386 protein-coding genes, 9 tRNA genes, 17 pseudogenes and 2 riboswitches (1 of these 414 only partly in view) are annotated in these 461373 nt (G+C 60.0%); of the genes and pseudogenes, 230 read left to right on the forward strand and 182 right to left on the reverse strand.

Annotation, left to right across the window (positions count from 1 at the left end; all coding sequences use genetic code 11):
* From PSH57_RS05215 to PSH57_RS05225, 3 genes are all read right to left on the reverse strand, one after another.
* Window positions 1-33 carry the start of an alginate biosynthesis protein Alg44 gene (locus tag PSH57_RS05215; protein ID WP_305388180.1) on the reverse strand. 1137 nt of this gene lie to the left of the window's left edge, so 33 of the gene's 1170 nt are visible here — the first part of the coding sequence; its start codon is at window positions 31-33; the stop codon falls past the left edge of the window.
* A 35-nt stretch (window positions 34-68) separates the two neighbouring features.
* The gene (alg8, locus tag PSH57_RS05220; RefSeq protein WP_371913912.1) at window positions 69-1550 is read right to left on the reverse strand and encodes a mannuronan synthase; all 1482 of its coding nucleotides are present in this window, start codon (window positions 1548-1550) and stop codon (window positions 69-71) included.
* Window positions 1551-1651: 101 nt separating this feature from the next.
* Window positions 1652-2968, reverse strand: coding sequence for a nucleotide sugar dehydrogenase (locus PSH57_RS05225; RefSeq protein WP_305388181.1), 1317 nt, complete (start codon window positions 2966-2968; stop codon window positions 1652-1654).
* 471 nt (window positions 2969-3439) lie between these two features.
* On the opposite strand from PSH57_RS05225, the gene PSH57_RS05230 reads away from it, so the two are divergent.
* Window positions 3440-3700 carry a hypothetical protein gene (locus PSH57_RS05230; protein WP_305388182.1) on the forward strand — a complete coding sequence of 87 codons (261 nt, stop codon included), beginning with the start codon at window positions 3440-3442 and terminating at the stop codon, window positions 3698-3700.
* A 77-nt stretch (window positions 3701-3777) separates the two neighbouring features.
* Here the strand turns inward: PSH57_RS05230 and yaaA are convergent, their stop codons facing one another.
* Window positions 3778-4557 (reverse strand): peroxide stress protein YaaA, encoded by a 780-nt coding sequence (gene yaaA / locus PSH57_RS05235; protein WP_305388185.1) that lies wholly within the window; start codon window positions 4555-4557, stop codon window positions 3778-3780.
* A gap of 278 nt (window positions 4558-4835) precedes the next feature.
* Here yaaA and PSH57_RS05240 point away from each other — a divergent pair, with 278 nt between their 5' ends.
* From PSH57_RS05240 to PSH57_RS05265, 6 genes are all read left to right on the forward strand, one after another.
* Entirely contained in the window at window positions 4836-5960 is a 1125-nt protein-coding gene (locus PSH57_RS05240; RefSeq protein ID WP_305388186.1) for a polysaccharide deacetylase family protein, read from the forward strand.
* A gap of 336 nt (window positions 5961-6296) precedes the next feature.
* Complete coding sequence (locus tag PSH57_RS05245) at window positions 6297-7691, forward strand: PhoH family protein (protein WP_305388188.1); 1395 nt, start codon at window positions 6297-6299, stop codon at window positions 7689-7691.
* A gap of 261 nt (window positions 7692-7952) precedes the next feature.
* The gene (gene moaC, locus PSH57_RS05250) at window positions 7953-8426 is read left to right on the forward strand and encodes a cyclic pyranopterin monophosphate synthase MoaC (protein WP_305388190.1); all 474 of its coding nucleotides are present in this window, start codon (window positions 7953-7955) and stop codon (window positions 8424-8426) included.
* Window positions 8423-8665 carry a MoaD/ThiS family protein gene (locus tag PSH57_RS05255; protein ID WP_305388192.1) on the forward strand — a complete coding sequence of 81 codons (243 nt, stop codon included), beginning with the start codon at window positions 8423-8425 and terminating at the stop codon, window positions 8663-8665. Before moaC ends, PSH57_RS05255 begins: the two co-directional genes overlap by 4 nt.
* Window positions 8666-8668: 3 nt before the next feature.
* Window positions 8669-9121 (forward strand): molybdopterin synthase catalytic subunit MoaE, encoded by a 453-nt coding sequence (moaE, locus tag PSH57_RS05260; RefSeq protein ID WP_305388193.1) that lies wholly within the window; start codon window positions 8669-8671, stop codon window positions 9119-9121.
* 271 nt (window positions 9122-9392) lie between these two features.
* Complete coding sequence (locus PSH57_RS05265) at window positions 9393-10169, forward strand: ABC transporter substrate-binding protein (RefSeq protein WP_256230602.1); 777 nt, start codon at window positions 9393-9395, stop codon at window positions 10167-10169.
* A gap of 126 nt (window positions 10170-10295) precedes the next feature.
* Here the strand turns inward: PSH57_RS05265 and PSH57_RS05270 are convergent, their stop codons facing one another.
* The 5 genes from PSH57_RS05270 to PSH57_RS05290 all read right to left on the reverse strand — a co-directional run bounded on the left by PSH57_RS05270 (window position 10296) and on the right by PSH57_RS05290 (window position 15579).
* Window positions 10296-10922 (reverse strand): helix-turn-helix transcriptional regulator, encoded by a 627-nt coding sequence (locus PSH57_RS05270; RefSeq protein ID WP_305388198.1) that lies wholly within the window; start codon window positions 10920-10922, stop codon window positions 10296-10298.
* An 88-nt stretch (window positions 10923-11010) separates the two neighbouring features.
* Complete coding sequence (locus PSH57_RS05275) at window positions 11011-12138, reverse strand: NAD(P)/FAD-dependent oxidoreductase (RefSeq protein ID WP_305388200.1); 1128 nt, start codon at window positions 12136-12138, stop codon at window positions 11011-11013.
* Window positions 12139-12284: 146 nt separating this feature from the next.
* Complete coding sequence (locus tag PSH57_RS05280; protein WP_305388203.1) at window positions 12285-13235, reverse strand: ornithine cyclodeaminase family protein; 951 nt, start codon at window positions 13233-13235, stop codon at window positions 12285-12287.
* Window positions 13236-13360: 125 nt separating this feature from the next.
* Window positions 13361-14824, reverse strand: coding sequence for an ATP-dependent RNA helicase RhlB (gene rhlB / locus PSH57_RS05285; RefSeq protein WP_305388206.1), 1464 nt, complete (start codon window positions 14822-14824; stop codon window positions 13361-13363).
* A 98-nt stretch (window positions 14825-14922) separates the two neighbouring features.
* A complete protein-coding gene (locus tag PSH57_RS05290; RefSeq protein WP_305388208.1) occupies window positions 14923-15579 on the reverse strand; it encodes an alpha/beta hydrolase in 657 nt (218 codons plus the stop codon).
* Between the two features lie 472 nt (window positions 15580-16051).
* Between PSH57_RS05290 and PSH57_RS05295 the strand changes: the two genes are divergently transcribed.
* From PSH57_RS05295 to PSH57_RS05310, 4 genes are all read left to right on the forward strand, one after another.
* Window positions 16052-17083: an amino acid ABC transporter substrate-binding protein gene (locus PSH57_RS05295; protein ID WP_305388210.1), complete on the forward strand. Its 1032-nt coding sequence runs from the start codon at window positions 16052-16054 to the stop codon at window positions 17081-17083.
* Between the two features lie 65 nt (window positions 17084-17148).
* Window positions 17149-18330: an amino acid ABC transporter permease gene (locus PSH57_RS05300; RefSeq protein ID WP_305388212.1), complete on the forward strand. Its 1182-nt coding sequence runs from the start codon at window positions 17149-17151 to the stop codon at window positions 18328-18330.
* Between the two features lie 10 nt (window positions 18331-18340).
* Window positions 18341-19438, forward strand: coding sequence for an amino acid ABC transporter permease (locus PSH57_RS05305; protein WP_256230592.1), 1098 nt, complete (start codon window positions 18341-18343; stop codon window positions 19436-19438).
* A gap of 11 nt (window positions 19439-19449) precedes the next feature.
* Window positions 19450-20214 (forward strand): amino acid ABC transporter ATP-binding protein, encoded by a 765-nt coding sequence (locus PSH57_RS05310; protein WP_305388213.1) that lies wholly within the window; start codon window positions 19450-19452, stop codon window positions 20212-20214.
* A gap of 58 nt (window positions 20215-20272) precedes the next feature.
* On the opposite strand, the gene PSH57_RS05315 is transcribed toward PSH57_RS05310, so the two are convergent.
* Window positions 20273-20761, reverse strand: coding sequence for a type II toxin-antitoxin system MqsA family antitoxin (locus tag PSH57_RS05315; RefSeq protein WP_305388215.1), 489 nt, complete (start codon window positions 20759-20761; stop codon window positions 20273-20275).
* Window positions 20758-21069 (reverse strand): type II toxin-antitoxin system MqsR family toxin, encoded by a 312-nt coding sequence (locus tag PSH57_RS05320; RefSeq protein ID WP_305388217.1) that lies wholly within the window; start codon window positions 21067-21069, stop codon window positions 20758-20760. The genes PSH57_RS05315 and PSH57_RS05320 overlap by 4 nt, the downstream gene beginning before the upstream one ends.
* A gap of 318 nt (window positions 21070-21387) precedes the next feature.
* Here PSH57_RS05320 and PSH57_RS05325 point away from each other — a divergent pair, with 318 nt between their 5' ends.
* The 4 genes from PSH57_RS05325 (at window position 21388) to PSH57_RS05340 (ending at window position 24653) form a co-directional block, all read left to right on the forward strand.
* Window positions 21388-22716: a CynX/NimT family MFS transporter gene (locus tag PSH57_RS05325; RefSeq protein ID WP_422766073.1), complete on the forward strand. Its 1329-nt coding sequence runs from the start codon at window positions 21388-21390 to the stop codon at window positions 22714-22716.
* An 87-nt stretch (window positions 22717-22803) separates the two neighbouring features.
* Window positions 22804-23274: a nuclear transport factor 2 family protein gene (locus PSH57_RS05330; protein WP_305388222.1), complete on the forward strand. Its 471-nt coding sequence runs from the start codon at window positions 22804-22806 to the stop codon at window positions 23272-23274.
* A gap of 41 nt (window positions 23275-23315) precedes the next feature.
* The gene (locus PSH57_RS05335) at window positions 23316-23639 is read left to right on the forward strand and encodes a GIY-YIG nuclease family protein (protein WP_305388225.1); all 324 of its coding nucleotides are present in this window, start codon (window positions 23316-23318) and stop codon (window positions 23637-23639) included.
* Window positions 23640-23717: 78 nt separating this feature from the next.
* Window positions 23718-24653, forward strand: a complete 936-nt coding sequence (locus PSH57_RS05340) for a glutathione S-transferase family protein (RefSeq protein ID WP_305388228.1) — start codon at window positions 23718-23720, stop codon at window positions 24651-24653.
* Window positions 24654-24814: 161 nt separating this feature from the next.
* On the opposite strand, the gene PSH57_RS05345 is transcribed toward PSH57_RS05340, so the two are convergent.
* Together PSH57_RS05345 and yejK are read right to left on the reverse strand one after the other, a co-directional pair.
* Entirely contained in the window at window positions 24815-25171 is a 357-nt protein-coding gene (locus PSH57_RS05345; protein WP_305388230.1) for a glutaredoxin family protein, read from the reverse strand.
* Window positions 25171-26175 (reverse strand): nucleoid-associated protein YejK, encoded by a 1005-nt coding sequence (yejK, locus tag PSH57_RS05350; RefSeq protein ID WP_139049210.1) that lies wholly within the window; start codon window positions 26173-26175, stop codon window positions 25171-25173. The genes PSH57_RS05345 and yejK overlap by 1 nt, the downstream gene beginning before the upstream one ends.
* A gap of 394 nt (window positions 26176-26569) precedes the next feature.
* On the opposite strand from yejK, the gene PSH57_RS05355 reads away from it, so the two are divergent.
* Window positions 26570-26851: an HU family DNA-binding protein gene (locus tag PSH57_RS05355; protein WP_047228872.1), complete on the forward strand. Its 282-nt coding sequence runs from the start codon at window positions 26570-26572 to the stop codon at window positions 26849-26851.
* A 189-nt stretch (window positions 26852-27040) separates the two neighbouring features.
* Here PSH57_RS05355 and rlmF read toward each other — a convergent pair whose 3' ends face one another.
* The 5 genes from rlmF to PSH57_RS05380 form a co-directional block, all read right to left on the reverse strand.
* On the reverse strand, window positions 27041-28060 hold the full coding sequence (gene rlmF / locus PSH57_RS05360; RefSeq protein ID WP_305388234.1) for a 23S rRNA (adenine(1618)-N(6))-methyltransferase RlmF: 1020 nt from the start codon (window positions 28058-28060) through the stop codon (window positions 27041-27043).
* Window positions 28061-28339: 279 nt separating this feature from the next.
* Entirely contained in the window at window positions 28340-31186 is a 2847-nt protein-coding gene (locus PSH57_RS05365; protein WP_305388236.1) for a valine--tRNA ligase, read from the reverse strand.
* A gap of 243 nt (window positions 31187-31429) precedes the next feature.
* On the reverse strand, window positions 31430-31795 hold the full coding sequence (locus PSH57_RS05370) for a DNA polymerase III subunit chi (RefSeq protein WP_092393642.1): 366 nt from the start codon (window positions 31793-31795) through the stop codon (window positions 31430-31432).
* A gap of 7 nt (window positions 31796-31802) precedes the next feature.
* Window positions 31803-32231 (reverse strand): DNA polymerase III subunit chi, encoded by a 429-nt coding sequence (locus PSH57_RS05375; RefSeq protein WP_305388237.1) that lies wholly within the window; start codon window positions 32229-32231, stop codon window positions 31803-31805.
* Window positions 32232-32291: 60 nt separating this feature from the next.
* Window positions 32292-33782 carry a leucyl aminopeptidase gene (locus PSH57_RS05380; RefSeq protein WP_305388239.1) on the reverse strand — a complete coding sequence of 497 codons (1491 nt, stop codon included), beginning with the start codon at window positions 33780-33782 and terminating at the stop codon, window positions 32292-32294.
* A gap of 315 nt (window positions 33783-34097) precedes the next feature.
* Between PSH57_RS05380 and lptF the strand changes: the two genes are divergently transcribed.
* The 8 genes from lptF to pdxJ all read left to right on the forward strand — a co-directional run bounded on the left by lptF (window position 34098) and on the right by pdxJ (window position 42493).
* Window positions 34098-35219, forward strand: a complete 1122-nt coding sequence (gene lptF / locus PSH57_RS05385) for an LPS export ABC transporter permease LptF (RefSeq protein ID WP_305444843.1) — start codon at window positions 34098-34100, stop codon at window positions 35217-35219.
* Window positions 35212-36273, forward strand: a complete 1062-nt coding sequence (gene lptG / locus PSH57_RS05390; RefSeq protein WP_305388243.1) for an LPS export ABC transporter permease LptG — start codon at window positions 35212-35214, stop codon at window positions 36271-36273. The genes lptF and lptG overlap by 8 nt, the downstream gene beginning before the upstream one ends.
* A gap of 139 nt (window positions 36274-36412) precedes the next feature.
* Complete coding sequence (gene lepA, locus PSH57_RS05395; RefSeq protein ID WP_256230573.1) at window positions 36413-38212, forward strand: translation elongation factor 4; 1800 nt, start codon at window positions 36413-36415, stop codon at window positions 38210-38212.
* 5 nt (window positions 38213-38217) lie between these two features.
* A complete protein-coding gene (gene lepB, locus PSH57_RS05400; RefSeq protein ID WP_305388246.1) occupies window positions 38218-39072 on the forward strand; it encodes a signal peptidase I in 855 nt (284 codons plus the stop codon).
* Window positions 39073-39256: 184 nt separating this feature from the next.
* Entirely contained in the window at window positions 39257-39946 is a 690-nt protein-coding gene (gene rnc / locus PSH57_RS05405) for a ribonuclease III (protein WP_047228882.1), read from the forward strand.
* A complete protein-coding gene (era, locus tag PSH57_RS05410; RefSeq protein WP_047228883.1) occupies window positions 39939-40841 on the forward strand; it encodes a GTPase Era in 903 nt (300 codons plus the stop codon). The genes rnc and era overlap by 8 nt, the downstream gene beginning before the upstream one ends.
* A gap of 167 nt (window positions 40842-41008) precedes the next feature.
* Complete coding sequence (gene recO / locus PSH57_RS05415; RefSeq protein ID WP_305388249.1) at window positions 41009-41698, forward strand: DNA repair protein RecO; 690 nt, start codon at window positions 41009-41011, stop codon at window positions 41696-41698.
* Between the two features lie 9 nt (window positions 41699-41707).
* Window positions 41708-42493: a pyridoxine 5'-phosphate synthase gene (gene pdxJ, locus PSH57_RS05420; protein ID WP_422766074.1), complete on the forward strand. Its 786-nt coding sequence runs from the start codon at window positions 41708-41710 to the stop codon at window positions 42491-42493.
* Between the two features lie 123 nt (window positions 42494-42616).
* Here the strand turns inward: pdxJ and mltF are convergent, their stop codons facing one another.
* Entirely contained in the window at window positions 42617-44080 is a 1464-nt protein-coding gene (gene mltF, locus PSH57_RS05425; RefSeq protein WP_305444845.1) for a membrane-bound lytic murein transglycosylase MltF, read from the reverse strand.
* Window positions 44081-44368: 288 nt separating this feature from the next.
* Between mltF and purL the strand changes: the two are divergent.
* Window positions 44369-48266: pseudogene (gene purL, locus PSH57_RS05430) on the forward strand (phosphoribosylformylglycinamidine synthase).
* Window positions 48267-48270: 4 nt separating this feature from the next.
* Entirely contained in the window at window positions 48271-48582 is a 312-nt protein-coding gene (locus PSH57_RS05435) for a YqfO family protein (RefSeq protein ID WP_305388258.1), read from the forward strand.
* 719 nt (window positions 48583-49301) lie between these two features.
* Here the strand turns inward: PSH57_RS05435 and PSH57_RS05440 are convergent.
* Together PSH57_RS05440 and PSH57_RS05445 are read right to left on the reverse strand one after the other, a co-directional pair.
* Window positions 49302-49808 (reverse strand): L,D-transpeptidase family protein, encoded by a 507-nt coding sequence (locus tag PSH57_RS05440; protein ID WP_305388259.1) that lies wholly within the window; start codon window positions 49806-49808, stop codon window positions 49302-49304.
* A 40-nt stretch (window positions 49809-49848) separates the two neighbouring features.
* Entirely contained in the window at window positions 49849-50400 is a 552-nt protein-coding gene (locus PSH57_RS05445) for an NUDIX hydrolase (protein ID WP_047228890.1), read from the reverse strand.
* A gap of 146 nt (window positions 50401-50546) precedes the next feature.
* Here PSH57_RS05445 and PSH57_RS05450 point away from each other — a divergent pair, with 146 nt between their 5' ends.
* The 3 genes from PSH57_RS05450 to PSH57_RS05460 are packed head-to-tail and all read left to right on the forward strand — an operon-like array spanning window position 50547 to window position 51893.
* Window positions 50547-51146 carry a CoA pyrophosphatase gene (locus PSH57_RS05450; protein WP_305388263.1) on the forward strand — a complete coding sequence of 200 codons (600 nt, stop codon included), beginning with the start codon at window positions 50547-50549 and terminating at the stop codon, window positions 51144-51146.
* Between the two features lie 16 nt (window positions 51147-51162).
* Window positions 51163-51687 carry a gamma carbonic anhydrase family protein gene (locus tag PSH57_RS05455; protein WP_256230552.1) on the forward strand — a complete coding sequence of 175 codons (525 nt, stop codon included), beginning with the start codon at window positions 51163-51165 and terminating at the stop codon, window positions 51685-51687.
* Window positions 51684-51893 carry a DUF1289 domain-containing protein gene (locus tag PSH57_RS05460; RefSeq protein WP_305388267.1) on the forward strand — a complete coding sequence of 70 codons (210 nt, stop codon included), beginning with the start codon at window positions 51684-51686 and terminating at the stop codon, window positions 51891-51893. The genes PSH57_RS05455 and PSH57_RS05460 overlap by 4 nt, the downstream gene beginning before the upstream one ends.
* A 185-nt stretch (window positions 51894-52078) precedes the next feature.
* Here the strand turns inward: PSH57_RS05460 and PSH57_RS05465 are convergent, their stop codons facing one another.
* Window positions 52079-52726: a Pr6Pr family membrane protein gene (locus PSH57_RS05465; protein WP_305388269.1), complete on the reverse strand. Its 648-nt coding sequence runs from the start codon at window positions 52724-52726 to the stop codon at window positions 52079-52081.
* A 3-nt stretch (window positions 52727-52729) separates the two neighbouring features.
* Complete coding sequence (locus PSH57_RS05470) at window positions 52730-52960, reverse strand: VF530 family protein (protein WP_047228895.1); 231 nt, start codon at window positions 52958-52960, stop codon at window positions 52730-52732.
* Window positions 52961-53226: 266 nt separating this feature from the next.
* Here PSH57_RS05470 and PSH57_RS05475 point away from each other — a divergent pair, with 266 nt between their 5' ends.
* Window positions 53227-54609: a carbohydrate porin gene (locus tag PSH57_RS05475; RefSeq protein ID WP_305388271.1), complete on the forward strand. Its 1383-nt coding sequence runs from the start codon at window positions 53227-53229 to the stop codon at window positions 54607-54609.
* A gap of 219 nt (window positions 54610-54828) precedes the next feature.
* Window positions 54829-57243 (forward strand): glucose/quinate/shikimate family membrane-bound PQQ-dependent dehydrogenase, encoded by a 2415-nt coding sequence (locus PSH57_RS05480; RefSeq protein WP_305388273.1) that lies wholly within the window; start codon window positions 54829-54831, stop codon window positions 57241-57243.
* Between the two features lie 292 nt (window positions 57244-57535).
* Here PSH57_RS05480 and purT read toward each other — a convergent pair whose 3' ends face one another.
* Both purT and PSH57_RS05490 read right to left on the reverse strand, forming a co-directional pair.
* Window positions 57536-58717 (reverse strand): formate-dependent phosphoribosylglycinamide formyltransferase, encoded by a 1182-nt coding sequence (gene purT, locus PSH57_RS05485; RefSeq protein ID WP_305388274.1) that lies wholly within the window; start codon window positions 58715-58717, stop codon window positions 57536-57538.
* A gap of 102 nt (window positions 58718-58819) precedes the next feature.
* On the reverse strand, window positions 58820-59287 hold the full coding sequence (locus tag PSH57_RS05490) for a preQ0 transporter (protein ID WP_305388276.1): 468 nt from the start codon (window positions 59285-59287) through the stop codon (window positions 58820-58822).
* Window positions 59288-59487: 200 nt separating this feature from the next.
* Between PSH57_RS05490 and PSH57_RS05495 the strand changes: the two genes are divergently transcribed.
* Window positions 59488-61785, forward strand: a complete 2298-nt coding sequence (locus PSH57_RS05495; RefSeq protein WP_305388278.1) for a hypothetical protein — start codon at window positions 59488-59490, stop codon at window positions 61783-61785.
* A gap of 67 nt (window positions 61786-61852) precedes the next feature.
* Here PSH57_RS05495 and PSH57_RS05500 read toward each other — a convergent pair whose 3' ends face one another.
* Window positions 61853-62638 carry a siderophore-interacting protein gene (locus PSH57_RS05500; protein WP_305388279.1) on the reverse strand — a complete coding sequence of 262 codons (786 nt, stop codon included), beginning with the start codon at window positions 62636-62638 and terminating at the stop codon, window positions 61853-61855.
* 421 nt (window positions 62639-63059) lie between these two features.
* Here PSH57_RS05500 and PSH57_RS05505 point away from each other — a divergent pair, with 421 nt between their 5' ends.
* The 7 genes from PSH57_RS05505 to PSH57_RS05535 all read left to right on the forward strand — a co-directional run bounded on the left by PSH57_RS05505 (window position 63060) and on the right by PSH57_RS05535 (window position 70076).
* Entirely contained in the window at window positions 63060-63545 is a 486-nt protein-coding gene (locus tag PSH57_RS05505; protein ID WP_305388281.1) for a CS1 type fimbrial major subunit, read from the forward strand.
* 126 nt (window positions 63546-63671) lie between these two features.
* On the forward strand, window positions 63672-66203 hold the full coding sequence (locus PSH57_RS05510) for a CS1-pili formation C-terminal domain-containing protein (protein ID WP_305416400.1): 2532 nt from the start codon (window positions 63672-63674) through the stop codon (window positions 66201-66203).
* A 150-nt stretch (window positions 66204-66353) separates the two neighbouring features.
* Window positions 66354-67601 (forward strand): hypothetical protein, encoded by a 1248-nt coding sequence (locus PSH57_RS05515; protein WP_305388283.1) that lies wholly within the window; start codon window positions 66354-66356, stop codon window positions 67599-67601.
* A 60-nt stretch (window positions 67602-67661) separates the two neighbouring features.
* Entirely contained in the window at window positions 67662-68405 is a 744-nt protein-coding gene (locus PSH57_RS05520; protein ID WP_305390299.1) for a molecular chaperone, read from the forward strand.
* 44 nt (window positions 68406-68449) lie between these two features.
* Window positions 68450-68932, forward strand: a complete 483-nt coding sequence (locus PSH57_RS05525; RefSeq protein WP_305388285.1) for a CS1 type fimbrial major subunit — start codon at window positions 68450-68452, stop codon at window positions 68930-68932.
* A gap of 89 nt (window positions 68933-69021) precedes the next feature.
* Entirely contained in the window at window positions 69022-69510 is a 489-nt protein-coding gene (locus PSH57_RS05530) for a CS1 type fimbrial major subunit (protein ID WP_305388288.1), read from the forward strand.
* An 80-nt stretch (window positions 69511-69590) separates the two neighbouring features.
* Window positions 69591-70076 (forward strand): CS1 type fimbrial major subunit, encoded by a 486-nt coding sequence (locus tag PSH57_RS05535; RefSeq protein WP_305416402.1) that lies wholly within the window; start codon window positions 69591-69593, stop codon window positions 70074-70076.
* 21 nt (window positions 70077-70097) lie between these two features.
* On the opposite strand, the gene PSH57_RS05540 is transcribed toward PSH57_RS05535, so the two are convergent.
* Both PSH57_RS05540 and PSH57_RS05545 read right to left on the reverse strand, forming a co-directional pair.
* Window positions 70098-73205, reverse strand: a complete 3108-nt coding sequence (locus PSH57_RS05540; RefSeq protein ID WP_305416404.1) for a transglycosylase domain-containing protein — start codon at window positions 73203-73205, stop codon at window positions 70098-70100.
* A gap of 240 nt (window positions 73206-73445) precedes the next feature.
* Window positions 73446-73904, reverse strand: coding sequence for an REP-associated tyrosine transposase (locus PSH57_RS05545; RefSeq protein ID WP_305388293.1), 459 nt, complete (start codon window positions 73902-73904; stop codon window positions 73446-73448).
* A gap of 587 nt (window positions 73905-74491) precedes the next feature.
* On the opposite strand from PSH57_RS05545, the gene PSH57_RS05550 reads away from it, so the two are divergent.
* Both PSH57_RS05550 and PSH57_RS05555 read left to right on the forward strand, forming a co-directional pair.
* Window positions 74492-75913, forward strand: coding sequence for an amino acid permease (locus PSH57_RS05550; RefSeq protein WP_305388295.1), 1422 nt, complete (start codon window positions 74492-74494; stop codon window positions 75911-75913).
* A gap of 548 nt (window positions 75914-76461) precedes the next feature.
* Complete coding sequence (locus PSH57_RS05555; RefSeq protein WP_305388296.1) at window positions 76462-76758, forward strand: hypothetical protein; 297 nt, start codon at window positions 76462-76464, stop codon at window positions 76756-76758.
* Between the two features lie 8 nt (window positions 76759-76766).
* On the opposite strand, the gene PSH57_RS05560 is transcribed toward PSH57_RS05555, so the two are convergent.
* The 6 genes from PSH57_RS05560 to PSH57_RS05585 form a co-directional block, all read right to left on the reverse strand.
* Window positions 76767-78386, reverse strand: coding sequence for an FMN-binding glutamate synthase family protein (locus PSH57_RS05560; RefSeq protein WP_305388298.1), 1620 nt, complete (start codon window positions 78384-78386; stop codon window positions 76767-76769).
* Window positions 78387-78600: 214 nt separating this feature from the next.
* Window positions 78601-80007, reverse strand: coding sequence for an ATP-binding protein (locus PSH57_RS05565; protein ID WP_305388299.1), 1407 nt, complete (start codon window positions 80005-80007; stop codon window positions 78601-78603).
* Window positions 80000-81805: a DAHL domain-containing protein gene (locus tag PSH57_RS05570; protein WP_305388301.1), complete on the reverse strand. Its 1806-nt coding sequence runs from the start codon at window positions 81803-81805 to the stop codon at window positions 80000-80002. The genes PSH57_RS05565 and PSH57_RS05570 overlap by 8 nt, the downstream gene beginning before the upstream one ends.
* Complete coding sequence (locus PSH57_RS05575) at window positions 81802-82761, reverse strand: cytochrome-c peroxidase (protein ID WP_305388302.1); 960 nt, start codon at window positions 82759-82761, stop codon at window positions 81802-81804. Before PSH57_RS05575 ends, PSH57_RS05570 begins: the two co-directional genes overlap by 4 nt.
* Before the next feature lie 45 nt (window positions 82762-82806).
* Window positions 82807-84681 (reverse strand): putative bifunctional diguanylate cyclase/phosphodiesterase, encoded by a 1875-nt coding sequence (locus PSH57_RS05580; RefSeq protein WP_305388304.1) that lies wholly within the window; start codon window positions 84679-84681, stop codon window positions 82807-82809.
* Entirely contained in the window at window positions 84678-86969 is a 2292-nt protein-coding gene (locus tag PSH57_RS05585) for a GGDEF/EAL domain-containing response regulator (protein WP_305388305.1), read from the reverse strand. The genes PSH57_RS05580 and PSH57_RS05585 overlap by 4 nt, the downstream gene beginning before the upstream one ends.
* Before the next feature lie 229 nt (window positions 86970-87198).
* On the opposite strand from PSH57_RS05585, the gene nosR reads away from it, so the two are divergent.
* The 4 genes from nosR to PSH57_RS05605 all read left to right on the forward strand — a co-directional run bounded on the left by nosR (window position 87199) and on the right by PSH57_RS05605 (window position 90310).
* A complete protein-coding gene (gene nosR, locus PSH57_RS05590; RefSeq protein ID WP_305388308.1) occupies window positions 87199-88566 on the forward strand; it encodes a response regulator c-di-GMP phosphodiesterase, NosR family in 1368 nt (455 codons plus the stop codon).
* A gap of 170 nt (window positions 88567-88736) precedes the next feature.
* Window positions 88737-89153: an NUDIX hydrolase gene (locus PSH57_RS05595; RefSeq protein WP_305388309.1), complete on the forward strand. Its 417-nt coding sequence runs from the start codon at window positions 88737-88739 to the stop codon at window positions 89151-89153.
* 24 nt (window positions 89154-89177) lie between these two features.
* Complete coding sequence (locus PSH57_RS05600; protein ID WP_305388310.1) at window positions 89178-89816, forward strand: LysE family translocator; 639 nt, start codon at window positions 89178-89180, stop codon at window positions 89814-89816.
* Window positions 89813-90310, forward strand: coding sequence for a GNAT family N-acetyltransferase (locus PSH57_RS05605; RefSeq protein WP_305388312.1), 498 nt, complete (start codon window positions 89813-89815; stop codon window positions 90308-90310). Before PSH57_RS05600 ends, PSH57_RS05605 begins: the two co-directional genes overlap by 4 nt.
* 231 nt (window positions 90311-90541) lie before the next feature.
* Here PSH57_RS05605 and metR read toward each other — a convergent pair whose 3' ends face one another.
* The gene (metR, locus tag PSH57_RS05610; protein ID WP_256230521.1) at window positions 90542-91459 is read right to left on the reverse strand and encodes a transcriptional regulator MetR; all 918 of its coding nucleotides are present in this window, start codon (window positions 91457-91459) and stop codon (window positions 90542-90544) included.
* A gap of 107 nt (window positions 91460-91566) precedes the next feature.
* On the opposite strand from metR, the gene metE reads away from it, so the two are divergent.
* Window positions 91567-93879 carry a 5-methyltetrahydropteroyltriglutamate--homocysteine S-methyltransferase gene (gene metE, locus PSH57_RS05615; RefSeq protein ID WP_305388314.1) on the forward strand — a complete coding sequence of 771 codons (2313 nt, stop codon included), beginning with the start codon at window positions 91567-91569 and terminating at the stop codon, window positions 93877-93879.
* Between the two features lie 264 nt (window positions 93880-94143).
* Window positions 94144-95163: an alpha/beta fold hydrolase gene (locus tag PSH57_RS05620; protein ID WP_305416410.1), complete on the forward strand. Its 1020-nt coding sequence runs from the start codon at window positions 94144-94146 to the stop codon at window positions 95161-95163.
* Between the two features lie 178 nt (window positions 95164-95341).
* On the opposite strand, the gene PSH57_RS05625 is transcribed toward PSH57_RS05620, so the two are convergent.
* Window positions 95342-96223 (reverse strand): LysR substrate-binding domain-containing protein, encoded by an 882-nt coding sequence (locus PSH57_RS05625; protein ID WP_305388316.1) that lies wholly within the window; start codon window positions 96221-96223, stop codon window positions 95342-95344.
* Window positions 96224-96338: 115 nt separating this feature from the next.
* On the opposite strand from PSH57_RS05625, the gene PSH57_RS05630 reads away from it, so the two are divergent.
* Window positions 96339-97976, forward strand: a complete 1638-nt coding sequence (locus PSH57_RS05630; RefSeq protein ID WP_305388318.1) for a 5-guanidino-2-oxopentanoate decarboxylase — start codon at window positions 96339-96341, stop codon at window positions 97974-97976.
* Window positions 97973-99421 carry an aldehyde dehydrogenase family protein gene (locus PSH57_RS05635; RefSeq protein WP_305388320.1) on the forward strand — a complete coding sequence of 483 codons (1449 nt, stop codon included), beginning with the start codon at window positions 97973-97975 and terminating at the stop codon, window positions 99419-99421. The genes PSH57_RS05630 and PSH57_RS05635 overlap by 4 nt, the downstream gene beginning before the upstream one ends.
* 132 nt (window positions 99422-99553) lie before the next feature.
* Here PSH57_RS05635 and PSH57_RS05640 read toward each other — a convergent pair whose 3' ends face one another.
* Window positions 99554-100483: an AraC family transcriptional regulator gene (locus PSH57_RS05640; protein WP_305388322.1), complete on the reverse strand. Its 930-nt coding sequence runs from the start codon at window positions 100481-100483 to the stop codon at window positions 99554-99556.
* Between the two features lie 327 nt (window positions 100484-100810).
* Here PSH57_RS05640 and PSH57_RS05645 point away from each other — a divergent pair, with 327 nt between their 5' ends.
* Together PSH57_RS05645 and PSH57_RS05650 are read left to right on the forward strand one after the other, a co-directional pair.
* Entirely contained in the window at window positions 100811-101164 is a 354-nt protein-coding gene (locus PSH57_RS05645) for a putative quinol monooxygenase (protein ID WP_107321945.1), read from the forward strand.
* Between the two features lie 41 nt (window positions 101165-101205).
* A complete protein-coding gene (locus PSH57_RS05650) occupies window positions 101206-101439 on the forward strand; it encodes a hypothetical protein (protein WP_305388328.1) in 234 nt (77 codons plus the stop codon).
* A gap of 157 nt (window positions 101440-101596) precedes the next feature.
* Here the strand turns inward: PSH57_RS05650 and PSH57_RS05655 are convergent, their stop codons facing one another.
* The 11 genes and pseudogenes from PSH57_RS05655 to PSH57_RS05705 all read right to left on the reverse strand — a co-directional run bounded on the left by PSH57_RS05655 (window position 101597) and on the right by PSH57_RS05705 (window position 121518).
* Window positions 101597-102217: a flavin reductase family protein gene (locus tag PSH57_RS05655; protein WP_305388330.1), complete on the reverse strand. Its 621-nt coding sequence runs from the start codon at window positions 102215-102217 to the stop codon at window positions 101597-101599.
* A 285-nt stretch (window positions 102218-102502) separates the two neighbouring features.
* Window positions 102503-102952, reverse strand: coding sequence for a heme utilization protein (locus PSH57_RS05660; protein ID WP_305388331.1), 450 nt, complete (start codon window positions 102950-102952; stop codon window positions 102503-102505).
* A 301-nt stretch (window positions 102953-103253) separates the two neighbouring features.
* Window positions 103254-104573: an MFS transporter gene (locus PSH57_RS05665; protein ID WP_305388333.1), complete on the reverse strand. Its 1320-nt coding sequence runs from the start codon at window positions 104571-104573 to the stop codon at window positions 103254-103256.
* Between the two features lie 280 nt (window positions 104574-104853).
* A pseudogene (locus PSH57_RS05670) lies at window positions 104854-105799 on the reverse strand (IS110 family RNA-guided transposase).
* A gap of 307 nt (window positions 105800-106106) precedes the next feature.
* Complete coding sequence (locus PSH57_RS05675; RefSeq protein ID WP_305388335.1) at window positions 106107-107447, reverse strand: sigma-54-dependent transcriptional regulator; 1341 nt, start codon at window positions 107445-107447, stop codon at window positions 106107-106109.
* Window positions 107440-109206 carry a sensor histidine kinase gene (locus PSH57_RS05680; protein ID WP_305388337.1) on the reverse strand — a complete coding sequence of 589 codons (1767 nt, stop codon included), beginning with the start codon at window positions 109204-109206 and terminating at the stop codon, window positions 107440-107442. The genes PSH57_RS05675 and PSH57_RS05680 overlap by 8 nt, the downstream gene beginning before the upstream one ends.
* 74 nt (window positions 109207-109280) lie before the next feature.
* The gene (locus PSH57_RS05685; RefSeq protein ID WP_305444847.1) at window positions 109281-110912 is read right to left on the reverse strand and encodes an RHS repeat-associated core domain-containing protein; all 1632 of its coding nucleotides are present in this window, start codon (window positions 110910-110912) and stop codon (window positions 109281-109283) included.
* On the reverse strand, window positions 110887-112095 hold the full coding sequence (locus PSH57_RS05690) for an RHS repeat domain-containing protein (protein WP_305444849.1): 1209 nt from the start codon (window positions 112093-112095) through the stop codon (window positions 110887-110889). Before PSH57_RS05690 ends, PSH57_RS05685 begins: the two co-directional genes overlap by 26 nt.
* Window positions 112096-112172: 77 nt before the next feature.
* The gene (locus PSH57_RS05695) at window positions 112173-114959 is read right to left on the reverse strand and encodes an RHS repeat domain-containing protein (protein WP_305388343.1); all 2787 of its coding nucleotides are present in this window, start codon (window positions 114957-114959) and stop codon (window positions 112173-112175) included.
* Between the two features lie 3 nt (window positions 114960-114962).
* Entirely contained in the window at window positions 114963-119435 is a 4473-nt protein-coding gene (locus PSH57_RS05700; RefSeq protein ID WP_305388345.1) for a SpvB/TcaC N-terminal domain-containing protein, read from the reverse strand.
* Window positions 119436-119994: 559 nt separating this feature from the next.
* Window positions 119995-121518, reverse strand: a complete 1524-nt coding sequence (locus PSH57_RS05705) for a fumarate hydratase (RefSeq protein ID WP_058546051.1) — start codon at window positions 121516-121518, stop codon at window positions 119995-119997.
* Window positions 121519-122010: 492 nt separating this feature from the next.
* Here PSH57_RS05705 and PSH57_RS05710 point away from each other — a divergent pair, with 492 nt between their 5' ends.
* Together PSH57_RS05710 and PSH57_RS05715 are read left to right on the forward strand one after the other, a co-directional pair.
* Window positions 122011-123117, forward strand: coding sequence for a GGDEF domain-containing protein (locus tag PSH57_RS05710; protein WP_256230498.1), 1107 nt, complete (start codon window positions 122011-122013; stop codon window positions 123115-123117).
* Window positions 123110-124048 carry an iron-sulfur-binding ferredoxin reductase gene (locus PSH57_RS05715; protein ID WP_305444850.1) on the forward strand — a complete coding sequence of 313 codons (939 nt, stop codon included), beginning with the start codon at window positions 123110-123112 and terminating at the stop codon, window positions 124046-124048. The genes PSH57_RS05710 and PSH57_RS05715 overlap by 8 nt, the downstream gene beginning before the upstream one ends.
* Window positions 124049-124753: 705 nt before the next feature.
* Here the strand turns inward: PSH57_RS05715 and pyk are convergent.
* A pseudogene (pyk, locus tag PSH57_RS05720) lies at window positions 124754-126207 on the reverse strand (pyruvate kinase).
* Between the two features lie 357 nt (window positions 126208-126564).
* Between pyk and PSH57_RS05725 the strand changes: the two are divergent.
* Together PSH57_RS05725 and PSH57_RS05730 are read left to right on the forward strand one after the other, a co-directional pair.
* Window positions 126565-126939 (forward strand): tetratricopeptide repeat protein, encoded by a 375-nt coding sequence (locus PSH57_RS05725; protein WP_305388351.1) that lies wholly within the window; start codon window positions 126565-126567, stop codon window positions 126937-126939.
* Between the two features lie 286 nt (window positions 126940-127225).
* The gene (locus PSH57_RS05730; protein ID WP_305388354.1) at window positions 127226-127585 is read left to right on the forward strand and encodes a PilZ domain-containing protein; all 360 of its coding nucleotides are present in this window, start codon (window positions 127226-127228) and stop codon (window positions 127583-127585) included.
* Between the two features lie 364 nt (window positions 127586-127949).
* Here PSH57_RS05730 and PSH57_RS05735 read toward each other — a convergent pair whose 3' ends face one another.
* Together PSH57_RS05735 and PSH57_RS05740 are read right to left on the reverse strand one after the other, a co-directional pair.
* A complete protein-coding gene (locus PSH57_RS05735; protein WP_305388357.1) occupies window positions 127950-128621 on the reverse strand; it encodes a Fic family protein in 672 nt (223 codons plus the stop codon).
* Window positions 128622-129005: 384 nt separating this feature from the next.
* A complete protein-coding gene (locus PSH57_RS05740; protein ID WP_305388358.1) occupies window positions 129006-129374 on the reverse strand; it encodes a DUF6124 family protein in 369 nt (122 codons plus the stop codon).
* Window positions 129375-129911: 537 nt separating this feature from the next.
* On the opposite strand from PSH57_RS05740, the gene PSH57_RS05745 reads away from it, so the two are divergent.
* The 4 genes from PSH57_RS05745 (at window position 129912) to PSH57_RS05760 (ending at window position 145217) form a co-directional block, all read left to right on the forward strand.
* Entirely contained in the window at window positions 129912-132869 is a 2958-nt protein-coding gene (locus PSH57_RS05745) for a hypothetical protein (protein WP_305416423.1), read from the forward strand.
* A 132-nt stretch (window positions 132870-133001) separates the two neighbouring features.
* Entirely contained in the window at window positions 133002-136613 is a 3612-nt protein-coding gene (locus PSH57_RS05750) for a Tc toxin subunit A (RefSeq protein ID WP_305388364.1), read from the forward strand.
* Window positions 136610-140758 (forward strand): Tc toxin subunit A-related protein, encoded by a 4149-nt coding sequence (locus tag PSH57_RS05755; protein ID WP_305388365.1) that lies wholly within the window; start codon window positions 136610-136612, stop codon window positions 140756-140758. Before PSH57_RS05750 ends, PSH57_RS05755 begins: the two co-directional genes overlap by 4 nt.
* On the forward strand, window positions 140751-145217 hold the full coding sequence (locus PSH57_RS05760) for a hypothetical protein (RefSeq protein ID WP_305388367.1): 4467 nt from the start codon (window positions 140751-140753) through the stop codon (window positions 145215-145217). The genes PSH57_RS05755 and PSH57_RS05760 overlap by 8 nt, the downstream gene beginning before the upstream one ends.
* Window positions 145218-145226: 9 nt before the next feature.
* Here the strand turns inward: PSH57_RS05760 and PSH57_RS05765 are convergent, their stop codons facing one another.
* From PSH57_RS05765 to PSH57_RS05790, 6 genes are all read right to left on the reverse strand, one after another.
* The gene (locus PSH57_RS05765; protein WP_305388369.1) at window positions 145227-146558 is read right to left on the reverse strand and encodes a DUF58 domain-containing protein; all 1332 of its coding nucleotides are present in this window, start codon (window positions 146556-146558) and stop codon (window positions 145227-145229) included.
* A gap of 169 nt (window positions 146559-146727) precedes the next feature.
* Complete coding sequence (locus PSH57_RS05770) at window positions 146728-147732, reverse strand: AAA family ATPase (protein WP_305388371.1); 1005 nt, start codon at window positions 147730-147732, stop codon at window positions 146728-146730.
* Window positions 147729-148892 (reverse strand): DUF4350 domain-containing protein, encoded by a 1164-nt coding sequence (locus PSH57_RS05775; protein WP_305388373.1) that lies wholly within the window; start codon window positions 148890-148892, stop codon window positions 147729-147731. Before PSH57_RS05775 ends, PSH57_RS05770 begins: the two co-directional genes overlap by 4 nt.
* Entirely contained in the window at window positions 148889-150427 is a 1539-nt protein-coding gene (locus PSH57_RS05780) for a DUF4129 domain-containing protein (protein ID WP_305388374.1), read from the reverse strand. Before PSH57_RS05780 ends, PSH57_RS05775 begins: the two co-directional genes overlap by 4 nt.
* On the reverse strand, window positions 150414-151388 hold the full coding sequence (locus PSH57_RS05785) for a stage II sporulation protein M (RefSeq protein ID WP_305444851.1): 975 nt from the start codon (window positions 151386-151388) through the stop codon (window positions 150414-150416). Before PSH57_RS05785 ends, PSH57_RS05780 begins: the two co-directional genes overlap by 14 nt.
* Window positions 151385-152110, reverse strand: a complete 726-nt coding sequence (locus PSH57_RS05790) for an RDD family protein (protein WP_305388378.1) — start codon at window positions 152108-152110, stop codon at window positions 151385-151387. Before PSH57_RS05790 ends, PSH57_RS05785 begins: the two co-directional genes overlap by 4 nt.
* A gap of 622 nt (window positions 152111-152732) precedes the next feature.
* On the opposite strand from PSH57_RS05790, the gene sbcB reads away from it, so the two are divergent.
* On the forward strand, window positions 152733-154160 hold the full coding sequence (gene sbcB, locus PSH57_RS05795) for an exodeoxyribonuclease I (protein ID WP_305388380.1): 1428 nt from the start codon (window positions 152733-152735) through the stop codon (window positions 154158-154160).
* 98 nt (window positions 154161-154258) lie between these two features.
* On the opposite strand, the gene mvaT is transcribed toward sbcB, so the two are convergent.
* Window positions 154259-154636 (reverse strand): histone-like nucleoid-structuring protein MvaT, encoded by a 378-nt coding sequence (gene mvaT, locus PSH57_RS05800; RefSeq protein ID WP_305388381.1) that lies wholly within the window; start codon window positions 154634-154636, stop codon window positions 154259-154261.
* A gap of 304 nt (window positions 154637-154940) precedes the next feature.
* On the opposite strand from mvaT, the gene purU reads away from it, so the two are divergent.
* Complete coding sequence (gene purU / locus PSH57_RS05805; RefSeq protein ID WP_256231366.1) at window positions 154941-155789, forward strand: formyltetrahydrofolate deformylase; 849 nt, start codon at window positions 154941-154943, stop codon at window positions 155787-155789.
* A gap of 59 nt (window positions 155790-155848) precedes the next feature.
* Window positions 155849-156040 carry a hypothetical protein gene (locus tag PSH57_RS05810; protein ID WP_305388383.1) on the forward strand — a complete coding sequence of 64 codons (192 nt, stop codon included), beginning with the start codon at window positions 155849-155851 and terminating at the stop codon, window positions 156038-156040.
* A gap of 7 nt (window positions 156041-156047) precedes the next feature.
* On the opposite strand, the gene PSH57_RS05815 is transcribed toward PSH57_RS05810, so the two are convergent.
* The 5 genes and pseudogenes from PSH57_RS05815 to PSH57_RS29240 form a co-directional block, all read right to left on the reverse strand.
* Window positions 156048-157043, reverse strand: coding sequence for a glucosaminyl phosphatidylglycerol flippase (locus PSH57_RS05815; protein WP_305388384.1), 996 nt, complete (start codon window positions 157041-157043; stop codon window positions 156048-156050).
* Entirely contained in the window at window positions 157040-157807 is a 768-nt protein-coding gene (locus PSH57_RS05820; RefSeq protein ID WP_305390301.1) for an N-acetylglucosaminyl phosphatidylglycerol deacetylase, read from the reverse strand. The genes PSH57_RS05815 and PSH57_RS05820 overlap by 4 nt, the downstream gene beginning before the upstream one ends.
* 16 nt (window positions 157808-157823) lie before the next feature.
* Window positions 157824-158946 (reverse strand): annotated as a pseudogene (locus PSH57_RS05825) (glycosyltransferase family 4 protein).
* A gap of 185 nt (window positions 158947-159131) precedes the next feature.
* Window positions 159132-159896, reverse strand: coding sequence for a methyl-accepting chemotaxis protein (locus PSH57_RS29235; RefSeq protein WP_422766090.1), 765 nt, complete (start codon window positions 159894-159896; stop codon window positions 159132-159134).
* Between the two features lie 141 nt (window positions 159897-160037).
* Window positions 160038-161021, reverse strand: a pseudogene (locus PSH57_RS29240) (HAMP domain-containing protein); the annotation flags it as partial.
* A 190-nt stretch (window positions 161022-161211) separates the two neighbouring features.
* Here PSH57_RS29240 and PSH57_RS05835 point away from each other — a divergent pair.
* Window positions 161212-162699: a helicase HerA-like domain-containing protein gene (locus PSH57_RS05835; protein WP_305388393.1), complete on the forward strand. Its 1488-nt coding sequence runs from the start codon at window positions 161212-161214 to the stop codon at window positions 162697-162699.
* 146 nt (window positions 162700-162845) lie between these two features.
* On the opposite strand, the gene PSH57_RS05840 is transcribed toward PSH57_RS05835, so the two are convergent.
* Window positions 162846-163301, reverse strand: coding sequence for a DUF721 domain-containing protein (locus tag PSH57_RS05840; protein WP_256231360.1), 456 nt, complete (start codon window positions 163299-163301; stop codon window positions 162846-162848).
* Between the two features lie 307 nt (window positions 163302-163608).
* Between PSH57_RS05840 and secA the strand changes: the two genes are divergently transcribed.
* The 4 genes from secA to PSH57_RS05860 all read left to right on the forward strand — a co-directional run bounded on the left by secA (window position 163609) and on the right by PSH57_RS05860 (window position 169400).
* On the forward strand, window positions 163609-166344 hold the full coding sequence (gene secA, locus PSH57_RS05845) for a preprotein translocase subunit SecA (RefSeq protein ID WP_305388396.1): 2736 nt from the start codon (window positions 163609-163611) through the stop codon (window positions 166342-166344).
* A 122-nt stretch (window positions 166345-166466) separates the two neighbouring features.
* Window positions 166467-167684, forward strand: coding sequence for a bifunctional glutamate N-acetyltransferase/amino-acid acetyltransferase ArgJ (gene argJ, locus PSH57_RS05850; RefSeq protein ID WP_305388397.1), 1218 nt, complete (start codon window positions 166467-166469; stop codon window positions 167682-167684).
* 142 nt (window positions 167685-167826) lie between these two features.
* Complete coding sequence (locus PSH57_RS05855; protein WP_305388400.1) at window positions 167827-168459, forward strand: glutathione S-transferase family protein; 633 nt, start codon at window positions 167827-167829, stop codon at window positions 168457-168459.
* Window positions 168456-169400, forward strand: a complete 945-nt coding sequence (locus PSH57_RS05860; protein ID WP_305388402.1) for a Nudix family hydrolase — start codon at window positions 168456-168458, stop codon at window positions 169398-169400. The genes PSH57_RS05855 and PSH57_RS05860 overlap by 4 nt, the downstream gene beginning before the upstream one ends.
* A gap of 368 nt (window positions 169401-169768) precedes the next feature.
* Here PSH57_RS05860 and PSH57_RS05865 read toward each other — a convergent pair whose 3' ends face one another.
* From PSH57_RS05865 to PSH57_RS05875, 3 genes are read right to left on the reverse strand one after another with little or no spacing between them, the layout of a single operon-like run.
* Entirely contained in the window at window positions 169769-170350 is a 582-nt protein-coding gene (locus tag PSH57_RS05865) for a cob(I)yrinic acid a,c-diamide adenosyltransferase (RefSeq protein WP_305388404.1), read from the reverse strand.
* Window positions 170351-170352: 2 nt separating this feature from the next.
* Window positions 170353-172389, reverse strand: coding sequence for a sensor histidine kinase (locus PSH57_RS05870; protein WP_305388405.1), 2037 nt, complete (start codon window positions 172387-172389; stop codon window positions 170353-170355).
* 46 nt (window positions 172390-172435) lie between these two features.
* Complete coding sequence (locus tag PSH57_RS05875) at window positions 172436-173353, reverse strand: putative 2-dehydropantoate 2-reductase (protein WP_305388407.1); 918 nt, start codon at window positions 173351-173353, stop codon at window positions 172436-172438.
* Window positions 173354-173495: 142 nt separating this feature from the next.
* Here PSH57_RS05875 and PSH57_RS05880 point away from each other — a divergent pair, with 142 nt between their 5' ends.
* Both PSH57_RS05880 and PSH57_RS05885 read left to right on the forward strand, forming a co-directional pair.
* Window positions 173496-173981, forward strand: a complete 486-nt coding sequence (locus PSH57_RS05880) for a YajQ family cyclic di-GMP-binding protein (protein WP_003205057.1) — start codon at window positions 173496-173498, stop codon at window positions 173979-173981.
* Window positions 173982-174078: 97 nt separating this feature from the next.
* Entirely contained in the window at window positions 174079-174921 is an 843-nt protein-coding gene (locus PSH57_RS05885; RefSeq protein WP_305388410.1) for a mechanosensitive ion channel family protein, read from the forward strand.
* Between the two features lie 150 nt (window positions 174922-175071).
* Here the strand turns inward: PSH57_RS05885 and PSH57_RS05890 are convergent, their stop codons facing one another.
* Window positions 175072-176331, reverse strand: coding sequence for an OprD family porin (locus PSH57_RS05890; RefSeq protein WP_305388411.1), 1260 nt, complete (start codon window positions 176329-176331; stop codon window positions 175072-175074).
* Between the two features lie 857 nt (window positions 176332-177188).
* Between PSH57_RS05890 and PSH57_RS05895 the strand changes: the two genes are divergently transcribed.
* Both PSH57_RS05895 and PSH57_RS05900 read left to right on the forward strand, forming a co-directional pair.
* Window positions 177189-177614 carry an HIT family protein gene (locus tag PSH57_RS05895; protein ID WP_256231349.1) on the forward strand — a complete coding sequence of 142 codons (426 nt, stop codon included), beginning with the start codon at window positions 177189-177191 and terminating at the stop codon, window positions 177612-177614.
* Window positions 177615-177618: 4 nt separating this feature from the next.
* The gene (locus PSH57_RS05900) at window positions 177619-177825 is read left to right on the forward strand and encodes a SlyX family protein (protein WP_214915133.1); all 207 of its coding nucleotides are present in this window, start codon (window positions 177619-177621) and stop codon (window positions 177823-177825) included.
* Window positions 177826-177895: 70 nt separating this feature from the next.
* Here the strand turns inward: PSH57_RS05900 and PSH57_RS05905 are convergent, their stop codons facing one another.
* The gene (locus PSH57_RS05905) at window positions 177896-178501 is read right to left on the reverse strand and encodes a cold-shock protein (RefSeq protein ID WP_305388417.1); all 606 of its coding nucleotides are present in this window, start codon (window positions 178499-178501) and stop codon (window positions 177896-177898) included.
* A 389-nt stretch (window positions 178502-178890) separates the two neighbouring features.
* On the opposite strand from PSH57_RS05905, the gene PSH57_RS05910 reads away from it, so the two are divergent.
* From PSH57_RS05910 to PSH57_RS05995, 18 genes and pseudogenes are all read left to right on the forward strand, one after another.
* The gene (locus PSH57_RS05910; RefSeq protein ID WP_305388419.1) at window positions 178891-179364 is read left to right on the forward strand and encodes a Dps family protein; all 474 of its coding nucleotides are present in this window, start codon (window positions 178891-178893) and stop codon (window positions 179362-179364) included.
* Between the two features lie 206 nt (window positions 179365-179570).
* Window positions 179571-179948 carry a ribbon-helix-helix domain-containing protein gene (locus PSH57_RS05915; RefSeq protein ID WP_305388421.1) on the forward strand — a complete coding sequence of 126 codons (378 nt, stop codon included), beginning with the start codon at window positions 179571-179573 and terminating at the stop codon, window positions 179946-179948.
* 123 nt (window positions 179949-180071) lie between these two features.
* A complete protein-coding gene (locus PSH57_RS05920) occupies window positions 180072-180293 on the forward strand; it encodes an FmdB family zinc ribbon protein (RefSeq protein ID WP_003178589.1) in 222 nt (73 codons plus the stop codon).
* A 75-nt stretch (window positions 180294-180368) separates the two neighbouring features.
* A complete protein-coding gene (gene aspS, locus PSH57_RS05925) occupies window positions 180369-182144 on the forward strand; it encodes an aspartate--tRNA ligase (RefSeq protein ID WP_305388424.1) in 1776 nt (591 codons plus the stop codon).
* 119 nt (window positions 182145-182263) lie between these two features.
* Window positions 182264-183011, forward strand: a pseudogene (locus PSH57_RS05930) (YebC/PmpR family DNA-binding transcriptional regulator).
* Window positions 183012-183164: 153 nt separating this feature from the next.
* Complete coding sequence (gene ruvC / locus PSH57_RS05935; RefSeq protein WP_030140802.1) at window positions 183165-183689, forward strand: crossover junction endodeoxyribonuclease RuvC; 525 nt, start codon at window positions 183165-183167, stop codon at window positions 183687-183689.
* Between the two features lie 114 nt (window positions 183690-183803).
* The gene (gene ruvA, locus PSH57_RS05940; RefSeq protein WP_058542614.1) at window positions 183804-184412 is read left to right on the forward strand and encodes a Holliday junction branch migration protein RuvA; all 609 of its coding nucleotides are present in this window, start codon (window positions 183804-183806) and stop codon (window positions 184410-184412) included.
* Window positions 184413-185474, forward strand: coding sequence for a Holliday junction branch migration DNA helicase RuvB (gene ruvB, locus PSH57_RS05945; protein ID WP_047227069.1), 1062 nt, complete (start codon window positions 184413-184415; stop codon window positions 185472-185474).
* A 127-nt stretch (window positions 185475-185601) separates the two neighbouring features.
* Window positions 185602-186069, forward strand: coding sequence for a tol-pal system-associated acyl-CoA thioesterase (gene ybgC / locus PSH57_RS05950; RefSeq protein WP_305388430.1), 468 nt, complete (start codon window positions 185602-185604; stop codon window positions 186067-186069).
* On the forward strand, window positions 186059-186754 hold the full coding sequence (gene tolQ, locus PSH57_RS05955) for a protein TolQ (RefSeq protein ID WP_047227067.1): 696 nt from the start codon (window positions 186059-186061) through the stop codon (window positions 186752-186754). Before ybgC ends, tolQ begins: the two co-directional genes overlap by 11 nt.
* Before the next feature lie 23 nt (window positions 186755-186777).
* Window positions 186778-187230 (forward strand): protein TolR, encoded by a 453-nt coding sequence (gene tolR, locus PSH57_RS05960; RefSeq protein WP_162277330.1) that lies wholly within the window; start codon window positions 186778-186780, stop codon window positions 187228-187230.
* Entirely contained in the window at window positions 187230-188273 is a 1044-nt protein-coding gene (tolA, locus tag PSH57_RS05965; protein ID WP_305388432.1) for a cell envelope integrity protein TolA, read from the forward strand. Before tolR ends, tolA begins: the two co-directional genes overlap by 1 nt.
* Window positions 188270-189571, forward strand: a complete 1302-nt coding sequence (gene tolB, locus PSH57_RS05970; protein WP_371134782.1) for a Tol-Pal system beta propeller repeat protein TolB — start codon at window positions 188270-188272, stop codon at window positions 189569-189571. The genes tolA and tolB overlap by 4 nt, the downstream gene beginning before the upstream one ends.
* A gap of 52 nt (window positions 189572-189623) precedes the next feature.
* The gene (pal, locus tag PSH57_RS05975) at window positions 189624-190121 is read left to right on the forward strand and encodes a peptidoglycan-associated lipoprotein Pal (protein WP_030140795.1); all 498 of its coding nucleotides are present in this window, start codon (window positions 189624-189626) and stop codon (window positions 190119-190121) included.
* Between the two features lie 6 nt (window positions 190122-190127).
* Window positions 190128-190946, forward strand: coding sequence for a tol-pal system protein YbgF (ybgF, locus tag PSH57_RS05980; protein ID WP_305388436.1), 819 nt, complete (start codon window positions 190128-190130; stop codon window positions 190944-190946).
* Window positions 190947-191112: 166 nt separating this feature from the next.
* Window positions 191113-191760, forward strand: coding sequence for a 7-carboxy-7-deazaguanine synthase QueE (queE, locus tag PSH57_RS05985; protein WP_305388438.1), 648 nt, complete (start codon window positions 191113-191115; stop codon window positions 191758-191760).
* A gap of 19 nt (window positions 191761-191779) precedes the next feature.
* Entirely contained in the window at window positions 191780-192454 is a 675-nt protein-coding gene (queC, locus tag PSH57_RS05990) for a 7-cyano-7-deazaguanine synthase QueC (protein ID WP_305390303.1), read from the forward strand.
* Between the two features lie 63 nt (window positions 192455-192517).
* Window positions 192518-192593, forward strand: a tRNA-Lys gene (locus PSH57_RS05995).
* A 127-nt stretch (window positions 192594-192720) separates the two neighbouring features.
* Here the strand turns inward: PSH57_RS05995 and PSH57_RS06000 are convergent.
* Complete coding sequence (locus tag PSH57_RS06000; protein ID WP_305416677.1) at window positions 192721-193656, reverse strand: LysR family transcriptional regulator; 936 nt, start codon at window positions 193654-193656, stop codon at window positions 192721-192723.
* A gap of 171 nt (window positions 193657-193827) precedes the next feature.
* On the opposite strand from PSH57_RS06000, the gene PSH57_RS06005 reads away from it, so the two are divergent.
* Genes PSH57_RS06005 through PSH57_RS06030 form a run of 6 tightly spaced genes read left to right on the forward strand, consistent with a single transcriptional unit; the run spans window position 193828 to window position 200732 of the window.
* Window positions 193828-194445, forward strand: a complete 618-nt coding sequence (locus tag PSH57_RS06005; protein ID WP_305388439.1) for a thermostable hemolysin — start codon at window positions 193828-193830, stop codon at window positions 194443-194445.
* On the forward strand, window positions 194442-196007 hold the full coding sequence (locus PSH57_RS06010; protein ID WP_305388440.1) for an AMP-binding protein: 1566 nt from the start codon (window positions 194442-194444) through the stop codon (window positions 196005-196007). Before PSH57_RS06005 ends, PSH57_RS06010 begins: the two co-directional genes overlap by 4 nt.
* A complete protein-coding gene (locus PSH57_RS06015; RefSeq protein ID WP_305388442.1) occupies window positions 195982-196863 on the forward strand; it encodes a TauD/TfdA family dioxygenase in 882 nt (293 codons plus the stop codon). Before PSH57_RS06010 ends, PSH57_RS06015 begins: the two co-directional genes overlap by 26 nt.
* Window positions 196864-196871: 8 nt before the next feature.
* Complete coding sequence (locus PSH57_RS06020) at window positions 196872-197996, forward strand: aminotransferase class III-fold pyridoxal phosphate-dependent enzyme (RefSeq protein ID WP_305388445.1); 1125 nt, start codon at window positions 196872-196874, stop codon at window positions 197994-197996.
* The gene (locus PSH57_RS06025) at window positions 197974-199314 is read left to right on the forward strand and encodes an aspartate aminotransferase family protein (RefSeq protein WP_305416428.1); all 1341 of its coding nucleotides are present in this window, start codon (window positions 197974-197976) and stop codon (window positions 199312-199314) included. The genes PSH57_RS06020 and PSH57_RS06025 overlap by 23 nt, the downstream gene beginning before the upstream one ends.
* On the forward strand, window positions 199311-200732 hold the full coding sequence (locus PSH57_RS06030; RefSeq protein WP_305388449.1) for an amidase: 1422 nt from the start codon (window positions 199311-199313) through the stop codon (window positions 200730-200732). Before PSH57_RS06025 ends, PSH57_RS06030 begins: the two co-directional genes overlap by 4 nt.
* Before the next feature lie 6 nt (window positions 200733-200738).
* On the opposite strand, the gene PSH57_RS06035 is transcribed toward PSH57_RS06030, so the two are convergent.
* The 6 genes from PSH57_RS06035 to PSH57_RS06060 all read right to left on the reverse strand — a co-directional run bounded on the left by PSH57_RS06035 (window position 200739) and on the right by PSH57_RS06060 (window position 207766).
* Window positions 200739-201650 carry a DMT family transporter gene (locus tag PSH57_RS06035; protein ID WP_305388451.1) on the reverse strand — a complete coding sequence of 304 codons (912 nt, stop codon included), beginning with the start codon at window positions 201648-201650 and terminating at the stop codon, window positions 200739-200741.
* A gap of 112 nt (window positions 201651-201762) precedes the next feature.
* Window positions 201763-202950 (reverse strand): cyanate transporter, encoded by a 1188-nt coding sequence (locus PSH57_RS06040; RefSeq protein WP_305388453.1) that lies wholly within the window; start codon window positions 202948-202950, stop codon window positions 201763-201765.
* 791 nt (window positions 202951-203741) lie between these two features.
* Complete coding sequence (gene copD / locus PSH57_RS06045) at window positions 203742-204605, reverse strand: copper homeostasis membrane protein CopD (RefSeq protein WP_305390305.1); 864 nt, start codon at window positions 204603-204605, stop codon at window positions 203742-203744.
* Between the two features lie 67 nt (window positions 204606-204672).
* Window positions 204673-205059: a copper homeostasis periplasmic binding protein CopC gene (copC, locus tag PSH57_RS06050; protein WP_305388455.1), complete on the reverse strand. Its 387-nt coding sequence runs from the start codon at window positions 205057-205059 to the stop codon at window positions 204673-204675.
* Between the two features lie 60 nt (window positions 205060-205119).
* A complete protein-coding gene (locus PSH57_RS06055) occupies window positions 205120-206022 on the reverse strand; it encodes a copper resistance protein B (protein ID WP_305388458.1) in 903 nt (300 codons plus the stop codon).
* Window positions 206023-206032: 10 nt separating this feature from the next.
* Window positions 206033-207766 (reverse strand): copper resistance system multicopper oxidase, encoded by a 1734-nt coding sequence (locus tag PSH57_RS06060; protein ID WP_305388459.1) that lies wholly within the window; start codon window positions 207764-207766, stop codon window positions 206033-206035.
* Window positions 207767-208215: 449 nt separating this feature from the next.
* Between PSH57_RS06060 and nadA the strand changes: the two genes are divergently transcribed.
* Window positions 208216-209274 (forward strand): quinolinate synthase NadA, encoded by a 1059-nt coding sequence (nadA, locus tag PSH57_RS06065; protein WP_305388460.1) that lies wholly within the window; start codon window positions 208216-208218, stop codon window positions 209272-209274.
* 199 nt (window positions 209275-209473) lie between these two features.
* Here nadA and PSH57_RS06070 read toward each other — a convergent pair whose 3' ends face one another.
* The 8 genes from PSH57_RS06070 to PSH57_RS06105 all read right to left on the reverse strand — a co-directional run bounded on the left by PSH57_RS06070 (window position 209474) and on the right by PSH57_RS06105 (window position 219704).
* Window positions 209474-209962, reverse strand: coding sequence for an RDD family protein (locus PSH57_RS06070; RefSeq protein ID WP_305388463.1), 489 nt, complete (start codon window positions 209960-209962; stop codon window positions 209474-209476).
* Between the two features lie 93 nt (window positions 209963-210055).
* Window positions 210056-210268, reverse strand: coding sequence for a cold-shock protein (locus PSH57_RS06075; RefSeq protein WP_256231326.1), 213 nt, complete (start codon window positions 210266-210268; stop codon window positions 210056-210058).
* A 393-nt stretch (window positions 210269-210661) separates the two neighbouring features.
* Window positions 210662-211786, reverse strand: coding sequence for a glycine cleavage system aminomethyltransferase GcvT (gcvT, locus tag PSH57_RS06080; protein ID WP_305388465.1), 1125 nt, complete (start codon window positions 211784-211786; stop codon window positions 210662-210664).
* Window positions 211787-211825: 39 nt separating this feature from the next.
* Window positions 211826-213202 carry an L-serine ammonia-lyase gene (locus tag PSH57_RS06085; protein WP_305388467.1) on the reverse strand — a complete coding sequence of 459 codons (1377 nt, stop codon included), beginning with the start codon at window positions 213200-213202 and terminating at the stop codon, window positions 211826-211828.
* A gap of 201 nt (window positions 213203-213403) precedes the next feature.
* A complete protein-coding gene (gene gcvP, locus PSH57_RS06090) occupies window positions 213404-216253 on the reverse strand; it encodes an aminomethyl-transferring glycine dehydrogenase (RefSeq protein ID WP_305388470.1) in 2850 nt (949 codons plus the stop codon).
* Window positions 216254-216263: 10 nt separating this feature from the next.
* Window positions 216264-216647: a glycine cleavage system protein GcvH gene (gene gcvH / locus PSH57_RS06095; protein WP_305388472.1), complete on the reverse strand. Its 384-nt coding sequence runs from the start codon at window positions 216645-216647 to the stop codon at window positions 216264-216266.
* Window positions 216648-217075: 428 nt separating this feature from the next.
* Entirely contained in the window at window positions 217076-218584 is a 1509-nt protein-coding gene (locus PSH57_RS06100; protein WP_305388475.1) for a sigma-54-dependent transcriptional regulator, read from the reverse strand.
* A 214-nt stretch (window positions 218585-218798) separates the two neighbouring features.
* Window positions 218799-219704 (reverse strand): LysR family transcriptional regulator, encoded by a 906-nt coding sequence (locus PSH57_RS06105; RefSeq protein WP_305388478.1) that lies wholly within the window; start codon window positions 219702-219704, stop codon window positions 218799-218801.
* Between the two features lie 112 nt (window positions 219705-219816).
* Here PSH57_RS06105 and PSH57_RS06110 point away from each other — a divergent pair.
* Window positions 219817-220696: pseudogene (locus PSH57_RS06110) on the forward strand (MBL fold metallo-hydrolase).
* Between the two features lie 197 nt (window positions 220697-220893).
* Window positions 220894-221508, forward strand: coding sequence for an NAD(P)-dependent oxidoreductase (locus tag PSH57_RS06115; RefSeq protein WP_305388482.1), 615 nt, complete (start codon window positions 220894-220896; stop codon window positions 221506-221508).
* A gap of 31 nt (window positions 221509-221539) precedes the next feature.
* Here the strand turns inward: PSH57_RS06115 and PSH57_RS06120 are convergent, their stop codons facing one another.
* The 11 genes from PSH57_RS06120 to PSH57_RS06170 form a co-directional block, all read right to left on the reverse strand.
* On the reverse strand, window positions 221540-221869 hold the full coding sequence (locus PSH57_RS06120) for a GlpM family protein (RefSeq protein ID WP_305390306.1): 330 nt from the start codon (window positions 221867-221869) through the stop codon (window positions 221540-221542).
* A 26-nt stretch (window positions 221870-221895) separates the two neighbouring features.
* Window positions 221896-223176 carry a two-component response regulator AauR gene (gene aauR, locus PSH57_RS06125; RefSeq protein ID WP_305390308.1) on the reverse strand — a complete coding sequence of 427 codons (1281 nt, stop codon included), beginning with the start codon at window positions 223174-223176 and terminating at the stop codon, window positions 221896-221898.
* A gap of 44 nt (window positions 223177-223220) precedes the next feature.
* Entirely contained in the window at window positions 223221-225122 is a 1902-nt protein-coding gene (gene aauS / locus PSH57_RS06130; protein WP_305444852.1) for a two-component sensor histidine kinase AauS, read from the reverse strand.
* A gap of 160 nt (window positions 225123-225282) precedes the next feature.
* Complete coding sequence (locus tag PSH57_RS06135; RefSeq protein ID WP_256231315.1) at window positions 225283-226017, reverse strand: amino acid ABC transporter ATP-binding protein; 735 nt, start codon at window positions 226015-226017, stop codon at window positions 225283-225285.
* On the reverse strand, window positions 226014-226685 hold the full coding sequence (locus PSH57_RS06140; protein ID WP_305388487.1) for an amino acid ABC transporter permease: 672 nt from the start codon (window positions 226683-226685) through the stop codon (window positions 226014-226016). Before PSH57_RS06140 ends, PSH57_RS06135 begins: the two co-directional genes overlap by 4 nt.
* On the reverse strand, window positions 226685-227431 hold the full coding sequence (locus tag PSH57_RS06145; RefSeq protein ID WP_305388489.1) for an amino acid ABC transporter permease: 747 nt from the start codon (window positions 227429-227431) through the stop codon (window positions 226685-226687). The genes PSH57_RS06140 and PSH57_RS06145 overlap by 1 nt, the downstream gene beginning before the upstream one ends.
* A 193-nt stretch (window positions 227432-227624) precedes the next feature.
* Window positions 227625-228539: a glutamate/aspartate ABC transporter substrate-binding protein gene (locus PSH57_RS06150; RefSeq protein ID WP_305388491.1), complete on the reverse strand. Its 915-nt coding sequence runs from the start codon at window positions 228537-228539 to the stop codon at window positions 227625-227627.
* A gap of 443 nt (window positions 228540-228982) precedes the next feature.
* Window positions 228983-230521 (reverse strand): glycerol-3-phosphate dehydrogenase, encoded by a 1539-nt coding sequence (gene glpD, locus PSH57_RS06155; protein WP_305416430.1) that lies wholly within the window; start codon window positions 230519-230521, stop codon window positions 228983-228985.
* A gap of 330 nt (window positions 230522-230851) precedes the next feature.
* A complete protein-coding gene (locus PSH57_RS06160; RefSeq protein ID WP_047227030.1) occupies window positions 230852-231607 on the reverse strand; it encodes a DeoR/GlpR family transcriptional regulator in 756 nt (251 codons plus the stop codon).
* Window positions 231608-231702: 95 nt separating this feature from the next.
* Window positions 231703-233208 carry a glycerol kinase GlpK gene (gene glpK, locus PSH57_RS06165; RefSeq protein WP_256231311.1) on the reverse strand — a complete coding sequence of 502 codons (1506 nt, stop codon included), beginning with the start codon at window positions 233206-233208 and terminating at the stop codon, window positions 231703-231705.
* A 77-nt stretch (window positions 233209-233285) separates the two neighbouring features.
* Window positions 233286-234137 carry an MIP/aquaporin family protein gene (locus PSH57_RS06170; RefSeq protein WP_305388495.1) on the reverse strand — a complete coding sequence of 284 codons (852 nt, stop codon included), beginning with the start codon at window positions 234135-234137 and terminating at the stop codon, window positions 233286-233288.
* Window positions 234138-234456: 319 nt separating this feature from the next.
* Here PSH57_RS06170 and ybaK point away from each other — a divergent pair, with 319 nt between their 5' ends.
* Both ybaK and PSH57_RS06180 read left to right on the forward strand, forming a co-directional pair.
* Entirely contained in the window at window positions 234457-234927 is a 471-nt protein-coding gene (ybaK, locus tag PSH57_RS06175) for a Cys-tRNA(Pro) deacylase (protein ID WP_305388497.1), read from the forward strand.
* Between the two features lie 160 nt (window positions 234928-235087).
* Window positions 235088-235870 (forward strand): PhzF family phenazine biosynthesis protein, encoded by a 783-nt coding sequence (locus PSH57_RS06180; RefSeq protein ID WP_305388499.1) that lies wholly within the window; start codon window positions 235088-235090, stop codon window positions 235868-235870.
* Window positions 235871-235983: 113 nt separating this feature from the next.
* On the opposite strand, the gene PSH57_RS06185 is transcribed toward PSH57_RS06180, so the two are convergent.
* The gene (locus PSH57_RS06185) at window positions 235984-237093 is read right to left on the reverse strand and encodes an ABC transporter ATP-binding protein (RefSeq protein WP_305388500.1); all 1110 of its coding nucleotides are present in this window, start codon (window positions 237091-237093) and stop codon (window positions 235984-235986) included.
* Window positions 237090-238010: an ornithine carbamoyltransferase gene (gene argF / locus PSH57_RS06190; protein WP_305388502.1), complete on the reverse strand. Its 921-nt coding sequence runs from the start codon at window positions 238008-238010 to the stop codon at window positions 237090-237092. The genes PSH57_RS06185 and argF overlap by 4 nt, the downstream gene beginning before the upstream one ends.
* 400 nt (window positions 238011-238410) lie before the next feature.
* On the opposite strand from argF, the gene PSH57_RS06195 reads away from it, so the two are divergent.
* From PSH57_RS06195 to grxD, 3 genes are all read left to right on the forward strand, one after another.
* Window positions 238411-238698 carry a hypothetical protein gene (locus PSH57_RS06195; protein ID WP_305388504.1) on the forward strand — a complete coding sequence of 96 codons (288 nt, stop codon included), beginning with the start codon at window positions 238411-238413 and terminating at the stop codon, window positions 238696-238698.
* 131 nt (window positions 238699-238829) lie between these two features.
* Window positions 238830-240938 carry a molybdopterin oxidoreductase family protein gene (locus tag PSH57_RS06200; protein ID WP_305388507.1) on the forward strand — a complete coding sequence of 703 codons (2109 nt, stop codon included), beginning with the start codon at window positions 238830-238832 and terminating at the stop codon, window positions 240936-240938.
* A 99-nt stretch (window positions 240939-241037) separates the two neighbouring features.
* The gene (grxD, locus tag PSH57_RS06205) at window positions 241038-241379 is read left to right on the forward strand and encodes a Grx4 family monothiol glutaredoxin (protein WP_305388509.1); all 342 of its coding nucleotides are present in this window, start codon (window positions 241038-241040) and stop codon (window positions 241377-241379) included.
* A gap of 226 nt (window positions 241380-241605) precedes the next feature.
* Here grxD and bfr read toward each other — a convergent pair whose 3' ends face one another.
* Both bfr and PSH57_RS06215 read right to left on the reverse strand, forming a co-directional pair.
* A complete protein-coding gene (gene bfr / locus PSH57_RS06210; protein ID WP_092393179.1) occupies window positions 241606-242079 on the reverse strand; it encodes a bacterioferritin in 474 nt (157 codons plus the stop codon).
* A 199-nt stretch (window positions 242080-242278) separates the two neighbouring features.
* The gene (locus tag PSH57_RS06215; RefSeq protein WP_003178704.1) at window positions 242279-242497 is read right to left on the reverse strand and encodes a bacterioferritin-associated ferredoxin; all 219 of its coding nucleotides are present in this window, start codon (window positions 242495-242497) and stop codon (window positions 242279-242281) included.
* A gap of 306 nt (window positions 242498-242803) precedes the next feature.
* Between PSH57_RS06215 and PSH57_RS06220 the strand changes: the two genes are divergently transcribed.
* On the forward strand, window positions 242804-243406 hold the full coding sequence (locus PSH57_RS06220; protein ID WP_092393176.1) for a peroxiredoxin: 603 nt from the start codon (window positions 242804-242806) through the stop codon (window positions 243404-243406).
* Window positions 243407-243606: 200 nt separating this feature from the next.
* On the opposite strand, the gene rnt is transcribed toward PSH57_RS06220, so the two are convergent.
* Together rnt and pyrC are read right to left on the reverse strand one after the other, a co-directional pair.
* Window positions 243607-244284 carry a ribonuclease T gene (gene rnt, locus PSH57_RS06225; RefSeq protein ID WP_305388518.1) on the reverse strand — a complete coding sequence of 226 codons (678 nt, stop codon included), beginning with the start codon at window positions 244282-244284 and terminating at the stop codon, window positions 243607-243609.
* The gene (pyrC, locus tag PSH57_RS06230; RefSeq protein WP_305388520.1) at window positions 244281-245327 is read right to left on the reverse strand and encodes a dihydroorotase; all 1047 of its coding nucleotides are present in this window, start codon (window positions 245325-245327) and stop codon (window positions 244281-244283) included. Before pyrC ends, rnt begins: the two co-directional genes overlap by 4 nt.
* 193 nt (window positions 245328-245520) lie before the next feature.
* Between pyrC and PSH57_RS06235 the strand changes: the two genes are divergently transcribed.
* Entirely contained in the window at window positions 245521-246486 is a 966-nt protein-coding gene (locus tag PSH57_RS06235) for a flagellar protein MotY (RefSeq protein WP_305388522.1), read from the forward strand.
* Between the two features lie 127 nt (window positions 246487-246613).
* Window positions 246614-247831, forward strand: a complete 1218-nt coding sequence (locus PSH57_RS06240; RefSeq protein ID WP_024779511.1) for an argininosuccinate synthase — start codon at window positions 246614-246616, stop codon at window positions 247829-247831.
* Between the two features lie 104 nt (window positions 247832-247935).
* Here PSH57_RS06240 and PSH57_RS06245 read toward each other — a convergent pair whose 3' ends face one another.
* Window positions 247936-248436: a hypothetical protein gene (locus PSH57_RS06245; protein ID WP_305416432.1), complete on the reverse strand. Its 501-nt coding sequence runs from the start codon at window positions 248434-248436 to the stop codon at window positions 247936-247938.
* 472 nt (window positions 248437-248908) lie between these two features.
* Here PSH57_RS06245 and PSH57_RS06250 point away from each other — a divergent pair, with 472 nt between their 5' ends.
* On the forward strand, window positions 248909-249535 hold the full coding sequence (locus tag PSH57_RS06250; protein ID WP_256231297.1) for a response regulator transcription factor: 627 nt from the start codon (window positions 248909-248911) through the stop codon (window positions 249533-249535).
* Between the two features lie 57 nt (window positions 249536-249592).
* On the opposite strand, the gene PSH57_RS06255 is transcribed toward PSH57_RS06250, so the two are convergent.
* The 8 genes from PSH57_RS06255 to metG form a co-directional block, all read right to left on the reverse strand.
* On the reverse strand, window positions 249593-249775 hold the full coding sequence (locus PSH57_RS06255) for a PA3496 family putative envelope integrity protein (RefSeq protein WP_256231296.1): 183 nt from the start codon (window positions 249773-249775) through the stop codon (window positions 249593-249595).
* 107 nt (window positions 249776-249882) lie between these two features.
* A complete protein-coding gene (nth, locus tag PSH57_RS06260; protein ID WP_256231295.1) occupies window positions 249883-250521 on the reverse strand; it encodes an endonuclease III in 639 nt (212 codons plus the stop codon).
* Window positions 250518-251051, reverse strand: a complete 534-nt coding sequence (locus tag PSH57_RS06265; RefSeq protein ID WP_305388526.1) for an Rnf-Nqr domain containing protein — start codon at window positions 251049-251051, stop codon at window positions 250518-250520. The genes nth and PSH57_RS06265 overlap by 4 nt, the downstream gene beginning before the upstream one ends.
* Window positions 251044-251655 carry an RnfABCDGE type electron transport complex subunit G gene (locus tag PSH57_RS06270; protein ID WP_305388527.1) on the reverse strand — a complete coding sequence of 204 codons (612 nt, stop codon included), beginning with the start codon at window positions 251653-251655 and terminating at the stop codon, window positions 251044-251046. Before PSH57_RS06270 ends, PSH57_RS06265 begins: the two co-directional genes overlap by 8 nt.
* Window positions 251652-252638, reverse strand: coding sequence for an RnfABCDGE type electron transport complex subunit D (locus PSH57_RS06275; RefSeq protein WP_305388530.1), 987 nt, complete (start codon window positions 252636-252638; stop codon window positions 251652-251654). Before PSH57_RS06275 ends, PSH57_RS06270 begins: the two co-directional genes overlap by 4 nt.
* Window positions 252625-253632, reverse strand: coding sequence for an electron transport complex subunit RsxB (gene rsxB / locus PSH57_RS06280; protein ID WP_305388532.1), 1008 nt, complete (start codon window positions 253630-253632; stop codon window positions 252625-252627). Before rsxB ends, PSH57_RS06275 begins: the two co-directional genes overlap by 14 nt.
* Window positions 253629-254201, reverse strand: coding sequence for an Rnf-Nqr domain containing protein (locus PSH57_RS06285; RefSeq protein ID WP_305388534.1), 573 nt, complete (start codon window positions 254199-254201; stop codon window positions 253629-253631). Before PSH57_RS06285 ends, rsxB begins: the two co-directional genes overlap by 4 nt.
* Window positions 254202-254332: 131 nt before the next feature.
* Window positions 254333-256378, reverse strand: coding sequence for a methionine--tRNA ligase (gene metG, locus PSH57_RS06290; protein ID WP_305388536.1), 2046 nt, complete (start codon window positions 256376-256378; stop codon window positions 254333-254335).
* 336 nt (window positions 256379-256714) lie between these two features.
* On the opposite strand from metG, the gene apbC reads away from it, so the two are divergent.
* Window positions 256715-257809: an iron-sulfur cluster carrier protein ApbC gene (gene apbC / locus PSH57_RS06295; RefSeq protein WP_305388538.1), complete on the forward strand. Its 1095-nt coding sequence runs from the start codon at window positions 256715-256717 to the stop codon at window positions 257807-257809.
* A gap of 185 nt (window positions 257810-257994) precedes the next feature.
* Here apbC and PSH57_RS06300 read toward each other — a convergent pair whose 3' ends face one another.
* The gene (locus PSH57_RS06300; RefSeq protein ID WP_107321990.1) at window positions 257995-258753 is read right to left on the reverse strand and encodes an SDR family oxidoreductase; all 759 of its coding nucleotides are present in this window, start codon (window positions 258751-258753) and stop codon (window positions 257995-257997) included.
* A 163-nt stretch (window positions 258754-258916) separates the two neighbouring features.
* On the opposite strand from PSH57_RS06300, the gene PSH57_RS06305 reads away from it, so the two are divergent.
* From PSH57_RS06305 to groL, 4 genes are all read left to right on the forward strand, one after another.
* Window positions 258917-259648 carry a HugZ family pyridoxamine 5'-phosphate oxidase gene (locus tag PSH57_RS06305; protein WP_305388542.1) on the forward strand — a complete coding sequence of 244 codons (732 nt, stop codon included), beginning with the start codon at window positions 258917-258919 and terminating at the stop codon, window positions 259646-259648.
* A gap of 66 nt (window positions 259649-259714) precedes the next feature.
* Complete coding sequence (locus PSH57_RS06310) at window positions 259715-260191, forward strand: FxsA family protein (RefSeq protein ID WP_305388544.1); 477 nt, start codon at window positions 259715-259717, stop codon at window positions 260189-260191.
* Window positions 260192-260435: 244 nt separating this feature from the next.
* On the forward strand, window positions 260436-260729 hold the full coding sequence (locus PSH57_RS06315; protein WP_003204913.1) for a co-chaperone GroES: 294 nt from the start codon (window positions 260436-260438) through the stop codon (window positions 260727-260729).
* Window positions 260730-260779: 50 nt separating this feature from the next.
* The gene (groL, locus tag PSH57_RS06320) at window positions 260780-262423 is read left to right on the forward strand and encodes a chaperonin GroEL (RefSeq protein ID WP_305416434.1); all 1644 of its coding nucleotides are present in this window, start codon (window positions 260780-260782) and stop codon (window positions 262421-262423) included.
* Between the two features lie 195 nt (window positions 262424-262618).
* Here the strand turns inward: groL and PSH57_RS06325 are convergent, their stop codons facing one another.
* Complete coding sequence (locus tag PSH57_RS06325; RefSeq protein WP_305388545.1) at window positions 262619-263359, reverse strand: phosphatase PAP2 family protein; 741 nt, start codon at window positions 263357-263359, stop codon at window positions 262619-262621.
* A 230-nt stretch (window positions 263360-263589) separates the two neighbouring features.
* Here PSH57_RS06325 and colR point away from each other — a divergent pair, with 230 nt between their 5' ends.
* The 5 genes from colR to PSH57_RS06350 all read left to right on the forward strand — a co-directional run bounded on the left by colR (window position 263590) and on the right by PSH57_RS06350 (window position 267295).
* Complete coding sequence (gene colR / locus PSH57_RS06330) at window positions 263590-264273, forward strand: two-component system response regulator ColR (protein ID WP_047226998.1); 684 nt, start codon at window positions 263590-263592, stop codon at window positions 264271-264273.
* A complete protein-coding gene (locus tag PSH57_RS06335) occupies window positions 264263-265540 on the forward strand; it encodes a sensor histidine kinase (protein WP_305388546.1) in 1278 nt (425 codons plus the stop codon). The genes colR and PSH57_RS06335 overlap by 11 nt, the downstream gene beginning before the upstream one ends.
* Before the next feature lie 141 nt (window positions 265541-265681).
* Entirely contained in the window at window positions 265682-266350 is a 669-nt protein-coding gene (locus PSH57_RS06340) for a class I SAM-dependent methyltransferase (RefSeq protein WP_305388547.1), read from the forward strand.
* Window positions 266351-266354: 4 nt separating this feature from the next.
* Window positions 266355-267065, forward strand: coding sequence for a lipopolysaccharide kinase InaA family protein (locus tag PSH57_RS06345; protein ID WP_305388548.1), 711 nt, complete (start codon window positions 266355-266357; stop codon window positions 267063-267065).
* Between the two features lie 2 nt (window positions 267066-267067).
* Complete coding sequence (locus tag PSH57_RS06350) at window positions 267068-267295, forward strand: hypothetical protein (RefSeq protein ID WP_305388549.1); 228 nt, start codon at window positions 267068-267070, stop codon at window positions 267293-267295.
* A 92-nt stretch (window positions 267296-267387) separates the two neighbouring features.
* Here the strand turns inward: PSH57_RS06350 and PSH57_RS06355 are convergent, their stop codons facing one another.
* The 11 genes from PSH57_RS06355 to PSH57_RS06405 all read right to left on the reverse strand — a co-directional run bounded on the left by PSH57_RS06355 (window position 267388) and on the right by PSH57_RS06405 (window position 279813).
* Complete coding sequence (locus tag PSH57_RS06355) at window positions 267388-270414, reverse strand: multidrug efflux RND transporter permease subunit (RefSeq protein WP_305388551.1); 3027 nt, start codon at window positions 270412-270414, stop codon at window positions 267388-267390.
* Window positions 270415-270427: 13 nt separating this feature from the next.
* Window positions 270428-271576: an efflux RND transporter periplasmic adaptor subunit gene (locus PSH57_RS06360; RefSeq protein WP_305388553.1), complete on the reverse strand. Its 1149-nt coding sequence runs from the start codon at window positions 271574-271576 to the stop codon at window positions 270428-270430.
* Window positions 271577-271709: 133 nt separating this feature from the next.
* A complete protein-coding gene (locus tag PSH57_RS06365; protein WP_305388556.1) occupies window positions 271710-272807 on the reverse strand; it encodes a DUF1513 domain-containing protein in 1098 nt (365 codons plus the stop codon).
* A gap of 2 nt (window positions 272808-272809) precedes the next feature.
* Window positions 272810-273874, reverse strand: coding sequence for an imelysin family protein (locus tag PSH57_RS06370; RefSeq protein ID WP_305388558.1), 1065 nt, complete (start codon window positions 273872-273874; stop codon window positions 272810-272812).
* Between the two features lie 29 nt (window positions 273875-273903).
* Window positions 273904-275331: a di-heme oxidoreductase family protein gene (locus PSH57_RS06375; protein ID WP_305388561.1), complete on the reverse strand. Its 1428-nt coding sequence runs from the start codon at window positions 275329-275331 to the stop codon at window positions 273904-273906.
* Between the two features lie 200 nt (window positions 275332-275531).
* Window positions 275532-276872, reverse strand: a complete 1341-nt coding sequence (locus PSH57_RS06380) for a sensor histidine kinase (RefSeq protein ID WP_305388563.1) — start codon at window positions 276870-276872, stop codon at window positions 275532-275534.
* Window positions 276873-276938: 66 nt separating this feature from the next.
* Window positions 276939-277385 (reverse strand): Spy/CpxP family protein refolding chaperone, encoded by a 447-nt coding sequence (locus PSH57_RS06385; protein ID WP_305388564.1) that lies wholly within the window; start codon window positions 277383-277385, stop codon window positions 276939-276941.
* A gap of 328 nt (window positions 277386-277713) precedes the next feature.
* A complete protein-coding gene (locus PSH57_RS06390) occupies window positions 277714-278391 on the reverse strand; it encodes a response regulator transcription factor (protein WP_256231272.1) in 678 nt (225 codons plus the stop codon).
* A gap of 7 nt (window positions 278392-278398) precedes the next feature.
* Window positions 278399-278809, reverse strand: a complete 411-nt coding sequence (locus PSH57_RS06395; protein WP_305388565.1) for an SH3 domain-containing protein — start codon at window positions 278807-278809, stop codon at window positions 278399-278401.
* A 106-nt stretch (window positions 278810-278915) separates the two neighbouring features.
* On the reverse strand, window positions 278916-279215 hold the full coding sequence (locus PSH57_RS06400; RefSeq protein WP_305388567.1) for a YciI family protein: 300 nt from the start codon (window positions 279213-279215) through the stop codon (window positions 278916-278918).
* Between the two features lies 1 nt (window position 279216).
* Complete coding sequence (locus PSH57_RS06405; RefSeq protein WP_305388568.1) at window positions 279217-279813, reverse strand: septation protein A; 597 nt, start codon at window positions 279811-279813, stop codon at window positions 279217-279219.
* Window positions 279814-279900: 87 nt separating this feature from the next.
* Between PSH57_RS06405 and PSH57_RS06410 the strand changes: the two genes are divergently transcribed.
* The 6 genes from PSH57_RS06410 (at window position 279901) to rluB (ending at window position 284837) form a co-directional block, all read left to right on the forward strand.
* Window positions 279901-280764: a PHP domain-containing protein gene (locus tag PSH57_RS06410; RefSeq protein WP_305388571.1), complete on the forward strand. Its 864-nt coding sequence runs from the start codon at window positions 279901-279903 to the stop codon at window positions 280762-280764.
* Between the two features lie 13 nt (window positions 280765-280777).
* Window positions 280778-281407 carry an L-threonylcarbamoyladenylate synthase gene (locus PSH57_RS06415; protein ID WP_047226981.1) on the forward strand — a complete coding sequence of 210 codons (630 nt, stop codon included), beginning with the start codon at window positions 280778-280780 and terminating at the stop codon, window positions 281405-281407.
* A gap of 132 nt (window positions 281408-281539) precedes the next feature.
* A complete protein-coding gene (locus PSH57_RS06420) occupies window positions 281540-282238 on the forward strand; it encodes a segregation and condensation protein A (protein WP_160893268.1) in 699 nt (232 codons plus the stop codon).
* 11 nt (window positions 282239-282249) lie between these two features.
* Window positions 282250-283113 (forward strand): SMC-Scp complex subunit ScpB, encoded by an 864-nt coding sequence (scpB, locus tag PSH57_RS06425; RefSeq protein WP_305388573.1) that lies wholly within the window; start codon window positions 282250-282252, stop codon window positions 283111-283113.
* Between the two features lie 160 nt (window positions 283114-283273).
* Window positions 283274-283459 (forward strand): DUF1289 domain-containing protein, encoded by a 186-nt coding sequence (locus PSH57_RS06430; protein WP_305388574.1) that lies wholly within the window; start codon window positions 283274-283276, stop codon window positions 283457-283459.
* A 142-nt stretch (window positions 283460-283601) separates the two neighbouring features.
* Window positions 283602-284837 (forward strand): 23S rRNA pseudouridine(2605) synthase RluB, encoded by a 1236-nt coding sequence (gene rluB, locus PSH57_RS06435; protein ID WP_256231265.1) that lies wholly within the window; start codon window positions 283602-283604, stop codon window positions 284835-284837.
* A 231-nt stretch (window positions 284838-285068) separates the two neighbouring features.
* On the opposite strand, the gene PSH57_RS06440 is transcribed toward rluB, so the two are convergent.
* Complete coding sequence (locus tag PSH57_RS06440; RefSeq protein WP_305388575.1) at window positions 285069-286034, reverse strand: M29 family metallopeptidase; 966 nt, start codon at window positions 286032-286034, stop codon at window positions 285069-285071.
* Window positions 286035-286124: 90 nt separating this feature from the next.
* Window positions 286125-286262: a hypothetical protein gene (locus tag PSH57_RS06445; protein WP_003178782.1), complete on the reverse strand. Its 138-nt coding sequence runs from the start codon at window positions 286260-286262 to the stop codon at window positions 286125-286127.
* 658 nt (window positions 286263-286920) lie between these two features.
* Between PSH57_RS06445 and PSH57_RS06450 the strand changes: the two genes are divergently transcribed.
* Window positions 286921-288342: an amino acid permease gene (locus PSH57_RS06450; RefSeq protein ID WP_305388577.1), complete on the forward strand. Its 1422-nt coding sequence runs from the start codon at window positions 286921-286923 to the stop codon at window positions 288340-288342.
* Window positions 288343-288610: 268 nt separating this feature from the next.
* Entirely contained in the window at window positions 288611-289024 is a 414-nt protein-coding gene (gene arfB, locus PSH57_RS06455) for an alternative ribosome rescue aminoacyl-tRNA hydrolase ArfB (protein WP_047226974.1), read from the forward strand.
* On the opposite strand, the gene PSH57_RS06460 is transcribed toward arfB, so the two are convergent.
* The 3 genes from PSH57_RS06460 to PSH57_RS06470 form a co-directional block, all read right to left on the reverse strand.
* Window positions 289021-290220 carry an MFS transporter gene (locus tag PSH57_RS06460; protein WP_305388578.1) on the reverse strand — a complete coding sequence of 400 codons (1200 nt, stop codon included), beginning with the start codon at window positions 290218-290220 and terminating at the stop codon, window positions 289021-289023. The genes arfB and PSH57_RS06460 overlap by 4 nt on opposite strands.
* An 83-nt stretch (window positions 290221-290303) precedes the next feature.
* Entirely contained in the window at window positions 290304-290513 is a 210-nt protein-coding gene (locus tag PSH57_RS06465) for a hypothetical protein (RefSeq protein ID WP_305388579.1), read from the reverse strand.
* A gap of 72 nt (window positions 290514-290585) precedes the next feature.
* Window positions 290586-290729, reverse strand: coding sequence for a hypothetical protein (locus tag PSH57_RS06470; protein ID WP_172833788.1), 144 nt, complete (start codon window positions 290727-290729; stop codon window positions 290586-290588).
* 316 nt (window positions 290730-291045) lie between these two features.
* On the opposite strand from PSH57_RS06470, the gene PSH57_RS06475 reads away from it, so the two are divergent.
* On the forward strand, window positions 291046-292671 hold the full coding sequence (locus PSH57_RS06475) for a methyl-accepting chemotaxis protein (RefSeq protein ID WP_305388580.1): 1626 nt from the start codon (window positions 291046-291048) through the stop codon (window positions 292669-292671).
* Window positions 292672-292750: 79 nt separating this feature from the next.
* On the opposite strand, the gene PSH57_RS06480 is transcribed toward PSH57_RS06475, so the two are convergent.
* Window positions 292751-293056: a PepSY domain-containing protein gene (locus PSH57_RS06480; RefSeq protein WP_305388581.1), complete on the reverse strand. Its 306-nt coding sequence runs from the start codon at window positions 293054-293056 to the stop codon at window positions 292751-292753.
* 81 nt (window positions 293057-293137) lie between these two features.
* Window positions 293138-294265, reverse strand: a complete 1128-nt coding sequence (locus tag PSH57_RS06485; RefSeq protein ID WP_305388582.1) for a glycerophosphodiester phosphodiesterase — start codon at window positions 294263-294265, stop codon at window positions 293138-293140.
* Window positions 294266-294509: 244 nt separating this feature from the next.
* Here PSH57_RS06485 and PSH57_RS06490 point away from each other — a divergent pair, with 244 nt between their 5' ends.
* Window positions 294510-294836 carry a DUF2025 family protein gene (locus PSH57_RS06490; protein ID WP_305388584.1) on the forward strand — a complete coding sequence of 109 codons (327 nt, stop codon included), beginning with the start codon at window positions 294510-294512 and terminating at the stop codon, window positions 294834-294836.
* An 832-nt stretch (window positions 294837-295668) separates the two neighbouring features.
* Here PSH57_RS06490 and PSH57_RS06495 read toward each other — a convergent pair.
* Both PSH57_RS06495 and PSH57_RS06500 read right to left on the reverse strand, forming a co-directional pair.
* Window positions 295669-295983 (reverse strand): antibiotic biosynthesis monooxygenase family protein, encoded by a 315-nt coding sequence (locus PSH57_RS06495; protein ID WP_305388586.1) that lies wholly within the window; start codon window positions 295981-295983, stop codon window positions 295669-295671.
* Complete coding sequence (locus tag PSH57_RS06500) at window positions 295980-296690, reverse strand: CTP synthase C-terminal region-related (seleno)protein (protein WP_305388587.1); 711 nt, start codon at window positions 296688-296690, stop codon at window positions 295980-295982. The genes PSH57_RS06495 and PSH57_RS06500 overlap by 4 nt, the downstream gene beginning before the upstream one ends.
* A gap of 77 nt (window positions 296691-296767) precedes the next feature.
* Here PSH57_RS06500 and PSH57_RS06505 point away from each other — a divergent pair.
* Both PSH57_RS06505 and PSH57_RS06510 read left to right on the forward strand, forming a co-directional pair.
* A pseudogene (locus tag PSH57_RS06505) lies at window positions 296768-297658 on the forward strand (LysR family transcriptional regulator).
* 92 nt (window positions 297659-297750) lie between these two features.
* Window positions 297751-298284 carry a DUF1003 domain-containing protein gene (locus PSH57_RS06510; RefSeq protein ID WP_305390311.1) on the forward strand — a complete coding sequence of 178 codons (534 nt, stop codon included), beginning with the start codon at window positions 297751-297753 and terminating at the stop codon, window positions 298282-298284.
* A 25-nt stretch (window positions 298285-298309) separates the two neighbouring features.
* On the opposite strand, the gene PSH57_RS06515 is transcribed toward PSH57_RS06510, so the two are convergent.
* Entirely contained in the window at window positions 298310-298921 is a 612-nt protein-coding gene (locus PSH57_RS06515) for a TetR/AcrR family transcriptional regulator (RefSeq protein WP_305388589.1), read from the reverse strand.
* Between the two features lie 220 nt (window positions 298922-299141).
* On the opposite strand from PSH57_RS06515, the pseudogene PSH57_RS06520 reads away from it, so the two are divergent.
* A pseudogene (locus PSH57_RS06520) lies at window positions 299142-300166 on the forward strand (MBL fold metallo-hydrolase).
* A 15-nt stretch (window positions 300167-300181) separates the two neighbouring features.
* Here the strand turns inward: PSH57_RS06520 and PSH57_RS06525 are convergent.
* Both PSH57_RS06525 and PSH57_RS06530 read right to left on the reverse strand, forming a co-directional pair.
* Window positions 300182-300499 (reverse strand): helix-turn-helix domain-containing protein, encoded by a 318-nt coding sequence (locus PSH57_RS06525; protein WP_256231246.1) that lies wholly within the window; start codon window positions 300497-300499, stop codon window positions 300182-300184.
* 83 nt (window positions 300500-300582) lie between these two features.
* Complete coding sequence (locus tag PSH57_RS06530; protein ID WP_305388592.1) at window positions 300583-301359, reverse strand: AraC family transcriptional regulator; 777 nt, start codon at window positions 301357-301359, stop codon at window positions 300583-300585.
* Window positions 301360-301472: 113 nt separating this feature from the next.
* Between PSH57_RS06530 and PSH57_RS06535 the strand changes: the two genes are divergently transcribed.
* Window positions 301473-302285, forward strand: a complete 813-nt coding sequence (locus PSH57_RS06535; RefSeq protein WP_305388593.1) for a sulfite exporter TauE/SafE family protein — start codon at window positions 301473-301475, stop codon at window positions 302283-302285.
* Between the two features lie 5 nt (window positions 302286-302290).
* On the opposite strand, the gene PSH57_RS06540 is transcribed toward PSH57_RS06535, so the two are convergent.
* Window positions 302291-303277, reverse strand: a complete 987-nt coding sequence (locus PSH57_RS06540; protein ID WP_305388594.1) for a hypothetical protein — start codon at window positions 303275-303277, stop codon at window positions 302291-302293.
* A 231-nt stretch (window positions 303278-303508) separates the two neighbouring features.
* Between PSH57_RS06540 and PSH57_RS06545 the strand changes: the two genes are divergently transcribed.
* Both PSH57_RS06545 and PSH57_RS06550 read left to right on the forward strand, forming a co-directional pair.
* Window positions 303509-303775, forward strand: coding sequence for a helix-turn-helix domain-containing protein (locus PSH57_RS06545; RefSeq protein ID WP_305388596.1), 267 nt, complete (start codon window positions 303509-303511; stop codon window positions 303773-303775).
* A gap of 44 nt (window positions 303776-303819) precedes the next feature.
* Window positions 303820-304005 carry a type II toxin-antitoxin system Phd/YefM family antitoxin gene (locus PSH57_RS06550; RefSeq protein ID WP_305388598.1) on the forward strand — a complete coding sequence of 62 codons (186 nt, stop codon included), beginning with the start codon at window positions 303820-303822 and terminating at the stop codon, window positions 304003-304005.
* On the opposite strand, the gene PSH57_RS06555 is transcribed toward PSH57_RS06550, so the two are convergent.
* The 6 genes from PSH57_RS06555 to PSH57_RS06580 all read right to left on the reverse strand — a co-directional run bounded on the left by PSH57_RS06555 (window position 304000) and on the right by PSH57_RS06580 (window position 308349).
* A complete protein-coding gene (locus tag PSH57_RS06555; protein ID WP_305388599.1) occupies window positions 304000-304173 on the reverse strand; it encodes a DNA-binding protein in 174 nt (57 codons plus the stop codon). The two genes, PSH57_RS06550 and PSH57_RS06555, sit on opposite strands and share 6 nt — an antisense overlap.
* Window positions 304174-304364: 191 nt before the next feature.
* Window positions 304365-305078 (reverse strand): HNH endonuclease, encoded by a 714-nt coding sequence (locus PSH57_RS06560; protein WP_305388600.1) that lies wholly within the window; start codon window positions 305076-305078, stop codon window positions 304365-304367.
* A gap of 101 nt (window positions 305079-305179) precedes the next feature.
* Window positions 305180-305713, reverse strand: a complete 534-nt coding sequence (locus PSH57_RS06565) for a BRO-N domain-containing protein (protein WP_305388601.1) — start codon at window positions 305711-305713, stop codon at window positions 305180-305182.
* Window positions 305714-306103: 390 nt separating this feature from the next.
* The gene (locus PSH57_RS06570) at window positions 306104-307351 is read right to left on the reverse strand and encodes a ribonucleotide-diphosphate reductase subunit beta (RefSeq protein ID WP_256231239.1); all 1248 of its coding nucleotides are present in this window, start codon (window positions 307349-307351) and stop codon (window positions 306104-306106) included.
* Between the two features lie 489 nt (window positions 307352-307840).
* Window positions 307841-308056, reverse strand: a complete 216-nt coding sequence (locus tag PSH57_RS06575; protein ID WP_305388604.1) for a hypothetical protein — start codon at window positions 308054-308056, stop codon at window positions 307841-307843.
* 29 nt (window positions 308057-308085) lie between these two features.
* Window positions 308086-308349: a DUF2790 domain-containing protein gene (locus tag PSH57_RS06580; RefSeq protein ID WP_305388605.1), complete on the reverse strand. Its 264-nt coding sequence runs from the start codon at window positions 308347-308349 to the stop codon at window positions 308086-308088.
* A 564-nt stretch (window positions 308350-308913) separates the two neighbouring features.
* On the opposite strand from PSH57_RS06580, the pseudogene acs reads away from it, so the two are divergent.
* From acs to astE, 13 genes and pseudogenes are all read left to right on the forward strand, one after another.
* Window positions 308914-310870: pseudogene (acs, locus tag PSH57_RS06585) on the forward strand (acetate--CoA ligase).
* Window positions 310871-311655: 785 nt separating this feature from the next.
* Entirely contained in the window at window positions 311656-312429 is a 774-nt protein-coding gene (locus PSH57_RS06590; protein ID WP_305388607.1) for an ABC transporter substrate-binding protein, read from the forward strand.
* A 90-nt stretch (window positions 312430-312519) separates the two neighbouring features.
* On the forward strand, window positions 312520-313209 hold the full coding sequence (locus tag PSH57_RS06595) for an ABC transporter permease (RefSeq protein ID WP_305388609.1): 690 nt from the start codon (window positions 312520-312522) through the stop codon (window positions 313207-313209).
* Window positions 313206-313904, forward strand: coding sequence for an ABC transporter permease (locus PSH57_RS06600; protein ID WP_256231233.1), 699 nt, complete (start codon window positions 313206-313208; stop codon window positions 313902-313904). The genes PSH57_RS06595 and PSH57_RS06600 overlap by 4 nt, the downstream gene beginning before the upstream one ends.
* Before the next feature lie 56 nt (window positions 313905-313960).
* On the forward strand, window positions 313961-314725 hold the full coding sequence (locus PSH57_RS06605) for an ABC transporter ATP-binding protein (RefSeq protein WP_256231232.1): 765 nt from the start codon (window positions 313961-313963) through the stop codon (window positions 314723-314725).
* Between the two features lie 113 nt (window positions 314726-314838).
* On the forward strand, window positions 314839-315819 hold the full coding sequence (gene argR / locus PSH57_RS06610; protein ID WP_305388610.1) for a transcriptional regulator ArgR: 981 nt from the start codon (window positions 314839-314841) through the stop codon (window positions 315817-315819).
* Between the two features lie 400 nt (window positions 315820-316219).
* On the forward strand, window positions 316220-317440 hold the full coding sequence (locus PSH57_RS06615) for an aspartate aminotransferase family protein (protein WP_305388611.1): 1221 nt from the start codon (window positions 316220-316222) through the stop codon (window positions 317438-317440).
* A 180-nt stretch (window positions 317441-317620) separates the two neighbouring features.
* Window positions 317621-318640, forward strand: coding sequence for an arginine/ornithine succinyltransferase subunit alpha (gene aruF, locus PSH57_RS06620; RefSeq protein WP_305388613.1), 1020 nt, complete (start codon window positions 317621-317623; stop codon window positions 318638-318640).
* Window positions 318641-318715: 75 nt separating this feature from the next.
* Window positions 318716-319741, forward strand: coding sequence for an arginine N-succinyltransferase (gene astA, locus PSH57_RS06625; protein ID WP_256231228.1), 1026 nt, complete (start codon window positions 318716-318718; stop codon window positions 319739-319741).
* Window positions 319738-321207, forward strand: coding sequence for a succinylglutamate-semialdehyde dehydrogenase (astD, locus tag PSH57_RS06630; protein WP_305390313.1), 1470 nt, complete (start codon window positions 319738-319740; stop codon window positions 321205-321207). The genes astA and astD overlap by 4 nt, the downstream gene beginning before the upstream one ends.
* 308 nt (window positions 321208-321515) lie before the next feature.
* On the forward strand, window positions 321516-322862 hold the full coding sequence (gene astB / locus PSH57_RS06635; protein WP_305388614.1) for an N-succinylarginine dihydrolase: 1347 nt from the start codon (window positions 321516-321518) through the stop codon (window positions 322860-322862).
* A 70-nt stretch (window positions 322863-322932) separates the two neighbouring features.
* Window positions 322933-323220: a topoisomerase II gene (locus tag PSH57_RS06640; RefSeq protein WP_092392973.1), complete on the forward strand. Its 288-nt coding sequence runs from the start codon at window positions 322933-322935 to the stop codon at window positions 323218-323220.
* 11 nt (window positions 323221-323231) lie between these two features.
* Window positions 323232-324239 carry a succinylglutamate desuccinylase gene (gene astE / locus PSH57_RS06645; RefSeq protein WP_305388617.1) on the forward strand — a complete coding sequence of 336 codons (1008 nt, stop codon included), beginning with the start codon at window positions 323232-323234 and terminating at the stop codon, window positions 324237-324239.
* Window positions 324240-324389: 150 nt separating this feature from the next.
* Here the strand turns inward: astE and PSH57_RS06650 are convergent, their stop codons facing one another.
* Entirely contained in the window at window positions 324390-324899 is a 510-nt protein-coding gene (locus PSH57_RS06650; protein ID WP_256231224.1) for a 6,7-dimethyl-8-ribityllumazine synthase, read from the reverse strand.
* Between the two features lie 99 nt (window positions 324900-324998).
* A riboswitch (FMN riboswitch) is annotated at window positions 324999-325166 on the reverse strand.
* Window positions 325167-325437: 271 nt separating this feature from the next.
* Between PSH57_RS06650 and ltaE the strand changes: the two genes are divergently transcribed.
* From ltaE to PSH57_RS06685, 7 genes are all read left to right on the forward strand, one after another.
* Window positions 325438-326442: a low-specificity L-threonine aldolase gene (ltaE, locus tag PSH57_RS06655; protein ID WP_305388618.1), complete on the forward strand. Its 1005-nt coding sequence runs from the start codon at window positions 325438-325440 to the stop codon at window positions 326440-326442.
* Window positions 326443-326588: 146 nt separating this feature from the next.
* Entirely contained in the window at window positions 326589-329216 is a 2628-nt protein-coding gene (alaS, locus tag PSH57_RS06660; RefSeq protein ID WP_305444853.1) for an alanine--tRNA ligase, read from the forward strand.
* A gap of 89 nt (window positions 329217-329305) precedes the next feature.
* Entirely contained in the window at window positions 329306-330547 is a 1242-nt protein-coding gene (locus PSH57_RS06665; RefSeq protein ID WP_047228775.1) for an aspartate kinase, read from the forward strand.
* A 182-nt stretch (window positions 330548-330729) separates the two neighbouring features.
* A complete protein-coding gene (csrA, locus tag PSH57_RS06670) occupies window positions 330730-330918 on the forward strand; it encodes a carbon storage regulator CsrA (RefSeq protein ID WP_003178872.1) in 189 nt (62 codons plus the stop codon).
* A 62-nt stretch (window positions 330919-330980) separates the two neighbouring features.
* A tRNA-Ser gene (locus tag PSH57_RS06675) sits at window positions 330981-331071 on the forward strand.
* A gap of 107 nt (window positions 331072-331178) precedes the next feature.
* Window positions 331179-331255: transfer RNA gene (locus PSH57_RS06680), tRNA-Arg, on the forward strand.
* Window positions 331256-331327: 72 nt separating this feature from the next.
* Window positions 331328-331404 (forward strand) — tRNA-Arg (locus PSH57_RS06685).
* Window positions 331405-331444: 40 nt separating this feature from the next.
* Here PSH57_RS06685 and PSH57_RS06690 read toward each other — a convergent pair.
* Window positions 331445-331948, reverse strand: a complete 504-nt coding sequence (locus PSH57_RS06690) for a cell envelope protein SmpA (RefSeq protein ID WP_305388620.1) — start codon at window positions 331946-331948, stop codon at window positions 331445-331447.
* A gap of 322 nt (window positions 331949-332270) precedes the next feature.
* Between PSH57_RS06690 and mgtE the strand changes: the two genes are divergently transcribed.
* Window positions 332271-333713, forward strand: a complete 1443-nt coding sequence (gene mgtE, locus PSH57_RS06695) for a magnesium transporter (RefSeq protein ID WP_256231219.1) — start codon at window positions 332271-332273, stop codon at window positions 333711-333713.
* 122 nt (window positions 333714-333835) lie between these two features.
* Here the strand turns inward: mgtE and PSH57_RS06700 are convergent, their stop codons facing one another.
* A complete protein-coding gene (locus tag PSH57_RS06700) occupies window positions 333836-334162 on the reverse strand; it encodes an Arc family DNA-binding protein (RefSeq protein WP_010226671.1) in 327 nt (108 codons plus the stop codon).
* Window positions 334163-334686: 524 nt separating this feature from the next.
* Here PSH57_RS06700 and PSH57_RS06705 point away from each other — a divergent pair.
* The 4 genes from PSH57_RS06705 (at window position 334687) to PSH57_RS06720 (ending at window position 346462) form a co-directional block, all read left to right on the forward strand.
* Window positions 334687-334763 (forward strand) — tRNA-Arg (locus PSH57_RS06705).
* A gap of 355 nt (window positions 334764-335118) precedes the next feature.
* Window positions 335119-336825, forward strand: coding sequence for a ShlB/FhaC/HecB family hemolysin secretion/activation protein (locus tag PSH57_RS06710; RefSeq protein ID WP_305388622.1), 1707 nt, complete (start codon window positions 335119-335121; stop codon window positions 336823-336825).
* Between the two features lie 24 nt (window positions 336826-336849).
* The gene (locus PSH57_RS06715) at window positions 336850-345870 is read left to right on the forward strand and encodes a two-partner secretion domain-containing protein (protein WP_305388623.1); all 9021 of its coding nucleotides are present in this window, start codon (window positions 336850-336852) and stop codon (window positions 345868-345870) included.
* On the forward strand, window positions 345854-346462 hold the full coding sequence (locus tag PSH57_RS06720) for a hypothetical protein (protein ID WP_305388624.1): 609 nt from the start codon (window positions 345854-345856) through the stop codon (window positions 346460-346462). Before PSH57_RS06715 ends, PSH57_RS06720 begins: the two co-directional genes overlap by 17 nt.
* Window positions 346463-346571: 109 nt before the next feature.
* Here the strand turns inward: PSH57_RS06720 and PSH57_RS06725 are convergent.
* Window positions 346572-347825: pseudogene (locus PSH57_RS06725) on the reverse strand (IS3 family transposase).
* 80 nt (window positions 347826-347905) lie between these two features.
* Here PSH57_RS06725 and PSH57_RS06730 point away from each other — a divergent pair.
* The 14 genes and pseudogenes from PSH57_RS06730 to PSH57_RS06795 form a co-directional block, all read left to right on the forward strand.
* Window positions 347906-349834: pseudogene (locus tag PSH57_RS06730) on the forward strand (hemagglutinin repeat-containing protein); the annotation flags it as partial.
* Entirely contained in the window at window positions 349831-350730 is a 900-nt protein-coding gene (locus PSH57_RS06735) for a PoNi-like cognate immunity protein (RefSeq protein WP_305388626.1), read from the forward strand. The pseudogene PSH57_RS06730 and the gene PSH57_RS06735, both read left to right, overlap by 4 nt.
* A gap of 110 nt (window positions 350731-350840) precedes the next feature.
* The gene (locus tag PSH57_RS06740; RefSeq protein WP_305388627.1) at window positions 350841-351437 is read left to right on the forward strand and encodes an imm11 family protein; all 597 of its coding nucleotides are present in this window, start codon (window positions 350841-350843) and stop codon (window positions 351435-351437) included.
* Window positions 351438-351492: 55 nt separating this feature from the next.
* Window positions 351493-352107 (forward strand): GAD-like domain-containing protein, encoded by a 615-nt coding sequence (locus tag PSH57_RS06745; protein WP_305388628.1) that lies wholly within the window; start codon window positions 351493-351495, stop codon window positions 352105-352107.
* A gap of 156 nt (window positions 352108-352263) precedes the next feature.
* Entirely contained in the window at window positions 352264-352593 is a 330-nt protein-coding gene (locus PSH57_RS06750; RefSeq protein WP_305388629.1) for an antitoxin YezG family protein, read from the forward strand.
* Window positions 352594-352749: 156 nt separating this feature from the next.
* Entirely contained in the window at window positions 352750-353619 is an 870-nt protein-coding gene (locus PSH57_RS06755) for a hypothetical protein (protein WP_305388630.1), read from the forward strand.
* 178 nt (window positions 353620-353797) lie between these two features.
* Window positions 353798-354244 (forward strand): hypothetical protein, encoded by a 447-nt coding sequence (locus tag PSH57_RS06760; protein WP_305388631.1) that lies wholly within the window; start codon window positions 353798-353800, stop codon window positions 354242-354244.
* Window positions 354245-354398: 154 nt separating this feature from the next.
* The gene (locus tag PSH57_RS06765; protein WP_305388632.1) at window positions 354399-354755 is read left to right on the forward strand and encodes a hypothetical protein; all 357 of its coding nucleotides are present in this window, start codon (window positions 354399-354401) and stop codon (window positions 354753-354755) included.
* A gap of 51 nt (window positions 354756-354806) precedes the next feature.
* Window positions 354807-355427: a hypothetical protein gene (locus PSH57_RS06770; RefSeq protein ID WP_305388633.1), complete on the forward strand. Its 621-nt coding sequence runs from the start codon at window positions 354807-354809 to the stop codon at window positions 355425-355427.
* 483 nt (window positions 355428-355910) lie between these two features.
* Window positions 355911-356252: a DUF6124 family protein gene (locus PSH57_RS06775; RefSeq protein WP_186655037.1), complete on the forward strand. Its 342-nt coding sequence runs from the start codon at window positions 355911-355913 to the stop codon at window positions 356250-356252.
* A 448-nt stretch (window positions 356253-356700) separates the two neighbouring features.
* Window positions 356701-358308 carry a tetratricopeptide repeat-containing response regulator gene (locus PSH57_RS06780; RefSeq protein ID WP_305388634.1) on the forward strand — a complete coding sequence of 536 codons (1608 nt, stop codon included), beginning with the start codon at window positions 356701-356703 and terminating at the stop codon, window positions 358306-358308.
* Complete coding sequence (locus tag PSH57_RS06785) at window positions 358301-358993, forward strand: sensor histidine kinase (RefSeq protein WP_305388635.1); 693 nt, start codon at window positions 358301-358303, stop codon at window positions 358991-358993. Before PSH57_RS06780 ends, PSH57_RS06785 begins: the two co-directional genes overlap by 8 nt.
* Before the next feature lie 340 nt (window positions 358994-359333).
* Window positions 359334-360575 carry a glutamine synthetase family protein gene (locus PSH57_RS06790; protein WP_305390315.1) on the forward strand — a complete coding sequence of 414 codons (1242 nt, stop codon included), beginning with the start codon at window positions 359334-359336 and terminating at the stop codon, window positions 360573-360575.
* 68 nt (window positions 360576-360643) lie between these two features.
* Window positions 360644-362017 (forward strand): MFS transporter, encoded by a 1374-nt coding sequence (locus PSH57_RS06795; protein WP_305388636.1) that lies wholly within the window; start codon window positions 360644-360646, stop codon window positions 362015-362017.
* Window positions 362018-362304: 287 nt separating this feature from the next.
* Here PSH57_RS06795 and PSH57_RS06800 read toward each other — a convergent pair whose 3' ends face one another.
* From PSH57_RS06800 to flgA, 4 genes are all read right to left on the reverse strand, one after another.
* The gene (locus PSH57_RS06800) at window positions 362305-363051 is read right to left on the reverse strand and encodes a flagellar brake protein (RefSeq protein ID WP_305388637.1); all 747 of its coding nucleotides are present in this window, start codon (window positions 363049-363051) and stop codon (window positions 362305-362307) included.
* A gap of 89 nt (window positions 363052-363140) precedes the next feature.
* Window positions 363141-363608, reverse strand: coding sequence for a flagella synthesis protein FlgN (locus tag PSH57_RS06805; protein WP_305388638.1), 468 nt, complete (start codon window positions 363606-363608; stop codon window positions 363141-363143).
* Window positions 363609-363657: 49 nt separating this feature from the next.
* The gene (flgM, locus tag PSH57_RS06810; RefSeq protein WP_047228762.1) at window positions 363658-363972 is read right to left on the reverse strand and encodes a flagellar biosynthesis anti-sigma factor FlgM; all 315 of its coding nucleotides are present in this window, start codon (window positions 363970-363972) and stop codon (window positions 363658-363660) included.
* Between the two features lie 173 nt (window positions 363973-364145).
* Window positions 364146-364910: a flagellar basal body P-ring formation chaperone FlgA gene (gene flgA, locus PSH57_RS06815; RefSeq protein WP_305388639.1), complete on the reverse strand. Its 765-nt coding sequence runs from the start codon at window positions 364908-364910 to the stop codon at window positions 364146-364148.
* A 78-nt stretch (window positions 364911-364988) separates the two neighbouring features.
* Between flgA and PSH57_RS06820 the strand changes: the two genes are divergently transcribed.
* The 6 genes from PSH57_RS06820 to flgE all read left to right on the forward strand — a co-directional run bounded on the left by PSH57_RS06820 (window position 364989) and on the right by flgE (window position 370102).
* Window positions 364989-365915, forward strand: a complete 927-nt coding sequence (locus PSH57_RS06820; protein ID WP_305388640.1) for a chemotaxis protein CheV — start codon at window positions 364989-364991, stop codon at window positions 365913-365915.
* Between the two features lie 53 nt (window positions 365916-365968).
* Window positions 365969-366796: a protein-glutamate O-methyltransferase CheR gene (cheR, locus tag PSH57_RS06825; RefSeq protein WP_092392907.1), complete on the forward strand. Its 828-nt coding sequence runs from the start codon at window positions 365969-365971 to the stop codon at window positions 366794-366796.
* 357 nt (window positions 366797-367153) lie between these two features.
* Window positions 367154-367561: a flagellar basal body rod protein FlgB gene (gene flgB / locus PSH57_RS06830; RefSeq protein ID WP_305388641.1), complete on the forward strand. Its 408-nt coding sequence runs from the start codon at window positions 367154-367156 to the stop codon at window positions 367559-367561.
* A gap of 3 nt (window positions 367562-367564) precedes the next feature.
* Window positions 367565-368008, forward strand: coding sequence for a flagellar basal body rod protein FlgC (flgC, locus tag PSH57_RS06835; RefSeq protein WP_058544893.1), 444 nt, complete (start codon window positions 367565-367567; stop codon window positions 368006-368008).
* Between the two features lie 15 nt (window positions 368009-368023).
* Complete coding sequence (gene flgD, locus PSH57_RS06840) at window positions 368024-368746, forward strand: flagellar hook assembly protein FlgD (protein ID WP_305388643.1); 723 nt, start codon at window positions 368024-368026, stop codon at window positions 368744-368746.
* Between the two features lie 30 nt (window positions 368747-368776).
* A complete protein-coding gene (gene flgE / locus PSH57_RS06845; protein ID WP_305388644.1) occupies window positions 368777-370102 on the forward strand; it encodes a flagellar hook protein FlgE in 1326 nt (441 codons plus the stop codon).
* 278 nt (window positions 370103-370380) lie between these two features.
* Here the strand turns inward: flgE and PSH57_RS06850 are convergent, their stop codons facing one another.
* Together PSH57_RS06850 and PSH57_RS06855 are read right to left on the reverse strand one after the other, a co-directional pair.
* Entirely contained in the window at window positions 370381-371313 is a 933-nt protein-coding gene (locus PSH57_RS06850) for an IS110 family transposase (RefSeq protein WP_305388645.1), read from the reverse strand.
* A gap of 472 nt (window positions 371314-371785) precedes the next feature.
* A pseudogene (locus tag PSH57_RS06855) lies at window positions 371786-374678 on the reverse strand (ribonucleoside-diphosphate reductase subunit alpha).
* Window positions 374679-375447: 769 nt separating this feature from the next.
* Here PSH57_RS06855 and PSH57_RS06860 point away from each other — a divergent pair.
* Complete coding sequence (locus tag PSH57_RS06860; RefSeq protein WP_305388646.1) at window positions 375448-376170, forward strand: response regulator; 723 nt, start codon at window positions 375448-375450, stop codon at window positions 376168-376170.
* Window positions 376167-377778 (forward strand): annotated as a pseudogene (locus PSH57_RS06865) (ATP-binding protein). The gene PSH57_RS06860 and the pseudogene PSH57_RS06865 overlap by 4 nt, the downstream one beginning before the upstream one ends.
* Before the next feature lie 133 nt (window positions 377779-377911).
* On the opposite strand, the gene PSH57_RS06870 reads toward PSH57_RS06865, so the two are convergent.
* Together PSH57_RS06870 and PSH57_RS06875 are read right to left on the reverse strand one after the other, a co-directional pair.
* Entirely contained in the window at window positions 377912-378637 is a 726-nt protein-coding gene (locus PSH57_RS06870) for a 4'-phosphopantetheinyl transferase family protein (RefSeq protein WP_305388648.1), read from the reverse strand.
* 423 nt (window positions 378638-379060) lie between these two features.
* Window positions 379061-379852, reverse strand: coding sequence for a dienelactone hydrolase family protein (locus tag PSH57_RS06875; protein ID WP_305388650.1), 792 nt, complete (start codon window positions 379850-379852; stop codon window positions 379061-379063).
* A 152-nt stretch (window positions 379853-380004) separates the two neighbouring features.
* Between PSH57_RS06875 and PSH57_RS06880 the strand changes: the two genes are divergently transcribed.
* The 3 genes from PSH57_RS06880 to PSH57_RS06890 all read left to right on the forward strand — a co-directional run bounded on the left by PSH57_RS06880 (window position 380005) and on the right by PSH57_RS06890 (window position 382732).
* On the forward strand, window positions 380005-380604 hold the full coding sequence (locus PSH57_RS06880; protein WP_107321731.1) for a hypothetical protein: 600 nt from the start codon (window positions 380005-380007) through the stop codon (window positions 380602-380604).
* A 107-nt stretch (window positions 380605-380711) separates the two neighbouring features.
* Window positions 380712-381389, forward strand: a complete 678-nt coding sequence (locus tag PSH57_RS06885; RefSeq protein WP_256231163.1) for a response regulator — start codon at window positions 380712-380714, stop codon at window positions 381387-381389.
* On the forward strand, window positions 381386-382732 hold the full coding sequence (locus tag PSH57_RS06890; RefSeq protein ID WP_305388652.1) for an ATP-binding protein: 1347 nt from the start codon (window positions 381386-381388) through the stop codon (window positions 382730-382732). The genes PSH57_RS06885 and PSH57_RS06890 overlap by 4 nt, the downstream gene beginning before the upstream one ends.
* A gap of 153 nt (window positions 382733-382885) precedes the next feature.
* Here the strand turns inward: PSH57_RS06890 and PSH57_RS06895 are convergent, their stop codons facing one another.
* Complete coding sequence (locus tag PSH57_RS06895) at window positions 382886-383884, reverse strand: AraC family transcriptional regulator (RefSeq protein WP_305388653.1); 999 nt, start codon at window positions 383882-383884, stop codon at window positions 382886-382888.
* A 333-nt stretch (window positions 383885-384217) separates the two neighbouring features.
* Between PSH57_RS06895 and PSH57_RS06900 the strand changes: the two genes are divergently transcribed.
* A complete protein-coding gene (locus tag PSH57_RS06900; RefSeq protein ID WP_305388654.1) occupies window positions 384218-385552 on the forward strand; it encodes a dicarboxylate/amino acid:cation symporter in 1335 nt (444 codons plus the stop codon).
* 317 nt (window positions 385553-385869) lie between these two features.
* Window positions 385870-387051, forward strand: coding sequence for a CaiB/BaiF CoA transferase family protein (locus PSH57_RS06905; RefSeq protein WP_305388655.1), 1182 nt, complete (start codon window positions 385870-385872; stop codon window positions 387049-387051).
* A gap of 120 nt (window positions 387052-387171) precedes the next feature.
* Here PSH57_RS06905 and PSH57_RS06910 read toward each other — a convergent pair whose 3' ends face one another.
* Together PSH57_RS06910 and PSH57_RS06915 are read right to left on the reverse strand one after the other, a co-directional pair.
* Window positions 387172-387666: a SprT family zinc-dependent metalloprotease gene (locus PSH57_RS06910; protein ID WP_047228744.1), complete on the reverse strand. Its 495-nt coding sequence runs from the start codon at window positions 387664-387666 to the stop codon at window positions 387172-387174.
* Between the two features lie 175 nt (window positions 387667-387841).
* Window positions 387842-388444, reverse strand: coding sequence for a Yip1 family protein (locus tag PSH57_RS06915; protein WP_305388657.1), 603 nt, complete (start codon window positions 388442-388444; stop codon window positions 387842-387844).
* Window positions 388445-388862: 418 nt separating this feature from the next.
* Between PSH57_RS06915 and ttcA the strand changes: the two genes are divergently transcribed.
* Window positions 388863-389687, forward strand: coding sequence for a tRNA 2-thiocytidine(32) synthetase TtcA (gene ttcA / locus PSH57_RS06920; protein ID WP_305388658.1), 825 nt, complete (start codon window positions 388863-388865; stop codon window positions 389685-389687).
* Between the two features lie 81 nt (window positions 389688-389768).
* The gene (locus PSH57_RS06925) at window positions 389769-390443 is read left to right on the forward strand and encodes a DNA-3-methyladenine glycosylase I (protein ID WP_305388659.1); all 675 of its coding nucleotides are present in this window, start codon (window positions 389769-389771) and stop codon (window positions 390441-390443) included.
* A gap of 90 nt (window positions 390444-390533) precedes the next feature.
* Here PSH57_RS06925 and PSH57_RS06930 read toward each other — a convergent pair whose 3' ends face one another.
* From PSH57_RS06930 to arsC, 3 genes are read right to left on the reverse strand one after another with little or no spacing between them, the layout of a single operon-like run.
* Window positions 390534-390959, reverse strand: a complete 426-nt coding sequence (locus PSH57_RS06930; RefSeq protein ID WP_305388661.1) for a DUF2069 domain-containing protein — start codon at window positions 390957-390959, stop codon at window positions 390534-390536.
* Complete coding sequence (gene wrbA / locus PSH57_RS06935; protein WP_305416442.1) at window positions 390952-391557, reverse strand: NAD(P)H:quinone oxidoreductase; 606 nt, start codon at window positions 391555-391557, stop codon at window positions 390952-390954. Before wrbA ends, PSH57_RS06930 begins: the two co-directional genes overlap by 8 nt.
* Window positions 391554-391907 carry an arsenate reductase (glutaredoxin) gene (gene arsC, locus PSH57_RS06940; RefSeq protein WP_305388664.1) on the reverse strand — a complete coding sequence of 118 codons (354 nt, stop codon included), beginning with the start codon at window positions 391905-391907 and terminating at the stop codon, window positions 391554-391556. The genes wrbA and arsC overlap by 4 nt, the downstream gene beginning before the upstream one ends.
* Window positions 391908-392034: 127 nt before the next feature.
* On the opposite strand from arsC, the gene PSH57_RS06945 reads away from it, so the two are divergent.
* Window positions 392035-392502 (forward strand): TlpA family protein disulfide reductase, encoded by a 468-nt coding sequence (locus PSH57_RS06945; protein WP_305388665.1) that lies wholly within the window; start codon window positions 392035-392037, stop codon window positions 392500-392502.
* Between the two features lie 178 nt (window positions 392503-392680).
* Here the strand turns inward: PSH57_RS06945 and PSH57_RS06950 are convergent, their stop codons facing one another.
* The 4 genes from PSH57_RS06950 to PSH57_RS06965 all read right to left on the reverse strand — a co-directional run bounded on the left by PSH57_RS06950 (window position 392681) and on the right by PSH57_RS06965 (window position 397583).
* Window positions 392681-393085 (reverse strand): META domain-containing protein, encoded by a 405-nt coding sequence (locus tag PSH57_RS06950; protein WP_305388666.1) that lies wholly within the window; start codon window positions 393083-393085, stop codon window positions 392681-392683.
* The gene (locus tag PSH57_RS06955) at window positions 393085-393519 is read right to left on the reverse strand and encodes a hypothetical protein (RefSeq protein ID WP_305388667.1); all 435 of its coding nucleotides are present in this window, start codon (window positions 393517-393519) and stop codon (window positions 393085-393087) included. The genes PSH57_RS06950 and PSH57_RS06955 overlap by 1 nt, the downstream gene beginning before the upstream one ends.
* 199 nt (window positions 393520-393718) lie before the next feature.
* The gene (locus PSH57_RS06960; protein ID WP_305388669.1) at window positions 393719-394708 is read right to left on the reverse strand and encodes a 2-hydroxyacid dehydrogenase; all 990 of its coding nucleotides are present in this window, start codon (window positions 394706-394708) and stop codon (window positions 393719-393721) included.
* A gap of 124 nt (window positions 394709-394832) precedes the next feature.
* Entirely contained in the window at window positions 394833-397583 is a 2751-nt protein-coding gene (locus PSH57_RS06965) for a response regulator (protein ID WP_305444912.1), read from the reverse strand.
* Between the two features lie 318 nt (window positions 397584-397901).
* On the opposite strand from PSH57_RS06965, the gene cysM reads away from it, so the two are divergent.
* From cysM to PSH57_RS06990, 5 genes are all read left to right on the forward strand, one after another.
* Window positions 397902-398804 carry a cysteine synthase CysM gene (gene cysM, locus PSH57_RS06970; protein ID WP_305388670.1) on the forward strand — a complete coding sequence of 301 codons (903 nt, stop codon included), beginning with the start codon at window positions 397902-397904 and terminating at the stop codon, window positions 398802-398804.
* A complete protein-coding gene (rlmD, locus tag PSH57_RS06975) occupies window positions 398804-400174 on the forward strand; it encodes a 23S rRNA (uracil(1939)-C(5))-methyltransferase RlmD (RefSeq protein ID WP_305388672.1) in 1371 nt (456 codons plus the stop codon). Before cysM ends, rlmD begins: the two co-directional genes overlap by 1 nt.
* Before the next feature lie 100 nt (window positions 400175-400274).
* Window positions 400275-402521, forward strand: a complete 2247-nt coding sequence (gene relA, locus PSH57_RS06980) for a GTP diphosphokinase (protein ID WP_305388674.1) — start codon at window positions 400275-400277, stop codon at window positions 402519-402521.
* Window positions 402522-402651: 130 nt separating this feature from the next.
* Window positions 402652-403485, forward strand: coding sequence for a nucleoside triphosphate pyrophosphohydrolase (gene mazG, locus PSH57_RS06985; RefSeq protein ID WP_305388676.1), 834 nt, complete (start codon window positions 402652-402654; stop codon window positions 403483-403485).
* Between the two features lie 26 nt (window positions 403486-403511).
* Window positions 403512-404051, forward strand: a complete 540-nt coding sequence (locus tag PSH57_RS06990; RefSeq protein WP_305416444.1) for a DUF2058 domain-containing protein — start codon at window positions 403512-403514, stop codon at window positions 404049-404051.
* Window positions 404052-404247: 196 nt separating this feature from the next.
* Here PSH57_RS06990 and PSH57_RS06995 read toward each other — a convergent pair whose 3' ends face one another.
* The 4 genes from PSH57_RS06995 to purM all read right to left on the reverse strand — a co-directional run bounded on the left by PSH57_RS06995 (window position 404248) and on the right by purM (window position 407269).
* Window positions 404248-404442 carry a hypothetical protein gene (locus tag PSH57_RS06995; RefSeq protein WP_305388678.1) on the reverse strand — a complete coding sequence of 65 codons (195 nt, stop codon included), beginning with the start codon at window positions 404440-404442 and terminating at the stop codon, window positions 404248-404250.
* Window positions 404443-404826: 384 nt separating this feature from the next.
* Window positions 404827-405540 carry a DUF3108 domain-containing protein gene (locus PSH57_RS07005; protein WP_305388679.1) on the reverse strand — a complete coding sequence of 238 codons (714 nt, stop codon included), beginning with the start codon at window positions 405538-405540 and terminating at the stop codon, window positions 404827-404829.
* A gap of 8 nt (window positions 405541-405548) precedes the next feature.
* Window positions 405549-406199, reverse strand: coding sequence for a phosphoribosylglycinamide formyltransferase (gene purN / locus PSH57_RS07010; protein WP_305388681.1), 651 nt, complete (start codon window positions 406197-406199; stop codon window positions 405549-405551).
* Between the two features lie 11 nt (window positions 406200-406210).
* Window positions 406211-407269, reverse strand: a complete 1059-nt coding sequence (purM, locus tag PSH57_RS07015) for a phosphoribosylformylglycinamidine cyclo-ligase (RefSeq protein ID WP_256231142.1) — start codon at window positions 407267-407269, stop codon at window positions 406211-406213.
* Between the two features lie 365 nt (window positions 407270-407634).
* Between purM and PSH57_RS07020 the strand changes: the two genes are divergently transcribed.
* The 5 genes from PSH57_RS07020 to PSH57_RS07040 all read left to right on the forward strand — a co-directional run bounded on the left by PSH57_RS07020 (window position 407635) and on the right by PSH57_RS07040 (window position 412234).
* Window positions 407635-408705: a DUF2066 domain-containing protein gene (locus PSH57_RS07020; protein WP_305388682.1), complete on the forward strand. Its 1071-nt coding sequence runs from the start codon at window positions 407635-407637 to the stop codon at window positions 408703-408705.
* A 31-nt stretch (window positions 408706-408736) separates the two neighbouring features.
* Window positions 408737-409810, forward strand: coding sequence for an AI-2E family transporter (locus PSH57_RS07025; protein ID WP_305388683.1), 1074 nt, complete (start codon window positions 408737-408739; stop codon window positions 409808-409810).
* Window positions 409811-409991: 181 nt separating this feature from the next.
* Complete coding sequence (hda, locus tag PSH57_RS07030; protein WP_003178999.1) at window positions 409992-410696, forward strand: DnaA regulatory inactivator Hda; 705 nt, start codon at window positions 409992-409994, stop codon at window positions 410694-410696.
* Window positions 410697-410908: 212 nt separating this feature from the next.
* Window positions 410909-411535: a C40 family peptidase gene (locus tag PSH57_RS07035; RefSeq protein ID WP_256231139.1), complete on the forward strand. Its 627-nt coding sequence runs from the start codon at window positions 410909-410911 to the stop codon at window positions 411533-411535.
* A gap of 165 nt (window positions 411536-411700) precedes the next feature.
* Window positions 411701-412234 (forward strand): C40 family peptidase, encoded by a 534-nt coding sequence (locus PSH57_RS07040; protein ID WP_256231138.1) that lies wholly within the window; start codon window positions 411701-411703, stop codon window positions 412232-412234.
* Between the two features lie 105 nt (window positions 412235-412339).
* Here PSH57_RS07040 and PSH57_RS07045 read toward each other — a convergent pair whose 3' ends face one another.
* Window positions 412340-413650 (reverse strand): PQQ-dependent sugar dehydrogenase, encoded by a 1311-nt coding sequence (locus PSH57_RS07045; protein WP_305388684.1) that lies wholly within the window; start codon window positions 413648-413650, stop codon window positions 412340-412342.
* Window positions 413651-413717: 67 nt separating this feature from the next.
* Window positions 413718-414302 (reverse strand): hypothetical protein, encoded by a 585-nt coding sequence (locus PSH57_RS07050; RefSeq protein WP_305388685.1) that lies wholly within the window; start codon window positions 414300-414302, stop codon window positions 413718-413720.
* Between the two features lie 159 nt (window positions 414303-414461).
* Window positions 414462-414682: riboswitch (cobalamin riboswitch) on the forward strand.
* Window positions 414683-414760: 78 nt separating this feature from the next.
* Here PSH57_RS07050 and cobO point away from each other — a divergent pair.
* The 13 genes and pseudogenes from cobO to PSH57_RS07115 all read left to right on the forward strand — a co-directional run bounded on the left by cobO (window position 414761) and on the right by PSH57_RS07115 (window position 426360).
* Window positions 414761-415372: a cob(I)yrinic acid a,c-diamide adenosyltransferase gene (gene cobO, locus PSH57_RS07055; RefSeq protein ID WP_305388686.1), complete on the forward strand. Its 612-nt coding sequence runs from the start codon at window positions 414761-414763 to the stop codon at window positions 415370-415372.
* Window positions 415373-415383: 11 nt separating this feature from the next.
* A pseudogene (locus tag PSH57_RS07060) lies at window positions 415384-416764 on the forward strand (cobyrinate a,c-diamide synthase).
* A complete protein-coding gene (bluB, locus tag PSH57_RS07065; RefSeq protein WP_305388688.1) occupies window positions 416761-417411 on the forward strand; it encodes a 5,6-dimethylbenzimidazole synthase in 651 nt (216 codons plus the stop codon). Before PSH57_RS07060 ends, bluB begins: the two are co-directional and overlap by 4 nt.
* A complete protein-coding gene (gene cbiB / locus PSH57_RS07070; protein WP_305388690.1) occupies window positions 417408-418316 on the forward strand; it encodes an adenosylcobinamide-phosphate synthase CbiB in 909 nt (302 codons plus the stop codon). The genes bluB and cbiB overlap by 4 nt, the downstream gene beginning before the upstream one ends.
* Window positions 418309-419301, forward strand: coding sequence for a threonine-phosphate decarboxylase CobD (cobD, locus tag PSH57_RS07075; RefSeq protein WP_305388691.1), 993 nt, complete (start codon window positions 418309-418311; stop codon window positions 419299-419301). The genes cbiB and cobD overlap by 8 nt, the downstream gene beginning before the upstream one ends.
* On the forward strand, window positions 419298-420749 hold the full coding sequence (locus tag PSH57_RS07080; RefSeq protein ID WP_305388692.1) for a cobyric acid synthase: 1452 nt from the start codon (window positions 419298-419300) through the stop codon (window positions 420747-420749). Before cobD ends, PSH57_RS07080 begins: the two co-directional genes overlap by 4 nt.
* 242 nt (window positions 420750-420991) lie before the next feature.
* Window positions 420992-421513 carry a bifunctional adenosylcobinamide kinase/adenosylcobinamide-phosphate guanylyltransferase gene (cobU, locus tag PSH57_RS07085; RefSeq protein WP_305388693.1) on the forward strand — a complete coding sequence of 174 codons (522 nt, stop codon included), beginning with the start codon at window positions 420992-420994 and terminating at the stop codon, window positions 421511-421513.
* The gene (cobT, locus tag PSH57_RS07090; protein ID WP_305388694.1) at window positions 421510-422565 is read left to right on the forward strand and encodes a nicotinate-nucleotide--dimethylbenzimidazole phosphoribosyltransferase; all 1056 of its coding nucleotides are present in this window, start codon (window positions 421510-421512) and stop codon (window positions 422563-422565) included. The genes cobU and cobT overlap by 4 nt, the downstream gene beginning before the upstream one ends.
* Window positions 422562-423137 carry an alpha-ribazole phosphatase family protein gene (gene cobC / locus PSH57_RS07095; RefSeq protein WP_305388695.1) on the forward strand — a complete coding sequence of 192 codons (576 nt, stop codon included), beginning with the start codon at window positions 422562-422564 and terminating at the stop codon, window positions 423135-423137. Before cobT ends, cobC begins: the two co-directional genes overlap by 4 nt.
* 2 nt (window positions 423138-423139) lie before the next feature.
* Window positions 423140-423877, forward strand: coding sequence for an adenosylcobinamide-GDP ribazoletransferase (locus PSH57_RS07100; protein ID WP_305388697.1), 738 nt, complete (start codon window positions 423140-423142; stop codon window positions 423875-423877).
* 82 nt (window positions 423878-423959) lie between these two features.
* The gene (locus PSH57_RS07105) at window positions 423960-424364 is read left to right on the forward strand and encodes a MarR family winged helix-turn-helix transcriptional regulator (RefSeq protein WP_047228709.1); all 405 of its coding nucleotides are present in this window, start codon (window positions 423960-423962) and stop codon (window positions 424362-424364) included.
* 52 nt (window positions 424365-424416) lie between these two features.
* Window positions 424417-425625 carry an MFS transporter gene (locus tag PSH57_RS07110; RefSeq protein ID WP_305388698.1) on the forward strand — a complete coding sequence of 403 codons (1209 nt, stop codon included), beginning with the start codon at window positions 424417-424419 and terminating at the stop codon, window positions 425623-425625.
* A gap of 183 nt (window positions 425626-425808) precedes the next feature.
* A complete protein-coding gene (locus PSH57_RS07115; RefSeq protein WP_305388700.1) occupies window positions 425809-426360 on the forward strand; it encodes a glutathione peroxidase in 552 nt (183 codons plus the stop codon).
* Window positions 426361-426449: 89 nt separating this feature from the next.
* Here the strand turns inward: PSH57_RS07115 and PSH57_RS07120 are convergent, their stop codons facing one another.
* From PSH57_RS07120 to PSH57_RS07130, 3 genes are all read right to left on the reverse strand, one after another.
* Window positions 426450-427733: an OmpP1/FadL family transporter gene (locus PSH57_RS07120; RefSeq protein WP_305388702.1), complete on the reverse strand. Its 1284-nt coding sequence runs from the start codon at window positions 427731-427733 to the stop codon at window positions 426450-426452.
* A gap of 144 nt (window positions 427734-427877) precedes the next feature.
* Window positions 427878-428360: a hypothetical protein gene (locus tag PSH57_RS07125; protein ID WP_305388703.1), complete on the reverse strand. Its 483-nt coding sequence runs from the start codon at window positions 428358-428360 to the stop codon at window positions 427878-427880.
* 277 nt (window positions 428361-428637) lie between these two features.
* Window positions 428638-428862, reverse strand: coding sequence for a hypothetical protein (locus PSH57_RS07130; protein WP_007898912.1), 225 nt, complete (start codon window positions 428860-428862; stop codon window positions 428638-428640).
* Window positions 428863-429829: 967 nt separating this feature from the next.
* On the opposite strand from PSH57_RS07130, the gene PSH57_RS07135 reads away from it, so the two are divergent.
* Together PSH57_RS07135 and PSH57_RS07140 are read left to right on the forward strand one after the other, a co-directional pair.
* Window positions 429830-430153: an SEL1-like repeat protein gene (locus PSH57_RS07135; protein ID WP_305388704.1), complete on the forward strand. Its 324-nt coding sequence runs from the start codon at window positions 429830-429832 to the stop codon at window positions 430151-430153.
* A gap of 205 nt (window positions 430154-430358) precedes the next feature.
* On the forward strand, window positions 430359-431714 hold the full coding sequence (locus PSH57_RS07140) for a DNA recombination protein RmuC (RefSeq protein WP_305390317.1): 1356 nt from the start codon (window positions 430359-430361) through the stop codon (window positions 431712-431714).
* An 81-nt stretch (window positions 431715-431795) separates the two neighbouring features.
* Here the strand turns inward: PSH57_RS07140 and PSH57_RS07145 are convergent, their stop codons facing one another.
* Window positions 431796-435266 (reverse strand): hybrid sensor histidine kinase/response regulator, encoded by a 3471-nt coding sequence (locus PSH57_RS07145; RefSeq protein WP_305416447.1) that lies wholly within the window; start codon window positions 435264-435266, stop codon window positions 431796-431798.
* Between the two features lie 251 nt (window positions 435267-435517).
* A complete protein-coding gene (locus PSH57_RS07150) occupies window positions 435518-436057 on the reverse strand; it encodes a TetR/AcrR family transcriptional regulator (RefSeq protein WP_305388705.1) in 540 nt (179 codons plus the stop codon).
* Window positions 436058-436161: 104 nt separating this feature from the next.
* Here PSH57_RS07150 and PSH57_RS07155 point away from each other — a divergent pair, with 104 nt between their 5' ends.
* The 4 genes from PSH57_RS07155 to PSH57_RS07170 all read left to right on the forward strand — a co-directional run bounded on the left by PSH57_RS07155 (window position 436162) and on the right by PSH57_RS07170 (window position 440903).
* Window positions 436162-437346 (forward strand): MFS transporter, encoded by a 1185-nt coding sequence (locus PSH57_RS07155; protein WP_305388706.1) that lies wholly within the window; start codon window positions 436162-436164, stop codon window positions 437344-437346.
* A 38-nt stretch (window positions 437347-437384) separates the two neighbouring features.
* Complete coding sequence (locus tag PSH57_RS07160) at window positions 437385-437696, forward strand: cupin domain-containing protein (RefSeq protein ID WP_256231118.1); 312 nt, start codon at window positions 437385-437387, stop codon at window positions 437694-437696.
* 103 nt (window positions 437697-437799) lie between these two features.
* A complete protein-coding gene (locus tag PSH57_RS07165) occupies window positions 437800-438948 on the forward strand; it encodes a TDT family transporter (protein WP_305444854.1) in 1149 nt (382 codons plus the stop codon).
* Between the two features lie 80 nt (window positions 438949-439028).
* Complete coding sequence (locus tag PSH57_RS07170) at window positions 439029-440903, forward strand: MFS transporter (protein WP_305388709.1); 1875 nt, start codon at window positions 439029-439031, stop codon at window positions 440901-440903.
* Window positions 440904-441007: 104 nt separating this feature from the next.
* Here the strand turns inward: PSH57_RS07170 and sugE are convergent, their stop codons facing one another.
* From sugE to rdgC, 3 genes are all read right to left on the reverse strand, one after another.
* Window positions 441008-441322, reverse strand: a complete 315-nt coding sequence (gene sugE, locus PSH57_RS07175) for a quaternary ammonium compound efflux SMR transporter SugE (protein WP_305388710.1) — start codon at window positions 441320-441322, stop codon at window positions 441008-441010.
* Between the two features lie 118 nt (window positions 441323-441440).
* On the reverse strand, window positions 441441-442406 hold the full coding sequence (locus PSH57_RS07180; RefSeq protein ID WP_214915444.1) for a bile acid:sodium symporter family protein: 966 nt from the start codon (window positions 442404-442406) through the stop codon (window positions 441441-441443).
* A 145-nt stretch (window positions 442407-442551) separates the two neighbouring features.
* On the reverse strand, window positions 442552-443472 hold the full coding sequence (rdgC, locus tag PSH57_RS07185) for a recombination-associated protein RdgC (RefSeq protein WP_047228694.1): 921 nt from the start codon (window positions 443470-443472) through the stop codon (window positions 442552-442554).
* A gap of 160 nt (window positions 443473-443632) precedes the next feature.
* Here rdgC and PSH57_RS07190 point away from each other — a divergent pair.
* The 4 genes from PSH57_RS07190 (at window position 443633) to PSH57_RS07205 (ending at window position 444149) form a co-directional block, all read left to right on the forward strand.
* A tRNA-Val gene (locus PSH57_RS07190) sits at window positions 443633-443708 on the forward strand.
* Window positions 443709-443727: 19 nt separating this feature from the next.
* Window positions 443728-443804 (forward strand) — tRNA-Asp (locus PSH57_RS07195).
* Between the two features lie 175 nt (window positions 443805-443979).
* Window positions 443980-444055 (forward strand) — tRNA-Val (locus PSH57_RS07200).
* Window positions 444056-444072: 17 nt separating this feature from the next.
* Window positions 444073-444149 (forward strand) — tRNA-Asp (locus tag PSH57_RS07205).
* A 91-nt stretch (window positions 444150-444240) separates the two neighbouring features.
* Here the strand turns inward: PSH57_RS07205 and PSH57_RS07210 are convergent.
* Together PSH57_RS07210 and PSH57_RS07215 are read right to left on the reverse strand one after the other, a co-directional pair.
* Window positions 444241-445378, reverse strand: a pseudogene (locus PSH57_RS07210) (catalase family protein).
* 31 nt (window positions 445379-445409) lie between these two features.
* Window positions 445410-447215, reverse strand: a complete 1806-nt coding sequence (locus PSH57_RS07215) for a di-heme-cytochrome C peroxidase (RefSeq protein ID WP_305416449.1) — start codon at window positions 447213-447215, stop codon at window positions 445410-445412.
* A 269-nt stretch (window positions 447216-447484) separates the two neighbouring features.
* On the opposite strand from PSH57_RS07215, the gene PSH57_RS07220 reads away from it, so the two are divergent.
* The 9 genes and pseudogenes from PSH57_RS07220 to PSH57_RS07260 all read left to right on the forward strand — a co-directional run bounded on the left by PSH57_RS07220 (window position 447485) and on the right by PSH57_RS07260 (window position 456771).
* Window positions 447485-448198 carry a BamJ family beta-barrel-assembly machinery protein gene (locus tag PSH57_RS07220; RefSeq protein ID WP_305388712.1) on the forward strand — a complete coding sequence of 238 codons (714 nt, stop codon included), beginning with the start codon at window positions 447485-447487 and terminating at the stop codon, window positions 448196-448198.
* Window positions 448199-448491: 293 nt separating this feature from the next.
* Window positions 448492-448947 carry a YkvA family protein gene (locus PSH57_RS07225; protein WP_076383782.1) on the forward strand — a complete coding sequence of 152 codons (456 nt, stop codon included), beginning with the start codon at window positions 448492-448494 and terminating at the stop codon, window positions 448945-448947.
* 114 nt (window positions 448948-449061) lie between these two features.
* On the forward strand, window positions 449062-449403 hold the full coding sequence (locus tag PSH57_RS07230) for a helix-turn-helix domain-containing protein (protein ID WP_305388713.1): 342 nt from the start codon (window positions 449062-449064) through the stop codon (window positions 449401-449403).
* Window positions 449400-449771, forward strand: coding sequence for a hypothetical protein (locus PSH57_RS07235; protein ID WP_003179080.1), 372 nt, complete (start codon window positions 449400-449402; stop codon window positions 449769-449771). Before PSH57_RS07230 ends, PSH57_RS07235 begins: the two co-directional genes overlap by 4 nt.
* Window positions 449772-450173 (forward strand): SEL1-like repeat protein, encoded by a 402-nt coding sequence (locus PSH57_RS07240; protein WP_305388714.1) that lies wholly within the window; start codon window positions 449772-449774, stop codon window positions 450171-450173.
* A 217-nt stretch (window positions 450174-450390) separates the two neighbouring features.
* Window positions 450391-455150: pseudogene (locus PSH57_RS07245) on the forward strand (RHS repeat-associated core domain-containing protein).
* Between the two features lie 11 nt (window positions 455151-455161).
* Window positions 455162-455584, forward strand: a complete 423-nt coding sequence (locus tag PSH57_RS07250; protein WP_422766075.1) for a hypothetical protein — start codon at window positions 455162-455164, stop codon at window positions 455582-455584.
* A 16-nt stretch (window positions 455585-455600) separates the two neighbouring features.
* On the forward strand, window positions 455601-455960 hold the full coding sequence (locus tag PSH57_RS07255) for a hypothetical protein (RefSeq protein ID WP_305388715.1): 360 nt from the start codon (window positions 455601-455603) through the stop codon (window positions 455958-455960).
* A gap of 394 nt (window positions 455961-456354) precedes the next feature.
* Window positions 456355-456771: a hypothetical protein gene (locus PSH57_RS07260; RefSeq protein WP_305388716.1), complete on the forward strand. Its 417-nt coding sequence runs from the start codon at window positions 456355-456357 to the stop codon at window positions 456769-456771.
* Window positions 456772-457260: 489 nt separating this feature from the next.
* Here PSH57_RS07260 and PSH57_RS07265 read toward each other — a convergent pair whose 3' ends face one another.
* Window positions 457261-459048 (reverse strand): bifunctional diguanylate cyclase/phosphodiesterase, encoded by a 1788-nt coding sequence (locus tag PSH57_RS07265; RefSeq protein WP_305388717.1) that lies wholly within the window; start codon window positions 459046-459048, stop codon window positions 457261-457263.
* Window positions 459049-459178: 130 nt separating this feature from the next.
* Window positions 459179-461257 (reverse strand): carboxy terminal-processing peptidase, encoded by a 2079-nt coding sequence (locus PSH57_RS07270; protein ID WP_305390321.1) that lies wholly within the window; start codon window positions 461255-461257, stop codon window positions 459179-459181.
* Window positions 461258-461373: the final 116 nt, after the last annotated feature.

Here is a 461373-nt window from a genome sequence, read left to right on the forward strand (position 1 = left end):
ATGCACTACGTTGACATTCACGGCGGTGTTCATAGGGGCGATTTCCTAGTTAATTCAGGCGAGTTCGGTCAGACCATCATCAGCAGCACGGCAACGAAAACGCTGCCGGCGGAGAAGGTCATGGTCCGAGACGACCAAGTGTTGAACCAACGTTGAAAGCTGGCGAGATCACGGGTCAGATGAGTGGGCTGGCGAGTCCAGGACTGTTGGTCGAGGCGGAAGAACACGTAGATCTTCACCAGCGCGCCAACGATCTGGTTGTAATAGAGAATCGCCGGGTAGGCCGGACCGATCCGGTGTCCGGAGCACGACAGCAACAGGGTCAAGAGCAACCGGGTGATGCCGATCCACAGCAGGTACACCAGGATGAACGCGGTGCCGTACTTGAAGCTGGCGATCAGCGCCACGGTCAGGCCCAGCAGGGAAGTCCACATCGACACACGCTGGTCGAACAGCACCACCGAGGTGAACAGGCCCAGACGCTTCATGCCCAGGCCCAGTGCCCGGGAGTTCTGCCGCAGGTTGTTGCCATACCAGCGGAACATCAGCTTGCGACTGGCCTTGATGAAGCTTTTTTCCGGCGGGTGCTCGACGGTATTGATCGCAGCATCAGGTACGTAGAACGTGTCGTAGCCCAGGCGCATCAGGCTGAACCAGCTCGACTTGTCGTCGCCGGTGAGAAACTTGAAGCGGCCCAGGCGCCAGTGTTGCAGCGAATCGCTTTCCACGTCAGCGATGAAGTCCGGGTTGGTGACCACGGTGGCGCGGAACACCGACATGCGGCCGGTCATGGTCAGCACGCGCTTGGACAGGGCCATGGAGCACATGTTGATGTGGCGCTGGGCGAAACGCAGTTTGTGCCATTCGCTCATGATGTAGCCGCCGCGCACTTCGCAGAACTCGTTGGTGGTCAGGCCGCCGACGTTACCGAACAGCTGGAACCACGGCACGGTCTTGCGCACCACGCCTTCGGCGAGCACGGTATCGCCATCAATCACGGCGACCACGGCACGGTCGTCCGGCAAGTGGCGAGAGATGGCGCGGAAACCGAAGGCCAGGCCGTCACGTTTGCCGGTACCAGGAATGCGCACGAAGTCCAGCTTGACGTGCTCTGGCGGGTTCATGCGGGCCCAAAGGCTCTTGACCAGCAGTTCGTCGGACATTTCCACGATGGAGCAGACCACAGTGGTCGGCAGCCCGCAGTCGATGGCTTCGCGGATTACCGAGCTGTAGACCTGGGCGGTGGTCAGCGCGTCGATCCGGAAGCTGGTGACCATCAGGTACACGTGGGACGGATCCGCGGCCTTGCCCAGCTTGCGTACCTTGCGGCGCAGATGCGGGTAGACGATGTACAGAAAGATCATGCCGCGCACGAAATGCGTCGCTCCCATGGAGTAACGCCAGATGCCCACGGCGCCGATCAGGAAAATGAAATCCTTGGATTCGGAGTCGAACGTGGACGTGGGCAACGCCATGGCGATGCCCATCAATAAACTCAAGTAAAACAGCCAACCGGCGGCCTGAAGCAGGCCGTGCTTTAGCCTGTGCATAATCTGCATCCGTCTCTATCTCGGGCGGGCCTTGTGGGCGGCCCGATGGGTTAAGGCAGGCGAAAGGCCGGCCGGGGCCTTGCCCCGGCCGGCAAACAGACTTACCAGCAGATGCCTTCGGTCCGGCCACTCGGGTTGGTGGCCTTGGACATGAAGCCAACCAGGTCGATGACCTGCTTGCCTTCCGGTACGTTCTCGGTCAGCGCTCGGAACTTCTCGTCGCGGTTGCCCAGGATGATGATGTCGGAGCTGTCGATCACCGAGTCGAAGTCGGAGTTGAGCAAGGACGAGACGTGAGGGATCTTCGACTCGATGTAATCCTTGTTCGCACCGTGGACGCGGGCGTATTCGACGTTGCTGTCGTAGATTTTCAGGTCGAAGCCCTTGCCGATCAGCATTTCCGCCAGCTCAACCAGCGGGCTTTCACGCAGGTCATCGGTGCCGGCCTTGAAGCTCAGGCCCAGCAGGGCGACTTTGCGCTTGTCGTGGCTGGAAACGATGTCGAAGGCGTTCTGCACTTGGGATTCGTTGCTGCGCATCAGCGAGTTGAGCAGCGGCGCTTCCACGTCCAGGGAACTGGCGCGGTAGGTCAGGGCGCGAACGTCCTTGGGCAGGCACGAACCACCGAAAGCGAAGCCTGGGCGCATGTAGTACTGGGACAGGTTCAGGGTCTTGTCCTGGCAGACCACATCCATCACTTCACGGCCATCGACGCCGACAGCCTTGGCGATGTTGCCGATCTCGTTGGCGAAGGTCACCTTGGTGGCGTGCCAGACGTTGCAGGTGTACTTGATCATCTCGGCGACAGCGATGTCCTTGCGGATGATCGGCGCATCGAGCTCTTCGTACAGCGATTGCAGAACGTCACCCGAGGCTTTATCGAACTCGCCAATGACGGTCATCGGAGGCAGGTCGTAGTCCTTGATCGCGGTGCTTTCACGCAGGAACTCAGGGTTGACCGCGACGCCGAAATCGACACCGGCTTTCTTGCCGGAGCAGTCTTCCAGAATCGGGATGACCACATTTGCCACGGTGCCTGGCAGTACGGTGCTGCGAACCACGATGGTGTGGCGGGTGGTCTTGTCACGCAGGACAAAACCGATCTCGCGGCACACCGCTTCGATGTAGTTCAGTTCCAGATCGCCGTTCTTTTTACTCGGTGTACCGACGCAAATCATCGACAGGTCAGTATCCCGAATTGCTTCGGCGAAGTTGGTGGTGCCGCGCAGGCGACCTGTTTCAATACCTTGCGCCAACAGCTCGCCAAGACCGGGTTCAACGATCGGCGATTTACCGGCGTTGATCATGTCGATTTTGTCTTTGGCGACATCTACGCCAACGACATCATGGCCCCGTGCAGACAGGCAACCGGCACATACTGCACCGACGTAACCCAAACCAAATATGCTAATGCGCATCGCATTTACCTCTGTTTTTCACGCCACTAAATGGCCGGAGTTAATAGTGTTCAGCGGTCATAGTGCACTCGGAAGTGTGGAATGCAGGCGCCACAATGCCGTGTGCAGGCATACTAAGTTCCGAGTGTCTAAATAAGTGCACTCAAGTTGTGCGCAATGTGGCCTAGTTGTTATGACCTGCCCTGTTATGCAGCCAGTCCTCGTTTTCGGGAACGCTCGTGCAAAGGTCTTTCACCTCTGATCCCTGGCAAAAAGCCCACAAAATCAGAAGCTTGTGTGCTCGGGTGAGCACGTTATAGGGGCGCAGCCTTGGCCTTGTAGGGGATACTAATGGTGCGTTATCTCCCGTCCTTATAGGGTGGATCCAATGAGACGACCGTTTCGCTAAGTTGTCGTGACAACTTGATTACTTCGATCGACGTCCCGCGTAAGTTATCTCGTACAACCACGGCGAGAATCGTTACGGGTGGTATGAGCCGTGCATTTGGACATAGTTCCGATCCGCTCATCGCCATTTTCGAAATTTTTCGAAATATTATGAAAGATGGCACTGACCTCATCATGATGGCACTTGCTCGATTGACCTTTATTAACGGGGAGTTAAGCGGGGTAGATGTTTTTGTGCCACTACCCAATAAAAAATCTGGTGCCACTACGCAAAAAACTGACGTGTGTCGAGTGAAACAAAAGTTAGCGCAGGGGAGGGTCGATTTATTGGCGTCATGGAACTGACGAAGAGGGTGGGGAAGTTAGATGACGCGTTCGGGTTTGATCAAGGCCCCCAATCAGGGGGCAATGGAAGTTGTGCTTTATTCGGGGGCATGGTCTCGCAGGAAAACCAGCTTGTCCGGGCTCGACTGTGATGCACTGAAACGGTAGCCCTGGACATCGAACTGTTTGAGCGCAGCCGGGTCGTTGATGCGTTCCTGAATCACGAAGCGACTCATCAGGCCGCGGGCTTTCTTGGCGTAGAAACTGATGATTTTGTACTGGCCGTTCTTCAGGTCCTTGAACTCGGTATCAATGACGCGCGCCTTGAGGGCGCTGCGTTTGACCGCTGAGAAGTATTCATTGGAGGCCAGGTTCAACAGTATGTCGTCGCCCTGGTCGGCCAGCGCTTCGTTCAGCCACTCACTGATCCGGGTGCCCCAGAACGCATAAAGGTCCTTGCCCCGGGCATTGGCCAGCTTCGTGCCCATCTCCAGGCGATAGGGTTGCATCAGGTCCAATGGGCGCAGCAAGCCATAAAGCCCGGAGAGCATGCGCAGGTGCTCCTGGGCATAGTCGAAATCGGCTTCGGCAAAGCTTTGCGCATCAAGACCGGTGTACACATCACCCTTGAAGGCCAGCAGAGCCTGTTTGGCATTGGCCGGGGTGAACGCCGGGGTCCAACTGCCGAACCGTGCGGCATTGAGGCCGCCGATCTTGTCGGAAACGTGCATCAATTCGCTGATCTGTGCCGGAGAGAGTTCGCGCAATTGCTCGATCAATTCCTGGGAATGATCCAGGTATTGCGGCTGGGTAAAACGCTCAGTGGCCGGCGCAGTTTCGTAATCGAGGGTCTTGGCGGGGGAAATCACCATCAGCATGCAATCGTCTCCTTCAAAGGTGCGGCGATTCTAGGGGGTTGTCCGGGTGGACTCCAGCTATTGGGGTGATAGGTGATGGATGGGCGAGTATTGACGGGCATTTGTGGCGAGGGCGCGCGCGAGCAAAGCTTACTCGCGATAGCGGCAACTCGATTTCTGAAGGAGCGCGTCGCTGCTATCGTGGGCAAGCCTTGCTCCCACAAAGTCCTCTGACCACAAGGGTATTACGCCAGGATCGGCTATGATGCGGCGCGGGTTTCGTTATGGAGACATCCCTTTTGCGTATCGCTCTTCTATTGTCGGCCTGGCTCCTGAGTTTCGCGGCCACTGCCGCGCCCAGCGACATCGCCACGCTGGACCGCAGCACCTGGCCAGAGCAGCTCTCCAGCCCGACGCTGTTCGACGTGGCCTCGCGAGCCGAGATCCTGATGTTTGCCCGGGTCTTGCTGGACACCGATGCCATGGACGAAATCGCCCTCAAACAACACCTGGGGCTGCGCACAATCAACATGGCGGCGATCGACACACTGCGCGCGCGGTTGTGGCAGCGACTGCTGAGCAGCTACAACTTCGCCCAGCAAAGTTGCGACCAGGATGCTTCGTTCTGTTTTCTGGTGGAAGACCTGGCGACCCTGCGCGAAGAGGCGGGCAGGCTCTCGCTCGATGAAAACTCCTATTACATCAAGTGGGCCGAGCCGAGCCGGATCTTCCACACCCAATACCTGGACGAACTGCTGCGCAAGGCCGCGCTGTTTCCGCAAACCAGCAGCGAAATCGCGCGTTTCGGTGATTACGAGCGCAACGGTGATGATCTGAACGACCGGCTGTTTCTGCTGACCTTCGACAGCGCTGCCAACATCACCCCGGACAATACCCCATGGCTGGCTGAGTACCTGCGCAAGTCCAATATGAACGGCACCTTCTTCGTGCTGGGCAAGGACATCCAGGCGCGGCTCGCAGAGCGCTCGGTCAACAACCTCCAGGCCTTGTATTCGAGGCAATGCGTGGGTGTCCAGGGTTGGGAGTTCCGCTCCCACAGCCATTGGCAGGACTGGCAGGACTCGGTACGGCGCAGCGTCGATCTGGTCAAGGGCAAGCTGCCGGAAAACTACGCGCCGCTGTTCCGCCCGCCCCAGGGCCAGCGGCGTGGCGATGCCGGCGCATTTTTTCGCAACCAGGGCCTGCAAGTGGCGCTCTGGGATATCGATCCCCAGGACAGCGCCGGCCGGCTCAAACCCGAGCAAAGCGCCCAGCGCACACTGACCCTGATGCTGTTGTGGCGCCACGGCGTGATCAATTTCAACGTCAAGCAGGATGCAGTGAAAACGGCGCTACCCTGGCTCATTACGCAAACGGCGCAAAGCGGGATCGGCTGGGAAGATTGTCGGGCCGCGTTTCGCTGATTTGGCCAAAGGCCCGGAAACACGGGGGGAGGAGGAAAAAACGGCGCACTTTCATGACGACCGGACTTCCGACTTTAACGGCGCAACGGCGCAACGCCAAGGGTTATTCGTCACTCTGAAAAATAAACTTCAAAAAAGCGTCAAAGTGCTTTTTCCTGTCATGTGTTTTGGAGTATCAAGAAGTCAGACCGCCGAAACCTGCAACACAGGTGGCGTCTTCCAAGACCCAGTTGTGTGCAGTTCACCTCAAGCCCTTGCGGGTGAGTTCGGTGGCTACCTCGAGGCGCAGCACTGTCACGGTATTGCGTCGAATGGCCCCCAAAAAGGTGACCGAGTATGGATGACCACGGACGTAGCCCTTTCTCCAACCAGCCAATCCTGTATGTACTCGATACCAACGTATTGATCCACGATCCAAACGCACTCCTGAACTTCGAAGAACACCATGTTGCCATCCCGATGACCGTGCTCGAGGAGCTGGACAAGCTCAAGAGCGGGCATCACAGTGTCGCCGCCGAGTGCCGGCAGGCGATCCGCCTGATCGACAAGACCCTGGGAGACGCGTCGCCTGAGGACGTTGAGCTGGGTGTGCCGATCCAGCGTGGCAAAAGTGGTCCAAAAGGCCTGCTCTCGATCCTGATGAGCAAGCGCACCGAACCCAACCTGGTGCTGCCCGAACACCTGAACGACAACATCATCATCAACCAGTTGATCGACCTGCATGCGCGCAACCAGGATCAGGCCGTGGTGCTGGTGACCAAAGACATCAACATGCGTCTCAAAGCCCGCGCCTGCGGGATCGCGGCGGAGGACTACAGCACCGACCAATTGGTCGACGATGTGTCGCTGCTGCCCAACGGCTATCACACCATGACCGGCTCTTTCTGGGACCGGGTGAGCAAGGTCGAGACCCGTCAGGACCATGGTCGCACCTGGCACCAGGTGCAGTTGATCGACAATCTGCCGGCGGTGCACATCAATGAGTTCATCATCGACGAACAGGGTTTTGTCGGCTGGATCAAGGAAATCCAGGCCGATAAGCTGCTGATTCTCGATCTGCACCAGGAACCCCTGCTGCATCAGGAGGCCTGGGGGCTCAAACCGCGGGATATCTACCAGAGCCTGGCCCTGTTCGCCTTGCTCGACCCGGATATCCACCTGGTCAACCTGTCCGGCGCCGCCGGTTCCGGCAAGACCATCCTGGCCCTGGCCGCCGCGATCGAACAAACCATGGTCAGCAAGCGCTATCGGCGCATCATCGCCACCCGTAGCGTGCAGGGCCTGGACCAGGAAATCGGCTTTTTGCCCGGCACCGAAGCGGAAAAAATGGAGCCTTGGCTGGGCGCCATTACCGACAACCTCGAAGCCTTGCACATGGATGACGAAAGCACCCATGGCAGCGTCGACTACATCCTCAGCAAAGTGCCGTTGCAGTTCAAATCCCTCAACTACATTCGCGGCCGCAGCTTCCAGCAGAGCCTGATCCTGATCGACGAATGCCAGAACCTCACCCCGCACCAGATGAAAACCATCATCACCCGTGCTGGTGCCGGTTCCAAAGTGGTGTGCCTGGGCAACCTGGCACAGATCGACACCCCTTACCTGTCCGCGACCAGTTCCGGGCTGACCTACCTGACCGAACGCTTCAAAGACTTCCCCAACGGGGTCCACATCACCTTGCAGGGCGTACCGCGCTCGATTCTGGCCGAATACGCCGAATCTCACCTGTAACTGACCATCAGAACCGGGCGACCTCAAGGTCGCCCGGTTTTTTATGACCGTACGAAAACCCCTGTGGGAGCGAGCCTGCTCGCGATGGCGGTGTATCAGATAAAAATTAGGTATCTGATCCACCGCCATCGCGAGCAGGCTCGCTCCCACAAGGGGATTTGCGGTGACTGGGCAATTGCGCTCGCCACAGGTGCGACAATCAAACGTGCCGGAATCTGACTCACAGGTTTACAATCGATACTCCCGATCAGGAGTAACCCTGTGCTGACTCATCTCGATTCCCAAGGTCGCGCCAACATGGTCGACGTGACCGACAAGGCCGTGACGTTCCGTGAGGCCACGGCCGAAGCCTTTGTGCGCATGCTGCCCGAAACGCTGCAGATGATCGTCAGCGGCGGTCACCCCAAAGGCGATGTGTTCGCCGTTGCACGCATTGCCGGCATTCAGGCGGCGAAAAAAACCAGTGATCTGATTCCGCTCTGCCATCCGCTGATGCTCACCAGCGTCAAGGTCGAGCTCAATGCCGAAGGCGAGGATCGGGTGCGCATTGTTGCCCGTTGCAAACTGTCCGGACAGACCGGGGTGGAGATGGAAGCGCTCACCGCTGCCAGCGTCGCCGCGCTGACGATCTACGACATGTGCAAGGCCGTGGACCGGGGCATGATCATTGACGGCGTGCGGGTGTTGGAGAAACTCGGCGGCAAGAGCGGTCACTTTCAGGCGGATGCGCCATGAACATTACTGTGAAGTTTTTTGCGCGTTATCGCGAAGCGTTGGGCGTTGACTCGCAGAAGGTCGAGGGCAATTTCTCCACGGTGGACGATGTGCGGATATTGTTGGCCGCGCGTGAAGGTTTCGATGTATTGAAAGAACCAAACCTGATGTGCGCCCGCAACGAAGACCTGTGCCAGCTCGATGAGCCGCTGGTCGACGGCGACGAAGTCGCATTCTTTCCCACCGTGACCGGAGGCTGAACCATGGCGATTCGTGTGCAGGCCGATCCGTTCGACGCAGGGGGCGAAGTCAACGCGATGCACGCGGCCAATGTCGGTGTGGGGGCGGTGGTGAGTTTTGTCGGCTACGTGCGTGATTTCAATGATGGCCTGGATGTGTCCGGAATGTTCCTGGAGCACTACCCGGGCATGACCGAAAAAGCCTTGGGCAAGATCGCCGCCGAGGCCGAGCAGCGCTGGCCGTTGCTCAAGCTGGAAGTTCTGCACCGCATCGGCGCCCTGGAGCCGGGCGAACCGATCGTCTTCGTGGCGGCCGCCAGTGCCCATCGCCAGGCAGCATTCGAGGCCTGCGCCTTTGTCATGGACTACCTCAAGACCCGTGCGCCGTTCTGGAAAAAGGAAAACACTGTGGATGGCCCGCGTTGGGTCGAGGGGCGCGACAGCGATCATGCGGCGGCGGGGCGCTGGAAGCAGTAGGTAGCCTGTTAGTCATTTGGAGGCTGTGAATCCGCCTTCGCGAGCAAGCCCGCTCCCACAGGGGACCTGCGTCGAGCACAAATACTGTGTACGACATAGATTCCTGTGGGAGCGGGCTTGCTCGCGAAGGGGCCATCAGCCTCCCATCACTTTCCCGATTTCCCCAATTGACGATATGTACATTAAAGTCCAGTATGGATTTATAAGTACATAAAGTCCGTCGTTTCACCTTTCTCTGCCAAAACCAACAACAACCCGCGAGAGATCGATCATGAAAAAACTCCCCCTCATCACCGGCCTGGCCTTGAGCCTGCTGGCCTCCAGTAGCCTGTTCGCCGCCGAGAAAACCTTGCGCATCGGCATCGAAGCGGCCTATCCACCGTTTGCTTCCAAGACCTCCGAAGGGAAGATCGAGGGTTTCGACTACGACATCGGCAATGCGCTGTGCGCGCAGATGAAGGTCAAGTGCCAGTGGATCGAAAGCGAGTTTGACGGGCTGATTCCGTCGCTCAAGGTGAAGAAAATCGACATGGCGCTGTCGTCCATGACCATCACCGAAGAACGCAAGAAGTCGGTGGATTTTACTCACAAGTATTACTTCACCTCGTCGCGGCTGGTCATGAAGGAAGGCGCGGTGGTCGATGACCAGTACGCCAGTCTCAAAGGCAAGACCGTGGGCGTGCAGCGGGCGACCACCACCGACCGCTTCGCTACGGAGGTGTTCGAACCCAAAGGCGTGACGGTCAAGCGCTACAGCAACAACGAAGAAATCTACATGGACCTGGCCTCCGGTCGCCTGGACGCGATATTCGCCGACACCATCCCACTGGACGACTTCCTGTCTATGCCTCGAGGCAAAGGCTACGCGTTCGTCGGACCGGAGCTCAAGGACCCGAAATACGTCGGTGAAGGCGCGGGTATCGCGGTGCGCAAGGGCAATACCGAACTGGTGGCTGACTTGAACAAGGCCATCGATGGGATTCGGGCCAATGGTGAGTATCAGAAGATTCAGGCCAAGTATTTCAAGTCGGATATATATGGCGACTGAAACATCGCCTTCGCGAGCAAGCCCGCTCCCACATTGGATCTCATTGGACACAGATATTGTATTGAACACAGATCCCTTGTGGGAGCGGGCTTGCTCGCGAAGGCGTCAGACCGGGCAATACAAACCTCAGTCCTTCAACTCCTTCAAATGCTTGTAAACCGTCGCCCGCCCCATGTTCAGCACATTGGCCACATAGTTGGAGGCGCTTTTGCCCTTGAAGGCGCCTTCGGCGTGCAGCGCCAGCACCAGTTCGCGTTTATGGTCGCGGGTCAGCAGGTTCAGGCTCAACTGACGCTCGCGCATCCAGGCGTGGAGGAACGTGTTGATCCGCTCCTGCCAGTCATCGCGAAACAGTGAGTCCGGCTGCGGGATCAACTTGCCCGGCGACAGGAACAGGTCCAGCGCGGCCTTGGCGTTCTCGAACAGCGAAATATTCAGATTGATGCACAGCACCGCCAGCGGGCGCCCCCCGGCATCGCGCAGTACGCTGCTGAGGCTGCGGATCTTTTGCCCGTCCCAATTCAGTTTCTCGTAGGGCCCGATGTTCCGTTCGCTGACGTCCTCGCTGAGCATGTCTTCCAGGGACGAGTCATCACCCATCACACGTTTGGATAGATTATTGGCGATGTAATCGACTTTCTGCGTGCGCAGGTCGTGCAGCACTACCTCGGCGTGAGGGTAGAACAGCGTGGCGATAGCGTCGGCGATGGTGCGAAAATTATCCAGTGTCGGGTCGGGTTGCGGCGCGTTCATGACAGGGCTCCAGGCAGCGTCGGCGCCCCGTGAAGCAGGGGCGCGGGGGAGTGTGCCGCAATCGTGGCGATGCGTCACCTGAGTGGGGTCAACCCAGGCGTGTCGGTGACAGCAGGGTGGTGTTCAGGCCGAAACGGGTCAGGGTCTCGGGCAATGGCTCGCCACGTACCAGGGCCGCGCTGGCCTGCCCCATGGCCGGGGAGGTCTGGATGCCGTAGCCGCCTTGGGCTGCGACCCAGAACAACCCCGGTACCTGGGGATCGAAACCGGACAAGAGGTCGCCGTCGTGGACGAAACTGCGCAGCCCGGCCCAGGTGCGGGTCGGACGGCGGATGGTCAGGGTGGTGGCTTCTTCAATCTGGTAGATGCCCATGGCAATGTCCAGTTCTTCAGGCTGTACATCGTGAGGTTCCACCGGATCGGCATTCGCCGGCGAGCCGAGGAACATGCCGGCGTCGGGCTTCATATAGAACGATTCGTCGAGGCTCACCAGCATCGGCCAGTCATGAATGTCCACACCCTCGGGCCCGGCAAAAATGAATGCCGCCCGCCGTTTGGGTTGCAGGCCCAGCTTGCGCGCGCCTGCCATTTCGCCAATGTGATCGGCCCAGGCGCCGGCAGCGTTGATCAGCACCGGAGCGCTGAAGGTCTGGCCGGCGGTTGCTACCTGCCACATCCCCTGAGCGTCGCGGCTCAGGCCCAGCACCTCTGTGTCGGTGTGCAACTGGCCGCCGTTGCGCCGGATACCGCGCAGGTAGCCTTGGTGCAGCGCGTCGGTGTCGATGTCACAAGCCGTGGGGTCGTAGATCGCACCGTGCACCTTGTCCCGTCGCAGAATAGGCAGCCGCACACAGGCCTTTTCGGCGCTGAGTAGTTGCATCTGCGGCACTGTGGCCTTGGCGCTGAGGTACTGATTGTTCAACTCGGCCGGATCGCCGGTGAAATCCACGGTCATTTCGCCCCGAGGGGTGAGCAGCGGGTGTTCGCAGAAACCGGCCGGCGGGGTGTCGAAGAAGTCACGGCTGGCCTGGGTCAGCGCCCGCACTTGGGGCGTGCCATAGGCCGCGGTGTACAGCGCCGCCGAACGCCCGGTGGAGTGGTAGCCCGGATGGGATTCGCGCTCGAGCACAATGACCCGACCGTGGGGCGCCAGCCAGTAACCGGTGGAAGCACCGGCGATGCCACCGCCGATGATGATGAAGTCTGGTGAGGTCATGAAGCTCTCCTGTGGAGCGCGGTGCCGGGCGTTCGCGGAACCTGTGGGAGCGGGCTTGCTCGCGAAGGCGGCAGCACATTCAACATTGATGTGGCAGACACACCGCTTTCGCGAGCAAGCCCGCTCCCACAGGGAATCGAGTTGTGTCAGTGGTGGTGCAACCAGTAAAGCGCATTCGCCAGCGCAACGTCTTCCAGCCCCAGGCCGATAGAGCGGAAAAACACATGGCGTTCATAGCTGGGACGCGCCACATGTTCGCTGAGCAATTCAGGCAAATCCCCAACCAGGCGTGACGCGTCCCAACCGTGCTGTTCAGCGGCAATCAGCATTTCCCCGGCCGAACCGGGGGTGGTCTGACGATAGTCACAGAACACGTCCATGTTGTTGAGGCTCTGGGGTGACACTTCATGGGCGCGCGGAGCATTGGTGCTGATGGAGGTAATCAGGGTCGGTTTGGTCAGCGTCCGCGGGTCAAGCACCGCCTTAGCGGACGAGGTGCAGAGCATCACCACATCGGCGTCGTGCAGCGCCGCTTCAAGGCTGGCAGCGATTTGCAGGCGCGGATCCAGAGCGGTAATCAAAGCAAGCTCTTGCGGCGATTTATCCTGCAAACTGGGCGAGTAGAGGCTGATGCTTTGCCAGTCCCGCAGACCCTTGACGTACTGCACGTGGGCCCTTGCTACTGAGCCGCTGCCGATGACCGCCAGGCGCTGGGCCTGGAACGGGGCAAGGGCATCCACCGCAACAGCGGTGGTGGCTGCGGTGCGGGCGGTTGTCAGCTCTGTGGCATCGCACAGCAGCAGTGGTTGGCCGGTCTGCATCGACATCAGCAACGTCCAGGCGGTTACCAATGGACCTTGCTCGCGCACGATATACGGCGAGGTCTTGACCCCGTAGACCTGATCTTCAGCCAGCACGCCCAGGTAGTTGATGAAATCCCCGGCGCCCTGGGGAAACGCCACAAGTTGCTGGGCCGGTTGGACGGCCTGTCCGGCGGCAAGGTCGTGGAATAGCTTGCGTAAAATCTGCGGTACGTCGACTTGCCCGAGCAGCTCTCGGGCCTGGGCTTGGTTCATCACATAAGGCGCGCTGGGCATCGGGACTCCGAAATGCTTGATGTAAACTATTTTGTCTATTATGGACTTTTAGTTTGATCGAGCAATATGCCGGACAAAAAAAAGCGCAGCCACTTGAGGCTGCGCTTTCTGGTTTGTAGCGTCGGTTAAGGGCGTTTGCGCTCAACCGGACGAAGCAGATGGGTTGGCGGGGTTTCGCAACTGATCTTTTTCCCCAGCAGCGCCTCGATGGACGGTAACTGATAGGAGTCGTCCTCCCCGGCAAAGCTGATGGACACGCCCTCGGCACCTGCGCGACCAGTGCGCCCGATCCGGTGCACATAGTCGTCCGGCACTTCCGGCAGGGTGAAGTTGATCACGTGGCTGATCCCGTCGATATGAATTCCGCGCCCGGCCACATCGGTGGCTACCAGCACCCGGATCTTGCCTTCGCGAAAGCCTTCCAGCGTCTTGATGCGTTTGTGTTGCGGCACGTCGCCCGACAACTGGGCGGCGTTAACGCCATCGCGCACCAGGCGCTCCTCGATACGACGGACTTCATCCTTGCGGTTGGCGAACACCATCACGCGCTCCCAACCGTTGTCGTTGACCAGGTTGTAGAGCAGCTTGTACTTGTCGGCACCGGCTACGGCGTAGATGTGCTGTTCGACATTTTCGCTGGCGACGTTCAGCGCCTCGATCTCGACGATGGACGGGTCAGTGGTCCATTGTTTGGCCAGGTTCATCACGTCTTCGGTGAAGGTGGCGGAAAACAGCAAGGTCTGTCGTTCGCTTTTCGGCGGGGTCTGGCGAATGATCTGGCGCACTTGCGGGATGAAGCCCATGTCGAGCATGCGGTCGGCTTCGTCCAGCACCATCACCTCGACCATGTCCAGATGCACATCGCCGCGCTGGTTGAAGTCCAGCAGGCGTCCCGGCGTTGCCACCAGAATGTCGCAGTGACGGGCTTCGAGGTGCTTGAGTTGCTTGTCGAAGTCCATGCCGCCGACGAACGTCATGACGTTCAGCCCGGTGTACTTGGTCAGGTCGGCGGCGTCCTTGGCGATCTGCACCACCAGCTCGCGGGTCGGTGCGATGATCAGCGCTCGCGGCTCGCCCATGTAGCGTTCTTTGGGCGGCGGGGTCTGTAGCAACTGGGTGATGATGGAAATCAGGAACGCGGCGGTCTTGCCGGTGCCGGTCTGGGCGCGGCCGATGGCATCTTTACCGGCGAGGGTGAACCCCAGCACCTGAGCCTGGATCGGCGTGCAGTACGGGAAGCCCAGGTCCTGGATGGCATGCATCAGTTCAGGGGCGAGTTTGAAGTCGTGGAAGCGGGTCTTGCCTTCCTGGGGTTCTACGACGAAATCCTCGAGCTTCCAGGCGACGACGGGCGGTTTTGGTGCGCGCTCGCGGCGTGGTTTGGGGGCTTCGTTGCGTGGCTGTTCCGGGGTGGGAGCGACAGGCGCGGTGGCCGCGTCTTTTTCTGTGTTCGCAACAGGCGTTGTCCGCTGCGGCTTTTTTTGCACCTCGGCACGGCTCGGGCTGTGGGCAGGTGCGCTGGGGCCAGGCACGAGCTGCTCGACCTCGCTTTTACCGAACATCTTCTTGAGTGCTTTGAGCACGGTCATCTCATCGATTGGTTAAGGAATGTACGCCGGCCAGTGTAATGCAAGAAACGGACGCGGCGTAGTGTGATCGTCAAGGGGTTGACATGCCCCATGCCCGCTTAGCGCAACTGCTCGCTCAGCCAGGTGCCGATGTCGCGAATCTCTTCAGGTAACACTTCGTGCCCCATTGGGTATTCCTGCCATGTCACGGTGACACCATGCTGTTTTAAATACTCTTTCGCGGTCCGCCCCATAGGGTTGAGTACCACTTCGTCGTATTGACCGTGCAGTGCCAGTACCGGAATGCGTTGCTGGCTGGCCGACAATTGCAGTTCTTCGCTGAAAGTCGGTGCATAAGTGGACAGCGCGACCACACCGCCCAAGGGGCCCTGCCATTTCACGAATGCGGTGTGATAGACCACCGCGCCGCCTTGGGAAAAACCCGCCAGGAAAATTCGCGAGGCGTCTATTCCGAGGGCTCGCTGCGCTTCGAGCAGGTCGATGACCCGCTGCGCCGACACTTCGAGCTGCTGCTCGTCGATGGCTCGCGCGGGGCTCAGGGCACGGATGTCGTACCAACTGGGCATGGCGTAGCCGCCGTTGATGGTCACCGGCTGGGTCGGTGCTTGAGGCAGAACGAAACGTGTCGTGAGCAGGCTTTGCTGCAGCATTTCGGCCACTGGCAGGAAGTCGTAGCGATCGGCGCCCAGGCCGTGGAGCCAGATGACGCACGCGTCGGCGGTGCCGCTGGGCTCGAGAATCAAGGGGTCGGTCATGGTGTGCTCCAAATCTGTGCGGGCGCGCTCAATCAGTGCGTTATTACAGTGCGGGCCCGGTGCCTCAGTTAATTAGATGTCGCAATGTTAAAAGTTTTTGTCTTGACGTGTCACATAAGGGGCAAGCGCAGCGGTGTGGTACGGCGTTTGCTTTGAGGTAGCTTGAGTGATGATTCTTACGCTGCGCGGTAACACTATCAGCTTGACGCGACGCATGGGATATCAGAAATCCGGTGATGGATGTTCGCCAATAGCCGCTACGGGCTTCGCGAACGTGAAGGGCTACAGCCCGTTCGGCCGATTGGTGAGAGATGAGTTGGCGCCCTGTTTAGGGGCATTCTCATTATTAGACTCATAGCGAAGGTCCAGACGTCGGTTGACCCTAAAAAAAGCCAACAAGGGTCGGCAATGCCTCATAAGGGTGCGACAGGACTCGAGCTCCGACACAACAAGAGCAAAACTGGAGGTTTGAATGAAGTTACTGAAATCCACCCTGGCAGTCGTGACTGCAGCAGCAGTGCTCGGTGTCAGCGGGTTCGCTCAGGCGGGTGCAACCCTGGATGCCGTACAAAAGAAAGGCTTTGTGCAATGCGGTGTGAGCGATGGCCTGCCGGGTTTCTCGGTGCCTGATGCCTCCGGCAAGATCCTCGGTATCGACGCTGATTTCTGTCGCGCAGTGGCTGCTGCCGTATTCGGCGACGCGAACAAGGTGAAATTCAGTCAATTGAACGCCAAGGAGCGTTTCACCGCGCTGCAGTCCGGCGAAATTGACATCCTGTCGCGCAACACCACCATGACCAGCTCTCGTGACGCGGGCATGGGCCTGATTTTCCCAGGCTTCATTACCTACTACGATGGCATCGGCTTCCTGGTAAACAGCAAGCTGGGCGTCAAGAGCGCCAAGGAACTGGACGGTGCAACCATCTGCATCCAGGCCGGTACCACCACCGAGCTGAACGTTTCCGACTACTTCCGTGGCAACGGTCTGAAGTACACCCCGATCACCTTCGATACCTCCGATGAAAGCGCCAAGTCGCTGGAATCCGGTCGTTGCGACGTGCTGACCTCCGACAAGTCCCAGCTGTTCGCCCAGCGCAGCAAGCTGGCCGCACCGAAGGACTACGTGGTTCTGCCGGAAACCATCTCCAAGGAGCCATTGGGTCCGGTCGTGCGTAATGGCGACGAAGAGTGGGCGAAAGTCGTGCGCTGGACTGGCTACGCCATGCTCAACGCTGAAGAAGCCGGCATCACTTCGAAGAACGTTGAAGCTGAAGCCAAATCCACCAAGAACCCGGACGTCGCCCGTATGCTCGGTGCTGACGGTGAATACGGTAAAGACCTGAAGCTGCCCAAAGACTGGGTTGTCCAGATCGTCAAACAAGTCGGTAACTACGGTGAAGTGTTCGAGCGCAACCTCGGCAAAGGCACCCCGCTGGAAATCGATCGCGGCATGAACGCGCTGTGGACCAACGGCGGCATTCAATACGCACCACCAGTGCGCTGATGGTTCTATCACCCGGTGGGCCAACCACCGGGTGATGTTCTGTTCCATTCTTTGCGGGGCACTTCATGCAAAATTCAATCGGCGCACCTAAGCAGAGGCTTAGCCTCAGCGATCCACGAGTGCGTGCCTGGGTATTTCAGATCGTCACCATTGTGGCGGTGGTTTCACTGGGCTGGTTTCTGTTCGATAACACGCAAACCAACCTTGAGCACCGGGGCATCACCTCCGGGTTCAGCTTTCTGGAGCGCAGTGCCGGGTTCGGCATCGCTCAAACCCTGATCGACTACACCGAAGCGGACAGCTATGCCCGCGTCTTCGTCATCGGGTTGCTCAACACTCTGCTGGTGACATTCATCGGCGTGATCCTGGCGACGATTCTCGGTTTCATTGTCGGCGTGGCCCGACTGTCGAAAAACTGGATCATCGCTAAAGTGGCAACGGTGTATGTGGAGGTTTTCCGTAACATCCCGCCATTGCTGCAGATCCTGTTCTGGTACTTCGCGGTGTTCCTGACCATGCCGGGGCCGCGCGCCGCCCATAACTTCGGCGACACCTTCTTTGTCAGCAGCCGGGGCCTGAACATGCCGGCCGCGCTGGTGGCGGACGGGTTCTGGCCATTCGTGATCAGCGTCGTGCTGGCGATTGTCGCCATCGTGCTGATGACCCGCTGGGCCAATAAGCGTTTCGAAGCCACGGGCGAGCCATTCCACAAATTCTGGGTGGGCCTGGCGTTGTTCCTGGTGATCCCGGCGCTGTGCGCCCTGGTCTTCGGCGCCCCTGTGCACTGGGAAATGCCGGAACTCAAGGGCTTCAACTTCGTCGGTGGCTGGGTACTGATTCCCGAATTGCTGGCATTGACGTTGGCACTGACGGTGTACACCGCGGCGTTCATCGCCGAGATCGTGCGTTCGGGCATCAAGTCGGTCAGCCACGGCCAGTCCGAAGCGGCTCATTCCCTGGGCCTGCGCAACGGTCCGACCCTGCGCAAGGTGATTATCCCGCAAGCCCTGCGTGTGATCATCCCGCCGCTGACCAGCCAATACCTGAACCTGGCGAAAAACTCCTCGCTGGCGGCCGGTATCGGTTATCCGGAAATGGTTTCGCTGTTTGCCGGTACGGTGCTGAACCAGACCGGGCAGGCGATCGAAGTTATTGCCATCACCATGAGCGTGTACCTGGCGATCAGTATCAGCATTTCCCTGCTGATGAACTGGTACAACAAGCGCATTGCGCTGATCGAGCGGTGAGGAAAAGCGCATGACATCCCATACTTTCAAACCTGATATGCCGCCACCGAGCAAAGTGTTCGGGCCGGTGGCATGGATGCGTGCGAACATGTTCTCCAGCTGGCTCAACACCTTGCTGACACTGTTCGCGTTCTACCTGATTTACCTCGTGGTTCCCCCGATCATCAGTTGGGCGATCCTGGATGCCAACTGGGTCGGCACCACCCAGGCTGACTGCACCAAGGAGGGCGCCTGCTGGGTGTTCATCCAGCAGCGCTTTGGCCAGTTCATGTACGGCTACTACCCGGCGGACCTGCGCTGGCGCGTGGACCTGACTGTGTGGCTGGCGGTCATCGGCGTGGCACCGTTGTTCATCTCGCGCTTTCCGCGCAAGGCGGTCTACGGCCTGAGCTTCCTGGTGCTGTATCCGATCATCGCCTGGTGCCTGCTGCACGGTGGCGTGTTCGGTCTGGCCACCGTGTCGACCAGCCAATGGGGCGGCCTGATGCTGACCCTGGTCATCGCCACCGTCGGTATTGCCGGGGCTTTGCCGCTGGGCATCGTGCTGGCTTTGGGCCGACGCTCGAACATGCCGGCGATCCGCGTGGTCTGCGTGACCTTCATCGAGTTCTGGCGTGGCGTGCCGTTGATCACGGTGTTGTTCATGTCCTCGGTGATGCTGCCGCTGTTCCTGCCTGAAGGCATGAACTTCGACAAACTGCTGCGGGCACTGATCGGCGTGATCCTGTTCCAGTCGGCCTACGTGGCTGAAGTGGTGCGTGGTGGCCTGCAAGCCATTCCCAAAGGTCAGTACGAAGCGGCCGCGGCGATGGGCCTGGGCTACTGGCGCAGCATGGGCCTGGTGATTTTGCCGCAAGCCCTGAAGATGGTGATCCCGGGTATCGTCAACACCTTCATCGCGTTGTTCAAGGACACCAGCCTGGTAATCATCATCGGCCTGTTCGATCTGCTCAACAGCGTGAAACAAGCTGCCGCCGACCCGAAATGGCTGGGCATGGCCACCGAAGGCTATGTGTTCGCCGCCTTGGTGTTCTGGATTTTCTGTTTTGGTATGTCCCGCTATTCCATGCATTTGGAACGCAAGCTGGACACTGGCCACAAGCGTTAGGAGCGTAGTTTATGAGTGAAGCGATCAAACAGCCTGTGAGCCCTGAAGGCATAATTCAGATGCAGGGCGTGAACAAGTGGTACGGCCAGTTCCACGTGTTGAAAGACATCAACCTGAACGTCCAGCAGGGCGAGCGTATCGTGTTGTGCGGCCCGTCGGGTTCCGGCAAGTCCACCACCATCCGCTGCCTCAACCGCCTGGAAGAGCACCAGCAGGGCCGCATCGTGGTTGATGGCGTGGAACTGACCAACGACCTCAAGCAGATCGAAGCGATCCGCCGTGAAGTCGGTATGGTATTCCAGCACTTCAACCTGTTCCCGCACCTGACCATCCTGCAGAACTGCACCCTGGCGCCGATGTGGGTACGCAAGATGCCCAAGCGCAAGGCCGAGGAAATCGCCATGCATTACCTGGAACGCGTGCGCATTCCAGAGCAGGCGCACAAATACCCGGGCCAGCTCTCCGGCGGTCAGCAGCAGCGTGTGGCCATCGCCCGTGCCCTGTGCATGAAACCGAAAATCATGTTGTTCGACGAACCGACTTCGGCGCTCGACCCGGAAATGGTGAAAGAGGTTCTGGACACCATGATCGGTCTGGCCGAAGACGGCATGACCATGCTTTGCGTGACCCACGAAATGGGCTTTGCCCGCACCGTGGCCAACCGCGTAATCTTCATGGACAAGGGTGAAATCGTCGAACAGGCCGAGCCGAACGACTTCTTCGACAACCCGCAGAACGACCGCACCAAGCTGTTCCTGAGCCAGATTCTGCATTGATCCGGCCTTAGGCATTGAAATAGACCCGGACTTGTCCGGGTTTATTTTTTCCTGGTATTCAGGGTGTCAGAACGGTTTCCTGTTCCGGATGGCGGATAGCCAACAACTGCTTCAAATCAGTGCCCTCGCTCAGTGCGTGTACCTCAGCCATCAGATGGGGGTGACGATCAAGCAGACGCATCAACATGAACAATGGTTGCGGTGGGGCGATTTCGCCACGCTCGTAACGGGAAAAGGCGTTGTGTCCGCCGCCAGACAGCAGCTTCACCGCGTCCTTTTGTGTGAGGTGCAGTTTACGGCGGATGCGTTTCATCTCTGCCCCCATCGCCTGGGAGCAATCTTCGAGCAACTGATCGCTCACGCGGGAGTAACGTTGCGCGCTGTCGGTGTCGTGATCAAATTCGATTTCCCCACAGACCCGGCACTCCCACCCGGCGATGTCGTGCACCTGCCGTGCTACCTGCTTGTAGTCGATGGTAAAGCTACGGCCCTCAAAGTGTTGCATTGCGTCTTGAGTACCGCAGTTGACACATTGCTGCGTTTTCATTGGTCTTTCTCCTTGAAGGAGACTACCGGATGCCCACCGCCGGGGCGGTAGGTCACCTTGATGTAAATCTCCCGATCCTGAAATGTTGTGTGATAAACGTCCTGCCAGACTCGATGATCGGCATAGGTCGTCATCGATTTGTGCAGCATCCGGCACTCCAGCGAGGCAATGATTCGCAGCATCCGGGCAGTGCTTAACAACATTCTTCGAGCGCCTTGCTGAGCGCTCATTGTGAATGGCTTGCTTCCCAGCCTGAGGACTTCTGCCTTGACCACTGTCAGGTCGTAGTGGGGTGTGCTCTTTTCCATAGAACTGTGTGCCTTGTCCTTGAAATTACCCTTAAAGGGTAATTTTGACTAATCGAAAATTTCGCTCCTTTTCCCTCGCATTGACCTTAGGCGGTTGCCGTCCTACAAGAAGCTGACTAATCTGTCAGAAAATTCAACCAGCACTGCCAACCCCTGCGCTTTGCGAACGCTATCGTCATTCTCCAGCGTCCCCGGCGCGCAGTTGCGCCAGAGTCTCAACCTCGTCCTCAACCGGAGTTCGATCTGCACGTCGAATCGTCGACGCTGTCGAACAACAGGTTTGGCAATGGGCCAAGGCCCTTTGCCGACTGTTGATCAATGAACCCTGAACCAGAGCTTTCCATGTCCCGCGATACGCTTGACCGCACGACCCCGACGACGCCCAAACGCGCCGCAGAGCTTGAACATTTGCTGATCGACGCCGAAACCGATGATGAGCAGACCCAGCAGGCCCATCCATTGCTGGGCAAACCCTGGCTGTTACTGCTCGGGTTGATCCTGGTAGCGCTGAACCTGCGTCCGGCGCTGTCGAGCATGGCCCCGCTACTCAGCGAAGTTTCAAAAAGCCTTGGCTTGTCGGCTGCCCAGGCCGGTTTGCTGACCACGCTGCCAGTGCTTTGCCTGGGCCTGTTCGCACCGCTGGCGCCGGTGCTGGCGCGGCGCTTCGGAGCCGAACGCGTGGTGTTGGGAATCTTGCTGGCCCTGGCCGGCGGGATCATTTTGCGCAGTTCTTTCGGCCAGGTCGGCCTGTTTGCTGGCAGCATTCTGGCCGGTGCGAGCATTGGCGTGATCGGTGTGCTGTTGCCGGGCATCGTCAAGCGTGATTTCGCCAAACACGCCGGCGCCATGACCGGCGTCTACACCATGGCGCTGTGCCTGGGGGCGGCAATGGCGGCCGGGGCCACTGTGCCGTTGAGTGAACATCTGGGGCACAGTTGGGCGATGGGCCTGGGTTTCTGGGTGGTGCCGGCGCTGCTGGCCGCCGTGTTCTGGCTGCCGCAAGTGGGCCAGAAACACGGTGCTCATCAGGTGGCGTATCGGGTTCGCGGTTTGCTGCGTGATCCGTTGGCCTGGCAGGTGACGTTGTACATGGGGTTGCAGTCGTCCCTGGCCTACATCGTGTTCGGGTGGCTGCCGTCGATCCTCATTGGTCGTGGTCTGACGCCGACCCAGGCCGGGCTGGTGTTGTCCGGATCGGTCATCGTGCAACTGATCAGTTCCCTGGCGGCACCCTGGCTGGCGACCCGGGGCAAAGATCAGCGCCTGGCCATTGTGATCGTCATGGTCATGACCCTTGGCGGGCTGTTCGGATGCCTCTATGCGCCCATTGAAGGCTTGTGGGGTTGGGCGATCCTGCTGGGGCTCGGCCAGGGAGCAACGTTCAGCCTGGCGCTGACGCTGATCGTGCTGCGCTCGCGGGACGCCCATGTGGCCGCGAACCTTTCCAGCATGGCCCAGGGTTTCGGCTATACATTGGCGTCCATGGGGCCGTTCGCGGTCGGAGTGGTCCACGACTGGACCGGCGGCTGGAGTGCCCTGGGCTGGATCTTCGGCGTGATTGGTCTGGGCGCGATCATCGCGGGCATCGGCGCAGGCCGGACGTTGTACGTCGGGGTCGAGAGCGAAAGAGTCACTGACCTTCGTTGATATCATTTTCATGGCGAATGACGATGGTCTTCTCCGCGGCGGCCGATTATCGTGCAGGCCTACTGAAACGTTTTTCGGAGCCGGTCCATGAGTGATGCCCACAACGCCTTGATCACCCGTTTTTATCAGGCCTTCCAGCGCCTGGACGCCGATGCCATGAGCGCCTGCTACACCGACGACGTGGTGTTCAGCGACCCGGCGTTCGGCGAACTGCGCGGGCGCGATGCCAGCGACATGTGGCGCATGCTCACCACCCGGGCCAAGGATTTTTCCCTGACCTTCGATAACGTGCGCAGCGATGAGCGTACCGGCGGCGCCCACTGGGTGGCGACTTACCTGTTCAGCCAGACCGGCAATACCGTGGTCAATGACATTCAGGCTCGTTTCGTGTTTCGCGACGGCAAGATCTGCGAGCACCACGACAGTTTTGACCTGTGGCGCTGGTCCCGCCAGGCGCTGGGCGCCAAGGGCCTGCTGCTGGGTTGGACGCCACTGGTGCGCAACGCCGTCAGGGCCCAGGCCCTCAAGGGGCTACGGGCGTTCCAGGCCAGTCGCTGATAAGATCGCGGCTTGTTTCCTACACGCCTGTTGAACATCCTGTGACGATCGCCAACCCATCCTCCGAACTGTCCGGGCAAGCCGCAGCCGAACCGGGCAAACCCTGGTTCGTCTACCTGGTGCGGGCCGCCAACGGGTCGCTGTACTGCGGCATCAGCGATGACCCGGTGCGGCGTTTCGCCAAGCATCAAAGCGGCAAGGGTGCGCGTTTTTTTCTCTCCAGTCCGGCGGTGGCGCTGGTGTACACCGAAGCCTGTCGCGACAAGGGTGAAGCCTTGCGCCAGGAGCGGCTGATCAAGAAACTCAAGAAAAGCGCCAAGGAATGCCTGGTGGTGAGTGCTTCGTTGTTCCATCAACCGCGCTGATACGTCTTCATCAGAAGGGTAGGCTGTCTGACCATGGCAAGCTAAGCTGTGGGACTTCCTCCTGCAGTGGCGAATCTCATGTCAGAGCTGATTCTTCATCATTACCCGGCATCTCCCTTCGCGGAGAAAGCCCGTTTGCTGCTGGGTTTCAAGGGCCTGTCCTGGCGTTCGGTGCATATCCCGTCAATGATGCCCAAGCCCGACTTGACGGCACTGACGGGTGGCTACCGCAAGACCCCGGTGCTGCAGATCGGCGCCGATGTCTATTGCGACACGGCCCTGATCGCCCGCCGACTGGAACAGGAAAAAGCTTCGCCCGCGCTGTTTCCCGAAGGTCGGGAGATGATTACCGCGTCCTTTGCTGCGTGGGCCGACTCGGTGGTGTTCCAGCATGCGGTGAGTCTGGTGTTCCAGCCTGAGTCGGTGGCGGTGCGTTTCGCCAAGCTACCACCTGAAGTGATCAAGACGTTTATCAGCGATCGTGCCGGGTTATTCAGTGGCGGTACGACCACGCGTCTGTCTGCCGAACAGGCCAAGCACCAATGGCCAACCATCATGGCGCGTCTTGAGCAACAGTTGCAGCGCGAGGAGGGTGACTTCCTGTTGGGTGATCCATCAATTGCCGACTTCGCCATGGCTCACCCGCTGTGGTTTCTCAAAGGCACTGCGGTGACTGCGCCGCTGGTGGACGCCTACCCGGCGGCCTCGGCATGGCTGGCGCGAGTGCTGGGTTTTGGCCATGGCGCGTCGAACGCGATGAGTTCCGAAGAGGCTTTGGAAGTGGCTCGCAACGCTACGCCGGCAGCGCTGCCAGATGAGTCATTCGAGGCGCCGAACGGGTTCACGAAAGGGCAGCAGGTGGCGATCGCCGCCACCGATTATGGCGTCGACCCGGTGGTCGGAGAGTTGTTGTTTGCCGGTTGTGAAGAGCTGATCCTGCGTCGCGAAGACGCGCTTGGCGGGGTGGTGCATGTGCACTTTCCGCGGTTCGGGTTTCGGATCGAGGCGGTCTGATCTTCACTAAGGAGATGACCGGTGCGCCGCTATCGCGAGCAGGCTCGCTCCCACACTGGATTTGCAGCGGTAATAGGATTCGCGTCCGCCGCGAATCCTTGTGGGCGCGAGCCTGCTCGCGATAAAGCCATCAGATCCAGCATCATCGTCGCCGGACAAACCTATTTCGCGGACAGTGCCTCGAGAATGTTCTGCGGCTCAAACCCACGAATCAACGTGCCATTCACCTCCAGAATCGGGATCCCGCGCCCGCCCAGCGCCTCATAGGCCTTGCGCGCCTGGGCATCTTTCTCGATATCGAACTCGCGATAGGGCACGCCTTTTTCATCCAGGAACCGCCGGGTCGCCTTGCAGTAACCGCACCAGTCGGTGGCATACAGCACGACCCGGGCATTGGCCCTGATCTGTTCAGGCAGCATCTGCGAGGGGTTGAACACCCGCTCGATCTTGCCCCAGTTCTGGTACGCCACAACCACCAGCAGAATCAGTAGAAACTTCTTCAGGACCTTTGCGAGCATCAGTTGCGGCGCTTGAGCTGATCGGTCAGCGCCGTGGGCAGGCCCTTGATGATCAGCGTGCCGGCTTCTTCGTCATATTCGATCTTGGAACCGAGCAAGTGAGCTTCGAAGCTGATGGACAAGCCTTCGGCGCGGCCGGTGAAGCGGCGGAACTGGTTGAGGGTGCGTTTATCCGCCGGAATCTCCGGCGACAGGCCGTAGTCCTTGTTGCGGATGTGGTCGTAGAAGGCTTTCGGGCGATCTTCGTCGATCAGTTCGGAGAGTTCTTCCAGGCCCATCGGCTCGCCGAGCTTGGCCTGGCTGCTGGCGTAATCCACCAGGGTCTTGGTTTTTTCCCGGGCGTCGTCTTCAGGCAGGTCTTCGCTTTCGACGAAGTCACTGAAGGCCTTGAGCAGAGTGCGGGTTTCGCCGGGGCCGTCGACGCCTTCCTGGCAGCCGATGAAGTCGCGGAAGTACTCCGAGACCTTCTTGCCGTTCTTGCCCTTGATGAACGAGATGTACTGCCTGGACTGTTTGTTGTTCTGCCATTCCGACACATTGATTCGCGCCGCCAGGTGCAACTGGCCCAGATCAAGGTGACGGGACGGGGTCACGTCCAGTTCGTCGGTGACCGCCACGCCTTCGCTGTGGTGCAGCAGGGCGATCGCCAGGTAATCGGTCATGCCCTGTTGATAATGCGCAAACAACACGTGGCCGCCCACCGACAGGTTGGACTCCTCCATCAGCTTTTGCAGATGCTCCACCGCCACGCGACTGAACGCGGTGAAATCCTTGCCACCGTCAAGGTACTCCTTGAGCCAGCCACTGAACGGATGCGCCCCGGACTCGGCATGGAAGAAGCCCCAGGCCTTACCTTGCTTGGCGTTGTAGCTCTCGTTGAGGTCGGCGAGCATGTTCTCGATGGCGGTGGACTCGCTCAGCTCGGAGTCACGGGCATGGAGCACAGCGGGTGTGCCGTCGGGTTTTTTGTCGATCAGGTGGACGATGCAATGACGGATCGGCATGGATTTCTCGGCTGATGAAAGAGAGGAGGGCGCGCTCCCCAAAAAAGGCCCAGTGTACCGCAATCACTGGTTTTGGAACCCTGCAAAGCCCCTTTCAGACCCTTCCGACAGGCTATATGCATTTTTTTACCGTTTTAGCGCAAGAAAGCTGACCAAATGGGTAGCTAGAGGCGGATATTTCACAGGCGTTGTGCTAGTTTTGCCCGGTCTTACGCGAAGTCACTGCGTTAAGCGTGCATTCAGCATTTGTCAGGTCGAACCAAACCCGGTTTTTGGCATCTATTACCCCGATCCGTCGTGGTGATTGCCGAGGGTGCCTGATCAATGAGATTGGGCTCGATGGCTGACACTGCACTCTGCAATCCATATGAATTTGATAGGGAAGGAACACTACATGGCTCTTACTAAAGACCAACTGATCGCTGACATCGCTGAAGCTATCGACGCGCCGAAAACCACCGCGCGTAACGCTTTGGACCAACTGGGTCAGATCGTTGCTGATCAGCTGGAAAATGGCGGTGAAATCACTTTGCCAGGTATCGGCAAGCTGAAAGTCACCGAGCGTCCTGCCCGTACCGGCCGCAACCCTTCGACTGGCGCAGCCATCGAAATCGCTGCCAAGAAAGTTGTGAAGTTCGTTCCAGCCAAAGCGCTGACCGACGGCATCAACAAGTAAGATCGCGTTTAAAAGAAAACCGTGCTGCGGAGTGATCCGGGCACGGTTTTTTGTTGCCTGGGGGAAAGTGGTCTGTGGTGAGGGCATTTGTGGGAGTAAGGCTCGCCCGCGAGACAGCCGATGCGATCTTTCAGAAGCCGAGTCGTTTTCATCGTGGGCAAGCCTTACTCCCACAGGCCTTGCTCCCACTCAGTTCTTGTGTACCCAATGCGACTGGCGCCACGCCTGTTGCTGGGCCTCGGTCTGGAAGGTCCAGGCCACGAAGCGGCTCTGCTTCTGCCCTTGGGACATTTCTACGACCTGGCTGTGTAGCGCCCCGGCCTTTTTCAAGGCTGTTTGAATCGCCGGCAGGTTCGATGCCTTCGACACCAGCGTACTGAACCACAGCACCTGCCGGGCCAGTTGTGCGCTTTCGCTGATCAACTGGGTCACGAACCGGACTTCTCCGCCTTCGCACCAAAGCTCTGCGGCCTGACCGCCGAAGTTCAGCACCGGCAGTTTGCGTTTCGGATCGGCCTTGCCCAGCGCGCGCCATTTGCGCTGGCTGCCCTTGGTGGCTTCCTCCAGGGAGGCGTGGAACGGCGGGTTACACATCGTCAGGTCGAACCGCTCGGCCTCTTCCAGCAAGCCCAAAAGAATGTGCTTGCGGTTGGCCTGCTGGCGCAACTGGATGGCTTTGTTCAGCCCGTTGGACTGGACAATGGCCTTGGCCGAAGCGATGGCGGTCGGGTCGATCTCCGAACCGAGGAAGTGCCAGCGGTAATCGCTGTGGCCGATCAGCGGATACACGCAGTTGGCGCCGGTGCCGATGTCCAGCACTTTCACCGCCGCCCCGCGTGGGATCGTGCCTTCGTTGTGGCTGGCCAGCAAATCGGCGAGCAAATGCACATAATCCGCACGCCCGGGGACTGGAGGGCACAGGTAATCCGCTGGAATGTCCCAATGGGCGATGCCATAGAAGGACTTGAGCAGCGCTCGGTTAAACACCCGCACGGCGTCGGGGCTGGCGAAGTCGATGCTTTCCTTGCCGTATGGGTTAATGATCACGAACTTCGCCAACTCGGGCGTGGACTTGATCAATGCCGGGAAGTCGTAATGGCCCTGGTGGCGATTGCGCGGGTGCAGGCTGGCCTTCTCCCGCGGCGCTTTGGCCTCGGTGGCGGGGTTGGGCTTGGAGCGTGCTGGCTTGGGCGTGCGAGGGGCGGTCATGGGCGGGTCGATTCGGCGCTGGCTCAAAAAGTGGCGGGCATTGTCCCACATCCGGCTCGGTCTTGATGACTGCGCGGTTTAAATGTGTGCGGGCTGTGTGGGAGCAAGGCTTGCCCGCGATGAAAACGCCGCGGTCTCTTGAGGACCGCAGCGCCTGAATCGCGAGCAAGCTTTGCTCCCACACAGCCCGCTCCCACAAGGGGTCTTCATTGTTTGGAAAAAGTACCAGGCATAAAAAAGGAGGTCCATCAGGACCTCCTTTTTCAGTGCAAATCCCCGTTACAGGCTGGAGATCCGCGCATGTTGCTCGGCCAGTTTACCCAAGGCCTGTTCAGCCTCGGCCAGTTTGGCCCGTTCCTTCTCGATGACTTCAGCCGGCGCCTTGTCAACGAAACCGGCGTTGGACAGCTTGCCGCCGACGCGCTGGACTTCGCCCTTCAAACGCAGGATTTCCTTGTCCAGACGTGCCAGTTCGGCAGCCTTGTCGATCAGGCCGGCCATTGGCACCAGCACTTCCATCTCGCCAACCAGGGCAGTGGCGGCCAGCGGCGCTTCTTCGCCAGCGGCCAGGACGGTCACCGATTCGAGCTTCGCCAGTTTCTTGAGCAGTGCTTCGTTCTCGTGGAGGCGGCGCAGGTCTTCGGCGCTGGCGTTGTTCAGGAACAGGGTCAGCGGTTTGCCTGGGCCGATGTTCATTTCGGCGCGGATGTTACGCAGGCCCAGCATGAAGGTCTTGAGCCATTCGATGTCGTCTTCGGCGGCCGGATCGATGCGGGTTTCGTTGGCCACCGGCCACGGTTGCAGCATGATCGTCTTGCCTTGGGCGCCCGCCAGCGGTGCGACGCGCTGCCAGATTTCTTCGGTGATGAACGGCATGAACGGATGCGCCAGGCGCAGGGCCACTTCCAGCACTCGCACCAGAGTGCGGCGGGTGCCGCGCTGGCGTTCGACTGGGGCATTTTCGTCCCACAGCACAGGTTTGGACAGTTCCAGGTACCAGTCGCAATACTGGTTCCAGATGAACTCGTACAAGGCTTGCGCGGCCAGGTCGAAACGGAACTGATCGAGCTGACGGGTGACTTCGGCTTCGGTGCGTTGCAGCTGCGAAATGATCCAGCGATCGGCCAGGGTCAGCTCAAAGGCTTCGCCGTTCTGGCCGCAGTCTTCGCCCTTGTCCAGCACGTAGCGCGCGGCGTTCCAGATCTTGTTGCAGAAGTTGCGATAGCCTTCGACGCGGCCCATGTCGAACTTGATGTCGCGACCGGTGGACGCCAGCGAGCAGAAGGTGAAGCGCAGGGCGTCGGTGCCATAGCTGCCGATGCCGTCGGCGAACTCTTCGCGGGTGGCCTTCTCGATCTTCTTCGCCAGTTTTGGCTGCATCAGGCCCGAAGTGCGTTTCTGCACCAGGGTTTCCAGATCGATGCCGTCGATGATGTCCAGCGGGTCCAGGACGTTGCCCTTGGACTTGGACATCTTCTGACCCTGGCCATCGCGGACCAGGCCATGCACGTAGACGGTCTTGAACGGTACTTGGGGCGTGCCGTCTTCGTTTTTCACCAGGTGCATGGTCAGCATGATCATCCGGGCGACCCAGAAGAAAATGATGTCGAAGCCGGTGACCAGGACGTCGGTGGAGTGGAATTTCTTCAGGAACTCGGTCTGTTGCGGCCAGCCCAGGGTGGAGAAAGTCCACAGGCCGGAGCTGAACCAGGTGTCGAGTACGTCGTTGTCCTGCTGCAAGGCAACGTCCGGACCGAGGTTATGCTTGGCGCGGACTTCGGCTTCATCGCGGCCGACGTAGACCTTGCCCGACTCGTCATACCAGGCCGGAATGCGATGGCCCCACCACAGTTGGCGGCTGATGCACCAATCCTGGATGTCGCGCATCCACGAGAAATACATGTTTTCGTATTGCTTGGGCACGAACTGGATGCGGCCATCTTCTACCGCAGCGATCGCAGGCTCGGCCAGCGGTTTGGTTGACACGTACCACTGATCGGTCAGCCACGGCTCGATGATAGTGCCGGAGCGGTCGCCTTTCGGCACTTTCAGGCCGTGATCATCGACGCTGACCAGCAGGCCGGCCGCGTCGAATGCCGCGACGATCTGCTTGCGCGCTTCGAAGCGATCCAGGCCGGCGTATTCGGTCGGGAGCTGACCATCGATGCTTTCGTTCAGCGTGCCGTCAAGGTTGAACACCTGGGCCGCCGGCAACACGTTGGCGTTCTTGTCGAAGATGTTTAGCAGCGGCAGGTTATGGCGCTTGCCGACTTCGTAGTCATTGAAATCGTGGGCTGGGGTGATTTTCACGCAGCCGGTGCCGAACTCGGGGTCGCAGTAGTCATCACCGATGATCGGGATGCGACGGCCAACCAAGGGCAGTTCGACGAACTTGCCGATCAGGGCCTGGTAGCGTTCATCGTTCGGGTTCACCGCCACGGCGGCGTCGCCGAGCATGGTTTCCGGGCGCGTGGTGGCGACGATCAGGTAGTCCTTGCCTTCAGCGGTTGTTGCGCCGTCGGCCAGTGGGTATTTCAGGTTCCACAGGAAACCTTTCTCGTCGTGGTTTTCCACTTCGAGGTCGGAAATGGCGGTGTGCAGCTTGGTGTCCCAGTTGACCAGGCGCTTGCCACGATAGATCAGGCCGTCTTCATGCAGGCGCACGAAGGCTTCTTTCACCGCTTCCGAGAGACCGTCGTCCATGGTGAAACGCTCGCGGCTCCAGTCTACGGACGAGCCGAGGCGGCGAATCTGACGGCTGATGTTGCCACCGGACTCGTCTTTCCATTCCCAGACTTTCTCGAGAAACTTCTCGCGTCCCAGGTCATGGCGGTTCTGGCCCAGGGCTTCGAGGCGACGCTCCACCAGCATCTGCGTGGCGATGCCAGCGTGGTCGGTGCCCGGCTGCCAAAGGGTGTTGCGGCCTTGCATGCGACGGAAACGGATCAGGGCATCCATGATCGCGTTGTTGAAACCGTGGCCCATGTGCAGGCTGCCGGTGACGTTCGGCGGCGGGATCATGATGGTGTAGGAATCGCCCGCGCCTTGCGGAGCGAAATAATTCTCGGACTCCCAGGTGTTGTACCAGGAAGTTTCAATGGCGTGCGGCTGGTAGGTCTTATCCATGCGCGGCGGGACCCTATTGGCATTTATTCAGGAAAAGCCGGGAAGTATAGCGGGAGGGGCAGATGCAAGCCACACGCAGCGAGCTGGAAGCGAGCAGTCATACCGATAGTGTGTGAACACAGTTGAACAATGTGGGAGCGGGCTTGCTCGCGAAGGCGGTGTGTCAGGTATATATGTGCCTGCTGACACACTGCCTTCGCGAGCAAGCCCGCTCCCACAGGGTTATTCGGTGGGCAGAGGGCGTTACTCGTACTGACTCAGCAACCGCTCCATCCGCGCATCCAGCCGGCGCTTGATCTCGGTCTCGATGTGTGGAGCGAAGTCGTCGATGACATCTTGCATGATCAATTGCGCGGCGGCGCGCAGTTCGCTCTCAAGGTGCAGCAGGGCGTCGGGGCCTTTGGCCTCGGTCTTGGGCGCCGGCTTGGGCTCGGGCTGGCCGTTGATCGGCTCGAACAGCAGTGGAATCTGCTCGTCATGCTCGGGCTCGTGCTCCACCGTATCGGTCAGCAGCGGCGGTTGCAGGTTGTCGTCGCCGAGCAGTTGACGAATCGACTCGAGGTCGTCCAGCAGGTGCGTGGGTTTTTGTGGCGGTTTTGGAGTGTCCATCGTGGGCTCAGAGTCGCTGTAAACGGTGGTCTTGCAGAGGATAGCCCTGTTCGCGGTAGAAACGGAAACTCTCCCGCGCGGCTTGCCGGATGGCCGGATCTTCCACCACCACTTCCGCCACGCGGGCGAAACGCTGGGCAAAAGACGGCACTTTCAGGTCAAGGTTGACCAGCAGGTCCTGGTGCTGACCGCAGTCATCCCCCAGTCCAAGCACGATCAATCCCTCGGGTTCGTCTTCGGCCGGGCCATGGGGCACGAAGCTTTCGCCCTTGAAGGTCCACAGGCGTGCATCGAGGTCATCGCGCTGGGCGGCATCGCTGCAATGCAGGTAGATGCGGTGGCCCATGCGCCAGGCCTTCTCGGTGAGCTTGCAGGCGAAATCCAGCCGCGCCGACGGATCGGCGCTGGGCAGGATGTAGAAATCGACTTTGGTCATTGCAGTTCCTGAGCCGCCATTGGCGCCGCCCGACGGCGACGCCAATGCCGGTCATCGGTGTCAGGCCTTGGCGCGGTCCAGCAGGTATTGGGTCAGCAGGGGGACCGGCCGGCCGGTGGCGCCCTTATCCTTGCCGCCGCTGGTCCAGGCCGTGCCGGCGATGTCCAGGTGCGCCCAGTTCAGGTTCTTGGTGAAACGCGACAGGAAGCACGCCGCCGTGATAGTCCCGGCTTTCGGGCCACCGATGTTGGCGATGTCGGCGAACGGGCTGTCCAGTTGCTCCTGGTATTCGTCGAACAGCGGCAATTGCCAGGCGCGGTCGTCGGCTTGCTGGCCGGCGCTGAGCAGTTGGCCGATCAGCTCGTCGTTATTGCCCAGCAGACCCGAGGTGTGGGCGCCCAGGGCGACGACACAGGCACCGGTCAGGGTGGCGATGTCGATCACCGCTTGCGGCTTGAAGCGCTCGGAGTAGGTGAGGGCATCACACAGCACCAGGCGGCCTTCGGCGTCGGTGTTGAGGATTTCCACGGTCTGACCGCTCATGGTGGTGACGATGTCACCCGGCCGCGAGGCGTTACCGCTGGGCATGTTCTCGGCGCAAGCCAGGATGCACACCAGGTTGATCGGCAGTTGCAGTTCAAGCACAGCGCGCAGGGTGCCGAACACGCTGGCAGCGCCGCCCATGTCGTACTTCATCTCATCCATGCCGGCGCCGGGCTTGAGGCTGATGCCGCCAGTGTCGAAGGTGATGCCCTTGCCCACCAGCGCGTACGGCTTCTCGGACTTCTTGGTGCCGTTGTATTGCATGACGATCAGGCGCGGCGGCTGGGCGCTGCCCTGGCCGACGGAGTAGAACGAACCCATACCCAGCTCTTTGATTTTCTTCTCGTCAAAGACTTCGACCTTCAGCCCCTTGAACTCCTTGCCCAGGGCCTTGGCCTGTTCGCCGAGGAATGTCGGGTGGCAGATGTTCGGCGGCAGGTTGCCCAGGTCGCGGGTCAAAGCCATGCCGTGGGCGATTGCAGTGGCGTGGGTCACGGCGCGCTGGACTTCGGCCTGTGCGGCCTTGATGGTCAGCAGGGTGATTTTTTTCAGGGCGCGGGGCTCGGCTTTCTGGCTCTTGAACCGGTCGAACTGGTATTCGCCATCCACCAGGGTTTCGGCCAGCAAACGGTTCTTGCCATAGCTGTCGCGGCCCTTGACCACCAGTTCATCCAGCGCCAGCGCGGCCTCGCTGCCGCCCAGGCCTTTGAGGGTGCCCAGGACGCCGGCGATGATCTTGCGCAGTGCACGGTCGCCCAGCTCGGTGTCCTTGCCCGCACCGACCAGCAGCACCCGCTCGGCCTTGAGATTGGGCAGGTTGTGCAGCAACAGGCTCTGACCGACTTTACCGGCCAGGTCGCCGCGCTTGAGCACGGCGCTGATGGCACCGCCACACAGGGCGTCGAGCTGGGTGGCGACGACGCCGAGCTTGCGGTCTTCACCGACGGCAACCACCAGCGTGGCGGTTTTCAACGTTTCTGGGCTGACGCTTTTTACAACCAGTTCCATGTCCGGATCCCTGAATGAATGGTCAAGATGCCAGGCGCCGACACAATGGCGCGCTGAGCGAGCTTCTTCTATATAAGAGAAGCGCCGGAGCTTGCCGGCGACAAAGGCCGCAGTTTGAACCCCGGTGCCCGGGCCTGACAACCCCACCGACAGCGCTAAGTTGTGGCTTTAAGCGCCGGGTTAAAGCGTGCGAAGTGACAGGCGCCTCCAATCACAGGATAATGCGGCTCTTTTTTCGGCGGCTCGCTGTGGCGGGCCGGCTCGATACGTTTGCTTGTTTGGCCGCCTTAGCCTGACAACTCTGGAGTGTCTGGTTTGATCGTCTTCCGCTATCTATCCCGCGAAGTCCTGCTGACCCTGAGCGCTGTCAGCGCCGTGCTGCTGGTCATCATCATGAGCGGGCGTTTCATCAAATACCTTGCCCAGGCGGCCTCCGGCGCCCTGGATCCAGGCTCGTTGTTCCTGATCATGGGTTTCCGTCTGCCGGGCTTCTTACAGCTGATCCTGCCGCTGGGGCTGTTCCTCGGCATTCTGCTGGCCTACGGCCGTTTGTACCTGGACAGCGAAATGACCGTGCTGTCGGCCACCGGCATGAGCCAGCAACGCCTGTTTCGCATGACCCTCTTCCCGGCCACGCTGGTGGCGCTGGTTGTGGCCTGGCTGAGCCTGAGCCTGGCCCCACAGGGAGCCAATCAGTTCCAGATGCTGATCAACCAGCAGGATGCCCTGACCGAGTTCGACACCCTGGTGCCGGGGCGCTTCCAGGCCCTGCGCGACGGGACTCGGGTCACCTATACCGAAGAACTCTCGGAAGACCGGGTCAACCTGGGCGGCGTCTTCATCACGCAAAAGAACGTGTCTTCCGACACCAAAAAGGACCGCGGCATTTCGGTGTTGGTGGCTGAGAAGGGGCGTCAGGAAATCAACCCCGACGGCAACCGCTACCTGATCCTGGAAAACGGCTATCGCTACGACGGCAAGCCGGGGCAGGCCGATTACCGGGCCATCAAGTACGACACCTATGCCGTGCTGCTGCCCAAACCCGAAGTCAGCGACGAAGTCACCGACCGCGATGCCATGCCCACCTCCAGTTTGCTGGGTAACAACGACATCCGGGCACGCACTGAATTGCAATGGCGCCTGTCGCTGCCGCTGCTGGTGTTCATCGTGACCCTCATGGCGGTCCCGCTGGCGCGGGTCAATCCGCGTCAGGGCCGTTTCCTCAAGCTGCTACCGGCGATTCTTCTGTATATGGCTTACCTGACCATCCTGATTTCCGCCCGCAGTGCGCTGGAGAAAGGCAAGATCCCACCCGCGCTGGGTCTTTGGTGGGTGCATTCGATTTTCCTGGCGATCGGCCTTGGGTTGCTCTACTGGGAGCCACTGCGCCTGAAGCTGGCCAGTCGCCGCAGCGCGCTGGGGGTGGCCCGTGGTTAAACTCGATCGGTACATCGGCAGCAGTGTGTTCCTGGCGATTCTCGCGGTACTGGGGATCATCCTTGGTCTGGCGACCCTGTTCGCCTTCATCGATGAAATGGGTGACGTCAGCGACACCTATACCTTGATGGACGTGTTGAGCTACGTGTTGCTGACCGCCCCGCGGCGGCTCTACGACATGCTGCCGATGGCGGCACTGATCGGTTGCCTGATCGGTCTGGGCAGCCTGGCCAGCAACAGCGAGCTGACCATCATGCGTGCCGCCGGCGTTTCCGTCGGCCGGATCGTCTGGGCAGTGATGAAACCGATGTTGGTGCTGATGCTGGTGGGCTTGCTGGTCGGCGAATATGTTGCCCCGGCCACCGAGAACACCGCTCAGGCCAACCGCTCCCTGGCCCAGGGTGGCGGCGATGCGCAAAGCGCCAAGCACGGCCTGTGGCACCGCCAGGGTGACGAATTCATCCATATCAACTCGGTCCAGCCCAACGGCATCCTGTATGGCGTGACCCGCTACCGCTTCGACGACCAGCGGCACATGCTGTCATCAAGCTTCGCCAAGCGCGCCAGGTTTGTTGAAGATCACTGGCAGCTCGATGACGTCACCACCACCTTGTTCCATGACAAGCGCACCGAGGTGGTCGCCGCGCCGCAAGAGCGTTGGGATGTGGCACTTAGCCCGCAGTTACTCAGCACCGTGGTAATGGCGCCGGATTCCCTGTCGATTACCGGTTTGTGGGGCTATATCCACTATCTGGCAGATCAGGGCTTGAACAACGGTCGTTACTGGCTGGCTTTTTGGGTCAAGGTGTTGCAGCCGCTGGTCACCGCGGCCCTGGTGCTGATGGCCATTTCCTTCATCTTCGGTCCGCTGCGTTCGGTGACCCTCGGCCAGCGAGTGTTTACCGGCGTGCTGGTGGGCTTCACCTTCCGTATCGCCCAGGATTTGCTGGGGCCGTCGAGCCTGGTATTCGGTTTCTCGCCTCTGTTTGCGGTGCTGGTGCCGGCCGGTGTCTGTGCGTTGGCAGGGTTCTGGCTGTTGCGCCGGGCCGGTTGATCAGCGCACCTGTGGCGAGGAGGCTGGGGGGGCAAGGCGGTGTGGGAGCAAAGCTTGCTCCCACTTGCCCGGTGTATCAGGTACAATTCCCGGCTATTTTTCGGCGGGCCATGCCTGCAGCCTTTTTGAGTGTTGATCCGTGAGTGATTTGAGTCATATCCGCAATTTCTCCATCATCGCCCACATTGACCATGGCAAGTCGACGCTGGCTGATCGCTTCATCCAGATGTGCGGCGGCCTGGCCGAGCGTGAAATGGAAGCCCAGGTCCTGGATTCCATGGATCTGGAGCGTGAACGCGGGATCACCATCAAGGCCCACAGCGTTACGCTCTACTACAAGGCCCGCGACGGCATCACCTATCAGCTGAACTTCATCGATACCCCGGGCCACGTCGACTTCACCTATGAAGTCAGCCGGTCGCTGGCGGCCTGTGAAGGTGCGTTGCTGGTGGTCGATGCCGGCCAGGGCGTCGAGGCGCAATCGGTTGCCAACTGCTACACCGCCATTGAGCAGGGCCTGGAAGTCATGCCGGTGCTGAACAAGATCGACCTGCCCCAGGCCGATCCGGACCGCGTGAAGGAAGAAATCGAGAAAATCATCGGCATCGATGCCACCGACGCGGTCGCTTGCAGTGCCAAGACCGGCCTGGGCGTGGACGAAGTGCTCGAGCGCCTGGTGACCACTATTCCTGCGCCGACCGGCAACATCGAAGATCCGCTGCAAGCGTTGATCATCGATTCCTGGTTCGACAACTACCTGGGCGTAGTCTCCCTGGTTCGCGTGCGCCACGGCCGCGTCAAGAAGGGTGACAAGATCCTGGTCAAGTCCACCGGCAAGATCCACCTGGTGGACAGCGTCGGCGTCTTCAACCCGAAGCACACCGCTACCGTCGACCTCAAGGCCGGTGAAGTGGGCTTCATCATCGCCGGCATCAAGGACATTCACGGTGCGCCGGTCGGTGACACCCTGACGTTGAGCTCCACCCCCGACGTCGATGTGCTGCCCGGCTTCAAACGTATCCAGCCGCAGGTCTACGCCGGCCTGTTCCCGGTCAGCTCCGACGACTTCGAGGATTTCCGCGAAGCCCTGCAAAAGCTGACCCTGAACGACTCGTCCCTGCAATACACCCCGGAAAGCTCCGACGCCCTGGGCTTCGGCTTCCGTTGCGGGTTCCTGGGCATGCTGCACATGGAAATCATCCAGGAGCGCCTGGAGCGCGAGTACGACCTGGACCTGATCACCACGGCGCCGACGGTGATCTTCGAGCTGCTGCTCAAGAACGGCGAGACCCTCTACGTCGACAACCCGTCCAAGCTGCCGGACCTGTCGGCCATCGAGGACATGCGCGAGCCAATCGTGCGCGCCAATATTCTTGTGCCTCAGGAACACCTGGGCAACGTCATCACCCTGTGCATTGAAAAGCGTGGCGTGCAGCACGACATGCTGTTCCTCGGTACCCAGGTCCAGGTGACCTACGACTTGCCGATGAACGAAGTGGTGCTGGACTTCTTCGATCGCCTGAAATCCACCAGTCGCGGCTATGCTTCGCTGGACTATCATTTCGATCGTTACCAATCGGCTAATCTGGTGAAGCTGGATGTGCTGATCAACGGTGAGAAAGTCGATGCCCTGGCTTTGATCGTGCACCGTGACAACGCGCACTACAAAGGTCGTGCATTGACCGAGAAGATGAAAGAACTGATTCCGCGGCAGATGTTCGATGTGGCAATCCAGGCCGCCATTGGCGGGCAGATTGTGGCGCGTACAACCGTCAAGGCGCTCAGAAAGAACGTATTGGCCAAATGCTATGGCGGCGACGTCAGCCGTAAGCGCAAGCTGTTGGAAAAGCAGAAGGCCGGTAAAAAACGCATGAAGCAGGTCGGTAACGTGGAAATTCCACAAGAAGCCTTCCTTGCGGTGCTCAGGTTGGATAGTTAGGTCCTATGTCGCTAAATTTCCCGCTGTTGCTGGTTATCGCCGTGTTCGTCTGCGGCCTGTTGGCGTTGCTTGATCTGTTGTTCCTGGCGCCTCGGCGCCGGGCTGCCATCGCCTCCTATCAGGGCAGCGTCAGCCAGCCTGATGGTGTGGTGGTCGAAAAACTCAACAAGGAACCGCTGCTGGTCGAATACGGCAAGTCGTTCTTTCCGGTGTTGTTCATCGTGCTGGTGCTGCGCTCGTTTCTGGTGGAGCCGTTCCAGATCCCGTCCGGCTCGATGAAACCGACCCTGGACGTGGGCGATTTTATCCTGGTGAACAAGTTCTCCTACGGGATTCGCTTGCCGGTGATCGACAAGAAGGTCATCGAAATCGGTGACCCGCAACGCGGCGATGTCATGGTGTTCCGCTTTCCGAGCGATCCGAGCGTCAACTACATCAAACGTGTGGTTGGCTTGCCGGGAGACAAGATTCGCTACAGCGCCGACAAGCGCTTGTACGTCAACGGTGAGCTGGTGGCCGAGCAATTGATCGGCTCCGAGCCGGGCACGCTGGGCAGCGCTGAGCTCTACCAGGAAAAACTCGGCGAAGCCGAACACCTGATCCGCAAGGAAATGAGCCGCTACCGCGCCGCGCCAGACCATTCGTGGACCGTGCCGGCCGGGCACTACTTCATGATGGGCGACAACCGCGACAACTCCAACGACAGCCGGTACTGGGATGATCCGAACATTCCCAAGGACATGCTGGGCATGGTCCCCGACCGTAATATCGTCGGCAAGGCCTTTGCGGTCTGGATGAGCTGGCCGGAACCCAAACTCAGTCACCTGCCGAATTTCTCGCGGGTTGGCCTGATCAAGTAATCCCACACGGCGCTGTTGAACACAGCGCCGAATGCATTTCTGGAGCCTGCACAAGGCTGCCCGAAGGCATGAAGCCAACGATAGTCAGGACGTCATTTTTGAACACAGCGTTAATTGTCCCAAGCCAACGGCGCTTCGCCGCCGTGGCGGTGGAATCCAGCCACGAACTCAGCGTGGGTAAACCGTGAGCGTTTCTCTAAGCCGTCTCGAGCGTCAGCTCGGCTACACCTTCAAGGACCAGGAGCTGATGCTCCTGGCTCTCACTCACCGCAGTTTTGCCGGGCGCAACAACGAACGCCTGGAATTCCTCGGTGATGCCATCCTCAACTTCGTGGCTGGCGAGGCGCTGTTCGAGCGCTTCCCGCTCGCCCGCGAAGGCCAGTTGTCGCGTCTGCGCGCGCGATTGGTAAAAGGTGAGACCCTGGCCGTGCTGGCCCGAGGTTTCGACTTGGGCGAATACCTGCGCCTGGGCTCTGGTGAGTTGAAAAGCGGCGGTTTCCGTCGTGAGTCGATTCTGGCCGATGCCCTGGAAGCGTTGATTGGCGCGATCTACCTGGATGCCGGCATGGAAATGGCGCGTGAGCGCGTGCTGGCCTGGCTGACTTCCGAGATCGACAGCCTGACCCTGGTGGACACCAACAAGGACCCGAAAACCCGTTTGCAGGAATTCCTGCAATCACGCAGTTGCGAGCTGCCGCGCTACGAAGTAGTGGACATCCAGGGCGAGCCGCATTGCCGAACCTTCTTCGTCGAGTGCGAAGTGGTCTTATTGAATGAAAAAAGCCGGGGGCAGGGTGTGAGTCGTCGTATTGCCGAACAGGTAGCGGCCGCCGCAGCACTGATTGCCCTGGGCGTGGAGAATGGCAATGACTGATACAACCGTCACCCGCTGCGGCTATGTCGCCATTGTCGGTCGGCCGAACGTGGGCAAGTCGACGCTGCTCAATCACATCCTGGGCCAGAAGCTGGCGATCACCTCGCGCAAACCCCAGACCACCCGCCACAACATGCTGGGTATCAAGACCGAAGGCGCCGTACAGGCGATCTACGTCGATACCCCCGGCATGCACAAGGGCGGCGAAAAAGCGCTGAACCGCTACATGAACAAGACGGCTTCGGCGGCGCTGAAAGACGTCGACGTGGTGATCTTCGTGGTCGATCGCACCAAGTGGACCGAAGAAGACCAGATGGTTCTCGAACGCGTCCAGTACGTGACAGGTCCCTTGATCGTGGCGCTGAACAAGACCGACCGCATCGAAGACAAGGCCGAGCTGATGCCTCACCTGAGCTGGTTGCAGGAGCAACTGCCCAACGCCCAGATCATGCCCATCTCCGCCCAGCACGGTCACAATCTCGATGCGCTGGAGCGGGTGATCGCCGAGCACCTGCCGGAAAACGATCACTTCTTCCCCGAAGACCAGATCACCGACCGCAGCAGCCGCTTCCTGGCCGCTGAACTGGTGCGCGAGAAGATCATGCGCCAACTGGGCGCCGAGCTGCCGTACCAGATCACCGTGGAAATCGAAGAGTTCAAGCAACAGGGCAAGACCCTGCACATCCATGCGCTGATCCTCGTCGAACGTGACGGCCAGAAGAAAATCATCATTGGCGACAAGGGCGAGCGTATCAAGCGCATCGGCACCGAAGCGCGCAAGGACATGGAGCTGTTGTTCGACTCCAAGATCATGCTCAACCTGTGGGTCAAGGTGAAGGGCGGCTGGTCCGACGATGAGCGGGCGCTGCGGTCGCTGGGTTACGGCGACCTGTAAAGCGTCCAGCGGTACACCACCGACCTTGTGGGAGCGGGCTTGCTCGCGAATGCGGTGTGTCAGTTAACGATTCTGCTGACTGACACACCGCATTCGCGAGCAAGCCCGCTCCCACATTGGTTTCGGGTTGTTTATAAATTGTGCTCCGTCAGTGAGACTGCGTTTCCATGCCCCCAACCCAACCCACCGCCCAACCCGCCTACGTCCTGCACTCGCGCGCCTACCGCGAAAGCAGCGCACTGGTGGACTTTCTTACGCCCCAAGGGCGGTTGCGGGCGGTGTTGCGTGGGGCGCGGGGCAAGGCTGGGACGCTGGCCCGGCCGTTCGTGCCGCTGGAAGTGGAATTGCGGGGGCGGGGTGAGCTGAAGAATGTCGGACGCATGGAAAGCAATGGCGTCGCCGCCTGGCTCAACGGTGAGGCGTTGTTCAGCGGCCTGTATCTCAATGAGTTGCTGATCCGCCTGCTGCCCGCCGAAGACCCCCATCCCGCCGTCTTCGATCACTACGCCGCCACGTTGTTGGCCCTGGCCGAAGGTCGCCCGTTGGAACCGCTGTTGCGTTCCTTCGAATGGCGGCTGCTGGATGACCTTGGCTACGGCTTCGCCCTGAACACCGACCTGCACGGCGAGCCCATCGCTGTGGACGGTCTGTACCGCCTGCAGGTGGATGCAGGCCTGGAGCGGGTCTACCTGCTGCAACCCGGATTGTTCAACGGCGCCGAGCTTCTGGCCATGGCCGAGGCCGATTGGAGCGCGCCGGGCGCGCTGTCGGCGGCCAAGCGTCTGATGCGTCAGGCGCTGGCGGTTCATCTGGGCGGTCGGCCGCTGGTCAGTCGCGAGCTGTTTCGCAAGCCTTGATCAACCCGTATGCTGTGGGCCGAATCTCTGTCCATCTCAGGAGCGCTTTTCGTGAGCACCAGCAATCGCATTCTTCTCGGCGTGAACATCGACCATGTCGCCACCCTGCGCCAAGCCCGCGGTACTCGCTACCCGGACCCGGTCAAGGCCGCGCTGGACGCTGAAGAGGCAGGCGCCGACGGCATCACCGTACACCTGCGTGAAGACCGCCGTCACATTCAGGAACGCGACGTGCTGCTGCTCAAGGACGTGCTGCAAACGCGCATGAACTTTGAAATGGGCGTGACTGAAGAAATGATGGTGTTTGCCGAACGCATCCGCCCCGCACACATTTGCCTGGTGCCCGAGACTCGTCAGGAACTGACCACCGAAGGTGGTCTGGACGTAGCGGGGCAGGAAGCGCGGATCAGCGCGGCGGTGGAACGTTTGTCGAAGATCGGCGCAGAAGTGTCGCTGTTCATCGACGCTGACGAGCGGCAGATCGAAGCCTCCAGACGCGTCGGCGCCCCGGCCATCGAACTGCACACCGGCCGTTATGCCGATGCGCAAACGCCCACCGATGTGGCAGATGAACTGCAGCGGGTAGCCGATGGCGTCACCTTCGGACTGGCCCAGGGTCTGATTGTGAACGCCGGCCATGGCTTGCATTACCACAACGTCGAAGCCGTCGCGGCCATCAAGGGCATCAACGAACTGAACATCGGCCATGCGCTGGTGGCCCATGCGTTGTTTGTCGGGTTCAAGTCGGCTGTGGCTGAAATGAAAGCACTGATCCTGGCCGCCGCCAAACCCTGAGCCCACCACAAAAACCTGTAGGAGCAAAGCTTGCTCGCGATAACGGTTTGACTGTCAGTCCGCTATCGCGAGCAAGCTTTGCTCCCACAGGCCCGCTCCCACATTAAGGGTTGTGTCTGGCTGTCAGAGCGGCGGGGTCTCGGGATTAGGCTTGCTCTTGTCGACACCCGGCACATGCAGGTTGCCCTCGGCCACTTGGTCGCCTTCTAGCTGCGGTTGTGTGACCCAGGTCAGGATGTCGTAGTAGCGACGGATGTTCGCCACGAAATGCACCGGTTCACCGCCCCGGGCGTAGCCGTAGCGGGTTTTGCTGTACCACTTTTTCTGAGAAAGGCGTGGCAGGATCTTCTTCACATCCAGCCACTTGTTCGGATTCAACCCTTCCTTGGCCGCCAGTTTGCGGGCGTCGTCCAGGTGACCGCCACCCACGTTATAGGCGGCGAGGGCGAACCAGGTGCGGTCTGGCTCCTCGATGCTGTCGTCCAGCAGGCCCTTTATATAAGCCAGGTACTTGGCGCCGCCCCTGATGCTCTGCTTCGGATCGAGGCGATTGGACACACCCATGGCCTGAGCGGTGTTCTGGGTCAGCATCATCAGGCCGCGTACGCCGGTCTTGGACGTGACCGTCGGCTGCCACAGCGACTCCTGGTAACCGATGGCCGCCAGCAGGCGCCAGTCGACTTTTTCGGCCTTGGCGTAGTTCTTGAAATGTTTCTCGTACTTGGGCAGGCGCTGCTGCAAATGCTGGGCGAAGGTGTAGGCGCCGACATAACCCAGAACGTCCACGTGCCCGTAGTAGCGATCCTTCAGACGTTGCAGGGTGCCATTCTTCTGCACTTTGTCCAGGTAAGCGTTGATTTCGTTGAGCAGGCTGTTGTCTTCGCCGGGGGCTACAGCCCAGCTCTGGTTGCTGGCATCGCCCAGGTCGAAAGCGACCCGCACGTTGGGGAAGTACACCTGGTTCATTGCCACTTCATTGGAATCCACCAGCGTCAGGTCGATCTGGCCTTCATCCACCATGCGCAGCAGGTCGACGACTTCTACTGCGTCGGACTCTTCGTATTCCGTGATGCCGGGATATTTCTGTTTGAGTTGTGCCAGTTGTTCGGCGTGGGTGCTGCCCTTGAGCACCATGATCTTCTTGCCCGCCAGGGCGGCCGGGTCGGTGGGACGTGACTGGCCGTTGCGGTAGATGATTTGCGGGGTGACTTCGAGGTAGGAGTGGGAGAACCGCACCTGGCTCTTGCGTTTTTCGCTGCTGACCAGGCCGGCGGCGGCCAGTACCGGGCCGTTGGGCTTGCCCAACTGGGTGAAAAGGTCATCGAGGTTGTCGGCGGTCTCGATTTTCAACTCCACCCCCAAATCGTCGGCGAAGCGCTTCACCAGCTCGTATTCGAAGCCGGTTTCACCATTGCGATCCTGGAAGTAGGTGGCGGGGCTGTTTCGGGTAACCACCCGCAGCACGCCATCCTCCTTCACGCGCTCCAGTGTGTTGGGTTTCTCAACACAACCACTGAGCACCAGGAAGAGTCCGGTTGCGATCAGCCACTTGGCGTACCGCGGACGCAAAGCCGTTGGGGAAAACATCTGCGCAGTATACGCAAACGGCCCCGGCCGCCATATCTCGACAGCAGAAGGCCAGTCTGCTAGCCGTTGCAAAACATGTCCACAACTCAGGCGGGCCGGCGTGCGCCGTGTTTTTGCCTCGATGAAAAATATCTCTGCGCGCTCACGCAAATGGGTGTCCAAGGGAGCCGTCCGTGCAAAGACCGACATTCGGCCTGCATCGTACGTGCCGTTTCGGGTGCCGTCGCCAGCGGTTTAGGCTAGAATGCACGGCCTCAAAGCACACCCCTTCCCGAGGCTGTCCCGAAGATGTTGATCCTGCGCGGCGCTCCTGCCCTTTCTGCCCTTTCGCCACAGCAAACTCCTTGAGCAACTGAGCCAGAAGGTTCCGGCTGTCAGTGGCTTGTATGCTGAATTCGCTCACTTCGCCGAAGTCACCGGCGGTTTGACCGGCGACGAACAGCAGGTGCTCGCGCGCCTTCTGAAATACGGTCCCAGTGTTCCTGTCCAGGAGCCGACCGGTCGTCTGTTCCTGGTGCTGCCACGTTTCGGCACCATTTCGCCGTGGTCGAGCAAGGCCAGCGACATCGCCCGCAACTGCGGCCTGGCGAAAATCCAGCGCCTGGAGCGCGGCATTGCCTTTTATGTTGCCGGTGAGTTCAGCGAGGCCGAGGCCCAACTGATCGCCGAGGGCCTGCATGACCGCATGACCCAGATCGTTCTGGGCAGTCTGGAGCAGGCCGCGGGCCTGTTCAGCCATGCCGAGCCAAAACCGCTGACCGCCATCGATGTGCTGGGCGGCGGCCGCGCCGCGCTGGAAAAAGCCAACGCCGAACTGGGCCTGGCCCTGGCTGAAGACGAGATCGATTACCTGGTCAACGCCTTCCAGGGCTTGAAGCGCAACCCCCACGACATCGAACTGATGATGTTCGCCCAGGCCAACTCCGAGCACTGCCGTCACAAGATCTTCAACGCCAGTTGGGACATTGACGGCCAGAGCCAGGAAAAAAGCCTGTTCGGCATGATCAAGAACACCTATCAGATGCACAACGAAGGTGTGCTGTCGGCCTACAAGGACAACGCCGCGGTGATCGTCGGCAACGTTGCCGGTCGTTTCTACCCGAACCCTGAGACCCGCCAGTACGGTGCGGTCCAGGAGCCGGTGCACATCCTGATGAAGGTCGAGACCCACAACCACCCGACCGCGATTGCCCCGTTCCCGGGCGCATCCACCGGTTCCGGTGGCGAGATTCGTGACGAAGGCGCCACCGGACGCGGTGCCAAGCCCAAGGCCGGCCTGACCGGCTTCACGGTGTCGAACCTGCAGATTCCGGGCTTTGAGCAGCCGTGGGAAAAGCCGTATGGCAAGCCTGGGCGCATCGTCAACGCCCTGGACATCATGATCGAAGGTCCTCTTGGGGGCGCGGCGTTCAACAACGAATTCGGCCGTCCGGCCCTGACCGGTTACTTCCGTACCTTCGAACAGTCCATCACCACCCCTCGCGGTGAAGAAGTGCGCGGCTACCACAAACCGATCATGCTCGCCGGCGGCATGGGCAACATCCGCGCCGAACACGTGCAGAAAGGCGAGATCCTGGTCGGCTCCAAGCTGATCGTCCTCGGTGGCCCGGCCATGTTGATCGGCCTGGGTGGCGGCGCCGCTTCCTCCATGGCCACCGGCACCAGTTCGGCGGACCTGGACTTCGCCTCGGTCCAGCGGGAAAACCCGGAAATGGAACGGCGTTGCCAGGAAGTCATCGACCGTTGCTGGCAGTTGGGTGAACACAACCCCATCAGCTTCATCCACGACGTCGGCGCGGGCGGCCTGTCCAATGCCTTCCCGGAACTGGTCAACGACGGCGGCCGTGGTGGCCGCTTCGAACTGCGCAATATTCCAAACGACGAGCCGGGCATGGCCCCGCACGAAATCTGGAGCAACGAATCCCAGGAGCGTTACGTCCTGGCGGTCGGCCCGGCCGACTTCGAGCGCTTCCAGGCCATTTGCGAACGCGAGCGCTGCCCGTTCGCCGTGGTCGGCGAAGCCACCGCCGAGCCGCAACTGACCGTCACCGACAGCCACTTCGGCAACAGCCCGGTGGACATGCCACTGGAAGTGCTGCTGGGCAAAGCCCCGCGCATGCACCGTTCGGCTGTTCGCGAAGCCGAGCTGGGCGACGACTTCGACCCGTCCACCCTGGACATCGCCGATTCCATCGAGCGCGTCCTGCATCACCCGGCCGTGGCGAGCAAAAGTTTTCTGATCACCATCGGCGACCGCACCATCACCGGCCTTGTGGCCCGTGACCAAATGGTCGGCCCGTGGCAGGTGCCGGTGGCCGACGTTGCCGTCACCGCCACCAGCTTCGACGTCTACACCGGCGAAGCCATGGCCATGGGCGAGCGTACGCCACTGGCGCTGCTGGACGCTCCGGCGTCGGGCCGCATGGCGATTGGCGAGACCCTGACCAACATCGTGGCCTCGCGCATCGGCAAGATCTCCGACATCAAGCTGTCGGCCAACTGGATGTCCGCCGCCGGTCACCCGGGTGAAGATGCCCGCCTGTACGACACCGTCAAGGCCGTCGGCATGGAGCTGTGCCCGGAACTGGGCATCACCATCCCGGTGGGCAAGGACTCCATGTCCATGGCCACGCGCTGGAACGATGAAGGCGTGGACAAGAGCGTGACCTCGCCGCTGTCGCTGATCGTGACCGGTTTTGCCCCGGTCACCGACATCCGTCAGACCCTGACCCCGCAACTGCGCATGGACAAGGGCACCACTGACCTGATCCTGATCGATCTGGGCCGTGGCCAGAACCGCATGGGTGCCTCGATCCTGGCCCAGGTGCATGGCAAGCTCGGTTCGCAAGCACCAGACGTCGATGATGCCGAAGACCTGAAGGCGTTCTTTGCCGTCATCCAGGGCCTCAACGCCGACGGTCATCTGCTGGCCTATCACGACCGTTCCGATGGCGGCCTGCTGACCACCGTGGTGGAAATGGCTTTCGCCGGCCATTGCGGCCTGAGCTTGACCCTCGACAGCGTTGCCGAGTCCACCGCCGAAATCCCGGCCATCCTGTTCAACGAAGAACTGGGTGCGGTGATCCAGGTTCGCCAGGACGCCACCCCGGACATCCTCGCCCAGTTCAGCGCAGCTGGCCTGGCCGACTGCGTCTCGGTGATCGGCCAGCCGATCAACAACGCACACATCAACATCACCTTCAACGGCGACACCGTCTTTGAGGGCCAGCGCCGTCTGTTGCAGCGCCAGTGGGCTGAAACCAGCTACCAGATCCAGCGCCTGCGCGACAACGCCGATTGTGCCGAGCAGGAATTCGACGCGCTGCTGGAAGAAGACAACCCGGGCCTGAGCGCCAAGCTCAGCTACGACGTCAACCACGATGTGGCCGCGCCTTACATCAAGAAAGGCATTCGCCCACAAGTGGCGGTGCTGCGTGAACAGGGCGTCAACGGTCAGGTGGAAATGGCGGCGGCGTTCGACCGCGCCGGTTTCAACGCGATCGACGTACACATGAGCGACATCCTCGCCGGTCGTGTCGACCTGAACGACTTCAAGGGCATGGTCGCCTGTGGCGGTTTCTCCTACGGCGACGTGCTGGGTGCCGGTGAAGGCTGGGCCAAGTCGGCACTGTTCAACAGCCGCGCCCGCGACGCGTTCCAGGGCTTCTTCGAACGCACCGACAGCTTCACCCTCGGCGTGTGCAACGGTTGCCAGATGATGTCCAACCTGCACGAGCTGATCCCGGGCAGCGAGTTCTGGCCGCACTTCGTGCGTAACCGTTCCGAGCAGTTCGAAGCCCGCGTGGCGATGGTCCAGGTGCAGGAGTCGAACTCGATCTTCCTGCAGGGCATGGCCGGTTCGCGCATGCCGATCGCGATCGCCCACGGCGAAGGCCATGCCGAATTCGAAAACGAAGAAGCACTGCTCGAAGCCGATCTGTCCGGTTGCGTGTCGCTGCGGTTCGTCGACAACCACGGCAAGGTCACCGAAACCTACCCGGCCAACCCGAACGGCTCGCCGCGCGGGATCACCGGCCTGACCAGTCGCGACGGTCGCGTCACGATCATGATGCCGCACCCCGAGCGCGTATTCCGCGCGGTGCAGAACTCGTGGCGATCGGACGACTGGAACGAAGACGCGCCATGGATGCGTATGTTCCGCAACGCCCGCGTCTGGGTGAACTAAGGGCGTGTACAAGCTCTGCTTCTTCGTCCCGGCCAGCCACGTGGAGGTTGTCAAAAGCGCCGTATTCGCCGCCGGTGGCGGACGGATCGGCGACTATGACCACTGCGCCTGGCAGGTGTTGGGCCTGGGCCAGTTTCGCCCCTTGGACGGCAGCCAGCCGTTCATTGGCGAGGCGGGGCAGGTCGAGCAGGTTGAGGAGTGGAAGGTGGAGCTTGTCGTGACCGATGAGCTGATCCGTGCGGTAGTAGCGGCGCTGAAACTCAGCCATCCCTACGAGACACCGGCGTATGAGGTGTGGCGGTTGGAGGATTTTTGATTTTCCTGCTTAATCGCTTAAATAAAAAACCCGCTGAGTGGATCAGCGGGTTTTTTATTGGGTGTGAGTTTTGTGTGTATATCCGTTGCTGCGGTCACGGCTGCTTAGGGTTCCGCCCTGACGGCGGGTCACTTTTGAAAATCCGGAAGCCGGCCCATACAAAAGTAAGCAAAACGCTCTTGCCCCACCACTCAGTGCCTCGCCTAGGTTCGGCCAGCGTGGTTAATGGGGCGCCCGAGATCAACGTCCACCGCGAGGCGGCCTTAGAGCCGACCTGGCTCTCCCGGTCGTACACCCATCAGATCTGTGGGAGCAAAGCTTGCTGGCGAAGACGGCGGCACATCCAATACTGATGCAAGCTGACCCACCGCTTTCGCGAGCAAGCCCGCTCCCACAGTGGTTCCGTGTTGGACATAAATTTTGTGTTCACTGGAGATTAAATGTGGGAGCGAGCCTGCTCGCGATGGCGGTGGTTCAGTCACATGGATGTTGGGCCAGTTGGCCTCATCGCGAGCAAGCTTTGCTCCCACAAGGGGCTGGTGTCGATCACAAATTCTGTGGTCCACACAAATCCACTGTGGCGAGGGCGCTTGCTCCCGCTGGGGCGCGAAGCGGCCCTAAAACCTGACAACGCGGTGTGCCAGGCAAAGGTCTGCTGCGCAGCCCAGCGGGAGCACGCTCCCTCGCCACAAGAAACTCCTGCCGCATGGGCGCAGACGCTACGGGCGGATTTCGATCATCGTGCCATCCGGCACCAGCTTCCAAACCTCGCGCATGTCCACATTGCGCATGGCAATGCAGCCATCGGTCCAGTCCAGGGTGTGGAACAACTGCTCAGGGTTTTCTTCCGAATCAGGCGTGCCGTGGATCATGATCATGCCCCCAGGTTCCACGCCTTCGCGGCGGGCGCGGGCGGCGTCGCTGATGTTGGGGTAGGAAATGTGCATCGACAGGTAGAAGCGGTCGCTGGTCTTGCGCCAGTCCAGCCAGTAGAAACCTTCAGGGGTGCGCTTGTCGCCCTCTATGAGCTTGGGGCCTTTTTTGGCGCCCTTGCCCAATGAAATGCGATAGGTCTTCAGTGGCTTGCCGTCGTTGATCAATTGCAATTGATGGGCGGACTTGAGCACCAGCACTTTTTCGATGGTCTTGCCGTTGTAGGTTCCCACCGCAGAAGCCTGGGACACCGCGGCGAACGACAAGCAGAACAGGACAAGCAACCAGCGCATTGAAACGATATCCCTAGAGGTGTCGCGGCTATATGGATTTTTATGTATTGGCAGGCTGGGCCAGCGGCGGGATCGATTCGGATCGCACCGGGTAGTCCTCGGTTCGCCGGTCAGCATAGAAGTATTCTAGGGTACGGCCCACCGTCCGAAAAGCCAGCTCGTCCCAGGGAATGTCCGCTTCGTCGAACAGTTTCACTTCCAGACTCTCGGGCCCGGCGGCGAAATCCTCGTCCACCAGTTCGGCGCGGAAGAATACATGCACCTGACTGATATGCGGAACATCTATCAGCGTATAAATGCTCAGGTTGCGCACGCGGGCGCAGGCTTCTTCGGCGGTCTCGCGCACGGCGGCCTGCTCGACGGTTTCGCCGTTCTCCATGAAGCCTGCCGGCAATGTCCAGTAGCCGCGCCGCGGCTCGATGGCACGCCGGCACAGCAGCACTTTGCTGCCCCAGGTCGGCACGCAACCGGCCACGATATTGGGGTTCTGGTAGTGAATGGTGTGGCAGGTATCGCAGACAAAGCGCAGGCGCGAGTCGCCTTCGGGGATACGCTGGGTTACCGGGTTACCGCACTGGCTGCAGAATTTCATGCTTGGGTTCCTGAATGCTGCGCCTATCTTGGCGTCTGCGGGCGGCTGTCGGCAAGTTGTCGTTTCGCGACACGTCGTGGTGCGGGGGTTGGGCGGCTTGCCTGATTGGTGCATGATGCAAGGTAGCGAATAAATCGAGAAGTCTCATGCTGGACGAGCTACTGCATCGAGTAAGCAACCATACCCCACGTGATCTGGAGACTGACCGACGTTTCCCTGAAGCGGCGGTTCTGGTGCCCATTACCCGCAGTGACGAGCCGGAACTGGTCCTGACCTTGCGTGCCAGCGGGCTTTCGACCCATGGTGGCGAAGTGGCCTTCCCCGGCGGGCGCCGCGACCCGGAGGACCCGGATCTGATCTTCACCGCCTTGCGCGAAGCCGAAGAAGAAATCGGCCTGCCCCCCGGTCTGGTGGAAGTGATCGGCCCCCTCAGCCCGTTGATCTCGCTGCACGGCATCAAGGTCACGCCTTATGTCGGGGTGATTCCGGATTACGTCGAATACCGGGCCAACGATGCCGAGATCGCTGCGGTGTTCAGCGTACCGCTGGAGTTCTTTCGCAAGGATCCGCGCGAGCACACTCACCGCATCGACTACCAGGGCTGCAGTTGGTACGTGCCCAGCTATCGTTTTGGCGAGTACAAGATCTGGGGCCTGACGGCGATCATGGTCGTCGAATTGGTCAACCTGCTGTACGACGCCGGCATCGACCTGCACACACCGCCCAAGACTTTCATCAATACCTGAAGCCCCGAGGATCCTCATGAAATACCGCCTGGGTGATGCCCGTGTCGAAACCCACCCACAGAGCTGGGTTGCCCCCAACGCCACACTGGTGGGCAAGGTCCGCCTCGAAGAAGGCGCCAATGTCTGGTTCAACGCCGTGCTGCGTGGCGATAACGAACTGATCCTGATCGGCAAAAACAGTAATGTGCAGGATGGCACGGTGATGCACACCGACATGGGCTTCCCGCTGACCATCGGCACCGGCGTAACCATCGGCCATAACGCCATGCTTCATGGTTGCACGGTGGGGGACTACAGCCTTATCGGCATCAATGCGGTGATCCTCAACGGTGCGAAGATCGGCAGGAATTGCATCATTGGCGCGAACTCGCTGATCGGCGAAGGCAAGGAGATTCCTGACGGTTCGCTGGTGATGGGTTCTCCCGGCAAGGTTGTGCGGGAATTGACCGAAGCCCAGAAGAAGATGCTCGAGGCCAGCGCGGCGCACTACGTCCACAACGCGCAGCGCTACGCCCGCGACCTGGCCGAGCAAGAACAATGAACCCGCCCGAACGCCCGGTTCCTTCGCCCTGCGTGAACATCTGCGCGCTGGACGAGGACGACATCTGCACCGGTTGTCAGCGCACCGTGGCGGAAATCACCCGGTGGAGCCGGATGGACAATGACGAACGACGCGGGGTTCTGGCGCTGTGTCATGAAAGGGCCAAGGCCAGTGGGTTGGTGTGGATGTTGCCAGTGAGGCGCTGATACCCGTGTGTGCATACAAAACTCTGTAGGGCACATACCTGTAGGGGCACATACCTGTGGGAGCAAAGCTTGCTCGCGATGCAGGCACCCAGGTCTCCAGGTGGACTGCGTGATCGTTCATCGCGGGCAGGCCTTGCTCCCACAGGTTTGGCTTTCACAGAAAACTGCTCCCAAAAACCTTTATTTCAGCGACGCCATCGATCCAAACCCACCACCCCCAGTGCAATCCCGACGAACCCCGCCAATATCCCCCCGGCATTGATGAACACCTGTGGATAACCCAGGTTCGCCACGTCCATGAAAGGGTAGGGGTACGCCGCCAGTAATTCCCCCCGCAGCAGGAGCCAGGCGAAGTACACCACCGGGTAAATCATCCACAGCCCGATGTGCTTCATGCGCAAGGTGCCCTTGGGCACGCAGAACCACCAGTAGGTCATGAACAGCAACGGCATGACGTCGTGCAGCAATTCGTCGGCCACAAATTGCCAGCCTTCGGGCTGCCACAAATGTCGCAGCAGCAGGTTGTAGGCCAGGCCGACCAGGGCGATGCTCACGGTTATGCCGCTGCTGACTCCCGGCTGCAGGAACCAGCGCCGGGCCGCTGATTCTCGCTGGATCAGCTCCCAGGTCAGCACCACGGCCACCAGGGTGTTGGTCAGCACGGTGAAGAAACTGAGAAAGTTCACCAGGCCGCCCAGCAAGCTTGCGCCCAGTTCCCAGCGGCCGAGCAGGATCAGGTACAACTGGATGCTCAACCCCGCCCAGCCCAACAGTGCCGCCACTGACACGAAGCGTTGTCGCAGTGCGGGGCGCCGGCGGATATCCATGCCCATGGCTCAGACCGGTCGTTTGGTGCGCATCAGCTTGATGTACAGCCGCTCGACTTTCTCCCGCGCCCACGGCGTCTTGCGCAAAAAGGTCAGGCTCGACTTGATGCTTGGGTCGCTCTTGAAGCAACGAATGTCGATGCGCTCGGCCAGACCCGACCATTCGTAGTGCTGCACCAGGGCGTTGAGGATCTGCTCCAGCGTCACGCCGTGCAGCGGGTTGTTATTGGATTCGGTCATGGGAGGCCTTCGCGCAAAGAGGTGTAAAGCCGCGCACCTTAGCCGAGGTGCCCGCGTGGTGGAAGCATAGCCTTCGCCGTTGGGAGTGAGACCGAGGAGCCATAGCGCACTGTTACCAAATCCGAAATGATCCATGTCAGTAAAAGCCCTTTCTCTATTTGTAACAGGACATTATCCTTGCGCCGCCAGCTGAAACGCTTCTTCTGCCGTGCCAAAGCCTCGGCGTTCAGTGAATCCCCTAAAAAAGATCAAGAATTCCTTCTCTTATGTTCGATGTTCAGACCTTGCAAGACAGCGCTGTCCGGCGCCGTATTGCCGCCAGAAAAACCTTTCACCTGATGGTCAGCCTTGGCGCCCTGGGCATTGCCACCGGCGCTCAGGCCACTCCCGCGTTCGACAGCGACTCGCCCTGGATGCTGGGTGACTGGAACGGCACGCGAAGCGAACTTGCGGAAAAAGGCTACGACTTCAAGTTCGATTACACCGGCGAAATGGGCAGCAACCTGCACGGCGGCTACAACCATGACCGCACCGCTCGCTACAGTGACCAGTTCGCCTTCGGCACGCACCTGGACCTGCAGAAAATCCTCGGTTGGCACGCCGCCGAGTTTCAACTGACGGTCACCGAGCGCAGCGGCAATAACATCAGCAACGACCGGATCAACGACCCGCGTGTTGGCGGTTTCACTTCCGCCCAGGAAGTCTGGGGCCGTGGCCAGACCTGGCGGCTGACGCAGATGTGGTATCAGCAGGCATTTTTCGATGACCGGCTCGATATCAAGGCCGGCCGTTTCGGTGAGGGCGAGGATTTCAACAGCTTTCCCTGCGATTTCCAGAACCTGGCGTTCTGCGGCTCGCAAGTGGGTAACTGGGTGGGCGGCATCTGGTACAACTGGCCGGTCAGCCAATGGGCGCTGCGGGTCAAGTATCACCTCACGTCTGAGCTGTACGCCCAGATCGGGGCCTATGAACAGAACCCGTCGAACCTGGAAACCGGTAACGGCTTCAAGCTCAGCGGCAGCGGCACCCAGGGTGCCGTCGTGCCGGTGGAGCTGGTGTGGTCGCCCAAGCTCAATGGTCTGCCGGGCGAATACCGCGCCGGTTATTGCTACAGCAGTGCCCACGCCACCGACGCCTACAAGGATCGCAACGGCCAGCCGGCCGCCCTGAGCGGCGAGGCGTATCGCAGCGCGTCGAGCAAGCATGGCGTGTGGCTGGGGGCGCAACAGCAACTGACCAGCGTCGCCAGTGACCATTCCCGCGGTCTGAGTGTGTTCGCCAATGCCACGATGCACGACAAGAAAACCAACGCCATCGACAACTATGTCCAGGCCGGTCTCGTCTACAAGGGGCTGTTCGACGCCCGGGCCAGGGATGACATCGGTTTTGCCCTGGCCCGGGTTCACGTCAACCCGGCTTACCGCAAGAACGCCGAGGCCACCAACCAGGCCCGCGCCATCCAGGATTACGACAATCCGGCCTTTTTGCCACCCCAGGACACCGAGTACAGCGCCGAGTTGTATTACGGCGTTCACGTGACGAACTGGCTGACCGTGCGCCCGAACCTGCAGTACATCCGCCATCCGGGCGGTGTAGACAAGGTCGATGACGCGCTGATTGGCGGGATCAAGATTCAGTCGTCGTTCTAGTCAATGCCACAAAAAAACTGTGGGAGCGGGCTTGCTCGCGAAGACGATTTCACATCCGGCATACAAGTCGGCTGATACAGCGCTTTCGCGAGCAGGCCCGCTCCCACAGCAATCGCTTCAACCCAATTGCCTTTTTCAACTGAACCATGCCCCCTCAAGATCGTCATCTACAGTGACTACTTGCGCGGGACTCCTTAAAACCTCACGGAGAATCACACTATGAGCACTGAGGGTGCTATGAGTCGAAGCCGTCTGCTACCGAGCCTGCTCGGCATTCTGCTTCTATTGATGGGCCTGGCCCTGTTGGCGGGGGGAATCAAGCTGAGCACGCTTGGCGGTTCGCTGTATTACCTGCTGGCCGGTATCGGCCTGGCGCTGACCGGCGTGCTGCTGATCATGGCGCGGCGTGCGGCCCTGGGCCTGTACGCGCTGGTGCTGTTCGCCAGCACGGTGTGGGCGCTGTGGGAAGTGGGCCTGGACTGGTGGCAACTGGTGCCGCGTCTGGCAATGCTGTTTGCCTTGGGCATCGTCATGTTGCTGCCGTGGTTCCGCCGTCCGCTGTTGACCCCCGACGCCTCGCCCATGGGCTCCCGTGCCTTGGGCGCCGCCGTAGTCATTGCCGGTATCACCGCGCTCGCCAGCCAGTTCACCAGTCCGGGTGAAATCAAGGGCCAACTGGACCGTGACAGCGTGCCAGGCATGACCAACACCGCACCGGCGATGCCGGACGGGGATTGGAACTCCTACGGCCGCAGTGCCCATGGTGACCGTTATTCGCCCCTGGCGCAGATTACCCCCGAGAACGTCAGCAAGCTGGAACCGGCCTGGACCTATCGCACTGGCGACCTGCCAGGGCCGAATGACCCGGGTGAGACCACGGCGGAAAATACACCGCTGAAAGTCAACGGCATGCTCTACGTGTGCACGCCCCACAGCCAGGTGATTGCCCTGGAGCCGGAAACCGGCAAGGAGATCTGGCGGTTCGATCCGAAGCTTTCCACGCAGAAAGCGGAAAACTTCAAGGGCTGGGCCCACATGACCTGCCGTGGCGTGACCTATCACGATGACGCGGTGTACACCTCCGCCGAGCAAAGCCCGACCGGCGCGGCCAGCACCACGCCAGCGAGTACCGTGTGCCCGCGGCGGATCTTCCTGCCGACCGCCGACACGCGCCTGATCGCGCTGAACGCCGACACCGGCAAGATGTGTGAAGACTTCGGTGACAAAGGCCAGGTCGACCTGACCGCCAACATCGGCGGCTTCACGGCCGGCGGTTACTATTCCACCTCGCCACCGGCGGTCACCCAGAACCTGGTGGTGATCGGTGGCCACGTCACCGATAACGTCTCCACCGACGAGCCAAGCGGGGTCATCCGTGCCTACGACGTGCACACCGGCGAGCTGGTGTGGAACTGGGACAGCGGTAACCCGGACGACACCACGCCGATTGCCGAAGGCCAGACCTACACCCGCAACTCGCCGAACATGTGGTCCATGTTCGCCGTCGATGAAAAACTCGGCATGCTCTACCTGCCGATGGGTAACCAGACGCCCGACCAGTTCGGTGGTTTCCGGACTCCGGAATCGGAGAAATACGCTGCCGGCCTGACCGCGCTGGACATCGCCACCGGCAAGGTGCGCTGGTACTTCCAGTTCACCCACCATGACCTGTGGGACATGGACGTCGGCGGTCAACCGACCCTGATGGACCTGAAAACCGCCGATGGCGTGAAGCCGGCTGTCCTGGCATCGACCAAGCAGGGCAGCATCTACGTGCTGGACCGCAGCAATGGTCAGCCGATCGTGCCGATCAAAGAGATCCCGGTGCCGCAAGGCGCGGTAGAGGGCGACTTCACCTCACCGACCCAGCCGATGTCTGACCTGAACTTCGTGCCGCCGGTCCTTGAAGAACGTGACATGTGGGGCGTGACCCCGTTCGACCAGATGCTGTGCCGGATCGACTTCAAGTCGCTGCGCTACGAAGGCATGTTCACGCCGCCGTCGCTGCAAGGCTCGATCGTCTACCCAGGTAACTTCGGCGTATTTGACTGGGGCGGTATTTCGGTGGACCCGGTGCGCCAGATCGCCTTCGTCAACCCGAGCTACATGGCGTTCAAATCCAAACTGGTCCCGGCGGCGGAAGTGGCCGGCGGTCCGGGTCGCAAGAGCGAAACCGAAGGCGTGCAGCCGAACAAGGGCGCGCCGTATGGCGTGATTCTCGAAGCGTTGCTTTCGCCAATGGGGCTGCCCTGCCAGGCACCGGCCTGGGGTTATGTCGCGGCAGTCGACCTGACCAACAACAAAACCCTGTGGATGCACAAGAACGGCACTGTGCGTGACAGCTCGCCGGTACCGATCCCGCTGAGCATGGGCGTACCGAGTCTGGGCGGCGCCTTCACCACCGCCAGCGGCCTGGCGTTCCTGAGCGGTACCCTCGACCAGTACCTGCGTGCCTATGACGTGAAAAACGGCAAGCAACTGTGGGAAGGCCGCCTGCCAGCGGGCGCCCAGACCACGCCGATGACCTACACCGGCAAGGACGGCAAGCAATATGTGCTGGTTGTTGCAGGGGGTCATGGTTCCCTGGGGACCAAACAGGGTGATTATGTGATTGCCTATAAACTGCCGGATTAAGCAAAACCGGCGCTCATGAAAAAGGCGACACCTTTGCGGGTGTCGCCTTTTTTAATACCTCGATTTCACACTGGCTTTTGTGAACACAACAAGCCTTTGTGGCGAGGGGATTTATCCCCGTTGGGCTGCGAAGCAGCCCCAAATCAAGCTCCAGGGTGTGTCAGGAAAAACACATTGGCTTTTAGAGGGGCTGCTTCGCAGCCCAACGGGGATAAATCCCCTTGCCAGAGATAAATCCCCTTGCCAGAGATAAAATTCCTTCACCACAAGGATTGTGCTCAGCCTTGGGCTCTTACAGCTCGATCTTGACGGCCTGGGAAGCCCGGGTCGCTTTGGCGCGGGCGGCTTCGATGGACTCGTCTCGCGCCAGGGCTACGCCCAGGCGGCGCTGACCGTTGACTTCCGGTTTGCCGAACAGGCGCAGGGCGGTGTCCGGTTCGCTCAGGGCGGCGCCGAGGTTGGCGAAAGCGGTCTGAGTCGACTGACCTTCCACCAGGATCACCGCCGAGGCCGATGGGCCAAACTGGCGGATCAGCGGGATCGGCAGGCCGAGGATGGCGCGGGCGTGCAGGGCGAACTGCGACAGATCCTGGGAAATCAGCGTCACCAGACCGGTGTCGTGGGGACGCGGCGAGACTTCGCTGAACCACACCTGATCACCCTTGATGAACAGCTCGACGCCAAACAGGCCGCGACCACCGAGGGCCTCGGTCACGGCTTTAGCCACGCGCTCGGATTCAGCCAGGGCCACCGGGCTCATGGCCTGGGGCTGCCAGGATTCCTGGTAGTCGCCCTTTTCCTGGCGGTGGCCGACCGGTGCGCAGAAGGTGGTGCCGCCGACATGGCGCACGGTGAGCAGGGTGATTTCGTAGTCGAAATCGATGAAGCCTTCGATGATCACCCGGCCCTTGCCGGCACGGCCGCCTTCCTGGGCGTAGTCCCAGGCTTGCTGCACGTCATCGGCGCTACGCAGCAGGCTCTGGCCCTTGCCCGAGGAACTCATCACCGGCTTGACCACGCAGGGGAAGCCCAGGGTTTCGACGGCCTTGCGGTAGTCTTCCACGGTGTCGGCGAAGAAGTACGGCGAGGTCGGAAGGCCCAGCTCTTCGGCGGCCAGGCGCCGGATGCCTTCGCGGTTCATGGTCAGTTGCGCGGCGCGGGCGGTGGGGATCACGGTGAAGCCTTCAGCTTCCAGTTCCACCAGCGTGGCGGTGGCGATGGCTTCGATTTCCGGCACGATGAAGTGCGGCTTCTCGGCCTCGATCACCGCGCGCAGGGCCGCGCCATCGAGCATGTTGATCACATGGCTGCGATGGGCCACTTGCATGGCTGGCGCGTTGGCGTAGCGATCCACGGCAATCACTTCAACGCCCAGGCGCTGCAATTCGATTACCACTTCCTTGCCCAGCTCACCGCTGCCACACAACAAAACGCGGGTCGCGGTGGGCGACAATGGAGTTCCGATACGGGTCATCTGAAGGTCCTCAAACAGGAGCGGAGCATCGAGGGTCGCGCGCCGGGCGAGCTTCCCATGGGGAGAAAGCGCGGCATTTTACATGAACCGCAGGTTTTGGCTTCAGCCGGTGACGGCCTGTCTGCGTAAACGCCAGGCCATGATCAGCCACACTGCCGTGACGCCGGCGAATTTCGAGAGCAGCGCGGTGATCACAACGGCCGGTGTCAGGGCATCGATCATGCCGAAGAAAATGAAGGTGTCCAGGGGGATGCTCAGGGCCGAACTGATCCACAACCGGTCATGGAGTGGGCGCTTGGTGATCGTGAACACCAGCCAGTCAATGCACTCGGACACCGCGAACGCCGTGGCACTGGCCAGGGCAATGGTCGGGTCCGAGGTGACATAGGACAACACCAGCGCCACCAGCATCGCCGCGATAGCGCCGTGACCGAAACGGGTCTGCACCATGTCGCGCAGGATAAACACCAGGCCACCCCAGGCCGACCAGATGATGTCCAGGTGCGGCGCGGCGGAAAACGCGAAGTTGATCAGCACGACGCTGCTGATGTAGGCGATCAGGAAAAGCATGGGGCGGGGTACCTGGGAGGAATGTCGGCAAAACAATTGATTATCCGGCCGGAATCGGCAAGGTGATTGACACCATCGACACCCGTCCAACCGCTCGTCTAAAACCAGTCCATATCTGTCAACTCTGACAGTAGGCCGCTGCGTGCATTCGAGCTCTGATAGAGCCTCGGTTTATCTTTTTCATCAGGCGGGGACTACTCATGAGCGACTCATCGAAAACGGCGGATTCAACCATATTGTTGTACCCACCCAGATTGCCCGGCGCCACGGAGCCCGTGCAAGGCGCCAAGTACGGTGTCCCCATCCACCTTTATAACCCGCTGCCTTTCGGCTGCGAAGTCTTGGTGGAAGCTTATCTGGGGCAGCAGCCAAACGACACTGTTTCGATCAACCTCAATGGTGAGGAGGCGCTGGCCAGTAAGCAGACTCAGGGTGTCAATGACGATGTCACGCTGTACATTCCACACGGCAAATTGTTGCCTGGCATGGTCAATCGACTGACTTTCACTGTGACACGCCCCAGTGCGAACCCGGAAACCTCCTACCCGCCGTTGGAGATCCTGTACAACAGCATCCGGCCGGGCAACCAGGACAGGTCACCGGGTGAGCCCGGGCATTCGGAACTGGTGTTGCTATTGCCGGACGAAATCAAAAACGGTGTGGGCCCGGGCTTCGTTAGTGCCACGGTCTGCGTGGAATACCCCTATTGCCGGGCCTATGACGAAATCCGGCTCAACTGTAATGGCCGTGACGTATTTCACAAGGTGGATGCAACCCAGGCCCCCGCCCCGCCAAACCACGGCTCGGCGACGCCTACCCGGATATGTTTCGACGTCACCAGCGCCGATCTGGTCGACGATCCGCAGTTCATGTTTTCCTTCACTGTCAGAGACCAACTCTTTAACAGCCCGGATCTCGACAACGTTTGGTCGGCCGTGCAAATAGTGGATGTGGACAAGGCCGGGCAAAGACTGCCGGCGCCGATTCCACGGGAAGTCCTGAGCGAGGCCGGCGACGACCCAAGCCTCATTGAACTCGAAAAACTGGGGCCCAACCCATTGTCGTTGATCATCCTGACCAGCGACCCGCGTTTTATGCCGGGGGACGTCATCGAGGCGACCTATACGGCAAAAGTCATGGGCCAGCCGGAGATCGTGGTGCCCGTGACGGGTATTGTCGAGGTGGATGAGTTGGGGCAGAAAAAGGCCTGCGTGCTGCAGATCCCTAACGACAAGGTCTTCCCGGACAGTACCGTGCACGTGTCATACAGGTTGTTGAGGGGCACCACACCCGTGGGCTCTTCAAGAACTGCAATAGCGACCGTCGTCGGTGCTGCACTGGCGTTGCCGCCGCCACGCATCATGGAGGCCCGAGACGGTGTGCTCAATCCGATCAATGCCGCCGGTACACTGACCGCGCTGGTGCCGCACTACCAGGGCATGCTGAGCACTGACAAAGTGAGCGTGATCTGGGCCGGGCATGGCACGCCGGAGGGCGGCTCGCACACTACCACGCCGGTGGAGGTGGGCACTGTGGGTGAGAAGCCGATCGATCTGCCGACCGAGCTGGTGGCCTACTGTTTGGGCAAGCCGGTGACGGTCATCTACACCGTGACGCGAGATGTGACCTGGCCACCGTCGCCGCCCCTGACATTAACCGTGCTGGAGCTTCCCGATGCGCAGTTGCCCAAACCCTTGATCGTGGATGCCGCCAATGGCGGTGAGGGTACTGAGTTCAACATCGACAGCTTCGCCTCAGGCTCCCGCGTTACCGTGGAGCCCTGGCCGCTGATCGCCGCAGGCCAGTGCGTGTGGTTGCACGCTGAAGGGACTGACTTGAACGGCCTGGACTTCAATATTGATCTGTACACCGCGAAGCCGTTGAGCGCCGGGGAGGTGACCGCGGGTCTGTCGGTACCGCTGCCGCGGACCCAGATCAATCGCTTGCGCAACGGCTCGGACCTTAAGCTTATCCTGCACGTGACGTTCAATCGCAGCGTCGATAAAAGCCAGGCCATCGCCTTTCCAATACGAACTTATCTGGTAACTCCGCTGCCCCTGGATGACGTGTCCAGATTCGAAAACACTAACTGGAATGGATGGCGTGCTGGACCGGCGGCGCAGGATTCGCGGGATTGGAAGTTTGGTCAGGATGAGAGTGGACGCACACTCCTGGGCAATGGAACCTATACCGACAGTTCTGCCGGGATTGTGTTATGGAAGGGCTACACCGGTCTGCGGATAGGCGCACGCTACGAATTCAGCCTCGACGCACGACGCCACGCGAACACGTCCGATGCGGTGCCCAGCCTGTCGCTCGCGACGAAAACCCATGGACGTATCAGTACGGTTGTCACCTTGGCAACCACCACCTGGCAAGTGCTCAGGGGCGAATTCTACTCGACTGCACGGGACATCGAGCTGCATGTGAACAGTCACCAAGCCAGTGGCGTGGGCAATGACTACTACGTGACCGACATCCGGCTGCGCATGCTGTAGCCAAGGTTCCGCCGCCATGAGCGACGGATGACAGGTTCGCGTGGCGCAGGGGCCAGTGAACGGCCCCTCATTCGTCGTCGCTGCCGTCCGCCTTCCAGTAACCCACGGCCTTCACGAAGTCTTGGTCCAGGCCTTTGTCTTCCAGCAACACCTTGCGAATCTGCCGCGACACCTTGCTTTCGGTCGCGACCCAGGCGTACAGCTTGCCGCCGGGTATTTGCAGCTGTTGCACGGTGGCCAGCAGGGTGTTCTGGCGGCCTTCGCGCAGTACCCAGATCACGTGTACCTGCGCCGGGCTCTGGAGGACTTGCTGTTCGGCGCCGTTCTCCACTTCCACCACCACCAGGGCACGCCGGTTGGGCGCCAGGCCTTCGAGGCGGCGGGCGATGGCGGGCAGGGCGGTTTCGTCGCCGATCAGCAGGTAGCTGTCGAAGATGTCCGGCACGATCATCGAGCCCCGTGGTCCGGCGATGTGGAGGTATTGCCCGGGCGTTGCCTGGGCCGCCCAGGTCGCGGCAGGGCCGTCGCCGTGGAGCACGAAGTCGATGTCCAGCTCCAGGGTGTTCAGGTCGTAGCGGCGCGGGGTGTAGTCGCGCATCTCGGGCATCGGGCCCTGGGCCTTGCCGGCGCTGGGATTGAAGTTTTCCAGGGCGGCGTGTTCCTCGGCGTTCTGCGGGAACAGCAGCTTCACGTGATCGTCCGTGCCGAGGCTGACGAACCCGGCCAGTTCCGGCCCGCCGACGGTGATACGGCGCATGCGTGGGGTCAGGTCCTCAACCCGCAGCACTTGCAGGCGACGGCGTTTGATCTCGTGGCTGACACGGTGAATGGTGTTTGGGTCGACTTCAGTCATTGGCTTGACTCCGGGACAGGTGGCTTTTGCAGTGCATGCCGCAGGTTATACACCGCGTCATGGATTTATGGGGACAATCAGGGCGGCGCAATGTGCGCTGGCTGGCTTCAATGCGCATCCGCCGCTCACCCAGCGCCACGACCGGGCTCTCAAGAGATAGACGTCTGGGCGTCTGCTCGTTTTAACGTTTAATAAATTCAATGTCAGTTGTTTCTTACATCCAAGCTTTTACTTCATAAAAAGTTGCGTCTTTTTCTTCGTTTCGTGTGCTGGATTTACTACACGCCTGTGGGAATGTGCCTGCTTATTTTTAATTAAAGAGAGTTGATCATGCTCCGGCGTTGAGGGTCACGCCGGGCTGTTGTTTGGCCAGGTCCTCAACCCTTCTTTTTTTATTGATTGCTAGGAACAGGTGTTAACCATGCTCAAACAATTCGTAACCGCCGCTTCCCTGACTGCCGCCGCCCTGAGCTCTTCGCTGGCATTCGCGCTCGATGATGCACGCTCCGCGATCCACATCAGTGCGAACATCCCGACCCAGCAGTTCCACGTGCAGCCACGTGACCCGAACTTCGGTAAGGATGAAATCATGAGCTACAACACGGTCAGCGGCACCTTGACTTCGTTGCGCCAGACCTTCGACGTGAAGAACACCGAAGGTTCGGTCCACGCCTACATCGAGGGTGGCCCGGCGGCGCTGTACAACGGTCGTGACTCCATTGCCCTGACCACCAACTTCAATGGCGTCACCCTGACCGCCATCGCTCAGGAAGTGGTCGACGATGCAGCGTCCACGCCTGGCACCCAGGCTGACATGACCATCGCCGCAGCCACACCCCTGGCTACCCAGAACGGCCTGTACACCGCCGACATGACCGTGATCTTCGACGCCGTGCCGCGCCCGTGATGCCCGTCGATGCCCGGTGAGTTTCAGCTCATTCCACGGGCATTGCCGCAGGCCGTCCGGCGCTCCCCAGCCGGGCGGCCAGCACCTGAAACACCCTGATCGCTCGCAGATTATGAGAATTCGTTGATGTTCCCGATGACGCCCATCGCGGGTGCGCTCGCGCTATTGTTGTGCGCGAATGCATTGGCCGCGCCGACTGCCCCCGGTACGACACCGAGAAGCCTGCTGTCCCAGGCCAAGGGCCTGCCGGCGGAGTTTGAATCGCACTTCTTCGATGTGCCTCTGGCGGTTCGTATTGAACTCAATCAACAGTACCTCGGCGAAGCCATGGTGGTCTTGACGCGGGATGATCGTATTACCCTGCTTGACTTCACCGACACGCAGGACAGCACGATAAAAGCTGTCGAGCGCGAGCAATGGGCACAGCATCTCAAACAAGGACAAGTATTGGGCGCCTGTGAAGGCCGCTGTCCGTCAGGGCTGCTGGCCGTGCATTACAGCCTTGAAAATTCATTGGTGTCGATCCTGACCCGGGACGTGGAACGAGGCACCGAAATCAAGCGCTATTACGATCAACCGGAAGGCGGCAGTCTCGGTCTGATCTTCAACAACCAACTGAATATCAACGGTGGCCAAGAGCAGGACACAGGCGGGCGTTATGGCCTCAACGCCAGTTCCAGCGTGGGCAACTGGAGCCAGTCGCTGGACCTTCAGCTTTCACGTCTTGGCGGGCCGGACGACAAGCTGTACCACGCCGTCCATGAGCTCTACACCCAACGAGAGATGGAAGGGACTTTTTTCCGCCTGGGTTATTTCACGCCCAGCTCCGACGGCTTGAATCGGCAGATCCGTTCGTTCGGCGCCAACCCGGACACCGCGTTGGGGGTGATGTACGGCAGCTCCGACAGCCTGGCGATCGAAAATCCCAAACCCAGCGTCTACCCCATTTATGTCACCGCCAGCCGCCAGGCGTCGGTGGAGATTTACCGCAGTGGCCTGTTGATCAATACCCAGGCGGTCGCCTCCGGCTTGCAGAGTCTGGACACTCGGCCCTTGCCCGGCGGTATCTATGAAGTGGAAGTGCGGCTGATCGAGGACGGGCAAACCACCGCCACCAGCCAGGAACTGGTCTACAAACCCAGCAATTGGAGCAACGCCGAGGATCGCTGGCGCTACAACCTGTTCGCCGGGCGCGAAACCAGGCTCTGGAGCAACTGGGAAGACCAGCCCTCGGGGTTCACGACGGCGGGCATCGGCCTCAGCTACCTGTTGCATCCCCGAGTGATCCTGGGCGCTTCCACGCGTCAGGTGCAGGACAAACTGCAAGTGGGCACCTCGGTGGACTGGACGCTGGCGGGCAACACCAGCCTGTACGCCAACGTCTATCAAACCCAGCAGTACGGCACCGGCATGGACTTGCAAGGCCTGTACAGTTACGGCAATGGCAGCGTGGTGGCCAGCCACAACCGCAGTTGGCTGGACACCCGCAACACCTATGAAACCCTGCCGGATGGCACCCGTATCCGTCAGCGCAATGTGTTCGTCGGCCATACCAGCAACTCGTCGCTGTCGGTCAACCATCGCTTGAGCAACAAGACCTCCATCAACGGACGGCTGGCCTACAGCGAGGGTAATGTCCAGGGCACCGGCCTGGACCTGGGTTGGACCCAGCGCGGCAAGCTGCGTGGCAGCGATGCCAACTGGCGGCTTTCAGTGTTCGACCGCCCCGGCACCTCGAGTACCGCCGACCGGCGCAATCGCGGCGTCGACCTGAGCGTTAGCGTCGCCCTGGGCGGGCCGGGTGAGTACTGGTCGGGCAGCCTCGGCACCCGTACCTCGCGGGACGGCGATCGGGACCACAATGCCTCGCTGACCTATCGCCGAAATCTGCAAGACCACGTGCTGCAAAGCGTCTCCGCCACGGCGCTGGCCGACACCTATGGCGTGGGCCTGTCCGGCATCGCCAGCTTCATGACCGACTCGCTTTACGGCGACGGTTTCATTCAGCGCTCGTCCTATAACGACAACCTCACCGGCGGCCTGAACCTGAGCAGCACCGTGGCCGTGGGCGGCCAGAAAGCGGCCTTCACCGGCCTGCCCCAAGGGCGTGGCGCGGGCATGATCGTCGATGTGGAAACCGATCTGGACAATGTCGTCCTGCGCGCTGATGACTTGACCGGCGGCAGCAGCGCGTTGCGTCCGGGCCGTAACTTCGTCCCCATCACTGCTTATAAAAACAGCATGGTGACCTTCGACTTCGACGGCGTGCATCCGCCAGCGGCGAACATCGAGCCTTCACGCATCCGTTATCACCTGAATAAGGGCGGCGTGGACTACCGCAAGATCAGCGTGATGAAAACCGTGACCGTGCTCGGGCGTTTGCTGGACGGGCAGGGCCAGCCGCTTCGGGGCCACCACGTGATCAACCACGCCAGTCGCGGCATCAGCGAGGTGGACGGGTTCTTCTCCATGGAAATGAATACCGGCTCGCCCACCCTGGAAGTGCGCTACGGCAACGAGTTGTTTTGCCGGTTCCGCCTCGACCCGGACAACACCGGCCGCGAAGGCGATGTGTTGATGATCGGTGATTTGCGCTGCACGCCCGACACCCTGGCCGATACGACGCTGGCCGAGGCTGGGACGAAGCAGCGCTCATGAGATCCGTGGGAGCAAAGCTTGCTCGCGATGAACGATAACGCCGTTCACCTGAAGACTGGGGCGCCTGCATCGCGGGCAAGCCTTGCTCCCACAGGTGAATTGCTCACCACCTATTTGCAGTGATCTGTCTTGATGCATGAGGTTGTAAAAATGAAACCCTTATCGGTTGCAGTGCGCAGCGTGGTCTCGCTGTTGTTGTTTGCGTTTGTGCCTGCGGCCAACGCCTTGACCCAGGACATCAGTGCATTGTTCAGGCCTGATCCATCGAAACCCAATGAGAATACTTTTCTCAATACCACGCCTATTAGTGGTTACTGCGCACAATATCCGTCGGAATGCAGGGCAACAAAGATGTTCAGCATTCGGTTGCCCTTTATCTTCAATTCGACCAGTCCTATTCAAGCCAACCATGGGGATGCTCGACAGGGCGCGATGTTTAAACTCCCTACCACTTGGCGCACGACACAGGTGACCCATTCAGCGACCGGTGAAACTGAGGTCGTTGAAGTGCGCTGGTCCGGTATAGGTTCGACATACCGACTCTCTGGTAACGCCATCGACTTGGTAGGTGGCGGCGTGTCGCTTTTGATCGCTCATCAACGGTTATGGAGCGGCCTTAGTTGGGTATATGCCCCCACGCCTTGTAGATACAGCGGTATAGGGTTGTATACCAATACAGACTACACCTTCTTCTGGAAAACCCCGGTAGAGGGCGTGTGTGCAAAAGGGGCCAATTATTTGATCCCTGGCTTTTCTTACCGCTATCTGGACTTTGCCTACGAACTGCGAACCCCCAACCCACTGAAAATGTCCTCCGGCCAATACACCGGATCACTGACCTATAGCGTCGGGCCGGGGCAGGACATTGACATGGGCGATGTCATGCTCCCCAACGATTCAGCACTTACGCTCAACTTCAAACTCGACGTCGAGCACACCCTCAAGGTCGAAGTCCCCCCTGGTGGCAACCGGGTCGAACTGGTGCCCCAGGAGGGCTGGCAATCCTGGCTGAACAGCGGCCGCACACCAACCCGGTTGTTCCGTGACCAACGCTTCCATATCTCCGCCTCTTCCCGTTTCAAGATGGCGCTCGAATGCCAAATCATCAGCGGCAATACCTGCGCGATCTCCGAAGCTGGTAGCGGTCATGCCGTGCCGGTGGAGGTCAGCGTCAGCCTGCCTGAAGGTTTGACCGATGCCGTCGGGCAACCGGTCAACCGTCGCCGGTTACTGCGTGACGGCAGCGGTACCGAACTGTTCCAGCCAGGTTTCTATGTCGATCGCCGGCCGGGCACCCTGCACTTTGAAGTGGCCCGCAACAGCGTCGAAGAGATGCTGGACAGCGGTGCCAAGGCCTATACCGGCAACGTCACGGTGATCTGGGATTCGGAAGTCTGAGTGGCCTTAAGGCCAGCTGTGTTCAGTGAGTTACGTTTAATGCATGAGGTTAAAGAAGTGATGAAACATCTATGGGCATGGGTTGGGTTCTATCTGTTTTGCGGCGTGGCCCAGGCCGGGCCGCAGATTGGTGTCGGGGTGGTCTACGACTACCTCGAAGGCGACAAAAGCACCTACATGAAACGGGTGTTCAACGGCGGCACCTCCACGGCATTCGTCAAGGTCAACATCCTGGAAATGATCTACAACGAGGACGGTACGTATCAGGAAGTGCCGTTGCAGAACCAGGCCAGCGCCATGGCCAAGGACGGCCTGATGGCCAGCCCGGCGCGGCTGATCGTGCCGGCCAACGGCATGCAGGGCACAAGGTTGCTGTTCATGGGCAACCGCGACAAGGAGCGTTACTTCCGGGTGCGTTTCGTGCCGGTGGTGCCGGAAGCGGAGGACGAGTTTGCCATCAGTGCGCAGGAGCGCGAAGAGTACAAAAAGGAACGTGTGGCGGCGGGGCTCAAGGTCCTGGCGGGCTACGGCACGGTGTTTTTTGTACGACCCAAGAACACCCGTTTCGAGACCGTGATCGATGACAGCGCCAGTCATTACCTGATGCGCAACAACGGCAATAGCGTTCTGGTGATCGATGAGTTCAAGGATTGTGCCGCGAAGAAAGAAAACGACTGCCGGCCGACCACCAAGCACCACGTCATGGCCGGTCGCACGTTTTCGTTCGACAAGGAGGCGGGGCGTGAATATCGCTTCACGCTGATCGAGGGCGGCCAGAGCAAGGCCGTCGAGATCAAGGGTTGACGGTTGCCGTCGCCGAACCGTCGTTGACGCCACAGGTAATCAATATGTTCAAGACACTGCTACGCCCCCTCGCATTGACCGCTCTGATATGGCCCTGGAGCCCGGCGTGGGGGGCGGTCGAACGGGAAACCTTCGAACTCTACGTGACCATCCCGACGCTCGACTTCTATGTACTGCCCCTCGACCCGCAGTGGGTCCAGCGTGAACAACGCTTGCCGTTCAGCACCATCACCAACGAGCTCAGCCCGTTGCGGGCGACCTACGAGGTGAAGAACAGCAACGGTGCCATCGGTGCGCGCCTGGGCGAAGAGGCTTACTTATCCAATGGCCGTGACCGTATCGACCTGCGGGTGAGGTTCAACAACGTCGAGTTGAGCCTGGATTCAGCCCACGTGGTGTCAGCCATCGAGGCCCGGCCCGGACGCCAGGTGCCATTGGAAATCGCCGCCATCAAGCCCGCTGACGACTATAAGCCCGGCGACTACTACGGCACGGTGCACATGGTGTTCGATGCCATTGCGCCGTGAGGACCAAAAGCGTGGGGTAGGGCACCCGGTCGAATAAGGGCCGCAAGGTGGTCAACACTTCGTTTCGTTACTCTGAAAAGGTATCAAGCATGTTTAGAAAAATACGGTTCGTGATGACCCTTGCGGCCCTGAGTCCTGCACTGGTGTCGGCGGCTGATGATGCTCGCGCAGCCATTCATATCACCGCGAACATTCCTAACAAGCAGTTCCATGCGCAGCCGCGTAATCCGGACTTTGGCAAGGATGAGGTCATGCATTTCGATCCTGTGAACAGCCAACTGAGCCCGCTGCGCCAGACCTTCGATGTGAAGCACACCGATGGCTCGGTCCATGCCTACCTCGAGGGCGGCCGGGCGTTTTTGACCAACGGCAGCGACGCGATTCCCCTGCTCGTCAGGTTCAACAACATCTCCCTGACCGGCGTGTCCCAGGAAGTGGTGGATGACGCAACGTCCACGCCTGGCACCCAGGCGGACATGCTCATCATGGCCTCGGACAAGGTCTATGACGGTCAGCAAGGCCTGTACACCGCCGACTTGACCGTGATCTTCGACGCGGTGCCTCGCGTAACCCCTTGACTCGCACCGCGTCGCTGACCATCAGTGGCTTGCCACAAGGCGGTCTCCGCTTCGTTTTTTTACTCTGAAAGGTATCAAGCGTGTTTAAAAAAATAATATTCATGACAACTCTTGCGACCCTGAGTCCTTCTTGGGTGTCCGCGGCTGACGATGCTCGCGCAGCCATCCATATCACCGCGAACATTCCCAACAAGCAGTTCCATGTGCAGCCGCGCAATCCGGACTTCGGCAAGGATGAGGTCATGCATTTCAACCCGGTGACCAGAAAATTGACCCCGCTGCGCCAGACCTTCGATGTGAAGCACACCGAAGGTTCGGTTCATGCCTACCTTGATGGGCCATCCTTTCTGTACAACGGCTGGAACCCGATTCTCCTTCTCATCTCGTTCAACAACGTTGTACTGAACGCCACGCCGCAGGAAGTGGTGGATGACGCAACGTCCACGCCAGGTATGCAGGCCGAGATGGTCATCTCCGCGCCGATCCCGCTTACTCCCCTGCAGACAGGTTTGTACACAGGGGATATCACCGTGATCTTCGACGCGGTCCCTCGGGTTACCCTGTAACTCACCACGCCACGCCGTGACTCATTGCCGCGCCACCAGTGGTTTGCATTGGGTCTGGCTACCCGGTTGCAGGTACGGCGAGAGGAACGGCGCCATGCCCTTGAGCACCTGCACCGGCAAGGCCGAGGTGAATTTGAAGTTCTGCGCCGAAGCCCCCGGCACATAGGCGGTGAGGGTGCCGAAATGGCTGTCGCCGATGTAGAACACAAAGGTCGCGGTACGGTTGATCGACTTTGAGCTGATGACCCGCCCGCCGGCGCCAACGGCTTCGATGCGATTGTCGCCAGTGCCGGTCTTGCCACCCATCGACAACGGTGTGCCATCGGCCAGGGTGAAACTGCCGGCCACCCGTTTCGCGGTGCCGGCATCGACCACCTGGGACAACGCACTGCGCAAGGCCTGGGCCACTTCCACTGGCATCACCCGTTTGCCGTTATCCGGGTCGCTGATCAGCCGTGTTTCATACGGGGTATTGACGGCGAAGTCGAGGCTGTCGACGCGTAGCGCCGGGAGCCGGATGCCGTCGTTGAGGATGGTGCCCACCAGTTCCGCCAGGGCGGCGGGGCGGTCGCCGGAGCTGCCGATGGCGGTGGCCAGCGACGGCACCAGATGGTCGAACGGGTAGCCGACTTCCTGCCAGCGTTGGTGGATATCAAGGAAGGCTTCGACCTCCAGCATGGTCCGGATACGACTGTCGCGGGCGCTCTTGTGCCGGCTCTTGAACAGCCAGCTGTAGACCTCCTGGCGCTCGAACCGGCTGGCTTTGACGATCTGGCTGAACTTGGCATCGGGGTTGTTCAGCAGATAACCCACCAACCACAGGTCCAGTGGATGGACTTTGGCGATAAAACCTTGGTCGGGCAGGTCATAGCTGCCCGGGCCGTAGCTGCGGTAGAGCCGTTCCAGGCGTTCGTTGGTGAGCTTTTCGGCACTCTTGGCCGACTTGAGGTGCGAACGCACAAAGTGGTTGAAGCTCTCCTGGCTGTCGCCGGGAAAGAAGTAGCGGTGCACGGCGGCCAGGCGGATCGCGGTGGGGCGCATGCCGTCGAGGAACGTTTCGAGACGCTGGCCCGTGTCTTTTTTCTGGTATTTCTTCCAGAACTTGAGCAGGAACGTGGTGCCTTCGCGGTCGGCAAACTGGGCCAGGTACTCCTGGCGGCGCGGATTCTTGTCGTCCTTGAGCAGCTCCGAACTGCTGTCGGGACCCGCATACGTGGCGTAACGCACCAAGTCACGCATCAGGCGAATGAATGGCAGGTTGATCGACTCGCGCAGGGCGTCCCGCAAGGTGGGATTACGGCCGTTATCTTCTCTACGGAAATTATTGAAGGTGTGCAGCCCGCCACCGGTGAAAAACGCCTCGCCGGGGCTGGCTGAATAGGTACGATCCAGCGCCGCCTCAAGCATCGTCGGCAGGTTGCGATCGTTGTGCTGGATCAGGTAATCGACCGCCCAGCGGGAGAGACGGTCCTGGTCGGCGACCTCGGTTTTTTTCAATGTTGCCGGGGGCTCGTGGGCATAACGTTCGTGCAGTTCGGCGATGATCTGCAGGTAGGTGGTGAGCACCCGTAACTTGGCGGTGGAGCCCAGTTCCAGTTTGCTGCCTTCGTTGATATCGAAGGGTTGGTCGGTGCTGTCGGTCTGCACGCGCACGCGCGAGCCGTCCGGGGTCAACTCCAGCAGGGTGAAGCTGTAGCGCACCTGGGCGGTGCTGGTAGGCGTCAGCAGACGTTCGCCCATCAGGCCGATTTCGGTTGCGAACGCCGGGTCCGCCAAGCGCTTGAGGTAATCGGTGGCCTGGGTCTGCAAGTCGTTTTGCAAGGTGCTGGTGGCGGAGAGGTCCAGGCGGTCGAGGTCGTAGAACGAGCGGTTGAGCAGCGTGGCAAGACGACTGCGGGCGGCGCTGATGCCCTTGTTGATTTCGTTGGGTTGGAGGGTGGGTTGCTGCACCCAGTCGCGATAGCTGACCTTGCTTGCCAGGGTCGCCTCGGCCAGGGAGGCGTCGATCACGCCGTTCTGGGCCAGTAGCCGGACGTGGCTGTCGGTCAGGTGCGCCAGTTCGTCGCGGCCCTTGGACAAGTAATAGGACGGGCGACGCTGGGCGATCATCAACGACAGCATTTCCCGCAGGGCCAGGCCTTTTTCCGCGAGGCTGTCTGGGTCTGTCGCGCTGCTGGACAAGTGTTCGTTGGCACGCTTGAAATCGGCGCCGTACCAGACCCGCAAACCTTCGGCCATGCCGTGGACTTCGCCATGCCCCGGCACGGCAGAGAGCGGCACGCTGTTGAGGTAATCACGGATGACTTTCTGCCGTGCCTCAAGGGTCTGTGGGCCTGCCTGATAGGCACGCACACTGGCGGAAATCATCTGGCGGATTTTCTCCGCCCCCGACCCGGTGAGGCCATCGGCGGAGTGGCGGTATTTTTCCAGCTGCGTTGCCAGTGTGCTGCCCCCGGCGGACTGTCCCGGCAAACTCAGGAGCTTGGCCACCTGGGACCACGCCGCCATGCCGAAGCGCGGCCAGTCCACCGCCGGGTTGGCCTGGGGATGCTTGGGGTCAAGCAAAAAGCGGTTCTCGATGAACAACAGGCTTTGCACCACCACGGGGGGGATTGCCTCGAAGCTTGCGTACAGTTGCTGCGGGTACTTGAACTGGTACAAGGGCGCAACGCGGCAATCGGTGATGGTCAGGCCGGCCTGGATCTTTTCCACGTAGGGAGCGAACAGGCCTTTATCGACGTAGGTCATCAAGGCTGGGGAGAAACGTGCCTGGGCCTGGATCACGTAATCGCGCTTGAGCAACCGTGGCAGGAACTCATCCATCGAGCTGTAGCCCAACCGCCGGTCGAACGGGCCCGCCCCAGGGTAGACGATGGCGTCGCTGGGCCCCGGTTGCACCGAATAGGTCAGAGACGCGGCGTACCGGCTGATCTCCCGGGCCTGAAACCTGGACGTGCGCATTTCCTTGGCCACCGCCAGGCCGACCACCACTACGATAATCAACAGCAACAACCAGAACGCTCGCCAGCCATGCCCTGCTCGGCGTTTTTTTTGGGGTAAAGGTGCTTCTTCCATACGTTCAGTCGGGCCCACAGGTTTACTCGAATCGGTTTGCCATAACGCGCCCATAGTCGACTGATCCATTCACGCATTGATCGGGACTTGCTTGAAGCTTAGACGGTGGTGGCGCGGGCGGCGGGGAAATTGTGGACAAACCAATGTCATAGGCCGCGCCGACGATCCTCTGTGGCGAGGGGATTTATCCCCGTTGGGCTGCGCGGCAGTTCTTTTGAGGCATCCTCAATCCTCATTTGCGACTGCTGCGCAGTCGAGCGGGGATAAATCCCCTCGCCACAGGTGGCGGGGGCTTCAAAGCCATTCAGCGTTCCATAGGGGGTAATCGCCGATTCGATCCACCAGTCCTGCACGAAGTGGATTGGCAATGATGTAGCGGGCGAAGGGCAGCAGGTCTTCGTTGTCGCGGATCGCACGGTCGTGGAAGCCGTTTTGCCAGAGAGGGCCACAAGTCCCGGTCTTGCTGTTCACGCTATGGGTGCATCGAGCTTTCGTAGCACCGATGACCCGGCTTAGTTGGTTATCGATGAGTTGCAGCAGCCAATGGAAATGATCCGGCATGACCACCCAGGCCAAGGACTTTACCTGGCCTGAATCATTCGCGCGCTTGAGTTCGGCGACCAACAGTCTTCCAACTTTCCAGTCGGCAAAAACCGGCCGCCGACGATGAATAACCGCAGTCACCAGATAGGCTCGTCCATGCTCCGAATAACGTCCTCGACGCAGTAGGTGGGAATTGGGTCGTGGATGCATTCCTTGCTTCCTTTGATAGAGGGGGTGAATGCAGCTTAGTCATGGCGCCGTCGTTTCGAAGCTGAAACGTCCGAACGAATATTCCGAAACTTTCGTAGTCCCTGTGGCGAGGGGATTTATCCCCGTTGGGCTGCGCAGCAGCCCTTCTGAGAAGCATCCTCAATCTCCCAGACAATGCTCATGACCTTTTGCGCCTGCTGCGCAGTCGAGCGGGGATAAATCCCCTCGCCACAAGGGGCAGCGGTGCCCAAGAACCCTGCGCTAGAGCCATCGACATGTCCCTAGGCATGACGCTGCACCATCGCTGTGCAATACTCGGCGCCGTTTTATAAATTGGCTGTAATCCCAGGTAATACATCTCCATAAGGACGTATGTTGATGATGTTTATCCCTGATTTTTCCTGGTTTTACAGTGAAACTTTCTGCCTCTGGCTTTTTATACTGCACGGCCCGCTGATCCTGCGGCTTTTGTTCTACAGGACGGTCTGTCCACAAAACAGACCGGTTTCGGCAAGGTGGCAGGCCTATCGGCTTGCGGCTTTGGAGACTCGGTGGTCAATCCAATAACAAAACGAGGTTGTATCCCTATGCCTGTCGGCAATCATCTGCCCCATGGCGAGACCGCTCAGGGTGGTCCGCTCAAACGTGAACTCGGCGAGCGGCATATCCGCTTGATGGCGCTCGGCGCCTGCATCGGTGTCGGGCTGTTTCTCGGCTCGGCCAAGGCCATTGAAATGGCCGGCCCGGCGATCATGTTGTCCTACATCATTGGCGGCCTGGCGATCCTGGTGATCATGCGCGCGCTCGGTGAGATGGCCGTGCACAACCCGGTGGCCGGTTCGTTCAGTCGTTATGCCCAGGACTACCTCGGGCCGCTGGCGGGCTTCCTGACCGGCTGGAATTACTGGTTCCTGTGGCTGGTCACCTGCGTGGCGGAAATCACCGCGGTGGCGGTGTACATGGGCATCTGGTTCCCCGATGTGCCCCGCTGGATCTGGGCCCTGGCGGCGCTGATCAGCATGGGCTCGATCAATCTGATCGCGGTCAAGGCTTTCGGTGAATTCGAATTCTGGTTCGCCCTGATCAAGATCGTGACCATCATTGCCATGGTCATCGGCGGCGTCGGCATCATCGCCTTCGGGTTCGGCAACGACGGCGTGGCCCTGGGCATTTCCAACCTCTGGGCGCACGGCGGTTTCATGCCCAACGGCATGCAGGGTGTGCTGATGTCCCTGCAAATGGTGATGTTCGCCTACCTGGGCGTGGAGATGATCGGTCTGACCGCCGGTGAGGCGAAGAACCCGCAGAAAACCATTCCCAACGCCATCGGTTCGGTGTTCTGGCGGATCCTGCTGTTCTACGTCGGTGCGTTGTTCGTGATCCTGTCGATCTACCCCTGGAACGAGATCGGCACCCAGGGCAGCCCGTTCGTGATGACCTTCGAGCGCCTGGGTATCAAGACTGCCGCCGGCATCATCAACTTCGTGGTGATTACCGCGGCGCTGTCGTCCTGCAACGGCGGCATCTTCAGCACCGGGCGGATGCTCTACAGCCTGGCGCAGAACGGCCAGGCCCCGGCCGGTTTTGCCACCACCTCGGCGAACGGCGTGCCGCGTCGCGCGTTGCTACTGTCTATCGCCGCGCTGCTGCTGGGGGTGCTGCTCAACTACCTGGTGCCGGAGAAAGTCTTCGTCTGGGTGACCTCCATCGCTACCTTCGGCGCGATCTGGACCTGGGTGATGATCCTGCTGGCCCAGCTCAGATTCCGCAAAGGCCTGAGCGCTTCAGAGCGTGCGGCGCTCAAGTATCGCATGTGGCTGTACCCGGTCAGTTCGTACCTGGCGTTGGCATTTCTGGTGCTGGTGGTGGGCCTGATGGCGTACTTCCCGGATACCCGCGTGGCCCTGTATGTGGGCCCGGCGTTCCTGGTGCTGCTGACGGTGTTGTTTTATACCTTCAAGTTGCAGCCCACGGGTGATGTTCAGGGCTCGATGGATACCGCTTCATAAACTGCCGGCAATAAAACGAAAAGCCCCGGTCGGATGATCGTAATGCTGTTCACTTAAGGAAATGGCGCTTTCTGAGGGAGAGTCGTTTTCTTTTGGGGTGGGTTGGACTGGATTGGATTGGATTGGGTACATATCCGTTGCTGCGGTAACGGCAACTTAAGGTTTCGCCCTGACGGCGAGTCACTTTTGGAAGAGCCGGGAGCCGGACCTGCCAAAAGTAACCAAAAGCGCTTTGCCCCACCACTTGGCACCTCGCCTAGGCTCGGTGTGCCCGAGATCAACGTCCACCTCGAGGCGGCCTGAGAGCCGACCTGGTTCTCCCGGTCATACACCCATCAGAACTGTGGGAGCAAAGCTTGCTCGCGATGGCGGTGGCTCAGTCACATGGATGTTGGGTTTGCTGGCCTTATCGCGAGCAAGCTTTGCTCCCACAGGTGATCTTGGGTGTGCATGAGTTCTGTGTTCACTGCGGCCCTTCGCGGCGGGCCCACGGAGCAATGCCTTCGTTCGGGCACACCGAGCCTAGGCGAGGTGCCAAGTGGTGGGGCATGAGCGCTTTGGTTACTTTCGCCTGGGCCGGCTTCCGGATTTTCGAAAGTGACCCGCCGTCAGGGCGGAACCCTAAGCAGCCGTTACCGCAGCAACGGATATGCACACTACCCGTCTGGAAAAAGGCGAGTAGATTTTTCAAAAAAAACGAAAAACAAAAAACAAAAAAACGGCGCTTTTCATTGCTGAAACAAGCGCCGTTTTTCCTAAGTGAACAGCATTGCGGTCGGATGATCGGGGCTTTTTTTCGCAAGGGGATATCCCCTGTACCAGTGGATATCCTTTCTGGTACCTGATGTGCCCGTCAAGCGGCGGCGACGTCCTGCGGCTCAAAACTGTCCGCCCGCGCCATCTGCCACATCCGCGAATAAAACTCCCCATTGACCTCACCGGTCAGCAATTCCCCTGGTTTCAAGAACACATGCAACTGGGAAAACAGCTTGATTTCCGTGGCGGACATGCGTCGTACCAGATGTTTGGGTTGCAGTTGCGAAGGATGGTCGAGGCCGGCGGCGGCGAGCATTTCGGCCAAGGCCTTGAGGGTGTTGCGGTGGAAGTTGTAGACCCGCTGCGCTTTGTCCGGCACGACCAGGGCGCGTTGGCGCAAGGTGTCCTGGGTGGCGACGCCGGTAGGGCATTTGTTGGTATGACAGCTTTGGGACTGGATGCAGCCGATCGCGAACATGAAGCCCCGCGCGGCGTTGGCCCAGTCGGCACCGATGGCCAGTACGCTGGCGATGTCGAAGGCGCTGACGATTTTACCGCTGGCGCCGAGCTTGATCTTGTCCCGCAGGTTCAGGCCCACCAGGGTGTTGTGGACAAACAGCAGGCCCTCGCGCAATGGCACGCCAATGTGGTCGGTGAACTCCACCGGCGCTGCACCTGTACCGCCTTCCTTGCCGTCCACCACGATGAAGTCGGGCAAAATTCCGGTTTCCAGCATGGCCTTGGCAATGCCCATGAACTCCCAGGGGTGGCCCAGGCAGAACTTGAAACCCACTGGTTTGCCACCGGACAGTTCACGCAGTTGCTGGACGAATTGCATCAGTTCGATCGGTGTGGAGAAAGCACTGTGGCGTGACGGTGAAACGCAGTCCTCGCCCATGAGGATGCCACGGGTTTCGGCGATTTCCCGGGTGACCTTGTGCTTGGGCAGAATTCCGCCATGGCCGGGTTTGGCGCCCTGGCTCATCTTGATTTCAATCATCCGCACCTGCGGATTCTGCGCTTGGGCGGCGAAGCGCTCAGGGTCGAAGCGACCTTCACGGGTGCGACAACCGAAATAGCCGCTGCCCAGTTCCCAGGTCAGGTCGCCGCCGTTTTCACGGTGATAGGGGCTGATGCTGCCTTCGCCCGTGTCGTGGGCGAAATTGCCGAGCTTGGCGCCCTGGTTCAACGCCCGAATGGCGTTGGCGCTCAGGGAGCCGAAGCTCATGGCGGAGATGTTGAACACCGATGCTGAATACGGTTGGGTGCATTGCGGTCCGCCGACCATCACGCGAAAACCGCTGGGGTCGCTCAACGGAGCCGGGCGCATGGAATGCCCGATGAATTCGAAACCGGTCTGATAAACGTCGATCAGGGTGCCGAACGGTTTGTCGGCGCTTTCGTTCTTGGCCCGGGAGTACACCAGGGAACGCTGTGCGCGCGAGAAGGGCAGGGCGTCGCTGTCGGATTCGAGCAGGTACTGACGAATTTCCGGGCGGATGCCTTCGACCAGATAGCGGATATTGCCCAGGATCGGGTAGTTGCGACGCACGGCATGGCGGTTCTGCAGCAGGTCGAACAGTCCCAGCAGACTTAACAGCCCCGTTACCAGTGTGATCGGCCAGAGCCAGTCGTGGTTCAGGAACGGCAAGCTGGCGAGGGTGAACACCACACAGCCGGCAAAGAAGGCGTAACGACTCAGCAAAGACAGACTCATGCGGTTTCCTTGGGTTTGAGCGTTGGGTGGGGACGGGGCATTCTGCGCTGGCAGCGAAACGGCGGGCAACTGTGGCAAGGGAGTTTATCTGTGGCGAGGGGATTTATCCCTCGCCTGGGTGGGAGCAAAGCTTGCTCGCGAAACAGGCGCCTCGGTTTCTGAAAGACCGCATTGCCTCCATCGCGGGCAAGCCTTGCTCCAACACAGCGCCGTCTTAGCTTGCCTGTTTCATCTGCCGCACCGGCAACTCCACGCGGAAGGTGGTCCCCACGCCGACCTCGCTGCGCACTGTGATCTCGCCGTGGTGTTTTTTCACGATGCCGTAGGACAGTGACAGCCCCAACCCGGTGCCCTGGCCGACGGGTTTGGTGGTGAAGAACGGGTCGAAGATTTTTTGCAGTGTCTCAGGCGGCATGCCCGAGCCGGTATCGGCGACTTCGATCCATACGGTTTCGTCCTGCACGCCGTTGCGCAGGGTGATGGTGCCACGCTCGGGGCCGATGGCCTGGGCGGCGTTGACGATCAGGTTCATGATCACCTGGTTGATCTGCGACGGCAGGCATTCGACTTCCGGCAACGGGCTGTATTGCTTGACCACGTCGGCCTTGTACTTGATTTCATTGGCGACGATGTTCAGCGTCGAATCCAGGCCTTGTTGCAAATTGGCCATCTGCCATTCCTGGTTGGAGTCGACCCGGGAGAAGTCCTTGAGGTCCTTGACGATCTGCCCGACCCGGCTGATGCCGTCCTTGGACTCTTTGATCAGCAATGGAATGTCCTCGACGAGGAAGTCCAGCTCCACCTGCTCGCGCAGCTTCCTCAGATTGACCACCAGTTCCGGTGAGGCGATGGCCTGCTCGGCACTGTCATAGGCCTGGAGCATTTCCTGGAGTTTGCCAAAGTAGCCATCCAGGGCCCCCAGATTGGAAGAAATGAAACCGATCGGGTTGTTGATTTCGTGAGCGACCCCGGCCGCCAACTGGCCCAGCGAGGCGAGTTTTTCCGATTGGACCAACTGGCTTTCCAGCATCTTGCGTTCGTCGATTTCCATCTGCAGCAAAGAGCTGGCCTGTTTGAATGCCTGGGTCCGCTGCTCCACCAGTTCCTCGAGCTTGCTCATCTGCAATTGCGCGCGGGAGGTCATTTCCCACTTGGTGGTCAGGGTGTTGGCCATTTGCTGGACTTCGATGTTGTCGAAGGGTTTTTTCAGGATCAGCAGTCGGTCATGGCCATTGAGGCGGTCCAGCAGTTCGTCCCAGGAATAGTCCGAGTAGGCGGTGCAGACCACCACTTGCAACAGCGGGTCGTGCTTCCAGAGTTCCTCGATGGTTTTGGCGCCATCCCAGCCCTCGGGCATGCGCATGTCGACAAAGGCCAATGCATAAGGGCGCTCCGTGGTGAGCGCTTGTTGCAGTTTGCTCAGGCCTTCCTGGCCGCCGTAGGCCGAGTCGAGTTCGAATACGGTGCCGGCCGGTTTCGGTGCGTCGCCGAACAAGGCATTTTCCATGTCTTGCAGATCGGCATTGGCCTGATCCTCTGGAGTGAGGATCTTGCGGAAATCGTCATGGATGGCGGGTGTATCGTCGATCAACAGGATGCGGCGGTTGCTCAGACTATTCATGCTCACCTTCTGCGAGTTTCAAGGGCAGTTGTAACACGAACGTTGCTCCTGTGCCTGGTCCCTCGCTGTGAGCGGTGAGGTGGCCGTTCATTTCGATGGCCGCGAGCGCGCAGCTGTGCAAACCGAACCCGTGACCTTCCTTACGGGTGGTAAAACCATGGGCGAAGATACGCGTCATGTTTTCCGCCGGGATGCCTTCGCCTTCATCCTTGACGCTGATCTGCAGGGTTTCGTCATTGATGACCGTGGCCTTGAGGGTCATGTTCCGGGCGTGGTTGGAAACCCCCGCCATGGCGTATTTGGCGTTGCTGATCAGGTTGATCAGAATCAGCAGCAGGCGGTGCTTGTCGCCCAGAATCCGTGGCACGTTGCCGTATTCCTTGAGCACCGTCACGTGGTGGCGGGTCAGGGCGCCGGAGTTCATGCGCAGGGCGTCTTCAAGCAGTTCACTGACCACCAAAGGCTCCACCAGACAGTTGGCACCGGCATAGGATTGCTGGGTGGAGACGATATCCTTGATGTGGTCCACGCTCTTGCTCAACTGCGCCAGTTCGTCGGTAAGGCCTTGCTGTTCGAGCGCGATGGCCTCCACCAGTTGGTTCAGATAACCGGGCAACAGCTTGCCTTTTTCGTCTTCGGTGAGGAAGTGCCCCAGGTCGTGGGGGTGTTCATTGATCAGTTGCATCGCCTTGCCCAGCCCGAGGGCCTTGCTGCCGCGCAGCTTACGGCTGATCAGGTCGGCGGAGATGTTCACGCTGTTGAGTACGTTGCCCACGTTGTGCAGCACGTTGGTGGCAATCTCGGCCATGCCGGCCTGGCGGGCGGTGTCCATCAGTTCGCTCTGGGTGTCCTTGAGCTGGCGGGTGCGTTCTTCGACCCTTAGTTCCAGCTCGTCGTTGGCGGTTTGCAGGGCGTTGTTGACCCGTTTGGTTTCGGCGAAGCTGCGCATCAGCCGGATCGCCAGCCAGATCAGGATCAACACCAGGAACGTGGCGAAAACCAGCAGAAGAATGTGGTTGCGCTGATGCTTGGCGGCAGCTTTCTCCTGGTCTTTGTCCAAAAGGTGGGTGATGGTGTCCAGCCGACCGGCCACGGGAACGGCCTCGATTCCCATCAATAAGTCATTGACCCTGGGTTGTTCGCGCAGGATCAGCGCGATGTGCCTGCTCAGGATATCGACGGACTTCTGGAGACCCTCCGGCAGACGCTCCTTGTTGACGTCCAGCCGGTTCAGGCCCAGCAGCACTTCGGCGGCTTGCTCACGGGTGGTCAGATGGGCGAACTCCATGGCGCTGAGCAACAGGTCGTAGGTGTCGATGGCAACGTTTTGCAGCTGTAGTTTGTCGGTGTCCGAAAGCCGGGCGAACTGGGCCTGGATGTCATCTTCGGCGGTAGGCAGGAAGGCGAGGGAATTGCGCAGTACCGCATTGTGGGATTTGAATTTTTCCACCAGACGGGTTTTTTCCTTCACCGCCTTGAGGTATTCGTCGCGCTCCAGTTCCCAGCTTGACGGTGCATGGCGACCCGGTTCCGCTTCGATGGCGTCAAGGCGCTGCCACAGACGCGCCATCTCATTGAGCGGCGAGACCAGGGGGTCGTAATTGTGGCTCAGGGCGATCCGGGATTTAAGCACTTCGTTGTCCCAGATGGCGTCCTGCTGTTTGAGCAGGCGGATCAGGTCCCGGGATTCAATGTACGAGGCGGCCTGCTGCGTACCTGACCGGATGTAGATGAACAGCAGGACCGACACCAGCAAGAGGCCGAGCAATGCCAGGCCGAGGCGACGCAGGACGGTCATAGCGGCTTGCCCTCCCATTCCCCGGTGAGGGTCTTGAGGAATTCGACGATCAGTTCCGTGTCGTTCTTCAAGGGTTCACGGCCCAGTTGGTACTTGAACATCACTTCCACTGCGCGCTCCAGGGTGGGTGCTGACCCGTCGTGAAAGTACGGGGCGGTGACGGCGACGTTGCGCAGGCTCGGCACCTTGAAAACCTGGCGGTCATCCTCGTCGCCAGTGACATTGAAGCGGCCGTCGTCGGCCCGGGTAGGGTTGCCCCGGTCCTGGATGTAGTCGCCCATCACACCGAATTTCTGGAACATGTTGCCGCCGATGTTCACGCCCTGGTGGCAGGCGATGCAGCCGTATTCCTTGAAGCGCTGGTAACCGAACTTTTCCCGGGGCGTCAGGATGTCGGTATCGCCCAGCAGGTACTGGTCGAAGCGTGAGTTTGGGGTCAGCAGGGTGCGTTCATAGTCGGCCAGGGCTCCCTGGATGTTGGCCTGGGTCACGCCGTCGGGGTAGGCATCGTCAAAATCCCGGGCGTAGTCCGGGTCCTGGCCGATGCGCTTGAGCACCGCTTCCCAGGTACTGCCCATTTCCGCCGGGCTGGTCACGACGATGTGCACCTGTTCTTCCAGGGTGTCGACGCGGCCGTCCCAGAACTGATGGAAGTTCAGGCTGGCATTGAATACCGTAGGGGTATTGAACTCCACCGGTTTGCCGTCGAAGCCCGGGGAAAACTGTTTGTCGTCGGCACCACCCTTGTCCAGGCGATGGCAACTGGCGCAGGAGAGGGTGTTGTTGACCGACAGCCGCGGGTCGTTGAAAAGCCGCAGGCCCAACTGGACGCGCTTGGGGTCGAGAGTCGGAATGGGCGGCAGCGGCTTGAGCGGTTCATCCAATGGCTCGGCGTGAACGGCCACGCTCAATCCCACCAGCAGGCCGAGAGCCAGAATCAGTCCATGTGACGCCATGGGATGCTTTCCTTGAAACTGTTGGTTTATGGAGCTCAGGTGTGTTCACGCAAGCGGGTTGTGGCGTTGTTCCCACTCGTTCATCCACAGGGCAAAGGCTTGTGGTTCCACGGCCTTGCTGAAGTAATACCCTTGGGCTTCCTCGCACTGGTGAAGTTTGAGGAACTCCAGTTGCTCAAGGGTTTCCACACCTTCGGCAATGATGTGCAGGTTCAGGCTCTTGCCCAGGCTGATGATGGTGCTCACCAGTTTTGCGTCATTGCTGTCGATGCTCAGGTCGCCGACGAACGACTGATCGATCTTCAACACATCCACCGGAAATTTCTGCAGGTAGCTCAGGCTCGAGTAGCCGGTGCCGAAATCGTCGATGGCCAGTCGTACCCCCAGTTGCTTGATGGCCTTGAGGATGGCGACGGTGGTGTCGACGTTCTGCATCAGCACGCTTTCGGTGATCTCCAGTTCTAACTGTGTCGGGTCAAGTCCGGTTTCCTTGAGGGTTCGGGCGATGCCTTCGACGAAACCGCGCTGGCGAAAATCGATGGTCGAGACGTTGACCGACAGGTAGAGCGGGCGCATGCCGTCGGCTTGCCAGCGACAGGCCTGCTGGCAGGCTTCCTGGAGCACCCATTGGCTCAGCGGGACGATCAGGCCGCTGTCCTCGGCCACCGGGATGAAATTCGACGGATAGACCAAGCCGTGGTCAGGCCGGTTCCAGCGCACCAGCGCTTCGACGCCGACCACTTTGCCGCTCCTCAGGTCGAGCTTGGGCTGGTAGTGCAGCACGAATTCCTTGCGCTGCAGGGCCAGGCGCAGGCCCGATTCGATGGTCTGCTGCTGTCGCGCCCGCCGGTTCATGTCTTCGGTGAAAAAGCGATAATCGTTGGGGCCGGTTTCCTTGACGTTGCGCATCGCCGTCTCGGCTTTTTTGATCAACGCCACGGCGTCGAAACCGTCGGCCGGATACATGCTGATGCCCAGGCTTGCGGTGACGGTCAGGTCATGACCGTCGATGGGATGGGGCGCGTTGATGGCTGTGAGCAGCTTCTCGGCCACCCCTTTGGTCTGTTGCGGGTCGGTGATGTCACCCAGCACCACCACGAACTCATCGGACCCGTAGCGAAACACCGAGTCGGATTCACGCACTACCGTTGCCAGCGCCCTGGCCACCCGCTTGAGCATTTCGTCGCCCACCGGATGCCCCAGCGCGTTATTGATACGCTTGAAACGGTCCAGGCCGATGAACATCACCGCCAGTTGCCGGTCGTGCCGACGGCACTGCGCCATGGCCTGGGTCAGACGGTCACCGAGCAGCATGCTGTTGGGTAACTCGGTGAGCACGTCGTATTGCAGCAAGTGGGAGACCTTCAGCAACTCCTGGACCCGCTCCTCGATCGTGCGTTCCAGGCTGCGCATTTTTCTCGCCGCATCCTGGGCCAGTTGCCATTTCCAGGTCATGGCACTGGCCATCTGACGGATTTCCAGGGTGTCGAAGGGTTTCTTCAGGATCAGCAACTGATCGTCGAACTCGATGCGTTCGGACATGGTTTCCCAGGAGTAATCCGAAAACGCCGTGCACAACGCGATTTGCAGCCTTGGGTCGGCCTCCCACAAGCGCTCGATGGTTTGCAGGCCGTCCCAGCCCGGCGGCATGCGCATGTCGGCGAACACCAGCGCGTAGGGCTGGCCTTCGGCCTGGGCGCGCTTGACCAGCTCCAGCGCCTCTTCGCCCTGATAGGCCGAGTCGATCTGAAATTGCAGGCGGCTGACCTGGGGTGTGCCAAACAGCAGGCTCTCGGTATCGTCCAGTGAATCGTCGCTACCGGCACCCGGGCTGAGGATCTTGCGAAAGTCCTGGTGGATCGCCGGCGTGTCGTCTACCACCAGGATTCGCCTGTTCGCAGGTACCGACATGGGGTTCATGGATTGCTCTCCGATAACTGGCTGGCCGGCCGGGTCCAATGGTCCGTCACCGGAACGATGGTGCCGGCCTTGAGCAATTCGGCGGCTTGTCCACTGTCGACTGCCGTGCTGAAGTAGTGCCCCTGGGCCTGCATCGACCCGCCGCTGGACATCAGCGTGGTGCGTTGCTCCTGGGTCTCGACGCCTTCGGCGATGATCCCGATGCCCACATCCCGGGCGAAGTTGATGATCGCTCGCAGCGTCATCGCGTTCTCGGGGTCGGCGTTGGCGCTGTCGAGAAACCGTTGGGCGAGCTTGAGGTGATTGACCCGGTAGGTTTTGAGGTAATCGAAGGAGGAGTACTCGGTGCCGAAATCGTCGATGGCAATTTGTACGCCCAGTTCGCACAGCCGCGGCAGTACGTCGTTGTGGGTCCACTTGGTTTGCGCCAAGGTGGCCTCGGTGACGTCAAAGCGCAGGTCCCAAGGAGCCAGGCCCCAGCGGGCAGTGGTGCGCAGCACGTCATAGATCAGCTCGGGACCGGTCTTGAGTTGTGTCAGGCAGAGGTCGATAGCAATTACCGGCGGCGCCACGCCCTGGTCACGCCACTGGCGCATCTGTTGACAGGCCTGGTCCAGCACCCAATGCCCCAGGCCAATAATGATCCCGGTCTTCTCGGCGGCCGGCATGAACGACGCCGGCTCCAGCCAGCCGCGCTGAGGGTGGTTCCAGCGCACTTGCACGCCCATGCCGAGGATTTTCCCGGTGCCCAGGTCGACCTCCGGCAGGTAGTGCAAGTGCAGTTCTTTATTTTCGATGGCCTGGCGCAGGTCGTTGGCCAGGGCGACGCGGTCGGTGACTTCCTGATTAATCTCATCGCTGTGGAAATGGTACTGGTTGCGGCCCTTTTCCTTGGATCGGTACAAGGCCATGTCGGACTGAGCCATCAGGCTGTCGGCGCTTTGGCTCTGGGAGGAGTACAGGCTGATGCCGATGCTCACGGAGATCCGCACGTCGTTGCCGTCCAGGGAGTAGGGCACCACCAGGGCATCCCGGATCTTGGCAGCCAGGGCGGCGCAATGGGTCGCTTCGTGGACATCCAGTTGCAGGATGGCGAACTCGTCGCCACCCAGGCGCGCCACCACGTCGTTCTCCCGGGTACAGCCCTTGATGCGCGCGGCGACCTCCTGCAGCAGCAGGTCGCCGATCGGGTGGCCCAGGGTGTCGTTGATCCGCTTGAAATGGTCCAGGTCCAGGTAAAACATCGCAAACGGTGCCGCCCCCCGGCGAGCCGCGGCAAAGGCTTGATGCAGGCGCTCGATCATGGTGGCGCGGTTGGCCAGCCCGGTCAGGCCGTCGGTGCGCGCCAGCAGGGCGATTTTCTCTTCGGCCAGCTTGCGTTCGGTGATGTCGAGAATGATGCCTTCCACCTCCAGCAGCAGGCCCTGTTCGTTGCGCACCGGAATGTAGCGGTTTTCCACCCAGCGGAACGCGCCGTCGCCGGTGCGCATGCGGAACTCGATGGACGCCCCAGCGGTGTCGCGGTTCAAGACGCGGACCATGGCGTCGTCGATCTTGCCCTGGTCGTCGGGATGGATCAGGGTTTGCGCCCACTCCGGCGAGTTGACCAGTTGCGCCGCGGTATGGCCGAACTTGGTGATGTTGTGGGAAATGTACATCAGCGCAAACGGCGGCTCGCCACGCAGGCGGTACAGAATGGTGGGGCTGTTCTGCACGATGATGTTGGCGTCGGCCAGCTCCCGTGTGCGTTCCTGCACCGCGCGTTCGAGCATGTCCATTTTCAGCGCCGCGTCTTCGGTCATCTGCCATTTGACGGTCAGGGTACTGGCCATCTGGCGGATCTCGATGGCGTCGAAGGGTTTTTTCAGGATGAGCAGGCGGTCGCCCAGTTCGAGGCGCTCGGCGATGTCTTCCCAGGAATAATCCGAATAGGCGGTGCACAGCGCCACTTGCAGCTTGGGGTCGACACGCCACAGCCGTTCGATGGTTTCAAGGCCATCCCAGCCAGGGGGCATGCGCATGTCGATGAACGCCATGGCGTAGGGTTTGCCCTCGGCCAACGCAGATTCCACCTTGTTCAGGGCTTCCATGCCCTGGAAGGCCGAATCGAGCATGAAACTCATGCTGGCAACCGCTACGGGCGCGCCGAACAGGGCTGCTTCTGCGCTGCTCAGGCTGTCCTCGGGGGTCGCATGGGGGCTGAGGATTTTTCGAAAGTCCTCATGAATTGCCGGGGTGTCGTCGACGATGAGGATCCGCCGATTGGCCCTTTCCGTCGGCAGGCTCATGGCCGTGCACCGTCGCGATGCTGACTGCTGAACCGTGGGTGCATCTGATATCCCTTCCGTTGGCATGAGTATTCTGGCCGGTACTTGGCCCTTCATGGTCTACAGCATAGCTGTCTCATTGGGATGCGCTCGGCCGGTCCAGGCAAAATCGTGTCTAAATTCGCGCAATCTACTAGCCTCTGTTTCGGGGGTAGAGTAGAACAGGTGTCGTTAACAGGAGGGGGGTCCAATGGAAGATCAATCGCAGGATGTACCGGTCAGGAAGCCGACGGTGCTGTTGGTCGATGACGAAGAGTCGATTCTCAATAGCCTGCGCCGCTTATTGCGCAGCCAGCCGTATGAAATCCTGCTGGCCGACAGCGGCGCCAAAGCCCTGGAAATCCTCAAGGAGCGGCCGGTCGACCTGGTCATGACCGATGCCCGCATGCCCAACATGGACGGCGCCACGCTGCTGGCGCAGATTCGCAAGCTGTATCCGTCGACCTTGCGCATCCTGCTCACCGGTTATGCCGATGTGGACATGATGACCAAGGCCATCAACGAGGGGCAGTTGTATCGCTACCTCAGCAAACCCTGGAACGATGATGAACTGGTGCAGGCCCTGCGCCAGGCCCTGGCGCACCAGCATTCCGAAAGCGAGCGCCAGCGCCTCGAAGCGCTGAACCGCGAACAGAACGAGCAACTGCGGATACTCAACACCACCCTGGAAAAACGCGTGGCGTCGCGCACCGCCGAGCTGCAGCAGACCGCCGACATGCTCGACCTGGCCTATGACGAGCTCAAGCGCAGCTATGTGACCGGCACCGAGGTGTTTTCGCTGATCGCCAACCTGCGCCTGCCCAAGGCCAAGCAGACCAACCGGCAGATCATCGAGCTGATCCGGGTCTACAGCAGGCTGCACTTTCTGGACGAATCCACCGACCGAGACCTGACCATGGCCGCGGCGCTCTACAACATCGGCAAACTGAGCTGGACCGACAACATGATGGTCACGCCTGCCGACATGCTGCACCACACCGAGCTTGATCTCTACCGGGCCTATCCGAAGCAGAGCGAGTCGTTGCTGATGACCCTGGACCCGATGAAAGATGCGGCGCGCATCATCCTCCATCACCAGGAACGTTGGGACGGCAGCGGTTTTCCCGATCATCTGCGGGGCGAGGCCATTCCGTTCGGTTCGCGGCTGTTGAAACTGGCAGTGGACTTCATCGAACTGCAGCGCGGGTTGATCCTGGAGCGGCAGATGAACAGCGACGAGGCGCTGGTCTACATCCGCAAATACGCCGGCAAACTGTACGACCCAGACATGGTGGAGGACTTTGTCACGGCGTGTGGTGAATACCTGGACGACGTGACCTTGTCGGATCCGACGGTGCAAGTCATGACCACCCGCGACCTGACGGCCGGCATGATCCTGGCCCGCAACCTCAACGCCGACAACGGCATGCTGTTGCTCAACGCCGGCAAGGTGCTGAGCGCGCCGCTGGTGGAAAAGCTGATTGCCTTCGAATCGATGGAAGGGGCGCGGTACAGCGTGTTCGTCAAAATCCCCGAAGAAGAAGCAGACCCTTCGGCACCGAAGCCGATGTTGGGGTGACCGGGCGCTGAAAAACCACACAGTCCCCTCTGTGGGCGCGAGCTTGGCTCCCACAAAAAACGCTCCCACAGTGGTTTCGTGTTGAGTCTGAAGGCGGTGCCAGGCTTTGCTCCCGTCGCTGCGCTCTGTAATCTTGCGGGCATTTTTCTGCCCGGGGGCTTTTATCCATCATGACCATTCCCATCATCCGCATCGCCGCCGCCCTGTTGATCGGACCGGACGGCCGGACCTTGCTGGTGCGCAAGCGCGGCACCCAGGCCTTCATGCAGCCGGGCGGCAAGATCGAGGCCGATGAGCAACCGGTCCAGGCCCTGGCCCGTGAGCTGGACGAAGAGCTTGGGTTGACGATTGATCCGGCTCAGGCCCGCTACCTGGGGGCGTTCAGTGCTCCGGCGGCCAACGAACCGGGTTTTGTCGTGCAGGCTGAAGTGTTTTTGCTGACCATCGATGCGCCGGTTTCGCCCGCCGCCGAGATCGAAGAAGTGCGCTGGATCGACCCGGCCAGTGACGGCGATCTGCTGCTCGCGCCGTTGACAGGCGAGGTGATCCTGCCGTTTTATCGAGCCAGCCTTCTCGAGACGTGCTGAACCCAGACTCAAGGACTGACGCCCATGATTCCATTGCCGGACCTGCTGATTTTTGCCGCCGCCGCGTTGTTGATGGTGCTCACGCCCGGCCCGAACATGATCTACCTGATTTCCCGTTCGATCTGCCAGGGTCGCAAGGCCGGCGTCACGTCCCTGCTGGGGGTGGTGGCGGGGTTCTTCGTGCACATGTTTGCCGCAGCGGCGGGGCTGACGGCGGTGTTCCTGGCGGTGCCCATGGCTTATGAAGTTTTGAAATGGGCCGGCGCACTATACCTGCTGTGGCTGGCCTGGCAGGCGGTCAGGCCCGGCGCACGTTCGCCGTTCCAGGCCCAGCAACTGCCTGCGGACTCGACGCGCAGGCTGATCACCATGGGGTTCCTCACCAGTGCCCTGAATCCAAAGATTGCAGTGTTTTACCTGTCGGTGTTCCCGCAGTTCATCAGCCCGGAACACGGTTCGTTGTTCATTCAGAGCATCATTCTGGGGCTGACGCAAATCAGCGTCAGTTTCAGCGTCAACCTGCTGATTGCCCTGTTCGCCGCCGGCATTGCCTCCTGGTTTGTCCATAACCCCACCTGGCTGGCGGCGCAGCGCTACTTCATGGGTTTTGTACTCGGCGCGCTGGCGTTGCGCCTGATGCTTGAGCAACGGCGTTCGGCGTGAACATTCGACGGCTCGCAGCCGGTGATGCCCAGGCGTATCGCGACCTGATGCTCCAGGCCTACGCGCTTCATCCCCAGGCTTTTACCTCCAGCGTCAGCGAGCGGGCGGCGATGCCGATAAGGTGGTGGGAATCACGTCTGAGCAGTCGGCTGGATGTGTTGTTGGGGGCGTTTGTGGAGCATGAACTGGTGGGCATTGTCGGGCTGTCCCTGGAGCCGCGGGAAAAAGCCCGGCACAAGGCCACGTTGTTCGGCATGTACGTCGCCGACCCCCATCGCCACGCTGGGCTCGGCTACCAACTGGTACAAGCGGCACTCGAAGAAGCCCGACGCCATACCTTTTTACGGCTGGTGCAACTGACTGTCACGGCCGGCAACGATTCTGCCGTCAGGCTCTACCAGCGCAGCGGTTTCGTACTGTACGGCCTGGAGCCGATGGCGATACGGGTGGACGAGGACTACCTCGACAAGGTCCATATGTGGCTGGAGCTCTAAACATACCGCCATCCTCTGTTTTGGGGGGCGGCTTCCATGGTGTGCCAACCAGCCCCCTCTGGGGCGAGCTGAACTCGCGATAGCGGCTGCACACTCACCATCACTGTCGGCTGACATACCGCCATCGCGAGCAGGCTCGCTCCCACAGGGGATTTGTGCTGTGAACACTATCGATGCCACCCAACAAATCCCTGTGGGAGCGAGCCTGCTCGCGATGGGCGCGACTCGGTATTACCGAACGGCACTCACCCCATCCAACGTCGAAAACGAAGTGTCCTTGGCCGTCAGCAAAAAGTCGCGCATGTAGGGCGCATCGAGCATGTCGGTGCGCACGGCGGCGTACAGCGTGGCGAACAAACCTTTCTCCCCCAGCCGCTTGGCTTTCACGTAGCCCCGCGAGCTGTATTCATGCAATGCCCAGTGGGGCATGCCGCAGACACCACGACCGCTGGCCACCAGTTGCATCATCATCACCGTCAGTTCGGACGTGCGTACCTGGGCCGGTTCGATGTCGGCCGGTTCCAGGAAACGGGTGAAGATGTCCAGGCGATCGCGTTCCACCGGATAGGTGATCAGGGTTTCGCTGACCAGGTCTTCGGGCACGATGCAGGGTTTGTTTGCCAGCCGGTGCTGGTTGGCCACGGCGAGCATTGCTTCGTAGGTGAACAGCGGCACGTAGGTGATGCCCGCCAGTTCCAGCGGGTCAGAGGTCACCACCAGGTCCAGATCGCCCCGGGCCAGGGCCGGCAGAGGGGCGAAGGCGAAACCCGAGGCCAGGTCCAGTTCGACTTCCGGCCAGGCGTCGCGGAACTGGTCGATGGTGGGCATCAGCCACTGAAAGCAACTGTGGCACTCAATGGCCATGTGCAAGCGCCCGGCGGTGCCTCCGGCCAGCCGACCGATGTCCCGCTCGGCGCTGCGCAGCAGCGGCAGGGTGGCGTCGGCCAGTTGCAGCAAGCGCAGGCCAGCGCTGGTGAAGCGCACCGGTTTGGTCTTGCGCACGAATAACTGCATGCCCAGGCGTTCCTCCAGTTCCTTGAACTGGTGGGAAAGGGCGGACTGGGTCAGGTGCAGGCGTTCGGCGGCTTCGACCAGGCTATCGGCTTCGCGCAGGGCATGCAGGGTCTTGAGGTGGCGGATTTCAAGCACCGTGGGCTCCATGAGTAAAACTCGTGATCAACACGAAAAGGTTGAGTTTGTCTCATGTAGGGCTGGCTGTCGACAATGGCGCCATCTTTTACAGGAGGACACACACCATGGCCCTGGCCCACACCTTAGGTTTTCCCCGCATCGGCGCCGACCGCGAACTGAAAAAAGCCCTCGAAGCCTACTGGAAGGGCGACCTGGCACCGGCCGCGCTGCAAGCGGTGGGGCGCGAACTGCGGGCCCGGCACTGGCAACTGCAGAAGGATGCCGGCATTGACCTGCTGCCGGTCGGTGATTTCGCCTGGTACGACCAGGTGCTCAGCCACACTTTGACCCTGGGGGCTGTCCCGCCGCGATTCCAAAGCACCCTCGACGCCCAGGCAAAGCCGACTCTCGACACCCTGTTCGCCATGGCCCGAGGCGCCACCGCTGCCTGCTGCGGTGCCGATCACGGGCAAGCCCAATATGCTCAGGAACTGACCAAGTGGTTCGACACCAACTACCACTATCTGGTCCCGGAGTTTTCCGCCGACCAGCGCTTCGCCCTGAGTTGGGAGCAACTGTTCGAGGAAGTGGACGAGGCCCATGCCCTGGGACACCGGGTCAAACCGGTGCTCATCGGCCCTTTGACGTATCTGTGGCTGGGCAAGGCCAAGGGCGAGGATTTCGACAAGCTCAACCTGCTCGAGCGGCTGTTGCCGGTCTACGGTGAAATCCTCAATCGGCTCAAGGCCCAGGGCGTTGAGTGGGTGCAGATCGACGAGCCGATCCTCACCCTCGACCTGCCGCAGGCCTGGAAAAGCGCTTTCGAGCGTGCCTATCACATCCTTCAGTATTCGCCGCTGAAAAAGCTGGTGGCGACCTATTTCAGTGGTCTGGAAGACAACCTCGGCCTGGCGGTGAGCCTGCCGGTGGACGGTTTGCACATCGACGCGGTACGGGCGCCGGAACAACTGGGCCAGGTGCTCGATCGCCTGCCGACTTACAAAATCCTGTCGGTGGGGCTGGTCAATGGTCGTAACGTCTGGCGCTGTGAACTGGAACAGGCGCTGGCGCAGTTGCAGCCGGCCCAGGAGCGTTTTGGCGACAATCTCTGGGTCAGCACCTCTTGCTCTCTGTTGCACAGCCCCGTGGACCTGGAGCGTGAAGACCGGCTCGACCCCGAACTCAAGAGTTGGCTGGCCTTTGCCGTGCAGAAATGCGGTGAAGTGGCGGTACTGCGCGATGCACTCAACGATCCACAGGCCCCCGGCGTGCAACACGCCCTGGCCAACAGCCGTGACGTGCATGCTCGTCGTGCCGCCTCGACACGCATTCATAAAGCCGAGGTCCAGGCCCGCCTCGCCGCGATAGGACCACAAGACAGCCAGCGGCGCTCGCCGTTTGCCCAGCGCATCGAGCAGCAGCGCGCACGGCTGAAGCTGCCGGCCTTTCCCACCACCACCATCGGCTCCTTCCCGCAGACTCCGGCGATTCGCCTGGCGCGTCAGGCCTACAAGCAAGGCAAGCTGTCGGCCAACGATTATCAGGACGCCATGCATACCGAGATCCGCCACGCCGTGCAGATTCAGGAGCGTCTCGGCCTGGACGTGCTGGTACATGGCGAAGCCGAGCGCAACGACATGGTGGAATATTTCGCCGAGCAACTGGACGGCTATGCCTTCACCCGTTTCGGCTGGGTCCAGAGTTACGGTTCGCGTTGTGTGAAGCCGGCGATCATCTACGGCGACATCAGCCGGCCGCAAGCAATGACCGTCGACTGGATCCGCTACGCACAAAGCCTGACCGACAAGGTGATGAAGGGCATGCTCACCGGCCCCGTGACCATGTTGATGTGGTCGTTCCCTCGTGAGGACGTCTCGCGTCAGGTCCAGGCGCAACAACTGGCCCTGGCCCTGCGTGATGAAGTGCTGGACCTGGAAAAGGCCGGGATCAAAATCGTGCAGATCGACGAGGCGGCGTTCCGCGAAGGTTTGCCCTTGCGACGCGGGCAATGGCAACAATACCTGGACTGGGCGGTGCAAGCGTTTCGCTTGAGCGCCTCGGGCGTGGGCGACGAAACCCAGATCCACACCCACATGTGCTACAGCGAGTTCAATGACGTGATCAAGGCCATTGCCGCCATGGACGCCGACGTCATCACCATTGAAACCTCGCGTTCGGACATGGAGCTGCTGGAGGCTTTCGAAGTGTTCGAGTATCCCAACGACATCGGCCCGGGCGTCTACGACATCCACTCGCCACGGGTGCCGGACACGGCCGAGATGGTTGCGTTGATGAGCAAGGCGGTGAAGCGGATTGCGGCAGACCGGCTGTGGGTCAACCCCGATTGCGGTTTGAAGACCCGGGCGTGGCCGGAGGCAGAAGCAGCGCTGGTGAACATGGTGGCGGCGGCGCGGCAGTTGCGCAGTCAGTTGGCCTGAAGCCGGCGCCTTGGGTCTGTACCTTGAGTCTGTACCTTGAATTTGTACCTGTGGGAGCAAAGCTTGCTCGCGATACAGACGCCTCGATTCCAGAAAGATCGCGCTGGCTTCATCGCGAGCAAGCTTTGCTCCCACAGACAAATCATTCACCGCAGCAGACCATTGGGCAATCTTCATCAAACTGTCACGCAACTGTGGCAGCGCGCTTGAACAAACTTCATCAGACTCGCGCTCTACTGGGGTTCTGCGTTTTGGTGTTTCTTCATGCGTGTATTTATGTTCCTGGCCGCGTTGTTATTCGGCCTGCCGTCGATGGCGGCTTCTCGATGTGATGTCAACGTTGCGACCCAACGGGTCGATCTGGATCAGGTAAGCCTGGCGTACCAGAGCATCGGCCGTGCCTCCGACCCGGTGTTGTTGCTGGTGATGGGCTTGGGCGGGCAGTTAATCCATTGGCCGGACGAAGTGGTGGCTGCCCTGTGCGAGCAGGGCTTTCGGGTGATCCGCTACGACAACCGCGACGTGGGCTTGTCCGCCTGGCGCCAGGCTCCCGGCAGCGCCAACCTGGCTTTTGAGGCCTTGCGCTACAAGCTGGGCTTGCCGGTGGCTGCCCCCTACACCTTGACCGACATGGCCGACGATGGGCTGGGGTTGATGGACGCGTTGCAGGTGCAAAACTTTCATGTACTGGGGGTGAGCATGGGCGGCATGATCGCCCAGCACATGGCGGCCATGGCGCCGCAGCGGGTTGAGAGCCTGACCCTGATCATGACCAGTTCGGGCGCCGAAGGCCTGCCGGCACCCAGTGAAACCCTGGTGAAGCTGTTGTCCCGGCGCAGTGCGCCGAATCGTGAAGTGGCCCTGGAACAACAGGCCGATCTGCTGGCCGCCCTGGGCAGCCCTATGGTGGTGGATGACCGTCAGGCACTGTTGCATCAGGCCGCCCAGGCCTATGACCGGGCCTTCAACCCCGAAGGCGTGCAGCGCCAGATCATGGCAATCATGGCCGAGCCGAGCCGGGTGGCGCTGCTCAATCAACTGCGCGTGCCGACCCTGGTGGTTCACGGCACCGCCGACCCGTTGTTGCCGGTGATGCACGGCGTGCACTTGGCGGCGCATATCCGCGGCAGCCGCTTGAAACTGATACCGGGCCTGGCCCATCGGTTTCAAGAGGCGTTCAAGGAGCCGTTGCTGGGGGCGGTGTTACCCTACTTGCAGCAGCACCGCGAAGACACCTCGCATTGGGCGCAGATCGAGCCGGTGCGGGTGCCGAATCTGCTCTAGCGTTTCCTGTGATAAGGGGACTGACCTGTGGCGAGGGGATTTATCCCCGCTGGGTTGCGAAGCGACCCCAAAACTGGCGCCTCGGTATGTCAGGCTGATCATGTTCGATTGCTTGGGGCCTGCTGCGCAGTCCAGCGGGGATAAATCCCCTCGCCACAGGGGGCTTGCAGTGAAACAGCTACCGTGCCTGCGCCTGCTCCACCAGCCACTCCATCAATTCCTGCAACTGCTCCGACGCTGCGGGCTTACGCGGGTACACCAGGTGATAGGCCAATCCGGTCCTGACCTTCAGTTCGAACGGCATCACCAGTCGCCCGGCGTTCAGGTCGTCGCCTATCAGCGACCAGTCGCCAATCGCCACGCCCGTGCCTTGGGAGGCCATGGACATCGCCAGGTCCAGGGTTTCGAAATGCTGGCCTTTGCTGACGTTGTTCAGTTGCACCTGCGCAGCCTCCAGCCAGGCGTTCCAGTCGCGCTCGTCACTGGTGGGATGGAGCAGCAGATGGTGTTGCAGGTCGGAGGGTGAGCGCAGCGGCACCGGACCTTCAAGCAGTGGACGGGAACACACCGGCGTCAGCTGTTCATCGAACAAGTGCAGGCACGCCAACGAAGGCGTGGGCAGCGGCCCGTAGACCACTGCGGCGTCGAAGGTTTCGCGCTGGAAATCCACGCCGTGGCGGACGGTGGTCGTCAACGCCACCGGTATGTCCGGCCGTTCCTTCTGCCATTGCAGCAAACGCGGCATCAACCAGCGCAATACGCAGGTCGGCGCCTTGAGCTGCACGCTCTGGCGTTTCTCGCCGATCTGCTCCACCGCTTCAGCGATCAGGCCGAACACCTGTTGCACCCGTGGTAACCACGCCTGGCCCTGCGGCGTCAGGCTCAGGCCCCGTGCCTGACGCAGGAACAGCGCATAACCCAAATGCTCCTCCAACCCGGCGATCTGCCGACTCACCGCGCCCTGGGTGATGTGCAGCTGTTCCGCCGCCCGGGTGAAGTTGCAGCACTGGGCGGTGATCAGAAACGTGTGCAGCGCCGGGAGCGGGGGAAGTCGTTTCATTTGGAATCGAGCCATGACGTAGGGACATGGCTAGTATGACTTTTTATCCATTGTTGCGGCTATGGCCTAGCCGTTCCAATAACGCCATTCCCCGAAAACAAGAAGGTCAGTGGCAATGGCGACGTGCGGCGAAGTATTGGTCAAGTTACTCGAAGGGTATGGCGTGGAGCAGGTGTTCGGGATTCCCGGCGTGCACACAGTCGAGTTGTATCGCGGGCTGGCCCGTTCCAGCATCCGCCATGTGACGCCGCGTCACGAACAGGGTGCCGGGTTCATGGCCGACGGGTATGCCCGCGTCAGCGGCAAGCCCGGTGTGTGCTTCATCATCACCGGCCCCGGCATGACCAACATCACCACCGCTATGGGCCAGGCCTACGCCGATTCGATCCCGATGCTGGTGATCTCCAGCGTACAGTCCCGCAGCCAGTTGGGCGGCGGACGCGGCAAGCTGCACGAGCTGCCGAACCAGAGTGCGTTGGTGAGTGGCGTGGCGGCGTTTTCCCACACGCTGATGTCCGCCGCCGAGTTGCCGGGAGTGCTGGCGCGGGCTTTCGCCTTGTTCCAGGCCAGTCGCCCGCGGCCGGTGCACATTGAAATCCCGTTGGACGTTCTGGTGGAAGAGGCCGATGCCTTGCTCGCCTCCACGCCAGTGAACATCAGCCGTGCCGGGGCTGCGCCGAGTGCCGTGGCGCAGATGTCAGCCATGCTGGCGAAGGCCCAACGGCCCCTGATCCTGGCCGGTGGCGGGGCCATTGATGCCGCCCGCGAACTGACCGAACTGGCTGAGTGCCTTGGCGCACCCGTGGCGTTGACCATCAACGCCAAAGGCTTGTTGCCGTCCCGTCATCCGCTGTTGATCGGCTCCACGCAAAGCCTGGTGGCCACCCGCGCACTGGTGGCCGAGGCCGATGTGGTACTGGCCATCGGCACCGAACTGGCCGAGACCGACTACGACATCACCTTCGCCGGCGGCTTCGAGATCCCCGGTGCATTACTGCGCATTGACATCGACCCGGACCAGACGGTGCGCAACTACCCGCCGTACCTGGCGCTGGTGGCCGACGCCCGCAGCGCCAGCCAGGCCTTGCTCGATGGGTTGAAACAACACTCCCTGACCTGGCGCGACAGCGATTGGGGCCAGGTGCGAGCTGCGCGGTTACGTGCGGATCTGGACCGGGACTGGGACGTCGCGACCCGCGCGCAGACCTTGTTCATCGACACGGTTTTGCAGGCCTTGCCCGACGCAGTATTCGTCGGTGACTCCACGCAACCGGTGTACACCGGCAACCTGACCTTCAACCCGGAACATCCCCGTCGCTGGTTCAATGCGTCCACCGGCTACGGCACCCTCGGCTATGCCTTGCCGGCGGCCATCGGCGCCTGGCTCGGCGGCGTCGATTCGGGTCACGGTCGTCCGCCAGTGGTGTGCCTGATCGGTGATGGCGGGTTGCAGTTCACCCTGCCGGAGCTGGCCAGCGCCGTGGAAGCAGGCGTGCCAGTGATCGTGCTGCTGTGGAATAACCAGGGTTACGAAGAGATCAAAAAATACATGGTCAACCGCGCCATTGAACCGGTGGGCGTGGACATCTACACCCCGGATTTCATCGGCGTGGCCAAGGCTCTGGGCTGCTTTGCACACGCCATCGACGGTGTGGAACCATTGCGCGCCGCGTTGCTGGCGGCCCAAGACCGCCAAGGCCCGACCCTAATCGAAATCGATCAGGCGCGCTGGATGATGGAGGTGGCCCAATGAACTTCCCCACCACCCAGGACGGCCTATATATCAACGGCCAATGGTCATCGGGTGACCAGCATTTGCGGGTGATCAACCCGGCAACCGAAGCGCTGCTGACCACGGTCAATGGCGGCGATGAGCGTGCGGTCGATCAGGCTCTGGATGCGGCGACCCAGGCGTTGGCTCAATGGTCGACTACCACCGGCACCGAGCGCGGCGCGATCCTGCGTCGGATCGCCGCCGGCGTGCAGGCCGGTCGTGAGCGGTTGATGCACCTGCAATCGAGCAACAATGGCAAACCGCTGTTCGAAGCGGCCATTGACGTTGATGACGTGGTCGCCACCTTCGAGTATTACGCCGAACTGGCCGAAGGGCTGGACGCCCGGCAGGACAGCCCGCTGGCATTGCCCAGCGATGACTTCAGTGCACGGCTGCGCCGCGAACCCTGTGGTGTGGTGGGATTGATCGTGCCGTGGAATTTCCCGATGGTCACCACCGCCTGGAAGCTCGCCCCGGCCTTGGCTGCCGGCTGTTGTGTGGTGCTCAAACCTTCGGAGGTGACACCGCTGCCGGAGCTGGAACTGGCTTCGATCATAGACGGATGTGGCTTGCCGCACGGGGTGTTCAACCTGATCTGCGGCACGGGTCTGGCCGTGGGCGCGCCGCTGGCGACAGATCCGCGTGTGGCGAAGATTTCCTTTACCGGCAGCAATGCGGTGGGTGTGCAGGTGATGCAACGGGCGGCGGAAACGGTAAAGGGCGTGAGCCTGGAACTGGGGGGCAAGTCGTCGTTGCTGGTGCTGGCCGACGCCGACCTGGAGCTGGCGGTGGAACTGGCCTGTGGTGGCGGTTTCTTTAACGCCGGGCAAATGTGCTCGGCCACCAGTCGCGTGCTGGTCGCCGATGAGCTGGCCGATGAGTTCCTGCAACGGCTCAAGACGCGTGCCGAAGCGATTCGCGTGGCTGACCCGTTTGACCCTGACGTGGAGATGGGCGCGCTGGTCAACCAGGCGCAATACCAGCGGGTGCTCGGGCATATCGACCGGGGCCTGAGCGCCGGGGCGACGCTGGTGTGCGGCGGGCAACGACCCGCGCATTTGCCACGCGGCTATTTTCTACAGCCGACAGTCTTCACCGACGTGCCTGTGGACAGCGCACTGTGGTGCGAAGAAATCTTCGGGCCGGTGTTGTGCGTACGCGGGTTCTCCAGCGCGGAGCAAGCGATTGCCCTGGCCAACGACAGCCGTTTTGGCCTGGTGGCCAGTGTCGTCAGTCGCGATATCGAAGTTGCCGAACAGCTGGCCAATGCTTTGCAGGCGGGACTGGTGTGGATCAACGCCCCCCAGGTGATCTTTCCCCAGGCGGCGTGGGGCGGTTACAAGCAGAGCAGCATGGGCCGCGAGTTGGGGCCTTGGGGGCTGGCGGCGTTTCAGGAGATCAAGCATGTGGTGCGGGCGGTTTGAACGCTAGATGTTCGTTGTCTGCTCTGGCCCTTTCGCGAGCAAGCCCGCTCCCACAGGGTCCTGCATACACAGGTCAAAATGTGGGAGCGGGCTTGCTCGCGAAGGGGGCGGCCCAGTCAATAAGGCACCGAGTCAAACCGTCAACTGCAACCGCGCCAGATCCCGCAGCGGCGGCGCGCCGAACAGGCGGCTGTACTCGCGGCTGAACTGCGAAGGGCTTTCATACCCCACCCGATACCCCGCCGCCGAGGCTTCCAGCCCTTCGGCCAGCATCAGTCGCCGGGCTTCCTGAAGGCGCAGTTGCTTCTGGTATTGCAGCGGGCTCATGGCCGTCATGGCCTTGAAGCGGTGATGCAGGGTCGAGACGCTGAGGTTCACTTCCCGGGCCAGGTCATCGATGCGCAACGGTTGCTCGAAATGGCCGTTGAGCCATTTGATCGCCTGACTGATGCGATGGCTCTGGCTGTTGGTGATGGCGATCTCGTACAGCCGATAGCCCTGGGGGCTGCGCAGCAGACGGTACAGAATCTCCCGGCGCACCAGGGGCGCGAGCATGGCGATATCTTTCGGGCTGTCCAGCAACCGCGCCAGGCGCAACACGGCGTCGAGCATCGGCGTGTCCAGCCGTTCTACATACAGGCCGCGACCGGTGGGGCGCGTGGGTACGCCCAGGGGGCCCGCGTCGGCGATCAGTGCGGTGATTTCCGCCGGATCGATGTCCAGGCGCAGGGCCAGGATCGGCTGGTCAGGCGAAACGCTGGCGATGCAACCACTCAGAGGCATCGAGACCGAGACCACCAGGTAATGGAGCGGGTCGTAGTTGAACAACTCATCCGCCAGGCGCACCTGTTTGCTGCCCTGGGCCATGATGCACAGCGCCGGTCGCGCCAGCACCGGTGCGAATTGATGGGCTTGGCTGTGGCGCGACAGATTCAGCGAGTCGATGGCCGTGGCGTAGCTGCCGTCTTCACTGGTATTGCGGGTGATGATCGACGCCAGTTCGGCGCGCTGTTGTTCCAGATACGTGTCCAGCGGGACGTGGGCGTGGTCAAGCGGCGACATGCCGGAATCCTCAGGAAATGGGGAGCGATGAACAAAGCTTATGTTTGTGCAAGTTGCAGTGGTAGCCACATCCTGTCGAAAGCTTGCCTGATCCTGCACGGCGCATCGAATCGCAACGGCATAATGTGACCGAAACTTGCTTGAAACCTTTTGTTTCAACTTTCTCGGCTCTTCGCGGATGGAGGGCCGATTGGGTCCCGCTCCCGCGCAGGAATGTGCAATGGGTCGGCAGGAATCGACTAACAAGGCTGGCGTCGTGGCGCTTAACCTTTGATCCTGTCGCAGCCTGTCCCGGGCTGCACAACGGATTACCTGGGAGGGTTGAACATGTCTACACAGATCCCCGTCAGTCATATGGCCTTTGTGCGGGCCCGTTCCGGTTGCTCCAAGCCATTGGGGGCACGCCTGAGTACCCTGATCGCGCCTTCGCGCCAGGCTCCCGGATGCCTGCATTTTGCCTTGCAGCAATCGCAATGCGACGCCGATCTGTGGCTGGTGTCCGGGCTGTGGGTCAATCAACAGGCGATGGATGCTTATTTCAACTCACCGGCCATGGCGATCTTCGCTGAACTGGTGCAGGACCTGGTGGTAAGCAGCCTGGATTTCCACACCTTCAGGGAAGTGTCCGCTGCCCAGGCGACCGAAGGGTGCCTGGCGAAGGTACACAAACTGGCGGGTTGAAGGTTTAATGAGCGTCATTTCCCATCGCCAGGATGCGCAATATGGCACGCAAAGCCTTTGAAACCTTCGAAGCTGTTTCCGCAGTCGTCCCCAAAGAGGGCGGCGGCTACTACGCGGCGATTGCCACCAAAGCCATTGGTGGTTCCGGTGCGCCGCGTTTTAACAAGGTGCTTGAAGAACAGACGTTCAAGACTGCCACTGATGCCGACTCGGCTGCGGCCATTGAGTTGACCCATCTCAAGGGTGTGGGCGATGAGGGCGAGCTGATTTGGTAATCAGCATCACCCTGTGGCGAGGGGATTTATCCCCGCTGGGGCGCGAAGCGGCCCTGAATACAGTCCAGTCACCTCGGTGTCAAACCTACCGATTTGGGGCTGCTACGCAGCCCAGCGGGGATAAATCCCCTCGCCACAAGGTGTGATGTGCAACCTTCTATTGAGGACGGTGCATCTTGAATAGCGCCTCAGGGCCCAGCTGGAAATAATCCGCCGGTCCGCCGCCGCGCAAAATCGGCTCGGCGGCGGCGGTGTCGTACACCCCATCCTTCAACAGCCATTTGGCGATATGCACGGCGACCACTTCGCCGAGGATCAGCCAACTGGGCACCAATGCCTTGTCCGCGCGCTGCAACTGGATGATCTGGGTGACCTTGCATTCGAAGGACACCGGGCTTTGCGCCACGCGTGGCACCTGGATCACCCGTGATGGCGCTGGCGTCAAACCGGCCAGTTCGAATTCATTGACCTGTGGTGCGACCATGGCGCAGCTCTGGTTCATCTGCTCGGCCAACGGGCGTGTCGCAAGGTTCCAGGCGAATTCGCCGGTCTGTTCGATGTTGTTCAGGCTGTCTTTGCGCCCGACGCTGCAGAACCCGATGATTGGCGGAATGTAGTTGAAGGCGTTGAAAAAACTGTAGGGCGCCAGGTTCAGGTGACCTTCGGCGTCCTGGGAGGAAATCCAGCCGATGGGGCGCGGGCCGACGATGGCATTGAACGGGTCGTGCGGCAGGCCGTGGCCCTGGGCGGGTTCGTAGTAGTGGATGTCGTCGGGCATGGGGCGAAGGTCCTGAGGATGGATTTTGAGGATGGTGTGGATAGTGCCGGGGGCGACTGTTTTTGTCAGCACCTTGGAACCTTGTGGGAGCGGGCTTGCTCGCGAATGCGGTCAGTCAGTTGATATAGATGCTGGCTGGCACACCGCATTCGCGAGCAAGCCCGCTCCCACATTTTGTTCTTCAGTGAGAGCACTTTTGTGTTCGGCTTGAGGCTGGCCGTTTTCCTGTACCCCAAAAACAACTAAGCCCGGCCGAAGCCGGGCTGTGAGAGAGCCTCGTTGGGATTAGCTGAGAGAGGCAGTGTTGGTGCGATCAAAGCCGTCTTCAGCGACAGTGTTCGAGCCGGTGCGGTCGAAGCCGTCTTCAGCGACAGTGTTCGAGCCGGTGCGGTCAAAGCCGTCTTCAGCGACAGTGTTCGAGCCGGTGCGGTCAAAGCCGTCTTCAGCGACAGTGTTCGAGTTGGTGCGATCAAAGCCGTCTTCAGCGACAGTGTTCGAGCCGGTGCGGTCAAAGCCGTCTTCAGCGACAGTGTTCGAGCCGGTGCGGTCAAAGCCGTCTTCAGCGACAGTGTTCGAGCCGGTGCGATCAAAGCCGTCAGCGGCAACCGTGGCAGCGCCGGTGCGGTCGTAGCCATCAGCGGCAATGGCCGACTGGGTGCGGTCGAAGCCATCGGCGGCGAAGGTGTTGGCAGCCAGTACGGACAGGGTCAGGGCGAGGATCAGTTTGGTTTTCATGGTCGTTCTCCGAAGTGGTCGGCGTTGATCGCCTTGGGTGTGAATTCATATTACGCTTGTTAAATTGATTAAAAATCGCAAAAAAATGCTAAAACAAATCGAATTAATCGATTGGTTGTGGGTTGTCAGTGGACGGCCGATAAATCTCATCACCGGCGTATCCGAACAGCGTTTGTTGAGGATGAGGATGCAGGGCAGGCATTAACCAGAGATTAATGTCGGATAAATCTTCAGACACACGGCACAAAAAAAGGGGCGAACCCGTTCAGGTTCGCCCCTTTCGTTTGTGCGTATTTGCAGGTCAGTCGGTCAAGATCCGCGAATGCTTGCGGGTGTCTTTCATGGTGATGTAGACCAACAGCGACACGGCGATGCACGCCGTCACGTACCAGTAGTAGCCGGTTTCCATGCCGATGCTCTTGAACCACAGAGCGATGTACTCAGCGGTGCCGCCGAAGATCGATACGGTCAAGGCGTATGGCAGGCCGACGCCCAGGGCGCGGATTTCGGTGGGGAACAGTTCGGCTTTCACCACGGCGTTGATCGAGGTGTAGCCGCTGACGATGATCAGCGCGGCCATGATCAGGAAGAACGCACCCCACCAGGTCTGGACGGTGTGCAGGGTGGTCAGGATCGGTACGGTGAACAACGTCCCCAGGATGCCGAAGGCGATCAGAATTGGCCGCCGACCAACCTTGTCCGACAAACTGCCGATCACCGGTTGCAGGCACATGAACAGGAACAGTGTGGCGGCGGAAATGGTGGTGGAGTCGGAAATGCTCATGCCGACAGTGTTCACCAGGTATTTCTGCATGTAGGTGGTGTAGGTGTAGAACGCCAGGGTGCCGCCCATGGTCAGGCCGACCACGGTCATCAACTCTTTTGGATGGCGCATCAAGGTGCGCATGGCGCTTTCCTTGGCTTTTTCCTTTTTAGTGAACGACTCGGTTTCTTCCATGCCGCGACGCAGGTACAACGCCACTATCGCGCACAACGCGCCGATGGCGAACGGAATGCGCCAGCCCCAGGCATACAGCTCTTCGGTGGTCAGGAAGCGTTGCAACACGATCAGCACCCCGAGGGCGATGAGCTGGCCGGAGATCAGGGTCACGTATTGGAAGCTGGAGAAGAAGCCGCGACGCTCCTTGGTGGCCATCTCGCTTAGATAGGTTGCCGAGGTGCCGTATTCACCGCCCACCGACAGGCCCTGAAGCAAACGGGCGACTACCAGCAGGATTGGCGCACCGACGCCAATGGTTTCATAGCCGGGGCTCAGGGCGATGATCAGCGAACCGAAGCACATCAGGTACACCGAGGCCATCAGCGCTGCCTTACGGCCGGCGCGATCAGCATACAGGCCCATCAGCCAGCCACCGATCGGGCGCATCAAAAAGCCCACGGCGAAGATCGCGGCGGTTTTCATCAGTTGCGCCGTCGAGGAGCCGGCCGGGAAAAATACTTTGGCAAAGTACAACGAGAAGGCGGCGTAGACGTACCAGTCATACCACTCGACCATGTTGCCGACCGAACCGCTGAAAATCGATTTGATCCGGCTGGCGGTGGTTCTTTCACGGGCGGGCGCGGCAGCCGACCCGAGGGGAAGGGCGTTGGAGTTATCCATTGAAGGATCCTTCGTTTAATTGTTTTTGTGGAGCGCGTAGGAACGCAGCCTGCCAGGGCTATAGCAGGAGCTGTGCCACGTGGGAGAGGGCCGGTCTAGAGGGGTTTACGGTGTGAAATGAGCGGAAATCCGCTTGTCTTGGATTGGGGGTGGGCGGGAATCCGCTTATTCAGGGGAGATGTGTTGTTGGTACTGGCCTCATCGCGAGCAGGCTCGCTCCCACATTTTGATCTGCGTACACATAACCCTGTGGGAGATTCTATGGTGCCTGAATAGCCCTCTAAACACTTTTTGGCTGGTATTCGCTCTGGTTCTTCAACAGAGCAAATACCACTCGGGCAAGCTTGCGGGCCAGTGCCACCAATGCCTGAGTCGTGCTGAGCCCTCGGGCTCTCAAGGCTTCATAAAACCCCTTCCATGCCGTTGTGCGACGCGCTGACATCGCGGCGTTGTGCATCAGCCTACGCGCCTCCGGATCACCTCGCTTGGTCAGGCAGCGGCGGCCCTTTTTCTTCCCTGAATCCGATATGCGAAGGTCCAAACCTAGGAAGGCAATGAAGGCATCGGCATTTCTGAAGTCTCCGCGCTGGAAGGATGCGAGCAAACGGGCACCGCTCAATAGGCCAATGCCTTCGACTTTCATGCAGCGTTTGAGCTGATCCAGCAGCCCGGCTTCCTTCAATTCTGTCTGGATTGTTTTTTCAACCAGGGCTTCCAGTCTCTGCATGGACTTGATCTGGTTATTGAACGAGGTCTTGAGCAGCGGCTCGTTCGCCCAGCTTTGCTTAAGACTGACACGAGCTTGAACCACGGCCGCCCGACGCCGGAAAAGGCTTATAAGCCGACGGTACAAAGGTGATGGTGGAGTCCAAGGGGTCAGATTTTGCCCTTCGTTTTTTAAATACGGGCCAGTAGCTGAGCATCCAAAGCATCGGTTTTAGCACGAACGTTCACCCCTTGCGGTAATGACTCAGTTCATAACCACCGACCATGTAAATCCTGCAATCGGCCCCATGCGCCAGATCGGCGAACTCCAAGTGATAGATATTGGTGGCTTCGATGGCGACATTCACTGGCGCAGACAAGGCTTTGAGCCATTTCTTGATCGCCGCTTTAGTGTTGGGGATCGTCTCGAGTCGATCTGATTCGGCGTGAAAAATCACCAACTCGTCTTTGGCGACATCAACACCTACGATCGGCTGAGTGATGGGGACAGGCATTGCCATTGAAAATCCTCCGGGCTAAGGTTTGAACACTTGAAGGGTTCACCCAGAGGCGCAGGCTTGTTCCTATCGTCGGTCTAGGCCAGATGCATTCTTTATCGGCGCTTGGGTGAAAGGAGGAGGGGTGAAATCTCCCACGGTCTGTACTGCGGCTAACAGTCAGAAGCGGACTTTGTCCCTCCTCCTCCCTTCAAGTCTTACCATACAAGCGGGTTCGGATCGTTCACAAAATTTGAAGTCCACCACAGATCCCTGTGGGAGCGAGCCTGCTCGCGATGAGGCCAGTACAGTCGCAAAAAATTGCGCAGCCCTAGAGGAACATCTCCCGACTCAACCCATGTCGCTGCATCTTTTCATTGAAGGTGCGACGCGGTAGTTGCAACTCCTCGAGCACCGCTTTCACATCGCCCTTGTGCCGCGTCAGGGCGGCGCGCAGGCATTGAGCTTCGAAAGCTTCCTGTCGGGCCGCGAGGGACTGGCCAGGCTCCGTGTCCAGGACGCGGGGTTGATCCAGTCCCAGCAGGTGACGCTCGGCGACGTTGGCCAGTTCACGCACGTTGCCCGGCCAGTCGTGGCCGAGTAAATGACTCAATTGCGCACCGCTCAAGGGCACGGCGGGGCGGCCCAGGCGTTCGGCGGCGTTGTGGGTGAAGTGTTCGAACAACAATGGAATGTCTTCGCGCCGTTCACGCAACGGCGGCAGGCGCAGCTCGGCGATGTTCAGGCGATAGGCCAGGTCTTCGCGAAAACGTCCGGCGCGGGCTTCGTCGAGCAAGTCAGGCTTGGTGGCGGCGATGATGCGCAGGTCCACATGGATGCTCTGGTTGGACCCCAGGCGTTCGAGCTTTTGTTCCTGCAACACCCGCAGCAACTTGACCTGTTGGGCCAGGGGCATGCTCTCGATTTCATCGAGAAACAGCGTGCCGCCGTGGGCGTATTCGAGCTTGCCGATGCGCTTGCCCTGGGCGCCAGTGAAAGCGCCGCTTTCATGGCCGAACAGTTCGGCCTCGAACAGCGGTTCGGGGATGGCCGCACAGTTCAATGCCACGAAGGGTTTGTTCGCCCTGGGACCGAAGTCGTGCAGGCAACGGGCGACCAGCTCCTTGCCGCTGCCGGTTTCGCCACGGATCAACACGTTGACCGGCAGTGTCGCCAGGTCCAGCACTTGGCGACGCAGGTTTTGCAGCGCCCGTGAAACCCCAAGCAGTGTCCCATCAAGCTTGTCTTTGACGTCGGCCCGCTCGTGCAGGCGACGGTTCTCCAACACCAGCGTGCGCTTGTCCAACGCCCGGCGCAGGCTGCCGAGCAGGGTTTCGGGCGTGAAGGGTTTTTCCAGGAAATCGTAGGCGCCGTCGCGCATGGCTTCCACGGCCATCGGCACATCACCGTGGCCGGTCAGCAGGATCACCGGCAGGTCCGGGTCGCGTCGGCGCACTTCGGCCAGCAGCTCCAGGCCGCTGAGCCCGGGCATGCGCACATCGCTGAGAATCACCCCCGGGAAATTCCCCGGCAATTGCGCCAGGCACTCTTCGGCGCGACTGAACAACTGCACGTCAAAACCCGACAGGCTCAGCCATTGCTCGACGGCGCTGCGAATGCTCGCCTCGTCATCGACGACGATTACTTTTTTCAGTGTGCAAAGGCTAAGCATGCAACTGTGCCTCCTGATCGATCGGCAAGGTCACGCAGAACTGCGCGCCGTTTTCATGATTGTCGGCCGTCAGTCGTCCACCCGATTCATGAATGATTGCAAACGAAACCGCCAGGCCCAGGCCCAGGCCATCGCCCACCGCCTTGGTGGTGAAGAACGGGTCGAACACCTGGTTCAAATGCTCCTCGGCGATCCCGGTGCCGCTGTCACTGACGGTCAGGCGCCACAACTGGTCATCGGCTTCCAGACGCACTTGCAGGCGTTTGAGCGGCTGGCCCGCCATGGCGTCGAGGGCGTTGCCCAGCAGGTTGATCAGCACCTGTTCGAGACGGATTGCATCGCCCCGTACCCACGCCGGGCGGCTCAGGTGCAGCACCGTGCTGACCTGTTCGTCCCGCAGACGCGTGTCCAGCAGTTGCAGTGCCTGGTCTACTACCGCCGCCAGATCCAGCCGTTCGCGCAGGCCGCTGGGGCTTTTGCGGGCGAAGGTTTTCAGGTGGCCGGTGAGGGCGGCCATGCGGGTCAGCATGTCGTCCAGGGGCTTGATGGCCTTGTAGGCATCATCGACCCGGCCGTGATCCAGGAGCAGGCGCAGGGTAGCCAGTTGCATGCGCTGGGTCGTCAGCGGTTGGTTGATTTCATGGGCCAGGGCCGCCGACATCTGCCCCAGGGCCGCGAGTTTGGCTGATTGCACCAGGCCGTCCTGAGCGGTGCGCAAATCCCGGGTGCGTTCCTCCACCAGCCGTTCGAGCTCTTCACGACTGCGCTGGCGCAGCTTCGCCAGGCGCCAGCGCTGGTTGAGAAACAGCAGCAGGAACACCAGGGCCAGCCACAATCCGGCGGCGGCGAGCGCGGCGTTGCGACTGTCTTCAAAGGCGATCTGCGGCCGCCGCAGCAAGTGCAGCGTCCAGCCTTCGGTGCTCAACGGCAAGGACTCCCACAGGTAATCCGCGGGCCCATCGGGGGCCGTGACCCGGGCCAGATGACTGTTGTCGTCAAAGCGTCGCAGCGGCTCAACGGCCAAGGGTTGCAGCGGCTGCTTGTCGTATTGGCGAGTGGCCTTGAGCTCGGCGCGATCGCTATCGGTCAAGGGTTGCAAGTGGCGATAACGCCAGCCCTCTCGGTTGGCGATGAAAATGATGCCCCGTGCATCGCTGACCAGCAAGGTGTCGCTGCCCTGGCGCCATTCGCGTTCCAGTTCAGGAAACTCCAGCTTGACCACCATGGCGCCCAGGAACTCACCGTCGTCGTCGGTTACTGCGCTGGACAGGAAGTAGCCCGGAATGCCACTGGTCACACCCACCGCATAAAAACGCCCGGTGCCCTGGGTTCGGGTCTGGAGGAAATACGGCCGAAAGCCGTAATTGTGCCCGACATAACTGCTGGGCAGGCGCCAGTTGCTGGCCGCGACGGCCAGGCCGGTGTGGTCGAGCAACTCCAATGTGGAAGATTTTGCGGCGCCGTTGATCTGTTCCAGCTTTCGATTCAGCGCGTCCTGTTGCGTTGTGCTGACCGGCCCCTTGAGGGCCGAGCGCAACTCCGGGTCCAGCGCCAGCACGGCGGGCAGGGCGCGGTAGCGTTCGATCAGGGTATGCAGGGAATTGGCGTACAACGCCAATTGTTGGTTCGCCCGGCTGGCATCCTCCTCCAGGGCTTGGCGTTCGGCGTGACGCATGGCCAGGGTGGCGGCAACGATGGCGCCAGCGAGGATTAGCAAGGTGTACAACGACAGACGCAAGGGACGAGGTATTGCCGGCATGTGACTGTTTCAAGGGCTGGAGAGGGATGGGCACGATAGCACGCCGTATGCGGCGATGGGCCCCGGCGCCAGGCTTATCTGAGCATGCTCTGGGTCTTCCTCAATCGACCGATGGTTGCCTCCATTTCCCTTCTCAGGCTTTGCGGTGTGTCGCCACTGGATTGGCCAAATATTTTGCTGAGCGGCCGGTAGGTATTGACGGCGTCAAGTTGTGCCTCGGCAAACAGCGTATCGATGTGGGCCATCTGTGCGTTCAACACTTCAATCATGCCGTTGATGTGCGTATCTGCCCGGGCGATTTTTTCCTCGGTCAGTTCATGACTTGCAGCGCCAATTTCATGAATGATTTCGATGGTTCCCAAAACAGCGCCAACCACGGCTCCTACTTCGCTGGCGGCCACGGTTCCTGTCGCTTTCAGCGCTATTTTGGTGCCCGTGCTGGTCACTTCCTTTCCCGCTTTCAAGACGTTCTTTTGGGACGGCGCGCTGACTGCATGGGCCAGGTCCCGGGCTTTTGCCTTGGCATAGTGAGAAAAGTCCATATTTTTGTATTCGCCTTTCCTGACGATTTTTTCAGGGTCCAGTTTCCGGCTCTTGAAGTTGACCGCTGCGCTGAGACTCAACCGCTCCAGCGCATAATCCAGACCAATGCTTACCGCTTTGCTGGTCGCGAATCCCAACGCGGCTCCCAGCACCATGCCGGGAGGGCCTGCGACGCTGCCCATTGCGGCGGTGGCGATGCCAACCGCCACCCCCGTTCCGTAACTGATCGCCTGTGCACCTACATGGGCGGCGACACGGACCGCCGCGGAGTGGATGTGTGCTGTTGTCGAGCGATGGCTGGCCAGTTGAGTTTGCGCTTCGCTGGCTCTGCGTGAAGTCAGCTTCATGATGTCCGTGAACTTTCTGATCTCCTTGTTCAGTCGGTTACGTTTGCTCCGCTGTTGCCAATAGGCAGCGCTCTGGGCCTTTCTCGCATCTCTCTGGGCCGCGGTCTCGACGATCAACCCTTGGTCGTCGGTAAACGTCATCGGGTTATTGCCGACAAAGCCATACAGGTTCAACCCGTCCACATCCCCCGCCGGGTCCGCGCTGACCCACCGCTGCAACCACGGGGCGTAGTAACGCGCGCCGTAGTAATACAACCCGCTGGTGTCCATTTCCTTGCCTGAATAACGAAGGGTCTTGTAGTCGACTTCAAGGCTGGAGCGGGCGGCGCGCCAGGCGGTGCCACCGAAGGGGTAGTAGTGCTCAAGGCTGATCAAGGCACCGTGGCGGTCCAGTTCCAAGGAGCTGGAGCCCAAGTGATCGTCGAGGTTGTAGCGCAGTTGGTCGGCTTCAATGGCGCTTGGCTGGCCGGCTTCCCAATGCAGGCAACGAACGCTTCCATGGGCCAATGCACAGGTGACCACGTGCAGTTGTTCGCCGTGGCTGCTGGTGCGGATTTCCAGGCCCGGCAAATATCGCGTTTCGTGGCGAGTGCTGGCGGTGGTGTGGGTCTTGCTGACCCGTTCGCCCTGGCTGTAAAGACAGGTTTCGTCATCGTCCGGCAAACCGTTGTCGCGTTTGAGCAAGGTGACTTTACTGAGCTGGTCGCGAGCGTCCCACACCAGCGACTGCGCGCCGCGTTGCAGGTAAAGCTGGTTGCCATGGGCATCGAACAGCGCGTCGAAAGCCGGTTCAGGTTCGCCTTCGGTCCACTGCACGCCTCGGTTGCTGTGAGGGTCGATGCGCAGTGTCCGGGTGTGATTGTTGCCGTCGCGAACATTGACGCAGTCGGGTCAGGTTGTTGCCGGCGTCGTAGTCATAAAGCTGGGTGTAGTTGAAACGATGCCCGGGGTCGATGGGGACGACTGGCTCGGGTAAGCCGGGATGCAGGTGAGGTATCGCGCCCTCGAAACCGCTGGCGCTGAGCAAACGGTAGAGCGAGTCGTAGGTAAAGTCGCGATGACCCTCTATGCGCTGGTTGGCAAAGAACAGAGGGGCGACGGTAAGGTCTTCGATACGTAGCACATTACCCATGGGGTCATGCAGGTACGCCAGGTTCTGGAGCAGGGCTTGCCCGGATTTTCCAGCCTTGAGGGTGCTCAGTTGATCGGTGGCCGGGTCATAGGTCCAGCGACTGGTCACGCCGTTGGCCGTCTCTTGCCGCTCGATCTGGCCGGCGGCGTTGTAGCGGGCGTCCAGCAGAATCGGTTGTGGCGTGTCCTGGTCCTTGAGTTGCAAGTCCACCTGCTTGAGCTGCCCGCCGATGTCCAGGCGCAGGTAACGGCGGTGGCCAGCGGCGTCGGTCTGGCTCACGGGGGTGCCAAGGGCGTCGAGGGTTTGCTCACAGATGTGGGGGATAGCGTCGGTAAAACGGCGTACCTGGCGCAACGGTTCGCCTGACAGCCCGTAACTGTCCAGATGCACAGTGCCCGAGGGGTCACTCTGCTCAAACAACTGCCCGCGCAGGTTGTGATCAGCATCGGCCGTGGCGTCGGCGTAGGTGAAGGTGTCGACCTCGGCTTGGCCGTTTTCTTCCAGGGCGATCGGGCGCAGTTGAAGGTCATAGGCAATACGCCAATGATTGGCGCGCTGATCCCAGCGTTGCCGGGTTTCACCCGCCAGGCCCGGTAATTCCAGGCGCCATCCGGCATCGACGCTGTCGCTACGCAGCGCATGACCTGCGAGGTTATAGAGGTTGGCCTGGTTGGGTTTGGGGGCATGGCCGAAAAGACGAGGGTCCCACTGCTCAACGAGGTGGCCGATGAGATTGTGGTGCTGGCGGGATATCAATGCGGCGGCGAGGGGAGAGGCCTGGCTGCGCAAGTACATGGTTTGTCGCACGGGCAGGCCCCGGCCATCGACGGCAATGACCTCTGGCGTATGGAAGTGGACGCTAGTCATCGGTCAACGACCTCCAGAGGGTTCGTCGGTCTGATCCTTGGTTGAGATGGACGAGCCCTGCTGCTTCACCCGATGCTTCATCTCAGTCCCCTTGGGGCGGCGGAGTGAGCGTGCCGTCTCAGGTATTGGTTGTCCGTTGTCCCCATGGCTTTGTACTCGGCGAGCCCTCGTTGCGCGTGTGCGATATCGGAAAGGGTCGCCTGGGTTTTGCGGCGCAAGCCCGATCGTGTGATGGGTGCCAATACTTCCGGGGGCGTCATGTAGTTAACGTTGGGGAGCACATCGCGCGGGTAAATGACGTCTCGGCCCAGGGTATTGAAAGCATTTTCGGCCCATGCGGAACGTTGCTCGACCGCTGTTTTCCAGTCGGCGAGCATCGTTTCTATTTTGGCGATCTTGACCGGATCAAGCCGGTTTTTGATGTCTTCGGCCTCCACGGCCCTGGCGAACATATTGAGGGTGGCGGGGATGATAGGTATCCACGACGTCATGACCCTGTTCATTACAAAAACCGGGTTGAGGACGGTGTTGAGCGCCGGGTGGATCAGCTCAGTCTTCACATCCCGCCAGTGCTTGATTTCCTTGGCTGGCGCGTAACCCAGCTTGCGATCAATGGCCTCAACGGACATCTGTGAGGTTTGCGGTATGAGCGCGCCCATCAACTTCGTGCTCTTTAAAATCGGCTCTGCCATCGCGCCGGCGACATCCCCGCCAGCGTTGCCACCCGCCAATCCGCTGACCGTTGTATAGGGCGTGGTGAAAGGTGCGTCGGGCAGCACCACGTCGACCAGCTCTGTGCCCACCACGCCGCCTTCATAGCCGAAGACCCCGGTTGCTACCTCGCCCACCAGATTCCCCATCAGGCTCCTGACGGGACTTTTCTGCTGGATAATATTGTGAAGTTGCCCCAGTAACTGATTGGAGTGTCCACTGAGTTCCGAAAGGAAATTTGAGTAAAGCATGATCACGCTTTCTGCTTTTGCCTGCCCGTCAGTATCCAGATAACGCAGCGGATTGTTCCCCACGAACGTGTACCTGTTCAGCCCATCCACATCCCCTGCCGGGTCGGCACTGACCCAACGCTGCAGCCATGGCGCGTAGTAACGTGCGCCGTAGTAATACAGCCCGCTGAGGTCCATTTCCTTGCCCGAATAGCGCACGGTCTTGTAGCTCGCTTCAATCGCCGAGCGCGCCACCATCCATGCCGTTGCGCCGAACGGGTAATAGCCTTCGTGACTGATCAATTGCGCCTGCTGATCCAGCTCCATCATGCTTGAGCCCAGGTGGTCTTCCAGGCTGTAGCGCAATTGATCGGCGTCGATGTCTGCCGGCTTGCCCGTCACCCAATGCAAGCAGCGGACGTTGATGAAACCGGTATCGAGGGTGATGACGTGCAGCTCCTCACCGTTGTCCCGGGTGCGGATCTCCAGGCCCGGGAGATAGCGTACATCCTGGAAATGGTTGCGCTTGGCGCTATGGGTTTCATGACGCTTGTAGACCCGTGCTCCCTGGCTATAGCGATAATGTTCTTCGTCATTGGCGGCGTTTTCGCGGTCGATCAGGGTGATCGCTGCCAGTTGGTCCCGAGCGTTCCATTGCAGGTTCTGTCCAGGCTGCAATGCCAGGAGATTGCCATGGCGATCGAACAGCGTGTCGAATGACGGGGCAGGGTCACCAGGCTGGTATCGCACCCCTCGGTTGCTGCCCGGGTCGATGAACATCTGCCGGGTGTAACCGGCGCCTTCACGCACATGGGTGAGCTTGGTCAGATTGCCGCCCTTGTCATACTCATAGGTTTGCAGGTAGTTGAGCCGGTTGTTGGGGTCGGTCGGCAGGGGCAGGCCAGGTGTGTCCGAGGGCGGGCCATCGTCGTAACCGCTGGCACGGGTCAACCGATAGAGCGAGTCGTAGCTGAAGGCACGATGGCCGTCGACTCGTTGGTTGGCGAAATGGCTAGGCGTATAGGTGTGGTCGAAAATTCGGGTGATGTTGCCCACCGGGTCGTGGACATATTCGAAGTCCATCAGTGCGGGGGCCTGGGTCTTTTGCGAACGTTGTCTGAGCAGTCGAGCGCTGGCCGGGTCATAGCTCCAGTGGCTGGTAACGCCGTTACCCGCGTGCTGTTCGATGATTTGCCCGGCGGCATTGTATTGGGCATCGTGCAACACCGGCTGCCAGTCGCTTTGCCCCTTGAGTCGCAACTGCACCTGCTTGAGCTGCCCGGCCAGATCGTAGCGCGACTGTTGCTGGTGTTCACCGGCATCGGTCCGCTCAAGGACCGCGCCCGAAGGCCCGAGGCGACGACGGCTGGTAAACGCCTTGCTGTCGTGAAAAATACGCGTCTCACAGAGCGGCAGGCCGACCAGGGCATAACTGTCCAGACGCACCGTACCCGAGGGGTCGACCTGCTCAAGCAACTGCCCGCGCAGGTTGTGATCGGCATCGGCCGTGGCATCGGCGTAGTTGAAGGTATCAACTGCGACCTGACTGCTTTCCTTCAGGGCCACCGGGCGCAGTTGCGGGTCATAGGCAACACGCCAATGACTGCCGCGCTCATCCCAGCGCTGCAAGGTTTCACCCGCCAGGCCCGGCAATGCCAGGCGCCATCCGCCATCGATGCTGGTGGTACGCAGCGGGCGACCGGTGAGGTTGTAGACGTTGCGCAGGTTGGCCGTTTGCGTACCGTAGAAACGTGGGTCCCATCGGGCGATAAGGCGCCCGGCGACGTCATACACCTGGGCCGTGACCAGCGTTTGAGTGTCGTCGTTGGTCGAGCGGCGCCAGTAGTCCACTCGCCTGACCGACCCTGCTCGTGCGTCAAGTACCGACAGGCGCGGTGTACCGCCGTAAGTTTGCCTGCTCACTCGTCAGCTTCCCGGGTCCGTGTCGTTGTAGTCGTGGTCGCACAGGTACCAGGGATGATGCACATGCCAGGCTTCATGGCCCTTGGCATTGACGACCTTGACCAGGCGTCCTGGCGGATCGTAGAACTGCTGGTCGTGGTAGCCGTGCAGGCGCAGCGAGGCGTCGTTGATGTAGCGCCAGGCGTCGGCGAAATACGGCCGATAAACCCGCGTGACCAGCCCTTTGTTGTTGTATTCGACCCGTTCGCTGACGCGCCAGCGCGGGTCGGCCAGGTGCTGCAACGGTTCCTCGTTCTGCAACACCAGCGAGCCGTCCTCGGCCACGGCATAGGCTTCTCCAGGCTCGACCCGCTGCTTGGTTTGCAAGGTGCGGCCGAATCCGTCGATGGCGCTGAGGGTGATGCGGATCTGTTGCAACGGATCGTTCGGGTAGCGATCGGCGCTCAGTACCACGCTGTGAACCGGCTCCCGGGCCGTGGTCTGGATCAGCGTCCACAACTGTTCTTCGGCGGCGGTGCGTTCGGCCAGCCGCGCCAGGTGAGTGCGCGCCCAAGCGCGGACATGGCCGCTGGGCATCAAGTAGCGGGCGCTGATCCACTCGTTGCGCTGCGCAAGGGAGATTTGGGCGGGGTCGAGCGCGCCCATCCAGCTGAACTCGTCGGTGCGCACGGCACTGGCGATTCTGCCCAGGGTCGCTTCGGGGTGCTCGATGGCGTAAGCCGGTGTCTCGTCGTCGGGTGGCTCATAAGTATCGATGGCATCGAAGCCTGCCGGCAGGCCATTTTCGGTGCCGAAAAACGTAATGCCCAAAGGCACACCGTCGGGGCCATACAGCGCTTGCTGGACGTTGTCGTTGGCGTCGATGATGGTCTGTGGCAACAGCGAGTGATAGTTGTATTCGACCTGGGTCGTACAGCCGTCCGGCAGGGTAATGGCGGTGGTCATCAGGTGATAGGCATCGTACGTCAGCGTTGTAACACCATGACTTTGGGTTTCCTGCAGGGCGTTGATCCGGAAGAAGCCGTCAAGCGATTGGTAGGTGGCAAAACCGCTTTTTTTCGACCAGAGATTTTCGGCGGTGTCTTCGTCCGGATCTTCTGGCAGAAACAACTGCATGGGCTCAAAGCCGATTTCTTCCAGTTGCCCGCGGATGTCGAAGGGCGGTGGCACGGCGTCGTAGGCGTCCAGCGCCTGCTTGTCGAACTCGGCCGTCTCCAGCGGGCCGAGCAACGCCTGGAACGCAACATCGCCTTGGTCGTCGCGCAGGTAGTTCTGTTCCTCAAGCGCCACCAATTGGCGTGCGGCTTGCCATTGCGAGGAGTCGTGATGTTCGAGGAAGGTTTCATAGCTGATCTGGCGAGGGTTGAGGCCTTGCGGCAGTTCGCCTTTGGGGCGTTGCAAAGCGTTGGCCCGACTGCGCCAGGGCAGGCCCAGGCGCTGACGCAAGCCGGTTTCGTCGAACAGGTGCAGGTGCTCGGCCCGGCTCTCGATAAGGTGGAATACTTGCTGCTGCTCATCATGGGCATCGAGCCACCAGGTGTTCTCGTCTTCATCGTCGAAGGGGGGCGGGTCGAGTGGCGTAAGGCGCCGGGCGTAATGGATGACGAAGCCGTGAATAAGCTGGCCGTAGAGATTCCATTTCAGATTGATGCCGTGCTGGCTTTGCGGGTCATGGGTAAAACCGTCGTATTGATGGCTGAGCGCCTCCAGATCCAGTATCAGCAGGCTTTTGTGGTGGGGATGGGGTTGGCGCAGCAAATAGCGTTGTTGCGTCACGGTGTAAGGCCGGGCCGTATCGCTCGAGTCGGCGGGATGGGTTTCGGTGCGCAACACCTGGCCGCCCAAGGCATAAGCCATTTCCCGGGCGGTATCGGGGTCGGGCACGATGATCTCGTCGGCCTCGTCGCCTTCATGGAAACGGCTCAACAGCGCAGGGCCAAGTGGCACGGCGTCATCGTCGCCGTCGAAACAGTCCTTGAGAGGTTGATTGACGGTTCGGCCGGTGTGGAACCAGGTCTTGACCAGTACCGGCGCGGTAAAGCCGGTTTCCAGTTCACCGTCGGGCAGCTCGCTGTCCACCTGATGCAACCGACCGAAGCCCCGGAACTCACGGTGATAGCCGTCGTAGTCGCCTTCGAAATAGGTGAAGCGCTGGGTCAGGCAATTGCCAGTGATTTCATCCAGCTGTTGCTGACAGGCCAACAACGGCAGGGCCATGGGCAGATAACAGGTCACTTGCTCGCCCTTCACCCGGCGCTGTGCTTTTTCATCCAGCCAGTACTGCGCACTGCTGCGATAGGTCAGGATGGTGCTGCAGCCCATATTGTTATTGGTGGCGTTGAGCAGATAGGGCCGCGCCGCGACGAAGTCATAACGCCAATGTCTGGGCTTCATATCGGGGGGCATGTGGGGCACGCTCAGCATCAGACTGGCGCAACCCAGGCCCTGCAGATCGGCCAGGATGACCTGGCACAGGTTGTCGTACCGCACGCCCGCCGGCCATTGCACCTTGACGGGAGTTTGCTCAAGACCATTGCCGCCGTGGTTGAGGTAGATATCGAAACAGTCGCTGTTCAGGTAGATCAGCGCGGGCGCCCCGGCGCCGTCCAGGTCGGCGATCCGCACCCGGTCGGCGTCGAATTGCTCGTAGCTGAAGGGCAGGGCGCTCATGACAAAACCCTCGCCGAAACGCCCGTGCCCCAGGTTCGGCCAGCACTTGATTTCATCGAAGCGAATCCGGCACAGCTCGGTGCTGTCGCTGCCCAGCAAATTACCGAACAGCACCAGCTCGCTGCGCGAGTCACTGAACAATGGCAGGGCGCTGTCCGGCTCATGGGGAACATTCACCCCCGGTGCGAACCCTTGCTCGCGGAGATTGGCGTACAGCCGAACGCTTTTGGGACCGATCATGGCCAGGGAGCGCAAACCGTCGCCGTTCAAATCGCTCAGTTGCGCGGCGGGGTGCAGGAACTCCGTGGGAAAACGATCAAACGGGGTGAAGGTCGACCAGCTACGGTCCGGGTTGAGGGTATGGAAGCCACTCATGCCAGGCTGGGCAATGACCCAGTTGAGGCGGCCGCTGCCGGTCAGATCGGTCAGCACCTGTATCACTGCCGGTTTTTGACTGGCGACCGGGATACTGTCCAGGCGTGACCACGGCCCATAACCGATGGCATCGTCATCGGGTCCGGCGCGCTCAGGTTCGCGGTAATACCAGGCATCGGTGTAGCGGCACAGAAAACCCGGAAGACCTTCGCCATACAGGTCCACGCATTGGTAATGCTGGCCGGCTTCGAGGGCGGGCATTGTCTCAAGGTCGAAGAATTTTTCGGGTGCCAGGTTGAGGTCGAAATCGGTGTACTGCAACTCGACCGGAGGGTTGTAATCGACACGGCCTTCAGCGTCCCAGTCCTGATAATGGGCGGCTGTCAGCAGGCTGTAGCCCAGCACGGTGGCGGTGTATTCCAGCACCAGCCGCCGGACCAGGGCCGGTTCAGTATCGGCCACGGCGGGGACGTGGTGGAACATCAACACCTGATGACACAGGCGACGCGTGCCGACCTCAAAACCGTATCGATAGGTGTGAAACGGGTCGCTGCGCAGCAGCCAGGGCGCCTCTTCGGGTGCTTGCCAGGAAGGTTGTTGCGCAAGATCGAGGGTGCGTTGCCCATAGTCGAACAGCAGGTGAAAGTGCCAGTTGCGCTGGGCCGGGTCGGGGTCTTCGAAGCAGTACAGGGTGTCACTGGCGCTGGCGTTGCCATAGCACACCCGCCGCAGGTAGCGCTGAGCGCGGTAGTCATGGGGACCGTCCAGCGCGCCAGGGTCAGCCTGGTACTCATAGTAGATGTGCTCGCCTGCCGGGCTGACTTCTTCGAGCAGCAACCATTCGGCGATGCGTGGCGGTTTTGGGGGATCGGGCTCGGCGTCGGGTTCAGGCTCGGTTTCAGGTTCGGCAATGCGCGACGCGTCGGTTTTGCCGTAGCAATACACATGGCCGTTGCTGCCCTGGACACGCCAGAACGGTGCCTGGCCGTCGGTGGGTGTCCACAATTCATAAATATCGAAGGTGCTTTCGGTCCTGGGGTAATAGCGCACCACCGAGCAGGTTGCACTGCCGGGGCCTGCCAGCGTGCGAATGAGCGGTACCTCGTTGTGGAGTTCGGGCCAGCGGTCAACCCCACCGGCGTCGACCATGACATCCTCATCAGCGTAGTGCGGCACACCTCTGCTGGTTTTACGGGTGATGCTGGCGATGGAAAGTTGCATGCCGATACCGAAGATGCCATTACCACCCTGGCTGCTGTAATGCACGGTCAGCGCGGGCGTCAGGTGCCGGGCGGCGGACAGGGGTAACGGCAGTTCAAAAGAGCTTGCCCCTCGCGTGCCGACAGGGCCGAGGCTGTTGCCGAGGGTGGCGATAGACGCACTGCCGGCGATGGTCGGGGGCACGATCTGGAGGGGTGCTTGTTCTGCCATCGGGATCATCTCTGTTAGCCGACGCCAGGGCGAATACCCGGCATGACTTCAGGATGCCAAGAGATGGTCATTGGGTAACCTGTCAGATCTGACAGGTAGGCGGGCATGCCGATGAACGGCTGAACTCACGCCCGGCGGTGAGCATCCCGTGGGCGCGAGCAGTCCATCACATCCAACATCTTCGCTGATGGTTGCACCGCTATCGCGAGCAAGCCCGCTCCCACAGAGGCGCATTGCTCCCATAGAAGTGGCTTGGTTGGCAGGGAAATTGAAGGCAGTCGCAGGGCGCTTGGCTGAACATGGGATTGGCCCCCAGAAGAGGCCTGGCTGAGCACAGGATTGGAGCCCAGAAGAGGCTTGGCTGAGCACAGAACTGGGGCCCACTGAAGATCCAGTGTGGGAGCAAAGCTTGCTCGCGATGACTGAGGCACATCCAGCATGGATGCAAGCTGACCCAGCGCTATCGCGAGCAAGCTTTGCTCCCACAGGTTTTTTGCTTATAAAAAAAGGCCGGTGGGTTTGTCGCCCACCGGCCTTTTTCACGGCGTCAAAGTGCGTGTTACTGCACTTCCACCGCCAGGCTTTCGCTGATTTTCTTCTGCCAGATTGCCGGGCCGGTGATGTGTACCGACTCGCCTTTGCTATCGACCGCCACGGTCACCGGCATGTCCTTGACCTCGAACTCATAGATCGCTTCCATCCCCAGTTCGGCGAACGCCAGGACCTTGGATTTCTTGATCGCCTGAGCCACCAGGTAAGCGGCGCCGCCGACGGCCATCAGGTAGACGGCCTTGTTGTCCTTGATCGCTTCGATGGCGGTCGGGCCGCGTTCGGATTTGCCGATCATGCCCAACAGGCCGGTCTGCTCGAGGATCTGGCGGGTGAACTTGTCCATCCGCGTGGCGGTGGTCGGGCCGGCCGGGCCCACCACTTCGTCACCCACCGGGTCGACCGGGCCGACGTAGTAGATGAAGCGGCCCTTGAGGTCCACCGGCAAGGTTTCACCCTTGTTCAGCATTTCGACCATGCGCTTGTGCGCCGCGTCACGACCGGTGAGCATCTTGCCGTTAAGCAACACGGTTTCGCCCGGCTTCCAGCTCTGCACGTCTTCCGGGGTCAGGGTGTCGAGGTTCACGCGGCGCGCCGACGGACCGGCTTCCCAGACGATTTCCGGGTAAGCGTCCAAAGGTGGTGCCTCCAGCGACGCCGGGCCGCTGCCGTCCAGCACGAAGTGGGCGTGACGGGTGGCGGCGCAGTTGGGGATCATGCACACCGGCAAGGACGCGGCGTGGGTCGGGTAGTCCATGATCTTCACGTCGAGCACGGTGGTCAGGCCACCCAGGCCCTGGGCGCCGATGCCCAGTTGGTTGACCTTCTCGAACAGCTCCAGGCGCATCTCTTCGATACGGTTCTGCGGGCCGCGGGCCTTGAGCTCGTGAATGTCGATGGACTCCATCAACACTTCCTTGGCCATGACGGCCGCTTTTTCCGCGGTGCCGCCGATGCCGATACCCAGCATGCCCGGTGGGCACCAGCCGGCACCCATGGTCGGAACGGTCTTTAGCACCCAGTCGACGATGGAGTCGGACGGGTTGAGCATGGCCATCTTGGACTTGTTCTCGGAGCCGCCGCCCTTGGCCGCCACGTCCACTTCCACGGTGTTACCCGGGACGATGGAGTAGTGGATCACCGCGGGGGTGTTGTCCTTGGTGTTTTTGCGCGCACCTGCCGGGTCGGCGAGGATGGACGCGCGCAGGACGTTTTCCGGCAGGTTGTAGGCGCGACGCACGCCCTCGTTGATCATGTCGTCCAGGCTCATGGTCGCGCCATCCCAACGCACGTCCATGCCCACGCGCACGAACACGGTCACGATACCGGTGTCCTGGCAGATCGGCCGATGGCCGGTGGCGCACATGCGCGAGTTGATCAGGATCTGCGCCATGGAGTCACGGGCCGCCGGCGATTCTTCGCGCAGGTAGGCCTCGTGCATCGCCTGGATGAAATCCACGGGGTGGTAGTAGGAAATGAACTGCAGGGCGTCAGCAACGCTCTGAATCAGGTCATCTTGCTTGATCACGGTCATGAGTCGCGCTCCTCTCTAAAGACGGGAACATTCAATAAGGTGCCGGCCGCTTGGGTGCATCGGTCGACGGGCGGCACCTCTTAAGGCACGCCGGGCATGCTGGCGCGACGCTAAAAAGGCGCGGCAGTATATCGCAGGCCGGCCCCCTGTGGGAGCGAGCTGCCTTTGTGGCGAGGGGATTTATCCCCGCTGGGCTGCGAAGCAGCCCTGAAAGTCAGTCACCTCGGTGTGTCAGGTTGTTCGCCTTCAGGCATCTTGGGGCTGCTTCGCAGCCCAACGGGGATAAATCCCCTCGCCACAGGTTAACCCTATTCCCTAGTCCAAACAGTTATGAGTCAGCCATCAAACACCTGCGTCAATTGGGCCATTGCTTTGACGCCATTTTTCTGCTCCAGAATTGAATGGTCATTTGTCGAACACGCCACTAAAGTGGCGTCTGGCCTGTAGCGTAGGACGCCTCCTGTCAGTTCCTTTCCCATGGTGAGTCAACGATTGACCCATAACGCCATCCAACGTCTTTTGCTGAAACGCTTCGCCTTGGCGGCCGCGACTTACGCGCTGGCACTGGTGTTGTTGTGGTTGGCATTTTTCAGTGGTCATTACCTCGATTCGCTGCGCGATGTCATCATCGGCAGCGTGTTGGTGGTGTTGTGCCAGGCAGGGCTGTTCGCGCTGTTTATCACTGACCGCAACTTGCGGTTCGCCGACCCCAGTCTCACCGAAATACAGGTACTGATCGGCCTGGGCTGGCAGACCTGGGTGATGGCGCACCTGGACCAGGCCCGAGGCGTATTCCTGGTGTTCTATGTGCTGATCCTGCTGTTCGGGCTGTTCCACTTGTCCCGTCGGGTCTTCGTGCGCTGCGCGATGCTGGTGTTTTTCAGTTTCACCGCCATCACCCTCTGGGACGGCTACTTCTTCAGGCTTCCCGACCCCACGCTGGCCGGGTTGCAGGTGTGCGTGCTGTTTATCGTGCTGGTGTGGCTGGTGCTCTACGCCAGTTACGTGCAGAACTCACGCCAACGCATGCGTCAACGGCGGTTTGCCTTGCAGGCGCACCAGGACACTCTGCGCGGCATGATGCGCCAGCTCGAAGATCTGGTGGCCACGGATGAACTGACCGGTTTATTCAACCGCCGACACTTCCTGCGCCTGGCTTCCCGGGAGCTCAACACGCTCAGGCCCGGTGTTGCCCATGGCCTGGCCTTGATCGATCTCGACCATTTCAAGCGCATCAACGACCTGCACGGCCACGCCGCCGGTGACCAGGTGCTTCAGGCATTCGCCGGCGTCGCCACGGCCTGCCTGCGCGAAGGCGATGTACTGGCCCGTTACGGTGGCGAAGAGTTCGTCATGCTGCTGCCGGCCTGCGACCCGTCGCGGCTGACGGCCTGTTGCGAGCGGTTGCGGCTGGCATTTACTGAAGTCGAGTTGATCGGCTTGCAGGTCGGTTCCCTCAGCCTGTCGGTGGGCATGACGATGCTGGAGACGGGCGACGACCTGGACAACGCATTGCAGCGTGCCGACCAGGCCTTGTACCGTGCCAAGCGAGATGGCCGCAATCGGTGCGCCGCCGCCTGGGAGAACGTCGATGCCTGAAGTAAAAGTCGCCGACCGGCAGTGGACGGTGGCGACGGGCAGTAATCTGCTGGACACGCTGAATCAGGGAGGCGTGGCGGTGCCCTACAGTTGTCGCGCCGGCAGTTGCCATGCGTGTCTGGTGCAGTGCGTGAACGGTGATGTGCGCGACAGTCGACCCGACGCCTTGAGCCCCAAGCAGCGCGAGCAAGGCTGGCGGCTGGCGTGTCAGTGCCAGGTGATCGAGGAGGATGTGCAGATCCACACCTTTGACCCACAACGCGACGGCCGCGCCGCCCAGGTGGCGGCGGCGGATTGGCTGAGCCCCGACGTGCTGCGCCTGCGCGTGATCCCTGAGCGGGCGTTGCGTTACCAGGCGGGGCAGCATCTGGTGCTGTGGGCCGGTGACGTCGCCCGCCCGTATTCCCTGGCGAGCCTGCCCGAAGAAGACCGCTTCCTGGAGTTTCACCTCGATTGCCGCGAACCCGGCCAGTTCATCGACGCGGCGCGACAGATGAAAGCGGGCGACCCGATCGTTCTCGGTGAGTTGCGCGGCGGCGCCCTGCATTACGATCCCGAGTGGCACGATAAACCGCTGTGGCTACTGGCGGCCGGCACCGGCCTGGCACCGTTGTTCGGTCTTTTGCGCGCAGCCCTGCATCAGCATCACCAAGGCACGATTCGTCTTATTCACGTGGCCCATGATGCTGCCGGGCACTATTTGGCCAAACCCCTGGCGGCACTGGCGGCCAAGCATCAACACTTCACCGTGGAGCTGCTGACCACGGCCGAGGCGCCCTCTGCGTTGGCGCAACTGCGGCTTGTTTCCCGGCAAACCCAGGCCTTACTCTGCGGCCATCCCGACCGGGTCGAGGCCTTTGCCAAACGCCTGTACCTGGCTGGCCTGCCGCGTAATCAACTGCTGGCCGATGTCTTCCTGACCCGTGGTTGAGCGCTGATCTTCCGACGCGAGACCGACCATGACCGACACCCAGCGACTGCGCTCGCCGGAGGCGGTGGCGGCGCTGTCGGTGTTTATCAACAGGCGTTGAGTTTTTGTAGTGCCTGGGCTGGCCCCATCGCGAGCAGGCTCGCTCCCACAAGGTGGTGGTCAGTAGGAGACTCTGTGGGAGCAAAGCTTGCTCGCGATAGCGGTGGCTCAGCTTGCATCAATGTTGAATGTACCAACGCCATCGCGAGCAAGCTTTGCTCCCACAGTAGATTTGTGGTGTTCATGAATAATGTGTTCAACACAACCCCCCCCCCGTGGGAGCGGGCTTGCTCGCGAAAGCGGTGGCTCAGCTTGCATCAATGTTGAATGTACCAACGCCATCGCGAGCAAGCTTTGCTCCCACAGTAGATCTGTGGTGTTCATGAATAATGTGTTCAACACAAAACCCCCTGTGGGAGCGGGCTTGCTCGCGAAAGCGGTGGCTCAGCTTGCATCAATGTTGAATGTACCAACGCCATCGCGAGCAAGCTTTGCTCCCACAGTAGATCTGTGGTGTTCATGAATAATGTGTTCAACACAAAACCCCCTGTGGGAGCAAAGCTTGCTCGCGATAGCGCCAGCCCAGGCAACACATTTATCAGGCGGCAACAACCAAAAAGCCCCGCCATTCACCTGGCGGGGCTTTTGTTTTCAGCAGTCGGTCACTCAGACCATCGGGTCGCCAACATGCAGGATTTTCATCCCGTTGGTGCCGCCGATGGTGTGGTAGCTGTCACCCTTGGTCAGGATGACCCAGTCGCCGGTTTGCACCACGCCGCGCTTGACCAGTTCATCCACCGCCGCCTGGCTGACTTCGCCCGGTTGTAGGGCGGCCGGGTCGAACGGCACGGTGTAGACGCCACGGAACATGGCGGCGCGAGCCTGGGTTTCGCGGTGCGGGGAGAACGCGTAGATCGGCACCGAGGAGCGGATACGCGACATGATCAGCGGCGTGTAGCCACTTTCGGTCAGGGCGATGATCGCCTTCACGCCGGGGAAGTGGTTGGCGGTATACATCGTCGCCAGGGCGATGCTCTCGTCGCAGCGCTCGAAGGTCTTGCCGATCCGGTGGCTGGAGGTCTTGCTGGTAGGGTGCTTTTCAGCGCCGATGCAGATGCGTGCCATGGCCTGCACCGCTTCGAGCGGGTAGAGGCCGGCGGCGCTTTCGGCCGAGAGCATCACGGCGTCGGTGTAGTCGAGTACGGCGTTGGCTACGTCGGACACCTCGGCGCGGGTCGGCATCGGGTTCTGGATCATCGACTCCATCATCTGGGTCGCGACGATCACCGCTTTGTTGTGGCGGCGCGCGTGCAGAATGATCTTTTTCTGGATGCCCACCAGCTCGGCGTCGCCGATTTCCACGCCCAGGTCACCACGGGCCACCATCACGGCGTCGGAGGCCTTGATCAGGCCGTCGAGGGTTTCGTCATCGGCCACGGCTTCGGCGCGCTCGATCTTGGCCACCAGCCAGGCGGTGCCGCCGGCTTCGTCGCGCAGTTGACGGGCGTATTCCATATCAGCAGCGTCACGCGGGAAGGACACGGCGAGGTAGTCGACTTCCATTTCCGCGGCCAGTTTGATGTCGGCCTTGTCTTTTTCGGTCAGGGCCGGGGCTGTCAGGCCGCCGCCGCGACGGTTGATGCCCTTGTGATCCGACAGCGGACCGCCGATGGTCACGGTGCAGTTCAGTTCGGTGGCAGTGGCGGTGTCGACGCGCATCACCACGCGACCGTCGTCGAGCAGCAGCTCGTCGCCCACGCCGCAATCCTTGACCAGGTCCGGGTAGTCGATACCGACCACCTGCTGGTTGCCTTCGGTCAACGGATGGCTGGTGGAGAAGGTGAAAGTGTCACCAATCTTCAACTCGATGCGCTTGTTGGCGAATTTGGCGATACGGATCTTCGGGCCTTGCAGGTCACCCAGCAGGGCGACAAAACGGCCATGCTTGGCAGCAAGATCGCGCACCAGCTTGGCACGAGCCTTGTGCTCGTCGGGGGGGTGCCGTGGGAGAAATTCAGACGGGCAACGTCCAGGCCAGCCAGAATCAGCTGTTCGAGAACTTCCGGCGAGTTACTGGCCGGGCCAAGGGTAGCGACGATTTTGGTGCGACGGACGGACATGCAAAACTCCTCAGGTTCAAGCGCCAGCGAAGGCTACTATGCTCTTTGGGTGTAGTCATTGTTCATATGCACTACTTTTTCGTTTCTTTTTCGAAATGAACATTCCTGAAAATTTTTGCGCCTCTACGGCTTCACATTCCTCCTGTGGCGAGGGGATTTATCCCCGCCGGGCTGCGAAGCAGCCCCAAGATGGCAGATGCACATTAACCTGACACACCCAGGTGGCTGGCTTGGGGGCTGCTGCGCAGCCCCAGCGGGGATAAATCCCCTCGCCACAAGAGCACTGCCAAGCTGCGTTTTCGGGTTGAAGATTTTCCCACCCAGGTCGATACAGAGCTCAAGACAGGAGAACCTCCCATGCGATTCGTGCTTTTTATTGCCCTGGCCCTGAGCATCACGGGCTGCACCCGTTGGTCGATGAACCACCACATGAACCTGGCCTACAAGGCCTACGAGCGGGGCAATTGCGAGCAGGTAATGCTCGAACTGTCCAAGGTCGATCGCGCCAGTCGTGCCCGCCGCTACATGCAGCCGGAAGTTTCGATGATGCGCGGCCAGTGCCTGGAACGACAGAAGCTGTTTGTCGATGCGGCGCAAACCTACCAGTTCATCATGACCCAATACCCTAGCAGCGAATACGCCTTCCGCGCCCGGGCCCGGCTCGAAACCCTGCAGAGTCTGGGCCATTACCCGACTCGCAGCGCCTCGGCGATCCGCCCCACGGCGTTCTGACCGTCTGTCAAAAACCATGGCCAGGCGCGATCCCTGGCCATCGCTGCCTTGTACCATTGCGTTTGATGAAACTATCGGGCTGGCCGTCGCCATACCTTAAGCTATATTTGTACAAGTAGTGATTAGAGCCAGGTCTCTAATTAAAGAGGCACCTGTGACCGGCAGAAGTCGAGTCAGAGCGCTCCCAAGCGTCTGGCACCGGAATCGGGGAGAGCGGGCCTGTTCTTGCCGTTCCGAAGTATCGGTAGCCCCTGTAATGGGGGTCGTTCAAAAAGCGATACAGGACATGTACAAAAAGAGGCGAATCGAACGGCACCAGTTGCCGTATTTCCTGCGCGTGTTCAACGGTATGAACGGCAGGCCCATCGGGTTTCTGGGTAACGTGTCGAAAGATGGCCTGATGCTGATCAGCCATTTGCCGCTGATGGTCGGCGCAGACTTTAATCTGCACCTCAAGATCCCTGCCGATGAGGGACCGCAGCTAGACATCGAATTGAAGGCCAATTGCCTTTGGTGTCATGAGGATGTGACGCCGCAGCATTTCGACGCTGGCTTCAGCCTCAACTGGGCGCCGCCGGAGTACGGGCAGCTGGTGAGTGCGTTGCAGCAGTATTTCAGCTTTCATCCGTTGCCAGAGTCGGCTTGAAACCGCCTCTGCAGCAACCGGCCTGACCCTTGCGGGGTTACCTCAATCCAACTTGTGGCAGCGGGCTTGCTCGCCAACGCGGTGGATCAGCTTGCGTCAATGCTCAATGTGCCGACGCCTTCGCGAGCAAGCCCGCTCCCACAGAAAGCAAGGGCATGCCGGACTTGTGAACACCCCAGATCCAGTGTGGGAGCGAGCCTGCTCGCGATAGCGATCTCAAGTACGCCATCGCGAGCAGGCTCGCTCCCACAGGTTCTTCATCGCATCTACGGAATCATTCAGTTGGCTTAATTTTCAGCGCTGAACCTTCGCCTCGTTATCCAGCATCTTCTCCAGCAACAACACACTGAGTCACCGCCACAACTTAACCCATTTGGAAATGCAGATTCGCAAAGATCAATCCGGCGAAGCGTGCAGGCAAACCCACTTCCACCGTGCGGGATCTGGGGGTACTACTGACCACTATCCCCGCTTCGATCAAGCGGCCCAGTTCTTCCGTTGCAAGCCGATCCTTCAAACCTGTGAACACCTTAAACTCCGCACGCGGCATCGCGCCTTGGGTGAGAAGAGCCAACACAGCAGCTGCACTGGTGGGTCTGATACCGGCACGGCGAAGGTCAGGATCCGTAGAGAACACATGAACAACCTGTTCGCGCAACCTGGCTGGGTTTAACGAGGTCGTCATGTATTCAATCTGGTCGTGGCAGACATCGAGCATGAACTCGATGAAGTTGAAGTAGTGACGCTGTGAGAGTTGGCCGCGCCCGTCATAGTCACCTTCACGAGGGCGATCAGCCAAGGCCAGGAAGCGATAGTACTCATCCTGCCTGCGAGCCAGGCCACGAGACAGTGACCAGAGGGAAGGTTTCAGCCCGAGATGAACAAGTTGCAGGTGGGTGAGCATCCGAATCACTCGGCCATTACCATCAAGGAAGGGATGGACAAGCGCCACTCGGTGATGACCTGCCAGGGCCGCGATCAATTGGCGCCGCGGATCCTTTATTCGTCCGTACTGCAGCTGCAGATGCTCAAGCATGGGTCCTGCGGAAATTTATGCGGAAAATAAAACGGCCGATAGCGCCCGTGGTTGCTTGGTTTAGTGATGTCGTACGATAGATTGTTTTCAGCGTTTTTGCGGAATTTTATGCGGAAAATCTAAAATTGATTAATCAGCACCTGCACATGTGCGCAGCCGGCGAAACGGCGGAGAATCTGTAGGCCGGGACTGGTAGGCGAGACCACGATTGTGGCCCGGCATCGGTTTTATGCCCTATACGTTCCCCAAATGTGACATCTGAGCTGCCGAGTGCAACGAGGCTGCGATCTTTTTCCAGGCAATTGAGTCCTGAGCGAAAGACCATCGGACCAAGATCAAAAGATCGTCCGAACGAAGCCCGAGCCTTCGGCAGCTCAGAGCGTCTTAGGGCTGAACCTTCGCCTCGTTATCCAGCAACTTCTCCAGCAACAACACCCCCATCTCGCCCATCTGGTGAATCGCCAGGGCCAGGTTGCGCGGGGCGCCTTCCAGGTCTTCCGATAAATCCAGGATCAGCGTGCTCACCGAGCAGAAGGTTTCGTAGGTGTGCGCGAGCATGCCTTCGGGGTCGGCGTCGGGTGCGACGATGAAGTATTCCGGTTGTTTGGCAGGCTGCTTGTCGGGTTGGCCGTGGTTGGGCTTGAGGTAGTAGTCCAGGGCTTTTTGGGCGGCCTGGTCGAGTTTTTCGGCGTCGAGGGTTTCGTGGGGGGATTGCGGGTCGGTGTGTGGTGGGTTGGGTGTTGCTTTGAACATGATGATCTTCCCTTGCAGTGGTGCCTTGACCACTCCGCGACTAAACGGAGGGGTGGCGGCTGTACGCAGGTTAGTCGACCGGGGAAGGATCACCAAAAACCGGCGCGCCGAAGCGCCCTGCGCACAGCCACCATCAAGAGCAGGGACAGGGAGACCTGACTGATGGAGACGCAATGCATCTTGGTGATGTACCCCGGGCGACTAAACCCGATCGCTGGTTATCAGCGACGCGAATCAAGTTACGGGGCAAGGCCAAGGCGCACAAGCCGGCGGATTCTGGCGGATGTGTAGTCCGTTGCGCAAGGCGCTTTAGTTAGCCAGAAACTTTCTTACAGACACCGCCACTGGTCGGGACTGTCAGGTATGACAGGTGTTCAGTCCAGTGCCTTGTCGTTTACTGCAATCGAGAGTCTCTTGATGGCGACGCTAATCGGAACGCCCGCTGGGACGGTGTTTAAGCTGAAGCTCGGGTGTTTACGGTCTCTGAATTTCTGTTGTCAGTACGAGCCAACTGAAAAAGTTAATCGGGAACGCATCATGGATAATGACGACACTGATGATATTAAAAAGGGCGAAGCCGCCGGCACATCAGAAAAAAATAACGATGTAAGTGTCGAAAAAGCCGATGATTTTTCTGCAGTGTCGGGTGCAGTCCCTAACAATGGGGTGCTTGCTGAGGTGATTCTGGATGCGACGTCTGATGAATATGGAGTAATGGCAAGTGTTAAACTTGAGTACGAAGTGGTGGGCCAGAGGATAAATATTCAGGCAAAGGAATATAAATCGAAATCTAGCGGCTTCCCGCGTTGTGTTCTTTATATGATAGGCGATAACGGCGCCCAGCACCGAGTCAGTGCTGACCCTGCGATACAAGATGATCAATGGCATGTGTACCCACTATCATATAGCCAAGATGCTAGTGGATACGAAACAACCATTTCGTTAGTTGGCTTCTATTGGTTTCAGGGCGATATTTGGTTTGATTATTGGGGCCGTCACAGTGTACGGCTTAGGGTGCGTCCACCAGTCATTACTAAGCCTAAGTCAGGTGAGGATGTAGGAGGCCGGCCGCTGTTTGCTGGCGCAGGTGAAATCGGAGCACAGATTCAGATTTATCGGAGCCATTCGGGCGAACTAGTGCCTCATCTGGTTTCTTATGTTACTTGGCCGGGCCTCTGGAGTCTGTATTTGTTCGAACAGTTGACACTGGGTAGACATGAATTCACCGCCAAACAGACTATCGATGGTATGACGTCAGATTGGGCTCGCAATATCTCTGTAAACGTGATTCTCGGCACTCCCCCAGAAATCACCGGCCCGGATGCCAATTCGGTTCAAGACAGGACCTTTACCGTGACCGGCAACGAAGGGCGTTTGGGTGCCATCGTTCAGATATTCAGAGATCTGACCGACGATCCTAAATTGGGGGAGACCAACCCGTTGACGGGGGCTAATTGGAGCTGTTCCGTTACCGCGCCCGTGGGGAATATATCGCTGGCAGCACTCCAACTAGTAGGCGGGAGGCCATCGGATCGAAGCACACCCCGAGCCTTCAGAGTCCGCCCTCCGGCATTGACCGCCGTCACCGTCACCACCCCGACCGACACCTCAGTGAAATTCGAAGGCGACGGCTATACCGGCTCAACCGTCGAGATCACGGTCGTCAGCGGCCCCAACGTCACAGCGCCGGCCCCTGCGCCGGTAAACGGAGGCAGCTGGAACACAACCGCGACAAACTGGCCATTCGGCTCGTACAGCCTGCGGGCTATCCAGCGGTTTCCCGACGGTGCCAATGGCTGGATTGACTCGCAGCCATACACCTTCCCCGTCAACCTGATACTTCCCGACCCGACCGATATCACCTACACGCCGGTCTACCAGCCGGTATTTTCGGGCAAAGGTTTCAACGGTGCGACGGTGATGCTGTTCAATCCCGGTGGTGCGTCGAAGGTGGCGCCGGATGCTGGCGTGTCGTCCGGTCAGTGGCAGAGCAGGGCATCAGAGGTATGGGGGCCGACATTCAAACGGAAAGTCCATATCAAGCAATACCTGAATGGAGCACCGTCGCCGACCTGGCAGGAAATCGAGGTCACCATCCCACCGCTGGCACCGGTCATGAACGTGCCCGTGGAAAATGGCCTCTCGCCCGACCTCAGCGGCACCTGCTGGCCGGACGCGGTGCTGACACTCACATTCAGTGACAGCGCCACCGAACACCCCGTCGAGAATAACAACGGCACCTGGACTTTCCGCCGCACCGAGCCGTTTGCCCCCGAGGTCATCCACACCGCGACGCTGATCCAGACCGCCGCTCAACAACCCTCACCTGCAGCATCGAGAACCTTCACGGTCGTGCTGCCCGTGCGCAAGCCAGTGATCACTGACCCCAGCGCCAATGCCGAGGTCGGTCGCGAGCTGATCGTCCGCGGGCGTGACGGCATGGCCGAAGCCTCAATGCAGATACGCGATGCGCAGTTCCAAACGGATCTGGGCGAGCCCAAAGTGCTGACCGCCGACGGCGAATGGTCTGTCGAGCTGCCCGTGCTGGACTTTCGTCGCTACACCATCGACGCGCAACAGACCTTGCGTGGGGTGCCTTCCGAGCGCAGTGAGACGGTGACATTCGAGGTGGTGGTGTTGCCACCGGAGTTTGACGTGCCGCAGCCAGGCAGCGACCTGCCGCGCACCATGGTGTTGTCTGGCACAGGCATGCCGGGCGGTCGGGTCGATGTCTGGCTCCAGGGCGCAAGTGAACCGTTGATCGAGGATGTTTTTGTGGGCGCCGAAGGCTGGAGCGCTGAGGTGACGCTGCCGGTGGGCGAGACCACAATTCTGGCCCGGCAACGCTTCGAAGGTCGGCCCTCCAAGGACACTGCGCCGTTGACCTTCAACGTCGTCCCTGCTGCCCCGTTTATTGAAACCCCGGCCACCGACGAGCACATCGGCCGGCGGGTGGTGGTGTCGGGTTTCGGCGTACCGGGGGATACGGTGACGGTGAAGCTGGGCGATGCCACGCATTCGGTCCTGGGCAACAGCCCGGTGCTGGAGGATCGTACCTGGTCGGTGACGGTGGCGTTCGATCAACCCGGCGGCCTCTACGACCTGATGGCCGTGGCGTCGAGCGAGGGGTTTAATTCTGCCGATTCACCGCCACGGCCGGTGGTGCTGGGCACCTATCAACCTTCCATCGACGTGCCCATGGCCGGAGGCTGGGTCGACAACCCGGTCAACTTCGAAGGCCAGGGCCGACCGGGCATCGGCCAGGTGGTGAGCTGGTTCAACCCTGATCAGGTGTGGGCAGCGGGTCTCCCCGTCGCCGCCAGTGGTTGGCAGGGCGGCGCAGCGCAGGCGCTCTCGGCTGGCGGCAACTGGTGCCGGTTCAGGCAGACCATCACCGACACGGTGGACGGCGCGACGGCTTCCGATTGGGTTGAGAGCGGGCGCTTCGAAGTCCTGCTGTCTACCAGTCCGACCCAACTGCCCAACTCCCGATAGATGGTCATGAAACCTGTCGGTTCTGACAGTAGACGGCTTGGGCCCTTAAGCGCCCAATCACGTTAACCAAACGCTCGGCCTGACGGCTTCGTCGGGCCGCTGCGGACCGTTATCGAATTCGAGGTCTCGTTCATGGCTGACTCCCGCCCTGCTTTACAGCTGCTGACTCAGGTGTTCAGTGACCAACAACTCACAGACTACGCGACGCTGCAAACGTACCTCGAAGAGGGCGGTTCGATCTTTGCGCTGGTGGAAAAGGGCGTACAGGGATTGGTGAGAGACTTTGGCGTGAGCCCCGATGACGGCCGTCAGCTGTTACGGCGCTTCAACAGCATGGCCATTTACCTGCGGCGCCAGTTCATCGAACACAGCCTGTACGGTTCTGCGCAAGAGCAGCGGCGGGCGAGCAGTGGCTTGCTGTCGATGGTTCAAGGCCCCAGTTTTGAACTGCTGTTTAACCCCCGGTTCGACAGTTTGTGCCCACCCCAGGCCCTGGAATCTGTTGCGTCACCCGTCGCGTATTTGATTGAGTTGATGAGGTGGATCGAGCAACGCATCGAAGCGGCTTCTAACGATATGTTCAAGCTGCCATTGCATGATCGACGCAAAGACCTGAAGCCGCTGAGCGTGGATTTCAACGCGGTGCATCGATCGGTGTCATCGGTGGACATCATCGTCCCGGTGCTGGAAAGGTTTATCGATCAGGCGCCAGAGAACCTTGAGCAAGCCATGATCGAGGCGCGCTATCCCAATGGGCTGCCTTACTTCCAGCATTGGGTCACGGTGGATACGGTCGCCCGACACCATGGCCTGTCGGTGGGCAGTTTTGCTCAAAGCGTGAGCCGGTCCTTTCCGTATTTTTTCCAGACTCAGGCCTGGTACAACGACGCAGGGCCTGCCCTGGCCCATGCGTCGAGATTGGGACCTTATCAGCGGCGCTTGCTCACGGAGGAGGCTGCCAAGCTCGCCGACCGCGAAGTATTTTATGGGCGCAACTTTGGCACCGATGACATGACATGGCAGGACCTCGAAGAGGTGCGATTCTTCGGCGAACGGACCAAACTCGACACCCGGGGGCTCGAGGCCTTGCTGTCGGTACGCGGCTTCGCGCCAGTGCGTTCGGCCAATGTGACCTACTCGTCGCAAACGGAGCCCGACGTGCCGGAAAGCGGGCGCTCGGGGTCGGTTTATCTCAACGCCAACAACCACCCGGGTGTCAGTATTGTGGGTAGCGCAGATGGCCCTGCGTTCCTCCACAGGCTGTCAGTAAGCCCAGGCGACGCCGCAGGGCTTGCGCATTACGACCGAATGAATCGCAAGTTGCGCCTGGATCAATGGCTGGCACTGCCGAGTGACCAGGTGGATGCGCTGCTGGTGGCGGCCATCAAGGCTGAGGTGCGCGGTGGTGCGGCGGCCGGTGATTGGTGGATCACCGAACAGGTCGTGCACGCGCTGGGGCTGTTTCAGTCATTGCGCGAGCGCTGTGAGTGTCCGGTGAACGACTTTGCCGTGTTTATCGACGAGTTGTCGATTTACGGTCGCGGTGAAGCACTCTCCCAATTCGATCAGGTCTTCAATGGCCAGGGCGATTACCGTGAACCCTTGAAGCTCGATAACGGCACGTTTCCGATCGTGCCGGCACCTGAGGTGCCCGACCTGACCGTCAGCCAACTGTGCAGCGCGTTGGGCATCGACCTGCAGACCTACAACTACCTGGCCCTGGCGATTGCCGGCGCCCATGAGATCACCGGCGACAGCCTGCCGCGTAACCTGGCGATCATGTCCAGTTTCTACCGCATGGTGAAGCTGCCCCGGCTGTTGGGCATCACCCCGGTCGAAGGTGTGTTGATGCTGACGGTGCTGGGTGGGGAGCCTTGGCTCGACGGCCTGGCGGGTGTGCCCCTGATCAACGCCACCGCCAGCGATAGCCCGGATGTGCTGAACCTCATCCAGGCCATGCAATTGTGTGTGGACTGGTGTACCGATCACGACCTGCCGGTGCTCTGGATGGTGCAGCAGGTCTCGCAGCCCTCTGTGCTGGACGCCTCCCTGGACGCCGAGGGGCGGTTTTTTGAACAGGTCCTCAACCTGTTGCCCGGCGCACTGCTCACCCACTCGGCGATCCTGATGGCGGGTGTGCCGGCGATGGCGGGTGCCAGTTGGCTGGAGCTGCTGGGGATGCAAACGACATTGGTCGAGTTCGATGGGCTGGTGCTGTCGCGCACGGGAACCGAAGCTGAATACCTGGCCTTTGCGCGAGAAGAGCTTGAACACGTCGTGGACATCGGCCTTGGGGAACACTATGAGCTGGAGCGCCCCGCCATTGTCGAGAGAATGCTCGCCGTGGTGTTGGAAGCCAGGGACGCCCAGGTCTCGGTGGTCAAGGAATGCCTGGCGGTTTACACGGGTATCGGTGCCGAGCAAGCGCTCGAGGTGCTGGTATGGGCCAACTCAACGGTGAGCCGATTGCTGCGCCTGGTGCTCGAAGGTGACCTTTCGCATCTTGAGGGCTCGGTGAAGAGACGCAACGCACTGGCTGACCCATTGCTTGCGCTGTTGGCCGATGTGCGCCGTCGCAGTGCGGTGGTGGCGAAACTGGAGCTGAGCGCCGAGGTGTTGCGCGACTATCTGGATTATGGCCATAAAGCCTGGCTGGATCAGGAGGACAAGCACGCGTTCACGGTGCGCACGCTTTACTACCTGAGCACCCTCAACCGTGCGTTTGAGCTGAGCGACCAGCCGGCGCAGACGCTGCTCGACTACCTGCGCGAGGTCAATGCGCTGCCTTCTCCGATAGGGGGGCACGCACAACGTCTGGCCGAGCAAGCGGCGTCCATCCGGCTGGCCGGCTTTTTTGACTGGAGCGTGCAAGAGGTGCGCGAGTGCGTCAGCCGCATCGAATCCGAGCACAAAATCCTGAAAAACCTGCCCCAACTGGATCTGTTGATGCGGGTTCGGGTGCTGGCGGCGCGCACCGGCATGGATGCCTTGACGATTTTCCTGCTGGGCGGGCTGCCGGAAGAGATCGACAAACCCGCTTACAAGGAAGCCGCCGAGCATGCCTTGCTGAGCCTGTCCGAATCCGATAGGCCGCTGGTGACCTTCACCGGGGATCTGAAGCAGCTCGTTACCGTGACGTGCGTCGCGGACAATACCGTGGTGGTGATGGCGCCTGAGGAAAAAATCACCTTCACCGTCACCCTCATGGACAGCGATGGGGAGCCGTTGAGCGGAGTCAACGTTTACTGGAGCGCCGAGCTGGGAACCATTGAAACCCAGGCGACGGATATCAACGGGGTGGTTGAGGCCGATTACATACCGGGCAAGGTGATGGGGCAGGACACGCCGCAATTCTGGCTCGATCTGTTTGAGCGCGAGCAAGCTCCTACCGTCGAGGTCATTTACGATAAGAGCAACATAGTTATCCCACCACGGTACCAGTCACCGGTACCTCTGGACGCGGTACCCCCCGGTCAGGAAGTCGAACTCTACGCCACCATCAAGGACAAGTATGGAAACCTTGCGCAAAACCATCTGACGCGCTGGTTAACCACGGTTATGGACGGCGGGGAAGGTACGGTGATTTATCGACCGGATCAGAGCTACACCAACCAGGAGGGCCAGGCCCGAACATTTGCTTCCAGCCCTACCGGCGGAAGGTTCAAGATCGCCGTTGCCCCTGAGGGTGGCGTGTCACTTGAGTTCCAGCCCATCACCTTTGAAAGTGAGGAGCAAGTACCATGACACGGAACACGCTGAGTGACTTGCTCGAAAAACGCCGGACCGCCCTGATTGAATACAGCCTTGGGCACGTTGGTAAAAGTGGCGCGAATCCTCCCTACAACTTCCTGCGTACTCCGGCGGACCTGTTCGAACTGCTGCGCCTGGACCCTCTGGACAGTTACCCGGTGCAGAGCTCCTGGGTCGCCGAAGCGACCAGCTGCGCCCAGCAGTTCATCCACGCCGCCTACCGCAAACTGGAACCCGGCTATGCCGACACCGAGTTCGACAAGCGGGACCTGGCCACCTGGGAACTCTACAACAACTACCCGGATTGGTCGGCGCTGCAAATGATCGCGCTTTACCCGGAAAACTTCATCAACCCCTTCGTGCGGCAGCGCAAGACCAGCCTGTTCAAGACCCTTGAAAACAACCTCAACCAGGCGCGCCTGAACAACGATTCTGTTCAGATCGCTTTGCAGGAGTACCTGCAAACGTTCGAACAGACCTGCAACCTGGACGTGCTCAGCAGCTACATGGACAGCGTCTCGCCGGCCCGGGCCGACTACTACTTTGTCGGTCGCCAGCGGGTGCCGCCTTACCAGTACTTCTGGCGCAAGGCCAAGGTAGAGCTCTCCGACAGTTGCACCGCCATTAACCCGGCGGCCTGGAGTGAATGGCTGCCGGTGGATACGCCCACGGGCGTGATGGTGATGGACATCCGGCCGGTGTTCTGGAGTGGGCGACTGTGCCTGGTGTGGGCCGAATGGCAGTACAAGGTCGAAAGTGAGGACGGGGACGAAGGGGGCGAGGATGAAGAAGGCGAGGACGAAGAGGGCGAAGAGGGCGAAGAGACCCGCGCAAGCCTGCCGCACCGGCTGGACATCAAAGTGGCGTTCATGGCCCAGAATGGCCGGTGGTCGGCGCCGCTGAGCCTGCACAGCAGCGTGCATGACGACGACCTTTCCCAAGGCGCCCGGTTGATTGCAACCGTGTGGGCCGACCCTTACAACCCCAAGGGCAAACTGGGCGTTTTTTTGACCAACGACGAGGCTTCCCTCAAGGTGTTTGCGGTGCGCGATGTGCTGTTCCGCCCCGTGGCCTGGGACGATGGTGGCTGGTTGGAGCAGGCGGCGCTCAAGCGTTTTGTCACGGCTGAGACGGTTCAACACCCGCTGATGAATCAGCCGGCCATGGTCACTGTCGTGGACAGGCCGGGCGCGATGGCACCCTACCTGAGTCTGCAGGCTGCGGTGTTTCGCGTCGATGGCTTCGATGAGCTGGTGGTCTGCGGCTACTGCCGGCCAACGGGTTTGACCGGACTCCCTGTCCTCATGGACTTGAAGTTGGTCGGTCGCACCACCGACGATCCAGAGGAAGCCTCGGAGACTTTTCCCATTGCCGGTGGCTGGAGCACCCCATGGCGGGTTTATAGACGGGCGAGCGGTTCATGGCCGCAGCCGACCACTTTTACGTTGGGTGGCTCCTTGGGGCTGGGTGCCCAAAAGCAGTTTCAACTAACCATTATCAATGTGACGGATTTCCCCCCCGTCTCACTGCTCAAGAACAGCTTCGATGCGGCGCAGTTCCTCTCCCTCAACCAGGCCGAGCTCACCCTTAAATACGCCCGGCTGAATTCGCTGTTCGGCCCAGAGTTGGTCCAGCGTTCCAATATCTCCGTCGATGCGGTGCTGGATTGGGACACGCAGTTTCTGCCGGAGCCGCCCCCGGAATCGAAAACGATCAGTGAGCCCAACGGGGCCTTCGACGGTGCTAACGGTCTGTTTTTCTGGGAGCTGTTTTTCCACCTGCCGCACCTGGTGGCCACACGCTTGCGCACCGAGGACCGCTTCCTGGACGCGCAGAACTGGTTGCATTACCTGTTCGACCCGCAAGCGCCGGCCGACCCCGACAACGGCCAGTACCCCAATCCAAAACCGGCGTATTGGCGCTGCCGCCCCTTGAGTAGCGCCGGCAACCTGGGCTGTGAAACCCAGGCGCCCACCGACCCCGACGCCATCGGCTATTCGGCGCCCCGGCACTTCCAGATCCTGGTGTTCTCGGAGTACGTCAAGAATCTGATGGCCTGGGGAGACTGGTATTACCGCCAACTCACCCGTGACAGCCTGGTAGCGGCCAAGTTGTGTTACGTGCAGGCCGAATTCCTGATGGGCAAGGCACCGGCGGTGCGAACGGTCAACCGCTGGGAAACCGACACGGTGAATAGCCTGATGAGCAAAAGCACGTCGCGACCGGCCCTTGAACAATTTGAACAAAACCTCGCGTTCAGCCTGGCGGACTTTCCTGCCGCTGCCGAAGCGCCGCCGCTGCTGGGGCTGTTGGCCAACGAGCCCTTCAAGGCACCGATCAATGAACAGTTGCTCGCGCTGTACGATTTGCCTGGCCAGCGCCTGCATAACCTGCGCAACAACCTCACCCTGGACGGCAAGCCGTTGGACACGCCGCTGTTCAGCCCACCCACCGATCCCAACGCGTTGCTGCGCGACCTGGCGGCCGGTGGCGCCGGTGCGCCAAGACCCATGGGCGGGCGGTTGGTGGTGGGGGCTTTCCGCTGGCGCACGACGTTCGAGGTGGCATTGCGCGCCGTGCAGGCGCTCCAGGATCACGGCGCCCAGGTGCTGCGATTGCTCGAGCAACGCGATCAGGTCGAACAGCAGGAACTGCAGCAGAACCATTTGGTGGAGCTGGGCACCTACGCCCAGACTGTGCAGGAACAGAACATCACTCAGCTACAGGCGAGCAAAAGCGCGCTGGAGCAAAGCCGGGCGGTGGCAGAGGAGCGGGCAAGCGCTTATGAGCGTCTCTATGAGGAGAATGTGTCGAAGGTTGAGTACGAGGTCATGGAGAGCTTGCAGATTTCCAAAATCCTGGCGTTGACCTCGGCAAGCATCAAACCTGCGGGCGCCATGATTGCCTCGCTGCCCACTATTTTTGGTTTGGCCAACGGTGGGCATCGTCTCGACAAAACGGTCGACGCGGCTTGTTTCGGCCTGGATATTGCGTCGTCGGTGATGCAGATAGACGCGGACAAACAGGCCACCACCGAAAGTTACCGTCGCCGCCGCGAAGAATGGCTACTGCAGCGTAATCAGGCACTGGCGGAGGTGCGTGCGCTCGATGCGCAAATCACCGCCCAGAGCCATGCGGTGAGTGCCGCTCAAACCACGCTGGATCAAACCCTGGTGGCCAACAACCAAGCCTTGACGGTGTACAACTTCATCAAAAAACGCGCAACCAACGCCGAGCTGTACGGCTGGCTGCTGGGCCAGTTCAAGGCGTTGCACTACCAGGCCTACGATGCCGTCGTCAGTCTGTGCCTCAGCGCCCAGGCCTCGCTGAGTGCCGAAACCGGTGACTATGATTCGCAGATCCCCTTGCCCCAGGTCTGGCTGGACAACCGCCACGGTCTGACGGCTGGCGAACACCTGCGCGGGCATTTGCTGCGCATGGAACGCGAGTACCTGCAACGCTATGAACGGCGGTTGGAGCTGGTCAAGACGCTTTCCTTGCGTCAGTTGTTCGATGATGCGAGCGACCCGCAGACGGGCACCAACAGCAGTTGGGCCAGCGCACTGGATCAGTTGCGCAGCAAAGGAACGCTGGAGTTCAAACTCTCTCAATTGCTGTTCGACCGCGACCATCCGGGGCATTACTGTCGGCAAATCAGCTCGGTCGAGGTCGACCTGCCTGTGCTGATCGGGCCTTATGAACATGTACGTGCCACCTTGCTGCAGATCAGCAGCATGACGGCGATCAAGGCCTCCATTCCGGCGGTGGTGTACTTGCATGATCCGGCGGGTAAAGTGGCGCCTTCCGATGTGCAGATCAACCTGCGCAGCGGCCAGCAGATCGCCTTGTCGATGGGGCTTGGCGACCACGGCATGGTGGCGATGAAATCCGATGACAGCATGCTCAATCCCTTTGAAAACACCGGGGTGGTTTCGCGCTGGCTGTTGAGCTTCCCAAGGCCGGAAAAGGAACCGCAGAAAAGTATGCTGCTGTCGTTGACGGACATCATCGTGCGCATCCGTTACATGGCCAGGGCCGGCGAGCCGCCGTTCGTGCGAGCCGTCGAAGATCAGATCACCAAGACCGAAATCAAACTGTCCTCCTCTTCAACCGTCGAAGGAGCAGGCCGCCATGAATAAGCCGATTATCCTGGCCAATGAAAATCTGGTGCTCAATGGCGACTTCGAAAACTGGATCGAACACTGGATACAGGGACCGATTCCGGGTGACTTGGCCATTGGGATGGAATGGTATGCCGAGGAAGACCAGTACATCCGTTTTCTGACCGCCGGCGATGGGGCTTCAGTCAGTCAAGCGCTGACGGCGCCCAAGGATCCGGGGGCTCAAGCTCGCTACGTCCTCACTTTCCTGTGCGAGACGAGGCACACCGAACCGGGCAGGCTGGTCATTAGCAGCGATAAACAGCCGCAGGAGCAGGAAATCCCGCTGCCGCCGGGGGCAGCCCGGGATGCGCGGGAGGATCAGGCACGGCTGAGGGACGGTCAGCCGCTGGACTACATACCCATTCCCTACGACGTCCCGTTGGACCTGCCGTTCAATGCTCAAGACACCCTCACGGTGAGTATTTACAGCCCGCGAAACGCCCCGGATGACGATATCTCGTCCATCCGCATCACGCGCATCAACCTCCAGTTGCAGCTTGAGCCAGCGCTGATGCAAACGTTCAAGCTTGATGAGCAAACACGGCCGGCAACCGGGCCTTTATACGTGTGCCTGGGGGCCTCGGGTGACCTGGCTCATCAACTGGAGTTTGTTCCCGATCCGGGCAATGCCTGGGCCGGCACCCAAGCCGCGTTGATCAGCGATGACAACCCCCAGGGCGCGGTGATGGCGACCCCGGCCTGGGGCGTGGATCGCCCGTTGGATTCGACCTGGACCCTGGACTGCCCGGCAATCGGTGAAGACGGGCCGTATCCGTTCACCATGGACCTGGTCAACCAGTACGCCGCCGAGGTCTATCCGGTGCCGGTGTCGCTGGGTCATCATCGGTTGGCTTTTCGTGGGGTGCTTGAGGCAGCGTATTACCCGGTGCTGGAATACGACCAAAGTGTGCGCGTGGGGGTGCAGGTCAGTTCTTATTACACCGGGCAACCCTTGAGCGACCGAACCGTGAACTGGACATCCACGACCGGAAAGGTCACCAGCGTTGCCGTCAGCCGAACTGACGGCTGGGCCTACTTTGATTTTCAGCCGACGCAGGCCGGTGATGTCGAGATCCAGGCGTCGGTCGAGAGCCTGTACTACGCCTCTGGCATGTTGACTCAAACCCTGACGGTGCGGGTGCTGGCGACGGATCCGTGGCAGGACGTGCTGGCGGTAGTCGAGGGCGTTGAGTCGCCTTGGGAGGAAAAAACCGGTTACCCCAACCGCGGCTCGGATTATCCCCTGGACTTGATACTGTCCGTCGCCAGTCCCTTGCAGGGGACGCAGCTGTCGTTGCACTGGAGCGGTGATTCCCATGAGCAACTGGGGGTTGTCGTCAGTCCGGCCCTTGAAGCGGGGGTGCCGGTCACCGGTACCGAGCTGGCCTGGACCCTGACCAGCGAAGATCGCTATGACGGTCGGTTCGAGTTGCAACTGGCCTGCTCGAAGCTGTTGTTGCCCTCGCCGAAAAAAGCCATGTCGCTGGCGCGCAATCTGGTTCGGGTGGGCGAAGTCCGAGAGGCCAACAAATTTCCCGTGGTGGACGAAAATGAAAGCGTGCTGTTGCGGGTGCAGGTGGTGCATTTCGTGGCCAGCGGCGACGGCGATCCTGTCATCAATGCCCAGGTCGAATGGAAGGTCGGCGACGAGACGATTTCCACCGTCACCACCGGCGCCGGCGGTTGGGCCAGTGTGTCGTACACGCCGCAGAGCGCGGGGGACAAGGTGGTCATCGCCAGCATCAAGGCCCACGCGCAAGCCGTTGCGGTGGAGCAGCCTTTTGATGTGACGGCGATTGCGACCAGCCCTTGGAAAAGCGAAGTCAGTATTCTGCTCGATGGCGAGGAGGTCGAGCGCAATACGCTCGGTGTGCTCTGTCGGCGCGGGCAGACCCACACACTGAAAGTCGTGCCCAACGCCGGCAGCCTGTGGATCGATAAAAACATCAGTTTGCATTGGCGAGGGGCCGCGCCGGATATTGGGCTGGTGCCCAGTGACCTTGGCACGCCCAAGCGGTTGGAAGCGGCTGGCGCCCAATGGACGCTCGCCTCACAGGTCAATACCAGTACCAGCAGCCTGTTTGAGCTGGAGTTGCGCCTTGAGAGCGTTTCAGTCGTTCGCGAGCTGACCGGGCGATTGGTGTCCGAGGACCTGGCGGAAGAAGTCAGCCTGCGGCTCGACCAGATAGCCGCCGCACTGGACGCCCAGGCGCTTTATCCGTGCCTGGGCGCGCTTCACCGGTTTAGCGTTTTGCCCAATGCGCTGAGCCCGCTGGTGGGGTTGGAGTCAACGCTGGCATGGTCCGGGACATCCGCCGACGAATTGGCGGCAACGGTTCGCCCGGCGTTGAATCTTGCGCAACCGATCAACGACGGCGGCGCGATCTGGACGCTGGACTTTACCGCCAGTGAGCAACCGGGCGAGTTTGCCCTGGCGTGGGCAGTGCCTGCGCTGGACTTCGTCGCCAGCGCCAAGCCGATGACGCTGGCGCATAACAAAGTCAGGATCCAGGGCTGGCGCGAATCGCCGGTCGACCCGGTGGTCGGACAGGATCCTGCGTGGCTGTGGGTCCAGGTGGTTTCCCACTTTACCGGGCGTGCCGTGGATCAGGTTCCGGTGACCTGGACAGCGGGCAGTTCAAACGCGCAGCCCACCGACGCCGAAGGCTGGTCCGGTTTTGCCGTGGCGCCGGCCGCCGCCGGCACCCAGGCGGCGAAGGCCTCGGTGAGCAGTCGTTACGACGGCTACGAAGAGGAACGCCTCTTTGAAGTCACGGCGTTGGCAAGTGATCCCTGGGAGGGGCTAACGGTCAGGTTCGATGGCGCAGCGGCGCAACCCTGGGGCGAAAAAACTTACTTCCCACGTCGCAAGGGCGAACATCTGTTCGAGCTGATGGCCCCTGAGAACAGTCCTCTGTTTGAGCGTGAGCTGACGCTTGGCATGACCGGAACCGGGCCAAGCGAACTGGGCATCAGCTTTTTGCCTGACCCCCTGGGAATGCCTCGCGAGTTTCCCAGCGAGGGCTTGCGTTTCACGCTCAGGGCCGGCGATCTGAAGGACGGGGGCTTTGCTTTGCGCCTGGCGTCCCAGCGTCTGGCCAGCCTTTCCCCGGCGAACGCGATGTCGTTGGGCGACGGCGAGCAAGTGCTGGAGATCCGCTGGGACAGCGGCGTTCACCAGACACTGGACTGGGAGCAGGAACTGGTTGAACAGGTCACCGTGGTCTCCTCCATCAGCGGCAAGCCGATTGCCGGGGTGACTGTGACCTGGCGCGGTGATGACCTGGGGGAAGTGACCACCGTGACCGATTATTACGGGGTGGCGCGCGTGCGCTATGTGCCCACCACGCCCGGCGCCGCGCAGTTGACTGCGACGGTGGGGGAAGGGCAGTACGCGTCATCGGTGGTGCTGTCGTACTTTTTGCACGAGCCCCGGGAAATCCAGTCGCTCACCAGCGACAAACCCAATGGTCATATCGGCGAGCTGGTTTCAGCGGTGGTGACCGTGGTGTCGGCCATGACTGGCGAGCCTTTAGAGGACGTCGAGGTGCGATGGGAGTACCCCCACATCACCCTTGATCCGAGTAGAACAAATACCGACGGGCAAGCCTCGGTGCAGTTCAGTCTGCCCGGAGTCAGGAAGGGGGTTCTATACGCTATTGTCATGGGGGGGTATGCGGGCTGGGAGGTGGCAGCTCTTAGCTTTGAACTGGTGCCCGATGACATGACATGGTTGCAGGCGTTCAGACCTTACGTTAATGGCAAATCCGTAGAGTGGTCTGAAGTCAGGTTGAATGTATTCGCTGGACAGATTTGCACGTTGAAGTTGGATTATGCGCGCAGTTGGCTAATTGGCGAGCCGGATGCCCAGATCCGTCTGCAATTCAAGCCGGGCGACGAGGTGCAGGGTCTGGTTTTCGATCCGCCGTTGGGGCAATTGGTTGCGATGGAGCCGGGCAGTACTTCCTTGAGTTGGACTATTTTTACCGACCAGGCGCAAAACAGGCCTTTTGTTCTGGAATTCGATATTCCCTTGATAACCGAAATGCCACCGTCGCCCCCTTTGCCAGGGATCACTCGCGATGAAGATAGCTGGCTGGAGGAGTTCACCTTCTACCTGAACGGTCAGGAATTCGATCTGGCCCATAGAAGGCTCAGCCTGAAAGATGGAACCAATAACACCTGGGAGTTGCGAGTCAAGGAAGGTAGCGCCCTGATAAACGCCACGAGTGTCGCTTTGTGGATGTCGGGCGGAGAAGCGCTTCAGTTGGTTTTCGATCCGCCGTTGTTTCAACCACAGCCCGTGACTACAGCCCCCTTGAGTTGGTCTATCCTGACCAAAGCATCACATTGGGGTTCTTTCACGTTGGAGTTAAGAAGTCCGGACCTGCCCACGCGGTCAATCGACGCCGAGGTGAATGTTCATGGGACCTGACAACATCGGCTATAAATCCCCCGCCTTCTTCCATCCCAAATACAACGTCACCAACTCGGCCCCCAACTCCCGGGGCCGGGCTTGCAGTACCGCCACCCCATGGGCGCTCAAGCGCTCATGCAGTTCGGCCCGGGCGTTCAAGTAATCCACTGTTGCGCAATAGCTCAGGGCTTCGGGCAGGGTTTGCACCGGTGTCTGGCGTATGCGGTCGAGTGCCTCTTCCCGCAGGCTCGCCACCAAAACCCGGTGCTGTTGGCCCAGGCGTTTGATGGCGACCAGCAGCTCTTCATCGTCTTCATCGCGAAGGTTGGTCACCAGCACCACCAGGGCCCGGCGTTTTTGCCGGGTCAGCAGTTGGGTGACGGCGGCCTGGTAGTCGGCCGGGCGCTGGCTGCTGTCGAGGTCGTAGACGGTGTTGAGCAACACGTTCAGTTGACCGGTGCCTTTGACCGGTGCCAGGTAGCGCGGCAGTTCGCTGGCGAAGGTGCTCAGGCCCACGGCGTCGCCTTGGCGTAGCGCGGTGTAGCTGAGCAACAGGCAAGCATTGAGGGCGTGGTCGAAGTGCGCCAGCTCGCCGTCCTGGCTGCGCATGCGTCGGCCGCAGTCGAGCAGGAAGATGATCTGCTGGTCGCGCTCGTCTTCGTATTCCCGGGCAATCGGTGTGCGATGGCGAGCGGTGGCTTTCCAGTCGATCTGACGCAGGCTGTCGCCTTCGCGAAATTCGCGCAGTTGATGAAACTCCTGCCCCTGGCCCCGTCGTTGGCGCTGGCGGATACCCAGTTGGCTGAGCCAGTTGTCCACCGCCAGCAGTTGGCCGTCGTAGAGCCTGGCGAAGTCCGGGTAGACGCGGGTGTGGTCGACTGCGTCCAGCAGTCGTTTGCCGACCCACAGACCCAGTGGGCTGGGCAGGCTGATTTCGCAGTGTTCAAAGCTGAAGTGACCGCGCTTGAGCGGGCGCAGGCGGTAGCCAGTCTGGCTGTGTTGACCGGGTTGCAGCTCGACCGACAAGGGGAGATTTTCGAAGTCCAGGCCGTCGGGAACATGATCGAAAACCTCAATGTTCAGCGGCTGCGCAAAGTCATGGCTGATCTGTAGCCGCACTTCGCTCCAGCGACTCAATGCCAGGCTGCCGGGCATCTGCCGTTGCACCCGGGGCGAGGGCAAGCGCTTGAGGCGCACGGCGTCGAGTATCGCCAGGGCCAGCAGGGCCAGCAGCAGCCCCCAGTGGATCGACAGCAACATCGATGGAACCGCAACGCCCAGCGCCCGCAACGCGCCCAGCACGATGCCGACGGCCAGCAGAATGGCAAGCCAGGTCAGCAGCAGGCGCGAGGGTTTCATTGACGCATCTCCTTTGGGAGAAATGCGGCGCGAGTTTTTGTGGCGAGGGGATTTATGTGGGAGCAAAGCTTGCTCGCGATACAGGCGACTCGGTTTCTGAAAGACCGCATCGCTTCCATCGCGAGCAAGCTTTGCTCCCACATAAGTACTCTCGCCATGCGGGTGTACCTCACAACCGCGGCGCCGGCACTTGATCGAGCAGTTGCTCCAGCACCTGATCCACCGAAAGCCCTTCGATGTCCAGCTCCGGCGCCAGCCGCACCCGGTGGCGCAGCACGGCCAGGGCGCAGCCCTTGATGTCATCCGGCACCACGAACTCGCCGCCGCGCAACAATGCCCGGGCCCGGGCGCAACGCACCAGGGCAATCGAGGCACGCGGCCCGGCGCCCAGGGTCAGGCCCGGCCAACTGCGGGTGGTGCGGGCCAGGCGCACGGCGTAGTCGAGCACCTGATCGTCCATCGGCAGGTCACTGGCGATGCGTTGCAGCGCTTGCACGTCCTTGGCCTGCAACACCGTGCGCAATGGTTGCACATCGAGCATGTCGGCCCGGGTCGAACGGCTGACCTGACGGACCATGTTCAATTCCTGGTCGGCGTCGGGGTAGTCCATGCGCACTTTGAGCATGAAGCGATCGAGCTCGGCTTCCGGCAGTGGGTAGGTGCCTTCCTGTTCGATCGGGTTCTGGGTGGCGAGCACCATGAACGGCTGGGCGATGGGCAAGGCGCGGCCTTCGAGGGTGACCTGGCGTTCCTGCATGGCTTCGAGCAGCGCGGCCTGGGTCTTGGCCGGGGCGCGGTTGATTTCGTCGGCCAGCAGCAGGTTGGTAAACACCGGCCCCTTGCGCAGCTTGAACTGCTCGGTCTGCAAGTCGTACACCGCGTGCCCGGTGACGTCGCTGGGCATCAGGTCGGGGGTGAACTGGATGCGCGCGAATTCGCCGCCGAAACAGCGGGCCAGGGCGCGCACCAGCAGCGTCTTGCCCAACCCCGGAACCCCTTCGAGCAAGACGTGGCCGCCGGCGATCAGGGCCGTGAGCACATCGTCGATCACTGCGGCCTGGCCGACCACCGCCTTGTGCAGCTCGGTGCGGATGGCCTGGGCCAGTTGGCTGGCGCGCTGGCGCTGTTGGGCGGCGTGGGTCTGGCCACCGGCAGGTTCGTTCTGTTCAGTCATAAGGCATTCCTGAGGGTTTGCAGATGGGCGACCTGGCGGCAGAACTCAGCGCTGGACATGCGCTGTTGCGGCCGGGGGCTGAAGGCCTGGCTGATGGCCCGCGTAGGTTGGCGGGTCAGGCGGGCGAGCACTTGCCATTGTTCGGCCACGGCCTGTTGTTCGAAACCGGGATGAAGATGGCGTGCCCGGCGCAGCACGTCCTGTTGCAAGCTGTGCAGCAGATGCTGCCGGCCATTGTGCCGTAGATGAAAAGCGGCGCTGGCCTGCAGGTGTTCCTCCAACTGGCGCCGCGCTTTGGCGGCCGGTTGTTGCAGCGGGCCCTGACGCATCGCCGAACGCCAGAGCCAGAGGGCGATCAAGGCCAGCAGCGCCACCGAGGCCTGGGGGAAATAACGCAGCAACAGCGCCAGCAGGTTGTCGTGATCGATGTCGTACAGCAGCGTCACCTGGGTGTCGGCGCTCAAATACCAGAGCAGCCAGGCGTTGTCGTATTGGTCGATATGGTCGTTCTTCCACAGCTCGGCGTCGGTGAGCACGGTGATCGAGCCCAGGCCGTGGTTGAGCTGCATCATGTGGGTCGCCAACGCGCTGTTGGCCCAGGCCTGGGCGAGGTTCTGCGGGTCTTCGAGGTGGAAGTCGGTGTCGAAACCGACATACGCAGGCGCTTCCTCGTCCTCCAGGTACAACTTGGTCAGCTTGGGGTAGCTATCCTTGATGAGTTCGGGCTCCGGCGCCTTGAGATCCTTGCTCAGGAATTGGCGCAGGCGCACACGGTCCAGCAATAAGTCGCCGCTGCTGGCGGTACTGTTGTCCCATAAGGCCTCGGCGACAAACAGCAATCGTCCACCGGCCTGGGCCCAGTTCATCAACTGATCGACTTCCCACGGGGTCATATGGGTGCGCTCACCCAGCAACAGCAGGCTGCGCTGATCAGGCTCAAGACTGGGCAGGACATCCAGGTTATTGGCGTGCTCAACGTTTATGCCCTGCCGGCGCAGGAAATGTTCGGCGGCCAGGTAGGGATTGGCCTGGGCCTCGGGGGAGGGGCCGTGGTCGATGGTTTCCTGATAGGGCACCGCCTTCAGAAACAGATAGAGGCCCAAGGCGCACAGCAGTGCGGCCACCCCTGCGCCGATCAACAGCCCCGCGCGGCGATTCATCGAGACACCTGCGGCCCGAACAATCCGCGCCAGTCGTCGCACAGTTGCTGTTGCAGGTGTGTCGGCGGTGGGCGATGGCCGTACGCAATGTTTTGCCAGTGCTGGGTCAGGTGTTGGCTGAACGTCAGCAGGCGTTCATGCTCCAGCTGTTCGATGCGTTGCAGCACCTGACCTTCGGTGTCGGCTGGTTTCAAGGGCATCGCAAAGTCATGGTGCAAGCGGCTGAGCAGCGCCCGATACAGCAGGCCCAAGGCCTGGCGAGGGTCCGCGGCCCATAGCTGTTCAACGCTGGTGGCCACGTCGTCCGGCAAGCTCTCTTCGCGGATATCCAGGCCGAACATCTGTGCCGGTACCGGTCGTGCCACGGGGGGGCGTTTTGTCGGTCGCAGATTCACCAAGGCCCTGAGCCTTTCCCGGTAGCGCCAGGCCAGCCAGGCAATCGCCGCCACCAGGCAGGCCCACAGTACGATCTGGATCAGCGCGGCGGCGATGTCGAAGCGTTGGCCGCTCATCCATTTGAACCATGCCTTGAGCCAGCCCGGCGCTTCGTCGGTCTCGGGCGATTCGGCGGTTTCTTCACCCAGGCGATAGCGGGTGAGCGTTTCCGGGTTCTTGAACGGCGGGGCCTGGAGGATCGCCTTGATGCTGTCCCTGGAGGCCTCGCTGGTAAGGGGTTGGTTGAGCAGCCGCGGGCTGTCGGGGGCGGTGCTGTCTTTGGCGGCCCAGGCCGGCGGTGCCAGCGGCACCAGCAGCAGTGCCAGCAACATCAGCGCGGGGACCGTGCTGCTCAGGCGTTGGCGCAGGCGCCGGAATACCAGTTCGATGTCCCAGGCCTCGAGTAGGGTGCGCCGGTTCAGGTAGAGGCTGAAGCCGCAGGCGACATACACCGGCTCCCAGACGATCAGCAGCAGGGGATACAGCAGGTTGATCAGGTGTTCGAGCCACAACCAGTCGTGCTCGGCGACGGCGATCAGCGTCTGCCAGTTCCATTGCAGTTCGACCTGCTGCGGCACGAGCAGGTAGAACAGGGCCATGAGGCCGAACCACAAGGCGATTTCCAGGTGGACACCGATCACGGTCAGCCATTGCGCTGCACCACGGTTGCGTTGCAGCAGCACCCGCAAGCGCTGTTCGCGCGCCTCGCCGTCGAGTCCTTCGAGTTGCACCACGGGCATCAGGAAGCTGCGACTCAGGCTCAGCCGTCGCCAGGTCAGACTCGCCAGCAACTGGGGCTTGAGCAACGTGGGCCACTGGCGCAAGGCCTGTTTCAATGTCGGTGTTTCGCCAAACAGCGCCTTGGAGAGGATGTACAGGGGCAAACGGTCAAAGGCCGGTTTCAACCACCAGAACAGGAACATCGCCAGGGATGGCGAATCCCACAGCAGCAGGGACAACAGCGCAAACACCGGCAAGGTGACAACGGCCCAACTGGTCATGAGCAAACGTCGATGCTGCTGGCTCATCAGCACGCCCAGGTCCATGGCTTCCCAGGTGGTGCGCGGGCGGATGACGACGGTGGCATCACTCAGGCGCATGGCGGGCTCGTCCGGCAAACGCCAGGTAACTGATCACCAAAAGCCACAACAAGGCGCCGACCGTGTATTTGGTGGCGGCTGTCACGGTGCTGGAGGACCAGTACGCTTCGATGAACGCGGCAATCAGCAGCAACAGCATCACGCCGCCGACCATCAGCACGCTTTTGCCGGCGGCGATCCGCAAGGCCTCGCCTCGGGTGAGGCGCCCCGGCGCGATCAACGCCCAGCCCAGTTGCAGGCCGGCGGCACCGGCCAACGTGATGGCGGTGAGTTCGAAGGCGCCATGGCCAATCACGAACGACCAGAACGTCCCACCCGAACCGATCTGGGTCAGGTGCCCGGCCACCGCGCCAATGGTCAGGCCGTTGAAAAACAGGAAGAACGCACTGCCCAGGCCAAACATCAAGCCACTGGCGAACGTCTGAAAGGCGATGCCGATGTTGTGCATGATGTAGTAGCCGAACATGACCCAGTCCTCGCTGGCGGCCCGCTCGATCGAACGCCCCAGGTGCCCGGCGGCCGGGTCGTACATGCCACGTATCTGGCTGACTTCCTCGGCGCTCAACAGGCTGTAGACCAGCTCCGGAAACAGATAGACCAGCAGCCCGATGCCGATCAGGCTGCCCATGAACATCACCCCGGCGGCCAGTACGAAACGCCATTGTTCCCGCACGAGTCGGGGAAAACCGGCCAGGATGAAAGCCGAAAGGCTGGTCGATGGCCGGCTGCGGTCCCGATAGAGTTGCTGGTGGCCGCGCAGTGCCAACTGTTGCAGTGTGTCGGCCGGCAGGCTGCTGTAACCCCTTGCCTGGGCCAGCGCCAGATGATGACAAAGCCTGCGGTAGGCGGCAGGAAAGTCGCTGCTTTGGGGCACGTTGCGGCTGCGCTCCAGTTGATCGAGTTGCCGGGACAGGCGCTCCCATTCCCCTTGGTGGCGGTTTTCGAACAGGCTTTGTTTCATGTTGGCCCCAGCAGGCCACGGGCGATGCCATTGAGTTCGGCCACGGCTTTGGGGGCCTGGACGTTCAGTGGCGCGGCCAGGATGGTCGCCAGTTCGTTGACCCGCGCTTCGGACAGTTCAGCCTGGCGTTCAGCGAAACCCAGCACGGCGCGTTGTTCGTTCAGGCTCAGGGCAAAAGTTGGCCGTATCGGCTGCGCCAGGGGTAGCGCAGGACGCTTGACCGGTCGCTCGCGATACACCACCAGGGTGCCGGCGGCCAGGTCTCCCAGGCGTTTGAAGGCAGGATGTTGCAGGCAACTGATTGCGCCGAAGGTGTAGCCAAAGGGCAGCATGTCGACAAAACGCAGCAGGTTGCGGATCAATGAAGCGGACCAGCCGATGGGTCTGCCGTCGTCCTGCACCACTCGCAACCCCATGATCTGTTTGCCAGGGGAGCGTCCCTGGTTCAGCACCTCGAACAGCACCATGTACCACCAGCTGACGACGAACAACAGGATGGAGCCCAGGCCAATGCCCAGCTCACCAAAAAACGCCAGGATGAAGAACACCAGCCCCAGGATCAGCCCGCGTATGCCCAGGTCGATGGCAAAGGCCAGCGCACGAGGCATCAACCCCGCCGGGCGCAGTGGCAGGTCGATGCCTTCGGGCGTTTCAACCTGATACCGCGTATCCAGTGGCGGGGGCAGCGTCGCGTTCCTTTGCAGTGCTGGTCTCTCGAGCATGGGCAACCTGAGTGATGGGCCGGTGCGAACGTTCAGTCTCGGCCCCGATGCTAGCAGTCTTCGTGCGGGCAAACGACATAACTATGTATGTCATTTCATGGCTTGCAACAGGATTCAGGCCCCGAACACAAAGTAGAACCCCTGTGGGAGCGAGTCTGCTCGCGATGACGGCGGTACATCCAACATCGCCGTTTCAGGCAGACCGCTATCGCGAGCAGGCTCCCACAGTTTTGATTGATGGTGTTCACGAATTTGTACCCGTCACACATCCCCCTGTGGGAGCGAGCCTGCTCGCGATGGCGGCGGCACATCCAACATCGCCGTTTCAGGCAGACCGTTATCGCGAGCAGGCTCGCTCCCACAGTTTTGATTGATGGTGTTCACGAATTTGTACCCGCCACACATCCCCCTGTGGGAGCGAGCCTGCTCGCGATGGCAGTGGCACATTCAACATTGATCAAGACTGACCCACCGCTATCGCGAGCAGGCTCCCACAGGGGTTCAGTGTTCACGGAGCTGGTGTCTGTCTTAGCTCCCATTTGGATTTCAAAAGTTATGCAGCGCTGGCCGCGGGTGGGCTCGAAGGCCTAGACTTCGTCAGTCTTCAGCCCAGGAACAACCCGTGACTTCCATCTTCTGGTACGACTACGAAACCACCGGCATCAACCCGCGTTGCGACCGGCCCTTGCAGGTGGCGGGGATCCGTACCGATTTCGAACTCAATGAAATCGATGCGCCGGTGAATCTGTATTGCCGGCCCAGCGATGACATCCTGCCGCATCCGGCGGCTTGTGCGATCACCGGCATTACCCCGCAATGCCTGGCCGACAAAGGCTTGAGTGAGGCCGATTTCATGACCCGTATCCACGGGCAACTGGCCGCGCCCGGCACCTGTGGCGCCGGCTACAACACCCTGCGTTTCGACGATGAAATGACTCGCTACAGCCTCTACCGGAATTTTTTCGACCCGTACGCTCGGGAGTGGCAGGGCGGCAACAGCCGCTGGGACCTGATCGACCTGGTGCGCGCCGCCTATGCGTTGCGCCCCGAAGGCATTGTCTGGCCGCAAGAGGAGGGGCGCGTCACGCTCAAGCTCGAGCGCCTGACCGCCGCCAATGGTATCGACCACGGCCAGGCTCACGATGCGTTGTCGGACGTGCGTGCGACGATCGCCCTGGCCCGTCTGATCCGCCAGAAGCAACCCAGGCTTTACGACTGGCTGTTCCAGTTACGCAGCAAACAGAAAGTCCTGGATCAGATCCGCCTGTTGCAGCCGTTGGTGCATATTTCCGGGCGTTTCTCGGCTGCGCGAAACTATATCGGTGTAGTTTTGCCATTGGCCTGGCACCCGAAAAATCGCAATGCCCTGATCGTCTGTGACTTGCACCTGGACCCGCTGGGTTTGCTGGACCACGATGCTGAAACCCTGCGTCAACGTTTGTATACCCGCCGTGAAGAACTGCTCGAAGGTGAGTTGCCGGTGCCTCTCAAGCTCATTCATATCAACAAGTGCCCGGTGGTTGCGCCGCTGTCGGTGCTGCGTGCCGAGGACCAGCAGCGGCTGCAACTGGACATGGACCTTTACCAGGCGCGTGCGCTGCGGCTAACTGACGCACAGCAAGTTTGGCAGGACAAACTTCAGGCTATTTATGGTGGCGAGGATTTCACGGCCAGTGAGGATCCCGAGCAACAGTTATACGCGGGCTTCATCGGCGACCGCGATCGTCGATTGTGTGAACAAGTGCGCATGGCTGATCCAGCTCAATTGACGCAAGAGCGCTGGCCTTTTGATGATGAGCGTTTGCCGCAATTATTGTTCCGATATCGCGCGCGAAACTTCCCGGACACGTTGACCGCCGAAGAGCAGGAACGCTGGAGACTTTTCTGTCAGCAACGTTTGTCCTCCCCGGAATGGGGCGCGCCTAATACCTTGCAAAGTTTTGATGAGGCGATGGGGGAGTGGATGGCCCTTTCTACGCCATTGCAGCGCGAGGTACTCGTAGAGTGGCAGGGCTACAGCCAGCAATTGCGCAAACGTTTAAGCCTTTGAGTGGTGATGATTGAAGTGGGTAAATGGCAGGCATAAAAAAACGCCAGCAATCGCTGGCGTTATTCTTGTTCGCATGGAGCGACGCGAACCGGTGAGGCTTAGCCCAGCAGGGTTGCCCAACCTTCAACCACGTCACCGCCCCACTTGGCTTTCCACTCTTTCAGGGTCTTGTGGTTGCCACCTTTGGTTTCGATGACTTCGCCGTTGTGCGGGTTTTTGTATTGCTTAACTTTGCGAGCGCGTTTGGTGCCGGTAGTTTTTACCGCGCCACGGGTTGCTTTGCCCGATTTGGCTTCTGGATCCAGCATAGCAATGATGTCACGCAGCGATTTTTGGTATTCGCCCATCAGCGTGCGCAGTTTGCCTTCGAATTCCAGTTCTTTCTGCAGCTTGTCGTCTTTGGACAGGGCTTTCAGACGTTCTTGCAGTTCTTTGATTGCTTCTTCGGTGCTGCGGTATTCATTGATCAAGGACATGAGGACTACCTTATGTAGGACGCGGGTGACAAGGAGACAGTGAGGCAATAGTAATCAGACAGTTTCATCAAGTAAACATTTAACCGGTGTTTTATTTAATTAATTAGTGCGGCCCCACAAAAATGGCGTTGCAGTTAAATACTGAAACACAGTCTTCACCTCTGCTCACAAATATAGCGTGTTGCCAAAGGCCTGCCTCCATTGCCGGCCGGGCAGACAAATGTGCGCGGCGTGTCATCGATACTGCAGTTTTGCCGCGCAATGGCTAGAATGGCCGCCTTTGTGAAGTTCTGGAGTTACCCTAATGCGCACTTTTCGGCTGGTGATCGCTTGCCCGGACCGCGTCGGCATCGTTGCTAAAGTCAGTAATTTTCTGGCGTCCCATAACGGTTGGATCACTGAAGCGAGCCATCACTCGGACACTCACAGTGGTTGGTTTTTCATGCGTCACGAAATTCGTGCCGACTCGCTGCCCTTCGGCATCGAAGCCTTTCGTGAGGCGTTCGCACCGATTGCCGAAGAGTTTTCGATGGACTGGCGAATCACCGATACCGCGCAGAAAAAACGCGTGGTGCTGATGGCCAGCAAAGAGTCTCACTGTCTGGCTGATTTGCTGCACCGCTGGCACAGCGATGAGCTCGATTGCGACATTGCCTGTGTCATTTCCAACCATGACGCCTTGCGCAGCATGGTGGAGTGGCACGGTATCCCGTATTACCATGTCCCGGTCGACCCACAGGACAAGCAACCGGCATTTGCCGAAGTTTCGCGGCTGGTCAAGCAGCACGATGCCGAGGTGGTGGTGCTGGCCCGCTACATGCAAATCCTGCCGCCAGCCCTGTGCAGCGAATACGCGCACAAGGTCATCAATATCCACCACAGTTTCCTGCCCTCGTTCGTCGGTGCCAAGCCGTATCACCAGGCCTCGATGCGTGGCGTGAAGCTGATTGGCGCCACCTGCCACTACGTGACCGAAGAGCTGGACGCGGGGCCGATCATCGAGCAGGACGTTGTGCGCGTCAGCCACAGCGACAGCATCGAAGACATGGTGCGTTTCGGCCGTGACGTGGAAAAAATGGTACTGGCGCGGGGCTTGCGTTATCACCTGGAAGATCGGGTGCTGGTGCACGGCAACAAGACCGTGGTGTTCTGACTACCACCGCAAGGGGCCTGGACGAGTGATCGCCAGGCCTTTTTTTCATGAGGTTCGCCATGACCGATCCGTTGGACAAAGCCACCTCCCGAGCCCCGGCAACCCTGGGTGAGGGCTGCCTGAGCCGTTACGATCCTGAAGCGTTGAGCCCGGAGGATGGCACGGACTTTCCCGACGCCGCGCAACTGTGGAAACAAACGCACCCCGAGGACGAACCAGCGCCTATAAAGCCTGAAAGCGGTGATTCCTGAATGGGTGTCATGCCTGCCGCAGCTTGATCAATTTCTTGATCAACGGTCGCCCGACCATCAGAAAGAATACTGGTCCACCGGCGACCAGATAAAAGTAATAAGTCACGGCTCGCCAGATCAGAATCGCCGCTGCGGCTGTTGATTTGCCCACCATGGGCGCCAGCAGCGCCGCCGAGGTCAACTCTGCCGCCCCGGCGCCGCCGGGCAGCAGGCTGAACTGCCCCGCGCTCAAGGACAGCATCTGGATCAGGAAACTCCAGGCCCACTGCAAATCCGCCCCCAGGCCGCTCAACGCCAGATACAACACGCTGTAGCGCAGCACCCAGTGAAGGCACGTCAGGCCGAAGACCTGAAACAGGGTCTGACGGGGCAATTTCAGGGTGTCGGTGAACGCCGCCAGAAAGTGCAGGATCTTGCGTCCCCAGCGTTGGCGGGTGGCGGTCTTTACCCGCAAATGTCGCAATAGCCGAGCGCCCAGCAGAATCAGTTTGCGGTGGTAGCGGGCCACGAGCACGCAGCCGAACAGTCCGCCAAACAATGAGACGGCACTCAATGCCAGCATCCATTCGATGCTCTGGCTGAGGTTCTGGAACAAGGCATAAAACAGGATGCCGACCAAGGCGCAGAGGAAAAACAGCAGATCGCTCAACTGATCCATGGCAAACACCGCGCTGCCATGGGCCGGACGCACGCCATTGCGCGCGAGCAAAGCCATCAGCGTCAGCGGCCCGCCACTGCCGCCGGGCGTGGCGCACATGGCAAACTCGGTGGACATGACGACGCCAATGCTTTTGAACCTGCCGATGCGCCCGCGGTGTTCGCCCAGCAGCAAGCGCAGGCGCATGGCGTTCAGGCCCCAACAAAGGACGATCATGCCGAGCATGGTCAGCAGCAGTGACAAGGGAAAGCGCTGCACCCGTGACCACATCTCCCCGCCACCCATCAGCCACGGCACCAGTAACGCCATGAGCAAGGCGGCGCTCAGCCAGATCAGCCGTTTCATGCGGCGTCGCTGACCGGCAGGCCCCGGGTCGCCAGCCATTGGACCTTGGTCATCGGTACGCGGCCATCGTCGAGCAGGCGTTCGAGGGTGCGCAACCAATAATCCCGGGAAAATCCGTGACGCATGTCGACGGGATGCAGACCGAGGCGAATGACCGGCGCCTGGCGCCAGCGCTGTTCACGTTGGTCATTGATGACTTTGGAAAGGCCACGGCGCCAGGCGCTGCGGGCGCTCCATACCAGCCCTGGGGCGTCGATCGGCGTGAAGTCCGGCAAGCGATAGAGATGCTGGGGATCGCTGGTGTAACTCAGTGGCAACTGGCGCAGTGCCTGGCGCGTGCCTTCGCTCATGAGCCAGGCTGGAGCGACGAACCCCTCCAGCGGCCACTGGTAACGCTGGAAAGTTTCGACACCCGCGCGCAGACGGGCTAGGGCAGCCTCCTCGGACAGGCTGTAGAACTCGCCTTCGTGGGTGTACACCCGGCGCATGAACCAGTCCTTGGGGTGAGTCGCCGGCGGACCGTCGTCGCAATGGTAGTAGCCGTGCAGCACCAGTTCATCGCCGCGCTCGACCCGACCGTCGAGCAGGCGCCGAAAACCTGGGTGATCCTCCAGCGCGTTGGCGTGGTGAAAGTCCGGCACCACCAGCCAGGTCATTGGCACCTGGCCGAGGGCATCGACGGCTTCGACGAAGGGCTGGTAGTCGGGCCAGGTTTGCGGCGCCACATCGTGCAGCACCAATAACAGGCTGGGCGAGTGATTCATCGACACGGACTTCACCTCAACCATTGGCCAACAAGGGCAGTTGTTCACCCAGGACGCTGTGGTAGTGCCCCAGCAGGCTGTTGACCACCGAATCCCAGGCGTAGTGACGCTCCACATGCTGGCGCGCCAGCACACCGCGTCGCTGGCAGCCTTCGGCAAACAACTGCCGCACGGCGTTGGCCATGGCCTGTGGATTGTCGGGCGTGCACAGCAGGCCGCAGTCTTCGTGGACGATTTCGGTGAAGGCCCCGGCCGCCACCGCCACCACACCACAGGGATACCGCTGGCCATGGCTTCGAGAATCACCAGACCGAAGGTCTCTTGGTCTCCGGCATGCACCAGGGCATCGGCGCTGGCCATGAGGCGACTTGCGGCGCCGGACAGAATTCATCGACCACCGTAACGTTATCCGGCACCACCGCGGGCATGGACGAGCCCACCAGCAACAGGTGATAGCGTTCACCCAGGCGTTTCATGCACTTGAGCAGCACCGGCAGGTTTTTTTCCCTGGAGCCGCGACCGGCGAAAATCAGCAGGCGCGTGTCTTCGGCGATTCCCAGTTCGGCTCGCAGTTCCGGGTCGCGGGCGGCGGGGTTGAAGGTTTGCAGGTCCACGCCCAACGGCTGCACGTAGACATTCTTGACCCCCAGCCCGATCAACTTGTCGGCCATGACCTGGCTCGGAGCCAGGACCCGGTCGAAATTGCTGTACAACTTGCTGACATAGGCTTCGATGTTGGGCGTGAACCAGTTGCCCATGCGGTTGCTGACCAGCAGCGGCAGGTCGGAGTGATAGAAACCGATCACTGGCACATCGAGCTGACGCCGGGCGTCCAGGGCAGCCCAAGCGGTCAGGTAGGGATCACCGACTTCAATCAGGTCCGGTTGTAAATCACGCAGGACATTGCGCCAAGGCGCCAGGCGAAGCGGGAAACGATAGCCCTTGCCGAAAGGCAACGCGGGGGCCGGAACCTTATAGATCCCGTCGTGCTCGCTCAGGTGTGCGCCGGGGATCAACAGACTGTGGCGAATTCCGGGCCGATCACTCAGGCGCCGGTGCTTGGCATCCAGATAAGTGCGCACGCCGCCGCTGGCGGGGGCGTAGAACATGGTTATGTCCGCTATGTGCACGATGAACATCCCTCCGGTCTGTATTCTCCTTTGTTGACCTTTAGTAAGAATAGATGTTCGGTTGGGGTTGTGGGCGGCGGGATGTCTGTCAGCAGTGTGTTATTTGAGAGGGTCCCATCGCGAGCGGGCTCGCTCCCACAGTGGATCTGTGTTGTGCACAAACCCCTGTGGGAGCGAGCCTGCTCGCGAAGGCGTCAGATGCGGAAACTGCCCACCAGTTGCTTCAACCGCGCCGCCTGCTGCTCAAGGTCTGAACAGGCGCGCAATGTCGATTGCAGGTTCTCCACACCTTCCTGGTTCAGCGTGTTGATCTCGGTGATGTCGACATTGATGGATTCCACCACGGCCGTCTGCTCCTCGGTGGCAGTGGCCACTGACTGGTTCATGCCGTCGATTTCGCCGATGCGTTGGGTCACGCTGTTCAGGCGCTCGCCGGCCAGGTTGGCGATTTCCACGCTTTCCTGGCTGTGGCGCTGGCTGTCGTTCATGGTCGTGACCGAATCCCGGGCGCCGACCTGCAACTCCTCGATCATGGTCTGCACCTGTTGCGCCGATTCCTGGGTGCGGTGGGCCAGGTTGCGCACTTCATCGGCCACCACGGCAAACCCGCGCCCGGCCTCACCGGCCCGGGCCGCCTCGATCGCGGCATTGAGGGCCAGCAGGTTGGTTTGCTGGGAAATACTGGTGATTACTTCCAGGATCTGGCCAATGTTCACGGTTTTGCTGTTCAGCGATTCAACGTTGCTGCTTGAAGCACTCAGCAAGTCGGACAAGCGATTCATCGCGGCAATGCTGCGATCCACCACGTGTTGGCCGTCTTCGGCCAGGCCACGGGCGTCGCTGGCCTGATGGGAGGCTTGCGCTGCATTGCGGGCGATTTCCTGGGCAGCGGCGCCCAATTGGTTGATGGCCGCAGCGACACTGTTGGTGCGGCTGGCCTGTTCGTCGGAATTAACCATCGAGGAGTTCGACGCGCTCACCACCCGCAAGGCGACTTCGTTGACGTGTTCGGTGGCGGAGGACACTTCGCGGATCGAGTTATGGATACGCTCCACGAAACGGTTGAACGCCGTGCCCAGAATGCCGAATTCGTCCTGGTTCTGGATCGTCAGGCGTTTGGTCAGGTCGCCGTCGCCATCGGCAATGTCTTCCATCGCGCGGGTCATCACATGCAACGGCTGGATCAGCAAACGGATCAACATGCTCAGCAGCGCAATGATGAACGCCACGGCAATGACCGTAGCCACGACGGCCGAGGTGCGGAAATCGCTGAGCATCGAGTAGGCCTTGTCTTTATCCACCGACACGCCGACATACCAGTTCACCGAGGGCAGGCCTTTGATCGGCGTGAAGGTCACGATGCGCGTATGGCCATCGACCGCGACTTCGCTGATCTGGTCGCTGATTTTCGGGGTGTTCGTCGGGTAGGCTTCGGCCAGGGTCTTCATGACCAGGGCTTTATCCGGGTGTACCAGGATCTTGCCGTCGGCGCTGATCAGGTAGGCATAGCCCATGCCATCGAAATCCACAGTCTTGAGGTTGTCTACAATGGTCTGCAGGCTCAGGTCGCCGCCGACGACACCGACATTTTGCGTGGCGTTTTTCGAGGCGCTGGCGATGGAAATGATCAGCCCGCCGCTGGCAGCGTCGATGTAGGGTTCGGTCAGGGTCGAGGTGCTGCTGCTTTGTGCGCCTTTGTACCAGGGCCGTACGCGCGGATCGAAACCGTCAGGCATCTTCGCATCGGGGCGAATGATGAAACTGCCCTGGGCATCGCCAAGGTAGGACGCCATAAAAGTCGAGGTCAGCGCTTTCTGCTCCAGCAGGTGGGTGACGCTGGTCTGGTCGGGGGTGACGGCGATGTTCTGGGCCAGATTCTCGATAAGCAGGATGCGGCCGGTCAGCCAGGTCTGGATGTTATTTGCCGTGACAGCACCCATTTCATGCAGGTAGCTGTCCAGGTCGTCACGGATGGCGTTGCGTTGCAGGTAATCGTTGTATGTCGTGAAGGACGCGAAGGCTGCAATCACGATGAGCGCGGCGGCTATTAGAATTTTATGGCTAAAGCGCAGGTTTTTATTCATGGCTCGGGGGTCCGCTAAGGTCTTGATACGCTAAGCGTGCTTATATATAAGCGCGCAAAAAATGGCTTCACAGTGAAAAAAAGCTGATATTTCCTACTCTCCTTAGGGAATTATCCGACCTTGTTTTCAGTAGGGTCTGTCGCTTTAGATATCGGCCATGCAAGGCCATAGATTAACCACAGGTGACGAAATGCCTGACTCATCGCAACTTGTTATTGGCGCCGACCTTGCCGGCCAACCCATCGCCCAGGCCATGCGTCTGGCCAACCGTCATGGTCTGGTGGCCGGTGCCACCGGCACCGGCAAGACCGTTACCTTGCAACGCCTGGCCGAGACGTTCAGTGATGCCGGCGTGGCGGTATTCGCCGCAGACATCAAGGGTGACCTGTGCGGCCTCGGTGCCGCCGGCAATCCCCAGGGCAAGGTTGCCGAACGTATCGCCGGCATGTCCTGGCTTGGCCACAAACCTCAGGCTTATCCGGTGACCTTGTGGGATATCCATGGCAAATCCGGTCATCCGCTGCGCACCACCCTGAGTGAAATGGGCCCGCTGTTGCTCGGCAGCCTGTTGGAACTCACCGACAGCCAGCAATCGGCGTTGTACGCGGCCTTCAAGGTCGCCGACCGCGAAGGTCTGTTGCTGCTGGATCTCAAAGACTTGAAGGCGTTGCTCAATCACCTCAGGGACAACCCCGAGCTGCTGGGGGACGACGCCGCTTTGATGACCACCGGCTCCAGCCAGGCTTTGCTGCGGCGCTTGGCCACATTAGAGCAACAAGGCGCGGATGCGTTGTTCGGTGAGCCGGCCTTGCAGCTTGAGGACATCCTGCAACCGGCCAGCGACGGCCGCGGTCGCATCCATTTGCTGGATGCCAGCCGCCTGGTTCATGAAGCACCAAAAGTCTACGCAACGTTCCTGCTCTGGCTGCTGGCCGAGTTGTTCGAGCAATTGCCCGAGCGCGGCGACGCGGACAAACCACTGCTGGCGCTGTTCTTCGATGAGGCCCATCTGCTCTTTGCCGATACCCCCAAGGCGTTGCAAGAGCGGCTGGAACAAGTCGTGCGGCTGATTCGCTCCAAGGGCGTGGGGGTGTACTTCGTGACCCAGTCGCCAGGAGACTTGCCGGACGACGTGCTGGCGCAGTTGGGGTTGCGAATCCAGCATGGGCTGCGGGCCTTCACCACCAAGGAGCAGAAATCCCTGCGGGCGGTGGCGGACGGTTTCCGGCCCAACCCGCAATTCGATGCCTTGGCGGTGCTCACCGAACTGGGTATTGGCGAAGCCCTGGTGGGCACCTTGCAGGAAAAGGGCACGCCGGAGATGGTCCAACGAGTGCTGGTGGCGCCGCCTCAGTCGCGGATCGGACCGTTGACCGAAGCCGAACGTGCCGGGTTGATTGCCGGTTCGCCGTTGCAGGGGCGCTATGAAAAACCCATCGATCGCGAATCGGCTTATGAAGTACTGATGGGGCGCAAGGGCTTGGAGCCGCAAGCCGAAGAGGCACAAAGCACAGCGACCGCTGAAGAACCGAGCTTCACTGACAAGGCCGGGGAATTTCTCGGTACAGCGGCCGGCCAGGCATTGAAGTCGGCGATGCGCCAGGCCGCCAATCAGTTGGGACGGCAACTGGTGCGCGGGTTGATGGGGTCGTTGCTGGGGAGCAAAAAGCGCCGGTAGTGTTAAGACCGGGTTGCTGCCTTCGCGAGCAAGCCCGCTCCCACAGTGGTTTTGCGCTAAACACATATTTTGTGTCCGCCGCGTATCCATTGTGGGAGCGGGCTTGCTCGCGAAGGCGGTCTATCATCCAACAGAGATATTCAGATTCAATCCTTGGGCCGCCCATGCGCTGCCAACCGCTCCAGCGCCGCCCGCAGGTTGGGGTCGGTGATGCCATCCGCGGTGGCCTGGATGGTGGCGGCTGCATCGGTGGACAAATCCAGCGTGTGCCCCTTGACGGCGACCTGTACCGTGGGCGGTTGTACCTTGAACAGAATCCGCGTCAGGCCGGTAAACTCCTCGAAGTCCTGCAGTTGCCGTAGCAGGCGCTTTTGCTGATAGCGCAGGCGCGTGGCCCAGTGACCGTCCGTGACGATCAGCAGCAGGCTGCCTTCGCGCCAGGACGCCACGTGGCAATGCTCGCGAGCGGCAGGCTGTAATTGGCTGTCCAGCAGGCGCTGCAAGTGACCCAGTCGTTTGGCGTGGCCGAAGATGGCTTTCAGCGGTTTGGCTTCGCGCAGCAGAACGGCGGGAACCTTGGCTGGAAGAGGGCGAAAGGCCATGAACGAATACCGCAAGTGACAGGGACGCCATGGTAGCAGAAAGCGCCAGGTGCGCCGCGACCGCTCGCCAGGGGCGACCTTACCCGCACAATCAATGAATAACTTCTCTCGTTTGTGGGTTGAAGTTCCCGTAAAAGCCCTTATTTTAGGGAGGCCCCGTCACAGCGCTGTGCCAGCATCGTGGAATAACGCCACTTTCCTCACCATCGTTTCCGGGTAGAATGCTCGTTCGCATGCGGCCATGAGGGCTGCACGGGCGACTCACGGGGCCGCCCTCCATCCCTTTAGTGTGGAAGATCCTGCCGATATGTTTGCGCCTTTGTTAAAGAAACTTTTTGGAAGCAAGAACGAGCGTGAAGTCAAACGCATGCTCAAGACGGTACAGATCGTCAATGCCTTCGAAGAGCAAATGGTGGCCCTTTCGGACGATCAGTTACGCGCCAAGACTGCCGAATTCAAGGAGCGCATCGCCAAGGGGGAAACCCTTGACCAGCTCCTGCCCGAAGCCTTTGCGGTTGCCCGTGAAGCCGGCAAGCGGGTGATGGGCATGCGCCACTTCGACGTTCAGTTGATCGGCGGCATGACCTTGCACGAAGGCAAGATTGCCGAAATGCGTACCGGTGAGGGCAAGACCCTGGTGGCAACACTGGCGGTCTACCTCAACGCACTGTCCGGCAAGGGCGTGCATGTGGTGACGGTCAACGACTACCTGGCCCGCCGCGACGCCAACTGGATGCGCCCGTTGTATGAATTCCTCGGCCTGACGGTCGGCGTGGTCACGCCGTTCCAGCCGCCGGAAGAAAAGCGCGCCGCCTACGCGTCGGACATCACCTACGGCACCAACAACGAATTCGGTTTCGACTACCTGCGCGACAACATGGCGTTCAGCCTGGAAGAGAAGTTCCAGCGCGAACTCAATTTTTCGGTAATCGACGAAGTCGACTCCATTCTCATCGACGAAGCCCGTACCCCGCTGATCATTTCCGGTCAGGCCGAGGACAGTTCCAAGCTGTACATCGAGATCAACAAGCTGATCCCGCAGCTGGAACTTCACGTCGAAGAAGTCGAGGGTGAAGTGACCAAGGCCGGCCACTACACGGTCGACGAGAAGACCCGTCAGGTCGAGCTCAACGAAGCCGGTCACCAGTTCATCGAAGAAATGCTTACCCGTGTCGGCCTGCTGGCCGAAGGCGAGAGCCTGTACTCGGCCCATAACCTGGGCCTGCTGACCCACGTCTATGCCGGCCTGCGTGCCCACAAGCTGTTCCATCGCAATGTCGAGTACATCGTCCAGGACGGCCAGGTCGTGCTGGTGGATGAACATACCGGCCGGACCATGCCGGGCCGTCGTCTGTCCGAAGGCCTGCACCAGGCCATCGAAGCCAAGGAAGGTCTGAACATCCAGGCTGAGAGCCAGACCCTGGCCTCGACCACCTTCCAGAACTACTTCCGCCTGTACAACAAGCTGTCCGGCATGACCGGCACCGCCGACACCGAAGCGTTCGAGTTCCATCAGATCTACGGCCTGCAAGTGATGGTGATCCCGCCTAACAAGCCGCTGGCCCGTAAAGACTACAACGACCTGGTGTTCCTCACCGCCGATGAGAAGTACGCGGCGATCATCGCCGACATCAAGGAATGCATGGCCCAGGGCCGTCCGATCCTGGTGGGTACCGCCACGATCGAAACCTCCGAGCACATGTCCGCCCTGCTCAACAAGGAAGGTATCGAGCACAAGGTCCTTAACGCCAAGTTCCACGAAAAGGAAGCCGAGATCATCGCCCAGGCGGGTCGCCCAGGTGCGCTGACCATTGCCACCAACATGGCCGGCCGTGGTACCGACATCCTGTTGGGCGGCAACTGGGAAGTGGAAGTCGCCTCCCTGGAAAACCCGACGCCCGAGCAAATCGCACAGATCAAGGCCGACTGGCAGAAGCGTCATCAGCAGGTGCTCGAGTCCGGCGGTTTGCAGGTGATCGCTTCCGAGCGTCACGAATCGCGCCGTATCGACAACCAGTTGCGTGGCCGTGCCGGTCGTCAGGGCGATGCCGGTTCCAGCCGCTTCTATCTGTCGCTGGAAGATAGCCTGATGCGTATCTTCGCCTCTGATCGGGTGAAGAACTTCATGAAGGCTTTGGGCATGCAGCCTGGCGAAGCGATCGAACACCGGATGGTCACCAACGCCATCGAGAAAGCCCAGCGCAAGGTCGAGGGCCGCAACTTCGATATCCGTAAGCAATTGCTGGAGTTCGACGACGTCAACAACGAACAGCGTAAAGTGATTTATCACATGCGTAACAGTTTGTTGGCCGCCGACAACATTGGCGAAACCATCGCCGATTTCCGCCAGGACGTGCTCAACGCAACCATCAGCGCCCACATTCCTCCGCAGTCGCTGCCTGAGCAGTGGGATGTCGCCGGTCTGGAGGCTGCCTTGCAGAGCGACTTCGGCGTGGCGTTGCCGATCCAGCAATGGCTGGACGAAGACGATCACCTGTACGAAGAAACCCTGCGCGAGAAGCTGCTGGCCGAACTGATCGCCGCGTACAACGAGAAGGAAGACCAGGCCGGCGAAGAAGCGCTGCGCTCCTTCGAGAAGCAGATCGTGCTGCGGGTGCTGGACGACCTGTGGAAAGACCATCTGTCGACCATGGATCACTTGCGCCACGGTATCCACTTGCGTGGTTACGCCCAGAAGAACCCCAAGCAGGAATACAAGCGCGAGTCCTTCACGCTATTCTCCGAGCTGCTGGATTCGATCAAGCGCGACTCGATCCGCGTGTTGTCCCACGTTCAGGTTCGCCGCGAAGACCCGGTCGAAGAAGAGGCCCGTCTGCGACAGGAAGCCGAAGCCTTGGCCGCGCGCATGCAGTTCGAGCACGCCCAGGCCCCAGGCCTGGAAGTTGCCCAGGAGGAGGGCGCCGAGGTGGATGTTGCCCTGGCGACCGCGCCGGTACGCAACGAGCAGAAGCTGGGCCGCAACGAACTGTGCTATTGCGGTTCGGGCAAGAAATACAAGCATTGTCACGGGCAGATTCAGTAACACCCGTTTCAAACGCTGAACGACCCGCGCCGCGACAGGCCTTCCGCCGTCGCGGCGTTTTGCCATTTGTTTTGTCGTCTCAATGAAGACGGCTTCGATTACATCTATTTAGGAGCGCATTCATGGCTGTTGGTCTTGGTCCGTTGCCAACGTTGCACCCGGTTGCCGGTTTTGAACTCGGTATCGCCTCGGCGGGCATCAAGCGCCCTGGGCGCAAGGATGTCGTGGTCATGCGTTGCGCCGAAGGTTCGACGGTTGCCGGCGTGTTTACCCTCAACGCCTTTTGCGCGGCCCCCGTCATCCTGGCCAAGCAACGTGTCCAGGGTTCGGTGCGTTACCTGCTGACCAACACCGGAAACGCCAACGCCGGCACCGGTGCCCCAGGCCTGGTCGCCGCCGAGCGCACTTGCGCCAAACTGGCCGAACTGGCCGGCGTTGACGCCAGCCAGGTGCTGCCGTACTCCACCGGTGTGATCGGCGAACCGTTGCCGGTCGAGAAGATCGAAGGCGCCTTGCAGGCCGCTCTGGATGACCTGTCGGAAAACAACTGGGCCGCTGCCGCTACCGGCATCATGACCACCGACACGCTGCCCAAAGGGGCCAGTCGTCAATTCCAGCACGATGGCGTGACTGTCACCGTCACCGGCATCAGCAAAGGCGCCGGCATGATTCGTCCGAACATGGCGACTATGCTCGGCTACATCGCCACTGACGCCAAAGTCTCCCGGCAGGTGCTGCAGGACCTGATGCTCGATGGCGCCAACAAGTCGTTCAACCGCATCACCATTGACGGCGACACCTCCACCAACGACTGCTGCATGCTGATCGCCACCGGCAAGGCTGACCTGCCGGAAATTACCGAAGCCAGTGGTGCGCTGTTCACCGCCCTCAAACAGGCCGTGTTCGACGTGTGCATGGAGGTGGCCCAGGCCATCGTCCGTGACGGTGAAGGCGCGACCAAGTTCGTGACCGTGCAGGTCAACGGTGGCGGCAACCATCAGGAATGCCTGGATGTCGGCTACACCGTGGCGCATTCGCCCCTGATCAAGACCGCGCTGTTCGCCTCCGACCCGAACTGGGGCCGGATCCTCGCCGCCGTCGGCCGTGCCGGTGTGCCGGAGCTGGACGTGAGCAAGATCGATGTGTTCCTTGGCGAAGTCTGCATCGCCAGCCAAGGCGCACGCGCCGCTACCTACACCGAAGCCCAGGGCGCGGCGGTGATGCAGCAGGAAGAAATCACCATTCGTATCGAGCTGGGGCGTGGTGATTGCAGCGAAACGATCTGGACTACCGACCTGTCCCACGAGTATGTGAAGATTAACGCTGAGTATCGGACTTAACCGGCTCGGGACCGAGTTGCTGCCATCGCGAGCAGGCTCGCTCCCACACTGGATCTGCGGCGTTCACAGAACCCCTGTGGGAGCGGGCTTGCTCGCGATGGCGCCAGTACAGACACCCAAAAACCACAAGAAAGGAATCCACATGAGCCTGCACCTGATCATCGGCGACAAACACCTCTCCTCCTGGTCCCTGCGCGGTGCGCTGGCCCTGGCGTTGACCGGTGCAAAGTACACCGAGGAACTGGTCAGGCTCGACCAGCCCGACACCCGCGAGAAACTGCTCAAGTATTCAGCCACGGCCAAGGTCCCGTTGCTCAAGACCGAGTTTGGCGTGATCGCCGACTCCCTGGCGATTGCCGAATACCTGGCCGAACAGTTCCCGGATGCCGGCCTCTGGCCCAGGGACGTAGCCGCCCGGGCTCAGGCGCGTTCGGCCTGTGCACAAATGCACAGCGGTTTTTTTGCCATTCGCAGCAACATGCCATTTGACCTGGCCCGCGATGCGCCGCTGGTGCCCATGCCGGCTGACGTCCTGGCGGAAATCCAGCGGATGCTGGCGCTGTGGGCCGAATGCCGTGCGGCGGCCACTGAATCCGGGCCATACCTGTTTGGCCGCTTGAGCCTGGCCGACGTGTTTTTCGCGCCGGTGGCGGTGCGCTTGCGCACCTATCAGGTGGAGTTGCCCGAGGTCGATGCGGCCTATGTCGAAACTATCTATCAATGGCCGGCGTTCAAGGCGTGGCAACAGGCCGGTCTGGAGGAAACAGCGCGGTGAAACGAGTTCATGTAGCGGCGGCGGTCATTCGTGACGCTGCCGGCAAAATCCTGATCGCCCGGCGGGCCGATACTCAGCACCAGGGCGGCCTTTGGGAGTTTCCCGGTGGCAAGGTCGAGGCGGATGAGTCCGTCGAGACCGCCCTGGCCCGAGAGCTTCATGAAGAACTGGGCATTGTGGTCAGTACGGCCCGGCCATTGATCAAGGTGCGCCACGATTATCCGGATAAACAGGTACTGCTGGATGTCTGGGAAGTCTCAGCATTCACTGGCCAGCCCCATGGTGCCGAAGGACAACCGCTGGCCTGGGTCACGAGCCGTGAGCTTTTGAACCATGAGTTTCCGGCGGCCAACCAGCCGATCGTCGCAGCGGCTCGTTTACCCGGCGAATATTTGATTACCCCTGAAGGCCTCGAAACGCCGCAGCTGCTGCGCGGCATGCAAAAGGCTATCGCGGGTGGGATCAAACTGCTCCAGTTGCGCGCGCCCAACGGCTACGACCCGAAGTATCGCGATCTGGCGGTGGATGCGGCAGGTTTGTGCGCCGGCAAGGCCCAGTTGATGCTCAAGGGGCCTTTTGAATGGCTGGGGGATTTCCCTTCCGCCGGCTGGCACATTACCGCCGCGCAATTGCGCAAGCATGCCGCAGCCGGTCGTCCTTTTGGCAAAGACCGTTGGTTGGCCGCCTCCTGCCACAGCGCCGAAGAGCTGTCCCTGGCGCAGCAGATGGACGTGGACTTCGTGACGCTCTCGCCGGTACAACCGACCCAGACTCATCCCGAGGCCCAGCCGCTGGGTTGGGAAGAGGCTTCGCGGTTGATTGAGGGCTTCGACAGGCCGGTGTATCTGTTGGGCGGAGTGGGGCCTGACGAACGGCAAAAAGCCTGGAAAGCCGGGGCGCAGGGTGTGGCGGGGATTCGGGCGTTTTGGCCTGAGGCTTGATTGGGTGGGGTGGCTACCGGCCCCTTCGCGAGCAAGCCCGCTCCCACATGGAATCTGCGATGGACAAAAATTCTGTGCCTGGCAGAAATTCACTGTGGGAGGCTTGATTGGGTGGGGTGGCTGCCGGCCGGCCCCTTCGCGAGCAAGCCCGCTCCCACATGGAATCTGCGATGGACAAAAATTCTGTGCTGGCAGAAGTTCACTGTGGGAGGCTTGATTGGGTGGGGTGGCTGCCGGCCGGCCCCTTCGCGAGCAAGCCCGCTCCCACATGGAATCTGCGATGGACAAAACTTCTGTGCCTGGCAGAGATCCACTGTGGGAGCGGGCTTGCTCGCGAAGACGGCCTGACAGGCGATAAATTTCTCTGCTCAGTCCCCAGGCTTGGCAGCCGCCACCCACAGCACCTCCGCCACCCCTTGTCGCCGGGCAATGACCCGCGCGGCGACGAACAACAGATCCGACAACCGATTGATATACGCCAGCCCCGGCCCGGCCAACGGCTCGACGGCGTTCAACTGCTGGCAACGGCGTTCGGCGCTACGGGCCAGGCTGCGGCAGACGTGGGCCTGGGCGATCAGTGTCGAGCCGCCGGGCAGGATGAAATTCTCCAGCGGTCCCACTTCTTCGTTCCATGCATCGATTGCTGCTTCCAGGCGCTCGACTTCCAGCACGTTCAAGGCCTGATAAGCTGGCATCGCCAGTTCACCGCCCAGGTCGAACAGCCGGTGCTGACAAGGCGCCAGGACCTCGATCAGCTCCTGTAGCGCCGGATATTCAGCGGCCTCTACCGTGAGGCTGGCGAGCAACAATCCCAACTGACTGTTGAGCGTGTCCACCTCGCCAATGGCTTCGACCCGTGGATGGTCCTTGGCTACGCGGCGACCATCTCCCAACCCTGTTTCACCTTTGTCGCCGGTGCGGGTGTAAATCTTCGACAGGCGAAAACCCATGTTCAGCGCTCCAGTTGCTTGTGTTCCTGCGGCACCATTGAAGTGCCAGTCAACGGCAGGCGCAAGGTGAAGCAGGTGCCCTGGCCCGGTGCCGACTGCACTTCCATCTGGCCCTTGTGGTTATTGGTGATGATGAAATACGACACCGACAGCCCCAGCCCGGTCCCTTGGCCGATTTCCTTGGTGGTGAAGAACGGCTCGAAGGTGCGTTTACGCACGTTTTCGCTCATGCCGATGCCGTTGTCCTCCACCTGGATCTCTGCCCACGGTGGGTTCAGCCGCGTGCGCAGGATAATCCGGCCGGGTTCGCTGTCGTCCTGGCGTTGGTGGATCGCCTGGGCGGCGTTTTTCAGCAGATTGAGCAGTACCTGCTCCAGCTCGTTGGCGGTGCCGGGCACCGGGCCCAGGTTCGGGTCGAACTGCCGGATGATCGCCTGGCCCTTGAAGTCGAAACCGATCGCCAGGTCGAAGTCGTTCCCGGCGATCTCCACCGCCTGGTCGATCAGTGCCGGCAGGTCGCAGGGGGCCATCTGCCGGGTACTGCGCCGGCTGAAGCTGAGCATGTGGGTGACGATTTTCGCCGCCCGGGCGCCGGCCTGCTGGATGCCATCGAGCAACTGCGGGATTTCCCGGCTTTGCAGGTAAAGGTTCACCCTTTGCAGTTCGATATTCAGTTGTTCGGCCTGTTCGATGTTCTTCGGCAGTTCTGGCGAAAGACGCCGACGGATGTTTTGCACGTTGTGCAGGATGGCACCCAGCGGGTTGTTGATTTCATGGGCCATGCCCGCCGCGAGGCCGCCGACCGAGAGCATCTTCTCCGACTGCACCATCATTTCTTCCAGCGACAGGCGCTGGGTGATGTCATCGATGCGGATCACCACGCCGCGCCCGGCACCGCCCATCAGTGGATAGAAGGTGAGGGCGTAGTGCCGGGCCTCGTCGTCCTTGGTCCAGGTGACGCGTTCGATCTTCGCCACCGTATGCTGTTCCACCGTTTGCTTGAGCTGTGGCAGGTAAGGCTTGAGCGGTTCGAAGGCGAGGAAGATCGGCTGGTTCAGCGCCTCGTCCAGGCGCGTGCCCGAAAGGGCGCTGGCTTCCTGGTTCCATTGGGTGACATACAGCTGTTCGTCGAGGGCGATCAGGGCCGAGGGCATGGAGTCGATAATACTGTTGAGGTAGTTCTGAAAGCCGGTGAGCTTTTTCTCGATCTTGCTGCGCACCTGGACTTCCAGTTCCAGCTTGCGATTGGTGTGACGGGTTTCTTCGGCCAGGCCCTGGGCCTGGTCGTAGGCGGCCTGGGAATCGTCCCGCGCGCGTTTGAGTTGCTGCTCCCGGGCTTCGATCCGCGAGAGCATGGTGTTGAACGCCTCGGCCAGGCTGCCGATTTCGTCGTGGTTGCCGCGGGCGGCGCGCAGGGAATAGTTCTCCTCGCGGGTGACCTGGCGCGACAGCTCTTCGAGCTGATGAATCGGTCGAGTAATCAGGCGCTTGATCTGCTGGGCAATGACCAGCCACAGCAACACGCTGAAAATCAGGATGCCGAGGCTGGCGGTCAGGGTGCCGGTGTAGAACGCCGTCGGCAGTTCGCTGCTGGCCACCAGTAACAGATGACCCGGCGCCGTCCCCGGACGGGGCAGGGTGATGACCTGATTGCTGCGAAACTCACTGGCTTGCCACGCCTGCATATGGCGGTAATGGTCCGGCAGCTTGAGCTTTTCGCCCTGGTGCAGTTGCGCCAGGCGTGCACCCTCGCCGTCATACAACGCAGCGGCCCGCAGCGGTGCATAGCTGTTGAGCTCATCCAGCAGGCGCTGGGCAGTTTGGGGTGATTGCAGGGCGTCGGCGATCAGGCTCGGGTTGGCCACCAGCCGACCGATGGTCTGCAGGGCCTGGGGCGCCATGCTTTCCTGGGAGATGTAATAGGCGGCGCTGATAAAGGTCAGGTTGGCCACCAGCAGTACGGTGGTCAACAACACCAGCAGGGCGGCCAGCAGTTTCTGGCCGACCGGGAGGTTTTCAAGGCGCTGGCGCAATGGCATCGGACTCTTCGTTTAAAAGGAACACGAGGGCCAGCGTAGCCGCTGCTCAGTCGCCGGGCAATCCGAGGTTGTTCAAGTGGGCAATCAGTCGCTGGCGCAATTGTTCCAGATGTGGCACCGCCAACCGATGGCGCCCGGCAACCTTGCAAGCGTGGCCGAGCAAGTAGCTGATTTCGGTGCGGCGCCCATGGGCGACGTCCTGGTACATCGAGGAGTAGTTGGCGGCAGTGGCCTGGATGACCCGTTCGACTTCCGGCTGCAGGTCTTCGGCCGCCATGGGCTGGCCGCAGCGCTCCAGCAGGTCCGTAAGTTCTGCGCAGAGGGTCGCCACTTCGCAGTGATGCGCCTGCAAGCCGCCGTTCCTGCAGTGATGCAGGACGGTCAGCGGGTTGATCGCACAGTTGAGCGCCAGTTTGCGCCAGAGCCGGGTGAGGATGTCCGCCGTCCATTCGTGGGGTATACCGGCGGCGGTGAGGTCGTCCAGCCAGATCGGTGCCACCGGGTGGGCGGGATCGCCCAGCCAGGTATAGCCGTGGCCGGCGAACACCACGCGCCAGTCACCGTCGCGGAACGCTCCTTCGGTACTGGAGGCACTGATGCAACGGGCCTGGGGAACACGATTGGCGACCGCGTCCTGACTGCCGAGGCCGTTCTGTAGCAGGATCAGCTCCGCATCGGCGCTCAGGCGATGGGCCACGGAAGCCACGGCCGCTTCGGCATCATAGGCTTTGCAGGCCAGGAGCAGGCGTTTGATCGGCTCGGGGGCGTCGGCTGTTTGCCCAGGTACCGGGTAATGCTGGGCCTGGCCCTGTTCCACCAGCGTCAGGCCACCGGCGGCCCGATAGGCCTGCAACCGTTGTTCATTGCGCAGTACCAGCCGCACCGGCAGACCGGCCCGGGCCAGGCGCGCCGCCCACAACGTGCCGAGGCTGCCGGCCCCCAGGACATGCCAGGTAGTAGGCATCAGTTTTTTACTCGGTTTGGCGCAGGCATCGGGGGGCTCGCAGTGTCGACAGGAAAAGACCCGTTATAATGAGCCCGATTTTAACCACAAGCCAAGCACGCGCCTTTGTTACGGGCGCGTCTTTTTTATTGGAGAACACTACATGCCGTCATTCGACGTGGTATCCGAACTGGACAAACACGAAGTCACCAACGCCGTTGAAAACGCCGTCAAGGAACTCGACCGTCGTTATGACCTCAAGGGCAAGGGCAGTTTCGAGTTCAAGGAGAAGGACCTGACCGTCAACCTGACCGCTGAGGCCGACTTCCAGCTTGAGGCAATGATCGAGATCCTCAAGCTGGCCCTGGTCAAGCGCAAGATCGACGTGCAGTGCCTGGAGGTCAAGGACGCCTATGCCTCGGGCAAGCTGATGAAGCAGGAAGCCGTGCTCAAGGAAGGCATCGATAAGGAACTGGCGAAGAAAATCGTTGCTCATATCAAGGACGCCAAACTCAAGGTGCAAGCCGCCATCCAGGGCGAGCAAGTGCGTGTCACCGGCAAAAAGCGTGATGACTTGCAGGAAGCCATCGCGGCACTGCGGGGCAAGGAATTCGGCATGCCTTTGCAGTTCAATAACTTCCGTGACTGACAGCCGGTTGCACAGAGGCATTGTGGCGAGAGGCAAACGCTCTTTTCACAATGCTTCGCCCGGTCTTTCGTGGTTACGGCAATAGAAGGAGAGGTAGATGGACCTGAACGCTGAAGTGGACAACTTGATCAAGGCGTCCGAGGCCTGGATCCCCATGATCATGGAGTACGGCAGCCGCGTGCTGCTGGCGGTGATTACGCTGGCCATTGGCTGGTGGCTGATCAACAAGGTAACCCGCAAACTCGGCGGACTGCTGGCACTGCGCAATGCCGACCTGGCGCTGCAAGGGTTTATCAGTAACCTGGCGAACATCATCCTCAAGATCCTGCTGATCGTCAGCGTGGCGTCGATGATCGGCATTGAGACCACCTCGTTCATCGCGGCTATCGGTGCGGCGGGCCTGGCGATCGGCTTGGCATTGCAGGGCAGCCTGGCGAACTTCGCCGGTGGTGTGCTGATTCTGTTGTTCCGCCCGTTCCGCATCGGTGACTGGATCGAAGCCCAGGGCGTGGCCGGTACGGTCGACAGCATCCAGATCTTCCATACCGTGATTCGTACCGGTGACAACAAAACCGTCATCGTGCCCAACGGCAACCTGTCGAACGGCATCATCATCAACACCAATCGCCAGCCGACCCGCAAAGTGGTGTTCGATGTCGGCGTGGATTACCAAGCGGACCTGCAAAAGGCTCGTGAAGTGTTGTTGGAACTGGCCAAGGACGAGCGTGTACTGGCCGATCCGGCGCCGGAAGCGGTGATTTCCACCTTGGGCGACAGTTCGATCACGGTGTCATTGCGGGCATGGGTCAAGACGGCGGATTACTGGAGCGTGATGTTCATGTTCAATGAACAGGCCCGGGATCGGTTGAAGGACGCGGGAATTGATATTCCGTTTCCACAGCGGGTTATTCGTATGGTCCACGAAGGGGCAGCGCAGTAACGCTTCGGCTCATGAGGCTAATGTTAGTTAGCTTGCTAATTACGAAGTTGCTTTTAAGCTGACATATGATGGGCACAAAAAAACCGCTCACCTGAATCAGGTGAGCGGTTTTTTATTTGTTGCCGGTGTAACTATCGAATGACCGCTGAATTACAAGATGCTCAGAGGGTATTCGACGATGAAGCGGAAGTCGTTGTTGTCGGCACCATTGATAGCGTTGTAAGAGCTATTTGTGCGGTAGAACGCGCTACGAATGCGGAAAGACAGGTCTTTGGCTGGACCGCTCTGCATGACGTATTTGGTCTCGAAGTCCAACTCGTGCTCTTTGCCTTCTTCGCCGCCAGTCTCAATGTTGTCACCGGTGATGTAACGAGTCATGAAGCTCAGGCCTGGAACGCCGTAGGTCTTCATGTTCAAGTCGTAGCGAGCCTGCCACGAACGCTCGTCTGCGCCGTTGAAGTCGGAGTACTGGACGGAGTTGGAGAGGAAAATAGTACCGTTGCCGTCGGCGCCGTAAACGTAGCCGGTATCGCCGGTGGAGCGCTGGTGAGCCAGGGTGAACTTGTGGGCACCGATGGAATAGGCAGCTGCAAGGGACCAGATACGGTTGTCAACGTCACCGCTGAGTTTCTGGCCTTGATCCTTGCTGTCATAGCCGTTGAAATCGAAGTTCAGGGACTGATCTTCGCTGATCGGCAGGGTGTAGTTCAGGTTGATGTATTTCTTTTTGTAGTGGTCTTCAACGTCGGAAGCGGCAACGCCAGCTACAAAATTCTCGGTGAATTGATAGGTTGCACCAGCGATATCAGCGGATTTCAGACCGGTGCCATTGATGCTGTCGTGACCCATGTGGTTCTGTCCGCTGATCGCGGTAAACCGGCCAGCGCTCAGCTCCAGGCCTTCAATTTCTTTGCTGGTGATCATGGTGCCGGTGGCGATTTCCGGCAGCAGACGGCTGTCGTCGGTGGCGAGAACCGGGCTGCCAACGTATTGGCTGCCGTATTTCAGAACGGTGTCAGAGACACGGAACTTGACCGCTCCACCACCAATGGATTGGGTGTCTTCTGGTCGGCCATCGCTATCGTTACCGAAGATGCCATTACCGGTGCGGCCACGACCGCTGTCCAGTTTGACCATGCCGTTGACCAAGGCGTCTACACCGAAACCAACGGTACCTTGGGTGAAGCCCGACTCGTATGTGGCGCGCGCAGCAAGGCCGGTTTCTTCACGATAGCTCTGGCCACCCGGGTTATTCTTGAAATCACGATTCATGTACAGCATACGGGTCAGAACGTTCAGGCTCTGATCTTCAAAAAAGCCCTTGGATTCTTCCTGGGAAGAGGCCATTGCGAACTGCGAGGTACTGGCCGATACAGCCAGTGCGATCATGCTCCACTTCATCACGCGCATCGTGATTTGCTCCTTTGGTTTTTAGATAGAGTCTTGCCGTCCCACCTGTTTTTTTATCTGGGCGGCTCTTTCTTTTTGTGTCGGCGCGAACTTATATCACGACGACATTCATTGGCGATACTTGCCCATCCAATCTTTCAGCTTCTTTACGACCCTGTCGCCTATGGCTCGATCCATGTCGTATTTCGGCTGTTCCGGCGCAATCGGACTTACAACTCGAAGTTGCTTCTTTTTTCCGGCGACGGTGCAAAGAGTCCTTTATTACTGCGCTTGAAGCTCCTTGAGGGCAGCCTTGCCACTTTATTCTCAAGCCTGCAGGTTCGCGCTTGCAGCGGTGCCCTGTAGACGATGGTGGGGATGAATGCAACAAGCATGCTCAAACCCGGTTTCTGTTCACGTTTTTTTCACATTCTTCCTGCTGGCGCGGTGAAACCTCATGAAACCGGGCTCCAAAGGCCTTGTTTTAATTAGGGTTGACTGCTGTGCCGCTCTCGTGTTTACAGCCGCTAAACGCCTCGCGACAACTAAAAACGTTACCGGTTCACCCTGCCGGGTGGGTAGATCACGGATGCTTCGTGCACTGAGCGTAGACGCGTTGTGCTGTTTTGGTGCAAAAAATCTTTACCTTGTACGAAAATTTTACAGGCTCGGTGCGGGAGGCAGTGTGCGCAACGCCCGTCTCAGGCCTGTGTGTTACTGGCTGCGCTGAGTTGGTGCGTGCGCTCTAAAAAAAGCATCGGACAGGGTCATGACTGTACGCAGTGAACCCTTCGGCGTTCGAGGGTATGCTGCGCTTCTGTATCCAACGCAGGCCTGCTGCGTCGGGTAAAAACGATAACCAGCGAGGAGTGTGCGCGGTGTTTGCTTTAGATCCACAACTGCAACAAGACACGTTGGTCATGGGTGATTTCCCGCTGTGCCGGTTGCTCTTGTCCAACGACTCCAATTACCCGTGGTTCATCCTCGTGCCGCGACGGGAAAGTATCAGCGAATTGTTTCAATTGGATGACGCTGACCAGCGGCAGCTATGGAAAGAAACCACGGTCCTGGCCGAAACCCTCAAGGACTCGTTCAACGCTGACAAACTGAACGTTGCAACCTTGGGTAACGTCGTCAGCCAGTTGCACATGCACGTCATCGTGCGCAAACGTGATGACGCGGCCTGGCCAGCGCCGGTCTGGGGCAAGCACCCGGCCAGGCCTTATACTACTGAACAGGTGACGGTCATTCGCGACAGACTGCGAGCGGCCCTGACCGATGATTTCAAGTTTCTGGAGGACTGAGACCATGAACCTTGAAGAGCGTGTAACGGATCTGGAAAGCCGCCTGGCGTTTCAGGATGACACTATCCAGGCATTAAATGACGTGCTGGTGGGGCAGCAGCGAGTGGTCGAGCGTCTGCAGCTGCAAATGGCCGCTTTGCTCAAGCGCCAGGAAGAGATGGCCGGGCAATTCGAAACCTTCGAAGAAGAAGCGCCTCCGCCTCACTACTGACCGACCGGAACGACAGACGATAAAAAACCGCGAGCAGCCCGGCTGCATCGCGGTTTTTTTACGCTTGGGATCAGCGGCGCGGTAGCGCGGCGATCACATCTTCGGCCTGCAGGCCCTTGTCGCGGTTCATTACGGAGAACTCCACGCGCTGGCCTTCGACCAGAACGCGGTGGCCTTCGCCACGAATGGCTCGGAAATGCACAAAAATGTCATCGCCGGAGTCGCGGGAGATGAAACCGAACCCCTTGGACGTGTTGAACCACTTCACGGTGCCGGTATCGCGGTTGGACATGTCGTAGTTCTGCGGTGCGGCGGCCGGTGACGACTTCTTGTAGAAGCTGACAGCCAGGTGCAGTGCCACGGCGAGCAGTGCTGCGGTCAGGCTGAACAGCACGGCCGGTTGACCGGCGATTTGCGGCATGGGCGCCAGCAGGGTCAGGGTTTGCAGGGCAACGGCCAGCACCAGCAAGACGCTGACCAGGTTTTGCAGTTGATGACGTGGGCCTTTGTTCCAGTAGGGGATAACAGGTGCAAGGGTGAGGTTGAGCAGGCCGAAAAAGGCCAGGTAAAGCGCATCGGGATGTTGCAGGTAAGGCGTGGCTTCGGAACCCAGGCTAGGGATGAAGGACAGCAGCAGGGCAGCTGCGCCCATTAGCAAGTGGACGATTTTCAACATTTTGATTGACTCACGGTTAAGACGGATCACAAGGAAGAGCTGGTCGGGGCGGTTCGCTTCGGAACAATAGAGAGGCGTTGGACACATTCCCGAATCAGCCTATGCGCCATGCCCGGAAAAATAGGCGTAGCGACACACTGCCTATTTAACAGCAAAGCCCCGGCCTTCTCAAATCCGTACCGCGCTGTTCGTCGGCGCAAGGGCGCCAGGCAACAGGCAAAGACGTTGAATCTTCCCGCCTCATCGGAACCGTCCGGTGTTGCGGCTTGTCGGTTCAGGAGGGCTGGCGATTTGTCGCAGGCTGCCGGCGGCAACACCCGCTAGAGTGCAAGAGTCGCTAAAGTGCAAGAGCCGCTGTCGAATTCATTACCGCAAGGAGATCAACCACCATGGCAATTGATATCGGGATCAGTGAAGAAGATCGCAAGTCCATCGTCGACGGGCTTTCACGCCTGCTGTCGGACACCTATGTCTTGTACCTCAAGACCCATAATTTTCACTGGAACGTCACAGGACCGATGTTTCGCACCCTGCACCTGATGTTCGAGGAGCAATACAACGAACTGGCGCTGGCGGTGGACCTGATTGCCGAACGCATTCGTGCCCTCGGCTTTCCCGCGCCGGGTGCCTATTCCGTGTATGCGCGTTTGTCTTCTATCAAGGAAGAGGAGGGTGTGCCTGGCGCCGAAGACATGATCCGCCAGTTGGTCGAGGGTCAGGAAGCCGTGACGCGTACGGCCCGCAGCATCCTTCCTTTGTCGGACAAGGTCAGTGACGAACCGACCACTGATCTACTGACCCAGCGCATGCAGGTCCATGAAAAAACCGCCTGGATGTTGCGCTCGCTGCTGGAAGACCGGTAAGCGCCAGGCCTGGCGATGACGGGGCGGTTGGCGTTGTCGCCGGCACTTTGTGTAGGACGTTGTAATTCGTCGCCTGCCTGCTGCTGGCTTGTCCTACGCCGATGGTCATAAAGTCATCTGGAACTGGCGATGCCGTTGAGCTTCCATAGAGCCACAGATTGGTTGTTCCAACTGAGAGGCTCGTATGGCAAAGGAGTGTCAACGGTATGATTCAAGGAAAAGAACCCGGGGAGGGTGTGCATGGGCACTTTCACCCTATTACCATCGACCCGTTCGTCCGAGGGTTCGATATGCAATTGGCCCGCCCTCTGGCCCGATCGATCCGCCTGAACGGGTTCGCCACCTGTCTTCGGCTTGAGCAGGTCTATTGGGATATTCTCGGTGACATGGCCCAGCTCAACAGCTGTTCCGTCAGTACTCTGCTGTCCCATGTTGACCGGGAAGTGCATCTGCGCCATGGCGGGGTGCGCAACTTCAGCGGTTTCGTGCGCGTGGTTTGTGTGGTGCACAGTTTGAAGGAGGCAGGGGCAGAGGCCGTGGGGCGTCATTGGCGTGATGAATGCGTGGCGCCTGTCAGTGGCTGAACCCGGCCGGTAGCGGCCTGTGCCGTCTTACGGCTGCACAGGCCGCATTTAATGGATATAATCCCGCTCTTTGCCGCAAAGCCCAGCCTTTGCGCGAGTAACCTGATCGCCGAGACAACCCCCATGCCGATGTACGACTATCAATGTGCTTCCTGTGGTCATCAGATGGAAGCCATTCAAAAGATCAGCGCGGCACCGCTGGTCGATTGCCCTGCCTGCCAGGCGCCAGAACTGAAAAAGATGCTGTCCATGCCAGGTTTCCGCCTCGGCGGCACCGGCTGGTATGAAACCGACTTCAAGACCGGCGCCAAGAAGAACCTGGCCGGTGGCGACAAAGCTGACTGAGTTGAACACGCGCGAGTTCTTGCACGGGCAGGGCCTCCAACCGAATTTCGAATTACGAGAAGTGAAACCACTACCATGATGCGCAGCCATTATTGCGGCCAACTGAACGAAAGCCTGGAAGGTCAGGAAGTTACTCTTTGCGGATGGGTCCATCGTCGCCGTGACCATGGCGGGGTGATTTTCCTCGATATCCGTGATCGTGAAGGCCTGGCCCAGGTAGTGTTCGATCCGGACCGCGCTGAAACCTTCGCCGCCGCCGACCGCGTGCGCAGCGAATACGTGGTCAAGATCACCGGCAAGGTGCGCTTGCGCCCGGCCGGCGCCGGCAACGCCAACATGACCTCAGGCATGATCGAAGTGCTGGGCTATGAGCTGGAAGTGCTCAACGAAGCGGAAACCCCGCCGTTCCCGCTCAACGAATACTCCGACGTGGGCGAAGAAACCCGCCTGCGCTACCGCTTCATCGACCTGCGTCGCCCGGAAATGGCCGAGAAGCTGCGTCTGCGTTCGCGCATGACCACCAGCATCCGTCGTTACCTGGACGAGAACGGCTTCCTCGACGTCGAAACGCCGATCCTGACCCGCGCGACGCCTGAAGGTGCTCGCGACTACCTGGTGCCGAGCCGTACCCACCCCGGCAGCTTCTTCGCCTTGCCGCAATCGCCGCAGCTGTTCAAGCAACTGCTGATGGTGGCCGGCTTCGACCGCTACTACCAGATCGCCAAGTGTTTCCGCGACGAAGACCTGCGTGCCGACCGTCAGCCTGAATTCACTCAGATCGACATCGAGACCAGCTTCCTCGACGAAAAAGACATCATGGGCCTGACCGAAGGCATGATCCGCAACCTGTTCAAGGAAGTGCTGGGTCTGGAGTTCGGTGAGTTCCCGCACATGACCTTCGAAGAGGCCATGCGTCGCTACGGTTCCGACAAGCCGGACCTGCGTAACCCGCTGGAACTGGTGGACGTGGCCGACCAACTCAAGGACGTCGACTTCAAGGTCTTCAGCGGCCCGGCCAACGACCCGAAATGCCGGATCGCGGCCCTGCGTGTGCCAGGCGGGGCAAGCATGCCGCGCAAGCAGATTGATGACTACACCAAGTTCGTCGGCATCTACGGTGCCAAGGGTCTGGCGTACATCAAGGTCAACGAGCGCGCCGCAGGTGTTGACGGCCTGCAATCGCCGATCGTGAAAAACATCCCTGAAGCCAACCTGAACGTGATCCTCGATCGCGTGGGCGCGGTCGATGGCGACATCGTGTTCTTCGGCGCCGACAAGGCCAAGATCGTCAGCGAGGCCCTGGGCGCACTGCGCATCAAGCTGGGTCACGACCTGAAGCTGTTGACCTGTGAGTGGGCACCGATGTGGGTCGTCGACTTCCCGATGTTTGAAGAGAACGACGACGGCAGCTTCTCCGCGCTGCACCATCCGTTCACCGCACCGAAGTGCTCGCCTGAGGCGTTGGAGGCCAACCCGGCCACCGCTCTGTCACGCGCTTACGACATGGTCTTGAACGGCACCGAGCTGGGTGGCGGTTCGATCCGTATCCATCGCAAGGAAATGCAACAGGCGGTCTTCCGTCTGCTGGGCATCAGCGAAGCGGAACAGGAAGAGAAATTCGGCTTCCTGCTCGATGCGCTGAAGTACGGTGCACCGCCCCACGGTGGCCTGGCCTTTGGTCTGGACCGCCTGGTGATGCTGATGACCGGCGCCCAGTCGATTCGTGAAGTGATCGCGTTCCCGAAAACCCAGAGCGCGGCCGATGTCATGACCCAGGCTCCGGGCGTAGTGGATGCCAAGGCTCTGCGCGAGTTGCATATCCGTCTGCGTGAACAGCCAAAGGCTGAGTAAGGCCGACACCTGAAGGCGCATCTTCGGATGCGCCTTTTCATTGGGGTCGATATTTTTGGTTGCCGGCTACTGTGCGAGCGCAGGGCGGGCAATGTTGCAAAGAGAAACCGGAGCGAGTTATGGCAGGTCATTCCAAGTGGGCGAACATCAAGCACCGCAAAGAACGTCAGGATGCCAAGAGGGGCAAAGATATTCACCAAGTGGATTCGTGAGCTGACGGTCGCTGCCCGCCAGGGTGGCGGCGATCCGGGTTCCAATCCACGCTTGCGCCTGGCCCTGGACAAGGCGCTGGGTGCGAACATGAGTCGCGACATCATCGACCGCGCTATCGCCCGTGGCGCGGGCGCGACCGAAGCCGACAACGTGGAAGAGCTGACCTACGAAGGTTACGGCCCGGGTGGCGTAGCGGTGATGGTCGAGTGCATGACCGACAACCGCAACCGTACCGCCGCCGCCGTGCGTCATGCCTTCAGCAAATGCGGGGGCAACCTGGGCACCGACGGTTCGGTGGCGTACCTGTTCGAGCGCAAGGGGCAGATCAGTTTCGCGCCGGGCCTTGATGAAGATGCCCTGACGGAAGCGGCCTTGGAAGCCGACGCCGATGACGTGGTCAGTCATGAAGACGGTTCCTTCGACGTGTTCACCTCGTTCGCCAGCTTCTACGCCGTGCGCAATGCCCTGGAGGCTGCCGGTTTTGCGCCTGCCGACGCGGAAATCGTCATGCAACCGACCACCAGCGCCGAACTGGACCTGGAGGGCGCTGAGAAGGTGCTCAAGCTGATCGACATGCTCGAAGACCTGGACGATGTGCAGAACGTCTACTCTAACGCCGACATCCCGGAGTCGGTGGCTGAGCAACTAGGTTGATAATCTTTTATCCAGCAGCATGAGTACCAAGGTGGGAGCGGGCTTGCTCGCGAATACGGTGCATCAGTCGACACTTAGTCGGATGTGACGGCCTCTTCGCGAGCAAGCCCGCTCCCACGGGTCCAGGTAACCCCCCTTCAAATCGCAGGCGTTATGACTTTAATCCTTGGTATCGACCCCGGTTCGCGCATCACCGGCTACGGCGTGGTTCGTGATACCGGGCGCGGCTGCGTGTACGTCGCTTCAGGCTGTATCCGCACCGGTGCCGGTGAGTTGCATGAGCGCTTGCAGATCGTTTATCGCGGCGTGCGCGAAGTCATCCAGACCTACGGCCCGGTTACCATGGGCATCGAAAAGGTCTTCATGGCGCGCAACGCCGATTCTGCCCTGAAGCTGGGGCAGGCTCGTGGGGCGGCCATTGTCGCCGGAGCCGAGGAAAACCTGGAAATCGCCGAATACACCGCGACCCAGGTCAAGCAGGCGGTCGTTGGGACGGGGGCGGCGAACAAGGAGCAGGTGCAAATGATGGTGATGCACCTGCTGAAACTGGTCAGCAAGCCGCAGATCGACGCTTCCGACGCCCTGGCCATCGCCATTTGCCATGCCCATACCCGTTCCAGCCTGTTGCCTCATGGCCTGGGAGCCGCACGCAGTCGTGGCGGGCGCCTGCGTCTCTGATAGCATCAGCGCAATCTTTCGTGAGCCCGAGCATTTTGCGCCTGTGTCGTCGACCTCCATGCTCCGGCCGTTACTCGCCAGCCCACGGCTGGCCTACGCCCAAGGATCTGAAACGTGATTGGACGCTTGCGCGGCACCCTGGCTGAAAAACAGCCGCCGCACCTGATTCTGGATGTAAATGGCCTGGGTTATGAGCTTGAAGTGCCCATGACCACGTTGTATCGCCTGCCGTCGGTCGGTGAACCGCTGACGCTGCACACCCATTTGGTCGTGCGCGAGGATGCGCAGTTACTCTATGGCTTCGTCGGCAAGCGCGAACGGGACTTCTTCCGCGAGCTGATCCGTCTCAACGGTGTCGGTCCGAAACTGGCCCTGGCCTTGATGTCGAGCCTGGAAGTCGACGAACTGGTGCGCTGCGTGCAGTCCCAGGACACTTCGGCCCTGACCAAGGTGCCAGGTGTGGGCAAGAAAACCGCCGAGCGCCTGTTGGTTGAGCTCAAGGACCGTTTCAAGGCCTGGGAAGCGGTGCCGGCCATGTTCGCGCTGGTGCCTAACCAGCCGGACGCACCAGCACCTGCGGTCAGCGCGGAAAACGATGCGGTCACCGCCCTGATCTCCCTGGGCTACAAGCCGCAGGAGGCCAGCAAGGCGATTTCCGCTATCAAGGAAAAAGGCCTGAGCACTGAAGATATGATTCGTCGTGCCCTGAAGGGAATGATTTAAGTGATTGAAGCCGATCGTCTGATCGCCGCCACGGGCGCACCCCGTGACCGTGAAGAAGTACAAGACCGTGCGATTCGTCCCGTCAGCCTGGCCGATTACATCGGTCAGCCGGCGGTTCGCGAGCAAATGGAACTGTTTATCCAGGCGGCCCGTGGGCGCAGCGAGTCCCTGGACCACACCTTGATCTTCGGCCCGCCCGGTTTGGGCAAGACCACCCTGGCCAACATCATTGCCCAGGAAATGGGCGTGTCGATCAAGAGTACCTCCGGACCGGTCCTCGAGCGTCCGGGTGACCTGGCTGCGCTGCTGACCAATCTTGAGCCCCATGATGTGCTGTTCATCGACGAAATCCATCGGCTGTCGCCGATCGTCGAGGAAGTGCTGTACCCGGCCATGGAGGATTTCCAGCTCGACATCATGATTGGTGAGGGGCCGGCGGCCCGTTCCATCAAGCTCGATCTGCCGCCGTTCACCCTGGTGGGCGCCACGACTCGCGCCGGCATGTTGACCAACCCGCTGCGGGACCGTTTCGGGATCGTCCAGCGCCTGGAGTTCTACAACAACGCCGATCTGGCGACGATTGTCGGTCGCTCGGCCGGCATTCTCGGGTTGCCGCTGGACCCGGATGGCGCTTATGAGATCGCCCGGCGGGCGCGGGGTACGCCGCGGATCGCCAACCGGCTGTTGCGTCGGGTCCGGGATTTTGCCGAAGTTCGCGCCAAGGGCCACATCACCAAGCCGATTGCCGACCTGGCGCTGAACCTGCTGGACATCGATGAACGTGGTTTCGACCATCAGGACCGGCGCCTGCTGCTGACCATGATCGAGAAATTCGACGGCGGTCCGGTGGGGGTGGACAGCCTGGCGGCGGCCATCAGCGAAGAGCGCCATACCATCGAAGATGTGCTGGAACCGTACCTGATCCAGCAGGGTTACATCATGCGCACCCCTCGCGGGCGGGTGGTGACTCGTCACGCCTATCTGCATTTCGGCTTAAACATCCCGACACGAATGGGTGAGATGCCGGTGGTAGACGAATTCCTCGATGCCGTGGACGATTGAACGACCTCTGTGCAGCGACTTTTTTCAGGTTCGTGCTGTCCCAGACGACACCCGGAGCGTCATTGCATTCGAGAATGAAAAAACAGTTGCCTGGCCGATTGGCAACCTGAGGAGTAAGCACTAGAGTATGCGCGCGCAAAACGGGCTGGAGTCGTTCGCACATCGCTGTCGCGTTTATTACGAGGACACTGATGCCGGCGGCATCGTTTACTACGTCAATTACCTCAAGTTTATGGAACGGGCTCGAACCGAACGGCTGCGGGAACTGGGTTTTGCCCAATCCGCGCTGGCAGGGGAGGACCTGTTATTCGTCGTGCATTCCAGCGAAGCGCGCTACCACGCGCCGGCGCGACTGGACGACGAGCTTCTGGTAAGTGCCGATGTCATCGAATTGAACCGTGTCAGCCTGCGCTTCAAGCAGCAGGTCAGGCGGGCTACGGATAATGCGCTGCTCTGTGAAGGGCAGTTTCTGGTGGCCTGTGTGCGCACCCATAGTTTGAAACCCCGGGCCATTCCCGAAGCTCTACGCACGGCCTTTGCCGGCGTGAGCGGCGCCGGTACATACTCAGAGCAGGAGATAAAGCGTGGAAGCTAACGTCGTCGACCATTCCTCCATGTGGAGCCTGGTCAGCAATGCCAGCGTCGTGGTGCAGTTGGTAATGCTGATCCTGGTAGCCGCATCGGTGACCTCATGGATCATGATTTTTCAGCGCAGCAACATGCTGCGCGCCGGTCGCCGTGCCCTGGAGAGCTTCGAAGAGCGCTTCTGGTCCGGTATCGACCTGTCCAAACTCTACCGCCAGGCCGGCAGCAACCCGGACCCGGATTCGGGTGTCGAGCAGATATTCCGCGCTGGCTTCAAGGAGTTCTCCCGTCTGCGCCAGCAACCAGGCGTGGACCCTGAAGCGGTGATGGAAGGTGTGGCTCGTGCCATGCGCGTCGCCATTTCCCGCGAGGAAGAAAAGCTCGAACAGGGCCTGCCATTCCTGGCTACCGTCGGTTCGGTCAGCCCGTACATCGGCCTGTTCGGTACCGTGTGGGGGATCATGAACTCCTTCCGTGGCCTGGCCACTGCCCAGCAAGCGACCCTGGCCACCGTGGCCCCGGGTATCGCCGAGGCATTGATCGCCACCGCCATCGGTCTGTTCGCGGCCATTCCGGCCGTTATCGCCTACAACCGCTTTGCTGCCCGCAGCGAAACGCTGACCAGCCGTTACTACACCTTCGCCGATGAGTTCCAGGCGATCCTGCACCGCAAAGTGCACACCAGCGAAGAATAAGCAGGTATTTCCCAATGGCTTTAATCGCTCGAGCCCGAAAAAAGCGCAAGCCGGTTGCCGAGATGAACGTGGTGCCTTACATCGACGTGATGCTGGTGCTGCTGGTCATCTTCATGGTGACCGCGCCGATGCTCAATCAGGGCGTGAAGGTTGATCTGCCCAAGGTTTCCAGTGAAGCCTTGCCGCAGGACAACAACACCCAGGTCCTGACCATTTCGATCAAGGCTGACAAGACCTACTACTGGAACCTTGGCAGCGAAGTCGACACCGAGAAGCAGCAGGACCGGGCAATGACCTTGCCACAGATGACCGATGCAGTGACCAAGATCATCAATGCCGGCAACAGCAACGGCAAGCGCACCCAGGTCTTCATTCGCGGCGACAAGACCGTCGACTACGGTGCCGTGATGGGCGCCATGGGCGGCCTGCAAAAAGCCGGGGTCGGTAATGTTGGCTTAATCACCGAGGCACCCTGATGCAGCAACAGCGAGAGCCGTCCGCCTCGGAAAGCTACTTCTGGCCTAGTGTCTGGGCAATTGGCCTGCATGTGCTGGTGTTTGGCATGCTGTTCGTCAGTTTTGCCATGACCCCGGAGCTGCCGCCGGCCAAGCCGATCGTGCAGGCGACCCTGTATCAGCTCAAGTCCAAGAGCCAGGCCACCACGCAGACCAACCAGAAGCTTGCCGGTGAGGCGAAGAAATCCGCCGCGCGCCAGACCGAAGTCGAGCAGATGGAGCAAAAGAAGGTCGAGCAGGAAGCGATAAGAGCTGCGGAACAAAAGAAAGAGCAGGCGGCTCAAAAGGCCGAAGAAGCCAGGAAGGCTGACGAAGCCAAGAAAGCCGACGAAGCGAAGAAGACCGCTGAGGCCAAAAAGGCAGAAGAGAAACAATTGGCTGATATAGCCAAGAAGAAATCCGAAGAAGAAGCCAAGAAAGCCGCTGAAGAAGAGGCCAAGAAAGCGGCCGCTGAAGAAGCGAAGAAAAAGATTGTCGAGGACGCCAAGAAAAAAGCGGCCGAAGACGCCAAGAAGAAAGCTGAAGCTGACGAGGCTAAAAAGAAAATCGCCGAAGACGCGAAGAAGAAAGCCGCCGCCGACGCCGCCAAGAAAAAGGCTCAGGACGCAGCGCGTAAATCCGCCGAAGAGAAGAAGGCCCAGGCCTTGGCAGATTTGCTTTCCGACACGCCAGAGCGTCAGCAGGCATTGGCTGATGAGCAAGGCGATGAAGTCGCCGGCAGTTTCGATGATTTGATTCGCGCCCGAGCGGCGGAAGGCTGGGCTCGTCCACCTTCGGCACGCAAAGGCATGACAGTAGTATTACAAATCGGCATGTTGCCCGACGGTACGGTTACCTCGGTCAGCGTGTCCAAGTCCAGCGGTGACGGCCCGTTCGACGCTTCGGCGGTCGCGGCGGTCAAGAACATTGGGCGATTGACGGAAATGCAAGGAATGAAACCGAGCGATTTTGCTCCCTATCGTTCATTCAAGATGACATTCACACCTGAGGATCTAGCCTTGTGAGAAACCTTCTTCGATCAATGCTGGTCGTTATCTGCTGCCTGGCAGGGATAGCGGTAGCAGAGGAAAAGAACATTCTGGTCACCAGCGGCAGCGACCGGGCGACCCCGATCGCCGTCGTACCGTTCGGCTGGCAGGGCGGTAGCGTCCTGCCGGACGACATGGCGGAAATCATCGGCAATGACCTGCGCAACTCGGGTTACTACGCGCCGATTCCGAAGCAGAACATGATCAGCCTGCCGACCCAGGCCAGCGAAGTCATCTACCGCGACTGGAAAGCCCTGGGCGCCCAGTACCTGATGGTCGGCAACATCGTACCGGCCGGCGGTCGCCTGCAGGTGCAGTACACCCTGTTCAACGTCGCCACCGAGCAGCAAGTGCTGACCGGCAGTGTGTCGGGCAGCGTCGATCAACTGCGCGACATGGCGCACTACATCTCCGACCAGTCGTTCGAAAAACTCACTGGCATCAAGGGCGCGTTCTCTACCCGCATGCTCTACGTGACGGCCGAACGCTTCTCCGAGAAAAACACTCGCTACACCCTGCAGCGTTCAGACTATGACGGCGCTCGCGCAGTGACGCTGCTGCAATCGCGCGAGCCGATCCTGTCGCCGCGTTTCGCCCCCGATGGCAAGCGTATCGCCTACGTCTCGTTCGAGCAGAGGCGTCCGCGTATTTTCATGCAACACATCGACACCGGTCGCCGTGAGCAAATCACCAATTTCGAAGGCCTGAACGGTGCGCCAGCCTGGTCGCCGGACGGTACGCGCCTGGCGTTCGTGCTGTCCAAGGACGGTAACCCGGACATCTATGTGATGAATCTGGCTTCGCGTGCGATTTCTCGCGTGACCAATGGTCCCGGCATCAACACCGAACCGTTCTGGGGCAAGGATGGCTCGACCATCTACTTCACCTCCGACCGTGGCGGCAAGCCGCAGATCTACAAGACCAGCGCCAGTGGTGGCGGTGCCGAACGCGTGACGTTCGTCGGTAACTACAACGCCAACCCTAAACTGTCGGCGGACGAAAAGACCCTGGTGATGATCCATCGCCAGGATGGCTTTACCAATTTCAAGGTGGCGGCCCAGGATCTGCAGCGCGGTAGTGTAAAGATCCTCACTGATAGCACTCTGGACGAGTCGCCTACTGTTGCGCCCAACGGCACCATGGTAATCTACGCCACCCGCCAGCAGGGCCGGGGAGTCTTGATGCTCGTGTCCATTAATGGACGCGTGAGGCTCCCGCTTCCTACCGCACAAGGCGAAGTCAGAGAACCGTCCTGGTCCCCTTACCTGAACTGACGCGGCGCAATACGTTTTACTTAACACACTGGGGTTCATTAGGAGTTTCACGATGGAAATGCTGAAGTTTGGTAAATTTGCTGCGCTGGCTCTGGCCATGGCTGTAGCTGTAGGTTGCTCGTCCAAAGGCGGCGACAACGCCGGTGAAGGCGCTGTTGATCCAAACGCTGGTTACGGCGCTAACACTGGTGCAGTTGACGGCTCCATGAGCGAAGAAGCTGCTCTGCGCGCAATCACCACCTTCTACTTCGAATACGACAGCTCGGACCTGAAGCCAGAAGCCATGCGCGCTCTGGACGTTCACGCCAAAGACCTGAAGGCGAACGGTGCTCGCGTCGTTCTGGAAGGCAACACCGACGAACGTGGTACTCGTGAGTACAACATGGCACTGGGCGAGCGTCGTGCGAAAGCCGTTCAACGCTACCTGGTACTGCAGGGTGTTTCCCCAGCTCAGCTGGAACTGGTTTCCTACGGCGAAGAGCGTCCAGTTGCTACCGGCAACGACGAGCAGTCCTGGGCTCAAAACCGTCGCGTCGAACTGCGTAAGTAATTCGTCATGCGAACGTGCCGCCGTGCTGTAACTGTTCTGGCTCTCAGCCTCGCGCCGCTTGCGGTGTGGGCTGCGGTTCCCGTGGTCGATAATGACAATAGCGCAAGCAATTATCCGCCTGCAGGTTACGGTACGAGCGGCGCCTATGCCGGGGGAGGGGTTTCGGCCCCTGTCTCGGCACAGGGCCAGCTGTTCAACCAGCTGCAGCAAATGCAAGATCAGATTTCACGCCAGCAAGGCGCGATTGAAGTTCTGCAAAATGAAGTTTCGCGCATGAAGCAGGAAAGCCTGGAGCGATACCAGGATCTTGATCGGCGCATAGGAACCGGTGTTGCACCTGCCGCGACTCCTGAGAATTCTCCAGCCGGTGGCGACTTGAGCGCCCCTGGCGCAGCCGCAGGCGCGGGGGCAGCCGCTCCGGCACCTGCAGCCGGTGGTGAGCCGGCTGATCCGGCGAAGGAAAAGCTCTATTACGATGCCGCCTTCGACCTGATCAAGGCCAAGGATTTCGACAAGGCCAGCCTGGCCTTTGCCGCTTTCCTTCGCAAATACCCCAACAGCCAGTATGCGGGTAACGCCCAATATTGGCTGGGTGAAGTGAATCTGGCCAAGGGCGACCTGCAAGGTGCCGGCCAGGCCTTCGCCAAGGTTTCGCAGCTCTATCCCAAGCACGCCAAGGTGCCGGACTCGCTCTACAAACTCGCTGACGTGGAGCGTCGCCTCGGTCACACCGACAAGGTCAAGGGCATTCTGGAGCAGGTGGTGGCCCAATACCCGGGTACATCCGCCGCCCAACTGGCCCAGCGTGACTTGCAGCGTATGTGAAGCTGTTTGATCCGTTTCGAAGAAACCCGCACTTGTTGCGGGTTTTTTCGTTAGAATTCACGCCCTTTTTATGAAACACGCTTCTTGGGGCCTGCGCGTTGGCGGGGTTGCTGGAAGTGCCTGACGGAGGCGGACAGCCTGTTTAGCTGTTACGCCCGTGGCGACTATGCAAGACACATTGAGAATCACCGAAGTTTTTTACTCGTTGCAGGGTGAAACGCGAACGGCCGGGCTGCCCACAGTATTTGTGCGCCTCACCGGCTGCCCGTTGCGTTGCCAATACTGCGACAGTGCCTACGCCTTCAGTGGCGGCACACTGCGAAGCCTCGACGATATCCTTGAGCAGGTAGCCGGCTATCGCCCGCGCTATGTCTGTGTCACGGGCGGCGAGCCACTGGCTCAACCCAACGCCATCCCCTTGCTCAAGCGGTTGTGCGATGCCGGTTACGAGGTCTCGCTGGAAACCAGCGGCGCCTTGGACATCGCGCCCGTTGACCCGCGGGTCAGCCGCGTCGTCGATCTGAAGACCCCAGGGTCCAAGGAAGCCCATCGCAACCGCTATGAGAACATCGAACTGCTGACGCCCAACGATCAGGTCAAGTTCGTCATCTGTTCGCGGGAAGACTATGACTGGGCCGTGTCCAAGCTGATTCAGTACGGTCTCGACCAACGGGCCGGCGAGGTGTTGTTTTCGCCGAGTCATCATGACCTGAATGCCCGGGAGCTGGCGGACTGGGTGGTGGCGGACAATTTGCCGGTGCGCCTGCAATTGCAGCTGCATAAATATCTTTGGAACGACGAGCCGGGGCGCTGATATGACTGAACACTCGAACATTGCAGAAAAACGTGCGGTCATCCTGTTGTCCGGCGGTCTGGACTCTGCGACGGTCGTGGCCATGGCTCGCGCCGAGGGCTACAGCTGCTACACCATGAGTTTCGATTACGGCCAGCGTCATCGTGCTGAACTGCACGCCGCCGAGCGGGTCGCCCAGGACCTGGGCGTCGTTGAGCACAAGGTAATCGGCCTGAACCTCAACGGCATTGGCGGCTCGGCCCTGACCGACAGCTCCATCGACGTGCCCGAAACACCCAGCGAAGGCATCCCGGTGACCTACGTGCCGGCACGCAACACCGTGTTCCTGTCCCTGGCCCTGGGCTGGGCCGAGGTGCTGGGTGCCCGTGACATCTTCATCGGCGTCAACGCCGTGGATTATTCCGGCTACCCGGACTGCCGCCCGGAGTTTGTCGAAGCCTTCGAACGCATGGCTAACCTGGCGACCAAGGCTGGTGTAGAAGGGCAGGGTTTCCGTATTCAGGCGCCACTGCAGAATCTCAGCAAGGCCGACATCGTCCGGGCCGGGGTGAAGCTTGGCGTGGACTACGGGCTCACCGTTTCCTGCTATCAGGCTGACGATCAGGGGCGTGCCTGCGGTAAATGCGACAGCTGCCGCCTGCGTGCCGAAGGCTTCGCAGCGGCGGGTGTGAGCGATCCAACCCCTTATTTTTGATTTATTTCAAATTAGGTGTTGAATAGTCCTTAGAAATCAGTATTATACGCGCCACCACACAGCGGGTCGTTAGCTCAGTTGGTAGAGCAGTTGGCTTTTAACCAATTGGTCGTAGGTTCGAATCCCACACGACCCACCATTTTTGCAGTTTTAAAAGTCTGGAAGGCCCACGAAAGTGAGGATTTCCGGATTTTTTTTTGCCTGTAGAAAAAGTCGCAGATCGAAAGCCGAAACCACTCGACGGTTCGAGTGGTTCCCTGGGCTCGTTAAAGCAGGCCGTCCTCGGCGCATACCTTCACGATCTGCTCGCGAAACCAGATGTTGGCGTTGTCCTGACCGGGTTTCTCGCTCCACATCATATCCAGCGTAAAATTCGGTAAGCCCGCTGGTGGCCTGCGATGGCTGTATTTGCCTTCATCGCAGGTCAACGCCTGGATGCGCCGAGGCAGAGTCAGGATGAAATCGGTCCCGGGAATCATATTCAGTGCTGCCACGTAGCTGTTGGCCCGGGCGACAATCTGTCGGTTGTAGCCTTGCCGGGCGAGCCAGCCATCCACCATATTGGTGTCGGACGTCCAGGGCGTCGGAAAAACATGCTGGCAGGCAACAAACGCTTCCAGATCAAATTCCTCCTTGGGCAGCGTAAAGTTTTTATCGACCACGCAGACCAACTCATCTTCCAGCAATATTTGCGATCGTAATCCCTTGGCGCTGCGATGAAAGTTGGGACCGAAACAAATGACCAGATCGAAGCGACCCTCCATCAGTTCGTCAACTGGAATATCTTTGTGGAATTTCGTGATGTTAATGATGACGGGGAAACGACTGCCAATGAATCGTTTCACTAACTGGGGAAGTATAAGAAGTTCAAAATACTCCGGGGCGCAGATATTGAATGTTATTTCTTTTTGGGTCGGGTCGAAAGTTTGAATGCCGGAGTGGCATATATTAATGGTTTTGAGGATGGTGAGTACGTGGCTGTACATGGCCGTGGCTTTGTTCGTGGGCCGCATGCCACTACGGGTATTGATGAATAACTCATCTTCAAAACTTGTGCGCAGCTTCTTCAGGCAGTAGCTCACGGTTGACTGGCTCACGCAAAGGGTCTCGGACACCTCGGTGACGCTGCTTTGCTCGTACACCGCGACAAACACCATCAGGTCCTGCATGTCCAGCTTTCTAAGCAAATTACTATTGAGCATAAGATCCTTCTCGGCGCAATCCATCAGGTAGCGTCCCTTGTTTTTATGACAAAGGGGTTTATTTATATATTAGCGGAAGGCATTTATTTTTTAAATGGCTTGTGGGAATTTTCTTAAATATGCTCGCCTCGCTTTTTATAGAAATCCTGCACAAGGACGGAGGAGGACGATATGCAAATTCGCGTCGCAGAAACTAAGACACCGTTATGGGTGCAAGCCACTGAAGTAGTGAAAGAGAAATTTCGCAGTTCTTATTCGGCATCGGTTGAGCCGAACCCACAATACTTTGCGGTCACCCAGGATCCGTCAGACCGTATTCTTGCCTGTGCCGGTATTACATTCGCGGACCACCGCACACTGTTCTCCGAGCAATACCTGGCGCAACCGATAGAAGCGATTTTGTCCCAGCGCCAGGAGAAAACGATCGACCGCTCAAACATTGTCGAGATTGGCAATCTGATCTCCCATCACCTGACGGCCGGCATGATTCTGGTCAACATGATCCCCCTGCTGTCCTGGTGCATGGGCGGGCATTACTTGTTGTGTACGGTGACGCCCCGGGTTCGGCAAATGATGGAAAGTTGCCAGATCGATTTCGAGCCGCTGCTGACAGCAGACCCTACACGCCTGACCGAAGACGGTGGCAAGAACTGGGGGACCTATTACTCCAAATTGCCGGTCACCGGGTTCATCCGGGTAGACCCGCAGCGCTCGCGCTTCGCGGCCATGACGCTCAACACCTCGTTCACCCAACTGCCCAGCGATTCACTGGCGAGGGCGCAGCCATGAGCGGTGGGTTTATCCATCAATTGCAAAGGGCGTTGCAAGACAATCGCCAGGCTGTCTGCGCGGTGGACTGGTCGGCGTCGGGCGGCGAGCCGCAGGCATTGACCTATGGCGAGCTGGAACATCGGGCGCTCAATCTGGCCGCCGAACTGCAACGGCGTTTTCCTTGCCCGGCCCATGGCGATCATGTGGTCTTGGGAATTGCCACGCGTAACAGCAGCGACTGGCTGGTGGCCGACCTTGCTTGCCTGTTTGCCGGGATCACCGCATTACCCTTGCCGTTGGCTTTCAGCCAGGCCCAGGCAGAGCATTTGGCCGAGCGTTGCGACGGGTTTGTGGTGGATGCCGCCGGGCAGCGAACACTGGCACAGCGTTGGAAGTTGAATTTCCCTGAAAGCCGTTTGCGCCACATCAGCGAGCCGGTCATCGAACAGCCTTTGTTGCATACGCCCGATGGCGATGAAGACTGGATCTGCAAAATCATTCACACCTCGGGCACGACCAGTCGGCCGAAGGGCGTGCAGTTAAGTACCCAGGCGGTCGGTGCGGTGCTGGCATCGCTGCGTCAACGCATGCCCGCCGATGCTCATCGCCGTTACCTGTCGCTGGTGCCCTTGAGTTTGCTGCTCGAACAGGTGACTGCCGCCTATCTGCCGTTGCTGGCGGGCGGAACCGCGCATTTCTTGCCACCGAACGAAGCGTTGCTCGGCGAGCCAGGGGCTTCGCCACAGCGTCTGGTCGACTGGATCCTGCAGGTCCAGCCAACGGCCTTGACGGTGCCACCGGTCATGGTCAATCGCTTCCTGGAACAAATGGACGAGGGAGGCGAGCAGGGCGAGCGCCTGGCGGGCTATCTGCAATCGGGTGTGCATATTACCTGCGGCGGCGCGGCGGTCAGCATCGATGTGCTGCGCGGTCTGGCTGAGCGGGGCATTGCTGTGTACCAAGGCTACGGCCTGTCCGAGAACGCCTCGGTGGTCAGCATGAACACCTTCGAACAGCAGCGCCTGGGCAGCGTGGGCAAACCCTTGCCCCATGTCCAGGTGCGTATCGGCGCTGACCAGACCATCGAGGTCAAGAGCAGCTCACTGTTCAGCGGCTATTCCGGCACGGACCCCAGCGCCTGCTCCATGTCCGGCGATGGCTGGATGGACACCGGCGACCTGGGAATGCTGGACGCCGATGGCTACCTCTACGTGCACGGGCGCAAGAAGAACGTGATCTGCCTGCCCAACGGGCGCAACGTCAGCCCCGAACAGGTTGAGCTGGAATATCGCAAATACCCCGGCGTCAACGATGCCGCGGTGTTTTTCGATGAGCGCCACGGCCTGGTGGCGTTGCTGTGTGTCGAGTCGGCACCGGCGCGCGATGAACTGGTGGCCTGGTCCGCCGGGCGTTTTTCCGACATCGAACGACCGAGTCGACTCTGGTTGTTGACCCAGGATGACCCGTTGATCGAGCAGCTTTACACCGTTACCGGCCGACCGAAACGCGCCGACATCGCCACTGTTTTTTCCACTCTGCAAGGGACTGCATCCAATGACCACGCCTGCCTTTCACTTTGAAACCGCGGACATTTCCATCGTCGAGTCGCACCACTTCGCCAGCCTGGGCAAGAGCGAGCTGTATGAGCTGCTGGGCCATTACGGGGTCGTGCTGTTTCGCAACTGTATCCACAGTGCTGAAGATTTCAGCGCCTACGTCAAGCACAACAGTTCGCGGCTGAGCCTGGATCCGGCCCGCGTCATGGTGGGCGGCGCGGCACAGTTGGTGGACGCCGGGCATCAGGCGGTTGGTCTGCACTGTGAAAACGGCAACTCGCCGTTCTGGCCGGACATGACTTGGTTCTATTGCCAGGAAGCACCACGCAAGGGGTCGCAAACGACGTTGTGTGACGGTGAGAAGGTGTTGGCGAAACTGTCCCCGGTCTGCCGCCGATTTTTTGAAGAAAACCCTATCCGCTACAGCCGTACCGTTGCGGGGGAAAAGTGGCGTCGCTTGGTTTGCCACTATTCGCCTGCGTTGTCGGACCCGGCGGCCGTCGAAATCGAGGATCTGTGGCAAATCATCGGGGAGGACCCGCAGACGGTTATTTCCTTCAACCCGGCCGATGATTCGATTCATTACGCCTTCAGCACCCCGGCGATCCTCACGTCCGCGTTCAGCCAGCGTCCGGCCTTTGCCAACAGCATTCTGGGACCGTCCTTCAACTACGAAGCTCCTGTGATCGACACCGTGGGCGGGCAGCCGATCCCTGCCGGGTTTCTGCTGGAAATTGCCGAAGTGTCCGCCCAGTACACCTGCCCGGTTGGCTGGCGCGACCATGACGTGGTGATGATCGACAACCGTCGGGTCATGCACGGTCGTGAAACCATCGTCGACGAACGTCGACGCATCTTCAACGCCTTGAGCTATCGCTGAGACTCATCATGAATAACAAAAAATACATCATCAGCGGACAGTACGAGACCTACCTAGACGGCGATGGTCGGCAGATTATCGACCTGACCGGCGGGTTCGGTTTCCAGGTGCCGCCCGTGATCGAGGCGGTCAGTCGCCAAGCGGACATCATGGGGTTATCCAACCGGGTGCTGATGTCCGAACCGCTGATTGCCTTGTGCCGACGCCTGGCCGAGCTGCTGCCCGCGCCGCTCGTCAACTCTTATGTGTGCAGCTCCGGGGATGAGGCGTTCGAGGGTGCATTGAAGTTGTGCAAGGGCCTTAAGCCCAAGGGCAACACCATCGTGTTCATCCAGGGCGGTGATTATGGTGCGCTGACTTACGGACGTTGCCTCAACGCCGCGCAAGACGATCTGACGGTGCAGGATTTTCTGGGGCTCAGGCGGGTGGCGATTCGGCATCTGGCTGACCTGGACGCGGTGGACTGGAGCGATTGCTTCGCGGTGTGCCACAGCAACACCCGCGTGGACGCCAACGGCCGATTGCAACTGCTCGATCCTGCCTTGCTCGAGCAGTTGCATGCCCGCGCAGCACAGGCTTGCGCACCGGTCATCGCGGTCGACACCCACAGTTGCCTCGGTAGCCTGGGTTCGCTGTTCGGTTTCCAGCGTTATCGTCCTGTCCCGGACATTGTCGTGCTTGGGGGACCCTTGGGGGGCAGCGCGATTCCCATCGGCACCTATACCTGCAGCGAGCGTATGGCCTGGCAGGTCTATGGGCGAAGCAGTCCAGCCAAACACGGCAGCACCACCGCCGGTAACCCGATGGCGTGTGTAGCGGCCCTGGCCGCCCTGGATTATGTGCAGGCTCACGACTCGCCTCGTCATTGTCTGGAGAACGGTCAGCAACTGGCGCAAACCCTTGCTTCATTCGGTGCCGTGGCCGTGGGCGGCTGGGTCAGCCTGCCGCTGGCCGATGACCTGCAACCGTCCCTGCTGTGCGAAGCGCTTTACCAGCAAGGCGTTTATATCAACCCACCCCGGGGCCGCGAATTGATCTTGCGCTGCCCGATCACTGCACGCCCCGAACAGATTCAACGTGCCGCCCACCTCATCAAGGAGACGCTAAGCCATGTCCTTACTCAGGCCGCATGAACAACTGCTGGATGATTGCCAGCGGCACTGGAGCGCATCGGCGGCCAAGCTGTATCGCCTGGGCAAGACCAGCGTCGAACAGCAGACCGATGGCATCCATGTCACCGACCACACCGGCAAGCGCTTCATTGATTGTGCGTGCAGCTACGGGGTGTTTATCGTCGGGCATCGCAACCCGACGGTGCGTGAGCAGGTGCAGACGCAACTGAATCAGTTGGCCTGGGTCCCGGAAGGCCGGCGCCATCCGCTTCAAGACAAACTGTCCGAGCGGCTTTGCCAACTGGTGCCGGGAGAATGGGGCGACGTGCAATTCATGGTCTCGGGCGCCGAGGCCGTCGAGCAGAGCCTGCGTTATGTGCTGCGGATCCAGCCCCAGCGCCGCAGGATCGTAGTGATGAGCGGCTCCTACCATGGCAAGACCCTGGCAGCGATGAGCATTCTGGGCCAGCAACAGCACCACAGCAGTTATGGCATTGCTTGCCCCGAAGTGACCTGTGTCCCCTACGGCGATTTCGCCGCCCTGCAAAAGGCCGTGGGCGAGGGTGTCTGTGCGGTGTACGTCGAGCCGATTCTGGGCGGCGCTCATCTACAGGTGCCCCCGGTGGGCTACATGGCCAACCTTCGCGCCTTGTGCGACGCCACGGGCACCCTGCTGGTGGCGGATGAAATCCAGACCGGTTTCGGGCGCTGCGGCAAATGGTTCGCCGTGCAATATGACGACGTGGTGCCCGACATCATGATCCTCTCCAAGGGCCTGACCGGCGGCTACACCTCGTTCGCTTGCGCCATGTACAGCCAGCGCCTGGCCACCCAGTATCCGCTCAGCGAAATCGAACCCGACACGCGAACCAACGGCGGGCATCCGCTAGCCTGCGCCTCGGCGCTTGCGGCCATCGACTACATTGAGCAGCACAATCTGGTGGAGCTCTCGCGGGTCAACGGCGGGTTGCTGCGCCACGGCCTGCAACGACTGGCCTTGCGTTATCCGCACATTGTCGAGGATGTGCCGGGCGTCGGCCTGATGACGGGCCTGCGCCTGCGTGGTTCAGTCTATGAGGCGCTGATGAGCATGGAGCTGGGCAAGCGTGGCGTCCACGCCGGGCACTCAATGAATGAAAAGGCCGAACGCCCGGTGTTGCGTTTCTATCCGCCGCTGAACATCACTCCCGAAGCCTTGCAGCATGTCCTGGCAATGATCGAAGAGTCCCTGCAGGCCATCGATCGGCGCCCGGCGTTGGCGGTGAAAGCGTTTTCCCTGGTGGTGCGCAACATGTACCTGTTGCCCAACAAGTGGCTGCGCAGCAAGGAGGCGTCATGAGCCTGTTCAACCCCGATACGCTGACCCTGCGGGAAATGGCCGGTCTGCTGCGACGTGGTGTGCTGACCAGTGCCTCGTTGCTGGAGTTTTACCTGCAACGCATCGCTGAGCGTAACCGGCAGATCAACGCACTGATCCAGTTGGCGCCGGTTGAGGAACTGCGGCGCCAGGCCCGCGAGGCGGACGAGATGGCGCGCGTTGGCCAGATCAGTGGTCCGTTGCATGGCATTCCCATCACCATCAAGGACGTCCTGCATGTGCGTGGTTTCAAGATGTCCCGGGGGTTGGGGGAGCTGTTGGGCGAACCCAGCGAGCAGGACGCAACGGCCGTCGCCCGGCTTCGCCAGGCCGGAGCGATCATCCTGGGCATCAGCAATGTGCCCGAGCTGTGCATGGCCTTCGAAACCGATAACCTGGTCTACGGCCGGACCCTGAACCCCCACGACCTGCAACGCTCCGCCGGCGGCAGTAGCGGCGGGGAGGCAGCGGCGATCGCTGCCGGATGTTCGCCGGCCGGGCTGGCGTCCGATGCCTGCGGCAGCGTGCGGATACCGGCGCACTTCAATGGCATTTGTGGTTTGAAACTGACCCAGGGAAGGGTGCCGTTGACCGGTCAGTTTCCCAATGACCGTTCCGGACTGTTTCACATGACCTCGGCCTTTGGCGTGATGGGCCGCTATGTCGATGACCTGGCGCTGCTCGGCCAACTGATCAGCGGTGCCGACGGGCAGGATCCGGACACCGTCGATGTACCGTTCGCCGACAGCGAGCCGCTGGCCAGCCTGCGGGTGGCGCTGTTCTCGGCGTCGAGCCGCACGCCGGTCAGCGCGGCGGTGAGCCAGGTCTTGCAGCACGTCGAACGGTGCCTGGGCCCGGTGGTGGCCGAGGTGAGTACGGTCGCGCCGCCGATGCTTGATGAAGCCTGCGATGTGCTGTGGCGGGTATTCATCACCGGCGCCGACGCCGGTCGCGGCTGGCGGCAACTGTTCGAGTCCATGAACAAGCAACGTTTTACCCCGGCCATCGCTCAACTGCTGGACATGAGCGAGGCGGTGGAGTTGACCGTGGATGAAGTCAAACGCGACTGGATCATGATCGATACGTTTCGCTATCAGTTGGCGAAGTTCTTCAAGCAGCACGACCTGTTCATCTGCCCGGTCTTTCCAGACGTCGCGTTCCGCCATGGAGAATCCCTGAAGGATCGCGACCAGTATGCCTTCGTGTTCCCGTTCAGCCTCAGTGGTTCCCCGGCCGTGGTGATTCGCGCCGGAACTGACCCGGCCACCGGAATGCCCATCGGCATCCAGATTGTCGGACCCCACTGGCAGGAGGAACGGTTGTTGGCGGTGGCCGCTTTCCTGGAGCGTGAGCTGGAGCGCTGGAGTCCGGTTACGCCCCGTCCGGCATCGACGTACTGACCGCCCTCAAGCCGTAACGGCTCTGGCGTTACGGCTGCTGAGCACCAGTGCCAACATGCCGATACCCACCAGTGCAGCACCGAGGATCTCGATCATCAGCGGTAGCTGCCTGAGCCAGAACCAGTGCAGCACGGTCACGAACAGGGTGCTGAGGTAGACATAGGAAATCACCGTGGACGGCGCGATCACCCCGATTGCCCGGTGCAACAGCCAGAAAGTGGCGAGGGTGCCGAACACTGCCAGGTACATCAGCCAGCCGATGTCCAGCGTCGACAACTGCAGAGCGCTGCGCCAGCCGCCGCTGAACAGGCAAAACACCAGCAGAAACAGCGCTCCGAACAACATGTTCCAGAACGTCATCGTCACCGGGTCGCGACCTTTGAGTGCGGTGGCCTTGAACCGTTGACTGAGGGGGGAATACAACGCCATCGCCAGGCAGCCGGCACCGAAAACCAGCACGGGATAGAGTGCCGGCAATTGTCCCGGGGCCGAGCCCTTGAGGGTCAGCAATACAGCACCGATCGCCGCAACCGACATCGGCAGCAGGCGGGTCTTGAGGCTCGGACTGGGCAACAGAAACACTTCGAAGAACAAGGTCATCAACGGCACCAGCGTATACAGCGTCGCGGTATTGACCGCCGAGGTGTAGCGCAACGCTTCGAACAACGAACCGAAGTACGTCGCTAGCAGCAGGCCAAGTACGGCATGGGCCAGCAGGCCTTTGCCGGAGATCGGCGAGGTGTTTTTCAGGAGTAACAGCGGCAGGAACATCAGGGCGGAAAACAGCAGCCGCAACCCCGTGAGCAGGATCGGATCGATTGATTGGCTGACCTGCGCCGCGGCAAAAAACGACGCTGCGATCAGTATCGCCCAGATGAGCATGCCCCAGTGAGCGGCTGCGAAACCGACGTTTTTCATCAAGGTTCTATTCCTGCTTTCAAATACCGGAACGTCATGAAGGACAAATCGGCCGGCCGTCATGGTGAGTGTGAGCAACAGGGCCGCAGTAAACTGCAGCCCTTTGACGCCACTAGCTGATGTGTCGCGCGTATTGTTTGGGATTGAAGCGCAGGACCATCACGATCATCAGCGCCATGACTGCCGTGAGCGACCACCAGGCCCATTCAAAGCTGCCCAACTGATCGCGGATCATCCCGGCAATCAACGGCGAGAGCCCGGCGATCAGGTAGCCGATACCTTGCACGAACGCCGTCAGACCACCGGCCCGACGTGGGTTGTCCAAGTGATCGAGGGACACGATCAGGCTCATCGGGAACAGACCGCCAATGCCCAGCCCCAGCAGGCAAGGCCACAACAGGCTGAAGCGGTCCGGGCTGAGGATCAGGCCGCAGAAACCAGCGATGATCAGGACCAGCAAAACGGCCAGGACCAGGCGCTTGTCCTGGCTGCGGTTGGCAATCGCCGGGGTGACGAGGCCGGACAATACTTCCATCGCGGTGAGGAACCCCAGCAGCAGGCCGGCATGCTGTTCGCTCCAGCCTTTCTCCACGTAGTACGGCGCCAGCCACGCGAGCACGCAGGTGTAGGAGGCGGTGCCGAGGCCGAAGAAGATCGCCAGCAGCCAGGCCCGCGAATTGCTGAAAAACGATTCCTGGCGCTGCGCCGGGGCTTCGGGCAAAGGCGTGACGGCCGCGCGCTGAGCGTACCAGCAGCCCAGCGCTATCAGCGCCAGCAGTGCCCAGATCGCCAGGCCGATACGCCAGCTGCCGGTCTGCGCCAGGACGAATGGTGAAAACGACGCGGCAATCGCCGCGCCGCCCATGATGGACGTGACGTACAGGCCCATGAACAACGAGACGTTGTCGGCGAAGCGCGATTTGATCAGTGCCGGCATCACGGCCTGGATCAGGGCGATACCGATCCCCGCCAGCACCGCGCTGATAATCAGCTCGGCGGCGCTGTCCAGGTACAGGCGCGATGCCGTGGCGATGCCGATGATCAGCAGCGACAGCACGATGGTGCGGTGTTCACCGATGCGCAGGGCAATGCGCATGCCTAAAAACATTGCCAAGCCCATGGCCATGACCGGCAACATGGTCAGTAACGAAGCGGTGCTGAAACTCAGCGGCACCTCGCCGCGAATGGCTGACAACAACGGCCCGACCGCCGCCATAGAGGGGCGCAGGTTTAGTGCCACCAACACCACGCTGACCATCAGCCAGACGGCGTGGGTGCTTGAAGTTCGAACGTTTTCCATAACAGAGCCTTGCTGGATAAAGCTCCATTAGGCTGGGGTGTGAAAGGCGGGGCAAACTGAAATCTGGTGGGGGGTATTTAAAAATCAGGTGGTTCACCAGCCGGTCTGGCCACTGACCCTCTGTGTACGAACCTGCTCGCGATGGCGGGTACGCTAGCGTGCATCCATGTTCAACACATCTTCTGTGGGAGCAAGCTTTGCTCCCAGATTGAACGGCGACAGCGTTGGATTTCCCGGCCACACACATGTCCTCTGTGGGAGCAAAGCTTGCTCGCGATGGCGGTGGGGCAGCTTGCATCAATGTTGAATGTGGCTCAGTCCTCGCGAGCAAGCTTTGCTCCCACATTGAACAGCGACAGCCTTCGGTTTCCCGGCCACCGGCATGTCCTCTGTGGGGAGCAAAGCTTGCTGCGACAGCGCAGGGGCAGATTGCATGCGTGTTGAATGTGGCTCAGTCATCGCGAGCAAGCTTTGCTCCCACATTGAACCGCGACAGCCTTCGACTTCCCGGCCACCGACATATCCTCTGTGGGAGCAAAGCTTGCTGGCGACAGCGCAGGGGCAGATTGCATGCGTGTTGAATGTGGCTCAGTCATCGCGAGCAAGCTTTGCTCCCCCATTGAACGGTGACAGCCTTCGACTTCCCGGCCACCGATAATCCTCTGTGGGAGCAAAGCTTGCTCGCGATGGCGGTGGGGCAGCTTGCACCAATATTGGATGTGAAGGCCTCTTCGCGAGCAAGCCTCGCGCTCAAAGGGCTGCTGGTTGATTGGAAATTCCCTGGCAGCCCGTCAGTAGTCCATCTCCGGGCTCAACGTTCCCAGCCATGCCACTAACGCCAGTATTGTCACCGCCACGGATAACTCCAGAACCATGCTGCGCCGCAGGGCATTGACCGCAGCTCGGTGCTCGCCGGTCTGCCGGGCCTGCTCCAGCAAGGGAGTTAAATGAAAGCGGTTCAGCGCGGCGAACACCAGCATCGCCGCGAACAAGGCGACTTTCAGTGCCAACAGTTGACCGTAGGTGCTGTCGAGCAGCCCGTCGACGCGGGGGCCGACGATGAACAGATAATTCACTACACCCGTCACACTGATCACCACCACAATCACCGCTCCGACGGTTTCAAACCCGGTCAGGGTTCGCGCCAGGACCGACAGACGGCGCTCAGCCTGGCGAAGCAGCAGGGCAAACGCAGCCAGGGCGCCCACCCAGCCGCCCGCCGCCCACAGGTGCATAAAATCGGTGATGAAGTGCCAGTTACGGCGCTGGCCTTCGTCCATGGCGCCATGCCCGGCCCAGGCCAGTGTCGCAAGGGCCACGGCACCGCTCAGGGTGACCAGCCACAAGCTGGCGGTTGGTGCTGGGCGGTTCAGGGCCACCGCTATTGTCGCCAGCAACAGCGCGGCGATCCGAACGCTCCAACTCAAACCCACGTCGGTCTCGAACACCATCATTTCGATATGCGGCAACAGCTCGTTCCAGTCGGTGACACCGCTCATGGCCCAGGCCATGCACAGCATGGCGGCCGCAGACAGCAGCAGGCCGAACAGCGCCGTGGCCAGCAGAAGTGCCCTGAAATGCACCACCACGCCCGAGATCCGTTCTGGGCCGCGCAAGCTATACAGGCCGAAAGCCGCCAGGCCGAACAACAACATCAAGTCCAGATACAGGGCCAAGCGCAGGACAATGTTGAGCAGATCGATGTTGATCGAGCCGCTCAAGTCACTTCACCTTGAACGTGACATTGCCGGTGATCGGATGAGTATCGGATGACACCGCGCGCCACTGGACCTGGTAGGTGCCGGCGGTGAGCGGGGCGTTCGGGGTAATGACCATGGTTTTGGGATCGTCGCTGCCGGAGACCTTGGCCTTCATGGGCATGGGCGAGTGCGCCGACATGCCGGGCATCCCCGTCATGACCAGCTTGGCGCCGGAGAATTTGGTCATCAGGTTCTCGGAAAAATGCAGTTCGATTTTTGCCGGCGCCGCACCTTCAGCACCTTCGGCGGGTGTGGAGGAAAGCAGCTTTGGGTGCGCTTGGGCCAGGCCACTGATCAACAGGCCTGTGGACAACGCGATGGTGACTACAGCGGTTCTGATAAATGACATGCAAGGACTCCTACAGCACAGGTTTCTAGTTTTTTTGGTGGATTGCAATTACAAACACCCTCAGAACCACATGCGCACGCCCAGCACCAGGCGTGCCTCGCTGCGGTCTTCGCCTTCTTCGCGGGCATAGTCGGCGGTGTTGCCGTAGACGCGGTTCCAGGTGACGCCGATGTAAGGGGCGAACTCGCGGCGGATTTCGTAGCGCAGCCGCACACCCACTTCAGTGTCTGCCAGCCCGGAGCCGACACCTCGACCGGGGTCGTTCTTGCCGTAGAAGTTGGCTTCGGCGGTGGGTTGCAGAATCAGACGATTGGTCAGCAGGATGTCGTAGTCGCCTTCCAGGCGCAGCGCACTCTGACCGCCTTCACCGATGAACGCGGTGGCCTCGGCTTCGAAGTTGTACAGCGCCATGCCCTGTACACCGAAGGCCGCCCAGGTTTGCGGGTCGCCCGGCTTGAAATCCTGGCGCACACCGGCGACCACATCCCACCAGGGACTGACGGCGTGCCCCCACAGGGCCTGAAGCTCGGCTTCCTCGGTCTTGCCGTTGGTGCGTTCGCCTTCGGAGCGCAGCCACAAGCGGTCGATGTCGCCGCCGATCCAGCCCGAGGCGTCCCAACTCAGGGCGCTGCCATCATCGGCGTCCTGCCATTCCAGTTGATCGATCAGGAAGAACGAGTTGACCGCGCTGTCATGCACCGCGTGGCCGCCGTGGTCTTCAAAGACGGCGGCGCGGTCGGCGGCGGTCAGCTCGGGGATCGGCGTGCGGCTGGTGGTGGGGGCTGATTCCATGGATTCCATGCCCTGCATCGAGTCCATGCCTTGCATCTGGCTATGGTCCATCCCCTGCATCTGACTGTGATCCATGCCTTGCATGTCATCGCTCGCGGCCCAGGCCGAGCCAGTGGCGCTCAGGGTGAGGCTGGCAATAAGTGCCAAGGGGTAGTGAAAAACACTGGTCATGGTCGGCTCCTCATTCCTGCACCCGAACTTCACGGAACATCCCCATCTCCATGTGGAACAGCAGGTGGCAGTGATATGCCCAGCGTCCGAGGGCGTCGGCGGTGACCCGGTAACTGCGTCTGGAGCCCGGCGGCACATCAATGGTGTGTTTACGCACCATGAACTGGCCGTTCTCGTCCTCCAGATCGCTCCACATACCGTGCAGGTGGATGGGGTGAGTCATCATGGTGTCGTTGATCAGCACAATACGCAGGCGCTCGCCGTACTTGAGCAACAGCGGCGCGGCGTCGGAGAACTTCACGCCGTTGAATGACCAGACGAACTTTTCCATGTGCCCGGTCAGGTGCAATTCGAGGGTGCGACCCGGTTCGCGGCCGTCCGGGTCGGGGAAGGTACTGCGCAAGTCCGAGTACGTGAGCACCTTGCGACCGTTGTTGCGCAGGCCCATGCCTGGATCATCGAGCTTGGGTGCGACGCTCATGGCCTGCATGTCCACCAGCGGATTGTCTTTTTCGGAGTCTGGATGGGAGAGCATGTCGTCCATGCCTTGCATGGAGCCGTGGTCCATTCCCGCCATTTGACTGTGATCCATGCCCGCCATGCCCTGCATCGATCCGTGATCCATACCGCCCATGCCCATGTCGTCCATGGTGACCAGCGGCCGCGGATCCAGCGGTGGCACCACTGCCGAGAGACCGGTACGGGTCGCCAGGGTGCCACGGGCGTAGCCGGTGCGGTCCATGGATTGAGCAAACAGCGTGTAGGCTTCTTCGCTTGGCTCGACGATGACGTCATAGGTTTCGGCCACGGCGATGCGCAATTCATCGACGCTCACCGGTTTGACGTGCTGCCCGTCGGACGCCACCACGGTCATTTTCAGGCCGGGGATGCGCACGTCGAAATAGGTCATGGCGGAGCCATTGATCAAGCGCAGGCGAAGTCGCTCGCCGGGTTTGAACAGACCGGTCCAATTCATGTCCGGTGCCTGGCCGTTCATGAGGTAGGTGTAGGTGGCGCCACTGACATCGGCCAGGTCGGTGGGATTCATCTTCATTTCGGCCCACATCTTGCGATCGGCCACGGTGGCGGCCCAGCCGTTCTTGCCGACATCGTCGATAAAGTCACCGACGGTGCGTTTGTTGTAGTTGTAGTAATCCGACTGTTTCTTGAGCTTGCGGATGACATCAGCGGGGTCTTCGTCGGTCCAGTCGGTGAGCATCACCACGTAGTCGCGCTCGTACTGGAAGGGCTCGGGCTCCCTGGCGTCGATCACCAGCGGGCCGTAGACCCCGGACTGTTCCTGGAAACCGGAATGACTGTGGTACCAGTAAGTGCCGTTTTGCCGGACCTTGAACTGATAGACGTACATGCCATCAGGCTCGATGCCCTTGAAGCTCAGCCCCGGCACGCCGTCCATGTTGGCCGGCAGCAGAATGCCGTGCCAGTGGATGGAGGTTGACTCTTTCAAACGGTTGCGTACCCGCAAGGTCACGGTATCGCCTTCGCGCCAGCGCAGCAGTGGGCCGGGGATGCCGCCGTTGATGGTCTGGGCGATGCGCGGATTACCGGTGAAGTTGACCGGGCTCTCGCCGATGAACAGGTCGAACTCGGTGCCCGTCAGCACGTTGGGCTGGCTCGGGCTGGTCACCGCCCAGACCGGTGCGCGCCACAAGCCCAGGCCACCCAGGATGCCGCCGGCAGCCAGGCCTTTTACGAAGGTTCGACGGGAAGTATTTGATTGCATGCCGTTTGAATCCGTCAGTCGATTTGCAGGTTTGAAAAGAAGATGACACAGGCGGGAAGGGCGGGTGATTACATTTCAGTCAGGTTGGCGGGGGTGGAGCAATCCTTGAGCACGACCTTCTGGCCAGTGGATTTGTCTGTGGGAGCAAAGCTTGCTCGCGAAACAGACGCCTCGATTTCTGAAAGACCGCATCGCCGTCATCGCGGGCAAGCCTTGCTCCCACAGATAAATCTCTCACCACAGGTGTTGTGTTCGGCTCGGCTGCCTTTAACTGGCCGGCCGGGCACAGATCAGAATGATCTTTTGCAACAGCGGGTTATTCTGTAGCCTTGCCGGCTTCACGCTATACCGTGCCTGATTGATACCCACTTTCCCGGCGGTACCCGAGTGGTCCGGAGCCGGGTGTATACTCGACTTTCGCGCAAAACGCGCCTGCAGGTCTTGCGAACATGACGCAAATTTCCGAACGCCTTCTGGTTCAGGCCCATCTCGACGCCAAACAGCCCAAGCCGCTGACCGCCGAGCAAGAGGCCTGGTACCGCGCCGCCATCGCCGCCGAGCTCAAAGCTCAGGATGCAGTGCTGGTCGCGCACTTCTACTGCGATCCGGTCATCCAGGCCCTGGCCGAAGAGACCGGGGGCTGTGTGTCCGACTCCCTGGAAATGGCCCGCTTCGGCAATGCCCATCCGGCCAAGACCGTGGTGGTGGCCGGGGTCAAGTTCATGGGCGAAACCGCCAAGATCCTCAACCCCGAAAAACGCGTGTTGATGCCGACCCTGGAAGCCACGTGTTCCCTGGACCTGGGTTGCCCGGTGGACGAGTTCTCGGCGTTCTGCGACCAGCATCCTGAACGCACCGTAGTGGTGTACGCCAACACCTCGGCGGCGGTCAAAGCCCGGGCCGACTGGGTGGTGACGTCCAGTTGCGCACTGGAAATCGTCGAGAGCCTGATGGACAACGGCGAGACGATCATCTGGGGCCCCGACAAGCACCTGGGCACTTATATCCAGCGCAAGACCGGGGCCGACATGCTGCTCTGGGACGGCGCCTGCATCGTCCACGAAGAGTTCAAGTCCAAGCAATTGGAGGACATGAAGGCGCTGTACCCGGACGCTGCGATCCTGGTGCACCCCGAATCGCCAACCTCGGTGATTGAACTGGCCGACGCGGTGGGCTCCACCAGCCAGTTGATCGCTGCGGCCCAAAGCCTGCCGAACAAAACGCTGATCGTCGCCACTGACCGTGGCATCTTCTACAAGATGCAGCAGTTGTGCCCCGACAAGGTCTTCATCGAAGCCCCCACGGCCGGCAACGGCGCGGCATGCCGCAGTTGCGCACACTGCCCGTGGATGGCGATGAATACCCTGGAGCGCACGCTCAAGAGCCTGCAGGAAGGTGCCAATGAGATATTCGTCGACCCGGCGCTGATCCCCCAGGCCATTCGTCCGCTCAAGCGCATGCTGGACTTCACCCAGGCGGCGCGGATGAAGCTGGCGGGCAATGCCTGAAGTTGAAGAAAATCTTCAGGCTCGCAGGGCTTTCTGTGGCGAGGGGATTTATCCCCGCTGGGTCGCGAAGCGGCCCCATCTGGTCATCCTGACACTCCGTGGTGTCAGGTTTTAGGGCCGCTGCGCAGCCCGGCGGGGCAGTGCGACGTTTCGATAAAACCCCTCGCCGCAATGTATTCCAACCGCTGATTTGGTGTGCTTATTTGGTCTTCTTGGGAATCCGCACCAACTGCGTATCCGAGTAAATGTCATGCCAGGTGCGCTTGCGCTTGTCGAACAGTGACCAGATGAAGCCCAGTCCCACCAGCAGCAATGACGCGATCGACACGACAAATCGCAACAGTGCCTGCCACAGGCTGATAGCCGTGCCATCGGCGTTCTGTACGCGAATGCACCACACCTGCATGCCCAGGGTCTGGCCGTTGTGAGTCCAGAATTTGGCGAAGAAGCCGAACAGCACGAAAAGCAGCACGGTAGACAGCAGCGGGTCGCCGTCCAGTGCGCCGGCGTCGGTGAGGGCGCGCATTTTTTCTTCGCCGAGGATCGCCATCTGAATCATCTTGTAGACGCCGCCGGTGACGATCAGCAGGGCCGTGCACAGCAAAAAGTCATAAAACATCGCGGCCAGGCGACGGCCCAGGCCGACGGGAGGGAACTCGCCTTGCGGGATGAGCAGGTGTTTGGGCATGACAGTCTCGGACGAAAAAGAAGCCATTTTACGGATTTACGCCCATAAAAAAGCCCCTGATATCAATCAGGGGCTTTTTAGTTTCTCGCAAGCTTAGCCTTCGGCTAGAACCTCGTCAGCCTGCATGCCTTTCTGGCCCTGCACAGCAACGAAAGTGACTTTCTGGCCTTCTTTCAGGCTCTTGAAGCCGTTGCCCTGAATGGCGCGGAAATGCACGAACAGATCCGGACCGCTTTCAGGCGTGATAAAACCAAAACCTTTCTCGTCGTTGAACCACTTGACGGTACCGCTCTGACGCTCAGCCATTTTCTTATTTCCTTGACGCTAAATTAATGACAGCCTCTTTCACATGAAAGAGTACTGGGGCTGGGTTGCAGGAAAGTAAGAGACGTCGAGCGGGATGTAGCGAACTTCATAAGCTACTGCCCAGGTCACGATTCCAAGCGACCCATGCAAACACAGTGATCAAACTTTACGCCAACTATGAACAAAAAAACAACCCCCTCTGAAGGCCCCGTATTTGCTCAGCATTCTGGTATTTACAGGTGCTGCGGGCTTGGGCTTATTCGATAGGCTAGTTCAATTGTTTTCAACGTTATAGGTGCAATTTCAATATCGAATAGATGCACCTTTTTATGGCGGTTACGTTACACATTAGTGCACGTATAACGTAGCCGCGTTACGTATGGAAACAGTCAATCAGCCACGGTAGTAGCGTTGCGGGACGAATGGCATTTTGCTTACAAGCAAAGGCACCTTTTTCCCACGCACCATGGCCCAAACGGGTGTGTCCAGTGCGACATATGCACTATTTAGATAACCCATCGCTAGAGGGCCGCCCAGCGATGGGCCGAAACCGCCGCTGCACACGGCTCCGATGATTTCACCCGCGTCATTGACCAGCTCTGCGCCTTCGCGCACGGGTGTGCGTTCCTGGGGCAGCAGGCCGACGCGTTTGCGGCTCACACCGCTCTGCTGCTGGGCGAACACGGTTTCTGCCCCCGGGAAACCACCGGCCCGGGCGCCATCGGCGCGGCGGACCTTGGAGATAGCCCACAGCAGGCTGGCTTCGATCGGGGTCGTCTCGGTGTTCATGTCGTGGCCGTAAAGGCACAGGCCGGCTTCCAGGCGCAGGGAGTCGCGGGCGCCGAGACCGATGGCGGCCACTTCCGGTTCGGCCAGCAGGGCACGGGCCAGTTTTTCGGCACCAGCGGCGGGTACGGAGATTTCGAAACCGTCTTCACCGGTGTAGCCCGAACGGCTGACAAAGCAGTCCATGCCCAGCAGCATGACGCGTTGGAACTGCATGAAGGTCATCTTCGCCACGTCTGGCGCCAGGCGTGCAAGCACGGTGACGGCGGCCGGGCCTTGCAGGGCGAGCAGGGCGCGGGCTTCGAACAGTGGCTCGATGCTGCACTGGTTGCCGATATGGGCGCGCAGGTGGGCCAGGTCCTGATCCTTGCAGGCCGCGTTGACCACCAGGAACAGCTCGTCGTTGCCCAGGTTGGCGACCATCAGGTCGTCGAGGATGCCGCCGTTTTCGTGGGTGAACATGGCATAGCGCTGCATGCCCACCGGCAGGTCGATGATGTCCACCGGCACCAGGGTTTCCAAGGCTTTGGCGGCGTCTGCGCCGCTCAGGCGGATCTGGCCCATGTGGGACACGTCGAACAGCCCGGCTTGATCGCGAGTGTGTTGGTGTTCTTTCATCACGCCCAATGGGTATTGCACCGGCATGTCATAGCCGGCGAACGGCACCATGCGGGCGCCGAGTTCGAGGTGCAGGGCGTGCAATGGGGTCTTCAGCAATTGTTCGGTGGACATATCAGCTCCTGGAAAAAATGTAGAAGTGAGGCAAGCGCATCAGCATTCGATGATGTTGACCGCCAGACCGCCGCGGGCGGTCTCCTTGTATTTGCTTTTCATGTCGGCACCGGTCTGGCGCATGGTGCGGATGACTTTGTCGAGGGAGACGAAGTGATGCCCGTCGCCGCGCATGGCCATGCGCACCGCATTGATGGCTTTCACCGAGCCCATGGCATTGCGCTCGATGCACGGCACTTGCACCAGGCCGCCGATGGGGTCGCAGGTCAGGCCGAGGTTGTGTTCCATGCCGATTTCGGCGGCGTTTTCCACCTGCTGCACGGTTCCGCCCAGCACTTCGCACAGGGCGCCGGCGGCCATGGAACAGGCCACGCCGACTTCTCCCTGGCAGCCGACCTCGGCGCCGGAGATGGAGGCGTTTTCCTTGTACAGGATGCCGATGGCGGCAGCGGTCAGCAGGAATCGCACGACACCGTCTTCATTGGCCCCAGGGATGAAGCGCATGTAGTAATGCAGCACGGCCGGGATGATTCCCGCCGCGCCGTTGGTCGGGGCGGTGACGACGCGGCCGCCGTAGGCATTTTCTTCGTTGACGGCCAGAGCATACAGGTTGACCCAGTCCAGCACCGACAGCGGGTCGCGCAGCGCAGCTTCGGGGTTCTTGCACAACTGGCGGTGCAGCGCCGCTGCCCGGCGCTTGACCTTCAGCCCGCCCGGCAGGATGCCTTCGTTGCGGCACCCGGCCGCCACGCAATCCTGCATCACCTGCCAGATTTTCAGCAGGCCGGCGCGGGTTTCGGCTTCGGGGCGCCAGGCACTTTCGTTGGTCAGCATCAGTTGGCTGATGGACAAACCATAGGTGGTGCAGTGGTTCAACAAGTCCTTGGCGCTTTTGAACGGGAAGGTCAGAGGGGTGGCATCTTCGACGATACGGTCGGCGCCGGCAGCGCTTTCGTCGACGACAAAACCACCGCCCACCGAGTAATACTCGCGGCTGCGCACCTGCAGGCCCGCCGCGTCGAAGGCGCGGAAAATCATGCCATTGGGGTGAAAGGGCAGCGGCTTGCGAATCATCGCCAAGTGCAGTTTTTCGTTGAATTCAATGCAATGCTCACCCAGCAGGTTCAGGCGTCCGTTGCTGCGAATCTCTCGCAAGCGGGCGTCGACCGTTTCGGTGTCGACGGTATCCGGATGCTCGCCTTCCAGACCCAGCAGCACGGCCTTGTCACTGCCGTGGCCTTTGCCGGTGGCGCCGAGTGAGCCGTAGAGCTCGACCTTGATGCTGGCGGTGGCGTTGAGCAGGTCGTCACGACGCAGCCCTTCGACGAAACGGGCTGCGGCACGCATTGGGCCGACGGTATGGGAACTGGAGGGGCCGATGCCGATTTTGAACAGGTCGAACACGCTTAACGACATGGTGTTTCTCCGGTTTCTTTTTATGAGGATCGACGGTTGAAGGTCTGACATGGATCCCCTGTGGGAGCGGGCTTGCTCGCGAAGGCGGTGTGTCAGTCGACATCTACTTGGCTGACACACCGCCTTCGCGAGCAAGCCCGCTCCCACAAGGGGATATGCGGTGTTGTTGAGAGGGCGGGCAAACCCGCCCCTCTCACTAGGTCAAGCGTAGCTTTCGATCGACGGGCAGGCGCAGACCAGGTTGCGGTCGCCGAACACGTTGTCGACCCGGCCTACCGGCGGCCAGTATTTGCCGTCGATCAACGACGCCACCGGGTACACCGCTTGTTCGCGGCTATAGGGGTGGGTCCACTCGCCAACGATTTCCGCTGCGGTGTGGGGGGCGTTTTTCAGTGGGTTGTCGTCTTTGTCCAGGCTGCCGTTTTCCACCGCGCGGATTTCTTCGCGGATGCAGATCATGGCGTCGCAGAAGCGGTCCAGCTCTTCCTTGGATTCGCTTTCGGTCGGCTCGATCATCAGCGTGCCGGCCACCGGGAACGACATGGTCGGGGCGTGGAAACCGAAGTCGATCAGGCGCTTGGCCACGTCATCGACACTGATGCCGCTGCTGTCCTTGAGCGGGCGCAGGTCGAGGATACATTCGTGGGCCACCAGGCCGTTGCTGCCGGAGTAGAGCACTGGGTAGTGTTCTTCCAGACGACGGGCAATGTAGTTGGCGTTGAGGATCGCCAGTTGCGACGCACGCTTGAGGCCCGCGCCACCCATCATGCGGATGTACATCCAGGTGATCGGCAGGATGCTGGCGCTGCCAAATGGCGCTGCGCACACCGCGCCTTCCTTGCGCGTCATGTTGGCGTGACCCGGCAGGAACGGTGCCAGGTGGGATTTGACGCCGATCGGGCCGACGCCCGGGCCGCCACCACCGTGAGGAATGCAGAAGGTCTTGTGCAGGTTCAGGTGCGACACGTCGCCGCCGAACTTGCCCGGCGCGCAGAGGCCGACCATGGCGTTCATGTTGGCGCCGTCGATGTACACCTGGCCGCCGTTGTCATGAATGATGCCGCAGATTTCGCGGATGCCTTCTTCGAACACACCGTGGGTGGACGGATAGGTGATCATCAGCGCCGCGAGGTGCTCGCGGTGCTCGGTGGCCTTGGCCCGCAGGTCCTCGATGTCGACGTTGCCGCGCGCATCGCAGGCGGTCACGACCACACGCATGCCGGCCATGTTGGCGGTGGCCGGGTTGGTGCCGTGGGCCGACGATGGGATCAGGCAGATATCGCGACGGTCTTCACCACGGCTCTGGTGATAGGCACGGATTGCCAGCAGGCCAGCGTATTCCCCCTGGGAACCGGCGTTGGGTTGCAACGACACCGCGTCGTAACCGGTGGCGGCGCAGAGCATGGCTTCCAGTTCGTCGGTCAGTTGCTGGTAGCCGGCGCTCTGCTCGGCGGGGGCGAACGGGTGCAGGGCGCCGAACTCGGCCCAGGTCACCGGGATCATTTCGCTGGCGGCGTTGAGCTTCATGGTGCAGGAACCCAGTGGGATCATGGTGCGATCCAGGGCCAGGTCCTTGTCGGCGAGCTTGCGCAGGTAGCGCATCAGCTCGGTTTCGGAGTGATAGCGGTTGAACACCGGGTGGCTGAGGATCGCCGACTGGCGCACCAGCTCGGCCGGGATACGGCTTTGCACGGTGGTGGCCAGGGCGGCGAAGTCCGGCAGCGCCTTGCCGTCGGCCAACAGGCTCCACAGCGTTTCGACGTCAGCCTGGCAGGTGGTTTCGTCCAGGGACAGGCCCAGGCGTTCAGCGTCCACCACGCGCAGGTTGATGCGCTGGGCACGCGCCTTGTCGTGCAGGGCGGCGGTTTGCGCGCCGGTGTGCAGGGTCAGGGTGTCGAAAAAGCTGTCCTGCTCGACAGCCAGGCCCAATGCGCCCAAGCCCTTGGCGAGGGTCGCGGTGAGGTGGTGGATGCGGTTGGCGATCTGTGCCAGACCTTTAGGGCCGTGATACACCGCGTACATGCTGGCGATGTTGGCCAGCAAGACCTGAGCGGTGCAAATGTTGCTCGTGGCTTTCTCGCGGCGGATGTGTTGTTCGCGGGTCTGCATCGCCAGGCGCAAGGCCGGCTTGCCGAAACGGTCCACGGAAACACCCACCAGACGCCCTGGCATATCGCGCTTGAAGGCATCCTTGGTGGAGAAGTACGCCGCGTGTGGACCGCCAAAGCCCAGCGGTACGCCGAAGCGCTGGGCGCTGCCGATGGCCACGTCGGCGCCGAATTCACCCGGCGCAGCTAGCAGGGTCAGGGCCAGCAGGTCTGCGGCAACGGCGACCAGGGCGTTGGCGGCGTGGAAGCGTTCGGTCAGTTCGCGGTAATCGAACAGGTCACCGTTGCTGGCCGGGTATTGCAACAGCGCGCCGAAGAAACTGCTGACATCGGTCAGTTCGCGCTCGTCGCCCACGACCACGTCGATGCCCAAGGGCTCGGCACGGGTGCGCAGCACGTCGAGGGTTTGCGGGTGGCAATGGCGGGAGGCGAAGAAAGCATTGCTGCCCTTGTTCTTGCTCAGGCGCTTGCAGAAGGTCATGGCCTCGGCGGCGGCGGTGGCTTCGTCCAGCAAGGATGCGTTGGCGATCGGCAGACCGGTGAGGTCGCTGATCAGGGTCTGGAAGTTCAGCAGTGCTTCGAGACGGCCCTGGGAAATTTCCGGCTGGTAAGGGGTGTAGGCGGTGTACCAGGCCGGGTTTTCCAGCAGGTTGCGCAGGATCGGCGCTGGTGTGTGGCAATTGTAGTAGCCCTGGCCGATGTAGGTCTTGAACAACTGGTTCTTGCCGGCGATGGCTTTGATCGAGGCCAGTGCAGCGGCTTCACTCTGGCCGTCGCCCATGTCCAGCACGCTGGTGCCCTTGATGGATTCGGGAATGACGCTGGCGCTCAAAGCTTCCAGGGAGTCGTAGCCCAGGCGTTCGAGCATGGCTTGCTCGTCGCTGGCCCGAGGGCCGATGTGGCGGGCGATGAATTCGTTGGCGGTGCCGAGATTAACGGTCATGGTGCGCTCCTCAGGCTTCGGCGTTGGCTTTGATCAGACGGTCATAGGCGTCCTGATTCAGCAGTTGGCCAACTTGGCTGGCGTCGGCGGGTTTGAATCGGAAAAACCAGCCTTCGCCCAGCGGATCTTCGTTGACCAGTTCCGGGTTGCTTTCCAGGGCCGGGTTCACTTCCAGCACTTCACCGTCCAGCGGCATGTACACACCGCTGGCGGCTTTCACCGATTCCACGGTAGAGGCTTCATCACCCTTGGCGTAGCTTTGCAGTTCCGGTAACTGAACATAGACCACATCGCCCAAGGCGTTCTGGGCAAACGCGGTAATACCGACGGTAACGCTGCCGTCGGCTTCAGTGCGCAGCCATTCGTGATCTTCAGTGAAACGCAACTCGCTCATGGAAACTCCTGGGGCCAGATTCGTCTGGTGGACGCGAAGAAAGGCGCGGGGCTTGGCCCGGCCGAATGGTTATATCCTTAGCAAGAATGCGGCCAATGCTAATAAATCCTTATGTATCAATGAGTTGATTGTTTTTATCGAAAGCAATGTGTATTGATCTGTAGCGAAATCGCTACAGCTATGCGCCCGGAAAAAATCGTTGTGGGATCAAAGCCTTGCGCGGCGCCGCTTAGCGGCAAGTGTATCGATATCGTTCCGCTGTAGCGCTTTCAGTACAGATGGAGGTCGTTTTTGACGCGATTTTTGACCACAACCCAGAACCCTTGTGGGAGCGGGCTTGCTCGCGAAAGCGGTGTGCCAGTCGATATCCTATTAGCTGACACACCGCTTTCGCGAGCAAGCCCGCACCCACAGGGGGGCGAGTAAAGCTAAGGCTTGCCGGAAATCCCGTACTTGCGCAACCGATGGGCAATCGCGGTATGGGAGGTTTGCAGGCGGCTGGCGAGCTGGCGGGTGGAGGGGTAGTTGACGTAGAGGCTTTCGAGCAGGTGTTTTTCGAAGGCTTCCACGGCTTGCTCAAGGCTCTCGACTTCCACATCACCCTGGCGCGCCACGGAAGTGCCGGCAATGTCCAGGTCGCCAATGTCCACCAGGCTGCTCTCGCAAATGGCTGCGGCGCGGAAGATCACGTTCTGCAGTTGCCGCACATTGCCCGGCCAGCGGTTGCCCAGCAGCGCCGGGTAGGTGCCGGGCGCCAGGCGGCAGACCGGGCGCTGGATCTGCGCACAGGCCTGCTGCATGAAGTAGCGCGCCAGCAGCAAGATGTCCTGGCCACGCTCACGCAGCGGCGGGACTTCGACGTTGAGTACGTTCAGGCGATAGAACAGGTCTTCGCGGAACGAGCCTTCGCTGACCATTTTTTCCAGGTTGCGGTGGGTCGCACTGAGGATACGCACGTTAACCTTGATTTCCCGGTCGCCGCCGACCCGGCGGAAGCTGCCATCGTTCAAGAATCGCAGCAGCTTGGCTTGCAGGTAGGGTGACATCTCGCCGATTTCATCGAGAAATACCGTGCCCTGGTTCGCCAGTTCCATCAGCCCGGGCTTGCCACCCCGTTGCGCACCAGTGAAGGCGCCGGGGGCGTAGCCGAACAGTTCGCTTTCGGCGAGGTTTTCCGGCAGCGCGGCGCAGTTCAGGGCCAGGAACGGCGCGCCGTGACGGGCACTGATGGCGTGACACGCCCGGGCCACCAGCTCTTTGCCGGTGCCAGTTTCGCCCTGGATCAGCAAAGGCGCATCCAGAGTTGCCACTCGCTGGGCCCGGGCCTTGAGGGTGCGGATCGCCGGGGATTCGCCCAGCAGCGCGTCAAACCCTTCGGCGTGGTCGTGGTGCAGCGCGGACAGGCGTTCGCCGATGCGATTTGGCTGATAGAGGGTCAGCAACGCACCGGCGTTCGTGATGGGCGTGGCGTCCAGCATCAAGGTCTGGCCGTTGAGGGTGATTTCCCGCAGCGGCAGACGGAAGCCGTTCTCTAGCAGGCTACCCAGCAGTGCTTTGTCACCGAACAGCTCGGCCACGCTTTCCCCGGTCGGTTCACGCCCATAGAGGGCGATCAGCGCCGGATTGGCCAGCAATACGTTGCCAGCGCTGTCCAGGGCCAGCACCGGGTCGGTCATGGCCGCGAGCAGGGCATCGAGCTGCAAGTGCCGACGCTGGCCCGGCAGGATGTCCACCACGGTAACCGCCTGCACGCCCCGCACGCTGAACAGCGCCTCGCGTAATTCGTCCAGCACCTGCGGGCTGAGGGTCGGGGCGTCGATGTAGACGTTGGGCGGCACCATCTCCACCGCATCCAGATTGAGATTGCGCCCACCGAGCAAGGCCAGGACTTCCTGGGTAATGCCGACGCGGTCGATGAAACTGACGTGGATACGCATGGGGCGGTTCTGGGTTCTGGAATGCGGAGGGTGGCAAGTATGCCTTGGGGCGGGCTATTGGTGAAATCCTGGTGCGGTACTTGAGAGCGACGGTGACCCCCTGTGGGAGCGGGCTTGCTCGCGAAAGCGGTGTATCAGTCGACATCTAGTTGGCTGACACTACGTCTTCGCGAGCAAGCCCGCTCCCACAAGGAGATCTCGGTGAGGCCAGGGTTTACAACCCCACATCCCACTCCGGCGTTTCGGGGAATCTGAGCACCAAAAAATCCAGCAGGCTGCGCAGCGCCGACGGCATGTGTTTGCGTGAGGCATACACTGCGTACATGTTCATCCGGCGCGGTTCGGCGTGGGGCAGCAGTCGGGTCAGTTCGCCATTCTTGATGTGAGCGCCGGCCTGGTAGCTGGGCAGCATCGCCACGCCGGCACCAGCAATCGTTGTCTGTAGGAGCGTGCTGGCTTCGTTGGCGCTGATGTTGCCCTGCACCGGCACCGAGACCTGCTCGCCGTCCTGCTCGAAATGCCACAAGCTCTTGCCGACGTAGGAGTGGGTCAGGCAGTTGTGCCGGCTCAGGTCTTCCACGCGCAGCGGTGTCGAATGCTCACGCAGATACCGCGGCGAGGCGCAGATCACCGAACGGCAGACCGTCAGGCGCCGGGCAATCAGGTTCGGGTCAAGGTCGTTGCTCATGCGGATCGCCAGGTCGATGCGTTCGTCCACCAGGTTCACGGTGCGATCGAGCATTTGCAGGTCGATGCTGACCCCTGGATAGCGCCTGACGAACTCGGCCATGGCCACCGCCAATTGGGCCTGGCCGAACGAGGTGCTGGCGCTGATGCGCAGCATGCCCCGTGGCGCGTCGTGCGGCGTACTGACGGCGGCCTGCATGTCGCCGGACAATTCCAGCATCTGCCGACAGCGCGGCAGGGTTTCCAAACCCGCAGCCGTCAGGCTCAGCTTGCGGGTGGTGCGGTGCATCAGCCGGGCACCGACCCAGTCTTCCAGTTCCGCCAGATACCGTGAAACCACCGGTCGTGACAGGTCCAGGTGCTCGGCCGCCGCCGACTGACTGCCCAGTTCCACCACGGCGACGAACACTTGCATTGCTTGTAGACGATCCATGATTTGCCCGATTTCAGAAACAAACTATGTCCAAGCATCGCATTTTTTGAAACGAGTCAGGTCACTAAGCTCCGTTCATTCCCAATCGGGCTTTTGCACAACGGAGCACAACATGATCGGATCCACCTTATTCAAGCGTCTGCTGCTGGCAAGCGCTTCGATGGTTTTGGCGGCCAACACCTGGGCTGCCGAGCTTGCGCTGGATGTCTACAACCCCGGCGCGGCGGCAGTTTTCCCGGTGACCTCGGTATTGGTCAGCGGAGAAAAAGAGGTGATCCTGGTGGACGCCCAATTCGGCAAGTCCCAGGCCGAACAGTTGGTGGAGAAAATCCGCGCCAGCGGCAAACAATTGACCACGATTTACATCAGCCACGGCGATCCCGACTACTATTTCGGTCTGGAAACCCTGACCGCCGCGTTCCCGGATGCCAAGGTGCTGGCGTCTGCGCCGACCGTCGAACACATCAAGCACACCCATGGACGGCAAGTTGAAATATTGGGGGCCGATCCTCAAGGCCGATGCGCCGACTAAAGCGATTGTGCCTCAGGTACTCCAGGGCGACAGTCTGACCCTGGAGGGCAAGCGCTTGCAGGTCATCGGTCTTGATGGCCCGCAACCGGACCGCAGCTTCGTGTGGATCCCGTCGATCAAGGCCGTGGTAGGCGGCGTGGTGGTGGCCGAGAACATTCACGTCTGGATGGCCGACACGCAGACGCCGCAGTCCCACAAGGACTGGCTGGCGACGCTGGACAGCATTGAACAACTGCAACCGAACACAGTGATACCGGGCCATTACTTGGGTGAAAGTGCCCGGTCCCTGGCTCCGGTGAAATTTACCGCCGACTACATCAAGGCCTTCGACGAGGAAACCGCCAAGGCCAAGGACTCCGCCGCGCTGATCAGCGCCATGAAACTACGCTATCCGGACCTGGGTGAAGACAGCTCCCTGGAACTGAGTGCCAAGGTGGCGAAGGGCGAGATGAAGTGGTGAATACCGATCTTTGATCAGAGCACCGTTGTGGCGAGGGGATTTATCCCCGCTGGGTTGCGCAGCAACCCCAAAACAGGCGAAGCGCTCCGTCTGATAAACCTCAATGTCAGCTATAGGGCTGTTACGCAGCCCAGCGGGGATAAATCCCCTCGCCACAAGAGCCTGTATTTCAACATCGCTAACCAATGGAGAACACCATGAGCAAAATCGCAATCATCGGCGCCACCGGGCGTGCTGGCAGCCAATTGCTGGAAGAGGCCTTGCGCCGTGGTCACAGCGTGACGGCCATTGCCCGCAACACGGCCAAGATCGGTGACAGGGCCGGTGTGGTCAGCCAGCAGTTGGATGTATTGGACAGCGAGGCGTTGACCGCGGCGGTAGCCGGTCATGATGTGGTGATCTGCGCCGCCCATTTCGCCACCGTGCCGGCCGACAAGCTCATCGCCCCAGTCAAAGCCGCTGGGGTCAAGCGCTTGCTGGTGGTGGGCGGGGCCGGTTCGTTGCTGCTGCCGGACAATAGCCGCGTGATCGACAGCGAGGGCTTCCCGGAGGAATACCTCGCCGAAGCCAGCGCCGGTGCATTGTTCCTGGATGTGCTGCTCAAGGAACAGGACCTGGACTGGACCTTCCTCTCGCCCTCGGCGGAGTTCGTCGAGACCGAGCGCACCGGTCAGTTCCGTATTGGCAAGGATCACCTGCTGTTCGACGCCACCGGGCGTAGCTGGATCAGCTTTGCCGATTACGCCATTGCAATGATCGATGAAGTGGAGACGCCGCAGTTTTCGCGCCAGCGCTTTACCGTCGGTTATTGAGCCACTGGTTTGGGTAGGCGCTCCTACGGGGTCAGCTGTGGATTCTCATCCACACGCTGACCAGCACCGTCGCCGCCATCAGCCACGCCACCGCCGCCACGGCCAGCGAAGCCTCAAGGCGCATCCGGTCGACCATTACATACAGGGTCGCCAGGTACACGAAGTACGGAATGATTGACCACATGCCAAACACGATGGTGGTCTTCAGGTCGTCCACCGACCGGCCCTTGCCAACAATGTAGTGGGCGATCAGGGCGAAGGTCGGGAACAACGGCACCAGCCCGGCGATGTAATAATTTTTGGTCTTGGCGAGCATCGCCAGGATCACCACCACGGCTGCACCCAGCGCTGCTTTGAAAATCAGGTCCACAGGTCTACCGCCCCAGGTTAATGGCTCAGGCCATATTTTTTGACTTTGTCGAACAGTGTGGTCTTGGCCATGCCCAGTTCGAGACTGGCCTGGGTCAGGTTGCCACCGCTGCGTTGCAGGGCGTCCACCAGCAGGTTGCGTTCGAAGGCTTCCACCGCTTCGGCGAAGGCCAGACCCTGGCTGGCGCCGCTGGCCCCCGACTTCTTGAAGGCCGGCAGGCCGAGTGCATAGCGCTCGGCGACGTTGCGCAGTTCCCGCACGTTGCCCGGCCAGTCGTGGCTCATCAGGTTGGACAGCGTCTGGTTGTCCAGCTCCGGCACCGTACGGTCGAAGCGCAGGGACGATTGCTGCAGAAAATGCTCGAACAGTTGCAGAATGTCTTCGCGGCGCTCGCGCAGTGGCGGCAGTTCCAGGGTCACCACGTTGAGGCGGTAATACAAGTCGCTGCGAAACTGCCCGGCCCGGCCCAGTTCGTCCAAGTCGGACTTGGTGGCGGCAATGACCCGGCAATCCACGGCCACGCTCTGGTTCGAACCCAGGCGCTCGAGGGTGCGTTCCTGCAACACTCGCAGCAACTTGATCTGCAAGGGCAGGGGCATGCTTTCCACTTCATCGAGGAACAGCGTGCCGCCGTCGGCGTGCTCGATCTTGCCGATCCGCCGTTTGCCAGCGCCGGTAAAAGCGTTGGCCTCGTGGCCGAAAATCTCGCTTTCGAAGAGGTTTTCCGGCAGCCCGCCGCAGTTAAGCGCGACGAATTGTTTGCTATGGCGCCGACTGAAATCGTGCAGGCAGCGCGCGACCAGTTCCTTGCCAGTGCCGGTTTCGCCTTCGATCAGCACGTTGGCCGAGGTGTCGGCCACGTTGGCGATCAGTTCTCGAAGGTGTTGCATGGCCGGTGAGCGGCCGATAATCCGGCCTTCCAGAGAGTCGCGTTCGGCCAGTTGCCGACGCAGCGATGAAACCTCCCGGGCCAGGCTGCGCTGCTCCAGGGCGCGGCGGGCGACGTCCACCAGACGTTCGGGGGAGAAGGGTTTCTCCATGAAGTCATAGGCGCCGTTTTGCATGGCGCCGACGGCCATGGAGATGTCCCCGTGGCCGGTGATCAGCACCACCGGCAGGCTGCGGTCCCGGGCCTTGAGGCGGGTCAGCAGTTCCAGGCCATCGATGCCCGGCAGGCGAATGTCGCTGATGACGATGCCGGCAAAGTCATCGCCGACCCGCTCCAGGGCCTCTTCGGCGCTGCCCACGCCGATGCAGGGAATGTCTTCCAGGGACAGGGCCTGCTGGCAACCCAGCAGGACATGGGGGTCGTCTTCGACGATCAATACGCTCAGGTCGTGGTTCATGGTTGCTCGGCAGGTAAAGGGCTTACCAACGGTAAACTGAGGGCAAACGTGGTTCCACCTTCGGCCGGATGCTCGACGCCCAGATGCCCGCCCGCAGCGGCGGCCAGGCTCGCCGAGAGGGTCAGGCCCAGGCCCAGGCCCTGTTCGCCGGGTTTTGTGGTAAAGAACGGTTCGAACAAATGCTTGCGCGCCTCGGGATCGATGCCATGGCCGTTGTCCCGCACCCGCAGGCGATATTTGCCATCAGCGGTGTTGCCTTCAAGCCACAGCCGCGGCTCGGGTTGGGTCTGCATGGCGTCCAGGGCGTTGCCGATCAGGTTCACCAGGATCTGCTCAAGGCGCGTCTGGTCGATCTGCACCTGTACATCGTCGAAACCGGCATGCACTTCGACGTTCAGGCTTTCGAGGCGGCCGCCCAGCAGTTGCAGGGCGGCTTCGACCGCCTTGCCGAGGCTGGCCCGGCCCTGGTCGTCCCCGCGCCGGGCAAAGGAGCGCAGGCTGGCAGTGATCCGGCCCATGCGGTCGATCAGGTCGTTGATGGTCTTGAGGTTGGCGCTGGCGATATCCAGCTGGCCACGCTCCAGGAAGCGTACGGTATTGCCGGACAAGGTGCGCAGCGCGGCCAGCGGCTGGTTGAGTTCATGGGCGATGCTGGTGGACATTTGGCCGATGGCGGCGAGTTTACCGGCCTGCACCAGTTCGTCCTGGGCCCGGCGCAATGTCTCTTCGGCCTGCCGCCGTTCGCGGATCTGACCCTTGAGCCGTTCGTTGCTGGCCCGCAGGTCGGTGGTGCGTTCGGTAATCCGACGTTCGAGCTGGTTGTTGGCTTCCTGCAAGGCTTCCCGGGCGGCGAGACGGGTGGCGATAACCTTGCGCCGCTCGTTCCAGGCGATCAGCAGGAACGCCACCAGCGCGAAGGCCACGGCCACCAGGATGCCCTGGTTGATCGCCTGGCGACGCAGGTCTTCAAGTGGCGTCAGCAGGGTGAAATTCCAGGGTGTGTCGCTCAAGGGGCGGGTCTGTGACAGGTAACTGATGGCCCGTTCGTCGGACACCAGTTCGGCGTTGGCCGGGAAGGTCAGTTTCTCCATGCCTTCAGCCAGCCGTTCCCGAGCCAGGGGAATCAGCTCGTTCAGTGGGAACCAGTAATATTGCAGGCTGCGGGCCAGGCGTTCCTTGGTTTCGTCGCTCAGCGGTCGCACGGACTTGAGCCGGCGCGCCGGATCACTGGACAAAATGATGATGCCATTCTCGTCGCTGACGAAGGCTTCCAGGCGCGCGCGCTGCCAGCGCTCTTCCATGGCTTCGAGGCGCACTTTGACCACCGCGACGCCGATGATCTTGCCCTGTTGTTCCAGGCCATGGGCCAGGTAGTAGCCAGGCTCGCCGCTGGTGCTGCCGATGCCATAGAAGCGCCCCGGTTGGCCGCGTACGGCGTTCTGGAAATAGGCGCGAAAGGACAGGTCTTCACCCAGGTAACTGTCGACGTCGCGCCAGTTGCTGGTCGCCATGACCCGGCCTGTGGTGTCCATCACGTACACGGCCCGACTGCGGCTGCGCCGATTCAGGCCTTCGAGGTATTCGTTGACAGTCTTGCGGTGCTCGGGCGTCGGGTCATCGAGCAGTTTCGAAACGCTGGACTCAAGCTCCAGCAGGCTCGGCAGGTAGGTGTACTTGCTGATCTCGCTCTCGACCGCACGGGCGTGCAGCTCCAGCTGGCGCTCACCGTTCTCGCCCAGACTGCGAATACCGTAGTGCTCACTGATCCAGAAGCCGAGGTAACCCAGGCCGATCATCAGGGCAATGACCAGCGGCGGCAGAAACAAATGGCGAATCAGACGGGGCTTCACGGCAAGTGATGGCGGCGCGGCGCGATAGAGAGTGGGGTCGCATTTCATCACAGAAGCCTTGGGTCAACCACAACGCAAATCCATAAGCCAACACAGGACCACTGTGGGAGCGGGCTTGCTCGCGAAGCGGCGGCACATTCAACATTGATGCAAGCTGAACCACCGCTTTCGCGAGCAAGCCCGCTCCCACAGGGGGGAGCGGTGTTGTTTAGTGCTGCAGGATTTTCTCAAGGAAGTGCTGCGCACGTTCGGAGCGGGCGCTGATGTCGCCGAAGAACTCTTCCTTCTCGCAGTCTTCGATGATCTGGCCCTGGTCCATGAAGATCACCCGGTTTGCCACTTTGCGGGCGAAGCCCATTTCGTGGGTCACGCACATCATGGTCATGCCTTCGTGGGCCAGTTGCACCATCACGTCGAGCACTTCGTTGACCATTTCCGGGTCAAGGGCCGAGGTCGGTTCGTCGAACAGCATCACGATCGGGTCCATCGCCAGGGCACGGGCAATCGCCACGCGCTGCTGTTGGCCGCCGGAGAGCTGGCCCGGGTGCTTGTGGGCATGGGCCGACAGACCGACCCGCTCAAGCAGTTGCAGGCCTTTCTGGGTGGCTTCTTCCTTGCTGCGGCCCAGCACCTTGATCTGCGCGATGGTCAGGTTTTCGGTGATGGTCAGGTGTGGGAACAGCTCGAAGTGCTGGAACACCATGCCGACGCGCGAGCGCAGTTTTGGCAGGTTGGTCTTCGGGTCGGCGATGGACGTGCCGTCGACCACGACGTCACCTTCCTGGAACGGCTCCAGGGCGTTCACGCACTTGATCAGCGTGGACTTGCCCGAACCCGACGGGCCGCACACCACCACAACTTCACCCTTGCTGACCTCGGTGCTGCAATTGGTCAGTACCTGGAAGTCCCCATACCACTTGTTGATGTTCTTGATAGAGATCATACGGCGAACCTTTTTTGCAGACGCTTGACCAGCAGCGAGGCGGCAAAGCTGATTGTGAAGTACACGAGACCTGCGACGATCAGGAACTCATGGGAGCGGCCGATGATGTCGCCATTGGCTCGCGAAGCATTGAGGAAGTCCACCAGGCCAACCGTGTAGACCAGCGAGGTGTCCTGAAACAGGATGATGCTTTGTTGCAACAGCAACGGGGTCATCTTGCGGAACGCCTGGGGCAGGATGATCAGGCGCATGGTCTGGCCATAGTTCATGCCCAGCGCCTGGGCGGCGCCCATCTGGCCCTTGGGGATCGACTGCACGCCGGCCCGCACGATTTCGCAGAAGTACGCCGCCTCGAACATCATGAACGCCACGACGCAGGAACCGAACGCACCGATCGGTGTGTCTTCGCCAGTGATCCAGCGCAGCACGAACGGCACCGCCAGGTAGAACCAGGTGATGACCAGCAGCAGCGGGATCGAGCGGAAGTAGTTGACGTAGGCGCCGGCGATGCTGGAGATCAGCTTGTTGTGGGACAGGCGCATCAGCGCCAGGATCGTCCCCAGGATGATCCCGCCAACCACACCCAGGGCCATCAGCTTGAGGGTCATCAGCATGCCGTTCCACAAACCGGGAATGGCCGGGATGATGCCTGTGAAGTCGAGTTCCATTATTTACCCCCCGCGGAGATCAGGCCGGGCACCGCGACTTTCTTCTCGACCATGCGCATGAGCAGCATCAGGCTCATGTTCAGGGTGAAGTAGATCAGCGTCGCCAGGGTGAAGGCTTCGAACAGGTTGGCGGAGAACTCGGCAGTCTGTTTGGTCTGTGCAAGCAATTCCATCAGACCGATCAGCGAGGCTACGGAGGAGTTCTTGAAGACGTTCAAGAATTCCGAGGTAAGCGGCGGAATGATGATCCGGTAGGCCTGGGGCAGCAGGACGTTCCAGTAGATCTGCGGCAACTTGAAGCCCATGGCCCTGGCTGCGGCTTCCTGGCCGCGTGGCAGCGCCTGGATACCGGTGCGAACCTGTTCGCAGACCCGGGCGGCGGTGAACAGGCCCAGGCACACGACGACGCTCAGGTAGGCCGAGGTCGTGGGGTTCAGGTCCTGCTTGTACCATTCCTGCAGGTCCGCAGGCAGCAGGTCGGGCACCAGGAAGTACCAGATGAACAGCTGAACCAGCAGCGGCACGTTACGAAACAGTTCCACGTAGCCGGTGGCGATACCCGACACCAGGCGGTTCGGTACGGTGCGCATCACGCCCAGGACCGAGCCCAGCAGTAGGGCGATGATCCAGGCCACGACGGCGATGGCGATGGTCCAGCCCAGGCCGGCCACGTACCAGTCGAGATAAATCTCGCTGCCGATGCCGGTGGACTTGAAGAACACGCCCCAGTCCCAGTTGTAATTCATTAGGGTCTCCCCTCAGATCGATCGATATGCAAATACCCGCCTGGGGAAGCTCCATTCCCACCCGACCCTTGAGGGTCAGGCACACGCGATCGGCTCGACAGCCACCGGTTCGAGTGTTTCCAGATATGCCAGCAGGGAGTGACCATCCCCTGAAAGCGCAAAAGCACCTTCAGGGGACAAGGTTAGTCAGAAATCAGGATTTCTTTTCGTCGGCCGCTTTGTCGGTCGGTTCGGCGATCAGCTTCTTGAGCTCTTCGCTCATCGGGAAGTTCAGGTTCAGGCCTTTTGGCGGGATTGGCTGCATGAACCATTTTTCGTAGATCTTGTTGATTTCGCCAGAAGCGTAGGTGGCCTTGATGGCGTCATCGACTGCCTTTTTGAACGGCTCGTCACCCTTGCGCATCATGCAACCGTAGATTTCGAAGGACTGCGGAGTACCGGTCACGGCCCAGTCGGCGGGTTTCTTGGCCTTGGCCATTTCACCGGCCAGCAAGGCGTCGTCCATCATGAAGGCAACGGCGCGGCCGCCTTCGAGCATGTTGAACGATTCGCCGTGGTCCTTGGCCGAGATCACGTTCATGCCCATTTGCTTGTCGGCGTTCATGGACTTGAGGATGCGCTCGGACGTGGTGCCGGCGGTGGTCACGACGTTCTTGCCTTTGAGGTCGGCGAAATCCTTGTACTTGGAATCTTTCTTGGCCAGCAGCTTGGTGCCGATCTCGAAGATGCCCACGGAGAAGTCAACCTGTTGCTGACGCTCGACGTTGTTGGTGGTGGAACCGCATTCCAGGTCCACGGTGCCGTTTTGCACCAGCGGGATACGGGTTTGCGAGGTAACCAGGTTGTACTTGACCTGCAGGTTCGGCACGTCCAGTTCTTTTTTCAGGGCTTCGACGACTTTCAATTGAATGTCGTGGGAGTAGCCGACCGGTTTGCCGGACGCGTCCGCGATGTAGGAAAACGGAATGGAAGCGTCGCGATGCCCGAGCGTGATGACGCCGGACTCTTTGATCTTTTTCAGCGTGCCGGTCAGTTCGGCGGCGAAAACCGGAGTGCTGATCAGAGCGGCAGCAATGGCTGCGCCCAGGAGATGGGGAACGATGCGCATCGATATTTCCTCGACATTGTTTTTCTTATTCAGCCGGTTCGTCGGCCCTGAGTGCTTCGAAGTACCTGGCAGATCCTGTTGTGTTGGCATGCAGGTATTCGTCTCGAGGGAGTGTAGAGCATGAGTCGTGCCAGACCAGTCGACTGTCGTTAACTTTATGTTTTTAAACGTAATTAATCTTTTGTTTCATGTTTTCGACAGGCTGTTTATCCGGTTAGCCGAATTGACTGGAGGGTCGCGTTCGGAAAACCGAATGGCTTGAGCCCCACTGATTCCTGTGGGAGCGGGCTTGCTCGCGAAAGCGGTCTAACTGAGTCGACGATGTTGAATGTGCCGCCGCCTTCGCGAGCAAGCCCGCTCCCACAGGGCCTGTGGCGGGGGCCAAATAGCAAAAAGCCCCTGAATCGCTGGATTCAGGGGCTTCGGGTTTAGCAGGCTATCGATCAGGCCGCTTCGATCTTGCGACGGTTGTGCTCGACCTTATCCAGGTACTGCTGCAGCTTTTCCTGCTCGACCGGGGTGGTGAACAAGCCCAGCTTGCTGCGGCGCCACAGGATGTCGTGGGCATCGATGGCCCATTCATCGCTGCACAAGTAGTCGACTTCCCGGGTGTAGAGGCCAGCACCGAGGTGTTCGCCCATGTCACCGAGGCTGTGCACGCCTTCAAGCATGCGCCAGGTGCGGCTGCCGTAGGTGGTGGCCCAGCGGCGGGCGAGCTCGGTCGGTACCCAGTCGAACTTGTCGCGAATTGCCGAGCACAGCGCTTGCGGGGTGGTCATGTTTTCGCCGCCGGGGAGGGTAGCTACGGCGGTCCAGCTCGGGCGCATTTGAGTAAAGTACGGCGCCAATTGCGCCATGGCCGATTCGGCCAGTTTGCGGTAGGTAGTCAGCTTGCCGCCGAACACCGACAGCAGCGGGGCCTCTTCGCCACTGCCCGAGAGTGCCAGGGTGTAATCCCGGGTGACGGCCGATGGATTGTCGGATTCGTCGTTGCACAACGGACGCACGCCGGAATAGCTGTGCAGGATTTCGTCGCGGCTGATCTGCTTCTTGAAGTGAGCGTTGACCACTTTGAGCAAATAATCGGTTTCGCCTTCGGTGATCGCCACTTTGGCCGGGTCGCCGGTGTATTCGCGGTCTGTCGTACCGATCAAGGTGAACCGGTTCAGATACGGAATGGTGAAGACGATGCGCTGGTCTTCGTTTTGAAGAATGTGCGCGTGCTCGCCTTCGTAGAGTTTTGGCACGATCAGGTGGCTGCCCTGGATCAGACGAATGCCGTAAGGCGATTCCAGCTTCAGGTCGTCGCGAATGAACTTGGCAACCCATGGACCGGCAGCATTCACCAGCGCCTTGGCACGGATCGAAAACAGACTGCCGTCGGCGCGTTCCAGATGCAAATGCCACAAGCCTTTACTGCGGCGGGCGTTCACGCAGCGTGTACGAGTGTGGACATGGGCGCCTTTTTCCCGGGCGGCCATGGCGTTGAGCACCACCAGTCGCGCATCGTCGACCCAGCAGTCGGAGTATTCAAAGCCTTTGGTGATCTCGCTTTTCAGCGCGCTGTCGGCGCCGAATTTCAGGCTTTTGGAACCGGCAAGTTGCTCGCGCTTGCCCAGGTGATCGTAGAGGAACAGGCCGGCGCGAATCATCCAGGCGGGGCGCAAGTGCGGACGGTGGGGCAATACGAAGCGCATCTGCTTGACGATGTGCGGAGCCTTGGTCAACAGCACTTCGCGCTCGGCCAGCGCTTCGCGCACCAGGCGGAATTCGTAATGTTCGAGGTAGCGCAGACCGCCATGGATCAGTTTGCTGCTGGCCGAGGAGGTATGGCTGGCCAGGTCGTCCTTTTCGCAAAGGAACACCGAAAGACCGCGCCCCGCTGCGTCCGCGGCAATCCCCACGCCGTTGATCCCACCGCCAATGACGGCGACGTCGTAAACCTCTGCGAGAGGGGGCGTAGGCAAGGTAGAAGTGGGCATCGGCTGGCCTCGGGTTCTTTTTTCGAAATTTTTGAATTCGAACATTAATGTTCATTTGCGAAAATACTAGCCCATAAACACGGCAACAGCCAGCCGTCTTCGATTGAAAATACTGATCAAAGGAAGCTGAAAGGAAAATTTTCGAACATGAAGCGGGTCGCTGATGTGGTCGGAGATGCTTTTGTGGCGAGGGGATTTATCCCCGCTGGGCTGCGCAGCAGCCCTAAAACCAGGCGACTCGGTATATGAGGCAAATTGAGTTGACAGTATTGGGGCTGCTGCGCAGCCCAGCGGGGATAAATCCCCTCGCCACAGGGTTTCGGGGGGAGCTCAGACCACTTCCAACCGAATCTTGTGCTGGCTCAGCAATTGCGCCAGGGCAGGCACTGGCTGTTGATCGGTCACCAGGCAATCGATCAGGCTGATCGGCCCCAGTCTGACCATGGCGTTGCGCCCGAATTTGCTGGAGTCCGCCGCCAGAAGCACCTGTCGGGCGTTGGCGATGATTGCTTGGGAGACTCGCACTTCCTGGTAATCGAAATCCAGCAGGCTGCCGTCTTCATCGATCCCGCTGATGCCCACCAGAGCGAAGTCGACCTTGAACTGGTTGATGAAGTCGACGCTGGCCTGGCCTACCACCCCTCCGTCACGCCTGACGTTGCCGCCGGCGATCAAGACTTCGAAGTCGTCTTTGGCGCTGAGGATCGAGGCCACATGCAGATTGTTGGTGATGACCTTCAGATGGTTGTGATTGAGCAGCGCCCGGGCGATGGATTCGGTGGTGGTGCCGATGTTGATGAACAGCGAGGCGTGATCGGGAATCTGGGCAGCGATGGCTTCGGCGATGCGCTGTTTCTCGTCGCGCATCTGATCGGCGCGCATGGCGTAGGCGGTGTTTTCAACGCTTGAATCATAGGCTGCACCGCCGTGGTAGCGGCGCAGCAGGTTCAGTTCCGCCAATTGATTAATGTCGCGGCGGATGGTTTGCGGGGTGACAACGAATAGCTGCGCCATTTCCTCGATGCTGACGTAGCCGCGTTCGCGGACCAGTTCGAGGATTTGCTGCTGACGGGGAGGCAGATTCATGGGGCTTCCTTTGGGCTGCCATACAAAATTTGCCCATGATGCCGCAGGAATCCCCTCCCGACCAGTTTCACACCTTCGTCGTCCCCAGCTTCGGCTTATTCAGCGTCTTCGTGAGGTTCCCAGTCGCGGGTGCGGCTGACCGCTTTCTGCCAGCCGGCGTAGAGTTTTTCCTTGGCCTGCTCGTCCAGTTGCGGTTCGAATTCGCGTTCGATCACCGCCTTGCCGCGCAGTTCTTCCAGGCTGCTCCAGAAACCGCATGCCAGGCCGGCCAGATACGCGGCGCCCAAGGCTGTGGTTTCACGCATTTTAGGACGTTCGACCCGGGTGCCAAGAATGTCCGCCTGGAACTGCATCAGGAAGTTGTTCGCTACCGCACCGCCATCCACGCGCAGGGCCTTGAGGCGTTCGCCCGAGTCCTGCTGCATGGCGTCGAGCACGTCGCGCGTCTGGTAGGCAATCGATTCCAGCGCTGCACGAATGATGTGATCGACCCGCACGCCGCGGGTCAGGCCAAACAGCGCGCCACGGGCATAGGGATCCCAGTAGGGGGCGCCCAGGCCGGTGAAGGCGGGCACCAGGTACACGCCGTTGCTGTCCTTGACCTTGTTGGCGAAGTATTCGGTGTCGAGGGCGTCGTTGATGATTTTCAACTCATCGCGCAGCCACTGCACGGTGGAGCCGCCGTTGAATACCGCGCCTTCCAGGGCGTAGGCCACTTCGCCGCGAGGGCCGCAAGCGATGGTGGTGAGCATGCCATGATTGGATTTGACCGCTTTGTCGCCGGTGTTCATCAGCAGGAAGCAGCCGGTGCCGTAGGTGTTTTTCGCCTGGCCTGGCTCGACGCACATCTGGCCGAAGAGGGCGGCCTGCTGGTCGCCAGCGATGCCGCCGATGGCGATGCCGCTCTTGGTGCGGCCATAGATTTCCGAGGACGACTTCACTTGCGGCAGCATTTCGCGAGGGATGTCGAGAATTTCGAGCATCTTCGCGTCCCACTCCAGCGAGTGAATATTGAAGAGCATGGTGCGCGAGGCGTTGGTGTAGTCGGTGACGTGGACCTTGCCGCCAGTAAATTTCCAGATCAGCCAGCTGTCTACGGTGCCAAACAGCAGTTCACCATTACGCGCACGTTCGCGGCTGCCTTCGACGTTGTCCAGGATCCACTTGAGCTTGGTGCCGGAGAAATACGGATCGGTGACCAGACCGGTGGTTTCGCTGATGTACGGTTCGTGGCCGTCACGCTTGAGCTGCTGGCAGATCTCGGTACTGCGCCGGCACTGCCAGACAATGGCGTTATAGATCGGCCGACCGGTGGTCTTGTCCCAGACCACGGTGGTTTCGCGCTGGTTGGTGATACCGATCGCGGCGACCTGGTCATGGTGCAGGCCGGCCTGGGCCAGGGCTTCCACCATGACCGCACTCTGGGTGGCGAAGATTTCCATCGGGTCGTGTTCGACCCAGCCGGCTTGGGGGTAATGCTGGGCGAATTCGCGCTGGGCGGTGCAGACCACGTTGGCATCACGGTCGAAAATGATCGCCCGCGAGCTGGTCGTACCCTGGTCGAGGGCAATGATGTAGTTCTTGTTCTGAATGTCGGTCATGTCGATTGCCTTGGGACGTAAATAATGGGTGAGGCCATGGCGCACGCTGAGTTGGGCAGAAACGTGCGCCCACTGTTTCAGGACGTTTTGGGTTTGCCGTCAATGGCCGGGTTTGCATCCTCCGTAGCAGCCATGGCGTTGGGCAAATGGCGGGCAATCAGCCCGCGATAGGCTGCAGCGCCCAGGCATGCACCCACGATCGGTGCAAAAATCGGAACCAGGAAGTACGGGATGTCGCGTCCACCCGTGAGGGAAATTTCACCCCAGCCGGTGAAGAAAGTCATCAGTTTAGGGCCGAAGTCCCGTGCCGGGTTCATCGCGAAGCCTGTCAGCGGACCCATTGAGCTACCGATCACCGCGATCAGCAGGCCAATCAGCAGCGGTGCCAGCGGGCCGCGAGGCAGGCCATTGTTGTCATCGGTCAGGGACATGATCACGCCCATCAAGATGGCGGTGATGATCACCTCTACTAGAAAGGCCTGGCCGGTGGACAATGCCGGATGCGGATAAGTGGAAAATACCGAGGCCAGCTCAAGGCTGGCTTCAGTACCACGAATCATGTGTCGGGACTGTTCGAAATCGAAGAATAGATTGCTGTACAGCGTGTAGACCAGGAGAGCGCCACAAAAGGCGCCAGCCACTTGGCAGATGATATAGAAAGGTAACTTACGCTTTTCAAAGTCGGTGAAAATACACAGGGCGATGCTGACGGCGGGGTTCAGGTGTGCGCCGGAAACGCCTGCGCTGAGGTAGATCGCCATACTGACACCGACGCCCCAGATGATGCTGATTTCCCACAGGCCGAAACTCGCACCCGCGACCTTGAGCGCTGCAACGCAACCGGTGCCAAAGAAAATCAGCAGGGCAGTCCCCAGGAATTCGGCCAGGCATTGGCTGGAAAGGGGTGGCTGTTGTAAAGCAATTGTCATTCAAACCTCGGTTTTTGTTGTTGTCTGGCGCGACCGATAAAGCCCGATCCCGCGTTTATCGTCGAGGCAGGATCCTCATCCTGAACTCGGGGTGTTGTTTGAGACCTGTGTTTGCGTTTTCAGTTTCGAAAAAATATAGACAAGAAACGCTGGTGTCAAAGGTCGAAAGTGAACCATTGGTCATATTTAAACTATTCGTGGCGTGAATGACTGTTTTGCTGACGCGGCGTCACTGGGTTGGCAGCCCAGTCCCAGCGCCTTTTGGCCGACGATGACTTAGAATCCGGCCTCTCTTATTCGATTTTCCTCAGGAGCGATCATGACCCCGGCATTGGATCTGCTTAAAAAAGTGCGCGCCGAGCATCGCATTCACAGTTATGAGCACGATCCCAAGGCAGCCTCCTATGGCTTGGAAGCGGCAGAAAAGCTTGGACTGGATCCGGCGCAGGTCTTCAAGACGTTATTGGCGGCCAGCGAAAAAAGCGAATTGTTGGTGGCGGTGGTCCCCGTGGCCGGCAGTCTGGATTTAAAAGCCCTGGCCCATGCCGCCGGCGTAAAAAAAGTCGAGATGGCCGATCCCGCGGCCGCCCAGCGTTCGACCGGTTATCTGCTCGGCGGCATCAGTCCGTTGGGGCAGAAAAAACGTCTTCGCACGTTTATCGACAGTTCTGCCCAGCCGTTTGCCAGCATCTTTGTCAGTGCAGGAAGGCGGGGACTGGAAGTGGAGCTGGCGCCTGCGGTGTTGGCCGAGCATACCGGGGCGACGTTTGCGGATATCGGGCGTGCTTGAGCCCAGCGGTGGGCGGGAACAAGTGCCGCCGCCACAGGGGTGGAAGGCTTAAGCTTGCCGGGGGCTTCAGGGCTGTAGGGTGAAAATTCGTCGGATCTGTCACTGGAAAAGCAGTATCTCGCCACCTCATGCTCATGCATCAATGACAAGGAGAAGTGCCATGCAGCTCGCGTTTCATCAAGTTGATGCGTTCAGTGACCGGCCATTTGGCGGCAACCCCGCGATGGTCTATCGGCTCGATGCCTGGCTGGCCGATGACTTGATGCAAAAGATCGCCGCCGAACATAACCTGGCTGAAACTGCTTTTCTGGTGCGCGAAGGCCAGCATTGGCATATCCGCTGGTTCACGCCCACCACCGAGGTACCGTTGTGCGGGCATGCCACCTTGGCCAGCGCTTATGTGCTGTTCGAGGTTTATCACGAAACCGTCGAGCGACTGGACTTCATCTGCCGATCCGGGGCATTGAGCGTCACTCACGAAGGTGATCGGCTATGGCTGGATTTTCCAGCCATCGTCCCCAGCGAGTTGGGTGCGTCCCTGGCCGTCCAAGCGGCCTTGGGTGTTGAAGCGGTGGATGTGTTGAGCTCCAACGAACTGTTCGTCGTGCTGGAGTCGGAACAGGCGGTGCTCGATTGCAAGCCGGACATGGCGGCCCTGGCGAAACTGCCGTGGCCGGGCGCAATCGTGACTGCGCCGGGAAGCCGGCATGATTTTGTCTCGCGCTATTTCGCCCCGGCGATTGGCATCAATGAAGATCCGGTCACAGGCTCGACCCATTGCAGTCTGATTCCGTACTGGTCCAGGCGCCTGGGCAAGCTGGGGCTGACGGCTTATCAGTGCTCGGCCAGGGGCGGCGAACTGTTCTGCCGACTGGAGGGGGAGCGGGTGAAGATTGGTGGGAAGGCGACGTTGGTGGCCAGTGGGACGTTGCTGCTGGGGTGATGCTGACCCTTTGTGGGAGCGGGCTTGCTCGCGAAGGCGGTGTGTCAGCCACCTTGATGTTGAATGTGCTGCCCTCTTCGCGAGCAAGCCCGCTCCCACAGTGGGTCGTGTTATCAGATGGGGGTGCTGTAGCGCCGCACGCCGCTTTCCACGGGAGGGATATGGGCCGCCGTGCTCCCTGATGCCTGGAACAGCACCAGGTGTTCCGCCGCTACGCGGATGCCGACATCGTCGCCAACCAAATGGTCGGCGTGGCTCGGAAAGATGGATTCCAGTTGCGCTCCGGTCGGCAATTGCAGGCGATACAGGGTTGAAGCCCCCAGGAACGTCTTGCCGACAATCCTGCCTGTGAGCGCACTGTCCGGTGCGTAGACGATATCGTCCGGGCGCAGCAGCACATCCACCGCACCACCGATGGGCCAGGTGTAGGCCCGGTTGCCGCGCAGGATACCCAGCTCGGTTTGCACCGATTCCGGGCTGTCGAGCTGGCCGCGAATGAAATAACCCTGGCCAATGAAGCTGGCGACAAATGGCGTCAGCGGTTCATGGTACAGATTGTACGGTGTGTCCCACTGCTCCAGCCGACCTTCCTTGAACACCCCGACATGGTCGCTCACCGCGAAGGCTTCTTCCTGGTCGTGGGTCACCAGAATCGCGCTGGTGCCACGGGCCTTGAGAATGTCCCGCACTTCATGGCTGAGCTTGCGTCTCAGCTCACCATCGAGATTGGAGAACGGCTCGTCGAGCAACAGCAACTGCGGTTCCGGTGCCAGGGCGCGGGCCAGGGCCACACGTTGTTGCTGACCCCCGGACAGTTCATGGGGCAAGCGCTTGCCCAGGCTCTTCAGGTTGACCAGTTCCAGCAGCTCCTCGATCACGCGCTCCTTGTGCGGATGCTTGCGAATGCCAAACGCTATGTTCTCGGCCACGCTCAAGTGAGGGAACAGCGCATAGTCCTGAAACACCATGCCGATGCGGCGTTTTTCCGGGGCGAGGGTGAAACCGGCGCGGGAAATGGTTTTCCCCGCCAGTTGGATCTCACCTTCCTGTACCGGCTCGAAACCGGCGATGGCTCGCAGCGTCGTGGTCTTGCCACACCCGGACGAGCCGAGCAGGCAACCGATGTCCCCGGCATTGAGATGCAGGTTGAGGTTCTGGACGACGCGCTGGTTTTGATAACCGCAAGTCAGGTTCTGCAGGTTCAGTAATAGGGTATGGCTCATGCGTGGTGGTACGCCGGCTCGACAAGAAACTCGAGCAAGGCCTTTTGGGCGTGAAGGCGATTTTCTGCCTGGTCCCATGCCACGGAGCGCGGGTCATCCAGCAGGTCGACGCTGATCTCCTCGCCGCGATGGGCGGGCAAGCAGTGCATGAACAGCACGTCGGCGTCCGCCAGATCGAGCAGGGCGCGGTTGACCTGAAGCGGCGCGAACAGTTTCAGACGCTTGGCGGTTTCCTCTTCCTGGCCCATGGAGGTCCAGACATCAGTGCTCACCAGGTGCGCGCCGGCCACGGCCTGTTTCGGATCACGGACGATGGTCACCCGGTCCCCGGCCTTGGCCACCAGTTCGGCACTGGGGTCATAGCCTTCCGGGCAGGCGATGCGTAGCTGGAAGTCGAACTGGATCGCGGCTTCTATATAGCTGTTGCACATGTTGTTGCCATCGCCGATCCAGGCCACGGTCTTGCCCTGAATCGAGCCGCGGTGTTCGAGGAACGTCTGCATGTCGGCCAGCAACTGGCAGGGATGCAAGTCATCGGACAGACCATTGATCACCGGTACGCGGGAGTGCGCCGCAAACTCAGTCAGCGTGCTGTGGGCGAAGGTACGGATCATCACCGCATCGAGCATGCTCGACATGACGATGGCACAGTCGCCGATCGGTTCGCCACGGCCCAGTTGGGTGTCGCGGGGTGACAGGAAGATTGCCTGGCCGCCGAGCTGGATCATGCCGGCTTCGAAAGAAATGCGGGTGCGGGTTGATGACTTCTCGAAGATCATTCCCAGCACACGGTTTTTCAGGGGCTCGAACAGTACGCCGCGATTACGCAGGTCCTTGAGCTCCACGCCTCGACGGATCACGCCGAGCAACTCGTCGGGCGTGAAATCCATCAGGGAGAGAAAGTGCCTTGCGCTCATGATTGACTACCTTTTGTCACTGATCGCAGATGCTCAAAGCCTTGTTTCATGAAAAAACGGGCGAGACCTGCGGCAAAAGCCGCACGGGGCGACGAAATAGGGGAAGGCGCGATCTTATAAGGAAATGTCGCGTCTTACCAATAGGGCTACAGTTTTAGGGGGTTTCAGCGAGGTCATAACAGACGTGTGAAGACGTGTATGAAGCCGGTTTCCTGACAGCAGCAACCCATTTGTACACCGGCCTTGCGCAGCTTGGCAATCAAGCCGGGTGGGCACGCCATGGCGCAGGGGCGGTTTACGGCCTGACCTTGCGTGATTTCGCTGGTCGGTTGCTGGGCGTGAATATTTCCTAATGCCAGGGCCTGGGTTATAAATGAGCCTTACAAGCAGGAGCCCCGAAATGGATTCGAAAGAGCAACAACTGATGGAACTACTGGGGCTGACAGCGCGCTCCCTGACTCACCTGACCGCTTCGGTGACGTCCATGTCATTCGAATTGTTGCGCAGCGACGACGAGGTGACCAAGGCTGCCGGTCGTCGAATGATTGATCGCATGGCCACCATCAGCTCCGGGCTCGACGAGCATTGGCGCTTGATCGGTGAGTTGACGGGTGTGCCCATCGCTCAAGAACAAGTGGAAACCATTGAGGAGATCCAGTTGCTGGCGCCGCCCCCCGACCAGCCTTGAGATCACTTTATCGGCGGGCCTGATGCCCGGCAATTCACAGGACGCACGTCGCTGGCGCGGTGGCGGATCCCGCGCCATAGTTTTGTTCCCGCGGCCGAAAGCGCCTGCCACGAATAAAATAGAGACTGGCCATGACCAAGACTCTCCACCACCGTGCGTGCCATCTGTGCGAAGCCATCTGTGGCTTGACGCTTGAAACCACTGAGACCGAAGGCCAGGGCCTGGCGATCACCTCGATCAAGGGCGATCCCCTGGACAGCTTCAGTCGCGGCCACATCTGCCCCAAGGCGGTAGCCCTGCAGGATATCCAGAACGACCCGGATCGCCTGCGCCAGCCCATGCGGCGGGTGGGTAGCGAGTGGCAGCCTATCGCCTGGGAGGAGGCCTTCGAGCTGGTGGCCGAACGCCTGGCGGGGATTCAGGAACGCCACGGCCAGAACGCGGTGGCGGTCTACCAGGGCAACCCCAGCGTGCATAACTATGGGCTGATGACCCACAGCAACTATTTTTTGGGCCTGCTGAAAACCCGTAGCCGCTTCTCGGCGACCTCGGTGGACCAACTGCCCCACCATCTGACTAGCCACCTGATGTACGGGCACGGTCTGCTGCTGCCGATTCCGGACATCGATCACACCGATTTCATGCTGATCCTGGGTGGCAACCCGCTGGCATCCAATGGCAGCATCATGACGGTGCCGGACGTGGAAAAACGCCTCAAAGCGATCCAGGCCCGGGGCGGTAAAGTGGTGGTGGTCGATCCGCGCCGCAGCGAAACGGCGGCTATGGCGGACCAGCACATTTTCGTTCGCCCGGGCGGCGATGCCGCTTTGCTGTTTGGTGTGCTCAATACCCTGTTCAGCGAGGGCTTGACCCGTGACAGTCACCTGCCGGTGGATGGCCTGGAAGACGTGCGCCAGGCCGTCGCGACCTTCACTGCTGAAGCGATGAGCCCGCTCTGTGCTGTGCCGGCTACGCAGATCCGTCAGTTGGCCCGGGACTTCGCTGCCGCGCCCTCAGCGGTCTGTTATGGGCGGATGGGCGTCTCGACCCAGGCGTTCGGCACGCTGTGTCACTGGCTGATTCAGCTGATCAACCTGGTGACCGGTAATCTTGACCGGGTCGGCGGGGCCCTGTGTACCGAGCCTGCGGTGGATCTGGTCGCCACTACCTCGGGAGGGCATTTCAATCGCTGGCAAAGCCGGGTGTCCGGGCGTCCCGAATACTCGGGCGAGTTACCGGTTTCAGCTTTGGCCGAGGAGATGCTCACCGAGGGCGAAGGCCAGATTCGTGCGCTGGTCACCGTGGCAGGCAACCCGGTGCTGTCCACCCCCAACGGGCGGCAACTGGAGCAGGCGCTGGACGGGCTGGAGTTCATGGTCAGCGTCGATTTGTACATCAACGAAACCACGCGCTACGCCGACCTGATCCTGCCTTCCACCTCGGCTCTGGAAAACGACCATTACGACACCACGTTCAACCTGTTCGCGGTGCGCAATGTGACCCGTTTCAACCGTGCGATCCTGCCCAAGCCCGAAGGGGCTCTGCACGACTGGGAAATTTTCGTCGGTCTGGCCAAGGCTTTCGCTGCCCGAACCGGCAAAGAACTCAAGCCGACCATGCCGCCGGCGCAAATGATCGATTTCGGCCTTCGAGCAGGCGCCTATGGCGATGCTTCGCCGTATAAGCTGTCCCTGGCGACCCTGTACGACCATCCCCATGGCATCGACCTGGGCGCCCTCAAGCCCAACCTGGCTCCTCGGTTGAAAACCGAAAACCAGCGTGTGCAGGCTGCTCCGGCGGTCATTCTTGCCGACCTCAAGCGCTTCGCCGTGTTGCAAGCGCCACAGGCGGATGAGTTGCTGATGATTGGTCGTCGTCATGTGCGCAGCAATAATTCCTGGATGCACAATTTCCACCGCCTGGTGAAGGGCAAGCCGCGTCATCAATTGCTGATGCACCCGGAGGATCTGAGCAGTCGCGGGTTGAGCGACGGGCAGCGGGTGAGAGTCAGTTCGCGGGTGGGGGTGATCGAAGTCGAGGTGCAAGGCAGTCTGGAGATGATGAAAGGCGTGGTCAGCCTGCCCCACGGCTGGGGCCATGCCCGGCCGGGCGTGCAGATGACCATTGCCAGCGCCCAGCCCGGTTCGAGCGCCAATGACCTGACCGATGACTGTCAGTTGGATGAGTTGTCTGGCAATGCGGCGCTCAATGGGGTTCCGGTGACGGTGGTGGCTGCGTGAATTTGTCTGTCGGGGAGACCGAGCAGCGTGCTCGGCTTTCCGTTACAATGCGCCACCGTGTCGACATCTGAAGTCGCAAAGTTTAAGCCGAGGTGCTCCGTGGATATCATCGAAACGATTAAAGACCAGATTGCCAACAACACCGTCCTGCTTTACATGAAAGGCTCGCCGAATGCGCCGCAGTGCGGCTTCTCGGCCAAGGCTGCTCAGGCTGTGATGGCGTGTGGCGAGAAGTTTGCCTACGTGGACATCCTGCAGAACCCGGAAATCCGCGCCAACCTGCCCAAGTACGCCAACTGGCCAACTTTCCCGCAACTGTGGGTTGCCGGTGAACTGATCGGCGGCAGCGATATCATGACCGAGATGGCGGCCGACGGCTCTTTGCAGACCACGATCAAGGCTGCTGCCGAGAAAGCTGCAGCGAACAAGACAGAAGCCTGATCTCACATCCGTATTCACCACGCAGGTTGTGACTGAATGCGGACACTGTGGGAGCGGGCTTGCTCGCGAAAGCGGTGTGTCAGTCGCTATTGATGTTTCTGATACAACGCTTTCGCGAGCAAGCCCGCTCCCACAGGGGATTTAAGTGAGCCTGGAATCCAGGCACTAAAAAGCCCCGCCTCTCGAAAGAGGGCGGGGCTTTTTAGTGGCTTGCTTTTGGGGACGGTTACTCTTCGCCCATCTGCGATTGCAGGTAGTTCTCAAGACCCACTTTGTCGATCAGACCCAGTTGGGTTTCCAGCCAGTCGATGTGTTCTTCCTCGGACTCGAGGATGTCTTCAAGCAGTTCGCGGCTGCCGAAGTCGCCCACGCTCTCGCAATGGGCGATGGCGACTTTCAGGTCGGCGTGGCCGGCACGCTCGATTGTCAGGTCGCACTCGAGCATTTCCTGAGTGTGTTCGCCGATGTGCAGCTTGCCCAGGTCTTGGACGTTCGGCAGCCCTTCGAGAAACAGGATGCGCTTGATCAGCTTGTCCGCGTGTTTCATCTCGTCGATGGACTCATGGTACTCGTGCTTGCCCAGCTTGTTCAGGCCCCAGTCCTCGTACATGCGCGCATGCAGGAAGTATTGGTTGATCGCGACCAGCTCATTGGCGAGGATTTTGTTGAGATGCTGGATGACTGTAACGTCGCCTTTCATGGTGAGGGCCTGCCCTGTAGTAGCTGTATATAAGGCTGAGTTTGAGCCGCGCACTGGCGAGTGTCAAACCTAAGTTATTGAATAATAAATGAAAATTAATCGGAATAAGAATGTTTGTGTTCCGCGTCTGGAGTCTAAGCGCTTGATTTACAGACATAAAAAAACCGGGCATTGAGCCCGGTTCTTCAAGAAGCTGGATTTAAGCGGCAGTAAATTCTACCGGATAGGGAATCGAGGCCTGGGCCGTTTGCACTTTGGCGAGGGTCTCGCGAACCACTTCCTTGGCAAGGCACGCACATTTGCCGCATTGGCTGGCTACGCCGGTGGCCTGGCGGACTTCGCGGTAGCTGCAGCAGCCTTCATAGATCGCTTCGCGGATTTGTCCGTCGGTGACGCCAGTGCAGAGGCAAACATACATAAGTAAGAACCGTCGCTGGTTGTGACTCAATTGGGATGGATCTTAATGTTAACGAGAATGATTGTCAAAGTGCTTTCTGAAACCCTTGCACCAGAGCTGACGAACGGTTTTTTTATCCAAGGCAAATAGGGAGTATGGGAAGGGAAGGGAATTTTTGGACTCACCGAAAAACCGTTGAAGACAGGCCAAATTCGCAGTGTATGATGGTCGGTCCTTACGAAGCGGGTTCGTGTCACAGGGCTGTCGCCCAAGGGTGGCAGGCTGGCCCGGACCTTGTTTTCACGTTACTACACCAGGAGATATCCAATGAGCGTACTCGTAGGCAAACAAGCCCCTGACTTTACCGTTCCTGCCGTCCTCGGCAATGGCGAAATCGTCGACAGCTTCACCCTGTCCTCGGCCATCAAAGGCAAATACGGCCTGGTGTTCTTCTACCCGCTGGACTTCACCTTCGTCTGCCCATCCGAGCTGATCGCGCTGGATCACCGCATGGACGACTTCAAGGCCCGCAACGTTGAAGTCGTTGCCGTTTCGATCGATTCGCACTTCACCCACAACGCCTGGCGCAACACGCCTATCAACGGTGGTGGTATCGGCCAGGTGAAATACACCATGGCTGCTGACATGAAGCACGAAATCGCCAAGGCCTACGACGTTGAGTCCGAAGGCGGCGTGGCCTTCCGTGGCGCGTTCCTGATTGACGATAAAGGTGTCGTTCGTTCGCAGATCATCAACGACCTGCCGCTGGGCCGTAACATGGAAGAGCTGATCCGTCTGGTCGACGCGCTGCAGTTCCACGAAGAGCACGGCGAAGTTTGCCCGGCCAACTGGAAGAAAGGCGACAAGGGCATGACCGCATCCCCTGAAGGTGTTGCCGCTTATCTGGGCGAGCACAGCGACAAGCTGTAAGCGCAACAGGCATAAAAAAACCGGCCCTCGATGGGCCGGTTTTTTATGGGGAAGGGTTTATCCCAATGGTTGAAAAACACCCGCAACATCTGTGGGAGCAAAGCTTGCTCGCGATACAGGCGCCTGGGTATCTCTGGGACACCGTGCCGTTTCATCGCGGGCGAGCCTTGCTCCCACAGTCTTGATGCTTAGTCAGCACATCAATCGTCGAAATCCTGCCAGCCCCCCATGTCTTTCCACCGATTGACGATGCCGCAGAACAGCTCGGCGGTCTTCTCGGTGTCGTAGCGAGCCGAGTGGGCTTCACGACCATCAAAGTCGATGTCGGCCGCCTGGCAGGCCTTGGCCAATACGGTCTGGCCGTACGCGAGGCCGGCAAGGGTCGCGGTGTCGAAGCTGGAAAACGGATGGAACGGGTTGCGCTTCATGTCCAGGCGCGCAACGGCGGCATTGAGGAAACCCAGATCGAAGCTGCTGTTGTGGCCGACCAGGATCGCCCGTTTGCAACCGTTAGCTTTCAGCGCTTTGCGCACGCCACGAAAAATGTCGGTCAGGGCCGTCTCTTCACTCACTGCCATGCGCAATGGGTGATCAAGCTTGATCCCGGTGAACTCCAGGGCCGCCGCTTCGATGTTGGCGCCTTCGAAAGGTTCGACGCGGAAGAAATAGGTGTGATCGGGGAACACAAAACCTTTTTCGTCCATGCCAATGGTGGTCGCGGCGATCTCCAGCAGCGCATCGGTGGCGGAGTTGAAACCGCCGGTTTCTACGTCGACGACAACCGGCAGATAGCCCCGGAAGCGCGCTGCCATGGGGTGACGGGCACCGCCCGAGCCACCGTTGCCATCCAGCTCATCGTCGAAATGATCTTCACTCACACACTTTCCTCCAGCAGGCGCCAGCGCAGTTTTTCACCGGCGCGCAGCGGGATAACAGTCAGCTCGCCAAAAGGCAGGCTGGCGGGGGCGGTCCACTCGTCGCGAACCAGGGTAATACGATCGGTGTTCACTGGCAGACCGTAGAAACGCGGACCATGCAGGCTGGCGAAGCCTTCGAGTTTGTCCAGCGCATTGCGTTGTTCGAACGCCTCGGCGTACATCTCGATGGCGGCGTAGGCGGTGTAGCAGCCGGCGCAACCACAGGCTGCTTCCTTGGCGTGCCGGGCGTGTGGCGCTGAGTCCGTGCCGAGGAAAAACTTGGCGCTGCCGCTGGTGGCGGCGTCGAGCAAGGCCTCTTGATGGGTGTTGCGCTTGAGGATCGGCAGGCAATAGAAGTGCGGCCGGATCCCGCCCACCAGCATGTGGTTGCGGTTATACAGCAGGTGATGCGCAGTAATGGTTGCGCCAACGTTCGCCGGGGCTTCGTTAACGAACTGCACGGCATCACCGGTGGTGATGTGTTCGAACACCACCTTGAGGGTCGGGAAGCGTTCCACGACACGACGCATGTGCTCATCGATGAAGATTTTTTCGCGATCGAACACGTCGACATCACCGCGAGTGACCTCACCGTGGATCAACAACGGCATGCCGACTTCAGCCATGGCCTCCAGCGCCGGGAAAATCTTGTCGATGCTGGTGACACCGGAATCGGAGTTGGTGGTGGCGCCAGCGGGGTACAGCTTGGCGGCATGGACGAAGCCGCTGGCCTTGGCCTCGCGGATCTCTTCGGGCTGGGTGCGGTCGGTGAGGTACAGCACCATCAGCGGTTCGAAGCGACTGCCAGCCGGGCGTGCGTCGAGGATGCGCTCGCGATAGCCGTTGGCCTCGGTGGCGTTGCGCACTGGCGGAACCAGGTTAGGCATGATGATTGCGCGCCCGAAGGTGCGCGCGACATCGGCGACGGTATGGGTCAACACAGCACCATCGCGAAGATGAATATGCCAGTCGTCGGGACGCAGCAGGGTCAGGCGGTCGGACATTGGGGGGCTTCCAGGCGGGTCAAACTCTGGGGAATGCTACCGGAAAAGACCGATTCAGGCACCCGCTATCAAGTTCTGGCGCAAGTTACCGATAGCTCGTACAGGTGTGCCACGAATCAGTGGGGCGCCCCCGGACAGGCGTCATACGCTCAACGTGTGTCGATCTTCGTATAAAAAGCCATTGGAGCCTCCCGTGCGCCAGCGTTATTTAGCCTTGCTCAGTGTGTTTGCCAGCCTTCCCGCCATGGCGCTCACTTTCCAGACCCGTCTGGAGAGCATTGAGTGGACGGTCGAAGGCGACAAGTTCGAGTGCCGGCTGAGTCAGCCGGTCACCGATTTCGGCAGCGGTGAATTTGTGCGTCAGGCTGGCGAGCAGGCGATTTTCCGGCTCAAGTCCCATAACCCGATGCTCGGTGGCGGTTCGGCAACCTTGCTGGCGGCTGCCGCGCCTTGGCAGCCGGGACGAGGCGATATCAACCTGGGCTCGGTCAGGCTCGGCAGCGGCGATGTATTGTTCAACAGCTCCCAGGTCCAGGCGGGCCGTTTGATCAACGGCCTGATGGAAGGCCGCAGCCCGGTGGTACGGCGTAACACGGGGGACGGGCGGGTTTCGGAAGTTCGGCTGCTGCCTGTGCGCTTCAACAAGGCCTTCAGCGACTACCAGGGTTGTGTGGCGAAACTGTTGCCAAAGAATTTCGAGCAGGTGAAGCATTCGCAGATCGGCTTTCCCGGCGAAGGGATTGAACTCGACGCCCGGGCCAAGGCTCAGTTGCAAGTCATGATCGATTTCATCAAAGCCGACCCGACCGTCAATCATGTCGAACTCGACGGTCACTCCGACAATAGCGGCAACCGTCTGACCAACCGTGAGCTGTCCCGTCGCCGTGCCCTGGCGGTCCAGGACTTCTTCAAGGCCAACGGCTTTCAGGAGTCGCAGATCACCGTGCGGTTCCACGGCGAACGTTACCCCCTGGTGCCCAACACCAGTGCCGCCAACCGGGCCAAGAACCGTCGTGTGGCCGTGCGCCTGGAGCGGGTGGCGGTGCCCGAAGCGCCGGCACCGCAGGCCACACCTACCGCGCCACCCCCTGCCAAGGTTCCGGCGCCGACCGCGACGCCAGCCAAGCCCACTGCAGCCACCACCGCGCGGACATCCTGACCGGTGTGAATCGTCGCGCGCTCGACATAATCTGTCGCTTCGTCGTCATAAGCTGTCGCGCCCCTGTAAATTATCTGCGCTGGACGTTAAACTTCCCGGCTTTCCGTACAACCCGTGGAGTGATGGCATGGCGGACGTAAACAAGGTCGTTCTGGCGTATTCCGGCGGCCTGGACACTTCGGTGATCCTCAAGTGGCTGCAGGACACTTATAACTGCGAAGTGGTGACCTTCACCGCTGACCTGGGGCAGGGCGAAGAAGTCGAGCCTGCACGCGCCAAGGCTCAGGCCATGGGCGTCAAAGAGATCTACATCGATGACCTGCGCGAAGAGTTCGTCCGCGACTTCGTGTTCCCGATGTTCCGTGCCAACACAGTTTACGAAGGCGAGTACCTGCTGGGTACGTCCATCGCCCGTCCGTTGATCGCCAAGCGCCTGATCGAAATCGCCAACGAAACCGGTGCCGACGCCATCTCCCACGGTGCCACCGGCAAGGGCAACGATCAGGTACGTTTCGAGCTCGGTGCCTATGCCCTCAAGCCCGGCGTGAAAGTCATCGCTCCGTGGCGCGAGTGGGACTTGCTGTCTCGTGAAAAGCTGATGGACTACGCCGAGAAGCACGCCATCCCGATCGAGCGCCACGGCAAGAAGAAATCCCCGTACTCGATGGATGCCAACCTGTTGCACATCTCCTATGAAGGCGGCGTGCTGGAAGACACCTGGACCGAGCACGAAGAAGACATGTGGCGCTGGACCGTCTCCCCGGAGAAGGCTCCTGACACCCCGCAATACCTGGAGCTGACCTATCGCAACGGCGATATTGTCGCGCTGGACGGCGTGGAAATGAGCCCGGCCACTGTGCTGGCGACCCTGAACCGTATCGGTGGCGAACACGGCATTGGTCGTCTGGACATCGTCGAGAACCGCTATGTCGGCATGAAGTCCCGCGGCTGCTACGAGACCCCGGGCGGCACCATCATGCTGCGTGCTCACCGCGCGATCGAGTCGATCACCCTGGACCGCGAAGTGGCTCACCTCAAAGATGAGTTGATGCCCAAGTACGCCAGCCTGATCTACACCGGTTACTGGTGGAGCCCGGAACGTCTGATGCTGCAACAGATGATCGACGCCTCCCAAGTCAACGTGAATGGCGTTGTGCGCCTGAAACTGTACAAGGGTAATGTGATCGTCACCGGGCGCAAGTCTGACGACTCACTGTTCGATGCCAACATCGCGACCTTCGAAGAGGACGGTGGCGCTTACAACCAGGCCGATGCCGCCGGCTTCATCAAGCTTAACGCCCTGCGCATGCGCATCGCGGCGAACAAGGGTCGCAAGCTGTTCTGATCCTTGCTGCTCCATGAAAACGGCCTGCCATTGTGCAGGCCATTTTTTTGGGAGTTCCCTTTCTCATGTGCTGCTCATTCGTTGTGGCACTGTCTCTTGACCACTCATCCATCCTGCCTGTCCGATACAACTTCTGCGCTGTCGCGGCTGCAAATGATGTAGATGACGATGGGTGTGTGTTCCGTGGCGTGTTTTGAGCGTTTTGGTCGATTGGCCTCAATCAAGTCTTCTGAAGGCTTGTGTACTAGGAAAATGACCCGTTGCGGTTCCTTTTTCCGTCGATGAAAACGTATCGGCAATCTTTTAACCTTGTTCGTCCGGCGGAAGATGCGTTTACGCCGACCGTTCGAGTCATCCATGGTCTTCATGAAATGTTTGCTCTTGCGAAAGTCGGAAGGTGAATATAACGAACGATAGTTGAAGTTGAGTGTGATGAAGAAAAGCAGCAATAGATAGAAAGGAAAGCTGATCAGAAACCAGAGGTAGTATTCACGGTCCTGATCGTCCAGAAAAGGCAGGGAAATGGCGGCGGAAGTTTCGGATAAAGTTGCGAATATGGCGATCAGTGTCATGGGGTTGGTGATGGTTTTCAATGGTTTGTTCATGGTTAATGCTCATCGGTCATTCGGGCTCGGTGATTGAAGTTGGGTGGAATGAGTAATTGCTAAGTTCAGTGTGGGCTGATAATGGCAGCGGTTCCTGGATGGAACGGTTGAATTAATTTCGCTTATTTTTTATGTTAATTCAAATTCATTTAAATGGCGGCGTGGTTGTTTTGTTGGTAAATAATTCAGTTACTTTTTATGAGTGCAGTGACTTCCGGCAACATGCACAGAGGGCGGCGGGGGAATAAAAAGGCGCTTGATTCAGAGGGGGGTGGGTCGCTGGACGGAGCGTCTCCTCTCTGTAAAGAAATTCATGGCACGTTATTTTCAAAGGAATTTGTAGGATTTTTCTGTATCGCTTGTAGGTTGCGTCTCTCGGTGCGAGCAGTCAGGGGGGGCGGCATGCCAAGGTAGAATTGACTAGGCTATTGTGCGTGCTCTAAAAATTCGAACAGCGAAGTTGGATTTGCCCATGAATAAAGTGCTGATCGTGGATGATCATCCCGTCATTCGTCTTGCTGTACGTTTGCTAATGGAGCGTCATGGATATGAAGTTATTGCCGAAACCGATAATGGCGTCGATGCGTTGCAACTTGCCCGTGAACTTATGCCCGATATCGTTATCCTGGATATCGGCATTCCGAAACTGGACGGGCTGGAGGTCATCGCACGGCTGACCGCCAACCCTTCGCCTTTGAAAGTCCTGGTGCTGACTTCCCAGGCACCTGGACATTTTTCGATGCGGTGCATGCAGACGGGGGCGGCCGGTTATGTGTGCAAGCAACAGGATCTCACTGAGTTGCTCAGCGCAATCAAGGCGGTGCTGTCCGGTTACAGCTATTTCCCCAACCAGGCGCTGCATACCGTGCGTTCGAGCCTGGGGAACGCGAGCGAGTCCGATATGGTAGATCGTTTGTCCGGGCGAGAAATGATGGTCTTGCAGCAACTGGCTCGCGGAAAAACCAACAAGGAAATTGCCGATGGGATGTTCCTCAGTAACAAGACCGTCAGTACATACAAGACCCGCTTGTTATTGAAGCTTAATGCTCGCTCGCTGGTTGATCTGATCGAACTGGCGCAGCGTAATGGGTTGGTGTGAGTTTTCCCCGGTCACGCGTGCTCAGTAAAAAGCCTCCATCAGGGAGGCTTTTACGTGTCAGAGGTCAAAGTCGTAATCGGCCAGTTGTTTCTGCAATCGACGCTCCTCCAGCAGATTATCGATCGTGCGACGTTTGCTCAGATTGGTCTTCGCTGTTTCCACGACCACGGGTTCAGCATCCTCGGTCTCTACGGCGATGAATTCGTCTTCTACATCCAGTTGTTCTTTGCCAGCACTCATGGGATCGACTCCAGGCTTAGACTGCCTTTGGCGCTCCTTATATCGACAAACCAGCGGCGGGTAAAAAAGATTTTTTCAATCGTCGAATCAATAAAAGCAATAGCGCCTCAATCGTCAGAGGTCTTGTGCTTGTATTCGCATAGATCCTCGATCCGGCAACTGCCACAGCGGGGCTTGCGCGCCAGGCAGACGTAGCGTCCGTGAAGGATGAGCCAGTGGTGGGAGTCGAGCAGAAATTCTTTCGGTACAAATTTCATCAATTTTTTTTCCACTTCCACAACATTTTTGCCTGGTGCCAACCCGGTTCGGTTGCTGACGCGGAAAATGTGGGTGTCGACCGCCATGGTCAACTGACGAAATGCGGTATTGAGCACCACGTTAGCGGTTTTGCGACCGACGCCTGGAAGGGCTTCCAGCGCCTCGCGAGTCTGTGGGACTTCGCCACCGTGGCGCTCAGTCAGCAGGCGGCAGGTCTCGATCACGTTTTTTGCCTTGCTGTTGAAAAGGCCGATGGTCTTGATGTATTCGGACAGCCCTTCGACGCCCAGGGCGTGGATCGCCTGCGGCGTATTGGCCACTGGGAACAGTTTGGCCGTGGCCTTGTTGACGCCGACGTCGGTGGACTGGGCCGACAGAATCACCGCGATCAACAGTTCGAATGGCGAGTTGTAGGCCAGTTCGGTCTTCGGTTCCGGGTTGTCTTCATGCAAGCGACGAAATATTTCCAGGCGTTTTGCGGCGTTCATGGGCGCGGCGTTTCCTCGATCGTTGAGTGGGGTTTGGCGCCCGTCCAGGCTTGGCGTGCTGCCAGCAGCAGGCCGAGCAGAATGAATCCGCCAGGGGCGAGCAAGGCCAGTGATATTGCGTTGCCGATCAGCTCGCGCAAGGTGCCCAAGCCGATCATCAGCAGGCCGAACAGCCCCGCCAGCCTGAGATGTTCGGACAGGCGCGAGCCGACGAAGACGTCGTCATGCTCCAGCGCCACGCAGCTCAAGGCGATCCAACCAATGTAAAGGCTCAGCGGTTGATACAGTTCCAGTACCCAGGCTTGCGCAATAAGGCCTGCGCAAGCCGTCAGGGTTGCGGCCAGCACGACGGATGCGAGCAATCGTTGAGGTGCTGTCAGGCGTGGCCGTAACAGCCCCATGGCCCAACCATGGCCGGCACTGATCAGTGCCCAGGCCAGCCATACGCCCAGCGCATTTACCAGCGAATCGCTGGCGCCGACCAAGGGGACGAGCAGCAGGCCGCGGGTCAGTATCAATGGCTTATTCATCAATGCTCACTCCGGTCAGTTGAGCCTTATGCTCGTCGAAGTAACGCAGTGCATCGTGAATGGCCTGCAGGACTGACCGGGACGTGACGGTCGCGCCAGCCAGTTGATCGAACTGTCCTTGATCCTTTTTCAAGGCCCAACCGCTGTCGGTGGGGGCCTGGAGCGATTTACCGTTGAAGGTTTGCAGCCAAGCGTTCGGCCAGCCGGCGATGGCCGCGCCCAGACCGGGGGTTTCTGACTGGCGCAGGGTTTTCACGCCCAGCAACCGCCCCTGCGGGTCGATAGCGACCAGCAATTCGATGCTGCCTTCATAGCCCAGCGCCTGGCTACGCAGCAATACCGCACTGGGCTGGCCGGCGCGAGTCGCCAGATAACCGCGCAACAGCGTGCTATGGGCCAAGGTCACGGGGGCTGTTACGACAGGCTGTCCCAATGGCCGATTGTCATAACGGTCGGCCGGCAGCACCTCGAGCAAGACTCTGTTCGCGATGGCTTGCTGTTGATCCTTGATGCGCTCTGCGGTGCCCAGTTGAACAAGGTAAGTGGCCCCGGTACCGAGACCGATCAGCAGAGCCAGGATGGCGACGCCACGGTCGTTTTTCATAGGGGCTGCGGCCTGTGTCGCGCCTCGGCGAAACGCTCCAGTGCGGGTACACCGAGGTTCATCAACAGTACCGCAAACGCCACGCCGTCCGGGTAACCACCCCAGGTTCGGATCAGATAAGCCAGCAGTCCTACGCCTGCGCCAAACAGCAGGCGAGCGAGGGGGGCTTTGGCGCCCGAAATCGGTTCGGTCACGATAAAAAACGCGCCCAGCATGGTCGCGCCAGTGAGCAGATGAAACAACGGCGAGCCATTGGAGTCGGAGCCCGACCCGTTCCAGCACAACAAGCTGATGCTGAACAAACCGGCGAGCATGCCCACCGGCGCGTGCCAGCTGAATACCCGTTGTTGCAGCAGGAACAGTCCGCCGGCCAGAAACGCCAGGTTGATCCACTCGACGCCGCGCCCACCCCAGCGGCCGAACGCCGGGTTGGCGGCGAACAGTTCATCAATGGTCAGGCTTTTGTTGATTCGCAGGCTGTCCAGGGCCGTTGCTCCTGCCCACCCATCAGGCCCCGGTTGAACACCGAACACCTGTTGCAGGCCTTCAGACAGGCCCATGCCGTGGAGTGCAGGCCATTGATTCAGTTGCTGGGGAAACGCTACCAGCACCAGGGCGTAACCGAGCATCGCCGGGTTGAATGGGTTATTGCCGACACCGCCCCACAGCTGCTTGCCGAACACCAAGGCGCAAGCCGTCGCTGTGACGGTCAGCCACCATGGACAATACGCCGGCAAGGCCAACGCCAGCAGCGTGGCGCTGACCAGCGCGCTGCCATCGTTCAGTTCGGGTTTAAGCGGTCGACGCCGCAAGCGCAGCACCAGTGCTTCGACGGCCAGCGCGCTAAGGCCCGCCAGCAGCAGGTTGAGTATCACGCCCCAGCCATAAAACCATGTCAACGCCAGAATGCCGGGCAGTGTCGCCAGTAGCACCCGCAACATTGCCTGCCGCAGCCGTTCGTCCATGGGCTCAGGGAGCGACATGAGCATCCACCTGGCGTTCGGCGTTTTTCACCGCTTGTTCCAGGGCCTGTATGTGTTCATCCGGCGCTCCAGCGGTCCTGGCCTTGCTGAGTTCAGCGCGACGCATCGCCAATTGGATCTTGGCCCGCTTCAGCTCGGCACTTTGAACGGGGGCCGGGGTTGAAAGGCTGGGCTGCGCGGCGCCTTCCAGCTGCGTCAAGGCTTGTTGCGCCGCTTCGAACTGGCGCTGTAGCACGATCAGTTGCGACTGTTGTTCGAAGGTCGGCGGGTGGCCGAATGCTTTCAAGGATTTGTTTAGCTGCGCCCGGCTCATCGCCAGGTCGACCTTGGCTTTTTTCAAGGCTGCATCGGCGTTGGCGACTTTTTGCGCTCGTACACGTTCCAGTGCCGCTTGCACGGGGTCGACGGATTGGGTTTGGGCCTGGGAGGCACGCTGTGTACGGGCCAGGCGCTCGGCGAGACGCTGCTCCTCTTCGCGGCGCAGACGTGCGTTGCGCTGTTCGAAGCGCCGCCGGGCATGGTCGCGCTTGGCGGTTCGCGCCCGTTGTTCTTCGATGCTGGGGGCCAGACCACCCACCACCGGCACTACGGTTGCCGTTGGCAATGGGTGCATTTCGATGCAGTCGACCGGGCAGGGCGCCACGCATAGATCGCAGCCTGTGCATTCGTCGACGAGGACGGTGTGCATCAGCTTCGCCGCACCGACAATCGCATCTACCGGGCAGGCCTGGATGCACTTGGTGCAGCCGATGCATTCGGCTTCGCGAATAAAGGCGATTTGCGCCGGGGCTGAGCCACGGCTGGTATCCAGCTCGAGCACCGGTACTTTCATCAGGTCGGCCAGAGCCGCGATGGTTTCACGGCCACCGGGCGGACACTTGTTGATCGACTCGCCCTGGGCGATGCCTTCGGCGTAGGGCTTGCACCCGGGGTGGCCGCATTTGCCGCATTGGGTCTGCGGCAACAGGGCGTCGATATGTTGAATCAGACTCATGCTTTGACCAGCCCGCGCAATCCAAGAAATGCCACCGCCATGAGCCCTGCGCCGATCAACTGGATCGGCAGGCCTCGAAAGGGTCTGGGGATATCGTTATCGAAGGTGCGCTGACGCAAATCATCGAACAGGCTCAACACCAGCCAGAAACCCAGGCCGGCGCCCAGGCTCACGGCGACGGCGAGGCCCAGGCCGTGGTCATCCCGGCTGTTGAGCAGCGTGATGCCCAGTATGCCGGCATTGCCCAGCAGCAGTGGCCACAAACCATCGAACGGTAGCGTCGGCAGCCAGCGCCCCAGCCGGTGCAGCAACGGTGCAATCAGCAACACGCTCAAGGACAGCCATGCAAGCAGGCGCAGCGAGGTCAGATTTGCCGGAACCAGCAGCCAATGATCGATTAGATAACCCAAGGTGCCGACCATCAGCATCAGGCACGCCGTCGCCAGGCCCAGGGCGTGGACTTGCGTTCTTCCATTGGCCGCCAGCAGCGGATTGACACCCAGCGGCCAATGCAACACGAGGTTGTTGATCAGGGCTGCGCTGAACAGCGTGAGGGCGATTTCGGTCATGGGCGTGTTGGCAAAAAGAACCTGTCTATAGAGGTTAGGCATTATCCGGCATGCCGGGAGGGTGGGCCAGATATGAAAATCCCACAGCCGCCTGCCAGGCGACTGTGGGATCGGTACAGCGCGTGGTCGCGTTATTTGATCCGCTGACCCGGCTTGGCGCCGCTATCGGGGCTCAGCAGGTAGATTTCTTCACCGCCAGGACCGGCCGCCATCACCATACCCTCGGAGATACCGAAACGCATTTTGCGTGGCTTGAGGTTGGCAATCATCATCGTCAGTCGGCCTTCGAGCTTGGCCGGGTCCGGATAGGCGCTCTTGATGCCGGAGAACACGTTGCGCTGCTCATCGCCGATGTCCAGCGTCAGGCGCAGCAACTTGTCGGCACCCTCGACGGCTTCAGCCTTGACGATCAGGGCTACGCGCAGGTCGATGGCGGCAAAGGCGTCGAAGTCGATCTCCGGCGACAGCGGGTCCTTGGCCAGTTCGCCATTGCCGGCAGGGGCGCCGGTGTCGGTCTGGCTGGCGGCCAGGTCTTCTTTCGAGGCGTCGGTCATGGCTTGCACCTTGGTGGCATCAATGCGAGTCATCAGCGGCTTGAACTCGTTCAGTTGATGGTTGCTCAGCAGCGTCTGGTGGTCGTCCCAGGTCAGCGGCGCGACGTTCAGGAACGCCTCGGCATCGGCGGCCAGCAGCGGCAGCACAGGCTTGAGGAAGATCACCAGTTGGCGGAACAGATTGATGCCCAGGGCGCAGATCGCCTGGACTTCGTCCTGCTTGCCTTCCTGTTTGTTCAGTGACCACGGTGCCTTGTCGGCGATCCAGGCATTGGCGCGGTCGGCCAGGGCCATGATCTCGCGCATCGCACGGGCAAAGTCACGGGCCTCATAGGCTTCGGCGATGCTCGGGGTCGCCGCCAGAAAGGCTTCGGTCAGCTCCGGCGCGGCGTTACCGGCCACCAGTACACCGGCGTTGCCTTTGTGGATGAAGCCGGCGCAACGGCTGGCGATGTTGACCACCTTGCCCACCAGGTCGGAGTTGACCTTCTGCACGAAGTCTTCGAGGTTCAGGTCCAGGTCGTCCACGCCACGGCCGAGCTTGGCCGCGTAGTAGTAGCGCAGGTATTCCGGCGACAGGTGATCCAGGTAGGTCCGGGCCTTGATGAAGGTGCCACGGGACTTGGACATTTTCTGGCCGTTGACGGTCAGGTAGCCGTGGACATTGATGCCGGTCGGTTTACGGAAACCGGCGCCTTCGAGCATGGCGGGCCAGAACAGCGCGTGGAAGTTCACGATGTCCTTGCCGATGAAGTGATACAGCTCGGCGGTGGAGTCCTTGGCCCAGAACGCATCGAAGTCCAGCTCCGGCGTGCGGTCGCAGAGGTTCTTGAAACTGGCCATGTAGCCGATCGGTGCGTCCAGCCACACGTAGAAATACTTGCCCGGCTCGCCGGGAATCTCGAAGCCGAAATACGGGGCATCGCGGGAAATGTCCCACTGTTGCAGGCCGGCATCGAGCCATTCGGCGATCTTGTTGGCGACGGCGTCCTGCAGGGTGCCGCTGCGGGTCCAGGTTTGCAGCATTTGCTGGAAATCCGGCAGCTTGAAGAAGAAATGCTGGGAGTCCTTGAGCACCGGGGTCGCACCGGAAATCGCCGATTTCGGGTCTTTCAGGTCCGTAGGTGCATAAGTGGCGCCGCATTTTTCGCAGTTGTCGCCGTACTGGTCTTCGGTGCCGCATTTTGGGCAGGTGCCCTTGATGAAGCGGTCGGCCAGGAACATTTTCTTTTCCGGGTCGAAATACTGGGTGATCGAACGGGTCGCGATGTGCCCGGCGTCACGCAGCTTCAGGTAGATCTGGCTCGACAGCTCACGGTTTTCTTCGGCGTGAGTGGAGTGGAAGTTGTCGAAGTCCACCAGGAACTCGGCAAAGTCGGCGCTGTGTTCAGCCTGGACATTGGCGATCAGTTGTTCCGGGGTGATGCCTTCCTTTTCCGCGCGCAACATGATGGCCGAACCGTGGGCGTCGTCGGCGCAGACATAAATGCATTGGTTGCCGCGATGCTTCTGGAAGCGCACCCACATATCGGTCTGGATGTATTCCAGCATATGGCCCAGGTGAATCGAACCATTGGCATAGGGCAGGGCGCTGGTGACGAGGATCTTGCGTGGCTCGGACATGGGGCTCGGCTACTTGATGAAACGGAGGTCGGCCACTATAAAGCGCTGGCGGCTTTTTTTCACCCTTCGGGGCTGTTTCGGGATGCATTGCCGGGAGCAGCAGAGCACAACTGTGGCGAGGGGATTTATCCCCGCTGGACTGCGCAGCAGTCCCAAAACATTCGAACCTGACCAGTTTGATCCACCGAGGCGCCTGGTTTTGGGGTCGCTTCGCAACCCAGCGGGGATAAATCCCCTCGCCACAAAGATATCCGCGCGACAGTAATCGGGTCGCCACAAAAGCACGTGGGGCGTAGGATAGCGGCCTGTTTTCAAGTCTTGCTATCGGAGTTGCCCATGAGCGCCGTCAATCGCGCAGCGGTGGAAGCCGTCCTTCGCCAGTACACCGACCCCTACCTGAACCAGGACCCGGTCAGCGCCGGATGCGTGCGTGCCATCGACATCCAGGGTGATCGCGTCAGCGTTCAACTGGAAATCGGCTACGCCGCCGATCTGTTCAAGAACGGCTGGGCGCAGATGCTGCAGATGGCGATCGAGGCCTTGGAGGGTGTGGTCGCCGCTAAAGTCGAAGTCACCAGCGTGATCGCTGCCCACAAGGCCCAGGCGCAAGTGCCGGGGCTGGCGAACGTCAAGAACGTGATCGCCGTGGCCTCGGGCAAGGGCGGTGTGGGTAAATCCACCACCGCCGCCAACCTGGCCCTGGCCCTGGCCCGTGAAGGCGCGAAGGTCGGGATTCTCGATGCGGACATCTATGGTCCGAGCCAGGGCATCATGTTCGGCGTGGCCGAGGGTACCCGGCCGCAGGTCAAGGATCAGAAGTGGTTCGTGCCGATCCAGTCCCATGGCGTGGAAGTGATGTCCATGGCCTTCCTGACCGATGACAACACGCCGATGGTCTGGCGTGGGCCGATGGTTTCCGGCGCCTTGCTGCAACTGGTGACTCAGACCGCCTGGGGTGATCTGGATTACCTGGTGATCGACATGCCGCCAGGCACCGGGGATATCCAGCTGACCCTGGCGCAGAAAGTCCCGGTGGCTGGCGCGGTGATCGTCACCACGCCGCAGGATCTGGCCCTGCTGGACGCCCGCAAGGGCGTGGAGATGTTCCGCAAAGTGAACATCCCGGTGCTGGGTGTGGTGGAAAACATGGCCGTGCACATCTGCTCGAACTGCGGACATGCCGAACACCTGTTTGGTGAAGGCGGCGGGGAAAAACTGGCGAGCCAGTACGGAGTCGAACTGCTGGCCTCGCTGCCGCTGTCGATGCTGATTCGCGAGCAGGCCGATGGCGGCAAACCCACGGTCATCGCCGAGCCGGACAGCCAGATCGCCATGGTCTATCAGGAACTGGCCCGCCACGTAGGCGCGCGGATCGTGTTGCAAGAGGCCGCGTCACCGGCGATGCCGAACATCACCATCAGCGACGATTGATCGGGTGAACGGCAATCCCATGTGGGAGCAAGTCTGTGGGAGCAAACCTGTGGGAGCAAACCTGTGGGAGCACAGCTTGCTCGCGATGACGGCGTCACATACAACACATCTGTGGCTTTAAAACCGCTATCGCGAGCAAGCTGTGCTCCCACAAGCTCGCTCCCACATTTGGTTATGCGCTGGGTTTAGATCCGCAACCCGCCATCCATCTCCAGGATCCGGCCGGTGTAATAGTCGTTCTCGAAGATATACGCCGCCGAATGGGCGATCTCTTCGGGTTTGCCCATGCGTTTGAGCGGGATGCCGGAGGTCATTTTTTCCAGGGCTTCGGGTTTCATGCCCAGGGTCATTTCGGTTTCGATGAAGCCCGGCGCGATGCCGGCGACACGGATACCGTAGCGCGCCAGTTCCTTGGCCCAGGTTACCGTGGCCGCCGCGACACCGGCCTTGGCCGCCGAATAGTTGGTCTGGCCGACGTTGCCGGCGCGCGAGATCGACGAAATGTTGATGATCGCACCGCTGTTCTTCAGCTCGACCATTTTCGCCGCCACTTCACGGGTGCACAGGAAAACACCCGTGAGGTTGACGTCGATCACCGCCTGCCACTGGGCCAGGCTCATTTTGCTCATCTCACCGTCCTTGACCTTGAGCAGCAAGCCGTCGCGCAGGATCCCGGCATTGTTGATCAAGCCGTGAATCGCGCCGAAATCCTCGGCGACCCGGGCGACCATGTCGCTCACTTGCTCTTCATTGGCAACGTTGCACAGATATGCCCGGGCCTCGACGCCCTTGGCCGCGCAGGCGGCAACTGCCTGATCGAGTTTTTCCTGGTTGAGGTCCACCAGGGCGAGCTTGGCACCTTTGCCGGCGAAATACTCGGCCATGGAGCGGCCCAGACCCTGGCAACCGCCGGTGATAATGATTACTTTGTCGGTGAGTTGCATTCGCATGTCCAGATTACAGAGCGGTTGGAGGATGTCCTTTTACTGGCCTCTCGATCTGCGACGGCGTAGCCCGGCTGCACATGAGAACTGCCCAAAGGCGCGCTGGTACATTGCTCCAGTCGCCTGACCGTTTCCAGACGGATTTTATTAAAGGAGTCATAATTTGAGCGTTGAAGCTGCCAAGCATGCACGAGAATTGCTGCTCAAGGAATACCGTGGAATGCTCTCCACCCATTCCAAATCCATGCCCGGTTTCCCGTTCGGCTCCGTGGTGCCATATTGCCTGGATGACCAAGGCCGTCCACTGATCCTGATCAGCCGTATCGCCCAGCACACCCACAACCTGCAAAAAGACCCCAAGTGTTCAATGCTCGTAGGTGAGCGGGGGGCCGAGGATGTGCAGGCCGTCGGACGCCTGACTTATCTGGCCGAGGCGCGCAAGCTGGAAGACAACGTCGCCATCGACGCCGCCGCTGAACGTTACTACCGTTATTTCCCTGAGTCGCAGAACTACCACAAGGCCCATGACTTCGATTTCTGGGTGCTCAACCCCGTGCGTCATCGTTACATCGGTGGTTTCGGTGCCATTCACTGGATCGACCAGATCACCCTGGCCAACCCTTTCGCCGGCAAGGCCGAAGCCAGCATGATCGACCACATGAATGCCGACCATGCCAAGGCCATCGCGCATTACGTCGAGCTGGCCGGTCTGCCCGCAACCGAACCTGCGCAACTGGTCGGTATCGACAGCGAAGGCATGCACCTGCGTATCGGTCAGGCCCTGCATTGGCTGGCGTTTCCAGCGCCTTGCAATACGCCGACACAAGTGCGCGAAGCCTTGGTTTATCTGGCTCACGCCGAGCAATGGCCAAAAAATGCTGAGGCTGACGCTTGAATTCACGAAAGGGCGACGTCATTTAGGGTTTGATAGCAAGGCATTCTTGCGTTGAGGAACCTTTTGATGCGCCCTTTTTTGTTGCTCTTTCTGCTGTTCCCGGTGTTGGAGCTGTTCGTATTCGTCAAGGTCAGCGGTGCGATCGGGTTTTTCCCGGCGTTGCTGCTGGTCATTCTCGGCTCGATGCTCGGCGTGTTCGTGCTGCGCATCGCCGGCCTCGCCACGGCCCTGCGTGCCCGTGAAAGCCTGAATCGTGGCGAGTTGCCTGCCCAGACCATGCTCGAAGGCCTGATGCTGGCCTTGGGTGGCGGTCTGTTGATCCTGCCTGGCTTCATCAGCGATGTGCTGGGCCTGGTCATGCTGCTGCCGTTCACCCGTCGGTTGCTGGCCAATAAAATGCGCCAGCGTGCCGAAGAACAGGCGATTCGCCAGCGAGCCTTCGCCGACGACCTTCAGTCCCGTGGCGGGCCGGCTCCGCGAGAGCCCGTGGGCCGCGAACCCGATGTGATCGAAGGCGAGTTCGAGCACCGCGACCCCAAGTAAAAACCGCGACACGGCACCTTCGGGTGCCGTGTTCGTTTTCGGCTTCGTGAAGTAAAAAATTTTCTACCCGACCCTTGAAATCGGCTTGTACGCCCTTATGTATGGGTCACCGCAAGGTTTCCGGTGGCGACACTGGACAGACTTCCGCGGTTCGCTTGACGAACCGCATCCGGCTCCGCCGGCTTTTGTTAAACCCGCCGGGACTACACCGGCCGATGAAAACCAAAATTAGGAGAGATCGACAATGAAGCTTCGTCCTCTGCATGACCGCGTCGTCATCCGTCGCAGCGAAGAAGAGAAGAAAACCGCTGGCGGTATCGTCCTGCCAGGTTCGGCTGCTGAAAAAGCCAACCACGGTGAAGTTCTCGCTGTAGGTCCAGGCAAGGCACTGGAAAACGGTGAAGTACGTGCGCTGGCCGTGAAAGTGGGTGACAAGGTTGTGTTCGGCCCTTACTCCGGCAGCAACACAGTGAAAGTCGACGGCGAAGACCTGCTGGTGATGAGCGAGAACGAAATCCTCGCTGTCCTGGAAGGCTGATTCCCCCGCTCATTTTCCCGTTACTACAAAGTATTTAAGGATTATCGATCATGGCTGCTAAAGAAGTTAAATTCGGCGATTCCGCCCGCAAGAAAATGCTCGCCGGTGTCAACGTCCTGGCTGACGCAGTAAAAGCGACCCTGGGCCCTAAAGGCCGTAACGTGATCATCGAGAAGAGCTTCGGCGCTCCGACCATCACTAAGGACGGCGTTTCCGTAGCCAAGGAAATCGAGCTCAAGGACCGTTTCGAAAACATGGGCGCGCAGCTGGTCAAAGACGTTGCCTCCCGTGCCAACGACGACGCCGGTGACGGCACCACTACCGCGACCGTTCTGGCTCAATCGATCGTCAACGAAGGCCTCAAGGCTGTCGCTGCCGGCATGAACCCGATGGACCTCAAGCGCGGCATCGACAAGGCGACCATCGCCATCGTCAAAGAGCTTAAAGCCCTGTCCAAGCCATGCGCTGACACCAAGGCCATCGCTCAGGTCGGCACCATCTCGGCCAACTCCGACAACTCCATCGGCGACATCATTGCCGAAGCCATGGAAAAAGTCGGTAAAGAAGGCGTGATCACCGTTGAAGAAGGCTCGGGCCTGGAAAACGAACTGTCGGTTGTAGAAGGCATGCAGTTCGACCGTGGCTACCTGTCGCCGTACTTCGTCAACAAGCCGGACACCATGGTTGCCGAGCTTGAGAGCCCGCTGATCCTGCTGGTCGACAAGAAAATCTCCAACATCCGCGAAATGCTGCCAGTGCTCGAAGCCGTTGCCAAAGCCGGCCGCCCACTGCTGATCGTGGCTGAAGACGTTGAAGGCGAAGCCCTGGCGACTCTGGTTGTGAACAACATGCGCGGTATCGTTAAAGTCGCTGCCGTCAAGGCACCAGGCTTCGGCGATCGTCGCAAGGCCATGCTGCAGGACATCGCCGTACTGACCGGCGGTACCGTTATCTCCGAAGAGATCGGCCTGAGCCTGGAAAGCACCACCCTGGAGCACCTGGGTAACGCCAAGCGCGTGATCCTGTCCAAGGAAAACACCACCGTGATCGACGGTGCCGGCGTTGAGGCTGATATCCAGGCTCGCGTTACTCAGATCCGCGCACAAGTGGCCGAGACTTCGTCCGACTACGACCGTGAAAAACTGCAAGAGCGCCTGGCCAAGCTGTCTGGCGGCGTTGCAGTGATCAAGGTTGGTGCCGGTTCCGAAGTTGAAATGAAAGAGAAGAAAGCCCGCGTTGAAGACGCCCTGCACGCAACCCGCGCAGCCGTCGAAGAAGGCGTGGTACCTGGCGGCGGCGTGGCACTGGTTCGTGCCCTGCAGGCCATCAGCGAGCTCAAAGGCGACAACGATGACCAGAACGTGGGCATCCAGTTGCTGCGTCGTGCTGTTGAAGCACCGCTGCGCCAGATCGTTGCCAACTCCGGCGACGAGCCAAGCGTTGTGGTCGACAAGGTCAAGCAGGGTTCGGGTAACTACGGTTACAACGCTGCTACTGGCGAATACGGCGACATGATCGAAATGGGTATCCTGGACCCGGCCAAAGTGACCCGTTCGGCTCTGCAAGCGGCTTCGTCGATTGCCAGCCTGATGATCACCACCGAGGCGATGATCGCTGAAATCAAGGAAGACGCTCCAGCTGGCGGCGGCATGCCAGACATGGGCGGCATGGGTGGCATGGGCGGCATGATGTAAGCCAGCCTTACCCCTGTACTGAAAAACCCCGCCTGCGAAAGCAGGCGGGGTTTTTTAATGCCTCGGGTTTATCCCAGCATTGGCAGGGGCCGGGGGGCCCTGTGGGAGCAAAGCTTGCTCGCGATCGCGGTGGGTCAGCTCGCCAGATGCGGAAGCTACCATCGCCATCGCGAGCAAGCTTTGCTCCCACGGGGTTTAGGCGCTAACAGGATGCGCCTCGGTCACTCGATCAGCTTTAACGGCCGGCCTGTAGAGGATGTAGTAGTAACACCCCAGGCAAATCAGCCAACAGAACACCGCTGTCCAGACATTGTGGGAAAAGAAGTGCGCCCCTTGCATCATCCGGCTCACGGAGAACAACGTTCCCAGGGTGAAGGCGAATATGAAGGCCTGGCGGGCCAGGCGCGGACGGCGGTCGCGCAGTACGAAGAACAACGCAAACAGCGTAAACCCGGCGGCGGCGTGACCGCCGGGCCAGCATCGGCCGGGTTTGTCGGTGGCCGGGCGCGGGCTCAGCAGTTCGCTGTAGGTTTGCTTGCCGCCGAACTCCTTCAGGCTCCAGGGGCATTGCACTGCCGTCACGGCTTTCATCGGCGTGACGAACGAAGTGGCCAGCGCCAGGGAGAGCACCAGGCAACCCAGTTCGCGTTTGAACGGCTTGAGCCAGGTGAGGAAGAACGTGCAGATGAACCCGAGAATCGACAGCACAGAAAATGCGATGACCACCTGTTTGGCCCGGTCATGCAGGATATCTTCCAGAAAAAAACTGTGCCGACCGATGAATCCGTCGACCGGATCGTAAAACAGCCTGGCCAGGTCCATGTCCAGCGTGGTCAGTTCCAGCAGCACCAGCATCACCGCGACAGCGATGGGCAGGCCCAGGACAACACGGAAATTCAATGGCCTGGAGACGGGACGGGTGGCAGTGGAAACCATGGCAGTACCTTTGGTGGAGGTGTTCTTGAGCAGCACGTTGCGCGCAGTCTGGGCCGGGTGCCGTGGGCGAGGTGTGAATGCCGGGTGAAAAACTTGTCAATGTTCGACTCTCGACCCTTGTGGGAGCGGGCTCACCACTCCGACAGCCGATACAACCCTAGCCGTGATTCACACTTGGCCTTAAGCTGCGCGGGCCACGATGACCGTCCACGTGCGCAGAGGAGATGCCCATGCGAATTCTGTTGGTTGAAGACAACCGTGACATCCTGGCCAATCTGGCCGATTACCTGGGGCTCAAAGGCTACACCGTCGATTGTGCCCAGGACGGCCTGTCGGGGTTACACCTGGCCGCGACCGAGCACTATGACCTGATCGTGCTCGACATCATGCTGCCGGGCATCGACGGCTACACCTTGTGCAAGCGCCTGCGCGAGGACGCCCGACGTGATACGCCGGTGATCATGCTCACGGCCCGGGATCAACTGGACGACCGCCTGCAAGGGTTCAAGTCCGGCGCCGATGATTACCTGGTCAAGCCTTTTGCCTTGTCGGAGCTGGCGGCGCGGATCGAAGCGGTCATGCGGCGGGCCCAGGGCGGCGGGCGGCGCGCCTTGCAGGTCGGTGACCTGAGTTACGACCTCGATACCCTGGAAGTCACCCGTGAAGGCAAACTGCTGAAGCTCAACCCGGTAGGCCTGAAGCTGCTGGCGGTCTTGATGCAGAAAAGCCCCCATGTGTTGCGGCGGGAAATCCTCGAAGAAGCCCTGTGGGGCGATGATTGCCCGGACAGCGACAGTCTGCGCAGCCACGTCCATCAGTTACGTCAGGTGATCGACAAACCGTTCGACAAACCGCTGTTGCACACCGTGCATGGCGTTGGTTACCGCTTGGCCGAGGGCCGAGATGGAGTTTAAGCAGAGCCTTGCCCAACGGATCATCATCGCCTTCGCGCTGATGAGCGCGTTGGTCGCCGGGGCATTCGCCATGGGCATCGTGGCGACGGTTCACTTAGTGGAAGAAAGACTGATTTCCGCCGGACTTGGGGGGGACCTGCAACGCCTGCTGCTGATGGACAGCGTTTCGGACTGGAGTCACCGTCCGGAACCTGACCAGTTGTTCTATTTCAGTGGCGGCCCGGGGGACTTCGACTTGCCCAAGGACCTGCGCCACCTGGATCGCGGTTTCCACGAGGTCTTTCGCGCGCAATTGTCGTATCACGCCATGGTCGAGATTGTTGACGGTCGACACTACGTGCTACTGCAGGACCAGAGCGACTTCGAAGAGCGCGAACGGGTGCTGTTCGCCGTCGTACTGGTGGGCTTCGTGCTCAGCCTGGCGTTGGCGGTTTTCCTGGGTTGGGTCCTGGCTCGTCGGGTGATGGCGCCGGTCGTGCGCCTGGCTCGGCAGGTGCGTCATCGTGATCAGCTCCTCGGGCTGGCCCCGCCGCTGGCCCCCGATTATGCCGCCGATGAAGTGGGTGAGCTGGCCGTGGCGTTCGACGCTACGCTTGGGCGACTGCGCCAGGCTTTGACGCGTGAGCGGTTGTTTACCAGCGACGTAAGCCATGAGTTACGCACGCCGCTGATGGTCCTGGCCAGCTCCTGTGAGCTCTTGCTGGAGAATCCTGCCCTGGATCAGCGCGGTCGCAAACAGGTCGAGCGTATCAGTCGGGCCAGTGAAGAAATGCGCGAGTTGGTGCAAACCTTCCTGATGCTCGCCAGGACCCAACGCGAAGACAACGGCATGTCGCCTCGGTTGACGTTAGGCCAGGTGGCAGAGGACCTCGTTGGGCTGTGGCGTGCTCCGATCGAAGCCAAGGGCCTGACGCTGATCTTCGAGCCGGGGCAAACCGCCGACACGCCGTACAACGCCACGTTCCTGACCGCCGTCATGGGTAACTTGCTGCGCAACGCCTTGCACTACACCGATCAGGGCTTCATTCGTCTCACGCTGTCTGCCAGCGGGTTCGTGGTCGAGGACAGTGGCGTGGGCATTCCCGAAGAAAAACGCGAGGCAATGTTCGAACCGTTCGTGCGGGGTAACGAAAAGCGCGGTGAAGGGCTTGGTTTGGGACTTTCGTTAGTGCAGCGGATTTGCGAAAACCAGGGCTGGACAGTGAGCCTCAGCACGATGGAACCCAATGGCTGTCATTTTGAGGTTGAATTGCATTCTCGTAGCTGAGCACGGAGCTCAAGCCTGGCTGTTGGAAATATCTTGAAAGCCGTCGAGTGCCTGCATGATGAAGTTTTCACAAAGGGATGACTTGGCGCGGACATGTCCATCCCTAACGTGGGAGCCATTGCATTATGGAGGCTCCCGCCAATGTCCAATCCCATCAAGCTCGACTTTTCCGAAAAATATGACGAAAAGCACGCCCACCAATACCTGCATAAGCACCAGACCGGTCTGAGTCGACGTCTTTCCCACCGCCGTGATGAACAACTGGCACGCACGGCTTTGGCGTTGGCAGGTGATCCTGGCCTGGTGCTGGACTTGCCGTGTGGTGCCGGCCGTTTATGGCCTGTGCTGGCCGAAAAACCGAACCGGGTGATCATCGGTGCGGACAATTCCGAAGCCATGCTCATGACAGCGATGAACGCTCAACCTGCCGATGTCGTAAAACGGGTACAACCCTTGCACGCCTCCGCGTTCGACATTGCCTTGCCTGATAACGCCGTCGACAGCATTTTTTGCATGCGCCTGCTCCACCACATCGGTGAGCCTGCGCATCGACTGGCGATTCTGCGGGAATTCGAGCGTGTCACCCGTGACAGCGTGATCGTTTCATTGTGGGTCGATGGAAATTTCAAGGCCTGGAAACGTAAGCGTCTGGAGCGCACGCGTGGGCAGAAAGGCTACCAGAATCGGTTTGTGTTACCGGCCGCTACAGTCGAGGGTGAGTTTCGACAGGCCGGTTTTCGCATTCAGGAACGACTGGATTTCCTGCCGCTCTATGCCATGTGGCGAGTTTATGTATTACGCAAGAGGTAACAGCATGGTTGTGCAGGCAGTAGAGACAACAGCGGTCCCCCGCTGCAGCTTCGAACACTTCTGGAATCAGCAGGGTGAATGGGTGGAAAAGCCCAATGTGCGTCGTGGCGGTGAAAGCGGTGTGCAGCGGATCCGCAGCGGCGACGGCGATCTGCTGTACGCCAAACGCCAGACCGGACACACTTATCGTAGCTTGCTGCATCCGTTTGGACGCCCCACCGTGCTGCGCGAACAAGATGCCCTCCTGGAACTGACCCGACTCGACGTCAGCGTCCCTAAGGTCATCTTCTGTGGCGCACAGCGGGACCCGATTCACAAGTGGCGTGCGCTACTTGTGACCCAGGCGTTGGACGGTTTCGTGGAACTGGAACACTGGTATGCCGCAGGCGGACGCGAGCGTCATGGCGAGGCGGGGCATGAGCGAATCCTACAGGCATTGGCTGAGAACCTGGCTCGGATGCATAAGGGACGTTGGCAACATGGTTGCCTCTATATCAAGCATGTATTTGTGCGCGTGACCGGAGAGGGCGAGTCGGCCCGGGCCGAAGTGGCTCTGCTGGATTTGGAGAAATCCCGGCAACGCCTGACTTCCCGGACTGCGGCGTCCCACGACATGAAGCAACTGCGACGCCATTCGTCGTTCAGCGATTCAGAGTGGGAAAAACTCGTCTACTTTTACAGGGCGGCGTTTGGCAGCGCTATCAAGGGTTTATAGTGATGAAACTAGAAATTGCTAGAGGTTTGTTCTTAGTGGGAGCTCTGGCAGTTGCATCAATGGCGGTGGCGGTCTGGGAGCAGCCCCGGTCGCAGATCCTCAGTGCCTCTCAACTGGGCGCGTACTGTCCTTTGCCACGGGTGGCCAAGGCCAGCGAGGCAATCCGTCCAGACGACGATCTGTTGCTGTTCATGTTCAGTCTTTCCCAAGGCATGAGGCCTCAGAGTTGATGGACAGAAAGCCAGGATAAAGGCCTCGCGTATGCGAGGCCTTTATTTTTGGAGCGCAGCCTTTGGCAGCGCCTTCAGAGTCAGTGGCCAGGTTAGGGTTTGTCCGGCTTGGCCAGCAGTGTATACACGCAGGGCAACACGAACAGTGTGAACAACGTGCCAATCGACATCCCGGTGGCGATCACCAAGCCGATGTCGAAGCGGCTCACCGCCCCGGCCCCGGTAGCGAGGATCAATGGCACCATGCCAAATACCGTCGCCGCGGTGGTCATCAGTACCGGACGCAAACGAATCGATGCGGCTTGCTCCACGGCCTCCCGTGGGGTTAGCCCCTGTTCCCTGCGCAGCTGGTTGGTGAACTCAACGATCAGGATCCCGTGCTTGCTGATCAGGCCGATCAGCGTCACCAGCCCTACCTGGGTGTAAATGTTCATGCTCGACCAGCCGAGGAATAGCGGAATCAAGGCGCCGCAAATCGACAGCGGCACCGTCACCAGAATCACCAGCGGATCCCGGAAGCTTTCGAACTGGGCGGCCAACACCAGGAAGATGATCGCCAGCGCAAGGGCAAAGGTGACCCATAGCGCGCTGCCTTCCTGGACGAACTGTCGCGAAGCCCCTGCGTAGTCGAAAGCGAACCCTGCCGGAGCCTCTTCTTGGGCAATCTGGCGGACCGTCTCGATGGCTTCGCCCATACTCACGATGGGAAAACCCGAGATCGTCACCGCGTTGAGTTGCTGGAACTGATTCAACTGCCGTGGTCGTGCCCGATCGCTGACTTTGATCAGCGTCGACAGCGGCAGCAATTCACCCTGGGTATTTTTTACGTAGTAGTTGTTCAACCAGTCCGGGTTGTCCCGGAACGGCCGTTCGACCTGGGCGATGACCTTGTAGCTGCGCCCTTCGATGGTAAAGCGGTTGATCTCGGCCTCCCCCAGCAGGGTGGCGAGGGTGCCGCCCAGATCTTGCATCGAGACGCCCATCTGGGCGGCCTTGGCGCGATCGATGTCCACGACGACCTCGGGTTTGTCGAAAGCCAGGTCAACGTCCATGAAGGCAAACTTGCCGGACTCCAGTGCGCGCTTTTTGACCCGGTCGGCAATCTGCAACAGCGTCGCGTAGTCCTTGGGCGAATTGATGACGAAGGCAAATGGCAAGCCTTCGCCGGTGCCAGGCAGGGAGGGCAGGTTGAAACCGAATATCTGCAAGCCGGGGATGTTCTCCAGCTTGGCCTGGACTTCCGGCAGGATTTCCATCTGGCTGCGGCTGCGTTCGTTCCAGGGTTTGAGCAGGAAGCCACCGATGCCTGACTGCACACCGTTGTAGCCATTGATCTGGAACGAGGAGTAGTACTCCGGGAACTCCTTGAAGATGGTGATGAAATGATCGGTGTAGCTGTTCAGGTAGTCGAGATTGGTCGGCTGGGGGGCATTGGCCATCATGAAGATGATGCCCTGGTCTTCATCGGGGGCCAGCTCGGACTTGGAGAACATGATCAGCACCGGAATCAGCAGCAGCACGATCACCGCGAACACCAGCACCACAGGCCGGGTATTGAGCATGCCGTGAAGCATGCGCTGGTAGCGGTCTTTAAGACGTTCGAAAACCACGTCCAGTCTATGAGCCAGTCCCGAGGGGTTCTCCTCGTGACGCAACAGCATGGCGCACATCATGGGCGAGAGGGTCAGTGCGACGATCCCGGAAATCACCACCGCCCCGGCGAGGGTCAGCGCGAACTCCTTGAACAGCGCCCCCGTGATCCCCTCCAACAGACCGATCGGCGCGTACACCGCCGCCAGCGTGATGGTCATCGAGACCACCGGCATAGCGATCTCCCGGGCACCTTCAATTGCAGCGTCGAACGGACTTTTGCCTTCCTCGATGTGCCGGTGGATGTTTTCCACCACCACGATCGCGTCGTCCACCACAAGACCAATTGCCAGCACCATGGCGAGCAGGGTCAGGAGGTTTATCGAGTAACCCATCAACTGCATGAAGAACATCACGCCAATCATCGACAGCGGGATGGTCACCACCGGGATGGCCACCGAACGCAGGGCGCCTAAGAACAGGAACACCACGACGATGACAATCAGCACCGCCTCGAAGAGGGTTTTGACCACCTCGTCGATGGAAGCCTGGATGAACAGGGTGGCGTCGTAGGCGATCTCGGCCTTGAGGTTGGCCGGCAGTTGGGCCTCCAGATCCGGCATGATCCTGCGCACTTCCTTGATCACGTCCAGCGGGTTCGCGCCGGGGGTGGCCTTGATGCCGATGTACACCGAGGGCGTGCCACCGAAGGAGCTGATGGTGTCGTAGTTCTCGGCGCCCATCTCCACCCGGGCGACATCGCGCAGCAGCACCCGGCTGTCGCCGTCGGTCTTGAGCGGGATCGCCGCGAAGGCCTCGGCGGACTTGAGTTCGGTGTTGGCGTTGATACTGGTGACCACGTATTCGCCTTTCACCTCACCGGCGGCCGAGAGGAAGTTGTACTGGCGCACGGCATCGGTCACGTCGGCGGCGGTGAGACCAAAACCGGCCAGCTTGACCGGATCCAGCCACAGGCGCATGGCGAAGACCTGGTTGCCGAGAATCTCCGCTTCGGCCATCCCCGGCAGTGTCGCCAGTTTGGGCTGGACCACCCGCGACAGATAGTCGGTGATCTGCGGGTTATTCAGCTCCTTACTGAAAAAGCTGATGTACATCAGCGCCGAGGCATCGGCGGCCTCGCGGCTGAGCACCGGGTCTTCAGCGTCCTGGGGCAGCTGGTTCTTGACCTCGTTGGCCTTGGCCAGCAACTCGGTAAAGAGCCGGTCGCTGTTGGAGCCAATGCGGGCGTAGACCGATATCACCGAAAAATTCTGACGGCTGACCGAGGTCATGTAGTCGATGCCCTCGGCGCTGGCGAGGCTCTGTTGCATCGGTTGGGTGATATAGCCCTGAATGGTCTCGGCGTTGGCCCCGGGGTAAGCGGTGGTCACCGTGATCAGGGCGTTCTCCATCTGCGGGTACTGGCGCAGGGGGAGCTTGCTCCAGGCCTGGAAACCCAGCAGCACGATCAACAGGCTGACCACGGTGGCGAGCACCGGACGGCGAATGAGCGGATCAGTAAAAGCCATGGGGGTTCCTTGATCAGTCCGCGGGTGGCGGGCTGTTCTGTTCGGTCAGGGTCTTGTCGTCGCTGATGGCGATGGGCGTGCCGTTATCCAGTTTGATCTGGCCCGCGATCACGACCTGTTCGCCGCTCTGCACGCCTTTGGAAACCAGCACCTGCCCGTCGCGTCGCTCACCGGTTTCGACGAACCGCCGTTCGGCGATCAGGATCGGCTGGCCCTTGTCATCTTTCTCGACGTTGCCGTCGTCGGTTTTCTTCTGCGTCACCACGTACATGGAGTTGCCGTAGAGGGTGTAGGTCACGGCGCTTTCCGGCACGACGATGGCGTTGGCCCTATCCGGGAGGATCACCTGCAGGCTGGCGAACATGCCGGGCAACAGCCTGCCGTCGGGATTGCCCAGGGTGGCGCGTACCAGCACATTGCGCGTGCTGTCTTCGATCTTGGGGTTGATCGCGCTGATGGCGCCGACGAAGGTCTGGCCGGGATAGGCCGAGACACTGACGTTGATTGCCTGGCCAACCGCAAGCTTGGGTACCGCTTGCTCGGGGAGGTAGAAATCCACATACAGGCTGCTCAGGTCTTGCAGGGTGGCGATCACCGTGCCGCTGGCCAGGTAGTCGCCGACGTCCACCTGGCGAATGCCGATGGTGCCGCTGAAAGGTGCGAGGATGTGTTTCTTGGCCAGCGAAGCCTTGAGCTGGTTGACCGTGGCCTGGTTCTTTTTCAACTGCGCCGCGAGCCGGTCGAATTCGCCCTTGGAGATCGCCTGGCTGCCCACCAGTTGCCGACCCCGGCCAAAATCAAGTTGCGACAGGCCAAGGTCGGCCACGGCGGTTTCCAGCAGCGCGCTTTCGACGTCACTGTCCAGTTGCACAAGTGGCTGGCCGGCCTTGACCTTTTGCCCCGACTGGAACTGCACCTTCTGCACTGTCCCGGCAATCTCCAGGCTCAGGTCTACGCCTTGCAGCGCGGTGAGGCTGCCGACGGTGGGCAGGCGAGTTTGCCAAGGCTGCTCGACAGCCGTGGCCACGGCGACGCTGACCGGCGGTTTGGGGGCAGAAAACATCTGGATCTGCTGGTAAACGGAGAAACCCTTGTAGCCGGCCAGTAGCAATACCACCAGCAGGACAACACCCAACATGATCAGCATGCGGCGTCGCAGCATGTTCCACTTCCTTGGAAATAAGCCGAGAGAAAAGACAGACAGGCGGGCACATTACTCCGAGTGCGCGACCGATTCAAAACGATGTTCATCGGTAATGTGTAGGGATTTTTCCTAGAAGCTGCCCGCTCGCTTGTCAGATCAAATGCAAATGGTTGTCCCAGAGCCCCGCGGGCAGATCCAGTGGCTTTGCAACCAGTTGTGACTGCCGACAATCGTAATAGCGGCAACGACCCTGACCCGACGTCACGACGAAACCGTCGGCCACCGCCCCTACACCGGCGCAGTCCGGCAGAGGCGCATCCAGGCGTACTTCGCCACTGTCCAGGTCCCAGATAAAAAAGCGGTTGCCACGGGGCGCTGTCAGGGCCACCAGGCGCAGGTCGCTGTGTACGGCGACGCTGGCGGTGTAATGACCCATGGCCTGCAATTGATGCTCGGCCACCGGGAATGCCTGAAACGGCTGGCCTGGACGCTTGATCGCCAAGAGCTCGGAGGATTCGTGGGCATCGCCCATGAATTGCTGGCCGGACACGATGGTGCCATCGCTGGCGATGCCCATGTGGCGCACGCTGTTCATCGATTGGGCGAGGGTTTCCTTGCTCAGCAGGGTGCCATCGCGCTGCATCAGCACCAGGCTCGGCTCCATGGCATTGAGGTTCATCTCGACGCGGCTTTCGGCCTCGGTGCGGATGCCGCCGTTGGCGACCACCAGCGTTTCGCCGTCGGGCATCCACGACACTTGGTGAGGGCCGATGCCGTGAGTGGACAGTTCGCCGCTGTGCACCAACCGTTCGCCTTCGAAACGGTACACACCCAGCAGGCCGCGCCCGGGATCGGTGGTGTCATTCTCGGTGGCGTACAGCCATTCACCGCTATTGTGAATCACCGCGTGCCCATAGAAATGCCGGTTCGGCAACGAGGTGATGGTCTGCAGCAACGAACCGTCGCGCAGGTCGATCAGGTAGCTTTCGGTGCCTGGGCGACGGGCGACGAACAGCGCAAACGGTTGTGTCGGATGGTTGATGATGTCATGGCATCGCTGCTTGACCTGGGTGGCAAACACCCGGCTGCCGTCCAGTCGGTAGCCAACGGCGTAGTGCTTGCCGTCGCTGTCGTCCCGTGCCGAAAGCAGGAGCGGACTCTTGTCCTTTTGTTTGAACAGCGTCCAGCCGCCCAGGGTAACGGCGCCGAGCAGCAGGCTGCCCAGTGCCAGAGCCTGACGTCGAAACATGATCAGTCACCGTCGTTGGCATTGAAGCCCAATTGAATCCCCAACGCCTTGGCCAGTTCGCCTTCGTGCAGGCGATGGACAACGTTGAGGCTGTCGTACAGTTCGTTGAGCTGCTGGCGCCCGGCGTCGTCACCGAGCATTTCGACCAGTGAGCGCTGGCTTTCGGCGAACAGTTTCAACGAGGTGTCGTAGGCCGCGTCGATCTTGTCGGCCAGGGGTTTCTGCTCGCTTGGCAACAGGCTGCGCAGGCCCTTGTTGTCCACGCCGACCCAGACGGTCCTGGCCGCGCTCAGGCTGGCTTGCAGGCCTTGCAGCGACGACTGGCTGCGCCAGGCATCGGCCTGGAAAGGTTGTGGGACGCCCTTGCTCTGACGGCCCATCGGCGTGCCGAGTTTCTTCTTCAAGGTGTCCAGGGCGGTGACCTGGACCCTCAGCAAATCGGCGATCGCCTCGTGGGAATCGGCGTAGCGCTGGTTCGGAAACTTGCTCATCTGGGCAAGCATGCCGTCGTTGGTGTTCCAGCGTGACAGGATATCTTCGGCCAGTTGTTTCTGACGTTCACCGATGGCGGTCAGCAGCGGGCAGTACTTGGCTTTTTGCGCGCTGTCGGCCATGTCGATCTTGGCGTCGAACAGCAGGTACTCATAGGCGGAGAGGCCCTGGACCACAACGCTGGACTTGGCCAGAGCGGCAACGTCGATCTGCGGCTGGTTATTGACCAGTTGCTCGACCTGACGGCCCACCAGGTTTTTCTTGTCCGGCCAGAACTGCACCTGCCAGGCGCGGTTGCCTTCGGCCAGTGGGCCGATCAGCAGCGGTTGCAACTCGGCCCAGGCTTTTTGTGCCTTGAGGAAGTCGGCGCGGGCGGTCTCCAGGTTTTCCTTGCCCTGGCAGAACGCCAGGGCGCTGGTTGCCAGTTGCCGGTCGGCCTCGACCCAGCGGCTGTAGGTTGGCAGGATCACTTGCTTGGCGATCGCCGCCGAAGTGACCGCTTGCGGATCCTGGGGCGAGCAGGCGCCGAGGGCGATAGCGGCGAGGCTGGTGAACAACAGCTTGGGACGGAACATGTCGGACTCCCGTGTTTCGGAAAATGCGTTTAAAGGGAATTCAGGAACGCCAGCAACGCAGCCCGTTGCTCGGCATTGAACGCTAGGACCTGTTGCTGCGCCGCTTGCGCTTCGCCGCCATGCCACAGAACGGCTTCGAGCAGGTTGCGCGCGCGACCGTCGTGCAAGAACTGGGTGTGACCACCGACGGCTTCGGTCAGACCGACGCCCCACAGCGGCGGGGTCCGCCAGTCACGGCCGCTGGCCTTGAATTCGCTGCGGTTATCGGCCAGGCCTTCGCCCATGTCGTGCAACAGCAGGTCGGTGTAAGGGCGGACGACCTGGTTTGCCAGTTCCGGTTCGGCAGCGTTGGCGGACGTGGTGTATTTCGGTGTGTGGCACGACTGGCAGCCGGCCTGGAAAAACAGATTCTTGCCGGCCAGCACCTGAGGCGAGTTCACCTCGCGCCGGGCCGGCACGGCGACGTTGCGGCTGTAGAACAGCACCAGCCGCAGAATGTTGTCGCTGACCTCCGGCTCGCCATCGGGGCCGTTGCCGTTCGGCGCGCGCTTGCAGTCGATCTGGACTTGGGTGCAGTCGTCGAATGGCCGCAGACTTGTGGTAAGACCCATGTCACCGGAAAAGGCGTGGACATTCTGTTGGTTGAGGTTCGGTTGTCCGGCCTTCCAGCCGAAACGTCCCAATACGGTTTTTTGCTGGATATCGTCCCAGACCTGGTTTGGCCGGCCGGTGATGCCGTTGTTCTCCCGGGCCTGGGCTTGAGCGTTGGCCAGGATAGCTTCATCGGGGATGGCTTCGAGCAGCCCCAGGCCGATCATCGGCGGTGCGACGCGGGCCGAAAGGCGTGTGTCGGGGTGCATCGGACCATAGCCCAGTTGGGTAATCTGCAGGTGCGGCTTGCGCAGTTCTACGACCGTGCCGTCCTTAAAATGCACCGGGACCGGCGTGTAATCGACCCGCACCTTGCCTTCGGGAACGACGCCGGGCACGGACATGTCCTGCAATTGCCCGCCATAGGTCGGCTCCGGCACCACCCCCAGTTGTTCAATGATCTTGGCGTAGGGCGGGGCATCGGGAATCGACAGGCGCACCAGCATCGACACAGCGTTCGCCGCGTCCGGTGCCGGCGGATGGCCGCGACCGTCCTTGATGTGGCAGTTCTGGCAGGCGTTGGTATTGAACAATGGTCCAAGGCCGTCTCGGGCGGTGGTGGTCGATGGCGCGATCACCCAGGGGCTGCGGAAAAAACTGTTGCCCACGGCGAAGTCCACGCGCCGCGAAGGCGGCAGGTTGGCCGAGGGCAAAGAAAAGGCGTTCTGATCACTCTTGCGCACCGTCGCCCCGCCTGCGGACCGGGCTTCGCCGGGTTCGGCCTGGGTAAAACGCGGGGCATCATCGCAGGCACTCAGGCCCAGGGCCATGAACAGAGTGCATAAGCGAAGAGGCAGCGACGGCATTGGACTTCCTGGAAGACGAGTGAAACGAGGGCGCAAAGTCTAACAGGGCGCAGGGGTTTGAATAAGAGGAATTATCGTTTGGTTCGAGGCGGGGCAGTTTGGCCTGTGGGAGCAAAGCTTGCTCGCGATAGAGGCGCGTCGATTCTGAAAGATCGCGTCGCGTCCATCGCGGGCAAGCCTTGCTCCCACAATGCGCAGGCTCAGGGCTGAACGACCGCCCCTGGCACCAACGGTAACTCCAGGCTCGCGATGAACCCGCCCTCGGGATGGTTGGCCAGCACCAGTGCGCCGCCATGACGCTCGGCGGCGCGACGGGCGATGGCCAGACCCAGGCCATGGCCGGCGGCGGTCTGGCCGGGGGCGCGATAGAACGGCTCGCCCAACTGACCCAGGTGTTCGGCCTCCACGCCTGGACCGTGGTCGCGCACGCTGATCAGGATCCGTTCGCCCTGGCGCACCGCGCGCATCTCGATCGGCTGCCCGGCCGGATTGAAGCGCTGAGCGTTGCGCAGCAGGTTATCCAGGGCCCGTTCGATCATGGTCGGCCAGCCTTTGAGGGCCAGGTTCGGCTCAACGTCCAATCGCACGCTTTGTTCCGGTGAGGCCAACTGCGTGTCTTTTTGCAGGGTCATCAGCAGCTCGTTGAGGTCCACCTCTTCAGCGCCAGCATTGTCGGCATCGACCCGGGCCAATACCAGGATTTCGCTGATCAGCGCCTCCAGGCGATCACATTCGCGGGTCAGGCGCGGCCAGAGTTTTTCACGCTCCTGAGGGCTGGCCCGTTCCGCCAGCGCCAGGGCGATGCGCAGTCGTGCCAGGGGCGAGCGCAATTCGTGGGACACATCGCGCAGTAATTGACGCTGGCTGGCGATCAGGCTTTGCAGGCGCGCGCCCATACGATTGAAATCGGTGGCCAGCACGCCAAATTCATCCCGGCGGTTGGCCAGTTTGGCGAGGCTGTTCTGCTGGTAAGTGGCCTGCCCCAGGTCATGCACCGCACCGCGCAGGCGGCTCAGCGGACGGGTGATGGAGAAGGTCACCAGCAGGCTGAACAAGGTCAGCACCACCAACGCGATCCCCAGCGCACTCAGAGGCCAGAGCAGGCTGCCGCGGTGCCATGCGTCCAGTTCGGGGTGGGGAATGCGGTAGATGAACAGGTATGTATCGCCGGTCTTGGCGCTGGTGAATTCGTCGGTCAGGCGCCGCCAGGGCAGGCGCCGGTCGTCGTTGTTCTGTCGCGCCTCGAAGGCTGCGGCGCGACGCGGGAAAGTGCCGCGGACCACCGGGACGCCGCTTTCGTTGAGCACCTGAACGTTGATGTGATACTGGTGCTTGCGCTGTTGCAGGATCTGCTCGGCGGCGTCTTCGCCCTGACTTTCGTAGGTTTGCGTCCACTCTTCGGCCAGGGTATTGAGGCCCGGATGGCGGCTGAGGATCCAGGCATCCTGGTTCAGCATGTGGCCCAACAGAATCGAAAGCCCTGCAACCAGGGCGATGGCCAGCCAGAAACTGGCCAGGATGCGCCAGAACAGTGAACGCACGATAAATCCTCGAAAACAAAGAAAGCCCAACGGCGATTTGCCGTTGGGCTGGGGAGCGTCAGCGCATTATTGCGCTTTTTGCGGCTGCTGCGCTTTCCAGGCCTTGAACTCGGCCCATTCGGCCCGACGCTCGGCTTGTTTCTTCTGGATCGCATCAAACTCTTTTTGCTGCTCAGGCTTCAACAACCCGCGGATCTGGGCATCGACTTTTTCGTGCCGGGCCGCCATTTCATCTTTCATGGCTTTCTGATCGGCTGGCGACAGTTTGGCCAGGTACTTTTCTACCAGTTCGCGGCGCTCGTGGCGCTGTTCGCCCATGATCTTGTGCATCTGCTGGCGTTGTTCGCGGCTCAGGTCCAGTTGGCTGTACGGACCTTTGCCGTGCATCTGGCCGCCATGACGCGGGCCGTCCATCGGGCCCATTGGTCCCATCGGGCCGGCGCCTTCAGGCATGGCCATCGCAACGGTAGGCACGGCGGCAGCGAACATCAGAGCGATAAGGGTCTTGCGCATGGTGTATCTCCTTGTCTCGTTCCCGGTCAGTTCCGGATGTGTTCAGATTACGGAGATCAAGGTCAGCGGCGGTCAGGGGTGCGTAAAGCTTGGGTAAAGACGTTTTGGTGCAGACCTGACAAATCTGCAGGACCGAGCACAAAGCCCTGTGGGAGCAAGGCTTGCCCGCGATGAAGGCAACATTGTCTCTGGGGGAACCGAGGCGCCTGCATCGCGAGCAAGCTTTGCTCCCACAGTCCAGCGGCGCAGTGCTTAGAGGTTTTTGCTCCCACAGTCCAGCGGCGCAGTGCTTAGAGGCTTTTGCTCCCACAGCCCAGCGGCGCAGTGCTTAAAGGCTGTAGTAATAACCACGGCTACGCAGCGCCACGATGCGCGGGCGACCGTCGGCGTGAGGGCCGATTTTCTTGCGCAGGTTGCTCACGTGCATATCGAGGCTACGGTCGTACAGGGTCAGCTTGCGTCCCAGGGCGATCTGCGCCAGATCCTGCTTGTCCAGAGGCTCGCCCGGCTGCTTGAGCAGCGCTTCGAGCAGGCGGCTTTCGGAAACGGTCAGGGTCTGCTCCTGCTCATCGATGCTGACCACACCACGCACCGGGCTGAAGGTCAGGTCACCCAATTCGATCTGGCTGGACACAGCCATGGGGTGGCTGCGGCGCAATACGGCGCGCAGACGCGCGGTCAGTTCCCGCGGGTCGCAAGGTTTGGCCAGGTAATCGTCGGCCCCCAGCTCCAGGCCCAGGATACGATCCAGCGGTTCGCCACGGGCCGAGAGCATCAGTACCGGCAGCTCCGGGTGATCGTTGCGCAGTTGCTTGAGCAACTCCAGGCCGCTGCCGTCGGGCAGCATCACATCCAGCACCACCGCTGCCGGCGCGGTTTCGGCCAGGGCCTTGCGGGCGCTCTGCCCATCGTGGCAGGCCCGGACCAGAAAACCTTCCTGACCCAGCCAACTGCCGAGGAGCTCACACAGCTCCTGGTCATCATCAATCAGTAACAGCTCGCTCATGACTCACTCAATTTAGCCATTGCCGACGTTGTCTACGTCCACCGCTGGCAAAGATACCGCAGAGCAGGGCCAATAGCGCTACCCCGGCACCAATGACGAACCACTGCTGCTGATCGGTCAGCAGGCGTGGCAGGGGGCTGGCCTGGGCCTCCTTGAGTTGCAGTTTCAGGCGCTGGTTCTCCTGGCGCAACCGGCCTACCAGCACGCTCTCGCGTTCGCCGTTGGCATTTTGCAGTTGCTGGGTCAGTTCCTCGCGCATGCGTTCGCTGTTTTTCAAGCGTTGCTGCAATTCGTTGATCTGACTGCCTGCGCTCAAGGACAAGGGCGTCGAATGACCGCCGTCGGTGCTTTCTTCCCCATGGGCGGGAGCCCCGAACGCCAACGAGACCCATAACAGGCACAGCGGACCTTTGCGCATTGCAGCTCCTGAATTCCAATCGAGATTAGACAGGTTGTCGGCAGGCAAACGAGAACAATGAGCGATTGAGCGCAATGAGCCGCGAAGGCTCATCGCACAGCAGGATTTACGGCAGGACTTGCTTGAACGGCTTGACCACGACATTGGCGTAGACACCGGCAGCCACGAACGGGTCGGCCTCGGCCCAGGCTTGCGCCGCGACCAGGGAATCGAACTCGGCGACGATCAGGCTGCCGGAGAAACCCGCCGCGCCGGGGTCATTGCTGTCCACCGCCGGGTGCGGGCCCGCCAGCACGACGCGGCCTTCGGCCTTGAGCTGTTGCAGGCGCGCCAGGTGTTCAGGGCGGGCGGCCAGGCGTTTTTCCAGGGAATTGGCGACGTCGGTGGCAATGATTGCGTAGAGCATGTCAGTCCTCGGTTTTTGGCGTGGTGGTGTCGGCATCGTGCAGGTGACGGGACAGGTAGATGCCCTGGCCAATCAGGAACAGCAGCGTCATGCCCAGGCTGCCGAAGACCTTGAAGTCGACCCAGTAGCTCTGGAACGTGAACGCGACGAACAGGTTGGCGGCGCCGCAGAACAGGAAAAACGCGATCCAGGCGATGTTGAGCCGGGTCCAGATGACGTCCGGCAGGTTCAAGGCGTGGCCCATGATGCGCTTGATCAGCAGGCGATCGCCGACGAAGTGACTGCCGATGAAGGCCAGGGCGAACAGCCAGTTGACCACCGGGGCTTTCCACTTAAGGAAGGTTTCGCTGTGGAAGGCCAGGGTCAGGCTGCCGAAGACAAGGCAGGCGATCAGGGTCAGCCACTGGCTTTTCTCCAGTTTGCGTTGGGACACGAACAGTGCGCCATAGACCACCAGCGAGCTGATGATCAGCATCGCGGTGGCGCTGTAGATACCGCCTACAGTCAAGGAGTGGCCGGCAATGTCGACGGTCCGTGGGTCAAGCTTGTAGACGATGAAAAACAGCAGAAGCGGGATGAAGTCGATGAATTGTTTCACAGTGGCAGCCAGAAGCAGGATGTGGCGGCATAATAACAAACATCCTTGGCCGCGATAGGGCCAGCTGATTTGAGGTAACAAACTCTCGTGAATGTTGATTTGCACTGCCATAGCACGGCCTCCGATGGCGCCCTGGCGCCTGCGGTTCTGGTGGCGCGGGCGTTCGAGCACGGCGTGCGAGTCCTGGCCCTGACCGATCACGACACCCTCGAAGGCCTCGACGAAGCCCGTAGCGCGGCGACGGCGCTGGGCATGCAACTGGTCAACGGGGTCGAGTTGTCCTGCACCTGGGGCGGCGCGACCATTCACGTACTGGGTTACGGTTTTGATGTGAATGCACCGTCCCTGGTCCAGGCCATTGCGCAACTGCACGATGGCCGCTGGCTGCGTTCCGAGGAGATCAGCCGCAAGCTTGCCCTCAAGGGCATGCCCGGTGCGCTTGAGGGCGCCCGGCAAATCCAGCAGGAACTGGGCGACAGCGGCAACGCCCCGGCCCGCCCGCACTTCGCGGACTGGATGGTGCGCGAAGGTTTCGTCAAGGACCGCGCCGAGGCGTTTCGCAAATGGCTGGGGGCCGGCAAGCTCGGGGACGTCAAGCAACACTGGCCGACCCTGGAAGAGACCGTCCAAACCCTGCGAACCGCCGGGGCCTGGGTCAGCCTGGCGCATCCGTGGCACTATGATTTCACTCGCAGCAAGCGTCGTCGTCTGGTGGCCGACTATATTCAAGCAGGGGGCCACGCCATCGAGGTGGTCAATGGCCATCAGCCGGCCGAGCAGGTCGGCAGCCTGGCGATTCTGGCCCGTGAGTTCGGCCTGCTGGTGACCGCCGGCAGTGATTTCCATGGCCCTGGAGGCTGGTCCGAGATAGGCGAATACCGCCCGTTGCCGGAAGATCTGCCACCACTATGGTGTAGATTCAAACATGATCCCGTTACCGCCACCGTCTGAACAGGTAGAACACGTGAGTCAATTTTTCCAGATTCATCCGGAAAACCCGCAAGCGCGCCTGATCAAACAGGCGGTGGAAATCATTCGGGGCGGTGGTGTGGTGGTCTATCCCACCGATTCTTCCTACGCCATCGGTTGTCAGATCGGCGACAAGAACGCCGTAGAGCGGGTAAGACGCCTGCGTCAGCTGGATGACAAGCACAACTTTGCGCTGATCTGCAGCGACCTGTCGCAGTTGGGCCTGTTCGCCAAGATCGACACCGGCACCTTCCGCCTGCTCAAAGCCCACCTTCCAGGGCCTTACACCTTTATTCTCAACGCCACCCGGGAAGTCCCGCGGCTGTTGTTGCACCCGAAAAAACGCACCATCGGCCTGCGGGTGCCCAGCCACCCCATTGCCCTGGCGCTGCTGGCGGAGCTGGGTGAACCGCTGATGAGCGTGACATTGATCATGCCCGGCGAGACCGAACCGATGAATGACCCTTACGAGATGCGCCAGTTGCTCGAGCATCAGGTCGACCTGATCATCGATGGCGGGTTCGGCGGTATGAAGGCCTCCACGGTGATCAACCTGGCCGATGGCGAGCCGCAAGTGGTGCGTATCGGTTGTGGCGATCCAGCCCCGTTTCTGGTCGAGGCCTGAGTGTCCGCAGTGGAAACCGCCGTAGAGAGTGCCGACAGCCAGGCCGGCGCGCAGCAAGAGCTGCCGTTCGCCATGGTTTATGGCCAGGCGGTCATGGAAATGCCCCTGGACCTGTACATTCCGCCGGATGCGCTGGAGGTGTTTCTTGAAGCCTTCGAAGGCCCGCTGGACCTGCTGCTGTACCTGATCCGCAAACAGAACATCAACATCCTCGACATCCCCGTGGCGGAAATCACCCGCCAGTACATGGGCTACGTCGAACTGATGCAGTCGGTGCGCCTGGAACTGGCGGCCGAATATCTGGTGATGGCGGCCATGCTCGCCGAGATCAAGTCGCGAATGCTGCTGCCGCGCTCGGCAGAGATCGAGGAGGAGGAAGACGATCCGCGCGCCGAACTGATCCGCCGCCTGCAGGAATACGAACGCTTCAAAGTGGCGGCCGAAGGCATCGACGGCTTGAGCCGGGTCGGGCGCGATGTGGTGGTGCCCAAGCTCGATGCCCCCGAGGCGCGAGCGCGCAAATTGCTCCCGGACGTCAGCCTCGAAGAGTTGCTGATGTCCATGGCCGAGGTGCTGCGCAGGGGCGACATGTTTGAAAGTCACCAGGTCAGCCGCGAAGCACTGTCCACCCGCGAGCGCATGAGCGATGTGCTGGAGCGGCTCAAGGGCGGCGGCTTTGTGCCCTTCGTCGAGCTGTTCACCGCCGAGGAAGGGCGACTGGGGGTGGTGGTGACGTTTATGGCGGTCCTGGAATTGGTCAAGGAATCCTTGGTCGAGCTGGTGCAGAATGAGCCGTTCGCAGCGATCCACGTGCGGGCACGAGCCGAATAACGAGCAAATCAATGAATCTGACTGAACCCCGCGAGCTGGCACCGTTGCTTGAAGCTTTCCTGTTGGCCTCGGGAAAACCGCAATCGATGGAGCGCTTGTTCGAACTCTTCGAAGAAGGCGAACGGCCCGAACCGGCCGTGTTCAAGAAAGCCCTGGCGCTCTTGGGTAAGTCCTGCGAGGGGCGGGCGTTCGAACTCAAGGAAGTGGCTTCCGGCTACCGCCTGCAGATCCGCGAGAAGTTTTCGCCCTGGGTCGGGCGTCTGTGGGAAGAACGTCCTCAGCGCTATTCCCGCGCCATGCTCGAAACCATGGCATTGATCGCTTACCGCCAACCGATCACCCGGGGTGAAATTGAAGATGTGCGGGGCGTGGCGGTCAACAGCCACATCGTCAAGACGCTGCTTGAGCGCGAGTGGATCCGGGTCGTTGGCTATCGCGACGTGCCGGGTAAACCGGCGATGTTTGCCACCACCAAGGCTTTTCTCGATCACTTCAACCTCAAGAACCTCGACGACCTGCCGCCGCTGGCCGAACTGCGGGAGCTGGAACCCGAGCCGATGCTGGAGTTCGACGACGCGCCGGTGCCCCAAAGCTTGCAGGCGCTGGCCGACGCCAGCGCCGAGCCGGAGGAACCCAAGGAAGAAACCAGTTTCCATTCGTTGTTGCTGGAACTGGACACCATGGAGGAGGGGCTCAAGACCGATTTCGACGATCTGCATCGCGAGGCAGCGGATCCTGACGGCGAGACGGATGAACCCGCGCAACCTGGCAGCGAAGTTGAACTTCAGGCCGAGCCTGAATTGAGCGACGAAGAAGCCGAGGCCCGCGCCCTGGCCGAAGCGATTGAAAACGAACGACGCCAGTTTGAGGATTGATCCGACGGGCGTCGCAGATATTACGGACACACCTCAACCCTCTGTGGGAGCGGGCTTGCTCGCGAAGGCGGTGGTTCAGTCAACATTGATTAACCTGACACTCCCTCTTCGCGAGCAAGCCCGCTCCCACATTGGTAATGCGGCGCAGCAGGACATGATCATGAGCTCCACCAAAGACCCCTGCATCAGCCTCTGCAAGTTCGACGACGACATCTGCATCGGCTGTGGCCAGCGTGAGATCAAGGCCTGGAAGAAACTCGACAAGGATGACAAGCGCACGGTGTTGGCCGAAGCGGCCCTGCGCCTGATCAAACTGGGCGCCACCGGTCGGCGGAAAAAGCGCTGAAGGTTCGTCGATCAGCTAGTCTCTGATGCGCAAATGCCTTAACGAGCGTATGATTCGCGACCCTTTGGCGATCCCTTCGTCATAGACCCGTTTTCAAAGTGTCAGGCCACGCCTGACCCGACCACACCGGGAGGTGCCCAGAATGAAAGACCAAGACCAGAACGACAGCCAGGAAATCGGCCCAGCAGGCGAGAAGCTGCAAAAAGTTCTCGCCCGTATCGGCGTTGGCTCGCGCCGCGACGTGGAAACCTGGATCACCCAGGGCCGGATCAAGGTCAACGGCAAAGATGCCACCTTGGGCCTGCGTGTCGACATGCACGACGCCATCACCATTGATGGCAAGGTGATCAAGCGCGAAGAGGCCGCCGAAACGGTGCGCCGCGTGATCATGTACAACAAACCCGACGGCGAAATCTGCACCCGTGACGACCCGGAAGGCCGTCCGACCGTGTTCGACAAGATGCCGCGTCCCAAAGAAGGTCGCTGGATCAACATCGGTCGCCTGGACATCAACACCACCGGTTTGCTGATGTTCACCACCGACGGTGAACTGGCCAACCGCCTGATGCACCCGTCCTACGAGATGGACCGCGAATACGCCGTGCGTGTACGTGGCGAAGTCGATGACGAAATGATCGAGCGCTTGAAGGCCGGCGTTGTGCTGGAAGACGGCCCGGCGCGTTTCACCGACATCAAGCAGGCACCGGGCGGCGAAGGCTTCAACCACTGGTATCACTGCGTGGTGATGGAAGGTCGTAACCGTGAAGTGCGACGCCTGTGGGAATCCCAGGGGCTGGTGGTCAGCCGCCTCAAGCGCGTGCGTTTCGGTCCGGTGTTCCTCAACTCCGACCTGCCGATGGGCCGCTGGCGCGAAATGAGCCAGTACGAAGTCGACATCCTGGCGGCCGAAGTCGGTCTCAAGCCGGTGGCGATGCCGCAGATGACCGCCAAGAGCAAGGACAAGCTGGAGCGCATGCAGCGTAAATCCTCGCGTCCGATGGGCAAGACCGAGCGCGTGCGCACGCTGCGTCCTGCCGCAGATGGTCCGGCCGCAGGTCCGCGTCCGTCCCGCGAGCCGCAGATTGAAGGTGAACGCCCGGCCCGCAAGCCTGCGCCACGTCAGGACGGCGAACGCGGCCCGCGCACGCCACGTCCGGCCAACGGTCGTACCGAGCGCGGTGAAGGTCGCGGGGCTCCGGCCGGTCGTGGTACGCCGGTGGCGGATCGCCCGGCCGACACCAAGCGTCCGGCCAAGCCCGCACCGAAAAAACGCCCGGGCATCGTCCTGGTCGACCGCGACACGCCATCGGGCAAACGTCGCGGTGCTCCGGCGGGTTCGGGGCAGCGTCCGGGGTTTGGGCGTCGTAAGCCGGAGTGAGGCAGTTGTGAGTTTCTAGCTGCAAGCTGCAAGAAAAAACGCCAACCGTTGGGTTGGCGTTTTTTTGTCTGGTTTTAGTGATGCAGGGCCGGTGAGTCCGCCTTCGCGAGCAAGCCCGCTCCCACATTGGGGCGCTGACGATCACAAATTCCGTGTCCACTGAAGATCAAATGTGGGAGCGGGCTTGCTCGCGAAGGGGCCAGCAGCCGCACGCCCCTCCTAAAGGTTGTCCTACAGCACAAACCGCCCATCAAACATCGGCTCATTATCCAGCGCCAACATCCCCTTCTCGAAAATCAGATCCAGGTGATGACTGCCCTTGGCCCCGCCACCCAGCCCCAGGTGCAGGCCGCAATGGCGCTCCTCGAAACCGGCATTGCGGGCATAGAGGCTCTTGACCCCTTCGTTGGTGCCGATGCCCAGTTCCTCGATGCGCCGGTTGGACGGGTTGGCGTCCAGGTACTTGTTGAAGTCGTGTTCCAGGCCCGGCACATCGCTGGCGACTTTCTGAATGGTGGAGTCTTCGATCCACAACTCCAGCGGCGATTGCAGCACGCCGTACTTACGCGCGAACGGGATGGTGCTCAGAAAAGTACCGACGAATTTCACCTGACCGTTAATGGTGTCGCTGTGGGTGGCGATTTCGCCGGGGGCCAGATCATAGTTGCCCAGACCGTTGATGTCGGTCCACTTCCTGACACTGTTGAGGGCCGTATCGAAATACGAGCCGTGGTCATCCTGGAAGCTCAAGGTCGTCGCCTGGGACATGCGCCGGATCAGGTGGCTATTGAGCCCGGCGATGCGCTGGGGAATCACGCTGAAGGTGTCGTAGAAATACTCGCCGTAATCCTTGAACAGCAGCGATTTCTTCCAGTTGTCCGCCATTACGCCTTGCAGTGCTCGGACAAAGTCCGGGCCGTCGGGGCGTGGGTTGGGCAGGGTGGAAGAGTCGTAGAAGAAGATGTACAGATCGCTGTCGGCAATGGCCTTGGACAGTTGCTCCGTGGATTCAAGGTCCAGGCGCATGGCGCTGAACCGGAAGGGTGAGCCGCTGCCAGCCTGTTCGGCGATGGCGCCGGTCAGCGCTTCGTAGTCGGCCGTATGGCCGAGCAATACCTTGGCAGTCTGAATGCCAGCCAGGGCAGGATGGTGTTCGAGGTAGTAAAGGAAATGTGAGATGGCTCGTTGTGTGTCCATGCTTATTCTTCCCTGACAGTGGTGTTGGCTTCCCTGAGAATCTGCAAAGTGGCGGAGCCGACCGGCCGGATCACCTCCGCCGGGTAGTGTTTACAGGGGCCACATCGCCGTGCCGAACGGAACGACGGCGTCGGCTTGCATCATTTCAACGGCGGCTTCATGGGTCGGTGCTTCAAACCATTCGTCCAGTTGCAGTTCGGTTTCCAAGTCTTTGTCCAGTGCTTGCATAGTGAATCTCCTAGATGACTTTTACGGAAAGTTGCGGGGTCGACTCCGCGATTGAAAACTGACCGGAATCGGCTCCGCACAACTTGCCAGCACGACGCGTTGGCAAGTCGCTGAAAACCTAGTCGAGGGTTTTTTGGAATGCAAAAAAATAAATTATTTTTTTCGTTTGAACTTTTTATTCTATTTTTATCTGGGAAATTACTCATTCAAAAACAGCCGCCTGGGTGTTTTTTTAAATAGGTAGCTACCTACCGTCAATTTGTGGTCAGGCTACGGAAATTTCCTACCTGGAAAGCTTGCGTTACGCATCGTAAAGGAATGTTGACGATTGTTGCCTTGTGAGCGGCCCTCTATCGGCGTTTAGGATGGCTGTAAGAAAAAGCTTCCGAGGGCACCGGTTTGACGAGTTTTTTGATACTTCGCAGCGCTTGTTTCAGGCCAACGGGAAGGGTCAGATGCGCGCCATACCTGAAGTGTGGGGTGAGACGCTGATCCGGTGGTGTCTGGCAGCAGGAGGGCGGCAGTGTACAATGCGCCGCGTTTTACTGTGACCCTTCGCGTACCCACGCATTTTCAAGGTTATCCGCCTTGTTCACTCCGCCATGCCATAAGCGTGTCGGGTTCGATTTCGTCACAGATAAAAACAAACAGGTGACGCATGACCGTTGTAGAAAATACGCATTCAGGCGAGCTGAAACGCGGCCTGAAAAATCGACACATTCAACTGATCGCCCTCGGCGGCGCGATCGGTACAGGCCTGTTCCTCGGCTCAGCGGGGGTGCTGAAGTCAGCCGGCCCGTCGATGATCCTCGGTTACGCCATTTGCGGCTTCATTGCCTTCATGATCATGCGCCAGTTGGGCGAGATGATTGTCGAAGAGCCAGTGGCCGGCTCCTTCAGTCACTTTGCCCACAAGTATTGGGGCGGTTTCGCCGGCTTCCTGTCGGGCTGGAACTGCTGGATTCTTTATATTCTGGTGGGCATGTCCGAGCTGACCGCGGTCGGCAAGTACATCCACTACTGGGCGCCGGACATCCCGACCTGGGCCTCGGCGGCGGCGTTTTTCGTCCTGATCAACGTCATCAACCTGGCCAACGTCAAAGTCTTTGGCGAGGCCGAGTTCTGGTTCGCGATCATCAAGGTCGTGGCGATTGTCGGCATGATTGCCCTGGGTAGCTATCTGCTGGTCAGCGGCAATGGTGGTCCGCAAGCTTCGGTGACCAACCTGTGGGCCCACGGTGGATTCTTCCCTAATGGCGTGAGCGGCCTGGTGATGGCGATGGCGATCATCATGTTCTCCTTCGGTGGCCTGGAAATGCTCGGCTTCACTGCCGCCGAGGCCGACAAACCGAAAACCGTGATCCCCAAGGCCATCAATCAGGTGATCTACCGGATCCTGATTTTCTACATCGGCGCTCTCGTGGTGCTGTTGTCCCTGACCCCCTGGGACAGCCTGCTGAACACACTCAATGCCTCCGGCGATGCCTACAGCGGCAGCCCGTTCGTGCAGGTGTTCTCGATGCTGGGCAGCAATACTGCGGCGCACATCCTCAACTTCGTAGTGCTGACCGCCGCATTGTCGGTGTACAACAGCGGCACTTACTGCAACAGCCGCATGCTGCTGGGCATGGCCGAACAGGGCGATGCTCCCAAGGCCCTGGCCAAGATCGACAAGCGCGGCGTGCCGGTGCGTTCGATCCTGGCTTCGGCGGTGGTCACGCTGGTGGCGGTGCTGCTTAACTACTTCATCCCGCAGCATGCGCTGGAGTTGCTGATGTCGCTGGTGGTCGCGACCCTGGTGATCAACTGGGCGATGATCAGCTATTCGCACTTCAAGTTCCGCCAGCACATGAACCAGACCCGCCAGACACCGTTGTTCAAGGCGCTGTGGTATCCGTATGGCAACTACGTCTGCCTGGCGTTCGTGGTGTTCATTCTGGGGGTGATGTTGCTGATTCCCGGCATCCAGATATCGGTCTACGCGATTCCGGTGTGGCTGGTGTTCATGTGGGTGTGTTACGTGATCAAGAACAAGCGCAGTGCCCGGCATGAACTGGCTGGGGCGGCTGCTGCGAAGTAGGTAATCCTCAAATATGACAAACCCGGCCAAGTGCCGGGTTTGTTGTTCAGGGAAGGTACAAAACCATGGGAACAAAACCTATGGAAATAAAACCTGTGGGAGCAAGGCTTGCCCGCGATGAACGGTAATGCGGTTTATCGATAGATCGCGGTGACTGCATCGCGGGCAAGCCTTGCTCCCACAGACCTCTCCACAGGTCAGGCTCTCACAAGCCTCATTCCAGCGGTTTCGAGTATCCTGTGGCTCCTGATACCGGACCTCTTTTTCCATGCTGGCAATTTCCAACACTGTGCACATCCCGGACGCCGAGATCGAGCTGACGGCCATTCGCGCCCAGGGCGCCGGGGGGCAGAACGTCAATAAGGTCTCCAGCGCTGTGCACTTGCGCTTTGACATCGCGGCCTCGTCCTTGCCCGATTTCTACAAGGAGCGGTTGTTGGCGCTGCGCGACAGTCGCATCACCAGCGACGGTGTGTTGATCATCAAGGCCCAGCAATACCGCACCCAGGAACAGAACCGGGCCGATGCCCTGGAACGCCTGACCGAGCTGATCCTTAATGCCACCAAGGTCGAGAAGAAGCGCCGTCCGACCAAACCGACCCTGGGCTCGAAGAAACGTCGTCTGGAATCCAAGACCAAGCGCGGTTCGATCAAAGCCGGGCGCGGCAAGGTGGACTTCTAGTTGTTCTCCCGTTCCTGGCGATACTTCGGCGCCTGGCGGTACAGGTAGAGACTCAGCAGCAACCCGCCCAAGGCCGCCAGCGCGGCGAACAAAAAGATCGAAGCAAAACCGAAACCCGCGGCGATCGCACCGGCCAACGGCCCGGTAATTCCCAGGGACAAGTCAATGAACAACGAATAGGCGCCCACCGCCGCGCCACGGCTGGAGGCCGGTACCAGGTTGACCGCTTCCACCCCCAGCGCCGGGAATACCAGGGAAAAACCGAAACCGCTCAATGCCGCGCCGGCCAAGGCCCAGTGTGCATCCGGTGCCAGCCACAGCAACAACAGGCCCAGGGTTTCCACCGACAGGCAGGCAATCGCCACCCGGAAGCCGCCCAGGCGGTTGATCAAATTACCGAACAGCAAGCGCGCGCCGATGAAGCTGGCGCCGAACAGGCTCAGGCACAGCACCGCGTTGTCCCACTGCTGCGTGGCGTAATACAGGGTGATGAAGGTGGCGATGGTGCCAAAACCGATGGAGCCCAGGGCCAGGCCGCAGCCGTGGGGCAGGACTCGTCCGAGAACGTGCATGAATGGCAGCCGTTCGCCCGTGACAATGGGCGCCGCCGTTTTCGGCCAGGCCAGCGCCAGCCCCAGCAACGCCAGCAAGATAATGCTGACGCCCATGCTCCACAGCCCCAAGGTTTTCACCAGCCACACCCCCAACGGCGCGCCAATCGCCAGCGCGCCGTAGCTGGCGATGCCGTTCCAGGAAATCACCTTGGCGGTATTCGCCGCGCCGACCCGGCCGATGCCCCAGCCGATCGATCCCGAGCCTACCAGGCTTTCGGCGCTGCCCAGCACCAGGCGGCCAATCAGCAGGCTGATGAGGCTCAGCGTCGGTAGGTTTGATGTCCAGGCGGACGCCAGCATGAACACACCGCTCAGCCCGCAACCCGCGAGGCCGAACATGACCGCGCGCTTGCTCCCCAGGTTGTCGATGATCCGTCCGGCATAAGGACGGCTGAGGAGGGTAGCCAGGTACTGGACGCTGATCACCAGCCCGGCGATCACCGCGCCGAAACCCAGTTCGCCGTGGACGAACCCGGGCAACACGGCGAGGGGAATGCCGATATTCAGGTAGCCAATGAAAGTGAACAGAACGATGGAAACGACTTGCAGCGTGACCGCCAAGGGGCGCTGGGTATCTGACATGGGTAGAGGGTCCACGGAGCAGCAGGATAGATAGGCTGCTTATGATAGCGGTGCCCACGACCGTGAAGCGTGGAAAAGTAGAACTATTTGCCCGATGGCGCTGGGTTGTCGTCTTGTCCGGCCACCAGATGCGTGGTGACCAATGCGGCGAGGGCGTTTTCTTCAGTGCCGAAACGTGCCAGCAGCGCGGCTTGTTTCTCTGGGGATAGGCGCGTCCAGATATCCACCATCTTTTCGGCGGTGCCGATCAGAACGCTGGCTTGGGCTTCGCTGAAGGTAGGGTCATCGGTCATGGGGGCTCAGGATTCAGGCAGTGTGGAAAGCGCATCTTAGCGCTTTCCACACGGTCTGGTCGTGCGGGTGAATCAGTCTTCGCTGTCGGCCTGGCGGCGTTCAGTGGCTTCTTTGGGCTCGGGTTGCTGGGCGTCTGGTTGCCCCCCGGCTTGTAGCGTGGTCGTCTGCTCAGTTTCGTGCAGGCTAGGGAAGGGGAGATTAGGAATCTCGTGCATATCGCGCTCCTCGCAAAGTCTGTTGGTAGATCTGGTAGATCCGCGCTTTTACAAAGCTTGGGCAGGATACAGCAGAAGAAATGACAAAAAGACTTTTAAGTTCCGTTGTGGCGACAAAAGGGCTTGTCTAGACAGGACATATCCAATTACCAAGTGACTGCTACCGGTCGTCGCGAAGGCTCAAGAATGCGCCCGCCGGGTCGATGGCTTGGACATATCCCTGCATTCGGTTGCGACACTGCACACCACGAACATGGAGGTCGGGAAGTGTTGTCCGTGAGCTTGGCTCTTTCTTCTTTCCAAGAGATATCCCTCCATGTTTCTACAAAAATCCCTGAGAGCGCAGATTCTCGCCTTGCTCAGTGGCAGCCTGCTGGCGATGTTGCTGATTGCCCTGGCGTCTTTCCATTTCCTTTCCAACGGCGTCCAGAATTATCGCAACCTGATCGATGGCCCGTTGCGTGCGTCGCAATTAATCGATGAGGCCAACCTGCAATTCAAGGTGCAGGTCCAGGAATGGAAGAACGTTCTGTTGCGCGGCAAGCAGCCGGCCGACCTGGCTAAATACTGGAAGCAGTTCGAGGATCGCCAGCACGATGTCCAGGGCATTCTTGGTCAGTTGATCGGGCTGGAAGGGGTTGCGACGCCCATCAAGACTCGGATTGAGGGGCTGCGAGAAGAACATCTTCAACTGGGCGTGGCCTACCAGAAGGGCCGTGATGCGTTTGTGACGGCGGGCGGCGATGCGGCGGCGGGTGATGCGGCGGTCAAGGGTGTGGATCGCGCGGCCAGTGAGCAAATGAGTGCGCTGGTGGTGGAGTTGCGCAAACTTGCCAGCGAACAATCGGCGCAGATCAGTGCCGGTGCCGATCGCACGATTATGCTGGGCACCGTGGTCATGCTGGTTTCCGGCCTGCTGATCGGGCTGTTCAGCCTGTGGCTGGTCAATCGCAACCTGGTGCAGCCGATCCGCAACCTGATCGAATACGTGACCCAACTGAGTCGCGGCCGTTTCGCTGAGCGGGTGGTCAGCAACCGGCAGGACGAATTGGGTGACCTGGCGCTGGCCGCCAATACCCTGCGCGACTTCCTCGCCGAAACCTTCACGCGTCTGCAACGCAGTGCCACGGAACTGGACAGTGCCAGCGGCGAGCTTAATGCCATCGCCAGCCTGATGAGCCAGGGCACCAGCGAGCAATTTGAACGCACCGATCAGGTGGCGACGGCGATGAACGAAATGTCCGCCACCGCCCAGGAAGTCGCCCGCCATGCCGCCGACGCGGCGCGGGCTGCTGATGACGCCGATCACTCGGCGCAGCAGGGCGAAAAGGTTATGCAAGGGACCATTCACACCATCACCCGCATGCGCGGTGAAATCGCTAACACCGCTACGGTCATCCGCCAGTTGGAAACCGACAGTGGGCGCATTGGCAAGGTGCTGGAAGTGATCCGCGGTATCGCCGAACAGACCAATCTATTGGCCCTCAACGCTGCTATCGAAGCGGCCCGGGCTGGCGAGGCCGGACGCGGTTTCGCGGTGGTTGCCGATGAAGTGCGCAGTCTGGCCCAGCGCACCGCCTCGTCCATCATCGAGATCAACCAGATTATCCAGACCGTGCAAACCGGTGCGGTGGACGCGGCCCAGGCCATCGAGAGCGGACAGTCGCGCAGTGAAGAAAGCGTGGAGCAGGTGACTCAGGCCGGTGCAATGCTCGAACGCATAACCCAGGCTGTGGAAGCGATTCGCGACATGAACCGTCAGATCGCCACTGCCGCAGAAGAGCAGACCTCGGTGGCGGAAGACATCTCGCGCAATCTGACCGAAATCACCTGCATCGCCAGTACTAACCTGGACAATGTGCAGCGCACCGAAGCCGCGAGCCGGAACCTGCACGGTTTGTCGGGGCAGTTGAATGAAGTGACGGCGCGATTGAGTGCCTGATCATCGTTAGTACTAGTTGTTCGAAGACGTAAAAAAGCCGCGCAACCCTAAGGTTGCGCGGCTATTTTTTGATGTTCAATCAAGTGTCTTGTTTGTTCGACAGGACTTTGCCGGTAGTGGCGTCGAAGTCAACGTCAAACTCTTTGCCATCGGGAGTTCTCAGTTCAACTTCATATTCATAACCATTGAAGTGGTTGTCCAGGTCGGTGTCGGTGATAGTGGCGCCCGGGTGCAACTTCAGGGCCTCTTCATTCATCGATTCCAGCGACTTGATCTTGCCTTCCTTGACCAACTGAGGGATTTGGTCGATGCGAACATCAGCCTGGGCCAGGCCAGCGGTGAGGGTCAGGGCTGCGGCAGTGAACAGGGCAGTCAAAGTTTTCATGGGGTCTTTCCTTGCTGTGATTAAGGGGTGTGTTGTTTAAGTGGGTTCAGATTAACTGTGGCAACTTAATTCACCCTTAATTCAGTAACCGTTGTTCTTCAGCACCTGCGCCACACTGCCTGTTTCGGGACGCTTGAGGTACTTGAGCAGTTCACGGGTGCGGTTGGTGAAAATGCCATCCACGCCGGCATCCATCACGTTCTTGAAGTCTGCCGCCTCATCCACAGTGTAGACGTGCACCAACAGGCCCTGGTCATGGGTGTATTGGTTCATCCACGGCTGCACCAAGTCCGAATAACTCTGGCTGCCACCATTAACCAACGCGGCGGACGGCCCGGTGCCGATGGCACCGTGTGCTTTGGCGAATTGGACCCATTGTTCAAACTCGGCGTTGTCCTTGGGCTGCTGTTTGGCGTAATAGGCCGCCTTGTCCGTTTCGCCGGACTCGGCAAACGTCACCTTCGACTTGGCCTCGATGTAGCCATCGCCCACCCATAACAGCAGCACCTTCGGTACGTTCGGCATTTCTTTTTGCAGCAGTTCGAGGCTGCTCTTTTCAAAGGTTTGCAAGACCACTTTACCTTTGCCCTGACCTACTCCGGTGGCGCGTTTGGCGAGCTTGGACCCCGCTGGGCTCAACCAGCCGCGGTCCTGCAATTTATCCTTCAGATCGCGCTCGATGCCGGGGAACAGCTTCGGCTCCTTGGTTTCGATGTACAGCCCCGGTTTGTGCTGCGGGTTGCCTTCGGCGATGTTGATGACTTCATCAAGGGTCAGAATTTTCAGGCCCACGAACGACGGGCGAGCACGGTCCGGGTAGGCGGCGTTGAACCAGCTGCCGGCATCGAGGGTTTTGAGTTCCGCCATGGTGAATTCGTTGGCGGTGCTGTCCTTGCGCTCGGGAAACTTGGTCGCGACATCCGTGGTGCGCAGCAGGCTGTCGTCGTGCAGCACGAACAGTACGCCGTCCTTGCTGCGTTGCAGGTCCAGCTCCAGGTAATCGGCGCCCAGGTCGCGGGCCAGTTTGTAGGCGGCGGCGGTGGTTTCCGGCGCATCAAACGAGGCGCCGCGGTGGGCGATTACCGCGGGGTGAGGAATGCCCTGAAGGGCCGCCAGGGACTTGGGGGGCGCGGCTTCGCCGGCCTGTGTCTGGCCGAAGCCAAGCAGCAGGCTCAGCATCAGGGCGCTACGGGTGAAGGTGACAGGCATGCTCGAGATCCTTTCGTGGGTTTCGCAAAGACCTATCTTTTAACAACTGAACGTTCCTGGCGCTATCGCTATACCGACATAAAAATGCGCAAAGCAGATTTTTCCCACGCTTTTCCAGGCCGCTTTGCAGTACGCTTGGCCGCACCAGTTTCCCCGGCAGAGGGAAACCCGAAGACAGCATCCACTTGCCTTGCGTGTAAACCATCGATCAGACGTCCTGCGGGACGCATCCATGAGGTTTACCATGCGCACCACTTCGACATTCATCTGCCAGGCCGCCGACCAGCTCAAGGGTTTTGTCGGCCTGAACCGCAAAACCGGCCAGTACATCGTGCGCTTCAGCGAAGATGCCTTTGGTATGGACGTGGCCGACGACGGCATCATCCCCACCTGCGAATTTGTCTGGGCTGCGGCGGCGGACGGCACCATGGCCCTGAGTCGCGAGCGCCTCCAGTTGCTACTGGACCAGAACATCGACGACCGGATCAACCTCACCGAACCGTTGCGGGTGTACATGGCCCGCAGCGACCTGCCGGAGATTGTTGCAGTGCGCCAGTTGGTGGAAGGCTAAAGCCACGCCGATTATGAAGCCGCTTATGAATTAGGTGAGAACCCCCTGCGGGAGCAAGGCTTGCCCGCGATGAGGGCGGCACATTCAACAAGGATGCAAGCTGACCGAGCGCTATCGCGAGCAGGCTCGCTCCCACAGGGGATTTGAGGTGAACACCGAATTGATTAACCCTGAAAACCAATGTGGGAGCAAGGCTTGCCCGCGATGACGGCGGCACATTCAGCATGGATGCAAGCTGACCTGCCGCTTTCGCGAGCAAGCCCGCTCCCACAAGGGATTTGCGGCGGATACCGAATTGGTTAACCCTGAAAAACCAGTGTGGGAGCAAGGCTTGCCCGCGATGACGGCGGCACATTCAGCATGGATGCAAGCTGGCCCACCGCTTTCGCGAGCAAGCCCGCTCCCACAAGGGTATTTGCGGTGGATACCGAATCGGTTAACCCTGAAAAACCGGTGTGGGAGCAAGGCTTGCCGGCGATGGTGGAGGCACATTCAGCATGGATGCAAGCTGGCCCACCGCTTTCGCGAGCAAGCCCGCTCCCACAAGGGATTTGCGGCGGATACCGAATTGGTTAACCCTGAAAACCAATGTGGGAGCAAGGCTTGCCCGCGATGACGGCGGCACATTCAGCATGGATGCAAGCTGACCTGCCGCTTTCGCGAGCAAGCCCGCTCCCACAAGGGTATTTGCGGTGGATACCGAATCGGTTAACCCTGAAAAACCGGTGTGGGAGCAAGGCTTGCCCGCGATGGTGGTGGCACATTCAGCATGGATGCAAGCTGGCCCACCGCTTTCGCGAGCAGGTTGTGCAGGCTGGCATCAGGGCTGGCATCAGGGCTGGCGTTGGAAGGCATAGTCCCGTTCGACCTTGCACACCCGCGTGTGGCAATGGGCGTACCAGGTCGAGCGACCGCGTTCGCGGATTGCGCTGTGTTCGGGGTGCTGTTTCCAGGCCAGGATCGCTGCTTCGCTGCTCCAGTAGGACACGGTGATGCCTAAGCCGTCTTCGCCGCGGGCCGCTTCGACGCCGAGGAACCCCGGCTGCTCCTGGGCGAGGGTGAGCATGCGCTCAGCAGCTTCGGCATAACCCTGGTCCCCCTCAGTGCGCAGGGAGGTGAAAATCACCGCGTAATATGGGGTGCTCATGATGCTGTCCTCCGGCAAGCCTCGACAAACGCACTGACCAGCGGCGGCACACGTCCCTCCAACGCGGCGCGCTCAGGCTGGAACAGGGTTGCGACAAAAAAAGGATGATCGCCCAGCTCCACGGCCCGTAAATCGCCAGCCGAATCCCGGGCCACGGCGTGCAAACGGTCACTCAGCAAATCGCGCTCAAACTGTGGGTTGACCCCAAAGCTACACCGATAACCTTCGAAAACCTTGAGGCGACCATAGGCCTTGGCAATCAACGAATCGGCGTCAAGCTCAAGACAGTCGATGGTTTCGATCAGCGCACAGCTCAACGGCGTCAGCAATGCCCGTTCAGCATCGGGAGTTGTTTCGCCATGGGCGGCATCGGCCCAGCCCATCACATTGCGCGCGTATTCCAGCACGGCATGCTGAAAACCGCCGCAGGTGCCGAGGAAAGGGCGACGCTGTTCGCGGGCAAAACGAATGGCTTGCAAGACGCCGCTTTCGTTTCGGTAAGGGCTGCCGGGCACGCACCAGACCCCGTCGAAATCATTCAGGACGGCGCTGTCGGTGATGAGGTCGGTGGCCAGCCATTGAAAACCAATGTGATGACCGGCTTGTTTGCTGACCAGTTCGAGTGCGATGGGGATGGCCCGATGGGCCGTTATTTGAGGGTCATAGTCGCCGATCAGGGCGATGTGCAAAGAACGCTGGTTTTCCATGAGAGGCTCGCCGCTTGTTGATTCCTGGTCGCCACTATAAATTGGCGCTCACGCAATCAATATTGGCGTTTACCCAAGTGATCAATGCACCGACGCACTATCGTCTGGACTATCCCGATCTGTCCCTGATCCTGGCGTTGGTCCGTGGCGGCTCGCTGGCCCGGGCCGCGCGCTTGCTGCAGGTGGATGTGTCCACGGTCTTCCGCTCGGTACGGCGGCTGGAGGCCGCCCTGGGCCAACCCTTGTTCGAAAAAAGCCGTGCAGGGTATTTGCCCACGAGCCTGGCCCAGGCGCTGGCTGAGCAGGCCGAGCGCGCCGAACAAGCGTTGGAGGCGGCGCGTATCGGGGTGGAGCAGGGCGGTGAGGTCGTCAGCGGCACGGTGCGCCTGACCTGCACCGACTCGGTCCTGCAAGCATTGTTGCTGCCGGCGCTGGCGCGGTTCATGCCTGCTTACCCGGCGCTGTCCCTTGAGCTGAGCACCTCGAACGACTTTGCCAACCTGAGCCGCCGCGACGCCGACATCGCGTTGCGACTGACCCGTACGCCGCCGGAACATCTGGTCGGGCGGGCATCTGGGCAATGTGGTTTATCGGGTATGTGCCAGTGCAACTTATCTGCGATCGCTGGAGCGGGATGATCTGGCCGCCATGACCTGGGTCGCGCCGGATGACTTTCTCCCCGATCACCCCACTGTGGCTTGGCTTGGCGCCGTCAGCATCTTCCTGGCGTGGTGCCGGCTTATCGCTGCAATAGCATGCTCTCGGTCACCGAGTTGGTTCGCGCCGGGCTGGGGGTTGCGGCGTTGCCGGACTTTCTAATCGGCGAAAACAAGGGCCTGACGCCCATTGGCGAACCGCTGGCGGAGTATGACACGGCCCTCTGGCTGCTGACCCGGCCGGACTGTCGCGCCTTGCGCTCAGTGGTGACATTGTTCGATGAGCTCAGGTGCAATCTGCGCTTGCACTGACTTTTGACCCACAGGGCCTTGATGGCTCAATCGAGGATGATCTCCCGGCGGTATAGTGACTTGAGCCCCAGCCCCCGGCAGAGAACATCATGATGACAGAATCGTCGCAGCCCACTTCCAAAGCACCTGTTGATCACTTGCGCTTTCATCGTCCCCACGCGCATTTGGGGCCGACCTTTGGTAATGACCGCTTTGCGCTGCGCGCGGAAGCATTCGCGCGTTTTTTCGGGACTCCTATGTTCCTGGGTGCGCAGACCCTGATCGTGTTGATCTGGATAAGCCTGAACATGTGGGGTGTGGTTCATTTCGATGCTTACCCGTTCATCTTGCTGAATCTGGCGTTCAGCCTGCAATCGGCCTATGCCGCCCCGCTGATCCTGCTGGCGCAGACACGCCAGGCCGCGCGGGACAAGGCCCAAGCCGAAGCTGATGCTCAACATCGCGAAGCCCTGGCCATTGCCAACAGTGAGCGTCAGGCCCAGGCCGCACAGAACACGGCGCAATTGCTCGAGTTGTTGGAGCAGAACACCCGCCTGACGGAAATGACCAAGGCATTGACCGAGCGAATCGACTGCCTGACCACCGAAATGCACGAGAAATTCGTGAGCAAGCCAGCGATGCCGTAACTCGTTTCTGCGGTGGTAGCGATACTCAGACCTGGTAGCGAGCCAGGAACATATCGAGGGCCGATTCAATCACCTGAATCTGTTCATCCTGAGTCAGGCACGGCTGGCCCATGGAAATTTGGGGCCAGAACGCGAACGTCTTGATCAGCCCGTGCATCTGTTGCGCTGCAAATTCCGGGTCCACGGCCTTCAATCGGCCATCGGCCTGGGCCTGACGAATCCACACGGTCAGGCCTTCTTCGCGCTGACCCATGCGCGCAACCATATCCTGGGCCCGCTCGGGCGAATGAATCGTCGCGGCAATGGCGATGCGCGCCAGGTCGAGGAGATTATTGTCCGCCAGCATGTGCAGTTTGGTTTGCAGCAGCTTTCGAAGCTGCTCGCGCAGGGGCTGCTCCGGGCTGTAGGCCATGTCCTGTTCTGCGGTAATGCTGTTCCACAAACGATTCAGGATTTCCGCGAACAACGCTTCCTTGCTTGGGAAGTGGTTGTACACCGTGCGTTTGGATACACCGGCCGTCGCCGCGATCTTGTCCATGCTGGTGATTTCGAAACCACTGCTACGGAATTCGGCAATCGCGGCCTGGAGGATGGATTCGCGTTTTCGCTCGGTGAGGCGCTGCAGCGGTACGGTCATGGCTATTCGTCATAGTAAGAAGAGAAATTACACTTGGTAGTTTACTTGCTCTCGGGATTGATGCAATCTACAAACTACACCGAGTAGTGTAGTTTCGAATCAAACGGCTGAGCGTGCATGCAACGGCCATTAGCGTCCCACAACGGCGAAGCGCAATTGCGACGACGTCCTTGGAGTTTTCGCACCATGACCATTTTTTTCTTCGACTGACAGCCCTGCGGTGCTTCCTTCATCCCGGCAGGAACAAGGAAAGTACCGTAACCACGCCCATACACCGCGTGAAGGGCTCGGCCAGATGCTACGCATCATGTGGAACATGATCTTCCACAAGCCGCGCGACACCCGCCCTGCGGGCACCATCGAGGTACAACCACTGACCCGCGCCGACCTGCTGGCCGCGCCGAACAACAGTGTTTTTCGCCTTGGGCATTCCACAGTGCTGCTCAAGCTGCGAGACAAATTCTGGCTGACCGATCCGGTTTTTTCCGAGCGCGCCTCCCCTGTGCAATGGGCTGGCCCCAAGCGTTTTCATCAGCCGCCGATCAGCCTGGAAGAGCTGCCGCCGATTGAAGCGGTGATCCTCTCTCATGATCACTACGACCATCTCGATCATCAGGCCATTATCCAAATCGCCGCCAAGACCCGGCATTTCCTGGCCCCTCTCGGGGTGGGGGTGACACCCTGATCAAATGGGGCATCGACGCCAGCAAGGTGCGTCAGCTGGACTGGTGGCAGGGCACCGAAGTGGACGGCATTGAATTCATCGCCACACCCTCCCAGCATTTTTCCGGTCGCGGGCTGTTCGACGGTAACAGCACGTTATGGGCCTCGTGGGTGATGATCGATGGCGCCACCCGAATTTTCTTCAGTGGCGACACCGGCTATTTCGACGGCTTCAAACGCATTGGCGAGCGATACGGCCCATTCGACCTGACGCTGATGGAAACCGGCGCCTACAACGTCGAATGGCCGCACATCCACATGCAGCCGGAGCAAACCCTGCAAGCGCATATCGACCTCAGGGGGCGCTGGTTGCTGCCGATTCATAACGGTACGTTCGATTTGTCGATGCATGCCTGGTACGAACCCTTCGATCGCATCCTGGCCCTGGCCTGGGAGCGCAACGTCTGCATCGCCACCCCACAAATGGGTGAAGCCTTCAGCCTCGCGCAGCCGCAACGTGGCCGGGCCTGGTGGCTGGACGTGGAGCCCTCGGCTTATCAAGACCAGCCCGACATGGCCTGACTCGCGACGCATCGATCATTCGATCATGGCGTAGTCTGGCCGCCCCATTGGATCCGGCGTGGCGCCTTTGATATTCATGCCGCGCCCCGGTGCAAAGCCAGGGAAGAACACCAGGCCTTCGGCTTCAAACCGAAAGGCCAGGGCCAGGCGGGTCACATCAAGCAGCTCGCCCCCGGCTTCGAAGCGCCGGATGGCCTGGGTCGAGACCCCAGACTGGCGTGACAACTCCTCGACACTCCAGCCGAGCATGGCTCGAGCCTGCGCGCTGTGGGCAGGGGTGAATTGATAGACAGCGATGCGTTCCAGAGTGGTTTTGATTGCGAGCGAGGCCATGGGAGTTCTCCAAAGCTGTGGATTCAAAAAATACTGTGTTTTTGTACAGTTGTTTTGAGTCCTGATCAATCTCATTTTTTTGATCAATGACCGGTGGTCTTCTCCAGCCAGGCGCTCGGCGCGTGACCCAACACCCGGCGAAACATGGTGGAGAACGCCGCAGGGCTGTCGTAACCCAGATCCAGGGCAATACGGGTGACCGAATCGCCTACGACCAAGCGAGACAGTGCCGACATCACACACGCCTGTTGTCGCCATTGGCCGAAACTCAACCCGGTTTCCCGGCTGAACAGCCGATTGAACGAGCGCAGACTGACAGGCAACTGCGCCGCCCATTGAAGGGGCGAGGCGTGGGCGTCGGGGTCTTTCAGAAACCCCTGGCACAGGCCGAGCAGGCGTGGGTCCTTGGGCAGTGGCAGGTGCAACGGCAAATGAGTGCTGCGCAACAGTTCGTGCAGCAACAGATGGATCAGCGCGCCGTCGCGTCCGGCCTCGTCGTATTCCGGCACAAGCTCCACGGCTTCCAGCAGCAACTGGCGCATCAGGGACGACACGCTGATGACCTGGCAACGGGCGTCCATGGCCGTCACCGCGGCCGGTTCGATGTACAAGCTGCGCGTGCTGACCCCCAGCATCAGCACCTCATGGGCAACCCCGGGCGGGATCCACACTGCCCGTTGCGGCGGCACCACCCAATTGCCGTCTTCGGTGCGGACCTGCATCACGCCAGTGGCGCCATACAGCAACTGTGCCCGGCGATGTTGGTGCGAGGGCAGTAAATGTCCGTGGGGGTAGTCGGTGCCAATGGCGACGACAGCCCTGGGGATCGCATCCAATAAATCGATCGAAGTGTTGCGCATCGAGGGACTACTCATCATTGGCGTAAACGCAAACATTATTGGCCTGTTTGCTAGAGCGGGCCAAGCTTCGCTTATCTAACGTGGGGCGCCTCCCATTTCACGGATTCGCCTCGATGTTCTATGTATTGCTTGCGTGCTTCGGCTGCCTGAGTGGCGTAACGGCGGTGTTGTTCGGCTTTGGTGGCGGTTTCGTCGTGGTGCCTTTGATGTATCGCATGCTGATGGCCCATCATTCGGATGACGCCATCGGTGAATCGGCCATGCACATTGCCGTCGCCACCTCCACCTGCGTCATGATCGTCAACGCCCTGGTCGCCACCGGAAAACACCAGCGTGCCGGTCAACTGATGCGTCATTACCTGTGGCCGTTCGGCGGCTTCATCGCGCTGGGTGCGGTCTTCGGCGCAGCAGCCGCCACTTGGCTCAATGGTGAGGTTATCCGCTACGCCTTCATGGCTTACCTGGGCCTGACCATCCTGGATTGCCTGCTACGGCGCGGTTTTCTGACACGCGCCAGCGATGCCGTCCTACGCCCTTTGGCGCCAATGGAGACCGCGTTGGGCGGCACAACCACCGGAATCATCGCCACAATGCTGGGCGTCGGCGGCAGCGTCATGACCGTGCCACTGCTGCGCCGTTGTGGCCTGAGCATGTCCCAGTCCACGTCGATGGCCAATCCACTGAGCGTGCCGGTCGCGTTGGCCGGCACTGTCACCTACATGGCCTTGGCCAGCTTCACCGGGACAGACTTCGGCCCGTGGTTTGTCGGTTTCGTAGACTTGCTGGCCTTTGTTGTGCTCACACTCGGCGCGCTACTGGGCATCCGCCTGGCAACGCCATGGATCGGGCGGATACCGGATCGGCTACATGCGAGGGTGTATGTGGGGTTGTTGATGTTGGTGATGGTTGGGATGTGGCTGGGGTAGGGTAGCTATTGACCAGCCAACCCCGGCGCTTCCCGAATAATGAAGTGATCCAGGTTCTCGATATCGGCACTGAACACCCCGAACGTCTGTTCGGGGTTTTTCTTGCTCGGCACCTGTTTTAACTCCGGCGTCACGCCATAAAAGAAGCAATACAACGGCGCGTCACTCTCGATGGCGTGCTTGATCTCTTCCAGAAACGCTTTGCGCTTGCGGTAGTTGTCGATCAGCTTCTTGCTCAGGTAAACGTTGACCGAGTAAGGCTTCTTCTTCGCCTCGTCCGGTTGCTTGAACCAGACCTTTGCTTCGAAGTCGATGCGAAAGCTCTGGGTGTAATCCTTGATCTCCTTGATCTTGCCCCAGTAAATCAGCCCCTTGTTGTCCAGCAGGTACTCGATCTTCTTGAAGAACGATCCATAGGACGCCGTGTGCTCGCCAATCTTCAGCGGCATGCGCTTGAGCAGGTCCTTGTCCGCGAAGTTCGACACAAAACACTCCACCGGATGGGCGAAGACACTGGTCTTGTCCGGTGCCGAATCACGGCTTGGGTGCTCGACATTATTGGTGGCAGAAGGCTCTCGCTCGGCGCGCAGAACGTCCGCCGCCATCGCCGGGCTGGAGGGCTTACGCACGTACTCACGCCGAGTCAGCAACAACTCCGACGGGAAATGCTCCTCCGGACCGTCATCCGTTTCACCACCATCCACCTCCAGCCCCGACGCTGGAGTCTTCAGGCTGACATAAGGACAACCCTCGATATGCCGCGTGCTGGGGATGTTCTTGAAGTGCGGCGTGCGCACGTAATTCACATTCTTGGCGTTGAACGTCCCCAACACATTCGTCACATCAAACGCCGCCCGACAGGCATCGTTGGGGCACTGGAACTGTTCCTTCGCGGAATCGAACGCCACCGTCTCGTCAAAATTCAAATCGCGCACGTCATAAATCGACAGCTTGTCGTCGAGGCTGAGGCAGTAGGCGAGGTCGAATTTCATTGGGGCTCGGGTCCATGAGGGGAAATGTATTAATAGCGAAGGGCAGGGCCGGTTGCACTCGAAGTTTCAACACACCACAAAAAACCTGTGGGAGCGAGCCTGCTCGCGATGCCCAAAACCAACCCAGCCATCAAGCCTGCCGCAAACCTGTGACCTGACCCCAACCCGTGGCGAGGGAGCTTGCTCCCGCTGGGTTGCGAAGCGGCCCCCGTTTTTGCTGCCATGTGCAAGATGTCGATCAAGGCTCTGTACCAGATCGAGAAGGACAAGGGTAATCCGACCCTCAGCACCCTCGACTCCATCCTGAGGAAATTCGGGCTTAGCCTGGGGCTGACCAAGACTGCCAGAACCATTTACTCGCCGCCTCCTGAGCAGCGAAAAACGGACTCTAAAATGCCCGTTCGCGGCGCCAATCCTAAACGTAAGTCCGTGGGACAGCTCAGTAGAGTTGCTACTCTGCCAAACACTGGAAAGGCAAAGGATGATGACAAGGAATGACCGTATGAGTGAACAGCTACACGTAACCTTACAAGAAGCATGGTGTGCGTGCATGGCAGGGCGACAGGGTAGTGATCACCAAGGCCGACAAGCCTTATCTGAATCTGCTACCCCATGTCGATACACCGCAGGCGCGCAAACCTGGGGGGTTGAAGGGGAAAATTCGGATGCCGGCAGATTTTGACAGCACCCCCGAGGACATCATCGAAGGTTTTGAAGGCCGGCTATGAGTTGAGTTCAGACGAATCTTCTTGATCTGAGTTTTCAGCAGAAGCCTCAGCCATGCAGGCCTCGTCGAACTCCCGCATAGTGGCCTGGTCGATAGCGCCGATTTTCAGCAGTGCTTCGGCCGAGCTGTGAATCGACTCGAAGGCGTCAGTTTTGAATTCTTTGGTCATCGCCTATCTCCATAGTTTTTCCCGTCTAACAGACGCTGGAAGTGTCCCGATACCATTGCTTCACACAGAAAAAAACGCGGAAACCTCCCCGCGATTTTCAAATACAGCGCGGCAATCAAACCTGCCACCATCACTGTGGCGAGGGGATTTATCCCCGCTGGGCTGCGCAGCAGCCCCAACTCAACGATTCATCACTCAGCAACCAACCGACCAACCTTCTCATACAAAGACAAAGTGAAGGCCTCCTTGTCACTGGCAAGGTGACAACGTCGATGGCAGTTCGGACACAGCGCAACGGCATTGGTAATGCTATCCGACCCTTTCTGAGCCAGGTGCTTCACATGATGCACTTCAAGAAACGGCAGCCCATCCACCTCGAACGGCGCTTGCTGACCGCAACCTTCGCAGACACCTTTAGCCAACTCAGCAACCCACGCCCGGACTTTCGGATCCCGCGCGTAAGACGTCGTGGTCGTACTGACTTGCTGTGGGTTTGGATTCCCTGATGGCGCGATCTTAAGCCCTTTCTTTTGCAGCTTGGCGGCTCGATTGATCAACGTCTTGTGATCAGCGGTTGGGGCAGATTCTCCCGCCCCAGGCACCACTTTATTAGCAAGCACCTTGCGGATTCGCTGAGCCACACCAGCGCCAATGTTCTTAGCGGGCATGTAGCCGCTGATTCGCGGCAAATCCATCTGCTCCAGCACCGCCGAGATATTTTGCATGCGGTACTCAACTGACGAGGCGCTGCGCTTGCTCAATGGCCCATCACGCAAAAGTTGGTTCTCCACCGACTTTCTGAAGGTTTGGCCGTTTAACTCGCGATCGAGCATATTCAAGTAAGCATCAACCGACGCCTCAAGCTCTTCGTCGCTCCAGCCGCTTTTTTCCTTGGGGGTATCCATACAATCGCCGAGGGTTAAAAACCCTCGGACGATACTGACTGGCCATTACGGCTGTCTACGAAAATTCCTACAGAAGAAGCAGAGCCTTCGCTCGGAGGGGCCTACGACACTGAATGCCCAGATATTTGAAACACCTCCAACAGCCTACGCCACCAAGGTTTTGCCGCCACCGCTCGGCCGCGAGTCCGGTTGAGCAACAGGTACGGCATGTCCCGAAGCCGAATCCAACCGTCGTTTTGCCAATGCAGCAGACTTAGGGACATCTCCGGCCAGTCCAAAACGCTCAACATCGGCCGCTCGGTATCGCTGGAGGCCTGAGCGTCCCGCAATGCCGGTACCACCTGATGCGTCAGCCACTCGCGCAACAAGCGATTCCCCGGCGCGTAGTGGTAAACCAACAAGGCGTACACGCCAGACTCGCTGAGCATCAGCCGCTTTTCAGGCTGGCCGTGATAACGAATCAACAGAACGTGCCGCTGGTCCTCATCCAGTTTGCTGACCATACGATCGCTCAGGTGCATACCCATCAATCGGCCGAGGTCACGGGCGCAGAACCAGGGTTGGTTTTCCAGGAGGAGGGTGTGGAGGTGGAGATTTAGGCGAGTGAATACCGTCGGCATGTAAGGATCAGGCATGATCGATCTCCGAGGTGTACGGAGAGCTGGCTGGTTCTTTCTTGAGCATAACTACCTCTACGTATTGGAGTTAACGGCGCGAGCCCGACGTAGAGGATGTAAGAAAAATCCCAACAAGCATTTCGCTATACCGAGTTGCACACGTCCTTGAACAGTATGCGGCTCTATATTTGGCGATCAGCTACTACGTTGGGCGTTTCTTAGGCACCTGCGACTAAGATAGGTAATGAGGAGATGCGGCGTCAATGCGCAACGATTCTGAGTTTTTCGTAGGACAAAGGTCGCTTGGCTGTCCTGAAGTTAAACGCGGTTTTGGTTCCATGGAAAACAAAAAACCCCGTTTTCACGGGGTTTTTATTTAAGCGTGCAGCCTAAGATTTTTCTTTCGAATCAATCCCAGCTAAGCGCCCCACCCGTCTGATACTCAATCACCCGAGTCTCAAAGAAGTTCTTCTCTTTCTTCAAGTCCATGATCTCGCTCATCCAAGGGAACGGGTTAGTCGTCCCTGGATACTCTTCCTTCAGACCAATCTGCGACAGGCGACGGTTAGCGATGAACTTGAGGTAGTCCTCCATCATCGCCGCATTCATCCCCAACACCCCACGAGGCATGGTGTCGCGCGCGTATTCGATCTCCAGTTGGGTCCCTTGCAGGATCATCTGGGTCGCTTCTTCCTTCATTTCGGCATCCCACAAGTGCGGGTTTTCGATTTTGATCTGGTTGATCACGTCGATGCCGAAGTTCAGGTGCATGGATTCGTCGCGCAGGATGTATTGGAACTGCTCGGCGACACCGGTCATTTTGTTGCGGCGGCCCATGGAGAGGATCTGGGTGAAGCCGCAGTAGAAGAAGATGCCTTCCAGGACGCAGTAGTAAGCGATCAGGTTGCGCAGCAACTCTTTGTCGGTGTCCGGGGTGCCGGTTTCGAACTTCGGATCGGAGATCGAACGGGTGTATTTCAGGCCCCAGGCGGCTTTTTTCGCGACCGATGGGATCTCGTGGTACATGTTGAAGATTTCGCCTTCATCCATGGCCAGCGATTCGATGCAGTACTGGTAGGCGTGGGTGTGGATCGCCTCTTCGAACGCCTGGCGCAGGATGTACTGGCGGCATTCGGGGTTGGTGATCAGGCGGTACACGGCCAGGACCAGGTTGTTGGCAACCAGGGAGTCGGCGGTGGAGAAGAAGCCCAGGTTGCGCATCACGATGCGGCGTTCGTCGTCGGTCAGGCCTTCCGGGGTTTTCCAGAGGGCGATGTCGGCGGTCATGTTGACTTCTTGCGGCATCCAGTGGTTTGCGCAGCCGTCCAGGTACTTCTGCCAGGCCCAGTCGTATTTGAATGGCACGAGCTGGTTGAGGTCGGCGCGGCAGTTGATCATGCGCTTTTCATCGACGGCGACACGGGCGGAGGCGCCTTCGAGTTCGGCGAGGCCTTCGGCGACGTCGAGTTTGTCGAGGGCGGCCTTGGCGCGAACGATCGCGGCCGAGTCGCTGGCCGTCACGGCCCGGGCTTCGAGGGCGGCGGCACCGCCGGCGCTGTCGAGGCGGTCCATGTTGGCTTCAGAAGCGTGGCCGGCGTTGGCGCCTTTTACAGCGACTTCGCCGTCTTCTTTGTCGAATTCGTCCCAGCTCAGCATGACGTGTTGTCTCCTGCGTGAGGGCCAGATGCCCGTTGAAGGCCTACTGGCCGCGGTGGATCTTGGAAAATCGTTTGTTGCAGCAGCTGACGCAGGCAATAAACAAAAAAATGTACGGGTCGTTCTGAAGCGGCTGTGAACGCGAGGAGGCGATGGGCCTCTGCGTGGGCTTCAGGCTGGTTTGACTCCCTGTAAGGGAATATTGCAGGCCCGTTTAAGGCGGCATTATAAGGACTTTTTTGCCTACGTGCTGCGGCGAAATCGCCCACGGAGGAGGTGGCGGGCGGCATATCCGCGTGGGAGCAAGGGTTTACAAGGCTTTGGCCGTTGTAGATTTTTTTTGCATGGGTCGGGAGACGGTATTTTTTGATCAAAAAACGAGCGTTTTTTGCGGTTTTGCACTACATGTTGTGTTTGTAAGGGCTTTTTGACGGTTACAGACACAACCAAGCCCGATCGAAATCGGGCTGTGGAAAATGCCATTAATGATCAACCGATGCGTGCCGAACCGGTGTGGTCGTAGCCATCTTCAGCGACGGTAGCCGAGCCGGTGCGGTCGTAGCCGTCCTCAGCAACGGTGGCCGAGCCTGTGCGGTCGTAACCGTCTTCAGCGACAGCGGAACCGGTGCGGTCATAGCCGTCAGCTGCAAAGGTCTGGGCGGCCAGGACGGACAGGGTCAGGGCGAGGATCAGTTTGGTGTTCATGGAGGTGGCTCCTGGTTCGTTTAAGTTGATCAGCCGTTGGAGCAGCCGGTGCCCATGACGCTGTAGCGCAGGATGTGGCGCTGGCCTTTGGAGTCGTCGTATTCCATCTTGGCCGGGACCACTTCGCAGACGTTCGGGATCTCGCTCATGGAGATGACTTTGGCGATGTCCAGGTGGGTGGAGTAGGTGTACTCCTCAATGGCGGGTTTTTGCTGTGCAACGTCGGTCGGGGCCTCGTCTGCCATCGCGGTGGCGCTAAGGCCGGCGATGACCAGAACCCATAAAGCTTTCATCTGTTTCACCTTTTTTGAGGTCGAGTGGGGTCACGCAACCTTTTTGGGGCTGCGTGTGGAGCAGGTTTTGGGAGTTGGATTAACGGCCTTCGTGGGGGCTGTGTTGCGTTAATCGTGTTTGCCGGTTGGCGAGGTGGATTTTAGGGGGTGGGGTTAATCGCAAAAAGACCGGGTTTTGATAAACACTGTTGGTTGATCTGGTAATAATCGTCGTCGGAAGCGGTGGCGGTCTGTTACATCTGTGTTGGATTTACCGCCGTCTTCGCGAGCAAGCCCGCTCCCACAGAGGGTCTGTGTTGGACAGAAGATAGGCGTTCACTGAAATTCAACTGTGGGAGCGGGCTTGCTCGCGAAGGCGGCGTTACATCAAAGATTGATATTGACTGACCCACCGCCATCGCGAGCAAGCTCGGCTCCCACAGGAAAATGCCTGCTGGCAGGGGGCTTCACGTTAGTACCGACATTTTGTAGGGACTTGTTACTACCATCGTCGAATGGTTCTATAGGCCTGCCCCGGCTACAACGGGTACATACAAAAACAACTATGTCACCGAGGTAAGAAAGATGAGTGCGGCTTCTCTGTATCCCGTTCGTCCCGAGGTAGCGGCTAACACGCTGACTGACGAGGCGACCTACAAGGCCATGTACCAGCAGTCGGTGGTCAACCCGGATGGTTTCTGGCGCGAGCAGGCCAAGCGCCTCGACTGGATCAAGCCTTTCACCACGGTGAAGCAGACGTCCTTTGACGATCACCATGTCGACATCAAAGTGGTTTGCCGATGGCACCTTGAACGTTTCCTACAACTGCCTCGACCGGCATCTGGCCGAGCGCGGCGATCAGATTGCGATCATCTGGGAGGGCGATGACCCTGCCGAGAGCCGCAATATCACCTATCGCGAGCTGCATGAAGAAGTCTGCAAGTTCGCCAACGCCCTGCGCGGCCAGGATGTGCATCGCGGCGACGTGGTGACGATCTACATGCCGATGATCCCCGAAGCCGTGGTCGCCATGCTGGCCTGCACCCGGATCGGCGCGATTCACTCGGTGGTGTTCGGCGGTTTCTCGCCGGAAGCACTGGCCGGCCGGATCATCGACTGCAAATCCAAAGTGGTGATCACTGCTGACGAAGGTATTCGTGCCGGCAAGAAGATCCCGCTCAAGGCCAACGTCGATGATGCGTTGACCAACCCGGAAACCAGCAGCATCCAGAAGGTCATCGTGTGCAAGCGCACCGGTGGCGGTATCAAGTGGAACCAGCACCGCGACATCTGGTACGAAGACCTGATGAAAGTGGCCGGCACCGTTTGCGCGCCGAAGGAAATGGGCGCCGAAGAGGCGCTGTTCATCCTCTACACCTCCGGTTCCACCGGCAAGCCAAAGGGCGTGCAGCACACCACCGCCGGCTACCTGCTCTATGCGGCCCTGACCCATGAGCGCGTGTTCGACTACAAGCCGGGCGAAGTCTACTGGTGCACCGCCGACGTCGGCTGGGTCACCGGCCACAGCTACATCGTCTACGGCCCGTTGGCCAATGGCGCGACCACGCTGTTGTTCGAAGGCGTGCCGAACTACCCGGACATCACCCGGGTGGCCCAGGTCATCGACAAGCATAAGGTCAATATTCTCTACACCGCGCCGACCGCCATCCGCGCGATGATGGCTTCGGGCACCGCCGCCGTCGAAGGTGCCGATGGCAGCAGCCTGCGCCTGCTGGGTTCGGTGGGTGAGCCGATCAACCCGGAAGCCTGGGACTGGTACTACAAGAATGTCGGCAAGGAGCGTTGCCCGATCGTCGACACCTGGTGGCAGACCGAAACCGGTGGCGTGCTGATCAGCCCATTGCCGGGTGCCACAGCGTTGAAGCCGGGTTCGGCCACGCGTCCGTTCTTCGGCGTGGTGCCGGCGCTGGTGGACAACCTCGGCAACCTGGTGGAAGGCGCGGCCGAAGGCAATCTGGTGATCCTCGATTCGTGGCCGGGCCAGGCGCGGACGCTGTTCGGTGACCACGACCGCTTTGTCGACACCTACTTCAAGACCTTCAGTGGCATGTACTTCACCGGTGACGGTGCGCGTCGTGACGAGGACGGCTACTACTGGATCACCGGTCGGGTGGACGACGTGCTCAACGTGTCCGGCCACCGCATGGGCACGGCCGAGATCGAAAGCGCCATGGTTGCCCACCCGAAAGTCGCCGAAGCGGCGGTGGTGGGTGTGCCGCACGACATCAAGGGGCAGGGCATTTATGTCTACGTGACCCTCAATGCCGGCGAAGAAACCAGCGAGGCCCTGCGTCTGGAGCTGAAGAACTGGGTGCGCAAGGAGATCGGTCCGATTGCCTCGCCAGATGTGATCCAGTGGGCCCCGGGCCTGCCGAAAACCCGTTCCGGCAAGATCATGCGCCGCATCCTGCGCAAGATCGCCACGGCGGAATACGATGGGCTGGGTGATATCTCTACCCTGGCTGATCCGGGTGTGGTGGCGCATCTGATCGAGACGCACAAGACCATGAATGTTGCCTGACGGTCGCCCGTAACACCGAAAAGCCCCGCCCGGTTTTGCCGAACGGGGCTTTTTTATGGTCGCGGCGCGGACCTCTGTGGCGAGGGGATTTATCCCCGCTGGGCTGCGCAGCAGCCCTAAAGCCAGGCAACTCGGTGTGCCAGACAGATTGAGTTGGCTGCCTTGGGGCTGCTGCGCAGCCCAGCGGGGATAAATCCCCTCGCCACAGGTTCGGTGTTCGAACGACCGAGTTGCCTGGCTTTTGGGGCTGCTGCGCAGCCCAGCGGGAGCAAGCTCCCTCGCCACAGGGTTTGGTGTTCGGCTGACAGGTGTTCGAATAATATCGGCGTTTAAAGTAGGAGGGGTCTGAGCGTTACCGACGTTTCCAAATGTGTAACCAAAGGCGCCATCACGGGGCGATGTGCAACGCAATGCCCCGTTTCAGGGCCTTTGCTCGCTGTTCGTGAAAGAAGGCGACACGCTGTGCTTGCCGGATTAGAAGGGTTTGCGAATAATGGGCCCGCTATTTGCAGCATGGATCGGTTCCCTTTCTTTTGCTCTTGCATGAATTTGCGGGGCTGTCAATGCGCTCAGGTCGCGTTTTCTGTGCTTCTGTAATTTGTTGTCGCATTGAAGAAATATCGGCTTCGGGCCTGTCGTTAGAATGCCGATCACTCGCTCGTCGTGAGCTGCGTTGAATTGACGCACGCTTTCTTAGGACGCAGCACTAAAGTTCGTTCCACCCATTCGCATATTGGGCTGTTGCTCACTCTGCCGTTTTTGCCCTTTCCCGATGGAGTCCCAAGATGAAGAAACTTGTGCTGCTTGGCGCCCTGGCACTGTCCGTGCTGTCCCTGTCGACATTCGCCGCAGAAAAGCCCCTGAAAATCGGTATCGAAGCGGCTTACCCTCCGTTCGCCTCGAAAGCCCCGGACGGCAGTATCGTCGGTTTCGACTACGACATCGGCAATGCGCTGTGCGAAGAGATGAAGGTCAAATGCGTGTGGGTCGAGCAGGAATTCGACGGCCTGATCCCGGCGCTCAAGGTGCGCAAGATCGACGCGATCCTGTCCTCCATGTCCATCACTGAAGATCGCAAGAAGTCCGTTGATTTCACCAACAAGTATTACAACACCCCGGCCCGTCTGGTGATGAAGGCCGGTGCCCAGGTCAGCGAAGGCCTGACCGAGCTCAAGGGCAAGAACGTCGGCGTGCAGCGCGGTTCAATCCACGAGCGCTTCGCCCGTGAAGTCCTGGCTCCACTGGGTGCCGAGATCAAGCCGTACGGTTCGCAGAATGAAATCTACCTGGACCTGTCCGCCGGCCGTCTCGACGGCACCGTGGCAGACGCTACCCTGTTGGATGACGGTTTCCTCAAGACCGACGCCGGCAAGGGCTTTGCGTTCGTGGGCCCGGCCTTCACCGATGTCAAATACTTCGGTGACGGCGTAGGCATCGCGGTTCGCAAGGGTGATGCCCTCAAGGACAAGATCAACGGCGCAATTGCCGCCATTCGCGAGAACGGCAAATACAAGCAAATCCAGGACAAGTACTTCGCCTTCGATATCTACGGCCAGTAACAACGTCCCGCCACTCGTGCGAAATGGCGCAAGCAACAGGATCTCTGCGGTTTGCGCCATTTTTTCATCCCACTCTCGAGGATCTGAATCATGTTGAAAGGCTACGGGGCTGTCATCCTCGATGGCGCATGGTTGACGCTTGAGCTCGCCTTGTCGTCCATGGCCCTGGCCATTGTCCTGGGGCTGATCGGCGTCGCGTTGCGCCTCTCGCCGGTGCGCTGGCTGGCGTGGCTGGGTGACCTGTATTCCACGGTCATTCGCGGCATTCCCGACCTTGTGCTGATCCTGCTGATTTTCTATGGCGGCCAGGACCTGCTCAATCGCGTGGCGCCGATGCTCGGTTTTGACGATTACATCGACCTGAATCCGTTGGCGGCCGGTATCGGTACCCTGGGGTTCATCTTCGGTGCGTACCTGTCGGAAACCTTTCGCGGCGCGTTCATGGCCATCCCCAAGGGGCAGGCCGAGGCGGGCATGGCGTATGGCATGAGTGGGTTTCAGGTGTTTTTCCGGGTGATGGTGCCGCAGATGATTCGTCTGGCGATTCCGGGGTTCACCAACAACTGGCTGGTGTTGACCAAGGCCACGGCGCTGATTTCGGTGGTGGGCCTGCAAGACATGATGTTCAAGGCCAAGCAGGCGGCGGATGCCACCCGCGAGCCTTTCACCTTCTTCCTGGCAGTGGCGGCAATGTACCTGGTGATTACCAGTGTCTCGTTGCTGGCATTGCGTCAACTTGAGAAGCGCTATTCGGTAGGCGTAAGGGCGGCTGATCTATGATCTTCGACTACAACGTCATCTATGAAGCCTTGCCGCTGTACTTCAGTGGCCTGCTGACCACCTTGAAGCTGCTGGCCCTGTCGCTGTTCTTCGGTCTGCTGGCGGCGTTGCCCCTGGGGCTGATGCGGGTGTCCAAGCAGCCGGTCGTCAACATGACCGCCTGGCTCTATACCTATGTGATTCGCGGCACGCCGATGCTGGTGCAGCTGTTTTTGATCTACTACGGATTGGCGCAGTTCGAAGCCGTGCGCGAGAGCTTCCTCTGGCCGTGGCTGTCCAGCGCGACCTTCTGTGCGTGCCTGGCCTTTGCCATCAATACCAGTGCCTACACCGCCGAAATCATCGCCGGCAGCCTGCGCGCCACGCCTAACGGTGAGATCGAGGCGGCCAAGGCCATGGGCATGTCACGCTACAAGCTGTATCGGCGGATTCTGCTGCCATCGGCCCTGCGCCGGGCGCTGCCGCAATACAGCAACGAAGTGATCATGATGTTGCAGACCACCAGTCTGGCCTCCATCGTGACCCTGATCGACATCACTGGGGCCGCGCGCACGGTGAATGCGCAGTACTACTTGCCGTTCGAGGCTTACATCACGGCCGGCGCTTTCTACCTGTGCCTGACTTTTATTTTGGTGCGCCTGTTCAAGCTGGCCGAGCGCCGCTGGCTGGGTTACCTGGCCCCGCGCAAGCACTGATAACGCATCGATCCGATCGACTGCTCAACGACTGACGTTTTGTGAGAACCGACCGCATGTACAAGCTCGAAGTCCAAGACCTGCATAAACGCTATGGCAGTCACGAGGTGCTCAAGGGCGTGTCCCTCAAGGCTGCCGCCGGCGATGTGATCAGCATCATCGGCTCCAGTGGCTCGGGCAAGAGTACCTTCCTGCGTTGCATCAACCTGCTTGAGCAACCCCATGCCGGCAAGATTTTGCTCAACAACGAAGAGCTGAATCTGGTGGCGGGCAAGGACGGTGCCTTGAAGGCTGCCGATCCCAAGCAACTGCAACGCATGCGTTCGCGGCTGTCGATGGTGTTTCAGCATTTCAACCTGTGGTCCCACATGACCGCGCTGGAAAACATCATGGAAGCGCCGGTGCATGTGCTGGGCGTGGCCAAGGCCGAGGCGCGCGAAAAGGCCGAGCACTACCTGAACAAGGTCGGCGTGGCGCATCGCAAGGACGCCTACCCGGGCCACATGTCCGGCGGCGAACAGCAGCGCGTGGCGATTGCCCGGGCGCTGGCGATGGAACCGGAAGTCATGCTGTTCGACGAACCGACTTCGGCCCTTGATCCGGAGCTGGTGGGCGATGTGCTCAAAGTGATGCAGGCCCTGGCGCTGGAAGGCCGGACCATGGTGGTGGTGACCCACGAAATGGGCTTTGCCCGGGAAGTGTCGAACCAACTGATCTTCCTGCACAAAGGCATCGTTGAAGAAAGCGGCAATCCGCGCGAAGTGCTGGTCAATCCGCAATCGGAGCGGCTGCAACAATTTCTTTCGGGCAGCCTCAAGTAATCGCTCCCGTTACGCGCCTGATTCAGGTCATGCTGCGCACTGTGCGCCAGATGGTCTAATTTGGTTGCAGCCGCTTTTGGCTTTAACACTGTTTTCGCTTCGGATTGCCCACCATGACTGCCCATCGAATTGGTTTCCTGATTTGGCCCAGCACTAAAGCCTTGACGCTGGCGCTGGCCGAGGAGGCCTTGCGTGTTGCTCAGCGGGTGCATCCGGATGTCGTCTACGAGCTGTCGTTCTTACAGGCTGAGCCGCAGACCGAAGGCGCCTGGCAGCTGCCGGGCGAACCCTGGGCCGGCAAGCTCGAAGGTTTCCAGAAGCTGTTTCTGCTGGCTGACGAACCACCGACCGCTCTTGCGCCACCCCTGAGCAGCGCGCTCAAACAACTGGTGCGTGCCGGTTGTGTGATTGGTGGTTTGTCCGCCGGTGTCTACCCGTTGGCCCAGTTGGGTTTGCTCGACGGTTTCCGCGCCGCCGTGCATTGGCGCTGGCAGGACGACTTTGCCGAGCGTTTTCCCAAGGTCATTGCCACCAGCCATCTGTTTGACTGGGACCGCGATCGCTTGACCGCTTGTGGTGGCATGTCGGTGCTCGATCTGTTGCTGGCGGTGCTGGCCCGCGATCACGGCGCGGAACTGGCCGGCGCGGTCTCGGAAGAACTGGTGGTCGAGCGCATCCGCGAGGGGGGCGAGCGCCAGCGCATCCCGCTGCAGAACCGTCTGGGCTCCAGCCATCCGAAGCTCACCCAGGCCGTGCTGTTGATGGAAGCCAACATCGAAGAGCCGCTGACCACCGACGAAATTGCCCAGCATGTGTGCGTGTCCCGTCGCCAGTTGGAGCGGATCTTCAAGCAATACCTCAATCGCGTGCCAAGCCAGTACTACCTGGAGCTGCGTTTGAACAAGGCCCGGCAGATGCTGATGCAGACCAGCAAATCCATCATCCAGATCGGCCTGTCCTGCGGCTTCTCCTCGGGGCCGCATTTTTCCAGTGCCTATCGCAACTTCTTCGGCGCCACGCCCCGGGAAGACCGCAACCAGCGGCGCAGCAGCAGCCCGTTCGAATTGTCGTCGGTGCCGTCCGAACGCGGCTAGGGCCGGCACCTCCTCTGTAAGGGCGGGGGTATGTAACCCTGTGGCGAGGGGATTTATCCCTGTTGGGTTGCGAAGTAACCCCAAGACAGTCAACCCAAACTATCTGGCACACCGAATTGCCTGGCTTTAGGGTTGCTTCGCAACCCAGCGGGGATAAATCCCCTCGCCACAACTGTTTTGCATGGCGAGGGAAATGTCGGCGCCGGCGCCTAAAATCCCGCGACAACGTTTAAACTGCGCCTTTGCGACCCTATTTGTCGCATTGCCATAAACCCGCTAAAAACGGGGGGTGGCGCTATAAGAAGTTGTCGCTTGGCGACAAGGCCGGGCTGAAAACTGTCCTTACAATCCCCTCATCGCTCGCCAGTTCCAGGCGGGTGTTCCTCTTCAGGAGACTCCGATGTCCGTTGAGCAAGCCGCCGTACAACGCGCCGATTTCGATCAGGTTATGGTCCCCAACTACGCGCCAGCTGCTTTCATACCTGTGCGTGGCGCCGGTTCCCACGTGTGGGACCAGTCCGGTCGCGAACTGATCGACTTCGCCGGCGGTATCGCGGTCAACGTATTGGGGCATGCGCATCCGAAACTGGTCGCCGCCCTGACCGAACAAGCCAACAAGCTGTGGCATGTGTCCAACGTCTTTACCAATGAGCCGGCCCTGCGCCTGGCCCATAAACTGGTCAATGCAACCTTTGCCGAGCGGGCTTTCTTCTGCAACTCCGGCGCCGAAGCCAACGAGGCCGCCTTCAAGCTGGCCCGTCGCGTCGCGTTCGATCGTTTCGGTAGCGAGAAGTACGAAATCATTGCCGCGCTCAACAGCTTCCACGGCCGTACGCTGTTCACCGTGAACGTGGGCGGGCAATCGAAGTACTCCGACGGGTTCGGTCCTAAAATTACCGGCATTACCCACGTTCCCTACAATGACCTGGCGGCTTTGAAAGCAGCCATTTCGGACAAGACCTGCGCCGTGGTGCTGGAGCCGATCCAGGGCGAGGGCGGCGTACTGCCGGCCGAGCTGGGTTACCTGCAAGGTGCCCGTGATTTGTGCGATGCCCACGACGCGCTGCTGGTATTCGACGAAGTGCAGACCGGCATGGGCCGTAGCGGCCATCTGTTCGCCTACATGCATTACGGCGTGGTCCCGGACATCCTCACCAGCGCCAAGAGCCTGGGCGGTGGTTTCCCGATCGCGGCAATGCTCACCACCGAAGCGTTGGCCAAGCATCTGGTGGTCGGCACCCACGGCACCACTTACGGCGGCAACCCGCTGGCGTGTGCGGTGGCCGAAGCGGTGATTGATACCGTCAATACGCCTGAAGTGCTCGAAGGCGTCAACGCCAAACACCGCAAGTTCAAGGCCCGCCTGGAGCAGATCGGCGAGAAATACGGCCTGTTCACCCAGGTGCGTGGTTTGGGGCTGCTGATCGGCTGTGTGCTGAACGACGCCTGGAAAGGCAAGGCCAAGGACATTTTCAACGCCGCCGAGCAGGAAGGCCTGATGATCCTGCAGGCAGGTCCGGACGTGATTCGTTTCGCTCCGAGCCTGGTGGTCGAAGATGCCGACATCGATGCCGGCCTGGACCGCTTCGAGCGGGCCGCGGCGAAGCTGACGCAAGCCTGATTTGTCAGGCTGAACCGGCTCTAGTGTGGGAGCGGGCTTGCTCGCGAAGAGGTCATCACATTCAACGCAAATGTTGACTGACAAATCGCCTTCGCGAGCAAGCCCGCTCCCACACTGAGTATTTTTTCTTTGTGTCGACCAATGGGTCGAACCATTTATTTCAAGTAAAGGAGTGACACCATGCTGGTGATGCGCCCCGCACAAATGGCGGATCTGGGCGAGGTACAGCGTCTGGCTGCGGACAGTCCGATCGGTGTCACTTCCTTGCCGGATGACGTGGAACGCCTGAGTGACAAGATCGCCGCGAGTGAAGCCTCATTCGCCGCCGAAGTCAGTTTCAACGGCGAAGAAAGCTATTTCTTCGTCCTTGAAGACTCCGCGACCGGCAAGCTGGTGGGTTGTTCGGCCATCGTTGCCTCGGCCGGTTATTCCGAGCCGTTCTACAGCTTTCGTAACGAGACGTTCGTTCACGCTTCCCGTGAGCTGAAGATCCACAACAAGATCCACGTGCTCTCGCAGTGCCACGACCTGACCGGTAATAGCCTGCTGACCAGCTTCTATGTGGTGCCGGAATTGGTCGGCTCGCCCTGGTCGGAACTCAATTCGCGCGGGCGCCTGCTGTTTGTCGCCAGTCATCCGGAGCGCTTTGCCGATTCGGTGGTGACCGAGATCGTCGGCTACAGCGATGAAAATGGCGATTCGCCGTTCTGGGACGCCATCGGTCGTAACTTCTTCGACCTCAACTACGCTGCCGCCGAGCGCCTGTGCGGGCTGAAGAGCCGCACCTTCCTTGCCGAGCTGATGCCGCATTACCCGATCTACGTGCCGCTGTTGCCGGACGCCGCCCAGGAAGCCATGGGCCAGGTCCATCCGCGTGCGCAGATCACCTTCGACATCCTCATGCGCGAGGGTTTCGAGACCGATCATTACATCGACATCTTTGACGGCGGCCCGACTCTGCATGCCCGCGTCTCGGGGATCCGCTCGATTGCCCAGAGCCGCGTGGTGCCGGTCAAGCTCGGCGAGCCCGTCAAGGGCGCCGGCCGGCAATACCTGGTGGCCAATGCCCAGTTGCAGGATTACCGCGCCGTTCTGCTGGAGCTCGACTACGCGCCGGGCAAGCCGGTGACCCTGGATATGGAAGCGGCCGAAGCCTTGGGCGTTGGCGAAGGTGCCAGCGTGCGCCTGGTGGCGGTTTAACGCCTTCTGGTGGCAGTTTAACGCCTTACAGCTGAGTTTCGCGGGTGGCGTAAGCGGCCCGTATGAGGAGATAGCATGATCGTTCGTCCCGTACGCAGCAGCGATTTACCCGCTCTGATTGCCCTGGCCCGTAGCACCGGCACCGGCCTGACCACCTTGCCGGCCAACGAAGAGCGCCTGGCTCATCGGGTCGGCTGGGCCGAGAAGACCTTTCGCGGCGAAGCCGGGCGTGGCGATGCGGACTACCTGTTCGTGCTCGAAGACGACGACGGTCGCGTGGTGGGCATTTCTGCCATCGCCGGGGCCGTTGGGTTGCGTGAACCCTGGTACAACTTCCGGGTCGGCCTGACGGTCAGCGCCTCTCAGGAACTGAACATCTATCGGGAAATCCCGACGCTGTTTCTGGCCAACGACCTGACCGGCAATTCCGAGCTGTGTTCGCTGTTCCTGCACGCCGACTACCGCAGTGGCCTCAATGGCCGCATGTTGGCCAAGGCACGGCTGCTGTTCATCGCCGAATTCCCGAACCTGTTCGGCAACAAGATCATCGCCGAGATGCGTGGCATGTCCGATGACAGAGGTCGCTCGCCGTTCTGGGAAAGCCTGGGGCGGCACTTCTTCAAGATGGAGTTCAGCCAGGCCGATTATCTGACTGGCGTGGGCAACAAGGCCTTCATCGCTGAGCTGATGCCCAAGTTCCCGCTGTACACCTGTTTCCTGTCGGAGGATGCCCGGGCGGTGATCGGCCAGGTCCATCCCGACACGGAGCCGGCGCTGTCGATGCTCAAGAGCGAAGGTTTCAGCTACCAGGGTTACGTCGACATCTTCGACGCCGGCCCGGCGGTTGAATGCGAAACCGGCAAGATCCGCGCGATCCGTGACAGCCAGGCACTGGTATTGGCCATCGGCACGCCGGGTGACGACGCCACGCCGTTCATCATTCATAACCGCAAACGCGAAGACTGCCGCATCACTGCCGCACCGGCGCGCTTCGCCGCGGGCACCCTGGTGGTTGATCCGCTGACTGCCAAACGTCTTCAACTCAACGCCGGCGATCAGGTGCGCGCCGTTGCGTTGTCCGCTGCTCGGGAGTCGAAATAATGAAGTCGCTGTACATCGCTGGAAGCTGGCTGGAAGGTCAGGGTGATCTCTTTGAGTCGTTGAACCCGGTGACCCAGCAAGTGCTGTGGTCGGGCAGTGGCGCCACGGCGGCGCAGGTGGAGTCGGCGGTGCAGGCCGCGCGTCAGGCCTTCCCGGACTGGGCCCGCCGCTCGCTGGATGAGCGTATCCAGGTGCTGGAGGCGTTTGCCGCTGCCTTGAAGAGCCACGCGGATGAACTGGCCCACTGCATCGGTGAAGAAACCGGCAAGCCGTTGTGGGAAGCGACCACCGAAGTCACCAGCATGGTCAACAAGGTCGCCATTTCGATTCAGAGCTACCGTGAGCGGACCGGCGAAAAAAGCGGGCCCCTGGGTGACGCCACCGCCGTGCTGCGGCACAAGCCCCACGGTGTGGTGGCGGTGTTCGGCCCTTACAACTTCCCCGGCCATTTGCCCAACGGTCATATCGTCCCGGCCTTGTTGGCGGGCAACAGCGTGTTGTTCAAACCCAGCGAACTGACCCCGAAAGTCGCTGAGCTGACGGTCAAGTGCTGGGTCGAGGCCGGCTTGCCCGCGGGCGTGCTGAACCTGCTGCAAGGCGCACGGGAAACCGGTATCGCCCTGGCGGCCGACCCGGGCATCGACGGGTTGTTTTTCACCGGCTCCAGCCGCACCGGTAACCTTTTGCATCAACAGTTTTCCGGGCGTCCGGACAAGATCCTGGCGCTGGAAATGGGCGGTAATAATCCGCTGGTGGTGGATGAGGTGGCAGACGTGGACGCGGCGGTCTACACCATCATTCAGTCGGCCTTCATTTCTGCCGGCCAGCGCTGTACCTGCGCGCGCCGCCTGTTGGTGCCAGAAGGGGCGTGGGGTGATGCCCTGCTGGCGCGCCTGGTGGCGGTCAGCTCGACGCTGGAAGTCGGCGCCTTTGATCAGCAACCGGCGCCGTTCATGGGCTCGGTGATTTCCCTGGCCGCAGCGAAGGCGCTGATGGATGCGCAAAACCATTTGCTGGGCCTGGGCGCCGTGCCGTTGTTGGCCATGACCCAACCGCAAGCCCAGGCGGCGTTGCTGACGCCGGGCATCCTGGATGTGACGACGGTGGCCGAGCGTCCTGATGAGGAGCTGTTCGGGCCGTTGTTGCAGGTGATTCGCTACTCGGATTTCGCCGCGGCAATCACCGAGGCCAACAACACCCAATATGGTCTGGCTGCGGGTCTGCTGTCGGATTCCCAGGAGCGTTATCAGCAGTTTTGGCTGCAGAGCCGTGCCGGCATCGTCAACTGGAACAAACAACTGACCGGCGCCGCCAGCAGCGCCCCGTTCGGCGGTGTTGGGGCCTCGGGCAACCATCGCGCCAGTGCTTACTATGCGGCCGATTATTGTGCGTATCCGGTGGCGTCGCTGGAGACCCCGAGCCTTGTCATGCCGGCTGCCCTGACCCCTGGTGTGCGAATGTCTTGAGACCGCCATCGCGGGCAAGCCTTGCTCCCACAGGCGCTATGCAAAACCTGTGAAGGCAAGCCTTGCTCCCACAGGAGCTATGCCAAACCTGTGAAGGCAAGCCTTGCTCCCACAGGAGCTATGCAAAACCTGTGAAGGCAAGCCTTGCTCCCACAGGCGCTATGCCAAACCTGTGAAGGCAAGCCTTGCTCCCACAGGCGTTATGCAAAACCTGTGGGAGCAAGGCTTGCCCGCGATAGCCGCGCTGCGGTGTTCGATGAACCATTACTTGATGCCTATAAAAAACAGATTCTCGTGGAGCCTCGCTGATGAAATCCTATGAAGTCAACTTTGACGGTCTAGTGGGGCCGACCCACAACTACGGCGGGCTCTCGTACGGCAACGTCGCGTCCCAGAGCAATAGCCAGCAGTCCTCCAACCCCAAGGAAGCGGCGTTGCAGGGCCTGGCGAAAATGAAAGCACTGATGGACATGGGCTTCCAGCAAGGTGTGCTGGCGCCGCAGGAGCGTCCCGATGTGGCTGCCCTGCGCCGGTTGGGCTTTGCCGGCAGCGATGCCCAGGTCATCCAGCAGGCCGCCAAAGAAGCGATGCCACTGCTGGTCGCCAGTTGCTCGGCCTCCAGCATGTGGGTGGCCAACGCCGCTACCGTCAGCCCAAGCGCCGACACAGCTGACGGCCGCGTGCATTTCACCGCCGCCAACCTGAACTGCAAATACCACCGCAGCATTGAACACCCGACCACCAGTCGCGTGCTGGGGGCGATGTTTGCCAATCAGCAGCACTTCGCCCACCACGCCGCGCTGCCGGCGGTGGCGCAGTTCGGCGACGAAGGCGCGGCCAACCACACGCGCTTCTGCCGGACCTACGGCGAGGCCGGTGTTGAATTTTTCGTGTTCGGCCGCAGCGCCTTCGATGCCCGTTTCCCCGCGCCGCAGAAGTACCCGGCACGCCAGACCCTGGAAGCGTCTCAGGCGGTCGCTCGTCTGCATGGCCTGAGGGAGGAGGGCGTGGTCTACGCCCAGCAGAACCCGTCGGTGATCGACCAGGGCGTGTTCCACAATGATGTGATCGCGGTGGGCAACGGCGAAGTGTTGTTCTACCACGAAGACGCGTTTCTCGAGACCGACCGGATGCTGGCCGAGTTGAGCAGCAAACTCGCCAAGGTCGGTGGGAAATTTCAGTCGGTGTGCGTGCCGCGTTCGGCGGTTACCGTCGATGATGCGGTACGTTCCTACCTGTTCAACAGCCAGTTGCTGTCGCGTCCCGACGGCTCGATGCTGTTGATCGTGCCGCAAGAATGCCGCGGCAACGAACGCGTCTGGCAATACCTGCAAGGCCTGACGGGCTCTGGCGGAGTGATTGGCGAAGTGAAGGTCTTCGACCTCAAGCAAAGCATGCAGAATGGCGGTGGTCCGGCTTGCCTGAGGCTGCGCGTGGCTCTCAATGAAACCGAACTGGCAGCCGTCAACCCAGGGGTTATCATGACCGCGCCGCTGTACGATTCGCTGACCCAATGGGTCGAGCGTCATTACCGCGATCGCATGACCGAAAACGACCTGGCGGACCCGCAGTTGCTGCTCGAATGCCGGGCGGCACTGGATGAGCTGACACAAATCCTTAAACTTGGTGCGGTTTATCCTTTCCAGATCAATTGAAAGCGCGCGCGACCTGACTACAGTCAAAGCAGGGCGCGTTGCCTTTTTCCCCTGACGAGAACGTAAAAACATGAGCGATACCTTGCAACTGATCCTTGAAGACACCGACGGCACCCAACTGGAAACCTCCTGCACCCGCGTTGCGGTCATGTGGCAAGGCAAAGAGGTGTGGATCCAGCAGGATGGCCGCGGTCAGTTGCTGATCGGCGTCGATGTCGAGGAAGGGGATGAGGAATACGCCAACCTGCTGTTGCGCCCATTGGCGACCAACCTGGTGAGCCTGCAACTGGAAATGGAACCGGCCGACATGGGCGACGATGATCATGTCCATGGCCCGGATTGCGGCCACGACCATTAAGGAGCCGCGCTATGCTCGCCCTCGGCAAATTGCTTGAACTGACCCTCGCCGGCCGTGAACCGGCGGAGAAGACTCAACTGACTGTCGAAGGCGTACGGATGCGCTGGCTGAGCGAGGGCGCGCTGGAGGTCAAGCCGCCCCAGGCCCGGGACAATGGCCAGGACCTGTTACTGTCAGCCGGTATCCACGGCAACGAAACCGCACCGATCGAACTGCTTGATCGGTTGCTGCACGACATCGCCCGTGGGGATCTCAAGCCACGGGCACGCATTCTGTTTCTGTTCGGCAATCCCGAGGCCATTCGTCGCGGAGAGCGTTTTGTCGAGCAGGACGTCAATCGGTTGTTCAATGGTCGCCATGAGTTGAGCGGCGGCGCCGAGGCGTTGCGGGCTTGCGAATTGGAGCGGTTGGCCGCCAGTTTCTTCAGCGCGCCGGAGCGCAGTCGCTTGCATTACGACCTGCACACCGCCATCCGGGGTTCGAAGATCGAGCAATTCGCCCTGTATCCGTGGAAGGATGGTCGCCAGCATTCACGCCGAGAACTGGCGCGCCTGCGTGCCGCCGGCATGGAAGCGGTGCTGCTGCAGAACAAGCCGTCCATTGTGTTCAGCGCGTACACCTATGACCAGTTGGGGGCCGAGTCTTTCACCCTGGAACTGGGCAAGGCCCGGCCGTTTGGGGAAAACGACGGCGTCAACGTCAGCCTGCTGGAAACCCGCCTGCAACAGATCATCGAAGGCAACGAACCCGAATCGGACGAAAGTCTGGACGGCCTGCAGCTGTTCAGCGTTGCGCGGGAAATCATCAAGCACAGCGACAGTTTCCGCCTGAACCTGCCGGCGGACATCGAGAACTTCTCGCAGCTTGGAAAAGGTTATGTGCTGGCCGAAGACATTGCCCAGACCCGTTGGGTAATCGAAGAAGAGGGCGCCCGCATCATCTTCCCCAACCCCAAGGTAAAGAACGGTTTGCGGGCCGGGATCCTGATTGTGCCGGCGACGGACGAAAACCTGGCCTGAGTCCCAAACTGATACAAGCCCTTTGTGGGAGCGAGCCTGCTCGCGATGACGGAGTGTCAGTCGCCACTGATGTCGACTGATACATCGCTATCGCGAGCAAGCCCGCTCCCACATTTGGATCTGTGACCACATTTGGATCTGTGTCTGGCCTTAAACCGCTACCGCCCGCTGCTCACTACGACGCAGCCCGCGGGTCTTGTGCAACGTATCGGCACAGGTCTTCGCCGCTTCCTGGCCCTTGTGCACAAAATGCTCAAAGAAGAACTTCTGATGTTCTTCCCCTGCGTGGAAGTGATGGGGGGTGAGTACGACCGAGAACACCGGCACTTCGGTTTCCAGCTGAACCTGCATCAGGCCGCTGATCACCGATTGGGCGACGAATTCGTGACGATAGATGCCGCCGTCCACCACCAGGCCAGCGGCGACGATGCCGGCGTAGCGGCCGGACTTGGCCAGCAGTTTGGCATGCAGCGGGATCTCGAAGGCGCCGCCGACTTCGAAGAAGTCGATATCGCTTTCCTGATAACCCTGGCTGATCATTTCGGCGACGAAGCCTTTACGGCTCTGGTCGACGATTTCCTTGTGCCAGCAGGCCTGGATGAACGCGACGCGCTCGCCCGGATGATGTTTGCTTTTGCTGTCGATTGCGGTGGGTTGCATGTTCTGGTTCCTGTTTGTGTAAAAAACAGGGCGTCATGAATCGAAGGGGATTCGAGGGGCGTCGCGCGCAGACGGTCGCAGACGGCCCTTGGGTGCCGATCCCGTTCTCTCTTCATCCGGACTATGACCGTCGGCCCCGGAATCACACCGGGTCTGCTGACCTTGACGCTGCACCGCAAAAGCCGTGTATCGCCAAGCGCTCGCGGGCTATGCACCTTGCGTGCAATTACCGCCGGTGGGGAATTGCACCCCGCCCTGAGAACGTTTCGCCGCCACTTTTTGTGACGACGGACGATCTTTAACACATAACCCCTTGTGGGAGCGAGCCGTGGGAGCAAAGCTTGCTCGCGATGGCGTCGGGTCAGGCAGTATTGATGTTGACTGACCCTCCGCTATCGCGAGCAAGCTTTGCTCCCACGGCTCGCACGCAAGGGGGTTGTTGCCCTTTCCGTTGACCGGGCTTGATTATTCCGCGCCAAGCCCGCAGTAATTACCCTTCGAAAGGGATTTTCCCCCACCTGAACCCGAGGCCAGATTCATGCGTGTTATCGATCTTCGCAGCGACACCGTCACCCAACCTTCCGCCGCCATGCTGGATGCGATGGCCAGCGCGCCGACCGGCGACGATGTGTATGGCGAAGATCCAACTGTCAATCGCCTCGAGGCCGAACTGGCCGGGCGCCTGGGCTTTGCCGCAGCGCTGTTCGTACCCACCGGCACCATGAGCAACTTGCTCGGGCTGATGGCCCATTGCGAACGTGGTGATGAGTACATCGTTGGCCAGCAGGCTCACACCTATAAATACGAAGGCGGCGGGGCGGCGGTACTGGGGTCCATCCAGCCGCAACCCCTTGAGGTGCAAGCGGACGGTTCTCTGGACCTGGAGCAAGTCGCCGCCGCGATCAAACCCGATGACTTCCACTTTGCCCGCACTCGCTTGTTGGCGCTGGAAAACACCATGCAAGGCAAGGTCCTGCCGCTGGACTATCTGGCCCGGGCCCGGCGTTTCACGCGCGAGCACGGCCTGGCGTTGCACCTTGACGGCGCGCGGCTGTACAACGCCGCGGTCAAGTTGAATGTCGATGCCCGGGAGATCACCCAACATTTCGATTCGGTGTCGGTGTGCCTGTCCAAGGGCCTCGGCGCTCCCGTTGGCTCAGTCCTCTGCGGCAGCGCTGAACTGATCGGCAAGGCGCGCCGGCTGCGCAAGATGGTGGGCGGGGGCATGCGCCAGGCCGGAATCCTGGCAGCGGCGGGGTTGTATGCCCTGGATCATCAGGTCCAGCGCCTGGCCGATGACCATGCCAATGCCCAGCGGCTTGCCGAGGGCTTGCGTGGGGCGGGGTACGAGGTCGAGCCGGTACAGACCAACATGGTCTACGTGCAGATAGGCGAGCGGGCCGAGGCCATCAAGGCGTTTGCCGACGAGCGTGGCATCAAGCTCAGCGCCGCACCACGCCTGCGAATGGTGACCCACATGGATGTCAGCGGCGCGCAAATCGACGAAGTGATCCGCTCTTTCGTCGACTTTTCCCGTAACTGACCCGCCAAGCGGTCCAATTGACCGTTTCTATCGCATAAACACGCTGTACCCCACGCGAAGGGCCGATATAATGCGGCCCTTTGCCGTTGCTTCGTCTGTTGACGTTTTGCACAGGCCTTTGGCCGCAGCCTCCGTGGAAGAACCTAATGAAAAGCGCAGAAATCCGTGAAGCCTTCCTTCGCTTCTTCGAAGAGCAAGGCCACACCCGAGTAGCCTCCAGCTCTTTGATTCCGGGCAACGACCCGACCCTGCTGTTCACCAACGCGGGGATGAACCAGTTCAAGGACTGCTTCCTGGGCCAGGAAAAACGTGCCTACACCCGTGCGGTCAGCAGCCAGAAGTGCGTGCGCGCCGGCGGCAAGCACAACGACCTGGAAAACGTCGGCTATACCGCTCGTCACCACACCTTCTTCGAAATGCTGGGTAACTTCAGCTTCGGTGATTATTATTTCAAGCGCGACGCCATCACCTTCGCCTGGACCTTCCTGACCTCCGACAAGTGGCTGAACCTGCCCAAGGAGAAGCTCTGGGTAACGGTCTACGCCACCGATGACGAGGCTTATGACATCTGGACCAAAGAGGTCGGTGTCCCGGCTGAACGCATGGTGCGCATTGGCGACAACAAGGGCGCGCCATACGCTTCCGATAACTTCTGGACCATGGGTGACACCGGCCCGTGCGGCCCTTGCACCGAGATTTTCTACGATCACGGCGCCGACATCTGGGGCGGCCCACCCGGCTCGCCGGAAGAAGATGGCGACCGCTACATCGAAATCTGGAACAACGTCTTCATGCAGTTCAACCGCACCGCCGATGGCGTGTTGCATCCGTTGCCAGCGCCGTCGGTCGACACCGGTATGGGCCTGGAGCGGATCAGTGCGGTGTTGCAGCACGTTCACTCCAACTACGAAATCGACCTGTTCCAGAGCCTGCTGAGCGCTTCGGCCAAGGCCATCGGTTGCAGCAACGACAACCAGGCTTCGCTCAAAGTGGTGGCCGACCATATCCGTTCCTGCGGCTTCCTGATTGCCGATGGTGTGTTGCCGTCCAACGAAGGTCGTGGCTATGTGTTGCGTCGGATCATTCGTCGCGCCTGCCGTCACGGCAACAAGCTGGGCGCCAAGGGCAGTTTCTTCTATCAGATCGTCGCGGCCCTGGTGGCCGAAATGGGCGAGGCCTTCCCGGAACTCAAATCCCAGCAGGCCCACATCGAGCGCGTGCTCAAGGGCGAGGAAGAGCAGTTCGCCAAAACCCTGGAGCAGGGTTTGAAGATCCTCGAGCAGGATTTGGCCGAGCTCAAGGGCAACGTGGTACCGGGTGACGTGGTGTTCAAGTTGTACGACACCTACGGTTTCCCGATGGACCTGACGGGCGACATCGCCCGCGAACGCAACCTGACCCTCGACGAGGAAGGTTTCGAGCGCGAGATGGAAGCCCAACGAGTGCGCGCGCGCTCCGCCAGCTCCTTCGGCATGGACTACAACAGCCTGGTCAAGGTTGACGTGGCCACCGAATTCACCGGCTACGCCGCCACTACCGGCTCGGCCAAGATCGTGGCTATCTATAAGGACGGGCAGTCGGTCGACATCCTGAGCGAAGGCCAGGAAGGGGTGATCGTCCTGGACCAGACGCCGTTCTACGCCGAGTCCGGCGGGCAGATCGGTGATAGCGGTTACCTGCAGGCCGGCAACTCGCGTTTCGATGTGCGTGATACCACCAAGACTGGCGGTGCATTCCTGCACCACGGCGTATTGGCCTCGGGCAGCCTGATGATCGCCGCTTCGGTAGCCGCGCATGTCGATGCTGAGGTTCGTCACGCCACCTCACTGAACCACTCGGCTACGCACTTGCTGCACGCTGCGTTGCGCCAGGTACTGGGTGAGCATGTTCAGCAGAAGGGCTCTTTGGTCGACAGTCAGCGTTTGCGTTTTGACTTCAGCCATTTCGAGGCCATCAAGCCTGAGCAACTCAAGGCGCTGGAAGACATCGTCAACGCCGAGATCCGCAAGAACTCGCCGGTCGAGACCGAAGAAACCGACATCGAGACCGCCAAGCGCAAGGGCGCCATGGCACTGTTCGGCGAGAAGTACGGCGACAGCGTGCGTGTACTGAGCATGGGCGGCGACTTCTCCGTGGAGCTGTGCGGTGGCATCCACGCCAACCGGACCGGTGACATCGGCCTGCTGAAGATCATCAGCGAAGGTGGTGTGGCTTCCGGCGTGCGTCGCATCGAAGCGGTCACCGGCGCGGCGGCCCTGGCGTACCTCAACGCCGCCGAAGAACAACTCAAGGAAGCGGCGAGCCTGATCAAGGGCAGCCGTGACAACCTGATCGACAAGCTCTCGGCTGTGCTGGAGCGCAACCGTCTGCTGGAAAAGCAACTCGAGCAGTTGCAGGCCAAGGCTGCCAGCGCCGCGGGCGACGATCTGTCGGCCCAGGCCGTGGACGTCAAGGGCGTGAAAGTGCTGGCCGTGCGTCTGGACGGTCAGGACGGCAAGGCACTGCTGGCGCTGGTCGATCAATTGAAAAACAAACTCGGCCGCGCAGTGATCCTGCTCGGCAGTGTCCATGAGGAAAAGGTCGTTCTCGTCGCAGGCGTGACCAAAGACCTGACTGGCCAACTCAAAGCCGGTGATTTGATGAAGCAGGCCGCTGCGGCAGTGGGCGGCAAGGGCGGTGGTCGTCCGGACATGGCGCAAGGCGGCGGCACCGACGCCGGCGCGCTGGACGCAGCACTGGCCCAAACCGTTGCATTTGTAGAGCAGGGTATTTAAGGCAGTGCTCCGGGGTCGCCGTCTAGTGGCGGCTCCGGTCGCTGTTGAGTGATTATTGGGCGCCCTTCATGGGCAGAGGCGGCTTTGAAATGGCTTTGATCGTACAGAAATTTGGAGGCACCTCGGTCGGCACTGTCGAGAGAATCGAACAAGTCGCCGACAAGGTTAAGAAATTCCGTGAAGCGGGCGATGACCTGGTGGTTGTGCTGTCGGCAATGAGCGGCGAGACCAACCGTCTGATCGATCTGGCCAAGCAAATCAGCGGCGACCAGCAGCCGGTTCCGCGCGAACTGGACGTGATCGTTTCCACCGGCGAGCAGGTGACCATCGCCTTGCTGGCCATGGCGCTGATCAAGCGGGGCGTGCCGGCGGTGTCCTACACCGGCAACCAGGTGCGTATCCTGACGGACAGCGCGCACAATAAAGCGCGTATTCTGCAGATCGACGATCAGAAAATTCGCGGCGACCTGAAGGCCGGTCGTGTCGTGGTGGTCGCCGGTTTCCAGGGTGTGGACGAGCACGGCAACATCACCACCCTCGGCCGTGGCGGTTCCGATACTACGGGCGTGGCGCTGGCGGCGGCGCTCAAGGCCGACGAATGCCAGATCTACACCGATGTAGATGGTGTCTACACCACCGACCCACGGGTGGTGCCTGTGGCTCAGCGCCTGGACAAGATCACCTTCGAAGAGATGCTGGAAATGGCCAGTCTCGGTTCCAAGGTGCTGCAGATCCGGGCTGTCGAATTCGCCGGCAAGTACAACGTTCCGCTGCGCGTTCTGCACAGCTTCAAAGAGGGTCCGGGCACCCTCATTACTATTGATGAAGAGGAATCCATGGAACAGCCGATCATTTCCGGCATCGCTTTCAACCGCGATGAAGCCAAGCTGACCATCCGTGGCGTGCCAGACACCCCCGGCGTGGCGTTCAAGATTCTCGGCCCGATCAGTGCCGCGAACATCGAAGTCGACATGATCGTGCAGAACGTCGCGCACGATAACACCACCGACTTCACCTTCACCGTGCACCGCAACGACTACCAGGCCGCAGAAGCCGTGCTGAAAAAGACCGCTGACGAAATTGGCGCCCGGGAAGTGGTGGGTGATACCAAGATCGCCAAGGTCTCGATCGTCGGTGTCGGCATGCGCTCTCACGCAGGCGTGGCCAGCCGTATGTTCGAATCCCTGGCCAAGGAAAGCATCAACATCCAGATGATCTCTACTTCGGAAATCAAGGTTTCCGTGGTCATCGAAGAGAAGTACCTGGAGCTGGCCGTGCGCGCCCTGCACACGGCTTTCGAACTCGACGCTGCTGCCCGACAGGGCGAGTAGGGCGTTGTCTGAGGGCGCGGTTTACCGCGCCCTTTGTTTTTCTGAAAGGCGCGTTTCAAAACTGTTCTTTTGCTCGCGCTGGTCAATACTAGGCTTGTAGGCTGCGACCGTTTCGGTTGTAGGTCCAATGCCTTTTTTTTGCAGACTGTTGTCCCTGAACTGAATTGCGTGAGGAGAAAGGTATGCTGATTCTGACTCGTCGGTGCGCAGAGAGCCTGATTATTGGCGATGGCGAAATCACCGTGACCGTGCTCGGCGTCAAAGGAAACCAAGTGCGTATTGGCGTCAACGCTCCGAAAGAGGTCGCGGTGCACCGAGAGGAAATTTACCTGCGTATCAAGAAAGAGAAGGACGACGAACCAAGCCATTAATTTTTATCGATTTTTATGTTTGCAAACGGGGATGAAGGTGGTTAATATACGCCCCGTGTTGCGGAGAGCTGGCCGAGTGGCCGAAGGCGCTCCCCTGCTAAGGGAGTACACCTCAAAAGGGTGTCGGGGGTTCGAATCCCCCGTTCTCCGCCATTATTTATTTAGTGCGACGTAATCTGGCTTTATCGGTAAGTTGTTGAAATTACTGAAAAAAGCGCTTTACAAAAAGATTCGGCGACCTATAATGCGCGGCAACAAATGCACTCGTAGCTCAGCTGGATAGAGTACTCGGCTACGAACCGAGCGGTCACAGGTTCGAATCCTGTCGAGTGCACCATTTAAGAGTTTTTTGCAGTGATGCAAATAACTTGGCTTCAACCAGTTGTGATCTGGTATAAAACCACAACTTGCACTCGTAGCTCAGCTGGATAGAGTACTCGGCTACGAACCGAGCGGTCACAGGTTCGAATCCTGTCGAGTGCACCAAACACCAAAAAGCCCGCGTTAAACGCGGGCTTTTTGCTGTCTACGATTTGCCTTTCACACACCCTTTCTCATCGAATACGACCTCTGCGCTGCGGCCTTTTTTCGCTTTATAAGTATATCGAGTACTCGAATTCCGGATTTTGACCGAGTCCGGTTTGCCCAGAGCGCTTTCCACGTCCTGCTGGCTCATGCCGCTAATGATTCGCTGGTTAATGATCGCTTCGCGGCGTTGCCTGGCGGTGAGCAGATTCCTGCAGCGGTCTTCAAGCTGGCCGACAACAGTCGGTTCCTTGCGCTTGGCTTTGTTGCCGGATGTTTGCCGAAACTCCGCTTCGGGCAGCATGGCCTCTGTCATCGGCGCGGTCCTGCCCGGGTTGATCGGGTGGATCTGCTGAAGTGACAGGGTCTCACCCGGGCGGCAACTCAGGGTGGTGAAGGTCACGTGCCCGGCGGTACTTTCACAACGATGCACGCTTTGCCCGGTAGCCGCCAAAGGCAGGCAGGGCAGGGCGGCGAATAAAAACAGGTAGCGACGGACAGGCATCCTGACGTCCTCCTTGACGGTGAAGAAGAGAAGGTTAGCCGCTACATTTTTACCCGGGCGTGTGTTTTCTTTTCAGGATAAGTCGTCGTAGGCATAGAGGTTCAATCTGCGTTCAGGTATGTCTCGCAAGCGCTTGTTCTTGCCATGATTTTTTAACGTTTAAAAGTGTCAAGCGGTGTATGATTGCGCCCGTCAGCCCCGCCGGGGCTTGTGGAATATCCCATGGACTTACCCAGTAGTTACTCAATATCCCGTTTCACCAATCATGAACTGACTGATTGATCCTTCCGGCGTGCTCCACTGCTGGGAGTGGAGTTCGCCTATGACCGAAATAGAAGTAAAAAAAACGCAGGAAAGCCTTCAGGATCGCCTTGCTCAAGTCGTTGAGCTGCTGCATCGCCAGCGGGTGGTCGAAGACCTGACGCATCGCCAGGAAGGCCCGCATCACGACCTGGTCGAGAACCTGGTCCACCGGCAGAACCTCGTCGAGCTGCAACGCAAGCTCGATGACCTGCACTCCGCCGACGTCGCCTACATCCTTGAAGCCTTGCCGCTGGAAGAGCGTCTGACGGTCTGGCAGTTGGTCCAGGCTGATCGTGACGGTGACATCCTGCTTGAAGTGTCCGACTCGGTTCGTGAAACCCTGATCGCTGACATGGATGATCACGAGCTGCTGGCGGCGGCCAAGGAAATGGACGCCGACGAACTCGCCGACCTTGCGCCCGAATTGCCACGGGACGTTATCCACGAACTGATGGAAACCCTCGACGGCCAACAGCGTGAGCGCGTGCGTTCGGCGTTGTCCTATGACGAGGAGCAGGTCGGTGCGCTGATGGACTTCGAGATGGTGACCATCCGTGAGGATGTCAGTCTTGAAGTGGTATTGCGTTACCTGCGCCGTCTCAAGGAGCTGCCGGGGCATACCGACAAGCTCTTCGTGGTCGATTACGACGGTGTGCTTAAGGGCGTGCTGCCTATCAAGCGATTGCTCGTCAATGATCCGGAAAAGCAGGTAGCCGAGGTCATGGCCAGTGACCCGGTGAGTTTTCACCCGGACGAGGATGCCTACGATGCGGCCCAGGCGTTCGAACGTTACGATTTGATTTCTGCACCCGTTGTCGACAAGAACGGTAAGTTGATCGGCCGTCTGACCATTGACGAAATGGTCGACCTGATTCGTGAGGAGAGCGAAAGCGAAGTCCTCAACATGGCCGGTCTGCGTGAAGAGGAAGACATCTTCGCCTCGGTCTGGAAGTCCCTGCGTAACCGTTGGGCCTGGCTGGCGGTCAATTTGGTCACGGCTTTTATTGCGTCCCGGGTCATCGGTCTGTTCGAAGGCTCCATCGAAAAACTGGTAGCCCTCGCGGCGCTGATGCCTATCGTTGCGGGGATTGGCGGCAACTCCGGTAACCAGACCATTACCATGATTGTCCGCGCCATGGCGCTGGATCAGGTCAGTACCGGCAATACGTCGCGGTTGATGCGCAAGGAACTGGCCGTGGGCTTGATCAACGGTCTGGTTTGGGGGGGCGTAATCGGCGTGGTGGCGTACCTGCTGTATGGCAGTTGGTCACTGGGAGTGGTCATGACCGCCGCGATGACGCTCAACTTGCTGTTGGCGGCCTTGATGGGGGTATTGATTCCCATGACCCTGGCTCGATTGGGACGTGACCCCGCCATGGGGGCCAGCGTGATGATTACCGCCATGACCGACAGCGGCGGGTTCTTCATTTTCCTGGGGTTGGCGACGATTTTCCTGCTCTGATTCGCGCCTCAATAAAGCCCGCCAATTTGGCGGGCTTTTTCGTGGGTGCCAGAAATCTCAGTCACCAAATTTCAGACAAAAAAAAGCCAGCACAAGGCTGGCTTTGAATGTCTTGGGTGCGATCAGGACGCGTCTGCGGCCATTTCTGCGTCATGGGCAATCAGCGAAACGAGGGCGTTTTGCTGGCGATGAGAGAGTTGTCGGAATCGTTGAAGCAGCTCGCGCTCATGCAATGACAGCTCTGGGCTGTCTAGCCGCATGCTCAGCTCTTCACCCAACGCACCTTCCTGAATAAGGCTTTGCTCAAGGCGCGCGATGATTTCGGAGTTCATGCTGCGGTGATGATTACGAGCCACCTCGGCAATGCGTTCCCGCATTCCGTCTGGCAGACGTACGACGAACTTGTCAGCCGTACGGCTGGAATAAATTGCCTGTTTCATTGGGCGCATATATTTAACCGGTTAGTTCAGGGGAGCGGTTCTCGGGATTGGCCGCAGGATGTCGATAGGACAAGCCCCTTAGCCAAATGTTCAACCTGAATTGTTAAGAGGCCCGCATCATGCCTCAAAATTGCCAGATCATTGGCGCCAATTCTGTGACAAATATTGATCCGCGTAAAGGCGTTCTGCCAGTACCCTTCGTCAAAAATGCGGACTGGTTGGAAAAATTCCCAGGTCCGCATCTTGTGACCACGGCATCGTGTCTATGTGCCATACCGTCCGGCGGATAACCGTGACGTAGGCACCAGCGCGGTGCTGTCCTTGTATTGTATAGGATAGTGGCAATTTGCCGATTTACTAGAATGAGCAGAGTGGGCCAGATGAGCGGCGGCCCGGCCCGGGTTCTTCGGTGGGAGACTTGGCCAGCGGTACATCTGCCTACACTTAAAAAGCCATGGACGACATGACAAACGCCAGGCTGACCGTTAACATGCACGCCGTCCAACGCACCGCGTTTCTCGTGGTCGACTTGTGTCTCAGTAGCTCAATTGGATAGAGCATCCCCCTCCTAAGGGGAAGGTTGGCAGTTCGAACCTGCCCTGGGACACCATCTTTCTCCAACCCTCCAATAGTTTGCCTCCCTTTCGCCAAATCCCCATGGTGGGGGCGGACGTCGGTTCGTTCACCGCGAAAAAATCCATCTCGTACAGGTCCGACCAGACGATTTCTGTCGGTGGTTTTTAATGCGTCCTGTGAGACACGTCTCTTTTTTGAGCAGAAAGTTTCTCCTCCCTTGAACCGAAGGCGATATGCAGAGTCTGGTGTGCGCGTAGTTTTGCGCATCAGCAGCGTGAGTATTTTTGGTGTCAGCCTGGATTTTCCGGCGTTCCCCGAAATGAAAAGACCGATACCGGTGCTTTGTCTGCTCGCCAGTTTGCTGCCATTTTCGTATCGAGGGATCGAACATGTTTTCACCCGCCCATTGGGCGAGGTCGTACCTGGCTTTGCTGTGCCTTTCTCCGCTAACGCTCGCTTACGCTGCACCCACCCCCGGCGACACGGACCTGATCCGTGAGCGCCAAGATCGCTTGCTCGAAGAGCAGCGTCGGCGGCTTGAAGAACTCAAGGATCTGCCGGGCAAGCCCGCAGCGCCCCAGGCTCCGGTTGCTCCGAGCGACAGCCGTTGTTTCCCCATCAAAACCATCGAAATCAAGGGCGCCGACAGTCTTTCGGCCAGTGAGCGCGAACAACTGCTCAAGCCCTATATCAACCAATGCCTGGGCGTGTCACAGCTTAACGAGTTGCTCAAGGCCATCACCGACTACTACCTGGAAAAAGGTCTGGTCACCAGTCGTGCCTATTTGCCGCAACAGGACCTGTCCAGCGGTCACCTGCAAGTGCTGGTCGTTGAGGGCCGGCTGGAAGGGCTGAAGGGGGCCGAAGGCAGTGGTCTATCCGAGCGGGAGCTGGTTATGAGCTTTCCCGGCAAGGCGGGCGATTTGCTCAATCTGCGGGATATCGAGCAAATGGTCGACCAACTGAACCGTTTGCCATCCAATCGCGTGCAGATGGAGTTGGCGCCGGGACAGGATCTCGGTGGCAGTGATGTGCTGGTCAAAAACACCCCGCAAAAGCCTTGGCGCGTTGGCTTGGCGCGGCATAACGATGGCCAGAAGAGCACCGGCGAACAGCAATGGGGCACCTCCTTCGACTGGGACAGCCCGCTGGGCCTGGCCGATCAACTGGCATTGCGCGGCGGCCACGATGCCGTCAGCGATCACCAGAAAACCTCGCGCAATGCCATGCTCTATTACAACCTGCCGTTTGGTTGGTGGAACCTGAGCTACAGCTACAGTCAGAGCGAGTACCGCGCCCTGGGCCAGGCCAACGGCTTCAATTTCAAGCAGAGCGGTGACAGTCAGAGCCATCAGGTGCGCCTGGAGCGGGTGGTCCATCGCGACGCGGTGAGCAAGACTTCGCTCAACACCGGCTTGGCGTACCTGCGCACTAACAACTTCGTCAACGACAGCAAGCTCGGTAATAGCAGCAATCGCATCAGCGAGGCGCAGTTCGGCATCAATCACGGACGACGGGTCGGCAATGCATTCGTCAACCTGGACCTGGGTGTACAGCAAGGCATCGGCGCTCTCGATGCCCAGCGCGACGACGATCCGGGTCCCGGGCAGGCCGACGCCCGCTACCGCAAATACACCGCCACCCTCAGCTATTTGCAGCCCTTCATGCTGGGCGGCGAATCCTTCAGTTTCAGCAGCCTGATGACCGGCCAGCGCAGCGAGGATGCGCTATTCGCCTCGCAGCGCATGAGCCTGGGCGGACTGGCGTCGGTCCGAGGCTACAAGGACCAGACGCTGTCCGGCGACAGTGGTGGTTACTGGCGCAACGATCTGCGCTGGAGCCGCCCGGTGACGCTGGAGTGGCTGCGCCCGGTGTTCGCCGAATACGGCACCAGCCTCGGTTACGACCAGGGCGTGATTCGCGGCAATCGCTACAACGGCGACCAGCACGGGCGCATGTCGAGCCACTCGCTGGAATTGTTTGCCCGTGGTGAGCACCTGAGCGCCAGCGTCACCTTTGCCCATTCCCTGGAACGTCCGGATGCCCTGACCGAGCGCGAAGCGCCGATCTACTTGCGCGTGGATGTATCTATCTAATTTCTGTTGCAACGAGACCTGATCATGGACGACCGCCAACACGCCTTTCTGGCCCGCCAGCCTTCTGCTGCCTTGCAACCCCCCGAGCACTTCTGGGGCATGCCCAAGCGCGGCCTGGCATTCCTGTTGGCCAACGTCATGTTCTGGCAGCCGCTGTGGGCCCAGGCGGACGGGATCGTAGTCAGCGCGCCGGGCACCCGTCTCGGTCAGGCGGGCAACGGCGTGCCCATCGTCAACATCGCCAAGCCCAACGGCAGCGGTCTGTCCCACAACCAGTTCAAGGATTACAACGTCGGCAGCAACGGCGTGATCCTCAACAACGCCACCAACGTCACCCAAGCCACGCAACTGGGCGGGATCATCCTCGGCAACCCGAATCTCAAGGGCGCGGGCGCCAAGATCATCCTCAACGAAGTCAACGGCGGCAACCCGAGCCAGTTACGCGGTTACACCGAAGTGGCGGGGCAGTCGGCGCATGTGATCGTCGCCAACCCTTATGGCATTTCGTGTAACGGCTGTGGGTTTATCAATACCCCCAAAGCGACCTTGACCACCGGCAAACCGATTATCGAAAACGGTCAGTTGAGTCGCTATCAGGTTGACCAGGGCAGCGTTGCGATCGAAGGCGCAGGCCTCAACGCCAACAACGTCGACCGTTTCGAGATCATCACCCGCAGCGCCAAGATCAATGCCGAGATCCAGGCAAAGAATCTGACGATTATTGCCGGGCGCAACGACGTCAACGCCAACACCCTCAACGCTACCGCCCGCGCCGACGACGGCAGCACCAAGCCGCAACTGGCCATCGACTCGTCGGCTCTGGGCGGCATGTACGCTGGCGCCATCAAACTGGTAGGCACCGAGGCGGGAGTCGGGGTCAAACTCGATGGCAAGATGGTCGCCAGTGGCGGTGATATCCAGCTTGATGCCAATGGTCATTTGAGCATGGCCGAGACGGCTGCCACCGGCGCCGTCGACATCCAGGCCAAAAGTGTGGAAACCCGCGGCCAGGTGTACGCCGGTAGCCGTCTGGACGTGAAGACCCCGGGTGACCTGACCAGCCAGAACAACCTGGTGGCGCGCGACAGCATTCGCCTGGACAGCGGCGGCACGCTGAGCAACAACGGGATTATCGAAGCCGGGGTCAACGCCGATAACAGCCGCAATACCGCAGGTGATGTCACCCTCACTGCCAAGCAACTGAACAACGGTGGCAGAACTGTTATCGCCAGTCGCGACTTGAATGTCACGACCACGGCGGCGCTGAACAACCAGGGCGGTACGCTCAGTGGGCAGCGCAAGACCACCGTCACCGGCAACATGGTGGATAACCGCAACAAAGGCCGCCTCCTCGGCGGCACCGAACTGCACCTGAACGCCGATCAAGTCCTCAACAGCCAGGGCGGCCTGATCAATAGCCAGGGCCTGCTGACTGCCAACCTGGGCCACCTGGAAAACAATGCAGGTGAACTGTCGAGCCTGAACAGCGCGACGCTGATCCTCGGCAGCCTGGACAACCTGACCGGTCTGGTCATGGCCGGCAAAAACCTCGACATCACCAACACCGGCGCGATCAAAAACCAGGGCGGCGAGCTATCCAGCCAAGGCGTCATGACCGTGCGCACCGCCAGCCTGGACAACCGCAGCAAAGGCACTGTTGCCGCCAATGGCAAGCTGGTGGTCACGGCGACCGGTAAGGTCAACAACGCTGACCAAGGCCTGATCGCCAGCCGCAGTGCCGGCGTCGAGCTCGAGGCCTCCAGCTTGGATAACGCCAAGGGCACTTTGCAGGGCAAGGGCTTGGTCACCGTGGATGTATCCGGTGATATCGATAACCAGGGCGGTACGATCATCGCTCAAGACGCCGACCTAAACATCGAAGCGGCCAACCTGGACAACCGTGGTGGCGTGCTCTCCAGCGTCAAGGCCGCCCTGGAGGCGCGCACCACTGGCGTGCTGAGAAATGGCTATGACCTCGATGGCCAGGGCGGCACGATTCAGGCCCAAGGACTGAACATCCAAGCCTTGGCGGGGCTGTTCAACGACGGCGGGCGCATGGCCGCACAAGCGGGCGATATCGTGATCACCAACGCGGGTGCGGATATCGACAATCGCAGCGGTGGGATGTACGCCACGGGCAAGGTCAAGGTCATTGGCCGGGACATAGACAACAGCGGCGGCGGGCAGGTCAGTGCCAATCGCATCGACTTTGACCTTTCGGGCGCGCTGAACAACAACGCCGGCATCATCGAAAGCCAGGACAGCCTGGATATTCTCGCTGCCAGCCTGAGCAACCAGAAAGGCCAACTGCGCACCCTGGGCCAGAACAGCACGACGGTATTCAACATCGGTGGCCTGTTCGATAACAACGACGGCACCCTGGAAACCGCCAGCCAAAATGTCGGGCTGGACACCAACAGCCTCCAGAACGTGGGTGGCAAGCTGTTGCACACCGGCCTGGGAGTGTTCGGCATCAGCCAGGCCAACCTGGGGCAGGCCGGCGGTCAGCTGGTGACCTACGGCAACCTGACGGTGACGGCTGACCGCTGGACCAACAGCACGGCGATCCAGGCCGGGCACTTGGTCGTGGATGTCGACCAGATGACCCAGACCGCCACCGGCCAGTTGCTCAGTACCGACAGCCTGGTGGGCCGTGGCAGCAACTGGCACGTTGACGGCCTGATCGGCAGTGATGGGACCATCGACCTGCAACTGACCGGCGCCTATACAGGCAACGGCCGCTTGAGCAGTCTCGGCACCTTGGGCCTCAAGGCCGCGCTGATCAATCTGGAGCAAAACGGCAGCATCGCGGGCGCTGGCAACACAACCGTCGTGGTCGATGGCGTCCTCAACAGCTACGGTCGCCTGACCTCGGCGGCGGATATGAGCGTCACTGCCGCCACGATCAACAACTACGGCACGTTGGGCAGTGCCGGCGCGCTCGGCGTATCGACCGGCGACCTGCTCAACGAGCGAGGACTGATTTTCAGCGCAGGCAATACCAGCCTGCGCGTCGACAGCCTGACCAACCGTTACGCCGATATCTACAGCCTGGGCAACCTGAGCATTGATCGCGATGGGCTTGGCACGCATGCCAGCCGCATCCTCAACAGTTCCGGCTCGCTGCAGAGCGACGGCAGCATGCGCCTGGCGGCCAGCACGATCGACAATGTGCGCGAGATATTGACCACCAACGATGCCGGGATCTACACCGCCTCGATCAGGGGAGTCGCCTGTATCGCAGGCGTCAATGCCGGTGATTGCAGGGGCGGCAAGCAAAACCAGGTCTGGCAGATCATTCAGCGCGACAAGTTCGAAGTGACCGCGGCCAGTGCCGCCTCCAGCATCACCACCGGCGGCAACCTGGATATCCAGGGCGGCGCCCTCACCAACCAGAGCAGCAGCATCGGTGCCGCCGGTGCATTGACCGCCAATCTGGTCAGCCTGAACAACATCGGCCTTGAGACCGGCGAGATAGAAACCTCGCGCACTTTCATGTCCGCTCGCACCCGCAGCCCAGGTAGCCGGCGCGACGCCGCCAATACCTTTACCAACAAATACTGGATTCAAAGCCCCACCTACGACCCCAACGACCTGAGCGGTCTTGAAGCGGCGATGAGCCGTTTTATCGGCAGAACCGAACGTGAGCTGCCGCAGTTCCGTACTCAAATAGCCACCACCGATAACCAGACCTATGCCGCGATTATCCAGGCCGGCGGTGCCATCAACATTCCTACCCAAGGCGACGTCAACAGCGGCGTCGTGCGTGGCGGCTACAACTACGTCGGCGCTGGCCCACGCACCGACACCCAGGCCGACAACGCCTTCTCGACCCGTATCAGCGTCAATCGGCAGCTACCCCCGAACCTGATTCAGCAACAGGTCGATCCGCTGGCCTTGCCGGGCTTTGACTTGCCCACCGGGCAAAACGGCCTGTTCCGCATGAGCGGCGACGGCTCCACCACGCCAACCCAAAGCACGGGCCTGACGCAAGTGCGTGGCCTGCCGGATCGCTCGTTCCAGGCCAACCCGCAAAAGTACCTGATCGAGACCAACCCGGCGCTGACCGACATGCGCCGGTTCATGAGCTCCGATTACCTGCTGACAAACCTGGGCTACGACCCGGACACCGCCGCCAAGCGCCTGGGCGACGGCTTCTACGAACAACGCCTGATCCAGCAAGCCGTGATCGCCCGCACCGGCCAACGCTTCCTCGACGGCCAGAACTCCGACGACGGCATGTTCAAGTACCTGATGAACAACGCCATCGCCAGCAAGGACAGTCTCAACCTGTCCCTAGGCGTCAGCCTGACCGCCGAACAGGTTGCGGCCCTGACCCATGACATCGTCTGGATGGAAAACCGGACGGTGAATAATCAACAGGTGCTGGTGCCGGTGCTTTATCTGGCCCAGGCCAACAATCGTCTGGCGCCGAATGGTGCGCTGATTCAGGGCTCAGACGTCAGCCTGATTGCGGGTAGGAACCTGAACAATGCGGGCACCTTGCGTGCGTCCAGCAACCTGAGGGCGACGGCGGGCGACAGTCTGGTTAACAGCGGGTTGTTGGAGGCGGGGAATCGTCTTGAGGCGTTGGCGGGGAATGATCTTACTAACCGGGCGGGTGGGGTTATTGCTGGGCGGGATGTCAGTGTTGTTGCCGTGACCGGTGATTTGACCAATGAGCGAACCATCACGCGGCATGCCAGCAGCACTGGCTACAAGACTGAGCAACGCGACTTTGCTGACAGCGCGGCGCGGATTGAGGCGAGTCATGACCTGAGCGCGGGCGCTGGGCGGGATATTGCCAATGTTGGTGGTGTGCTCAAGAGTGGTAACGACACCACATTGCGCGCAGCCCGAAATATGAACATCACCGCCGCCGAGCAGGTGGACAGCCATACGCAGGGCAGCAAACATCGAGACCAGACCATTACCCAGAATGGTTCTAGCGTTACGGTTGGGCGCGATCTTCAGGCCGCTGCGGGCGGTGACCTCAAGGTGGTCGCTAGCCAGGTCGAAGCCAAGCGGAACTTGGCCATTGTCGCTACCAAGAACTTGACCTTGGGGCCAGCGGCGAATGAACAGCATTCGTATGGCCAGAGCAAGAAGGTCAAGAGCATCGAGGATCATGTCCAGCAGGTGTCCACCACGCTCAAGGCGGGCGGGGATGCGACGCTGAGCGCGGGGCAGGATCTCACGTTGGTAGCGAGTACGGTCAACGCGGGGAATGAGGCGTATCTGGTGGCGGGTAACAACCTCGCCCTGAGGGCCGCGGCGGATCAGGACTACAGCTTCTACAGCAAGACCAAGAAGTCTTCTTCCGGGAAGAAATTCCGGCTGGATGAAACGGACAGCACCACCCAGGTGGGCAGCCTGGTCAGTTCTGGCGGCAACAGCACACTGGTGGCGGGAGAAAACCTGCTGTTGGCGGGTAGCGCGGTGACCGCCGAGAAAGGTGCGACGAAATTGGTCGCAGGCAAGGATGTTCAGATTTTTGCCGTGACGGATTCCGACAGCGCTCGACATGAGCGTAAGGAAAGCAAAAGCAGTTGGGGCGGGTTCAAGTCGAGCAAAGTCCAGGACAAGGTCGACGAGAAACGCACCACGGCGGTGGGCAGCATGGTCTCCGGCGAGACGGTTACGGTCGCGGGCGGCCAAGATGTGAAAGTGACGGGCTCGTCCCTGGTCAGTACCGGTGATCTGGCAGTCCAGGCCGGGCGCGACCTGACCATCGACGCGGCGCAGAACACCTTCTCGCGCACCGATATGCATAAGGAAAAGAATCGTGACCTGACAGGTGTGCTGACCGGTAACAAGCTGGGCCTGGATGACATGACGGGCAACCAGCATCTGTTTATCAACAGCCAGAAGCACAACGGCACGGCTACAGAAACCACGCTCACCGGCAGCACAGTTGGCTCCAGCTCCGGCAATGTAACGCTGACGGCTGGGCGCGAGTTGAGTGTGGTGGCTAGTGATCTAGTCAGTACCAAAGATATGTCCTTGAACGGTGCTAACGTCACCATCGCTGCCGGGACTGAAACAGCGGATCAGATCAGCAAGGATAACTCCAGAAGTTTGGCCGTGGGGCGTGTAGTCGGCGGGATAGTGGTCGATACCGTCAAGAGCATTCGTAATGATGTACGGGCGGCACAACAAGCCGATGACAGCCGCTTAAAGGCAGTTAAAGCTGCGCAGGCGCTGCTTTCGGCCTACAACGCCATGCGCGGCGATGACAGTGCGGCTAATGAGTCGGATGGCAGGCCAGCCAACAGCAAAGGCTCTTTTATCAAAATTGGTACTGAGCTGGCTTCTACTCGCAAGAAGAGCACCAGCGAATATCACGCTGAAACGGTCAAACAATCGACACTCAACAGTGGTGGCAGCCTCGCCATCGTCGCCACGGGTAACGCGCCAGACACCAAAGGCGATATCCATATTGTTGGCAGCAGCCTTAAGGCCAACGACACCTTGTTGCAGGCCAAAAACAACATCACTCTGGAAAGTGCTCAGGACCGAAGAAATTGGGATAACCAGAACACCACCAACAAGACCAGTATTGGAGCCAGCTTCAACATCGGTGAGCAGATGGGGTTCACCCTCGACCTCGGTGCAAGAATGGCCAAGGGGATGGGGACCGGTCGTGAGGTCACCCAAGTCAACAGCACGGTCGATACGGGACTCCTGGTTCTAAAAAGTGGTCAGGACACCACGCTGGCGGGCGCTCAAGTGCGGGCTGACGCTATCAAGGCGGATATCGGAGGCAATCTGAACATCGCCTCGCGCCAGGACGAGGCAAGCCAGAAGAACAAACAAACCAGCGGCGGCGTAGGGGTGAGTATCTGTGTGCCTCCGTTCTGCCTGGGGGCAATGGTATCGGGCTCCGCTGAATTCGCTGGCAGCAAAATGAACAGCGATTACAAGGCGGTGGCCCAGCAGACCGGCTTCTTCGCGGGTAGCGGCGGTTACGACATAAATGTCGGCAAAAACACCACGCTTCAAGGCGCGGTGATTGCCAGTGAAGCCAGTGTCGACAAAAACCATCTCAGCACTGGCCGGTTGTTGGTCAGTGACATCAAAAACAAAAGCGATATCAAAAGCCAGGCCGCGGGCCTGAGCTATTCCGGTGCCACCGCAGGATTCGATGACGCCCGCTCCGGTGTCGGCGGCTCGATACCGTTGATGCTCAAGGAGTCCGACAGTAGTAAAACCCGTAGCGCCGTCAGCCTTGGGACGATCGTCGTGCGTGATGCTGCCGGGGCGAATGATCTTGAAGGTTTGAGTCGCGACACCGCCAATGCCAACGCTCACCTCGATCGGCCGGATGAAAAGGCCATGCAGGAGCGTATCGACCTGATTCAAAGCTCGGCGCAGTTGTCAGGCACCGTGATCAGTATGGTGGGCAAGGCCAAGGCAGATGCGGCAAACAAACAAGCGAAAGCGGCGGTTACCCCTGAGGAAAAACAAGCGGCTGCGGTTGCACTGGCTGACGCCAGTAGCTGGCAAGTGGGTGGTGATAAGCGGCTCATGGCGGACATCACGTCAGGGCTGATCGCTGCGGGTCTGGGCGGGGCGACAGGCAGCACAGCGGTTGGAATTGTTGCTAATACGTCGTCCAGTGACATCTTCAACAAAATCGGCAGCTTTGCCGATGCGCAGAAAAATCGAAAAGGAATTGACGACGCGACCCGAGCCGCGTGGGCGGAAGGTGGCGCGGCACGCGTGTTGTTGCATGCGTTGGCGGGGGCAGCAATTGGTTTGTCCAGCGGCAATGCCCAAAGTGGTGCGTTAGGGGTAGGTGCCTCCGCAGCGCTCATGCCATCCATAAGTAACGCGCTAAGTGGTAGCTCGCTGAATGAGAAAGAGCAAAACGCGCTGGCCACCCTAATTGCGATGAGTTTGGGGGCAGCGCTTGGTACAGGAAGCGGAGTCAGCGGCTCGGTGGTTGCGGGCAGCGGTGCGGCCTCAGTTGACCTCAATAACCGTCAGTTACACATCGTTGAGGTCAATAGAATAAAGGCTTTGGCCGGTAAGTTTGCCGAAGATCAGAAGATTTCCGTCCAAGAGGCAGAGGCCAGGCTGCTTGCCCAGGCTCAGCAAAGTGTCGACAAAGACTTCGCCACCGATCATGCGATGGTTGATCTCGGAGCGGTCGTCTTTCTCCGGTCCCAGGCAGAGACGTTTGTTGACGAAAACGGACGCGTGATGTTGATGTTTGCGCCGAGCGGCAAAGATGCTTATGAAAACGCCGGGATGTATGGCCACACTTGGAGTCAGTTTACAAACGAGCAGCGGGCGATGTTGAGCGCCGCGTCAAGCAAAACCCAGTCTCAAAAGGAAAGCGAGATATGGGATGCTACGCGCAATACTGCCCTTGCCGGTTTGGGCAAAGGGGTCGTGAATTACCCTAGCGACTCCATTAACGGAATTATCGATCTCGGAAAGCAGCTTTTTCATGTTGACGGAGTGGGTAATGAGGTTGTTGGCGTACCTCTGGACTACAGGAATGAGACAGAGCAGGAGATTGCCAAGGGTACGCAGAATCTGATAAGCAATGCCATGGCGACGTTGGGCGCTGCGTGGACCTCTACTAGAAAGGGCGTTAACACTGTAGAGAGGGAAACCGAAACCTACTTTAGAGTCGAAGGTGGCGGAAGTGGCAAGAAAACAAGCCAAAACCGGATTAGTGTGAATGAAGATGGTAGTGTGACTATTGATTCCGGGTGTAGCGGCCAACTGTGTGTAAGTACAAACGGTCCTAATCATGCTAGTTATTATCTTGCAAACAGACGGGCTGATGGGGATGTAGTGGTTTTTGAAGTGGATGCAGCTTTGCATAAGGAAATCATGGCTTCGGCGATTCAACAAAAGCCGATGCCGAACGTACCTAGGGACCCTAATGCTCCTAAAATTGTCGATCCGGGTAAAGGCGAGCCGAGTATCTCACTAGAATTACCTAAGGTATGGGATCGTCTGATTGAGCAAAGCTCTTCGAAAGCGCGGGTGTTAACAAGTAAGGAGTTTGTTGATGAATTTGGTAAATGATTTTGACAGCCTGCTTGAAAATATTTTCGAAGGAAGGAAGGACTTGGCTGTGTTTGTCGTTGGCGGTAGGTGCTATTACCTCGCAGATGATAAAGAAAATTTTTGCATTGATGTAAGGCCTGAGTATCGAGGGTATGTTGAGCGCGGTGTTATGGATGGTGATCTTTATGATGCTGCCATTTCTGCGTTTAGAGGTGGCGTCCCGGTCCTAGATATTAATACGTTTCAACGTTACCTAGATAATAACGGGGTTAAAGTTTACTCTTCTGCTTGGATGGGTGATTTTTTTAAGTATGGTCACTCCGTTGCCTATTTTGCTGAGTTCTATAGACATATAGAAGACGTTTTGTCTGGTCGCGCAGAAGCTCGTCTGGCCGAGTGGGATAAGCTAAGGATGAGGCTGCCTCGATTCTACATAAATCTTGATGGTAGGATATTTCAACATGTTGATTGGGATAGGTCGCATGAGTCTTATGTCCCTTCAGATTGGAATGCAAAAGCGTCTAGTGAGTTCGGAGAGTTGATTCCGAGTGAGAAAAAATATTGGATAGTGGATGGAATGGATTTTTGGCGTTTGCAATCTCAGGGGTAATTCTGAGGTGGTGAAAATGACTGGGATAGTGAAAAAAGGGTAGTGAGAAAAGGGACAGAATTATTTGGTTTCTCAATTCTTAATAAGTCCCCTTTTTTCTTAAATGTGTCTAGTCCTGAAATAGGTTTACACCTATTTCACCCCAACGCCCGATGCATCGCATCGGGCGTTTTGTATTTCAGAGACAGGTGTGGACGCTCGCGGTTGTAGATCGATACCGACTCACTGACCATCTTCTTCGCCTGCGTTAAATCCTGTGGCCGCTGGAGCAAAAGCTCTGTCTTCAATATCCCGTTGACCCGCTCTGCCAAGGCGTTTTGGTAGCAGTCATAGCCATCAGTCATCGAGCACCTGATGCCGTGCTTCGCATGCAACTCCTGATATATTCCCGAGCAATACTGGCTGCCTCTATCTGAGTGATGCACCAGCGGCTGCTCCGTTCGACGGTATTTCACCGCTCGGCGCAGCGCCTGCGCGACCGACTTGGTGTGTAGGCTTTCATGGACGTGATAGCCCACGATCTTTCGTGAAAAAGCATCCGTCACAAGGCTCAAGTAGGCCACACCTTCCTGAGTGGGCAGATAGGTGATGTCAGCCACCCAGACTTGTTCCGGGCCGCTGGGAATAACTTGATTAGGGCCGGGTTTGAGCAGGTTTGGATGACGCCGAAAGCGGTGATGGCTGTCGGTTGTCTTGTGATACGCCCGCTTGCGGGCTACCAATAAACGCCGTTCACGCAGAATCGAAAACAGGCGATCTCGACCCACTTGCAGCTCAAGCTGAGGTTGGCACTGCAGCAAGTAATGCAGCTTTCGGGCGCCCAAACGTGGCTGCCGCTGACGTTTTTGCTGAACGAAATCGGCAACTTTCTGATCCAGAGCGAGACGCGCCGCATCGGCGCGATTGCGTTTGTAGTAAGCCTGTCGGCTTATCCCCATGAACTGGCAAGCCCTGCTGATGCTCAAGTTTTGGATTCGTTTTTGCGCGAGGACTTGCCGGGACGCTTTTTTACGACAGAGAGACCGTAGTCATTTTTCAAGACATCCACGACCGCCTCGAAAAACTGCGCTTTCTGATTGGACAGCGCCAACTGCTCTTCAAGCTCTTTGATGCGTTGCTCTGGCGTTAATGGTCGGTTTTTGTCGGGCATAGACCCCATCCTCGGCGAGCCAATGTATGTGCCTGGGCTCCAATCTTGCCGACCATGCTTGCGTAACCACGTCAGAACGGTCGTTTTGCCTTGAATCCCGTAGCGCTCCTGAGCCTCTTTATAACTCAGCTCGCCTTTTTCGACCTGGTCGACGACCGACAATTTAAAGGTCAGCGTGTAGTCTCGCTGACTACGCCTTTTTCCTGCTTCCATTACGCCCTCCTGAAAATAGATCAGAGGGTGTAAACCTTATTCAGGACGGGACAATGTTTCCAAATAAATCTGTCCCCTTTTCTCCAAGCACCGACCTGCCGAAGAATGAAAATGAGTTCGGCGCCACGATGCCGATCGCCATCAGCGCCAGCGATGACGCCAGCAGCGTCACCCGCAGCGGTATCAGTGGCGGCACGATTGTCATCAGCAACGACGCCGAGCAGCAGAAGCGCACCGGCAAGAATGGCGAGCAAACCGTCGCCAGCCTCAACCGCGACGTGTCCAGCGACCGTGACACCAGCGGCGTGCTCAAGCCGATCTTTGATGAAGACGAGATTCGTGCCGGTTTCGAGATCGTCGGGGCGTTCGCCAACGAAGCCAGCACCTTGCTTGCCAACAAGGCCAAGGAAGTCGATCTCAAGCGCAAACAGGCTGAAGCCGCCGAGGCCAAAGCTCTGGACCCCAACGCCCAGCTCACTGACACCGAACGCCTGGCGCTGATCAACAGCTCCCAGCAGTTGAAGGCGCAAGCCCGCAACATCGCCGACAACTGGGGCGCGGGCGGCACCTACCGGCAGATCACCACCGCGCTGGTGGGCGCGGCCAGCGGCAACATCAGCGGCAGCAACGGCGCCTTCGTTCAGGGATTGGTAGTCAATTACGTGCAACAGCGGGGCGCCGGCTACATCGGCGATCTCGTCGCAGACGGCAAACTCACCGAAGGCTCGCCACTGCACGCCGCCCTGCACGGCATCGTCGCCTGCGCAGGTGCCGCCGCCAGCAGCCAGAGCTGTGGCAGCGGTGCCGCGGGCGCAGCGGCCTCGAGCCTGCTCACCGGCCTGTTCTCCGAAGCCAGCCCCGATGAAAGCGAATCCCAGCGTGAAGCCAAGCGCAACCTGATCGTCAGTATCGTCACCGGGCTGGCCGCCAACAGCTCCTCGCTCGACCCGGCCACCGCCAACAGCGCCGCCGGCGCAGCGGTGGACAACAACTGGCTGGCGACCCAGCAGTTGGTTCAGGCGGAGAAGGAGTACAGCGAGGCTGACGGTCTCGGGGCCAAAGCGCAGGTGATCGCCAAGTGGGCGTACATCCACAAGAAACAAGACGTCTTGACCCGCTTCGGCGTGGGCAAAGGCTTGGTGCAGGCGGGCTGGAGCGACGTCGAGGGTCTGGCGCAATTCCTCCTCCATCCGGTTGACGGAATCAACGGCCTCAAGGCCCTGGTCAACGACCCCGAGGCCCGCAAGCAGTTTGGCGACGGGGTGGTCAACGAACTCAACGCTAAACTCGACCGTGTTAAAGATGCCCTGGAAAACGGCGGGGATGATCGCGCCGTGCAATTGGGCCAGGACATTGGCGAGCTGGTTTGGCAGGTTGGCAGTATTGCTACGGGGGTTGGTGGGGCGGCCAAGGGTGGCGTGGCATTGGCGAAAGCCGGGATCAAGGTGGGCACGGAGGGGCTCGAGGCGATGGCCGGCCTGGCCAAGTTCGATAAGCTGGTGGCCCGTGGTGGGCAGTTTAACCCCAACGGCACCCCGCTGATGGATTTCCGGGCGCTCACCAACGCACAGAAGAGCATCATCGGCGATGTCATGGGCGGTGAGCGGATCAAGTCACTGGTGCCGAGCGCCGAGAAAATTGGCCGGGCCCCGGATATTGGCCAAACCGGTATTGATGACTTGTACAAGGTCGACAAGCCGGGTGTTGATTACTTGGTTGTGGAATACAAGTTTGGCTCGTCCAAGCTGAAGCCGACCAAAGACGGTTTGCAGATGAGTGATGATTGGTTACAGGGAACCAACACTAACTACGACCGCATTCTGGAATCGGTCGGTGGCAACCAAAAAACGGCTGACAGCATCAATAAAGCAATGGCGGCTGGTCGCGTCGAGAAGTGGTTGGTTCACACAGATCCATTCGGAAACGTTACCGTAGGTGTTCTGGAAAAAGGCGGGAAGTTTGTGACTGATCCGGTTGCAACATCCAAGTTACTGGGGGGGATTCAATGATTCGGGCACCGCTGGGAGACTCCCGCTATTGGTCGGAATGGGTTGAGTATGGTGATGAGAGCATCGTCGAGGCGCTTGAGACCGCCGCTAAACCTGCCGGCGATCCCGACTATGCGCCGCAGTACGTTTTCATCATTGCGCAGAAACACTGGCACCAGATGCTACGACGGTATTCCGCTGGAGATCCGATAGCGGACCTGTCGCGATACTTTCCTGGGCTGCTCGATGCCTGGGAAGAGGCCGAGCGCCTTGGCGCGACGGTCTGGACCCAGGAGCAGCAATTCACCCGCCACAGCTGGCGTGTCAACTACGACCATTACATCACCTGCTTCTGGCTGGTGGGGTTGGGATTGGCGCTGGATATCCCAGATGACCAGTGGAAGCGGTTGTTGGCGCTGATCGGTAACGAAGGCGGGGACTTGTTGCTCGACCGAATAATCGCGAGTCGCAGCCCTGAACGCAAAATAGGTTCAGCGCTTCTTTACCCAAAACCCTACGCTCGGTTGCTGGCGGCGGTAGACGCTCCGGCGGATTCGCAAGCATCGCTGTTGAATGCATTCGTCAAACATTGGTACACGGACGTGCGTACCGGTGCCAAGTCTGGCTCTGATCCTCAGGCCGTCAGTTACAGACATCCCTATTGGTACACCTACGGCGATGAAAACTTCGACGGCGGCGCCTATTTCGGTCGTTGGTGCGTGGAGGCGGTGGCGGCGGTCAAGGCTTTTGATATGGACGATTCACAGTGTTTGGGGCTTGAGCATTACCCAGGGGACTTATTGAGGCCCAACGGCCCGAGTACGCACCCGGTAACGCGGCAGGAAGCCGAGCCACCTGCAACGGTGGCTGCGGAAAGTAAAGCTGGATTTTGGGCGAGGTTGTTGGGGCGGCGTTAGCTGTCCCGAAATGGGCGACCCACAAGTCGCCCGTTTTCTTTATTCCCCTTTTCTTCAAGAACCAGCGAGAAATATGGCTACCCTTTTTTCGAGGTAGGCAGGAGGTCGGTATGAAATATTACTTACTGCGCGAAGATATGCAGATTCCTCAATGCCGGTATTTGGGAGAAATCAAACACTGCAATAATTGGCTCTTCATTGATCCTCCGGTTGTGTACATGGAACCCTGTACCTATACGCTCGACGTTATCAACGAAGGTGTGAGTGTGGATTTTTCCTTGGCTGGATATACTTCTGTGCCGGTCCTGAGCAATAAAGCCAGAGATGCGCTGATTGGAATTCCCGAGGTTGATGAACCCTATAGGAATATGGTGCTTGAGCCTGTGACGGTTGCAGGGGAACAATTTTTTAATCATTACTATGTAATGATTGTCGAAACCCAATTGGATTGTGTAGACGAAGCACGTTCTGACTTCGAAAAATATGAAATCAATGATCCCGTACGACCGGATAGGGCTGGTGAGTACAGGGTCTTTCTGAACCTCGTGATTGATCCCGACAAGGCTCAGGGGAAGCACATTTTTCGTCTCGGGAAGCACTTGGGGGCGTTGACTGTGAGTGAACAAGTGAAGCACCGTTTGGAGCGTGCAGGCTTGGCCGGAATGCTCTTCGAGGGGGTTAACGGGGAAAGCAGGGTCGTGTGCTGAGCAGGCGAGCAATTGGCCCACAGCATAGGATTCTGCCAGCAGAGGAAGCCATACGATGAGGGATGAGGATTTCGGGTATTTCATCAGTGTAATGGGGGAAGCCACATCTCATCGGCAAGCGCCAGACTCCCACCTTGCGAAATATCGTGGAGTTCTACCTGACGTGCTGCTCGGCTATTGGCAGCAAGAAGGCTGGTGCGGGTACGCCAATGGGCTTTTCTGGACAGTGGACCCGGATGACTACAAACACCTGCTCGATATGTGGCTCGCGGACACTGTATTTCCGCAGATAGATAACTACCACGTTATTGCGAGAAGTGCGTTCAGGACCCTTTATGCCTGGGGAGAAAAGTACAATCAGAAAATTGTTGTTTCGTGCCCGACGGGCTCCTTCGTAGCATTGATGAGTAAGCTGAAAGCGCCCAGTAATAATCCAGACCTTGCCATTCAGACATTTTTCGCTATGTCTGATAAGGAGCGTTTCGATTTGGAAGATGGTCAGGGTGAGTTTCTATTTGAGCGAGCGCTGGCGAAGTTGGGCCCTTTGGACGAAAGTGAGCTCTACGGCTTTGAGCCGGCTTTGTTCGTTGGAGGCACTGCGTCGTTAGAGCATTTGGTTAAGTGCAATCTGGATGTCCATTTGACGGTGCTTAGTCGAATGCGATCCTGAGAAGCAGGGGGGGCCGTGAAGAAAACGGGCGACCCACTAGGGGAGAGGGGGGAGATTTATTTAATTGCTCTGTTCTTAAATAAAACTATCCCCTTTTCTTTTTCTCCTTTTCTTGGTAATTGTTGGTTTTAAGAATGCACCTAAGGGTGGGAGCTGATGAGTGAGCAGGAGCTGTATCAAAGAATTGGCCAGCTTTTGTTGGATGCTGGTCCTTCGGAGGCTCGGAAAATAGTTGTTAGAGCCAGGCTTTTTGCTGAGGGTGATGGAGGAAGTTATGAGTTTGACTATTTCGATAAGGTAAACCACTCCAGCTGGTTTGATCCGGATAGCAGGGCTGTGGGGGATTTAACAGAATTATTGGTTGAGCTCCGGGGCTTCTATGTTGAAAATGGTTTGTGCCACAACGGAAAAGCCTGGTCTTCGTGTGCAGTCACCCTGGATGTGAAGGAAATGAAAATTAGCATTGACTATAACTATGATGATTGATTTGTTTTCGTTCATGGAGGTTGGAGAAGGGACAGAGAATGTTGCATGGAATTTCCAAGCGAGCCGAGGGAGACCGGGGAAAAACCCCGCTTATGTACAACTTTTTAGTTAGAAAACGTGGTCTGTTCCTGTTATTCCTCATGAGAACGCACCGAAGTGAAAAAAAATAATAACCTACTTGAGCAGCACCGACGCTGGCTTTCCCGGTCGGAAGGCATGACGGCTCAGGAGCTTGCCTACATTGAAGAGGATCTGGCCAGCGACTCGTTAGGTGGATTGAACAATGTGGCTGATTCATTGGGGATGCTGGCGACCTATTATGGCATTCAGGGCGAAGTCGCTATCAGTGACAGAGATGCTTCTGGCTGGGAGCATGTCTCGCGCTCGATGATGTATCGTTATTTGGCGCTGATGCTCAAAGCAAAGGCTTTCTCCAAAACGAGTTTTCTTCAAGGCGTCAAAACTGTCCCCAATTTGACTAATCAATTGAGCATTACCGGATGCTTGCTGGCCGGATTGATAGTGGCTGATCGTCGAGATCTGGCTGCGTCCGTAGCCGATGTGCTGGCGGGGATGCTGACCATCAATGGCGCCGTCGATTCCAGCTATCTTAAACAGCGTCGATTCGAACCGTTCATGCTCTGGCTTTATTCAGTCTATGCACAAGGAGATACGCTTCCAGAGATCAAGTCGATGGATCTGGGTATTTATCAAAACGTGATAGACGAATGGACAAATGAGCAAGGGCTTGCTCATGCACTGGAAGAGCTATGTCAATATCACTTATCCAATGTTGAAGACAACGGTGGGGCCTGGGACCCTGAATTCAAATATGCGCCTTTCGATTTGTTGCCTTTGGAGATCCACGCGATTTTCCAGGTCCGACAGCAACTAGGTTTGACTGTTCCAGCTGTGTCGAGTCCTTTATTGTCCGCAGAGACGGCTGCGCTGGAGAACCTGGTCATCATTTCTGATCAGCTTGCGGTCCGGGTAGAAACGGCCTACGAGAGTTTCTTCGGGGTTTAGACGCAGGAGCTATCACAGAGGGAAAAGGGAAAAGAGGACAGATTTATTTCGGGAAAAGGGGGCAGATTTATTTAATTACTCTGTTCTTAAATAAATCTGTCCCATTTTCTTCTATTTTTCTTCTAAAGGGTGTCCTTTTCGGCTTCTTTTCGGGTTTTCTACCGCCAAAGGTTAAGCAATGATTATGCGTTTAGAGATGGTTGAGAAGAGCCTCGTCGAAAAACTAAAAATCTCCAGTGAAGAGCAGCGACGAAGTGCGGTAAAAGTAGCCTGTGAGCTTGCTTTTCAGGCCTGTCCGGTAGATGTGCCTATTGTTACCGAATCCCTTGGGCAACTATGTCTTGGTAATAAGCTCACGGCTGAGCAGGCTTCTGGGCTAGATATTTTGGTTGCGCAGTTAGATGAACAGTATTTTGACTTGCAAGATAGCCTGAATGATGGGCAAAACTTAGATGTAAAAGTCCATCGGTTGTTTAGCCAGGCGCGTGTTGTATCGGCGCTGTCCTTGGCCGGTGGAGAAAATTCGCTTATGGCAGCGACCGAAGCGATATATGAGGCATCATCAGCTGTTGATGATAGGATGTATATTTTTAAATCCGTATTTTCGGTTTTGTCAGAGTCTTAATGTTAATTGTTAAAGCTGTCTCCTTTTTGGGAGGGTCGCCGGGGACAGCCCGCGTTTCTGTACAGTTTTTTAAAGAGAAAACTTGGTCTTTTCCTGTTTTCTTCTTTGAGAGAAATTCTACAGGTGAGGTTGTTGCGCCTCGGAGTGCTTCGTAATGAAGTTGAAAATTGAATTTCCCAAGAATTTGGTTACGAATGAGTTGCTTCGGCAGAAGCGGATTCCCTGTGTATGCAAGATAGCCAGCGAGTTTGAGGTTTTTTTTGCGGAAACTATTCCTGAATCGTCTGGAGTGGTGTTGGGATGGGATCGAAAAAAATTGGAGTTAAGAGCTGTTGCAGGGGCAGGTGGTCAGTATACGCATCATGCTTCTGGCATGATTACTCTGAAGGACATTGGGGATGGTGTTTATGAAATAATTGATCTTGAGATGTTTTATAGGAGTTTTGGTTGGTGCGCTATCTTGAGGGGCGGTGAATATGCACCACCAGGGGAATTCTGGGACGAAGAGTAATGGTTGCGAGGATTTATTGCCGCCTTCACCAAAAACTGGCGAGAACTAAACATGAATTCTTTGTTGTCGAACTGGTGTGCCTTCTGTGAAGACAGGGCGGTTTTCGATAAATCTCACTTTTTGGGATTGTTGAAAGCGCACAGTGGCTCCGAGGAGATTCGACGTATATTTAGTTATTTTTCGTCCTCGGAAGAGTTGGTTGATAGAGTTGAGCGCGTTCTTGCCTCTGGAGATGTGGAAACGTCTCTGTATCTCTTGCCAAGACTTAAAGTTGGAAGTGATGAGCTAATTCGGCTAGGTCGGGAGTGGCTCAAGGAGCAAGAAAGAGTATGTGGGGTTCTCGGTGACTCCGAAGTCCTCAGTATTTGTGAAGATGCCCGAGTGCTTTTTGTTAATGGTCACGATATGGATCATTGGCTTCAACAAGATATACCTCATTATTGGGTTTTTGATGAGATTGGGGATGCGATCAGAGGAAGCCGGGTTTCTGATACTGAGCAAATTTATGCGCTGTTTGAGGCGCTTTATGGATTGGCTGCGGATTATTATCTTGCTTGGTATGTTGGGCGGCCGTTGTTTAAATTCGAAATTGATTTGGAACCCTATTTTAGATTCTGGCGGGCTGGAGGAAGATGTGCTCTCACCGAGAGTGGGTTCTTTGTAACTAACTAGGGCTAGTATGGTTAAGGTGGAGGGCGGATTTTTTTAATTGCTTTGTTCTTAAATAAATATTTCCCTTTCTTTCGTTTTTTTCTTTCTTTTTTACGAGCGAACACCACCTTGTCCAGCACTGGCTAGGATACGCACCCGACGGTTTCGATAGAATGAAATATCTTGTGTTGGGATGTTTCCCATTGACTTGCAGGACATTTCCTAGAAAATCCCAACCCCTTGCGCCTGCCGATTCCGGTGCCTAGTCTTTGTTCGCCGCTGCCAATCCAGCGGTCGGGTTTAGCAGCTCGAAATCACGTTAGGCGCATGGCAACTGCCATTCAGTGCGGGCGTTTTTATTGCTCGAAGTCTTATGGCGGCTGTGCGCAGGGCATCTTCGGGTGCGCCGGTTTCCTAACGTACCGGTCTGCTAACCTGCGCATGGCTGCCACCCATTCGTTTAGCAGCGAACGTGGCGGCCCCCACTTACGTTAGGGGTATTCCATGGACAAACTCATACCAGACCCACCCGTTCCCCCGCTGCATCTGGACATCGCAGCCGACGCCAACGCCGAACGTGTCATCGATTCCTATTTGAACCCCAAACCTGCCCAGCCTGACAAGAAGCCTTCCCCCGACCAGCTATTCACTGTCGTGGAGGGCATTGATGCTGAGAGCCTGCTGGCCAACCTCAGCGAAACCCTGGCTTCTGCCAATGTCATGGCCAATGACCTTGCGTTCGAATTGGAAGGCTCTCGACGGCATTTTGCATTGGGGCTGCAACAGTTGATTGAACTGGGGCAGATGTTGGCAAACCGGGCGCTGGATGTCGTAGACCCCAGATAGGCGCCGAGAAAAACGGATTTGATCAATGTCGACCGATCAAATCCGTTTTTGGTAGGAGCTGTCGAGCGAAGCGAGGCTGCGATCTTTCTCCTGACAGTTGAATTTGAGGCGAAGATCAAAGGATCGCAGCCTCGCTTCGCTCGACAGCTCCTACAGCCCCTGACCTAAGAGCTGGCCTTTTGTTAAAGGCTGAACCGCCCAACCATGCTGGTCACGTCCTGGCACAGTTGACCGTGTTCTATGCCCGGCAGGTAGCCGATAGGTCCCGGAACTTCCCCACACAATCTCTTAACGGAACGCCATTTCCTGCCGATACCCTGACGAGCCCTGTTTTCTATAGCGTTTCGGCGCGCGAAAACGGCTAGCAATGCGCGCCACACCGGGCGGTGACACGGCGTTTCGTTGTTTTGCCATTGGGTGCATCTTCTTACTTGCCTGGACATCCTCGATGCTGGCGTACCACCAAAAAAGTTTTCTGATCGTCGATGATTTCTCGGATTTCCGCAGTTCCGTCCGGTCCATGTTGCGTGAACTGGGCGTCAAGGACGTGGACACCGCTGACACCGGTGAAGTGGCGCTGCGCATGTGCTCGCAGAAGCGCTATGACTTTATTTTGCAGGACTATCACCTGGGCGACGGCCGCAAGAACGGTCAGCAGGTGCTGGAAGACCTGATGGTCGAGAAGCTGATCAGCCATGAAAGTGTGTTTCTCATGGTGACGGCTGAAAGCAGTCAGGCGATGGTGCTCAGTGCCCTGGAGCATGAGCCCGATGCGTACCTGACCAAGCCGTTCAATCGTTCGGGCCTGGCTCAGCGGCTGGAGCGGCTGGAGCAGCGCAAGACCCTGCTCAAGCCAATCCTGCAAGCCTTGGATCGTGGCAAGCCGATGGAGGTGCTCAATGCCTGTATCGCCCTGTGCAAGCAGGATCCGCGCTACGGGCCGTTGTGTCTGCGTTATCGGGCCGATGCGCTGCGGGACTTGAATCAGAACGAAGCCCTTGAGCGTCTGTACAACACCATCCTGGCTGACCGTCCTTTGCCGTGGGCCTATGCGGGGCTGGGGAAGTTGTTGTTCAAGCGCGGCCAGGTCGGCCAGGCCAAGGACGTGTACGAGAAGGCCTTGAAAGTCTTCCCGATGATGCCGGCGCTGTATGACGGCATGGCTGAAGTGCTGGTGGCCGAAGGCGATACAAAGCAGGCGCAACACGTGCTGGAAGAGGCGGTTCGTCTGTCGCCCCTGGCGGTGCGTCGACAGTCGCTGCTGGGCAAGCTGGCGATGACCAACGAAGATTTCGAGACCGCGTCCAAGGCCTATCGCCAGGCGGTGGGGCAGGGCGCGCAGTCGCGCTTCAAGGACCCGGAAAGCAACCTCGGCCTGGCCCATGCACTGATCAGCAAGGGCAGCGAAAAAGGCCTGGATACCCGCACCCGGCTGGAAATCAACACCACCCTCAGCGCCGTGGCCAAGGAAAATATCAACGATCCTGGGTTGCAGGTGCGTGCGCGGTTGATGAAGGCCACGAGCCTGTTGCTCAACGATGCCGAAACCGCCGAAAAGCTCACCGAGCAGGCCTTGCAGCGTCTCGACGGCATGGAGCAGTTCATGAGCGCCGAAGCCGCGTTGCTGGTGGCCAAGCAATTGCAGATGCTCGGCCAGACCAGCGCCGGCGAGTCGATGCTCAAGAACTGCGCAGAGATCTATGGCGATGATCCGGCGGTGATGCAAGGCATCGCCAAGCTGACCGACGATCCGAACATCCTCAATCAAGGCAATGCCGCCGCCGAGCTGAACCGTGAAGGTGTGCGCGTCTATAAGACCGGCGCGTTGCCCGAGGCGCGAGAGCTGTTCCGTCGAGCCCTGAAGATGCAACCGAAGAACATCAGTATTGCTTTGAACATGGCGCAGTCACTGTTGCATGGCACCGATACCAGCGTGGAGTCGGAATTGCTGCAGGAGTGCCGCGCCTGCCTGAAACTGGTGGGCATGATGCCCGACACCGATGCGCGTTTTACGCGTTATCAGAAACTGCGAAGCAAGGCATTTGGCGATGAATGACAGCGAACAGGCTCTCGATTTTTCCACGGTGATCGCATCTACCGTGCACGACATGAAAAACTCCCTGGCCTTGCTCATGCAGGCTCATACCCAGTGGCTCGAGCGTTTGCCCGACCCTGAGCGGCAGACCTCGGAGCAGGGCGTCATGGAGTTCGAGTTCGCCCACCTCAATGGCCTGCTGGTGCAGTTGCTGGGGTTGTACAAGCTGGGGGTCAACCAGTTACCGCTGCATCCGGCCTATCACGAGCTGGATGACTTTATCGAGGCGCAACTGGCCGGTCATCAGGATGTGTTCCGCAGTCGCGGGCTCATGGTCACCTACGATGTCGACCCGCTGAGCCCCCTGGGTTTTTTCGATCGAGAGCTGATTGCGTCGGTGCTTGATAACAGCATCAACAATGCCATCCGCCACGCGCGCCAGGCGCTGCTGATCAGTGCGAGCGACGAGGCCGGGCAACTGGTGCTGACCATCAATGACGACGGCGAAGGCTACCCGGCCGAGATGATCGAGCGTCAAGCCGAGTATGTGCAGGGCATCAATCACAGCAGCGGCAGCACCGGGCTGGGTTTGTATTTCGCCGCGCGGATTGCCGGGTTGCATCAGCGTGGCGGCCTGTGCGGGCGTACCGAGATTGCCAATGGCGGGGCGTTGGGCGGGGGCGTGTTCCGGATTTATCTGCCCTGAACAATAGCCCTGGCAATACAAAGCAACTGTGGGAGCGGGCTTGCTCGCGAAGGCGGTGGGTCAGTTTGCAAATGTCTTACTGACACACCGCCTTCGCGAGCAAGCCCGCTCCCACACTAGATCCCACATGTCCCCAACACTGAGTGTTTATTGTCTTGGGCCGCTTGATATTCCGAACACCCGAAGCCTATTTTGTACGGGTTGCCGTTCGCGGCTCGCACATTACAAGGATTGCGTCATGACGACCGATGGCCAGTGTTCACTCGCGCAGCGACTGACGGGCATTGATGAGATTGAGTGTGTCACCCCGGATTTGAATGGCGTGCCACGAGGCAAGGTGATGACTGCCGAGGGCTTCCTCGAGGGTCGACGGTTGCAGATGGCGCGGGGTGTGCTGTTGCAATGCATCATGGGCGGTTATCCGCCGTCGCGTTTTTATGGCAGCGACGACGGCGACCTGGCGCTGGTGGCCGACCCGAAACACATTCACCGCTTGCCCTGGAGCGAACAGCCGCGAGCCTTGGCGATTTGCGACGCCGATGAGCTGAGCGGGGAAAGCTCGCGGCTCTCCACGCGCGGCCAGCTCAAGCGCGTTGTTGCCCGTTATGCAGCCCTTGGCCTGGCGCCGGTGGTGGCGACCGAGCTGGAGTTTTTCGTGTTCGCCCCCAACCCGGACCCGACCCAGCCGTTCCAGCCGCCTGTGGGCCTGGACGGACGGCGTGAAGACGGTCACTCGGCGTTCAGCATCAGTTCCAATAATGGCCTGCGACCGTTCTTTAAAGAGGTCTATGCATGCATGGCGGCGCTGGGCTTGCCCCGCGACACCTTCATGCATGAAATGGGCGTGAGCCAGTTCGAGATCAATCTGCTGCACGGCGATCCTCTGTTGCTGGCCGACCAGACGTTTCTGTTCAAGCACCTGCTCAAGGAAGTTGCCCTCAAGCACGGCCTGACCGTGGTCTGCATGGCCAAGCCCCTGGCCCATACGCCGGGCAGTTCGATGCATATTCATCAGAGCGTCGTCGAGCTGGACAGCGGCCGCAATGTGTTCAGCGACGAAGCGGGCGAGCCGACGGCGGCGTTCCGGCATTTCATCGGCGGGCAACAGGCCGGCATGGCGGATTTCACTGCGCTGTTCGCGCCGAACGTGAATTCCTACCAGCGCCTGTGTCACCCGTTTGCATCACCGAACAATGCCTGTTGGTCCCATGACAATCGTTCGGCCGGGTTGCGGATTCCCGCCAGTTCGCCGGCGGCCCGTCGGGTCGAGAATCGCTTGCCGGGTGCCGATGCCAACCCGTACCTGGCGATTGCCGCGAGCCTTGCCGCGGGGCTTTATGGCATCGAAAGTCGCCTGGAGCCGAGCGCCGCGATCCAGGGCGAATTCCAGGTGCCGGATAATCTTTCGCTGCCATGTACCTTGCATGCTGCCCTGGAACGTCTGAAGCGTAGTCATCTGGCGAAGGAACTGTTCGGTACGGAGTTCATCGAAGGCTACATCGCTTCGAAGACCATGGAACTGACCAGCTTCTTTGATGAAATTACTCCCTGGGAGCGGCGTGTTTTAGCGGCCCAGGCATAACCAAACGTCGCATTCGGGCTATCTTCTAAATAGCCCGTACTCATCTCAAGGAGCCGCTCGGAACGCCGATGCGCCAAATCTGGAAACCTTTTCGAGCGCTGTATTTCGCTTCGCTGATGATGTTGATCGGCTCGGGCCTGCTGAGTACCTACCTGGCCTTGCGCCTGGCCGCCGACAATGTCGACAGCCTGTGGGTCGGTGCGCTGATGGCCGCCAACTATTTCGGCCTGGTGCTGGGCGGCAAGATCGGCCACCGGCTGATCGCCCGCGTCGGGCACATCCGGGCTTATTCGGCCTGTGCCGGGATTGTCGGTGCGGCGGTGCTGGGCCATGGCCTGGTGGATTGGCTGCCGGCCTGGATCGTGCTGCGGGTGATCGTCGGCCTGGGCATGATGTGTCAATACATGGTGATCGAGAGCTGGCTCAACGAGCAGGCCGAAGCCAAGCAGCGTGGCGTGGTATTCAGTGGCTACATGATCGCTTCCTACCTGGGCCTGGTGCTGGGCCAGTTGATTCTGGTCATGCACCCGTCCCTGGGGCTTGAGCTGCTGATGCTGGTGGCGCTGTGCTTCGCCTTGTGCCTGGTGCCGGTGACACTGACCCGACGAATTCACCCGGCCGCCCTACATCCGGCGCCCATGGAACCGCGCTTTTTCATCAAGCGGGTACCGCAGTCATTGAGTACGGTACTGGGCTCGGGGCTGATCGTCGGTTCGTTCTATGGCCTGGCGCCGCTGTACGCCTCTCAGCAGGGGCTGTCGACCGAGCAGGTTGGTCTGTTCATGGGTAGCTGCATCTTTGCCGGATTGCTGGTTCAGTGGCCCCTGGGCTGGCTGTCCGACCGATATGACCGGGCGCTGCTGATCCGCTGTTTTGCGCTGGTGCTGACGGTCTGTGCGCTGCCGTTGGCGATCCTGCCGACGGTGCCGTTGGAGGTGCTGTTCGTCGCGGGGTTCTTCTGTTCGCTGGTGCAGTTCTGCCTCTATCCGCTGGCGGTGGCGTTTTCCAACGACCACGTCGAAGCTGATCGCAGGGTGTCCCTGACCGCGATGCTGCTGGTGACCTATGGGGTTGGCGCCAGCATCGGGCCGCTGGTAGCAGGGGTGCTGATGAAGATGTTCGGCAGCCAGATGCTCTATGCCTTTTTTGCCTTCTTCGCCCTGGTGCTGGTGTGGCGAATCCGGCCGAAGGCGGTGACCAACCTGCATCAGGTCGACGACGCACCGCTGCATCACGTGGCGATGCCGGACAGCATGTCCAGTTCGCCGCTGGTGGCGTGCCTCGATCCCCGGGTGGACGAACAAGTGGTGCAGGAGCAGATGCACGTCGATCCTGTGCCGACGGAAGAACCGGCCGACGAAGAACCTGTCATGGAGGAAGCTGCCGCCGAAGAGGCGAGCGACGAGCCGCCGACCCTCGATTTCACTCAGGCCAGGCCTTGAGTGGGTCGAGGATAAAGGCCTGAGGCAGAGGGTAGGGGATCGGAGCGCGGGCTGATTGCGCCGGACAGGTAGACCGAGGTGCTCCCCCAATCGCGAGCAGGCTCGCTCCTACAGTTGATCTGCGGTGGATACAATACTCCAGTTCGCAGCAGATCCAATGTGGGAGCGAGCCTGCTCGCGATGAAGTCAGCCCAAACACAGCAGCTCTCAGGTCAGAGGCGTGTAATCAGGCATAAAAAAACGGGCAGTCACCGCAAGGGACTGCCCGTTTTTTTACGTGTCGAAAATCAGAGGTCGTCTTTGTCGAAGCGACGGGCTTCGCGCTGCAGCTGATAAACGAAACGCTCAACCTGCCGTTGCACCAGGCCGCTGACGTTGTGGAAGCGCACGCCGGCGAAGGTGGTGTTGATCCTTTCTTCGAAATGCAGATAGCGCAGTTCGACCGGTGCGGTCATGTTGCCGAAGGGCAATGCCGCGATAAAACGCTCGTAGACCTGGCCCAATTGCAGGTGCGCGGTAATGTCACCTTCGAAGCGCAACTTGCAGCCCGTGGCGGAAATGTCCAGCAGCTTGCCGTCAACCGGTGACTTGAGTTTGTCACCGCCCAGCTCGACGTTTATCAGTTGAGCCAGCTTCAGGGCGGCGCGGAAGGCGTTGCGGCGTTGGTGGTAAACCACTTCGTCAGGCAAGGCGCCGCGATAGCAGCGGCCGTCGCTGGACTCATCGATGGTCAAAGGGCCGTTGCTTTCCCACGCGATGCGCACGCCGTCATGGAAACCCTCGACCCGAAACGGCTCGCCCGCCAACAGGAAGCGTTCGCCGTCCCGGGGGATCATTTCGTCCAGGGCGATGACGTTAAGCTCCCGGTCGACGTCGACCAGATAGCTCTGGAAGCGCTGGCTGCGTTCGTGGAAGGTGATGATCAGCGGATCATGGCTATCTTGCAGCATCCGCAGGTTGCCGGAAATTTCCAGGGGCGTGGCGAGGACCTTGGGCGGCTGCGGAGCATCATCCGCGTTTGAGGCATTGAACACGGTGGGTCAATCTCCAGGCAAAATACGACGAGTAGCCGGCATTTTGCCAGCATGTGTCGCGCGTTGATAGAGCGCCGGCACTGTTCGTTTCATGCCTGGCTGAGCGGGCGGTGCTTGACCATCTTGGCGGTCGAACCGCGAGCGTCATAGAGCGTCGGGATTTCACCGCCGTTGAGGATGCGCAACTGATTGGCGGTGGCGGCTTGCTGAACCTGGATCGACTGTCCATTACGAGTGTTGGCAGCCTGGCATTGAGCAAGCAGGTCGTTGAGCACTTCGCTTTGGGACAACAGTTGATCGCCCACCGACGACTGACTGGCCAGTTGCTCAAGGCCGTCGCGATTGGCGGGCAGGTTGAGGCTGGCGAGGATCTCGCTGCGCTTGCGGCCATGCTGATCGAGCAGAATGATCAATGCCTGTTTCTGCGCCAGAATATTCTCCAGCGACGGCATGTCGCGACCGTGCAATGCCAGGGACTCGGCCTGCAATAGCTCCAGCAGTTGTTGCGCCGGGGCAAAGTCGTCGGTGATCAGTTGCAACAAATTAGTGTCGTGCATGGCTGGCCTTGGGGTCTTAAGCGTCCAAAAGCCTGGCGCAGGCGGTGGCCTAGCGCTGGGCTTCGAAGTTGAGCAGTTTGCTGGCTACACGGTTGCTGTCGACTTTATAGCTGCCATCGGCGATTGCTGCTTTCAACTCGGCCACGCGGGCGTTGTCGACGACAGGTTGATCGCGCAGCTTGTCAGTGACCTTCTGCAACTGCTGAGCCTCATTGCTGAGGTGTACCGACTCCCCGTTGCTGACAGTGGCGGCTTGTTCGGCCGGCGCGGATTTGTCGGTTTCGACGGTTTCCTTGCTGGCGTTAGGGCGCGTGGTGCCTGTCAGCGGTGAAGAGCTGTTTAAACGATTGAAATCGATGACCATGGTAAAAAACCTCTGGGTATTTGGACGCTTGCCATGTTTTCGGCCATCCCCCAAAAAACTTTAGGCTCATTTATTCAATGAACGTGCGCACGTCTGCGCTTGCCTTTGCGTAAGGCACAGTCTAGGGAACACCGTGGGCAAGCGCCAGCTCTCTACCCATTTCCAACCGATCGCTACATAGCCACTTCCACATGGCCGGGGGCCATTACCTGCGCCTTGATAACACGTTGGGAATTAAGGTTTCTCACTCGAATCTGTTCACGCATGCCACCGTTGGACAATGCCTCGCCCGGCATCCGCACGGCCAGGGTGCCGCTGCGGGCGGTGATGACCACCTGATCGCCTTTGCGGATCACTTCGGCTTGTTCCAGATGGACCAGAGTAATGACTTGGTCGGCGACCATTGGTCGGACAAGTTTCTGGCCGATGGCCCGATCGACAGAGGTCAGGAAACCCTGGTTGATCTGGCTGACATCCCGTTCACGCAGCGTCACGTCCTGAGGCTCGACGATCCCGGCCCGCTTGAGCGGACGGGTGGTGGTGACGATTTCGCGAAACAGGCGCACTTGAGCGGGTACGAACACCGTCCAGGGCGCGGCGCTGTCGCAACGCAGCTTCACCGTGACCCGGCCCAGTGGTCTGCCCGGGCTCTCCAGTGAGGCAGTCAATTCCCTGTCACACATGGGCATGCGCAGGCGCGGGTCGAGCTGGTTGACTTCGATTTCGTAGCGCCCTTCGGTTTGACTGGTCGCCAGGTAGTCTTCTACGGTGAATTCAAGAAAGCCCTGAGTGACGCCGATAAGGAGATCAGGCAAGGTAACGGGAACAGCACCAAAGGCAGGGCCGCCCAAAGCGAGCAGGCAGGCAGCCAGCAGTGCACCGAACCAGTGGCGGCAGTGAGTGGTCAGGCGTCGAAAAAATGTCGTTTGTGCGTTCATGCCGGTTCAATAGCAAGCCCCGTGCCGTTTAGTGATGAATGCGCGTCGGACACATTAGCGTTAGGTAGGAGTCAGGGCATGGCGGGAGTAATGGATTCGGTAAACCAGCGAACTCAGCTGGTCGGTCAGAATCGCCTGGAGCTGTTGTTGTTCCGTCTCGACGGCCAGCAAATGTACGGGATTAACGTATTCAAGGTCCGCGAGGTGCTCCAGTGCCCGAAGCTGACCCTGATGCCCAAGTCCAGCCCCGTTGTGTGCGGTGTGGCCAATATCCGCGGAGCGACCATCCCGATTCTCGATCTGGCGATGGCGACCGGTTCGGGGCGGCTGCTGGATCAGAGCAATCCGTTTGTGATCATCACCGAGTACAACACCAAGACCCAGGGCTTCCTGGTGCGCTCGGTGGAGCGCATCGTCAACATGAACTGGGAGGAGATCCATCCGCCGCCCAAGGGCACCGGTCGCGATCACTACCTCACGGCGGTGACCCGGGTCGATAATCAGTTGGTGGAAATCATCGACGTGGAGAAAATCCTCGCCGAAGTGGCACCAACCCCGGAAACGATTTCCGTGGGGGTGATCGACGCCGAAACCCAGCACAAGGCGATTTCGCTGCGGGTACTGACCGTCGATGATTCGTCGGTGGCACGTAAGCAGGTGACCCGTTGTCTACAAACGGTCGGTGTCGAAGTGGTGGCGTTAAACGACGGACGCCAGGCCCTGGATTACCTGCGCAAGCTGGTCGAAGAAGGCAAGAAGCCGGAAGAGGAGTTTCTGATGATGATCTCCGACATTGAAATGCCGGAGATGGACGGGTACACCCTGACGTCGGAAATCCGCAACGACCCGCGCATGCAAAAGCTGCATATTGTCTTGCACACCTCGTTGTCCGGTGTTTTCAATCAGGCGATGGTCAAGAAAGTGGGGGCCGATGACTTCCTGGCCAAGTTCCGGCCCGATGACCTGGCTTCCCGGGTAGTCGAGCGCATCAAGGCAGCAGAATAAAGGTCGGGCGCGTTGTGCGCCCGGCAAGTCAATACGATGAAAGAGGCGGTATCTTGTCTACGGGTAATTTGGATTTCGAACAGTTCCGGGTCTTCCTGGAAAAAGCCTGTGGCATTTTGCTTGGTGAAAACAAGCAATACCTGGTGTCGAGCCGTCTCAATAAATTGATGGAGCAACAGGGCCTGAAATCGTTGGGCGAACTGGTCCAGCGCATCCAGACCCAGCCGCGCAGTGGGTTGCGCGAGATGGTGGTGGATGCCATGACCACCAATGAAACCCTGTGGTTTCGCGACACCTACCCGTTCGAGGTGTTGAAGAACAGGGTGTTGCCGGCGGCCATCAAGGCCAGTCCGGGGCAACGCTTGCGGATCTGGTCGGCCGCCTGTTCGTCGGGGCAGGAACCCTATTCGCTGTCGATGTCCATCGATGAGTTCGAGCGGACCAATATCGGCCAGTTGAAAATGGGCGTGCAAATCGTCGCCACCGATTTGTCCGGAACCATGCTCAATAACTGCAAGACCGGCGAATACGACAGCCTGGCTATCGGGCGCGGCCTGTCGCCTGATCGCCTGCAACGCTACTTCGACCCCAAAGGACCGGGGCGCTGGGTGGTCAAGGCGCCGATCAAGAACCGTGTGGAATTCCGCTCGTTCAACCTGCTGGACAGCTACGCCAGCCTGGGCAAGTTCGACATCGTGTTCTGCCGCAACGTGCTGATCTACTTCTCTGCCGAAGTGAAAAAAGACATCCTGCTGCGCATCCACAGCACGCTCAAACCGGGTGGCTACCTGTTCCTCGGTGCCTCCGAGGCATTGAACGGGTTGCCGGACCACTACCAGATGGTGCAGTGCAGCCCGGGGATCATCTATCAGGCGAAGTGATTTGCTTGGGTCTTCAAAAAAGCGGGAGTCCTCAGGGGCTCCCTTTTTTATACCTGCCAATTTCCTCCCCACCACCACTATCCCTGTGGGAGCGGGCTTGCTCGCGAATGCGGTATGTCAGTCGAAATAAATGTCACTGTCACACCGCATTCGCGAGCAAGCCCGCTCCCACAATTTGAGTGTCATTGCCCTTGAGAAGCGGCAGAAAAGCGGCAGACAGCGGAAACCGATTGCCGCTTTTCTGGCATTGCCGCTTTGCCGATGCCCGCAAAGCCCCGGTTTATGGGCTTTTTGAAAGTGGCACGACGCTTGCTATGTCCATCGTACGTAAATTCTGGTCACCCGAAGGTTTCCAACATGAGCATCAGTTTCGATAAAGCGCTCGGCATCCACGAAAAGGCCCTGAGCTTCCGCGCCCAGCGTGCTGAAGTCCTGGCCAACAACATCGCCAACGCCGACACCCCGAACTTCAAGGCTCGGGACCTGGACTTCTCCAAAGTGCTCGCCGAGCAGAACGAGAAGACCAAGAACGGCCACTTCGCCCTGAACATGACCAACAGCCGTCATATCGAAGCCGAAGGCCTGGGCAATAGCGATGAATCGCTGATGTACCGCACGCCGATGCAACCTTCGATCGATCAGAACACCGTGGACGCTCAACTGGAACAGTCCAACTACACGGAAAACTCCGTGAACTTCCAGGCCAGTTTCACCCTGCTCAATAGCAAATTCAAAGGGCTGGTATCGGCCCTGCGCGGAGAGTAAGTCATGTCGATTGCGAGCGTATTCAACATTGCTGGCAGCGCCATGAGTGCCCAGACCACGCGTCTGAACACCGTCGCCAGTAACATCGCCAACGCCGAGACCGTTTCGTCGAGCATCGACCAGACCTACCGTGCCCGTCACCCGGTCTTCGCCACCATGTTCCAGGGCGGCCAATCCGGCGGCAGCGGCTCGCTGTTCCAGGAGCAGGACGCCGCAGGGCAGGGTGTACAGGTGCTCGGCGTGGTCGAAGACCAGAGCAACCTCGACGCGCGCTATGAGCCGAACCATCCGGCCGCCGACGCCAAGGGTTACGTCTATTACCCGAACGTGAACGTCGTTGAAGAAATGGCCGACATGATTTCCGCCAGTCGTTCGTTCCAGACCAACGTCGAAATGATGAACACCGCCAAAACCATGATGCAGAAGGTCCTGACCCTCGGTCAGTGATAAGGGGCGAGTCACATGAGCGTCACTAACACCACCAGTGGTTTGAGCCTCAACGAGATTCTGGCCAACTCCTCGGTCAAGACCAACACCACCAACGATGGCCTGGGCTCGGCGACAGCTGCGGCTACCGGTTCCAAGGAGCTGGGCAAGGATGCATTCCTGCAACTGTTGGTCACCCAGCTGAAGAACCAGAACCCGCTGGAGCCGCAGGATAACGGCGAGTTCGTTGCCCAGTTGGCGCAATTCAGCAGCCTGGAAGGCATCACCACGCTCAACGAAACCGTGAGTGGTATTGCCGGCAACTACAACTCATCCCAGGCCCTGCAAGCCTCTTCACTGGTGGGTCGTTCGGTCATCGCCCCGGGTGACAAGGCTGTGGTCGATACCTCCAAGAGCCTCAACGGCACGGTAGTGGTACCGGCTTCGGTGTCTTCCCTGGCGATCAAGATCGCGGACAAGGACGGCAAGACCGTCCGTACCATCGAGCTGGGCAGCCAGAATGCCGGTAACTCGGCCTTCATCTGGGATGGCAAGAACGATGCGGGCACCACGCTTGAGTCGGGCACTTACACCTTCACTGCTTCGACCACTATCGACGACCAGGCCGTGTCGCTGATCACCAACCTGCCGGCGACCGTCAGCAGCGTGACGATCAGCCAGACGGGCGGTGAGCTGATGCTCAACCTCGCCGGGCTGGGCAGCATCGCCCTGTCCAAAGTACAAACTATTGGTATGTAGAGCCGACTAAACCGGCAAAAGGAGTGCAACATGTCTTTCAACATCGGCCTTAGCGGTCTCTATGCAGCCAACAAGCACCTGGACGTGACCGGCAACAACATCGCCAACGTGGCGACCACCGGTTTCAAATCCTCCCGTGCGGAATTCGAAGACGTCTACTCGGCCACCCGGCTGGGCAGCGGCAGCAAGACCGTCGGCAACGGCGTGCGCCTGGCCAACGTCTCCCAGCAGTTCGGCCAGGGTGACGTCAACAACACCGGCAACGTGCTGGACATGGGCATCCAGGGTTCCGGTTTCTTTGTCCTGAGCAACGACGGCTCCCTGAGCTACACCCGTGCCGGTACGTTCAAGACCGACAAGGATGGCTTCGTCACCAACAGCGACGGCACCGCGCGTTTGCAGGGCTATGGCGTGGATGCCAATGGCAACATCCTCAACGGTATTTTGACCGACCTGCGCATCGACACCTCCAACCTGCCGCCGCAAGCGACCAGCCTGGTTTCGTCGACGATTAACCTGAATTCGACGGCGACCCCGATTTCACAGGCGGCTCCCTACGTATTCGATCCAACCGATACCGCCACGTTCACCAAGCAATTCACCACCCCTGTCTACGATACCCAGGGCAACCAGCACTCCATGGACCAGTATATGGTCAAGACTGGTGCCAACACGTGGGATGTCTACACGCTGATCGATGGTCGTAACCTGGATGGCAGCGCGCCGGTTGCGCCGAACGCTCCCGTTCCTTCGACGATGACCTTTGATTCGAGTGGTAAGTTGGTTCAGGTCAGTACTCCAGGACCGGTCACAGTTCCGCCGACCGCGCCGACCATCAGTAACGATTTGGAACTGGACGGTTGGGTGCCGGGTACCGTGACCAACGGCGTGTGGACCGCCAACGGTGCCGGTTCGTCGACGATTACGGTCTCCATGGCCAACACCACCCAATTCAACGCTGACACCGCTCGGTCAATCCCTGCCCAGAACGGCTACGCCACCGGCCAGATCACCAACCTGACCATCGATGGTAGTGGTGTACTGCTGGCCAACTTCAGCAACAACCAGACCAAGCCGATCGGTCAGCTCGCCCTCGCCAGCTTCACCAACGAGCAGGGCCTGCAGCCGGTAGGCGGCACCAGTTGGAAAGAAACCTTCGCCTCGGGCATCCCGGGCTACGATGCTCCGGAAACCGGAACCCTGGGTTCGATCGTCTCCAACTCCCTGGAAGAGTCCAACGTCAACCTGACCAACGAACTGGTCGAGCTGATCAAGGCCCAGAGCAACTACCAGGCGAACGCCAAGACCATCTCCACCCAAAGCACCATCATGCAGACCATCATTCAGATGGCCTGATATCGAAGGTTGTCTGAAAGCTGCACAAGGAGCCCCTCGCAAGAGGGGCTTTTTTGTGGGCGGGTGTTTTGTGGTGCTCGTCCCGGCGCCATCGCGAGCAGGCTCGCTCCCACAGGTGGACGCATTCCAATGTGGAAGCAGGCTCGCTCCCACAGGTGGACGTACTCTAATGTGGGAGCAACTGTCTTGGATGATTTATTTAGCCATCGTTCCAGGGACAGCAAGCCTCCCACAGCTCCAGGCCATGCAAAATCTGAGGGGGTCTCCGTGATCGCACTTTAGGCGACGCGGCCCTTCCACTCAGAACCATCCCGGATCATTGCGTTTAGACGTACCAGCAAGACACGCATGCATGCGATGAGCGCAACCTTGGCGCATTTACCTTTCTCGCGAAGCGCCTTATACCGCGCATTAAAGTCAGGCTGATACCTGATCACTGACCAGCAGGCCATGTACAGAGCGCGCCTAGCGGCGAACCTACCTCCGCTGATGTAGCGTTTGCCTTTGTGCGTGCCGCTATCGTCGTTATAGGGGGCGATGCCTGCCAATGCAGCGATCTGATGCCGGCCAACCTCGCCAAGCTCAGGAAGATAGGCCATTACACTGGCCGCCGTAACCAGACCGATCCCCTTGACCGAACGCAGATGAGTAACTTTTTCACGGTCCAGGCTTTCAGCGCTTTGACGGATCAATTTTTCTATCGACTTAACGGCTTCACACAGATAGTCGATATGACTCTGCAACGCGGGTTTGACTGCCTCAGACGACGCTGTCTTAAGCCTGCGCTTGTCGTCATCTCTCTGCTGAACAAAGTTTTCCCGTTGCTGGACCAGTGCGCGCAAGTCGTCCTGTTCGACACTTGTGATCCGGCTGTTAGCAGATTTGATAACCGCTGCAAATTGCGCCAGGAGGCGCGCATCTATCGGGTCGGTTTTAGCTTGTTGTCCCATTGCTTTGGCAAAGCTCTTGGCTCGGCAGGGGTTGATCCGAATGACCTCAAAACCTGCAGCCTGAAGCGCTTTCATGACGTTTCGCTCGTAACCGCCAGTGGCTTCCAACAACACACGGGTGACCTGATGGAGCAGCAGCCAACCAATTAATCCAGGAAAATCATCTTCAGCGTTAGGGCAACTCACCCCAACATCTAAGAGATCAACCTGAACCTGAAGACTGTCTTTTGAAACATCAATACCTGCTGGATAGGAAAACATGGCCAAACCCTCTTACACTCAAGGTGAGAGCGCTCTGGCTTGGCCCACGCTTGTAACTGTTCGAGGTGGGCTCGTTCAACTGTTCGGGCTCAATGACCAGAGTGGAGAGGTGAGTGGCAGCATGGGCTCCCACACGTGCTTTAAGCACTTCGGGCGTTCAGCTTGCCACCCACCGCTCTCACCTTCAGTCTAATCACGATGCAAGACACAAGCGGGCTTGCTCGCGAAGGCGTTGGCACATTCAATAGGGTCACTGGCTGAACCACCGTTTTCGCGAGCAAGCCCGCACACAGTAATTTTCAGTGAGCGCAAATCTTGCGAACGAACCGGAACCAATGTGGGAGCGAGCCTGCTCGCGATGGGGGCAGCCCAGTCCCTACTTTTCTCAAGGCAAAAGAAAACCCCCGATCAGTCCAGCGAACTCATCGGGGGTTCCTTTTAGCAAGCGCCTTGCAGCGCTCACCCACTCAGCTTATTGGCAAGCTTCGCAATCCGGCTCGTCGATCGCACAGGCTTTTGGCACGGGTGCCGGGCCGGCTGGAGCCGCCAGGACCGAATCGTCACCGTGGTTGCCGCCGCTGGAAACAGCGTTCAGCTTGCCGGTGTTGATGGTCGACTTCTCGGTGCTGGTGGCGGCCAGGGCACGGAGGTAGTAGGTGGTTTTCAGACCACGGTACCAGGCCATGCGGTAGGTCACGTCCAGCTTCTTGCCCGAGGCGCCAGCGATGTACAGGTTCAGCGACTGAGCCTGGTCGATCCACTTCTGGCGACGACTGGCCGCGTCGACGATCCACTTGGTGTCCACTTCGAACGCGGTGGCGTAGAGCTCCTTGAGCTCCTGCGGGATGCGCTCGATCTGCTGCACCGAACCATCGTAGTACTTCAGGTCGTTGATCATGACCGAGTCCCACAGGCCGCGGGCCTTGAGGTCGCGAACCAGGTACGGGTTGATCACGGTGAATTCGCCCGACAGGTTCGATTTCACATACAGGTTCTGGTAGGTCGGTTCGATCGACTGCGACACGCCGGTGATGTTGGCGATGGTGGCGGTCGGTGCGATGGCCATGATGTTGGAGTTACGGATGCCTTTCTGTACACGGGCGCGAACCGGTGCCCAGTCCAGGGATTCGTTCAGGTCAACATCGATGTACTTCTCGCCGCGCTGGGCGATCAGGATTTGTTGCGAATCCAGTGGCAGCACGCCCTTGGACCACAGCGAACCCTGGAACGTCTCGTATGAGCCGCGCTCGTCGGCCAGGTCGCAGGAAGCCTGGATCGCGTAGTAGCTGACCGCTTCCATGGACTTGTCGGCGAACTCGACCGCAGCGTCCGAACCGTACGGGATGTGCTGCAGGTACAAGGCGTCCTGGAAACCCATGATGCCCAGGCCGACCGGACGGTGCTTGAAGTTGGAGTTCTTCGCTTGCGGCACCGAGTAGTAGTTGATGTCGATCACGTTGTCGAGCATGCGCACGGCGGTGTTCACGGTGCGTTGCAGCTTGGCGGTGTCCAGCTTGCCATCGACGATGTGGTTCGGCAGGTTGATCGAGCCCAGGTTGCAGACGGCGATCTCGTCCTTGTTGGTGTTCAGGGTGATCTCGGTGCACAGGTTCGAGCTGTGGACCACGCCCACGTGCTGCTGCGGGCTACGCAGGTTGCACGGGTCCTTGAAGGTCAGCCATGGGTGGCCGGTTTCGAACAGCATCGACAGCATCTTGCGCCACAGGTCTTTGGCCTGGACGACCTTGAACAACTTGATCTTGTTGTACTCGGTCAGGGCTTCGTAGTACTCGTAGCGCTCTTCGAAAGCCTTGCCGGTCAGGTCGTGCAGGTCCGGCACTTCGGATGGCGAGAACAGGGTCCACTTGCCGTCGTCGAAGACGCGCTTCATGAACAGGTCAGGGATCCAGTTGGCAGTGTTCATGTCGTGGGTACGACGACGGTCATCACCGGTGTTCTTGCGCAGCTCGATGAACTCTTCGATGTCCATGTGCCAGGTTTCCAGGTAGGCACACACCGCGCCCTTGCGCTTGCCGCCCTGGTTGACCGCCACGGCGGTATCGTTGACTACCTTGAGGAACGGCACGACGCCCTGGGATTTGCCGTTGGTGCCCTTGATGTACGAGCCCAATGCGCGCACCGGGGTCCAGTCGTTGCCCAGGCCACCGGCAAATTTGGACAGCATGGCGTTGTCGTGGATGGCGCCGTAGATGCCCGACAGGTCATCCGGCACGGTGGTCAGGTAGCAGCTCGACAGTTGTGGACGCAGGGTGCCGGCGTTGAACAACGTCGGGGTCGAAGCCATGTAGTCGAAGGACGACAACAGGTTGTAGAACTCGATGGCGCGGTCTTCACGCTGCTTCTCTTCGATCGCCAGGCCCATGGCCACGCGCATGAAGAAAATCTGCGGCAGTTCGAAACGGATACCATCCTTGTGGATGAAGTAAACGGTCGTACAGGGTTTGCAGGCCCAGGTAAGTGAACTGCTGGTCGCGCTCGTGGTTGATCGCCTTGCCGAGCTTTTCCAGGTCGAACTCGGCCAGTACCGGGTTCAGCAATTCGAATTCGATACCCTTGGCAACGTAGGACGGCAGGGCCTTGGCGTACAGGTCGGCCATCTCGTGGTGGGTCGCGCTCTCGGCGACTTCCAGAAAGCTCAGGCCTTCGGCACGCAGGGTGTCCATCAGCAGGCGGGCGGTCACGAAGGAGTAGTTCGGCTCGCGTTCCACCAGGGTGCGTGCGGTCATCACCAGTGCGGTGTTGACGTCCTTGAGTGCGACGCCGTCGTAGAGGTTCTTCAGGGTTTCGCGCTGGATCAGGTCGCCGTCAACTTCTTCCAGGCCTTCGCAGGCTTCGGTGACGATGGTGTTCAGGCGGCCCATGTCCAGCGGCGCCAGGCTACCGTCGGCGCGTGCGATGCGGATCGAAGGGTGAGCCAGCACCGGGGCGTCAGCCGGGGTGCGGATGGCGCGCTCCTTGGCGCGCGAATCACGGTAGATCACGTAGTCACGCGCCACTTTCTGCTCGCCGGCACGCATCAGGGCCAGTTCGACCTGGTCCTGGATTTCTTCGATGTGGATGGTGCCACCCGACGGCATGCGACGCTTGAAGGTCGCGGTGACTTGCTCGGTCAGGCGGGCCACGGTGTCGTGGATGCGCGACGAAGCGGCGGCGGTGCCGCCCTCAACTGCGAGAAACGCTTTGGTGATGGCGACGGTGATCTTGTCATCGGTATAAGGAACGACAGTGCCGTTACGCTTGATCACACGCAGTTGGCCAGGCGCGGTAGCGGCCAGATCCGAGTTCGAATCAGCGGCCAGCGGCGCGGTGCCCTGCGGGTTCTCGCGAGTTGTGTCGGTGTGCATGGGTGTCTCCACATTCTCTATGTTTGTTTGGGCACCATCACGGTGCCCACCGTTCCGTCCTGAAGCACTACAACCGACTGGCGCCGGGTATAACAACTTCGGGACAGTAGGAAGCAGGCCTGAATACCGCTTCCTTCCGAAGTTCTGGGTTTCGAGCCTGGGCTCGAAACCGGATTGCAGAGGTGCCTGCAATGGACTGCAACACCCGTACCGTTCTGGTCATTTTCGACCTTGAAACAGTGGCCATCCGCAGAGGGCGGTCTGGTCTTGGGGGAATGCGGTGTTTCAGCCGGACAAAGGCAAGAAAAGCGCTTGAATTCTCTGTCCGACTTGTGTTTGGTTTTTGGTCGAAAACCCTACATGTAGGGTTTTTTACGCGACGGGCTACAAGATAATGCGTTTTGGGGGATGAATGCAACGTACTACCTGTGGATAAGCCTGTGCGTAATTTGTGTGCGAAACATGGAACAGCGCTGTAGGCCGCGACCTTGCTGGAGTGGACCTTTTTTCATCGTTTTGACGATCCGAAAACAGCCCGGTGGTTTCTGCGGGCGCGGACGTTACCACACAAATCCCGCGCGACCGAACGCATTTGTCCGCTTGTTTTATGCTGGGCCGGCGTTTATACAATCGGCCCGTGCATGAGCATGGTTATCCTCCTTTAACATGACAAAAAGATGGGGGGAGGCGCTGTATTTGAAGGCGCTCCTTGTGGCGAGGGGATTGTGCTGATCCTTCCTTTTATATTCACAACAAGACGAGGCCCCCCGTGGAACAAGAAGCCTGGCAGGTATTGATCGTCGAGGATGACCAGCGGCTGGCCGAGCTGACTCGCGAGTACCTGGAAAGCAACGGCCTGCGTGTTGCCATTGAAGGCAACGGTGCGGTGGCGGCGGCGCGGATCATTGCCGAGCAGCCGGACCTGGTGATTCTCGACCTGATGCTGCCCGGCGAGGACGGCCTGAGCATCTGCCGCAAGGTGCGCGAGCATTACGACGGACCGATCCTGATGCTCACCGCCCGCACCGACGACACCGATCAGATCCAGGGTCTGGACCTGGGCGCCGACGATTACGTTTGCAAACCGGTGCGGCCACGCCTGCTTTTGGCGCGTGTCCAGGCCTTGTTGCGGCGCAGCGAACCGGAACCGGCCACGCCGCAAAAGCCGCGGCGCCTGCAGTTCGGCCCGCTGGTGGTGGACAACGCCTTGCGCGAAGCCTGGCTGCGAGACAGCGGCATCGAGCTGACCAGTGCCGAGTTCGACCTGCTGTGGCTGCTGGTGTCCAATGCCGGGCGCATTCTGTCCCGGGAAGAAATCTTCACCGCCCTGCGGGGCATTGGCTATGACGGCCAGGACCGTTCCATCGACGTGCGCATCTCGCGCATCCGCCCCAAGATCGGCGACGACCCGGATCATCCACGGCTGATCAAGACCATCCGCAGCAAGGGTTATCTGTTCGTTCCTGAAGCTTGCGTAGACCCGGCGCCGTGAACTCGATCTTCCTGCGCATTTACGGCGGCATGTGCGCGGCCCTGGTGCTGGTGGCGGTACTCGGCGTGCTGGCCCTGCACTTGCTCAACCAGACTCGCAGTGAGGCAGTACCGCGAGCGTCTGGCCCACGGCACGTTTTCCTTGATGGCCGATAATCTGCGGCCCATGAACGACACCGAGCGCCGCCGGGCCCTGGCCGTGTGGGAACGCCTGCTGGGCATTCCCCTGGCGTTGCAGACTTACGCCCAGACCGACCTGGATCTCGGCCAGCGCACCCGCGTGCTGCGCGGCCAGGCGCTGGTGGAGCAGACCGGGCCCCATGCGGCAAAAGTTTATCGACTGGTCAGCGACGCTGAAAAACTGATGCTGGTTGGGGAAGTCCGCCAGATCAGTGAGCAATTGGCCCGGGCGACCATTTACTTGCTGGCCGATGAGTTGGTGCGCTACCCGGTGGCCGAGCAGCCTGAACGCCTGGCGCAACTCAAGCGGGAAAAAGGTTTTGGTTTTGACCTGCGGCTGATGACCATCACGCAGGCGGACATGGACGAAGATCAGCGGCGTCGCGTAGCCGAAGGCGACACGGTCATGGCGCTGGGCAAGGGCGGTGACTCGATCCGGGTGTTCGCCGGTATGGTCGGCACGCCGTGGGTGCTGGAAATCGGCCCGCTGTACCAGATGAACCCTTATCCGCCTGAGTGGCTGGTGCTGATCGCGGCGCTGGGGTTGAGCCTGATCGGACTGATCGTTTACCTGTTGGTGCGCCAGTTGGAGCGGCGCCTGCGGGGCCTGGAATCGGCCGCTACCCAGATCGCCCAGGGCAGTCTGGAAACCCGGGTGCCGGCCCGCGGCGCTGACTCGGTAGGGCGACTGGCCGCCGCGTTCAACGGCATGGCCGAGCACTTGCAGCAGTTGTTGGCGATTCAGCGGGAGCTGGTGCGAGCGGTGTCCCATGAATTGCGCACCCCGGTGGCGCGCCTGCGTTTTGGCCTGGAGATGATCGGCAGCGCCACCACGCCCCAGGCCCGGGACAAATACCTGGCGGGCATGGACAACGATATCGAAGACCTGGATCGGTTGGTGGACGAGATGCTGACCTACGCGCGACTGGAGCAGGGGTCGCCGGCCCTGAATTTCCAGCGCGTGGATCTGGATGCGCTGGTCAATCAGGTGATTGAAGAATTGGGACCGCTTCGGGCCGGGATCACGGTCGAACGCGGCCTGTGCCTGTCTGCCGCTGATTGCGATGGCGCCTGGGTCGAGGCTGAGCCGCGCTTCCTGCATCGGGCCCTGCAGAATCTGGTGAGTAATGCGATGCGTCACGCCAGCTCCCGAGTGACGGTCAGTTATCAGGTGGGTCAGTTGCGTTGTCGGGTGGATGTGGAGGACGACGGGCCCGGCGTGCCGGAGGCGGCGTGGGAGCGGATCTTCAAACCCTTCCTGCGCCTGGACGACAGCCGGGCCCGTGCTTCAGGTGGCCATGGATTGGGGTTGTCGATCGTGCGGCGGATCATCCACTGGCATGACGGCCGGGCGTTGATCGGCAAGAGCAAGAGTCTGGGTGGAGCCTGTTTCAGTTTGAGCTGGCCGAGGCATCAGGACAGGTCTTGAGGCCCGTGGTGAAGGGTAGGACGCTATCGCGGGCAAGCCTTGCTCCCACAGAGTGCATGGTTTCCTCTCTAAATGTGGGCTCCTGTGGGAGCAAGGCTTGCCCGCGATGGGACCCTCATTAGCACCACAAATCTCAGGCCTTGATCCCTACCAGACTCAACAACTGCCCATCCTTCACAGCAAACTGCGCCGACAGCTCACTGCCATGAGACCACTCGGCCGACAGGTCGGTGAGCAACCGCAGCCGCACCTGCCCGCCGTGCGTCCATTCCAGCACTTCGGCATGTTCGAAATAAAAGCGCTGCCTGACGATCGGGTACAACGCCTTGAACAGGCTTTCCTTCACTGAAAAGGTCAGGGTCACCAGCAATGCCCGGTCCTCTTGCCGGGTTGCGGCCATGCGCAGCAGTTCTGGCGGAGTGAGGATTTCACCGGCCAGGCGCTCGGCGCGCTCGGGGTCGAGCAGGTTTTCCAGGTCCATGCCCAGCCCTTGCCAGTGGTGTTTTCTGGCGACGATGGCCGCTGCCCGGCCGGTGCTGTGGGTGATCGAGCCACTGACATGGGCTGGCCATATCGGGGCGCGGTCGTCACCGATGGCCGGCACGCAGATCTGGCCGTCCAATTGATGAAGGGCTGCCCGGGCGCAGATCCGTCCGGCAAGGAATTCCGCCTGACGCTTGGCCACCGAACGCTGGATGCTCGCGGGCGGTTCGATGGCGCTGTGCAAAAAATCATTGCCGCTCAGCAGCAACGGATCGAAGCGGGTGCTCAGCAGTAGGGTGTCGGGCAGGACTTGAGGCAACAGCCATTGATCGTCCAGGGGCGTGCAGCATGCGGGCAGGGCGGGGAGAGCATTCATGCCCGGCATTTTGCCGGGTTGGCGTGAGGCTGGGTAGTGGGGCATGGAGATTGTGAGCAGGTGAGGCTTTTGTGGCGAGGGAGATCCCGCCGCGTCTTCGACGCTGCGCTGTCGCGCAGTGAACCTGGTCCTGTGGCGAGGGGATTTATCCCCGTTGGGCTGCGCAGCGGCCCCAAAACCAGGCGACTCGGTGTGCCAGGAAGATTGAGTTAACTGCTTTAGGGCCGCTGCGCAGCCCAGCGGGGCGGTGCGACGTTTCGCTAAACCCCCTCGCCACAAAGGAGGCGCACTCGCCTAACTGAGGCCACCTTGCCGAACTGTGTTTGGCAGAAAGTTTTATTTTTAAAAATCAGCAGGTTGTAGTTTGTTCTATGAGAGCAAGCTCCCTCGCCACAGGTGGTTGTTTCAGTTGAAGGATGGGTTTCAGTCAAAAATCTTCTTGAAGAACTTCTGCATGTCCGCCCAGGACTTTTCATCGGCTTGTTTGTTATAGCCAATGTCCGGCCCGCCATGTTCACCGTGACCCAGGCGGTCGGCGTCGGGATTGCTGAAGCCGTGCTTGGCGCCTTCAAGGTTGACGAACGTGTAGTCGGCACCGGCCTTGTCCATCTCGCTCTTGAACGCGGTGACGTTGTCCGGGGTGACCATGCTGTCCAGCGCGCCATGTTCGACCAGGATCCTGGCCTTGACGCTGTCAGGTGTGGCTGGGGTATTGGTGACCAGTGCGCCGTGGAAACTCACCACGCCGGCCAGCGGAACACCCTGGCGCGCCGCATCCAGCACTACTTTGCCGCCGAAGCAGTAACCGATGGCGGCGATTTTGTCCGGGTCGGTGTGGGGCTGTTTCGTCAGCAGGTCGAGCCCGGCCTGGAACCGCGCACTGGCCGCCTTGCCGTCCTTGAGAGCGGCCTGCATGAACGCCATGGCGTCCTTGGGATGCTCGGTGTTCCTGCCGTCGCCGTACATGTCGATGGCCAGCGCGCTGTAGCCCAGGCCCGCGAGATCACGGGCGCGGCGCTTGGAATAATCGTTCAACCCCCACCATTCATGTACCACCACCACGCCCGGGCGCGGACCTTTGACCGCGTCGTCGTAAGCGTAGTAGCCGATCAGTTGGGTGCCGTCGGCACTGGTGTAGGGGATCTCCTGGGTCTGGATGGCGGCGTGGCTCGCAGCGCTAAAGGCCAGAAGTACAACAGCAAGCAACCGGTGCATGACGGATCTCCTTGAAAAAAGTATGAGTGAGACAGAACACTCTAGCCGATTCATTCAGCGCAGGTTCAGAGAACGTTCAAGGGCCATTCAGGGACGGTTGGTTAACGTGGCTGCGACTTCACAAACCACCCACGTTACACAGGAGCTTGAACATGACTCACATGAAAACTCTGCTGTTGGCTTTCACGGTGCTGGGCGCCAGCGCCATGGCCCACGCCGATGACAACTTCGCCAGCCTGACCCTCGGCCAGACCAGCGACAAGGTCAAGAAGTCCGACGCGCTGAACGCTAACCTCAACCACCCGAACGCCGACGGTATCATCGGCAAGGACACCACCTATGGCGTTCGATTGGGCCGGCAAAACGATCAGGGTCGCTACTACGCCACGTACGACAACGTCTCGGGCACTCACAATGGCATCAAATTGCGCCAGGAAAACCTGCTGGGCAGTTACGATATGTTCTATCCGGTCACCGGCAGCACCAAGCTGTTCGGCGGCGGTACGGCGGGCCTGACCAAACTGACCCAGGACTCTCCCGGCTATAGCCGTGACAGCGATATCGGCTACGCCGTAGGCCTGCAAGCTGGCATCCTGCAGAAGGTTTCGCAAAACACCTCGCTGGAACTGGGTTACCGTTACCTGCGCAGCAACGCCAGCACCGAGATGAGCCCCCACGCAGGTGGCAAGGTGGGATCGCTGGACCTGACCAGCAGTGCCCAGACCTATCTCTCGGCCAACTACACGTTCTAAGGCTGGAAGGTGAGCGTGGGCAGCCGGATCGGCCCAAGACGATCCGGCACCGCTTCTCGTGAACCGATGTGCATGACTGGATTGTTCGATATGCCTGGGAGAGCCCCATGAAATTATTGGTCGTCGAAGACGAAGCCTTGTTGCGTCATCACCTGCAAACCCGTCTCACCGACAGCGGCCATGTGGTGCAGGCCGTGGCCAATGCCGAGGAGGCCTTGTATCAGGTCGGGCAATTCAATCACGACCTGGCGGTGATCGACCTGGGCCTGCCGGGCATCAGCGGGTTGGAGCTGATCCGCCGGTTGCGCTCCCAGGACAAGACCTTCCCGATCCTGATCCTCACCGCCCGCGGCAACTGGCAGGACAAGGTCGAAGGCCTCGCCGCCGGTGCCGACGACTATGTGGTCAAGCCGTTTCAGTTCGAAGAGTTGGAGGCCCGCCTGAACGCGTTGTTGCGCCGTTCCAGTGGCTTCACCCAGTCGACCATCGTGGCCGGTCCGTTGCTGCTGGACCTCAATCGCAAACAGGCGTCCCTGGGTGAGGAGCCATTGGCGCTGACGGCCTATGAATACCGCATCCTTGAATACTTGATGCGCCATCATCAGCAGGTGGTCGCCAAGGACCGCTTGATGGAGCAGCTTTACCCGGATGACGACGAGCGTGACCCCAATGTCATTGAAGTACTGGTGGGGCGCCTGCGCCGCAAACTGGAAGCCCCGGCCGGCTTCAAGCCGATCGAAACCGTGCGTGGTCTGGGTTACCTGTTCAACGAGCGTTGCCAGTGATTCGTTCGCTACGGCTGCGGTTGATGCTGGCCGCCATGACCCTGGCGGTGTTGTTCATGCTCGCATTACTGCCGGCCATGCAAGGCGCGTTCAGCCTGGCCTTGCAGGAGTCCATCGAACAACGCCTGGCGTCGGACGTGACCACGCTCATTTCCGCTGCCCGAGTGGAAAACAACCGGTTGAAGATGCCGGCACAATTGCCCGATGAACGCTTCAACCTCGCCGACGCCCGACTGCTGGGCTACATCTATGATCGCGACGGGCGCCTGGTGTGGCGGTCCAAGGCCACTCGGGAAGAGAACATCAATTACGCGCCGCGCTACGACGGCCAGGGCAATCAGTTCGCGCGTATCCGCGAAGACAACGGCCAGGAGTTTTTTGTCTACGACGTCGAAGTCAAACTGCTCGGCGGCCAGAGCGCGGCGTTCAGTTTCGTCACCCTGCAACCGGTACGCGATTACGAAGTGACGCTCGACGGCCTGCGGGAAAATCTCTACCTGGGCTTCGGTGCGGCGCTGGTGGTGTTGTTGGCCCTGTTGTGGATTGGCCTGAGCTGGGGGCTTCGCGCGTTGAGGCGCCTGAGCCAGGAACTGGACGAAATCGAAAGCGGAAGCCGGGAAAGCCTCAGCACCGAGCACCCGCGGGAGCTGTTGCGCCTGACCGGCTCCCTCAACCGCCTGTTGCATGGCGAGCGGGAGCAGCGCAGCCGCTATCGTGATTCCCTCGATGACTTGGCCCATAGCCTGAAAACCCCGCTGGCGGTGCTGCAAGGCGTGAGTGAAGACATGGCCCGGCGCGCCGAGGACCGTGGGCAGGCCTGGGTGCTGCAAAGCCAGATCGAGCGCATGAGCCAGCAGATCGGCTACCAGTTGCAGCGCGCCAGCCTGCGCAAAAGCGGTCTGGTGCGCCATCAGGTGCGCTTGCGTCCGGTGCTGCAAAGCCTGTGCGATACGCTGGACAAGGTCTATCGCGACAAACGTGTCAACGTCAGCTTCGATCTGCCGGAGCAGTGCCATGTGCCGATCGAGCAGGGCGCCTTGCTGGAAATGCTCGGCAATCTGTTGGAAAACGCCTATCGGCTATGCCTGGGCGAGGTGCGCATCAGCGTGCATCAGACCCTCGGCGGCATTGAGTTGTGTGTCGAGGATGACGGGCCGGGCGTGCCGCCGGATCAACGCGCACGGATTCTGCAACGTGGCGAGCGGCTGGATCGCCAGCATCCGGGGCAGGGCATTGGGCTGGCGGTGGTCAAAGACATCATCGAGAGCTACGGCGCCCGGTTGACCCTGGGGGACTCAGAGCTGGGCGGGGCGGCGTTTCGGATTCATTTTGCGGTGGTTTGACTGCTAACGGATACCTGCTGGAATCAGACCTGTGGGAGCCTGGCTTGCCCGCGATGGCAGTCTTAAGGGCACCATCGCGGGCAAGCCATGCTCCCACAGGTTGTTCTGGGCGGAGCGCGGTGGTGTGTCCACTGAAAATCAGCAACCCCTCCATCAACTCTCCTGCTCCCGATAAGCCCCCGGCGTTACCCCCGTCCATTTCTTGAACGCCCGGTGGAACGCCGACGGTTCAGAGAACCCCAGCTGTTCGGCAATCTGCTGCAACGACAGGTCCGCGCGTCCCAGATGGTAGATGGCGATATCCCGCCGCAACTGATCCTTGAGTTCCTGGAAGCTGGTGCCTTCCTCCCGCAGATGCCGGCGCAACGTCTGCGGACTGATGTGCAAATGCGCGGCGACGGTGTCCAGGTCCGGCCAGCGTGCGGCGTCGCGGCTGAGCAGGCGGCGTAGCTGGCTGCTCAGGCTGTTGCCATCGTCAGGGCGTGACAGCAGGTCGGCGGGGGAGTGTTCGAGAAAGTGTTTGAGGGTTCGTTCGTCCTGCAGCAACGGCATGTCCAGGTAGCGACTGTGGAACAACAGGCTGCAACGTTGCGCCTGGAACACCAGCGGGCAGGGGAACAACAGATCGTACTCGGCCCCATGGGCCGGCTTGGCATAGCTGAATGTCGCCTGTTCCAGACCGATCCGCTGGCCGATCAGCCAACTGCCGAGGCGATGCCAGATCACCAGCAGGCTTTCGGCCAGGAAATGGTCGGGGTCGCGCAGTGTGGATTCATCCAGGCTCAGGCGCACCCGGTCCCCTTCCGCCTCAAGTGTCAGGCTCGGAGCGTCCGGGAACAGGCTGTAAAACAACAACCCGCGCTGAAGGGCCTTGCCCAGGGTCCGACAGTGGATCAACGCGTGGCACATCATGGCAAACGTCCCGGGTTTACTCGGGGCCAGACCAAACCCCAGATACTCATCCCCCAGTGCCAGCCGCAGCGCCTGCAACAGGCTGGCGAACTGCGCGGGCGCTATGCGTGCTCGCGGCTCGTCCAACAGCTCCGGGCTGATGCCCAGTTGTTGCAGCAAGGGACCGTAATCGAAACCTTGCCGGCGCGCGCCACCCAGGGCGGCGCGGGCGAAGTGGCTGGCGATTGTGCGTTGGCGCATGGCAGGAATCCGTTTATTGAGCGGCCGATGGTAGCAGGGGACTTCAGCTCGACAAGGCGGATATCCGCCAAATCCCGGAGGGGGAACGGCCGTGTGGGCGGGAATCCGCCATCTCTGTCTGGCTGTTCAGGTGTGTTTAACGACGTGTAGCCCTTACGGATCAAGGGGTGTAGGCATTTTCCGGAAAATGGCATGGGCCTTGCGATAGGCATCCGCAGGTCTGCCGCTGTGCAGCCGCCAAAACAAATCCCTCCAATGCAGGAGGGTTCGAAATTGAGGTTTCGTGGACGACAGGTGGATGTTGTCACACGGGACACTTGAGGAAGGTTTGCCATGACGACTCGTCAGCCACTGTACAAATCCTTGTATTTCCAGGTGATCGTAGCCATTGCCATCGGCATTTTGCTCGGTCACTTCTATCCGCAGACCGGCGTTGCCCTCAAACCGCTGGGTGACGGATTCATCAAGCTGATCAAAATGGTCATCGCCCCGATCATCTTCTGTACTGTTGTCAGCGGTATTGCCGGCATGCAGAACATGAAGTCGGTGGGCAAGACCGGTGGCTACGCGCTGTTGTACTTCGAAGTCGTCTCCACTATCGCCCTGTTGATCGGTCTGGTCGTGGTCAACGTCGTGCAACCGGGCGCCGGCATGCACATCGACGTGACGACCCTGGACACCAGCAAGATCGCCGGTTACATCTCGGCCGGTAAAGACCAGAGCATCGTGGCCTTCATCCTCAACGTGATCCCGAACACCATCGTCGGCGCGTTCGCCAACGGCGATATCCTGCAAGTGTTGATGTTCTCGGTGATCTTCGGTTTCGCCCTGCATCGCCTGGGTGCCTACGGCAAGCCGGTGCTGGACTTCATCGATCGCTTCGCCCACGTGATGTTCAACATCATCAACATGATCATGAAACTGGCGCCCGTCGGTGCATTTGGTGCCATGGCGTTCACCATCGGCGCCTACGGTGTCGGTTCGCTGGTGCAACTGGGCCAGTTGATGATCTGCTTCTACATCACCTGCGTGGTGTTCGTGTTGGTGGTGCTGGGCGCCATCTGCCGGGCCCACGGCTTCAGCGTCGTCAAATTGATCCGTTACATCCGTGAAGAACTGCTGATCGTGCTGGGCACTTCCTCGTCGGAATCGGCCCTGCCACGCATGCTGATCAAGATGGAACGTCTGGGCGCACAAAAATCCGTGGTGGGTCTGGTGATCCCGACCGGCTACTCGTTCAACCTCGACGGCACTTCGATCTACCTGACCATGGCTGCGGTGTTCATCGCCCAGGCCACCGACACTCAGATGGACCTGACTCACCAGATCACCCTGTTGCTGGTGCTGCTGCTGTCGTCCAAAGGTGCTGCCGGCGTGACGGGTAGCGGTTTCATCGTGCTGGCGGCGACCCTGTCGGCCGTGGGTCACCTGCCGGTGGCCGGCCTGGCGCTGATCCTGGGTATCGACCGCTTCATGTCCGAAGCCCGCGCCCTGACCAACCTGGTGGGCAATGCTGTCGCCACCCTCGTGGTTGCCAAGTGGGTCAAGGAGCTGGACGAAGACCAGTTGCAGCGTGAACTGGCTTCCGGCGGTCGCGGCATCTCCGATACCCGTGAAGAAGATGACCTGGGCGTGGCCGAAGGCCCAACTCCAGCGGCTGTGAAGTAACCTTTCGCAGCAATAAAAAACCCGCTTCGGCGGGTTTTTTCATGGGCCCGAGTTCTCAAGGCTGGCGCGACTCCTTTGTGGCGAGGGGATTTATCCCACACTCTGTGGGAGCAAGGCTTGCCCGCGATGCAGGCGATGCGGTCTTTCAGGAATCGAGGCGCCTGTTTCGCGAGCAAGCTTTGCTCCCACAGCCCAGCGTCGCCACAAGGATCTGTGACAGCCTTGAGCGCAATGGTCAGCCAGACTGACACCTGCGGTAATTGCCCCACCGCCAACCCCTGCCTAGTCTTGAGGGCATCACCCCTCGGAGATCGCCCATGCAAGGCCCACTGGCATCGCTCAAGGTTCTGGACTTCTCGACGCTGCTGCCCGGTCCGTTCGCCTCGCTGTTGCTGGCGGACATGGGGGCCGAGGTATTGCGCATCGAGTCGCCGACCCGCCCGGACCTGTTGCGCATACTGCCGCCCCATGATCAGGGCGTCTCGGCCAGCCATGCCTACCTCAACCGCAACAAACGCAGCCTGGCCCTGGACCTCAAGCAGCCGGCGGCGCTGGAGGTGATCAAGCAGTTGCTGGGCGACCACGACATCCTGCTGGAACAGTTCCGCCCCGGCGTGATGGAGCGGCTGGGCCTGGGGTACGAAGCCTTGAAGGCGATCAATCCCCGATTGATCTACGTGTCCATCACCGGCTACGGCCAGACAGGGCCCTACAAGAACCGGGCCGGCCACGACATCAACTACCTGGCCCTGGCGGGGCTGGCCAGCCATACCGGTCGTGCCGACGCCGGGCCATTGCCGCTGGGCATCCAGGCGGCGGACATCGCCGGTGGTTCACTGCACGGGGTGATCGGGTTATTGGCGGCGGTGATCGCCCGTCAGCAAACGGGGCACGGCCAGCATCTGGACGTGAGCATGACCGACTGTGTGTTTAGCCTCAACGCTCTGGCCGGCGCGGGTTATCTGGCCTGCGGCGTGGAACCCGAGTGGGAAAACCAGATGCTCAACGGTGGCAGCTTCTATGACTATTACCGCACGAGGGATGGCCGTTGGATGTCGGTGGGCAGCCTGGAGCCGGTCTTCATGCAGGCGTTGTGCGAGGCCCTGGGACGGCCGGAACTGGCGACCCAGGGGCTGTCGCCCGATCCAGATCAGCAACGGCAGCTAAAGCAGCAACTGCAGGCCGAATTCGAGAAGCATGATTTCGCCGAGCTTTGCCGGTTGTTTGCGGGGATTGATGCTTGCGTCGAACCGGTGTTGAGTCTGGAAGAAACACTCAGGCATCCCCAGTTAGCGGCTCGGGACGTCGTGATCCAGGTGCCGCGTGGCGATGGCTCGAGCCAGGCGCAGATGGCCTGTCCGTTGAAGTTCTCGCAAGGCTTGCCCGAGCCTCGGTATATTGGCGCGGGGCTGGGAGCGCACACCGATCAGGTGTTGGGGGAGTTGGGGTTTAGTGTTGAGCGGATTGCTCAATTGCGTGATGCCGGGGTGGTTTTGTAGTGTTCTTTCGGGCCTCATCGCGAGCAGGCTCGCTCCCACACTGGATCTATGGCGCTCACAAAACCCTTGTGGGAGCGAGCCTGCTCGCGATGAGGCCAGCCCAGACACCACAGAAACCAGCTACTCCACCCGAGTCTCCCCACTGAACACCAAGGTATTGCGGCAACTGCGGCACAAATAGCGGCGCCCCTGGCGCACCAGGCTGTGGCGCTGGGCCGAGAAGGGAAAGTCGCTGCCGTCGCAGGGGCATTTGTAGATGTAGCGAGTCACGCTGCGGCGTTTGATCTCGTAGGTATGGCAGCGGTTGGGCGGCAGTTCGTACACGCCGCGCATGATCAGTTGCCACTCTTCGCCATGGGGCTGAATACGTTCGCCAAACAGTTGATGGGCAATCAGGTGCGCGACCTCGTGGGCGACGGTCTGCTTGAGAAAATCTTCGGCGTTTTCCCGGTACAACTGTGGATTGAAGCGCAGCAGATTTTCATGCAGGTGCGCGACACCGGCCTTCTGGCCACGCAATTTGAAGCTGACCACGGGGCGTTTGAAAGGACGTTTGAAAAAGGTTTCGGCTTGTTGGTAACACTCTTCGACGCGGGTATTGAGTTGCTCAAGCATGCTGTACGGGTCTCCAGAGGCTCGAGTATGCCGCAAGCGTCGGCCATTGCGAATCGCCCAGACGCCCAGTGGTCGTTTTCGACAGCGCCAAACACAGGAAGGCCGCCTTGCGGCGGCCTGTATTGGCAGATAGTGCTTTGTTTTCAGGAGAGAACCCTGAGCGGGTTCGAACGTTTCAGCTGGTATACACCGGACCGACGCCCAGCCCCCAGACAATCACCGTGAACGCCATGATAGCCACCAGCACCACCAGGCCCACGGCAAGCACCGAGCTGGAAAACAGGAAACCCTCGTCCTGAGGAATATTCATGAAGGTCGGCAGGCCCACATACAGCAGGTAGACCGTGTAGCAGATCGCCGCCGTACCGACGATCATCCCCAGCCACATGTGCGGATAAAGCGCCGCCAGTCCGCCAATGAACAAAGGTGTCGCGGTGTAGGTGGCGAACGCGACGCAGCGCGCCAGGCTCGGGTTGGCATCATAGGTGCGTGCCATCCAGTGCACGAAGGCGCCCATCACCGCCACGCCGCCCAACATGGCGAGGTACGACATGATGGTCATCCACAGCGCACTTTCCTGGGTCAGCATCACCGGTGGCCGGTTGCCGATGACCCATCCCACCTGCGTGGTGCCGATAAACGCCGATACCGCGGGAATGGCCGCCAGGATCAACGTATGGGTGAGGTACATGTGGCTGATGCTTTCCTCCTGATCGCCACGGATTTCTTTCCATTCTTGATCAGGGTGGGTAAAGAGCCCCACGACATGATGGATCATAGTCAGTCACTCCTTTGTTATTGCCATCGCCCCCCAACGGAGCGCCTACGGGCCAAACGGCCGAGTAAGTACAGGTCTGTAAGTGTGTGCGACCTTATGTCGCAGTATAGAAAGGAGTTACCTCGAGGGGGATGGGTGGCTTAGAGCAAATCGCGCTGTAGGCGACGGTGTTAATCGCCGATGGGTCTGTGTACATCGCCATTGGCAAAGAATTCCTTTTGTGACGAGGCCATTGTGGGAGCAAGGCTTGCCCGCGATGGAAGCGGTGCGGTCTTTCAGAAACCCAGGCGTCTTTTTCGCGAGCAAGCTTTGCTCCCACAAGGCCTTCGCCACAAAAGCGCATGTCATCAGCCTTCGCCGACGGCGGATTTTTTGCGTAAAATGCCGGCCTTTCGTCACACCTCACGGATTTCGCGTCATGGGCACTCTTACGGTCAACCAGAACAAACTGCAAAAGCGCCTGCGCCGCCAGGCCGGTGAGGCGGTCGCTGATTTCAATATGATTGAAGACGGCGACAAGGTCATGGTCTGCCTGTCCGGCGGCAAGGACAGCTACACCTTGCTTGATGTGCTGATGCATTTGCAGAAGGTTGCGCCGATCAAGTTCGACATCGTCGCGGTGAACATGGACCAGAAGCAGCCAGGTTTCCCCGAGCACGTGCTGCCGGCCTACCTTGAGTCGCTGGGCGTGGAATATCACATCGTCGAGAAAGACACCTATTCGGTGGTCAAGGAACTGATTCCGGAAGGCAAGACCACCTGCTCGCTGTGCTCACGCTTGCGTCGCGGCACGCTCTACACCTTTGCCGACCAGATCGGCGCGACCAAGATGGCCCTGGGGCACCACCGCGACGACATCGTCGAGACCTTTTTCCTGAACATGTTCTACAACGGCTCGCTCAAAGCCATGCCGCCCAAGTTGCGTGCCGATGACGGGCGCAACGTGGTGATCCGCCCGCTGGCCTACTGCAACGAGAAAGACATCCAGGCCTATTCGGACTTCAAGCAGTTCCCGATCATCCCTTGCAACCTGTGCGGCTCCCAGGAAAACCTGCAACGCCAGGTGGTCAAGGAGATGTTGCAGGAGTGGGAGCGCAAGACCCCGGGGCGCACCGAGAGCATTTTCCGCGGCTTGCAGAACGTTGTTCCGTCGCAACTGGCGGACCGCAACCTGTTCGACTTCACCAACCTGCGCATTGACGAAAGCGCCACGCCGCGATTCGTCAACGTGGTGAACCTCTGACGAGCTCAGCGGCTCCTATTCACGGCGCTCGTGGCCAGGCCAGTTGGAGCGCCGTTTTCATTTCCGACCCCAGGAGAGGGCATGCGCGATTACAAGTGGCTGCATGAGTATTGTCTGAACCGCTTCGGTTCGGCGGCTGAACTGGAAGCTCACCTGCCTGTTCCCAAGACCCCGGCTCAACTGCGCAAGATCAGCGACGACCGTTACCTCTCGACCATGGCTTTGCGAGTATTTCGCGCCGGGCTCAAGCACAGCCTGGTGGACGCCAAGTGGCCGGCGTTCGAGGAAGTGTTTTTCAAGTTCGATCCGGAAAAAGTCGTGCTGATGAGCGCCGAGCACCTGGAGCGGCTGATGCAGGACGCGCGGATCATTCGCCACTTGGGCAAGCTCAAAAGTGTGCCGCGCAACGCGCAACTCATACTGGACGTGGCCCATGAAAAAGGCAGCTTCGGCGCGCTGATCGCTGACTGGCCGGTGACCGACATCGTCGGCCTGTGGACCTACCTGAAAAAGCACGGCCATCAACTGGGCGGTCTGTCGGCTCCGCGTTTCCTGCGGATGATGGGCAAGGACACCTTCGTGCCCAGTTATGACGTGGTGGCCGCGCTCAATGCGCAGAACATCATCGACAAAGTCCCCACCAGCCTGCGGGATCTGGCGACGGTGCAAAACGCCTTCAACCAGTGGCATGAACAGAGCGGTGGACGGCCGATGAGCCAGATTTCGATGATGCTGGCGTATACCGTCAATCATTGAGACCGCATCGCGAGCAGGCTCGCTCCCACATGAGATTTGTGGCGTTCACAGATCCCCTGTGGGAGCGAGCCTGCTCGCGATAGCCATCTATCAGGCGACGGAAATCTCGCCTTCCCCAGCCAACCGCCGGTTCAACTGGAACCGCCAGCGCACATACAGCAGGGCCGAGCAGAACACCGCCACGCTCGCCGTCATTTCCAGCAAACCGAACATCTGTCGGTTCGGGTCATAGGCCGCCAGCGCGCCCTTGATGAAATACAGGTTCACCACAAAGCACATCCACGAATGCCCGCGGGGGCTGCCGCTGATCATGCCTGGCGCCAGTATCAACAGCGGCACCAGTTCGATCAGCAGAATCACCCAGGGGCGCGCGCCGTGCAGGTCGGCAATCAGCAGGTAATACACACAGAGCAGCCCCACCAGGCCGAAAAAACACAGCAGGCTCAGGACCCGGGCGATGCGTACCCGTGGTTCCAGCCAGTGGATGGGCGGCAGGATTTTTGGCTTCTTAGCCACGGCCGTTCTCCAGCAGTAGTGCGGTTTTCGCCAGGCGTAAACCCAGTGCCCGGCACAGCGCGACTTCATGTTCGTTCAAGCCACTTTTACCGTCGGCCCCGGCGTGATGACTCGGGCCGTAAGGCGTGCCCCCGCCCTCGGTTTCGAGCAAGGCCGACTCGCTGTAGGGCAGGCCGGTGATCAACATGCCGTGGTGCAACAGCGGCAGCATCATCGACAGCAAGGTGGTTTCCTGGCCGCCATGCAGGCTCGCGGTGGACGTGAACACACCCGCCGGTTTGCCCACCAGGGCGCCGGTCAGCCACAGGTTGCTGGTGCCATCGAGAAAGTACTTCAGCGGTGCGGCCATGTTGCCGAAACGGGTCGGACTGCCCAGGGCCAGGCCGGCGCAGTTTTTCAGATCATCAAGGGTAGCGTACAGCGGGCCTTGCTCGGGAATGTCCGGCGATACCGCTTCGCACTCGGCGGAAATCGCCGGCACCGTACGCAACCGGGCTTCCAGCCCGGCCTGCTCGATGCCACGAGCGATCTGCCGGGCCATTTCGTTGGTGGAGCCACTGCGGCTGTAATACAACACCAGAATGTACGGCGTGCTCACGGCAGGATCTCCAGGATCTGCTCCGGCGGGCGCCCGATCACAGCTTTGTCAGCGGTTTCCAGAATCGGCCGCTCCATGAGTTTGGGGTGGGCGGCGATGGCGGCGATCAATTGGGACTGGCTCAGGTTTTCATCGGCCAGGTTCAGGCTCTTGTATTCGTCCTCGCCGGTGCGCAGCAGTTGCCGGGCGGTGATGCCGAGCTTGGCCAACAGGTGTTCCAACTGCGCTGCGTCGAGCGGGGTTTCCAGGTAGCGGACCACGGTGGGCGTCAGGCCACGGGCCTCCAACAGTTCCAGCGCGCCGCGGGATTTGGAGCAGCGCGGGTTGTGATAAAGCGTCAGATCGGTCATGAGCGGGTCGCATCTTGCGTAAGGTGGCGGCTATTCTACTGTGTCGCGAGGTACCGGGCACCTGAGACTGGCGCGTTCGAAAACGGTGGCCCGCGCCGACGTTCACATTCACTACAAGGATTGGCACATGGCAAGGCGATTGACGACGGCACTGACATTCATGGGGATTTTGTTGCTCGCCGGCTGCGGGAATGACTACGGGGTTGACCAGAACGGTCAGGCCATCGCCGCGCAACGACTGGACAAACAGTGGGTGGTGCTCAATTACTGGGCCGAATGGTGCGCGCCGTGCCGCACCGAAATTCCAGAGTTCAACACTTTGGCCGACCAACTCAAGGGACGCAATATCGGCGTATTCGGCGTCAATTTCGACCAGGTTCAGGGCGAGGAACTCAAGAGCGCCAGCGAGAAGATGGGCATCCGTTTCACCGTGCTGGCTCGGGACCCGGCCGACTTTTTTGATATCCCGCGCAGCGAAGGGTTGCCGGTGACTTACATCATCGACAACCAGGGCAAGGTGCGCGAGCAGATGCTGGGGGAACAAACGGCGGCGGGGGTGATGGCCAAGCTTGAGGCGTTGCAGGCGTTCAAATAACCACCTGTGGGGCTAGGATGGATACCTTGTGGCGAGGGGATTTATCCCCGCCGGGGCGCGCAGCGGCCCCTCTGCGTTCCGTCTGACACACCACAGTGGCATATAGATCTTGGGGCTGCTTCGCGGCCCAGCGGGGATAAATCCCCTTGCCACAAGGGATCTCGTCGTAGTTCGGGTCTCAACCTTCCTCCAACCACCACCGCAGTGGCTTGCCCTGGGCCGGCCAGAAGCGCATCTGTTCGGTGGGCGACACGTCCCAGCGTTCAACCTTTTCCAGCGCCCGCAAGAAGCGTGCTTCCTGCTCCATCAGCGCCGGGGCGCAGAGTTTGCGGGTGCTGCCGATCTTGCCGAAGCTCAAACGGTGGCCTTCCAGGGTGTAGGGCGCGAACCAGTGGTTACAGCCGCCGTTGCCGTAGGCCCGACCGTCGTCCCCGAGGGTGATGGTCAGGTTGCTGTAGTCCATCAATGGCCGTTCGCCAATCCATTCCAGGATGTAGCTGCGGTCCTGCTGCAGTTGCACCGGCTCGGCGGCGCAACCTATCAGGCCGGCGCCGATCAGCGCGGCCAGGGCCAGGCGTTTCATCAGGCGGCTTCCTGGCATGTTGGGCACACGTGTTTTTCACCGACGGTGGTCCAGCCCAGCTCGGCAATGCGCGCGGTAGCGGCCGGTTTCTGCGCCTTGACGCCGAGTTTGGCGTCGACGGCAAATTCAAAGCTCAGTTGCTTGGCGCAGCGGTCGCAGTTGACCTGCCAGGTGTGGATCGCCAGTTCGCCGAACACCGGGCCGGTGGTCATGGCGGTCCATTGACCCATGGGCTTGAGCAAGTGCCGAACGGTGTCCACGGTCAGGCGCATGGACAAGTCCTTGCTGCCTTTGAGGGTGACGAGCAGCACATCGTTGGCCTGGATCGAACCGCCGTTGCCGGTGACCTGATAGCGGCCCGGCGCCAGGGCGCGGACTTCGGTCAGGGTGTGTTGCGGGTTCATCAGGGTGTAGCGGAAATCGTGTTCGGCCATGGGTCCTCCAGATAGGCGCGATATGCTAGCACGGGCTATGGGTTGGGATGGCAGCCACGGGTTTTGCCGACGAAACGCCACCCGTGGGAGCGGGCTTGCTCGCGAAGGCGATTTGTCTGTAATACATTGGCCGACTGACACACTGCTTTCGCGAGCAAGCCCGCTCCCACAGAGTTGTTGTGTTGACTGATAGAGCTGCTCAGCTGTCCACCAGGTTTTGTGGAGTGCCAGCGGCCCAGGCGGCGATGTTGTCCAGGGTTGTCGCGGCGATGGCGGCCAACGCTTCATGGGTCAGGAAGGCCTGATGCGCGGTGACCACCACGTTGGGGAAAGTCAGCAACCGGGCCAGCACATCATCCTGCAAGGGCAGGTCGGAGCGGTCCTCGAAGAACAGTTGCGCTTCTTCCTCATAGACATCCAGCCCCAAATAGCCCAACTGACCGCTTTTCAATGCCTCGATCAAGGCGGGTGTGTCCACCAGGCCGCCGCGTCCGGTGTTGATCAGCATCGCGCCACGCTGCATGGCAGCCAATGAATCGGCGTTGATCAAGTGTCGGCTCTGCTCGTTGAGCGGGCAATGCAGGCTGATGATCTGCGCTTGCGTCAGCAGATCAGCCAGGGGTAGGTAATGGGCGCCCAGGGCTTGGACCTGCGGGTTGGGGGCCGGATCGTAGGCCAATAAGCGGCAGCCGAAGCCGGCCATGATCCGCGCGAACGTCGCGCCGATCTGCCCGGTGCCGATCACGCCAACCGTCTTGCCCACCAGGTCGAAACCGGTCAGCCCATGGAGGCTGAAATTGCCGTCCCGGGTACGGTTGTAAGCGCGATGCAAGCAGCGATTGAGGGCCAGGACCAGCGCCACGGCATGTTCGGCCACGGCATGGGGCGAATACGCCGGCACCCGGACGATACTCAACCCCAGCCGTTTGGCGGCGGCCAGGTCGACATGGTTGTAGCCGGCCGAGCGCAGGGCGATCAGCCGCGTGCCGCCGTTTGCCAGTCGCTCCAGCACTGGGGCGCTCAGGTCATCGTTGATGAAGGCGCACACCACTTCATGGTGTTCGGCCAGGGCCACGGTGTCGAGGTTCAGGCGTGCTGGCTGAAACTGCAGTTCAAGGCCTGCGGGTGCCGGGGCTTTACTGAAACTGTCGCGGTCGTAGGTCTGGCTGCTGAAAAGAATTGCGCGCATGGCGGCCTCCTGGCGCTGAGTAGGTGAACGCGGTAGGGGCTGCCGAAGGTCGCTCGGCAGCTCCTACGGTCGGGGTAGGAGCTTGGATTTTCCTTGATCCTGGGTTTTGGGCTATTGCCCTGGATCAGGCGCTGATGCGTGCCTCGTTGGCCAGGCGGTCGATGGCACGCTCCAGTTCCTGCAGGGCGGCCTCGGCCTTGGGGTCCTGTTGCTTGAGCAGGGTCTCGCTGCGCTGGCAGGCGGCGCGCAATTGCGGTACGCCGCAGTAGCGAGTGGCGCCATGCAGGCGGTGAACCCGTTCGATCAGGGCGCTGTGATCATTGGCCTCGCTGGCCTGGCGAATCGCTTCGCGGTCGGCTTCCAGGGACGCCAGCAGCATCGCCAGCATGTCCGCCGCCAGATCGGCCTTACCGGCGGCCAGGCGCAGGCCTTCTTCATGATCGAGCACCAGCAGTTCGCTGCCGCCCTGAGCATCGGCGTTCCGGTCCGGCGCCTGGTTACGCAGGGCCAGGCCGGTCCATTTAAGCACTACCTGGGCCAGTTGCCGTTCGCTGATGGGCTTGGTCAGGTAGTCATCCATGCCACTTTGCAGCAGGGCGCGTTTTTCGTTGGCCATGGCGTGGGCGGTGAGGGCGACGATCGGCAGCGGCGTACAATGCCGCTCGCTTTCCCATTGGCGGATCGCCTCGGTGCTCTGGCGACCGTCCATGCCGGGCATCTGGACGTCCATCAGCACCAGGTCGAAGGTCTCCTTTTGCACCGCCTTGACCGCGGCATAACCGCTCTCCACCGCCAGCACCTTGGCGCCCATGTCTTCGAGCAGCGTTTGCACCAGCAGCAGGTTGGCCGGGTTGTCGTCCACGCACAGCACTTTGGGCGCGCGGCTGCTCACCGGTTCGTTGGGTTCGTTGCGGGGCGGGCGCGGGTTGACCAGGTCGGAAAGCGAGCGGCGCAACTTGCGGGTGCAGGCTGGTTTGGCCTGCAATTGGCTGTGGGGGTTGGGCACGGAGAGGTGGTACAGCGTCTGTTCGGTGGTGGGGCACAGCACCAGTACCTTGCAGCCCAGGTGCTCAAGATCCCAGATGTGCTGGCTGAGACGTTCCGGCGGCATGTCGTTGCTGGTGATGCCCAGCACGGCCAGGTCGATCGCCTGATCGGTCTGGTGGGCGACGGTCACACCGTTGGTCAGGTTTTCCAGAGTGTTGAACGGCGTCACCAGCAGGCCGCAGTCCTCAAGCTGGTGTTGCAGGGCCTGACGGGCCAGTTCATGGTTTTCCAGCACCGCTACGCGCCGACCCAGTAACGGCGGGCCCGGCAAATCCTCGGCGTCGTCACGGGTCTTGGGCAGGCGCAGGCTGATCCAGAACTCCGAGCCTTCGCCCGGCGTACTGTCCACGCCGATTTCGCCACCCATCTGCTCCACCAGACGCTTGGAAATCACCAGGCCCAGGCCGGTGCCCCCCGGTTGCCGGGACAAGGAGTTGTCGGCTTGGCTGAACGCCTGGAACAGGGCCCGAACGTCCTGGTTCGACAGGCCGATGCCGGTGTCCTGAATGCTGATGCGCAGTTGCACGCTGTCGTCGTGCTCGTCTTCCATCATGGCGCGGGCGATGATGGTGCCTTCGCGGGTGAACTTGATCGCATTGCTCACCAGGTTGGTCAGGATCTGCTTGAGGCGTAGCGGATCACCCACCAGCGACAGGGGGGTGTCCCTGTAGACCAGGCTCACTAACTCCAGTTGTTTGGCGTGGGCGGCGGGGGCGAGGATGGTCAGGGTGTCCTGCAGCAAGTCCCGCAGGTTGAATGGAATGTTGTCGAGCACCAGTTTGCCGGCCTCGATCTTCGAGAAATCGAGGATTTCGTTGATGATGCCCAGCAGGCTGTCGGCGGATTTTTCAATGGTGCCCAGGTAATCGAGCTGACGCGGGGTCAATTCGCTTTTCTGCAGCAGATGGGTGAAGCCGAGGATGCCGTTGAGCGGTGTACGGATTTCATGGCTCATGTTCGCCAGGAATTCGGACTTGATCCGGCTCGCTTCCAGGGCTTCCTTGCGGGCCAGGTCCAGTTCGATGTTCTGGATCTCAATGGTTTCCAGATTCTGGCGCACGTCTTCAGTGGCCTGGTCGATGCTGTGCTGCAATTCTTCCTGGGCGTTCTGCAAGGTGCTGGCCATGCGATTGATGCCCGACGCCAGCTCATCCAGTTCCTGGCTGCCCAGAGGTGGCAGACGGGTTTCCAGGTGACCATCTTTGAGTTGCGCCACGGCGTGCTTGATCTGGCTCAGTGGCCGGTTGATCGTGCGACCCATGCGCAACGCCAGCAGTGCAGTCAGGCACAGGCCGGCGGCGATCAACAGCAGGCTGGCGAACAGGCTGCGATAACCGCGCAGCAGCATGCCGCTGTGGGACAACTCCAGCTCGACCCAACCCAACAGCCGATCGGCTTCTTCGGGGATCAGCTCGCCCGCCAGGTTGCGGTGCTTGCCGAATACCGGCAACAGGTAGCGCGTGGCGTCGTGGCCGGTGCGTTGCAGCAGTTGGGTGCTGTTGCCCTCCGGGGCGCGGTTGAGCATGGTCGGGCCGGCGTGGGCCAGCGATGTGCGATCAGGGGCCAGGAAGGTCACGGCGCGCACGTCCGTTTGCTCGAGGGACTGGGTGGCAATCCGCTCCAGCAGATCGGTGTTCTGGTTGCTCATGGCCGGGGCGACCAGCGGCGCCAGCTGTTCGGCGATCATTTCGCCACGTTGCAGCAACTGGGCGTGCAAGTCCGATTGCTGCATCCAGGTGAAATAGCCGCCCAGGACCAGCGCCATCAGGCTGGTCGGCAACAGGGTCAGCAACAGCACGCGGCCTTTGATTCCCAGTTTCTTGAGCACACTTTTCTCCTGCATCCAGCGGTCTGTTTGAGCTTTGCGCGCATCCGGCACGCAATACCTGCGCAGTGTAGCGATTTGCGGGCGGGCAATCTTTGTAAAATTCATGTCGCCGTGCATCGGTCTTGCCGGTTGCCGTGCCTCGGCGATACCTTCAATTCAATCAACTCGCCCTAAGTGTGCATGATTGCTGAGTTGCCGCTTGCAGCCCGCTTTCGCTGCTTATTCCCATAAGCCATAACCACCACACTTTGCGTGATATGGCCTGGCAAGGTTTGCCGGTATGATAGGCGCCCCCGCAGTCCGGATTGCGAATACGCCATGACCGTGCAGTACCCCACTATCGCCGATTGCGTCGGCAACACTCCGCTGGTTCGTTTGCAGCGCCTGCCTGGCGTTACCAGCAACACGCTTTTGCTCAAGCTCGAAGGGAATAACCCGGCGGGTTCGGTCAAGGACCGGCCGGCGCTGTCGATGCTCACCCGTGGCGAATTGCGTGGGCAGATCCGGCCCGGCGATACGCTGATCGAGGCGACTTCCGGTAACACCGGCATCGCCCTGGCCATGGCGGCGGCGATCAAGGGCTACAAGATGATCCTGATCATGCCCGACAACTCCAGTGCCGAGCGCAAGGCCGCGATGACCGCCTATGGCGCCGAATTGATCCTGGTGAGCAAAGACGAAGGCATGGAAGGCGCACGGGACCTGGCCGAGCGTATGCAAGCCGAGGGTCGCGGCAAGGTGCTCGACCAGTTCGCCAACGGTGACAATCCCGAAGCCCACTACACTTCCACCGGCCCCGAGATCTGGCGTCAGACCGACGGCACCATCACCCATTTCGTCAGCTCGATGGGCACCACCGGCACCATCATGGGCACCTCGCGCTATTTGAAAGAACAGAACCCGAACGTGCAGATCATCGGCTTGCAACCGATGGAAGGCTCGGCCATTCCCGGCATCCGTCGTTGGCCCGAGGAATATCTGCCGAAGATCTACCAGGCCGATCGCGTGGACCGCATTATCGACATGGCCCAGAGCGAGGCCGAGGACATCACCCGGCGTCTGGCCCGTGAAGAAGGCATCTTTTGCGGCGTGTCTTCGGGCGGTGCCGTGGCGGGCATGCTGCGCTTGTCCCAGGAGGTTGAAAACGCGGTGATTGTCGCGATTATCTGCGACCGAGGCGACCGCTACCTGTCGACCGGCATTTTCGACGCGCCCAACTGATGGCCAAGCAAGAAAGAGGTCTGCGCTTCCAGCCCAGCGGCGGAAGCCGGGCCCCGCAGGTGCCTACCGGAAAGAAGCAGCGCTTGACCATCGAACGCTTGGCCAACGATGGTCGGGGCATCTCCTTTCTGGACGGGCGTACCTGGTTTGTGATCGGTGCACTGGCCGGCGAAGAGGTCGAGGCGCGGGTGCTTGGAGCCCATGGCAAAGTGGTCGAGGCCCGCACTGAGCGGGTGTTCCTGTCCAGTGAACTGCGCCGCGCGGCGCCGTGCGCCCATGCCGGTCGCTGCGGCGGTTGCAGCGTCCAGCATTTGCCCCACGATGAACAACTCGCCCTGAAACAGCGCATGCTCGCCGAGCAGTTGTCGCGGGTCGCCGGCGTGCAGCCGGATGAATGGGCCGCGCCATTGAGCGGGCCGGAACTCGGTTACCGGCGTCGCGCCCGGGTGGCGGTGCGCTGGGACCAGAAGGCGAAAAAGCTTGAGGTCGGCTTTCGTGCTGTCGGCAGCCAGGACATCGTTGCCATCGGCGATTGCCCGGTACTGGTACAGCCCTTGCAGCCGATCATGAACCGCTTGCCGGAGATGCTCCGTCGCCTGAGCAAGCCCCAGGCGCTGGGGCATGTGGAATTGTTCGCTGGCTCGTCCATGGCGGTGTTGCTGCGGCACATGTCGCCACTGTCGGGCCCTGACCTGACGATCCTCAAGGATTTCTGCGCCGCCCACCAAGCCCAGTTGTGGCTGCAAGGTGAAGGCGAGCCGCAGCCGGTCGAACCGGGACAGACGCTGGGTTATCGCCTTGAGGCCTGGGACCTGGAGCTGGCTTACCGGCCGGGAGATTTCATCCAGGTCAACGCCGGGGTCAACGAGGCGATGGTGGCCCAAGCCCTGGATTGGCTCGCGCCCCGCGCCGAGGAGCGGGTGCTGGACTTGTTCTGCGGTCTGGGCAACTTTGCCTTGCCCCTGGCCAAGGCTGTGCGCCAAGTGGTGGCGGTGGAAGGTGTACAGGCCATGGTGGACCGCGCGGCGGCCAACGCGGTCAGCAACAATTTGAATAACACTGCCTTTTTTCAGGCCGATTTATCCCAGCCGTTGTCGGGTGTTGAATGGGTCGGCGAAGGCTTTTCTGCGGTACTCTTGGACCCACCCCGCGACGGTGCTTTCGAGGTGGTGCGCAAACTGGCATCCCTGGGTGCCAGGCGGTTGGTATATGTATCGTGCAACCCGGCAACTTTGGCCCGGGACACGGTCGAATTGATCAAGCAGGGCTACCGGTTAAAACGTGCCGGGATTCTCGATATGTTTCCTCAGACGGCACATGTCGAGGCCATGGCGTTATTTGAAGCGAGCCAGGATGGCTTGTCCGACTGACCCGTTCGTGCCAACCGCCATAGCCCTGGGCGGGGACACGGGCAACGAAGGTCAGCGTTGTTGACGCATTGAATCTGCGTCATAGGGAAGGTATGTAAAGATGGTACAGGTGAGAGCACACCAGCCGATCAACACCGACGGCAGTATCAATCTCGAGGCTTGGCTCGATCACGCGGTCAGTATCGACACGGCACTGGATCGCGAAGCCTTGAAAGAAGCCTGCGAGTTCGCTCGTGAGGCAGAACAGCAACACAATGCGGCGAAGAACCTCTGGTCCGAAGGCACCTCGAGTTTTCAGACGGGCCTTGAGATCGCCGAGATTCTCGCCGACCTCAAGCTCGATCAGGACTCCCTGGTGGCCGCGGTGCTGTACCGCGGTGTGCGCGAAGGGCAGATCCAATTGCCGGTGGTCAGCCAGCGCTTCGGCACGGTGGTCGCCAAGCTGATTGACGGCGTGCTGCGCATGGCGGCTATCAGTGCCAGTCTCAGTCCGCGCCAGTCCATGGTCCTGGGCACCCAGGGCCAGGTGGAGAACCTGCGCAAGATGCTGGTGGCCATGGTCGACGACGTGCGCGTCGCTCTGATCAAACTGGCTGAGCGAACCTGCGCGATCCGTGCTGTGAAATCCGCCGACGACGAAAAGCGCAACCGCGTCGCCCGGGAAGTGTTCGACATCTACGCGCCCCTGGCCCATCGCCTTGGCATCGGCCACATCAAGTGGGAACTGGAGGACCTGTCTTTCCGCTACCTGGAGCCCGACCAGTACAAGCAGATCGCCAAGTTGCTGCACGAGCGGCGTCTGGATCGCGAGCGCTTCATCACGGATGTGATGACGCAGTTGAGGGAAGAGTTGCAGGCCACCGGTGTGGAGGCCGACATCAGCGGCCGGGCCAAGCACATCTATTCGATCTGGCGCAAAATGCAGCGCAAAGGGCTGGAATTCAGCCAGATCTACGACGTTCGCGCCGTTCGCGTACTGGTCCCGGAAATGCGCGACTGCTACACCGCGCTGGGTATCGTGCACACCTTGTGGCGGCACATCCCCAAGGAGTTCGACGACTACATCGCCAACCCGAAGGAAAACGGCTATCGCTCCCTGCACACTGCGGTAATCGGCCCGGAAGGCAAGGTGCTGGAAGTGCAGATTCGCACCCACGCCATGCACGAGGAAGCCGAGCTGGGGGTTTGCGCCCATTGGAAATACAAGGGCACCGACGTCAAGTCGGGCTCCAACCACTACGAAGAGAAAATCTCCTGGCTGCGTCAGGTGCTCGAGTGGCATGAAGAACTGGGTGACATCGGCGGTCTGGCCGAACAATTGCGGGTCGATATCGAACCGGATCGGGTCTACATCTTCACCCCCGACGGCCATGCCATCGACCTGCCCAAGGGCGCCACGCCGCTGGACTTTGCCTATCGGGTCCACACCGAGATCGGCCACAACTGCCGTGGGGCCAAGATCAACGGGCGGATCGTGCCGCTCAACTACAGCCTGCAAACCGGTGAGCAGGTCGAGATCATCACCAGTAAACACGGCACGCCGAGCCGCGACTGGCTGAACCCGAACCTGGGCTACATCACTACATCGCGAGCGCGGGCGAAAATCGTTCACTGGTTCAAGTTGCAGGCTCGCGACCAGAACGTCGCCGCCGGCAAGACCCTGCTCGAGCGCGAGCTCAGTCGCCTGGGCCTGCCGCAGGTGGATTTCGACAAGCTGGCCGAAAGGGCCAACATGAAAACCGCCGAAGACATGTTCGCCGCCCTCGGTGCCGGCGACTTGCGCCTGGCGCAACTGGTCAACCTGGCCCAGCAACTGGTGGAGCCGGAGCGCGGCAACGAACAGTTGGAACTGATCCCGCGCAAGGCCACCGGCTACAAGCCCGGCAAGCGCGGCGACATCCAGATCCAGGGCGTGGGCAATCTGATGACCCAGATGGCCGGCTGCTGCCAGCCGTTGCCAGGAGACGCAATCGTCGGCTACATCACCCAGGGTCGTGGCGTGAGCATTCACCGCCAGGACTGTGCTTCGGTGCTGCAACTGGCCGGTCGTGAGCCGGAGCGGATCATCCAGGTCAGTTGGGGCCCGGTGCCGGTGCTCACCTACCCGGTGGACATCATCATCCGCGCCTACGACCGTTCCGGCCTGCTGCGTGACGTGTCCCAGGTGTTGCTGAACGAGCGGATCAACGTGTTGGCGGTCAACACCCGTTCGAACAAGGAAGACAACACGGCGCTGATGTCCCTGACCATCGAGATTCCGGGGCTGGATGCGTTGGGGCGGTTGCTGGGGCGGATTTCCCAGTTGCCAAACATCATCGAGACCCGGCGTAATCGGACGCCGGGCTGATCGTTAACCCCTAATGTGGGAGCGGGCTTGCTCGCGAAGGCGGAGTGTCAGTCGACATCAATGTTGTTTGACACTCCGCCTTCGCGAGCAAGCCCGCTCCCACAGTGTTTTGTGTGATGGGACGAATTTAATGTACAGCCTTGAAGACCTGCTCCACCTGATGAACCGCCTGCGCGACCCGCAGTACGGCTGCCCGTGGGATATCAAGCAGACCTACGCGACCATCGTCCCCCATACCCTGGAAGAAGCCTACGAAGTGGCCGATGCCATCGAGCGCGGCGACTTTGATCACTTACAGGGTGAACTGGGTGACCTGTTGTTTCAGGTGGTGTATTACAGCCAGTTGGCCCGGGAGGAGAATCGCTTTGAATTCGCCGGTGTGGTCGACAGCATCACCCGCAAGCTGATCCGTCGACACCCCCATGTGTTCCCTACCGGTGATCTGTATGCGCCCATGGACTTGCCGCGACTGAACGAAGAGCAGGTCAAGCAACGCTGGGAAGAAATCAAGGCCGTGGAACGGGCCGAGAAGGCCACTGCGCCCGAGCAGTTGTCGCTGCTCGACGATGTACCCGTGGCGCTGCCAGCGCTGTCCCGTGCGGCGAAGCTGCAAAAGCGTGCGGGACAGGTCGGTTTTGACTGGCCAGGTCCCTTGCCGGTGCTCGACAAGGTCCGGGAGGAGCTGGACGAAGTGCTCGAGGCCATGGCTGACAATGATCCGCTGGCCATCCGCGACGAGATTGGCGACCTGCTGTTCAGCGTGGTGAACCTGGCCCGGCACCTGAAGATTGACCCGGAAACGGCCCTGCGTGACGCCAATGGGAAATTCGAGCGACGTTTCCGATTTATCGAACAGGCATTGCGCGACACCCACCGTCCCATGGAAGATTGCACCCTCGAAGAGTTGGACGCCTTATGGGGCGAAGCCAAACGTCAGGAAAAGAATTTGCCCAGCTGTGGCTGAGGCCGTTGCCTAAGTGAGTAAGCACCATGAGCCTTTCCCTTCGCGACCAGTTGCTCAAAGCAGGGCTGGTCAACCAAAAGCAGGCCAAGCAGGTCGGCAAAGAGAAACAGAAACAGCAGCGCCTGGCCCACAAGGGCCAGATCGAACTGGATGACTCCCAGCAGCGTGCCGCCCAGGAGGCGATGGCCGAGAAGGCCAAGCGCGATCAGGAACTCAACCGTCAGCAGCAGGAAAAGGCCGAGCAGAAAGCCCGCGCCGCGCAGATCAAGCAATTGATCGAAGTCTCGCGTTTGCCGAAGCTGACGACTGAGGATTATTACAACTTTGTCGACGACAAGAAGGTCAAGCGCATCTCGGTCAACACGCTGATGCGCAACAAGTTGAGCAGCGGCTCGCTGGCGATCGTCCATCATGCCGGCGGTTACGAAGTGATCCCGCGCGAAGCGGCCCTGAAGATCCAGGAGCGCGACCCCAAGCGCATCGTGCAGCTCAATACCCAGACCGAAGAAGTGGATGCTGATGATCCGTATGCGGCGTATCAGATCCCTGATGATTTGATGTGGTAAGTCGGACACCAGGCTAAATACAAAACCTGGAGCATCTGCAGAGGTCTTCAGGAAAACTGTGGAAGCCTGTGGGAGCAAAGCTTGCTCGCGATCGCACTGTGTCTGGTAGAAAAAATATTGCCTGATACTCCGCTATCGCGAGCAAGCTTTGCTCCCACAGGCCCACAGGCCCACAGGTCCATGAGGTTTCTGTCGTTCAGGATTCTGCCATCTCAAGCGAGCGCTGCCTTTCCTGGCATTCCAGCTCGGCCTTATAGCTATTGGCATCCGTCTCGGAGTGGAACATTCCCACCAACAGGTCCTGTTGGTGTACATCCCAGATGCGGATACCGGCGGCAATACCTTCGTGGGACATGTGAGCGTCATCGCGTTCAGTTACTTTCACAGTCATCTTGCAAGCTCCAATCTCTGTTATCTGCAGCAAGGCGTGTGCAGGACTTTGTTATAGATTTTGGTAGCGTGCTAAGTAAACGCTTCGGTGCGTTAAGAAGTTTTCATGAAAGTCGCACGCTTCCTACAGGCCAGGCAGTGCGCGGCATTCGGTCGCAGGGGGCTTTCATGAAGAAGATTTCATGTGGGACACAATGCTCATGATGAAGGCCAATACCTGTGGGAGCGGGCTTGCTCGCGAAGGCGGAGTGTCAGTCGACATCAATGTTGTTTGACAAGGCGCCTTCGCGAGCAAGCCCGCTCCCACAGAGTCATTGGGTGGTCATGAAATCCGGGTAACAAAAAGCCCCGCATTTGACGGGGCTTCTCTTGATATCGGCGTCGATCAGCTGCCTTTGACAGCCTTGCCGTTAACCGTACCGTCCTGGAGCATGATGTTGTACTCCTTGCCGTCAGTCTCGACCTGTTGCAAGCGCACCAGCAGGTAATCCCAGTCCTTGGCGAACCAGAGGACGGTGGTGCGTTTGCTTTTTGTCGGGTCGCGCACTCGCTCGACCTTGATCGCTTCGATCTGGCCGGCCTTGGTGTCGACCTTCTCCGAGCCCAGGACGCGGAAGTCATAAGTGTCGACTTCGCCATCATCGACAACCTGATAGCTCATGCTTTTCTTGCCGGCCGCTACGTCGTGCTGCAGGGCTAACTGATAAGTGGATTTATCGACCATGCCACGGTTGAGTGGCAGTTTTACCGGATCGCCACGATCGGTGCCGGTGACCATCTTGGTGTTCCAGTCGAAATCCAGATCGGCTTTCTTGGACTTGCCCAAGCCGCCACGCTCAAAGTGGTAGGACTGTGGCAGCAGGGTGTCCTTGTCCAGGGTCAGGGTGCTTTCTTCCGTCAGGCTGGCGATCATCATCGAAGCCTTGAAGCTCAGCTTCCAGGTGCCGTTGGCTTCTTTGGTCAGACTGCGCTCGGCGGTGCCGCTCATGGGCAGCTGTTTCCAGTCGGCGGTGTAGCTGGCGGAGAACGGTTGAAGGTCTGCGGCCTGTGCCAGGGGCAGGGCAAGCAGAGCGCAAGCGAAGAGCAGGGCGCGACGCATAAAATCTCCTAGTATCGAATCAAATGGCCGCTGGCGGCGAGCAACTGGCCGTCCAGTGAGGCACCGCGATCGTCGAGGGTCAGCCGGCCTTCGGCAAACCAACGCACGGCCATCGGGTAGATCTGGTGTTCCCGGGTGTGAACCCGTTGGGCCAGGCTTTGCGGCGTGTCGTGCAACTCTACCGGTATTACTGCCTGTACGACCAGTGGTCCGCCATCGAGTTCCTCGGTGACGAAGTGCACCGAGCAGCCATGCTCCGGGTCTCCGGCCTCCAGCGCGCGCTGGTGAGTGTGTAACCCTTTGTATTTAGGCAGCAGCGATGGATGGATATTGAACAGGCGGCCCTGGTAGTGACGCACGAAGCCGGCGCTGAGGATGCGCATGAAACCGGCCAGTACCACCAGTTGCGGATTGAACGTGTCGATCTGTTCGATCAGCGCGGCATCGAAGGCTTCGCGGCCATCAAACGCTTTGTGATCCAGGACACGGGTGTCGATACCCGCATCCCTGGCGCGTTGCAGGCCGTAGGCATCGGCGCGGTTGGAAATCACCGCGCGGATACGGACCGGGTTATCACCGGTCCGCGTGCTGTCGATCAGGGCCTGCAAGTTGCTGCCGGTACCGGACAACAGCACCACGACATCACAGGTTGCAGGCATCTGCTCTTGCATCAGTGAGCCTTAAGGTTCTTCAGCTCGACCTGGGCAGCGCCTTCGGCTGCAGTGCTGATCTGGCCGATGACCCAAGGTTGTTCGCCGGCTTCACGCAGTACATTCAGGGCCGTCTCGACGTGCTCCTGGGCTACGCAGATGACCATGCCTACGCCGCAGTTCAGCACGCGGTGCATTTCGGTTTCATCGACGTTGCCTTTTTCTTGCAGCCAGTCGAACACGGCTGGCCGGGTCCAGCTCGCCACGTCAACCACCGCCTGGGCGCCTTTTGGCAGCACGCGCGGGATGTTGTCCAGCAGGCCGCCGCCAGTGATGTGGGCCATGGCCTTGACGGCGCCGGTGTCCTTGATCAGCTTGAGCAGCGGCTTGACGTAGATGCGGGTCGGGGCCATCAGCAGGTCGGCCAGTGGCTTGCCGTCGAGCTGGGTGTTTTCGATGTCGGCGCCCGAGACTTCGATGATCTTGCGGATCAGCGAATAACCGTTGGAGTGCGGGCCGGACGATGGCAGGGCGAGGAGGGCATCGCCAGCGGCGACTTTCGAACCGTCGATGATTTCGGCTTTTTCCACGACACCGACGCAGAAGCCGGCCAGGTCGTAGTCTTCGCCTTCGTACATGCCTGGCATTTCAGCGGTTTCGCCGCCGACCAGGGAGCAGCCGGACAGCTCGCAGCCGGCGCCAATGCCGGTTACCACCTGGGCGGCGGTGTCGACGTTCAGTTTGCCGGTGGCGTAGTAGTCGAGGAAGAACAGCGGCTCGGCGCCGCAAACCACCAGGTCGTTCACGCACATGGCCACCAGGTCGATGCCGATGCTGTCGTGCTTGTTCAGGTTCAGGGCCAGGCGCAGCTTGGTGCCGACGCCGTCAGTGCCCGAAACCAGCACCGGTTGCTTGTAGCCGGCCGGGATCTCGCAGAGGGCGCCGAAACCGCCCAGGCCGCCCATGACTTCCGGGCGCGCAGTGCGCTTGGCGACGCTCTTGATGCGTTCGACCAATGCTTCACCGGCGTCGATGTCTACACCGGCGTCCTTGTAGCTCAGGGAGGGTTGCTTGCTCATGATCCAGGCCTTTAGGGGGGATTTCTGGGTAACGACCGACCGCCGGGGCCATTGAATAACCGTTGTACGAATTATTCCGGGTGCCCAGCCATTGCCGGTCTGCGAAGGCGCGCGATTTTATCAGGCTTGAGGGGCAGCGGCCATCCTCGCGCCGACGGGCAGGGATATATCCTTGGAAAAAAACCGATATTTCTCCTATTGGTGCTGCGCGATGCGTCTGTATAAGGTGTAGCGGTAACCGGCTATGGTTATGACAGTGCGAAACTTCCAGCGGGCGTGTGAATGTTTTGCCAGGTGCTGTGGTCACAGCCATGCTCAATTTTCTTCACACGGCCTGTTCCAGCCGTTATGTCCGGGAATCTTCCATGCGCTTTTTCAAACTCTTGTCTGTGGGCTGCCTGTCGTTGATCAGCGTGGCGAGCCATGCCGAAAACCTCAACAGTCTCTATCAGGTGCTCGAGCCGGTCAGCAGCCAGGCCCCGCAAGAACGTGACCAGGCGACTCTGCGCGCCCTCGACACGCTGGTGCTGCGCCTGACCGGCGACGCCAAGGCCGCCCAGAGTCCCGGTCTGGCGGCGATCCGCAAGGACCCCCAGCAGATCATTCTTCAATATGGCTACGACGCCGGGCCGCCGGAAAGCCTTAAGGTGGATTTCGATCCGGCGAGCACCGACCGGGCCTTGCGTTCGGCGGGGTTGTCGCTGTGGGGCACGAATCGGCCAGCGATCCTGGGCTGGTGGCTGAACGATTCGGCGGAAGGTTCCAACCTGGTGGGTGATGGCCAGGGCAGTGCCGCGCCACTGCGCCGCGCCGCCCAGCACCGTGGCCTGCCACTGCACCTGCCCCTGGCGGACTTGAGCGAACAGATCGTTGCTACGGCGCCAAACCTGGAAGGCAGTGATCCGGCGCCGCTGCGCGAGGCGTCGCAGCGTTATGGTGCAGACGCCTTGCTGGCGGTCCATGCCAAGGAGGAGGGCGGCCAATGGCAGGCGACCTGGCGTTTGTGGCAGGGTGACCAACGCGAACAGGGCACTGCCCAGGGCGCCGACCCCGCCGCCCTGGCCGATGCGGTGATGCTGGCGGTGAGTCAACGCCTGGCGCTGCGTTTCGTCACCAAACCGGGCGTGGCCACCGAGCAACTGCTGGAAGTGCAGGGCATGAATCTGGAGCGTTACGCGGCGCTTGGGCGTTTGCTCGAACCGTTCGGTGGGCAGTTGCAGCGGGTTGAAGGGGACCGGATCATTTATCGGGTCAACGGCAGCGCCGAGCAGTTGAAGGCGCAATTGGCCCTGGCGAGACTGCAGGAAATTCCTGCCGGCGAAGCCGTGGCGCCGGTGCCAGTGTCGGTACCGGCGGCCCAGCCAGCCGCCGATGGCTCGGTCCCGGCCGCCGCGCCACCGCCTGAGCCGACGGCCAACCTGCGGTTTCGCTGGTAGTTTTTCTTTCTTATATAGCTAGGAGTGGTTCATGGGCGATACGCGGCGTTGGTTCTGGTTGGGTGGGATCGCCCTGCTGTTTGTATTCATCTATTTGCTGCATCCGATCCTCACGCCGTTTCTGGTTGCGTTGCTCCTGGCCTATCTGTTCGACCCACTGGTAGACCGCCTGGAAAAACTCGGCCTGTCCAGGACCTGGGGTGTGGTGTCGGTGTTTGCGCTGATCACCTTGATTGTCATCGCCCTGATGCTGGTGCTGATACCGATGCTGGCCAAGCAACTGATGCGCCTGTACGAGCTGGCGCCGCAGATGCTCGACTGGTTGCAGCACACCGCCGTGCCGTGGGTGCAGTCAAGGCTGGGGTTGGCCGAAGGTTTCTGGAAGTTCGACAAGGTCAAGGCCGCTATCAGCGAGCACATGGGCCAGACCTCTGACATCGTCGGTGTGGTGTTGAGCCAGGCCACGGCCTCGGGATTGGCGTTGATCGGTTGGCTGGCGAACCTGGTGTTGATTCCGGTGGTGGCCTTCTATCTGCTGCGCGACTGGGACTTGATGATGGCCAAGATTCGCAGCTTGCTGCCACGCCATCGCGAAGAACGCATCATGACCCTGGCCGGCGAATGCCATGAAGTGTTGGGGGCGTTTGTGCGTGGGCAATTGTTGGTGATGGTAGCGCTGGGCTTCATCTATGCGGCGGGATTGATGCTGGTGGGCCTGGAGCTGGGGCTGTTGATCGGCTTGATCGCCGGGCTTGCGGCCATCGTGCCCTACATGGGCTTTGTCATCGGTATCGGCGCGGCGTTGATTGCCGGTTTGTTCCAGTTCGGCGGTGATCTGTACCCGATGGTCGGCATCGTGGCGGTGTTCATGGTCGGGCAGGCGCTGGAAGGCATGGTGCTGACACCGTTGCTGGTGGGCGATCGCATCGGCTTGCATCCAGTGGCGGTGATCTTTGCGATCCTGGCCGGTGGTGAGTTGTTCGGTTTTACCGGGGTCTTGCTGGCGCTGCCGGTGGCGGCAGTGATCATGGTGCTGGTGCGCCATATGCACGATCTGTACAAGGATTCAGACATTTACAGTGGCGTCGAAGACCCCGAGCTATAGCGCCAATGGCGGGCGTGGCGGTTGTCCCGGCGTCAGGGAAACCGCCGCTCCATTGTTCTGTCGCTGCAAACCTTTGATTTTGCTCGTGGTCCGGCGCATTGTGCGGTCCGCGTCACGGGTATAAACTTTGCGCACTTTACACAGAGGCCACTAACGGTTCTTTTGGAACTGTTCAGTCAGCATGAAACCGATTCAGCTGCCCCTAGGTGTGCGTCTGCGTGATGACGCCACCTTTATCAACTACTACCCAGGCGCCAATGCCGCTGCACTCGGCTATGTCGAGCGGCTTTGCGAAGCCGACGCCGGCTGGACCGAGAGCCTGATTTATCTGTGGGGCAAGGACGGGGTAGGGCGTACGCATCTGTTGCAGGCCGCGTGCCTGCGGTTCGAGCAATTGGGCGAGCCGGCGGTGTATTTGCCATTGGCCGAGTTGCTGGATCGCGGCGTTGAGATTCTCGACAACCTTGAACAGTACGAACTGGTCTGCCTGGATGATCTTCAAGCGGTGGCCGGCAAGGCTGATTGGGAAGAAGCGCTGTTTCACCTGTTCAACCGGTTACGCGACAGCGGTCGGCGTTTGCTGATTGCAGCATCGACGTCGCCGCGGGAGCTGCCGGTGAAGCTGGCCGATCTCAAGTCCCGTCTCACCCTGGCGCTGATTTTCCAGATGCGCCCGCTCTCCGATGAAGACAAACTCCGTGCATTGCAGTTGCGCGCGTCCCGGCGTGGCCTGCACCTGACCGATGAGGTCGGGCACTTTATCCTTACCCGCGGCACCCGCAGCATGAGCGCGCTGTTTGAATTGCTCGAGCGCCTCGACCAGGCGTCGCTTCAGGCCCAGCGCAAGCTGACCATCCCTTTTTTGAAAGAAACCCTTGGCTGGTAGACGTCGCAGCGATAGTGGCTTATAGCCTGTTTCTGCCACGGCACAGCCCGCGTCCCTTCTGGGCTGCAGGCTGCATGAGGACTGGAAACGGTTTTGGCGCTTAGATGTAAACCTAAAACCGAGAAGTCACATTTGCATCGATTGAATTTGCAAATGAGCTTGATAGTGGGCATAGTCTCGCCATCTTTACAACTTCAGCCACGGTCGTGCCCATGCTAAGTCGCTTCGCACCCCTGGTGCCTCTCGCACTCGTTACCCTGTTGTTCGGTTGCGCTGCCCACTCTCCAGTGTCTCAGCAAGCGCAACAACCACAGGTCCAAAACTCCGTTACCGCCCAGTCTTCCTCTGTTGCACTTCAAGAAGAAATGGCCACCGACAAAGAGCTGGCAGACTTCGCCGGCAGCAAGCCTTATCAGCTTCCAGTGCTGGCTGACAGCATCCTGGAGCGAGGCATGTCCTTGATCGGTACCCGCTATCGTTTTGGCGGTTCCTCCGAAGCCGGCTTCGATTGCAGCGGTTTCATTGGGTATCTGTTTCGCGAAGAGGCTGGCATGAATCTGCCGCGCTCCACTCGCGATATGATCAACGTGAAGGCCCCGCTGGTTGCTCGCAACGAACTTGAACCGGGTGACCTGCTGTTCTTCGCCACCAACGGTCGTCGTGGTCGCGTCAGTCACGCCGGCATCTACCTGGGTGACAACCAGTTCATCCATTCCAGCAGCCGCCGCAGCGGTGGTGTGCGAATCGACAACCTGGGCGACAGCTACTGGAGCAAGACCTTCATCGAAGCCAAGCGCGCCCTCGCCATGGCACCGACCGTGGTCACTGCTCGCAAGTAAACGCACAGTTTGTAAGGCAAACTTAAAGTCTTACTTGAAGTTTGTCTCATAGCCGCTAGAATCCATGATTATTGATTGATGGCAATCCGCCTGCGTATTCCGCAGGCGGCTTTGTTTTCATGCTTACGGCAGAAAAGCCGCATCCAGATCAGGATTGTTCTGCATATGTCGACGTCGGCCCGCCTCGCTCTCATGTTCTTTGCCGCGCTGCTCAGCGCTTGCGCCAGCCGTACTCCGCCACCTGCGCCAGTGCGGGCTCCGGTGGCATTCACTCCCGCGCAAAGCTTTTCCCCGGTTGCCGAAGACGTGCTGTTCCGGGCGCTGGGGTTGGTGGGAACGCCCTATCGTTGGGGCGGTAATACGCCGGATTCAGGTTTTGATTGCAGTGGCTTGATCGGCTATGTGTATCGCGATGCGGCCGGTATCTCCCTGCCGCGTTCCACCCGCGAGATGATTGGCATGCGCGCCCAGAGTGTCGGTAAGGACGCGTTGCAGACCGGTGATTTGATTTTCTTCGCCACTAACGGCGGCTCTCAGGTCAGCCATGCCGGGATCTATGTCGGGGAGGGGCGTTTCGTCCACGCGCCAGCGACCGGGGGTACGGTCAAGCTCGACAGCCTGTCCAAGGCTTATTGGCAGAAAGCCTATCTAAGTGCCAAGCGTGTGTTGCAACCGGCACATCTGGCGCGTAATCCCTGACCTGGGGTACTCAGCTCAGTGCCAATGGGTGGCGAGGGTTGTGTGGGAGCAAAACTTGCTCCCACACAGAGGGGGTAAACCCCTTGCCACTAGGGTGTATTGGCATTATTTAGTTGAAACCCGCCAAATCTTGTTCCCCACATCATCAGCCACCAACAGCCCGCCCTGCTTGTCGATTACCACACCCACTGGCCGGCCCTGGGCTTTTTCATCTGCATTCAGGAAACCGGTCAGCACATCCAACGGTTGCCCCACCGGCTTGCCGGCGTTGAACGGTACGAAAATCACTTTATAGCCGCTGTGGGGCTTACGGTTCCATGAGCCGTGCTGGCCGATGAAAGCGCCTTCAGTAAACGGCGCGGGCAAGGTGCTACCTTCGGCGAACGCCAGGCCCAGTGACGCGGTATGGGGGCCGACGGCGTAATCCGGGGCGATGGCCTTGGCCACCAGTTCCGGCTTTTGTGGCTCGACCCGCTTATCGACGTTCTGCCCGTAATAGCTGTAGGGCCAGCCATAGAAGCCGCCGTCCTTGACTGAGGTGATGTAGTCCGGGACCAGGTCGCTGCCGATCTCATCACGCTCATTCACTGCGGTCCATAGCGCGCCGCTGCGCGGCTCCCAGGCCAGGCCGTTGGGGTTGCGCAAGCCCGAGGCGAAGATGCGGTGATTGCCGCTGGCGCGGTCCACTTCCCAGATGGCCGCGCGGCCTTCTTCGGCCTCCATGCCGTTTTCCCCGACATTGCTGTTGGAGCCGGTAGTGACGTACAGCTTGCTGCCGTCCTGGCTGGCGATCACGTTTTTGGTCCAGTGGTGGTTGAGCGTGCCGCCCGGCAGGTCGACGACCTTGGTCGGCTGCGCCTTGATTTGCGTATCGCCCTCGTTATAGGGGAAACGAATCAGTCGGTCGGTGTCGGCCACGTACAGATCATTGCCGACCAGCGTCATACCGAACGGTGAGTTGAGGTTCTCCAGAAAGACCGTACGGGTTTCGGCGATGCCGTCGTGATTGGCATCACGCAACAGGGTAATGCGATTGGGGCTGGGCACCCCCGCACCGGCGCGGCCCATGACTTTCTCCATGACCCAGCCACGGATGCCCTTGGAATCGTCCGGCTTGGGCGGGGCATTTGTTTCCGCTACCAGCACGTCACCGTTGGGTAGCACGTAGAGCCAGCGTGGATGATCCAGCCCTTCGGCGAATGCGCCCACTTGCAGTCCCTGGGCCGGGGTGGGTTTGGCGCCATCCGGCCAGCCGACAGCTTCAGCAATGTTGACGGTGGGGATCAGGGTCTTGTTCGGTTCCGGCAGTTTTGGCGAGGGGCCAGTGCCGTCGGAAACCTGCAGCGTGGAGGACTCGCCGCAAGCAACAAGCCCTGCGGCCAATGCGACGATCAGAAGGTGTGGTGGCTTGAGCATGCGGGCTTCCCTATGAGTGCATGGTAGTTACTCATAGAGAAGCTTAGACCCGCGATGGTTCAACCGGTCAGCCGTGGGCCTGCTTGAACAGCACGGCGATGCCCGGATGATAGTGCCCGGCCTCATTGCGCAACTTGCGATAGGCATAGGGGAAGTACCAGGCCACTGCGCAGGTATTTTCCTTCTGCAGTTCGTCGATCATGTCCTGCAACTCTTCCGGCGTGGCGCTCTGCTGGGCTTTTTGCGGTGCTACAAACAGGCAGCCTAATCTCAGGTCACTGGAATAGCTGATACGTTTGGCGTCGCTGGTAACGTCGAGCAGCGGCTGGTTGAGGTTGAGACTCTTGACCTTCGGCCAGCGTTGAGTGGCCTGGATGAAGGCGCGCTCCTCGGTGCCGGCGATGAACAGATCGGCGCTGACGTTGCGCTCGCCTTCTTCATTCTGCTTGCGGGTGGGGGTGTTCTGCAGCGTGACCATCTCGGCCATCCAGGCTGCGGCCGACAGCAAGCCAAGATTGGCTTTTTCATCGAACCAGTAAGGTGTGTCGTTATCGCCGCGCACGGCGTTGTAACGGTCGATACAGTCAAACCAGCGTTCCAGCACCGGGCGCAGGAATTCCAGTTTTGGATTGCTGATGATCATGCCTTGCATGCTTTTGCCCTCTTGTTCTTGTGATATCGGGTCGTGATGCCTATTTGATATCACTTGCCGCAGCATGGCACAAGATTGGCGTCATTTTATTGATGGGGGCCAATATCCGCTGTTGAACCTGTGGCGGCTTTAATTGACGCTCCACCCCCAACCCTCTAACCTTCGCGGCTTGTTTCAGGTGCTCTGTGGCCGGGCGATCGTTGGGTCGACAGAGTGAAACAGGGAAGCCGGTGAGTGCATACGAACCCGGCGCTGCCCCCGCAACGGTAAATGAGTCAACGCTGTGCTAAAGCCACTGTGTCCGTATGACATGGGAAGGCGCGCAGCCCGGCATCACGCCGCTCATGAGCCCGGAGACCGGCCTGATTCATCCAACGGCATCACGGTGGGCGATGCCAGGCTTGTTGCCGTCTTTTTTGTGCCCGCCCGCCGTTATCCAATCCCAACGGAGAGCTCCCATGACCGACACCCCCGATCGCGACGAACGCCACCTGGCGCGGATGCTGCGCAAGAAAGCCGTGATCGACGAGCGCATCGCCAATTCGCCGAATGAATGCGGCCTGCTGCTGGTGCTGACCGGCAACGGCAAGGGCAAGAGCAGTTCTGCGTTCGGCATGCTGGCCCGGTCCATGGGGCACGGCATGCAATGCGGCGTGGTGCAGTTCATCAAGGGGCGTAACAGCACCGGTGAAGAGCTGTTTTTCCGCCGCTTCCCGGAGCAGGTGCGCTTTCATGTCATGGGCGAAGGTTTCACTTGGGAAACCCAGGATCGCCAGCGTGACATCGCCGCCGCTGAAGCGGCTTGGGCGGTCTCGCGTCAATTGCTGAGCGACCCGTCCATTGGCCTGGTGGTGCTCGATGAACTCAATATTGCCCTCAAACACGGTTACCTTGATCTGGACCAGGTGTTGAGCGACTTGCAGGCCCGCCCGCCGATGCAGCATGTGGTGGTGACCGGTCGTGGCGCCAAGCCGGAACTGATTGAGCTGGCCGACACCGTCACCGAAATGGGCATGATCAAGCACGCGTTCCAAGCGGGTATCAAGGCGCAGAAGGGCGTCGAACTGTGAGTGATGTTCCCTTGACGAGTCGTCACTGCCCGGCAGTGCTGATCGCCGCCCCAGCTTCTGGGCAAGGCAAAACCACGGTCACCGCTGCCCTGGCCCGCTTGCATCGCAATCAGGGGCGCAGGGTGCGGGTCTTCAAGTGCGGGCCTGATTTCCTCGACCCGATGATCCTGGAGCGGGCCAGTGGCGCGCCGGTCTACCAACTGGACATGTGGATGGTCGGCGAGCAGGAGAGTCGTCGATTGTTGTGGGAAGCCGCCGCCGAAGCCGACTTGATTCTGATCGAAGGGGTGATGGGGTTGTTCGATGGCACGCCATCGAGCGCCGATCTGGCACGGCATTTCGGTGTGCCGGTGCTGGCGGTGATCGATGGCACGGCCATGGCCCAGACCTTCGGCGCCCTGGCCCTGGGCCTGGCGCGGTATCAGCCGGACTTGCCCTTCGCTGGAGTGCTGGCCAATCGGGTCGGCACCTTGCGTCATGCGCAGTTGCTCGAAGGCAGTCTGACCGAAGGCCTGCGCTGGTACGGCGCCTTGTCACGGGAAACCGGCATCGAGCTGCCAAGCCGTCACCTTGGGTTGGTCCAGGCCAGTGAATTGAATGATCTGGACCTGCGCCTCGACGCCGCCGCCGATGCCCTGGCTGGCAGTTGTGAAGTGGCGTTGCCGCCAGCCGTGGAGTTCGCCGCGCCACAGGTGATTGCCGCGCAGCCGTGGCTGGAAGGTGTGCGCATCGCCGTGGCCCGGGACGAAGCGTTCGCCTTCACCTATGGCGCGAGCCTCGATTTGTTGCGAGCCATGGGCGCGCAACTGAGCTTCTTTTCACCTATTCATGACACCGAACTGCCGGAGGCGGACAGTCTGTATCTGCCCGGTGGCTATCCGGAATTGCACCATGTGGCGCTGGCGCAAAATGCGTCGATGCTGGCGGCGATCCGCGGGCACCATCAAGCTGGCAAGCCCTTGCTCGCTGAATGCGGCGGCATGCTTTATCTGTTGGACTCGTTGACGGATGTGGATGGCACCCGTGCCGAACTGCTTGGGTTGCTGGCCGGTGATGCGCAGATGCAAAAGCGTCTGGCGGCCCTGGCACTGCAATCGGTGGAGTTGCCGGAGGGCACTTTGCGCGGGCATACCTATCATCATTCCCTGACCAGTACCGGGCTGGAACCGATTGCCCGAGGCCATAGCCCCAATGGCGGGCGAGGGGCAGAGGCGGTTTTCCGGCAGGGCCGGATGACGGCTTCCTATGTGCATTTTTTATTTTCCGTCGAATCCGAGGGCGATTGCTGCGCTGTTTGCGCCTGATCTTCAGGCCGCTATCACGAGCAGGCTCGCTCCCACATTTGATCACCTGACCCCTGTGGGAGCGAGCCTGCTCGCGAAGCGGTCATGACAGACAACGCCTTTCCCCTGGCCGAACGCGACGCCATCTACCGGGCCATCGCCGAGCGCCGCGACATGCGCCACTTCACCGGCGGCACCGTTGAGCCAGCATTGCTGCGCCGCCTGCTGGAAGCCGCCCATCAAGCCCCCAGCGTGGGACTGATGCAGCCGTGGCGGTTCATTCGCATCAGCGACCGCGCCTTGCGTGGGCAAATCCGTCAACTGGTGGAGCAGGAGCGCGTCCGCACCGCCGAGGCCCTGGGCGAGCGCAGCGATGAATTCATGAAGCTCAAGGTTGAAGGCCTCAACGATTGCGCCGAAGTGCTGGTGGCGGCGTTGATGGATGATCGCGAGCGCCATATTTTTGGTCGACGAACCCTGCCGGAAATGGACCTGGCCTCGCTGTCCTGCGCGATCCAGAATCTGTGGCTGGCCTCTCGCGCCGAAGGATTGGGGATGGGCTGGGTTTCTCTGTTCGAGCCCCAGGCCCTGGCCGAGTTATTGGGCCTGCCCGCCGGTGCCAAGCCGCTGGCAATCTTGTGTCTGGGACCGGTCGAGGTTTTTTACCCGGCGCCGATGCTCGCCCTGGAAGGCTGGGCGCAGCCGCGTGCGCTGGATGAATTGCTCTACGAAAACCATTGGGGAGTGAGCCCATGAGTGTGGCGTTGCTCAGTGCCGCCGCAGTGGCGCTGGATGCGCTGTTGGGCGAACCCCGACGCTGGCATCCGCTGGTCGCCTTTGGTCGCTTTGCCGATCGTATCGAGCAGCGCTTCAACTCCGGCGGGCGTGGCTGGCGCAGCCATGGCGTGACGGCGTGGATCATCGCCGTGGTGCCGTTGACCCTGCTCGCGACGGCACTGTCCTGGGCACCGTTGGTGGGTTGGCTGGTGGACATCCTGGCGCTGTACCTTGCCCTTGGCCTGCGCAGTCTCGGGGAACATGTCGAGCCGGTGGCCCGGGCTCTGCGCGGTGGGGATCTGGACGAAGCGCGTCGGCGGGTCGGCTACCTGGTCAGTCGCGAAACCGCCGACCTGGATGAGACTGCCGTCGCACGTGCCGCCACGGAGTCGGTGCTGGAGAACGGCAGCGACGCGGTGTTCGCCGCGCTGTTCTGGTTCGCCGTCGCTGGCGCGCCCGGTGTGGTGTTGTACCGCCTGAGCAATACCCTCGACGCCATGTGGGGCTATCGCAACGAGCGCTTTGAGCGCTTCGGCTGGGCGGCGGCCAAGATTGATGATGGGCTCAACTATATTCCGGCGCGCCTGGTGGCGCTGACTTACGCCGTGCTTGGAAAAACCCGCCTGGCGCTCAAGTGTTGGCGCACCCAGGGCCCGACTTGGGACAGTCCCAATGCCGGGCCCGTGATGGCCGCCGGCGCCGGTGCCCTGGGGGTCGAGCTGGGTGGCGCGGCGGTGTATCACGGCCAACTGCACCAGCGTCCGCCCCTGGGCGAGGGCGAGCCAGCGAGCGCCGACGCCATTGATCGCGGCTGGCAACTGGTCCAGCGCGGCGTATGGTTGTGGTTGCTGATTCTCTGCCTGGGAGCTGAGTTTTATGCTTGAGCACGGTGGGCGGTTGCGCAACGCGGCCCGGCAATACGGGATTACCGAGGCGCACTGGCTCGACTTGTCCAGTGGCCTGGCGCCCTGGCCGTTCAACGTACCGGTGATCGCACCGCGGGCCTGGGCACGCCTGCCCGAGACCGATGACGGATTGGAACAGGCCGCCTGCGATTATTACGGCGCCATGCATGTGCTGCCGGTGGCAGGTTCGCAGATGGCCATCCAACTGTTGCCGCGCCTGCGCCGTGCCGGCAAGGTCGGCGTCCTTTCGCCTTGCTACGCCGAACACGCCGAAGCCTGGCGTCGCAGTGGCTACATCGTGCGCGAAGTACTGGAGCCGGAAGTGGACTTCTTCCTCGACAGTCTCGACGTGCTGGTGGTGGTCAACCCGAACAATCCCACGGGCTTGCAGTTGAGCCCCGAGCGCCTGCTGGACTGGCATGCCCGACTGGCCCAGCGCGGTGGTTGGCTGGTGGTGGATGAAGCGTTCATGGATGTCACGCCGCAACTGAGTCTGGCCGCCCATACCCATCAGGTCGGGCTGATTGTGTTGCGTTCGTTTGGCAAGTTTTTTGGCCTGGCCGGGGTGCGCCTGGGGTTTGTATTGGCCGAGCGCCGCTTGCTCAAGTTGCTTGCCGAACAAGTCGGGCCGTGGGCCGTCAGCGGGCCGACCCGGGTGGTGGGTCAGGCGTGCCTGCTGGACACCGACGCCCACGCCCGCCAGCGCCAACGCTGCGAAGACACCAGTCAGCGCCTGGCGCTGACGCTCGAACGCCACGGCTTCAAGCCTCAAGGCGGCTGCGGGTTGTTTCAATGGCTGGTCACTGAACACGCCCAGGCACTTTACGATTTCATGGCCCAGCGCGGCATTCTCCTGCGGTTGTTTACCCACAACAGCAGCCTGCGCTTCGGGTTGCCGGCCGATGACGGTGAATTCCTGCGCCTCGAACAGGCTTTCGAGGCTTACGCCAAGGACATCCAATGACCACTGTAATGGTGCAGGGCACCACGTCCGATGCCGGCAAAAGCACTCTCGTCACGGCGTTGTGCCGCTGGGTCAGGCGTCAGGGGGTGAGCGTGGTGCCGTTCAAGCCACAGAACATGGCGCTCAACAGCGCGGTAACGGCCGATGGCGGCGAAATCGGCCGTGCCCAGGCCGTGCAGGCCCAGGCGGCTGGTCTCCAACCGCATACCGACATGAACCCGGTGCTGCTCAAGCCCAACAGCGACACCGGCGCCCAAGTCATTATCCATGGCCGCGCCGTCACCACCATGAACGCCGTGGCCTATCACGATTACAAAGCCATCGCGATGCAAGCGGTGCTGGCTTCCCATACACGCCTGAGCGCGGCGTATCCGGTGGTGATGGTGGAGGGTGCGGGTTCTCCGGCGGAGATCAATCTGCGCGCCGGTGACATTGCCAACATGGGCTTTGCCGAAGCGGTGGACTGCCCGGTGCTGCTGATTGCCGATATCAATCGCGGCGGCGTATTCGCCCATCTGGTGGGCACCCTGGAGCTGCTTTCGCCCAGCGAACAGGCGCGGGTCAAGGGCTTCATCATCAACCGTTTTCGCGGCGATATCGCCTTGCTGCAACCGGGCCTGGACTGGCTTGAGGCGCGCACCGGCAAACCGGTGGTTGGCGTGTTGCCGTACGTGATGGACCTGCACCTGGAGGCCGAGGACGGCCTCGATCAACGGCAGGCCGACAAGGCCGAACAGGTGCTCAAAGTAGTGGTGCCAGTATTGCCGCGCATCAGCAACCACACCGATTTCGATCCGCTGCGCCTGCATCCACAGGTCGATCTGCAATTCATCGGCCCAGGCCAGCCCATTCCAGCGGCTGACTTGATCATCCTGCCGGGTTCAAAGAGCGTGCGTAGCGACCTGGCCTACCTGCGCGCCAACGGTTGGGAGACGGCCATCCATCGTCACCTGCGTTATGGGGGCAAGCTGCTGGGCATCTGCGGCGGTTTGCAGATGCTCGGCCAGCAGGTCCACGACCCGTTGGGGCTTGAAGGTGCGGCCGGTTCCAGTGTCGGGCTGGGCCTCCTGGATTTCGAAACGACTCTGGAACACGAGAAGCAGTTGCGCAATGTGCGCGGGCGACTGGTTCTGGAAGAGGCCGAGGTCAGCGGGTATGAGATCCATGCCGGTGTGACCGCAGGCCCCGCATTGGAAAACCCGGCGGTGCAGTTGGATGACGGTCGTTGTGATGGCGCCCTGAGCCTGGATGGGCAGATTTTTGGCACCTATCTGCATGGGCTGTTCGAGTCACCGGCGGCCAGCAGCGCCTTGTTGCGTTGGGCCGGGTTGCAGGATGTGCAAACGGTGGACTACCACGGGTTGCGCGAGCGGGACATCGAGCGGTTGGCGGATCTGGTGGAGCGGCATTTGGATACCGGGTTGCTGCGTGAGCTTTGTGGAATTTGAGATGCCTGTACCGGCCCCTTCGCGAGCAAGCCCGCTCCCACAGGGAATTTGCGTACACAGCAGATTTAGTGTGGGCTCTGTGGGATTTAGGGTGGCTGGGCTGGCCTCATCGCGAGCAGGCTCGCTCCCACGTTGGATCTCTGATGACCACAGAGTTCATGCACACCATAACGCCCCCTGTGGGAGCGGGCTTGCTCGCGAAGAGGCCAGTCGCCACACCGCCAAATAAAAGGTAACAACCCATGCTGCAACTGATCCTCGGCGGCGCCCGCTCCGGCAAGAGTCGCCTGGCTGAAAAACTCGCCACAGACACCCGGTTGCCCGTCACCTACATCGCCACCAGCCAACCCCTGGATGGCGAGATGAACGAACGGGTCGCCCAACACCGGGCTCGCCGTCCGGCCGAATGGGCGCTGGTGGAGGAGCCGTTGGCCCTGGCGCGGGTGCTACGCGATAACGCAGGTTCAGGGCAATGCCTGTTGGTGGATTGCCTGACGTTGTGGCTGACCAATCTGCTGATGCTCGACAACCCCGAGCAGCTGAACGCCGAGCGTGACGCCCTGCTGGAGTGCGTTGGCGCGCTGCCGGGCGAAATCATTTTTGTCAGCAACGAGACCGGGATGGGTGTCGTGCCGCTGGGCGAGTTGACTCGCCGTTATGTCGATGAAGCCGGTTGGCTGCATCAAGCTTTGGCCGAACGTTGCCAGCGCGTCGTACTGACCGTTGCCGGCCTGCCCCTGACTCTCAAAGGTACTGCGTTATGAATCATCGCTGGTGGCTAGACCCGTGCAAGCCCCTCGACACCCAGGTCCTGGACCAGGCCGCGGCCCGTCAGCAACAGCTGACCAAACCGGCCGGCTCGCTGGGGCAGCTCGAAGCAGTGGCAGTGCAACTGGCGGGCCTGCAAGGGCAGGTCAAACCGAGCCTGGATCAACTGTGGATCGCGATCTTTGCCGGTGATCATGGTGTGGTGGCCGAAGGCGTATCGGCCTATCCCCAGGAAGTCACCGGGCAGATGCTCCTCAACTTCGTCAGCGGCGGCGCGGCGATCAGTGTATTGGCGCGGCAACTGGGCGCTTCGCTGGAAGTGGTGGATCTGGGCACCGTGACCACCGTTCTGGACCTGCCGGGTGTGCGGCATCTGAATGTGGGGCCGGGCACCGCGAATTTCGTGCAGGGGCCGGCGATGACCGTGCCCCAAGGCGAGCAGGCATTGCTGGCCGGACGTGACAGTGTGTTGCGTGCCGTCGGCTCCGGAACGCAGCTGTTCATCGGCGGCGAAATGGGCATCGGCAACACCACGGCGGCCAGTGCCCTGGCCTGTGCCTTGCTTGACTGCCCGGTGACTCATCTGGTCGGGCCCGGCACTGGGCTGGACGCCGCGGGTGTCAGGCGCAAGACCCAAGTCATTGAGCGTGCCCTGGCGTTGCACGGCGCGCAGCGCAACGATCCACTGCAAACCCTGTTCAACCTGGGCGGGTTTGAAATCGCAGCGCTGGCTGGTGCGTATCTGACCTGCGCCCAGCAAGGCGTTGCGGTGCTGGTGGATGGTTTCATCTGCAGCGTCGCGGCACTGGTGGCGGTGCGCCTCAATCCTGCATGCAGACAATGGTTGTTGTTCGGCCATCGCGGTGCCGAGCCAGGGCATCAGCACGTTCTGGAAACCCTTGGCGCTGAGCCGCTCCTCGACCTGGGCCTGCGCCTGGGCGAGGGCAGTGGTGCGGCGTTGGCGGTGCCGCTGTTGCGCCTGGCGTGTGATCTTCACGGGCAGATGGCGACGTTTGCCGAAGCGGCCGTGGCGGATCGTCCAGCATGACTTTGCACCTGGACCTGCTGCGCCACGGCGAGACCGAGCTGGGTGGCGGGCTGCGTGGCAGCCTCGACGATGCCTTGACGGACAGGGGCTGGGAGCAGATGCGCGAGGCTGTCGTGGCGGGCGGTCCATGGGATCGGCTGGTCAGTTCACCGTTGCAGCGTTGCGCCCTTTTCACTGAGCAACTCGGCGCCCAACTCGGCCTGCCGGTGCATCTGGAAAAGGATCTGCAGGAACTGCATTTCGGTGCCTGGGAAGGCTGCAGCGCAGCGGCGTTGATGGACACCGACGCCGAGGCGCTGGGCCGCTTTTGGGCCGATCCCTACGCATTCACTCCACCGGATGGCGAGCCGGTGCTGGAGTTTTCAAAGCGAGTCCTGGCGGCGGTTGAACGCCTGAGGACCGCGTATGCAGGGCAGCGCGTGTTGCTGGTCAGCCATGGCGGGGTGATGCGATTGTTGCTGGCGCGAGCCCGTGGTCTGCCTCGGGAGCAGTTGCTCAATGTCGAAGTGGCTCATGGCGCGCGGTTTTCTCTTCGGGTGGCGCCTGGTTTGGTCTTGAAGGAAGAGGGCTGAAGATGCTGGCGTTCTGGATCGCCTTGCAGTTCCTGAGCAGCCTGCCGGTTCGCTTGCCTGGCATGCCTGAACCGGCGCAGTTGGGACGTTCGTTGCTGTTCTATCCGCTGGTGGGACTGTTGTTCGGCGGCTTGTTGTGGGGGCTTGATGCCCTGTTGCTTGGCACGCCGCTCTTGCTCCATGGCGCCCTGTTATTGACCGCCTGGGTGCTGCTTAGCGGCGGCCTGCACCTGGATGGTCTGGCCGACAGCGCGGATGCCTGGCTCGGTGGTTTTGGTGATCGCGAGCGCACACTGCTGATCATGAAAGACCCCCGTAGCGGGCCGATCGCGGTGATTACGTTGATGTTGGTGCTGTTGCTCAAATTCAGCGCATTGTTGGCGCTGATCGAGCAGCGACAGACCCTGGCATTGATCATCGTGCCGATGTTGGGACGCGGTGCCTTGCTGGGATTGTTTCTGACCACACCCTATGTGCGCGCCGGCGGGTTAGGGCAGGCGCTCGCTGACCATCTGCCGCGTCAAACGGGCTGGCAGGTATTGCTGGCCTGTGCGGTGGGCGGCGTGTTGGTGGCGGGCTGGGTCGGGGTATCGGCGCTGGTCATCGCCCTGGCGGTATTTATCGGGTTGCGCCAAATGATGTTGCGCAGGCTGGGAGGCTGTACCGGGGATACGGCAGGCGCTTTGCTGGAGCTGCTTGAAATGGCGGTGTTGGTTGGGCTGGTATTGATCTGGAATTGAGCGTTACCTGTGTTGGGGATTTGGCTTGAAATTTCCTGAATTAAAATTTGCATTCATTTAATCGCGGGTATATACACGCACTATGCTTGCCTCCCAATGTTTGTGCATCAACCTGCGTCGTGCCGCTCGTGGCGTCAGCAGGTATTACGACGGCGCCCTCGATGGCTTCGGGATCAACGTCGCCCAGTATTCCTTGCTGAGTAACCTGGCGCGCCTGGACCAACCGAGTATCTCTTCCCTGGCCGAGGCTATGGGCCTGGACCGCAGCACCCTGGGGCGCAACCTGCGGGTTCTGGAAGGTGAGGGGCTGGTGGCGCTGGCCGAGGGTGAAGACCTGCGCAATCGCATCGTCGAACTCACTGAAGCCGGGCATGCCCGGCTGGCGGCGGCGTTGCCGGCCTGGGAAGCGGCGCAACAACGATTGATCGATAAGCTGGGCGCCGAAAAGCGCGCAACGTTGCTGGCCTTGCTGGATGAACTGGCGTGAAGCCGGTTCGTTCGATGATAAGCGGGTATATACCCGTGACCGGAGAATAAAAATGACATCGATGTGGCGTACCTGTGGTTGGGTTCTGGTGGGCGGCGCGCTGATCCTGGCGTTGTCCCTGGGTGTACGGCATGGCTTCGGGCTGTTTCTGGCGCCCATGAGTGCCGAGTTTGGCTGGGGCCGCGAGGTGTTTGCCTTCGCCATTGCCTTGCAGAACTTGATCTGGGGCCTGGCGCAGCCTTTTACCGGGGCGCTGGCCGACCGCTTCGGTGCCGCGAAAGTCGTGCTCATCGGTGGCGTGTTGTACGCCCTTGGTCTGGTCTTCATGGGCATGGCCGACTCACCATGGTCGCTCTCATTGAGCGCGGGTCTGTTGATTGGTATCGGCCTGTCCGGCACATCGTTTTCGGTGATCCTCGGCGTGGTCGGGCGTGCTGTGCCGCCGGAGAAACGCAGCATGGGAATGGGGATCGCCAGCGCCGCCGGCTCCTTCGGCCAGTTCGCCATGTTGCCGGGCACACTGGGTCTGATTGGCTGGCTCGGCTGGTCTGCCGCGCTGTTGGCGCTAGGGCTGCTGGTGGCGCTGATCGTGCCGCTGGTGAGCATGCTCAAGGACACGCCTGCGCCGCTGACCGGTCATGAGCAAACCTTGTCCGAAGCTCTACGCGAGGCGTGCAGCCACTCCGGCTTCTGGTTGCTGGCGGTTGGCTTTTTTGTCTGTGGGTTCCAAGTGGTATTCATTGGCGTGCATTTGCCGGCCTATCTGGTGGACCAGCACCTGGCGGCCAGCGTCGGCACGACCGTGCTGGCCCTGGTCGGGCTGTTCAATATCTTCGGCACCTACACCGCGGGCTGGCTGGGCGGTCGGATGTCCAAGCCGCGCTTGCTGACCGGGTTGTACCTGTTGCGGGCGGTGGTGATCAGCCTGTTCCTGTGGTTGCCGGTGACGACTACCACGGCTTACCTGTTCGGGATGGCGATGGGCTTTTTGTGGCTGTCGACGGTGCCTTTGACCAACGGCACGGTAGCGACGTTGTTTGGTGTACGAAACCTCTCGATGTTGGGTGGGATTGTGTTCCTGTTCCACCAGTTAGGTTCGTTCCTGGGGGGCTGGCTGGGTGGGGTGGTGTACGACCGCACCGGCAGTTATGACTTGATCTGGCAGGTGTCGATCCTGCTCAGTCTGCTGGCGGCGGCGTTGAACTGGCCGGTCCGTGAGCGTCCGGTGGCGCGGCTGCAAGTTCAGGCAGGTGCGGCATGAGCCGCGTAGGCCCGTGGTTGATTGCTGCCGGTGCCGGCCTGCTGCTGGCGATCGCCTGGTGGGGCTGGCATCAGGGTGGGTTGGCGTTGATGCAACTGGGCATGGGCGCCTGCTGAGCGGTGGACGGCGCCGGGCACGGGGGAGTAACGTCGTGGTCTGACGTGCTTTCAAGGAGATTGCGACATGCTGATGCGCAGGCTTGCTATACCCGCTCTGCTGCTGGCTTTGACCGGGCACGCATGGGCCGCGGACTGTCCACCTATGCTGGAGGGCTCGCTGCCCAAGTTGCGGGCCAAGGAAAATATCGATCTGTGCCAGCGTTTCGCCGGCCAGCCGCTGGTGGTGGTCAACACTGCCAGCTTCTGCGGTTTCGCCCCGCAGTTCAAAGGTCTCGAGGCACTGAACCAGCGCTATAAGAGCGACGGTCTGCAAGTGCTGGGGGTACCGTCCAATGACTTCAAACAGGAGTCCAAGGACGGTGCTGAAACCGCCAAGGTCTGCTACGTCAATTACGGCGTGACCTTCACCATGACCGAGCCTCAAGCGGTACGCGGCGCGGACGCCATCCCGTTGTTTCGGCATCTGGCCGAACAGTCCGGTGCGCCGAAATGGAATTTCTATAAATATGTCGTGGACCGCCAGGGCAAGGTCGTCGCCAGTTTCTCCAGTCGGACCAAACCCGACGATCCTGAATTCATCAAGGCGGTAGAAGCGGCCATCGCGTCCCGACCCTGATCGCCAGTCACGAAAAAGCCCCGCCTCTTTGCAGAGCGCGGGGCTTTTTTCGCTTCAGATGGCGAGGGGGTCAGGCCCGCCGTGAATCATCAGAAGCGGTAGGTTGCACCGACGCCGAAGCCGTTGGCGCTGTTTTCGTATTCAGCGTCGTAGGATTGGCCCAGGGCGTTGCTGTGAGTGACGTTGACTTTCTCTTCCTTGAGATAGGAATACGCCACGTCGATGGTCAGGTCTTCGGTCGGGCTCCAGCCTGCACCCAGGCTGAAGATGGTCCGGTCGCCGGTAGGGATGCGTGGCGAGCGATCAATGTTGTTGGTCGGTGACTGGTCGAAGGTCAGGCCAGTACGCAGTACCCACTGTTTGTTCAACTGGTAGGACGTACCGATGGCGTAGGCCCAGGTGTCATGCCAGTTCTGGTCCTCGGTAATGGTGCCAAGGAACGCAGGGGCCAGTGCGCCACCGTTTGCAGGCGTGACGCCTTCGTTGTTCACGGTGATTTCTTTCAAGCGGCTCCAGCGAGTCCAGGTGCTGCCGGCATAAAGGGTCCAGGCATCATTGAGTTGCTGGGTGACCGAAAAGTCCACCGACTCAGGTGTTGTGATGTCCAGCGAAGCGTCATAACGCGCCCCGCTCAGGAACCCGGCGGGAGTACCGGCACCCGGGCTTACCTTGGTGTGGCCTTCAAGCTTGTACTTGACCTTGGAGTGGTAGGTCAGGCCAACACGAGTGGTGTCGGTCGCCTGGACCAGCACACCGATATTGTAGCCATAGCCAATGTCGTCGCCCTTGATCTTCACGTCGCCATCGTTCGGCGAAAGCGGTGTGGTCAGGGTCGATTCCAGTGCGCCGGAAATATGGTTGATGGTTGGGCCGAAACCGATCGACACCTTGTCGTTGAAGGCGTAGCTGACGGTTGGCTGGAAGGCGACGACTTTCACTTCGCTCTTGCTGCCAAAGTTGCGACCCTGGAAGCTGCTTTCGTAATCGGTGATCAGGCCGAATGGTGCATATACACCCAGGCCGAAAGCCCATTGATCATCGATAGGCTTGACGTAGTAGCCCATCGGAACGGCAGTGAACGGCACCATGTCGCCCTTGTTGGTACCGGATTGGCTACCGCTTGCGTCGTTGATGTCGGTGGACGCGTCGATGGCGGCCATACCGCCCGTTACCTGCTGGCGCTTGAGGCGCGACATGCCGGCCGGGTTGCCAAACACAGTGCTTGCATCATCGGCAGCGGAAGAACGCCCAGCGAAACCGGTGCCCATGCCACTGATGCTTTGTTCGTTCAAGGCAAAGCCACTGGCGAAAATCTGCGTGGATGCCAAGGTAACGGCAAGGCCAAGGGTGGTTTTGAGCATCATTTTTTTCATTGTTAGAACTCCAGGTGATCACCGGGGCGAAAATTACCAACATTTTCGTGTAAGCGCTATAGGCTGTATGGCTTGATTTAGAGCGGTTTTGTAGGACAATCAGACCAGGTTCGCGGCTGTTGTAGGAATTTTTCAGATTTCACCTTAGCAGGCGACCTGATTCAGCGGCGAAACACAACGTTGCCAGGCGCCGGTGAAATCCCGCAGACGCCCTTGAGGGTGAAATGTCTGGCGCCAGATCCGGGCCATGCCCAACAGATCATCGGCTTCTGGAAGCGCAAGGTTCTGTTCCTCCACCAAAAGCCAGGCAATGGCGGTGGCGTAGCGCAGGTTGACAGTCAATTCCAGGTGCGGGCCGCTGAGAAAGGCGTGCTGGCTGGCCAAGCCCCGAACCAGGCTGGCTCGTTCCGGATCCAGCGCCAGATAATGGTCCCAGAGCGCCCGGTGGCGGGGTTCGGGAATGCGGTACAGGCCGTGCCCGCGACGGTCATGCAGGGCTGATCCCAAGGCAGACTGGCTGGCGGCAATCCCCAGCAACAACGATTCCGCCGTTGCACTGTGGCGCTCCAGATACAGGAGCGTCGGGCGGATCACATATCGACACAGTTCGCTGGCAGCGATACCCATAAAACCCTCGAAGCGTGAAAGGGGGCAGAGCCTGAATAGGTGTGGGCTTGGCAGCAGTGGTTCGGTTCAGGCTCCGCCGGAAGCGGATCATGCCGCTTGACTTGAAGTGTAGTGTTATATTCCCGCTGTAAAGGACTGTTTTTAAAACATCTTCGCCGAACGGTTATAACCGTTATATCCCCCGGTGCTTAAGCCATTGCGCTTTATCGAGAAATTTTGGGCAATAAAAAGCCCCGCATTTTGGGCGGGGCCTTGGGGTTTCAGCCTTTGTGGCGTATCAGGCAACCAGTGCCTGACGGGTACGCTCGATCACGGCCTGCAGCGGCTCTGCGCTGGAGTACTGATCGGGGTACAGGCGTTCGCTGTGACGGGCGATGCCATGTTCGTTGACCAGGGTGAAGCTGAAGCAGCCTTTGCGAGCGGCCATGATCAGGCAGTTCATTGGGGCAAAAGCGTTGGTTAGGGTGCGGATGGCATCCTGTGTATGGATTTGAGTAGACATGTTATGGGTGTTCCTACAAATGACACGGTTAAGAACCGTGCAACGTTAAAACGTTCCAGTAACGTCGACCACCATTGGTCGAACGAAGAACCCGACTGGAACAAAGCAGCCAGTTTGAGCGCTATATAAAGTGCGCGCTTGGGCTGGCAGGTAGGTACTTAGGAGGGCAGGCAACACATCAAGGGCAAAGGTTCTGGGCCCGGGGTGAAGATCCTGATCAATTTTGCAGGCTGGTTCGGTCAGAGTAACGAGTCTGGCAACAGCCTTTGCAATCGATCAAAGGCAGTGTTGACGCAAGAATTACCTGGAAACCATCGAGGGGGTCGCTCTCTTTTTGTCGGTGAGGCTTCTCTTGAAGAAGGCTGACCGTGGAGATGTGTTCGACCCGGAATTGACTTTCAGCTTGGTACTAACGCCGCGGATAGTAACGGATCGAGTGATCGAAGGGAAGGACGTTGGGCAAAAAAGATCATGCCTGGCCGCGACATGATCGTTTGTTTGCCCTTAGGGTGGTCGGCTATAGCACAGGAGCCGAGTAATGGATTTGCGACCAGCCAAAGGACAACGGCCCGCACGTCGTCAGGTTATCCCCAGGTTTTAGCGCACAAATGAGCCAAAACAGCGCAGCGATACAGCCGGTTGACGTGTTACTTGTGCACACTCAATCCGGGGGTTGTCACCGTATTGTCATGTGGGAACAATCTGGGGTGGGTGCCTGTATCCAAAATTTAAGTCAATGAAAAACATCGCTTTTTTTTACTGGTGAAAAAATCGTCAGTTTGAGCGCAGGCCCCATTCCACAGGGCTTACGGCGACTTCAGGGGGGGTTGTCCACTGAGTTATCCACAGCTTCTGTGGATTGTCCCAAGCGCTTGCTCTAGGACGGGCGTGCCGGTTTTTTTCGACTTTACCCGTGCGAAAAAAGGAGTAGAGTGGCGCGCCTTCCTGATCTGTCCCACAGTGCTTTATGAAGTTTCGCTCAGTATCAAATCCTGTTACCTCCACACCCTCCGGTGTTACCCCACCCAAACGTATTTCGATGCGCGTGGCCGAATGGCTGCTCGACAGCCCGCGCCTTGGGGAAAATAACAGTGTCAAACACTTGGCCGGCCGTTTACTCAAGCAACCGGCCCGGGAAGGTGTGGTCGCTGCGCAAAGTCGCCTCGGCCAGTTGATGTGCCGTGAATGCGGGAACGCGCGGGACCGTCGTATTGGCCAGGATCTGCTGCGCCAGGCTGCCAGGGCCGGTGATCATCGTGCTCGCCAGGCGCTGGGTGAAATCGAAGACTGAGCTGGGCAACCCCTGGCCGCTTGGTTAACCTGCGGGCTTTATTTCATCGGCGGGAATTGTCATGGCTATGGATTTGACCAGCCTGTTGTTTGGCCTGGCGGGTGCGGCAGTGCCGTTGCTCGCCCTGGCCTGGCACCTGCAACGCCAGGCCAGCGCCGCGCAGACCGAACTCGCATTACTGCAAGAGCGCCTGGCTACTGCCCACATGGCTCACGACGGCTTGAATGCCCAGCTCGATGCGTGCCGCGATGAAATCAGCGACCTGGGCCAAGCCAACGCCGCCCGGCAAGCCGAGCTTGCCGCCGCTTGTCGTGAAGTCGAGTTGCTGCAGATCGAACGCGACAATGCCCGAGACGCGGCCCACGCCTGGAATCTGGAGCGCGCCGGAAAAGAAGCGGAACTGCGGCGTCTTGATGCCCAGGCGGCTTCGTTGCATGCCGAACTGCGTGAGCAACAGGAAAGTCATCAGCAACGTCTGGACGACCTGCAAGGCTCGCGAGACGAGTTGCGGGCACAGTTCGCCGAACTTGCAGGAAAAATCTTCGACGAGCGTGAGCAGCGCTTCGCTGAAACCAGCCAGCAGCGGTTGGGGCAGTTGCTCGATCCGCTGAAGGAACGCATCCAGTCCTTTGAAAAACGTGTCGAAGAAAGCTATCAAGCCGAGGCGCGGGAACGCTTCTCTCTGGGCAAGGAGTTGGAGCGACTGCAACAACTGAATCTGCGCCTGAGCGATGAAGCGACCAACCTGACCCGCGCCCTCAAAGGCCAGAAGACCCAGGGTAACTGGGGCGAGCTGATCCTGGAGCGGGTACTTGAGCACGCCGGCCTGGAGAAGGGCCGCGAATATCAGACCCAGGTCAGCCTCAAGGGTCCGGACGGCGAACGGTTCCAGCCAGACGTGCTGATTTACCTGCCCGGCGACAAGCAGGTGGTGGTGGATTCCAAGGTCAGTCTCACGGCCTATCAACAATACGTGGCGGCCGAGGACGACAGCATTGGCCAACTCGCTCTCAAGCAACACGTGGTGTCTTTACGGGCACACGTCAAAGGTTTGGCCGGCAAGGATTACAAGCGCCTGGATGGTTTGCACAGCCTGGATTTCGTGTTGTTGTTCGTACCGATCGAGGCCGCATTTTCTGCCGCGCTGCAAGCCGAACCGAACCTGTTCCAAGAAGCCTTCGACCGCAACATTGTGATCGTCAGCCCGACGACACTGCTGGCAACGTTGCGGGTGATCGACAGTTTGTGGAAACAGGAGCGCCAGAGTCAGAACGCCCGGGAAATCGCCGAGCGGGCAGGGTGGCTGTATGACAAGTTCGTGCTGTTCATCCAGGACCTGGACGAAATAGGCAGCCGTTTGCAGCAACTGGACAAAGCCTACAGTGCTGCGCGCAACAAACTGACAGAAGGGCGCGGCAACCTGATCAGCCGCAGCGAACAACTCAAATTGCTCGGCGCCCGGGCCAGCAAAAGCCTGCCAGCCGAATTGCTCGAACGGGCAATGACGGGTGTCGATGGGCTGCCGGAACTGCCTGAAGAAACCGAAAATCCCCAGGTCTGATACGAGCCTCCGGGATTGATGCAAAAAAACTGGGCTAAATGCCAAACAGTGTGTGCCTGACAGGCGGGAAACCGATCTTCTCTACAACGGCAAATGCCGACTCAACAACGCCCTCAACGCGGCCGGCTTCACCGGTTTGGCCAAGTAATCCAGTCCTGCCGCATGCACCTGCGCCACCGTCTCAGGGCGGCCATCGGCGCTGATCACCACGCCAGGTATCGGTTCACCCATACGGGTGCGTAACCAGGCCATCAGCTCGGTTCCGGTCTCTCCATCGTCCAGATGAAAATCCACCAGAGCCAGTTGTGGTCGGCCTCCCTGGGCGAGCAGGTGCTCGCACTCCTGACGGTTTCGCGCTGTCCACACCTGGCAGCCCCAGCGAGTCAGCAGGCTGTTCATGCCGATCAGAATGCTGTCTTCGTTATCGATACACAGCACCAGGGCGCCCTTTGGCAAATGACCGTTGGGTTCGGCAACGGGCTTGGGCAAAGCAGTCTGCGCCCGGGCCAGCGGTACGCTGACGCTGAATACGCTGCCGCGCCCTGGCCAGGAACGTACCCGCAAGGTGTGACCCAGCACGCGGCACAGTCCGTCGGCGATCGCCAGGCCCAGGCCCAGGCCTTTTTCGGCACGGGTCTGATGGCTGTCGAGGCGTTTGAACTCTTCAAAAATGACCTGCAGTTTGTCTTCGGCGATGCCCGGGCCGCGGTCCCATACCTCCAGGCACAATTCGCCGTTGCGACGGCGAACGCCCAGCAGCACCGGTCCCTTGGCATAGCGGAAGGCATTGGTGAGGAAGTTCTGCAGCACACGGCGCAGCAACTTGATGTCGCTGTCGACCCGCAGTCGCGAGCCCCGTACCCGGAATTTGAGGCCTTGTTCCTGGGCCAGTACCTTGAACTCGGCGCCGAGGGTATCGAACAGCTCATTGAGGGCGAACGGATTGCGGTCAGGGTTGATCTTGCCGTTCTCCAGCCGGGAAATGTCCAGCAGGTCGGTGATCAGGTCTTCGGCCGAGCGCAGCGAACTGTCCAGGTGGTGCACCAGTTGCTGGGCCTCGTTCGGCAACCCGTCGTGCTGATGGGACAAGGCCGCGGAGAACAGGCGCGCGGCGTTGAGCGGCTGCATCAGGTCATGGCTGACTGCTGCCAGGAACCGGGTCTTGGATTGGTAGGCCGACTCGGCGGTGCCTTTGGCCTCGGTCAGGGCCATGTTCAGTTGCGACAGTTCCCGGGTGCGCTCTGCCACCCGTTGTTCCAATCCTTCATTGGCTTCAGTCAGGGCCTGTTCGGCTTCACGGAAAGCGGTAATGTCGGTAAAACTCATGACGAAGCCGCCGCCGGGCATGGGGTTGCCGATCAGCTCGATCACCCGGCCATTGGGGAACAGTCGTTCAGAGGTATGGGCACGGCCCTGGCGCATCCAGTGCAAGCGTCGAGCGACATGAACCTCCGCTTCGCCCGGGCCGCAAAGGCCGCGTTCGGCGTTGTAGCGGATGATGTCGGCGATGGGCCGGCCGACACTGATCAAACCGTCCGGGTAGTTGAACAGCTCCAGGTATCGACGATTCCAGGCCACCAGCCTGAGGGACTGATCAACCACGCTGATGCCTTGGGTGATATTTTCGATGGCACCTTGTAGCAGTGCGCGATTGAACTGCAGCACTTCCGAGGCCTCATCCGCGATTCGGACCACATCCTCCAACTGCATTTCCCGACCTTCAATCGCGGCTTTTACCACCGCCCGCGTCGAAGAGGCTCCCAGCACACCCGCCAGCAGCCGTTCGGTGTGGGCGATCCATTCACTGTCGGCATTCTGGTTCGGGTTGAAGCCTTTGCCCTGGCGGTAGGCGAAGCGAATGAAACTCTGGCGCGCCCGTTCTTCGCCAACGAAGCGCGCGGCCAATTGCAACAGGTCTTCGATGTGTACCGCCAGCATCGAGCGGGGGTTGGGGCGGGCGCTGATTTCCTGGCCGATGAAGCGTCCGGCCTGCCAGTGTTCCGACACGCGGGTGCGCGATAGCACGGAGATCCAGGCAAACAGGGTGAAGTTCCCGGCCAGGGACAACACAACCCCTTGGGTCAGCGGTGAAATAGGCAGGTTCAACGGGTTGCCATGCAGCCAGGCAAGCCCCGGGAAACTGTTCAACGACCAGCCCAGGCTGTGGGCCGCGATCGGCAACACCAAGGTGTAGAACCACAGGAAAATCCCCATGGCGAGGCCGGCGAACACGCCGCGGCGGTTGGCCTGTTTCCAGTACAGCGCGCCAAGCATGGCGGGCGCCAGTTGAGTTACGGCGGCGAAGGCGATCTGGCCGATGGTCGCCAGGCTCGCCGTCGACCCCAGCAGGCGGTAGCTGACATAGGCCAGCAGCAGGATCACCACAATGCTCACCCGGCGAACCGACAGCATCCACTGGCGAAACACTTCGAAGGGGCGCTCGGCGTTGTTGCGGCGCAACAGCCAGGGCAGCAGCATGTCGTTGGACACCATGGTGGAGAGTGCGACACTCGCCACGATGACCATGCCGGTGGCCGCCGAGGCGCCGCCAATGAACGCAAGCACCGCCAGCGCCGGGTGGGCCTGGGCCAAAGGCAGGCTGATGACGAATGAATCCGGCAGCACCGAGTCGGGTAGCATCATCTGCCCGGCGAGGGCGATGGGTACCACGAACAACGCGGCCAAGGCCAGGTAGGCGGGGAACACCCACTTGGCCAGGCGCAAATCCTGGGGCTCGATGTTCTCGACCACGGTCACGTGAAACTGCCGCGGCAAGCAGATGATCGCCATCATCGCCACCCCGGTCTGCACCACCATGGACGGCCAGTTGATGGTTTCTTTCCAGTATTGCTCCAGCCGCGGCGCAAGCATCGCCTGGTTGAACAGATCGTCGAAGCCGTCGTAAAGGCCATACGTGACAAAGGCGCCAACGGCAAGGAAGGCGAAGAGCTTGACCAGCGACTCAAAGGCAATGGCCAATACCATGCCTCGGTGGTGCTCGGTGGCGTCCAGGTTGCGGGTACCGAACACGATGGTGAACAGCGCGAGGATCAGTGAAACGATCAGCGCCGTGTCCTGGGCGCGGGTGCCCGTGGTGTCGGCCCCGGCGCCAATGAGCAGGTTCACCCCGAGGACGATGCCCTTGAGCTGCAAGGCGATATAAGGCAACACACCCACCAGGCAGATCAGGGCAACCACAATCGCCAGGGATTGGGACTTGCCATAGCGGGCGGCGATGAAGTCAGCGATGGAGGTGATATTTTCCTGCTTGCTGATCATCACCATTTTCTGCAGGACCCACGGTGCCAGCACCAGCAACAGGATCGGCCCGAGGTAAATCGGCAGGAATGACCAGAGTTGTTCGGCGGCCTGGCCTACCGCGCCAAAAAATGTCCAGCTGGTGCAGTACACCGCCAGCGACAGGCTGTAGACCCACGCCCGCACACGAGGGGGCAGCGGCGTGCTGCGCCGGTCGCCGTAGAAGGCGATGGCGAACAGGATGGCCATATAGGCCAGGGCAACAACGGCGATCAGCCCGCTGGACAACGACATGGAAGCTCCTGAACGAAAGACCCCGGGGCAGGCCCGGCAGGACAGTCTCGCATGCCCGCTCAGGTTCGTCAGTGTCGACCAAGGTCGAGGCGTGTCGAGGTGTCGCAGGTGGGGAAAAATGCTCAGATTATTTGATGTTCTTTCGGGCCTCTTCGCGAGCAAGCCCGCTCCCACATTGGATCTCCAGTGGGCACAAGATTTGTGTTCACCACAGGTCCCATGTGGGAGCGGGCTTGCTCGCGAATGCGGTCTTACTGAGCCAGCGCGATATCCACCAACCGATACAACTCCTCAACCGCCAGCGGCGCGGTGGCAAAGAGAATGCGAAACACCGTGGGTGCGACCACCACATTAATCAGTCGCTCGACCCCCGGGTTTGGCTCGTCGGGATAGCGATCCAGGATGGTCTGCAACTGGCCGCTGATGATGCCCACACAATAGCCCGGCGTGGCGCAGGCCTGGATGTCGCGCATCATGTTGCGCCCGGGTTCGGAGCTCATTTCGTCCAGGTATTGTTCGGCCCAGGCGCGAAGATCCCCGCGCAGGCTGCCGGTATCGAGCGGTTCGCTGTCCGGGCGCATGCGGGCGATTGCAACGTCGCCCAGCAATGCCGGCAGGTCGCCCCAGCGCCGGTAAATGGTGGACGGCGTTACGCCTGCGCGGGCCGCGATTTGCGGCACGGTCAGAGTGGCACGGTCCTGCTCCTGGAGCAGGCTGCGAACCGCCGAATGAATCGACTCTTGTACCCGGGCGCTTCTGCCGCCGGGGCGTAAACCTTCTTTAATAGCCATGGATCGGACCTTAACACAAAGAATTTGCTTTAAGCGCGCGTCGATAGCACACTCCACAAAAGCGAAAAATTAGCTTTTGTGGATTGCCTTTGTGGAGTGTGCCCATGTCCCGTCCCGCTTCGACCCGTGCCAGCCTGATATTCCTGGCAATCACCCTGCTCGGTTTCCTCGCGGCGTCCAGCGCGCCAACCCCGCTGTATCACCTCTATCAGGAACAACTGCAATTTTCCCCTGGGATCCTGACGCTGATTTTCGGTGTATACGCGTTCAGTCTGTTAGCGGCCCTGTTGACCGTGGGTTCGCTGTCGGATTATCTGGGGCGCAAGCCGGTGATTTTCGTAGCGCTGTTGCTCAACATGCTGGCGATGCTGCTGTTTATCAACGCCGACAGTATCGCCTGGTTGATTGGTGCACGGTTGATTCAGGGCTTCGCCACAGGCATGGCCACCAGCGTGCTTGGCGCTGCCTTGCTGGACTTCGATCGTCGGCAAGGTCCGCTGATCACCAGCGTCGCGCCCTTGCTGGGCATGGCTTGTGGGGCGTTTGGCTGTGGCATGTTGGCCGAGTTCGCGCCGTTGCCCCTGCAACTGACGTACTGGATTCTGCTGGGGTTATTCCTGATCCAGGCCATTTACCTCTGGTTTCTGGCAGAGAGCGTCAGCCCGCAACCGGGTGCCTGGCAATCCTTGCGCCCGACCTTACATGTGCCGATCCAGGCACGGCGCGCCTTGTGGCTGATACTGCCGTTGAACCTGGTGGCCTGGGCGGTGGGCGGTTTTTACTTGTCACTGGCGCCTTCATTGGTTCGGGCCGCAACCGGAACCACCTCCAACTTGATTGGCGGCGCGCTGGTAGCGGTGCTGACGCTCACCGGAGCGTTGAGCATCTACGCGCTGCGCAACCAGGTGGCCGACAAAATGCTGCGCCTGGCCGCCAGTCTGTTGATGGTCGGTCTGGCGCTGGTATTGATCGCAGTGCATGGTGCCAGCTTGCCGTTGTTCTTAGTTGGCACGCTGGTCACCGGCAGCGGTTTCGGCGCAGGCTTTCTGGGGGCATTGCGCAGCATTATGCCGTTGGCCTTGCCCCATGAGCGGGCCGGGTTGATGTCGGCGTTTTATGTCCTCAGTTATTTGGCCTTCAGCCTGCCGTCGCTGCTGGCGGGGAGCCTGACCCGGGTGTTCGGGCTGATCCCGACCACCGATGGCTATGGCGCGGTATTGATTGTGCTGTCGATCGTTGCCTTGTTGGGGCTGTCACGGCAGGCGCGGCCCTCGCCTGGTTTGGGTTAACCTTGGCTTCTCAACTTTTTTCTTTGGCGCGATCTCTTTTGAAAATTATCCGCAGCAAATCCTTTACCGGCGACCGCGCCTGGGCGGCATTGGATATCGCCAACATGAACGGCATTACCACGCGCTTGCACTGGACCGACCAGCCCTACAAATGGCACATCAATGACGGTCAGGAAGTCTTCGTGGTCCTCGATGGGCAAGTGCAGATGAGTTATCGGGAAGAGGGGGTCGAGAAAGACGCCTTGCTGGGCGCGGGGGATATTTTTTACGCATCGGTGGGCACCGAACATGTGGCCAAGCCATTGGGGGAGGCGAGAGTTCTGGTGATTGAGACTGAGGGTAGCGTCTGATAAATATTAGTATAATCGATAATATATAGAGATATTACCCGTTATATAGATATTCGATTTGAATCTAGCATGGCGCTATCTCATCCGAGAGCAGGAGTTCGCCATGCCATGCTGTGCTGCAACAAACCGTTTGCGTCCACTCAGTCATTTACCCAGGCCATTGGAAGCCATTCGCCAGTTCACGCCTAACTGGTTTGCTGTCGTCATGGGCACCGGAGTATTGGCCCTGGCCTTGGCGCAATGGCCGGGAGATGTCCCAGGCTTGCGCGTCCTGGCCGAAGGGTTGTGGTTGTTCAGTATCCTGTTGTTTGTGTTGTTCACCGGGCTGTACACCGCCCGTTGGGTGTTGTTCTTCGACGAGGCCCGGCGGATTTTCGGTCATTCAACGGTTTCGATGTTTTTCGGCACCATTCCCATGGGGCTGGCGACCCTCATCAATGGCTTGTTGGTATTCGGTTTGCCGCGTTGGGGCGAGGGCGTAGTGCCGTTGGCTGAAACGTTGTGGTGGATCGACGTGGCGATGTCCCTGGCCTGCGGCGTGCTGATTCCGTTTTTGATGTTCACCCGCCAGGAACACCGGATCGACCAGATGACCGCCGTGTGGCTGTTGCCAGTGGTGGCGGCCGAAGTCGCCGCCGCCAGTGGCGGGTTGTTGGCACCGCACCTGGCAGACGTTCATTCGCAACTGGTCATGCTGGTCACCAGCTATATCCTCTGGGCATTTTCCCTACCCGTAGCGTTCAGCATTCTGACGATTCTGCTGCTGCGCATGGCCTTGCACAAACTACCCCACGAAAACATGGCCGCCTCGAGCTGGCTGGCCCTCGGCCCGATCGGTACTGGTGCCCTGGGCATGTTGTTGCTGGGAGGCGATGCGCCGCTGATTTTTGCCGCCAATGGCCTGCCGGGCTTGGGCGACGTCGCCGCCGGCTTGGGGCTGGTGGCCGGTATCACCCTGTGGGGGTTCGGGTTCTGGTGGATGCTGATGGCGCTGCTGATCACCGCACGGTATTTGCGCACAGGCATCCCGTTCAACCTCGGGTGGTGGGGCTTTACCTTCCCCTTGGGCGTGTATGCGCTGGCGACGCTGAAGCTGGCGAGCTTGCTGAGCCTGGGGTTTTTTACCGTGTTCGGTTGTGTGCTGGTGGCGATGCTGGCGGTGATGTGGCTGATTGTCGGCCGGCGCACGCTGCTCGGCGCCTGGCACGGCGAGCTGTTCGTGTCGCCGTGTATTGCGGGGCTGGCGAAATAATCGTTAAAGACAGGTAATGTGTGGCCTGGATCGAAAAACCTCATTCCAATAAGCGACCACGCCACTCAGGAACATGGAAGATGAGTCACCCCTCGCAGTTCACCTTGCTTCGCACACGGCGTTTCCTGCCGTTTTTCATCACGCAATCCCTTGGTGCGTTCAACGACAACGTGTTCAAGCAGTCGCTGATCCTGGCGATTCTCTATCGGTTGACCATCGAGGGTGACCGTTCGATCTGGGTCAACCTGTGTGCGCTGCTGTTTATCTTGCCGTTCTTCTTGTTCTCGGCGCTGGCGGGGCAGTTCGGGGAAAAATTCGCCAAGGATGCGTTGATTCGTCTGATCAAGCTCGGCGAAATCGCCATCATGACGGTGGGCGCGGTGGGTTTCCTCTTCGATCACTTGTGGTTGATGTTGGCGGCGCTGTTCGCCATGGGCACCCAGTCGGCGCTGTTCGGGCCGGTGAAATATTCGATCCTGCCGCAAGCGCTGCGTGAGGACGAACTGGTCGGCGGCAATGGCCTGGTAGAGATGGGCACGTTCCTGGCGATCCTCATCGGCACCATCGGCGCCGGGGTCATGATGTCCTCGGCGCATTACGCGCCAGTGGTGGCGACCTCGATTGTCGTTATCGCCGTGCTCGGTTACCTGGCGAGTCGCGGTATTCCGCGGGCAGCGGCGGCCTCGCCGCAGATGCGTTTGAACTGGAACATTTTCAGCCAGTCCTGGGCCACGCTTAAACTGGGTCTGGGACAAACCCCCGCGGTGTCCCGCTCCATTGTCGGCAACTCATGGTTCTGGTTTGTCGGGGCGATTTATCTGACACAGATCCCGGCCTACGCCAAGGATTGGATGCACGGTGATGAAACCGTGGTGACCTTGATCCTGACGGTGTTCTCGGTGGGGATCGCCCTGGGTTCGATGCTGTGCGAGAAGTTGTCCGGGCGTAAAGTCGAGATCGGCCTGGTGCCGTTCGGCTCGTTCGGCCTGACCGTGTTCGGGCTGCTGTTGTGGTGGCATTCCGGTGGAATTCCCGGCAGCGTCGATGGCTACGGCTGGCTCGAAGTGCTCGGTTTCGGCCACGCCTGGCTGGTGCTGATCGACATCCTCGGGCTCGGTGTCTTTGGTGGTTTCTACATCGTGCCGCTGTATGCACTGATTCAGTCGCGCACCGCCGAGAATGAGCGGGCGCGGGTCATCGCCGCCAATAACATTCTCAACGCGTTGTTCATGGTGGTTTCGGCGATTGTCTCCATTGTCCTGCTGGGCCTGCTTGAACTGTCGATTCCACAGCTGTTCCTGGTGGTGTCGCTGCTGAACATTGGCGTGAACACCTACATCTTCAAAATCGTCCCTGAATTCAGCATGCGTTTCATGATCTGGCTGCTGAGCCATTCCATGTACCGCGTGGAACATCGCAACCTGGATGCGATTCCCGATGAAGGCGCCGCGCTGCTGGTCTGCAACCACGTGTCCTTCGTTGACGCCTTACTGATTGGCGGCGCGGTGCGTCGGCCGATTCGTTTCGTGATGTACTACAAGATCTACAACCTGCCGGTGCTCAATTTCATCTTTCGCACCGCCGGGACGATTCCGATTGCCGGACGCCAGGAAGACATTCATATCTACGAAAACGCCTTCACGCGCATCGCTCAATACCTCCAGAACGGCGAGTTGGTGTGCATCTTCCCCGAAGGAAAATTGACGGCCGATGGTGAGATCAATGAGTTCAAGGGCGGGCTGACGCGCATTCTTCAGGAAACACCTGTGCCGGTGATTCCCCTGGCGTTGCAGGGGTTGTGGGGCAGTTTCTTCAGTCGCGACCCGAACAAGGGACTGTTTCGCCGGTTGTGGTCGCGGGTGACGTTGGTGGCGGGTCCGGCGGTCGCCGTTGAGGCAGCGGAGCCCGCGAAGTTGCAGGCATTAGTGGGGGATTTGCGCGGGGCTGTCCGGTAACGAGAGACACCTTGTGAAAGTAGACCTGTGGGAGCAAAGCTTGCTCCCACAGGTCTAGCCCCTGCAAGCCTCTATGTCTACAGATCCTGCTCCTGCAGGTGAACTCAGGCGCTGACCTTAAGTCCGATCAACCCGGCAATGATCAACGCCACACTGGCCAGCCGAATCAGCGCCATGGACTCACCAAACAGAATGATCCCGGCAATCACCGTGCCCACGGCACCGACACCGGTCCAAATTGCATAGGCCGTGCCCAAGGGCAGCTCCTTCATCGCAAGGCCCAGCAGGCCAAGGCTGATTGCCATGGCCGCAACGGTCAATACGGTAGGGAGCGGGCGACTGAAGCCGTCGGTGTACTTCAGGCCGACAGCCCAACCGACTTCGAACAGGCCGGCAAAAAACAGAATGATCCAGGACATCACACACCTCCATCGATGGATGGGGTCGTCCCCGGATTTAGATCGATCGAGTGGCGGGGTCGTCCCCGCGATGGGCATATAGATTGCCCATTATTGACCACTCGATCAAGTCTGCTTTTCAGTCCGCCGCTTGGCGGGCGAGCAGCTCACGGTCCTGTTTTTCGCTCATGCGCCGGAAATACGTCGAGAGCAGTGCCCCGGAAATATTGTGCCAGACGCTGAACAGCGCGCTGGGTACCGCCGCCAGCGGCGAGAAATGCGCACTGGCCAGGGCCGCGCCCAGACCGGAGTTTTGCATGCCCACCTCCAGTGACAAGGTCTTGCGCTGGGCCAGCGGTAACCCGAACAGGCGACCGGTGAAGTAACCCAGCAGGTAGCCGAAGCTGTTATGCAGCATCACGATTGCCATGATCAGCAGGCCGGACTCGGCGATCTTCGCCTGGCTGGCCGCCACTACCGCCGCAACAATGATCACGATGCTCACTACCGAGATCAGCGGCAGCACTTCGACCGCGTGACGAACCCGATCACCCAGCAGGCGTTGAGCAACGATGCCCAACACGATGGGCAGCAGTACGATCTGCAGGATCGACCAGAAAAGCGCCGAGAATGACACCGGTAACCAGGCGGAAGCCAGCAGCCAGATCAGCGCCGGGGTCAGCAAAGGCGCGAGCAGGGTGGTGATGGCCGAAAGCGACACGGCCAAAGCCAGGTCACCGCGGGCCAACCAGGTCATGACATTGGAGGATGTACCGCTCGGGCAGCAACCCACCAGAATCACCCCGACGGCAATCTCCGGTGGCAGGCTGAATGCCTGGCAAAGCAACCAGGCCACGCCGGGCATGATTACAAATTGTGCAATCACGCCCAGGACCACCCGCCCTGGATGACGGCCCACTTCGGCAAAGTCTTCCAGCTTGAGCGCCAGACCCATGCCGAACATCACCAGCCCCAGCAAGGGGACGATGGCGACTTTCAGATCGACGAACCACTGCGGCAGCAAGAATGCCAGCACGGCAAAAAACAGCACCCAGTAAGCGAAGGTATTGCCGACAAAACGACTCAATGCAGCCAGTGCGCGCATGACCTGATCCTTATTATTAAGTAGCACCACAAAAGCAATGTGGGAGCGAGCCTGCTCGCGATAGCGGAGTATCAGTCAACCTATCGGTAACTGTCACTCTGCTATCGCGAGCAGGCTCGCTCCCACAAGGGTAATCATTTGGCTGTTAGATCCCTTGAGGCATCTCTTCACCACCCAACGCCTCGACCAGCGCCGGCAGGAACTCGCCAAACGTCAACATCATCAGCGTGAAGCTGGCGTCCAGTTGGCCGAGGGCCTCGTCTCCGCCGTCCTGTTCCGCCTGGTCCTGCAACAAGTCTTCGAACTTCAGGCGCTTGACCACCATTTTGTCGTCGAGCACGAAAGACAGCTTGTCCTGCCAGGCCAGCGACAGTTGGGTCACCACTTTGCCGGTGTTCAAGTGCAGCTGGATTTCGTCGCTGGTCAGGTCCTGACGCTTGCAGCGCACGATGCCGCCATCTTCGTGAGTGTCGCGCAGCTCGCATTCATCCAGCACGAAGAAATCGTCGGCGGCTTTCTGGGTCTTGACCCAGTCGGTCATGATGGCGGTGGGTGCCGTCTTTACGGTCAGTGGGCGAACCGGCAGTGAGCCGAGGACTTCACGCAGGGTAGAGAGCAGGTCTTCGGCGCGTTTCGGGCTGGCGGAGTTGACCAGGATCAGCCCCTGTTTCGGTGCGATGGCGGCGAAGGTGGACGAGCGACGAATGAACGCGCGCGGCAGAAACGCCTGGATGATTTCATCCTTGAGCTGGTCCCGTTCCTTTTTATAGACCTTGCGCATTTGTTCGGCTTCGATCTCTTCGACCTTTTCCTTCAGGGCATCGCGTACGACGCTTCCTGGCAGGATGCGTTCTTCCTTGCGTGCGGCGATCAGCAGGAAGTCCTGGCTGATGTGCACCAGGGGTGCGTCTTCGCCTTTGCCGAACGGCGCGACGAAACCGTAAGTGGTCAACTCCTGGCTTGCACATGGACGCGCCAGTTTGCTGGCCAGTGCAGTTTCCAACGCCTCGGCATCAAAAGGCAGATCTTGGGTCAGGCGATAGATAAGCAGGTTTTTGAACCACATGGGGTGAGTCTCTCCTTTATACAAAGGGGGGCATTATTCTCTTCGCGGCGCCATAGGCCAACCCTTCGCTAAGCCTTTGGAAGGCCTGAAAAAATTAAAGTAAAAAGTGCTTGCCAGCTTTGAGGACGCTCCGTAGAATGCGCGCCACACCGAAAGCGAAGGGTGATTAGCTCAGCTGGGAGAGCGTCTGCCTTACAAGCAGAATGTCGGCGGTTCGATCCCGTCATCACCCACCATTCGCTCCATGTGTTACGCGCAGCGGTAGTTCAGTCGGTTAGAATACCGGCCTGTCACGCCGGGGGTCGCGGGTTCGAGTCCCGTCCGCTGCGCCATATTCGGTTATCTGGAACACTGAACGCCAGATCACCACAGAAAGCCCGCTAACGCGGGCTTTTTGCTGTTTGCAGTTCCTGCGGTGCGCTTTGATCACATTTTTTTGCTGAATAGCTAATTAAATCAGCACGTTAGGAAAATTTGTGAGAGAATGCGCCCCGCATCGAAAGTGAAGGGTGATTAGCTCAGCTGGGAGAGCGTCTGCCTTACAAGCAGAATGTCGGCGGTTCGATCCCGTCATCACCCACCAAGCTTTCAATGTTACGCGCAGCGGTAGTTCAGTCGGTTAGAATACCGGCCTGTCACGCCGGGGGTCGCGGGTTCGAGTCCCGTCCGCTGCGCCATCTTCGGCAACCTGGAACACTGAACGCCAGGTCGCCATCAAAAAGCCCGCTCAATGAGCGGGCTTTTTGCTGTCTGGTGTTTGCCGGTTATCTACTGTTCGGCATTACGACGATGACGGTAGTCGCTGACCGCTTCATACACGGCTTTGCGCAAACGGTTGATGCCGCCGATGGGGCGATGGGCCTCAATGCCAAACCATGGGTTGAAGGACTGGTTGTCACAGGCCAGGTTCAATTTGGGCGTATCGAAATCCTGGGCCGGGACTTTGATTCGCGCTACGGTCTCGAACGGAGCATCGCTCTCTCGCCATTCAATACTGGTGTCTTCGATCGGCATGTACTTGCTCGGGTCCTGGCGCTGGATCTGCAGGACAAAACACGCCGGCATCCGGTCTGTGGATAACTGTTGCGTCAGTGCGCTTCGCAAGAAATTCGGCAGTGCCTGGTTTTGTGCGGGCAGGGTGTAGCTAGGGCAGCTATCCGGGTCGGGTGCTACGCGAAACTTCGCGTTAGCCTCGCCAAATTTGTAGGGCGATACCGAAAAATACGTGGTCTGGGTCGGGCTGTCAGGGGCCGGGGCAAGTGTCTCCAGGGCGATGAACAGGTGGCGGATCTGCCAGCTCCGGGGGATCCAGGCTCGGAAAGAACGCCATCGCCTTTTTTCCATCGGCCTGGGCGGCCACATTCTGACGATATTCGGCGACATCGCTGACGAAGAAGTTCGGATGGTTGAACATCACAAAATCCTGTTCACCTTGCGACTGGCGGTCCCCCAGCAGTTGTTTGCCTGGCACGTCCAGCAGCTTGATCGCCATCCCTCGCGCATCGCGCAGGCTGTCGAACTGCGGGTAGGCGTTGCCGTTGGACAAGCGAATCGTCGCTTGCCAGACCTTTCCCGGCTCGGCAAATACACCCTGGCGCAACGGTGCTGGCAGATCGTCCGGTACCTGTACTTGAGCCATGACGCAGCCGTGGGCCTTGGCATGGGCATCGCGCAGGTAGCGCGTGCCTTCGCGGTGCTGATCGACGATGCGGATAGCGGTCTGGATGATGTCCTGGGTCATGGCCGCTTCGCCAGATGGAATCTGCTCTTTATCCGAGACCGGCCCGCTGTGTTGCCAGGCGAACCAGGCCGTGGCCAGCGCCCAGCCGAGCAGCCCGATGCCCAGCAGCCACAGGAGCGTCTTGCCCAAAAAGGCGCCGAGGCGCAGCCAGAGCGTAATTAGCATGGGTCAATCCTTTTGCCTGAGGGTTTCATCATCACAGTTGCGATTCCAGCGGCCCGCCCAGCACCTTGAGGTACTCCAGCAACGCCCAGCGTTCCTGTGGTTGCAGCAGGCGACCAATCACACCATTGCCCCGCTCACCTGCGCGAAACTCATGACCGCTGTTGTGGTTGCCGGTGATCCGGGTGTCGAACAAAAAGCCATTCGTGAAGGCTTCGGTGCGATAGCCCAGGTGCCGTGGGTCGTATTCGAAGCTGCCTTTATAGAAGGTGATCGCCCGTTCGTCCTGAGGGGACAGCAACTGATAGATCGTCGGCACTGAGCCGTTATGCAGGAAGGGCGGCGTGGCCCAAACGCCAGCCAGGGGGCGGGCTTTGTAGGCGCGCAGTTCGCGTACGCCGATGGGCAGGCCAAAACCATCCAGCGCCGGGCGCTCCACCGGTGTCACGCCAGCGTCACGGTAAGCCCGTTCTTCGACAAAAGCGGTAACGTAGGCCAAGCCTTTGGCGACCGACACCTGGCTCAAATCCAGCGGCGTCGTCGGGGTCGGATGCAGTTGTACGTCCAGTTTGGCCAGTTCGGCCGGATCCCATTGCAGGCTGGTCAGATCGAAGCGGTGGTCGGCAATGTTGTTAGCGGTACCCGGATCGGTGCCGATCACCTTCACCGGCAACATGTTCAGGTGCTGGACGGGCCTGTCGGGGCCTTGGACCACTTTAGGCACGTGACAGCCGGCACAGTTTTCGGCGAACAGCGCCCGGCCCTGTGCGGCCAACGGCAAATCGATAGGACCAAGCAGTTCCTGAGGCCACTGCGGGGCCTTGAGCAATTGCAGGGTCTCTTCAATCTTGTGCAGATCGCGCACGCGCACGCTGGAGGGGTATCGCGCATCACCTTGTAAGGGTTTGCCTTGGGCATCGAAGAAATTCAACGTAGCGCCGACCCCCAACGCTTCGCCGACGTTTCGGGCCATCGGTTGCTGGGCCGAACCGTTCCACTGCACCCAGTCGAATGTCCATATGTCCCACAACTGCGGGTAATCCACAGGCGCATTGGCGACCCGGTAATTCTTGTCGGAGATAGCATCGCCGAAGCTGGCATTGGCAATCCGTCCAAAGGCATCTGTACGGCCAGGTCCTTCCTCGGTGGGGTAGAGGCCGCGGTGAGTGTCGTTCCAGGCCACGCGCAGGAACGTATCCAGAGAAGCCTTGAATGATGTGCGCAATTGTTCATGGCCGGCGTCGTAGTCCTGCCCCAGGACCTGACGGGCGAAGCGCTCGAATTTCCAAGGGTTGTAGTAGGTCGAGGCCAGACTGGCGACCAACGCCTGTCCAAAACTGCCACCGCGCAATGTGGGAACACTGGAGGGCAGGACGTGCTGGGCCGAACCACCATCGATCCGTATCGCCTGGCCCTTGAAGCGCAACTCGCCGGTGTGACAGGCGGCGCAGGTGATATCCAGGAATTGATCGGTGCTGCCCGGATTCTGATGGCGTGTGAAACCTACGGGCAGGTTGCCAGGGTTATCTGGCGAAGCGTTCTGCGCCGGGTCCACCAGAAAGCCGAATCGGGCCAGGTATTCAGGCGAAGCGAAGCGCTGTTGCGAGAACGGCAATTCGAGGGCGGTGAACCAGTCATAACGCAAACCTTTGACCTGGGTACCCTGGGGAGTGAAATAGTACGTCTGGCGCTCGGCGGCGCTCCATTGATCCAGATAATGCACCTGTTCGACCGGTGTATAAGCCGGCAGGCGAGGGTTGGCAACGTAATAGAGCACCACGGCCACGGCGATGATGAGCAGCGCGAGGAGCAACAAGAGAAGGCGAGAGAGCAGGCGCACAGTAACGTCCTTGTTTTTTTGATATGCCCTTATGCCTCAGCGCCGCCTGGCCGGCAAGTGGCCATTACCCCTCGGGCTGTGGGAAGCGGCAATTTGTCCCTGTATGTAATAGATGACAGACGCTTCATCCGCCCAGGATTAAAAAGCGTTTACGCACGTGAACTTATCATCGCTTTGCTGCTCACATGCCGGTAGCCATTGGTCGTGGCCGCCTGATAAGCTCGCGGCTTTATTCGATTGCCCTTTTGGCGCATGAACAAGGAAATAGCATGAAACAGCATCGGTTGGCGGCGGCGGTGGCCCTGGTTGGCCTGGTACTCGCGGGTTGCGACTCGCAGACCAGCGTAGAGCTGAAAACCCCGGCGCAGAAAGCTTCCTACGGTATTGGCCTGAACATGGGCAAGAGCCTGGCTCAGGAAGGTATGGATGACCTGGACTCCAAAGCAGTTGCCCAGGGCATCGAAGATGCCGTCGGCAAGAAAGAACAGAAGCTGAAAGACGAAGAGCTGGTCGAAGCCTTTGCCGCACTGCAAAAACGTGCCGAAGAGCGTATGGCCAAGATGAGCGAAGAGTCGGCAGCCGCCGGCAAGAAATTCCTCGAGGAAAATGGCAAGAAGGAAGGTGTTACCACCACCGCTTCCGGCCTGCAGTACGAAGTGGTCAAGAAAGCCGACGGCCCGCAGCCTAAGCCGACCGACGTCGTGACTGTTCACTACACCGGCAAGCTGACCGACGGCAAAGTGTTCGACAGCTCCGTGGAGCGTGGCAGCCCGATCGATCTTCCGGTCAGCGGTGTGATTCCGGGTTGGGTCGAAGGCCTGCAACTGATGCATGTCGGCGAGAAGTACAAGTTGTACATCCCGAGCGAACTGGCCTACGGCGCCCAGAGCCCGAGCCCGGCGATCCCTGCCAACTCGGTTCTGGTGTTCGACCTGGAACTGCTGGCGATCAAGGACCCGGCAAAAGAAGAAGCAGCCCAGTAACTCAGGCTGTCTATAACAACGACGCCTCGCTTATGCGGGGCGTTGTTGTATCCGGGCGCTGGTAAACATCAAAAAACCGAACGCTCGGCGCGCACTACAGTCATAGGCAATACAGACGCTGTGCTAGACCCAGTCGGCCCGTCAAGTCAATGAAATGTTGGGTTTTTTTATGTGAGTAAAAAACGCCCGATCTGACTGGGGGCCTTATTTAACGGGGGCTTCAGCGCGGAAATGCAGCTCTGTTCACAAGGTTATCCACAATTTGTGTGGATAACATTTCAGTGGGAGAAAACATGAAGGCTCCGTGGAATTTTGCGCGTTTTCTGCCCTTGGCAGGACGACTGCTGGCCCGCGGTCGATTGCCGACGTTGTTGTTTGCCGTGGCCAGCAAAGGCGCCCGGGAGGGTGGTCGGTTAGGCAAGCTAAAGGAGGATCTGCGTTTGCTGCAGGCCCTGTGCCTGGCCTACTGGCGTGGCGAATATCGGGCCGTCAGTGCCAAGTCGCTGCTTTCGATCGTGGCCGGACTGATGTACTTCCTCAGCCCTCTGGACGCGATTCCGGATTTCCTGCCCATGTTCGGCATGTTTGACGATATCGCCGTACTGGCGTGGATCATGAAGACCCTCGACAGTGAACTCGAAGCCTTCCGCGCCTGGCGTTATCGGCAATCTCCCGAAAAGCTCGCTCAAGTCGAGCGACTGCCCGACACCCCGGAACAGCTCCAGCTCCAAGGGCAGAAAAAGCACTGATCTGGCCCCTGTTTCCCCTCTGAGATTGATCGCCCCGCGACCTTAGCCGCTATTAGGATTACACTTCCAAGGAAAAAGCTGACTCGCTAAGTGTTGTTGTCCTACGGGGTAGACATGGATATTCAAATAATCACACGCGACGGAGAGCCCGAATACGCGGTTTTGCCGTGGGATCAGTACCAGTCGTTATTAAAGGCAGCAGGCATCAATCAAGCCCCGCCGCACGAAGCCACAGTCCGTCATGCGGCGGCAGCCGACCAGGTTCTTCCAGGTCTGGATCAATTACGCAGTTTGCGCGAAGGGAAGGGCATCGCCATTGAAGCGTTGGCCCGCACAGTAGGTATTAGCCCGTCTTATCTGGCCATGATCGAAAGCGGAGAGCGTCAGCCCGATGCCGCGATTCGGCGCAGTCTGGCCTGGGAGTTGACGGTGCCGGGTTGGAGGGATCAATTGTGAGTGTTCGCATCAGTCGGCAGCATTGGGACGGGTTGTTGGGTGAACTGGATCAGGCGCGCCGCCAGCGCCATTTATTGACGTATCGGGCCTTGCTGGAGCGCTTGCAGCTTCCCAGCCCGGCCATGCAGACCTTGACCGCAGCGCTTGAACACTTGGCAGCGCTGGATGCCCGCGCTGAACAGCCGCTGCGAAGTTCGCTGGTCATCAGTCAAGGGGCAAGCCGGTTGCCGCGTACCGGCTTCTTCGAGTGCGTTGAACGTCTCGGGCGCTTTTCCGGGCCTTCCGATGGCGTGGCCGCCGCTTCCTGGCACGCCTCGGAAGTGGTTCGGGTATTCGAATACGAGTACCCCGAATCTGCGGAGGCTTGAGTGCTCTGGCGTATCAAGGCGCGGGCCGGTTATTGGCTGGCGCGTCGATTGTTTCATTGGGCCTGGTTCGTTCGCCAGCCCCGTGGCTGGTCCTGGCTGGAAGGCCAATTTGCCCGCATGGCGAACCTGGGGGATGTCGGTGCTCAAAGTTTCTATGGGCATATCCTGACGTTCCGCGGCCAGGGCCTGGGTGCCCGGGAAGAGGGCGTTCGCCTGCTGCGCCTGGCGGCGCTGGCGGGGGATGGCAAGGCTGCCTATCAAGTCGGTGTGATCAGCCTGACCGGTTCCGCCAGCAAGACGCCGGACCCGATAGAGGCGGCGCGCTGGTGGGGTTTGGCGGCGAAAGCCGGGCATCCGTTGGCTGAGATCAAGCTCAAGGCGCTCGAAGGTCACGACCAGTAGTTTTATCCACAGGCATTTTTGGAAACATCTTTCCTTTCGGTCGGCTGTTCGTTCGTCATGTGGGGCTATTTAGCGAATCGCCCTACATTCACCGCCTCTTTCCCTGACTTATTTCCCCGGCCATCCCCGGCAAAGTCTCGCGCTCCCTGAGTGCTGCGAGACGTCTGCCCATGTTCGATCGTTTTTCCCTGCCGGCCCTTGAGCGAGCTGTGTCCTGATGGATCAGGTACGCCGTATCGAGCAGGAACTCGACAGCTTCAAAGACACCCTGACGCTCTACCGCGAGCAGCTCGAGCGCTGGTACAGCCAGACGGCGGACCGCGCCAGCCATGCGGCCGACCTGCCTTCGCTGATGGGCATGGAGCGGCTGATTCGCTTCGGTGACAGCACCACCGCTGTCAGCATCGGCGACGATGATTTCCTCTCCACCGTCGTCCAGTGCCCTCAGGGCGGGGTGATGACCATCGAGAGTAAGTTCGAGTCGGTGTACGACGTTCCGCTGGGCGACATCGTGGTGGATGTGGTGGACGTGGACAGCGGCGAGGTCACGCCCGTCACCCTGAATACCGAGGGCCTGGGGACCTTCAAGGGGACGGCGGGTAAGACCTATCGGGTTCATGTCCAGGACAAAGAGTCCCCCCAGCAAATCGCCGATCTGTTTTCTTCCTACGATGGCTTGAGCAAGGATCTGACGGACTGGTTGCGCGGCGAGTGGCAGGGGTTCAAGCCGCAATGGGCGCAGCAATCCTTGGCAACCTCCGCGGCTGCGGTGGGCAATGGCCTGCTCGCTGGCAGTTGGGCGGCGATTGAGGGGGTGTGGGACAGCATCAGTCTGCTGTCGGACATTCTCAAGGATCCCGGCGAGTTTGCTGATCGGTTGGGCGAGAGCGCGGATCAGCTAAAAAAACTGGCGGAAGAAACGCCATTGCTCATGGCCAAGCTGCAACTGCTGGCCAGTGACGAAGCCGCCTTGTGCCTGCTGGTGCGCACCGCCAGCCTCTGGCTGGAGATGCTGCCGCCCAGTGAGATGGCGGGCGAAACCGCCGAAGCCCTGTCGACGGCGGTGGTGACGCTGCTGATCGATTTGTTGATCGGCGTGGCGCTGACCTTCGCCGGGGCGGGAGCTGGTATTGCTTACTTGTCGCTGCGTCTGGGCAAGCTTGGCGCGGGTTTGCTGAGTGCTGCCCAGCGGTTCGTCAGCGCTATCTTTGCGGTGGTCAACGGTTTCATGGCCTACGTAGACCGCTACAAAACCGTGGCGGCGCGGGGTGTGGCGGCGGGAATAAAGAAAGGCCGGATGCAACTGCGCTGGGACGCGCAGCGCAATACCACACTGAAAAAAGACGAACCCCACGACGACGCCCCAAGCCAATCAAAAAACCCCAACGGCGACAGCGCCGACACGGCGGCCCTGACCCAGACCAGCGGCTGTCCGGTGTCGATGGTCACCGGCGAGGAACTGCTGACCCTGGACGACGGCACCCTCGATGGCCGGCTGCCGTTTGTCTTCACCCGCTTGTACCGCACCAGCGCGGTGGACCTGGACGTCGGCCTGGGCCGTGGCTGGAGCCATGCCCTGGCGCATCGCGTGTTGCTTGAGGGCGAGCAGCTCGTCTGGATCGACCAGGAAAACCGCCGTACCACGTTTCCGCTGCCCTCCGACCAGCGCCCGGCGATTCACAACAGCCTGGCCCGCGCGGCGATTTATCTCGGGATTGAGCCGGACGAACTGATCATCGCCCAGCCCGGCGAAGGCGCGCCTTTCCTGCACTTTCGCGACGGCCATCTGACTGCCCTCAGCGACCGCTACGCCAACCGCCTGACGATCCAGCGCAACATCCACGGCGACATCAGCCGCCTGGACAACGGCGCCGGGCGTGCCCTGCGCCTGCGTTATGAGCATCGTCACCTGGTCGCCATCGACTACCAGAGCTTTCACCCGGCCCTGACCCTGGACGAGGCCTGGCGCACCGAACAGACGCTGATGGCTTACCGCTACGACGCCCGCTGGCGATTGATCGAAGCGAGCAACGCCGCCGGCGAAAGCGAACGCTACGACTACGACGACCAGCACGTCATCCTGCAGCGGCAACTGGCCGGTGGCGCGAGTTTCTTCTGGGAATGGCAAGGGGCAGGGCGCGCAGCCCGTTGCGTGCGGCACTGGGCCTCGTTTGCGCAGATGGACACTCGCTACACCTGGGGCGAGGACGGGCAGGTCACGGTCCAGCACCTTGATGGCAGCCAGGAGGTGTACGTCCACGACGCGCGGGCGCGGCTGGTACGCAAGGTCGAACCCGATGGCGGCGAGCACCTCAAGGCCTATGACCCACAGGGCCGGCTGATCGCCGAACAGGACCCGCAGGGCGCCGTCACCGAATACCGCTACGACGAAGCCGGACGGCTGGTGGCGCTGATTCCGCCAGACGATGAACCGACGTCCTACGAATACCGCAACGGTTTCCTGCACGCCCGCTCGCGCGGCAAAGCCGTGTGGCAATACCGGCGCAATGCCCAGGGCGATGTGATCGAGGTCATCGATCCGCACGGCCAGGGCACCGGTTATGACTACGACGCCCAGGGGCAACTGCTGGCGATCCGTTACCCCGACGGCAGCGAACACCGGTTTACCCGCAATCCCCTGGGCCAACTGACAGAAGAAACCCTGCCCGACACGGGGCGCCGGTGTTTTTCCTACGACGCCCTGGGGCGTTTGCTGACCCGCCAGGACGAACACGGCGCCCTTACGCACTACCAATGGGACGCGGTGGGCCGCCTGCTCGAAACCACCTTGCCGAGTGGCGCGACCCGCGCCTGGCGCTACAACGCCTATGGCAAGGTCACTGCCGAGCGCGATGAGCTGGGCCGGACCACCCGCTATGAATACGCCGACGACCTGCACCTGATCAGCCGTCGCCTCAACCCCGACGGCAGCGAACTGAAGTATCGCTACGACTCGGCGCGGCTGTTGCTGACTGAAATCGAAAACGAGTCCGGCGAAAAATATCAGCTGGATTACACGCCGAACGGATTGATCCGACAGCAGATCGACTTTGACGGCCAACGCAGCGCCTACGCCTACGACCTCAACGGCCACCTGCTGGAGAAAACCGAGCACGGCGCGGACGGCGCCCAATGGGTCACCCGCTACCAGCGCGACGGGGCCGGGCGACTGCGGGTCAAGACCTTGCCCGACGGCCAGGCCATCGAGTACCGCTACGACGGGCTCGGCCGGCTGGTCCACGTCAACGACGGCAGCGATCACCCGCTGGCCTTCGAATACGACGCCCAGGACCGGCTGATCAGCGAACACCAGGGCTGGGGCACCCTGCGTTATCGCTACGACGCCGCTGCGGGCGCCTCAATCACCTGCGCCTGCCGGACAACAGCCAGCTCGACTACCACCACGCCCCGGGCGGCGCGCTGACGGCCATCGACCTGAACGGCTCGCGCCTCACCGAACACCAGCTTCATGGCGGGCGCGAACGTCAGCGCCGCCAAGGCCTGCTGCTCAGCCAGTACGACTACGACGAACAGGGCCGGCTCAAGGCCCAGACGGTGTGGCAGAACCAGCAGCAACTGTTCTGGCGCGACTATGCCTACAGCGCCAATGGCAACCTGCAGTCCATTGCCGACAACCGCAACCGCCGCCATTACCAGTACGACCCGCTGGATCGCCTGATCGGCATCGATTATTCCCACAGCGAGCCGCCAGAACACTTCGCCCACGACCCGGCCGGCAACCTGCTGATGCAGGACCGCCCCGGCCCGACGACCCTCAAGGGCAACCGCCTGCTGATGGAGGGCGACCGCCACTACGACTACGACGCCTTCGGCAACCTGATCCGCGAACGTCGCGGCAAGGCCCAGTGCCTCGTCAGCGAATACCGCTATGACAGCCAACACCGGCTGATTGGCGTTACCACGGCGTACGGACGCGAAACGTCCTACCGCTACGACGCCTTCGGCCGACGCATCAGCAAGACCGTGGATGGCCTGACCAGTGAATTTTTCTGGCAGGGCGATCAGGTCGTCGCCGAAAGCAGCCCGCGCCACCACCGCAGCTACGTCTACGAACCGGGCACCTTCCGCCCACTGGCCCTGCTCGACGGCAAAGGCCCGAACGCCTGCCCGTTCTATTACCACCTCGACCACCTGGGCACGCCTCAGGAACTGACCAACTACGGCGGCACAATCGTCTGGTCAGCGCGCTACAACGGCTACGGCAAAACCACCGAACGGGTCCACGGCGGCGGCGAACAGCTGGAACAACCGTTGCGCTTCCAGGGCCAGTACTTCGATCCCGAAAGCGGCCTGCACTACAACCGGCACCGCTACTACAATCCCGAAACCGGCCGCTACCTGAAGCCCGACCCGAGCAAACTGGCGGGTGGGCTTAATGGATATCGCTACACCCTGAACCCGACGGGGTGGGTGGATCCGTTGGGGTTGGTGGATTGTCCGGGGAAGGGTGGTTGCAGGTCGGCGGTTGGGGATCAGGATCCGGCGGCTAAGGTTGGGGTAGATGAGGGTGAGCCGGCGCTGCCCAAGCCGACCGCCGCTGAGTTGGCCGAAAAAGAAGTAAGGCGTCTAGATCGGGAGCAAGGCATGCATATGGTCAGTAAACATAGCCTTGCGGTTTCAGATCAGGTATGGAAGCGACGGGCAATTGACGGTACAGATCCCTTAACTGGTAGAACCCCTTCGCATAGAAACGGGAATCCAAGTTCAAGGTTTAACAGTTGGGAGCTACAGCTAAAGGCCTATGAATTAGCAATTGCAAAGAAAAATAGCGGGTATGAACTGCTGGTGGACAAAAACGGAAGCAAATATCTACGAGCAGATCTACCGGGTGCAGGGAAAGGATATATTCCAAATCCTAGAAATCCAAACGATCCAAAATTGGTTAACATGAATCGCATAGAAATGAAGTTTGATCGGGATACCGAAATTCCATTTACACTGTATCCAATAAAATAGGAAACAATAAAGTGATCGATCCAAGCACTGGCCAGCCATATATGCCCACGCCTGCGTATTTTTTAGGTTGTTTTGACATATATGATCGAGAAGAAACGCTAGGGGAAGAGCTTGAAAAGTATGACCCCAACAACCCTGTGGATCGAGAGGTGTTAATCTTGAAATACTCGCTGTCTAAAAAATGGAAAATAACGTACAGGCAAAAATTCGCATTATATAAAAGTTTAGAAGAGGCGTTGCGAGACAGCGGTTATGATTTTCAGGCTTTATTAGAGCATGATTGTCAGGAGTGCTCATCGCTACCCAACGGGTGGGACGCAATGGACAATCCAAGAATTTTTTTTGCAGATATATACAGACTGGCGAGTGAGCTGTGGGCGGATGATCTTCGCAGGGCTGAGTCTGAGGACATATCTACTTGGTATTATGTATAGCTGAATTGCCAAAAAAATGAAACCCAAACCAAGCATGATGCCGCTGATCGGGTTGTTGTTTGTATTTAATGTTGAGAATGTTCGCGACGAGAAGCGGGAGGAAATTATAGTTTCAAAAAACATAAATATCGATTCTGAGCTCTCTGAGTTGTTTGATCTTTTGCTTAAGCCGGAGTTTTTGCGTTATTCGCCCAGTGCGCAGGACAAATATATTGAAGCAATCAAATATTACCTGGAGGCTGGCGACAGCTTTGATGATTTGTTTGAAGATATGGATACATATTTTGATCAAGAGATTCATGATCAGCGACACTTTATGAGGGTGTTGTTGAGCTGCCTTAAACGCTATCAATCAGAGAATGTTTCAGAGTTGTAACTCATGGGCGATTGAATTTTGATAAAGTCTAGACGATATGGCTCGTATATGCCGAAAGAAAGTTTATTGGATAGTCACGCCGGAGATGTGAAGTCGCCGAGGCCGAGGAAGTGGAGAGCTAACTGTAGTACCAAATTCAATAGTTTTCGAATGCAGCATCAAGCTATAAATGAGGCGCTGACCCGAGAGGCACGAGGCCTCCCACGCTTCACGGGCGAAGACAAGAAAGGCAATCCAGTCGTGCGCATGTATATGCCCAAGGTTGGGCAGGGATACATACCCAACGTAAATGACAGAGAGAATCCAATATTTCAAAGCGAAATCAATGTATTCGAAGTCCGGTTCGATTACGAAACGCTACGTCCGGTCACTGCTTATCCTGTAGGAGGTTTTGATGTTGATGCATCCGTTTCTTGATCGTCTCTATGATCCTCAGATAGGTCATTTTCTCGGCGGCTTTGAGGTGTATGATTGCGAAGAGACTCTGGGTGAGGAACTATTGCAATATGATATTGAATGTGCCAGAGATCGGAAGAAGCTAATTTATAAATATGTGGTCCATCGTTTCAGAAATCTAAGCTATCGTCATAAATTTTTATTTTTTTGTGTGCTCGCAATTGCACTCGACGATCCGGATTATGACTTTAGTAAGGTGTTCGAACACGAAGTGGTTTCACATTCAGCCCTTCCGCCGGGATGGGATGAAATGGAGGATTTCAGAGTTTTCTTTGAGGATATCTATAAGTATCTAGCAGAAGAGTGGAGCGAGGAGCTCGATAAAGCCAGTCAGGAAGACCCCACAACCTGGTAGTTCAGATAAGGCAAATATTTGATGGTGGTTGCCCAGAGGCAAATAATCGAGTTTTCTACTGCTAATCAACACGCCACGAAATCGTTTTTCGTGGCGAGGAAGCTCGCTCCCGCTGGGCCTGTAGGACCTGCCTCGCGAAGCGAGGCTGCGATCTTTTCCCAGACAGTTGAATCTAAAGCGAAGGATCAAAATCAAAAGATCGCAGGCTTCGCCAGCTCCTACAAAGTCCAGCGGGAGCAAGCTCTCATGGAACAAACTACAACCTGCTGATTTTTAGAAATAAAATTTTCTGCCAAACACAGTTCGGCAATGTGATCTCAGTTAGGCGAGTGCGCCTCTTTGTGGCGAGGGGATTTATCCCCGTTGGGCTGCGCAGCAGCCCCCAAACCAGGCAACTCGGTGTGCCAAGAAGATTGAGTTAACTGCTTTAGGGTCGCTGCGCAGCCCAACGGGGATAAATCCCCTCGCCACGGGATCGGCGCCAGGTGTTTACACCGACAACCCCAACCCCACCACAGCCTCCCGCCCAGCCAAACCATCAACCAAGTACACGCTCCCTCCCAAAATCTCCTTGGCATGATGCTTGGCCTGCGAAGCCAGCTCAGCCAACTGGCTCGCATCCAATTCCCCGCAAGCCTCTGACCGCAGATGCACTACCCCAATCGACAGCGACAGCAAGGCAAACTCCTGTCGGACCCCCTGCCGATTCAGCGCGGTGAAACAGCCCGCTTCCAGATGCTCGGGGCGGTAGAAGCGGCGGCAGTGGGTCTGGAAGTCGCTCAGTAGCTGATTCAGGCGTTTGCGCCAGTCTTCCGGGCCGAGGACCAGCAGGAAGTCGTCGCCGCCGATGTGACCGACGAAGTCGCGGCTGGGGTCGATGCGTTCGTTCAGGCATTGGGCCAGGCACAGCAGGACTTCGTCGCCGCGGCCGTAGCCGTAGATGTCGTTGAAGGGTTTGAAGCTGTCGATGTCCACGTAGCAGATCACTGACTCCTGTCGTTGTTGCAGCAAGCGCGTCAGGCATTGCTGGATCGGCACGTTGCCCGGCAGCAGGGTCAGCGGGTTGGCGTAGCGGGCCTGTTGGATTTTCAGTTCGGTGATGAGCTTGAGCACGTCGATCACCCGGCCCAGGCCCAGGTAACTGCCGTTGAGGGTGATGATGAAGTCTTCTTCGATGCGTTGTCGGGCGCGGCTGGTGATGAGGCGGCTGACTTGTTGCAGCGACTGGTTCAGTTCCACCGCCAGGAAGTCATCGCTCATCAGGCGGCTGATGGGTTTGCGGGCGAAGAGGTCGGTGGCGAAGGGTTTGAGCAAGGCATCCGAAAGGGAATGACGATGGACGATGCCGCAGGGCTGGTCCTGATCGTCCAGTACCGCCAGGGAGTTGAGGTTGGCCTGGCGCCGAAACGCCTCCAGCACGGTGGCCGTCGGCGTGTCGTGGGCCATCGCCGGTTGTTCGTTGAGCAGCGCCCCGAGGTCGTTGACTTCGTCGGTCAAGGCCACCGCGCCGGCGTCCTGCCGGGGCATCAACGCCCTGGCGTCACGGGAGGGCTGCTCCTGCGGGCGAGCGAGCAGATAACCCTGAACCAGATCGACGCCCATCTCTATCAATACCGCCAGTTCTTCCGGCAGTTCGATTCCCTCGGCAATCACCTGGGCACGGGAAGCCCTGGCGATTTTCAGGATCGAGCCGACGAATTCGCGCTTGAGGGCGTCCTGATGGATGCCATCGATAAAGTGCCGGTCGATCTTCACATAATCAGGGCGCAATTCGGACCACAGCCGCAGGCTCGAATACCCGGCACCGAGATCGTCCAGGGCAATGGAGAAACCCATGGCCCGATAATGATGCAGGGCGGTTTGCAGGAGCTGGAAGTCGTCGATCGGGGTTTGTTCGGTCAGTTCAATTACTACCTGACTGGGCGCAATGCCGAAGTCCTGTAGCAATTGCAGTGTGCGCCCCGTCTGGTGCGAGGATTCCAGCAGGGACTCGGGCGAGACGTTGAGAAACAGCTTGCCCGGCAGTTTCTGCTCATTGAAACGTTGGCAGGCGCTGCGTCGGCAGGCCAGTTCCAGTTCACTGAGACGTCCGGCCTGGCGGGCCACGGAAAGCAGGGCGATGGGCGAGTGCAGCGGGCTGTTGGACGGCCCGCGTGTCAGGGCTTCATAACCGACGATGCGCCGTTCGGAAAGGCAAATGATGGGTTGGAACAGGCTGTGCAAACCGCTTTGAGCCAGGATTGAACTCAAGGCACTCAGCTGTTCTGTCGTGGTCATGGCGTTCTCTGGCGATAAAAAAAGGACTGGGCGCCATCCGTTCAAGGAGGCGCCCGGTCCTGTATTTCACGACAGAATGATGTCAGTTTGATGACGCTGCGGGGAGCGTCAGCATTAAATGGCCATCATCTCAGTGCTTGGCAATCGCCGTGTTGAGTTTCAGGTAATCGAGGAGGATACGACCCGTCTCGCTCAGGTAGGCATCGTCTTCCGGTTTGGTTTTTTCCGGCTCGGCGATCAGGTCTTCATCCTCTTTCTTCAGTTCCTTGAGCGGCTCTTCGCCCTTGGCTTTGCGCCGCAGGTTTTCCATGGTCAGTTGCTTGGCTTCGATGTCGGCATGCTGTGCGCGCCGCTCGGCTTCGTTGAGGGTAACGGTTTTCTCCAGCATCAACTTCTGCGCCAAAGCCAACTTGTCGCGGATGAAGACAAACTCCGCGTCTTGGGACGTGCGAGCATCGTGATCGGACTTGAGTTGCGCCAGGAACGGCTTGAACGGATCCACGGCCGGCTTGATCGCAGGCCGGATGGTGTCCCACGGCATGGCCTCGGGCAGGGCGCTTTCACCGATTTCCTTGGTGTCGATGATCGACGGGTAGTCGATGTCCGGCAGCACGCCCTGGTGCTGGGTGCTCTGGCCGGAAACCCGGTAGAACTTGGCCAGGGTCAGCTTCAGTTCGCCATGGTTGAGCGGCTGGATGGTCTGCACGGTGCCTTTGCCGAAGGTCTGGCCGCCGATGATCAGTGCCCGGTGATAGTCCTGCATGGCGCCAGCGAAAATCTCCGAGGCCGAGGCCGACAGGCGATTGACCAACAAGGCCATCGGGCCCTTGTAGAACGCACCCGGGTTTTCGTCCTCGAGCACATCCACGCGGCCATCGGCGTTACGCACGAGCACGGTCGGGCCCTTGTCGATGAACAGGCTGGTCAGTTCTGTGGCTTCCTGGAGGGAGCCGCCGCCGTTGTTGCGCAAGTCGATGACGACACCGTCGACTTTTTCCTTCTGCAACTCGGTCAGCAGTTTCTTCACATCGCGCGTGGTGCTCTTGTAGTTCGGATCGCCGGCACGGAAGGCCTTGAAGTCCAGGTAGAAGGCCGGGATCTCGATCACACCGAGCTTGTAGTCCTTGCCGTCCTGTTTCAGTTTGAGGACGGATTTTTTCGCAGCCTGCTCTTCCAGCTTCACCGCTTCACGGGTGATGGCCACGACTTTGCTGGTCTGGTCGTTCGGCGCATTGCTGGCCGGGATGACTTCCAGGCGTACCACCGAGCCTTTCGGGCCGCGGATCAGCTTGACCACTTCGTCCAGGCGCCAGCCGACCACGTCGACCATTTCCTTGTTGCCTTGGGCGACACCAATGATCTTGTCCGCCGGGCCGACCTGTTTAGTCTTGTCGGCAGGCCCCGCCGGCACCAGGCGCACGATCTTCACTTGATCGTTGTCGCTCTGCAGCACCGCGCCGATGCCTTCCAGGGACAGGCTCATGTTGATGTCGAAGTTTTCCGCATTATCTGGCGACAGATAGTTGGTGTGCGGGTCGTAGGACATGGCGAAAGTATTGATGTACGCCTGGAAGATATCTTCGGCGCGAGTCTGGTCCAGACGGGCCAATTGGTTCTTGTAACGTTTGGTCAGGGTTTCCTGGATCTGCTTGGAATCCTTGCCGGCGATCTTCATGCGCAGCACTTCGTCCTTGACGCGTTTGCGCCACAGGTCGTCAAGTTCAGCGGTACTTCTGAGCCAGGCGGCGTCCTTGCGATCAACCTGCAAGGTTTCCTTGGTCTTGAAGTCGATCTTGTCGACGCCTTTGTTCAACTCGGCAAGGGCGTAATCCAGACGCGCCTTCACGCGGTCCAGGTAGCGCTTGTAGATGGTGAACCCGGCGTTCAGGTCGCCGCTCTTGAGGAAATCGTCGAACTGGGTTTTCCACTTGTCGAATTCAGCGATATCGCTGGCCAAAAAATAGCTGCGCGAGGGATCAAGCAGCTTCAGGTAGCTGTCGTAGATGATGACCGAGCGCGCGTCATCGAGCGGCGGCTTGCTGTAGTGATGGCGCTTGAGCAATTCAACGACGTTGAGGCTGGCAATCACCTCGTCGCGATCGGGCTGAAGCTTGTCCCAGCTATTGGCTGCGAACGTATCGTTCGACAGCGGCAACAGACCGAGGCCAATGACAAGCGCGAGGGCGGTGCTGGGGAACAGGTGCTTCATGCTGATTCGACGCAGGGACAATTGATAACGCATATTAGGCCGTCTTTGAAGTCGCCGGTTCCATGTGGCCCGGGCGCATAATGCAAGAAAGCCCGGCGTTACAGCAACGGGCCCAG

This window comes from Pseudomonas hefeiensis (assembly GCF_030687835.1).
In the GTDB taxonomy this organism is placed as follows: Bacteria; Pseudomonadota; Gammaproteobacteria; order Pseudomonadales; family Pseudomonadaceae; genus Aquipseudomonas; species Aquipseudomonas hefeiensis.

What these genes read in the sequence shown, in the direction of transcription:
- alg8 (WP_371913912.1), bottom strand. Translation starts at nt 1,550, where the DNA reads ATGCACAGGCTAAAGCACGGCCTGCTTCAGGCCGCCGGTTGGCTGTTT.
- PSH57_RS05225 (WP_305388181.1), bottom strand. Translation starts at nt 2,968, where the DNA reads ATGCGCATTAGCATATTTGGTTTGGGTTACGTCGGTGCAGTATGTGCC.
- PSH57_RS05230 (WP_305388182.1), top strand. Translation starts at nt 3,440, where the DNA reads ATGAGCCGTGCATTTGGACATAGTTCCGATCCGCTCATCGCCATTTTC.
- yaaA (WP_305388185.1), bottom strand. Translation starts at nt 4,557, where the DNA reads ATGCTGATGGTGATTTCCCCCGCCAAGACCCTCGATTACGAAACTGCG.
- PSH57_RS05245 (WP_305388188.1), top strand. Translation starts at nt 6,297, where the DNA reads ATGGATGACCACGGACGTAGCCCTTTCTCCAACCAGCCAATCCTGTAT.
- PSH57_RS05255 (WP_305388192.1), top strand. Translation starts at nt 8,423, where the DNA reads ATGAACATTACTGTGAAGTTTTTTGCGCGTTATCGCGAAGCGTTGGGC.
- moaE (WP_305388193.1), top strand. Translation starts at nt 8,669, where the DNA reads ATGGCGATTCGTGTGCAGGCCGATCCGTTCGACGCAGGGGGCGAAGTC.
- PSH57_RS05265 (WP_256230602.1), top strand. Translation starts at nt 9,393, where the DNA reads ATGAAAAAACTCCCCCTCATCACCGGCCTGGCCTTGAGCCTGCTGGCC.
- PSH57_RS05270 (WP_305388198.1), bottom strand. Translation starts at nt 10,922, where the DNA reads ATGAACGCGCCGCAACCCGACCCGACACTGGATAATTTTCGCACCATC.
- PSH57_RS05275 (WP_305388200.1), bottom strand. Translation starts at nt 12,138, where the DNA reads ATGACCTCACCAGACTTCATCATCATCGGCGGTGGCATCGCCGGTGCT.
- PSH57_RS05280 (WP_305388203.1), bottom strand. Translation starts at nt 13,235, where the DNA reads ATGCCCAGCGCGCCTTATGTGATGAACCAAGCCCAGGCCCGAGAGCTG.
- rhlB (WP_305388206.1), bottom strand. Translation starts at nt 14,824, where the DNA reads ATGACCGTGCTCAAAGCACTCAAGAAGATGTTCGGTAAAAGCGAGGTC.
- PSH57_RS05290 (WP_305388208.1), bottom strand. Translation starts at nt 15,579, where the DNA reads ATGACCGACCCCTTGATTCTCGAGCCCAGCGGCACCGCCGACGCGTGC.
- PSH57_RS05295 (WP_305388210.1), top strand. Translation starts at nt 16,052, where the DNA reads ATGAAGTTACTGAAATCCACCCTGGCAGTCGTGACTGCAGCAGCAGTG.
- PSH57_RS05300 (WP_305388212.1), top strand. Translation starts at nt 17,149, where the DNA reads ATGCAAAATTCAATCGGCGCACCTAAGCAGAGGCTTAGCCTCAGCGAT.
- PSH57_RS05305 (WP_256230592.1), top strand. Translation starts at nt 18,341, where the DNA reads ATGACATCCCATACTTTCAAACCTGATATGCCGCCACCGAGCAAAGTG.
- PSH57_RS05310 (WP_305388213.1), top strand. Translation starts at nt 19,450, where the DNA reads ATGAGTGAAGCGATCAAACAGCCTGTGAGCCCTGAAGGCATAATTCAG.
- PSH57_RS05315 (WP_305388215.1), bottom strand. Translation starts at nt 20,761, where the DNA reads ATGAAAACGCAGCAATGTGTCAACTGCGGTACTCAAGACGCAATGCAA.
- PSH57_RS05320 (WP_305388217.1), bottom strand. Translation starts at nt 21,069, where the DNA reads ATGGAAAAGAGCACACCCCACTACGACCTGACAGTGGTCAAGGCAGAA.
- PSH57_RS05325 (WP_422766073.1), top strand. Translation starts at nt 21,388, where the DNA reads ATGAACCCTGAACCAGAGCTTTCCATGTCCCGCGATACGCTTGACCGC.
- PSH57_RS05330 (WP_305388222.1), top strand. Translation starts at nt 22,804, where the DNA reads ATGAGTGATGCCCACAACGCCTTGATCACCCGTTTTTATCAGGCCTTC.
- PSH57_RS05340 (WP_305388228.1), top strand. Translation starts at nt 23,718, where the DNA reads ATGTCAGAGCTGATTCTTCATCATTACCCGGCATCTCCCTTCGCGGAG.
- PSH57_RS05345 (WP_305388230.1), bottom strand. Translation starts at nt 25,171, where the DNA reads ATGCTCGCAAAGGTCCTGAAGAAGTTTCTACTGATTCTGCTGGTGGTT.
- yejK (WP_139049210.1), bottom strand. Translation starts at nt 26,175, where the DNA reads ATGCCGATCCGTCATTGCATCGTCCACCTGATCGACAAAAAACCCGAC.
- PSH57_RS05355 (WP_047228872.1), top strand. Translation starts at nt 26,570, where the DNA reads ATGGCTCTTACTAAAGACCAACTGATCGCTGACATCGCTGAAGCTATC.
- rlmF (WP_305388234.1), bottom strand. Translation starts at nt 28,060, where the DNA reads ATGACCGCCCCTCGCACGCCCAAGCCAGCACGCTCCAAGCCCAACCCC.
- PSH57_RS05365 (WP_305388236.1), bottom strand. Translation starts at nt 31,186, where the DNA reads ATGGATAAGACCTACCAGCCGCACGCCATTGAAACTTCCTGGTACAAC.
- PSH57_RS05370 (WP_092393642.1), bottom strand. Translation starts at nt 31,795, where the DNA reads ATGGACACTCCAAAACCGCCACAAAAACCCACGCACCTGCTGGACGAC.
- PSH57_RS05375 (WP_305388237.1), bottom strand. Translation starts at nt 32,231, where the DNA reads ATGACCAAAGTCGATTTCTACATCCTGCCCAGCGCCGATCCGTCGGCG.
- PSH57_RS05380 (WP_305388239.1), bottom strand. Translation starts at nt 33,782, where the DNA reads ATGGAACTGGTTGTAAAAAGCGTCAGCCCAGAAACGTTGAAAACCGCC.
- lepB (WP_305388246.1), top strand. Translation starts at nt 38,218, where the DNA reads ATGTCGCTAAATTTCCCGCTGTTGCTGGTTATCGCCGTGTTCGTCTGC.
- era (WP_047228883.1), top strand. Translation starts at nt 39,939, where the DNA reads ATGACTGATACAACCGTCACCCGCTGCGGCTATGTCGCCATTGTCGGT.
- recO (WP_305388249.1), top strand. Translation starts at nt 41,009, where the DNA reads ATGCCCCCAACCCAACCCACCGCCCAACCCGCCTACGTCCTGCACTCG.
- pdxJ (WP_422766074.1), top strand. Translation starts at nt 41,708, where the DNA reads ATGCTGTGGGCCGAATCTCTGTCCATCTCAGGAGCGCTTTTCGTGAGC.
- mltF (WP_305444845.1), bottom strand. Translation starts at nt 44,080, where the DNA reads ATGTTTTCCCCAACGGCTTTGCGTCCGCGGTACGCCAAGTGGCTGATC.
- PSH57_RS05440 (WP_305388259.1), bottom strand. Translation starts at nt 49,808, where the DNA reads ATGCGCTGGTTGCTTGTCCTGTTCTGCTTGTCGTTCGCCGCGGTGTCC.
- PSH57_RS05445 (WP_047228890.1), bottom strand. Translation starts at nt 50,400, where the DNA reads ATGAAATTCTGCAGCCAGTGCGGTAACCCGGTAACCCAGCGTATCCCC.
- PSH57_RS05450 (WP_305388263.1), top strand. Translation starts at nt 50,547, where the DNA reads ATGCTGGACGAGCTACTGCATCGAGTAAGCAACCATACCCCACGTGAT.
- PSH57_RS05455 (WP_256230552.1), top strand. Translation starts at nt 51,163, where the DNA reads ATGAAATACCGCCTGGGTGATGCCCGTGTCGAAACCCACCCACAGAGC.
- PSH57_RS05460 (WP_305388267.1), top strand. Translation starts at nt 51,684, where the DNA reads ATGAACCCGCCCGAACGCCCGGTTCCTTCGCCCTGCGTGAACATCTGC.
- PSH57_RS05465 (WP_305388269.1), bottom strand. Translation starts at nt 52,726, where the DNA reads ATGGGCATGGATATCCGCCGGCGCCCCGCACTGCGACAACGCTTCGTG.
- PSH57_RS05470 (WP_047228895.1), bottom strand. Translation starts at nt 52,960, where the DNA reads ATGACCGAATCCAATAACAACCCGCTGCACGGCGTGACGCTGGAGCAG.
- PSH57_RS05475 (WP_305388271.1), top strand. Translation starts at nt 53,227, where the DNA reads ATGTTCGATGTTCAGACCTTGCAAGACAGCGCTGTCCGGCGCCGTATT.
- PSH57_RS05480 (WP_305388273.1), top strand. Translation starts at nt 54,829, where the DNA reads ATGAGCACTGAGGGTGCTATGAGTCGAAGCCGTCTGCTACCGAGCCTG.
- purT (WP_305388274.1), bottom strand. Translation starts at nt 58,717, where the DNA reads ATGACCCGTATCGGAACTCCATTGTCGCCCACCGCGACCCGCGTTTTG.
- PSH57_RS05490 (WP_305388276.1), bottom strand. Translation starts at nt 59,287, where the DNA reads ATGCTTTTCCTGATCGCCTACATCAGCAGCGTCGTGCTGATCAACTTC.
- PSH57_RS05495 (WP_305388278.1), top strand. Translation starts at nt 59,488, where the DNA reads ATGAGCGACTCATCGAAAACGGCGGATTCAACCATATTGTTGTACCCA.
- PSH57_RS05500 (WP_305388279.1), bottom strand. Translation starts at nt 62,638, where the DNA reads ATGACTGAAGTCGACCCAAACACCATTCACCGTGTCAGCCACGAGATC.
- PSH57_RS05505 (WP_305388281.1), top strand. Translation starts at nt 63,060, where the DNA reads ATGCTCAAACAATTCGTAACCGCCGCTTCCCTGACTGCCGCCGCCCTG.
- PSH57_RS05510 (WP_305416400.1), top strand. Translation starts at nt 63,672, where the DNA reads ATGTTCCCGATGACGCCCATCGCGGGTGCGCTCGCGCTATTGTTGTGC.
- PSH57_RS05515 (WP_305388283.1), top strand. Translation starts at nt 66,354, where the DNA reads ATGAAACCCTTATCGGTTGCAGTGCGCAGCGTGGTCTCGCTGTTGTTG.
- PSH57_RS05520 (WP_305390299.1), top strand. Translation starts at nt 67,662, where the DNA reads ATGAAACATCTATGGGCATGGGTTGGGTTCTATCTGTTTTGCGGCGTG.
- PSH57_RS05525 (WP_305388285.1), top strand. Translation starts at nt 68,450, where the DNA reads ATGTTCAAGACACTGCTACGCCCCCTCGCATTGACCGCTCTGATATGG.
- PSH57_RS05530 (WP_305388288.1), top strand. Translation starts at nt 69,022, where the DNA reads ATGTTTAGAAAAATACGGTTCGTGATGACCCTTGCGGCCCTGAGTCCT.
- PSH57_RS05540 (WP_305416404.1), bottom strand. Translation starts at nt 73,205, where the DNA reads ATGGGCGCGTTATGGCAAACCGATTCGAGTAAACCTGTGGGCCCGACT.
- PSH57_RS05545 (WP_305388293.1), bottom strand. Translation starts at nt 73,904, where the DNA reads ATGCATCCACGACCCAATTCCCACCTACTGCGTCGAGGACGTTATTCG.
- PSH57_RS05550 (WP_305388295.1), top strand. Translation starts at nt 74,492, where the DNA reads ATGCCTGTCGGCAATCATCTGCCCCATGGCGAGACCGCTCAGGGTGGT.
- PSH57_RS05555 (WP_305388296.1), top strand. Translation starts at nt 76,462, where the DNA reads ATGAGCGCTTTGGTTACTTTCGCCTGGGCCGGCTTCCGGATTTTCGAA.
- PSH57_RS05560 (WP_305388298.1), bottom strand. Translation starts at nt 78,386, where the DNA reads ATGAGTCTGTCTTTGCTGAGTCGTTACGCCTTCTTTGCCGGCTGTGTG.
- PSH57_RS05565 (WP_305388299.1), bottom strand. Translation starts at nt 80,007, where the DNA reads ATGAATAGTCTGAGCAACCGCCGCATCCTGTTGATCGACGATACACCC.
- PSH57_RS05570 (WP_305388301.1), bottom strand. Translation starts at nt 81,805, where the DNA reads ATGACCGTCCTGCGTCGCCTCGGCCTGGCATTGCTCGGCCTCTTGCTG.
- PSH57_RS05575 (WP_305388302.1), bottom strand. Translation starts at nt 82,761, where the DNA reads ATGGCGTCACATGGACTGATTCTGGCTCTCGGCCTGCTGGTGGGATTG.
- PSH57_RS05580 (WP_305388304.1), bottom strand. Translation starts at nt 84,681, where the DNA reads ATGAACCCCATGTCGGTACCTGCGAACAGGCGAATCCTGGTGGTAGAC.
- PSH57_RS05585 (WP_305388305.1), bottom strand. Translation starts at nt 86,969, where the DNA reads ATGAGCCTGCCGACGGAAAGGGCCAATCGGCGGATCCTCATCGTCGAC.
- nosR (WP_305388308.1), top strand. Translation starts at nt 87,199, where the DNA reads ATGGAAGATCAATCGCAGGATGTACCGGTCAGGAAGCCGACGGTGCTG.
- PSH57_RS05595 (WP_305388309.1), top strand. Translation starts at nt 88,737, where the DNA reads ATGACCATTCCCATCATCCGCATCGCCGCCGCCCTGTTGATCGGACCG.
- PSH57_RS05600 (WP_305388310.1), top strand. Translation starts at nt 89,178, where the DNA reads ATGATTCCATTGCCGGACCTGCTGATTTTTGCCGCCGCCGCGTTGTTG.
- metE (WP_305388314.1), top strand. Translation starts at nt 91,567, where the DNA reads ATGGCCCTGGCCCACACCTTAGGTTTTCCCCGCATCGGCGCCGACCGC.
- PSH57_RS05620 (WP_305416410.1), top strand. Translation starts at nt 94,144, where the DNA reads ATGCGTGTATTTATGTTCCTGGCCGCGTTGTTATTCGGCCTGCCGTCG.
- PSH57_RS05625 (WP_305388316.1), bottom strand. Translation starts at nt 96,223, where the DNA reads ATGAAACGACTTCCCCCGCTCCCGGCGCTGCACACGTTTCTGATCACC.
- PSH57_RS05630 (WP_305388318.1), top strand. Translation starts at nt 96,339, where the DNA reads ATGGCGACGTGCGGCGAAGTATTGGTCAAGTTACTCGAAGGGTATGGC.
- PSH57_RS05635 (WP_305388320.1), top strand. Translation starts at nt 97,973, where the DNA reads ATGAACTTCCCCACCACCCAGGACGGCCTATATATCAACGGCCAATGG.
- PSH57_RS05640 (WP_305388322.1), bottom strand. Translation starts at nt 100,483, where the DNA reads ATGTCGCCGCTTGACCACGCCCACGTCCCGCTGGACACGTATCTGGAA.
- PSH57_RS05645 (WP_107321945.1), top strand. Translation starts at nt 100,811, where the DNA reads ATGTCTACACAGATCCCCGTCAGTCATATGGCCTTTGTGCGGGCCCGT.
- PSH57_RS05650 (WP_305388328.1), top strand. Translation starts at nt 101,206, where the DNA reads ATGGCACGCAAAGCCTTTGAAACCTTCGAAGCTGTTTCCGCAGTCGTC.
- PSH57_RS05655 (WP_305388330.1), bottom strand. Translation starts at nt 102,217, where the DNA reads ATGCCCGACGACATCCACTACTACGAACCCGCCCAGGGCCACGGCCTG.
- PSH57_RS05660 (WP_305388331.1), bottom strand. Translation starts at nt 102,952, where the DNA reads ATGAAAACCAAACTGATCCTCGCCCTGACCCTGTCCGTACTGGCTGCC.
- PSH57_RS05665 (WP_305388333.1), bottom strand. Translation starts at nt 104,573, where the DNA reads ATGGATAACTCCAACGCCCTTCCCCTCGGGTCGGCTGCCGCGCCCGCC.
- PSH57_RS05675 (WP_305388335.1), bottom strand. Translation starts at nt 107,447, where the DNA reads ATGCTTAGCCTTTGCACACTGAAAAAAGTAATCGTCGTCGATGACGAG.
- PSH57_RS05680 (WP_305388337.1), bottom strand. Translation starts at nt 109,206, where the DNA reads ATGCCGGCAATACCTCGTCCCTTGCGTCTGTCGTTGTACACCTTGCTA.
- PSH57_RS05690 (WP_305444849.1), bottom strand. Translation starts at nt 112,095, where the DNA reads ATGACTAGCGTCCACTTCCATACGCCAGAGGTCATTGCCGTCGATGGC.
- PSH57_RS05700 (WP_305388345.1), bottom strand. Translation starts at nt 119,435, where the DNA reads ATGGCAGAACAAGCACCCCTCCAGATCGTGCCCCCGACCATCGCCGGC.
- PSH57_RS05705 (WP_058546051.1), bottom strand. Translation starts at nt 121,518, where the DNA reads ATGACCGTGATCAAGCAAGATGACCTGATTCAGAGCGTTGCTGACGCC.
- PSH57_RS05715 (WP_305444850.1), top strand. Translation starts at nt 123,110, where the DNA reads ATGCCTGAAGTAAAAGTCGCCGACCGGCAGTGGACGGTGGCGACGGGC.
- PSH57_RS05725 (WP_305388351.1), top strand. Translation starts at nt 126,565, where the DNA reads ATGCGATTCGTGCTTTTTATTGCCCTGGCCCTGAGCATCACGGGCTGC.
- PSH57_RS05730 (WP_305388354.1), top strand. Translation starts at nt 127,226, where the DNA reads ATGTACAAAAAGAGGCGAATCGAACGGCACCAGTTGCCGTATTTCCTG.
- PSH57_RS05735 (WP_305388357.1), bottom strand. Translation starts at nt 128,621, where the DNA reads ATGCTTGAGCATCTGCAGCTGCAGTACGGACGAATAAAGGATCCGCGG.
- PSH57_RS05740 (WP_305388358.1), bottom strand. Translation starts at nt 129,374, where the DNA reads ATGTTCAAAGCAACACCCAACCCACCACACACCGACCCGCAATCCCCC.
- PSH57_RS05745 (WP_305416423.1), top strand. Translation starts at nt 129,912, where the DNA reads ATGGATAATGACGACACTGATGATATTAAAAAGGGCGAAGCCGCCGGC.
- PSH57_RS05750 (WP_305388364.1), top strand. Translation starts at nt 133,002, where the DNA reads ATGGCTGACTCCCGCCCTGCTTTACAGCTGCTGACTCAGGTGTTCAGT.
- PSH57_RS05755 (WP_305388365.1), top strand. Translation starts at nt 136,610, where the DNA reads ATGACACGGAACACGCTGAGTGACTTGCTCGAAAAACGCCGGACCGCC.
- PSH57_RS05760 (WP_305388367.1), top strand. Translation starts at nt 140,751, where the DNA reads ATGAATAAGCCGATTATCCTGGCCAATGAAAATCTGGTGCTCAATGGC.
- PSH57_RS05765 (WP_305388369.1), bottom strand. Translation starts at nt 146,558, where the DNA reads ATGAAACCCTCGCGCCTGCTGCTGACCTGGCTTGCCATTCTGCTGGCC.
- PSH57_RS05770 (WP_305388371.1), bottom strand. Translation starts at nt 147,732, where the DNA reads ATGACTGAACAGAACGAACCTGCCGGTGGCCAGACCCACGCCGCCCAA.
- PSH57_RS05775 (WP_305388373.1), bottom strand. Translation starts at nt 148,892, where the DNA reads ATGAATCGCCGCGCGGGGCTGTTGATCGGCGCAGGGGTGGCCGCACTG.
- PSH57_RS05780 (WP_305388374.1), bottom strand. Translation starts at nt 150,427, where the DNA reads ATGCGCCTGAGTGATGCCACCGTCGTCATCCGCCCGCGCACCACCTGG.
- PSH57_RS05785 (WP_305444851.1), bottom strand. Translation starts at nt 151,388, where the DNA reads ATGAAACAAAGCCTGTTCGAAAACCGCCACCAAGGGGAATGGGAGCGC.
- PSH57_RS05790 (WP_305388378.1), bottom strand. Translation starts at nt 152,110, where the DNA reads ATGCTCGAGAGACCAGCACTGCAAAGGAACGCGACGCTGCCCCCGCCA.
- mvaT (WP_305388381.1), bottom strand. Translation starts at nt 154,636, where the DNA reads ATGTCCTTGATCAATGAATACCGCAGCACCGAAGAAGCAATCAAAGAA.
- purU (WP_256231366.1), top strand. Translation starts at nt 154,941, where the DNA reads ATGCGCACTTTTCGGCTGGTGATCGCTTGCCCGGACCGCGTCGGCATC.
- PSH57_RS05810 (WP_305388383.1), top strand. Translation starts at nt 155,849, where the DNA reads ATGACCGATCCGTTGGACAAAGCCACCTCCCGAGCCCCGGCAACCCTG.
- PSH57_RS05815 (WP_305388384.1), bottom strand. Translation starts at nt 157,043, where the DNA reads ATGAAACGGCTGATCTGGCTGAGCGCCGCCTTGCTCATGGCGTTACTG.
- PSH57_RS05820 (WP_305390301.1), bottom strand. Translation starts at nt 157,807, where the DNA reads ATGAATCACTCGCCCAGCCTGTTATTGGTGCTGCACGATGTGGCGCCG.
- PSH57_RS29235 (WP_422766090.1), bottom strand. Translation starts at nt 159,896, where the DNA reads ATGGTTAATTCCGACGAACAGGCCAGCCGCACCAACAGTGTCGCTGCG.
- PSH57_RS05835 (WP_305388393.1), top strand. Translation starts at nt 161,212, where the DNA reads ATGCCTGACTCATCGCAACTTGTTATTGGCGCCGACCTTGCCGGCCAA.
- PSH57_RS05840 (WP_256231360.1), bottom strand. Translation starts at nt 163,301, where the DNA reads ATGGCCTTTCGCCCTCTTCCAGCCAAGGTTCCCGCCGTTCTGCTGCGC.
- secA (WP_305388396.1), top strand. Translation starts at nt 163,609, where the DNA reads ATGTTTGCGCCTTTGTTAAAGAAACTTTTTGGAAGCAAGAACGAGCGT.
- argJ (WP_305388397.1), top strand. Translation starts at nt 166,467, where the DNA reads ATGGCTGTTGGTCTTGGTCCGTTGCCAACGTTGCACCCGGTTGCCGGT.
- PSH57_RS05855 (WP_305388400.1), top strand. Translation starts at nt 167,827, where the DNA reads ATGAGCCTGCACCTGATCATCGGCGACAAACACCTCTCCTCCTGGTCC.
- PSH57_RS05865 (WP_305388404.1), bottom strand. Translation starts at nt 170,350, where the DNA reads ATGGGTTTTCGCCTGTCGAAGATTTACACCCGCACCGGCGACAAAGGT.
- PSH57_RS05870 (WP_305388405.1), bottom strand. Translation starts at nt 172,389, where the DNA reads ATGCCATTGCGCCAGCGCCTTGAAAACCTCCCGGTCGGCCAGAAACTG.
- PSH57_RS05875 (WP_305388407.1), bottom strand. Translation starts at nt 173,353, where the DNA reads ATGCCTACTACCTGGCATGTCCTGGGGGCCGGCAGCCTCGGCACGTTG.
- PSH57_RS05880 (WP_003205057.1), top strand. Translation starts at nt 173,496, where the DNA reads ATGCCGTCATTCGACGTGGTATCCGAACTGGACAAACACGAAGTCACC.
- PSH57_RS05885 (WP_305388410.1), top strand. Translation starts at nt 174,079, where the DNA reads ATGGACCTGAACGCTGAAGTGGACAACTTGATCAAGGCGTCCGAGGCC.
- PSH57_RS05890 (WP_305388411.1), bottom strand. Translation starts at nt 176,331, where the DNA reads ATGCGCGTGATGAAGTGGAGCATGATCGCACTGGCTGTATCGGCCAGT.
- PSH57_RS05900 (WP_214915133.1), top strand. Translation starts at nt 177,619, where the DNA reads ATGAACCTTGAAGAGCGTGTAACGGATCTGGAAAGCCGCCTGGCGTTT.
- PSH57_RS05905 (WP_305388417.1), bottom strand. Translation starts at nt 178,501, where the DNA reads ATGTTGAAAATCGTCCACTTGCTAATGGGCGCAGCTGCCCTGCTGCTG.
- PSH57_RS05910 (WP_305388419.1), top strand. Translation starts at nt 178,891, where the DNA reads ATGGCAATTGATATCGGGATCAGTGAAGAAGATCGCAAGTCCATCGTC.
- PSH57_RS05915 (WP_305388421.1), top strand. Translation starts at nt 179,571, where the DNA reads ATGATTCAAGGAAAAGAACCCGGGGAGGGTGTGCATGGGCACTTTCAC.
- PSH57_RS05920 (WP_003178589.1), top strand. Translation starts at nt 180,072, where the DNA reads ATGCCGATGTACGACTATCAATGTGCTTCCTGTGGTCATCAGATGGAA.
- aspS (WP_305388424.1), top strand. Translation starts at nt 180,369, where the DNA reads ATGATGCGCAGCCATTATTGCGGCCAACTGAACGAAAGCCTGGAAGGT.
- ruvC (WP_030140802.1), top strand. Translation starts at nt 183,165, where the DNA reads ATGACTTTAATCCTTGGTATCGACCCCGGTTCGCGCATCACCGGCTAC.
- ybgC (WP_305388430.1), top strand. Translation starts at nt 185,602, where the DNA reads ATGCGCGCGCAAAACGGGCTGGAGTCGTTCGCACATCGCTGTCGCGTT.
- tolA (WP_305388432.1), top strand. Translation starts at nt 187,230, where the DNA reads ATGCAGCAACAGCGAGAGCCGTCCGCCTCGGAAAGCTACTTCTGGCCT.
- pal (WP_030140795.1), top strand. Translation starts at nt 189,624, where the DNA reads ATGGAAATGCTGAAGTTTGGTAAATTTGCTGCGCTGGCTCTGGCCATG.
- ybgF (WP_305388436.1), top strand. Translation starts at nt 190,128, where the DNA reads ATGCGAACGTGCCGCCGTGCTGTAACTGTTCTGGCTCTCAGCCTCGCG.
- queE (WP_305388438.1), top strand. Translation starts at nt 191,113, where the DNA reads ATGCAAGACACATTGAGAATCACCGAAGTTTTTTACTCGTTGCAGGGT.
- PSH57_RS06000 (WP_305416677.1), bottom strand. Translation starts at nt 193,656, where the DNA reads ATGCTCAATAGTAATTTGCTTAGAAAGCTGGACATGCAGGACCTGATG.
- PSH57_RS06005 (WP_305388439.1), top strand. Translation starts at nt 193,828, where the DNA reads ATGCAAATTCGCGTCGCAGAAACTAAGACACCGTTATGGGTGCAAGCC.
- PSH57_RS06010 (WP_305388440.1), top strand. Translation starts at nt 194,442, where the DNA reads ATGAGCGGTGGGTTTATCCATCAATTGCAAAGGGCGTTGCAAGACAAT.
- PSH57_RS06015 (WP_305388442.1), top strand. Translation starts at nt 195,982, where the DNA reads ATGACCACGCCTGCCTTTCACTTTGAAACCGCGGACATTTCCATCGTC.
- PSH57_RS06020 (WP_305388445.1), top strand. Translation starts at nt 196,872, where the DNA reads ATGAATAACAAAAAATACATCATCAGCGGACAGTACGAGACCTACCTA.
- PSH57_RS06025 (WP_305416428.1), top strand. Translation starts at nt 197,974, where the DNA reads ATGTCCTTACTCAGGCCGCATGAACAACTGCTGGATGATTGCCAGCGG.
- PSH57_RS06030 (WP_305388449.1), top strand. Translation starts at nt 199,311, where the DNA reads ATGAGCCTGTTCAACCCCGATACGCTGACCCTGCGGGAAATGGCCGGT.
- PSH57_RS06035 (WP_305388451.1), bottom strand. Translation starts at nt 201,650, where the DNA reads ATGAAAAACGTCGGTTTCGCAGCCGCTCACTGGGGCATGCTCATCTGG.
- PSH57_RS06040 (WP_305388453.1), bottom strand. Translation starts at nt 202,950, where the DNA reads ATGGAAAACGTTCGAACTTCAAGCACCCACGCCGTCTGGCTGATGGTC.
- copD (WP_305390305.1), bottom strand. Translation starts at nt 204,605, where the DNA reads ATGTTGTTGTTCGGCCTGGCGGCTTTCGGCCTGTATAGCTTGCGCGGC.
- copC (WP_305388455.1), bottom strand. Translation starts at nt 205,059, where the DNA reads ATGTCATTTATCAGAACCGCTGTAGTCACCATCGCGTTGTCCACAGGC.
- PSH57_RS06055 (WP_305388458.1), bottom strand. Translation starts at nt 206,022, where the DNA reads ATGACCAGTGTTTTTCACTACCCCTTGGCACTTATTGCCAGCCTCACC.
- PSH57_RS06060 (WP_305388459.1), bottom strand. Translation starts at nt 207,766, where the DNA reads ATGCAATCAAATACTTCCCGTCGAACCTTCGTAAAAGGCCTGGCTGCC.
- nadA (WP_305388460.1), top strand. Translation starts at nt 208,216, where the DNA reads ATGACGCAAATTTCCGAACGCCTTCTGGTTCAGGCCCATCTCGACGCC.
- PSH57_RS06070 (WP_305388463.1), bottom strand. Translation starts at nt 209,962, where the DNA reads ATGCCCAAACACCTGCTCATCCCGCAAGGCGAGTTCCCTCCCGTCGGC.
- PSH57_RS06075 (WP_256231326.1), bottom strand. Translation starts at nt 210,268, where the DNA reads ATGGCTGAGCGTCAGAGCGGTACCGTCAAGTGGTTCAACGACGAGAAA.
- gcvT (WP_305388465.1), bottom strand. Translation starts at nt 211,786, where the DNA reads ATGTCCACCGAACAATTGCTGAAGACCCCATTGCACGCCCTGCACCTC.
- PSH57_RS06085 (WP_305388467.1), bottom strand. Translation starts at nt 213,202, where the DNA reads ATGTCGTTAAGCGTGTTCGACCTGTTCAAAATCGGCATCGGCCCCTCC.
- gcvP (WP_305388470.1), bottom strand. Translation starts at nt 216,253, where the DNA reads ATGACCGTTAATCTCGGCACCGCCAACGAATTCATCGCCCGCCACATC.
- gcvH (WP_305388472.1), bottom strand. Translation starts at nt 216,647, where the DNA reads ATGAGCGAGTTGCGTTTCACTGAAGATCACGAATGGCTGCGCACTGAA.
- PSH57_RS06100 (WP_305388475.1), bottom strand. Translation starts at nt 218,584, where the DNA reads ATGCGTATCCACGTCAGTTTCATCGACCGCGTCGGCATTACCCAGGAA.
- PSH57_RS06105 (WP_305388478.1), bottom strand. Translation starts at nt 219,704, where the DNA reads ATGGATCGTCTACAAGCAATGCAAGTGTTCGTCGCCGTGGTGGAACTG.
- PSH57_RS06115 (WP_305388482.1), top strand. Translation starts at nt 220,894, where the DNA reads ATGAGCAAAATCGCAATCATCGGCGCCACCGGGCGTGCTGGCAGCCAA.
- aauS (WP_305444852.1), bottom strand. Translation starts at nt 225,122, where the DNA reads ATGAAATGCGACCCCACTCTCTATCGCGCCGCGCCGCCATCACTTGCC.
- PSH57_RS06135 (WP_256231315.1), bottom strand. Translation starts at nt 226,017, where the DNA reads ATGATCTCTATCAAGAACATCAACAAGTGGTATGGGGACTTCCAGGTA.
- PSH57_RS06140 (WP_305388487.1), bottom strand. Translation starts at nt 226,685, where the DNA reads ATGGAACTCGACTTCACAGGCATCATCCCGGCCATTCCCGGTTTGTGG.
- PSH57_RS06145 (WP_305388489.1), bottom strand. Translation starts at nt 227,431, where the DNA reads ATGAATTACAACTGGGACTGGGGCGTGTTCTTCAAGTCCACCGGCATC.
- PSH57_RS06150 (WP_305388491.1), bottom strand. Translation starts at nt 228,539, where the DNA reads ATGCGCATCGTTCCCCATCTCCTGGGCGCAGCCATTGCTGCCGCTCTG.
- glpD (WP_305416430.1), bottom strand. Translation starts at nt 230,521, where the DNA reads ATGCCCACTTCTACCTTGCCTACGCCCCCTCTCGCAGAGGTTTACGAC.
- PSH57_RS06160 (WP_047227030.1), bottom strand. Translation starts at nt 231,607, where the DNA reads ATGAATCTGCCTCCCCGTCAGCAGCAAATCCTCGAACTGGTCCGCGAA.
- glpK (WP_256231311.1), bottom strand. Translation starts at nt 233,208, where the DNA reads ATGACCGACATTCAGAACAAGAACTACATCATTGCCCTCGACCAGGGT.
- PSH57_RS06170 (WP_305388495.1), bottom strand. Translation starts at nt 234,137, where the DNA reads ATGACAATTGCTTTACAACAGCCACCCCTTTCCAGCCAATGCCTGGCC.
- ybaK (WP_305388497.1), top strand. Translation starts at nt 234,457, where the DNA reads ATGACCCCGGCATTGGATCTGCTTAAAAAAGTGCGCGCCGAGCATCGC.
- PSH57_RS06180 (WP_305388499.1), top strand. Translation starts at nt 235,088, where the DNA reads ATGCAGCTCGCGTTTCATCAAGTTGATGCGTTCAGTGACCGGCCATTT.
- PSH57_RS06185 (WP_305388500.1), bottom strand. Translation starts at nt 237,093, where the DNA reads ATGAGCCATACCCTATTACTGAACCTGCAGAACCTGACTTGCGGTTAT.
- argF (WP_305388502.1), bottom strand. Translation starts at nt 238,010, where the DNA reads ATGAGCGCAAGGCACTTTCTCTCCCTGATGGATTTCACGCCCGACGAG.
- PSH57_RS06195 (WP_305388504.1), top strand. Translation starts at nt 238,411, where the DNA reads ATGGATTCGAAAGAGCAACAACTGATGGAACTACTGGGGCTGACAGCG.
- PSH57_RS06200 (WP_305388507.1), top strand. Translation starts at nt 238,830, where the DNA reads ATGACCAAGACTCTCCACCACCGTGCGTGCCATCTGTGCGAAGCCATC.
- bfr (WP_092393179.1), bottom strand. Translation starts at nt 242,079, where the DNA reads ATGAAAGGCGACGTTACAGTCATCCAGCATCTCAACAAAATCCTCGCC.
- PSH57_RS06215 (WP_003178704.1), bottom strand. Translation starts at nt 242,497, where the DNA reads ATGTATGTTTGCCTCTGCACTGGCGTCACCGACGGACAAATCCGCGAA.
- PSH57_RS06220 (WP_092393176.1), top strand. Translation starts at nt 242,804, where the DNA reads ATGAGCGTACTCGTAGGCAAACAAGCCCCTGACTTTACCGTTCCTGCC.
- pyrC (WP_305388520.1), bottom strand. Translation starts at nt 245,327, where the DNA reads ATGTCCGACCGCCTGACCCTGCTGCGTCCCGACGACTGGCATATTCAT.
- PSH57_RS06240 (WP_024779511.1), top strand. Translation starts at nt 246,614, where the DNA reads ATGGCGGACGTAAACAAGGTCGTTCTGGCGTATTCCGGCGGCCTGGAC.
- PSH57_RS06245 (WP_305416432.1), bottom strand. Translation starts at nt 248,436, where the DNA reads ATGAACAAACCATTGAAAACCATCACCAACCCCATGACACTGATCGCC.
- PSH57_RS06250 (WP_256231297.1), top strand. Translation starts at nt 248,909, where the DNA reads ATGAATAAAGTGCTGATCGTGGATGATCATCCCGTCATTCGTCTTGCT.
- PSH57_RS06255 (WP_256231296.1), bottom strand. Translation starts at nt 249,775, where the DNA reads ATGAGTGCTGGCAAAGAACAACTGGATGTAGAAGACGAATTCATCGCC.
- nth (WP_256231295.1), bottom strand. Translation starts at nt 250,521, where the DNA reads ATGAACGCCGCAAAACGCCTGGAAATATTTCGTCGCTTGCATGAAGAC.
- PSH57_RS06265 (WP_305388526.1), bottom strand. Translation starts at nt 251,051, where the DNA reads ATGAATAAGCCATTGATACTGACCCGCGGCCTGCTGCTCGTCCCCTTG.
- PSH57_RS06270 (WP_305388527.1), bottom strand. Translation starts at nt 251,655, where the DNA reads ATGAAAAACGACCGTGGCGTCGCCATCCTGGCTCTGCTGATCGGTCTC.
- PSH57_RS06275 (WP_305388530.1), bottom strand. Translation starts at nt 252,638, where the DNA reads ATGTCGCTCCCTGAGCCCATGGACGAACGGCTGCGGCAGGCAATGTTG.
- rsxB (WP_305388532.1), bottom strand. Translation starts at nt 253,632, where the DNA reads ATGAGTCTGATTCAACATATCGACGCCCTGTTGCCGCAGACCCAATGC.
- PSH57_RS06285 (WP_305388534.1), bottom strand. Translation starts at nt 254,201, where the DNA reads ATGACCGAAATCGCCCTCACGCTGTTCAGCGCAGCCCTGATCAACAAC.
- metG (WP_305388536.1), bottom strand. Translation starts at nt 256,378, where the DNA reads ATGTCCGAGCCACGCAAGATCCTCGTCACCAGCGCCCTGCCCTATGCC.
- apbC (WP_305388538.1), top strand. Translation starts at nt 256,715, where the DNA reads ATGAGCGCCGTCAATCGCGCAGCGGTGGAAGCCGTCCTTCGCCAGTAC.
- PSH57_RS06300 (WP_107321990.1), bottom strand. Translation starts at nt 258,753, where the DNA reads ATGCAACTCACCGACAAAGTAATCATTATCACCGGCGGTTGCCAGGGT.
- PSH57_RS06310 (WP_305388544.1), top strand. Translation starts at nt 259,715, where the DNA reads ATGCGCCCTTTTTTGTTGCTCTTTCTGCTGTTCCCGGTGTTGGAGCTG.
- PSH57_RS06315 (WP_003204913.1), top strand. Translation starts at nt 260,436, where the DNA reads ATGAAGCTTCGTCCTCTGCATGACCGCGTCGTCATCCGTCGCAGCGAA.
- groL (WP_305416434.1), top strand. Translation starts at nt 260,780, where the DNA reads ATGGCTGCTAAAGAAGTTAAATTCGGCGATTCCGCCCGCAAGAAAATG.
- PSH57_RS06325 (WP_305388545.1), bottom strand. Translation starts at nt 263,359, where the DNA reads ATGGTTTCCACTGCCACCCGTCCCGTCTCCAGGCCATTGAATTTCCGT.
- colR (WP_047226998.1), top strand. Translation starts at nt 263,590, where the DNA reads ATGCGAATTCTGTTGGTTGAAGACAACCGTGACATCCTGGCCAATCTG.
- PSH57_RS06335 (WP_305388546.1), top strand. Translation starts at nt 264,263, where the DNA reads ATGGAGTTTAAGCAGAGCCTTGCCCAACGGATCATCATCGCCTTCGCG.
- PSH57_RS06340 (WP_305388547.1), top strand. Translation starts at nt 265,682, where the DNA reads ATGTCCAATCCCATCAAGCTCGACTTTTCCGAAAAATATGACGAAAAG.
- PSH57_RS06345 (WP_305388548.1), top strand. Translation starts at nt 266,355, where the DNA reads ATGGTTGTGCAGGCAGTAGAGACAACAGCGGTCCCCCGCTGCAGCTTC.
- PSH57_RS06350 (WP_305388549.1), top strand. Translation starts at nt 267,068, where the DNA reads ATGAAACTAGAAATTGCTAGAGGTTTGTTCTTAGTGGGAGCTCTGGCA.
- PSH57_RS06355 (WP_305388551.1), bottom strand. Translation starts at nt 270,414, where the DNA reads ATGGCTTTTACTGATCCGCTCATTCGCCGTCCGGTGCTCGCCACCGTG.
- PSH57_RS06360 (WP_305388553.1), bottom strand. Translation starts at nt 271,576, where the DNA reads ATGCTGCGACGCCGCATGCTGATCATGTTGGGTGTTGTCCTGCTGGTG.
- PSH57_RS06365 (WP_305388556.1), bottom strand. Translation starts at nt 272,807, where the DNA reads ATGTTTCGACGTCAGGCTCTGGCACTGGGCAGCCTGCTGCTCGGCGCC.
- PSH57_RS06370 (WP_305388558.1), bottom strand. Translation starts at nt 273,874, where the DNA reads ATGTTCCGTCCCAAGCTGTTGTTCACCAGCCTCGCCGCTATCGCCCTC.
- PSH57_RS06375 (WP_305388561.1), bottom strand. Translation starts at nt 275,331, where the DNA reads ATGCCGTCGCTGCCTCTTCGCTTATGCACTCTGTTCATGGCCCTGGGC.
- PSH57_RS06385 (WP_305388564.1), bottom strand. Translation starts at nt 277,385, where the DNA reads ATGCGCAAGACCCTTATCGCTCTGATGTTCGCTGCCGCCGTGCCTACC.
- PSH57_RS06390 (WP_256231272.1), bottom strand. Translation starts at nt 278,391, where the DNA reads ATGAGCGAGCTGTTACTGATTGATGATGACCAGGAGCTGTGTGAGCTC.
- PSH57_RS06395 (WP_305388565.1), bottom strand. Translation starts at nt 278,809, where the DNA reads ATGCGCAAAGGTCCGCTGTGCCTGTTATGGGTCTCGTTGGCGTTCGGG.
- PSH57_RS06400 (WP_305388567.1), bottom strand. Translation starts at nt 279,215, where the DNA reads ATGCTCTACGCAATCATTGCCACCGACGTCGCCAATTCCCTGGAAAAA.
- scpB (WP_305388573.1), top strand. Translation starts at nt 282,250, where the DNA reads ATGAATCTGACTGAACCCCGCGAGCTGGCACCGTTGCTTGAAGCTTTC.
- PSH57_RS06430 (WP_305388574.1), top strand. Translation starts at nt 283,274, where the DNA reads ATGAGCTCCACCAAAGACCCCTGCATCAGCCTCTGCAAGTTCGACGAC.
- rluB (WP_256231265.1), top strand. Translation starts at nt 283,602, where the DNA reads ATGAAAGACCAAGACCAGAACGACAGCCAGGAAATCGGCCCAGCAGGC.
- PSH57_RS06440 (WP_305388575.1), bottom strand. Translation starts at nt 286,034, where the DNA reads ATGGACACACAACGAGCCATCTCACATTTCCTTTACTACCTCGAACAC.
- PSH57_RS06445 (WP_003178782.1), bottom strand. Translation starts at nt 286,262, where the DNA reads ATGCAAGCACTGGACAAAGACTTGGAAACCGAACTGCAACTGGACGAA.
- PSH57_RS06450 (WP_305388577.1), top strand. Translation starts at nt 286,921, where the DNA reads ATGACCGTTGTAGAAAATACGCATTCAGGCGAGCTGAAACGCGGCCTG.
- arfB (WP_047226974.1), top strand. Translation starts at nt 288,611, where the DNA reads ATGCTGGCAATTTCCAACACTGTGCACATCCCGGACGCCGAGATCGAG.
- PSH57_RS06460 (WP_305388578.1), bottom strand. Translation starts at nt 290,220, where the DNA reads ATGTCAGATACCCAGCGCCCCTTGGCGGTCACGCTGCAAGTCGTTTCC.
- PSH57_RS06465 (WP_305388579.1), bottom strand. Translation starts at nt 290,513, where the DNA reads ATGACCGATGACCCTACCTTCAGCGAAGCCCAAGCCAGCGTTCTGATC.
- PSH57_RS06470 (WP_172833788.1), bottom strand. Translation starts at nt 290,729, where the DNA reads ATGCACGAGATTCCTAATCTCCCCTTCCCTAGCCTGCACGAAACTGAG.
- PSH57_RS06475 (WP_305388580.1), top strand. Translation starts at nt 291,046, where the DNA reads ATGTTTCTACAAAAATCCCTGAGAGCGCAGATTCTCGCCTTGCTCAGT.
- PSH57_RS06480 (WP_305388581.1), bottom strand. Translation starts at nt 293,056, where the DNA reads ATGAAAACTTTGACTGCCCTGTTCACTGCCGCAGCCCTGACCCTCACC.
- PSH57_RS06485 (WP_305388582.1), bottom strand. Translation starts at nt 294,265, where the DNA reads ATGCCTGTCACCTTCACCCGTAGCGCCCTGATGCTGAGCCTGCTGCTT.
- PSH57_RS06490 (WP_305388584.1), top strand. Translation starts at nt 294,510, where the DNA reads ATGCGCACCACTTCGACATTCATCTGCCAGGCCGCCGACCAGCTCAAG.
- PSH57_RS06495 (WP_305388586.1), bottom strand. Translation starts at nt 295,983, where the DNA reads ATGAGCACCCCATATTACGCGGTGATTTTCACCTCCCTGCGCACTGAG.
- PSH57_RS06500 (WP_305388587.1), bottom strand. Translation starts at nt 296,690, where the DNA reads ATGGAAAACCAGCGTTCTTTGCACATCGCCCTGATCGGCGACTATGAC.
- PSH57_RS06510 (WP_305390311.1), top strand. Translation starts at nt 297,751, where the DNA reads ATGACAGAATCGTCGCAGCCCACTTCCAAAGCACCTGTTGATCACTTG.
- PSH57_RS06515 (WP_305388589.1), bottom strand. Translation starts at nt 298,921, where the DNA reads ATGACCGTACCGCTGCAGCGCCTCACCGAGCGAAAACGCGAATCCATC.
- PSH57_RS06525 (WP_256231246.1), bottom strand. Translation starts at nt 300,499, where the DNA reads ATGGCCTCGCTCGCAATCAAAACCACTCTGGAACGCATCGCTGTCTAT.
- PSH57_RS06530 (WP_305388592.1), bottom strand. Translation starts at nt 301,359, where the DNA reads ATGCGCAACACTTCGATCGATTTATTGGATGCGATCCCCAGGGCTGTC.
- PSH57_RS06535 (WP_305388593.1), top strand. Translation starts at nt 301,473, where the DNA reads ATGTTCTATGTATTGCTTGCGTGCTTCGGCTGCCTGAGTGGCGTAACG.
- PSH57_RS06540 (WP_305388594.1), bottom strand. Translation starts at nt 303,277, where the DNA reads ATGAAATTCGACCTCGCCTACTGCCTCAGCCTCGACGACAAGCTGTCG.
- PSH57_RS06545 (WP_305388596.1), top strand. Translation starts at nt 303,509, where the DNA reads ATGTCGATCAAGGCTCTGTACCAGATCGAGAAGGACAAGGGTAATCCG.
- PSH57_RS06555 (WP_305388599.1), bottom strand. Translation starts at nt 304,173, where the DNA reads ATGACCAAAGAATTCAAAACTGACGCCTTCGAGTCGATTCACAGCTCG.
- PSH57_RS06560 (WP_305388600.1), bottom strand. Translation starts at nt 305,078, where the DNA reads ATGGATACCCCCAAGGAAAAAAGCGGCTGGAGCGACGAAGAGCTTGAG.
- PSH57_RS06565 (WP_305388601.1), bottom strand. Translation starts at nt 305,713, where the DNA reads ATGCCTGATCCTTACATGCCGACGGTATTCACTCGCCTAAATCTCCAC.
- PSH57_RS06570 (WP_256231239.1), bottom strand. Translation starts at nt 307,351, where the DNA reads ATGCTGAGCTGGGACGAATTCGACAAAGAAGACGGCGAAGTCGCTGTA.
- PSH57_RS06575 (WP_305388604.1), bottom strand. Translation starts at nt 308,056, where the DNA reads ATGAACACCAAACTGATCCTCGCCCTGACCCTGTCCGTCCTGGCCGCC.
- PSH57_RS06580 (WP_305388605.1), bottom strand. Translation starts at nt 308,349, where the DNA reads ATGAAAGCTTTATGGGTTCTGGTCATCGCCGGCCTTAGCGCCACCGCG.
- PSH57_RS06590 (WP_305388607.1), top strand. Translation starts at nt 311,656, where the DNA reads ATGAAGAAACTTGTGCTGCTTGGCGCCCTGGCACTGTCCGTGCTGTCC.
- PSH57_RS06595 (WP_305388609.1), top strand. Translation starts at nt 312,520, where the DNA reads ATGTTGAAAGGCTACGGGGCTGTCATCCTCGATGGCGCATGGTTGACG.
- PSH57_RS06600 (WP_256231233.1), top strand. Translation starts at nt 313,206, where the DNA reads ATGATCTTCGACTACAACGTCATCTATGAAGCCTTGCCGCTGTACTTC.
- PSH57_RS06605 (WP_256231232.1), top strand. Translation starts at nt 313,961, where the DNA reads ATGTACAAGCTCGAAGTCCAAGACCTGCATAAACGCTATGGCAGTCAC.
- argR (WP_305388610.1), top strand. Translation starts at nt 314,839, where the DNA reads ATGACTGCCCATCGAATTGGTTTCCTGATTTGGCCCAGCACTAAAGCC.
- PSH57_RS06615 (WP_305388611.1), top strand. Translation starts at nt 316,220, where the DNA reads ATGTCCGTTGAGCAAGCCGCCGTACAACGCGCCGATTTCGATCAGGTT.
- aruF (WP_305388613.1), top strand. Translation starts at nt 317,621, where the DNA reads ATGCTGGTGATGCGCCCCGCACAAATGGCGGATCTGGGCGAGGTACAG.
- astA (WP_256231228.1), top strand. Translation starts at nt 318,716, where the DNA reads ATGATCGTTCGTCCCGTACGCAGCAGCGATTTACCCGCTCTGATTGCC.
- astB (WP_305388614.1), top strand. Translation starts at nt 321,516, where the DNA reads ATGAAATCCTATGAAGTCAACTTTGACGGTCTAGTGGGGCCGACCCAC.
- PSH57_RS06640 (WP_092392973.1), top strand. Translation starts at nt 322,933, where the DNA reads ATGAGCGATACCTTGCAACTGATCCTTGAAGACACCGACGGCACCCAA.
- astE (WP_305388617.1), top strand. Translation starts at nt 323,232, where the DNA reads ATGCTCGCCCTCGGCAAATTGCTTGAACTGACCCTCGCCGGCCGTGAA.
- PSH57_RS06650 (WP_256231224.1), bottom strand. Translation starts at nt 324,899, where the DNA reads ATGCAACCCACCGCAATCGACAGCAAAAGCAAACATCATCCGGGCGAG.
- ltaE (WP_305388618.1), top strand. Translation starts at nt 325,438, where the DNA reads ATGCGTGTTATCGATCTTCGCAGCGACACCGTCACCCAACCTTCCGCC.
- alaS (WP_305444853.1), top strand. Translation starts at nt 326,589, where the DNA reads ATGAAAAGCGCAGAAATCCGTGAAGCCTTCCTTCGCTTCTTCGAAGAG.
- PSH57_RS06665 (WP_047228775.1), top strand. Translation starts at nt 329,306, where the DNA reads ATGGCTTTGATCGTACAGAAATTTGGAGGCACCTCGGTCGGCACTGTC.
- csrA (WP_003178872.1), top strand. Translation starts at nt 330,730, where the DNA reads ATGCTGATTCTGACTCGTCGGTGCGCAGAGAGCCTGATTATTGGCGAT.
- PSH57_RS06690 (WP_305388620.1), bottom strand. Translation starts at nt 331,948, where the DNA reads ATGCCTGTCCGTCGCTACCTGTTTTTATTCGCCGCCCTGCCCTGCCTG.
- mgtE (WP_256231219.1), top strand. Translation starts at nt 332,271, where the DNA reads ATGACCGAAATAGAAGTAAAAAAAACGCAGGAAAGCCTTCAGGATCGC.
- PSH57_RS06700 (WP_010226671.1), bottom strand. Translation starts at nt 334,162, where the DNA reads ATGCGCCCAATGAAACAGGCAATTTATTCCAGCCGTACGGCTGACAAG.
- PSH57_RS06710 (WP_305388622.1), top strand. Translation starts at nt 335,119, where the DNA reads ATGTTTTCACCCGCCCATTGGGCGAGGTCGTACCTGGCTTTGCTGTGC.
- PSH57_RS06715 (WP_305388623.1), top strand. Translation starts at nt 336,850, where the DNA reads ATGGACGACCGCCAACACGCCTTTCTGGCCCGCCAGCCTTCTGCTGCC.
- PSH57_RS06720 (WP_305388624.1), top strand. Translation starts at nt 345,854, where the DNA reads ATGAATTTGGTAAATGATTTTGACAGCCTGCTTGAAAATATTTTCGAA.
- PSH57_RS06735 (WP_305388626.1), top strand. Translation starts at nt 349,831, where the DNA reads ATGATTCGGGCACCGCTGGGAGACTCCCGCTATTGGTCGGAATGGGTT.
- PSH57_RS06740 (WP_305388627.1), top strand. Translation starts at nt 350,841, where the DNA reads ATGAAATATTACTTACTGCGCGAAGATATGCAGATTCCTCAATGCCGG.
- PSH57_RS06745 (WP_305388628.1), top strand. Translation starts at nt 351,493, where the DNA reads ATGAGGGATGAGGATTTCGGGTATTTCATCAGTGTAATGGGGGAAGCC.
- PSH57_RS06750 (WP_305388629.1), top strand. Translation starts at nt 352,264, where the DNA reads ATGAGTGAGCAGGAGCTGTATCAAAGAATTGGCCAGCTTTTGTTGGAT.
- PSH57_RS06760 (WP_305388631.1), top strand. Translation starts at nt 353,798, where the DNA reads ATGATTATGCGTTTAGAGATGGTTGAGAAGAGCCTCGTCGAAAAACTA.
- PSH57_RS06765 (WP_305388632.1), top strand. Translation starts at nt 354,399, where the DNA reads ATGAAGTTGAAAATTGAATTTCCCAAGAATTTGGTTACGAATGAGTTG.
- PSH57_RS06770 (WP_305388633.1), top strand. Translation starts at nt 354,807, where the DNA reads ATGAATTCTTTGTTGTCGAACTGGTGTGCCTTCTGTGAAGACAGGGCG.
- PSH57_RS06775 (WP_186655037.1), top strand. Translation starts at nt 355,911, where the DNA reads ATGGACAAACTCATACCAGACCCACCCGTTCCCCCGCTGCATCTGGAC.
- PSH57_RS06780 (WP_305388634.1), top strand. Translation starts at nt 356,701, where the DNA reads ATGCTGGCGTACCACCAAAAAAGTTTTCTGATCGTCGATGATTTCTCG.
- PSH57_RS06785 (WP_305388635.1), top strand. Translation starts at nt 358,301, where the DNA reads ATGAATGACAGCGAACAGGCTCTCGATTTTTCCACGGTGATCGCATCT.
- PSH57_RS06790 (WP_305390315.1), top strand. Translation starts at nt 359,334, where the DNA reads ATGACTGCCGAGGGCTTCCTCGAGGGTCGACGGTTGCAGATGGCGCGG.
- PSH57_RS06795 (WP_305388636.1), top strand. Translation starts at nt 360,644, where the DNA reads ATGCGCCAAATCTGGAAACCTTTTCGAGCGCTGTATTTCGCTTCGCTG.
- PSH57_RS06805 (WP_305388638.1), bottom strand. Translation starts at nt 363,608, where the DNA reads ATGCACGACACTAATTTGTTGCAACTGATCACCGACGACTTTGCCCCG.
- flgM (WP_047228762.1), bottom strand. Translation starts at nt 363,972, where the DNA reads ATGGTCATCGATTTCAATCGTTTAAACAGCTCTTCACCGCTGACAGGC.
- flgA (WP_305388639.1), bottom strand. Translation starts at nt 364,910, where the DNA reads ATGAACGCACAAACGACATTTTTTCGACGCCTGACCACTCACTGCCGC.
- PSH57_RS06820 (WP_305388640.1), top strand. Translation starts at nt 364,989, where the DNA reads ATGGCGGGAGTAATGGATTCGGTAAACCAGCGAACTCAGCTGGTCGGT.
- flgB (WP_305388641.1), top strand. Translation starts at nt 367,154, where the DNA reads ATGAGCATCAGTTTCGATAAAGCGCTCGGCATCCACGAAAAGGCCCTG.
- flgC (WP_058544893.1), top strand. Translation starts at nt 367,565, where the DNA reads ATGTCGATTGCGAGCGTATTCAACATTGCTGGCAGCGCCATGAGTGCC.
- flgD (WP_305388643.1), top strand. Translation starts at nt 368,024, where the DNA reads ATGAGCGTCACTAACACCACCAGTGGTTTGAGCCTCAACGAGATTCTG.
- flgE (WP_305388644.1), top strand. Translation starts at nt 368,777, where the DNA reads ATGTCTTTCAACATCGGCCTTAGCGGTCTCTATGCAGCCAACAAGCAC.
- PSH57_RS06850 (WP_305388645.1), bottom strand. Translation starts at nt 371,313, where the DNA reads ATGTTTTCCTATCCAGCAGGTATTGATGTTTCAAAAGACAGTCTTCAG.
- PSH57_RS06870 (WP_305388648.1), bottom strand. Translation starts at nt 378,637, where the DNA reads ATGAATGCTCTCCCCGCCCTGCCCGCATGCTGCACGCCCCTGGACGAT.
- PSH57_RS06875 (WP_305388650.1), bottom strand. Translation starts at nt 379,852, where the DNA reads ATGCACCGGTTGCTTGCTGTTGTACTTCTGGCCTTTAGCGCTGCGAGC.
- PSH57_RS06880 (WP_107321731.1), top strand. Translation starts at nt 380,005, where the DNA reads ATGACTCACATGAAAACTCTGCTGTTGGCTTTCACGGTGCTGGGCGCC.
- PSH57_RS06885 (WP_256231163.1), top strand. Translation starts at nt 380,712, where the DNA reads ATGAAATTATTGGTCGTCGAAGACGAAGCCTTGTTGCGTCATCACCTG.
- PSH57_RS06895 (WP_305388653.1), bottom strand. Translation starts at nt 383,884, where the DNA reads ATGCGCCAACGCACAATCGCCAGCCACTTCGCCCGCGCCGCCCTGGGT.
- PSH57_RS06900 (WP_305388654.1), top strand. Translation starts at nt 384,218, where the DNA reads ATGACGACTCGTCAGCCACTGTACAAATCCTTGTATTTCCAGGTGATC.
- PSH57_RS06905 (WP_305388655.1), top strand. Translation starts at nt 385,870, where the DNA reads ATGCAAGGCCCACTGGCATCGCTCAAGGTTCTGGACTTCTCGACGCTG.
- PSH57_RS06910 (WP_047228744.1), bottom strand. Translation starts at nt 387,666, where the DNA reads ATGCTTGAGCAACTCAATACCCGCGTCGAAGAGTGTTACCAACAAGCC.
- PSH57_RS06915 (WP_305388657.1), bottom strand. Translation starts at nt 388,444, where the DNA reads ATGATCCATCATGTCGTGGGGCTCTTTACCCACCCTGATCAAGAATGG.
- ttcA (WP_305388658.1), top strand. Translation starts at nt 388,863, where the DNA reads ATGGGCACTCTTACGGTCAACCAGAACAAACTGCAAAAGCGCCTGCGC.
- PSH57_RS06925 (WP_305388659.1), top strand. Translation starts at nt 389,769, where the DNA reads ATGCGCGATTACAAGTGGCTGCATGAGTATTGTCTGAACCGCTTCGGT.
- arsC (WP_305388664.1), bottom strand. Translation starts at nt 391,907, where the DNA reads ATGACCGATCTGACGCTTTATCACAACCCGCGCTGCTCCAAATCCCGC.
- PSH57_RS06945 (WP_305388665.1), top strand. Translation starts at nt 392,035, where the DNA reads ATGGCAAGGCGATTGACGACGGCACTGACATTCATGGGGATTTTGTTG.
- PSH57_RS06950 (WP_305388666.1), bottom strand. Translation starts at nt 393,085, where the DNA reads ATGAAACGCCTGGCCCTGGCCGCGCTGATCGGCGCCGGCCTGATAGGT.
- PSH57_RS06955 (WP_305388667.1), bottom strand. Translation starts at nt 393,519, where the DNA reads ATGGCCGAACACGATTTCCGCTACACCCTGATGAACCCGCAACACACC.
- PSH57_RS06960 (WP_305388669.1), bottom strand. Translation starts at nt 394,708, where the DNA reads ATGCGCGCAATTCTTTTCAGCAGCCAGACCTACGACCGCGACAGTTTC.
- cysM (WP_305388670.1), top strand. Translation starts at nt 397,902, where the DNA reads ATGACCGTGCAGTACCCCACTATCGCCGATTGCGTCGGCAACACTCCG.
- rlmD (WP_305388672.1), top strand. Translation starts at nt 398,804, where the DNA reads ATGGCCAAGCAAGAAAGAGGTCTGCGCTTCCAGCCCAGCGGCGGAAGC.
- relA (WP_305388674.1), top strand. Translation starts at nt 400,275, where the DNA reads ATGGTACAGGTGAGAGCACACCAGCCGATCAACACCGACGGCAGTATC.
- mazG (WP_305388676.1), top strand. Translation starts at nt 402,652, where the DNA reads ATGTACAGCCTTGAAGACCTGCTCCACCTGATGAACCGCCTGCGCGAC.
- PSH57_RS06990 (WP_305416444.1), top strand. Translation starts at nt 403,512, where the DNA reads ATGAGCCTTTCCCTTCGCGACCAGTTGCTCAAAGCAGGGCTGGTCAAC.
- PSH57_RS06995 (WP_305388678.1), bottom strand. Translation starts at nt 404,442, where the DNA reads ATGACTGTGAAAGTAACTGAACGCGATGACGCTCACATGTCCCACGAA.
- PSH57_RS07005 (WP_305388679.1), bottom strand. Translation starts at nt 405,540, where the DNA reads ATGCGTCGCGCCCTGCTCTTCGCTTGCGCTCTGCTTGCCCTGCCCCTG.
- purN (WP_305388681.1), bottom strand. Translation starts at nt 406,199, where the DNA reads ATGCCTGCAACCTGTGATGTCGTGGTGCTGTTGTCCGGTACCGGCAGC.
- purM (WP_256231142.1), bottom strand. Translation starts at nt 407,269, where the DNA reads ATGAGCAAGCAACCCTCCCTGAGCTACAAGGACGCCGGTGTAGACATC.
- PSH57_RS07020 (WP_305388682.1), top strand. Translation starts at nt 407,635, where the DNA reads ATGCGCTTTTTCAAACTCTTGTCTGTGGGCTGCCTGTCGTTGATCAGC.
- PSH57_RS07025 (WP_305388683.1), top strand. Translation starts at nt 408,737, where the DNA reads ATGGGCGATACGCGGCGTTGGTTCTGGTTGGGTGGGATCGCCCTGCTG.
- hda (WP_003178999.1), top strand. Translation starts at nt 409,992, where the DNA reads ATGAAACCGATTCAGCTGCCCCTAGGTGTGCGTCTGCGTGATGACGCC.
- PSH57_RS07035 (WP_256231139.1), top strand. Translation starts at nt 410,909, where the DNA reads ATGCTAAGTCGCTTCGCACCCCTGGTGCCTCTCGCACTCGTTACCCTG.
- PSH57_RS07040 (WP_256231138.1), top strand. Translation starts at nt 411,701, where the DNA reads ATGTCGACGTCGGCCCGCCTCGCTCTCATGTTCTTTGCCGCGCTGCTC.
- PSH57_RS07045 (WP_305388684.1), bottom strand. Translation starts at nt 413,650, where the DNA reads ATGCTCAAGCCACCACACCTTCTGATCGTCGCATTGGCCGCAGGGCTT.
- PSH57_RS07050 (WP_305388685.1), bottom strand. Translation starts at nt 414,302, where the DNA reads ATGCAAGGCATGATCATCAGCAATCCAAAACTGGAATTCCTGCGCCCG.
- cobO (WP_305388686.1), top strand. Translation starts at nt 414,761, where the DNA reads ATGACCGACACCCCCGATCGCGACGAACGCCACCTGGCGCGGATGCTG.
- bluB (WP_305388688.1), top strand. Translation starts at nt 416,761, where the DNA reads ATGACAGACAACGCCTTTCCCCTGGCCGAACGCGACGCCATCTACCGG.
- cbiB (WP_305388690.1), top strand. Translation starts at nt 417,408, where the DNA reads ATGAGTGTGGCGTTGCTCAGTGCCGCCGCAGTGGCGCTGGATGCGCTG.
- cobD (WP_305388691.1), top strand. Translation starts at nt 418,309, where the DNA reads ATGCTTGAGCACGGTGGGCGGTTGCGCAACGCGGCCCGGCAATACGGG.
- PSH57_RS07080 (WP_305388692.1), top strand. Translation starts at nt 419,298, where the DNA reads ATGACCACTGTAATGGTGCAGGGCACCACGTCCGATGCCGGCAAAAGC.
- cobU (WP_305388693.1), top strand. Translation starts at nt 420,992, where the DNA reads ATGCTGCAACTGATCCTCGGCGGCGCCCGCTCCGGCAAGAGTCGCCTG.
- cobT (WP_305388694.1), top strand. Translation starts at nt 421,510, where the DNA reads ATGAATCATCGCTGGTGGCTAGACCCGTGCAAGCCCCTCGACACCCAG.
- cobC (WP_305388695.1), top strand. Translation starts at nt 422,562, where the DNA reads ATGACTTTGCACCTGGACCTGCTGCGCCACGGCGAGACCGAGCTGGGT.
- PSH57_RS07100 (WP_305388697.1), top strand. Translation starts at nt 423,140, where the DNA reads ATGCTGGCGTTCTGGATCGCCTTGCAGTTCCTGAGCAGCCTGCCGGTT.
- PSH57_RS07105 (WP_047228709.1), top strand. Translation starts at nt 423,960, where the DNA reads ATGCTTGCCTCCCAATGTTTGTGCATCAACCTGCGTCGTGCCGCTCGT.
- PSH57_RS07110 (WP_305388698.1), top strand. Translation starts at nt 424,417, where the DNA reads ATGACATCGATGTGGCGTACCTGTGGTTGGGTTCTGGTGGGCGGCGCG.
- PSH57_RS07115 (WP_305388700.1), top strand. Translation starts at nt 425,809, where the DNA reads ATGCTGATGCGCAGGCTTGCTATACCCGCTCTGCTGCTGGCTTTGACC.
- PSH57_RS07120 (WP_305388702.1), bottom strand. Translation starts at nt 427,733, where the DNA reads ATGAAAAAAATGATGCTCAAAACCACCCTTGGCCTTGCCGTTACCTTG.
- PSH57_RS07125 (WP_305388703.1), bottom strand. Translation starts at nt 428,360, where the DNA reads ATGGGTATCGCTGCCAGCGAACTGTGTCGATATGTGATCCGCCCGACG.
- PSH57_RS07130 (WP_007898912.1), bottom strand. Translation starts at nt 428,862, where the DNA reads ATGTCTACTCAAATCCATACACAGGATGCCATCCGCACCCTAACCAAC.
- PSH57_RS07135 (WP_305388704.1), top strand. Translation starts at nt 429,830, where the DNA reads ATGAAGTTTCGCTCAGTATCAAATCCTGTTACCTCCACACCCTCCGGT.
- PSH57_RS07140 (WP_305390317.1), top strand. Translation starts at nt 430,359, where the DNA reads ATGGCTCACGACGGCTTGAATGCCCAGCTCGATGCGTGCCGCGATGAA.
- PSH57_RS07145 (WP_305416447.1), bottom strand. Translation starts at nt 435,266, where the DNA reads ATGTCGTTGTCCAGCGGGCTGATCGCCGTTGTTGCCCTGGCCTATATG.
- PSH57_RS07150 (WP_305388705.1), bottom strand. Translation starts at nt 436,057, where the DNA reads ATGGCTATTAAAGAAGGTTTACGCCCCGGCGGCAGAAGCGCCCGGGTA.
- PSH57_RS07155 (WP_305388706.1), top strand. Translation starts at nt 436,162, where the DNA reads ATGTCCCGTCCCGCTTCGACCCGTGCCAGCCTGATATTCCTGGCAATC.
- PSH57_RS07165 (WP_305444854.1), top strand. Translation starts at nt 437,800, where the DNA reads ATGCCATGCTGTGCTGCAACAAACCGTTTGCGTCCACTCAGTCATTTA.
- PSH57_RS07170 (WP_305388709.1), top strand. Translation starts at nt 439,029, where the DNA reads ATGAGTCACCCCTCGCAGTTCACCTTGCTTCGCACACGGCGTTTCCTG.
- sugE (WP_305388710.1), bottom strand. Translation starts at nt 441,322, where the DNA reads ATGTCCTGGATCATTCTGTTTTTTGCCGGCCTGTTCGAAGTCGGTTGG.
- PSH57_RS07180 (WP_214915444.1), bottom strand. Translation starts at nt 442,406, where the DNA reads ATGCGCGCACTGGCTGCATTGAGTCGTTTTGTCGGCAATACCTTCGCT.
- rdgC (WP_047228694.1), bottom strand. Translation starts at nt 443,472, where the DNA reads ATGTGGTTCAAAAACCTGCTTATCTATCGCCTGACCCAAGATCTGCCT.
- PSH57_RS07220 (WP_305388712.1), top strand. Translation starts at nt 447,485, where the DNA reads ATGAAACAGCATCGGTTGGCGGCGGCGGTGGCCCTGGTTGGCCTGGTA.
- PSH57_RS07225 (WP_076383782.1), top strand. Translation starts at nt 448,492, where the DNA reads ATGAAGGCTCCGTGGAATTTTGCGCGTTTTCTGCCCTTGGCAGGACGA.
- PSH57_RS07230 (WP_305388713.1), top strand. Translation starts at nt 449,062, where the DNA reads ATGGATATTCAAATAATCACACGCGACGGAGAGCCCGAATACGCGGTT.
- PSH57_RS07255 (WP_305388715.1), top strand. Translation starts at nt 455,601, where the DNA reads ATGAAACCCAAACCAAGCATGATGCCGCTGATCGGGTTGTTGTTTGTA.
- PSH57_RS07260 (WP_305388716.1), top strand. Translation starts at nt 456,355, where the DNA reads ATGTTGATGCATCCGTTTCTTGATCGTCTCTATGATCCTCAGATAGGT.
- PSH57_RS07265 (WP_305388717.1), bottom strand. Translation starts at nt 459,048, where the DNA reads ATGACCACGACAGAACAGCTGAGTGCCTTGAGTTCAATCCTGGCTCAA.
- PSH57_RS07270 (WP_305390321.1), bottom strand. Translation starts at nt 461,257, where the DNA reads ATGAAGCACCTGTTCCCCAGCACCGCCCTCGCGCTTGTCATTGGCCTC.